The sequence below is a fragment of the Salmonella sp. 741265050_HSA genome, from assembly GCF_046569445.1.
GTDB lineage: Bacteria > Pseudomonadota > Gammaproteobacteria > Enterobacterales > Enterobacteriaceae > Salmonella > Salmonella enterica.
In genome coordinates, this window is sequence record NZ_JBKFSV010000001.1 from 631,504 (window position 1) to 1,087,012 (window position 455,509).

456 protein-coding genes, 16 tRNA genes, 8 other RNA genes, 24 pseudogenes, 2 riboswitches and 1 other annotated feature (2 of these 507 running past the window's edge) are annotated in these 455,509 nt (G+C 51.3%); of the genes and pseudogenes, 241 read left to right on the forward strand and 263 right to left on the reverse strand.

All coding sequences use genetic code 11. The features are described 5' to 3' along the window. From ycdR to ACLD4F_RS03110, 4 genes and pseudogenes are all read right to left on the reverse strand, one after another. On the reverse strand, positions 1-916 hold the 5' portion of the coding sequence (gene ycdR / locus ACLD4F_RS03095; RefSeq protein ID WP_000760692.1) for a GntR family transcriptional regulator YdcR. 509 nt of this gene lie to the left of the window's left edge; the window shows 916 of its 1,425 coding nt (coding positions 1-916); it begins with the start codon at positions 914-916; the stop codon falls past the left edge of the window. A gap of 135 nt (positions 917-1,051) precedes the next feature. Next, the gene (locus ACLD4F_RS03100; protein WP_172496922.1) at positions 1,052-1,822 is read right to left on the reverse strand and encodes a M15 family metallopeptidase; all 771 of its coding nucleotides are present in this window, start codon (positions 1,820-1,822) and stop codon (positions 1,052-1,054) included. Positions 1,823-2,080: 258 nt separating this feature from the next. Further along, a pseudogene (locus ACLD4F_RS03105) lies at positions 2,081-2,312 on the reverse strand (hypothetical protein). Positions 2,313-2,344: 32 nt separating this feature from the next. Beyond that, positions 2,345-2,743 (reverse strand): D-alanyl-D-alanine dipeptidase, encoded by a 399-nt coding sequence (locus ACLD4F_RS03110; RefSeq protein ID WP_172496923.1) that lies wholly within the window; start codon positions 2,741-2,743, stop codon positions 2,345-2,347. A 515-nt stretch (positions 2,744-3,258) separates the two neighbouring features. Here ACLD4F_RS03110 and sifB point away from each other — a divergent pair. Both sifB and ACLD4F_RS03120 read left to right on the forward strand, forming a co-directional pair. Next, the gene (gene sifB, locus ACLD4F_RS03115; protein WP_079961490.1) at positions 3,259-4,209 is read left to right on the forward strand and encodes an SPI-2 type III secretion system effector SifB; all 951 of its coding nucleotides are present in this window, start codon (positions 3,259-3,261) and stop codon (positions 4,207-4,209) included. Between the two features lie 271 nt (positions 4,210-4,480). Continuing rightward, on the forward strand, positions 4,481-4,711 hold the full coding sequence (locus tag ACLD4F_RS03120) for a DUF2554 family protein (RefSeq protein ID WP_000956438.1): 231 nt from the start codon (positions 4,481-4,483) through the stop codon (positions 4,709-4,711). On the opposite strand, the gene ACLD4F_RS03125 is transcribed toward ACLD4F_RS03120, so the two are convergent. Together ACLD4F_RS03125 and ACLD4F_RS03130 are read right to left on the reverse strand one after the other, a co-directional pair. Next, entirely contained in the window at positions 4,712-6,676 is a 1,965-nt protein-coding gene (locus ACLD4F_RS03125; RefSeq protein ID WP_080178362.1) for a peptidase U32 family protein, read from the reverse strand. It abuts the gene before it with no gap. 78 nt (positions 6,677-6,754) lie between these two features. After that, on the reverse strand, positions 6,755-7,291 hold the full coding sequence (locus ACLD4F_RS03130; RefSeq protein ID WP_000369544.1) for a helix-turn-helix domain-containing protein: 537 nt from the start codon (positions 7,289-7,291) through the stop codon (positions 6,755-6,757). A 91-nt stretch (positions 7,292-7,382) separates the two neighbouring features. Here ACLD4F_RS03130 and ACLD4F_RS03135 point away from each other — a divergent pair, with 91 nt between their 5' ends. After that, a complete protein-coding gene (locus tag ACLD4F_RS03135; RefSeq protein ID WP_001238509.1) occupies positions 7,383-8,561 on the forward strand; it encodes a benzoate/H(+) symporter BenE family transporter in 1,179 nt (392 codons plus the stop codon). A 53-nt stretch (positions 8,562-8,614) separates the two neighbouring features. Here the strand turns inward: ACLD4F_RS03135 and ACLD4F_RS03140 are convergent, their stop codons facing one another. The 3 genes from ACLD4F_RS03140 to tehA form a co-directional block, all read right to left on the reverse strand. After that, the gene (locus ACLD4F_RS03140; RefSeq protein WP_001259025.1) at positions 8,615-9,283 is read right to left on the reverse strand and encodes a DUF3313 domain-containing protein; all 669 of its coding nucleotides are present in this window, start codon (positions 9,281-9,283) and stop codon (positions 8,615-8,617) included. 155 nt (positions 9,284-9,438) lie between these two features. Next, positions 9,439-10,035: a tellurite resistance methyltransferase TehB gene (tehB, locus tag ACLD4F_RS03145; RefSeq protein ID WP_079842755.1), complete on the reverse strand. Its 597-nt coding sequence runs from the start codon at positions 10,033-10,035 to the stop codon at positions 9,439-9,441. After that, on the reverse strand, positions 10,022-11,035 hold the full coding sequence (gene tehA / locus ACLD4F_RS03150; protein WP_001243996.1) for a dicarboxylate transporter/tellurite-resistance protein TehA: 1,014 nt from the start codon (positions 11,033-11,035) through the stop codon (positions 10,022-10,024). Before tehA ends, tehB begins: the two co-directional genes overlap by 14 nt. A gap of 106 nt (positions 11,036-11,141) precedes the next feature. Here tehA and ydcK point away from each other — a divergent pair, with 106 nt between their 5' ends. Beyond that, positions 11,142-12,122 carry a YdcK family protein gene (ydcK, locus tag ACLD4F_RS03155; RefSeq protein WP_411010667.1) on the forward strand — a complete coding sequence of 327 codons (981 nt, stop codon included), beginning with the start codon at positions 11,142-11,144 and terminating at the stop codon, positions 12,120-12,122. Here the strand turns inward: ydcK and rimL are convergent. Further along, positions 12,119-12,658 carry a 50S ribosomal protein L7/L12-serine acetyltransferase gene (rimL, locus tag ACLD4F_RS03160; RefSeq protein WP_000229293.1) on the reverse strand — a complete coding sequence of 180 codons (540 nt, stop codon included), beginning with the start codon at positions 12,656-12,658 and terminating at the stop codon, positions 12,119-12,121. The two genes, ydcK and rimL, sit on opposite strands and share 4 nt — an antisense overlap. 216 nt (positions 12,659-12,874) lie before the next feature. On the opposite strand from rimL, the gene ACLD4F_RS03165 reads away from it, so the two are divergent. The 8 genes from ACLD4F_RS03165 (at position 12,875) to aac(6') (ending at position 18,872) form a co-directional block, all read left to right on the forward strand. Then, on the forward strand, positions 12,875-13,993 hold the full coding sequence (locus ACLD4F_RS03165) for a M42 family metallopeptidase (RefSeq protein WP_000144623.1): 1,119 nt from the start codon (positions 12,875-12,877) through the stop codon (positions 13,991-13,993). Beyond that, positions 13,990-14,271, forward strand: coding sequence for a PTS sugar transporter subunit IIB SgcB (gene sgcB, locus ACLD4F_RS03170; protein WP_000976132.1), 282 nt, complete (start codon positions 13,990-13,992; stop codon positions 14,269-14,271). The genes ACLD4F_RS03165 and sgcB overlap by 4 nt, the downstream gene beginning before the upstream one ends. Positions 14,272-14,281: 10 nt before the next feature. Next, the gene (gene sgcC, locus ACLD4F_RS03175; protein ID WP_000460835.1) at positions 14,282-15,595 is read left to right on the forward strand and encodes a PTS sugar transporter subunit IIC SgcC; all 1,314 of its coding nucleotides are present in this window, start codon (positions 14,282-14,284) and stop codon (positions 15,593-15,595) included. Positions 15,596-15,608: 13 nt separating this feature from the next. After that, on the forward strand, positions 15,609-16,415 hold the full coding sequence (gene sgcQ / locus ACLD4F_RS03180) for a BtpA family protein SgcQ (protein ID WP_000118615.1): 807 nt from the start codon (positions 15,609-15,611) through the stop codon (positions 16,413-16,415). Between the two features lie 131 nt (positions 16,416-16,546). Further along, entirely contained in the window at positions 16,547-16,984 is a 438-nt protein-coding gene (gene sgcA / locus ACLD4F_RS03185) for an SgcA family PTS sugar transporter subunit IIA (RefSeq protein ID WP_000606454.1), read from the forward strand. A gap of 11 nt (positions 16,985-16,995) precedes the next feature. Continuing rightward, positions 16,996-17,628: a ribulose-phosphate 3 epimerase family protein gene (locus tag ACLD4F_RS03190; protein ID WP_024156955.1), complete on the forward strand. Its 633-nt coding sequence runs from the start codon at positions 16,996-16,998 to the stop codon at positions 17,626-17,628. A 15-nt stretch (positions 17,629-17,643) separates the two neighbouring features. Further along, a complete protein-coding gene (locus tag ACLD4F_RS03195; RefSeq protein WP_076728183.1) occupies positions 17,644-18,435 on the forward strand; it encodes a DeoR/GlpR family DNA-binding transcription regulator in 792 nt (263 codons plus the stop codon). Continuing rightward, on the forward strand, positions 18,435-18,872 hold the full coding sequence (gene aac(6'), locus ACLD4F_RS03200) for a cryptic aminoglycoside N-acetyltransferase AAC(6')-Iy/Iaa (protein WP_411010668.1): 438 nt from the start codon (positions 18,435-18,437) through the stop codon (positions 18,870-18,872). Before ACLD4F_RS03195 ends, aac(6') begins: the two co-directional genes overlap by 1 nt. A 49-nt stretch (positions 18,873-18,921) precedes the next feature. On the opposite strand, the gene ACLD4F_RS03205 is transcribed toward aac(6'), so the two are convergent. The 5 genes from ACLD4F_RS03205 to ACLD4F_RS03225 form a co-directional block, all read right to left on the reverse strand. Beyond that, positions 18,922-20,121, reverse strand: a complete 1,200-nt coding sequence (locus tag ACLD4F_RS03205; protein WP_001527757.1) for a lactate oxidase — start codon at positions 20,119-20,121, stop codon at positions 18,922-18,924. 11 nt (positions 20,122-20,132) lie between these two features. Further along, positions 20,133-20,708 carry a YceI family protein gene (locus tag ACLD4F_RS03210; RefSeq protein WP_001024319.1) on the reverse strand — a complete coding sequence of 192 codons (576 nt, stop codon included), beginning with the start codon at positions 20,706-20,708 and terminating at the stop codon, positions 20,133-20,135. Positions 20,709-20,903: 195 nt separating this feature from the next. Next, positions 20,904-22,559, reverse strand: a complete 1,656-nt coding sequence (locus tag ACLD4F_RS03215) for a glucan biosynthesis protein D (RefSeq protein WP_001081947.1) — start codon at positions 22,557-22,559, stop codon at positions 20,904-20,906. Positions 22,560-22,778: 219 nt separating this feature from the next. Next, entirely contained in the window at positions 22,779-24,287 is a 1,509-nt protein-coding gene (locus ACLD4F_RS03220) for a carboxylesterase/lipase family protein (RefSeq protein WP_411010669.1), read from the reverse strand. A 48-nt stretch (positions 24,288-24,335) separates the two neighbouring features. Next, entirely contained in the window at positions 24,336-25,679 is a 1,344-nt protein-coding gene (locus ACLD4F_RS03225; protein WP_079944337.1) for a VOC family protein, read from the reverse strand. 292 nt (positions 25,680-25,971) lie between these two features. Between ACLD4F_RS03225 and ACLD4F_RS03230 the strand changes: the two genes are divergently transcribed. Next, the gene (locus ACLD4F_RS03230) at positions 25,972-26,895 is read left to right on the forward strand and encodes a LysR substrate-binding domain-containing protein (RefSeq protein ID WP_000414259.1); all 924 of its coding nucleotides are present in this window, start codon (positions 25,972-25,974) and stop codon (positions 26,893-26,895) included. Between the two features lie 60 nt (positions 26,896-26,955). Here ACLD4F_RS03230 and ACLD4F_RS03235 read toward each other — a convergent pair whose 3' ends face one another. The 3 genes from ACLD4F_RS03235 to ACLD4F_RS03245 all read right to left on the reverse strand — a co-directional run bounded on the left by ACLD4F_RS03235 (position 26,956) and on the right by ACLD4F_RS03245 (position 30,175). Next, entirely contained in the window at positions 26,956-28,581 is a 1,626-nt protein-coding gene (locus ACLD4F_RS03235; protein WP_021294433.1) for a methyl-accepting chemotaxis protein, read from the reverse strand. A gap of 168 nt (positions 28,582-28,749) precedes the next feature. Then, positions 28,750-29,868 (reverse strand): S-(hydroxymethyl)glutathione dehydrogenase/class III alcohol dehydrogenase, encoded by a 1,119-nt coding sequence (locus ACLD4F_RS03240; protein WP_000842142.1) that lies wholly within the window; start codon positions 29,866-29,868, stop codon positions 28,750-28,752. 31 nt (positions 29,869-29,899) lie between these two features. Next, complete coding sequence (locus ACLD4F_RS03245; RefSeq protein WP_001120770.1) at positions 29,900-30,175, reverse strand: metal/formaldehyde-sensitive transcriptional repressor; 276 nt, start codon at positions 30,173-30,175, stop codon at positions 29,900-29,902. A gap of 522 nt (positions 30,176-30,697) precedes the next feature. Here ACLD4F_RS03245 and ACLD4F_RS03250 point away from each other — a divergent pair. Then, entirely contained in the window at positions 30,698-31,099 is a 402-nt protein-coding gene (locus tag ACLD4F_RS03250; protein ID WP_079944375.1) for an effector protein, read from the forward strand. Positions 31,100-31,227: 128 nt separating this feature from the next. On the opposite strand, the gene ACLD4F_RS03255 is transcribed toward ACLD4F_RS03250, so the two are convergent. Then, positions 31,228-31,944 (reverse strand): hypothetical protein, encoded by a 717-nt coding sequence (locus tag ACLD4F_RS03255; RefSeq protein WP_001527697.1) that lies wholly within the window; start codon positions 31,942-31,944, stop codon positions 31,228-31,230. A 423-nt stretch (positions 31,945-32,367) separates the two neighbouring features. On the opposite strand from ACLD4F_RS03255, the gene sseJ reads away from it, so the two are divergent. Beyond that, positions 32,368-33,594 (forward strand): SPI-2 type III secretion system effector SseJ, encoded by a 1,227-nt coding sequence (gene sseJ / locus ACLD4F_RS03260; protein ID WP_079944336.1) that lies wholly within the window; start codon positions 32,368-32,370, stop codon positions 33,592-33,594. A gap of 120 nt (positions 33,595-33,714) precedes the next feature. Here the strand turns inward: sseJ and ACLD4F_RS03265 are convergent, their stop codons facing one another. Beyond that, positions 33,715-34,059 (reverse strand): DUF1294 domain-containing protein, encoded by a 345-nt coding sequence (locus ACLD4F_RS03265; protein ID WP_079944335.1) that lies wholly within the window; start codon positions 34,057-34,059, stop codon positions 33,715-33,717. Positions 34,060-34,969: 910 nt separating this feature from the next. Here ACLD4F_RS03265 and ACLD4F_RS03270 point away from each other — a divergent pair. The 6 genes from ACLD4F_RS03270 (at position 34,970) to ACLD4F_RS03295 (ending at position 40,631) form a co-directional block, all read left to right on the forward strand. Next, entirely contained in the window at positions 34,970-35,731 is a 762-nt protein-coding gene (locus ACLD4F_RS03270; protein WP_064035002.1) for a transporter substrate-binding domain-containing protein, read from the forward strand. 6 nt (positions 35,732-35,737) lie between these two features. Further along, the gene (locus ACLD4F_RS03275) at positions 35,738-36,385 is read left to right on the forward strand and encodes an amino acid ABC transporter permease (RefSeq protein ID WP_023218180.1); all 648 of its coding nucleotides are present in this window, start codon (positions 35,738-35,740) and stop codon (positions 36,383-36,385) included. Between the two features lie 24 nt (positions 36,386-36,409). Next, positions 36,410-37,141: an amino acid ABC transporter ATP-binding protein gene (locus ACLD4F_RS03280; protein ID WP_079944334.1), complete on the forward strand. Its 732-nt coding sequence runs from the start codon at positions 36,410-36,412 to the stop codon at positions 37,139-37,141. Further along, positions 37,138-37,818 carry an amino acid ABC transporter permease gene (locus ACLD4F_RS03285; protein WP_000560165.1) on the forward strand — a complete coding sequence of 227 codons (681 nt, stop codon included), beginning with the start codon at positions 37,138-37,140 and terminating at the stop codon, positions 37,816-37,818. Before ACLD4F_RS03280 ends, ACLD4F_RS03285 begins: the two co-directional genes overlap by 4 nt. 136 nt (positions 37,819-37,954) lie before the next feature. After that, on the forward strand, positions 37,955-39,505 hold the full coding sequence (locus ACLD4F_RS03290; RefSeq protein WP_079944333.1) for a glycosyltransferase family 39 protein: 1,551 nt from the start codon (positions 37,955-37,957) through the stop codon (positions 39,503-39,505). 463 nt (positions 39,506-39,968) lie between these two features. Further along, the gene (locus ACLD4F_RS03295) at positions 39,969-40,631 is read left to right on the forward strand and encodes a class I SAM-dependent methyltransferase (protein ID WP_139763250.1); all 663 of its coding nucleotides are present in this window, start codon (positions 39,969-39,971) and stop codon (positions 40,629-40,631) included. Positions 40,632-40,902: 271 nt separating this feature from the next. Here the strand turns inward: ACLD4F_RS03295 and cybB are convergent, their stop codons facing one another. The 3 genes from cybB to hrpA all read right to left on the reverse strand — a co-directional run bounded on the left by cybB (position 40,903) and on the right by hrpA (position 46,316). After that, a complete protein-coding gene (cybB, locus tag ACLD4F_RS03300) occupies positions 40,903-41,433 on the reverse strand; it encodes a cytochrome b561 (RefSeq protein WP_000527279.1) in 531 nt (176 codons plus the stop codon). A gap of 116 nt (positions 41,434-41,549) precedes the next feature. Continuing rightward, a complete protein-coding gene (locus ACLD4F_RS03305; protein ID WP_001098505.1) occupies positions 41,550-42,350 on the reverse strand; it encodes a YdcF family protein in 801 nt (266 codons plus the stop codon). A 63-nt stretch (positions 42,351-42,413) separates the two neighbouring features. Then, the gene (hrpA, locus tag ACLD4F_RS03310) at positions 42,414-46,316 is read right to left on the reverse strand and encodes an ATP-dependent RNA helicase HrpA (protein WP_079944373.1); all 3,903 of its coding nucleotides are present in this window, start codon (positions 46,314-46,316) and stop codon (positions 42,414-42,416) included. Between the two features lie 200 nt (positions 46,317-46,516). Between hrpA and azoR the strand changes: the two genes are divergently transcribed. Further along, on the forward strand, positions 46,517-47,122 hold the full coding sequence (gene azoR, locus ACLD4F_RS03315; RefSeq protein ID WP_000048924.1) for an FMN-dependent NADH-azoreductase: 606 nt from the start codon (positions 46,517-46,519) through the stop codon (positions 47,120-47,122). Here azoR and ACLD4F_RS03320 read toward each other — a convergent pair. The 4 genes from ACLD4F_RS03320 to ACLD4F_RS03335 all read right to left on the reverse strand — a co-directional run bounded on the left by ACLD4F_RS03320 (position 47,119) and on the right by ACLD4F_RS03335 (position 50,870). After that, entirely contained in the window at positions 47,119-47,568 is a 450-nt protein-coding gene (locus ACLD4F_RS03320) for a GFA family protein (RefSeq protein WP_001518898.1), read from the reverse strand. The two genes, azoR and ACLD4F_RS03320, sit on opposite strands and share 4 nt — an antisense overlap. Positions 47,569-47,711: 143 nt before the next feature. After that, a complete protein-coding gene (locus ACLD4F_RS03325) occupies positions 47,712-48,035 on the reverse strand; it encodes a YdbL family protein (protein ID WP_000760414.1) in 324 nt (107 codons plus the stop codon). Between the two features lie 7 nt (positions 48,036-48,042). Next, a complete protein-coding gene (locus ACLD4F_RS03330; protein ID WP_000784063.1) occupies positions 48,043-48,234 on the reverse strand; it encodes a YnbE family lipoprotein in 192 nt (63 codons plus the stop codon). After that, a complete protein-coding gene (locus ACLD4F_RS03335; RefSeq protein WP_079944332.1) occupies positions 48,234-50,870 on the reverse strand; it encodes a YdbH family protein in 2,637 nt (878 codons plus the stop codon). The genes ACLD4F_RS03330 and ACLD4F_RS03335 overlap by 1 nt, the downstream gene beginning before the upstream one ends. 239 nt (positions 50,871-51,109) lie before the next feature. Between ACLD4F_RS03335 and ldhA the strand changes: the two genes are divergently transcribed. Both ldhA and hslJ read left to right on the forward strand, forming a co-directional pair. Then, positions 51,110-52,099: a D-lactate dehydrogenase gene (ldhA, locus tag ACLD4F_RS03340; protein WP_411010670.1), complete on the forward strand. Its 990-nt coding sequence runs from the start codon at positions 51,110-51,112 to the stop codon at positions 52,097-52,099. 110 nt (positions 52,100-52,209) lie between these two features. Continuing rightward, positions 52,210-52,620, forward strand: coding sequence for a heat shock protein HslJ (gene hslJ / locus ACLD4F_RS03345; RefSeq protein WP_000725242.1), 411 nt, complete (start codon positions 52,210-52,212; stop codon positions 52,618-52,620). 43 nt (positions 52,621-52,663) lie between these two features. Here hslJ and ACLD4F_RS03350 read toward each other — a convergent pair whose 3' ends face one another. Continuing rightward, the gene (locus tag ACLD4F_RS03350; RefSeq protein WP_001200679.1) at positions 52,664-52,930 is read right to left on the reverse strand and encodes a DUF333 domain-containing protein; all 267 of its coding nucleotides are present in this window, start codon (positions 52,928-52,930) and stop codon (positions 52,664-52,666) included. Between ACLD4F_RS03350 and ACLD4F_RS03355 the strand changes: the two genes are divergently transcribed. From ACLD4F_RS03355 to uspF, 3 genes are all read left to right on the forward strand, one after another. Further along, complete coding sequence (locus ACLD4F_RS03355) at positions 52,846-53,145, forward strand: hypothetical protein (protein ID WP_031607555.1); 300 nt, start codon at positions 52,846-52,848, stop codon at positions 53,143-53,145. The two genes, ACLD4F_RS03350 and ACLD4F_RS03355, sit on opposite strands and share 85 nt — an antisense overlap. Positions 53,146-53,205: 60 nt before the next feature. Next, positions 53,206-56,730 carry a pyruvate:ferredoxin (flavodoxin) oxidoreductase gene (gene nifJ, locus ACLD4F_RS03360; RefSeq protein ID WP_079944331.1) on the forward strand — a complete coding sequence of 1,175 codons (3,525 nt, stop codon included), beginning with the start codon at positions 53,206-53,208 and terminating at the stop codon, positions 56,728-56,730. Positions 56,731-57,211: 481 nt separating this feature from the next. Further along, positions 57,212-57,646: a universal stress protein UspF gene (uspF, locus tag ACLD4F_RS03365; RefSeq protein WP_001082296.1), complete on the forward strand. Its 435-nt coding sequence runs from the start codon at positions 57,212-57,214 to the stop codon at positions 57,644-57,646. A 51-nt stretch (positions 57,647-57,697) separates the two neighbouring features. Here uspF and ACLD4F_RS03370 read toward each other — a convergent pair whose 3' ends face one another. Beyond that, positions 57,698-58,036 carry an SMR family transporter gene (locus ACLD4F_RS03370; RefSeq protein ID WP_000159237.1) on the reverse strand — a complete coding sequence of 113 codons (339 nt, stop codon included), beginning with the start codon at positions 58,034-58,036 and terminating at the stop codon, positions 57,698-57,700. Between the two features lie 274 nt (positions 58,037-58,310). Next, positions 58,311-61,733, reverse strand: coding sequence for a DUF4765 family protein (locus ACLD4F_RS03375; RefSeq protein WP_411010671.1), 3,423 nt, complete (start codon positions 61,731-61,733; stop codon positions 58,311-58,313). Positions 61,734-62,162: 429 nt separating this feature from the next. On the opposite strand from ACLD4F_RS03375, the pseudogene ACLD4F_RS03380 reads away from it, so the two are divergent. Continuing rightward, positions 62,163-62,315: pseudogene (locus tag ACLD4F_RS03380) on the forward strand (tyrosine-type recombinase/integrase); the annotation flags it as partial. A 105-nt stretch (positions 62,316-62,420) separates the two neighbouring features. Beyond that, the gene (ttcA, locus tag ACLD4F_RS03385) at positions 62,421-63,356 is read left to right on the forward strand and encodes a tRNA 2-thiocytidine(32) synthetase TtcA (protein WP_001156210.1); all 936 of its coding nucleotides are present in this window, start codon (positions 62,421-62,423) and stop codon (positions 63,354-63,356) included. A gap of 43 nt (positions 63,357-63,399) precedes the next feature. Here the strand turns inward: ttcA and dbpA are convergent, their stop codons facing one another. From dbpA to smrA, 4 genes are all read right to left on the reverse strand, one after another. Beyond that, positions 63,400-64,773: an ATP-dependent RNA helicase DbpA gene (gene dbpA / locus ACLD4F_RS03390; RefSeq protein WP_000123685.1), complete on the reverse strand. Its 1,374-nt coding sequence runs from the start codon at positions 64,771-64,773 to the stop codon at positions 63,400-63,402. Positions 64,774-65,259: 486 nt separating this feature from the next. Continuing rightward, positions 65,260-66,243 carry a zinc transporter ZntB gene (zntB, locus tag ACLD4F_RS03395; protein WP_411010672.1) on the reverse strand — a complete coding sequence of 328 codons (984 nt, stop codon included), beginning with the start codon at positions 66,241-66,243 and terminating at the stop codon, positions 65,260-65,262. A gap of 145 nt (positions 66,244-66,388) precedes the next feature. Beyond that, positions 66,389-67,543, reverse strand: a complete 1,155-nt coding sequence (locus ACLD4F_RS03400; protein WP_000945615.1) for a methyl-accepting chemotaxis protein — start codon at positions 67,541-67,543, stop codon at positions 66,389-66,391. 410 nt (positions 67,544-67,953) lie between these two features. Continuing rightward, complete coding sequence (smrA, locus tag ACLD4F_RS03405; protein WP_001046799.1) at positions 67,954-68,517, reverse strand: DNA endonuclease SmrA; 564 nt, start codon at positions 68,515-68,517, stop codon at positions 67,954-67,956. A 257-nt stretch (positions 68,518-68,774) separates the two neighbouring features. On the opposite strand from smrA, the gene ogt reads away from it, so the two are divergent. From ogt to uspE, 3 genes are all read left to right on the forward strand, one after another. Then, positions 68,775-69,290 carry a methylated-DNA--[protein]-cysteine S-methyltransferase gene (ogt, locus tag ACLD4F_RS03410; protein ID WP_000945036.1) on the forward strand — a complete coding sequence of 172 codons (516 nt, stop codon included), beginning with the start codon at positions 68,775-68,777 and terminating at the stop codon, positions 69,288-69,290. A gap of 195 nt (positions 69,291-69,485) precedes the next feature. Then, complete coding sequence (gene fnr / locus ACLD4F_RS03415; protein ID WP_000611914.1) at positions 69,486-70,238, forward strand: fumarate/nitrate reduction transcriptional regulator Fnr; 753 nt, start codon at positions 69,486-69,488, stop codon at positions 70,236-70,238. A 150-nt stretch (positions 70,239-70,388) separates the two neighbouring features. Further along, positions 70,389-71,336 (forward strand): universal stress protein UspE, encoded by a 948-nt coding sequence (uspE, locus tag ACLD4F_RS03420; protein ID WP_001262138.1) that lies wholly within the window; start codon positions 70,389-70,391, stop codon positions 71,334-71,336. 54 nt (positions 71,337-71,390) lie between these two features. Here uspE and ACLD4F_RS03425 read toward each other — a convergent pair whose 3' ends face one another. Further along, on the reverse strand, positions 71,391-71,645 hold the full coding sequence (locus ACLD4F_RS03425; protein ID WP_000605645.1) for a DUF2534 family protein: 255 nt from the start codon (positions 71,643-71,645) through the stop codon (positions 71,391-71,393). A gap of 238 nt (positions 71,646-71,883) precedes the next feature. On the opposite strand from ACLD4F_RS03425, the gene ACLD4F_RS03430 reads away from it, so the two are divergent. Further along, positions 71,884-72,915 carry a mechanosensitive ion channel family protein gene (locus ACLD4F_RS03430; RefSeq protein WP_000493665.1) on the forward strand — a complete coding sequence of 344 codons (1,032 nt, stop codon included), beginning with the start codon at positions 71,884-71,886 and terminating at the stop codon, positions 72,913-72,915. Between the two features lie 81 nt (positions 72,916-72,996). On the opposite strand, the gene ACLD4F_RS03435 is transcribed toward ACLD4F_RS03430, so the two are convergent. Then, the gene (locus tag ACLD4F_RS03435) at positions 72,997-73,599 is read right to left on the reverse strand and encodes a helix-turn-helix domain-containing protein (RefSeq protein WP_023202497.1); all 603 of its coding nucleotides are present in this window, start codon (positions 73,597-73,599) and stop codon (positions 72,997-72,999) included. A gap of 43 nt (positions 73,600-73,642) precedes the next feature. Here ACLD4F_RS03435 and ACLD4F_RS03440 point away from each other — a divergent pair, with 43 nt between their 5' ends. Both ACLD4F_RS03440 and ACLD4F_RS03445 read left to right on the forward strand, forming a co-directional pair. After that, on the forward strand, positions 73,643-74,329 hold the full coding sequence (locus tag ACLD4F_RS03440) for a B3/4 domain-containing protein (protein WP_411010673.1): 687 nt from the start codon (positions 73,643-73,645) through the stop codon (positions 74,327-74,329). A 27-nt stretch (positions 74,330-74,356) separates the two neighbouring features. Further along, positions 74,357-74,695, forward strand: a complete 339-nt coding sequence (locus tag ACLD4F_RS03445; RefSeq protein WP_000051812.1) for an antibiotic biosynthesis monooxygenase family protein — start codon at positions 74,357-74,359, stop codon at positions 74,693-74,695. Positions 74,696-74,801: 106 nt separating this feature from the next. Here ACLD4F_RS03445 and ACLD4F_RS03450 read toward each other — a convergent pair whose 3' ends face one another. From ACLD4F_RS03450 to zirU, 4 genes are all read right to left on the reverse strand, one after another. Further along, the gene (locus tag ACLD4F_RS03450; protein ID WP_172497058.1) at positions 74,802-75,359 is read right to left on the reverse strand and encodes a redoxin family protein; all 558 of its coding nucleotides are present in this window, start codon (positions 75,357-75,359) and stop codon (positions 74,802-74,804) included. Between the two features lie 95 nt (positions 75,360-75,454). After that, positions 75,455-76,279 carry a ZirS family two-partner secretion-like system exoprotein gene (locus ACLD4F_RS03455; protein ID WP_411010674.1) on the reverse strand — a complete coding sequence of 275 codons (825 nt, stop codon included), beginning with the start codon at positions 76,277-76,279 and terminating at the stop codon, positions 75,455-75,457. Positions 76,280-76,305: 26 nt separating this feature from the next. Next, the gene (zirT, locus tag ACLD4F_RS03460; RefSeq protein ID WP_411010675.1) at positions 76,306-78,288 is read right to left on the reverse strand and encodes a two-partner secretion translocator ZirT; all 1,983 of its coding nucleotides are present in this window, start codon (positions 78,286-78,288) and stop codon (positions 76,306-76,308) included. Between the two features lie 74 nt (positions 78,289-78,362). Further along, positions 78,363-79,208: a two-partner-like secretion system exoprotein ZirU gene (gene zirU / locus ACLD4F_RS03465; RefSeq protein WP_023238241.1), complete on the reverse strand. Its 846-nt coding sequence runs from the start codon at positions 79,206-79,208 to the stop codon at positions 78,363-78,365. A gap of 296 nt (positions 79,209-79,504) precedes the next feature. On the opposite strand from zirU, the gene ACLD4F_RS03470 reads away from it, so the two are divergent. Next, complete coding sequence (locus ACLD4F_RS03470) at positions 79,505-80,362, forward strand: GyrI-like domain-containing protein (RefSeq protein WP_010989022.1); 858 nt, start codon at positions 79,505-79,507, stop codon at positions 80,360-80,362. 390 nt (positions 80,363-80,752) lie between these two features. Further along, positions 80,753-81,862 carry a hypothetical protein gene (locus tag ACLD4F_RS03475; RefSeq protein ID WP_411010716.1) on the forward strand — a complete coding sequence of 370 codons (1,110 nt, stop codon included), beginning with the start codon at positions 80,753-80,755 and terminating at the stop codon, positions 81,860-81,862. Between the two features lie 213 nt (positions 81,863-82,075). On the opposite strand, the gene ACLD4F_RS03480 is transcribed toward ACLD4F_RS03475, so the two are convergent. Next, positions 82,076-82,312, reverse strand: coding sequence for a YgdI/YgdR family lipoprotein (locus ACLD4F_RS03480; RefSeq protein WP_001168017.1), 237 nt, complete (start codon positions 82,310-82,312; stop codon positions 82,076-82,078). A 128-nt stretch (positions 82,313-82,440) separates the two neighbouring features. Continuing rightward, positions 82,441-83,031, reverse strand: coding sequence for a TetR/AcrR family transcriptional regulator (locus ACLD4F_RS03485; protein WP_000208474.1), 591 nt, complete (start codon positions 83,029-83,031; stop codon positions 82,441-82,443). A gap of 77 nt (positions 83,032-83,108) precedes the next feature. Between ACLD4F_RS03485 and bdcA the strand changes: the two genes are divergently transcribed. Further along, positions 83,109-83,822: an SDR family oxidoreductase gene (gene bdcA / locus ACLD4F_RS03490; RefSeq protein WP_000979084.1), complete on the forward strand. Its 714-nt coding sequence runs from the start codon at positions 83,109-83,111 to the stop codon at positions 83,820-83,822. A gap of 90 nt (positions 83,823-83,912) precedes the next feature. Here the strand turns inward: bdcA and ACLD4F_RS03495 are convergent, their stop codons facing one another. Both ACLD4F_RS03495 and ACLD4F_RS03500 read right to left on the reverse strand, forming a co-directional pair. Continuing rightward, positions 83,913-84,782 (reverse strand): aldo/keto reductase, encoded by an 870-nt coding sequence (locus tag ACLD4F_RS03495; RefSeq protein WP_000456775.1) that lies wholly within the window; start codon positions 84,780-84,782, stop codon positions 83,913-83,915. 276 nt (positions 84,783-85,058) lie between these two features. Continuing rightward, on the reverse strand, positions 85,059-85,964 hold the full coding sequence (locus ACLD4F_RS03500) for a LysR family transcriptional regulator (protein WP_023202503.1): 906 nt from the start codon (positions 85,962-85,964) through the stop codon (positions 85,059-85,061). Positions 85,965-86,083: 119 nt separating this feature from the next. On the opposite strand from ACLD4F_RS03500, the gene ACLD4F_RS03505 reads away from it, so the two are divergent. Then, positions 86,084-87,013: an aromatic alcohol reductase gene (locus ACLD4F_RS03505; RefSeq protein WP_079944323.1), complete on the forward strand. Its 930-nt coding sequence runs from the start codon at positions 86,084-86,086 to the stop codon at positions 87,011-87,013. A gap of 96 nt (positions 87,014-87,109) precedes the next feature. On the opposite strand, the gene ACLD4F_RS03510 is transcribed toward ACLD4F_RS03505, so the two are convergent. Continuing rightward, a complete protein-coding gene (locus ACLD4F_RS03510; protein WP_411010676.1) occupies positions 87,110-88,723 on the reverse strand; it encodes an ABC transporter substrate-binding protein in 1,614 nt (537 codons plus the stop codon). Between the two features lie 189 nt (positions 88,724-88,912). On the opposite strand from ACLD4F_RS03510, the gene mpaA reads away from it, so the two are divergent. Beyond that, positions 88,913-89,641 (forward strand): murein tripeptide amidase MpaA, encoded by a 729-nt coding sequence (mpaA, locus tag ACLD4F_RS03515; RefSeq protein WP_000219107.1) that lies wholly within the window; start codon positions 88,913-88,915, stop codon positions 89,639-89,641. Here the strand turns inward: mpaA and ycjG are convergent. Then, positions 89,616-90,581: an L-Ala-D/L-Glu epimerase gene (gene ycjG, locus ACLD4F_RS03520; RefSeq protein WP_411010677.1), complete on the reverse strand. Its 966-nt coding sequence runs from the start codon at positions 90,579-90,581 to the stop codon at positions 89,616-89,618. The genes mpaA and ycjG overlap by 26 nt on opposite strands. Positions 90,582-90,696: 115 nt before the next feature. Between ycjG and tpx the strand changes: the two genes are divergently transcribed. Continuing rightward, positions 90,697-91,203 carry a thiol peroxidase gene (tpx, locus tag ACLD4F_RS03525; protein WP_000084401.1) on the forward strand — a complete coding sequence of 169 codons (507 nt, stop codon included), beginning with the start codon at positions 90,697-90,699 and terminating at the stop codon, positions 91,201-91,203. A gap of 89 nt (positions 91,204-91,292) precedes the next feature. On the opposite strand, the gene tyrR is transcribed toward tpx, so the two are convergent. From tyrR to pspA, 8 genes are all read right to left on the reverse strand, one after another. Further along, positions 91,293-92,834 (reverse strand): transcriptional regulator TyrR, encoded by a 1,542-nt coding sequence (gene tyrR, locus ACLD4F_RS03530; RefSeq protein ID WP_001235493.1) that lies wholly within the window; start codon positions 92,832-92,834, stop codon positions 91,293-91,295. A 147-nt stretch (positions 92,835-92,981) separates the two neighbouring features. Further along, positions 92,982-94,043: a YcjF family protein gene (locus ACLD4F_RS03535; protein ID WP_079944317.1), complete on the reverse strand. Its 1,062-nt coding sequence runs from the start codon at positions 94,041-94,043 to the stop codon at positions 92,982-92,984. After that, positions 94,040-95,437, reverse strand: coding sequence for a YcjX family protein (locus ACLD4F_RS03540; RefSeq protein ID WP_179122542.1), 1,398 nt, complete (start codon positions 95,435-95,437; stop codon positions 94,040-94,042). Before ACLD4F_RS03540 ends, ACLD4F_RS03535 begins: the two co-directional genes overlap by 4 nt. Positions 95,438-95,585: 148 nt before the next feature. After that, positions 95,586-95,900, reverse strand: a complete 315-nt coding sequence (pspE, locus tag ACLD4F_RS03545) for a thiosulfate sulfurtransferase PspE (RefSeq protein ID WP_000913428.1) — start codon at positions 95,898-95,900, stop codon at positions 95,586-95,588. Between the two features lie 75 nt (positions 95,901-95,975). Next, positions 95,976-96,194, reverse strand: coding sequence for a phage shock protein PspD (pspD, locus tag ACLD4F_RS03550; protein WP_001097607.1), 219 nt, complete (start codon positions 96,192-96,194; stop codon positions 95,976-95,978). Positions 96,195-96,216: 22 nt separating this feature from the next. Continuing rightward, the gene (pspC, locus tag ACLD4F_RS03555) at positions 96,217-96,576 is read right to left on the reverse strand and encodes an envelope stress response membrane protein PspC (protein ID WP_023202035.1); all 360 of its coding nucleotides are present in this window, start codon (positions 96,574-96,576) and stop codon (positions 96,217-96,219) included. Next, the gene (gene pspB, locus ACLD4F_RS03560) at positions 96,576-96,800 is read right to left on the reverse strand and encodes an envelope stress response membrane protein PspB (protein ID WP_001274953.1); all 225 of its coding nucleotides are present in this window, start codon (positions 96,798-96,800) and stop codon (positions 96,576-96,578) included. The genes pspC and pspB overlap by 1 nt, the downstream gene beginning before the upstream one ends. 59 nt (positions 96,801-96,859) lie before the next feature. Further along, positions 96,860-97,528, reverse strand: a complete 669-nt coding sequence (gene pspA / locus ACLD4F_RS03565) for a phage shock protein PspA (protein ID WP_000511006.1) — start codon at positions 97,526-97,528, stop codon at positions 96,860-96,862. A 170-nt stretch (positions 97,529-97,698) separates the two neighbouring features. Here pspA and pspF point away from each other — a divergent pair, with 170 nt between their 5' ends. The 3 genes from pspF to sapB all read left to right on the forward strand — a co-directional run bounded on the left by pspF (position 97,699) and on the right by sapB (position 101,402). Beyond that, entirely contained in the window at positions 97,699-98,679 is a 981-nt protein-coding gene (pspF, locus tag ACLD4F_RS03570) for a phage shock protein operon transcriptional activator (protein ID WP_000807306.1), read from the forward strand. A gap of 111 nt (positions 98,680-98,790) precedes the next feature. After that, positions 98,791-100,440, forward strand: a complete 1,650-nt coding sequence (gene sapA / locus ACLD4F_RS03575; protein ID WP_001241628.1) for a peptide ABC transporter substrate-binding protein SapA — start codon at positions 98,791-98,793, stop codon at positions 100,438-100,440. Further along, positions 100,437-101,402 (forward strand): peptide ABC transporter permease SapB, encoded by a 966-nt coding sequence (sapB, locus tag ACLD4F_RS03580; RefSeq protein ID WP_000583298.1) that lies wholly within the window; start codon positions 100,437-100,439, stop codon positions 101,400-101,402. The genes sapA and sapB overlap by 4 nt, the downstream gene beginning before the upstream one ends. A gap of 230 nt (positions 101,403-101,632) precedes the next feature. On the opposite strand, the pseudogene ACLD4F_RS03585 reads toward sapB, so the two are convergent. The 4 genes and pseudogenes from ACLD4F_RS03585 to ACLD4F_RS03600 form a co-directional block, all read right to left on the reverse strand. After that, positions 101,633-101,932 (reverse strand): annotated as a pseudogene (locus ACLD4F_RS03585) (recombinase family protein); the annotation flags it as partial. A gap of 158 nt (positions 101,933-102,090) precedes the next feature. After that, positions 102,091-102,261: pseudogene (locus ACLD4F_RS03590) on the reverse strand (putative holin); the annotation flags it as partial. A gap of 58 nt (positions 102,262-102,319) precedes the next feature. Then, positions 102,320-102,745: a subtilase family AB5 toxin binding subunit gene (locus ACLD4F_RS03595; RefSeq protein ID WP_080094800.1), complete on the reverse strand. Its 426-nt coding sequence runs from the start codon at positions 102,743-102,745 to the stop codon at positions 102,320-102,322. 19 nt (positions 102,746-102,764) lie between these two features. Continuing rightward, positions 102,765-103,268 (reverse strand): annotated as a pseudogene (locus ACLD4F_RS03600) (pertussis toxin-like subunit ArtA); the annotation flags it as partial. 179 nt (positions 103,269-103,447) lie between these two features. Between ACLD4F_RS03600 and ACLD4F_RS03605 the strand changes: the two are divergent. After that, positions 103,448-103,585 (forward strand): annotated as a pseudogene (locus ACLD4F_RS03605) (IS4 family transposase); the annotation flags it as partial. 15 nt (positions 103,586-103,600) lie between these two features. Here ACLD4F_RS03605 and ACLD4F_RS03610 read toward each other — a convergent pair. Together ACLD4F_RS03610 and ACLD4F_RS03615 are read right to left on the reverse strand one after the other, a co-directional pair. Then, a pseudogene (locus tag ACLD4F_RS03610) lies at positions 103,601-103,804 on the reverse strand (recombination protein NinG); the annotation flags it as partial. Between the two features lie 1,183 nt (positions 103,805-104,987). Further along, a pseudogene (locus ACLD4F_RS03615) lies at positions 104,988-105,343 on the reverse strand (Arm DNA-binding domain-containing protein); the annotation flags it as partial. A gap of 135 nt (positions 105,344-105,478) precedes the next feature. Between ACLD4F_RS03615 and sapC the strand changes: the two are divergent. Genes sapC through sapF form a run of 3 tightly spaced genes read left to right on the forward strand, consistent with a single transcriptional unit; the run spans position 105,479 to position 108,169 of the window. Beyond that, positions 105,479-106,369 carry a peptide ABC transporter permease SapC gene (gene sapC, locus ACLD4F_RS03620; protein ID WP_001146150.1) on the forward strand — a complete coding sequence of 297 codons (891 nt, stop codon included), beginning with the start codon at positions 105,479-105,481 and terminating at the stop codon, positions 106,367-106,369. Further along, positions 106,369-107,361, forward strand: a complete 993-nt coding sequence (gene sapD / locus ACLD4F_RS03625) for a peptide ABC transporter ATP-binding protein SapD (RefSeq protein ID WP_001128869.1) — start codon at positions 106,369-106,371, stop codon at positions 107,359-107,361. The genes sapC and sapD overlap by 1 nt, the downstream gene beginning before the upstream one ends. A 1-nt stretch (position 107,362) precedes the next feature. Further along, positions 107,363-108,169 (forward strand): peptide ABC transporter ATP-binding protein SapF, encoded by an 807-nt coding sequence (gene sapF, locus ACLD4F_RS03630; protein WP_000230462.1) that lies wholly within the window; start codon positions 107,363-107,365, stop codon positions 108,167-108,169. Between the two features lie 15 nt (positions 108,170-108,184). Here the strand turns inward: sapF and ACLD4F_RS03635 are convergent, their stop codons facing one another. After that, entirely contained in the window at positions 108,185-108,892 is a 708-nt protein-coding gene (locus tag ACLD4F_RS03635; protein WP_001268397.1) for an EAL domain-containing protein, read from the reverse strand. A gap of 466 nt (positions 108,893-109,358) precedes the next feature. Then, the gene (steC, locus tag ACLD4F_RS03640) at positions 109,359-110,732 is read right to left on the reverse strand and encodes an SPI-2 type III secretion system effector kinase SteC (protein WP_411010678.1); all 1,374 of its coding nucleotides are present in this window, start codon (positions 110,730-110,732) and stop codon (positions 109,359-109,361) included. 34 nt (positions 110,733-110,766) lie between these two features. Here steC and ACLD4F_RS03645 point away from each other — a divergent pair, with 34 nt between their 5' ends. The 9 genes and pseudogenes from ACLD4F_RS03645 to osmB all read left to right on the forward strand — a co-directional run bounded on the left by ACLD4F_RS03645 (position 110,767) and on the right by osmB (position 119,343). Next, positions 110,767-110,946 (forward strand): hypothetical protein, encoded by a 180-nt coding sequence (locus tag ACLD4F_RS03645; protein ID WP_061376649.1) that lies wholly within the window; start codon positions 110,767-110,769, stop codon positions 110,944-110,946. Further along, the gene (locus tag ACLD4F_RS03650) at positions 110,921-111,220 is read left to right on the forward strand and encodes a hypothetical protein (RefSeq protein ID WP_031618249.1); all 300 of its coding nucleotides are present in this window, start codon (positions 110,921-110,923) and stop codon (positions 111,218-111,220) included. Before ACLD4F_RS03645 ends, ACLD4F_RS03650 begins: the two co-directional genes overlap by 26 nt. A gap of 117 nt (positions 111,221-111,337) precedes the next feature. Next, positions 111,338-112,126 (forward strand): enoyl-ACP reductase FabI, encoded by a 789-nt coding sequence (fabI, locus tag ACLD4F_RS03655; RefSeq protein WP_000506501.1) that lies wholly within the window; start codon positions 111,338-111,340, stop codon positions 112,124-112,126. 199 nt (positions 112,127-112,325) lie between these two features. Continuing rightward, positions 112,326-113,303, forward strand: a pseudogene (locus ACLD4F_RS03660) (CMD domain-containing protein); the annotation flags it as partial. 244 nt (positions 113,304-113,547) lie between these two features. Continuing rightward, entirely contained in the window at positions 113,548-115,482 is a 1,935-nt protein-coding gene (locus ACLD4F_RS03665; RefSeq protein ID WP_000485040.1) for an exoribonuclease II, read from the forward strand. 261 nt (positions 115,483-115,743) lie between these two features. Continuing rightward, positions 115,744-117,726: a cyclic di-GMP phosphodiesterase gene (gene pdeR, locus ACLD4F_RS03670; protein WP_079944372.1), complete on the forward strand. Its 1,983-nt coding sequence runs from the start codon at positions 115,744-115,746 to the stop codon at positions 117,724-117,726. 121 nt (positions 117,727-117,847) lie between these two features. Beyond that, positions 117,848-118,027: a hypothetical protein gene (locus ACLD4F_RS03675; protein WP_001279854.1), complete on the forward strand. Its 180-nt coding sequence runs from the start codon at positions 117,848-117,850 to the stop codon at positions 118,025-118,027. 86 nt (positions 118,028-118,113) lie between these two features. After that, on the forward strand, positions 118,114-118,866 hold the full coding sequence (locus ACLD4F_RS03680) for a DNA-binding transcriptional regulator YciT (protein WP_001088593.1): 753 nt from the start codon (positions 118,114-118,116) through the stop codon (positions 118,864-118,866). Positions 118,867-119,124: 258 nt separating this feature from the next. Continuing rightward, positions 119,125-119,343: an osmotically-inducible lipoprotein OsmB gene (gene osmB / locus ACLD4F_RS03685; RefSeq protein ID WP_000481166.1), complete on the forward strand. Its 219-nt coding sequence runs from the start codon at positions 119,125-119,127 to the stop codon at positions 119,341-119,343. 119 nt (positions 119,344-119,462) lie between these two features. Here the strand turns inward: osmB and yciH are convergent, their stop codons facing one another. From yciH to pgpB, 5 genes are all read right to left on the reverse strand, one after another. Next, the gene (gene yciH / locus ACLD4F_RS03690; protein WP_001285199.1) at positions 119,463-119,789 is read right to left on the reverse strand and encodes a stress response translation initiation inhibitor YciH; all 327 of its coding nucleotides are present in this window, start codon (positions 119,787-119,789) and stop codon (positions 119,463-119,465) included. Next, positions 119,789-120,526 (reverse strand): orotidine-5'-phosphate decarboxylase, encoded by a 738-nt coding sequence (gene pyrF, locus ACLD4F_RS03695; RefSeq protein WP_001529407.1) that lies wholly within the window; start codon positions 120,524-120,526, stop codon positions 119,789-119,791. Before pyrF ends, yciH begins: the two co-directional genes overlap by 1 nt. Before the next feature lie 190 nt (positions 120,527-120,716). Continuing rightward, the gene (lapB, locus tag ACLD4F_RS03700; RefSeq protein ID WP_000891378.1) at positions 120,717-121,886 is read right to left on the reverse strand and encodes a lipopolysaccharide assembly protein LapB; all 1,170 of its coding nucleotides are present in this window, start codon (positions 121,884-121,886) and stop codon (positions 120,717-120,719) included. A gap of 6 nt (positions 121,887-121,892) precedes the next feature. Then, positions 121,893-122,201, reverse strand: coding sequence for a LapA family protein (locus ACLD4F_RS03705; protein ID WP_000876301.1), 309 nt, complete (start codon positions 122,199-122,201; stop codon positions 121,893-121,895). Positions 122,202-122,350: 149 nt separating this feature from the next. After that, on the reverse strand, positions 122,351-123,115 hold the full coding sequence (gene pgpB / locus ACLD4F_RS03710; RefSeq protein ID WP_000948651.1) for a phosphatidylglycerophosphatase B: 765 nt from the start codon (positions 123,113-123,115) through the stop codon (positions 122,351-122,353). A gap of 195 nt (positions 123,116-123,310) precedes the next feature. Here pgpB and ribA point away from each other — a divergent pair, with 195 nt between their 5' ends. After that, on the forward strand, positions 123,311-123,901 hold the full coding sequence (gene ribA, locus ACLD4F_RS03715; protein ID WP_001176284.1) for a GTP cyclohydrolase II: 591 nt from the start codon (positions 123,311-123,313) through the stop codon (positions 123,899-123,901). Between the two features lie 55 nt (positions 123,902-123,956). Here the strand turns inward: ribA and acnA are convergent, their stop codons facing one another. The 6 genes from acnA to topA all read right to left on the reverse strand — a co-directional run bounded on the left by acnA (position 123,957) and on the right by topA (position 131,591). Then, entirely contained in the window at positions 123,957-126,632 is a 2,676-nt protein-coding gene (acnA, locus tag ACLD4F_RS03720; RefSeq protein ID WP_411010679.1) for an aconitate hydratase AcnA, read from the reverse strand. Between the two features lie 182 nt (positions 126,633-126,814). Next, the gene (gene ymiC, locus ACLD4F_RS03725; protein WP_223148964.1) at positions 126,815-126,907 is read right to left on the reverse strand and encodes a small membrane protein YmiC; all 93 of its coding nucleotides are present in this window, start codon (positions 126,905-126,907) and stop codon (positions 126,815-126,817) included. A gap of 109 nt (positions 126,908-127,016) precedes the next feature. After that, positions 127,017-127,187, reverse strand: a complete 171-nt coding sequence (locus ACLD4F_RS03730; RefSeq protein ID WP_079972892.1) for a hypothetical protein — start codon at positions 127,185-127,187, stop codon at positions 127,017-127,019. Next, a complete protein-coding gene (locus ACLD4F_RS03735) occupies positions 127,188-127,328 on the reverse strand; it encodes a YmiA family putative membrane protein (protein WP_213083417.1) in 141 nt (46 codons plus the stop codon). Between the two features lie 280 nt (positions 127,329-127,608). Beyond that, positions 127,609-128,583, reverse strand: a complete 975-nt coding sequence (gene cysB, locus ACLD4F_RS03740; RefSeq protein WP_000776233.1) for an HTH-type transcriptional regulator CysB — start codon at positions 128,581-128,583, stop codon at positions 127,609-127,611. A 410-nt stretch (positions 128,584-128,993) separates the two neighbouring features. Beyond that, positions 128,994-131,591 (reverse strand): type I DNA topoisomerase, encoded by a 2,598-nt coding sequence (gene topA, locus ACLD4F_RS03745; protein ID WP_000513593.1) that lies wholly within the window; start codon positions 131,589-131,591, stop codon positions 128,994-128,996. Between the two features lie 402 nt (positions 131,592-131,993). Here topA and ACLD4F_RS03750 point away from each other — a divergent pair, with 402 nt between their 5' ends. After that, positions 131,994-132,245, forward strand: a complete 252-nt coding sequence (locus ACLD4F_RS03750) for a YciN family protein (RefSeq protein WP_000548616.1) — start codon at positions 131,994-131,996, stop codon at positions 132,243-132,245. A 41-nt stretch (positions 132,246-132,286) separates the two neighbouring features. Here the strand turns inward: ACLD4F_RS03750 and sohB are convergent, their stop codons facing one another. Continuing rightward, the gene (gene sohB / locus ACLD4F_RS03755) at positions 132,287-133,333 is read right to left on the reverse strand and encodes a protease SohB (RefSeq protein ID WP_000422082.1); all 1,047 of its coding nucleotides are present in this window, start codon (positions 133,331-133,333) and stop codon (positions 132,287-132,289) included. A gap of 237 nt (positions 133,334-133,570) precedes the next feature. Here sohB and ACLD4F_RS03760 point away from each other — a divergent pair, with 237 nt between their 5' ends. Together ACLD4F_RS03760 and cobO are read left to right on the forward strand one after the other, a co-directional pair. After that, a complete protein-coding gene (locus tag ACLD4F_RS03760) occupies positions 133,571-134,332 on the forward strand; it encodes a YciK family oxidoreductase (protein ID WP_000559310.1) in 762 nt (253 codons plus the stop codon). After that, positions 134,329-134,919 carry a cob(I)yrinic acid a,c-diamide adenosyltransferase gene (gene cobO, locus ACLD4F_RS03765; protein ID WP_001278865.1) on the forward strand — a complete coding sequence of 197 codons (591 nt, stop codon included), beginning with the start codon at positions 134,329-134,331 and terminating at the stop codon, positions 134,917-134,919. Before ACLD4F_RS03760 ends, cobO begins: the two co-directional genes overlap by 4 nt. Positions 134,920-135,005: 86 nt before the next feature. Here cobO and rluB read toward each other — a convergent pair whose 3' ends face one another. The 3 genes from rluB to rnm form a co-directional block, all read right to left on the reverse strand. Continuing rightward, positions 135,006-135,881: a 23S rRNA pseudouridine(2605) synthase RluB gene (gene rluB / locus ACLD4F_RS03770; RefSeq protein WP_001291233.1), complete on the reverse strand. Its 876-nt coding sequence runs from the start codon at positions 135,879-135,881 to the stop codon at positions 135,006-135,008. A 100-nt stretch (positions 135,882-135,981) separates the two neighbouring features. Then, positions 135,982-136,602 carry an L-threonylcarbamoyladenylate synthase gene (locus ACLD4F_RS03775; protein WP_000077250.1) on the reverse strand — a complete coding sequence of 207 codons (621 nt, stop codon included), beginning with the start codon at positions 136,600-136,602 and terminating at the stop codon, positions 135,982-135,984. Positions 136,603-136,609: 7 nt separating this feature from the next. Then, the gene (gene rnm, locus ACLD4F_RS03780; protein WP_000500444.1) at positions 136,610-137,491 is read right to left on the reverse strand and encodes an RNase RNM; all 882 of its coding nucleotides are present in this window, start codon (positions 137,489-137,491) and stop codon (positions 136,610-136,612) included. A gap of 121 nt (positions 137,492-137,612) precedes the next feature. On the opposite strand from rnm, the gene trpL reads away from it, so the two are divergent. The 10 genes from trpL (at position 137,613) to ACLD4F_RS03830 (ending at position 147,013) form a co-directional block, all read left to right on the forward strand. Beyond that, complete coding sequence (gene trpL / locus ACLD4F_RS03785) at positions 137,613-137,657, forward strand: trp operon leader peptide (protein WP_006496683.1); 45 nt, start codon at positions 137,613-137,615, stop codon at positions 137,655-137,657. Next, positions 137,634-137,729, forward strand: a sequence feature (Trp leader region). Its footprint overlaps the gene before it by 24 nt. A 22-nt stretch (positions 137,730-137,751) precedes the next feature. After that, a complete protein-coding gene (trpE, locus tag ACLD4F_RS03790; RefSeq protein ID WP_411010680.1) occupies positions 137,752-139,314 on the forward strand; it encodes an anthranilate synthase component I in 1,563 nt (520 codons plus the stop codon). Next, positions 139,314-140,909: a bifunctional anthranilate synthase glutamate amidotransferase component TrpG/anthranilate phosphoribosyltransferase TrpD gene (gene trpD / locus ACLD4F_RS03795; protein ID WP_039589657.1), complete on the forward strand. Its 1,596-nt coding sequence runs from the start codon at positions 139,314-139,316 to the stop codon at positions 140,907-140,909. The genes trpE and trpD overlap by 1 nt, the downstream gene beginning before the upstream one ends. Before the next feature lie 3 nt (positions 140,910-140,912). Beyond that, the gene (gene trpCF / locus ACLD4F_RS03800) at positions 140,913-142,271 is read left to right on the forward strand and encodes a bifunctional indole-3-glycerol-phosphate synthase TrpC/phosphoribosylanthranilate isomerase TrpF (RefSeq protein ID WP_411010681.1); all 1,359 of its coding nucleotides are present in this window, start codon (positions 140,913-140,915) and stop codon (positions 142,269-142,271) included. Between the two features lie 9 nt (positions 142,272-142,280). Next, on the forward strand, positions 142,281-143,474 hold the full coding sequence (trpB, locus tag ACLD4F_RS03805; protein ID WP_000209485.1) for a tryptophan synthase subunit beta: 1,194 nt from the start codon (positions 142,281-142,283) through the stop codon (positions 143,472-143,474). Beyond that, positions 143,474-144,280 carry a tryptophan synthase subunit alpha gene (trpA, locus tag ACLD4F_RS03810; protein ID WP_000443029.1) on the forward strand — a complete coding sequence of 269 codons (807 nt, stop codon included), beginning with the start codon at positions 143,474-143,476 and terminating at the stop codon, positions 144,278-144,280. Before trpB ends, trpA begins: the two co-directional genes overlap by 1 nt. Before the next feature lie 479 nt (positions 144,281-144,759). Continuing rightward, on the forward strand, positions 144,760-144,942 hold the full coding sequence (locus tag ACLD4F_RS03815) for a general stress protein (RefSeq protein ID WP_000807657.1): 183 nt from the start codon (positions 144,760-144,762) through the stop codon (positions 144,940-144,942). A gap of 89 nt (positions 144,943-145,031) precedes the next feature. Then, positions 145,032-145,535 (forward strand): ferritin-like domain-containing protein, encoded by a 504-nt coding sequence (locus ACLD4F_RS03820; protein ID WP_001022826.1) that lies wholly within the window; start codon positions 145,032-145,034, stop codon positions 145,533-145,535. Positions 145,536-145,608: 73 nt separating this feature from the next. Next, entirely contained in the window at positions 145,609-146,115 is a 507-nt protein-coding gene (locus ACLD4F_RS03825) for a ferritin-like domain-containing protein (protein ID WP_001109977.1), read from the forward strand. 19 nt (positions 146,116-146,134) lie between these two features. After that, positions 146,135-147,013 (forward strand): manganese catalase family protein, encoded by an 879-nt coding sequence (locus ACLD4F_RS03830; RefSeq protein ID WP_109190241.1) that lies wholly within the window; start codon positions 146,135-146,137, stop codon positions 147,011-147,013. 81 nt (positions 147,014-147,094) lie between these two features. On the opposite strand, the gene ompW is transcribed toward ACLD4F_RS03830, so the two are convergent. After that, entirely contained in the window at positions 147,095-147,733 is a 639-nt protein-coding gene (ompW, locus tag ACLD4F_RS03835) for an outer membrane protein OmpW (protein ID WP_000714798.1), read from the reverse strand. Positions 147,734-148,069: 336 nt separating this feature from the next. On the opposite strand from ompW, the gene ACLD4F_RS03840 reads away from it, so the two are divergent. The 4 genes from ACLD4F_RS03840 (at position 148,070) to yciA (ending at position 150,401) form a co-directional block, all read left to right on the forward strand. Then, positions 148,070-148,474 (forward strand): YkgJ family cysteine cluster protein, encoded by a 405-nt coding sequence (locus ACLD4F_RS03840; protein WP_076726667.1) that lies wholly within the window; start codon positions 148,070-148,072, stop codon positions 148,472-148,474. A 25-nt stretch (positions 148,475-148,499) separates the two neighbouring features. Then, positions 148,500-149,243, forward strand: coding sequence for a YciC family protein (locus ACLD4F_RS03845; protein WP_000028507.1), 744 nt, complete (start codon positions 148,500-148,502; stop codon positions 149,241-149,243). 56 nt (positions 149,244-149,299) lie between these two features. Beyond that, a complete protein-coding gene (locus ACLD4F_RS03850; protein WP_000808682.1) occupies positions 149,300-149,839 on the forward strand; it encodes a septation protein A in 540 nt (179 codons plus the stop codon). 160 nt (positions 149,840-149,999) lie between these two features. Continuing rightward, positions 150,000-150,401, forward strand: coding sequence for an acyl-CoA thioester hydrolase YciA (yciA, locus tag ACLD4F_RS03855; protein ID WP_000210317.1), 402 nt, complete (start codon positions 150,000-150,002; stop codon positions 150,399-150,401). A gap of 59 nt (positions 150,402-150,460) precedes the next feature. Here the strand turns inward: yciA and tonB are convergent, their stop codons facing one another. Next, positions 150,461-151,183, reverse strand: coding sequence for a TonB system transport protein TonB (gene tonB, locus ACLD4F_RS03860; RefSeq protein WP_001517937.1), 723 nt, complete (start codon positions 151,181-151,183; stop codon positions 150,461-150,463). A 223-nt stretch (positions 151,184-151,406) separates the two neighbouring features. Here tonB and ACLD4F_RS03865 point away from each other — a divergent pair, with 223 nt between their 5' ends. Continuing rightward, positions 151,407-151,703, forward strand: coding sequence for a YciI family protein (locus ACLD4F_RS03865; RefSeq protein ID WP_000967605.1), 297 nt, complete (start codon positions 151,407-151,409; stop codon positions 151,701-151,703). 43 nt (positions 151,704-151,746) lie between these two features. Here the strand turns inward: ACLD4F_RS03865 and ACLD4F_RS03870 are convergent, their stop codons facing one another. Further along, the gene (locus ACLD4F_RS03870; protein ID WP_001531561.1) at positions 151,747-151,920 is read right to left on the reverse strand and encodes a YciY family protein; all 174 of its coding nucleotides are present in this window, start codon (positions 151,918-151,920) and stop codon (positions 151,747-151,749) included. Positions 151,921-152,062: 142 nt separating this feature from the next. Here ACLD4F_RS03870 and cls point away from each other — a divergent pair, with 142 nt between their 5' ends. Beyond that, positions 152,063-153,523 carry a cardiolipin synthase gene (cls, locus tag ACLD4F_RS03875; RefSeq protein ID WP_000206886.1) on the forward strand — a complete coding sequence of 487 codons (1,461 nt, stop codon included), beginning with the start codon at positions 152,063-152,065 and terminating at the stop codon, positions 153,521-153,523. Between the two features lie 33 nt (positions 153,524-153,556). Further along, the gene (locus ACLD4F_RS03880) at positions 153,557-153,886 is read left to right on the forward strand and encodes an HI1450 family dsDNA-mimic protein (RefSeq protein ID WP_000425070.1); all 330 of its coding nucleotides are present in this window, start codon (positions 153,557-153,559) and stop codon (positions 153,884-153,886) included. A gap of 47 nt (positions 153,887-153,933) precedes the next feature. On the opposite strand, the gene ACLD4F_RS03885 is transcribed toward ACLD4F_RS03880, so the two are convergent. The 7 genes from ACLD4F_RS03885 to ACLD4F_RS03915 all read right to left on the reverse strand — a co-directional run bounded on the left by ACLD4F_RS03885 (position 153,934) and on the right by ACLD4F_RS03915 (position 161,849). Continuing rightward, the gene (locus tag ACLD4F_RS03885) at positions 153,934-154,770 is read right to left on the reverse strand and encodes an ion transporter (protein WP_023244790.1); all 837 of its coding nucleotides are present in this window, start codon (positions 154,768-154,770) and stop codon (positions 153,934-153,936) included. Between the two features lie 47 nt (positions 154,771-154,817). After that, on the reverse strand, positions 154,818-155,822 hold the full coding sequence (oppF, locus tag ACLD4F_RS03890; protein ID WP_000994696.1) for a murein tripeptide/oligopeptide ABC transporter ATP-binding protein OppF: 1,005 nt from the start codon (positions 155,820-155,822) through the stop codon (positions 154,818-154,820). Beyond that, positions 155,819-156,826, reverse strand: a complete 1,008-nt coding sequence (locus ACLD4F_RS03895) for an ABC transporter ATP-binding protein (RefSeq protein ID WP_000058857.1) — start codon at positions 156,824-156,826, stop codon at positions 155,819-155,821. Before ACLD4F_RS03895 ends, oppF begins: the two co-directional genes overlap by 4 nt. Positions 156,827-156,837: 11 nt before the next feature. Next, positions 156,838-157,746, reverse strand: coding sequence for an oligopeptide ABC transporter permease OppC (oppC, locus tag ACLD4F_RS03900; RefSeq protein WP_000979653.1), 909 nt, complete (start codon positions 157,744-157,746; stop codon positions 156,838-156,840). Positions 157,747-157,760: 14 nt separating this feature from the next. Continuing rightward, on the reverse strand, positions 157,761-158,681 hold the full coding sequence (gene oppB / locus ACLD4F_RS03905) for an oligopeptide ABC transporter permease OppB (protein WP_000911097.1): 921 nt from the start codon (positions 158,679-158,681) through the stop codon (positions 157,761-157,763). Between the two features lie 122 nt (positions 158,682-158,803). After that, complete coding sequence (oppA, locus tag ACLD4F_RS03910; RefSeq protein ID WP_001527794.1) at positions 158,804-160,435, reverse strand: oligopeptide ABC transporter substrate-binding protein OppA; 1,632 nt, start codon at positions 160,433-160,435, stop codon at positions 158,804-158,806. A gap of 766 nt (positions 160,436-161,201) precedes the next feature. After that, a complete protein-coding gene (locus tag ACLD4F_RS03915; RefSeq protein WP_000615840.1) occupies positions 161,202-161,849 on the reverse strand; it encodes a YchE family NAAT transporter in 648 nt (215 codons plus the stop codon). 476 nt (positions 161,850-162,325) lie between these two features. Between ACLD4F_RS03915 and adhE the strand changes: the two genes are divergently transcribed. After that, the gene (adhE, locus tag ACLD4F_RS03920) at positions 162,326-165,004 is read left to right on the forward strand and encodes a bifunctional acetaldehyde-CoA/alcohol dehydrogenase (RefSeq protein WP_000301678.1); all 2,679 of its coding nucleotides are present in this window, start codon (positions 162,326-162,328) and stop codon (positions 165,002-165,004) included. A 195-nt stretch (positions 165,005-165,199) separates the two neighbouring features. Here adhE and tdk read toward each other — a convergent pair whose 3' ends face one another. Continuing rightward, positions 165,200-165,817 carry a thymidine kinase gene (gene tdk / locus ACLD4F_RS03925; RefSeq protein ID WP_000068097.1) on the reverse strand — a complete coding sequence of 206 codons (618 nt, stop codon included), beginning with the start codon at positions 165,815-165,817 and terminating at the stop codon, positions 165,200-165,202. Between the two features lie 662 nt (positions 165,818-166,479). Here tdk and hns point away from each other — a divergent pair. After that, positions 166,480-166,893: a histone-like nucleoid-structuring protein H-NS gene (gene hns, locus ACLD4F_RS03930; RefSeq protein ID WP_001287383.1), complete on the forward strand. Its 414-nt coding sequence runs from the start codon at positions 166,480-166,482 to the stop codon at positions 166,891-166,893. 132 nt (positions 166,894-167,025) lie between these two features. Here the strand turns inward: hns and galU are convergent, their stop codons facing one another. The 3 genes from galU to rssA all read right to left on the reverse strand — a co-directional run bounded on the left by galU (position 167,026) and on the right by rssA (position 170,146). Beyond that, positions 167,026-167,934, reverse strand: a complete 909-nt coding sequence (gene galU / locus ACLD4F_RS03935; protein ID WP_000729450.1) for a UTP--glucose-1-phosphate uridylyltransferase GalU — start codon at positions 167,932-167,934, stop codon at positions 167,026-167,028. 202 nt (positions 167,935-168,136) lie between these two features. Next, positions 168,137-169,150, reverse strand: coding sequence for a two-component system response regulator RssB (gene rssB / locus ACLD4F_RS03940; protein ID WP_000193432.1), 1,014 nt, complete (start codon positions 169,148-169,150; stop codon positions 168,137-168,139). A 90-nt stretch (positions 169,151-169,240) separates the two neighbouring features. Beyond that, a complete protein-coding gene (rssA, locus tag ACLD4F_RS03945) occupies positions 169,241-170,146 on the reverse strand; it encodes a patatin-like phospholipase RssA (RefSeq protein WP_001230575.1) in 906 nt (301 codons plus the stop codon). Between the two features lie 110 nt (positions 170,147-170,256). On the opposite strand from rssA, the gene ACLD4F_RS03950 reads away from it, so the two are divergent. The 18 genes from ACLD4F_RS03950 (at position 170,257) to ACLD4F_RS04035 (ending at position 174,092) form a co-directional block, all read left to right on the forward strand. Beyond that, a complete protein-coding gene (locus ACLD4F_RS03950) occupies positions 170,257-170,715 on the forward strand; it encodes a YchJ family protein (RefSeq protein ID WP_001682412.1) in 459 nt (152 codons plus the stop codon). A 50-nt stretch (positions 170,716-170,765) separates the two neighbouring features. Continuing rightward, positions 170,766-171,608 (forward strand): formyltetrahydrofolate deformylase, encoded by an 843-nt coding sequence (gene purU / locus ACLD4F_RS03955; protein ID WP_001191156.1) that lies wholly within the window; start codon positions 170,766-170,768, stop codon positions 171,606-171,608. 158 nt (positions 171,609-171,766) lie between these two features. After that, positions 171,767-171,851, forward strand: a tRNA-Tyr gene (locus ACLD4F_RS03960). 44 nt (positions 171,852-171,895) lie between these two features. Beyond that, positions 171,896-172,027: non-coding RNA, RtT sRNA (locus ACLD4F_RS03965), on the forward strand. Between the two features lie 34 nt (positions 172,028-172,061). Next, positions 172,062-172,146 (forward strand) — tRNA-Tyr (locus ACLD4F_RS03970). Between the two features lie 44 nt (positions 172,147-172,190). Further along, positions 172,191-172,322, forward strand: a non-coding RNA gene (locus ACLD4F_RS03975) — RtT sRNA. A 34-nt stretch (positions 172,323-172,356) separates the two neighbouring features. Further along, positions 172,357-172,441: transfer RNA gene (locus ACLD4F_RS03980), tRNA-Tyr, on the forward strand. 44 nt (positions 172,442-172,485) lie between these two features. Further along, a non-coding RNA gene (locus tag ACLD4F_RS03985) (RtT sRNA) lies at positions 172,486-172,617 on the forward strand. Positions 172,618-172,651: 34 nt separating this feature from the next. Beyond that, positions 172,652-172,736: transfer RNA gene (locus ACLD4F_RS03990), tRNA-Tyr, on the forward strand. Positions 172,737-172,780: 44 nt separating this feature from the next. Next, a non-coding RNA gene (locus ACLD4F_RS03995) (RtT sRNA) lies at positions 172,781-172,912 on the forward strand. Positions 172,913-172,946: 34 nt separating this feature from the next. Continuing rightward, a tRNA-Tyr gene (locus ACLD4F_RS04000) sits at positions 172,947-173,031 on the forward strand. Between the two features lie 44 nt (positions 173,032-173,075). Then, positions 173,076-173,207: non-coding RNA, RtT sRNA (locus tag ACLD4F_RS04005), on the forward strand. Positions 173,208-173,241: 34 nt separating this feature from the next. Further along, positions 173,242-173,326, forward strand: a tRNA-Tyr gene (locus ACLD4F_RS04010). A 44-nt stretch (positions 173,327-173,370) separates the two neighbouring features. Then, positions 173,371-173,502: non-coding RNA, RtT sRNA (locus ACLD4F_RS04015), on the forward strand. A 34-nt stretch (positions 173,503-173,536) separates the two neighbouring features. Then, a tRNA-Tyr gene (locus tag ACLD4F_RS04020) sits at positions 173,537-173,621 on the forward strand. A gap of 44 nt (positions 173,622-173,665) precedes the next feature. Then, positions 173,666-173,797: non-coding RNA, RtT sRNA (locus ACLD4F_RS04025), on the forward strand. A 34-nt stretch (positions 173,798-173,831) separates the two neighbouring features. Continuing rightward, positions 173,832-173,916, forward strand: a tRNA-Tyr gene (locus ACLD4F_RS04030). Positions 173,917-173,960: 44 nt separating this feature from the next. Further along, positions 173,961-174,092, forward strand: a non-coding RNA gene (locus ACLD4F_RS04035) — RtT sRNA. A 210-nt stretch (positions 174,093-174,302) separates the two neighbouring features. Here the strand turns inward: ACLD4F_RS04035 and narI are convergent. The 5 genes from narI to narK all read right to left on the reverse strand — a co-directional run bounded on the left by narI (position 174,303) and on the right by narK (position 182,750). Then, positions 174,303-174,980 carry a respiratory nitrate reductase subunit gamma gene (gene narI / locus ACLD4F_RS04040; protein WP_045343554.1) on the reverse strand — a complete coding sequence of 226 codons (678 nt, stop codon included), beginning with the start codon at positions 174,978-174,980 and terminating at the stop codon, positions 174,303-174,305. Next, positions 174,980-175,690 (reverse strand): nitrate reductase molybdenum cofactor assembly chaperone, encoded by a 711-nt coding sequence (narJ, locus tag ACLD4F_RS04045; protein WP_000571668.1) that lies wholly within the window; start codon positions 175,688-175,690, stop codon positions 174,980-174,982. The genes narI and narJ overlap by 1 nt, the downstream gene beginning before the upstream one ends. Beyond that, on the reverse strand, positions 175,687-177,225 hold the full coding sequence (narH, locus tag ACLD4F_RS04050; protein ID WP_411010682.1) for a nitrate reductase subunit beta: 1,539 nt from the start codon (positions 177,223-177,225) through the stop codon (positions 175,687-175,689). The genes narJ and narH overlap by 4 nt, the downstream gene beginning before the upstream one ends. Beyond that, a complete protein-coding gene (locus tag ACLD4F_RS04055) occupies positions 177,222-180,965 on the reverse strand; it encodes a nitrate reductase subunit alpha (RefSeq protein WP_023205875.1) in 3,744 nt (1,247 codons plus the stop codon). The genes narH and ACLD4F_RS04055 overlap by 4 nt, the downstream gene beginning before the upstream one ends. A gap of 387 nt (positions 180,966-181,352) precedes the next feature. Next, positions 181,353-182,750 (reverse strand): nitrate transporter NarK, encoded by a 1,398-nt coding sequence (gene narK / locus ACLD4F_RS04060; RefSeq protein WP_000019848.1) that lies wholly within the window; start codon positions 182,748-182,750, stop codon positions 181,353-181,355. Positions 182,751-183,090: 340 nt separating this feature from the next. Between narK and narX the strand changes: the two genes are divergently transcribed. Then, entirely contained in the window at positions 183,091-184,887 is a 1,797-nt protein-coding gene (gene narX / locus ACLD4F_RS04065) for a nitrate/nitrite two-component system sensor histidine kinase NarX (protein WP_080108496.1), read from the forward strand. Next, entirely contained in the window at positions 184,880-185,530 is a 651-nt protein-coding gene (narL, locus tag ACLD4F_RS04070; protein ID WP_001633832.1) for a two-component system response regulator NarL, read from the forward strand. Before narX ends, narL begins: the two co-directional genes overlap by 8 nt. Here the strand turns inward: narL and ACLD4F_RS04075 are convergent, their stop codons facing one another. Then, entirely contained in the window at positions 185,531-186,955 is a 1,425-nt protein-coding gene (locus tag ACLD4F_RS04075; protein WP_001116352.1) for a YchO/YchP family invasin, read from the reverse strand. It abuts the gene before it with no gap. A gap of 177 nt (positions 186,956-187,132) precedes the next feature. On the opposite strand from ACLD4F_RS04075, the gene ACLD4F_RS04080 reads away from it, so the two are divergent. Next, positions 187,133-187,486 carry a DsrE/DsrF/TusD sulfur relay family protein gene (locus tag ACLD4F_RS04080; RefSeq protein WP_001179794.1) on the forward strand — a complete coding sequence of 118 codons (354 nt, stop codon included), beginning with the start codon at positions 187,133-187,135 and terminating at the stop codon, positions 187,484-187,486. Positions 187,487-187,565: 79 nt separating this feature from the next. Here ACLD4F_RS04080 and chaB read toward each other — a convergent pair whose 3' ends face one another. Then, on the reverse strand, positions 187,566-187,796 hold the full coding sequence (gene chaB / locus ACLD4F_RS04085; RefSeq protein WP_023176685.1) for a putative cation transport regulator ChaB: 231 nt from the start codon (positions 187,794-187,796) through the stop codon (positions 187,566-187,568). Between the two features lie 266 nt (positions 187,797-188,062). On the opposite strand from chaB, the gene chaA reads away from it, so the two are divergent. Continuing rightward, positions 188,063-189,163: a sodium-potassium/proton antiporter ChaA gene (gene chaA / locus ACLD4F_RS04090; RefSeq protein ID WP_000148418.1), complete on the forward strand. Its 1,101-nt coding sequence runs from the start codon at positions 188,063-188,065 to the stop codon at positions 189,161-189,163. A 53-nt stretch (positions 189,164-189,216) separates the two neighbouring features. Here chaA and kdsA read toward each other — a convergent pair whose 3' ends face one another. The 6 genes from kdsA to hemA are packed head-to-tail and all read right to left on the reverse strand — an operon-like array spanning position 189,217 to position 194,520. Further along, complete coding sequence (kdsA, locus tag ACLD4F_RS04095; RefSeq protein ID WP_000811046.1) at positions 189,217-190,071, reverse strand: 3-deoxy-8-phosphooctulonate synthase; 855 nt, start codon at positions 190,069-190,071, stop codon at positions 189,217-189,219. 37 nt (positions 190,072-190,108) lie between these two features. Beyond that, positions 190,109-190,918 carry an invasion regulator SirB1 gene (gene sirB1, locus ACLD4F_RS04100; protein ID WP_001257065.1) on the reverse strand — a complete coding sequence of 270 codons (810 nt, stop codon included), beginning with the start codon at positions 190,916-190,918 and terminating at the stop codon, positions 190,109-190,111. Positions 190,919-190,921: 3 nt separating this feature from the next. Next, a complete protein-coding gene (sirB2, locus tag ACLD4F_RS04105) occupies positions 190,922-191,311 on the reverse strand; it encodes an invasion regulator SirB2 (protein WP_076935314.1) in 390 nt (129 codons plus the stop codon). Next, positions 191,308-192,141 (reverse strand): peptide chain release factor N(5)-glutamine methyltransferase, encoded by an 834-nt coding sequence (gene prmC, locus ACLD4F_RS04110; RefSeq protein ID WP_000347310.1) that lies wholly within the window; start codon positions 192,139-192,141, stop codon positions 191,308-191,310. The genes sirB2 and prmC overlap by 4 nt, the downstream gene beginning before the upstream one ends. Then, positions 192,141-193,223, reverse strand: coding sequence for a peptide chain release factor 1 (gene prfA / locus ACLD4F_RS04115; protein WP_000804703.1), 1,083 nt, complete (start codon positions 193,221-193,223; stop codon positions 192,141-192,143). Before prfA ends, prmC begins: the two co-directional genes overlap by 1 nt. A 40-nt stretch (positions 193,224-193,263) precedes the next feature. Beyond that, a complete protein-coding gene (hemA, locus tag ACLD4F_RS04120) occupies positions 193,264-194,520 on the reverse strand; it encodes a glutamyl-tRNA reductase (protein ID WP_134938126.1) in 1,257 nt (418 codons plus the stop codon). A 313-nt stretch (positions 194,521-194,833) separates the two neighbouring features. Here hemA and lolB point away from each other — a divergent pair, with 313 nt between their 5' ends. The 4 genes from lolB (at position 194,834) to dauA (ending at position 199,328) form a co-directional block, all read left to right on the forward strand. Continuing rightward, positions 194,834-195,457, forward strand: a complete 624-nt coding sequence (gene lolB / locus ACLD4F_RS04125) for a lipoprotein insertase outer membrane protein LolB (RefSeq protein WP_000174484.1) — start codon at positions 194,834-194,836, stop codon at positions 195,455-195,457. Beyond that, entirely contained in the window at positions 195,454-196,305 is an 852-nt protein-coding gene (gene ispE, locus ACLD4F_RS04130; protein ID WP_411010683.1) for a 4-(cytidine 5'-diphospho)-2-C-methyl-D-erythritol kinase, read from the forward strand. The genes lolB and ispE overlap by 4 nt, the downstream gene beginning before the upstream one ends. 265 nt (positions 196,306-196,570) lie before the next feature. Then, positions 196,571-197,518: a ribose-phosphate diphosphokinase gene (prs, locus tag ACLD4F_RS04135; RefSeq protein ID WP_001518537.1), complete on the forward strand. Its 948-nt coding sequence runs from the start codon at positions 196,571-196,573 to the stop codon at positions 197,516-197,518. A gap of 124 nt (positions 197,519-197,642) precedes the next feature. Beyond that, on the forward strand, positions 197,643-199,328 hold the full coding sequence (gene dauA / locus ACLD4F_RS04140) for a C4-dicarboxylic acid transporter DauA (protein WP_001037181.1): 1,686 nt from the start codon (positions 197,643-197,645) through the stop codon (positions 199,326-199,328). Between the two features lie 44 nt (positions 199,329-199,372). On the opposite strand, the gene ychH is transcribed toward dauA, so the two are convergent. Further along, the gene (ychH, locus tag ACLD4F_RS04145) at positions 199,373-199,651 is read right to left on the reverse strand and encodes a stress-induced protein YchH (protein ID WP_000823878.1); all 279 of its coding nucleotides are present in this window, start codon (positions 199,649-199,651) and stop codon (positions 199,373-199,375) included. 275 nt (positions 199,652-199,926) lie between these two features. On the opposite strand from ychH, the gene pth reads away from it, so the two are divergent. The 3 genes from pth (at position 199,927) to ACLD4F_RS04160 (ending at position 203,373) form a co-directional block, all read left to right on the forward strand. Then, a complete protein-coding gene (gene pth / locus ACLD4F_RS04150; protein WP_179125422.1) occupies positions 199,927-200,511 on the forward strand; it encodes an aminoacyl-tRNA hydrolase in 585 nt (194 codons plus the stop codon). Positions 200,512-200,627: 116 nt separating this feature from the next. Continuing rightward, positions 200,628-201,719, forward strand: a complete 1,092-nt coding sequence (gene ychF / locus ACLD4F_RS04155; protein ID WP_000505850.1) for a redox-regulated ATPase YchF — start codon at positions 200,628-200,630, stop codon at positions 201,717-201,719. Between the two features lie 886 nt (positions 201,720-202,605). Beyond that, a complete protein-coding gene (locus tag ACLD4F_RS04160) occupies positions 202,606-203,373 on the forward strand; it encodes a hypothetical protein (RefSeq protein WP_020898832.1) in 768 nt (255 codons plus the stop codon). A 489-nt stretch (positions 203,374-203,862) separates the two neighbouring features. On the opposite strand, the gene ACLD4F_RS04165 is transcribed toward ACLD4F_RS04160, so the two are convergent. After that, a complete protein-coding gene (locus ACLD4F_RS04165) occupies positions 203,863-205,128 on the reverse strand; it encodes a DUF4427 domain-containing protein (RefSeq protein WP_411010684.1) in 1,266 nt (421 codons plus the stop codon). A 494-nt stretch (positions 205,129-205,622) separates the two neighbouring features. Between ACLD4F_RS04165 and hyaA the strand changes: the two genes are divergently transcribed. The 11 genes from hyaA to ACLD4F_RS04220 all read left to right on the forward strand — a co-directional run bounded on the left by hyaA (position 205,623) and on the right by ACLD4F_RS04220 (position 217,577). Beyond that, entirely contained in the window at positions 205,623-206,741 is a 1,119-nt protein-coding gene (gene hyaA / locus ACLD4F_RS04170) for a hydrogenase 1 small subunit (RefSeq protein WP_001058311.1), read from the forward strand. Then, the gene (gene hyaB, locus ACLD4F_RS04175; RefSeq protein WP_000070982.1) at positions 206,738-208,531 is read left to right on the forward strand and encodes a Ni/Fe-hydrogenase large subunit; all 1,794 of its coding nucleotides are present in this window, start codon (positions 206,738-206,740) and stop codon (positions 208,529-208,531) included. The genes hyaA and hyaB overlap by 4 nt, the downstream gene beginning before the upstream one ends. An 18-nt stretch (positions 208,532-208,549) precedes the next feature. After that, positions 208,550-209,281, forward strand: a complete 732-nt coding sequence (hyaC, locus tag ACLD4F_RS04180) for a Ni/Fe-hydrogenase b-type cytochrome subunit (protein WP_000147031.1) — start codon at positions 208,550-208,552, stop codon at positions 209,279-209,281. Further along, entirely contained in the window at positions 209,278-209,874 is a 597-nt protein-coding gene (gene hyaD / locus ACLD4F_RS04185) for a hydrogenase 1 maturation protease (RefSeq protein ID WP_000993809.1), read from the forward strand. The genes hyaC and hyaD overlap by 4 nt, the downstream gene beginning before the upstream one ends. Beyond that, the gene (hyaE, locus tag ACLD4F_RS04190; RefSeq protein WP_001262580.1) at positions 209,864-210,268 is read left to right on the forward strand and encodes a hydrogenase-1 operon protein HyaE; all 405 of its coding nucleotides are present in this window, start codon (positions 209,864-209,866) and stop codon (positions 210,266-210,268) included. The genes hyaD and hyaE overlap by 11 nt, the downstream gene beginning before the upstream one ends. Continuing rightward, positions 210,265-211,113 carry a hydrogenase expression/formation protein gene (locus ACLD4F_RS04195; protein WP_000063377.1) on the forward strand — a complete coding sequence of 283 codons (849 nt, stop codon included), beginning with the start codon at positions 210,265-210,267 and terminating at the stop codon, positions 211,111-211,113. The genes hyaE and ACLD4F_RS04195 overlap by 4 nt, the downstream gene beginning before the upstream one ends. Before the next feature lie 74 nt (positions 211,114-211,187). Further along, positions 211,188-212,732 carry a cytochrome bd-II oxidase subunit 1 gene (appC, locus tag ACLD4F_RS04200; protein ID WP_000263617.1) on the forward strand — a complete coding sequence of 515 codons (1,545 nt, stop codon included), beginning with the start codon at positions 211,188-211,190 and terminating at the stop codon, positions 212,730-212,732. A gap of 11 nt (positions 212,733-212,743) precedes the next feature. Further along, positions 212,744-213,880: a cytochrome d ubiquinol oxidase subunit II gene (gene appB, locus ACLD4F_RS04205; protein ID WP_000888108.1), complete on the forward strand. Its 1,137-nt coding sequence runs from the start codon at positions 212,744-212,746 to the stop codon at positions 213,878-213,880. Between the two features lie 12 nt (positions 213,881-213,892). Then, positions 213,893-213,982 (forward strand): cytochrome bd-II oxidase subunit CbdX, encoded by a 90-nt coding sequence (gene cbdX, locus ACLD4F_RS04210; RefSeq protein ID WP_000270301.1) that lies wholly within the window; start codon positions 213,893-213,895, stop codon positions 213,980-213,982. Positions 213,983-214,376: 394 nt separating this feature from the next. Further along, positions 214,377-215,651, forward strand: coding sequence for a Glu/Leu/Phe/Val family dehydrogenase (locus tag ACLD4F_RS04215; RefSeq protein ID WP_001526439.1), 1,275 nt, complete (start codon positions 214,377-214,379; stop codon positions 215,649-215,651). A 213-nt stretch (positions 215,652-215,864) separates the two neighbouring features. Continuing rightward, positions 215,865-217,577 (forward strand): alpha,alpha-trehalase, encoded by a 1,713-nt coding sequence (locus tag ACLD4F_RS04220; RefSeq protein ID WP_000612829.1) that lies wholly within the window; start codon positions 215,865-215,867, stop codon positions 217,575-217,577. Positions 217,578-217,639: 62 nt separating this feature from the next. On the opposite strand, the gene ACLD4F_RS04225 is transcribed toward ACLD4F_RS04220, so the two are convergent. Then, the gene (locus tag ACLD4F_RS04225; protein ID WP_000511320.1) at positions 217,640-217,894 is read right to left on the reverse strand and encodes a GlsB/YeaQ/YmgE family stress response membrane protein; all 255 of its coding nucleotides are present in this window, start codon (positions 217,892-217,894) and stop codon (positions 217,640-217,642) included. A 168-nt stretch (positions 217,895-218,062) separates the two neighbouring features. Here ACLD4F_RS04225 and ycgR point away from each other — a divergent pair, with 168 nt between their 5' ends. Further along, positions 218,063-218,797: a flagellar brake protein YcgR gene (ycgR, locus tag ACLD4F_RS04230; protein WP_114047110.1), complete on the forward strand. Its 735-nt coding sequence runs from the start codon at positions 218,063-218,065 to the stop codon at positions 218,795-218,797. Positions 218,798-218,810: 13 nt separating this feature from the next. Here the strand turns inward: ycgR and emtA are convergent, their stop codons facing one another. Then, the gene (emtA, locus tag ACLD4F_RS04235) at positions 218,811-219,422 is read right to left on the reverse strand and encodes a membrane-bound lytic murein transglycosylase EmtA (protein ID WP_050960264.1); all 612 of its coding nucleotides are present in this window, start codon (positions 219,420-219,422) and stop codon (positions 218,811-218,813) included. Positions 219,423-219,592: 170 nt separating this feature from the next. Between emtA and ldcA the strand changes: the two genes are divergently transcribed. Together ldcA and ACLD4F_RS04245 are read left to right on the forward strand one after the other, a co-directional pair. Further along, positions 219,593-220,507: a muramoyltetrapeptide carboxypeptidase gene (ldcA, locus tag ACLD4F_RS04240; RefSeq protein WP_000051606.1), complete on the forward strand. Its 915-nt coding sequence runs from the start codon at positions 219,593-219,595 to the stop codon at positions 220,505-220,507. A gap of 96 nt (positions 220,508-220,603) precedes the next feature. Then, entirely contained in the window at positions 220,604-222,337 is a 1,734-nt protein-coding gene (locus ACLD4F_RS04245; protein WP_411010685.1) for a potassium/proton antiporter, read from the forward strand. Positions 222,338-222,398: 61 nt separating this feature from the next. Here ACLD4F_RS04245 and dadX read toward each other — a convergent pair whose 3' ends face one another. Both dadX and ACLD4F_RS04255 read right to left on the reverse strand, forming a co-directional pair. Continuing rightward, positions 222,399-223,469, reverse strand: coding sequence for a catabolic alanine racemase DadX (gene dadX, locus ACLD4F_RS04250; protein ID WP_023993320.1), 1,071 nt, complete (start codon positions 223,467-223,469; stop codon positions 222,399-222,401). A gap of 13 nt (positions 223,470-223,482) precedes the next feature. Then, on the reverse strand, positions 223,483-224,781 hold the full coding sequence (locus ACLD4F_RS04255) for a D-amino acid dehydrogenase (RefSeq protein ID WP_411010686.1): 1,299 nt from the start codon (positions 224,779-224,781) through the stop codon (positions 223,483-223,485). A gap of 322 nt (positions 224,782-225,103) precedes the next feature. Between ACLD4F_RS04255 and ACLD4F_RS04260 the strand changes: the two genes are divergently transcribed. Further along, positions 225,104-226,636: a SpoVR family protein gene (locus ACLD4F_RS04260; protein WP_000190832.1), complete on the forward strand. Its 1,533-nt coding sequence runs from the start codon at positions 225,104-225,106 to the stop codon at positions 226,634-226,636. 46 nt (positions 226,637-226,682) lie between these two features. On the opposite strand, the gene fadR is transcribed toward ACLD4F_RS04260, so the two are convergent. Next, positions 226,683-227,402: a fatty acid metabolism transcriptional regulator FadR gene (fadR, locus tag ACLD4F_RS04265; protein ID WP_000234826.1), complete on the reverse strand. Its 720-nt coding sequence runs from the start codon at positions 227,400-227,402 to the stop codon at positions 226,683-226,685. Between the two features lie 219 nt (positions 227,403-227,621). On the opposite strand from fadR, the gene nhaB reads away from it, so the two are divergent. The 3 genes from nhaB to ACLD4F_RS04280 all read left to right on the forward strand — a co-directional run bounded on the left by nhaB (position 227,622) and on the right by ACLD4F_RS04280 (position 230,288). Next, positions 227,622-229,166 carry a Na(+)/H(+) antiporter NhaB gene (nhaB, locus tag ACLD4F_RS04270; RefSeq protein ID WP_079944950.1) on the forward strand — a complete coding sequence of 515 codons (1,545 nt, stop codon included), beginning with the start codon at positions 227,622-227,624 and terminating at the stop codon, positions 229,164-229,166. Positions 229,167-229,307: 141 nt separating this feature from the next. Beyond that, a complete protein-coding gene (gene dsbB, locus ACLD4F_RS04275) occupies positions 229,308-229,838 on the forward strand; it encodes a disulfide bond formation protein DsbB (protein ID WP_000943475.1) in 531 nt (176 codons plus the stop codon). A 108-nt stretch (positions 229,839-229,946) separates the two neighbouring features. After that, on the forward strand, positions 229,947-230,288 hold the full coding sequence (locus ACLD4F_RS04280; protein WP_000018967.1) for a DUF1971 domain-containing protein: 342 nt from the start codon (positions 229,947-229,949) through the stop codon (positions 230,286-230,288). A gap of 71 nt (positions 230,289-230,359) precedes the next feature. Here the strand turns inward: ACLD4F_RS04280 and ACLD4F_RS04285 are convergent, their stop codons facing one another. The 5 genes from ACLD4F_RS04285 to ACLD4F_RS04305 form a co-directional block, all read right to left on the reverse strand. After that, positions 230,360-230,533, reverse strand: a complete 174-nt coding sequence (locus ACLD4F_RS04285) for a GnsA/GnsB family addiction module toxin (protein ID WP_001083583.1) — start codon at positions 230,531-230,533, stop codon at positions 230,360-230,362. Positions 230,534-230,725: 192 nt separating this feature from the next. Beyond that, positions 230,726-230,863: a hypothetical protein gene (locus ACLD4F_RS04290; RefSeq protein WP_001540194.1), complete on the reverse strand. Its 138-nt coding sequence runs from the start codon at positions 230,861-230,863 to the stop codon at positions 230,726-230,728. 351 nt (positions 230,864-231,214) lie between these two features. Beyond that, the gene (locus tag ACLD4F_RS04295) at positions 231,215-231,661 is read right to left on the reverse strand and encodes a YcgN family cysteine cluster protein (RefSeq protein ID WP_043991145.1); all 447 of its coding nucleotides are present in this window, start codon (positions 231,659-231,661) and stop codon (positions 231,215-231,217) included. Positions 231,662-231,753: 92 nt separating this feature from the next. After that, positions 231,754-232,413: a fumarylacetoacetate hydrolase family protein gene (locus tag ACLD4F_RS04300; RefSeq protein ID WP_023196939.1), complete on the reverse strand. Its 660-nt coding sequence runs from the start codon at positions 232,411-232,413 to the stop codon at positions 231,754-231,756. 49 nt (positions 232,414-232,462) lie between these two features. Then, positions 232,463-232,756 carry a YcgL domain-containing protein gene (locus ACLD4F_RS04305; RefSeq protein ID WP_001525604.1) on the reverse strand — a complete coding sequence of 98 codons (294 nt, stop codon included), beginning with the start codon at positions 232,754-232,756 and terminating at the stop codon, positions 232,463-232,465. Between the two features lie 125 nt (positions 232,757-232,881). On the opposite strand from ACLD4F_RS04305, the gene minC reads away from it, so the two are divergent. Genes minC through minE form a run of 3 tightly spaced genes read left to right on the forward strand, consistent with a single transcriptional unit; the run spans position 232,882 to position 234,695 of the window. Beyond that, entirely contained in the window at positions 232,882-233,589 is a 708-nt protein-coding gene (minC, locus tag ACLD4F_RS04310) for a septum site-determining protein MinC (RefSeq protein ID WP_079944949.1), read from the forward strand. A 23-nt stretch (positions 233,590-233,612) separates the two neighbouring features. Beyond that, positions 233,613-234,425: a septum site-determining protein MinD gene (gene minD / locus ACLD4F_RS04315; RefSeq protein ID WP_000101047.1), complete on the forward strand. Its 813-nt coding sequence runs from the start codon at positions 233,613-233,615 to the stop codon at positions 234,423-234,425. 3 nt (positions 234,426-234,428) lie between these two features. After that, entirely contained in the window at positions 234,429-234,695 is a 267-nt protein-coding gene (minE, locus tag ACLD4F_RS04320; RefSeq protein ID WP_001185666.1) for a cell division topological specificity factor MinE, read from the forward strand. 121 nt (positions 234,696-234,816) lie between these two features. On the opposite strand, the gene rnd is transcribed toward minE, so the two are convergent. The 5 genes from rnd to ACLD4F_RS04345 all read right to left on the reverse strand — a co-directional run bounded on the left by rnd (position 234,817) and on the right by ACLD4F_RS04345 (position 241,224). Next, positions 234,817-235,944 (reverse strand): ribonuclease D, encoded by a 1,128-nt coding sequence (gene rnd, locus ACLD4F_RS04325; protein WP_079944948.1) that lies wholly within the window; start codon positions 235,942-235,944, stop codon positions 234,817-234,819. A gap of 72 nt (positions 235,945-236,016) precedes the next feature. Next, the gene (fadD, locus tag ACLD4F_RS04330; protein WP_001529322.1) at positions 236,017-237,702 is read right to left on the reverse strand and encodes a long-chain-fatty-acid--CoA ligase FadD; all 1,686 of its coding nucleotides are present in this window, start codon (positions 237,700-237,702) and stop codon (positions 236,017-236,019) included. Between the two features lie 204 nt (positions 237,703-237,906). Then, entirely contained in the window at positions 237,907-238,488 is a 582-nt protein-coding gene (locus ACLD4F_RS04335) for a Slp family lipoprotein (RefSeq protein WP_000290594.1), read from the reverse strand. A 72-nt stretch (positions 238,489-238,560) separates the two neighbouring features. Then, a complete protein-coding gene (gene tsaB / locus ACLD4F_RS04340) occupies positions 238,561-239,256 on the reverse strand; it encodes a tRNA (adenosine(37)-N6)-threonylcarbamoyltransferase complex dimerization subunit type 1 TsaB (protein WP_076726682.1) in 696 nt (231 codons plus the stop codon). 57 nt (positions 239,257-239,313) lie between these two features. Next, entirely contained in the window at positions 239,314-241,224 is a 1,911-nt protein-coding gene (locus ACLD4F_RS04345) for an ATP-dependent DNA helicase (RefSeq protein WP_000128801.1), read from the reverse strand. Positions 241,225-241,354: 130 nt separating this feature from the next. On the opposite strand from ACLD4F_RS04345, the gene ACLD4F_RS04350 reads away from it, so the two are divergent. Next, positions 241,355-241,699: a RidA family protein gene (locus ACLD4F_RS04350; RefSeq protein ID WP_000029550.1), complete on the forward strand. Its 345-nt coding sequence runs from the start codon at positions 241,355-241,357 to the stop codon at positions 241,697-241,699. A 5-nt stretch (positions 241,700-241,704) separates the two neighbouring features. On the opposite strand, the gene ACLD4F_RS04355 is transcribed toward ACLD4F_RS04350, so the two are convergent. Further along, on the reverse strand, positions 241,705-241,884 hold the full coding sequence (locus ACLD4F_RS04355; protein WP_000457328.1) for a YoaH family protein: 180 nt from the start codon (positions 241,882-241,884) through the stop codon (positions 241,705-241,707). Between the two features lie 80 nt (positions 241,885-241,964). Here ACLD4F_RS04355 and pabB point away from each other — a divergent pair, with 80 nt between their 5' ends. From pabB to ACLD4F_RS04375, 4 genes are all read left to right on the forward strand, one after another. Next, positions 241,965-243,329, forward strand: coding sequence for an aminodeoxychorismate synthase component 1 (gene pabB / locus ACLD4F_RS04360; RefSeq protein ID WP_411010687.1), 1,365 nt, complete (start codon positions 241,965-241,967; stop codon positions 243,327-243,329). A 3-nt stretch (positions 243,330-243,332) separates the two neighbouring features. Further along, positions 243,333-243,911: a CoA pyrophosphatase gene (locus ACLD4F_RS04365; protein WP_000381544.1), complete on the forward strand. Its 579-nt coding sequence runs from the start codon at positions 243,333-243,335 to the stop codon at positions 243,909-243,911. A gap of 263 nt (positions 243,912-244,174) precedes the next feature. Further along, a complete protein-coding gene (gene sdaA, locus ACLD4F_RS04370) occupies positions 244,175-245,539 on the forward strand; it encodes an L-serine ammonia-lyase (protein ID WP_000624273.1) in 1,365 nt (454 codons plus the stop codon). 137 nt (positions 245,540-245,676) lie between these two features. Then, positions 245,677-247,278, forward strand: coding sequence for a cyclic diguanylate phosphodiesterase (locus tag ACLD4F_RS04375; protein WP_350427207.1), 1,602 nt, complete (start codon positions 245,677-245,679; stop codon positions 247,276-247,278). A gap of 21 nt (positions 247,279-247,299) precedes the next feature. On the opposite strand, the gene yoaE is transcribed toward ACLD4F_RS04375, so the two are convergent. Both yoaE and ACLD4F_RS04385 read right to left on the reverse strand, forming a co-directional pair. After that, complete coding sequence (gene yoaE / locus ACLD4F_RS04380) at positions 247,300-248,859, reverse strand: CNNM family cation transport protein YoaE (protein ID WP_000421815.1); 1,560 nt, start codon at positions 248,857-248,859, stop codon at positions 247,300-247,302. Continuing rightward, positions 248,847-249,179, reverse strand: coding sequence for a protein YoaL (locus ACLD4F_RS04385; RefSeq protein ID WP_011233029.1), 333 nt, complete (start codon positions 249,177-249,179; stop codon positions 248,847-248,849). The genes yoaE and ACLD4F_RS04385 overlap by 13 nt, the downstream gene beginning before the upstream one ends. Positions 249,180-249,331: 152 nt before the next feature. Here ACLD4F_RS04385 and manX point away from each other — a divergent pair, with 152 nt between their 5' ends. The 5 genes from manX (at position 249,332) to mntP (ending at position 253,510) form a co-directional block, all read left to right on the forward strand. Next, on the forward strand, positions 249,332-250,300 hold the full coding sequence (manX, locus tag ACLD4F_RS04390; RefSeq protein ID WP_411010688.1) for a PTS mannose transporter subunit IIAB: 969 nt from the start codon (positions 249,332-249,334) through the stop codon (positions 250,298-250,300). 52 nt (positions 250,301-250,352) lie between these two features. Beyond that, entirely contained in the window at positions 250,353-251,153 is an 801-nt protein-coding gene (manY, locus tag ACLD4F_RS04395) for a PTS mannose transporter subunit IIC (RefSeq protein ID WP_000406920.1), read from the forward strand. A gap of 12 nt (positions 251,154-251,165) precedes the next feature. Next, the gene (locus ACLD4F_RS04400) at positions 251,166-252,017 is read left to right on the forward strand and encodes a PTS mannose transporter subunit IID (RefSeq protein ID WP_079944149.1); all 852 of its coding nucleotides are present in this window, start codon (positions 251,166-251,168) and stop codon (positions 252,015-252,017) included. 58 nt (positions 252,018-252,075) lie between these two features. Then, the gene (locus ACLD4F_RS04405) at positions 252,076-252,534 is read left to right on the forward strand and encodes a DUF986 family protein (protein WP_000156280.1); all 459 of its coding nucleotides are present in this window, start codon (positions 252,076-252,078) and stop codon (positions 252,532-252,534) included. A 196-nt stretch (positions 252,535-252,730) separates the two neighbouring features. After that, positions 252,731-252,832: riboswitch (yybP-ykoY riboswitch) on the forward strand. A gap of 111 nt (positions 252,833-252,943) precedes the next feature. After that, on the forward strand, positions 252,944-253,510 hold the full coding sequence (gene mntP / locus ACLD4F_RS04410; protein ID WP_001518359.1) for a manganese efflux pump MntP: 567 nt from the start codon (positions 252,944-252,946) through the stop codon (positions 253,508-253,510). Here the strand turns inward: mntP and rlmA are convergent. The 6 genes from rlmA to mgrB all read right to left on the reverse strand — a co-directional run bounded on the left by rlmA (position 253,507) and on the right by mgrB (position 257,862). Beyond that, a complete protein-coding gene (gene rlmA, locus ACLD4F_RS04415; protein WP_079944150.1) occupies positions 253,507-254,316 on the reverse strand; it encodes a 23S rRNA (guanine(745)-N(1))-methyltransferase in 810 nt (269 codons plus the stop codon). The two genes, mntP and rlmA, sit on opposite strands and share 4 nt — an antisense overlap. A 65-nt stretch (positions 254,317-254,381) precedes the next feature. Next, positions 254,382-256,127, reverse strand: a complete 1,746-nt coding sequence (gene ftsI / locus ACLD4F_RS04420) for a peptidoglycan glycosyltransferase FtsI (protein WP_000730322.1) — start codon at positions 256,125-256,127, stop codon at positions 254,382-254,384. Positions 256,128-256,346: 219 nt separating this feature from the next. Next, positions 256,347-256,556 carry a transcription antiterminator/RNA stability regulator CspE gene (gene cspE, locus ACLD4F_RS04425; RefSeq protein WP_001062678.1) on the reverse strand — a complete coding sequence of 70 codons (210 nt, stop codon included), beginning with the start codon at positions 256,554-256,556 and terminating at the stop codon, positions 256,347-256,349. Positions 256,557-256,568: 12 nt separating this feature from the next. After that, positions 256,569-256,712: a DUF2627 domain-containing protein gene (locus ACLD4F_RS04430; protein WP_001537930.1), complete on the reverse strand. Its 144-nt coding sequence runs from the start codon at positions 256,710-256,712 to the stop codon at positions 256,569-256,571. 648 nt (positions 256,713-257,360) lie between these two features. Next, positions 257,361-257,648 carry a YebO family protein gene (locus tag ACLD4F_RS04435; RefSeq protein ID WP_001000660.1) on the reverse strand — a complete coding sequence of 96 codons (288 nt, stop codon included), beginning with the start codon at positions 257,646-257,648 and terminating at the stop codon, positions 257,361-257,363. 70 nt (positions 257,649-257,718) lie between these two features. After that, on the reverse strand, positions 257,719-257,862 hold the full coding sequence (gene mgrB / locus ACLD4F_RS04440) for a PhoP/PhoQ regulator MgrB (protein ID WP_000714547.1): 144 nt from the start codon (positions 257,860-257,862) through the stop codon (positions 257,719-257,721). A gap of 157 nt (positions 257,863-258,019) precedes the next feature. Between mgrB and yobH the strand changes: the two genes are divergently transcribed. Continuing rightward, on the forward strand, positions 258,020-258,259 hold the full coding sequence (gene yobH, locus ACLD4F_RS04445; protein ID WP_411010689.1) for an invasion protein YobH: 240 nt from the start codon (positions 258,020-258,022) through the stop codon (positions 258,257-258,259). A 211-nt stretch (positions 258,260-258,470) separates the two neighbouring features. Here yobH and kdgR read toward each other — a convergent pair whose 3' ends face one another. After that, entirely contained in the window at positions 258,471-259,262 is a 792-nt protein-coding gene (kdgR, locus tag ACLD4F_RS04450) for a DNA-binding transcriptional regulator KdgR (RefSeq protein WP_001262197.1), read from the reverse strand. A 175-nt stretch (positions 259,263-259,437) separates the two neighbouring features. Here kdgR and ACLD4F_RS04455 point away from each other — a divergent pair, with 175 nt between their 5' ends. Next, positions 259,438-260,811 carry an MFS transporter gene (locus ACLD4F_RS04455; RefSeq protein WP_080094822.1) on the forward strand — a complete coding sequence of 458 codons (1,374 nt, stop codon included), beginning with the start codon at positions 259,438-259,440 and terminating at the stop codon, positions 260,809-260,811. 47 nt (positions 260,812-260,858) lie between these two features. Here the strand turns inward: ACLD4F_RS04455 and htpX are convergent, their stop codons facing one another. The 4 genes from htpX to ACLD4F_RS04475 form a co-directional block, all read right to left on the reverse strand. Beyond that, positions 260,859-261,740, reverse strand: a complete 882-nt coding sequence (gene htpX / locus ACLD4F_RS04460) for a protease HtpX (RefSeq protein WP_000984498.1) — start codon at positions 261,738-261,740, stop codon at positions 260,859-260,861. Positions 261,741-261,933: 193 nt separating this feature from the next. Beyond that, positions 261,934-263,982, reverse strand: coding sequence for a carboxy terminal-processing peptidase (gene prc / locus ACLD4F_RS04465; RefSeq protein ID WP_001091237.1), 2,049 nt, complete (start codon positions 263,980-263,982; stop codon positions 261,934-261,936). A gap of 19 nt (positions 263,983-264,001) precedes the next feature. After that, a complete protein-coding gene (gene proQ, locus ACLD4F_RS04470; RefSeq protein ID WP_000431401.1) occupies positions 264,002-264,688 on the reverse strand; it encodes an RNA chaperone ProQ in 687 nt (228 codons plus the stop codon). A gap of 97 nt (positions 264,689-264,785) precedes the next feature. Next, positions 264,786-265,283, reverse strand: coding sequence for a GAF domain-containing protein (locus ACLD4F_RS04475; protein WP_001518229.1), 498 nt, complete (start codon positions 265,281-265,283; stop codon positions 264,786-264,788). Positions 265,284-265,411: 128 nt separating this feature from the next. Here ACLD4F_RS04475 and yebS point away from each other — a divergent pair, with 128 nt between their 5' ends. The 5 genes from yebS (at position 265,412) to ACLD4F_RS04500 (ending at position 271,470) form a co-directional block, all read left to right on the forward strand. Next, positions 265,412-266,695: a membrane integrity lipid transport subunit YebS gene (yebS, locus tag ACLD4F_RS04480; RefSeq protein ID WP_001207293.1), complete on the forward strand. Its 1,284-nt coding sequence runs from the start codon at positions 265,412-265,414 to the stop codon at positions 266,693-266,695. After that, positions 266,664-269,297 (forward strand): PqiB family protein, encoded by a 2,634-nt coding sequence (locus ACLD4F_RS04485; protein WP_001529852.1) that lies wholly within the window; start codon positions 266,664-266,666, stop codon positions 269,295-269,297. Before yebS ends, ACLD4F_RS04485 begins: the two co-directional genes overlap by 32 nt. Positions 269,298-269,374: 77 nt before the next feature. After that, positions 269,375-270,814, forward strand: coding sequence for a 16S rRNA (cytosine(1407)-C(5))-methyltransferase RsmF (gene rsmF, locus ACLD4F_RS04490; protein ID WP_410991937.1), 1,440 nt, complete (start codon positions 269,375-269,377; stop codon positions 270,812-270,814). Positions 270,815-270,930: 116 nt separating this feature from the next. Beyond that, complete coding sequence (locus ACLD4F_RS04495) at positions 270,931-271,167, forward strand: YebV family protein (protein ID WP_024131108.1); 237 nt, start codon at positions 270,931-270,933, stop codon at positions 271,165-271,167. 111 nt (positions 271,168-271,278) lie between these two features. After that, entirely contained in the window at positions 271,279-271,470 is a 192-nt protein-coding gene (locus tag ACLD4F_RS04500; protein WP_000457838.1) for a YebW family protein, read from the forward strand. Positions 271,471-271,488: 18 nt separating this feature from the next. Here ACLD4F_RS04500 and pphA read toward each other — a convergent pair whose 3' ends face one another. The 4 genes from pphA to sopE2 all read right to left on the reverse strand — a co-directional run bounded on the left by pphA (position 271,489) and on the right by sopE2 (position 273,534). Next, positions 271,489-272,139 carry a protein-serine/threonine phosphatase gene (gene pphA / locus ACLD4F_RS04505; RefSeq protein ID WP_411010690.1) on the reverse strand — a complete coding sequence of 217 codons (651 nt, stop codon included), beginning with the start codon at positions 272,137-272,139 and terminating at the stop codon, positions 271,489-271,491. A gap of 17 nt (positions 272,140-272,156) precedes the next feature. Further along, positions 272,157-272,372: a hypothetical protein gene (locus tag ACLD4F_RS04510; RefSeq protein ID WP_024132346.1), complete on the reverse strand. Its 216-nt coding sequence runs from the start codon at positions 272,370-272,372 to the stop codon at positions 272,157-272,159. After that, a complete protein-coding gene (locus ACLD4F_RS04515) occupies positions 272,363-272,527 on the reverse strand; it encodes a hypothetical protein (protein WP_001134851.1) in 165 nt (54 codons plus the stop codon). Before ACLD4F_RS04515 ends, ACLD4F_RS04510 begins: the two co-directional genes overlap by 10 nt. Before the next feature lie 284 nt (positions 272,528-272,811). Then, positions 272,812-273,534 (reverse strand): SPI-1 type III secretion system guanine nucleotide exchange factor SopE2, encoded by a 723-nt coding sequence (gene sopE2, locus ACLD4F_RS04520; RefSeq protein ID WP_350414468.1) that lies wholly within the window; start codon positions 273,532-273,534, stop codon positions 272,812-272,814. 685 nt (positions 273,535-274,219) lie between these two features. Here sopE2 and ACLD4F_RS04525 point away from each other — a divergent pair. Both ACLD4F_RS04525 and ACLD4F_RS04530 read left to right on the forward strand, forming a co-directional pair. After that, positions 274,220-274,615 (forward strand): DUF1398 domain-containing protein, encoded by a 396-nt coding sequence (locus ACLD4F_RS04525; RefSeq protein ID WP_000422887.1) that lies wholly within the window; start codon positions 274,220-274,222, stop codon positions 274,613-274,615. A gap of 328 nt (positions 274,616-274,943) precedes the next feature. Then, positions 274,944-275,420 (forward strand): hypothetical protein, encoded by a 477-nt coding sequence (locus ACLD4F_RS04530; protein WP_411010691.1) that lies wholly within the window; start codon positions 274,944-274,946, stop codon positions 275,418-275,420. 387 nt (positions 275,421-275,807) lie between these two features. Here ACLD4F_RS04530 and ACLD4F_RS04535 read toward each other — a convergent pair whose 3' ends face one another. Continuing rightward, the gene (locus tag ACLD4F_RS04535; protein ID WP_242106025.1) at positions 275,808-276,227 is read right to left on the reverse strand and encodes a GNAT family N-acetyltransferase; all 420 of its coding nucleotides are present in this window, start codon (positions 276,225-276,227) and stop codon (positions 275,808-275,810) included. 369 nt (positions 276,228-276,596) lie between these two features. Between ACLD4F_RS04535 and ACLD4F_RS04540 the strand changes: the two genes are divergently transcribed. After that, positions 276,597-276,863 carry a hypothetical protein gene (locus tag ACLD4F_RS04540; RefSeq protein ID WP_411010692.1) on the forward strand — a complete coding sequence of 89 codons (267 nt, stop codon included), beginning with the start codon at positions 276,597-276,599 and terminating at the stop codon, positions 276,861-276,863. Between the two features lie 168 nt (positions 276,864-277,031). Continuing rightward, positions 277,032-277,172 carry a hypothetical protein gene (locus ACLD4F_RS04545; RefSeq protein ID WP_031607419.1) on the forward strand — a complete coding sequence of 47 codons (141 nt, stop codon included), beginning with the start codon at positions 277,032-277,034 and terminating at the stop codon, positions 277,170-277,172. Positions 277,173-277,317: 145 nt separating this feature from the next. Here the strand turns inward: ACLD4F_RS04545 and ACLD4F_RS04550 are convergent. Together ACLD4F_RS04550 and ACLD4F_RS04555 are read right to left on the reverse strand one after the other, a co-directional pair. Beyond that, a pseudogene (locus ACLD4F_RS04550) lies at positions 277,318-277,677 on the reverse strand (transposase); the annotation flags it as partial. 90 nt (positions 277,678-277,767) lie between these two features. After that, positions 277,768-277,839: pseudogene (locus ACLD4F_RS04555) on the reverse strand (DNA polymerase V); the annotation flags it as partial. On the opposite strand from ACLD4F_RS04555, the pseudogene ACLD4F_RS04560 reads away from it, so the two are divergent. The 4 genes and pseudogenes from ACLD4F_RS04560 to ACLD4F_RS04575 all read left to right on the forward strand — a co-directional run. After that, a pseudogene (locus ACLD4F_RS04560) lies at positions 277,826-278,392 on the forward strand (fimbrial protein); the annotation flags it as partial. The pseudogenes ACLD4F_RS04555 and ACLD4F_RS04560 sit on opposite strands and share 14 nt — an antisense overlap. 791 nt (positions 278,393-279,183) lie before the next feature. Then, positions 279,184-280,098 carry a DMT family transporter gene (locus ACLD4F_RS04565; protein ID WP_061371941.1) on the forward strand — a complete coding sequence of 305 codons (915 nt, stop codon included), beginning with the start codon at positions 279,184-279,186 and terminating at the stop codon, positions 280,096-280,098. Positions 280,099-280,230: 132 nt separating this feature from the next. After that, entirely contained in the window at positions 280,231-280,389 is a 159-nt protein-coding gene (locus ACLD4F_RS04570; protein ID WP_000480735.1) for a DUF5993 family protein, read from the forward strand. Positions 280,390-280,398: 9 nt separating this feature from the next. After that, positions 280,399-281,013: a disulfide bond formation protein B gene (locus ACLD4F_RS04575; RefSeq protein ID WP_023218581.1), complete on the forward strand. Its 615-nt coding sequence runs from the start codon at positions 280,399-280,401 to the stop codon at positions 281,011-281,013. Positions 281,014-281,421: 408 nt separating this feature from the next. Here ACLD4F_RS04575 and ACLD4F_RS04580 read toward each other — a convergent pair whose 3' ends face one another. Beyond that, entirely contained in the window at positions 281,422-283,401 is a 1,980-nt protein-coding gene (locus ACLD4F_RS04580) for an alkyl/aryl-sulfatase (protein ID WP_411010693.1), read from the reverse strand. Positions 283,402-283,798: 397 nt separating this feature from the next. Here ACLD4F_RS04580 and ACLD4F_RS04585 point away from each other — a divergent pair, with 397 nt between their 5' ends. Then, on the forward strand, positions 283,799-284,929 hold the full coding sequence (locus tag ACLD4F_RS04585; protein ID WP_079981249.1) for a GGDEF domain-containing protein: 1,131 nt from the start codon (positions 283,799-283,801) through the stop codon (positions 284,927-284,929). 286 nt (positions 284,930-285,215) lie between these two features. Here the strand turns inward: ACLD4F_RS04585 and ACLD4F_RS04590 are convergent, their stop codons facing one another. Then, positions 285,216-285,611, reverse strand: coding sequence for a DUF977 family protein (locus ACLD4F_RS04590; RefSeq protein ID WP_024798200.1), 396 nt, complete (start codon positions 285,609-285,611; stop codon positions 285,216-285,218). A 14-nt stretch (positions 285,612-285,625) separates the two neighbouring features. Then, positions 285,626-285,736 (reverse strand): annotated as a pseudogene (locus ACLD4F_RS04595) (replication protein); the annotation flags it as partial. On the opposite strand from ACLD4F_RS04595, the pseudogene ACLD4F_RS04600 reads away from it, so the two are divergent. Both ACLD4F_RS04600 and ACLD4F_RS04605 read left to right on the forward strand, forming a co-directional pair. Beyond that, positions 285,733-285,918: pseudogene (locus tag ACLD4F_RS04600) on the forward strand (recombinase RecT); the annotation flags it as partial. The pseudogenes ACLD4F_RS04595 and ACLD4F_RS04600 overlap by 4 nt on opposite strands. Positions 285,919-286,205: 287 nt before the next feature. Next, complete coding sequence (locus ACLD4F_RS04605) at positions 286,206-287,006, forward strand: hypothetical protein (RefSeq protein WP_079944157.1); 801 nt, start codon at positions 286,206-286,208, stop codon at positions 287,004-287,006. A 28-nt stretch (positions 287,007-287,034) separates the two neighbouring features. Here ACLD4F_RS04605 and ACLD4F_RS04610 read toward each other — a convergent pair. After that, positions 287,035-287,177: pseudogene (locus tag ACLD4F_RS04610) on the reverse strand (helix-turn-helix domain-containing protein); the annotation flags it as partial. Between the two features lie 476 nt (positions 287,178-287,653). On the opposite strand from ACLD4F_RS04610, the gene ACLD4F_RS04615 reads away from it, so the two are divergent. From ACLD4F_RS04615 to ACLD4F_RS04625, 3 genes and pseudogenes are all read left to right on the forward strand, one after another. Next, the gene (locus ACLD4F_RS04615; protein WP_079944158.1) at positions 287,654-288,424 is read left to right on the forward strand and encodes a transporter substrate-binding domain-containing protein; all 771 of its coding nucleotides are present in this window, start codon (positions 287,654-287,656) and stop codon (positions 288,422-288,424) included. Positions 288,425-288,440: 16 nt separating this feature from the next. Continuing rightward, positions 288,441-288,617 (forward strand): annotated as a pseudogene (locus ACLD4F_RS04620) (tail fiber assembly protein); the annotation flags it as partial. Positions 288,618-288,859: 242 nt separating this feature from the next. Further along, on the forward strand, positions 288,860-289,045 hold the full coding sequence (locus tag ACLD4F_RS04625) for a PagK family vesicle-borne virulence factor (RefSeq protein WP_071585801.1): 186 nt from the start codon (positions 288,860-288,862) through the stop codon (positions 289,043-289,045). Between the two features lie 91 nt (positions 289,046-289,136). Here the strand turns inward: ACLD4F_RS04625 and ACLD4F_RS04630 are convergent. The 6 genes and pseudogenes from ACLD4F_RS04630 to ACLD4F_RS04655 all read right to left on the reverse strand — a co-directional run. Continuing rightward, positions 289,137-289,246 (reverse strand): annotated as a pseudogene (locus ACLD4F_RS04630) (tail fiber assembly protein); the annotation flags it as partial. Between the two features lie 48 nt (positions 289,247-289,294). Then, on the reverse strand, positions 289,295-289,627 hold the full coding sequence (locus ACLD4F_RS04635) for a DUF1353 domain-containing protein (RefSeq protein WP_031617877.1): 333 nt from the start codon (positions 289,625-289,627) through the stop codon (positions 289,295-289,297). A gap of 105 nt (positions 289,628-289,732) precedes the next feature. Next, positions 289,733-289,804: pseudogene (locus ACLD4F_RS04640) on the reverse strand (hypothetical protein); the annotation flags it as partial. Beyond that, positions 289,801-290,022, reverse strand: a complete 222-nt coding sequence (locus ACLD4F_RS04645; protein ID WP_371070370.1) for a DUF4376 domain-containing protein — start codon at positions 290,020-290,022, stop codon at positions 289,801-289,803. The pseudogene ACLD4F_RS04640 and the gene ACLD4F_RS04645, both read right to left, overlap by 4 nt. Before the next feature lie 44 nt (positions 290,023-290,066). Then, positions 290,067-290,271 (reverse strand): annotated as a pseudogene (locus ACLD4F_RS04650) (phage tail protein); the annotation flags it as partial. Further along, positions 290,267-290,554: pseudogene (locus tag ACLD4F_RS04655) on the reverse strand (hypothetical protein); the annotation flags it as partial. The pseudogenes ACLD4F_RS04655 and ACLD4F_RS04650, both read right to left, overlap by 5 nt. Between ACLD4F_RS04655 and ACLD4F_RS04660 the strand changes: the two are divergent. Next, positions 290,553-291,185, forward strand: a pseudogene (locus tag ACLD4F_RS04660) (tyrosine-type recombinase/integrase); the annotation flags it as partial. The pseudogenes ACLD4F_RS04655 and ACLD4F_RS04660 overlap by 2 nt on opposite strands. A gap of 382 nt (positions 291,186-291,567) precedes the next feature. On the opposite strand, the gene ACLD4F_RS04665 reads toward ACLD4F_RS04660, so the two are convergent. The 3 genes from ACLD4F_RS04665 to yobA are packed head-to-tail and all read right to left on the reverse strand — an operon-like array spanning position 291,568 to position 293,188. Continuing rightward, positions 291,568-291,921 carry a YebY family protein gene (locus ACLD4F_RS04665; RefSeq protein ID WP_000722368.1) on the reverse strand — a complete coding sequence of 118 codons (354 nt, stop codon included), beginning with the start codon at positions 291,919-291,921 and terminating at the stop codon, positions 291,568-291,570. 16 nt (positions 291,922-291,937) lie between these two features. Then, a complete protein-coding gene (gene copD / locus ACLD4F_RS04670) occupies positions 291,938-292,813 on the reverse strand; it encodes a copper homeostasis membrane protein CopD (protein WP_000979699.1) in 876 nt (291 codons plus the stop codon). After that, positions 292,814-293,188 carry a CopC domain-containing protein YobA gene (gene yobA, locus ACLD4F_RS04675; protein WP_000168394.1) on the reverse strand — a complete coding sequence of 125 codons (375 nt, stop codon included), beginning with the start codon at positions 293,186-293,188 and terminating at the stop codon, positions 292,814-292,816. A 137-nt stretch (positions 293,189-293,325) separates the two neighbouring features. Here yobA and ACLD4F_RS04680 point away from each other — a divergent pair, with 137 nt between their 5' ends. The 3 genes from ACLD4F_RS04680 to exoX all read left to right on the forward strand — a co-directional run bounded on the left by ACLD4F_RS04680 (position 293,326) and on the right by exoX (position 295,042). After that, positions 293,326-293,556 carry a DNA polymerase III subunit theta gene (locus ACLD4F_RS04680; protein WP_000856224.1) on the forward strand — a complete coding sequence of 77 codons (231 nt, stop codon included), beginning with the start codon at positions 293,326-293,328 and terminating at the stop codon, positions 293,554-293,556. A 107-nt stretch (positions 293,557-293,663) separates the two neighbouring features. Continuing rightward, positions 293,664-294,320 (forward strand): nitrilase-related carbon-nitrogen hydrolase, encoded by a 657-nt coding sequence (locus ACLD4F_RS04685; protein ID WP_000100256.1) that lies wholly within the window; start codon positions 293,664-293,666, stop codon positions 294,318-294,320. Between the two features lie 23 nt (positions 294,321-294,343). Then, complete coding sequence (exoX, locus tag ACLD4F_RS04690) at positions 294,344-295,042, forward strand: exodeoxyribonuclease X (protein ID WP_000944282.1); 699 nt, start codon at positions 294,344-294,346, stop codon at positions 295,040-295,042. 34 nt (positions 295,043-295,076) lie between these two features. Here the strand turns inward: exoX and ptrB are convergent, their stop codons facing one another. The 4 genes from ptrB to yebG all read right to left on the reverse strand — a co-directional run bounded on the left by ptrB (position 295,077) and on the right by yebG (position 298,805). After that, a complete protein-coding gene (ptrB, locus tag ACLD4F_RS04695) occupies positions 295,077-297,128 on the reverse strand; it encodes an oligopeptidase B (RefSeq protein WP_000936998.1) in 2,052 nt (683 codons plus the stop codon). 212 nt (positions 297,129-297,340) lie between these two features. Further along, a complete protein-coding gene (locus tag ACLD4F_RS04700; RefSeq protein ID WP_000024707.1) occupies positions 297,341-298,000 on the reverse strand; it encodes a tellurite resistance TerB family protein in 660 nt (219 codons plus the stop codon). A gap of 93 nt (positions 298,001-298,093) precedes the next feature. Continuing rightward, on the reverse strand, positions 298,094-298,447 hold the full coding sequence (yebF, locus tag ACLD4F_RS04705; protein WP_001042123.1) for a protein YebF: 354 nt from the start codon (positions 298,445-298,447) through the stop codon (positions 298,094-298,096). A 67-nt stretch (positions 298,448-298,514) separates the two neighbouring features. Beyond that, positions 298,515-298,805: a DNA damage-inducible protein YebG gene (gene yebG, locus ACLD4F_RS04710; RefSeq protein ID WP_000257723.1), complete on the reverse strand. Its 291-nt coding sequence runs from the start codon at positions 298,803-298,805 to the stop codon at positions 298,515-298,517. 130 nt (positions 298,806-298,935) lie between these two features. On the opposite strand from yebG, the gene purT reads away from it, so the two are divergent. Further along, a complete protein-coding gene (gene purT / locus ACLD4F_RS04715) occupies positions 298,936-300,114 on the forward strand; it encodes a formate-dependent phosphoribosylglycinamide formyltransferase (protein ID WP_000173430.1) in 1,179 nt (392 codons plus the stop codon). 99 nt (positions 300,115-300,213) lie between these two features. Here the strand turns inward: purT and kdgA are convergent, their stop codons facing one another. From kdgA to zwf, 3 genes are all read right to left on the reverse strand, one after another. Next, on the reverse strand, positions 300,214-300,855 hold the full coding sequence (kdgA, locus tag ACLD4F_RS04720) for a bifunctional 4-hydroxy-2-oxoglutarate aldolase/2-dehydro-3-deoxy-phosphogluconate aldolase (protein ID WP_000800497.1): 642 nt from the start codon (positions 300,853-300,855) through the stop codon (positions 300,214-300,216). Positions 300,856-300,892: 37 nt separating this feature from the next. Next, positions 300,893-302,704, reverse strand: coding sequence for a phosphogluconate dehydratase (edd, locus tag ACLD4F_RS04725; RefSeq protein ID WP_001069124.1), 1,812 nt, complete (start codon positions 302,702-302,704; stop codon positions 300,893-300,895). Between the two features lie 234 nt (positions 302,705-302,938). After that, a complete protein-coding gene (zwf, locus tag ACLD4F_RS04730; RefSeq protein WP_000301711.1) occupies positions 302,939-304,414 on the reverse strand; it encodes a glucose-6-phosphate dehydrogenase in 1,476 nt (491 codons plus the stop codon). Between the two features lie 341 nt (positions 304,415-304,755). Here zwf and ACLD4F_RS04735 point away from each other — a divergent pair, with 341 nt between their 5' ends. Both ACLD4F_RS04735 and pyk read left to right on the forward strand, forming a co-directional pair. Continuing rightward, entirely contained in the window at positions 304,756-305,625 is an 870-nt protein-coding gene (locus tag ACLD4F_RS04735; RefSeq protein ID WP_001056719.1) for a MurR/RpiR family transcriptional regulator, read from the forward strand. A 123-nt stretch (positions 305,626-305,748) separates the two neighbouring features. Continuing rightward, positions 305,749-307,191: a pyruvate kinase gene (gene pyk, locus ACLD4F_RS04740; RefSeq protein ID WP_411010694.1), complete on the forward strand. Its 1,443-nt coding sequence runs from the start codon at positions 305,749-305,751 to the stop codon at positions 307,189-307,191. 72 nt (positions 307,192-307,263) lie between these two features. Here the strand turns inward: pyk and lpxM are convergent, their stop codons facing one another. The 3 genes from lpxM to znuA all read right to left on the reverse strand — a co-directional run bounded on the left by lpxM (position 307,264) and on the right by znuA (position 310,631). Next, positions 307,264-308,235 carry a lauroyl-Kdo(2)-lipid IV(A) myristoyltransferase gene (lpxM, locus tag ACLD4F_RS04745; protein ID WP_000448397.1) on the reverse strand — a complete coding sequence of 324 codons (972 nt, stop codon included), beginning with the start codon at positions 308,233-308,235 and terminating at the stop codon, positions 307,264-307,266. 116 nt (positions 308,236-308,351) lie between these two features. Further along, positions 308,352-309,671, reverse strand: a complete 1,320-nt coding sequence (gene mepM / locus ACLD4F_RS04750; RefSeq protein ID WP_001184028.1) for a murein DD-endopeptidase MepM — start codon at positions 309,669-309,671, stop codon at positions 308,352-308,354. A 15-nt stretch (positions 309,672-309,686) separates the two neighbouring features. Beyond that, positions 309,687-310,631 carry a zinc ABC transporter substrate-binding protein ZnuA gene (znuA, locus tag ACLD4F_RS04755; protein WP_000939597.1) on the reverse strand — a complete coding sequence of 315 codons (945 nt, stop codon included), beginning with the start codon at positions 310,629-310,631 and terminating at the stop codon, positions 309,687-309,689. 78 nt (positions 310,632-310,709) lie between these two features. On the opposite strand from znuA, the gene znuC reads away from it, so the two are divergent. Together znuC and znuB are read left to right on the forward strand one after the other, a co-directional pair. Beyond that, entirely contained in the window at positions 310,710-311,465 is a 756-nt protein-coding gene (gene znuC / locus ACLD4F_RS04760; protein ID WP_000203013.1) for a zinc ABC transporter ATP-binding protein ZnuC, read from the forward strand. Then, positions 311,462-312,247: a zinc ABC transporter permease subunit ZnuB gene (gene znuB, locus ACLD4F_RS04765; RefSeq protein WP_000571508.1), complete on the forward strand. Its 786-nt coding sequence runs from the start codon at positions 311,462-311,464 to the stop codon at positions 312,245-312,247. Before znuC ends, znuB begins: the two co-directional genes overlap by 4 nt. 78 nt (positions 312,248-312,325) lie before the next feature. Here the strand turns inward: znuB and ruvB are convergent, their stop codons facing one another. The 3 genes from ruvB to ACLD4F_RS04780 all read right to left on the reverse strand — a co-directional run bounded on the left by ruvB (position 312,326) and on the right by ACLD4F_RS04780 (position 315,008). After that, positions 312,326-313,336, reverse strand: coding sequence for a Holliday junction branch migration DNA helicase RuvB (gene ruvB / locus ACLD4F_RS04770; protein WP_000568504.1), 1,011 nt, complete (start codon positions 313,334-313,336; stop codon positions 312,326-312,328). 8 nt (positions 313,337-313,344) lie between these two features. After that, the gene (gene ruvA, locus ACLD4F_RS04775; protein ID WP_000580335.1) at positions 313,345-313,956 is read right to left on the reverse strand and encodes a Holliday junction branch migration protein RuvA; all 612 of its coding nucleotides are present in this window, start codon (positions 313,954-313,956) and stop codon (positions 313,345-313,347) included. 359 nt (positions 313,957-314,315) lie between these two features. Next, positions 314,316-315,008 (reverse strand): hypothetical protein, encoded by a 693-nt coding sequence (locus tag ACLD4F_RS04780; protein WP_411010695.1) that lies wholly within the window; start codon positions 315,006-315,008, stop codon positions 314,316-314,318. A 208-nt stretch (positions 315,009-315,216) separates the two neighbouring features. Between ACLD4F_RS04780 and ACLD4F_RS04785 the strand changes: the two genes are divergently transcribed. After that, a complete protein-coding gene (locus tag ACLD4F_RS04785; protein WP_000716751.1) occupies positions 315,217-315,813 on the forward strand; it encodes a YebB family permuted papain-like enzyme in 597 nt (198 codons plus the stop codon). 99 nt (positions 315,814-315,912) lie between these two features. Here ACLD4F_RS04785 and ACLD4F_RS04790 read toward each other — a convergent pair whose 3' ends face one another. The 5 genes from ACLD4F_RS04790 to aspS form a co-directional block, all read right to left on the reverse strand. Then, entirely contained in the window at positions 315,913-317,409 is a 1,497-nt protein-coding gene (locus tag ACLD4F_RS04790; RefSeq protein WP_411010696.1) for a PstS family phosphate ABC transporter substrate-binding protein, read from the reverse strand. A gap of 30 nt (positions 317,410-317,439) precedes the next feature. Continuing rightward, a complete protein-coding gene (ruvC, locus tag ACLD4F_RS04795; RefSeq protein ID WP_000022510.1) occupies positions 317,440-317,961 on the reverse strand; it encodes a crossover junction endodeoxyribonuclease RuvC in 522 nt (173 codons plus the stop codon). A gap of 36 nt (positions 317,962-317,997) precedes the next feature. After that, positions 317,998-318,738: a YebC/PmpR family DNA-binding transcriptional regulator gene (locus tag ACLD4F_RS04800; protein WP_000907242.1), complete on the reverse strand. Its 741-nt coding sequence runs from the start codon at positions 318,736-318,738 to the stop codon at positions 317,998-318,000. A gap of 29 nt (positions 318,739-318,767) precedes the next feature. Continuing rightward, on the reverse strand, positions 318,768-319,220 hold the full coding sequence (nudB, locus tag ACLD4F_RS04805) for a dihydroneopterin triphosphate diphosphatase (RefSeq protein WP_000653693.1): 453 nt from the start codon (positions 319,218-319,220) through the stop codon (positions 318,768-318,770). Positions 319,221-319,313: 93 nt separating this feature from the next. Beyond that, on the reverse strand, positions 319,314-321,086 hold the full coding sequence (gene aspS / locus ACLD4F_RS04810) for an aspartate--tRNA ligase (RefSeq protein WP_001258633.1): 1,773 nt from the start codon (positions 321,084-321,086) through the stop codon (positions 319,314-319,316). 324 nt (positions 321,087-321,410) lie between these two features. Here aspS and ACLD4F_RS04815 point away from each other — a divergent pair, with 324 nt between their 5' ends. From ACLD4F_RS04815 to cmoB, 5 genes are read left to right on the forward strand one after another with little or no spacing between them, the layout of a single operon-like run. Then, positions 321,411-321,977, forward strand: coding sequence for a hydrolase (locus ACLD4F_RS04815; RefSeq protein ID WP_000916144.1), 567 nt, complete (start codon positions 321,411-321,413; stop codon positions 321,975-321,977). Further along, on the forward strand, positions 321,974-322,792 hold the full coding sequence (locus ACLD4F_RS04820; protein ID WP_000639226.1) for a DUF72 domain-containing protein: 819 nt from the start codon (positions 321,974-321,976) through the stop codon (positions 322,790-322,792). Before ACLD4F_RS04815 ends, ACLD4F_RS04820 begins: the two co-directional genes overlap by 4 nt. A gap of 52 nt (positions 322,793-322,844) precedes the next feature. Then, entirely contained in the window at positions 322,845-323,240 is a 396-nt protein-coding gene (locus ACLD4F_RS04825; protein ID WP_000252975.1) for an MAPEG family protein, read from the forward strand. 40 nt (positions 323,241-323,280) lie between these two features. Next, positions 323,281-324,024 carry a carboxy-S-adenosyl-L-methionine synthase CmoA gene (cmoA, locus tag ACLD4F_RS04830; RefSeq protein ID WP_000019609.1) on the forward strand — a complete coding sequence of 248 codons (744 nt, stop codon included), beginning with the start codon at positions 323,281-323,283 and terminating at the stop codon, positions 324,022-324,024. Further along, positions 324,021-324,992 carry a tRNA 5-methoxyuridine(34)/uridine 5-oxyacetic acid(34) synthase CmoB gene (gene cmoB / locus ACLD4F_RS04835; RefSeq protein WP_000569026.1) on the forward strand — a complete coding sequence of 324 codons (972 nt, stop codon included), beginning with the start codon at positions 324,021-324,023 and terminating at the stop codon, positions 324,990-324,992. Before cmoA ends, cmoB begins: the two co-directional genes overlap by 4 nt. A gap of 235 nt (positions 324,993-325,227) precedes the next feature. Here cmoB and cutC read toward each other — a convergent pair whose 3' ends face one another. Together cutC and ACLD4F_RS04845 are read right to left on the reverse strand one after the other, a co-directional pair. Next, complete coding sequence (cutC, locus tag ACLD4F_RS04840; RefSeq protein WP_001185770.1) at positions 325,228-325,974, reverse strand: copper homeostasis protein CutC; 747 nt, start codon at positions 325,972-325,974, stop codon at positions 325,228-325,230. A gap of 19 nt (positions 325,975-325,993) precedes the next feature. Then, positions 325,994-326,563, reverse strand: a complete 570-nt coding sequence (locus tag ACLD4F_RS04845; RefSeq protein ID WP_000024794.1) for a VOC family protein — start codon at positions 326,561-326,563, stop codon at positions 325,994-325,996. 236 nt (positions 326,564-326,799) lie between these two features. Here ACLD4F_RS04845 and argS point away from each other — a divergent pair, with 236 nt between their 5' ends. Next, complete coding sequence (gene argS / locus ACLD4F_RS04850) at positions 326,800-328,533, forward strand: arginine--tRNA ligase (RefSeq protein ID WP_001025360.1); 1,734 nt, start codon at positions 326,800-326,802, stop codon at positions 328,531-328,533. Between the two features lie 188 nt (positions 328,534-328,721). After that, on the forward strand, positions 328,722-330,593 hold the full coding sequence (gene mrdA, locus ACLD4F_RS04855) for a serine-type D-Ala-D-Ala carboxypeptidase MrdA (protein WP_411010697.1): 1,872 nt from the start codon (positions 328,722-328,724) through the stop codon (positions 330,591-330,593). 53 nt (positions 330,594-330,646) lie between these two features. Here mrdA and ACLD4F_RS04860 read toward each other — a convergent pair whose 3' ends face one another. The 15 genes from ACLD4F_RS04860 to flhD form a co-directional block, all read right to left on the reverse strand. Further along, on the reverse strand, positions 330,647-331,786 hold the full coding sequence (locus ACLD4F_RS04860; RefSeq protein WP_411010698.1) for a glycoside hydrolase family 105 protein: 1,140 nt from the start codon (positions 331,784-331,786) through the stop codon (positions 330,647-330,649). A gap of 236 nt (positions 331,787-332,022) precedes the next feature. Beyond that, positions 332,023-332,415 carry a flagellar protein FlhE gene (gene flhe, locus ACLD4F_RS04865; RefSeq protein ID WP_001233619.1) on the reverse strand — a complete coding sequence of 131 codons (393 nt, stop codon included), beginning with the start codon at positions 332,413-332,415 and terminating at the stop codon, positions 332,023-332,025. Next, positions 332,415-334,493 (reverse strand): flagellar biosynthesis protein FlhA, encoded by a 2,079-nt coding sequence (flhA, locus tag ACLD4F_RS04870; protein WP_000002392.1) that lies wholly within the window; start codon positions 334,491-334,493, stop codon positions 332,415-332,417. The genes flhe and flhA overlap by 1 nt, the downstream gene beginning before the upstream one ends. Further along, positions 334,486-335,637: a flagellar biosynthesis protein FlhB gene (flhB, locus tag ACLD4F_RS04875; RefSeq protein WP_000797081.1), complete on the reverse strand. Its 1,152-nt coding sequence runs from the start codon at positions 335,635-335,637 to the stop codon at positions 334,486-334,488. Before flhB ends, flhA begins: the two co-directional genes overlap by 8 nt. A 193-nt stretch (positions 335,638-335,830) precedes the next feature. Further along, the gene (gene cheZ, locus ACLD4F_RS04880; protein ID WP_000983586.1) at positions 335,831-336,475 is read right to left on the reverse strand and encodes a protein phosphatase CheZ; all 645 of its coding nucleotides are present in this window, start codon (positions 336,473-336,475) and stop codon (positions 335,831-335,833) included. Positions 336,476-336,485: 10 nt separating this feature from the next. Then, a complete protein-coding gene (cheY, locus tag ACLD4F_RS04885) occupies positions 336,486-336,875 on the reverse strand; it encodes a chemotaxis response regulator CheY (RefSeq protein ID WP_000763861.1) in 390 nt (129 codons plus the stop codon). Between the two features lie 17 nt (positions 336,876-336,892). Further along, the gene (gene cheB, locus ACLD4F_RS04890) at positions 336,893-337,942 is read right to left on the reverse strand and encodes a protein-glutamate methylesterase/protein glutamine deamidase (protein ID WP_000036392.1); all 1,050 of its coding nucleotides are present in this window, start codon (positions 337,940-337,942) and stop codon (positions 336,893-336,895) included. Next, on the reverse strand, positions 337,939-338,805 hold the full coding sequence (gene cheR, locus ACLD4F_RS04895; RefSeq protein WP_000204362.1) for a protein-glutamate O-methyltransferase CheR: 867 nt from the start codon (positions 338,803-338,805) through the stop codon (positions 337,939-337,941). Before cheR ends, cheB begins: the two co-directional genes overlap by 4 nt. 153 nt (positions 338,806-338,958) lie before the next feature. Continuing rightward, entirely contained in the window at positions 338,959-340,620 is a 1,662-nt protein-coding gene (tar, locus tag ACLD4F_RS04900; protein WP_076935349.1) for a methyl-accepting chemotaxis protein II, read from the reverse strand. Between the two features lie 236 nt (positions 340,621-340,856). Then, the gene (cheW, locus tag ACLD4F_RS04905; RefSeq protein WP_000147295.1) at positions 340,857-341,360 is read right to left on the reverse strand and encodes a chemotaxis protein CheW; all 504 of its coding nucleotides are present in this window, start codon (positions 341,358-341,360) and stop codon (positions 340,857-340,859) included. A 20-nt stretch (positions 341,361-341,380) separates the two neighbouring features. Next, positions 341,381-343,396 carry a chemotaxis protein CheA gene (gene cheA, locus ACLD4F_RS04910; protein ID WP_000061307.1) on the reverse strand — a complete coding sequence of 672 codons (2,016 nt, stop codon included), beginning with the start codon at positions 343,394-343,396 and terminating at the stop codon, positions 341,381-341,383. Positions 343,397-343,400: 4 nt separating this feature from the next. Next, positions 343,401-344,330 (reverse strand): flagellar motor protein MotB, encoded by a 930-nt coding sequence (motB, locus tag ACLD4F_RS04915; protein WP_000795653.1) that lies wholly within the window; start codon positions 344,328-344,330, stop codon positions 343,401-343,403. After that, positions 344,327-345,214, reverse strand: coding sequence for a flagellar motor stator protein MotA (gene motA, locus ACLD4F_RS04920; protein WP_000906312.1), 888 nt, complete (start codon positions 345,212-345,214; stop codon positions 344,327-344,329). The genes motB and motA overlap by 4 nt, the downstream gene beginning before the upstream one ends. A gap of 124 nt (positions 345,215-345,338) precedes the next feature. Further along, the gene (gene flhC / locus ACLD4F_RS04925) at positions 345,339-345,923 is read right to left on the reverse strand and encodes a flagellar transcriptional regulator FlhC (protein ID WP_000605987.1); all 585 of its coding nucleotides are present in this window, start codon (positions 345,921-345,923) and stop codon (positions 345,339-345,341) included. Continuing rightward, entirely contained in the window at positions 345,920-346,261 is a 342-nt protein-coding gene (gene flhD, locus ACLD4F_RS04930) for a flagellar transcriptional regulator FlhD (RefSeq protein ID WP_001518146.1), read from the reverse strand. The genes flhC and flhD overlap by 4 nt, the downstream gene beginning before the upstream one ends. 682 nt (positions 346,262-346,943) lie before the next feature. Between flhD and ACLD4F_RS04935 the strand changes: the two genes are divergently transcribed. After that, a complete protein-coding gene (locus tag ACLD4F_RS04935; protein WP_001617301.1) occupies positions 346,944-347,060 on the forward strand; it encodes a hypothetical protein in 117 nt (38 codons plus the stop codon). Further along, on the forward strand, positions 347,057-347,485 hold the full coding sequence (gene uspC / locus ACLD4F_RS04940) for a universal stress protein UspC (protein ID WP_000122606.1): 429 nt from the start codon (positions 347,057-347,059) through the stop codon (positions 347,483-347,485). Before ACLD4F_RS04935 ends, uspC begins: the two co-directional genes overlap by 4 nt. 17 nt (positions 347,486-347,502) lie before the next feature. Here uspC and otsA read toward each other — a convergent pair whose 3' ends face one another. From otsA to ACLD4F_RS04960, 4 genes and pseudogenes are all read right to left on the reverse strand, one after another. Continuing rightward, entirely contained in the window at positions 347,503-348,924 is a 1,422-nt protein-coding gene (gene otsA / locus ACLD4F_RS04945; protein WP_079971492.1) for an alpha,alpha-trehalose-phosphate synthase, read from the reverse strand. After that, positions 348,899-349,702 (reverse strand): trehalose-phosphatase, encoded by an 804-nt coding sequence (gene otsB, locus ACLD4F_RS04950; RefSeq protein WP_000840114.1) that lies wholly within the window; start codon positions 349,700-349,702, stop codon positions 348,899-348,901. The genes otsA and otsB overlap by 26 nt, the downstream gene beginning before the upstream one ends. A gap of 222 nt (positions 349,703-349,924) precedes the next feature. Further along, a pseudogene (gene araH, locus ACLD4F_RS04955) lies at positions 349,925-350,107 on the reverse strand (L-arabinose ABC transporter permease AraH); the annotation flags it as partial. 111 nt (positions 350,108-350,218) lie between these two features. Then, positions 350,219-350,776: a DJ-1/PfpI family protein gene (locus ACLD4F_RS04960; RefSeq protein WP_000754796.1), complete on the reverse strand. Its 558-nt coding sequence runs from the start codon at positions 350,774-350,776 to the stop codon at positions 350,219-350,221. 550 nt (positions 350,777-351,326) lie between these two features. Between ACLD4F_RS04960 and ACLD4F_RS04965 the strand changes: the two genes are divergently transcribed. Continuing rightward, positions 351,327-351,830 carry a non-heme ferritin-like protein gene (locus tag ACLD4F_RS04965; protein ID WP_000741707.1) on the forward strand — a complete coding sequence of 168 codons (504 nt, stop codon included), beginning with the start codon at positions 351,327-351,329 and terminating at the stop codon, positions 351,828-351,830. A 178-nt stretch (positions 351,831-352,008) separates the two neighbouring features. On the opposite strand, the gene ACLD4F_RS04970 is transcribed toward ACLD4F_RS04965, so the two are convergent. Next, on the reverse strand, positions 352,009-352,647 hold the full coding sequence (locus tag ACLD4F_RS04970; protein ID WP_023232076.1) for an RpiB/LacA/LacB family sugar-phosphate isomerase: 639 nt from the start codon (positions 352,645-352,647) through the stop codon (positions 352,009-352,011). Positions 352,648-352,902: 255 nt separating this feature from the next. On the opposite strand from ACLD4F_RS04970, the gene ACLD4F_RS04975 reads away from it, so the two are divergent. Both ACLD4F_RS04975 and ftnA read left to right on the forward strand, forming a co-directional pair. After that, positions 352,903-353,238: a YecR-like lipofamily protein gene (locus tag ACLD4F_RS04975; protein ID WP_000803229.1), complete on the forward strand. Its 336-nt coding sequence runs from the start codon at positions 352,903-352,905 to the stop codon at positions 353,236-353,238. A 239-nt stretch (positions 353,239-353,477) separates the two neighbouring features. Then, positions 353,478-353,975 carry a non-heme ferritin gene (gene ftnA, locus ACLD4F_RS04980; RefSeq protein ID WP_000920611.1) on the forward strand — a complete coding sequence of 166 codons (498 nt, stop codon included), beginning with the start codon at positions 353,478-353,480 and terminating at the stop codon, positions 353,973-353,975. Between the two features lie 45 nt (positions 353,976-354,020). On the opposite strand, the gene ACLD4F_RS04985 is transcribed toward ftnA, so the two are convergent. Next, a complete protein-coding gene (locus ACLD4F_RS04985; RefSeq protein WP_000377238.1) occupies positions 354,021-354,260 on the reverse strand; it encodes a YecH family metal-binding protein in 240 nt (79 codons plus the stop codon). Positions 354,261-354,486: 226 nt separating this feature from the next. Between ACLD4F_RS04985 and tyrP the strand changes: the two genes are divergently transcribed. Then, positions 354,487-355,698, forward strand: a complete 1,212-nt coding sequence (gene tyrP / locus ACLD4F_RS04990) for a tyrosine transporter TyrP (RefSeq protein ID WP_001747700.1) — start codon at positions 354,487-354,489, stop codon at positions 355,696-355,698. 74 nt (positions 355,699-355,772) lie between these two features. On the opposite strand, the gene ACLD4F_RS04995 is transcribed toward tyrP, so the two are convergent. The 10 genes from ACLD4F_RS04995 to uvrY all read right to left on the reverse strand — a co-directional run bounded on the left by ACLD4F_RS04995 (position 355,773) and on the right by uvrY (position 362,991). Continuing rightward, positions 355,773-356,438, reverse strand: a complete 666-nt coding sequence (locus tag ACLD4F_RS04995) for a YecA family protein (RefSeq protein ID WP_000781522.1) — start codon at positions 356,436-356,438, stop codon at positions 355,773-355,775. Positions 356,439-356,676: 238 nt separating this feature from the next. Continuing rightward, positions 356,677-357,003: a glucose-6-phosphate dehydrogenase gene (locus tag ACLD4F_RS05000; RefSeq protein ID WP_000240837.1), complete on the reverse strand. Its 327-nt coding sequence runs from the start codon at positions 357,001-357,003 to the stop codon at positions 356,677-356,679. Between the two features lie 212 nt (positions 357,004-357,215). Further along, a complete protein-coding gene (locus ACLD4F_RS05005) occupies positions 357,216-358,655 on the reverse strand; it encodes an SH3 domain-containing protein (RefSeq protein WP_411010699.1) in 1,440 nt (479 codons plus the stop codon). Positions 358,656-358,868: 213 nt separating this feature from the next. Continuing rightward, positions 358,869-359,201, reverse strand: a complete 333-nt coding sequence (locus tag ACLD4F_RS05010; RefSeq protein WP_001748518.1) for a hypothetical protein — start codon at positions 359,199-359,201, stop codon at positions 358,869-358,871. A gap of 248 nt (positions 359,202-359,449) precedes the next feature. After that, positions 359,450-359,536, reverse strand: a tRNA-Leu gene (locus tag ACLD4F_RS05015). A gap of 11 nt (positions 359,537-359,547) precedes the next feature. After that, a tRNA-Cys gene (locus ACLD4F_RS05020) sits at positions 359,548-359,621 on the reverse strand. Positions 359,622-359,673: 52 nt separating this feature from the next. Further along, a tRNA-Gly gene (locus tag ACLD4F_RS05025) sits at positions 359,674-359,749 on the reverse strand. A gap of 151 nt (positions 359,750-359,900) precedes the next feature. Continuing rightward, positions 359,901-360,449 carry a CDP-diacylglycerol--glycerol-3-phosphate 3-phosphatidyltransferase gene (gene pgsA, locus ACLD4F_RS05030; RefSeq protein WP_001160192.1) on the reverse strand — a complete coding sequence of 183 codons (549 nt, stop codon included), beginning with the start codon at positions 360,447-360,449 and terminating at the stop codon, positions 359,901-359,903. Positions 360,450-360,505: 56 nt separating this feature from the next. Continuing rightward, a complete protein-coding gene (gene uvrC / locus ACLD4F_RS05035) occupies positions 360,506-362,338 on the reverse strand; it encodes an excinuclease ABC subunit UvrC (protein ID WP_080108469.1) in 1,833 nt (610 codons plus the stop codon). After that, the gene (uvrY, locus tag ACLD4F_RS05040; protein WP_000611323.1) at positions 362,335-362,991 is read right to left on the reverse strand and encodes a UvrY/SirA/GacA family response regulator transcription factor; all 657 of its coding nucleotides are present in this window, start codon (positions 362,989-362,991) and stop codon (positions 362,335-362,337) included. The genes uvrC and uvrY overlap by 4 nt, the downstream gene beginning before the upstream one ends. Before the next feature lie 311 nt (positions 362,992-363,302). On the opposite strand from uvrY, the gene ACLD4F_RS05045 reads away from it, so the two are divergent. Further along, positions 363,303-363,458, forward strand: a complete 156-nt coding sequence (locus tag ACLD4F_RS05045; RefSeq protein ID WP_000546183.1) for a hypothetical protein — start codon at positions 363,303-363,305, stop codon at positions 363,456-363,458. Continuing rightward, entirely contained in the window at positions 363,455-363,679 is a 225-nt protein-coding gene (locus tag ACLD4F_RS05050; protein WP_000106483.1) for a DUF2594 family protein, read from the forward strand. Before ACLD4F_RS05045 ends, ACLD4F_RS05050 begins: the two co-directional genes overlap by 4 nt. A 67-nt stretch (positions 363,680-363,746) precedes the next feature. On the opposite strand, the gene sdiA is transcribed toward ACLD4F_RS05050, so the two are convergent. The 9 genes from sdiA to ACLD4F_RS05095 all read right to left on the reverse strand — a co-directional run bounded on the left by sdiA (position 363,747) and on the right by ACLD4F_RS05095 (position 372,536). Then, complete coding sequence (sdiA, locus tag ACLD4F_RS05055) at positions 363,747-364,469, reverse strand: transcriptional regulator SdiA (protein ID WP_411010700.1); 723 nt, start codon at positions 364,467-364,469, stop codon at positions 363,747-363,749. A 232-nt stretch (positions 364,470-364,701) separates the two neighbouring features. Further along, positions 364,702-365,454, reverse strand: coding sequence for an L-cystine ABC transporter ATP-binding protein TcyN (tcyN, locus tag ACLD4F_RS05060; RefSeq protein ID WP_411010701.1), 753 nt, complete (start codon positions 365,452-365,454; stop codon positions 364,702-364,704). Further along, positions 365,451-366,119 carry a cystine ABC transporter permease gene (gene tcyL, locus ACLD4F_RS05065; RefSeq protein ID WP_001158238.1) on the reverse strand — a complete coding sequence of 223 codons (669 nt, stop codon included), beginning with the start codon at positions 366,117-366,119 and terminating at the stop codon, positions 365,451-365,453. Before tcyL ends, tcyN begins: the two co-directional genes overlap by 4 nt. A gap of 20 nt (positions 366,120-366,139) precedes the next feature. Continuing rightward, complete coding sequence (dcyD, locus tag ACLD4F_RS05070) at positions 366,140-367,126, reverse strand: D-cysteine desulfhydrase (protein WP_001128187.1); 987 nt, start codon at positions 367,124-367,126, stop codon at positions 366,140-366,142. Positions 367,127-367,279: 153 nt separating this feature from the next. Next, positions 367,280-368,080 (reverse strand): cystine ABC transporter substrate-binding protein, encoded by an 801-nt coding sequence (gene tcyJ, locus ACLD4F_RS05075; RefSeq protein WP_000761634.1) that lies wholly within the window; start codon positions 368,078-368,080, stop codon positions 367,280-367,282. Positions 368,081-368,226: 146 nt separating this feature from the next. Then, a complete protein-coding gene (gene fliZ, locus ACLD4F_RS05080) occupies positions 368,227-368,778 on the reverse strand; it encodes a flagella biosynthesis regulatory protein FliZ (RefSeq protein ID WP_000218080.1) in 552 nt (183 codons plus the stop codon). Between the two features lie 58 nt (positions 368,779-368,836). Continuing rightward, on the reverse strand, positions 368,837-369,556 hold the full coding sequence (locus ACLD4F_RS05085) for an RNA polymerase sigma factor FliA (RefSeq protein ID WP_001087453.1): 720 nt from the start codon (positions 369,554-369,556) through the stop codon (positions 368,837-368,839). Positions 369,557-369,752: 196 nt separating this feature from the next. Continuing rightward, complete coding sequence (gene fliB / locus ACLD4F_RS05090; RefSeq protein WP_080250409.1) at positions 369,753-370,958, reverse strand: flagellin lysine-N-methylase; 1,206 nt, start codon at positions 370,956-370,958, stop codon at positions 369,753-369,755. A 78-nt stretch (positions 370,959-371,036) separates the two neighbouring features. Next, positions 371,037-372,536: a FliC/FljB family flagellin gene (locus ACLD4F_RS05095; RefSeq protein WP_411010702.1), complete on the reverse strand. Its 1,500-nt coding sequence runs from the start codon at positions 372,534-372,536 to the stop codon at positions 371,037-371,039. A gap of 256 nt (positions 372,537-372,792) precedes the next feature. Between ACLD4F_RS05095 and fliD the strand changes: the two genes are divergently transcribed. The 4 genes from fliD to amyA all read left to right on the forward strand — a co-directional run bounded on the left by fliD (position 372,793) and on the right by amyA (position 376,542). Further along, positions 372,793-374,196, forward strand: a complete 1,404-nt coding sequence (fliD, locus tag ACLD4F_RS05100; protein ID WP_000146806.1) for a flagellar filament capping protein FliD — start codon at positions 372,793-372,795, stop codon at positions 374,194-374,196. 14 nt (positions 374,197-374,210) lie between these two features. Further along, positions 374,211-374,618, forward strand: a complete 408-nt coding sequence (gene fliS / locus ACLD4F_RS05105) for a flagellar export chaperone FliS (RefSeq protein WP_000287764.1) — start codon at positions 374,211-374,213, stop codon at positions 374,616-374,618. Further along, the gene (fliT, locus tag ACLD4F_RS05110; RefSeq protein ID WP_000204899.1) at positions 374,618-374,986 is read left to right on the forward strand and encodes a flagella biosynthesis regulatory protein FliT; all 369 of its coding nucleotides are present in this window, start codon (positions 374,618-374,620) and stop codon (positions 374,984-374,986) included. Before fliS ends, fliT begins: the two co-directional genes overlap by 1 nt. A gap of 71 nt (positions 374,987-375,057) precedes the next feature. Beyond that, entirely contained in the window at positions 375,058-376,542 is a 1,485-nt protein-coding gene (gene amyA, locus ACLD4F_RS05115; RefSeq protein WP_000795492.1) for an alpha-amylase, read from the forward strand. Between the two features lie 39 nt (positions 376,543-376,581). Here amyA and yedD read toward each other — a convergent pair whose 3' ends face one another. Then, positions 376,582-376,995 (reverse strand): lipoprotein YedD, encoded by a 414-nt coding sequence (gene yedD, locus ACLD4F_RS05120; RefSeq protein WP_000754694.1) that lies wholly within the window; start codon positions 376,993-376,995, stop codon positions 376,582-376,584. A gap of 185 nt (positions 376,996-377,180) precedes the next feature. Here yedD and yedE point away from each other — a divergent pair, with 185 nt between their 5' ends. From yedE to ACLD4F_RS05135, 3 genes are all read left to right on the forward strand, one after another. Continuing rightward, the gene (gene yedE, locus ACLD4F_RS05125; RefSeq protein WP_001519382.1) at positions 377,181-378,386 is read left to right on the forward strand and encodes a selenium metabolism membrane protein YedE/FdhT; all 1,206 of its coding nucleotides are present in this window, start codon (positions 377,181-377,183) and stop codon (positions 378,384-378,386) included. Then, positions 378,383-378,616, forward strand: a complete 234-nt coding sequence (yedF, locus tag ACLD4F_RS05130; protein WP_000790504.1) for a sulfurtransferase-like selenium metabolism protein YedF — start codon at positions 378,383-378,385, stop codon at positions 378,614-378,616. Before yedE ends, yedF begins: the two co-directional genes overlap by 4 nt. A 265-nt stretch (positions 378,617-378,881) precedes the next feature. Next, positions 378,882-379,268: a hypothetical protein gene (locus ACLD4F_RS05135; RefSeq protein WP_077941605.1), complete on the forward strand. Its 387-nt coding sequence runs from the start codon at positions 378,882-378,884 to the stop codon at positions 379,266-379,268. 120 nt (positions 379,269-379,388) lie between these two features. On the opposite strand, the gene fliE is transcribed toward ACLD4F_RS05135, so the two are convergent. Further along, the gene (fliE, locus tag ACLD4F_RS05140) at positions 379,389-379,703 is read right to left on the reverse strand and encodes a flagellar hook-basal body complex protein FliE (RefSeq protein WP_000719037.1); all 315 of its coding nucleotides are present in this window, start codon (positions 379,701-379,703) and stop codon (positions 379,389-379,391) included. 216 nt (positions 379,704-379,919) lie between these two features. Here fliE and fliF point away from each other — a divergent pair, with 216 nt between their 5' ends. From fliF to rcsA, 14 genes are all read left to right on the forward strand, one after another. Next, positions 379,920-381,608: a flagellar basal-body MS-ring/collar protein FliF gene (gene fliF / locus ACLD4F_RS05145; protein ID WP_057394406.1), complete on the forward strand. Its 1,689-nt coding sequence runs from the start codon at positions 379,920-379,922 to the stop codon at positions 381,606-381,608. Next, positions 381,601-382,596, forward strand: a complete 996-nt coding sequence (fliG, locus tag ACLD4F_RS05150; protein ID WP_000067735.1) for a flagellar motor switch protein FliG — start codon at positions 381,601-381,603, stop codon at positions 382,594-382,596. The genes fliF and fliG overlap by 8 nt, the downstream gene beginning before the upstream one ends. Then, positions 382,589-383,296, forward strand: a complete 708-nt coding sequence (gene fliH / locus ACLD4F_RS05155; RefSeq protein ID WP_000064158.1) for a flagellar assembly protein FliH — start codon at positions 382,589-382,591, stop codon at positions 383,294-383,296. Before fliG ends, fliH begins: the two co-directional genes overlap by 8 nt. Continuing rightward, positions 383,296-384,666 carry a flagellar protein export ATPase FliI gene (fliI, locus tag ACLD4F_RS05160; protein ID WP_000213257.1) on the forward strand — a complete coding sequence of 457 codons (1,371 nt, stop codon included), beginning with the start codon at positions 383,296-383,298 and terminating at the stop codon, positions 384,664-384,666. The genes fliH and fliI overlap by 1 nt, the downstream gene beginning before the upstream one ends. A 21-nt stretch (positions 384,667-384,687) precedes the next feature. Further along, positions 384,688-385,131: a flagellar export protein FliJ gene (gene fliJ, locus ACLD4F_RS05165; RefSeq protein ID WP_000046981.1), complete on the forward strand. Its 444-nt coding sequence runs from the start codon at positions 384,688-384,690 to the stop codon at positions 385,129-385,131. Then, entirely contained in the window at positions 385,128-386,351 is a 1,224-nt protein-coding gene (gene fliK / locus ACLD4F_RS05170; RefSeq protein ID WP_000631670.1) for a flagellar hook length control protein FliK, read from the forward strand. Before fliJ ends, fliK begins: the two co-directional genes overlap by 4 nt. Positions 386,352-386,455: 104 nt before the next feature. Further along, positions 386,456-386,923, forward strand: a complete 468-nt coding sequence (fliL, locus tag ACLD4F_RS05175; protein WP_000132169.1) for a flagellar basal body-associated protein FliL — start codon at positions 386,456-386,458, stop codon at positions 386,921-386,923. Between the two features lie 4 nt (positions 386,924-386,927). Next, entirely contained in the window at positions 386,928-387,932 is a 1,005-nt protein-coding gene (fliM, locus tag ACLD4F_RS05180) for a flagellar motor switch protein FliM (protein WP_000502811.1), read from the forward strand. Further along, positions 387,929-388,342, forward strand: a complete 414-nt coding sequence (fliN, locus tag ACLD4F_RS05185; RefSeq protein WP_001282111.1) for a flagellar motor switch protein FliN — start codon at positions 387,929-387,931, stop codon at positions 388,340-388,342. The genes fliM and fliN overlap by 4 nt, the downstream gene beginning before the upstream one ends. Then, positions 388,342-388,719, forward strand: a complete 378-nt coding sequence (gene fliO, locus ACLD4F_RS05190) for a flagellar biosynthetic protein FliO (RefSeq protein WP_000978280.1) — start codon at positions 388,342-388,344, stop codon at positions 388,717-388,719. The genes fliN and fliO overlap by 1 nt, the downstream gene beginning before the upstream one ends. Beyond that, on the forward strand, positions 388,719-389,456 hold the full coding sequence (gene fliP / locus ACLD4F_RS05195) for a flagellar type III secretion system pore protein FliP (RefSeq protein ID WP_001253411.1): 738 nt from the start codon (positions 388,719-388,721) through the stop codon (positions 389,454-389,456). Before fliO ends, fliP begins: the two co-directional genes overlap by 1 nt. 9 nt (positions 389,457-389,465) lie before the next feature. Beyond that, positions 389,466-389,735, forward strand: a complete 270-nt coding sequence (fliQ, locus tag ACLD4F_RS05200) for a flagellar biosynthesis protein FliQ (RefSeq protein WP_000187355.1) — start codon at positions 389,466-389,468, stop codon at positions 389,733-389,735. An 8-nt stretch (positions 389,736-389,743) separates the two neighbouring features. Then, on the forward strand, positions 389,744-390,538 hold the full coding sequence (fliR, locus tag ACLD4F_RS05205) for a flagellar biosynthetic protein FliR (protein ID WP_000616953.1): 795 nt from the start codon (positions 389,744-389,746) through the stop codon (positions 390,536-390,538). 281 nt (positions 390,539-390,819) lie between these two features. After that, complete coding sequence (gene rcsA, locus ACLD4F_RS05210; RefSeq protein WP_000103971.1) at positions 390,820-391,443, forward strand: transcriptional regulator RcsA; 624 nt, start codon at positions 390,820-390,822, stop codon at positions 391,441-391,443. 38 nt (positions 391,444-391,481) lie between these two features. On the opposite strand, the gene dsrB is transcribed toward rcsA, so the two are convergent. Further along, entirely contained in the window at positions 391,482-391,676 is a 195-nt protein-coding gene (gene dsrB, locus ACLD4F_RS05215; RefSeq protein WP_000867218.1) for a protein DsrB, read from the reverse strand. A gap of 128 nt (positions 391,677-391,804) precedes the next feature. Between dsrB and yodD the strand changes: the two genes are divergently transcribed. Together yodD and ACLD4F_RS05225 are read left to right on the forward strand one after the other, a co-directional pair. Then, positions 391,805-392,032: a YodD family peroxide/acid resistance protein gene (yodD, locus tag ACLD4F_RS05220; RefSeq protein WP_079944175.1), complete on the forward strand. Its 228-nt coding sequence runs from the start codon at positions 391,805-391,807 to the stop codon at positions 392,030-392,032. A gap of 309 nt (positions 392,033-392,341) precedes the next feature. After that, positions 392,342-393,157: a mannosyl-3-phosphoglycerate phosphatase-related protein gene (locus tag ACLD4F_RS05225; RefSeq protein ID WP_000948794.1), complete on the forward strand. Its 816-nt coding sequence runs from the start codon at positions 392,342-392,344 to the stop codon at positions 393,155-393,157. Here ACLD4F_RS05225 and dgcQ read toward each other — a convergent pair. From dgcQ to ACLD4F_RS05240, 3 genes are all read right to left on the reverse strand, one after another. Then, positions 393,136-394,848, reverse strand: coding sequence for a cellulose biosynthesis regulator diguanylate cyclase DgcQ (dgcQ, locus tag ACLD4F_RS05230; RefSeq protein ID WP_001119828.1), 1,713 nt, complete (start codon positions 394,846-394,848; stop codon positions 393,136-393,138). The two genes, ACLD4F_RS05225 and dgcQ, sit on opposite strands and share 22 nt — an antisense overlap. Positions 394,849-395,012: 164 nt before the next feature. Next, on the reverse strand, positions 395,013-395,198 hold the full coding sequence (locus tag ACLD4F_RS05235) for a YodC family protein (RefSeq protein WP_000232161.1): 186 nt from the start codon (positions 395,196-395,198) through the stop codon (positions 395,013-395,015). A 76-nt stretch (positions 395,199-395,274) separates the two neighbouring features. After that, positions 395,275-396,192 (reverse strand): DUF808 domain-containing protein, encoded by a 918-nt coding sequence (locus tag ACLD4F_RS05240; RefSeq protein ID WP_085920526.1) that lies wholly within the window; start codon positions 396,190-396,192, stop codon positions 395,275-395,277. Between the two features lie 169 nt (positions 396,193-396,361). Between ACLD4F_RS05240 and yedA the strand changes: the two genes are divergently transcribed. Beyond that, complete coding sequence (gene yedA, locus ACLD4F_RS05245; protein ID WP_001212263.1) at positions 396,362-397,282, forward strand: drug/metabolite exporter YedA; 921 nt, start codon at positions 396,362-396,364, stop codon at positions 397,280-397,282. Here the strand turns inward: yedA and ACLD4F_RS05250 are convergent. The 4 genes from ACLD4F_RS05250 to drpB form a co-directional block, all read right to left on the reverse strand. Continuing rightward, positions 397,271-397,741, reverse strand: a complete 471-nt coding sequence (locus ACLD4F_RS05250; protein ID WP_000785978.1) for a very short patch repair endonuclease — start codon at positions 397,739-397,741, stop codon at positions 397,271-397,273. The two genes, yedA and ACLD4F_RS05250, sit on opposite strands and share 12 nt — an antisense overlap. Further along, positions 397,722-399,152, reverse strand: coding sequence for a DNA cytosine methyltransferase (locus tag ACLD4F_RS05255; RefSeq protein ID WP_079965408.1), 1,431 nt, complete (start codon positions 399,150-399,152; stop codon positions 397,722-397,724). Before ACLD4F_RS05255 ends, ACLD4F_RS05250 begins: the two co-directional genes overlap by 20 nt. Positions 399,153-399,225: 73 nt before the next feature. After that, complete coding sequence (locus tag ACLD4F_RS05260) at positions 399,226-399,921, reverse strand: phosphohydrolase (protein ID WP_000377048.1); 696 nt, start codon at positions 399,919-399,921, stop codon at positions 399,226-399,228. Positions 399,922-400,000: 79 nt separating this feature from the next. After that, the gene (drpB, locus tag ACLD4F_RS05265) at positions 400,001-400,312 is read right to left on the reverse strand and encodes a cell division protein DrpB (RefSeq protein WP_000107434.1); all 312 of its coding nucleotides are present in this window, start codon (positions 400,310-400,312) and stop codon (positions 400,001-400,003) included. Positions 400,313-400,961: 649 nt separating this feature from the next. Here drpB and ompS1 point away from each other — a divergent pair. Then, a complete protein-coding gene (gene ompS1 / locus ACLD4F_RS05270) occupies positions 400,962-402,155 on the forward strand; it encodes a porin OmpS1 (protein ID WP_411010703.1) in 1,194 nt (397 codons plus the stop codon). 260 nt (positions 402,156-402,415) lie between these two features. Here ompS1 and ACLD4F_RS05275 read toward each other — a convergent pair whose 3' ends face one another. From ACLD4F_RS05275 to ACLD4F_RS05295, 5 genes are all read right to left on the reverse strand, one after another. After that, positions 402,416-402,604: a hypothetical protein gene (locus ACLD4F_RS05275; protein ID WP_024131163.1), complete on the reverse strand. Its 189-nt coding sequence runs from the start codon at positions 402,602-402,604 to the stop codon at positions 402,416-402,418. 10 nt (positions 402,605-402,614) lie between these two features. Next, complete coding sequence (locus ACLD4F_RS05280) at positions 402,615-402,827, reverse strand: cold shock domain-containing protein (protein WP_000208509.1); 213 nt, start codon at positions 402,825-402,827, stop codon at positions 402,615-402,617. Between the two features lie 454 nt (positions 402,828-403,281). Then, positions 403,282-404,550, reverse strand: a complete 1,269-nt coding sequence (locus ACLD4F_RS05285; RefSeq protein WP_023194544.1) for a Y-family DNA polymerase — start codon at positions 404,548-404,550, stop codon at positions 403,282-403,284. 2 nt (positions 404,551-404,552) lie between these two features. Next, positions 404,553-404,972, reverse strand: coding sequence for a translesion error-prone DNA polymerase V autoproteolytic subunit (locus tag ACLD4F_RS05290; RefSeq protein ID WP_000394197.1), 420 nt, complete (start codon positions 404,970-404,972; stop codon positions 404,553-404,555). Positions 404,973-405,549: 577 nt separating this feature from the next. Continuing rightward, positions 405,550-405,639: transfer RNA gene (locus tag ACLD4F_RS05295), tRNA-Ser, on the reverse strand. 88 nt (positions 405,640-405,727) lie between these two features. On the opposite strand from ACLD4F_RS05295, the gene mtfA reads away from it, so the two are divergent. The 5 genes and pseudogenes from mtfA to ACLD4F_RS05320 all read left to right on the forward strand — a co-directional run bounded on the left by mtfA (position 405,728) and on the right by ACLD4F_RS05320 (position 407,823). After that, on the forward strand, positions 405,728-406,525 hold the full coding sequence (mtfA, locus tag ACLD4F_RS05300) for a DgsA anti-repressor MtfA (protein ID WP_017465540.1): 798 nt from the start codon (positions 405,728-405,730) through the stop codon (positions 406,523-406,525). 100 nt (positions 406,526-406,625) lie between these two features. Further along, positions 406,626-406,701 (forward strand) — tRNA-Asn (locus tag ACLD4F_RS05305). Between the two features lie 167 nt (positions 406,702-406,868). Further along, a pseudogene (locus ACLD4F_RS05310) lies at positions 406,869-407,133 on the forward strand (Arm DNA-binding domain-containing protein); the annotation flags it as partial. A 168-nt stretch (positions 407,134-407,301) separates the two neighbouring features. After that, positions 407,302-407,377: transfer RNA gene (locus ACLD4F_RS05315), tRNA-Asn, on the forward strand. 164 nt (positions 407,378-407,541) lie between these two features. Further along, positions 407,542-407,823 (forward strand): Arm DNA-binding domain-containing protein, encoded by a 282-nt coding sequence (locus ACLD4F_RS05320; protein WP_306292002.1) that lies wholly within the window; start codon positions 407,542-407,544, stop codon positions 407,821-407,823. 317 nt (positions 407,824-408,140) lie between these two features. Here ACLD4F_RS05320 and ACLD4F_RS05325 read toward each other — a convergent pair whose 3' ends face one another. Then, on the reverse strand, positions 408,141-408,482 hold the full coding sequence (locus ACLD4F_RS05325; RefSeq protein WP_023226656.1) for a winged helix-turn-helix transcriptional regulator: 342 nt from the start codon (positions 408,480-408,482) through the stop codon (positions 408,141-408,143). Positions 408,483-408,596: 114 nt separating this feature from the next. Between ACLD4F_RS05325 and ACLD4F_RS05330 the strand changes: the two genes are divergently transcribed. Both ACLD4F_RS05330 and ACLD4F_RS05335 read left to right on the forward strand, forming a co-directional pair. Then, positions 408,597-409,154 (forward strand): NAD(P)H-dependent oxidoreductase, encoded by a 558-nt coding sequence (locus tag ACLD4F_RS05330; protein WP_024798295.1) that lies wholly within the window; start codon positions 408,597-408,599, stop codon positions 409,152-409,154. A gap of 565 nt (positions 409,155-409,719) precedes the next feature. Next, positions 409,720-409,818: pseudogene (locus tag ACLD4F_RS05335) on the forward strand (DUF4102 domain-containing protein); the annotation flags it as partial. Positions 409,819-410,060: 242 nt separating this feature from the next. On the opposite strand, the gene ACLD4F_RS05340 reads toward ACLD4F_RS05335, so the two are convergent. Next, the gene (locus ACLD4F_RS05340; protein WP_000428191.1) at positions 410,061-411,515 is read right to left on the reverse strand and encodes an AMP nucleosidase; all 1,455 of its coding nucleotides are present in this window, start codon (positions 411,513-411,515) and stop codon (positions 410,061-410,063) included. A 45-nt stretch (positions 411,516-411,560) separates the two neighbouring features. On the opposite strand from ACLD4F_RS05340, the gene ACLD4F_RS05345 reads away from it, so the two are divergent. Then, a complete protein-coding gene (locus tag ACLD4F_RS05345; protein WP_079944179.1) occupies positions 411,561-411,722 on the forward strand; it encodes a cytoplasmic protein in 162 nt (53 codons plus the stop codon). On the opposite strand, the gene ACLD4F_RS05350 is transcribed toward ACLD4F_RS05345, so the two are convergent. From ACLD4F_RS05350 to ACLD4F_RS05365, 4 genes are all read right to left on the reverse strand, one after another. Next, a complete protein-coding gene (locus tag ACLD4F_RS05350) occupies positions 411,711-412,037 on the reverse strand; it encodes a DUF1493 family protein (protein ID WP_000228159.1) in 327 nt (108 codons plus the stop codon). The genes ACLD4F_RS05345 and ACLD4F_RS05350 overlap by 12 nt on opposite strands. Continuing rightward, the gene (locus tag ACLD4F_RS05355; protein ID WP_047605665.1) at positions 412,031-412,495 is read right to left on the reverse strand and encodes an STM2901 family protein; all 465 of its coding nucleotides are present in this window, start codon (positions 412,493-412,495) and stop codon (positions 412,031-412,033) included. The genes ACLD4F_RS05350 and ACLD4F_RS05355 overlap by 7 nt, the downstream gene beginning before the upstream one ends. Positions 412,496-412,916: 421 nt before the next feature. Next, positions 412,917-412,992: transfer RNA gene (locus ACLD4F_RS05360), tRNA-Asn, on the reverse strand. A 140-nt stretch (positions 412,993-413,132) separates the two neighbouring features. Beyond that, complete coding sequence (locus ACLD4F_RS05365) at positions 413,133-414,590, reverse strand: EmmdR/YeeO family multidrug/toxin efflux MATE transporter (protein WP_001542574.1); 1,458 nt, start codon at positions 414,588-414,590, stop codon at positions 413,133-413,135. Positions 414,591-414,749: 159 nt separating this feature from the next. Here ACLD4F_RS05365 and ACLD4F_RS05370 point away from each other — a divergent pair. Continuing rightward, a tRNA-Asn gene (locus ACLD4F_RS05370) sits at positions 414,750-414,825 on the forward strand. Positions 414,826-415,050: 225 nt separating this feature from the next. Here ACLD4F_RS05370 and ldtA read toward each other — a convergent pair. The 23 genes from ldtA to pduF form a co-directional block, all read right to left on the reverse strand. After that, positions 415,051-415,980 carry a L,D-transpeptidase gene (gene ldtA / locus ACLD4F_RS05375; protein ID WP_411010704.1) on the reverse strand — a complete coding sequence of 310 codons (930 nt, stop codon included), beginning with the start codon at positions 415,978-415,980 and terminating at the stop codon, positions 415,051-415,053. 77 nt (positions 415,981-416,057) lie between these two features. Then, positions 416,058-417,128 (reverse strand): nicotinate-nucleotide--dimethylbenzimidazole phosphoribosyltransferase, encoded by a 1,071-nt coding sequence (cobT, locus tag ACLD4F_RS05380; RefSeq protein WP_108638449.1) that lies wholly within the window; start codon positions 417,126-417,128, stop codon positions 416,058-416,060. A gap of 26 nt (positions 417,129-417,154) precedes the next feature. Then, positions 417,155-417,898 carry an adenosylcobinamide-GDP ribazoletransferase gene (gene cobS / locus ACLD4F_RS05385; RefSeq protein ID WP_023201846.1) on the reverse strand — a complete coding sequence of 248 codons (744 nt, stop codon included), beginning with the start codon at positions 417,896-417,898 and terminating at the stop codon, positions 417,155-417,157. After that, entirely contained in the window at positions 417,895-418,440 is a 546-nt protein-coding gene (gene cobU, locus ACLD4F_RS05390) for a bifunctional adenosylcobinamide kinase/adenosylcobinamide-phosphate guanylyltransferase (protein WP_000973145.1), read from the reverse strand. The genes cobS and cobU overlap by 4 nt, the downstream gene beginning before the upstream one ends. Then, entirely contained in the window at positions 418,437-419,957 is a 1,521-nt protein-coding gene (locus ACLD4F_RS05395; RefSeq protein WP_079944183.1) for a cobyric acid synthase, read from the reverse strand. Before ACLD4F_RS05395 ends, cobU begins: the two co-directional genes overlap by 4 nt. Continuing rightward, positions 419,954-420,769, reverse strand: coding sequence for an energy-coupling factor ABC transporter ATP-binding protein (locus ACLD4F_RS05400; RefSeq protein ID WP_000881542.1), 816 nt, complete (start codon positions 420,767-420,769; stop codon positions 419,954-419,956). Before ACLD4F_RS05400 ends, ACLD4F_RS05395 begins: the two co-directional genes overlap by 4 nt. 8 nt (positions 420,770-420,777) lie before the next feature. Continuing rightward, positions 420,778-421,455: an energy-coupling factor ABC transporter transmembrane protein gene (locus tag ACLD4F_RS05405; RefSeq protein WP_017441820.1), complete on the reverse strand. Its 678-nt coding sequence runs from the start codon at positions 421,453-421,455 to the stop codon at positions 420,778-420,780. Then, positions 421,442-421,723, reverse strand: coding sequence for an energy-coupling factor ABC transporter substrate-binding protein (locus ACLD4F_RS05410; protein ID WP_000753212.1), 282 nt, complete (start codon positions 421,721-421,723; stop codon positions 421,442-421,444). The genes ACLD4F_RS05405 and ACLD4F_RS05410 overlap by 14 nt, the downstream gene beginning before the upstream one ends. A gap of 1 nt (position 421,724) precedes the next feature. Then, positions 421,725-422,462: a cobalt ECF transporter S component CbiM gene (gene cbiM / locus ACLD4F_RS05415; RefSeq protein ID WP_000764336.1), complete on the reverse strand. Its 738-nt coding sequence runs from the start codon at positions 422,460-422,462 to the stop codon at positions 421,725-421,727. Next, positions 422,459-423,172 carry a cobalt-factor II C(20)-methyltransferase gene (locus ACLD4F_RS05420; protein WP_001013558.1) on the reverse strand — a complete coding sequence of 238 codons (714 nt, stop codon included), beginning with the start codon at positions 423,170-423,172 and terminating at the stop codon, positions 422,459-422,461. Before ACLD4F_RS05420 ends, cbiM begins: the two co-directional genes overlap by 4 nt. Next, a complete protein-coding gene (gene cbiK / locus ACLD4F_RS05425; protein ID WP_000709784.1) occupies positions 423,169-423,963 on the reverse strand; it encodes a sirohydrochlorin cobaltochelatase in 795 nt (264 codons plus the stop codon). Before cbiK ends, ACLD4F_RS05420 begins: the two co-directional genes overlap by 4 nt. 2 nt (positions 423,964-423,965) lie before the next feature. Beyond that, positions 423,966-424,757 (reverse strand): cobalt-precorrin-6A reductase, encoded by a 792-nt coding sequence (locus ACLD4F_RS05430; RefSeq protein ID WP_001001975.1) that lies wholly within the window; start codon positions 424,755-424,757, stop codon positions 423,966-423,968. Then, on the reverse strand, positions 424,754-425,479 hold the full coding sequence (locus tag ACLD4F_RS05435) for a precorrin-3B C(17)-methyltransferase (protein WP_058331795.1): 726 nt from the start codon (positions 425,477-425,479) through the stop codon (positions 424,754-424,756). Before ACLD4F_RS05435 ends, ACLD4F_RS05430 begins: the two co-directional genes overlap by 4 nt. Then, complete coding sequence (gene cbiG / locus ACLD4F_RS05440) at positions 425,479-426,534, reverse strand: cobalt-precorrin 5A hydrolase (protein WP_001098914.1); 1,056 nt, start codon at positions 426,532-426,534, stop codon at positions 425,479-425,481. The genes ACLD4F_RS05435 and cbiG overlap by 1 nt, the downstream gene beginning before the upstream one ends. Next, positions 426,515-427,288, reverse strand: coding sequence for a cobalt-precorrin-4 methyltransferase (locus tag ACLD4F_RS05445; RefSeq protein ID WP_023219321.1), 774 nt, complete (start codon positions 427,286-427,288; stop codon positions 426,515-426,517). The genes cbiG and ACLD4F_RS05445 overlap by 20 nt, the downstream gene beginning before the upstream one ends. Next, positions 427,272-427,850 (reverse strand): decarboxylating cobalt-precorrin-6B (C(15))-methyltransferase, encoded by a 579-nt coding sequence (locus tag ACLD4F_RS05450; protein WP_080250735.1) that lies wholly within the window; start codon positions 427,848-427,850, stop codon positions 427,272-427,274. The genes ACLD4F_RS05445 and ACLD4F_RS05450 overlap by 17 nt, the downstream gene beginning before the upstream one ends. Further along, entirely contained in the window at positions 427,840-428,445 is a 606-nt protein-coding gene (locus tag ACLD4F_RS05455) for a cobalt-precorrin-7 (C(5))-methyltransferase (RefSeq protein ID WP_023214126.1), read from the reverse strand. The genes ACLD4F_RS05450 and ACLD4F_RS05455 overlap by 11 nt, the downstream gene beginning before the upstream one ends. Continuing rightward, positions 428,439-429,578: a cobalt-precorrin-5B (C(1))-methyltransferase CbiD gene (cbiD, locus tag ACLD4F_RS05460; protein ID WP_411010705.1), complete on the reverse strand. Its 1,140-nt coding sequence runs from the start codon at positions 429,576-429,578 to the stop codon at positions 428,439-428,441. Before cbiD ends, ACLD4F_RS05455 begins: the two co-directional genes overlap by 7 nt. After that, complete coding sequence (locus ACLD4F_RS05465; RefSeq protein WP_023226673.1) at positions 429,578-430,210, reverse strand: cobalt-precorrin-8 methylmutase; 633 nt, start codon at positions 430,208-430,210, stop codon at positions 429,578-429,580. The genes cbiD and ACLD4F_RS05465 overlap by 1 nt, the downstream gene beginning before the upstream one ends. A 10-nt stretch (positions 430,211-430,220) precedes the next feature. Then, positions 430,221-431,180, reverse strand: a complete 960-nt coding sequence (cbiB, locus tag ACLD4F_RS05470) for an adenosylcobinamide-phosphate synthase CbiB (RefSeq protein WP_411010706.1) — start codon at positions 431,178-431,180, stop codon at positions 430,221-430,223. Then, a complete protein-coding gene (locus tag ACLD4F_RS05475) occupies positions 431,177-432,556 on the reverse strand; it encodes a cobyrinate a,c-diamide synthase (protein ID WP_411010707.1) in 1,380 nt (459 codons plus the stop codon). The genes cbiB and ACLD4F_RS05475 overlap by 4 nt, the downstream gene beginning before the upstream one ends. A gap of 96 nt (positions 432,557-432,652) precedes the next feature. Then, a riboswitch (cobalamin riboswitch) is annotated at positions 432,653-432,828 on the reverse strand. Between the two features lie 325 nt (positions 432,829-433,153). Further along, complete coding sequence (gene pocR, locus ACLD4F_RS05480) at positions 433,154-434,065, reverse strand: transcriptional regulator PocR (RefSeq protein WP_000622326.1); 912 nt, start codon at positions 434,063-434,065, stop codon at positions 433,154-433,156. Between the two features lie 216 nt (positions 434,066-434,281). After that, positions 434,282-435,076, reverse strand: coding sequence for a propanediol diffusion facilitator PduF (pduF, locus tag ACLD4F_RS05485; RefSeq protein WP_001000023.1), 795 nt, complete (start codon positions 435,074-435,076; stop codon positions 434,282-434,284). 524 nt (positions 435,077-435,600) lie between these two features. Here pduF and pduA point away from each other — a divergent pair. From pduA to pduX, 21 genes are all read left to right on the forward strand, one after another. Further along, positions 435,601-435,885 (forward strand): propanediol utilization microcompartment protein PduA, encoded by a 285-nt coding sequence (pduA, locus tag ACLD4F_RS05490; protein ID WP_001183618.1) that lies wholly within the window; start codon positions 435,601-435,603, stop codon positions 435,883-435,885. Further along, positions 435,882-436,694: a propanediol utilization microcompartment protein PduB gene (gene pduB / locus ACLD4F_RS05495; protein WP_000097500.1), complete on the forward strand. Its 813-nt coding sequence runs from the start codon at positions 435,882-435,884 to the stop codon at positions 436,692-436,694. Before pduA ends, pduB begins: the two co-directional genes overlap by 4 nt. Before the next feature lie 18 nt (positions 436,695-436,712). Next, positions 436,713-438,377 (forward strand): propanediol dehydratase large subunit PduC, encoded by a 1,665-nt coding sequence (gene pduC, locus ACLD4F_RS05500; RefSeq protein WP_001256896.1) that lies wholly within the window; start codon positions 436,713-436,715, stop codon positions 438,375-438,377. A gap of 10 nt (positions 438,378-438,387) precedes the next feature. Further along, on the forward strand, positions 438,388-439,062 hold the full coding sequence (pduD, locus tag ACLD4F_RS05505) for a propanediol dehydratase medium subunit PduD (RefSeq protein ID WP_000405047.1): 675 nt from the start codon (positions 438,388-438,390) through the stop codon (positions 439,060-439,062). 14 nt (positions 439,063-439,076) lie between these two features. Then, a complete protein-coding gene (gene pduE / locus ACLD4F_RS05510; protein ID WP_001090597.1) occupies positions 439,077-439,598 on the forward strand; it encodes a propanediol dehydratase small subunit PduE in 522 nt (173 codons plus the stop codon). 15 nt (positions 439,599-439,613) lie between these two features. Next, positions 439,614-441,446 carry a propanediol dehydratase reactivase alpha subunit PduG gene (gene pduG, locus ACLD4F_RS05515; protein ID WP_411010708.1) on the forward strand — a complete coding sequence of 611 codons (1,833 nt, stop codon included), beginning with the start codon at positions 439,614-439,616 and terminating at the stop codon, positions 441,444-441,446. Then, the gene (gene pduH, locus ACLD4F_RS05520; RefSeq protein ID WP_000377967.1) at positions 441,436-441,786 is read left to right on the forward strand and encodes a propanediol dehydratase reactivase beta subunit PduH; all 351 of its coding nucleotides are present in this window, start codon (positions 441,436-441,438) and stop codon (positions 441,784-441,786) included. Before pduG ends, pduH begins: the two co-directional genes overlap by 11 nt. 19 nt (positions 441,787-441,805) lie before the next feature. Next, positions 441,806-442,081, forward strand: coding sequence for a propanediol utilization microcompartment protein PduJ (pduJ, locus tag ACLD4F_RS05525; protein ID WP_001057755.1), 276 nt, complete (start codon positions 441,806-441,808; stop codon positions 442,079-442,081). A 3-nt stretch (positions 442,082-442,084) separates the two neighbouring features. Next, on the forward strand, positions 442,085-442,567 hold the full coding sequence (pduK, locus tag ACLD4F_RS05530) for a propanediol utilization microcompartment protein PduK (protein WP_411010709.1): 483 nt from the start codon (positions 442,085-442,087) through the stop codon (positions 442,565-442,567). Further along, the gene (locus ACLD4F_RS05535; protein WP_097363187.1) at positions 442,567-443,199 is read left to right on the forward strand and encodes a phosphate propanoyltransferase; all 633 of its coding nucleotides are present in this window, start codon (positions 442,567-442,569) and stop codon (positions 443,197-443,199) included. The genes pduK and ACLD4F_RS05535 overlap by 1 nt, the downstream gene beginning before the upstream one ends. Further along, positions 443,196-443,687, forward strand: coding sequence for a propanediol utilization microcompartment protein PduM (pduM, locus tag ACLD4F_RS05540; protein WP_001012966.1), 492 nt, complete (start codon positions 443,196-443,198; stop codon positions 443,685-443,687). The genes ACLD4F_RS05535 and pduM overlap by 4 nt, the downstream gene beginning before the upstream one ends. A gap of 3 nt (positions 443,688-443,690) precedes the next feature. Beyond that, positions 443,691-443,966, forward strand: a complete 276-nt coding sequence (gene pduN, locus ACLD4F_RS05545) for a propanediol utilization microcompartment protein PduN (RefSeq protein ID WP_000549825.1) — start codon at positions 443,691-443,693, stop codon at positions 443,964-443,966. Between the two features lie 9 nt (positions 443,967-443,975). Continuing rightward, positions 443,976-444,986 carry a two-domain cob(I)yrinic acid a,c-diamide adenosyltransferase PduO gene (gene pduO / locus ACLD4F_RS05550; protein WP_001029486.1) on the forward strand — a complete coding sequence of 337 codons (1,011 nt, stop codon included), beginning with the start codon at positions 443,976-443,978 and terminating at the stop codon, positions 444,984-444,986. Beyond that, complete coding sequence (gene pduP / locus ACLD4F_RS05555; RefSeq protein WP_001634441.1) at positions 444,983-446,377, forward strand: CoA-acylating propionaldehyde dehydrogenase PduP; 1,395 nt, start codon at positions 444,983-444,985, stop codon at positions 446,375-446,377. Before pduO ends, pduP begins: the two co-directional genes overlap by 4 nt. Positions 446,378-446,388: 11 nt before the next feature. Next, the gene (pduQ, locus tag ACLD4F_RS05560) at positions 446,389-447,501 is read left to right on the forward strand and encodes a 1-propanol dehydrogenase PduQ (protein ID WP_079944192.1); all 1,113 of its coding nucleotides are present in this window, start codon (positions 446,389-446,391) and stop codon (positions 447,499-447,501) included. Next, positions 447,498-448,853, forward strand: coding sequence for a cobalamin reductase PduS (gene pduS, locus ACLD4F_RS05565; protein ID WP_079944193.1), 1,356 nt, complete (start codon positions 447,498-447,500; stop codon positions 448,851-448,853). Before pduQ ends, pduS begins: the two co-directional genes overlap by 4 nt. Positions 448,854-448,855: 2 nt before the next feature. Next, positions 448,856-449,410, forward strand: coding sequence for a propanediol utilization microcompartment protein PduT (gene pduT / locus ACLD4F_RS05570; protein ID WP_000075778.1), 555 nt, complete (start codon positions 448,856-448,858; stop codon positions 449,408-449,410). Further along, on the forward strand, positions 449,410-449,760 hold the full coding sequence (gene pduU / locus ACLD4F_RS05575) for a propanediol utilization microcompartment protein PduU (protein ID WP_000441100.1): 351 nt from the start codon (positions 449,410-449,412) through the stop codon (positions 449,758-449,760). Before pduT ends, pduU begins: the two co-directional genes overlap by 1 nt. A gap of 4 nt (positions 449,761-449,764) precedes the next feature. Beyond that, positions 449,765-450,217, forward strand: a complete 453-nt coding sequence (pduV, locus tag ACLD4F_RS05580; protein WP_411010710.1) for a propanediol utilization protein PduV — start codon at positions 449,765-449,767, stop codon at positions 450,215-450,217. After that, positions 450,202-451,416 (forward strand): propanediol utilization propionate kinase PduW, encoded by a 1,215-nt coding sequence (gene pduW, locus ACLD4F_RS05585; RefSeq protein ID WP_000120647.1) that lies wholly within the window; start codon positions 450,202-450,204, stop codon positions 451,414-451,416. The genes pduV and pduW overlap by 16 nt, the downstream gene beginning before the upstream one ends. Before the next feature lie 93 nt (positions 451,417-451,509). Next, on the forward strand, positions 451,510-452,376 hold the full coding sequence (pduX, locus tag ACLD4F_RS05590) for an L-threonine kinase PduX (protein ID WP_001533066.1): 867 nt from the start codon (positions 451,510-451,512) through the stop codon (positions 452,374-452,376). A 33-nt stretch (positions 452,377-452,409) separates the two neighbouring features. Here the strand turns inward: pduX and ACLD4F_RS05595 are convergent, their stop codons facing one another. The 4 genes from ACLD4F_RS05595 to dacD all read right to left on the reverse strand — a co-directional run. Next, complete coding sequence (locus ACLD4F_RS05595; protein ID WP_000450405.1) at positions 452,410-452,745, reverse strand: DUF496 family protein; 336 nt, start codon at positions 452,743-452,745, stop codon at positions 452,410-452,412. Positions 452,746-452,989: 244 nt separating this feature from the next. After that, a complete protein-coding gene (locus ACLD4F_RS05600; RefSeq protein WP_001200858.1) occupies positions 452,990-454,048 on the reverse strand; it encodes an FUSC family protein in 1,059 nt (352 codons plus the stop codon). 118 nt (positions 454,049-454,166) lie between these two features. Further along, complete coding sequence (sbmC, locus tag ACLD4F_RS05605; protein ID WP_000384326.1) at positions 454,167-454,634, reverse strand: DNA gyrase inhibitor SbmC; 468 nt, start codon at positions 454,632-454,634, stop codon at positions 454,167-454,169. A gap of 150 nt (positions 454,635-454,784) precedes the next feature. Continuing rightward, positions 454,785-455,509, reverse strand: the 3' portion of a protein-coding gene (gene dacD / locus ACLD4F_RS05610; RefSeq protein WP_058110851.1) for a serine-type D-Ala-D-Ala carboxypeptidase DacD. Its footprint extends 448 nt past the window's final position; only the last 725 of its 1,173 coding nucleotides appear in the window; the start codon falls outside the window, past its right edge; it ends in the stop codon at positions 454,785-454,787.

The window sequence follows — 455,509 nt, forward strand, 5'->3', positions numbered from 1 at the left end:
GCAACACGGTATCGTCGCGATCCCATGCTTTGGCGGGCAGAGGTTTCTCGCGGCCAAAGTAGAGTTCGCTATAAACATCGTCTTCAATTAGCGTCACGTTATGGTGCGTGAGTAACGCAACCAGCCGCGCTTTTTTCTCAGCACTCAGCGTGAACCCTAACGGATTCTGGCTGTTGGTCATTAACCAGCACGCTTTCACCGGATACTCCTGTAACGCCTGTTCCAGCGCCATAAGATCGATACCTTCTTTAACATCGGTGGGTATCGACAACGCTTTCAGGCGCAATCGCTCCAGGGCCTGTAGCGCACCGTAGAAACAGGGGTTCTCCACCACCACCCAGTCTCCCGGCGCCGTCACCGCCTGTAAACTAAGATTCAACGCTTCCAGCGCGCCGGCGGTAATGACAATCTCGTCAGGAGAAACGGTAATCCCCTGCTGCGCGTAACGGCGTGCTATCGCATAGCGCAATTCTGCATTACCTGGCGGCAAGTTTTCGATGACGCTCATTGCCGTCGCGGTTTTACTGACCTGCGCCAGAGAGCGGTTCAATTGCGGCAAGGGAAACAGGCGCGGATCGGGAAACGCTGAAGCAAAGGGCACCACTGAGGTATCACGACTGGCCTGCAGCATCTCAAAAATATAGGTATTGATATCTACGGCTTCATCCCGAATAACGTGCGCTGCCGTCGCGACTGACCGACAAACCGGATGCGGCGCGACATAATAACCGGATTGCGGACGGGCGATAATCCGTCCCTGACTTTCCAGCAACTGGTACGCATGACCGACAGTCATAAAACTCATGCCGCTACTGGCGACCTGCTCCCTCAGCGAGGGTAATCGATCGCCGGGCTGCCAAACGCCAGAGGCGATTTGTTCTCTAATTTGCTCCGCCAGACGTTGATATTTTTTCATTATTCGTTCTCATTGAGCGCTGCTTGCAGGTGGCAACCGCAGTGTATATCAGTTGTTAAAATTAACAATGATTTGCTAACTGTTATGGTGCTTTCCAACAGGCGTAATGATTAGATTTCGCAACAAAATGCCGTTTCAGGGTCTCTGCTTAACGGGAAAGTCAAACCAGGTGTTCGGGTATGGTTCATGAGTAAGGGAGAAGTGCCACCATTCGGTATCCAGTGGCGTAAAGCCCGCATCACGCATCAATGTTTGTAATAACAACCTATTTGCGCGTTGCTGAGCGGTAAGCATGACATTATCGGGATGGGATAACGGACTAAAACAGTCAAAGCCGGTACCAAAATCCAGACTATTATCTGGCGAGCGTTGCGCCACGGACGCAGTACAATTCACCAGTGGTCGTCCGGGATGGTATATCGGTATTTTACTGTCGAGTGAAACAATCGTTAGATCAAGCGTACTTCCCCGACTGTGGCCGGATCTGGCGGCAAGATAACCTTCCTCAAACAGACGCTTTTTCTCTACCTGCGGATAAAATTCGTTTTTCATTTGGTTTTGAGAAGGATCTTTGGCCCACGCGATAAAGTCGTTCACTGCGCTTTGCGGACGGTAGCAATCATATATTTTTAAGGTAAGTCCGAAGGGGCGTAAACGATCGGCGACCTGCTTTAGTGCGTTCGCGGCTGGTCGTGTTAACAGGCAAACAGGCGCGTTATAGCCTTTAATGGGGCGACCAATAAAGTTATGGGAAGTGAAGTATCGCATGTCTACCTGTACGTCGGGGGCGACCGTAGTAATATCGACAAAGTCTTTTGGCTGGTGGAGATCAATATGGTTTTCAGCTGACATTGCCTGAACGGACAACAGGCTGAACAGGAGGAAAGAAAATACGCATTTTACCATATGTTACACCTCGCGAGAGTCACAGGGGTGATTATGTATTTGAGCAGGTAAAGATTAGCGGACAGCGCTTAAACAGATGGTTAAAATAAACATCATTCCCCCTGTAATCTGTGCCTTATCACAAACGGAGAGGTTATATTTTGCTTATATGACCATTACGCCGCCTGTTCTATACCTAAAATAATTCGAGTTGCTTAAAGGCGGCAAGGGAGTGAGTCCCAGGAACACAGATAACGATGTGTTTTCACAAAGGCGAGTCTACCTGACCAGAAAGGTTATTTGATAATCAGTAGTACAGTTGTTGTCGCCTTCCATAACTAAATAAGATTGTTTCGCCAAAGATAAGACCACTATATAGTCAGGAAGGCAATTAGCGAGGAACGCTTCGATTGTCGGCGATAAGGCATCTTTAATTACGACTCACCGCAGTTGTGCAAACACATAGACTCCCCCTCGAACCGAGATAATTCGGTCTGCTGGCCATAGTCATTATTCAGTAAGAACGCAGGTTGCAACGGCGGATCACGGGCGTGAAGAAAAATCCTGTGCCCCAAACTTTTTGGACAAGCGCTGAACCTGCCGTATACTTTTACTTAACGTACACTCCGCCATAAAAATAAACCCTGCGATGATACCGTAATGCCATAGGCATAACTTAAGGATATGCCATAAATCAAGCGAAGCATGATTTAACTTCTCAGTGATTGCGATAGTCTGTACAAATATTACGGGATGAAATAATAAGACGCCTAACAAAAATAACCCTGCCACAATCATGGCGAGTAACTGAAAAAAAGCCCATCCGATAACGAAACGGTAAAGTAACAACAATAATAGCCGTCCACATTTTCTTAGCCATTCTGACTGCAGAATGCCCCAGGATGCTGTTTTTTCGTGAATTTCACCATCTGATTTCTTCATTTTGAGCCTCCTCGCAGGTTTTTATAATTTTATCGCCCAACAGGAAATAAAGCCGTCAGCTAATCGTTACAACAAATATAATTAAGACAAAAACTAAAGAGTAAGGTGTTTATATCATAAGTGCTATCAGTATTGGCCTTCTGCCCTGCCGCTAAATATCTCATTGTTGTTAGCCTAATAATACTTTTAGTTTAACTTCTTATAAGACAATTTCTACACGGTTGAGCAACTATTTACTTTCTCTAAAAATAATATAGCGCGTAATTAATCATTGCTCATGGTACATGATGATGTGAGAATTAAGAAAACCATTTTACTTTCATTCGTTTTACCTGACATACTTCATGGCCAGGAGGCGTGGGCATGACTAAAGCTACGGGTCGATTTGAGCGTTCAGGGCAAAGCAAAAATCAGGTGTTTCACCGATAGGCAAACCGATGGACAACATGGGATAATATTTTGAATACCACCTATTCCAGTAATGAAGTATTATATAATCACTTGTGGTCTACATTATGCCAATTACTATCGGGAGAGGGTTTCTAAAAAGTGAGATGTTTTCCCAAAGTGCCATCTCTCAACGCTCCTTCTTTACGTTACTATGGGAAAAGATTAAAGATTTTTTTTGTGACACGCAAAGATCCGCTGCCGATCAATATATAAAGGAATTATGTGATGTTGCCTCTCCGCCTGACGCACAACGTTTATTTGATTTATTTTGCAAGTTATATGAATTATCATCACCATCATGCAGAGGAAATTTCCATTTTCAGCACTATAAAGATGCTGAGTGTCAATATACAAATCTCTGTATTAAAGATGGCGAAGATATTCCGTTATGCATTATGATACGTCAGGATCACTACTATTATGAGATAATGAATAGAACAGTTCTCTGTGTTGATACTCAGTCTGCCCACCTGAAAAGATATTCTGATATTAATATAAAAGCTAGCACTTATGTTTGTGAACCGCTATGTTGCTTGTTCCCTGAGCGGTTACTACTCTCGCTATCCGGCGGTATAACATTTTCCGTTGACCTAAAAAATATAAAAGAGACGCTTATCGACATGGCAGAAAAGGGTAATTTATGTGACTGGAAGGAACAGGAAAGAAAAGCCGCCATCTCCTCCAGGATTAATCTGGGCATCGCCCAGGCAGGTGTACCACCTATTGACGACGCTATTAAAAACAAAATAGCCGCAAAGGTTATTGAGAATACTAACTTAAAGAATGCAACATTTCATGCAAATCATACACAAAGCTCAGTTACTCAACTAGTTTATTCATGTTTGTTTAAGAATGAGATATTAATGAATATGCTTGAGGAAAGTTCCTCTCATGGCCTGCTATGTTTAAACGACCTTGCTGAATATGTAGCGTTACAAGTTCATAACAGCCTTTTTTCTGAAGATTTATCTTCACTCGTTGAAACAACAAAAAATGAGGCTCATCACCAGAGTTGACCACACCATAAATAGTATGGTTTACAATCCCCTGGCAATACCAAAACCATCTAATACAATACCTTTAAAATATACTTCCAGGAAATAATGAATTTCGCATGGAACGAATTGGCTCGTTATTTTTATAATTGAGATACTGAGTATAAGTATATTTTCTCATACAACTTATCGCACTTATTGACAAACCGTTTTCGCTAATTTGAAGTGTTGAATAATAACTCAAAGAAATTATTGGCATCATAGCCTCACGACGTAACTGGAAGGTGGCATGATGCTTACAAAAACGTTATCAGTAGTTTTACTGACCTGTGCGCTGTTTTCAGGCCAGTTACTGGCGAAACAGCAAGACCACGCATTCGTATGGTTTGCGACGGGAGGGCACCAGCTTAGACACGAAGCCGACAGTGATGAATTACGGGCGGCAGCGGAAGAATCCGCGGAAGGCTTGCGCGAGCACCACAACTGGCAGAAATCGCGCAAACCAGAGAGCTATTTTCGTTAATTAAACGCCCCTACGCTTCGGCAGCGTTTTCATCAGCGCTTCAGGGCTCACTGAAGCGACAACGCTGCCGGGCTGGGGCATTTTTAAGATATGGTTTTTAATTTTGCCAATGACATGCATTTCGCAAGGGCGGCAGTCGAATTTTAGCGTCAGTACTTCATCGCCATGCACCAACTGCATCGGCGTGGCTTTCCAGCTCTTAATATTTCCTTTCGCCTGCTTAGGACAAAGGTTGAACGCAAAACGCAGGCAGTGTTTGGTGATCATGACCGGTACCTCGCCCTTCTCCTGATGCGCCTCATAGGCCGCATCAATCAATTGTACGCCGTAACGGTGATAAAATTCCCGCGCTTTGTGGTTGTAGACATTAGCGAGAAAGCTGAGATGCGTTTGCGGATAGACCGGCGCAGGCTGCGCCACGGGTTTCCGACGACCTCGTTGATAATGGGCCAGCCGCGCCGCGTCAAGCATATCAATCGCCTCCCGACGGAACTGATTGAGCAGGCTATTTGGCACGAACAACGCCGCCGGTAATGTCACCTGCATATCACGCGCGTAGTAAGGCGTCTGTCCCAGCTTCGCCAGTCCGGCTGTTAGGTTATTCAACGCTTTTTCAGAGTTATTGGCTTCCTCAAATACCCCATCAAGCGTATGCGTGATGCAGACACCGTCTTCACTGGTCAGCGTCAGAATAAGCTGTTCCTGCCAGCCGCCCAGCATGATATCAACCGCCACACGGCGCTCACTGGAGGTTTTTGTCAGCGCTTGCTGCCAGTTATGATCCAGATTACGATTCAACGGATGATGCGGACGGACTTTATGCAGGTCGGCAGGCATATCATTTGGCCAAACGCGGTAGCGGTTATGACCGGTTTTCTCCACCGTATTGGCGCGAAAACCCACCACTTCACGCTTAATCAACACGTTCAGACCATCGCCATTCGCCAACGGCTCCGTAGCTTCTACGTCGAGATAATCCTTCGCCACATTCAGCACCTCGCCTACCGGCAAGCCAATAAATTTTGGTGAATCAAATGCGCCAATATCACCTTTACGCGCGTTAACAAAATAGTCGGTGCTGCCGCGATGGAAGGTTTTCTCCGTGGAGGGAACAAAAAAATGCTCGGTCCGACCAACCGACGCACGCGCCAGTTCGCCACGTTGCTCGATAATCGCGTCCAGCATCTGACGATAATGCGCGGTGATGTTTTTGACATAGCTCATGTCTTTGTAGCGCCCTTCAATCTTGAAGGAACGTACGCCTGCATCGATCAACGCGCCGAGGTTAGCCGTTTGGTCGTTATCTTTCATCGATAGCAAATGTTTTTCGTAAGAGACCACCCGCCCCTGATCGTCTTTTAACGTATACGGTAAACGACAGGCCTGCGAACAGTCGCCCCGATTGGCGCTGCGCCCGGTTTGCGCATGAGAGATATAACACTGTCCAGAATAAGCGACACACAGCGCGCCATGAATGAAGAACTCAATCGTGGCGTCAGTAGCCTGATGAATAGCCGCTATCTGACTCAAATTAAGCTCGCGCGCCAGTACAATCTGTGAAAAACCGACATCGGCAAGAAACTTCGCTTTTTCCACGCTGCGAATATCACACTGTGTACTGGCGTGAAGCTCAATCGGCGGGATATCCAGTTCCAGAATGCCCATATCCTGCACAATCAGCGCATCCACCCCGGTGTTGTACAAATCGGTGATTAACCGCTGCGCGGGCTCCAGCTCATCATCATGCAGGATAGTATTCAGCGTGACAAAAATCCTGGCGCCGTAACGGTGAGCAAACGGGACCAGATCGGCGATATCGCGCAGACTGTTACTGGCGTTATGACGTGCGCCAAAACCGGGTCCGCCGATGTAGACGGCATCTGCGCCATGCAAAATCGCTTCGCGAGCAATTGCGGCGTCACGGGCCGGACTTAACAATTCGAGATAGTGAGGTTGCTGGCGCATACAGTCGTTCTTATCCAATAGCAGCGAAATGGCGGCTATTGTAGTCAGAAGCGCAAACTAACGAAATAGTTTTCCCGCTTAATCACGCGGGTAATGGATCAGCGAGTGAAAATGAACCGTCTGGTCACTGCTGTTGCGATAGGTATGCGCCGTATCGCCGGCAAAACGCAAACCTTTACCGGCGTCTATGGTTTGCCATACCCCACCAGTACACATGTCCAGCCGACCCTGAATCACCACCACATGTTCGATAACGCCGGCTTTATGCGGCGCTGATTCGCTGACCGCGCCAGGCGCCAGCAATAGAGAAAAATAGTCAAAACAGAGTTCAGGGTCCCACGGAAACAGCGGTGTAATTACCATCGCTTGCTGCTGGGGATCGAAGGTTGGCGGAAATTCGGCCTGCGGAGGCGAAATAAACATTGAGAATGGAACGTTCAGGCCCGTCGCAATTTTCCACAGCGTTGCGACTGTCGGACTGGATTCATTACGCTCTATCTGCCCCAACATGGCTTTTGAGACGCCGGAGATCTCCGCCAGACGCGATAAACTCCAGCCTCGCTGATGGCGTAACGTTCTTAACGTGGTCGCCAGATAGTGTGTCAGGTTATCCATTTTCCCCCCCTGTAAGACCATAGCGTATCACTTGTACGCTATAACGCACAATGCTACATTGACTGACCGTTATAACGCACAAGAGGCGATCATGCGTCTGTTATCACTGCCGTTACCTACTGTATTATCTGGTCTGGTCGCCGTTCTGGTCGGCTATGCGAGTTCCGCCGCCATTATCTGGCAGGCGGCGCTTGCCGCTGGCGCAACACCCACAGAGATCGCCGGCTGGATGACCGCCCTCGGTATAGCCATGGGCATAAGCACACTAACGTTAACCTTGTGGTATCGTGCGCCGGTTTTAACCGCCTGGTCAACGCCTGGCGCCGCCCTGTTGGTGACAGGGCTTCAGGGATTATCGTTGCCAGATGCCGTGGGCATATTCATTGTCGCCAATGCCCTGATTGTGCTGTGCGGCGTCACGGGATTGTTTGCGCGTTTGATGCGGATAATCCCCCATTCTCTTGCCGCTGCAATGCTGGCGGGAATACTGCTACGCTTCGGCCTGCAGGCGTTCGGGACGCTCAATGGAGAATTTGTCATGTGCGGCGGTATGCTATTGGCGTGGCTACTCTTTAAAGTATTCGCGCCCCGCTATGCCGTTATTGCTGCCATGGTGATGGGAATAACGGTGGCGCTCATCCAGGGTAAGGTGGCGATGAGCGGTATTCATTTCGCGCCGGTGTGGCCCACCTTCGTTCCCCCCCACTTTTCATTCGCTCAAAGCCTGAGCGTCGCGGTACCGCTCTTCCTGGTGACGATGGCATCGCAAAACGCCCCCGGCGTCGCCACAATGAAGGCGTCTGGCTATCAGCTTCCTGTCTCTCCGTTAATGATTTTTACCGGGTTGCTGGCGCTGCTGCTTTCGCCATTTGGCGTTTATTCTATCTGCATTGCCGCCATTACGGCCGCCATTTGTCAAAGCCCGGACGCACACCCCGATCCAACGCGTCGCTGGTTAGCGGCCGCCGCCGCAGGCGTTTTTTATTTACTTGCCGGGTGGTTTGGCGGTTCGATAACCGCGCTGATGGTCGCCCTGCCGGTTAGCTGGGTGCAAATGCTGGCTGGTCTGGCATTGTTAAGTACGATTAGCGGTAGCCTGTATCAGGCGCTTACCCACGAAAGCGAGCGTGACGCGGCAGTTATCGCATTTCTCGTCACCGCCAGCGGGCTAACGCTGATGGGCATCGGATCGGCATTCTGGGGGTTGATCGCTGGCGGAATAGGCTACGCAGTATTAACGAGAACGCGCCGCCCATCGTTGTCTGGCTGATGGTGACCGCTAATCTGCCGGGGTTTGCGCCATCTTGCGATGGCGCCGCAGAATTATTTTTTGTTAACGTCAAACATAGAGGTATCCGTCGCCATATCATCCACGACCTGTTTCAACGTCTCGAACGCCATTGGCGTACTGGAGTTACTCAGGTCTTTACCTTCACCCTGACGTACTACCTTGACGACCGGCTTGTTGGTCGCGGCATCTATCAGCTCACCCTCAAAATAGAGGTGGGTATCCATGGTCCGGTGGCCTGTCGCCATTTGCGTGCCCGCCACAATCAGCGCTACAGGGATTACCTCATAGAATTGCAGCCCTTCTTTGCTGGTATCCACGCCCGTAATCGCCCCGCGGAAAATCAAACTGCGCGGCCCTGGCGTCGTGACCAGCGGTTTGCGCTGTTCAATTGCTGATTTTACTTTAGTATTCGTATAAGCCAGCAGTTTATCAAGAACTTGCTGCCCGACCTGGGTCGTTGGTTTGGGGACGGGATAGTATGTTATCGGATTGTAAACAATACTGTCATAGTTAGAGTCATTGAAATGTGGATCTACCCAGCGCAACACCGGTTTCCCCGTGGCGGAGGTAGTTTCCTGCAGGTCCGAATAATTTTTTAAGAATCCAGAATACTTATCCGGCTGTGTGACTTTAGACGCACAGCCGGATAACGCCAGCAAGCCAGTAAGCACTGCAACTTTAAATAAAGTATGAGTACGCATGAAACGATCCCTTTAGTCTTCGCAATGATGCAAAGGAAATAATAGCAAAACGAAATCATTCTGGATGCACTAAAAATGGTAACGACAGCACAATTTGAACGCGGCGTCCGACAAAAAAATGCCGAACGCAGCGAGACTTACAGAACTTGCATCGGTCAGGCCGTTTTTCTCGCCAGCATCGTAGCAAAGCGCAGTTTGATACGGTTGCCGTTTTCGTCCGTGCGGTGAAGCTCGCCGACATCTTCGTTGTATTTCAGCATGTCCCACCCTTCGTAATAGCGGCGTAATTCGCCTTCTTTAAAAGCGAACGGGAATCCCACCGTACAGGGAAAGTCCGGCGTATCCATTGCCGCAACAATCAAATTATAGCCGCCGGTTTTTGTGCAGCGTTGCATATTGGCAATTAAACCGGGAATGGTTTGCGCCTCAAGAAACATCATAACCACCGTCGAGAGAATAAAATCGTACTCGCCGTCAAAGGTCAATGTATTCAGATCGACAATGTCGGTTTGCAGATTATCCAGCCCTTCTGCCGTTTTAATACGCTCAAGGTTAGCCATACTGGCCGGATTTTTATCCCACGCGGTAACGTCATAACCGTTCGCGGCCAGATACAGACTATTGCGGCCATTGCCACATCCCAAATCCAGCGTTCGGCCCGGCGCGACAACCTTTGCCGCCGCCAGCACATCCGAATGCGTGCGGGTTAATCCATATTTCTCAGTAAAGTAATTTTCGTCACGAACGGTCATTTTTTTCCTCCGTTTTCAACAGTGCAGCGCGCTCAGTGCGAATAAGCAACGTCCCCTGCACCAGCAATAGAAATGTACGAACCAGCAATAAGGCGATAATAGCGTTAGTGAAAATAAACAGCGGGACGGCCAGAATATGGAAAAGCCCTGATTCACTACCGTGACCAAGATGTAACCCCGTGGTCGCCAGCGCGGAAACGCCGAACGAAAAACTCCAGAAAGAAGCATTAAACGGTTGTGATAAATACCAGGGCATTAATCGCAGCATAAATAAAAGCTGTAACAGACCGTAGCCGAATAGCATTTTCGCCAGCGTGTCGCCCTCCCCGCCATTGACGCTCAGCCAGGCGCTACAGGCGACCAGCGCGGGCGCCAGTTGGATACCCAACGACGTACGCAGCACCGCCGGTAATTCGCCGCAGCTACGCAGTCGCTGCAAAATAACCGGTTCCAGACTTAACCACGAAAAGACGCCTGCGCCTAAAAACACCAGTCCGGCATCATTGTAGCCGAGCGCTCCACAGGCCATGGCGCTGATAAAATTATTCGCTACCGTGGGCAGATAAAGCCCCGGGGTTGTCGCTTCTTCCGGATGCGCTCCGCGCCAAAGTCCCGCCGTCTGCCATGCGGCATACGCCAGTTGTATGACGACCCCCACGCTGAATAGCGCAACGGCCAACGGGCGATACCAGGGAACGAAACCGATCGCGACCAGCATCGTGGTGGCGGGAAACAGGCTGACAAAACTGCTCATTACCGGATGTCGCACTTCAGCCATCACGCTATGGGGAAAGCGCACCAGACGGCTAAGGAACGCCAGGGTCAAGAGTGCCCAAATAATCATCGCCAGGATCACCATGATGTCGCCGGGCCAGTGGCTTATTGCCCATATCTGGCTGGCATAACGCCAGGCGAATCCCATACCGATAGTGCCAAGGACGATGCCAAAATAGCCCGCAGGCAGATTGAGCACGCGATCGCTCTGCTTGTGATTACGCATTTTGTTTAATTTATAAAGTATATTTGAAATGCATTTTATGGAATTTCTGGTTGTTTCGCCAGTACCTTTGCTACGGTTATCTTAATCGTTCACACGGAATTTCCCTATGATCAAATATCGACTGAGTGAAGAACCTCGTGCTTTTACTTATCAGGTAGACGGTGAGAAGAAAAGCGTCTTATTACGACAAGTTATTGCCGTAACGGATTTTAACGATGTTAAAGCCGGAACCTCCGGCGGCTGGGTTGATGCCGATAATGTGCTGTCACAACAGGGGGATTGCTGGATTTATGATGAAAACGCGATGGCCTTTGCGGGCACGGAAATTACAGGTAACGCGCGTATCACGCAGCCGTGCACGCTCTACAATAACGTGCGAATAGGCGATAACGTCTGGATTGATCGCGCTGATATCAGCGATGGCGCACGGATAAGTGACAACGTCACCATTCAGTCCTCTTCCGTGCGCGGAGAGTGTGCGATTTATGGCGATGCCCGCGTGTTAAACCAGTCAGAAATTCTCGCCGTTCAGGGACTAACGCATGAACATGCGCAGATTTTACAAATTTACGATCGCGCCACCGTGAACCATTCGCGGATTGTCCATCAGGTACAGCTTTATGGCGACGCCACTATCACACACGCTTTTATTGAGCACCGGGCGGAGGTCTTTGATTTCGCGCTCATCGAAGGCAACAAAGACAATAATGTCTGGATCTGTGACTGCGCCAAAGTCTATGGCCATGCGCGGGTTATCGCCGGCACAGAGGAAGATGCTATCCCTACCCTTCGCTACAGCTCGCAGGTAGCGGAACATGCGTTAATCGAAGGCAACTGTGTGTTAAAACATCATGTGCTGGTAGGCGGACATGCTGAGGTACGCGGAGGCCCGATTTTACTGGACGACCGCGTGCTGATTGAAGGCCATGCCTGTATACAGGGCGAAATTCTGATTGAGCACCAGGTCGAGATTAGCGGACGGGCGGCGGTGATAGCCTTTGACGGCCATACTATTCACCTGCGCGGCCCAAAAGTGATCAATGGCGAGGATCGTATTACGCGTACCCCCTTAGTCGGTTCCCTTTAATCCGCATCAATAATGCGGGCATACATATTAACGTCGTGATAGTCGCCGTTAAGATACTCCGCCTGCTTCATACAGCCTTCCAGCGTAAAATGGTTGCGCCGTGCGACTGCGTTACTGGCCTGATTATCAACGCGGCATTTAATGACGAAGCGCCGAATATCGCCGCGCCGGGCATAATGTGTCATCAGCGCCTGTAATGATTGCGACATTATCCCTTGTCCCTGGAGGGACTCATCCAGCCAGTAACCGATATAGGCGGCTTTGTTTATCGGTTCGATGGCATTAAATGAGAGTACGCCCGCCATCTCATTCTGGCAGAAAATCAGGTACATTTTGGCGTAACCACGCTGGTGCAACAGTATATTACCCTGCACATGCTTACGCGTTTCCTCCTGCGACGTGACATATTGCGGCCAGTCGAGCGACTGTTGTAGCCACGCTTTGTTTTTGAGTACCAGTTGGTGCAGCGCCGGAACATGACTTTCATCTGCCGCTTGCAGTTCCAGCGTCGTGCTAACAGGAATAATTTCCACCATCGCGTTGCCCTTCTTCGTTGTTGGTCGTAATCACATAAATAGCCTGGTTTACCGATAACCCGCAGGTGATATGAGCGTTTTTATTGTATCGCCATCACATTATTTTTTATTGGCCATATTTAGCGTATTTCCGCGTGACACATTTCACACTTATCCAACCATTCTCCGCCTATAAAACGCTCAACGACTGATTGTTTTATCACCACGGAGATGCCAATGACCTTTTCTGTGCAGGAAACGCTTTTTTCTTTACTGCGGCTAAACGGGATTTCAGGACATGAAAGCAGTATTGCAAACGTTATGCAGCACGCGTTTGAACAGCAGGCCAAAGACGTCTGGCGGGATCGCTTAGGCAATGTCGTCGCCCGTTATGGCAGCGATAAATCTGACGCGCTTCGCCTGATGATTTTTGCGCATATGGATGAAGTGGGTTTTATGGTACGCAAGATCGAACCCTCCGGTTTTTTACGTTTTGAACGCGTGGGCGGCCCGGCGCAAATTACTATGCCCGGTTCGATTGTGACGCTTGCCGGACGTTCAGGCGATATCATGGGCTGTATCGGTATTAAAGCATATCACTTCGCGAAGGGTGACGAGCGCACCCAGCCACCCGCGCTCGATAAACTCTGGATTGATATCGGCGCAAAAGATAAAGCGGATGCCGAACGAATGGGTATTCAGGTGGGGACGCCAGTAACCCTTTACAACCCGCCGCACTGTCTGGGCAACGACCTGGTGTGCAGTAAGGCGCTGGATGACAGGCTGGGGTGTACGGCGCTACTGGGCGTCGCCGAGGCCCTCGCCTCCACACCGCTCGATATCGCGGTATTCCTGGTCGCGTCGGTACAGGAAGAGTTCAATATTCGCGGTATTATTCCCGTTTTACGACGCGTGCGCCCCGACCTGGCGATTGGTATTGATATCACCCCCTCCTGCGACACGCCTGACCTGCAGGATTACTCAGATGTGCGGGTCAACCACGGCGTCGGCATCACCTGTCTGAACTATCACGGACGCGGTACGTTGGCGGGACTGATTACGCCGCCGCGTTTGCTGCGGATGCTGGAGACCACCGCGCACGAAAATAATATTCCCGTACAGCGAGAAGTCGCGCCAGGCGTCATCACCGAAACCGGCTACATTCAGGTTGAACTGGACGGTATTCCCTGCGCCAGTCTTTCTATTCCCTGCCGCTATACCCACTCGCCAGCCGAAGTCGCCAGCCTGCGCGACCTGGCTGATTGTATCCGTTTACTGACTGCGCTGGCCAATATGTCGCCAGAACAGTTTCCCATTGAGCCTGAAACAGGCGCTACACAAGAGGCACGACCATGATGAAGAAGATCCTTGTGGCATGTGGTACCGGCATGTCGACATCAACCATGATTGCACAAAAACTGCAGGACTTTCTCGCGGAGCAAGGCATTGCGGCAACCACGGCGCAATGTTGTCTGAATGAGATCCCGTTGAACTGTAACGGTATGGATCTCATCGTAACGTCCATGCGTACGCACAGTGACTATGGCATCCCGACGCTCAACGGCGCCGCCCTGCTGACAGGCATCAACGACGACGCATTAAAACAAGAAATCAAGGCGCTGTTAACACAATAAAGGGGGCATTATGTTTGATTACATCCTGTCTCTCGGCGGCACCGTTTTTGTGCCCATCATTATGATTATCATCGGCTTAATCTTTCGTATTCCCTGGCTGCAGGCAGTGAAAGCCGGGGTGACAGTCGGCATCGGTTTTGTCGGCATGGGGTTGGTGATCGTCATGGCGATCGACAGTCTCAGTCCGCCGATTAAAGTGATGATTGAGCGTTTTGGCCTGACGCTGCATGTGTTTGACGTCGGCGCCGGGCCCGCATCCGGCGTCGGCTATGCGACGGCCATCGGCGCGATGATCATTCCCGTTATCTTTCTGCTCAACGTCGGTATGCTGGTGACTCGTCTGACCAAAACCATGAACGTTGATATTTATAACTACTGGCACTACGCCATTACCGGAACGGTCGTCCAGTTGATGACCGGCAGTCTGATTTATGGCGTACTGGGCGCGATTTGCCACGCCGCCTTGTCGTTGAAAATGGCCGACTGGACGGCGAAACGGGTACAGAACATTGTGGGTCTGGAAGGGATTTCTATTCCGCAAGGGTATGGCTCCAGTTCCGTGCCGTTGTTCGTATTACTGGATGCGATATACGAAAAAATACCGTTTATGAAAGGACGCAATATTGATGCTCAGGAGATCCAAAAACGGTATGGGATGGTCGGCGACCCGGTGATCATTGGCGTTGTTCTCGGGCTGATCTTCGGACTTGCCGCAGGCGAAGGCTTTAAAGGGTGCGCAACCTTAATGATTACCGTAGCGGCGATTATGGTGCTGTTTCCGCGCATGATTCGCCTTATCGTTGAGGGATTAATGCCCATTTCCGACGGCGCGCGTAAGTTCTTCCAGAAACACTTTAAAGGGCGCGAAGTCTTTATCGGTCTGGATACCGCAGTGACGTTAGGCCACCCGACCACCATCGCGGTTGGACTGCTGTTAATTCCCATCATGTTAATTCTGGCGAGCATACTGCCGGGCAATAAAGTCCTGCCGCTGGCTGATTTACCGGTCGCGCCGTTTTTTATCTGCATGGCCACAGTTATTCATCGCGGCGATCTGATTCGTACTCTGCTCAGCGGCATCATTGTCATGATTACCGTTCTGCTGATCGCCACCCAGTTCGCACCGTACTTTACCGACATGGCGCTCAAAGGCGGCTTTAGCTTCGCCGCTGAAAACGCGCAAATTACCGCGCTGTCGGTGGGAAATATGTTTGGCTGGTCAATATCTGAATTGATGTCGCTGGGCATGATTGGTGTGGTTATTGTGGTCGGCATTGTCGCCAGCATCATACTTGTCTTACGTAAACGTGAACTACCGGAATAAGGAGCAACCCAGAATGAGTTGGCTAAAAGAGGTAATAGGAACAGAAAAAGCCGTTATCGCCATGTGTCATTTACGGGCGCTGCCGGGCGATCCCGGGTTCGATACCAGGAAAGGCATGAACTGGGTAATTGACCGCGCCCATGACGATTTAATGGCGCTACAAAATGGCGGCGTGGATGCGGTGATGTTCTCCAACGAATTTAGTCTGCCTTATTTAACGAAAGTCAGACCGGAAACGACCGCCGCGATGGCAAGAATCATCGGTCAGTTAATGAGTGAAATCCGCGTACCGTTTGGGGTAAACGTGTTGTGGGACCCTGTGGCCTCGTTTGATTTGGCGATGGCGACCGACGCAAAATTTATTCGCGAAATTTTCACCGGCGCTTACGCCAGCGATTTTGGCGTCTGGGATACGAATGTCGGCGAAACCATTCGCCATCAGCATCGCATCGGCGCAGGCCACGTGAAAACGCTGTTTAACATCGTGCCGGAAGCGGCGGTGTATCTGGGAAACCGCGATGTCTGTTCAATTGCGAAATCGACCGTATTTAACAATAACCCCGATGCCCTGTGCGTCTCGGGGCTGACGGCGGGCGCCCGCACGGATAGCGCCATACTGAAGCGGGTAAAAGAGACCGTTCCCGACACGGTCGTGCTGGCGAATACCGGGGTGTGTCTGGAAAACGTCGAGGAGCAGCTCTGCATTGCCGACGGATGCGTAACGGCAACCACCTTTAAAAAAGACGGCGTCTTCGCCAACTTTGTCGACCAGGCGCGCGTGGCGAAGTTTATGGAGAAAGTACGCCATATCCGACAATAAAATGGGGATAAGCAAAACGCTTATCCCCTGCAGAGAGCGATAACTCTTCTGCCGATCTCCGTCGCCTTCGCCCAAAGACACGCCGGGGATCGGTTTCAGAGTAACCCGAACCGGCAAGGAGTCAACGATCGATGATTAATGATGTTAAGTGGGTTCAGGCGCAACGCCATGCCAGCGACTGGCGACACGCGCTGGATATCGCCGTTCGTCCGCTGATTACCTTCGGCGCGGCGGCCCCCTGCTACCTGGACGGTATTATTGAGAACACCCTTAAATGGGGGCCATATTATCTTATCGCGCCGGGGATTGCGCTGCCCCATGCCAGACCGGAGCAAGGCGCCAACCATAATCAAATCAGCGTCACTACGTTAGCAACGCCGGTCGCTTTCGGCAATGCGGATTGCGATCCCATCTGGCTGTTGCTTTGCGCCAGCGCCACGGATGCCGAAGCACATATTCGTACCATTCAACGCATCAGCCAGTGGCTCGACTCACCAGAAAGCGTCGCGATGCTGCAAGATGCGCCAAATGATGCCGCGCTTTTCGCGCAATTAACCGCATTGCGCTGATGGAGGTTTCGATGATCCTGCACCCTTCACTGGCCTCCGCCGATCCGCTGCGCTATGCCGAGGCGTTGACCGCTTTACACGATGCGCCCCTCGGCTCGCTGCATCTGGATATCGAAGATACCAGTTTCATCAACAATATTACCTTCGGTATGAAAACCATTCAGGCAGTCGCACAATACACTCGCCATCCGCTCTCATTGCACCTGATGGTCTCATCACCGCAACGCTGGTTACCCTGGCTTGCAGCTATTCGCCCCGGCTGGATTTTCATTCATGCCGAAAGCGTGCAAAACCCCTCGGAGATTCTGGCGGATATTCGCGCTATCGGGGCGAAAGCAGGACTGGCGCTTAACCCGGCAACGCCGCTATTGCCTTATCGTTATCTGGCATTGCAACTGGATGCGCTGATGATCATGACCAGCGAACCCGACGGACGCGGACAGCAATTTATCGCCGCGATGTGTGAAAAAGTGAGCCAGAGCAGAGAGCATTTCCCTGCTGCGGAATGCTGGGCGGACGGCGGTATTACACTTCGCGCCGCACGGCTGCTTGCCGCCGCAGGCGCACAGCATCTGGTGATCGGCCGGGCGTTATTCACGACGGCGAACTATGATGTGACGTTGTCACAATTCACCGCGCTATAAAGGAGTCATATGCTGATGAGCCAACAGCGCCCCGACCGTATCAAACAGATGTTGCATTACCTTTGGCAACACAGGCACCTCTCAACACAACAAGCTATTGAGCTTTTTGGCTATGCAGAGGCAACCGTGCGCCGGGATTTTCACTATATCGCCAGCCGTTATCCCGGTATGGTTCGCAGCCATGGTTGCATTGACTTCGACGACAGTACGGAAGATAAAGAATATGTTTTCGACGTTAAGCGAACGTTACAAAGCGAGGCGAAACGCGAAATCGCTGCCCTCGCCCGCACGTTCATCAAGGATGGAGACTGCTTTTTTCTCGACTCCGGCTCCACCTGTCTGGAACTGGCAAAATGTCTGGTTGACGCCAAAGTAAAAGTCATTTGCAATGACATCAAAATCGCTAATGAACTGGGTGGCTTCCCACACGTAGAGAGCTACATTATTGGCGGACTGATCCGCCCCGGCTACTTTTCGGTGGGCGAGAGCCTGGCGCTGGAGATGATTAACGCCTTTGCCGTTGAACGCGCCTTTATCTCCTGCGATGCGCTGTCGATTGAAACGGGCATCACCAACGCTACCATGTTTGAAGTGGGCGTTAAAACGCGCATTATTCAGCGCTCACGCGAGGTCATATTGATGGCCGATCACTCAAAGTTTGATACTGTAGAACCCCATGCGGTGGCGACGCTGTCCTGTATTACTACCATTCTTAGCGACAGTGCGCTCCCGTCTGCTATCGCCCGACGTTATCAGCAGGCGGGATGCCGTCTCATCATGTCAGACCCCTCATCAGGAGCGCGCTAATGGACATCAGGCAAATGAACAGAACCCATCTGGAGCACTGGCGCGGATTGCGAAAACAGCTCTGGCCTGATCACCCGGACGACGCCCATCTGGCGGATAGCGAAGAAATCCTGCAAGCCGATCATCTGGCATCATTTATTGCGATGGCAGACGGGGTGGCGATTGGCTTTGCGGATGCCTCAATCCGCCACGATTATGTCAATGGCTGTGACAGTTCGCCCGTGGCTTTCCTTGAAGGTATTTTTGTTCTCCCCTCATTCCGTCAACGCGGCGTAGCGAAACAATTGATTGCAGCGGTGCAACGATGGGGAACGAATAAAGGGTGTCGGGAAATGGCCTCTGATACCACGCCGGAAAATACAATTTCCCAGAAAGTTCACCAGGCGTTAGGATTTGAGGAAACAGAGCGCGTCATTTTCTACCGGAAGCATTGTTGAGGAAAATCATACAGGAAAAGGTCGGGTATAGTACCCGACCTTTATATTACTAGGGCAGCTCTTTTTCAGTTAACAAGCGTGTCGTTTTCACTTGTTCAATATTCCTGGCGCCACCCAACATCATGTTAATTGTCAGCTCTTTGTTTAGCTGTTCAATCACTGATGCCACACCCTGAGCGCCGCCAAGATTAAGACCGTATAATACAGGCCGGCCAACCGCCACAATATCCGCCCCGCTGGCTAACGCTTTGAATACGTGCGAACCACGGCGTACTCCGCTGTCAAAAATAACAGGCACTCGCTTGTTGACAACTTTTGCAATCGCAGGAAGCATATCGAATGAGGACGGCCCGCTGTCTAATTGACGACCACCATGATTAGAAACCCATATTCCTGCGGCCCCGGCCTGGATAGCAATTTCAGCATCCTCCGGCGACTGAATGCCTTTTACGATAACCGGCAGACCGGAAATACGATGTACATAGGCAATATCCTCCGGCGTAAAGGCTTGTTTAGCCTGCGCGTAAATTTCACTTATCCCTGCCCCTTTGCCGGTTTTTGAACCATCGTCATTTTTTCTGGCGAACATTTCCAGGTTTGCAAAGCCCAACGGGAACTGGAAGTTATTTTTAATATCTTCTTCCCGATAGCCACCGACAGGCGAATCTACGGTCAGAATAATCGCTTTAGCGCCATGCTTTACCGCTTGTGCAAGAATAAATTCGTTAAATTGATTATTCTTACTCATATAAAGCTGGAAGAAGAACGGATTTTTCCCGGAAACGTTAGCCACCTCTTCGATGGTCTTGTTGCCATAAGTACTCAACGAGAAAATCGAACCGACCTGCGCCATGCCTTTCGCCGTCGCCAACTCTCCGGAGGCGTGGGCCAGGCCCTGCGCTGCCATCGGTGCCTGGATTATAGGCGTTTTAAGCGGAATACCCAGTAGCTGCGTTGATAAATCGATCTCTTTTAACTCAATGCCCTGTAATACGCGCGGCATAATATATTTTTTGTCAAAGCTTTCGGTGTTGCTGCGAAGGTTATTCTCATCTTCGGCTCCACCGCGAATATAACCAAATGCCCCTTTCTCCATTCTGGCTTGAACGCGCGCTTCCAGAGAGGCTACGTTCGTCATTTTTATTGCTTTTTCGTCCGTGCTGGCTTTGTACTCTTCAGCATAAGCCAGGCCTGACGTTGCCAACATCGCCAGCGAGGCCACTACCCGAATGAGGTGATTAGTTTTCATCATCATTCCCTTTATTGCTTAACCGCTTCTGCCTGGATTTTTATATCGACAACTTTCGTCATCCCCATATCGACCAGATAATCTACACCCCACTGGGTGCGATCTATTTGCGTGACAAAATCACCACCGCAAACCTGCGCCTTGAATATCGGGCTCATATAACAGCCAAACTTGGTGGTGGTTAAGGTGACGGGCTTAGTTACTCCCTTCATTGTTAGCAAACCGTCAATAGAAACTGGTTTATTATCTTCAAAATGCCATTTTGTCGATTTAAATACTATTTCTGGATATTTTTCCGCATCCAGAATATCACTACTGCGGATATGGTTATCAAACGCATCCACCCCGGTATTTAAGGCGCTCACGGGAATCGTCACGCGCATCTCTGCGACTTGCTTTTCCGGCTGATATTTCAGTTCGCCGCTAATAGCATAAAACCCGCCATGATTGGTTGAGGTCTGGAAATGATCGATATTAAATACCGCATTGGTATGCGTATTATCAAATTTATATACATCTGCATGAGCAGCACTTAATAAACCCAGCGACAGGACAGCACCAAGAAAACTCTTTTTCATTATATTCACTTTATATCTTAAATAAGGTGAAGTTATCTTAATGTTCCCTGTCCGCAGGATCGAGAGGGATAAACAGGAAGGACTGTTGCAAAAATAGAACGATGGAAAGGCCGTGTCACAAAAACAGCAGCTCACGAATGAGTTTATGCCAGGGCAATTTCCGGAACCTGTACCGCCGTTGTGGCGGTACAGAAGGCAAACTGACTAACGCATGATACGATCGTCGACATAACGGCGCTTATCCGGCGCGGGCGGGAAATACTGATACAGCCAGGTTTCGCTGATAGCCTCCCCCTGGCAGCGCAGGAACATACGCATATCCACCGGTGCCGTAGAATCCGAGGTCGGATACCAGTCAAACTGGATACGATAACCGTCGAAAGGCTCTACGTAGAGGATCTCAATCTGCTTCGCCTCGCCACTGGAGAGTGTAATTACCGGCTCAATGCCTTTTGGCGCGGCCGCTTTCAGATCGCCGCCGACAAAATCAATAGCAAAACGGCGCGCCCATTTATCCGGGTAATGCTCGCCCGGCGCCCAACCTTCGGGAAAGCCGCCCATCCCTGTACGGGTCGCCATGACCCGCGCAAGCGGCGATTGTACCGGCGGCTGCGCGCTCCAGTACAAACGATAATTGAACGCCAGCGTATCCCCGGCTTTGATCGCTTTTTCCGGCTGCCAGAAACAGACCACATTATCCAGAGTTTCACCAGTGGTTGGGATCTCCATCAGGCTAACTGCACCTTTCCCCCACTTACTGCGCGGCTCCACCCACAGGCTCGGACGTTTGTTGTACCAGCCCATCACATCCTGATAATGCGAGAAATCGCGATCGAGTTGCAGCAGGCCGAACCCTTTCGGGTTATCGTCCATATATGCATTGAACTGCAATTTCTGCGGATTATTCAGCGGGCGGCAAATCCACTCGCCGTTACCCCGCCACATCGCCAGCCGATCGGAATCGTGAATTTGCGGATGAATGGTGTCGCATACCCGGCGTTCATTATTCCCACAGCTAAACATACTGGTCATCGGCGCAATGCCAAGTTGCTTAATATCTTTACGGGCGTAGAGATGGTTTTCTACATCCATGATCACCTGCGATTTTTCGCAATGAATCACAAATTTATACGCGCCCGTCACGCTGGCGCTGTCCAGCAGAGCGTAAACGGTAAACGTAGTATCGCCCGGCTTCGCGGTGTCAAACCAGAATGCGGTGAAGTCAGGGAACTCTTCCTGACCGTCAGTATAGGTATCTATCGCCAGCCCGCGAGCCGACAGGCCATACTGATAAGTATCATCTACCGCCCGGAAATAACTGGCGCCCAGGAAGGAGACGACATCGCGCCGCGCCAGTTCCGGCGCTTTAAAGACACGGAAACCGGCGAAACCGAGATCGCTCTGCCCTTCCAGTTGCGTCGTGTCGACGCCGGCATCGTTGTATTTAAACAGTTCCGGACGAAAATGGATCTCGCGAGCAAGATGCGTCGTCGTATCAACGGAAAACATGCGTACGCGACGACGAAAGCCCATCCCTACGTGGAAAAACTGAATATCGAGCTGCCGATTGGCAACACCGTTCCAGAGTGAATGCGCCGCGTCATACTGAATGCTGTTATAGGCCTGCGGCGTCAGATTGGCGAGCGTATCCGGCAAGGGTCCCGGCGCGCCGCCCCAGGGCTTTTTCGCTAACGCCTGGGCCATTGATTGCAGACCAGCAAAATCAAAACGGACAATTTTACCATCCGCAATATCGGATTCCGCGGCAAACGCCGCCTGAGAAAAGAGGGAAGCAATACCGCTGGAACCGCACACGGCGGCCATTGCCATTGAACCTTTAATAAATCGTCTACGATTCATACCTGAAAATGAGTCCTTCTGGTCTTGTGAATGGTCCCGCGCTGGTTTTTTCAGCAGCAAGAATGTGCCCGTTTCTGACCGCTCACTCTAGACAAAATTCATTAATAATCCAATTGTTGGTCGCCTGGAAACTGTGCAAAAGCGTAAATATTTTATGTCGATAAGAACCGACCTAATCGGATGTAAACCTCACGCAGCATTCTTCAGGTTATGAAAAGTTTATTCCAGACTAACGTGATGTTTCATGACTCGTTTAAACAGCGCCAGACGCGCACGCATAAAGCGGTTTTCCACTTTAAAACCGGCAAGTTTGTTCAGCCCAATCCGCAACAGACGATCTCGCCCCCGAATGCTGGCGGGCCAGCGAACCGGGCCGTGCAGCACGTCGCGCGTGCGGCTGGCATGACGAGCGAAATTCACCCAGTAATCCGCCACCTGCGAGGCAAAGGCCAGGTCATTCTCATTCACATAATGGCATGTGGGCTCAGCCCGCGTTAACGTATCGAATACATACGGTATTTCATTGCCATGACAGGCGCCATTCGCGTAAGTGTTATGCTCCGCTTCGGCGACATAATCAAACCAGTAACGCCAGCACGGTTCGCCGATCCGCTGCTGCGCTTGCATGACGACATAACCCAACGTGGTAAATACCATATCCCGACAGACCTGCCGCCCTAGCGCTTCGTCGCCTTTCACTCCAGGATAAAGCAGCCGGATTAACCCCAGACCAACACGCCGCTCACGGCGCATTTTTTGAATTTGACCGGCAATATCGACGCCAAAAACTGCCAATACGCTGGCTTCATCGCTATTCGAGCCGATCATCACCGGTATCGGATGCTGTTTCGCCGCAAAGAAGGTTTCCAGCATCGGATGCGGCAGTACGACGTCGCCGGAAATCGGCGTCGGCGCAATTTTAAAAGGCGCGTCCAGCGGCCAAAACGTCTCTGCCGGTAAAGCGCGTAGCTGTTCGGCAGTGGCATGGGCTAAGCCAAGATGTTCCGCCAGCGCAACGCCTTTTTTTAGCGCCACCTCGCGGGGCGTATCCGGCAGCGTATAACCACTCTGAATAATCGCTTTATGAAAAAGCCCCTTCGCCAACGGCGAAGCCATCAACGACAGCACGCTGCGGGCGCCGGCGGATTCGCCAAATAACGTCACATTCTGCGTATCGCCGCCAAACGCGGCAATATTGTCCTGCACCCAACGCAGCGCAGCGATTTGATCGAGTAAAGCGAAATTATGAATACACTCCGCCCCTTCGCCTTCCAGCGCCGGATGCGCGAAAAAGCCCAGATGGCCAAGCCGATAATTGACCGTCACCACGATCGCGCCGCGCTTTGCCAGCGCTTGACCGTCATAGGGCGGCAAACTCCCCGCGCCAATGGTGTAACCGCCGCCGTGTAGCCAGACCATGACCGGCAACGGTTCATGACGCACGGCGGGAGCCCAGACGTTCAGATAGAGACAGTCTTCGGAAAAATTTCCCGGATCGCCACCGCCGAGTTCACGACACCAGGTAATATCCTGCCAACTGGCGCAGGAGAAACCATCCGCCTGGCGCACATCCTGCCAGGGCGTAACAGGCTGCGGCGCACGCCAGCGTAGCTCCCCTGTTGGCGGCGCGGCATAAGGTATACCGCGCCAGATATGGATTTCTTCCTGTACGACGCCCACGATTTTACCGTGACGCGTCGCCACCAGCGGGATGGAGGGATTCAACATAACGCCTTCCTTTTACAGTATCCTCACAGCCTGTGAAGCTTACCGCTTTTAAAGCAGACCGCAACGGCGTTTACTGCGTTCTTCCGCTTCCTGATATAACGAAAATTCATCCCGTACTGCACATCCCAGCGCCTGTTCAAAGGCGTCGCGGCTGGCATTACCGTGCCTTCTGGCCAGCGTTTCATTTCCCAAATTCGACTGAAAAATGCCGGCTGCGCTGACCGGAAGAAAATCTTCATAGGTAATCGGCTGCGCGATCACCCAACCGCGCTCAATAAGCGGCTGCGGATCGTCGCCAGGATGAATCGCCTGACGATGCGCCTCGCCGGAAGGCGTTAAGCGATAGCGGAACCAGGCAAGCCCCTGCTGGCGAAGCAGAAATTCGCTATCCGGAAAGGCGTTAAAGACCTCCTGCAAATGGAGTTGATGCGTGAAGTTATCCTTACCCGTTCCCGCCTTGTGCAATAGTTCATCATATAATCGACGACCTTTTGGCGTCAGCGCGACGCCACGTTGCTCAATTTCGCCGAAGCGCGCCGTGTGCGTACCCTGCTTTTCATCAACGAAGAGCACCTGCTCTTCCAGGGCTTTGAAACTGGTTTGCCGCAACAGAATAGGCACTTCGCGGCGAGGCGGACCTTCGATAAGAATTTTAGGCGTAATGCCGCACTCCGGCATCATGGCCTGTACCCGGTCGATATCCAGAGTACGCGGCGTCAGATGGTTAATGTGACATCCCGGGAAACAGACCACGTCGGCAATTAAACGATGCTCACGATGCAGGCTGCGGTACGTTTCTTCATCAACGGTAGCCTGACGATGCCAGCGAAAAGTCTCCAGCGTTTCACGGACGAACGCTTCGGCCTGAGCAGCATTAAAACCGCCCTGCTCGTCGTACTCATCCAGCAATTGTCGGCAGCGCGATGTAAAAATATCCCGCTGCGATAAGATTTCCGCCGCCCGCTGGCGTAATGCCGCGTTTTCAATGAGCTCCAGGCGTAATAGCGAAGTGAACATGCGAAAGGGATTACGCGAGAGCGAAGCCTCGTCAATGGGACGAAATGCCGTGGAGTGCACAGGCACGCCCGCCTGAGAGAGATCGTAATAACTTACTGGGTACATCCCCATGATGGCGAATATCCGACGCAAGGTAGAAAGTTCTTCTGCGGTGCCAACACGAATGGCGCCATGTCGTTCCACGTTCAATCGCGCCAGTTCATCGGCATTAGCCAACTGCTCATGCAGTTTGGGATTATTTTCCAGCACCGCCAGATTCACGTCAGCCACAAGTTCCAGTAACGTACCGTACTGCGGAACTTCCTGCTGGTACATTGCCGACATTGCCTGCGAAAAGTGTTCCCGAATCTCATCTGCCGTGATGGTGTTCGCCATAATGTCATGCCTCCAGTGAATGTTACCTGGAGTGTAGAAAACCTCATCCATTCCGGGGAGAAGAATTTACAAACTGTGATCCGGCCTGAATTCATTGTGTAGGACGGATTGACATGAGCTGGCGTATCCCCAACCAGATCGCGGCTTAACACGCTTAACGGCAGTTGAATCATCAGTAAAATAAAACAGTTGTAACTTGAAATGGTAAAATGTTAATAATATTTTGCTATCAGGTTATCAAAAACAAACAACTTTACTTGTCACCCGCACGGCTCTGTTTTTAACATCGCTTATGGAAAAAAATGGTCTGTTTAGTCAGCGCATTCGGTTGCGCCACCTTCATACATTTGTCGCCGTTGCGCAACAGGGAACTCTGGGGCGCGCGGCTGAAACCCTTAACCTGAGCCAGCCAGCGCTTTCTAAAACGCTGAACGAACTGGAACAACTCACCGGAACCCGTCTGTTCGAACGCGGGCGACTGGGCGCGCAATTAACGGTTCCTGGCGAACAATTTTTGACTCATGCGGTAAAAGTATTAGATGCATTGAATACCGCCGGGCAGGCGCTGAATCGCAAAGAGGACGCCAGCGCCGATGTGGTGCGTGTTGGCGCGCTCCCCACCGCTGCGCTGGGTATACTCCCGGCGGCTATTGGGCGGTTCCATCAACAGCAAAAATCGACCTCGTTACAGGTCGCGACCATGAACAATACGATGTTGCTTGCAGGTCTGAAATCAGGCGAGATCGATCTGGGTATTGGCCGCATGTCAGACCCGGAATTAATGGGCGGTTTAAATTACGAACTGCTGTTTTTAGAATCGCTTAAATTAGTGGTACGCCCCGGTCATCCCCTGTTACAGGAGACGATCACGCTCAGTCGGGTTATGGAGTGGCCGGTAGTCGTCTCGCCAAAAGGCACGGTACCGCGCCAGAATGCGGAAGCCCTGTTGCAAAGCCAGGGGTGTAAAATGCCTGCCGGATGTATCGAAACGCTATCCGCATCGTTATCACGACAACTGACCGTAGATTACGATTACGTCTGGTTCGTCCCCTCTGGCGCGGTTAAAGAAGATCTTCGCCAGGCGACGCTGGTCTCATTACCCGTGCCGACCCAGAGCGCGGGCGAGCCGATAGGTATTCTTACGCGAGTTGATATCCCGCTCTCAACCGGGGCGCAAATGCTGATTGCGGCGATCCGTAAATCGATGCCGCTGTGATAGTGGCTGTCGGAGAATAAACGCGCCCGCGGCTAAAATAGCCCGCTGGCGCGACGCTTATTAAAGGAAGGATGATCGCATCGTCGCGCCAGTATCCTGTAAACGAAACGCATCAACGGCTTGCGTCAAGCGGGCGGCCTGTTCTTCAAGCGAAGCCGCCGCCGCGGACGCCTCTTCGACCAGCGACGCGTTTTGTTGCGTAACCCTGTCCATCTCAGAAATCGCCTGACTGACCTGAACAATACCGCGACTTTGCTCATCAGAGGCTGCCGCGATATCGAGCATAATATCGGTGACGCGTTTTACGGCATCCACAATCTCATTCATGGTGCTCCCCGCAGCGATAACCTCTTCAGAGCCTTGTTCAATCAGGCTGACCGATGCGCCGATCAAGCCTTCAATCTCTTTTGCCGCCTGCGCGCTGCGACTGGCGAGGGTACGAACCTCACTGGCGACCACCGCAAAACCGCGTCCTTGTTCCCCGGCGCGTGCCGCCTCAACCGCCGCGTTTAGCGCCAGAATGTTGGTCTGGAAAGCGATACTGTTAATGACGGCGGTAATTTCCGAGATTTTTTTCGAGCTGGTGGAAATATTCCCCATCGTTTGTACGACCCCGGAAACCATCTGGCCTCCGCGACTGGCTTTACCGGAAGCATCTTCCGCCAGTTTGCTGGCGTGATGCGCATTATCCGCATTCTGCTTAACGGTTGCCGTCAACTGTTCCATACTGGCCGCGGTTTGTTCAATGGCGGCAGCCTGCTGTTCAGTACGAGAAGATAAATCCGTATTACCGGCGGTAATTTCGCTGGTGCCTCGATAAATTTCCTCCGCCCCCTGACGCACCGCCCCTACCGTTTGTTGCAACGCATGCTGCATCTGCTGAAGATGATGACTCAGACGACCAATTTCACTGCGTCCTGTGGGCTCGTCAGCCATGGTCAGATCGCCCGCCGCAATGCGTTCGATACGTGACGCAGACTGCTGCAAGGGTTGTATCACCGTGCGACGCAGCACCATGAAGGTCATTAACGTCAATACCAGCGCCAATGTAAATGCGCCAATCATAAACATCATACCGAGCCGGGTACGTTGGTAAGCCTGCTCGCTAAGTAGTCTCGCCCGCTCGGTGCGCAGTTCAATCGCTTTCAACAGAACATGGTTATATGCGGCATCCAGTTGTTTTGCCTGCTCGTTTTCATGATTAATGATCGCTTCGAACATGCCATTTTTGGCAAATTTCAGCATCGGTTGCAGGCCGTTGATATAGGCGGTGTAGCGGGCGTTTAACTCGTTATCCAATGCATCATCGGCGGGTGTTTTCACCGCTCTGGACATATAAGCGTTAAAGCCGTCCTGAGACTGCTTGATCCGCGTTTCCGCAGCGGCAATATTGGCTTTCATTTCATCCATTTCAGCAATCCGGCTCGCCGCGCCAGCGTGGATCATATTGATACGTGCGGTACGTAAGTGGTTAGCGCTGTTGGATAATCCCATCCGTACCTGAATCTCGTCCGTGACATCACGCTGATCGCGATCGGCCTGTAACAGAAAATAGCCTGCCAGCCCGGCGCTCAAAGCAAAAAGAAGAAGGATGCCACCGAGAATGGAGGAAAACAGCGGAACCAGCCGAATATGATGCAGGAAGCCCAGTTTATGCGAGGCTTGCATCGAGAATGTGTTGCCCATGACCGTCGACTCTCTTGTAGGTTTTATGCGTAAAACACGCCCGTTAGATAGTCATCGGCACTTCATGACGTTTGCTTACCGCGAAAAGCATCGCCTTCGTCACATTTTCACAACATTCATTCCAGAAAATTCAGAAAAGCGCCAGCGGAAAATCCGCTGGCGGATGAATCAGTTATCGCTAAAGTGGATAACAGTACGGATGGATTTACCCTGATGCATCAGTTCAAAGGCATCGTTAATCTGCTCCAGCGGCAGGCGGTGAGTAATAAAAGGATCTAAACGGATTTTACCGTTCATCGCATCTTCGACCATCCCTGGCAGCTGCGTGCGCCCTTTCACGCCGCCAAAGGCGGAGCCACGCCAGACGCGACCGGTCACTAGCTGGAAGGGACGGGTTTTGATTTCCTGCCCTGCTCCCGCTACGCCAATAATAATGCTTTCGCCCCAGCCTTTATGACAACATTCCAGCGCCGCTCGCATCACGTTAACGTTGCCGATACATTCAAAACTGAAATCTACGCCGCCATCAGTAAGCTCAACAATAACGTCCTGGATCGGTTTGTCGTAATCATTCGGATTAATAAAGTCCGTAGCCCCCATTTCGCCCGCCAGCGTAAATTTTTCCGGATTCGTGTCGACAGCTAAAATACGCCCGGCTTTAGCCTGAACCGCGCCCTGAATAACCGCCAGCCCAATACCGCCTAAACCAAAAACGGCAACGGTGTCGCCCGCTTTCACTTTAGCGGTGTTATGGACGGCGCCAATACCCGTCGTCACGCCGCAGCCCAACAGACACACTTTATCCAGCGGCGCCTGCGGGTTCACTTTCGCCAGAGAAATTTCCGCGCAAACGGTATATTCGCTGAACGTGCTGGTTCCCATATAGTGATAAACGGGTTCGCCGTTATAAGAAAAGCGGGTAGTGCCATCCGGCATCAGCCCTTTTCCCTGAGTGGCGCGTACGGCCTGGCAAAGGTTAGTTTTACCTGACTTACAGAACTTACACTCGCCGCATTCCGCCGTGTACAGTGGAATAACATGGTCGCCGGGTTTCAGGCTGGTGACCCCCTCGCCGACCTCGACTACCACGCCGCCGCCTTCGTGACCCAGGACTGCCGGGAATACGCCTTCCGGATCATCGCCGGAAAGGGTAAAAGCATCGGTATGGCAAACGCCGGTATGGGTGATTTTGACCAGAACTTCGCCTTTTTTCGGCGGCGCAACGTCAATCTCGACAATTTTTAGCGGCTGACCGGGACCAAAAGCAACTGCTGCACGTGATTTCATATATCTCTTCCTGTTACGGTGAGGGAAATTGTTATTTTAGATAAGCGCGAAGAAGATGGCCGATTTCCGCCATCCGAACCGCGCGCTGATCTGGCGTAGTTTCCCCGCTGACCAGCTCATCTTTCAGATGGATCTCAACCATTTCACTCATCAGGCCATTAGACGCGCCGCGCACGGCGGCAATCTGTTGCAGAATAGCCAGACAAGGTTCGCCAGACTCAAGCGCTCGCTCCAGCGCTTCGACCTGCCCGCGAATGCGACGAACGCGGGTAAGGATACGTTTTTTATCTTCAGGTGAATGCGGCATTCGACCTCCATATACTATAGGGGGGTATACTATCAGAATTTAATGTTTATGTAATTGTAAAATTACACACAATATAAAAATCAATCGCTTATAGCTTTCCGGCATAGACAATCAAGAATCAGTTCACATTCAGCATATTCAGCTCACGGGAACTTTTTCAGGCTACAGACAATAAACGCCAAAGCTTCTTTTATATGCTGCAATGTTTTGCCCGACTGGAGTACAGAGGTAATGCCGGTGAATCCAGTCCCATTACCCAGAAGTAAATATTTGCTCAATAGTTTTTATTTACTCACCAGGTGGTAATGAATAAAGGTTATGATATGCAGATATCAGTCTTGTAAGAACGTAACATCACAACTGCGATACACCGCCGACGGCTAGCGAAAATATCTCAACCCTGTGTCTTTCCTGGCTTAGTCAATGTGGACAAAAAATCAAATGAGCGTTATTTGAAAGATTTTTAATACCCAAAAGCGTCATCATTATTGTTAATTTGAAATCAATCTCAGGTAATAATCCATGCCTATTTCGATTTGTAAACATGGTGCTCCTTTTGTTGTTCAACATGAAAATGGGTACGGTTCCGGTGCAAGTCAGTCATCATCACTTTTCAAATCAATCCACCATATTAGCAACTCTCATGAGGCAATAAACTTTATAAGTTGCTATAGTGCAAATGGAAGCTGTTTTTCCAATGCACAGATGCTAGCCAATGCCTCAGGGAGCCCTGTTATAGGTTACTATGGGAAAATAAATAAGTTAACAGCCAATCTGGATAATAGCGGTCGTATATTCCGCCCACAGCATAAGCTTGCGGCCAATATTTGTTATATAGGTAATCAGCTTCTGAGCGCTCCAATTCAGCTTGGGATTGGCCTGAAACATCTGCTAAACTGCCACTCAGATGGTAATGTCAGATAAAGTGTCATGCCATGCCCTTCCCGGCATTGCTATTCCACAGCCTACAGATATGGGCGCTCAGTTCTTTCTCTAATCTCTGCCATGGGAAGCTCTGGCGTCATTTCACGCTCTTGCCAGCCAGTATTTTATTAAAGTCTGACTTTTACCAGGGTAATTTCATAAGAGTGTCCATCTTCTGGTCTAAAAATAATAAATCTATTGTTATTTTTAGTAAAGGATTTCGACAAAATAAAACTATCATGATACCTGGCCAGGACGTAGTACCAGCCTCCATCATACAATATCATTTCGTATTCTTTCTTTAATTGTGGCTTATAGATCCCAACAAAAAAAGAAAATATAAAAAAATATATAATAAAACCAATCATAACTATAGTGAAACAATGTCTTCGCACCCAACTGAGTTGCGTAAAACAAATCACTGGCATCAATTTACTATAAAAACGCATCCCCACCGATAGGCATAAAGCCACCAGTAAAATGATAAAAAAAAGCTCCCACAAAAACGATTCTGTTAAGAGAGAAAACTCGATAACAATTGGAATAAAGAACAAAACCGCTGCCAAAAAAAGGCGTAAGAAGCTAAGGTCGTGGATACGTGCTTTTTGCTTTACTAAAAAAAATAATAGAATACCCACTCCCCACGCTATTATGAATATAGCCATCAGGCTAATCGCATGGAATAGACTTCGGGCAATGTTGTCAGGGCCGACGCCTACATACCACCACGGGAAACCATAGTACGCGGAAACGCCCCAGCCATAAAAATAGGCGCTCCCCCATCCCAAACCACCTAAATAGGCTAAAAGCATTGAAGAGTTTTTAATAATTGAATCATCACTCATTATAGTTAACTCACTTAAAAAAGATTTAATATGAAAATAGAAATCAAAACGTTACATAAAACACTAGCACTTTAGCAATATTAGTCGGATGATAAGTTTATCTGTTTTTCCTGAGTATCAAGCCAGCTCATACTCACGCCAGCACACTAAAAACAGGAATGCATACTGTTTGATAACTTTTCCTCAGCCAGGCGCACACTCAATAATGATAGTAGTCAGATAATATGTACCCGGTATTAACTTCACGTTGTTGATGATATATTTACATCCCTGAAAAATAATAAACGCTGTATATATTTCATTGACGGCGACAAACTGTTAAAGAAGCGTAGTTCAATATACACTATTTACCTGATTACTTTTCTTGCTAATATTTGCTAGTTAATACTTTGCTAAAGCGTTTAATATAGTAAGGAGGTCACTATGCCATTGAGTGTTGGACAGGGTTATTTCACATCATCTATCAGTGCTGAAAGATTTAATGTGATAAAAGAAAGCGCACGCCCTCCGGAATTAAGTTTATGGGAGAAAATCAAAGCGTACTTCTTCACCACCCACCATGCAGAGGCGCTCGAATGTATCTTTAAACTTTACCACTATCAGGAACTGAATCTAACACCGGTACAGGTTCGTGGAGCCTACATCAAACTTCGAGCCTTAGCGTCTCAGGGATGTAAAGAACAGTTTATTATAGAATCACAGGAACACGCCGACAAGTTGATTATTAAAGGTGATAATGGTGAAGATATTTTATCTATTGAGGTTGAATGTCATCCGGAAGCTTTTGGCCTTGCCAAAGAAATCAATAAGTTACATCCCAAGCCCAAAAATATTTCTTTGGGTGATATTACCAGACTGGTATTTTTTGGCGACAGTTTATCTGACTCCATGGGGCGTATGTTTGAAAAAACACATCATATCTTACCCTCCTATGGTCAATACTTTGGCGGAAGGTTTACTAATGGATTTACCTGGACTGAGTTTTTATCGTCCCCACACTTCTTAGGTAAAGAGATGCTTAATTTTGCTGAAGGGGGAAGTACATCGGCAAGCTATTCCTGCTTTAATTGCCTCGGTGACTTTGTATCAAATACGGACAGACAAATCGCATCTTACACCCCCTCTCACCAGGACCTGGCGATATTTTTATTGGGGGCTAATGACTATATGACACTACACAAAGACAATGTAATGATGGTCGTTGAGAAACAAATTGATGATATTGAAAAAATAATTTCCGGTGGAGTTAATAATGTATTGGTCTTGGGAATTCCCGATTTGTCTTTAACACCCTATGGCAAACATTCTGATGAAAAAAGAAAACTTAAGGATGAAAGCATCGCTCACAATGCCCTGTTAAAAACTAATGTTGAAGAATTAAAAGAAAAATACCCCCAGCACAAAATATGCTATTACGAGACTGCCGATGCATTTAAGGTGATAATGGATGTGGCCAGTAATATTGGTTATGATACGGAAAACCCTTATACTCACCACGGCTATGTACATGTTCCCGGGGCTAAAGACCCTCAACTGGATATACGTCCACAATACGTCTTCAACGACCTGGTCCATCCAACCCAGGAGGTCCATCATTGTTTTGCCACAATGTTAGAAAGTTTTATAGCTCATCATTATTCCACTGAATAATGTTCCATCGACTGCGGTACGCCGTGAGTAAAACATCGTTCAATATCATAGTGCCAGTGGCATGAAAATATGATGCTGTCTTTGCTGCCGGTTGGTCAATAAGTGATACATACTCTATGTTCAGTAAGACAAAAATGGATAGAGTCGATAAATCGCCACCGTAGCTAAAATACTTACTATCACACTGACGATAAAGTATGTTTTGAATGGCTGCTTTTGCGTTTTATGACGGAAGAGTTGTTGACCAACAATCGCACCAGGCCACCCACCGACAATCCCAAACACCAATAAAGTGGATTCCGGCACTCTGCGCCAGGTCTTACGTGCCGCCGTTTTATCTACACCGTAGATCGCCAGCGTTAGCACATTGGCGAGCAGGAACCACATCGCGACGGGATGCGATGTAAAAATGCTTCCGACCGCAGCGGAGATCAGGAGCAAATAACAAAAGCGGTTAAGATACATATTATTATGTCATAGCAATGATTAGGGGCATCGAAGCCCATTATACGCGATACATGCGCCTATGTGATGTAGAATTTTCTTTTCACTCAGCCAACGAGTCATCAAGGATTCATTTTTAATTACCATGGTAATCATAAGGTAATTAACGTGTTGTGAACACGATTAAAATGGGTAAAGCCACCGAAAATGTTACCACCTTAACCGTTGCCAGGATAACTTAATGAAGAATCCTCTTTATTGCTGTTTGTTATCCGGTTGGCAGTCTCAGTTTTGGATTTATTTATCGTATTTATATTTATTACATAAGATGTACGATGTTAATTTGAGAATTTTATCTCGAAAACCGTATATATTAAGATATTTCTGAATTAAGATTATTATCGATTAAAACAAGTTAACGTTTTGATAAACATAACAACATCGTCAGAACTCCTGATTTGTTGTCGCTTGTTCATAAGATAAAATAATTTATATGCTTGCAAATATAAATAGCACGCAAATCAACTTAGCTCAGAAAATGTATTTGACAAGCAAAGATAAGTCTTTATATTGGCCGTGAATAGAGTGGTAAGATGATACTTAGAGACATTAAAGGCACCGTCACTGAAGCATTTATCTGCTTATCATGTAAATATGTATGCGTAAATGGAGCATAAACTATGTCCAGTATACTAATGTCTATGGTATCTTTACATTTTCACCTTTCATGGGGTCGCTGCACTCATATCCAGTTGATATCTCATGGTATATTCAATCCATTCCCTTTGATGATTCCTGTCAAACCTCCTGATTAAATTAGTTAACAGCGATGGAATACATAACGTTAAGTACTTTACGCCTGCAAATGTCAGGTTCACGCCCTAATGCTTAATTTATAATACGCATTACCTTACCACAGGAAATAGATAGCATGTTATCCAAAAAAATTGGCTTATCGATGATAGTGTTGGGAATAATGTCGTCTTCAGCTTTTGCTGATAGCATCGTTGAAGGGAAAACACTCAATGTCGCAGTATCACCGGCCTCTCCCCCTATGTTATTTAAAAGTGCTGATGGCAAATTGCAGGGGATAGATCTGGAGCTTTTTTCATCTTACTGTCAGTCACGGCATTGTAAGCTAAACATCACCGAATATGCCTGGGATGGAATGCTTGGCGCAGTGGCGAGTGGTCAGGCAGATGTCGCATTTTCGGGAATTTCAATCACAGATAAACGTAAGAAAGTTATTGATTTTTCTGAACCTTATTACATCAACTCTTTTTATCTGGTCAGTATGGCCAATCATAAAATAACGCTCAATAACCTCAATGAATTAAATCAATATTCTATTGGATACCCTCGAGGAATGGCTTACTCCGACCTTATCAAAAACGATCTGGAGCCCAAAGGATACTACTCGTTAAGTAAAGTAAAATTGTATCCAACATATAATGAGACGATGGCTGATCTAAAAAATGGCAATCTTGATCTGGCTTTTATAGAAGAGCCGGTTTATTTTACCTTCAAAAATAAGAAAAAGATGCCGATAGAAAGTCGTTATGTTTTCAAGAATGTTGATCAACTTGGCATTGCCTTTAAGAAAGGCTCCCCCGTGCGCGATGATTTTAACTTATGGCTTAAAGAGCAAGGGCCACAAAAAATATCTGGCATCGTCGATAGCTGGATGAAATAGTAAGCTATGTCATCAGGTAATATGCTGGCTATCTTTTATTTCCTATTGGAAGGGATTGGTAATACGCTGCTTGTAACCTTTACCTGTTTTCTCTCAGCGTTTTTAACCGGGCTTACAGTCGCCGTATTACGGCGACTATCCCCCCTTCCACTACAGAAGATACTCGACGTACTGGTCTTTATTCTTCGGGGAATTCCAATACTTATTGCTGTTTTTCTTGTTTATTTTGGATTGCCATCGATTGGCATATATGTTTCACCTCTGGTGGCCATGAACCTCAGCGTCGGCTTAATCAGCGGAAGTTATCTTGCCGAGGTGTTCAGAGGGGCGCTTAAATTAGTTGAGCCATTCGAAATCACGGTAGCGAAAGTAGCAGGAATGCGTCAATTACAGATTATATTAAATATTGAGTTGCCACAGATGTTGCGATTTTCTGTGCCCGGTATTATCAATGAGTTTTCTTCTGTATTAAAAGCGACGCCCTTTGCTTATACTGTAGGTATCGCTGAAATAACGAAGCAGGCAATGTCACTGACAGCCATCACGCTGAACGGGTTACAGATTTATACTCTTGCCGGGGTATTATATTTCATTATTTATAAAGTTTTTACTCTTCTGGCTGGAGTGTTTGAGAAAAAATATCGCATCAGTTGAAGCATAAAAATAGAGGTGATACTCATGGCTTTACTGGAACTAAAAGAGATAAGTAAGGAATATTCAGGAAAAAAGGTTCTTGATACGGTTAGTCTGAAAATTCAATCGGGAGACATGAAAGTAGTCATGGGGCCATCGGGTTGTGGAAAAACGACGCTTTTACGTTGTCTGCTTCGATTAGAAGAACCTGATTATGGCAATATTTATTTTCACGGGAAAAATATTTACGACAAAGAATTTACTATTCTTGAGTTCAGAAAAAAAGTTGGTTGTGTCTTCCAGAATTACGCTTTGTATCGCCATCTTAACGTCATGGATAATATTACCCTTGCCCTATGTAAAGTGTTTGGCATGCCGGGACAACTAGCCCGGGAGAAAGCCTTACATGAGCTACAAAAACTTGATATGGTCTCGCATAGTGCGAAATACCCTTCGCAATTATCGGGCGGGCAGCAACAGCGCGTCGCCCTGGCCCGAACAATGGTCACCGGCCCAGAACTCATTATTTTTGATGAGCCGACGTCTGCGCTTGATCCGCTCATGACTCGTGAAGTCGGAATGTTGATCAAGCAACTTCACGACAATGGCGTCACTATATTATGCGTCACTCATGATATTCGCCTCGCCAGATTACTAAGCGATAACGTAACGTTTCTTAATCATGGCAAAATTCGTGCAGAAGGCGCTTTTACCGATCTTGCTTTACGAGAAACGGATCCAGATATCCACTGTTTTTTTAGCGAGGCACAACGATGATCGCTGGCTGGTCTCTCTTCTTTAATGACCTGACTGAACAACTGCCACTTGTTGTGGACGGTATTAAAGAAACCTGTAAACTTGCGCTGATTGTTTCCATCACCGGTTTTTTGTGGGGAATTATTATTTTCTTTCTGAGCCTGAGCCATCGCCCCGTGGTAAAAGCCATAACTCGACTGTACATGGATTTCTTTATCGGTACGCCACTCATTCTTATTCTGTTTGTTATCTATTATGGTTTACCTCAATCTGGCATTCACCTGTCCTCTTTTACCGTGGCGGTTACAGGGTTTACCTTAAATGTCGGCGCATATAATGCCGCGTACATGACAACGGCCTATAACGCATTAAATAAGTATGAAACGGAGGCCGCAGTCGTTCAGGGGTTGAACAAACGGCAGGTCTTTTTGTGGATTATACTGCCTCAGGTATTGCTGTCTTCCATTCCAGCCTTAACGAATCAGGTGATTAATAATCTTAAAGACAGCACCATCGTTTTTCTTATCCAATATACTGAGTTTTTCGCGCGAATTCAGGAGGTTGCTGCAACTAGCTTTAAATTCTTCCATGCTTACCTTTTTGCCGCCATAGTGTATCTTATTGGCGTTACCTTTATTGTCGGCTTGACCCGGTTTTTAGAGCATAGACTGCTTCGCCATTACGGTCAGGATTACTGAGTTGCACTGCACTATTCTGATTAATTCACCGCTGACATTATCAAAGTTATTTTTATTTAGTGTTGGTTAAGATTTTAACCTTCATTATTGCGTCAGGTGTCCATTCTGGTCTAAATCTTACTCCATTGAGGATATTATGGCGCTACCACAACTATCAATATGGCAGCCCGGCGATGGGTTAAGAAAAATAAAATATAAATATCATGTTTGTCTCATTGTCATGTTCTCCGCCCTTATACGGTTGCTATTTTTAACTGACCGCTACCTTTGGTGTGACGAAGCGTCCAGCGTGCTGATTAGTCGCCATAACGTAAACAATCTGCTCTTCCATGCCGCTTTTGACGTGCATCCTCCACTTTATTATCTGTTACTGCATGACTGGATGATATTATGGGGTGATAGCATTGCAGCGGTACGCTCTCTCAGTCTACTCTTTGGGATCCTGACAGTTGTGCTGGTTATCGCGCTTACGCGATGGCTGGCAAATGAGCGTACAGCCTTATTGGCGGGATGGTTCGCCGCCTTGATGCCGATGGCAGTCCATTACAGTCAAGAAACGCGCATGTACGCGTTAATGGGAATGCTAACGCTCGCTGCCGCGTTAGCATTGATGATGTGGATAAAAACACCCACCCATAATCGCTATCTTGTCGCGTATGCTTTACTTATGACGTTCAGTTTTTACACCCATTATTTCACCCTATTTGCACTTATTGCCCACTGGATCGCAGTAACAATATTATCCTGCCAAAGCCATAAAAAGGCCTGCTACCTTAAACTTCCTGGCTGGTGGTTTGCTAACCTGGCAATTGCTGTCGCTTATCTCCCCTGGTTACCCGTATTGTTTAATTTACTGACTCATCTGGCGCAGTTGAGAGCCGGTAATGATATCGGTTGGATTCCCCCCGTAACATGGCGTGATCTGCCTGCAATGTACTGGCATTTCTTTACCGGAAACAACGGACAGGGTTTTCCGTCGATCATTCTGTGGCTGGCTGTGGGAAGTTTTATCGGTACTGTGGGGCGAATATCTTTATGCAACGGAGAATATGAAAGATATCAGCTGATATTATTTTGTAATCTGGTCATCCCTGTAATGCTGGTCTTCATCATTTCCTGGTGGATGCCGTTATTTATCGATCGTTATTTCTTCTTCTCATCGCTGAGCATTCCTCCCCTGCTCGCGGTATTACTTACCCGCGCAAAAAAAGCGGTTTGTGGCTTCTGGTTTATCTTATTCACCTTATTATTCGGCTATGGTTCATATCATAATAACCCTGAGCACATAGACGAGTTTAAACCACTGGTAAACTATATTAATACCCGTCACCAGCCTAATGATGCCGTGGTAGTCAGTAAAATGTTCGATTATTTAAGTTATGTATATTATAATAAGCGAGATTATCGTACGTTTCTTTATACACCGCCTAACGCACACGGAACATCAGGCAGACCGAATGCCTATGGCTTTGGATCACTGTTTTATGCGCAAGCCGATCAGACATATATTGATACTCTGACAACGCTTTCAAAAAGTTACCATCGTGTCTGGTTGATAAGCGGCGGTAACTTTAGTCAGGATTACCCCTTGCCGTCAGAATGGCAAAATATCGCAAACTTCAGAAGTGGTAGATTTCAGGTACAATTATTTGTAATACCGACTCAACAGGCGCGTCAAATGCAATGACTACCGTTTTCTATCCAGTGCAGTGATAAACAGTACTGCCACTGCCAGACCGCCTAAAAGTAAGGTCCAGCCAAACGCTTCAAAAACCTCAATCATATCGCCTCCAGGTAGGTGATATTAAATCACGATGGCTATCTCAGCGTAACATTTAAAATATCAATTAATGTGCAATAATCGCTTTATGTGTATGAATAAATATTGTTCCTCATGCTTTTAATTGCATTGCTATTATCATAAGGCTTAATATATTTATATTAACGATTATTAATTATCAGCTTATAATAATATGACTGATCAATTCATTTATCAGCTATTATTATCCTCTATATTCTTTAAGATAGCCGCTTAATTCATAATATCGCCTTTATTCGTCGCATCAAATTACTCACTCACCTGATTAATGCTTGCCTAACGATTGCTTCGTTGTTTTAATTCCAGCGCGAAATTATTTAGTGAGAGAACAATGAAGCATACACAACAATCAGGCGCAAAAGTCTATAACCCATTCACGCTTAGCTTATATGACTGGTGGGTACTCAATATCTCAAACAAATATGCCTGGAAGTGTCCTACTGATACGCGACTACTTCCTTTCTTCCTGCATCATATGGGCGAGACTCACCTGGATATTGGCGTAGGTACAGGTTATTACCTGAAGCATGCACCTACGACTCATGCCATTTCGCTGATGGATTTAAATCCGGATAGCCTGAAAATAGCCGCCAGCCGAGTGGGTAATACGAAAATCCGCGCCACACTACAACACGATGTTTTCGACACGTTCCCGGCGGACTGGCACGGGCGCTTCGATTCCGTTTCGATGTACTATCTTCTGCACTGCTTACCTGGTGAGATGACAACAAAAGCGAAGGCAATTAAAAATGCCGGTGTGGCGCTTAAACCCGGCGGCACACTTTTTGGTGCCACGATTCTGGGCAAAGAGGTTCCTCACAATGCTTTTGGTAAGAAATTAATGGCTGTTTATAACAAGAAAGGAATATTCAGTAATACCAATGATTCAGCCGATACGTTACGCAGTGTGTTGGACGAACATTTCGCTAAGGTGACTTTGGAGCAACATGGCGCCGTTGCGCTATTTTCCGCCACTACGCCACGTTCATCGTAAGTGTAGGCACTTCCGAGCGGTCGGGCAGCGCGATCATGTGGGTTTAACCCGTTGATTAAACATTGGATTACGGAATAGCAATTGCTTATTTTATTTGTCATACAAATAAGTATAATACCCGCTTCCGATGTAGACCCGTCCTCCTTCGCCTGCGTCACGGGTCCTGGTTAGACGCAGGCGTTTTCTGTATGGAATACGCCATCCCCTCTGATAGATGCCTTGTTTGCCTAAAGCGGTTAACCCCGCCTGTAGCAAACGTCATACAGGACGGTCAGTCACGCTTACGCGGCATCATCCGTAACAGCGTATTGTCTTTCCAGAAATAGTGATGCATCAAAGCAGCGATGGCATGAAGTCCAATAACAAAATAGCCCAGGTTCGCCAGCGTGACGTGCCAGGATTTCAGCATATCTACGCGTTCAAAGTTAGCTTCGGCGGCATGCGGCATAGTAATGCCAAATGCGACCCAGGGATTGCCGCGGTTATACATCATGACCAGACCAATAACAGGCAGCACGATAAATAACAGGTAAATCACCAGATGTCCTAAATGCGCCATTCCGGTCATCATCGGTTTTGGACGAGGAACAATGGGCGGCGTGGGATATTTCAGCCGAATAATCAAGCGCGCCACCATTAAAAGCAAAATAGTGATACCACATGAAACGTGCGTCATATTAAACCAGGGCCGATAACTACGCGGCGCAAAACCGCGCAGCTCCATCGCGGCGTAAGCCACAATAACCAGAAAAAAGACTAACCAGTGAATACCAATTTGCAGGCCGGAATACTTATTGCCCATAGCGCGTCCTGAATGAAAACCGTAAAGCGACAACATAACCAGCTTTTATAAATAATTCATCAAATTTATGAGATGGTGGTCGCACTTGCCCGTTCACCCTCGCAAACGGGCGATTTTTAGCGTAAAGCTCTCTGTTCTAACGCACTGCGCAGCGTCGTATCTGCCTGCAATACCTGCCATGCCTTTTCAATATCGCGTGGGATATCAACGTGAATGATAAAATCTTTACCACGCGGTCCATACCCTGTTTCATCGTCACGCAAACGTGGCAGCTCGCCGGCAATCAGAGACAGATAACGCTCCACCGTCCAGATGCCCTCTTCAACGTTGGCAAAACGTGTACCGCCGTTAAGGTGGCGCAGTACCGGAACAAAACCAGGAAAACTCAGCCAGCGCGGCGCATCGGTGTCGTCGTTTGTCACGCGCCGAAACGCCGCGATAGTGCGCCGCTGCATGGTGGGGTCTTGCACAACGATAGCCGTGTTAATGTTTTCTTTCGCCTGACGGATCAGTGCGCAGGAGAAACGGGCATTTTCGCCGCAATTAGTTGACCGATCTTCCAGCCAAATTTTCTCAGCCGGAATATGCCAGAACTGGTTCGCGATATCCGCGAGGATAGCGGCTTCAGCGCGTCCGGTTGTGCGAATAGTATGGTAGCGCGGATGCCGGGCAATCACGGCGTACAAAAACGGCGTCGAATGACCTATACCGCCGCTAATCAGTAAAGGAACGCCTTGCGCTTTGGCGATGCGACAGGCCGCGTCGATAGTGGGGATCACCGCATTGCCCGCCAGGACGACGCAATCCGACGAATAAGGTTGTTCGCCGGAAAAATCATTTTGCGCCAGCCACTGTCCGACGGTATTCACCGCCAGCAATGTTTCCGCAGAGAGCGCCGGAAATGGCGTTGTATTCATACTTCCTCCTTTTTGTTCCGAACTTGTACCGGATCTCTTTGAAAGACATCGTCGCCTGGCTTTTTAGGCCGTAATCTGATCCATGGCCTGTAAAATACGCTTATCGGAAATAGGATAAGGCGTACCGAGCTGTTGGGCGAAATAACTGACACGCAGTTCTTCAATCATCCAACGGATCTCTTTAACATCATCATCTTCGCGACGCGCTGGAGGCAATTTATTTATCCATTGTTGCCACGCCTGCTGGACGCTTTCGACTTTCAGCATTTGCGCCCGATCGCGGTGCGGATCGACAGCCAGTTTCTCCAGCCGCTTTTCAATTGCCTGCAGATAACGCAGCGTATCGCCGAGACGTTTAAAGCCGTTGCCAGTCACAAAACCACGGTATACCAGGCCGTTCATCTGCGCCTTGATATCGGAAAGCCCCAACGCCATGCTCATATCCACCCGCCCTTTCAGACGCTTATTGATATTGAATACGGTCGTCAGGATCCGCTCGACCTGCTTCGCGATATCCACCACAGTATCATTCAGCTCGGCGCGTACCTTTTCGTGCAGCGCGGTGAAACCTGCTTCGCTCCACACCGGTCCGCCGTTGGCATCTATCAGCTTATCTACCCCGCAGGCGATACAGTCATCAATCAACTCCAGTACTTTGCCGTACGGGTTAAAGTACAGCCCCAGCTTGGCTTTATTCGGCAATTTCTCATGCAGATACTTAATCGGTGAAGGAATATTGAGCAACAGCAGACGGCGTAAACCGCACCACATCGCCTGTTGTTGTTCCAGCGGATTATCAAACAATTTGATAGCGACGCTGTCACGCTCATCCACTAACGCCGGCCACGCCTTCACTTTATAATTACCGCGTTTCTGTTCGTAGCTTTCCGGCAGCTCGCCGAAACTCCAGATATGCAGCCCGCTCTGCTCGATGCCGTCATCCGCCACCGCCGAGAGCGTCTCCTGCACTTTGCCTTTCAGCGCATTTTTAAGCTCGGCGAGCGAACGCCCTTCCTGCAGTTTCTTGTTTTTGTCATTCACCACGCGAAACGTGATTTTCAGATGCTCGGGCACCTGATCCCAATGCCAGTCTTCCCGGTCGACCGTGACGCCGGTCATCCGGCGCAGTTCACGTTCCAGAGCGTCCAGCAGCGGCAGCTCCAGCGGCGTTACGCGACCTAAAAACGCTTCAGCATAGTTTGGCGCCGGAACAAAGTTGCGACGTACCGGTTTTGGCAACGATTTAATCAGCGCAATCACTAATTCACGGCGCAGCCCTGGGATCTGCCATTCAAAACCGCTCTCGTCAACCTGGTTAAGTAGCGGCAACGGAATATGGACGGTCACGCCGTCAGCATCCGCGCCCGGTTCAAACTGATAGCTCAAACGCAGCTTAAGATTGCCCTGGTGCCAGAAGTTCGGGTAATCCAGTTTGCTGATTTTTTCCGCGCCTTCTTTAATCAGCATACTTTTTTCAAAGTTGAGCAGATCCGGCGTCTCGCGGCTGATTTTTTTCCACCAACTATCAAAGTGGCGGGCGGAAATAACGTCATGGCTAATACGCTGGTCATAAAACTCAAACAGGGTATCGTCATCCACCAGGATATCGCGGCGGCGAGATTTGTGCTCAAGTTCCTCGACTTCCGCACGCAATTTTAGATTCTCACGGAAGAAGGCGTGACGGGTTTGCCAGTCCCCCTCCACCAGCGCATGGCGGATGAACAACTCGCGACACAACGCCGGGTCAATCTGGCTGTAATTCACTTTGCGCGCGGCGACAATCGGCAGACCGTAGACAGTAACCTTTTCCGTCGCCATCACCGCGCCTTGCGCCCGCTCCCAGTGCGGTTCGCTATATGAACGTTTAATCAGGTGCTGGGCTACCGGTTCCACCCATTCTGGCTCAATGCGGGCAGCGATGCGCCCCCACAAACGGCTGGTTTCCACCAGCTCGGCGACAATTGTCCATTTCGGCGGTTTTTTGAATAAACCGGATCCGGGGAAAATAGAGAATCGGGCGTTACGCGCGCCGGTGTACTCTTGTTTATCGGCATCTTTCATCCCGATATGCGACAACAGCCCCGTTAACAACGCAACGTGAATTTCCCGGTATTCTGCGGGTTCGCTGTTTACCGGAATCCCCAGTTCTTTTACCACCTGACGCAGTTGGGTATAGATATCCTGCCACTCACGCACGCGTAAATAGTTCAGATAGTCGGAGCGACACAGCCGGCGGAATTGATTCGACGACAGGGCCTTTTGTTGCTCGCCGAGGTAATTCCACAGGTTAACAAACGCCAGAAAATCGGACTCCTTATCATGGAAACGCCGGTGTTTCTCATCGGAAGCCTGCTGCTTATCCACTGGGCGCTCGCGCGGATCCTGAATAGAGAGTGCGGAAGTAATGATCATCGCTTCGCGCACACAGCCATGCTTTTGCGCTTCCAGAACCATACGCGCCAGGCGCGGGTCGACCGGCAACTGGGATAATTGTCGGCCCAGCGGCGTCAGCTTATATGCCGTTTGCTGTTCGTCGGCGGTAATCGCCCCCAGCTCTTCCAACAAACGCACGCCATCCTGAATATTGCGCTTATCCGGCGCTTCAACAAACGGGAAGGCGGCGATGTCACCCAGCCCCAGGGCGGTCATCTGCAAAATAACCGACGCCAGGTTGGTACGTAGAATTTCCGGGTCGGTAAATTCCGGACGTGACAAAAAGTCATCTTCCGAATACAGACGAATGCAAATCCCTTCCGATACGCGTCCGCAACGCCCTTTACGCTGGTTGGCGGAAGCCTGTGAGATCGGTTCAATCGGCAGGCGCTGCACTTTAGTGCGGTAGCTGTAGCGGCTGATGCGCGCAGTGCCAGGATCGATCACATACTTGATACCCGGCACCGTCAGCGACGTTTCCGCCACGTTAGTCGCCAGCACGATACGGCGTCCGCTGTGCGACTGGAAAACGCGGTTCTGTTCGCTGTTCGACAAGCGTGCATACAGCGGCAACACTTCGGTATGCCGTAAGTTCAGCTTGTTCAGGGCGTCGGCGGTATCGCGGATTTCCCGCTCTCCGCTCATAAAAATCAGGATATCGCCGGGACTTTCACGCCCCAGTTCATCAACAGCGTCGAAAATTGCCTGTAGCTGATCGCGTTCAGTGTCGTCAGCCTCTTCCACGATGGGGCGATAACGAACTTCTACGGGATACGTTCGGCCAGAGACTTCAATAATCGGCGCGTTATTAAAGTGGCGCGAGAAGCGTTCCGGGTCGATGGTCGCAGAGGTAATAATCACTTTCAGATCGGGGCGACGCGGCAGAAGCTCTTTCAGATAGCCGAGCAAGAAGTCAATATTCAGGCTGCGTTCATGCGCTTCATCAATAATGATGGTGTCATACTGCATCAATAGCCTGTCCTGCTGGATTTCCGCCAGCAGGATACCGTCCGTCATCAGTTTGACCATGGTGTTGCTACTGACATGATCGCTGAAACGAACTTTATAGCCGATGCAGCCGCCAGGCTCCGTTTGCAACTCTTCGGCAATGCGGTTAGCGACGGTGCGCGCCGCCAGGCGACGCGGTTGAGTATGACCAATAAGTCCTTTAATTCCGCGTCCCAGTTCCATACAAATTTTCGGCAACTGGGTGGTTTTACCGGAACCGGTTTCCCCTGCCACGATCACCACCTGATGATCGCGGACCGCTTCCAGAATGTCCTGTTTCTTCTGGCTAACAGGCAGATTTTGCGGATAAGTGATTGAGGGGCGCGCCGCTTCGCGGAGAGCGACCTGCGCCGCAGCCTGTTCAATTTCTTTCGCCATCGTCTGGAAAATGGCCTGTTGCGCATCAGGATTTTTTACTTTCTTTACGCCATGCAGGCGGCGCGCAAAGCGCTGTTTGTCGCGCAGCATCAGTGCATCCAGCCGCTGCTGTAACACCTGAAGCGTCAACATAGATTGTTCAGTCATAAAGCTCTTGGGCAGCATTCTGCCTGTTTAAAATCGTTTTAAATGATAGGTATAGAGTACCACATTGGGGCTTTTTTTGTGTTGTTCAATAATTTCGAACAAAGGGTTCGATATATTGCGCTATCCCTGCGACATATTTGTGAATAAAGTGTCAACAAGCAACGGGGCTCGCCCCTTCAAACACATAAAAGGAAACACCCATGAGCAAGGTATTAGTTCTTAAATCCAGTATTCTGGCAGGGTACTCTCAGTCTGGTCAGTTGACTGACTATTTTATTGAACAATGGCGCGAAAAACACGTCGCAGATGAAATTACTGTCCGCGATCTGGCGGCCAACCCTGTTCCGGTGCTGGATGGCGAGCTGGTGGGCGCGATGCGTCCGGGCGATGCGCCTTTAACGCCACGTCAGCAGGACGCTCTGGCGCTGTCTGATGAACTCATTGCTGAACTGAAAGCCCATGACGTTATCGTTATTGCGGCACCGATGTACAATTTCAATATTCCGACGCAGCTGAAAAACTACTTTGATCTGATTGCCCGCGCCGGTATCACTTTCCGCTATACCGAAAAAGGCCCGGAAGGTCTGGTAACCGGTAAACGCGCGGTGGTTCTCTCCAGCCGCGGCGGTATCCATAAAGACACCCCGACGGATTTGATTGCGCCTTACCTGAAAGTGTTCCTTGGTTTTATCGGTATTACCGACGTGAATTTTGTCTTTGCCGAAGGCATCGCCTACGGGCCGGAAGTGGCGGCTAAAGCCCAAGCCGATGCAAAAGCCGCGATTGACAGCGTAGTAGCCGCTTAAATATTTTTGCCTCCCGTTTCGACGGGAGGTGACTTCTTAGGTTCGTAGCGCAAATATCCTACCACGCCGCTACTGCCGCCATCGCTGGGATGCGTTACCCCATCATTGACTTCAACGCAGGCGAAATCAAAAGGCGACACATTTTCGATGCACGCCACATTGACCCCATATTGATCGGGATTGGATCGGCGCTGATGAAAAGTATATATCCCGCATACCGAACAGAAAAAATGCACCGCCTTGCCCGTATTGAAGCGATATTCGGTAAGCTTATCCTGCCCTTTTAGCACTTTAATACCCGATAGCGGCGCAGACACTGCCACTGCTCCGCGCATCCGGCAAAACGAACAGTTGCAGCGCCTGGCGGTATGAAAGCCATCGCTAAGTTGAACGGTAAACACGACGCTGCCACAATGGCAGGCAGCAGATAATTTTTCAGATGTCATACCTAGTTACTCTCGCGAATAGTGATACCAGTCAACAGTATAGAAATGGCGTTTCCGGTTCGCCTAATATAAATACGACCTTCATATTCAGAAATTACCCATATAAAAATGCATTTTGCGGTAAAAAAATTGTCGGGAAGCGGTTATTTACGCATCCATTTGCCATTAATTCCCTGGACATATTCTCCCGGCCTGGCGCGCTCAACCAGTTTTTGCCCTGCCATCTTCGCCACCTCATCCACGGGAAGATGATTGCTATCCGCTAACTGCTGATAACTGGCGCGGCGGGCATGATTGATATCAAGCACCAGCTTCTGGGTTTCGGCATCATTCTTTAAGGCCACCAGATAGCCATTCAGCGTTTCCCCGACCCGGCCCTGCGTGCGCGCTTCGTCCAGGGTTAAGGCCCACACAGAAGGTGTGAGCAAGCTCAGCGTCAGCACCCATAGCATTAAATACTTTTTCATTATGGCCTCAGAATAGATCGCTGCGTGATTTCAGGAGTTCTTCAACATCTTTATCGACTTTGATATGTATTTCATGCTCGATCTTTACATTCATGTTGATGGTAATCGGCTGTTCCGGCGCGGCGACTTCAATACGTGGCGTGCAGCCCACCACGATAAATGACGCAAGCGCTGACAGCATGGCAATACTCATTTTCATTATTTATCCTCACAGTCCTTGTCTTTCCGGCAAGGAGGTTGCGGCAATGCTGTATTTTGTTCAAGCCATGCCTGTAAATTGTCGCCAAAACGCAAACTGCGCCACAGCGTAAACACATTTTCTTCATGGGTATAGTTCAAGTTAACGATCGCGGTTTTACCATCTACCCGGCTTTTGCCGGTAATAGCCGCCTGCATCGTTAGTACGCCCAGGTTATCAACGTTAATTTTCGTCCACGAATGCGTAATCTCCATATAACGTAGCCAGTTAATCGCCGAGCCTGCCGTAACATTATCCTTCACCACCGCATCCGCAGTATCTTTATCGATGCGCAACGTCATTGGCCCAGGATTCGTAAGCCAGCCATCTTTGATTATCCATTTTTCATTGTTCAGCCACAGCGGCAGCGCGCCGCTAACCGGACCAGACATGGCGAATTGCTTTGGATTTATGGCGCTAATCAATTCGCTGGATGAAATATTTTGCACTCGCAAAAGCGCCGGGTCGTGCTGCGGCATTCGCAACTGTTTCATAATGATTTGACCGCCCAGCACGTCTACGCTGACATCGCTTAGCAGTAATGGATTCGACTCGCTCCAGGGATAACCGCCCTGTAAATCAGCGGTGATATTTTTCGCCGTGACCTGGTTGACTATCCCGGCAATACGCAGCGAGACGGGCCCGCGCGTCCCCAATTGCCACGCGCCGTTGTGGAAGCGAAATGGCAGAATGAAATCGACGCCGTTGATTTTGTTATCCGGCATCCAGGCGCTACCGCCTTTTAACACGCCGTGTCCACCTGCTTCAAACCCCTGCCCCTGTGCGGCGGAAAAAGCCACCTGTGCATACAGTGAGCCTTCGCGCAGCGTCATTTTCCAGTTTGGTGGAAGCAACGGCTGGAAAACGATAAGCGACTGCTTCGGCCACCAGGCCTGTCCGCGAAGGCGTTCGCCATCCCAGCGCCCATTCAGCCGTACCGGCCCTATCGCCCCCGCCCGAAGGTCGCCTTTAAACTGGAACAGGGTTGGCTCGCGCCCTTCAACGCTAAAATTAATGGTAGAAGGCGGCAGCACGCTCCCGCTGGTAAATACAGTTTTTCCCGCCTCCAGAGACAGCGCGCCCTGTAGCGACGGCGTTGTGGCGTCGCGAACCCAGACAATAGGTTTATTAAGCACCAGTCTTGGTGATGTGACAGTCATTGCGCCATAGTGCAACTGATCAAAACCGGTGGACAAACTGGTCAACCTGATGGTGTTATCATACCATTCGCCCTGTCCGGCAATATCCCAGCGGGCGCGCATTGGCATAAAGCTTCCTTGCCCCCAATAGCGCCACCGCCAGCGACCAGCATCAGGGAGAAAATCATTCGCCAGGCCATCAAGGTGAAGAACGAAATCGCCCATTTCATTTTCGTGCGCCCGTAAAATAGCCTGTAATCGACCATCAACGCCGCGCGGCGTCACCTTAACGCCCGCCAGCGGCCAACGAATTTCATCAATATCTAACGCATCAATCACCCGTCCGCGCGAGCGTAGCAATGCGCCAGGTGCAAAGGTGAGCTGCGGATCGGCCAGACTGCCGCGGAACATAGCGGGCAATACGGCATAAAAGATTAAATCCTTCTGTTTAGCCTCGCCGGTAAGCTGTAGAGGCATCTCACTGCTATCCATGCTGAGTTTTCCCGGGCCGATAGTCAGTACAGCGTTCGCTTTACCGGCATCGCCCTGGGTCAGAATATTCAGGCGTCCGCTGACTCGCGCATTATCCGGCCCGGCTTGCCAGTTATCGATATTAAAAGCCAGACGTCCGCTTAAGGGGAATCCCTGATATGGCCAGTTCCAGCGGCCATCGCTGATGGTAAGCCGCTGACGCGTTACCGCCCAGGGGAGATCGAGAATCGGGTCAGGATTACCTCGCGCCATCACGATGAGCTGTCCGGCGTTATCACGCCACTCCAGTTCCGCATCCACCAGCGACGGTTCCTGCGGCAGACGCAAGGTCGCTGCCGCATGACCGCTGACCGGCAGGCCATCCGGTACCAGCGGCAACATAAACTCCCCCGCCAGGCTAACGGGAGGCTGGTTGGCCAGCGCGGCGATCTCCAGTTGGCTCACCGTCAATGCCTGACCGCGTAGCTGCCCTTGAAATTTTACTTTTTCGCCCTGATAACGTATCTGCTGAATGACCGGCGTCATGGAGATCGCCAGCTTGCCCTGCCATTCCGGCCAGGGCGCGAGAATGACATTATCGATGTTAATCCAGGTATTGGGCAGCATTGACTGCCACTGCGCCAGCGTACGCGGCGCGGCGGGAGAAGCTTCCGTAGCGGGCAGTTTCGCCAGGCATGCGGCATCCAGTTTGAGGCTTTTAATATTCAGCAACCAACGGCTGGGATGCGTCAGTTCCGCCTGGGTAATATGCGCTAACGAACAATCATTGACCAGATAGCGAAGATCGGGAATCACTAACCCATGACGTGTCAGGCGTGGACTTTGTTCCAGAGCGATACGGGTACCGACGGGTAGCCAAATTCCCGCCAGAGTGGGAACCCACAGCCCGAGGGTCATCAGTAGCGTCAGAGGGACAAGAATCAGCAGTAACAGTAGCGCAAGGGCGGCTTTATATTTACCCTTCATGGGCCATTAATTTCCTGATTTAACGAAAAATTCAGTCGGCTATCTCTTTATTTTGGCATGATTGCCCGTACATAGCCTAATAGTTCATGTTGCAGGGGCGCCCTCCGGCTATTTGAGGCGTTGTGGAGAATGATAACCTAAAATTATTCATTATATGTATGACTATCAATTATTTTTGATTTTTTGTAAGATAATTTTAAGCATATTTGTGTGATTCTAACATCACTGGAGAAGGTCATATGAAACTCGCCGTCTATAGTACCAAACAGTATGACAAGAAATATCTACAGCAAGTGAACGAAGCGTTCGGTTTTGAACTGGAGTTTTTTGATTTTCTGCTGACCGAGAAAACAGCGAAAACCGCCAATGGATGTGAAGCAGTTTGTATCTTCGTGAATGACGACGGGAGCCGACCGGTACTGGAAGAGCTGAAAAAACACGGCGTGAAATACATCGCGCTGCGTTGCGCCGGATTTAATAATGTCGACCTGGATGCCGCTAAAGAGCTCGGTTTGCAGGTGGTCCGCGTGCCGGCTTATTCTCCGGAAGCCGTCGCTGAACATGCGATTGGCATGATGATGACATTGAACCGCCGTATTCACCGCGCTTATCAACGCACCCGCGACGCTAACTTTTCCCTTGAGGGACTGACCGGCTTTACCATGCACGGAAAAACCGCTGGCGTCATTGGTACCGGTAAAATCGGCGTCGCCGCGCTGCGTATCCTGAAAGGCTTCGGAATGCGTTTACTGGCGTTTGATCCCTATCCCAGCACCGCCGCACTTGACCTCGGCGTCGAGTATGTGGATCTGCAAACGTTGTTTGCCGAATCGGATGTCATTTCCCTGCACTGCCCGCTCACGCCGGAAAACTACCATTTACTGAACCATGCGGCATTCGACCAAATGAAAAATGGCGTTATGGTCATTAATACCAGTCGTGGCGCGCTGATTGATTCCCAGGCGGCTATCGAAGCTCTGAAGAATCAGAAAATCGGCTCGCTGGGGATGGATGTGTATGAAAACGAACGCGACCTGTTCTTTGAAGATAAGTCAAACGATGTTATCCAGGATGATGTTTTCCGCCGTCTGTCGGCCTGCCATAACGTACTGTTTACGGGGCACCAGGGATTCCTGACCGCAGAAGCGCTGATCAGCATCTCTGAAACCACGTTACAAAACTTAAGCCAGCTTGAGAAGGGCGAAGCCTGCCCGAACGCGCTGTTCTAATCCTGTCGCTCCCCTGCGCTCAGGGGAGCATTTTCGGATAACCCCTGAAGATCTATCCGGTCATATCATTACTATAGTCAGTGTTAACTATCAGATTACAGAGAATATCAATGAAGAAAATCGTCACGCTGGTCGCCCTGAGCATCATAATGACAGGGTGTGTGAGCAGTGGAAAAGTGTCCGTCAAACGCGAGCAACTGGAGCACCACCGCTTTGTTCTGGAAAGCGTAAACGGTAAAACGGTCACCGGCCCGGAGCTCAGCTTTGGCGAGGACATGACGGTATCCGGCAAAATGTGCAATCAATTCACCGGCGAAGGAAAACTATCGGACGGCGAATTAAAAGTGAAAAATTTAGCGATGACCCGAATGATGTGCGCCGATCCGCAGCTTAATGCGCTGGACGGCACCCTCAGCGAGCTCTTCAGCAAAGGCGCGCAGGTCGATTTAACTGCGAACCAATTAACGCTGGCGACGGCAGAAACAACGCTAATGTATAAACTGGCGGATTTAGCGCACTAAGCCATTAAGTGAAAAGTTATACGCGTCAGGCGAAACGCCGCGCTTAGTAACTCCCGCAGTTTCCGGCGGCAAGCGACTGTTCGCTACAACGTTTGCCGTTGGGTAGCGCGCACATACCAATTACTGAACCATCAAGCTGCCGGGCCGCTGAAAGCGAACCGCCAATCATAGCGCAATTCGCTTCGCCGGCGCTGGACATCGCCGCTTTCATCCCTGGCGAAACATGTGCCGCGGTTGCCTGCTGAACAGGTTCGCTACTGCAAGCCGACAATAATAACGCGGCACATCCCACCCAAAACGCTGCGCGCATTTCTCTCCCCTCTGTTTATTCATCCAAACGACACCGCCCTAAATAATAGGCAGCAGAAACTGACGCGTCGAGAGGCAAAGCGCGCATTTATGCGCTTCATTAACATTTATTGGCAATTTTTTACGTCTTTTCGGCAAGAAATCGTCATTCTCCTCCCGCCAGGGACACAAAAGCGAAAATGGGGCTTGAAGGGCTTTGCTAAAATAAAAGGATAACTACAGGATGCGCTCACGATTATGCGTGTCCCTCTTTTTTGCGCAATGTAAGGGTGTCATATGCAAACAATTGACGGTAATGGCGCAGTAGCGTCGGTGGCGTTCCGTACCAGCGAGGTTATCGCCATTTACCCGATTACGCCCAGTTCAACAATGGCTGAACAAGCGGATGCCTGGGCCGGCAATGGGCTTAAAAATGTCTGGGGCGATACGCCGCGTGTGGTAGAGATGCAGTCGGAAGGCGGCGCGATCGCCGCCGTTCACGGTGCGTTACAAACCGGTTCGCTTTCTACGTCATTTACATCATCGCAGGGGCTGCTGCTGATGATTCCAACGCTGTATAAACTGGCGGGGCAGCTCACGCCGTTTGTACTGCACGTTGCCGCGCGCACCGTCGCCACACACGCGCTTTCTATTTTTGGCGACCATTCCGATGTGATGGCGGTCCGCCAGACAGGCTGCGCGATGTTATGCGCCGCCAGCGTTCAGGAAGCGCAGGATTTTGCGCTGATCGCGCACAGAGCTACGCTGAAAAGCCGCGTTCCGTTTATTCATTTTTTTGATGGCTTCCGTACATCGCATGAAATCAACAAAATTATACCGCTAACGGATGAAACCATTCTGAACCTGATGCCGCAGGCGGAGATCGACGCTCACCGCGCCCGCGCGCTGAATCCGGAACATCCGGTGATTCGTGGAACTTCAGCGAATCCGGATACCTACTTCCAGTCTCGCGAAGCGACCAACCCGTGGTACAACGCCGTTTATGATCATGTTGAAGAGGCGATGAAGGCATTTGGCGACGCTACGGGCCGTCAGTACCAGCCATTTGAATATTATGGCCATCCCCAGGCTGAACGCGTCATCATAATGATGGGCTCCGCCCTCGGCACCTGCGAAGAGGTCGTGGACGAGCTACTGATACGCGGAGAAAAGGTCGGCGTTCTGAAAGTCCGTCTGTTCCGCCCCTTCTCCGCCAAACATTTGTTACAGGCATTACCGGAAACCGTTCGCGCTATCGCCGTGCTGGATCGCACCAAAGAGCCTGGCGCGCAGGCCGAGCCGCTTTATCTGGACGTGATGACCGCACTGGCGGAAGCCTTTAATAATGGCGAGCGCGAAACGTTGCCGCGCACCATTGGCGGCCGTTATGGGCTATCATCCAAAGAGTTCGGCCCGGCGTGCGTACTGGCGGTCTTTAATGAACTCAGCCGCGCGAAACCCAAACCACGGTTTACGGTGGGCATTTATGATGACGTTACTAACCTCTCGCTGCCATTACCGGAAAATACCCTGCCCGGCAGCGCTAAACTTGAAGCGTTATTTTACGGTCTGGGAAGCGACGGCAGCGTATCCGCCACGAAAAATAATATTAAAATTATCGGTAATTCTACGCCGTGGTATGCGCAAGGTTATTTCGTTTATGACTCTAAAAAAGCTGGCGGGCTCACGGTATCGCACCTGCGCGTCAGCGAAAAACCCATTCGTTCCGCTTACTTAATTGCTCAGGCGGATTTTGTCGGCTGCCATCAATTACAGTTTATCGATAAATATCAGATGGCGGAACGTCTGAAGCCAGGCGGAATCTTTCTACTTAATACGCCGTACAGCGCCGACGAGGTCTGGTCGCGTCTGCCGCAAGAAGTTCAGGCGGTGTTGAATCAGAAAAAGGCGCGTTTTTACGTGGTTAACGCGGCGAAAATCGCCCGCGAATGTGGACTTGGTGCCCGCATCAATACCGTCATGCAAATGGCTTTCTTCCACCTGACGCATATTCTTCCGGGCGATAGCGCCCTGGTTGAGCTGCAGGGCGCGATTGCCAAAAGCTATAGCAGCAAAGGTCAGGATCTGGTTGAGCGTAACTGGCAGGCATTGGCTCTGGCGCAGGAATCGCTGGCGGAAGTGCCGTTGCAGGCGGTTAATCCGCACAGCGCGCATCGCCCGCCGGTTGTCTCCGACGCCGCGCCGGATTTCGTGAAAACCGTTACCGCCGCCATGTTGGCGGGCCTCGGCGACGCACTGCCTGTTTCCGCCCTGCCGCCGGACGGAACATGGCCGATGGGCACCACCCGCTGGGAAAAGCGCAATATCGCCGAAGAGATTCCTGTCTGGAAAGAGGAACTGTGTACACAATGTAATCACTGCGTCGCCGCCTGCCCTCACTCGGCAATTCGTGCGAAAGTCGTTTCCCCGCAGGCGATGGAGAACGCGCCAGCCAGTCTGCATTCGCTGGACGTGAAGTCCCGCGATATGCGCGGCCAGAAATATGTGCTGCAGGTCGCGCCGGAAGACTGTACTGGCTGTAATTTATGCGTAGAGGTCTGCCCGGCTAAAGATCGGCAAAATCCACAGATCAAGGCGATTAACATGATGTCGCGCCTTGAGCATGTGGAAGAAGAGAAAGTGAATTATGACTTTTTCCTCGACTTACCGGAAATCGATCGCAGCAAACTGGAACGAATTGATATCCGCACATCGCAGCTTATTACGCCGCTGTTTGAATATTCCGGCGCCTGTTCCGGCTGCGGTGAAACGCCGTATATTAAACTGCTGACTCAGTTATATGGCGACAGAATGTTAATCGCTAACGCCACGGGGTGTTCCTCTATTTACGGCGGTAACTTACCCTCAACGCCTTATACCACCGATGCCAACGGACGCGGCCCGGCATGGGCGAATTCGTTATTTGAAGATAACGCGGAATTTGGCCTCGGTTTCCGTCTGAGCGTGGATCAGCACCGGGCGCGCGTCATGCGTTTACTGGCGCAATTCGCCGATCGCATTCCGGCGGAATTAAACGATGCGCTGCATGCCGAAGCAACGCCTGACGTTCGGCGTGAGCAGGTCGCCGCATTACGCCAACATCTGAAATCGGTTGCGGGCGCAGAGGAACTGTTAAAGGATGCTGATGCGCTGGTAGAAAAATCAATCTGGCTGATTGGCGGCGATGGTTGGGCATACGACATCGGCTTTGGCGGTTTAGATCATGTGTTAAGCCTGACGGAGAATGTCAACATTCTGGTTCTGGATACGCAGTGTTATTCCAATACGGGCGGCCAGGCGTCGAAGGCGACGCCGCTTGGCGCCGTCACTAAATTTGGCGAACATGGCAAGCGTAAAGCCCGTAAAGATCTTGGCGTCAGCATGATGATGTATGGTCATGTTTATGTCGCACAAATTTCGCTGGGCGCGCAGTTAAACCAGACGGTGAAAGCCATCCAGGAGGCCGAAGCCTGGCCAGGGCCGTCGCTGATCATTGCCTATAGCCCCTGTGAGGAACATGGTTACGATCTGGCGCTAAGCCATGACCAGATGCGCCAGTTAACGGCGACCGGTTTCTGGCCGTTATACCGCTTTGATCCCCGCCGTGCGGATGAAGGCAAGTCGCCGCTGGCTCTGGACTCTCGGCCACCGTCAGATGCACTGGCGGAAACGTTGCTTAATGAACAGCGTTTCCGTCGCCTGAATGCGCAACAGCCTGAAGTAGCTGAACAATTATGGCGAGATGCCGCATTGGATTTGCAAAAACGCTATGACTTTCTTGCCTTGCTGGCAGGAAAAGCGGAAAAACCCGGCGCAGATTAAAAAATATTCTAAGGATTAACCTGGAAACAAAAAAAGCCCGAACATTCGTTCGGGCTTGTCAATTTATACGCTGGAAAGCAAAGGTTAACGCAATGGCCCAGCGACAAAATGAATATGTGACAATAAAGGCATATAACAGGCGTAGAATATCGTAACCGAATGATATTGTATAATTTTTATTTCGTATAATACCCCCAAAAGCATTCGTATAAATTATATCTATTTCACTGCGAATTATTTCATTAATTATTGAATTAAACGGTAACATCTCTTTTTAGGTCTTTCCTGACAAGGCAGAAATAACGATTTAACGTCAACTCGCTGATTATTTACGGGGAATGCGCTTAATATTACGCCGTCCTCCCCTGTTGGTAGTCCCCGCAGAGTATCGTGGAGCAGCACCTGAAATGTGACGTATGTCATTGTACATAAAGTGCCTTTAGGGAGTAGAATTTCAGTGGATACTTAAACAGGAGGTTTTATGAACAGAACGATTCTTGTACCCATCGATATTTCAGATTCAGAATTAACTCAACGCGTGATTTCACATGTTGAAGCCGAAGCAAAGATTGACGACGCTAAAGTGCACTTTTTGACTGTAATCCCGTCTTTGCCCTATTACGCTTCACTGGGACTGGCTTATTCAGCAGAGCTCCCCGCAATGGACGATTTGAAAGCCGAAGCCAAATCTCAACTGGAAGCGATTATCAAGAAATTCAACCTTCCCGCGGACCGCGTGCAGGCGCACGTTGCAGAAGGCTCTCCTAAAGATAAGATTCTGGAAATGGCAAAAAAATTACCGGCCGATATGGTGATTATCGCCTCGCATCGTCCGGATATTACTACCTATCTGTTGGGGTCCAACGCCGCAGCCGTTGTGCGTCATGCGGAATGCTCCGTACTGGTAGTGCGCTAAATACCCGAGCCCGCATAGAGAGTGCGGGCTCAAATCAACCATCATCATCGCCTAGTGACTGACGCTTTTTGAAAACAGATTGATTACGATTACGCCGCAGATGATAAGCAACATGCCAATAATAGCCGGCACATCCAGTTTTTGGCCAAGAAACAACCATCCTATCAATCCAATAAGAACAATCCCTACCCCAGACCAAATGGCATAAATGATACCAGCAGGGATGGTTCGCATAGGGATGGTAAGGCACCAGAACGCGATACAATATCCGATGATGGTAACGATGCTCGGTACCAGACGCGTAAAACTATCCGATAATTTTAATGAGATCGTGGCGATAACTTCTACCACGATGGCGATAAATAGAAAGATTACAGCTTCTTTAGTCATACATCTCTTCGTTCCGATATTTTTCTGGTCGTGGTGACATCTTAATTAATACGGATGACAGAATAAAGACGCTTTTGACCCGTTGCGTATCTCGCCATAACATACTTCAGGTTGCATGTGCTGCGGCTGCGTTCCCTTACCCCAGTCACTTACTTGAGTAAGCTCCTGGGGATCCGCTCGCTTGCCGCCTTCCTGCAACTCGAATTATTTAAAGTATAAAAGCAATCTTTCATACACGAGAGATAACAACAATAAACTTGTTCAGGATTTATGATTACTTAGAAGCGTTTGCCTGCCCCGTATTTTCTGCTTTACCATATGTCCTGTCAATTATACCAACAGGGTCCACTGGTGTTTTTTTTGGCATAACCCAGCCGCTTTCACTGACGCTACCTCGTGTAAGATATTTGACTTTTACCCTAACGATAATAAGATAATGTTCCCTGCTGAACCTGTCGGCAACACTAATATCGGTGGTATATTCAGGTACGATTCTTCCACTTCGAACCTGCTCTTTGGCTATTTCAACAGAGACAGGCAATACCTCTACATCGGCCCCCTCAATACCGCCTGCCGTTTTAAAACTAACAATATTTTCAGCCTGCTGACCTATTGTACCTCGGCATAATACAACTTCAGTCTCCCCTGCTGCAGCATCCCCACTCTGGTATTTCTTATAAATACTTTGTACATTTTCTTCTGATGTAGGGTATAAATCTTCTGACAGGGAGGCCAGTATATCTTCCAGTAGGGGTGAATCATCCGAAATTTCCAGAAGTTCTTCATCATAACCCACGTCTCCTTCTCTTAACTCTGAATAAGGCTTATCAATATGGCGAATAAGCCCCCCACCTTTCAGCCCTGACGCCTGATAAAATCGTCCATCAGAAGATCGGTAAAATGTCATAGCTGAATTTTTTCCGCTATCCGAATAGGTTGCCTGATACGTTTGTGAATTTGGTTCTTTAGTTAAAACGAGCTCTCTGTCGCCATATTTTATCGTATTAGGCGCTTCCGTTGACAGCGGTGGATATGAGGCTTGTTTTCTGTAAAAGCCTTCACCTGACGGTTTGTAATAACCATACGTTTGTTTATCAAAACCGGTAGCGCGATGGAGCCCATCGTTTCCCTCTGGTCCTAACTCAAGAACTTTCTGACTACTTTTTTGATAAATAAAATCTGTATTTTCTATTGACTCTATAATTTTATAATTACTCCCTTTTTGAATCGGCGCTCGTATTACACCTCTTTGTATTTTATTTTCAACAAATCGGAGACCCGTATACTTTGCATTTGCCGCTCTTTCTGTGAACTTCGCTCCTGCAACAGGAACAGCCTCCATACCGATACGAATAATATCCTGTACGTAACCGCATACATCCGCAGAGTTTTCCACAACAGCCCGGTTAAGAATACTGCTGGTACCAGCCAGTGCGTTAAAACCAGGGACAATACTCATTACAATATTCCAGACCGTTCCTAAGAGGTGAAGTCCTGCTCTTGCAGCCGGACTTAATGAGGAAGTTGTGCGATGATGTATAGTATCATCAAGATCAAAACTCAGCTCAATTAATCCTCCCAACCCCTCCTGAATAATCTTATTAAATGCATAAACGAATTCTTGCCCGCCATTCATGGAGGAAAGTTTCTCCTTGAACGATTCGAGAGCCTGAGCCTGTCTCTCATGTTGTTCTTCTAATGTCAGCCAGCTGCTTTGCGCAATATCACTGATCTCGTGAATAAGCCCAATAACGGCCTCTCGCACCATTTTGTTGGTGTCCATTAGTCCTAAAATATCACACTCCTGCATATGTTCCTTCATATGAGTCTCTGCTCGATAATATTTCTCCGCCCAGTTTAGCTGCTTATTGATCGCGGCTTTCATTAACGAAATTAAAGGATCGTTGCTTTTGGGAAGTATTGATTTAACACCGTTGGAAAATTTATTATTAACCACAATTTTTCTTGCTATTGCGTTTATTTTTTTATCGTTAATTGGCCCCGTTATCTTTGCACACCAAAAAATAATATGACGCATAATAATAAAATTATTTTTTATACCTTCAGGGTTAAGCAATACTCTATCACCACCATTGCTGGATAAATGGTGTATCACTAATTGAACTAGCTTAAAAAGATGACTCATCCTTTTTTTATTAAAAGCGCTCTTTCCTCTTTCTTGTCTATCGAAAGATACTATTTCTAACGCTGTAATAATAGCTTCCTTACCATAGAAAACCTCAAAGCTTGAACCAGAAATAGAAGGAAACTTTTCATACAGGACTTTCGTATAATGGCTTTCCCTTGTCCATAAAGGACTGTCTATCATAGGTGGTGCAGACTCAGTGCTGAAATGCAAAGGATGAACCAGCATATCACGCGCCATTAGCTCATATATTTTATATTGGTGTTGGATGTTTTCTCTTACAAAAGATAAAAAAGAAACGAAACTTCCCTCACCGAGAATAATGAGTTTATCACTTAAATGAACTAAAAGACCTTTAAACATATATTCAGCAGCAATAACTCTTCCATCATGCGTCCACTGCCCGGTTTGAGAAAATGCAAGTAATTCATGATAGCCTCTTTTATAACTATTTGCCTCTTGTTCTTTTCCAAGTAGTTTGAGTACTGCGACAAGGTGTCCTCCTGCAACAGATGTATAGTGATCAAATAGACCATCTAACACCTTACCCAGCGGATGAGGCTCCGTATTTGGGGCAGGATGATCCTCCGGGAGAGCCCTTTCATATCTTTGTAATTCTTTAACGGGTAAAAAATCATTCTCACCTTCTGAATTACCATTTTTTATCCTATAATCACCAGATGTTACTGCTAATCTTGATGATAATAACAAACTAGTTACTGCAATATTTTTAATACTCCTGTCCATTTTATGAATGATTACTGGCTGAAAATGATTGCCGCTATGAGAAGATAAGAAAATTTGCCTTTGAATTTCCTTTCCTTCAGATATAATTTGCTCAGTACTTTTAGGTGGAACAGTTACGCTATCTACATTAAATAGCTCATGTTCATCACTCATCGTTACCTGAGAAAAACACGACGATGTATGTGCAATTGCAGCGGGATCAATCTCTTTATAAATAACATTGGCGTAAACGTTTGTAACTTCACCGTTTGCATTTAAATGATCGTGCAAAATATATTTTAGAAATAAATCTAACAACAATTTTTCTGATGTAATTCCATTTGCACAGTTGTGAAAGTCAGGGGGAATTGGATAGCCGTACTTATCAAATGGAAGCGATAAATATCCTCGTCCCCCATCAATATTTTCGTAACTGTAATTTAGAGATATCTTTACCTCGCATTTATTGGTGTCTACATCGTCATTGATACTACGCTCAACTTTATAATTAACCAGCCTACGAAAGGTTGCGCTATTTGAATAATAAAAATCCAATGTTGATTGGATTTCTTCACATATAATTTCATGTGTTGGCTCAAAGAAGAAGTCATAAATATTTAAGCTGTTCTTTCCTTCATCTTTGGCCATCTCATCCAGCTTAATATATTCTTTTGGTAAATTAGATACTTGCTCATGAAAGGTATCGTCCTGATAAAGTCCATCCAACATTGAAAGGTACGGTATGGTATCCCAACTTCTGATAGCTTGTATCTGTACCGTCTGCTGTGATTCTCTGGTTGATATATCACTTACTGTTATACGCATTACGTTCTCCAGCCAGAATTATGGTATACATCATAAGATGTAGATATCAGGTAGCAATTCTCATCGCAAATAATTCATCTGAACTGTACATATGATACAGGCTATTTTTAATTCAATACGACCACCAGAATAGGCAAGAAAATTTTAAATAGTATACGGTAAAATGATCTTACCCAACGATAATTAAACACACTGCACTATCTTATTAGATAATAAAATACTGATACGTTATTTTATATCACCAATAAAAGAGCAAAAAGGGTGTGCCAAATATCATTTTACACCTGTCCCGGTTCACCCCACGGAACCACTTGAAACGTACCATCATCAGGACGCAGCAGCGCCTGAATTTCAGTTGAGCCCGTCACTTCTTAACGGGCCTGGCTACATGATGTATACAGTTGACAATATCCGAAGGTACTATCTCTATTAAAACGTGCTGGCATTCGTCGCCGTAATCCGTACCATACGCGACATACTTTTGCCTGCTGGCTGTTGACGGCAGGAGCGAACCCGGCATTTATCGCCAGCCAAATGGGGCATGAAACTGCGCAGATGGTGTATGAAATTTACGGTATGTAGATTGATGACATGAACGACGAACAAGTAGCGATGTTGAATGCGCGGTTATCGTAGTTGCAAAGTTTGCCCCCAATTTGCCCCATTTAGTACCAGAGAACTGAAATAATGCAAGAAATTCAAAAGAATACAAAGAAAGAGCAATACAACCTCAACAAGTTGCAAAAGCGCCTGCGCCGTAACGTTGGCGAAGCGATTGCCGATTTTAATATGATTGAAGAAGGCGATCGCATTATGGTTTGCCTTTCTGGCGGCAAAGATAGCTATACGATGCTGGAAATTTTACGTAATTTGCAGCAAAGCGCCCCGATCAATTTTTCACTGGTCGCCGTCAATCTCGATCAAAAGCAGCCAGGTTTTCCGGAGCATATCCTGCCAGCCTACCTTGAGCAGCTGGGCGTAGAATATAAAATCGTCGAAGAAAACACCTATGGCATTGTGAAAGAGAAGATTCCGGAAGGAAAAACCACCTGCTCGCTGTGCTCGCGTTTGCGTCGGGGTATCCTGTATCGTACTGCGACTGAACTGGGCGCGACCAAAATCGCCCTGGGCCACCATCGCGACGATATTCTGCAAACCCTGTTTCTGAATATGTTCTATGGCGGAAAAATGAAAGGGATGCCGCCGAAGCTGATGAGCGATGACGGCAAACATATCGTGATCCGCCCGCTGGCTTACTGCCGCGAGAAAGATATTATCCGTTTTGCTGAGGCCAAAGCCTTTCCTATCATTCCTTGTAATCTGTGCGGTTCGCAACCCAACCTGCAACGCCAGGTGATTGCCGACATGCTACGCGACTGGGATAAGCGCTATCCTGGACGGATCGAGACGATGTTTAGCGCCATGCAGAATGTCGTGCCGTCTCACCTTTGTGACACTAACCTGTTCGATTTCAAAGGAATCACTCACGGTTCCGAGGTCGTCGACGGCGGCGATTTAGCGTTCGATCGTGAAGAGATTCCCTTGCAGCCCGCTGGCTGGCAGCCGGAAGAAGATGACACCTCCTTAGAGGCGTTGCGGCTTGATGTTATCGAAGTGAAATAATCTGCAGGCGTCTCAGCACTCCGCTGAGACGCCATACTATCGATCATTTTAATAGCCGTACCCGGCATGACTTGCCTTTGATCTTCCCGTTTTGCAACTGCTTCCAGGCTTTTTGCGCTACTGCTTGACGTACGGCGACGTAAACGTGCATTGGATGCACGTTAATTTTGCCGATATCCGCCCCGTCTAATCCAATATCGCCGGTCAGCGCGCCCAAAATATCTCCCGGACGCATTTTCGCTTTTTTGCCGCCGTCAATGCATAGGGTAGCCATCTCTGCGGCCAGAGGGAGTAACGGCTGCCGGGCGGGCGCATTCAGCCAGTTCAGCTTGAGTTGCAGCATTTCTGAAAGAATATTCGCCCGCTGCGCCTCTTCCGGCGCGCAGAAACTGATCGCCAGACCGCTGCTTCCCGCGCGCGCCGTACGGCCAATACGATGGACATGCACCTCCGGGTCCCAGGCCAGTTCATAGTTAACCACCAGTTCGAGCGATTTAATGTCTAATCCTCGCGCGGCAACGTCGGTGGCAACCAGAATGCGCGCGCTACCATTTGCAAAACGCACCAACGTCTGGTCGCGGTCGCGTTGTTCCAGATCGCCGTGGAGCGCCAACGCGCTTTGTCCTACCGCATTAAGCGCATCACAAACGGCCTGACAATCTTTTTTGGTATTGCAAAACACCACGCAGGACGCTGGCTGATGCTGGCTAAGCAACGTTTGTAGCAGCGAAATCTTTTCATGCGCAGACGTTTCGAAGAACTGTTGTTCGATAGCCGGTAGCGCATCTACCGTATCGATTTCAATACGTATTGGCTGCTGCTGTACACGACCGCTAATCGCCGCGATGGCCTCAGGCCAGGTTGCTGAAAACAACAACGTCTGGCGCGTCGCAGGCGCAAAGCGGATCACCTCATCAATGGCGTCACTGAATCCCATGTCCAGCATTCGGTCTGCTTCATCCATTACCAGAATATGCAGCGCATCCAGCGATACGGTTTCTTTTTGTAAATGATCCAGCAGGCGCCCCGGCGTCGCGACAATGATATGCGGAGCGTGCTGAAGCGAGTCGCGCTGTGCGCCAAAGGGTTGCCCGCCACACAAGGTCAGAATTTTGGTATTTGGCAGAAAACGGGCCAGGCGACGTAACTCTCCGGCAACCTGATCCGCCAGCTCCCGCGTCGGACAAAGCACTAACGCCTGTGTCTGGAACAGAGTGACGTCAATTCGATGCAAGAGCCCAAGACCAAACGCCGCCGTTTTGCCGCTACCGGTCCTGGCCTGCACACGCACATCATTACCCGCCAGAATGACGGGTAATGCTGCGGCCTGAACAGGCGTCATCTCAAGATAGCCCAGCTCAGTAAGGTTATTGAGCTGGGCGGCGGGCAAAACATTCAGGGTTGAAAAAGCGGTCACAATTTACTCTCGCGGTAACGACTCATAGTCAGCAGGCGCGTATCCTCGCAGATCCGGACGTTTGATGCGACATTTTAATCGGTTCTTCGTCCGGCGGCGGGTCGGGCATCGGCTGAGGACGGGGAAGCGGCTCAGGAATGGGAACAGGGTCAGTGGGAATCGGGTCCGACAAGGACGAGTGTAGATATAATAAGGTCAAAAGACAGCTCATATTACCCTCCAGAATGTCATTCAGACTCTTAAAGGGTAGACGCTGATATCCTACAGGCAAAAAAAAGCCGACTAATCTAAGCCGGCGTCGTACGAATCAATTGTGCTATGCAGTAATTCAAAAAAGGAAGTAAGACAATATGGAGCGCAACGCCCATCGCTTGACGTTGCATTCACCTGCGAGAGAGATATTGCCCCGAATAGGTAGATGGTTTATTGACTTCGCTCAAATTTCTCGGCGTTTTTTCATTCGAAATGGTCTGAAAAGCGCTTTTGTTACAACCATTTACTGCGATGCAACCATAAAGTAACACCACCGATCAGGACAACTAACAGAATACAAAACAGAGAAAAGCCGAACCGCCATCCGCCGCCAGGAATACCGCCCAGGTTAACGCCAAATAACCCTGTTAAAAAGGTGCTGGGCAGAAAAACCATCGCCATAAGCGACATGGTATAAGTTCTGCGCGCCAGAGACTCCTGCATTACCTGGGCAATTTCATCCGCCATGATGCCAGTACGCGCGATACAAGCGTCAATTTCATCCAACCCCCTTCCCAGCCTGTCGGCGATATCCTGCATTCTTCGCCGGTGATCGTCGCTCATCCACGGCAGCCGTTCACTCGCAAGCCGGGCATAGATGTCGCGCTGCGGCGCCATATAGCGGCGCATAACAATTAGCTGTTTACGTAGCAATGCGAGGAAACCGCGCGGTGGGATTTGCTGGTCGAGAAGATTATCTTCCAGATCGATAATTTTATCGTGTAGCTCTTCAATAAATTCACTGGCGTGATCGGTTAACGCATCGCACACATCCACTAACCAGCCGCCGCAATCTACGGGCCCGGTGCCCTCCTGCAAATCACTGACCACATCGTCCAGCGCCAGAACCTTTCGCTGACGGGTAGACACAATGAATCGCTCGTCCATATATAAACGCATTGCTACTAATTGATCCGGGCGTTCGTCAGTACTGCCATTAATACAGCGCAGCGTAATGAGCGTCCCTTCCCCCATACGACTTACGCGCGGGCGCGAGCTTTCACCAGCCAGCGCATCACGCACGTTATTGGGGAGTAAAGGCGTTGAAGCCAACCAGCGGGCGCTGTCCGGGTGGGTATAATTAAGATGTAGCCAACAGGGATGCTGACTATCGATCACATCATTATCTTCGAGCGGTTTTACTCCACCACGACCATCCAGTAGCCATGCGAAAACGGCATCCGGCACGTTCACATCCGATCCCTTAATGGCTTCCACAGCGCCTCCACGTTACAACTCTCATGCCGTTAGTCTAGCTTTCGGGAAAGGTTAATCAATCTCTCATTTTCTCATTGCGCAAAAAGAATGACGGGAACGTGCGAAAAAAGCGCCTTAGCAACAGGCGCTTACCAAACATGTATTATCAGGCCTGGCCGCGCCTGGTGATGGTCGAAAGAGGTGATACATGAGAGCGCGACAGCGCATGTTCACTGTAACCCGGCAGGCTTAAACGAAATTTGTCGGTTTTAGTCTGTAACTCGATCACCTGCGCCTTTAAAACATCCGAAGAAGCAGATAACGCTTCAACCATTAAAACATTGCTATGGGTTGCGCTTTCCAGATCGCTCAACGCCAGGGTTATCTGGTTAATGCCTTTTTCCTGCTCCCGCGTGGTGGTGGAAATTTCACTCATCAGCACGTTTAATTGCCCGGAGCCGCCAACAATCTCCTGCATATTTTTTTCAGCCTCCTGCACTATGGCGGCCCCCTGCCGCACATTGTCATGCGTAACGTCGATCAGCGCCTTGATATTTTTTGCCGCCTCAGCGCTACGATGCGCCAGATTACGCACTTCCCCGGCCACCACGGAGAAACCTTTTCCATGATCGCCCGCCCGCGCAGCCTCTACCGCCGCGTTAAGCGCCAGAATATTAGTCTGGAATGCGATACCGTCAATCAATGAAATAATCTCCGTCATCTGCGAGGCACAGTCGGTAATAGAACGCATATTTTCTGTAACCCGCACCATTAATTCACCGCCTTTACGGGCGCATTGGGTTGCACAATCCGCCTGTATGCTCGCCATTCGGGTATTATCCGCATTGTTTTTGGTACTCGCCGCCATTTCATCCATACTGGCGGCAGTTTGAATTAACGAGGCCGACTGCTGTTCCGTCTTTACGGATAGCGACATACTGCGCGCCGCCAGTTGTTCGGAAAGGGTCATTGCCGTTTGCGAAGAGGATCTGATTTCACGTACCAGCGCGGAAATATTCTCCGACAGGCTATTAATCCCGGGGATGAGTCGCCCGGCGCAATTATTGCCAAATTCGGAGATATGAATAGACAAGTTTCCTGCTGCGACCTCTTCAATACTTTTCTTCACGGTATTAATTGGCACTACCAGATAGCAGGTCATATACCACCAAAGCAGTAATGCCGAGATCAGATAAATGATATTACACGTAATTAAAATAGGGAGATCGTGCAGAAAAGCTATTTGTAAAGTATCCACCAAAAGAAACGTACATACCATGAATAGAATAATGCATGTCCTGACGCTGATATTTCTCAACATTTTTGACGGCCTACAACCAGGATAGGAGACAGGTTTTATTTTTATAGCATTTCAGATATCTATTGCCATTCGTTTCTTTGACATTCTCCATATTCAATACCAGACCATCGCCATTTCCCTTAGTGCAACAGATAAAATCACCTATATTCGCTATGCCAGGATATTCATCCATCCATATTGACAAGTGATGTACTTGTCACCATTTTCTGCTTAACAGTTAAGTCGAAAGCCAGTATATTTTAATAGACGCTTAAATAAGCGAATGACTGTTTCTGCGTGTTATTACCGCGGACAGCGTTATCGCCCGTTCTCTTGCAGAATCCTGAGCATTTGGATGAGGCGTTATATCAGGCATAAAATCGGGTTCGCGCGAGCTTGCGCTGGCGGTCCTGTCCGCCAGCGGCAACGATTTACCGACTACGCTTCGCATGGCGCTCCCAGTTATCCTGTTTAGCCTGCACCGTTTTACGTAACGCGACATAACATGCCCCGCCGCCGCCATGGTGCGGCAGCGCCGAACAATAAGCCTGTACATCCTCAAACTCTGTCAACCAGCGGGCCACATAGCTTCGGACGATATTGGCATGCGACTTCGCCTCTCTCCCTTTACCATGAATGATCAGGACATTACGCAACCCCTCTTTCTGCGCCTCCAGGATAAAACGAAACAGCATTTTTCGGCACGTTTCGACCGGCTGGCGTAACAAATTGAGGCTGGCCTGCTGAGGGTATTTCCCACTGCGTAACTTGTCGATGACACCCTGCTGCAATCCTTCCCGACGAAATTCCAGCGGTTCATTCAGCGGCAGAATATCCAGAAAGCCCGTCGTCAGGAAATTATCAAGCTGAAGCGTGTCGATACGCTGGGGCGTTTTAAGATTACGCGTTGGCTGCCAGTGTACATCAGTATGGCGTTTCAGCGGCTGGACATCCTCCATGGCGTCAAGAAACAGCGCTTTATCGTCAAGGTTCATGGTTCATCCTCCAGCGTTTTTGCGACTGCCGTTATCATAACCGTGCCCTGTTATAGCGACAACGGTTTACAGTTATTTCCAATAACAGCGACAATGTAAGGCAATTAACCGCCTCGCCCGGCTCTCTTTTTCTCCGCCAACGATATTACTGGCGCTAAATGTGTTATCCCTGACTATCTTTTAAGGAGTATGGTTGCGGGTATTCCTGGCATGATATCTTGTCTCTTACGTTAGATTAAGACGATGTGAGAGAACGGATGCTGAGATTACTTGAAGAGAAGATAGCCACGCCATTAGGACCGTTATGGGTGGTTTGCGATGAGCAGTTTCGACTGCGGGCCATTGAGTGGGAACAGTACCGCGATCGTATGGAGCAACTGCTAAATATCCACTACCGTCACGAAGGCTATGAACGCGTTTCTGCGACTAACCCCGGTGGACTCAGCGATAAGCTTGCAGATTATTTTGCAGGCAATCTCGCCGTAATTGATACCCTGGAAACCGCCACGGGGGGCACGCCTTTTCAACGGGAAGTATGGCAGGCGTTGCGCGCTATCCCCTGCGGGCAGGTGATGCACTATGGTCAGCTGGCGGCGCAACTGGGACGACCGGGCGCCGCACGCGCAGTCGGTGCTGCGAATGGCGCTAACCCCATCAGTATTGTTGTTCCCTGCCATCGCGTCATTGGGCGTAACGGCACTCTGACCGGATACGCCGGTGGCGTGCAGCGAAAAGAGTGGCTATTACGCCATGAAGGCTATCTTTTATTATGAATATACAGGCAAAAAGTGCCTTATCGGTCACACTTTTATGTAAAGCAACAACAAATAAATTACGTATTTTCAAATAGATAAAAGTATTCATCAAACTTATACTTGAATTATTCCTTCTCCGGGATAGCTCAGACTTACGCGCTCACCAAAAAGATGTTAAAATTGACAAATATCAATTACGGCTTGAGCAGACCTATGATCCCGGAAAAGCGAATTATACGGCGCATTCAGTCTGGCGGTTGTGCTATCCATTGCCAGGATTGCAGTATCAGCCAGCTTTGCATCCCGTTCACACTTAACGAGCATGAGCTTGATCAGCTTGATAATATCATCGAGCGCAAAAAGCCCATTCAGAAAGGGCAAACTCTGTTTAAAGCAGGTGATGAATTGAAATCGCTCTATGCTATCCGCTCCGGAACGATTAAGAGCTACACCATTACCGAGCAAGGCGATGAGCAGATTACTGGATTCCATTTAGCAGGCGACCTGGTGGGTTTTGACGCCATTGGCAGCGGTCATCATCCGAGCTTTGCACAGGCGCTGGAAACCTCAATGGTATGTGAAATACCCTTTGAGACACTGGATGACCTGTCCGGCAAAATGCCTAACCTGCGTCAGCAAATGATGCGTCTGATGAGCGGTGAAATTAAAGGCGATCAGGATATGATCCTGTTATTGTCGAAGAAAAACGCCGAAGAACGTCTGGCTGCGTTTATTTACAACCTGTCCCGCCGCTTTGCGCAGCGTGGTTTTTCACCGCGTGAATTCCGCCTGACGATGACCCGTGGCGATATCGGCAACTATCTGGGCTTAACAGTCGAAACCATTAGCCGTCTGCTGGGACGTTTCCAGAAAAGCGGTATGCTGGCGGTGAAAGGTAAGTATATTACTATTGAAAACAGCGATGCGCTGGCGGCCCTCGCCGGTCATACCCGCAACGTCGCTTAAACGTCAGCTAAACCATTGATGTTATCTTCTGCCATATCGTTAAATTTTTCTCATTTATTGATCTGGCAGAAGCGCTTCCTCTGTTTCATTCACCATATTTGAGTTACTCTTTAGTTACAAACTGCGATGACAGTTGTAAGGAGACCCTGTATGGCTATGTATCAAAATATGCTGGTGGTCATCGATCCCAATCAGGACGACCAACCCGCATTACGGCGAGCAGTTTATTTGCATCAACGGATTGGCGGCAAAATTAAAGCTTTCCTGCCTATTTACGATTTCTCGTATGAGATGACCACCCTGCTTTCTCCTGACGAACGCACCGCAATGCGTCAGGGCGTAATAAGTCAACGCACAGCCTGGATACGTGAGCAGGCGAAATATTATCTTGAAGCCGGTGTCCCCATTGAAATTAAAGTGGTCTGGCACAATCGTCCCTTTGAGGCCATCATCCAGGAGGTTATCGCCGGCAGTCACGATCTGGTGTTGAAAATGGCGCATCAGCACGATCGACTGGAAGCGGTCATTTTTACCCCTACCGACTGGCATTTGCTGCGTAAATGCCCAAGCCCCGTGTGGATGGTCAAAGATCAGCCGTGGCCAGAAGGCGGCAAAGCCCTGGTCGCCGTGAACCTGGCAAGCGAAGAGCCCTATCACAATGCTCTCAACGAAAAGCTGGTAAAAGAGACCTTACAATTGGCGGAGCAGGTTAATCATACCGAAGTACACCTGGTCGGCGCCTACCCCGTTACGCCAATCAATATCGCCATTGAGCTGCCGGAATTTGATCCCAGCGTGTATAACGACGCCATCAGAGGCCAGCATTTACTGGCGATGAAAGCGCTGCGCCAGAAATTCAGCATCGATGAAAAAGTTACGCATGTAGAAAAAGGCTTGCCTGAAGAAGTTATCCCGGATCTTGCCGAACACCTCCAGGCGGGGATCGTTGTGCTTGGCACCGTTGGACGTACCGGACTCTCAGCCGCGTTTCTGGGGAACACGGCCGAACAGGTCATTGACCATCTGCGCTGCGACCTGTTAGTCATTAAGCCTGATGAGTATCAAACACCGGTGGAACTGGACGACGAGGACGATTAATCCCTCTTCCGTCCTGCCGGATGGCGCTGCCATCCGGCCAATACCCTATTCCTGTTACTCATCTCCGCCGAGGAAATAGATCCCCAAAGGAATCGCCAGCAGAATAGTGAACACCAGACTGTAAACGAAAATCATTGCCGACTGAATGGCATACATAGAGCTTGTCCACTCGGACAGTGGAATATGATATTGCTCAATCACACCGCCGATAGTCGCGCGCGTTACCACCGATGCCGCAACGATAAACACTGCCAGCAGGCATAACAGAAATTTTTTCCCCTTCGCCGATTTCAGCTTCATCATGATCATAGTATTGTCCTTTACAGATGACTTTGTTACCTGATGGCAACAATACCATGACAATCACGCGATGTCTGCTCTAGAAAACGTGACAATGTATTTACATAAAAAGTAAACCGCTGAGATTAAAGCTGATAGCACTATTTCTTCTTTTTACTTATCGATGATCTACGCGTTTATCCTGGGTAAAATACCTGTTAATCAGGTCATTCTGAGCTGTTATCGTAGGAAGGAGCGGAAAACAATAATGTTCACTGAATTTTTTCTCAAAAACGCATTTAATCTGGCGATACTTTTCAGTTGCGGTATGGCGTTGCTGGTCGTGAGATTTTGGCTCAGCCGTAACGTACAGTGGAAGAAAGGATTCACGTTCCATGCGGCACAGTTTTTTATTTACGCGATTATTATTGGAACCATCGGGAGCATCCTGAATAATGCTATTGAAGATTATAATTTGCGTTTTATCTCTTCCGGGGTCATTGATTTTATCTGCACCTCGCTCATTGCGCTTATTCTGACGATAAAACTTTTCCTGATTATTAACCAATTTGAAAAAGCACAGGTCAATAAAGGTAGAGATGTCACCAGTACCCGTATTCTGGCACGGGTCATAAAAATAACCATTATTGTCGCGATTGTCTTACTGTATGGCGAACATTTTGGCATGAGTCTGTCCGGTCTGCTGACCTTTGGCGGTATCGGCGGTATCGCTGTTGGTATGGCGGGCAAAGATGTCCTGAGCAATTTTTTCTCCGGTATTATGCTCTATTTCGATCGCCCCTTCAGTATCGGAGACTGGATTCGTTCTCCTGACAGAAATATCGAAGGTACGGTCGCCGAAATCGGCTGGCGAATTACGCGAATTAACACATTCGACCACCGCCCGTTGTACGTGCCTAATTCCGTCTTTTCATCCATTAGCGTTGAGAATCCGGGACGGATGACCAACCGTCGAATAAAAACGGTTATTGGATTACGTTACGAAGATGCCGACAAAATTGGCCTCATTGTTGACGCTATCAGAAACATGCTGCAGGCGCACAGAGATATCGATCAGAAACAGACGCTGTTGGTCTATTTTAATGAATTCGCCGACTCTTCGCTGAATATTATGGTGTATTGCTTTACCAAAACAACAGTATGGCAGGAATGGCTTGCCGTACAGCAGGATGTTTACCTGAAAATTATTGCGATTGTCCAGGAAAACGGCGCTGACTTCGCCTTCCCAAGCCAGACGCTCTATATCGATGACCCGGAGGCCGCGCCTGCGACAAAATAAAAGATAGCCGGTGCCCGATAACGATTATCGGGCACCGAGGCTTCCCTGTCCGGATGACGGGTTGTTAGCGCCTTACGGTGATCAACGGCTCTTTTCATTCACCGTCATGGTAAATTCAAGTACCTCATTAGTGTCGTTAACGTAGGCATGAGGCATGTCGGTTCTGGCTACAGCGGAGCAGCCCTCCCGAATAATAAAGCGTCTACCATTGACTGTTAATGTCAGTGTTCCCTGATTAACAAACAGTAATTCACAGGTGTCTGCCGGATGCCCTGCCGATTCAAACTGTTCACCAGGATGCATTATCCATTGCCAGAGTTCCAGCATATCCGGCCCGCTGGTTCCCGCCATCAGTTTTGCGCTGCCGCCTTTCTCGCCGCGCCACAACACCGGAATAGCATCCCGGTCGATAAGATGGACCATCGGCTCGCTGGCGACGTTGACAAAATCCGCCACGGACACTCCCATTGCCGCCGCGATCTTACATAACAGCGCAATGCTTGGATTGGCTTTACAGCCTTCAATTTCCACCAGCATTCCTTTACTGACGCCGGAACGCCGCGCAAGCTCATCCAGCGATATCTTTTTTTGGCTACGAAATTGTTTGATACGTTGGGAAACAGCTGCATTTATTGTGCTGACGTCGGCGCCCGCCGTGGTCGATAAGTTGACTTTTTTGGTCATTGGTCGATATCATAGAAGAAAATAGTCATTACAGGATTATGCGATGTCTTCTATGTTACCGTCAATCAGCCCGGAACTGGCCCGTATCGCTCCCGGCTTTCGTGCAGTAAGTATTAATGTTATTGCCGCTCCGATTCGCGATGCGCAGGTCGGAGAAATCGCGCTAAAAGAGGCCTGTCAGGCCGTAATTAACGGCCAACCGGCGTGGGCACAGGCGCATATAGACGCCTGGAATGCAGTGTTTAAAGCATTCGGCGCAAAACCAAAGCGCACCCCCTGCTCGGCTGAAGCGCTACGAAAACGCGTGTTGAAGGATGGAACAATGGCGGCGCTGGACCCGGTCGTTGATCTTTATAACGCGGTGAGCCTGCGCTATGCCGTACCGGTAGGCGGCGAAAATAGCGCGGCTTATTGTGGATCGCCGCGGCTGGTTTTCGCAGACGGTAGTGAAACATTTGATACCCTGAAAGAAGGACAACCCGCCACCGAGTCGCCAGAACCGGGCGAAGTTATCTGGCGCGATGACAGAGGCGTCACCTGTCGGCGCTGGAACTGGCGTCAGGGAGTACGTACCCGACTAAGCGCTTCAGATAAAGCGATGTGGTTTATCCTTGAAAGCTTGCCGGAAATGCCGGTTGATGAATTGTACGCGGCAGGAAACATGCTGACTGACGGCCTTGAAAAAATGATGCCAGGTTTACGTTTTGAATCCACGTTGATAGGTGTTTGATTGATATTGCGTAACAGGAGAAATACCATGTCGCTGTTTCTGACAAGTTTTATTTTCGAAAAAAAAGAGTACGACGAAGAGTTTTATCAACTGGATGGCTGGATTGAGCGCTATACGCAGTCTATTGATGGCTATATTGGGATGGAAAGCTATACCGATGCCGCCAGCGGAAGAATGGTTAATAATTATTACTGGCAGACCCGCGAATCAATGGAGCTATTGATAAATAATTTACAGCACCAGCAGGCCAAATCACAAAGTCATAAGTGGCTTTCCGGTTACCAGACGATTATTGCAGAAATTCAGGGGTGCCATAACGTTAACCTGCCCCATCCGCTGGCATCATTTTCAGTTCCTTATGCGTGATGCAATAGTATATGTGTTAAATGTGGGGGCACTACAGGAGGATGCCTGCGCCCCTGCATTGCCGGTTATTCGGTTCTCTGTGCAGGGACGGTGCTGATATAAGTGATTAGTAAACAGGAAGATGAGTGATATCTCGTGGTACAATAACACGCGTAACCACATTATTTTCATCGCACTCTATCAACGCTCTGGCAAAAATACTGAGCTCATTAATTTTCAGCCCGGAATTATCCAAAAACTGGCGGCAAGCGTAGTCAGAAACAAAGGTTATGCCGGGATGAATATCATGTTCCCGAATAAAACGGGCCTGAGCAAATGGCGTATCCATACTCAGCACATATACCGCCCGGTTTGAGTGGCTACCCGCTGATTTAAGGCGGTCACTATAGTCTTTTACCTGCCATTCACAAACCGGCGTATCCAGTGACGGGACGACAATAATCCGCTTTTTTATCCCCGGGATACAGTAACCCGGTAATAAATTATGGCTCACCAGCCTCTTTGTGCAGGGTAATGGTTCGCCTTCAGCCAGTATACCGGGTTTGAGGGTCAGCTGCGTTTTGCCAAAGGTGACAGCGTGTTCCTGACCCAATGAGATATAATCTTGTGTTGTTGCTGGTGTCATAAAAACTTCTCCTTTTAACGTTTGTATTATTTTAGCCATAATAATTATTTAGCAATCTACTAAAGAACCAAGTTAACATCCATAATAAGAGCAGTGAAATAAAAGCCAACCCATTATTCATTGCTGTTTTTACTCTACTTTTTTATTGTCCCGGAGATAGTAAATTTATCTTTAATCAATTCCCCAAAATATTTATATGTCAATTTCAACTCTCCATTTGAACCTCCATTATAAGTTACCGTCTGAAGATACTCTCCGGGATTACCCCCGGCTTTGATATCGCATCGACTATTCCAACTTCCTATTGGAAAATGCCCACACTGGAGATTGAGATTAGATATGGGGTTATTATTTATATCTTTAACAATAATTTTCACAACAGCACTCTCTCCTGGCATCAGTAAAGATTTATCTGCACTAATGACAGATAAATCTTTACTCAATTTAACTATACGTTTTGTTTCAATAGAATGGAGTTCAGAAACCATCGGCACAGGCGTATATCCTGGTGCTGAGACCATATCTGTTTCGTTATAATGCTCAATTCTTATCTTCGAACCTACATTATCCTCGCTGATAACAATTTCATATTTACACGGTTTTTCACGTAGAAGCTCATGCTGTGAGTCATCTTTCTCAACGCGATAATACGTACATACTGTGGTAGCCGTTTCATTAGCTTGATATTTTTCAGCATCAAGATCACTGACTCTCCCAACCATTCTTGCTTTTAAAAGCATGCCTGGTATAGGTATATATGATTCAAAATATCCATAATATCCATTCAATTCCAACCCATAATCACTCATCGGCGAACCAGGCCTGTGCCCAACGCTCGGCGCCGTAGGTGGAGAAAACATCCCGACGGTTGCCGCGGACGTTGTCGACGAATCCGCCAAAACGCTTATCGGCACAGTCGCCAGAAGCAGGCTATAGATAATAAGATTATGTTTCGACATACGCACTGTTGATCCTTTTTAAAACATTAATTCGCATCAGATGCTGCGGTATTACCCTTAGCATTTTCCTTATCAGAAATAATTCTGACGCGGATATATTTATTCTGAAGCGATTCCCCATTAAGACTATAAGGAAGAAGCCAGGTGGCTTTTGTCGCCCCCGGTACGGATTGCCAGGATTTCATTTCATCCGAGATTTCCCACTGATAATTAAACGCATCAGTACAGTCCGTGTTATTTACACAAAGCGTTCTGGCTCGCATTTCTGTTCCGACGACTGGCGCAGTAACGCTTCCGTTGGCTTCTTCAGTACCCGGCGTAAAAAGCACCTCCACAGAAGTGACCTTCTGCGCAATACTGTCTGACTGCGCTTGTAGTAGTACTGTACCCTTCACCGGATGTTTATCGTCTGGTCCGCTTGCTTCAATATGTAATTTGAGCGAGCGGGCATCGTCACCGATATGGGTCACCAGAACCCGTTCAACCCAATGGCCATCACGCTCTGTACCACCGAGCGCTTTAAATGCCAGACCCGGCGTATCTGATTGATACTTAATATTACGTGGTTTGAGCGATGCCCACTCCTCTTCAGAACGCTCGCGCACGTAGTGCCACTCAATAACCTTCCCCTCTTCTCCGGCAGGAAGCGGCGTACTGATAACAAAGTTGCCGTCCTCAACCTGAACATCGTCATTGATAACATTTATCCATGAACGGAAACTGGTCTCATCCTGTGTCACCCTTACCGGGATACGCTCGGAGGTCACGCGAGTACCCCGACTGTCAGTCACCGTTAAATAAAGGCTATACTCCTGACCGTCGGTCGCCGTCAGCGGAAGTTGAGGAAGGATAAGGCCGCTGCCCAAACTCCCCTGAAGCTGAAGTCCGGCGAGAAGTTCCGCATCACCCGACCACTCAACTTTCTCAATCGGGTAACGGCTATCTACCGTCGCCATTAATGTCACCAGCGTCCCGGACAGGCCTGACACCGGCATTGCCGTAATGCGGATTTTACTGGCCTGCTCCCGATACGCCATGACGATATCGTAATTACGATCGACAAAGGCACGCCGATTAGTCGTATTTGACGGCGCCCCAACGTTGCGGTAATCAAGCTGTTCATGTAACGGCGTACCGAAGGAATAGTTGACTCTCAGACCGCCCTCTGCCTGCGAGCCGCCGTTACCGGCGTCCCGATATCCTGCTCTGACCTCAAGCAAGGGGACAGGATTCCAGACCAGAGCCGCACCTGCGGCGCGGGGATTCCGGCTTAATGTACCGTTACCCAATAGATCAACTTTATCCCCGTAATACTGTTCATATGTGAGCTCGCCACTGAACCAGGGAAAATCGGGAAGCGTGCCTTTTGTTCGCAGATCAAAGCCATATGCCGGACGCTCATCATGTAATTCATGCGCTGCTGACGTTTTCCAGCCGGTGAGAGGGAAATAATAGTTGCCGGAAAAGGCCAGACTGTCTTTATAAACTTCCCCGCCAATGCCGCCACGTAAGTGGGAATAACGGATGTCGGCATCCAGAAACGTATTGACGCCGAGCAGCCATCCATTGACCTCCTGGCGGTAACCCATACCAACGTTAACATAGGTGCGGCCATCGAAACTGCTGCTGTCGTGGTCGCGAAAGCCAAGCTGGCCAAAGAGTAAAGACGATGTTGTTTCCTGGACGGGAATAAACATATCGAACTCTGATGAGCGATATTTCGCGCCATCTTCAAGATTGACGCCACCACGGAAAATAATCTCCGGAAAAGCGCTCTTCATCCCCTCGTTCACCAGATGATTAGCGGCTTGCCCTGGTAATGCCTTTATTTTTCCTTTGGCATAATCCTCCAGCGTCCCCTCCTGCAGATGCGGAGAAATAGACGATGCCGTCCCTGCAATCCATGACTGAATTTCATTATCGCTATCAGCGATGACCGGCAGTGGAATCTGACTGGTAACAATGGCCCAGGTTATATATTTAGTAATGGGTTTTTTAGAAAAAACCACTTTATTGTCTCCTGCTATATCCCCCTGCCTGGCAGAGGGAGTATTTAAATAAGATGTTTATTTGGCGATAACCATCAGCGACGGATAGCGCGTTTATTCTCCGGCGTGGCTTTCGTCGTTTTAGGCGTAACGTGGACACGGAACAGTTTATTCTGCTCAGTTCCCTTAATAATATATTTATGCTTTTCAGCGTTGGTATTATTCAGATCGGTGAACTTATCTGGTGTCCCGGCATCCGCCATCTGCCAGGTAAAGTTATAATTACTGACCTCACACTCAGCCGCCGCTGTGGCGGCACATTCCAGTACCGCTTCAAGGGTGCCGCCTACCACTGGAGTGTTGGCGTCATTGGTACCGTTGAGTTCATCAGTCGGTTTACCACTTTCATTCACCACATTGATAGTGACAGAACGTAGCTTATTAGAAATTGTACCGTCTGCGGCGGAGTCGCCGCTCACCCCAGAAGATGCAGAAGTTAATAAGACAGTGGCAGGCAAGAATGCACTATCCGGCGTCCCCGTTGCCGTCTTAATCCGGTAAACGATTTTAATTTTTTTACCGCCTGCATCAGCAGGAATGGTAAAAGCCGTCCCGGTTGCCGCCGGGGTTCCAGAAGGATCGGCGGCCTCATTATCCACCAGATACCATTTAATATCGTCGGCATTATTCATTTTATCCAGCGATAAGGGATCCCCATCCTCATCCTCAATAAAAACATCCGCTATCTGGAGGGTTGAACCGGTCGTCAGTTCCCCAGACACTTCTATCTTTTTTGCATTAGTAGTTGCCACAGGACGGTGACCAACAGAAGCAGGCGTAGCAGAAGAAGCCATATCATTGGCTCTGATATTCGCCACCGCCTCTACTGAGACCACGGATGCACAAATCGCTAAAGCTAATAAAGATTTTTTGAAGTACAAAACAATTCATCCCTTTTATTAAATCATTAGAAATAATTATGAGATTTATAATCTCACGGGCTAAAAATTCAGGATTATTCAATCATTTTAACCGCCTGTGAAATTATGCCCTTCGCCATGCTAATTACTTAGCTTTACTGGCAAAAGCCGATCTCCAAGTGTAAAGTTTATTCAGAAACGTCAAGCAATTTAAATCTTTCTTGTTTTGCCAGAAAAGCTAACACCCCCCCACTGGTTTAATAACACAGTATGTCAAACACCTTAAATGTTTATATTTTCGGCTTCAATAAAGAGGAATGATGATGAAAAAAGCCATAATAATCTCAGTATTAGAGCAAATAGAAAAAAATCTTGAAGAGAGGATTGATATTGAAAAGCTGGTTGTTATAACAGGTTATTCGCGAAGGAGTTTGCAGGATTTTTTTAAAGAAAAGTGTGGCGTCTCTATCGGAAAATATATCAGACAACGCAAGTTGAGCAGAAGCGCCACTCTGCTAAAGCTGACCTCTCAGTCGGTCACAGATATCGCGTTCAGAATGGGGTTTGATTCAGTGCAGTCCTATAGTCGAGAGTTCAAAAAAACATTTGGCGTCAATCCCAATAACTATCGCAAGGCTGATTTCTGGGATCTCAGAAACCTACGGCCTCCCTACTGGCTTGACTGTGATGAGCATTATCAGTTCGAAATTTGTCAGCTTACGTCAAAAGAAATTTTCGGATTTCAAACATCTCATCAGATCGCAACAAATGACCTTCCTAAAAAAGCGTCGCCTATAAAATGGAAAATCATTCATGAGACGCTCAGAACGTGGGGCGAAAATGTGTATTGTCTCTCGTCTTTTAAGCCGGATAATACCAAAGACCAGGTCATCGCCGTAAGCAGTTTTTTTGGTATGGAACATAATTCCGTCGATGGAGGCAAAATCCCCATGTCGAGGGTAATAAAATGTGGTAAATATGCAAAATTCCATTTCGTTGGTCATAAGGAACAATATCAACAATTTTCCAATACAATATATATGTGTATATTGCCAAAACTGAATCTTATCAGGAGAGAAGGAGAAGATATTGAATACTTCCATTTGGCATCCGTCCAAAAGCAACAGAATAATGAATCCATTGTCGATCTTTATTATTACATCCCTGTACTGTAATGACTTCGTACCATCCACGCATTTCATCTGAAAAGTCTTCTCTTTTCAGAACGGTAATAAAACTCTCAGTATTGATTCTGGTAAAATAAGTGACTATTAATATAGTTAACGTTTTGAAAGAATTGAAAAAAATAAATTGCGTGCACGCGACACCGGAGACAGATTACTGACAGTACTGTACGGTGTAGTGATCAGGTAATATTGGCTACAGTTTACGGTAAAAGCAAAGTCCATACTTTAACTATTAATGGGAGTATGCTGGCCGGGCGGCTTGCGGGGCCTTCATGCTCCCACATTTACAATGTTGGTATGATTACATTCTCTCTATATTTTACTGTGCTAACCTTTTATCTCGTTGAGATAACGTTTAATTAAAATGCTCTCTTTTTGATGTACATTATAAGAGGAGACATTATTCATATTTTCGAAATCAGGGCAGACGATATGTATACAACCATCAGAAACACAACGCTAGCAATGGTAGCGTGTTTTTCGTATATCGCACATGCCAGTACCCACCCTCCTCTTATTATCACCAGGGGAGCCGGAGGAGACGCCTCCGGAGCCGCAGTCATTCATGATAATTGGCAGCATGGCACTCCTGACCTGGTCAATCTTACCGATATCCCCATAGATAAAATCAGACCAGAAAAATACCGTTGCGTACTGATTATTGGGCAAGGAGCTATAAAAGAGATGCTTCTTGCGAACAATGCCTCAGCAATACTTTCCGGAAAAACGGTTGGTCTTTATACTCATCTGATCGATCAGAACACGCTCAGATTACTTCGGCAATTGCAGAACAAAGTGAGATTCAATCTCTTTTTTACCCGCTCGCAGATAACTCTACTAAAACTAAGGAACATTTCAGAATATAATTTTTTGAGTTCTAAAGTAAATAATGTCTGGGGACAAGACTCACTAGCAATTGAAACAGTGGCACCTGACAGGGGTAATATACCGGAAAAAGCGCTTCCCCTCAAAACAACGGATTATGTGATCTGGCTGGGTGGAAACTATACTACCTCTTCTGGTACGCAGCGTATCTTCACAAACGATCAGATTGTTGTAGCCCTGAAACCACTACATAATGTTATTTCATCAAATGCATCGATTGCTATTATGCTTTCACCACGTTTTTTCGATAATAGCATGAGTAAAGAAGCAAAAGTTAAACGACTGAAGGCAGTGCTTAACACCTTTTCGCGAAACAGGGTCACATTTTATATGAGTAAGGAGATGCTTGCTAATCTGAAAGAATTTGATTTGCCTGTTCAACTATCCCCTTCTTACGCAGAGCTGATGCGAATGCCCTGGGCCAGCGCTACCCAGCATTTTGCCTCTGTGGATCAATATAACCTCTTTGCTGATCTCATACCTAAAGTCACGCCGTTTCTTCTTGAACCGAATGATGCCGATCAAGCTCTCTATGCGACGGATTATCTTAATACCCGGCGTGTAAGTCTGACCCAAAATATTCTTAACCACGGTTGTGACTAAATAAAACGCGCAGAATCCGGGATAGTTAGCAATCCAAAACAGACCGTTAGCCATGAGTACTGTTTATCTTCACTATACAGGGAACAACCAAATAACTGACAACACAAATCAAGCCGATACCCGGAATTCGGCTATACAGGCGCTCTATTCAATTCAGGCCCAGAAACCGTCCGGTACCCATACTGGACACGGCCTCCCAACTGCTTTAGCGCATTACCAGTCCAGCTTCGATGCGCCTTCTGTCGTCTGCACTATTTCACTGGTTTTAATAACGCGATGATAACCATAAACATCAGCGTATTTCGTCATTCCGGTTGCGGTGTCAACCTCCGGCTTACCCTGCGTTTCAATAATCTCTCCCGTCCGGGTCGTCATGGTATAGGTCGTTGTACATCCGGCTAGCATCAACACTGATAAGCTAAGTACCGTAATAAGACTACACTTTTGCATTTCTTGTTTCCCTGACACCTCTATTTTTGATGTACTTTACCGAATACCGCAACGGCAAGATGGATGATTAGGGCTATTGCTCCCTGTTTGTCCGTATCTGACTGGCTCAGGTTTTTTGATGCGCTGCGTTAATCCGGCAGTAATCGCTCCAGCACATCCCCAGCCAGAAGCACGCTCTCCTGAAGACGCTCCAGGCTATACCCCGCTCGCGCCTTGGCGGAAAGCCCCGCCATTAGCGTCCCCATAAAGTCCGTCGTCCGGTCAGCCTCTTGCGGATACCGCATGGCGACATAAGTGCGAATCAGGTTTTCAGCAGCGATGTAAAACTCGCAGGCGGCCTCTCGTGCCGGTTTATCGTTACAATGAGCGCCCTCCAGAACCAGACATCCAGTGGCATCAGGATCGGCAGCGTAACGTCTTGCCGCTTCCATCAGCACATCGATAAGGCACTTCGCGGTCGGGCGATCGTGACGCAGAAGCGCCCCGAGCGGAATCGCGTCGGTCATCCTGTAACGCTTTAATACGCGAGTATACAGCCCCAGCTTGCTGCCAAACGCCGCATAGAAACTGGGAGGATTGATCCCGAACGCTTTTGTCAGATCCGCTACGCTCACCGCGTCGTATCCGCGCGAATGAAATAAGTGTTGAGCGGTTTCAATGGCTTGCTCCGGATCGAACTGGCGAGGGCGACCCGGCGTTCGGCTATGTTTTGTAGTCATTACTACATAACTCCTTGACGGCATGATTTCATTACGCATATTGTAGTGGTTACTACAATATCATAAAGGACATCCTGATGATGCTATTTCGCAACAAATCTGTACTGGTTTTAGGGGGAAGTCGTGGTATCGGCGCGGCTATTGTACGACGCTTTAGCGCTGACGGCGCATCGGTCGTTTTCAGCTACGCCGGATCGCGTGAAGCCGCCGAAAAACTGGCAGCGGAAACCGGAAGCACCGCCATCCAGACGGATAGCGCCGATCGGGATGCCGTCATCAGCCTCGTGCGTGAGTACGGACCACTGGATATTCTGGTCGTCAATGCGGGCGTGGCTCTCTTCGGCGATGCGCTGGAACAAGATAGCGATGCGATAGATCGTTTGTTCCGTATTAATATCCATGCGCCTTACCATGCGTCAGTCGAAGCAGCCCGCAACATGCCGGAAGGTGGACGCATTATTATTATCGGTTCCGTGAATGGCGATCGGATGCCCGTACCGGGAATGGCCGCGTACGCCGCCAGTAAATCAGCCCTGCAAGGGCTGGCGCGCGGCCTGGCCCGTGATTTTGGCCCCCGCGGGATTACAATAAATGTGGTGCAGCCAGGCCCGATTGATACCGACATCAATCCGGAAGATGGCCCCATGAAAGAGCTGATGCACAGTTTCATGGCGATCAAACGACACGGAAGACCTGAAGAAGTGGCTGGAATGGTGGCATGGCTTGCCGGCCCGGAAGCCTCTTTCGTCACCGGCGCGATGCACACCATCGATGGTGCCTTCGGCGCCTGACGGCCAGGCGAATATCACACGGTTGCCGTCTACGCTCCGGCAACCGTGTTAGAAGCTGTTCATGCGAGAAAACATCCGCAAGCGCCGGGATCAATCGTGGATTTTAACGCCAAGACAACCGCGAACAAATTCAGGATTAAAATGCTTCACCGCTTCGCCAACGTAGCCTAAATCAAGGGCGTTGATTTGAGCCATTTCGTTATCCGTTAGTGAGAAATCCCAGATGGCAAAGTTCTCTTCAATGCGTTCCTGTCGAGTGGATTTAGGAATAACCGTGACGCCACGCTGCACGTTCCAACGCAGGACAACCTGCGCGATGGTTTTTTGATGGGCATCGGCAATCCTTTGAAGCATGACATTTTCATACGGTTTATGTCTCCCGCCGCCTAACGGCGCCCACGCTTCAGGCTGAACGTTATAATGCTTCATGGTTTCCAGCGCGGCGGGTTGTGCAAAGTATGGATGCAATTCGACCTGGTTTACCATTGGCGTAATTCTGACGGTTTCACAGAAGTTGGCTAACACATGCGCATAGAAATTGGACACGCCAATGGCTTTTAGTTTACCGGCTTCATAAGCGTCTTCCAGCGCGCGCCACGCGCTAAAATAATCGCCCATTGCCTGATGCAATAAATAGAGATCAAAATAATCTAACCCGGATTTTTTCAGCGACGCTTCAATACCTGCTTTGGCCAGATCGTAGTTAGCCATATCTTGCACCCACAGTTTAGAAGTAATAAATAACTCCTCACGGGTACACAGACCTGTCGCGATGGCTTCACGAACAGCGTCACCAACGGCATCTTCATTGCCGTATACCGCAGCGGTATCGATAAGACGATAACCGCTGCGAATAGCGCTTAACACTGACTGCTGACATTCTTCTTTGTCGGTTACCTTAAAAACGCCAAAACCCACCATAGGCATTTTAAGGTTGTTACTTAATATTGAATATTCCACGCTAAAGCACCCTTTCGTCGTAAAGACGCCATGATAAGAGCAAAATACAGGTACAATGAGTATTGTTAAATCCGATTATATTTATACAAAAAGTTCATTAATAACAGTTGTACAGATTTTTTATTGCATCCAAACGTTCAGTGCTTGCTATATCCTCGCCGTGTAGCCCCCTGTTTGATAATGCCTTTTTCTTATGCGTCAAAACCAGTACCGTCATTTTGAACGTCTGTGGAAAAGTTTTCTGAACAGGCAATGCGATATCCGGAATAATATTTTTTAGCGAAGAGGCTCCGACTGGCTCAGCGCCGTTTTGCACCAGTCATAAAAAGCGCGTACCGCAGGCGGCAGAAACCTGTTTTGCGGATAGACCAGCGCAAGCGGCAAATCGTAAGAATGGTTGTCCATGCAGGTCACCAGCGCCCCGCTGTGCAGATACGGCGCAACCAGATAGCTGGCGACGCGAATTAACCCCAGCCCCTGTATTCCGGCCTGAATATAAGCGTCCGTATCATCGACAACCAGCGTCTCCTGCACCCGCATCGCGTAATCCTCCCCCTCACGCGTAAAAAACCAGTCGGTGGTACGCCCGGTGCGGTGGTTCAGGTAGCCGACCGCATGGTGTTTTTGCAGATCATCTAAATTTTCAGGGCTACCGTAACGCTCAATGTAAGTGGGCGATGCTGCTATCACCCAGTTAAAACTGGCGAGCGGACGGGCAACCAGCGTGGTGGAATCATCGATCCTGCCGGCCCGAATCACGCAGTCATACCCTTGCAGGATAATATCCTCCACGCTATCGCTGGAACAAAGTATCAGCTCCAGCTCCGGATACTGGCGCAAAAAGGCCGGGAGCGTGGGAATAATGCAATGTCGGGCGAGAGATTGCGGCATCCCCACTTTAAAACGCCCTTTGGGTTGTGCCGCCCGGCCGGGAAATGACGACTCCATGGCCGCGATATCTGCCAGTACTCTTTTGCACTCTTCGTAGTAACGCCGCCCCTCTGCGGTCACACTAAGTTTGCGAGTTGTACGTTGCAAAAGCTGAATCTTAAGCCAGGATTCCAGTTCTTTAACCACCCGCGATACCGTTGAGCGCGGCACGCCCAGCACTTCGGCGGCTCTGATAAAACTATGGGTATCCACTACGCAAACATAGACCTGCATCGCTTCCAGCTTGTCCATTTTCCCCCCCGCCAATTATCCCATTTATCAGAACAGTCTAACCCGTCTTCGGCGTCTTATCGAACGCAGAACCCTGCCGTAATCTCTATCTACAGGTGAACCAACACAGAGAGGGGCAAATGAAACAATCCAATAATCAGGTGGGTGAAAAAGTATTGGTGCTGGGCGCGGGACAACTGGGGGCGTCAGTGCTGGCGTCGTTGGTTCCGGCGGTCACACAGCGTAATGGTTCCGTTTGCGTTATTGTGTCAGGGCGATCCAGGGATAAACAGAGCAAACGACGTTCCAGCATTCATCAACAACTGGCGGATGCCGGTGCGCGGTTTATCCCGGTCGACATCGCAGGCAGTTCAGTTGAAGCGTTAAAAGATCAATTCCACGGTTTTGATACGATCATCAATTGTATGGGGTTTGTCGCCGGTGCGGGTACCCAGATAAAAATCACCCGCGCGGTACTGGAGGCGGGCGTTAAGCGCTATTTCCCCTGGCAGTTTGGCGTGAATTACGATGTGGTCGGCAAAGACAGTGGACAGCCGGTGTGGGACGAACAGTATGACGTCAGGACGCTTTTGCGCGAGCAAAACGTCACGGAGTGGGTGATTGTTTCAACAGGTATATTTACCTCTTTTCTCTTCGAACCGGCCTTTGGTGTGGTCAACTTAGCCAAAAAAACCATCAATGCCCTCGGCGGATGGGAAAGGCAGGTCACCGTCACGTCGCCTGCGGATATTGGTCGCCTGACCACTGAAATTTATCTGCATCAGCCGCGTATCACTAACGAAGTCGTCTTTGTTGCGGGGGAAACGACCTCTTATGCAAAACTGGCGGAAACGGTCGAACGCGTGACGCAGCAAAACTTTACCCGAGGTGTATTGACGCTACCTGACTTACAGGAGCAACTCCGTTTACATCCGCATGACCCAATGCTGCGCTATCGCGTCGCCTTCGCGCGTGGTGACGGTATGTGGTGGCCGATGAGTGACACCTGGAATGCACAACATCATCTGCCGACACAGGATATTGCCGCCTGGCTGAAAACACAGCAATGAGAACGGCGGCATCAGGCGCTCGCTTAATCCCCATGCCTTCTGCCAGCATCAGGCGGCGGGCGTGGCTACCTTGAGTTAACAAGAAACCAGTACGCATCAGTGCTTCACAATATACATCGTACGGCTATAGGCCACATCTTCCGGGTTAGTAATGGGATATCCCTTTACCCACGGTTTAATTAACCGGCCATTGGTATACTGATAAATAGGCGCTATAGGCGCTTGTTCCGTTAAAATTTTCTCCGCTGCATTGTAATCCGCGTTACGCGCTTCGGCGGTATTTTCCATCGTCGCTTGCGTCAGGATTTTGTCATAAGTCGGATTAGTAAAGCGTGAAATATTCCCCGTATGCGTGGACGTTAATAAGGATAAGAAAGTCGACGGTTCGTTGTAATCACCCACCCAGGAGGCGCGAATAACATCAAAATTACCGGTATTCCGGCTGTCGATATACGTTTTCCACTCCTGGTTTTGCAATTTCACATCCACCCCCAGATTTTTCTTCCACATTGACGCCACCGCAATCGCGATTTTCTGATGGTTTTCTGAGGTATTGTAAAGCAGAGTTAATTTAAGCGGCTTCTGAGATCCGTAGCCTGCTGCACGCAGCAATGTTTTCGCCTGGGCGTTAAGTTCTTCCTGGCTCATTTGTTCAAACGGTGAAGGATCGGGCTTAAATCCTGCCGTGACATCCGGTGTAAAATGCCAGGCCGGTTTTTCACCGGTACCTAAGACTTTTTCCGCCATCAAACGGCGATCAATGGTCATACTTAGCGCCAGACGAACGCGGGAATCCGCCGTCGGCCCTTTCTGCGTGTTAAACGCATAATAATAAGTCCCTAATTGCGGCGGCGTATAAACTTGCCCTGGAATATCCTTTAATAATTTCTGGTACATATTTTTAGGGAAAGATTCGGTGATATCAATATCACCGGCAAGATAACGTTTCGTCGCAGCCGACTCCTGGTTAATGGGTAAAAATGTCACTTTTTGCAGTACCGTTTTCGCGTTATCCCAGTAATGCGTATTAGGCACGACCACCAGTTTTTCATTTACCACGCGCTCTTTAAGCACATACGCGCCATTGCCAATCAGTTTTCCCGGCTTCATCCAGTCTTTGCCGCTTTCAACATTCGCTTTTTGGACCGGATAAAAGGCAAAACTGGCGGTCAGACTGGCAAACCAGGGCAACGGCTTGTCAAGCTGAACACGCAAAGTGTGCGCGTCCACGGCACTGACGCCAAGCTGATCCGGCGTGACTTTACCGTCGATAATGGCTTGCGCATTAGTGATGCCAGCCAGAGCGGCAAACCAGGCGAAGGGGGAAAGCGTTTTGGGATCAACGAGGCGTTGCCAGCTATAGACAAAATCCTGGGCGGTCACCGGCGTTCCATCGGCCCATTGCGCATCATCCCGCAACGTAAACGTCCAGATACGATTATCATTGCTCTTCCACTGGCTGGCGACGCCAGGGATAATTTCACCCTTTTCGTTCTGGTTAACCAGCCCTTCAAACAGATCGCGGATCACCTGAATTTCAGGCAGCCCAACGGCTTTCGCTGGATCTAACGAAGCGGGCTCATCTTTGATATGACGCACCAGTTCTTGTTTCTCTGCCAGTACCGTTCCGCCGGGAATATCCGCAGCATATGCCAGGGAAAAGCTGCTAACCAACAGCGCACAACAGGTTACTGAAACAGAATGCCTCATAGAAGTTCCTCAAAGATGAGTTAAATGACAACGTAATTATTTGTTTCAGCAGAAAGAAATGCAATTATCTTCCGCCAGAAAGTTGATATCGCGCCATACAAGAGGGTAAATAGAAACCATTTGATAATCGGCGGGTTTTACACAACACTACGATGATTACCCTACTGGTCTCAGCTTCGGGAAACGCGTATGACTGTCACCCGCCCCCGTGCCGAGCGCGGCGCATTTCCGCCAGGCACTGAACATTATGGACGTTCGCTACTAGGCGCGCCGCTAATCTGGTTTCCGGCACCTGCCGCCAATCGCGAAAGCGGCCTGATACTGGCTGGCACCCACGGGGATGAAACCTCATCCGTGGTGACGCTCTCCTGTGCGTTACGCACCTTAAATCCGTCCCTTCGCCGTCATCATGTCGTACTTGCCGTTAATCCTGATGGCTGTCAACTGGGGTTAAGGGCAAATGCGAATGGCATTGATCTAAACCGTAACTTTCCCGCCGCCAACTGGAAAGCGGGTGAGACAGTTTATCGCTGGAATAGCCGCGCGCAAGAGCGTGATGTCGTGCTGCTAACCGGCGACCATCCCGGCTCAGAACCGGAAACCCAGGCGCTTTGCCAGTTAATTCATCGACTCCAACCCGCCTGGGTTGTCTCTTTTCACGATCCGCTAGCCTGCATTGAAGATCCACGTCGCAGCGAGCTAGGCGAGTGGCTGGCCGATGCGTTTGCGTTGCCGCTGGTAACCAGCGTAGGTTACGAAACGCCCGGTTCGTTTGGCAGCTGGTGCGCCGACCTCAACCTGCACTGCATTACCGCCGAGTTTCCCCCTGTTTCCGCCGATGAAGCCAGCGAAAAATACTTGCTGGCGATGTCGAATCTGCTCCGCTGGCATCCTAAAGATGGAGTTGACCCGTCGTAAAGCGTAGCGCGGGCTCAACATCAACCGCCAGCCATGTTGGGCCATCAAGATCGGCGAAGCTCACCTGCGGCATAAGCGGCAGCGCGGCGCTAATCGCTCTTGATGTACAGAGCATACAGCCCAGCATCAGGCCGAATCCTTGCTCCCGCGCCTCCGTTGCCAGCGCCAGCGCCTCAGTCAGACCGCCGGTTTTATCCAGCTTAATGTTGATCATATCGTAGCGCCCCGTCAGGGCTTTCAGACTACTGCGAGTATGGCAGCTCTCATCTGCACAGATGGGCAACGGATGAATAAAATTTTCCAGGGCGGCGTCATCCTGCGCGGGCAGCGGTTGCTCCAGCATCGCGACATTCAGATCCGCCAGTAACTGGCAACGCGCCGCCAGCCCCTCCGGACGCCACGATTCATTGGCGTCCACAATGAGCGTCGCCTCCGGCACCGCCGAGCGGATCGCCACCATACGTTCGCTAATCAGACGAGCATCGAGTTTAATTTTCAGCAACGTCGCCCCTTTTTCCCATAGTGCCGCCGCACTGGCTGCCATCTGTTCCGGCGTACCTATCACTACCGTTTGCGCGGTAGTAAAAACCGGGGCCAGCGTCACGCCGAGCAGCCCGGCAAGGCTTTGCTGCTGCTGGCGGGCCTGCAAATCCCATAAGGCGCTATCCACCGCGTTGCGCGCCGCGCCTGCCGGCAACAGTTTCTGCAATGCTTCGCGAGTCTGCCCGTTTTCCAACTGAGGCACAATACTCATGATTTGCGCCATGACCGAGGCATCACTTTCACCATAACGTGGATATGGCGTACATTCTCCGATGCCTTTTACGCCCTCTTCTTCCAGTTCGACAACGACAACATGCGCTTCGCTTCGGCTACCACGCGCAATAACAAAAGGCGTATGCAACGGCCAGGTTTCCTCATATACCTTAACAGATCTCATCTCTTCCCCTCTGATAGCGCCGGACGCGGCTTGCTACAAATAGTATTTGCCGTGTTAATGAATAATGACTTAAACTGGATTTCGACGTTAACTATAAGTAAATAGGAACATAATTATGTCACAGACTGTACATTTCCAGGGTAACCCGGTCACCGTTGCCAACGTTATTCCGCAGGCTGGTAGCAAAGCACAGGCTTTTACTCTTGTCGCAAAAGATTTGTCTGACGTTTCCCTCAGCCAATATGCAGGCAAACGCAAAGTGCTGAATATTTTCCCAAGCATTGATACTGGCGTATGCGCCGCATCAGTTCGTAAGTTTAATCAACTGGCCACAGAAGTGGAGAATACCGTCGTATTGTGCGTTTCTGCTGACCTGCCTTTTGCACAGTCGCGTTTTTGCGGCGCGGAAGGCCTGAGCAACGTTATTACGCTTTCCACTCTGCGTAATAACGAGTTTCTGAAAAACTACGGCGTCGAAATCGTTGACGGCCCGCTGAAAGGTTTGGCGGCGCGCGCAGTCATCGTGCTTGACGAAAACGACAACGTTATTTTCAGCCAGTTGGTGGATGAAATCACCCACGAGCCGGATTACGACGCCGCGCTTAATGTCCTGAAGGCATAAGCCAGCGCCTGCTGGCGCTACGTTTGTCAGTGCTACAGGCGGTGCTCTTTTGTCACAAGAAGGCCTCTATCCGGAGGCCTTCTTTTTTTCTACTCTTCACCCTTCTTCTGGCTCAGACCATATTCACGCAGCTTATTGGCAATCGCGGTATGCGATACCCCCAACCGTTTCGCCAGTTTACGCGTACTCGGATAGCTACGATAAAGCTGGGTCAGGACAGAACGTTCAAAACGACTGGTAATGTCATCCAGCGAGCCTTCCATCGCATCCTCGCCGACTGCCACCGTCGCGGCATCGTAGTCAGGCAGCAGGATATCCTGCGGACGCAGCTCATACCCTTCCAGTTGCGTCAGCGCCCGGTAAATCGCATTTTTAAGCTGGCGAACGTTACCCGGCCAGCCGTAACGAGTGAGAACCGTACTCAGATCGGCAGACAGTTTCGGTCGCGGAACGCCCTGTTCGTCGGCAAAACGCGCCACGAACAGTTCGGTCAACGGCATAATATCCTGCGGGCAATCGCGCAACGGTGGCAAATTAAGCGTCAGAACGTTAAGTCGATAATAGAGATCTTCGCGGAACAGTCCTTTTTGCACCAGCTCCACCAGATTTTTCTGCGTGGCGCAGATAACGCGGACATCAACATGAATTTCGTGATCTTCGCCGACGCGACGGAACGTACCATCATTGAGAAAACGTAGCAGCTTCGCCTGCATACGCGGCGACATTTCGCCAATTTCATCCAGCAGCACCGAGCCGCCATTCGCCTGTTCAAAAAAGCCTTTTTTACCTTCCGGCGCATGGCCAAATAGTTCGCTTTCTACCGCATCTTCCGGGATTGAAGCGCAGTTGAGCGCCAGATACGGTTTCGCTGAACGAGGGCTTGCCTGATGACAGGCATAGGCGAAAAGATCTTTGCCGGTTCCCGTATCGCCGGTAATCAGCAGCGGCGCGCTGAGCATCGCCAGTTTGCGCGCCTGCTCAACGACGTGCTTCATCTTTGCGCTCACGGCAATAATCTGACTAAACGCGCTCAGATCCTGCGTGGACAAATTCTGTAGCTGCTGCCCCATACGAATCGTGGAACGCAACATCACGACCGCCCCGGTCAACACGTATTCGTCATTTTCGTTTTGTAAATGTACCGGCGTAATCTCCATCAGGAAGTTTTGCCCGTTGATTACGACATGTTCGTTATGGGAGCTTTGCGGGTTACCGTCCAGCCAGCGCTGAAAATTGAAGCCGTTGATTAATTGTGCGGCGGTATGGTGCCGCATTCGCTCCTGGCTCTGGGCAAAAAGCTGACAACTCGCCGGGTTCGCCATCTCCACTTTACTCTTCATATCCAATGAGAGCACCGGCTCCGGCAACGCCTCAAGCAGCGCGCTCAGGGCCAGATGTTCACGTTCGGACGGCATCCATGGAACGGTACGGACATCCGTTACGCCGGAAATACGGCGGATTTCGGCCATCAGGCTGCTAAAGTCGGTGAATTCCAGCTCAGCAAAATTAAGATAAATTCGCCCAATGGGATCAATCTCGATTCCGCGTAAATCAATGCTACGTAACACCAGTAAATCAAGTAATTCGCGGGTCAGACCAAGTCGGTCTTCACAAAAGACTTCCAGACGCATGGGAACCTTCACCTGAATAATGAACCATTAAATAGATGATAAGCCACTATTCGGCTGGCAGGAAGGATTCTGTCAACAAATATTGACAGCATGGCGGAAAAACGGGCGCTGCGGCGTAAAGCCAGGCAATCAGCGCCCTGTGGAAGGTCATTTCTCAGGCGACGACTTACTCTTTTGCAGCGTCTCTTTTAGCTGACCGATAAGCTGACGACGAAAATCACCGAGACGTGGTTTATCGTTGTCGATCCACGGCAATGGTCGACATAGCTCCATCGCTTTTATTCCCAGTCGAGCGGTAAGGAGACCTGCGCCAATCCCCTGCGCCGCGCGCGTGGACAGGCGTGCGGCCAGATCCTGAGACATCCAGTCCATACCGACTTCACGCACCAGCTCACTGGCCCCTGCGAACGCGATATTCAGCAACACCAGACGGAACAGACGAAGGCGGCTGTAATAACCAAGTTCAATGCCATACAGCGTTGCGATGCGGTTAATCAGGCGTAAATTACGCCAGGCAATAAACGCCATATCCACCAACGCTAACGGGCTGACGGCGATTATCAGAGTCGATTCCGCGGCGAAACGGCTAATCTCACGTCGCGCCTGCGCATCAAGTACCGGCTGTACCAGATGCGCATACAAACCGACGATTTCCCTGTCGTTTTGCGTTTCGTGAATAGCGGCATACCAACGTTGTAATGCCGGATGTGATTGATCAATCCCCGCCTGCTGCGCCAGTTTTTCGCAAAATGCGCGACCTTTCCCGACGCTATGGCTATGTAACAGTTCACGCGCTTCATCGCGTTCATGCGCCCGCTGGCGCAAGCGCCATAACCGCCGCCACTCCGTGACCACCGATCCCACGCCAGCGCCAACGATCAGCGCGCCTGCGGCACAGCCGCCTAAAGCGACCCAGTCCTGAGTTTGCCAGGCATTCATTGTCCACTGTACGCCTTGCCCGACCACGCTCGCGCCAAACAGCGCCAGTCCTCCCATCACCATTTTACGCCACAGGCTGCGTTTGGGGTGCAGCGCGGCATCGACCGCCGCTTCTGCCACGCCTTCGTCTTCCGGGCGCTCATCGATAGCTGCAGGCGCAAATGTACGCGACTCCGCTTCGCTGAAAGTTTGCTGCGCTTTGAAGGCCGACGTAGGTTCCTCCTTTAGCGGTTCTGCAAAATCAATACGCGGTTTTAACGGTTCGCTCATCGCAGCTTATCTCCTATTAAAAACTCCAGCGCAGCGTCCAGACGAATATGCGGTAACGGTTTATCAACATCCATCACCTGCGGACGAAAAGCTTCGAACTGAAAACCCTGACTATCCCAAAACGCTTGCCCCGGCAAACGCGAAGGCACTTCGCCGGGGTACACGGTTAACGGCGCGCCGTCACTCAAACGGTTTCCACGTAAAGCCGGGATTTTTTCACCGTTGACCTCAATCACGCCGCTGGTGGTCGCCTGTACCGACGCCAGCCCCAGGCAATCCATACTAATGCCTTCAAACGCGGCATTTTGCCAGGCATCCTGAATAAGCTGCTGGAGCAAGGCCACCATATTGGCATGTTGGTCGAGGGTGACATGGTCGGCTTTCGTCGCGGCGAACAGCAATTTATCAATCACCGGCGAAAACAAGCGGCGAAACAGAGTCCGCTGGCCATAGTGAAAACTTTGCATCAACTGCGTTAAGGCGAGACGCATATCATTAAACGCCTGCGGCCCGCTATTAAGCGGTTGCAGACAGTCGACCAGTACAATCTGGCGATCAAAGCGTAGAAAATGATTTTTATAGAACCCTTTGACCACTTTTTCGCAATAGTAGTTAAAGCGTTCGCGCAGCATTCCAGCGTTGGTCTGTTTATCCGCCTGCGCCAGTTTTGACTCGCCGAAGGCGTCCACATCCGGCCACGGGAAAAACTGCAACGCTGGCGCACCCGCCATATCGCCCGGCAAAACAAACCGTCCAGGCTGAATAAAATGCAATCCCTGCGATTTACACTGATGCAAATAATCCGTCCAGGCGGCGGCAATCTCCTCCAGCCGGTTTTCATCGGCGGGCGCCAGCGGATCGAGCCCGTCGCAAAGTTGCCGCCATTTTGCGGCCCACTCAGCGCGTTGTCCTTGTAACAAGCCGTTCATCTGACGGGACCAGCTTAAATAATCCTGAGCCAGCATGGGCAGATCGAGTAACCATTCCCCTGGATAGTCCACAATCTCCAGATACAATGTCGAGGTATCTTTAAAATGGCGCAGCAGCGAGTCGTTTGAGCGATAGCGCAACGCCAGCCGAATCTCACTGACGCCGCGCGTCGGTGTGGGCCAGGCGGGAGGATTGCCATAAAGCTGAAGTATCCCCTCGTCGTAGGTAAAACGGGGAATACCAAAATCACGTTGAGGCACGCGCTTTACGCCAAGCAGGCGTTCTTCGCGTACCGCGCTGAGCAACGGTAAGCGCGCGCCCGCGTGGACATTAAGCAACTGGTTAACCATCGCCGTGATAAACGCTGTTTTACCGCTGCGGCTCAACCCGGTTACGGCAAGACGCAAATGCCTGTCTACCCCACGATTGACCAGCGCGTTGAGTTCAGTTTTAAGTCGCTTCATTGACATCCTGTTGAGCCTGAAGAGAAGAAAAAATAATAACGAGCCTGCGTTATAGATATGTGCAAAAACGTTATTATCAACTACCCGGAGAGATCAACAACGGCGCATTAAGCGCCGCGGTTAGTATGAGTATTGAGCAATAGATTATCTATTTTTTTACTTTCGGCATATCAAGACGACTGATGCCGCCCATATTCATCGCGTGCGTATACCCCATATCAAGCAACATTTGTTTTGCCATGCCCGACTGTCGCCCGGAGTTGCAATATAACTTTACCGTATCGTTCCTGTCTGGAACTACCGTTTCGATATGAGATTTAATCTCCTTCAATGGGATATTAATCGCGCCCTGAATATGCTCACGCTGATATTGTTCCGGAATGCGGACATCTATCCAGTATTCTGCGGCATAAAGCGGCATGGCTATGAATAACGCTAACGCAAATATTCCTTTTTTCAACATACTTCCGTCCTGACACGTAATGTATTTCGCACACACTATACGCCAGAGCTTAACGAAATATTATGACCAGACTCGCTATTTGTAACGCTGCGAAATTTTATTCGCCGCCTTACGAAGTACTGGCTCCAGCGCAAACGCCAGCAACATTTTTAGCGGACGACGGGCGACGGATTTTACCGCCCATCCCGCCACGCCGGCAGGCCCGTAGCGTAACGCGGTCAACAGAACCAGCTTACCTGCTATTTTGAAGCCGGGCTTCACCTTCTGCCCGGCGCGTTGCCAGCGAGTATTCATCTTCACCTTCCCGATATATCACTTACAGTTGACGGAAACGACTACGCAATGTGAACGTATCTGACGTGACGTAGCGTTCCATTTCTCGCAAACGCTTTTCGCCTGCGGCAAGCTCTCTGTCTACGGTATCCAGCAGTTCGCCGCTGGTCGGCTGCGGTTTGCCTGCGGCCAGATTATCCGGCATAGGGTCCAGTACAAAAGACAGAACGATATAGGCCACTACGGTAAAAAACGCCAGCCCAAAGAAAATCGACAGCACGACCAGAATACGCACCAGTTTTACCGGTACATCAAGGTAGTCGGCGATCCCGGCGCAAACACCCCGCATCATGCCCTTTTGCGGCATACGCCATAGTTTTTTATTCAGATTGATTCCACCCATTAGCGCTCTCTCCAGTTCGGATGCTCTGCATCAAGAATGTCTTCCAGCGCCTGAATGCGCTCGCGCATACGTTGCGCGTCGTCTGTGAGTTGCAGTAAGCGTTGCTGCTCGCTTTGCGACAGTTCTCCCCGACCGGCGCGGTTGCTGTAATGCAGCCACAGCCAAATCGGTAACACAAACAACACAAAAATGGTTAACGGGATGGCCAGAAATAGCGCGCTCATGCGTTCTCCTTACACCTAAAGCTGATGAGCGACGGCGCGTACCGGCGCCGCCATTGTCATTATTGATTATCTTGCTTCATTTTGGCTTTCAACTGCGCCAGCTGCTCGCTGATTTCATCATCGGCTTTCAGGTTGGCAAACTGTTGGTCCAGCGATTGCTGCTTACCAAAACGATGGCTTTCCGCTTCCGCTTCCATTTGATCGATACGACGTTCAAAGGATTCAAACCGCGCCATGGCTTCATCCAGTTTGCCGCTGTCAAGCTGACGACGGACATCGCGGGAAGAACTTGCCGCCTGATGGCGCAGCATCAGCGCCTGCTGGCGAGCGCGTGTTTCGCTGAGTTTGTTTTCCAGCTCGCCAATCTCTTTCTTCATGCGCGCCAGCGTGTCATCCACCAGCGTGACTTCCTGTTCAAGCGTAGCAATTAAATCGGTCAGCTTTTGTTTTTCAATCAATGCGGCGCGCGCCAGATCGTCTTTATCTTTGCGCAGAGCCAGTTCCGCTTTTTCCTGCCACTCGGTCTGCTGAGTCGTGGCCTGTTCAATACGACGGGATAACTGTTTCTTTTCCGCTAAAGCACGCGCGGAGTTCGAGCGAACCTCCACCAGCGTATCTTCCATCTCCTGAATCATCAGGCGCACCAGCTTCTGCGGATCTTCCGCTTTTTCCAACAACGCATTGATATTGGCGTTCACGATGTCGGCAAAACGAGAAAAAATACCCATAATTCAATCCTCACATAATGTTCTGATAACGGGCGATGCCCTGCTACATGATTAATACAATTTGCGTGCCAACTTTTCATATCACTGATAATAAAGAAATTGTTTCGTTTTACCTCGCCAGCAAAAAAGGATAAAGTGGTGAAAAACACTAACAAGTGGCGATTTTCATCATGGCTGAATTTAAAGATAACCTGCTCGGCGAGGCAAACCGTTTTCTTGAAGTACTGGAACAAGTCTCCCGGCTCGCGCCGCTGGATAAGCCAGTGCTGATTATTGGCGAACGCGGTACGGGTAAAGAACTTATCGCCAATCGCCTGCACTATCTCTCTTCACGCTGGCAGGGGCCGCTTATCTCGCTTAACTGCGCGGCGCTTAACGAAAACCTGCTGGACTCCGAACTGTTTGGTCATGAAGCGGGTGCTTTTACCGGGGCGCAAAAACGCCATCCCGGTCGCTTTGAACGCGCCGATGGCGGCACGCTGTTTTTGGATGAACTGGCGACAGCGCCGATGCTGGTACAGGAAAAGCTGCTGCGGGTGATTGAATATGGCGAGCTAGAGCGCGTCGGCGGCAGCCAGCCGTTACAGGTTAATGTGCGATTAGTATGCGCCACTAATGCCGATTTACCCGCCATGGTGAAGGAAGGGACATTTCGTGCCGATCTGCTCGACAGGCTGGCTTTTGATGTTGTACAACTGCCGCCGCTGCGCGAACGCCAGAGCGATATCATGCTGATGGCCGAGCATTTTGCTATTCAGATGTGTCGTGAACTACGTCTGCCCTTATTTCCCGGTTTTACCGATCGGGCAAAAGAAACGTTGTTGCATTACGCCTGGCCGGGTAATGTCCGCGAGCTGAAAAACGTAGTCGAACGTTCAGTGTATCGCCACGGCAGCAGTGAACATCCTTTGGATGAAATTGTTATCGATCCTTTTCAACGCCATCCCGCTGAACCGCCCGCGCCCGCCCTGCCAGCGGCATCCGTCACGCCTGACCTGCCGCTCAAATTACGTGAGTTTCAACTGCAACAGGAAAAAGCGCTGCTGCAACGTAGCTTACAGCAGGCGAAATTTAACCAGAAACGAGCCGCCGATTTGCTGGCGCTCACCTACCACCAGTTTCGCGCCTTGCTTAAAAAGCATCAGCTTTAGCTATTTCTCCGGCTAATTGACGACATTTACGCCAGTTATCCACCGACATTTTTACGTGGCGGGCCGAAGTGCGATACACTTTGCAAATTGAACTTCAAAAACTTAACTATTATGCGCCTGGTTTTATCGTCTCTGATCGTGATAGCGGGTCTACTGAGTAGTCAGGCTACGGCTGCGACTGCGCCCGAACAAACTGCGAGTGCAGATATTCGCGATAGCGGCTTTGTGTATTGTGTCAGCGGGCAGGTCAACACCTTTAATCCGCAAAAAGCGAGCAGCGGCCTCATCGTCGATACCCTGGCAGCCCAGTTATATGACCGCCTGTTGGATGTCGATCCCTATACTTATCGTTTAGTCCCAGAGCTGGCAGAAAGCTGGGAAGTGCTGGATAACGGGGCAACGTACCGTTTTCACCTGCGCCGCGACGTTTCCTTTCAAAAAACCGCCTGGTTTACGCCGACCCGAAAACTCAATGCTGATGATGTTGTCTTTACCTTTCAGCGGATTTTCGATCGTCGACATCCGTGGCATAACATTAACGGCAGTAGCTTCCCCTACTTTGATAGCCTACAGTTCGCCGACAATGTAAAAAGCGTGCGTAAGCTGGACAATAACACCGTTGAGTTTCGCCTGACGCAGCCAGACGCCTCCTTTTTATGGCATCTGGCCACACACTACGCTTCCGTCATGTCCGCTGAGTACGCCGCGCAGCTTAGCCGAAAAGATCGTCAGGAACTGCTAGACCGCCAACCGGTCGGCACCGGGCCTTTCCAGCTTTCGGAGTACCGTGCCGGGCAGTTTATTCGTCTCCAGCGCCACGATGGTTTTTGGCGCGGCAAACCGCTGATGCCGCAAGTAGTAGTGGATTTAGGCTCCGGCGGTACCGGGCGTTTATCAAAATTACTGACCGGTGAATGCGATGTTCTGGCCTGGCCCGCCGCCAGCCAGCTAACTATTTTACGCGACGATCCGCGTTTACGTCTGACGTTGCGCCCGGGGATGAATATCGCCTATCTGGCCTTTAACACCGATAAGCCGCCGTTGAATAATCCCGCAGTGCGCCATGCGCTGGCCTTATCGATCAACAACCAGCGTCTGATGCAGTCGATTTATTACGGCACGGCGGAAACCGCAGCCTCCATTTTACCGAGAGCCTCATGGGCTTACGATAACGATGCCAAAATTACGGAGTACAATCCGGAAAAATCGCGCGAACAGCTAAAAGCGCTGGGCATTGAGAATCTTACGCTGCATCTCTGGGTGCCGACCAGTTCTCAGGCCTGGAACCCAAGTCCGCTAAAAACGGCGGAGCTTATTCAGGCGGATATGGCGCAGGTTGGCGTAAAAGTGGTCATTGTGCCGGTTGAAGGTCGTTTTCAGGAGGCGCGCCTGATGGATATGAATCACGATCTGACCTTATCCGGCTGGGCCACGGACAGCAACGATCCGGATAGCTTTTTCAGACCGCTGTTAAGCTGTGCAGCCATCAATTCGCAAACCAATTTCGCCCACTGGTGTAACCCTGAATTTGACAGCGTGCTGCGTAAGGCACTGTCGTCGCAGCAGTTGGCTTCGCGCATAGAAGCGTATGAGGAAGCGCAGAATATCCTGGAGAAAGAGCTGCCGATACTGCCGCTGGCATCATCACTACGCCTGCAGGCTTACCGCTACGATATTAAAGGGCTGGTGTTAAGCCCTTTCGGCAATGCGTCTTTTGCCGGCGTCTCCCGCGAAAAACACGAAGAGGTGAAAAAACCATGATTATCTTCACCCTGCGTCGGTTATTGCTGTTGCTGGTGACGCTATTCTTCCTGACCTTTATCGGCTTTAGCCTGAGCTATTTTACGCCGCACGCGCCGCTACAAGGCGCATCATTATGGAATGCCTGGGTTTTCTGGTTCAACGGTCTGCTGCACTGGGACTTTGGCGTGTCCAGCATTAACGGCCAACTGATCTCCGAACAGCTTAAAGAGGTGTTTCCCGCCACGATGGAGCTGTGCATTCTCGCCTTTGGTTTTGCGCTAATGGTCGGCATCCCGGTCGGGATGCTGGCTGGCGTGACACGTAGCAAATGGCCGGATCGTTTTATCAGCGCGCTGGCGCTATTAGGTTTCTCAATTCCGGTTTTCTGGCTGGCCCTTCTGCTCACACTGTTCTTTTCGCTCACGCTGGGGTGGCTGCCGGTATCCGGGCGATTTGACCTGCTTTATGAAGTTAAACCGGTTACCGGTTTCGCCATCATTGATGCCTGGATTTCAGATTCGCCGTGGCGCGATGAAATGGTGATGAGCGCCATACGGCATATGGTTTTACCGGTGCTCACGCTTTCCGTCGCGCCAACCACAGAAGTGATCCGCCTGATGCGAATCAGCACTATTGAGGTCTACGATCAGAACTACGTTAAAGCGGCGGCCACGCGCGGCTTGTCGCGCTTTACGATTTTACGTCGCCACGTGTTGCATAATGCGCTGCCGCCGGTCATTCCCCGTCTTGGTCTGCAGTTTTCAACCATGTTAACGCTGGCGATGATTACCGAAATGGTTTTCAGCTGGCCAGGGCTGGGACGATGGTTAATTCACGCCATTCGTCAGCAGGACTATGCCGCTATTTCCGCTGGCGTGATGGTCATTGGGTCGCTGGTTATTGTGGTCAATGTGATTTCCGATATTTTGGGTGCTATGGCTAACCCTCTGAAACATAAGGAATGGTATGCCTTACGATAAGAAACAATAAAAATATCATTAAATCAAAAAGTTATGCTTTTATTTTTGTGATAAGTTCGTTTTTTAGTACACAAATATATACACTTTGTTTTCTACTTTCTCCGGCAGTCCATGCTTCGATGATGATTGCCGGAGATTTATCTTCTGTATCAGCGCCTCCGGGTTTCACTGCGTATCGCTACCTGCTGTCGCGGTACGCCAGCCCCAATCAAACGCCCGGCCTGCGCCTATTGTTCCAATGTTAGTTTCGGTCGTCGGCCACCATTACACCCCCTCGCCCTTGTCGCTTCCAGTCCAGCGCGGGTTCTTTTCACAATCAATGCACGTTCCATTTCAGCGAGTGTGCCCATGACATGAAAGAAGAATCGCCCCATTGGCGTCGACGAGTCTATGCTGTCGGTCAGGCTGCGGAAATTAACGCTGCGTTCGCGCAATTCTTCTACCAGAACGACCAGATGACGCATACTGTGACCAAGGCGATCAAGCTTCCATACAACCAGTGTGTCCCCTTCTGATAACGTCCTGACTAAAAGGAGCAGGCTTCACGGGCTGGATTTATCCAACAAAGCGCGTAGTGAGTGTTTCCCGTGAGGCTGAATACGAAAAAGGCCACGTAAATGCGTAGCCTTTATGGTGAGAGTTCTAATCTTAAGAGGCACTCCATCAAACAAACCACCCACAATTGTCAGAAGCTTGAAGGAGTGCTTTGGGGTGACAGTATCTGCGGCATTGTTGCCACGAACAACGTTCCCGCAAATGCTCAAAATACAATCCCAAAATCCGCTCCAGTAAACAGTCTGAATATCGTTGCCCCACAGATCGCTACAGCCATACAGGAACCTGATAAAGGTTCAGACATAATCGTCTCACCAACAAGATTAAGCCTGTTCTTTAGAGCGTTTAATACCCAGCAACATTTAATTTGTCACCGTAGGCCCCATACAATAACTTGATGAGCTACAAGTAGTTATCGCAATTAATTCCCTGGAAGAGAATGCACTTTTGAAATCGGGGTCGCGCCAAACATTCTCTTTATAATATATCCTTACATCCCCCCCTGTTGTATAATAATACTTTGCTATATTTAGCATGTTATCAAATCCCTGTTTATGATTCCCATACACATCCACTTTACACATGGCATTGATACTAATAGCTTCACTCCCGTGCTTCAGTCCGATACAAAAAAACTGAGTTTCCTTATCCCCTGACGTATACACACCATAAGACAGGTTGTTAATCTGAACATTACTCACATACGTATCATAATCAGCCATAGCTGCATAACAAACACTGGATAATGACGCAAGAGCAAGAGTCAAAACCTTTAATTTCTTTTTCATAATCCACTCCAACAATATTTACCATACTTGTATTTCTATCGTAAACAAGCTCAACTGCCTCATGTATATTTTCAATTGGGATAGAATTTACAGATACATACTCACTTTGTAACCGAATCATCACTCGCTCAAAATGACCAAACTGGATACCACATAATTCAATATAAGCAACAGACGGCGGAAGGCTGTAGAAACTATTGTCTGCACGGATTCTGTATCTGTACAACCTGCCGCTAAATGTTGCTCTGGAGTAATATAATCGTGCTATATTATAAGACCCATTAATATCTGAGATGGTCGCAATATAGTACTGTCTCGACTACCGGATGCACAGGAGTCATCTCTTATATGTTGCTGAAGATTCCTGTTATTACCGTGAGAAGCAAAACCATCCCGAAAAATCACATCTGAAGGTCTCGAGTCAACACGATATACAAAACCAACGGTACTTGCATAATCAGAAAAACACTAAAAATAATATTACTTTTTTATCATACCCCCTCCCACAGAAACTATCAGGCAAACCACCTAATGTGTTAAGCCGAGTGCTAACCATAGCTCAGTCATACTTTACGTCTCGCTGGATAAAATTAGAAAAACAAACCTCCCCGGTTTACGGGCACGAAAATCCCCGTAATCGCACAATGCCTATCCTTAAACTGCGGCACTATAACGGCTTCCCCTACAGGGAGCCGTTTTGTTATGCCACTTCTCAATGACCTGCTCGATTTCAGCGACCATCCCCTTATGCCACCGCCTTCAGCGCAGATGTTTGCGGAACATCTTCCTGCTGAGTGTATACAACACTGCCTGACGCTCTCTAAGCATGCAACCGTTCGCCTGGCGTTCGGCTTTATCCGCCTGGTGTTTATCCCTGATACGCCTGGCACGCAGTTCCAGCGCGTAGATAGCGCCATGTTCAGGACAGCACCAGACAACGTTGCTGTAAGCAGGAGAAAACCATTCCCGGCAAACTTTGTATTTACGGCGCGGTAATTTAGCCATGCTCACCTCAGACCCGGTTACGGATATAGCATCTAATAACGTTAGATTATGCATGCGTAATAATTCATAGCATATCTATATTAATGTAAATAAAATACAGTCAACAGATTTCTCCAATTTTATTATATATAAACAGAGGCTTACATTGAGTAATAACAAGATCATACAACCCCGCACCAGTAAATTAATGTAAAAATAGGCGTAATCATGTATTAATATTGACTGGACAGCAGGTAAGTGATAACAAACAAATATTAAAAAGTAAATATCACATAATAACCATTATCACTACATGAGAGGTGAATATGATGAAACCTATTTCTGCCGCGATCCTCAATATTAGAGGGGCAGCCCCGGCACTGCCACTATCGGAAATGGCGCAACTAACCTAGCCAAAGATATTATTAGGGTAGCTAATATTGCTTATAATATTTCACAGGTTGAGCAAAAAAGTGGTTTCTTGTTAGTTACGGGAGAGAAAGGCTTCAACAAATCGGCTTGCCTGCATATGCTGGGACAACTGTTATTCCGCAGATAAAAGAGAGCCTAATAGTTTTAAAAAGGAGGACATAGATAAAGCGAATAGAAATGCTGGTTTCTTCGAACGAATGGTGTTTGGAGAACGTGATACTTTTATAGAGAGGGTTGCTAATGAGATCTGGAGTCGAGGCTACACAGATGTCAAAGTTTCTGGTTATCATGGTGCTGGTGTATTTTATGCTGGTGAAATCCCATTTACACATCTTAGAAGCACGACGATCCCGCCAACTATCACTGTAAAAAGAAAGTCCGTAAGAGTAACGCTGGAAAGTCCTATAGATTAAATCATAAACTCAGCTCTATTACTTTTGGGTAGATAAAGAGGTTATCATCAAAATTATATTTTTGTTAAAGTTTTTACGATATTGTAAACTGACAGTTACTGTATAAATAATCGGTAACTGTCAGCTCACATCTGAGCTAATAAATACAATTCCCCCTGCTGACCCGCTGCAGCGGTTTAAGACGCAACACCTCATGCCGGAGTATTCCGATCTGTCTTATTGTGAACCTCCCAGAGACTAATACCACAACTGAATACAAACTCCGCCAGATACTTTAAGCCGGACTATTCCCCGGATGCCGCCGCGCGCCGCTTCTACAAATACCGCAACATCCTGATCGCGCCATACTCCAAACTGGCGCCAGCCGCCACTGTCGGTCTTAATGACCCTGGCCCAAATTCCGTACAGTGCTAAAACTTCTCCCAGTAGTCGTATGTTCTTTTACGGTTAACGCTTCTGTTTTTTTCTTCTTCTCCAGTACCATCTGGTGACGAGGATCGAGTCCCTCAGTTAACAATGATCTAAAGTACTGACGGCGTTCCCTGGCATGAGATAGTGATATGGTTGGATAATCGCCAATCGTCAGTTGAGCAGCGTTCCCGTTCCATCTGTATCGGTAAAAGAATGTTATACTGCCGGATGTAGAGAGCCTGACATTGAGACCATGAGCGTCTGAGATGACCTTGATTTGGTCTCTTTTTTTGCCAGGAGCCTTTCTTAATTTTGTATCGGCAAGCAATGTGTACACTCCATGAGAGGATATGCACATTAGTGTACACATTTTGCATAAATTGATAACCTCAAAGTGCACAAAATTAAAACACCAACGCTCGATAACGAATTGATAATGTTTGAAAATTTCAAAAGACATAAAGCATGGTAAACAAAAATAAAACGAGTAAATATGCCTTACGATAGCGTCTACAGCGAAAAGCGCCCGCCAGGCACCCTGCGCACTGCCTGGCGTAAATTTTATAGCGACGCGCCTGCGATGGTGGGCCTGTATGGATGCGCCGGTCTGGCGTTGCTGTGTATTTTTGGCGGCTGGATCGCGCCCTATGGTATCGATCAGCAATTTCTGGGCTATCAGCTACTGCCGCCCTCCTGGTCACGCTATGGCGAAGTCTCCTTTTTTCTGGGGACTGACGATCTGGGACGCGATGTGCTGAGCCGCCTGTTAAGCGGCGCGGCGCCCACGGTCGGCGGCGCGTTTATCGTAACGCTGGCGGCTACGCTATGTGGATTAGTCCTCGGCGTAGTGGCAGGCGCGACGCACGGTTTACGCTCTGCCGTGCTGAACCATATTCTGGACACGCTGCTTTCCATCCCTTCGCTCTTGCTGGCGATTATCGTCGTGGCATTTGCCGGCCCACATCTGTCACACGCGATGTTTGCCGTCTGGCTGGCCCTGTTGCCGCGAATGGTACGTTCCGTCTATAGCATGGTGCATGATGAACTGGAAAAAGAGTACGTCATTGCCGCCCGTCTGGATGGCGCGACAACACTGAATATTCTGTGGTTCGCCATTTTACCGAATATTACCGCCGGTCTGGTCACCGAAATTACCCGGGCGCTGTCGATGGCGATTCTGGACATCGCCGCGCTGGGATTTTTAGATCTCGGCGCGCAGCTTCCCTCTCCTGAATGGGGCGCCATGTTGGGAGATGCGCTGGAGCTAATCTATGTCGCGCCGTGGACCGTTATGCTACCCGGCGCGGCGATAACGCTCAGTGTTTTACTGGTGAACCTGCTCGGAGATGGGATTCGTCGTGCGATTATTGCGGGGGTGGAATAATGCCGTTACTGGATATCCGCAATCTCACCATTGAATTTAAAACCAGCGAAGGTTGGGTAAAAGCGGTCGATCGCGTCAGTATGACATTAAGCGAAGGCGAAATTCGCGGCCTGGTAGGTGAATCGGGTTCCGGAAAGAGCTTGATTGCTAAAGCTATTTGCGGCGTCGCGAAAGACAACTGGCGAGTCACTGCCGACCGTATGCGTTTTGATGATATCGATCTGCTGCGCCTCTCCTCTCGTGAACGGCGTAAGCTGGTCGGGCATAATGTGTCGATGATCTTCCAGGAGCCGCAGTCGTGCCTTGATCCTTCCGAACGCGTCGGCCGCCAGCTAATGCAAAATATTCCCGCCTGGACCTATAAAGGTCGCTGGTGGCAGCGTTTAGGCTGGCGTAAACGACGTGCTATTGAATTACTGCACCGGGTGGGAATTAAAGATCATAAAGACGCGATGCGCAGTTTTCCCTATGAACTGACCGATGGCGAGTGTCAGAAAGTCATGATCGCTATCGCGCTGGCGAATCAACCGCGACTCCTGATCGCTGATGAACCCACCAACTCAATGGAACCGACGACGCAGGCGCAAATTTTTCGCCTGTTGACCCGACTGAATCAAAACAGTAATACCACCATTCTGTTGATTAGCCACGACCTGCAAATGCTGAGTCAGTGGGCTGACAAAATCAACGTCTTATACTGCGGCCAGACGGTAGAAACCGCGCCAAGTAAAGATCTGGTGACGACGCCACATCATCCTTATACGCAGGCGCTTATCCGCGCGATTCCGGATTTTGGCAGCGCGATGCCGCATAAAAGCCGTCTCAATACGCTGCCGGGCGCGATCCCGCTACTGGAGCAGTTACCGATAGGTTGTCGTCTGGGGCCGCGCTGCCCTTACGCGCAACGAGAATGTATTATCACGCCACGCTTAACCGGCGCGAAAAATCATCTCTATGCCTGTCATTTTCCGCTGAATATGGAGAGAGAGTGATATGGTGGAAACTCTGCTTGAAGTGCGCAACCTGAGTAAAACCTTTCGCTACCGGACAGGATGGTTTCGCCGCCAGACCGTCGACGCCGTGAAACCATTAAGCTTTACGCTTCGTGAGCGTCAGACTCTGGCCATTATCGGCGAAAACGGTTCCGGCAAATCCACGCTGGCAAAGATGCTGGCCGGCATGATTGAACCCACCAGCGGCGAGCTTCTTATTGACGATCATCCCCTGCATTACGGCGACTATTCGTTTCGAAGCCAACGTATTCGAATGATTTTTCAGGACCCCTCAACGTCACTGAATCCACGTCAACGTATTTCACAGATTCTTGACTTCCCCCTGCGCCTTAATACCGATCTGGAGCCGGAACAGCGGCGCAAACAGATTGTCGAGACGATGCGTATGGTGGGGCTATTGCCCGATCACGTGAGCTACTACCCGCATATGCTGGCGCCGGGGCAGAAACAGCGTCTGGGCCTGGCCCGCGCGCTGATTTTACGCCCTAAAGTCATTATCGCGGACGAAGCGCTGGCTTCGCTTGATATGTCCATGCGCTCGCAGCTCATCAATCTGATGCTTGAATTGCAGGAAAAACAAGGCATCTCCTATATCTATGTCACGCAGCATATCGGCATGATGAAACATATTAGCGATCAGGTATTAGTGATGCATCAGGGGGAAGTGGTTGAACGCGGCAGCACCGCCGATGTGCTCGCCTCTCCGCTACATGAGCTTACCCGCCGTTTAATCGCAGGCCATTTTGGCGAGGCGCTGACCGCTGACGCATGGCGAAAGGATCGCTAAGCGAAACAAATACCCTCAGTTCGATTCTCTGAGGGTGTTCATGCGACTGCCCAACAGCAATGTTTCAACCTCTTCTAACGCAACGGAAGGAAATAACGTGCCCTGGGTTGCCCAAATGCCTGCCGTTTTTAACGCCGACAAATGGCGTGCGTTTTCCTGGCCACCCACCACAATCTTGTCACAATAATGCCGGATATGTTTGACGAGCAGCGGAAACGTCATTTTTTCAATTTGTGAGACAAAAAAGCTGCGGTCAAGTTTTACGCCGCTAAAACACCCGCAAACTAATGGCGCAGCGGTTGCGTTCCCTACGCCCAGGTCGCCCAGCCATAATGGATTAGGTTGCTTATGAAGCGCGTGTATTAAAGGATCGATTAAGGCGTTATCTTGACATGAAAAATGTTCAGCGACCTGCAGCTCCACAAATAGCATGGCGTGTAGTAATGCGCGAATATCTTTGTCCTGAAGGACAAACTGCGCCATACCCCGATCGATATTTATGATACAGAACAGGCCGTGGCGTAAAAACCAGCCATGTTTGGCCGCGATTGTCCGCAACAGATCAAGCAGAAAACGGCGCTTCTGCGAATTGTCCCATGACGAGATAACAAACTCAGGGTGTAGCGGACGAGCGGGCGACGATGCAAAATGGGTAGTGATTTCGACACCCAGTAAATCCCCCTCCATTGCCCTTATCGGCTCTGCCATAAAAAAATAGCGCATGTGACCACTCCACTTGATCTTAACTCCCTGATAATGCGCTTTTAACGCAAATCAATCAATAAAAACGATCAATATATAAAAAATGATCGAAAAAAACAATATATGTTAACTTCATGATAACTTGCTAATTTTATGTTTTGAGAATGTTCTTCTATTGCTATAAGGAAATTTACATACTACGCCGAACAACGCTAATACGACGGCATGAGACCATCCGTAAAGCCAGGTTTTTCTTGTCAGGCAGAGGGGAAAAATCAAGGCGAGTTAATGGTGTTGCACCATTGCGAGGCATTTCACCCACTATAGCAGCGCGGCATCGCCAACCCTGGTTGCGAGTTGCATCTCCGCTGCAGGCTGTCCAGATCCCCCGAACGACCTTTAAACGAATAGCAACTCTCAATAATTGATCGGTAAATCTATAGCGAATGAGCCCCCGGCGATTCGCAGAAAAGAACGGAACTAAATACTATTTTTTTAATTCATTCTTTAATACCTTAGCCACAAGAGTCCCTTCCTCAGGCGCGGCTAGTTTAAAACGTCTTCCTGGCGCAGGTGTCTGTTCTTCCTCTCCGATTAACGCATCAAGATCCGCAATAAGTGACTTATAATATTCAACATCTTCAGTATTTCCTTCGGTCTCGGCCCGCTTTAATTTTATCAGGTGATGGGACTTAATTTGCTCTTCCAGTTGCCTTGTTGCAAGAGAAACGCTTCGCTGTTGCCGGGATTCTTGTGACAGCACCATTTGATCGCCATCCACAAAGAAAAGAACCCCTTCTTTAATCAGAATATTACCTAAGATATTTATATCATGCATATAAACCCCCCGGGATTTAAGAAGCGCCTCCGCCATTCGATAGTTATCTTCATCGTCAACATCTAACTCCTGACCTTGAATATATTTTGAAACTAAAACCGTAACGTCTTTACCATTAATATTCATGGAGGCCGAACGAGAAAAATTCTTGTCGTCATTGGCCATATTCAAATACTTACTGACACGATCAGGATGACAATTACGATGCTCCGGAGAGTTAACATCCACTTTTATTCCCCGCTCATTAATTGGAATCTTAACAACAAACTCATCATTTAACAGATAGACTGTCCCATAACTTCCGCTACCTATTTTATTTTTTTCAATATCACGCATGCGAATATTTTTCTGAAACTCCGGCGAGTTAATAAACGCCTCTATTGCCGCTGGTTGTGATGCATCCGTCTGATCAATAGCGCCATTCTCATCACCAGACGCCGTGACGGGCGTGGTCAGGAAGTCTATCAAACGTTGCTCAAAAGCCTCATAGATTCCATTACTACCTGCTTCGCTCGGCGTCAGGTGATCATTATCCAAAGCGGCAAGCGTAATTTCCCCGGAATTATAATTAAACATCGTTTCTTTTAAAAAATCGACGCAATGTTCAGAACACTCCGTCTCGGTCACTAATACTCCATCGTAAAACATCTGTAGTAGTAACATATTTTCTTGATGTGCTAATACCTCTACAGTGTATTTATCCATTGTTTCAGGTCTGGAGGCATCAATAAGTTTAATATATCCAAGAAGGGGGCGCCATCGTGTACAGTCTTCATCTCGCCTCGAAAATGGTCGTAGCGAGAAAGGCTTCGTAATATCGGGACGCTCGTTTTTTTGGCACAGTAGATTATATATCTCTTTATAATCAGAAATTAAACTTCGCCTGGTAAATATATTCCTGAAAAAATCTATGAATTTCTCATACGTTGAAAAAACATGCTCTTTTTTATTATCGATGATATCTCTTAAATACTTTTCTGATATCTGACAACTATGATTTCCGATATGAAATGTAAACGGCATATGTCTCATCCTCTGAAAATTTATTATAATACACATGCAAACATATAAAAACCTGATTTGTAACTACTGTAATCACCTGATTTCCAAAATTTTTCATATTCAGTATTACTCTGCATCAATAAATAGAGAAAACCTTCAGCGCCTAAAAAAGAAATTATTTTTGTTAAGCATTTGCTGGTTAAAATTACATATCCATAACATCGCTAATAGGTGAGGTAAACCATTCGGATGAATATTCTGGCTTCCTACAGAACCTTTATTTGTCTGGTGGAAAGCGCATCGCTATCGTACTTGCTATCCGTCCCGGTGTCTCTGGTTGGATGAGGCGAACCTTACACCAGCTGGTATACTGCACCGTAGGGCCTGTCCCATTAGACTCTTTGATTTGCCAGTTTGGCCCTGGGGAGTGCTCAAAATCCTCAGGGACTTCGTTACCGTGTGGTTTTAGAACGTCACCTGCCGGAGATAGCGGCGGAAAAATAGCGTGACACACGGGGCCAGGAGTGGGATATAATTTCAGACTAATTTCGAATAATGTTGAAAAGTTGCTGTTAACCATTGTTCGTAAAAGCAAAAAATAAGCAATGACTATAAGGATTAAAGCTATGGGTTTTCTTTCCGGTAAGCGCATTCTGGTCACTGGCGTGGCCAGTAAACTGTCCATCGCCTACGGTATCGCACAGGCGATGCACCGCGAAGGAGCTGAACTGGCGTTCACCTACCAGAACGACAAACTGAAAGGCCGTGTAGAAGAATTTGCTGCCCAGCTGGGTTCCAGCATCGTTTTACCGTGTGATGTCGCTGAAGATGCCAGCATTGACGCTATGTTTGCAGAGCTGGGTAACGTTTGGCCGAAATTTGACGGTTTCGTACACTCGATCGGTTTCGCGCCTGGCGATCAGCTGGACGGCGATTATGTTAATGCGGTTACCCGCGAAGGCTTTAAAATCGCTCACGATATTAGCTCTTACAGCTTTGTTGCCATGGCGAAAGCCTGCCGCACCATGCTGAATCCGGGTTCTGCGCTGTTGACCTTGTCTTATCTGGGAGCGGAGCGCGCCATCCCGAACTACAATGTCATGGGTCTGGCGAAAGCCTCTCTGGAAGCCAACGTGCGTTATATGGCAAACGCTATGGGACCGGAAGGGGTTCGCGTCAACGCCATCTCTGCGGGCCCGATCCGCACGCTGGCGGCGTCCGGTATTAAAGACTTCCGTAAAATGCTGGCGCATTGTGAAGCCGTTACGCCAATTCGTCGCACCGTGACCATTGAAGATGTGGGTAACTCAGCGGCGTTTCTGTGTTCCGATCTCTCGGCAGGCATTTCTGGCGAAGTCGTCCATGTTGACGGCGGGTTCAGCATTGCGGCAATGAATGAACTGGAACTGAAGTAAGCGCATTAAGTTTATTAGCGGGCGGCACGGCTGTGCTGCCCCATTCCCCTCACTCACCGCTCATCTCGTTATATAGCGTTCTGATATTTGTTATCACCTAACAATCTTTCATCCCTTTCCCGCATACGCCAGGATAATCCAGCATAAACGATCCGACGCCGAATCATTATCGATCGCCATTTCATCCTCGGGAAACCCTATGGAACAATGCCGAAAAGCGGGTAAAAGCCACTGGTATCATGAAACACAATCCACTATGTCGTCACAAACCCCGCTTTCGCTGATGCCGGAAGCCGCGTATGTTAACGATCGTTTTTTACTGGATTTAACGGTAGCAGAAACCGCGTTGACGCCTTTTGAGTCATGGTTAAAGCCCGCTCGCCAGTTGGCGGATGTCTTATTTCCCCGCACGGTTCTCAACGACCGGCTTCATACGTTTAGCACCTATGAACGTATGAGCACCGCGCTGACCGCCGCTCAGGTATTTGGGGTTCAGCGTTTGTGCCGCTATTATGCCGCGCGTCTGGCGCCGCTACCTGGCCCTGACGCCTCAAGAGAGAGCAATCAACGGCTGGCGCAAATTACGCAATACGCTCGTCAGCTTGCCGGCTCCCCCTCCGTTATCAATACGCGGGCCCGCGAACAGCTTGCAGAGGTGGGATTAACCGCCCGGGATACCGTACTCATCAATCAGATCATTGGGTTTATCGGTTTTCAGGCGCGGGTAGCGGCGATATTTCAGGCGTTTTGCCGTCTGCCCGTGCGCGAACTGCCCGGCCAGGAGATGCAGCGCTTTGCCAGGGCCGCGCGGTTTCAAAACCCCCAGACGATATGGCGGCCCGCCGCCAGTCTGGTAGAATATCCTCCAGCCCATACCAAAGTTCGGCGGCAATATTCGTCTTCACAATGCCAAATGATGGCGCCGGTACTCATGCGCGATCCGTCTTCATTCGCGTTACTCGAACGCATACTGACCAGCACATTACACACTGCATCGCCCCCTTCTTTACTTCCACTTATCACGCTCCTCACATCACGTATCAACGGCAGCGCCGCCTGCTTTAACGAACAGGCAACCCAACCTGGCGCGTGGCGCCGCGCTGTTATCACGTTACGCCAGGAAGACGACGATATCGCTCGTTGGGAGCTTGAGCCTGCGCTGACACAGGCGATACAATGGCTCACCAGAGCGCCCGATCGCTTTAGCGCCGCGCATTTTTTCCCGCTACTCACCAGGGGAGTTTCATCGGAGCAGGCCATTAATATGTTAGGCTGGTGCGGCGTGTGCGGATGGTTGAATCGTTTAAAAATCGCGTTGGGCGAAACCTATTAACTCATCCATTACAGAAAGAGCGCTTGCTGCGCCAGGCAGAATCGCGTAAAACTGTCAGCCGCTCTTTTGGCTACGAAAATAGACGAATATGTTTCAGGACAACCCGCTGCTAGCGCAGCTTAAACAGCAACTGCATTCCCAGACGCCGCGCGCTGAAGGGGTCGTAAAAGCCACGGAAAAAGGCTTTGGCTTCCTTGAGGTTGACGCGCAAAAAAGCTATTTCATTCCTCCGCCGCAGATGAAAAAAGTGATGCATGGCGATCGTATCGTCGCGGTCATCCACACGGAAAAAGAACGGGAGTCTGCCGAGCCGGAAGAACTGATCGAACCGTTCCTGACGCGCTTTGTGGGAAAAGTTCAGGGTAAAAATGACCGCCTGTCCATCGTGCCGGATCATCCGTTGCTGAAAGACGCGATTCCCTGCCGCGCCGCGCGCGGCGTTCAGCATGAGTTCAAAGAAGGTGACTGGGCGGTTGCCGAAATGCGCCGCCATCCGCTTAAAGGCGACCGTTCGTTTTACGCCGATTTAACGCAGTACATCACCTTTGCCGACGATCACTTTGTTCCCTGGTGGGTTACGCTTGCTCGCCACAACCTGGAAAAAGAAGCGCCGAACGGCGTAGCGACGGAGATGCTGGACGAAGGGCTGGAGCGTCAGGATCTGACCGCGCTGAATTTCGTCACTATCGATAGCGCCAGCACTGAAGATATGGATGACGCGCTATATGCTGAGGAATTAGCGGACGGCAGACTCCAGCTTACGGTGGCTATCGCCGATCCTACCGCCTGGATTGCCGAAGGCAGTAAGCTGGATAACGCCGCGAAAATTCGCGCCTTCACCAACTACCTGCCGGGCTTCAATATTCCTATGCTGCCACGTGAGCTGTCTGACGATCTGTGCTCACTGCGCGCCAACGAAGTGCGTCCGGCGCTCGCCTGTCGCATGATAATCGCCGCGGACGGCACCATTGACGATGATATCGCCTTTTTTGCGGCCACGATCGAATCGAAGGCCAAGCTGGCGTACGACAATGTCTCCGACTGGCTGGAAAATAACGGCACCTGGCAGCCGGATAACGAAGGCATTGCCCAGCAGATTCGTCTGTTGCACCGTATTTGTCTAAACCGCAGTGAGTGGCGTCATCATCATGCGTTAGTCTTTAAAGACCGCCCGGATTACCGCTTTGTGCTTGGCGAAAAAGGCGAAGTACTGGATATTGTGGCGGAACCGCGCCGTATCGCTAACCGTATCGTAGAAGAGTCGATGATCGCCGCTAACCTTTGCGCCGCGCGCGTACTGCGCGATAAGCTCGGTTTCGGTATTTACAACGTACATACGGGCTTCGATCCCGCGAATGCCGACGCGCTGGCCGCGCTGCTGAAAACGCATGGTCTGCATGTCGATGCCGAAGAGGTGCTGACGCTGGAAGGCTTCTGTAAACTGCGTCGCGAACTGGATGCGCAGCCCTCCGGTTTCCTTGACAGCCGCATTCGTCGCTTCCAGTCTTTTGCGGAAATCAGCACCGAGCCGGGGCCGCATTTCGGTCTTGGTCTTGAGGCTTATGCCACCTGGACCTCTCCCATCCGTAAGTATGGCGATATGATTAACCATCGCCTGCTGAAAGCGGTCATCAAGGGGGAAGCTATTGCGCGTCCGCAGGAAGATATCACCCAGCAAATGGCGGAACGCCGTCGCCTGAACCGCATGGCGGAGCGCGATGTCGGCGACTGGTTATATGCACGCTTCCTTAACGATAAGGCGGGGACAAATACCCGTTTCGCGGCAGAAATTATTGACGTCAGCCGCGGTGGTATGCGTGTGCGACTGGTCGATAACGGCGCTATCGCCTTTATCCCTGCCCCGTTCCTGCACGCCGTTCGCGATGAACTGGTATGCAGCCAGGAAAACGGTACGGTACAGATTAAAGGTGAGACGGTTTATAAAGTGACGGATGTCATTGATGTCACTATTGCGGAAGTTCGCATGGAAACCCGCAGCATTATTGCCCGACCGGCAGCGTAACCACGCTTAGCTCGCTCAACGGCCTTTGCTGAGAAGGCAAAGGCCGTTTCTTTTCTTCTTCTCCCTTCCGTCATGCTCTAAGTTTAATCTTATTCAAGCGCCCCATTTCTTGTTATTTTTAGCTGGCGACTATGCTTTTTCCAGAATCTGGATTACATATGAATACATAGATAAAACAATACGTTCAGCCATAATTACCCTTATTTATAACATGGCTAACCTTTCTTTTCGGGCACCTGGCGCTTAAATGGGATGGTACGCATGATGAAACAGATTCAGGAACAAACGGCGCTAAATCCCCTTCACTCTCACTGGCGTCTGGCTGATGACCGCAACGTGCTGTATCTCTCCCCGACAGGTGAAACGGATGCAGAAAAAACGGTTGAGCTATCGCCGGAGCAAGCCGGGCGTATCCGGGAAATAACGGCGATTACGTCCAGTCTGCTGATAACGTTGTTGATAGAAAAACAGGTTACCGCAGTGCACCTGGTAGGCCGTAAGATTAATAACCGTGAATGGGCTGGCAGCCTGGCAACCTGGCCTGATGCGCCTGCCATCGCGCCAACGCAGGCGCAGGAGCTCTCTTTTGCCGAGCAAATCGTATCAGAAGCCAACTCAGTCATTGCGATACTGGATAGTCGGGGAAAAATCTGTCGATTTAATCGGTTATGCGAAGAGTACACAGGCTTAAAAGAGCGAGACGTAATGGGTCAAAGCGTCTTTAAATTATTTATGAGCCGCCGGGAGGCGGTTGCCTCCCGGCACTACATTGAGAATTTTTTTCGCAATGGCAATGCCTATGAAATCGAACGCTGGATAAAGACCCGTAAAGGCCAACGCCTGTTCTTATTTCGTAATAAATTCGTCCATAACGGTAGCGGAAAAAACGAAATTTTCCTGATCTGCGCAGGCACGGATATCACCGAAGAAAGGCGGGCTCAGGAGCGTTTACGCATACTGGCGAATACAGACACCGTCACCGGCCTGCCCAATCGCAATGCTATCCATGAATTTATTAATCATGCTATTGCCTCGGCTGGCGAGTCGCAGGTGGGTATCGTTTATCTCGATCTGGATAACTTCAAGAAAATTAATGACGCCTATGGGCATATGTTTGGCGATCAGCTCTTACAGGCCGTTTCGCTGGCGCTGTTGAGTTGTCTGGAGGAAGATCAATTGCTGGCCAGACTGGGGGGAGATGAATTCATTATCCTCGCTGCCCATACGTCTCAGGCCGCGCTGGAAGCAGTAGCCTCACGAATCCTTACCCGTCTGCGGCAACCGTTTCGTATTGGACTTATTGAAGTTTACACGGGATGCGCCATTGGCATTTCGTTGGCCCCCCGGCACGGACAGGACAGCGAAAGTCTCATTCGCACTGCCGACACCGCAATGTATAACGCCAAAGAAGGCGGCCGCGGTCAGTTCTGCGTTTTTTCGCCGGAAATGAATCAGCGCGTATTTGACTATCACTGGCTGGATACAAACCTGCGAAAAGCGCTGGAAAACGACCAGTTACTTATTCACTATCAGCCCAAAATTACCTGGCGCGGCGAAGTACGTAGCCTGGAAGCGCTGGTACGCTGGCAATCGCCGGAACGCGGATTAATTCCGCCGCTGGAGTTCATCTCATACGCCGAAGAGTCAGGACTCATCGTCCCGCTGGGCCGCTGGGTGATTCTGGATGTAGTTCGCCAGATTGCGAAATGGCGCGATAAGGGGATTAACTTGCGCGTAGCCGTTAACTTTTCGGCGCGACAACTGGCCGACCAGACGCTTTTTACTGCGCTTAAACAGGCTTTGTACGATCTGAATTTTGAGTATTGCCCGATCGATGTCGAGTTAACGGAAAGCTGCCTGATCGAAAACGACACGCTGGCGCTATCGGTTATCCAGCAATTTAGTCAGCTCGGCGCCCAGATTCATCTGGATGATTTTGGCACCGGGTATTCTTCGCTTTCTCAACTCGCCCGGTTCCCTATTGATGCCGTTAAACTGGATCAGGCTTTCGTCAGAGATATCCATAAGCAACCGCTGTCGCAATCTCTGGTTCGGGCGATTGTCGCGGTAGCTCAGGCGCTAAATTTACAAGTGATTGCCGAAGGCGTAGAAAATGCTAAAGAAGATGCCTTCCTGACAAAAAACGGCGTCAATGAACGACAGGGCTTTTTATTCGCCAAACCTATGCCCGCCGTTTCTTTTGAACGCTGGTACAAACGTTATCAGACGAAAAAAATGCGTTAATGGCGGCGATAATAGGGAGAACAGCCTGTGCAGACAGGCATAGCCCTATTTTTCCCTTCTCTTTTCAGATTAATTTCTGCATCATGAATTCAAACCTTTTCTGACATTAAGGATGACAAACATGTCTGATATCGAAGCACAACGAATTGCCGCACGCATTGATACCGTGCTGGATATCCTTGTTGCTGGCGATTACCACTCGGCCATCAATAACCTTGAAATATTGAGAGCAGAGCTGTTAGATCAGGTTAAAGACGGTATCTCGCCATCCCAGGCTCCCGGGTCGCCCTGGGAAATCTGATAGCGATTATTTGTCCGGGATGGCCGTTAGCCCTTCCCGGCTCTCTGACTGTCTGTTGACTCCTCTTAACGTATAAAATTAATACTATGAACTCCCGACAACAATCAATTTTGCAAATGGTGGTTGATAAAGGCCAGATGAGCGTTGCTGAACTGGCGAAAATTACCGGCGTATCTGAAGTCACGATTCGTCAGGATCTGAATACCCTGGAAAAACAGAGCTATTTACGCCGTGCGCACGGTTTCGCCGTTTCGCTTGAGAGCGATGACGTAGAGACTCGCATGATGACGAACTACACGCTAAAACGCCGACTGGCGGAGTTCGCCGCCTCGCTGGTCAGTCCAGGGGAATCCGTTTTTATTGAAAATGGCAGTAGCAATGCGCTATTGGCCCGGACGCTGGCGGAACAAAAAGATGTCACGATCATCACCGTGAGCAGTTATATCGCGCATCTGCTCAAAGAAACCCCTTGCGAAGTCATTCTCCTCGGTGGAATCTATCAGAAAAAAAGTGAAAGCATGGTAGGGCCGTTGACGCGACAGTTTATCCATCAAGTGCATTTCAGCAAAGCATTTATCGGTATTGATGGCTGGCAGGCTGATACCGGCTTTACCGGACGCGATATGATGCGATCGGATGTGGTTAACGCTGTTCTGGAAAAAGGCTCAGAAGCGATTGTCCTCACCGACAGCTCCAAATTTGGCTGTGTGCATCCCTATCCCCTGGGCCCGCTCTCTCGCTTCCATCGTGTCATTACGGATTCCAAAATTTCCGCCAGCGATCAAATGCAGTTAGAGCATGCAGGGCTGCTAGTCAATGTTATTGGCTCATCCGTTTAAAATATTTCCCGATGGTTTGCCCTATGGCAAATCATCCTCTCTCTAAGACTTTTCTGACATCCCAATTAAGACTATTTACCTGTTGTAACGAGCGTAACGTCGTAAAATTAATATTAGCGAAATAACAGGAAGTGACTATCACCTGCGTGATATACCCCTGCGCAATCAGGTTTTACGGAAAATCTCTTAACAGGTTTTATTTTAACTATAGTTATAGTGAGCTTAATTCCGTGAATCGTTAATTCAGGAGAGAGTATTATGTTTATGACGAGCAAAAAAATGGCCGCTGCTGTGCTGGCAATCACTGTAGCAATGTCTCTGAGCGCCTGCTCAAACTGGTCCAAGCGCGATCGCAACACGGCTATTGGCGCAGGTGCGGGGGCGTTAGGCGGCGCAGTGTTAACGGACGGCAGTACATTAGGCACCCTGGGCGGCGCGGCGGTCGGCGGCGTGATTGGTCACCAGGTTGGAAAATAATTCAGACGCTTAAATATTGAACGGCTCAAAATAATACGTTTATTCTTTTCAGGTCTGGATTACAAAAATAGACAAAGTTGACTTTTACGCCACGGTAATTTACAACCGTGGCGTTTTCATTAGCCGCCAGCTAATTTTACTTTCATTCCTTTAGCTTCCAGCAATGATTTTATCAAGTCGCGTTTATCACCCTGGATTTCAATAATCCCTTCTTTTACTGCCCCGCCACAGCCGCATTTTTTCTTCAGTTCAGCCGCCAGTTTGGTTAATTCCGCATCATTCATCTCGATACCGGTAATCAAACATACGCCTTTACCCTTACGGCCACTGGTTTGACGCTGAATGCGAACGATACCATCCCCTTTGGGACGAACCGGCGCCGTTTTAGGTTCTTCAATGCGCCCCGTCTGTGTTGAATAAACCAGACGACTATTGGAATCGCTCATTATGCCTCCCGTTTCAGTGACGCGTTAATATCCTTCAGCGTTTGCGCCGGATCTACCGATTGCGTAACCGGGCGGCCAATCACCATATAGTCGACGCCGGCGGATAATGCCTGTTCGGGCGTCATAATGCGTCGCTGGTCGCCTGCCTCGCTGCCTGCGGGCCGAATGCCCGGCGTCACCAGCTTAAATGCAGCGCCAAAGACCTGTTTAAATCTGACCGCTTCCTGAGCGGAACAGACCACGCCATCCAGCCCGCATTGCTGCGTCAGGCGCGCCAGCCGCTCCGCATGTTCCGCCGGTGACAACGTCACGCCCAGATCGCGCAGATCGCTGGTTTCCATACTGGTCAACACGGTCACGGCAATGAGTAACGGCGCATCTTTACCGAATGGCGCCAGCGCGTCGCGCGCTGCGGCCATCATTCTCGCCCCGCCAGATGCGTGAACGTTTACCATCCAGACGCCCAGGTCTGCCGCTGCGGCGACTGCCCGGGCCGTGGTGTTGGGAATATCATGAAATTTTAGATCAAGAAAGACATCAAACCCACGTTGCTGGAGATCCCGAACGAGCTGTGGACCAAACAGAGTGAACATCTCTTTGCCCACTTTTAAGCGACAATCGCGAGGATCGATTTTATCGACAAACGCCAGGGCTTTATCGCGTTCATGGTAATCCAACGCCACAACGACAGGCGATTCAGTAATAGCGCAGGAAGAAGATGAAGCAGTAAACGTCATGACCAGACCTTCTTGATGATGGGCACCGGAAGTGGCGCAAATTGGATAAACGGCGTGCATTCTACCTGCGGCGCAGGGAAATTAACAGGTTCGATTGACAACCTGATAAGCCCTGGCCGCTGATGCCAGCGTCGTTTCTTGTCTTATGTCATTAAGTATGTTGTAACTAAAGTGAGGCTTTTTTTATATACTACTGCCCATCAAGTCCGCGAATAGGTTTAATGGTCGACCATGCCCGGCAGGACGGACAGTGCCAGTACAAGGTATAGGCGGTAAAACCGCATTTCTGACAACGATACCGCGGTTTACTGCGCACCTGCTCGCCAACCATATCACGCAGTACCATCAGGCTTTCTTTCGCTCGCCCTTCTTCCGCCTCATTGAGATGGTAATCCATCAGCTTATGGAACACCCGCATGGTAGGATGTCGCTGTAGCTGACGCGTGATATAGACTTGAGCTGCGTCACTACCTTCACGCGCTTCCAGAATATCGGCAAGCATTAACTCAGCGCCAGCACCGGTATTCTCCTCAACGGCGCGACGTAAAAACTCCGCCCACTCGGCATTTTTACCGAGCTGTTGATAACAGGTTTGCAGCATCTCCAGCGTTTCGCTGACCAGCTCTTTATCCTGAACGATCACACGTTGCAGGCTTTCGACCGCTTTGGCGTAATCCCCTCTCGCCATATAAACGCGACCCATCATGATAGACACCCGGGCGCTATTTTTATCTGCGGCGGCACCTTTTTTCAGCAACGCCATCGCGCGATCCATATCGTCGTTGCCCATCTGCTGTAACGCTAACTCACAGTAAAAATGGGCGATTTCGATACGCTGTTTATCTTTGCCCAGTTTCACCAGCCGTTCTGCTACTTCGATCGCCTTTTGCCAGTCGCTGGTTAGCTGATAGATTTGCAAGAGCTGCTGTAACGCGCCTACGCGAAATTCCGTTTCGTCGGTAAGTTGGTTAAACATATCTTCCGCGCGGTCATATAAACCGGCGGCCATATAGTCGCGCCCCAGTTGCTGAACAGCCAGTAAACGCTGTTCATAGGTCAATGAAGCGCTTTCCATGAGCGTTTGATGAATACGAATGGCGCGATCGACTTCGCCGCGTGAGCGAAACAGATTACCGAGAGTGAGATGAGCCTCAACGGTGCCGGTATCCTCTTTAAGCATATCGAGGAACAGATCCACCGCTTTATCTTGTTGGTTACTCAGCAGGAAGTTAACCCCTGCGACATAATCGCGCGACAGGCGGTTAGCTTCATCCTGTTTTGTTTGTTGCGCACTTCTGCGACCCATATACCACCCATAGGCAGCGGCTACAGGCAACAGCAGAAATAACAACTCCAACATAAATGATTATTCCTTTACAACCGACGAATCGGCAGGGACCGCAACGTCGGTTGCTGGCGAAAGCTTGTTTTCCAGTCGTTTAATTTTACGTTCAGCACGGGCAAGGGAAACGCGGACCCGCAGCCAGAACAGGCCGCAAATCAGCCAGCCAATCGCAAAACCGACGGCGAACAACACAGCAAGCAACGTGGAGATACGATACTCCCCTTGCGCCAGCAGGTAGTTAAACGTCACCTGTTGATCATTCTGCGCGCCCAGCGTCACCGAAATAACAAAAATCGCCAATACCAGTAAGAAAATGAGTAAATATTTCACATTACTTCCCGTTATGTGGTTTGCGCGAATAAATCGTGTCCAACTTACCGCATCCAGCCTTCTAAATTACCATTTTCCCGCCTCGCGCGAAATGGAAATGCGCCCGCCATCAGATGATTTAAGGGCAATAGTCAGAAAATCAACCGTTGTCAGCTTTCCTGCTCGCGTTCAGCAATTTCTTGCGCTTCTTCACGAGGCGGCATAAGCGGCCCGCAAATTCGCTGCGCCAGCCAGGTCGCCAGGGTAACTAATAGCCAGGAGATGAGCGTGGCGACCACTAAATCTCGCGGCCAGTGCATTCCCAGAAGCAAACGGCTGCCCATTACGCCGGTCGCCCAGACTAACAAAAACGCGATGGTGAAAGTCCGTCTGCGCGGCCATAACAGACCCACGGCCAAAAGCGCCCAGCTCGCTGCAAACATGGTGTGTCCGGAGGGAAACGCAAAGCCCGTCTCTTTTTGCCAGTGCTGACGCAGGAAAACGGGGATGTTCTGTTGCCCGGCCAACTGCTCTTTCACTAAATGTCCGCGTTCTGTACGCTTTAAAGTGTAGAACTCATCGACGGGAATATGGTGCGTTTTTTCAAGCCAGACCACAAATGGCCGCGGCTCCTGTACGCGCTCCTTTACCCATGACTTCACGCCCTGCCCGACGATAATCGCCCCACCGAGAATCGCAAACAGCATAATGGCGGCGCGCAGGCGAAATCGCAGGCACCATAAGAACCATCCACAAAGAATCACATGCGTGATAACGCCCCAGGGTTTGGTCACGGTTTCCGTTATCCAGAATAGCGTTTTTAGCCACCAGACCTGATGTCCTGGCTGCCACTGCCAGCCTGATACCCATACGGCAAGCGGCATGATAAGCAACAGGGCGGCGCCTGCCGCGGTGCGCCTCGCAATTGAAAGCATGGATGCTCCTTTTATAAGTAAGTATCACAATCATAACTGAAAATTCTCGCCGGACTGGAAAATTGACAAATTTGTGCCATTCCTGAGCAATTACGTGGTAGTGATTAGGTGATGTCCGCCGCCTTATGGCAAAATAGCGGGATACAAGCCAACAGGCGACGACACCGCAGGCGTCAGCATAATCTGGAGAAATACATGCAGCTTAAACGTGTGGCAGAAGCCAAACTGCCAACCCCATTGGGTGACTTTCTGATGGTGGGATTTGAAGAACTGGCAACCGGACACGACCATGCCGCGCTGGTTTTTGGCGATATTTCAGGTAAAACGCCAGTACTGGCTCGCGTTCATTCCGAATGTCTTACCGGGGACGCGCTTTTTAGTCTGCGCTGTGATTGTGGTTTTCAACTGGAAGCCGCGCTGACGCATATTGCGGAAGAAGGACGCGGTATTCTGATTTACCACCGTCAGGAAGGCCGCAATATCGGCCTGCTTAATAAAATTCGCGCTTATGCGTTACAGGATCAAGGCTATGACACGGTGGAGGCCAATCATCAGCTCGGCTTTGCCGCCGATGAGCGTGATTTCACCCTGTGCGCGGATATGTTCAAATTACTCGGCGTGGATGAAGTTCGCCTGCTGACCAATAATCCGAAGAAAGTCGAAATACTGACCGAGGCGGGAATTAATATCGTCGAACGCGTTCCGCTCATTGTGGGTCGTAATCCAAATAATGAGCATTATCTCGATACTAAAGCGGCCAAAATGGGCCACCTGCTAAGTAAGTAAGCCACCGGTATTAAAGCGCGGGCCTGCCTGTTAACGGCAGGCCCGATAAACGGCTTTAGTTCAGCATATTTCTAATGACATAGTGCAATATGCCGTCATTCTGGTAGTAAGTCAGCTCGGTGGCGGTATCAATGCGACAGCGACAAGGCACCGTTTCTTTGCTGCCGTCCGATCTCGTTAACGTCACCGGAATGGTCGCGCCAGGGCGCAGGTTTTGCAGATCCGCGATATCAATCACCTCTTCCCCGGTCAGTCCCAGCGTTTTACGCGTTACGCCCTGTGGAAACTCCAGCGGCAGGATCCCCATCCCAATCAGGTTTGAACGATGGATACGTTCGAACGACTCGGCGATCACCACGCGAATACCTAACAGCCGAGGACCTTTTGCCGCCCAGTCACGGCTCGATCCCGACCCATACTCTTTCCCGGCAATTACCGCCAGCGGCGTTTTTTCCTGCTGGTAGAGCATCGCGGCATCATAAATCGACATCGCTTCCGTACCCGGCAAATGCCGCGTCATCCCACCTTCGACGCCGGGCAGCATTTCGTTGCGAATACGAATATTGGCGAACGTACCACGCATCATCACTTCATGGTTGCCGCGCCGTGATCCATAGGAGTTAAAATCCTTCCGCTCAACGCCGTGGTTTTGCAGATAACGTCCGGCGGGACTGTCCGGCTTGATACTGCCGGCCGGAGAAATATGGTCGGTCGTTACCGAATCCCCCAGCATCGCCAGGATACGCGCGCCGTGGATATCTTTGACTGGCGCAGGCTGGGCCTGCATTTCATCAAAGAAAGGCGACAGGCGAATATAGGTTGAATCCGACTGCCAGCCGTAGGTATCGGAAGATTCAACCTGAATCGATTTCCATTCTTCCGTGCCCTCAAACACTTCCGCATACTCTTTACGGAACATATCCGATGATACCAGTTCAACGGCGCGGGCAATTTCCTGCGCTGAAGGCCAGATATCCTTCAGGTATACCGGATCGCCTTTACGATCGTACCCCAGCGGGTCTGTCGCGAGGTTAATATTCATGTTTCCGGCCAGCGCATACGCGACCACCAGCGGCGGCGACGCCAGCCAGTTCGTTTTCACCAGCGGATGGATACGCCCTTCAAAATTTCGGTTACCGGAAAGCACGGCCCCTACCGTCAGATCGCCTTTTTTAATCGCGGTCTCAATAGGCTCCGGCAACGGACCGGAGTTCCCGATACAGGTCGTACAGCCATAACCGACCAGGTTAAAACCGAGCTCATCCAGATAAGGCGTAAGTTTGGCCTGCGCCAGATAGTCAGATACCACTTTTGACCCCGGCGCCAGAGAAGCCTTGACCCACGGTTGACGCTTCAACCCCAGCGTTACTGCTTTTTTCGCCAGTAATCCCGCCGCCATCAGCACGCTGGGATTCGAGGTATTCGTACAGGAGGTGATGGCGGCAATGACGACAGCGCCATCAGGAAGCTGATATGGCTGTCCGTTCATCGTATAGTCAACCGGCTGGCGATCTTTTTGCGCGGTATTCAGCTCCAGCTCGGCGCTGGCGGCAAAGGCTTTCGGCACATCGCCTAACGCCACGCGATCCTGCGGGCGTTTCGGCCCGGCCAGACTGGCCTCGACATCGCCCATATCCAGTTCCAGCGTACTGGTAAATACCGGTTCGTCTCCGGGATTACGCCACATTCCCTGCGCCTTCGCGTAGGCTTCAACCAGCTCGACCAGATCGTCGCTACGTCCGCTTAATCGCATATATTCCAGGGTGATGGCGTCAATGGGGAAGAAACCACAGGTGGCACCATATTCCGGCGACATATTAGCGATGGTCGCGCGATCCGCCAACGGCAGCGAATCCAGACCATCACCATAAAATTCAACAAATTTACCCACGACGCCATGCTTACGCAGCATTTGCGTGACGGTTAGCACCAGGTCAGTGGCGGTGATTCCCTCCCGAAGTTTACCGGTTAACTTAAAGCCGACGACATCCGGGATAAGCATCGACACGGGCTGACCAAGCATCGCCGCTTCCGCTTCAATACCGCCCACGCCCCACCCCAATACGCCCAGACCATTAATCATGGTCGTATGGGAGTCAGTCCCCACCAGCGAGTCCGGGTAAGCAATCCACTCCCCGTCCTGTAATTCGCTCCAGACGGCTTTACCCAAGTATTCCAGGTTAACCTGATGGCAAATGCCGGTTCCGGGTGGCACCACGCTGAAACGGCTGAATGCCTGCTTTCCCCATTTCAGGAACATATAACGCTCATGGTTACGTTCCATTTCCAGCCGCACGTTTTCTTCAAACGCATCGTCATCGCCGAAATGATCGACCGTCACAGAGTGGTCAATAACCAGATCAACCGGCGATAACGGGTTCACTTTCGACGTATCGCCGCCAAGGCGTTTAACGGCTTCACGCATCGCCGCCAGGTCGACAACGGCAGGCACGCCGGTAAAGTCCTGCATCAGAACACGGGCGGGCCGCCAGGCAATTTCACGATCGGCATGGGCATTTTTAAGCCAACCGGCCAGCGCCTGAATATCTTCATCAGTCACAGACTCGCCGTCCTGCCAGCGCAACAGGTTTTCCAGTAACACTTTAAGTGATTTGGGCAAACGGCCGATATCGCCCAGGGATTTGGCAGCCAGCGGCAGACTGTAGTAATGATACGTTTTATCTTTGGCCTGCAATGTATCCTTACTGGCTTCTCGTAGGGTTGACGACATAGCTCCTCCTTAAATGACAGGGTTGCGTTACCCTGATTCTCCACAGGGTTGTATTAAAGATAACACAAACAAAATGTAACGTTTTGATAACAACCCAAATTGCTAAAAGAGGAGAAACCTAACAGGCGAGGAGCGAAGATGAAAAAGCCCGATAAATAACGCATTACCGGGCTTTGACGAGATTAGACGGCAATCCAGATTAACTCGGCCCAGAACAGTAGCGATAATATAAACGCGCCAGTCCATGACCAATACTTTATATTTGACGTTAACATAGGCGACACCAACTGTGTTTAATCAATACTGAGAGGCGCTCAGCACACGGTTGCTGCGGTGTAATAAGACAGCGTTAATAAAACAATAACGCCAATAAAAAGACGGATATTATTTTTGTGACACCTCATCAGCAAAAGCATCAATAAATGCCCACTGCTGCGGTGTGAGCGTCCAGTGTTGCGGAACAGACCGAAAAACGGTCGTATTCGGGGTGTTATCATCGTCACAAGATTGAATCGGGGGCGCGACCACGCGCTCGCGTTCCGACGTAATGCTCACTTAGCCCCACCAATGCCAGATAACAAGCGCTACCACTACCCAGAACAGCGCAGAACCCACAAAAACCGCCAGCCATGCTTTACGTTTGAGCTCAGGGTCGCGGCGCGGTTCCTGGTTTTCAGAAGGCATTACTAACCTCATGCTATCGGTATCACTTATCATTTCAGCACCAAACAATCGGTACAATTAATCATCAGATGAGACAAATCCTAAATAAACTTTAGTCAAAAATCCAGTCAATTTACGAATCGTTGCCAGTGAATAAATCAATCTTTTGACTCAAGATAACTATTTGGAAAAAGAAACTGGCGGGACGGGTAATTCAACACTATTTTGCTGATCATTACCCGTAATACTTAGAGGGATATTGCAAAAGGCGGCTTTGTCTGCCATGCCACTACGGCGCAAATCGACGGTGATATTACTTTTCAGGCAACTTTATATCCTGAAACATCGCTTCAATTTCTTCATTAGAACGCAACGCCACCGCCGTATCCACCACATCACGCGTCAGATGTGGCGCAAAACGCTGGATAAAATCATACATATAGCTGCGTAAAAAAGTACTACGGCGAAAACCAATTTTTGTGGTGCTGTGGCTAAAAATATCGTGCGCGTCAATCCGCACTAAATCAGGATCGGCAAGCGGATCGACCGCCATGCTGGCAATGACGCCAACGCCCAGCCCCAACCTGACATAGGTTTTAATCACATCCGCATCGGTTGCGGTAAAGACGATCCGCGGCGTTAATCCTGCGCGATTAAAAGCGGTATCCAGTTCGGAACGCCCGGTAAAGCCGAAGGTATACGTCACCAGCGGATACTGCGCCAGCGCTTCAATCGTTACGGAAGACGTTGCCGCCAATGGATGATCCGGCGTCACCACTATCGAACGGTTCCAGTGATAGCATGGCAACATCACCAGATCGTCATATAAATGCAGCGCTTCCGTGGCAATCGCGAAATCGGCGTTCCCTTTCGATACCGCTTCCGCAATCTGCGTTGGCGACCCCTGGTGCATATGCAGCGAAACGCGCGGATAACGCTCGATGAAGCCTTTAATCACGCCTGGCAATGCGTAACGCGCCTGAGTATGGGTAGTGGCAATATAGAGCGAGCCTTTATCCGGCCAGGTATGCTCGCCGGCGACCGACTTAATGGCATCGACTTTGGAAAGCACCTCACGCGCAATACGAATAATCTCCTGACCTGCGGGCGTCACCTGAGTCAGATGCTTACCGCTGCGGGCGAAAATCTGGATGCCAAGCTCATCTTCCAGCATCCGCACCTGCTTGCTGATCCCCGGCTGGGAAGTATACAACCCCTCAGCGGTAGAGGAGACGTTAAGGTTATGATTAACCACTTCAACAATGTAACGAAGCTGCTGCAATTTCATAATACATCATCCAGATTAGCGCCATCAGGCCATCGTTTATCTGCAGACATCATTGGGCTGCTAATACGATTTAATAATAAAAAAGGTGTTAACTATAACCACTATATCATTTATATCTGAACTGTATAGCCAGCGCGATAAAATAATAAGCCCGCTATACCCAAAATAATTCGAGTGATTAAAGGCAACAAGCGAGTGAGTTCCCAAGAGCATAGATAACCAGGTGACTGGGGTGAGCGACAAATCTGCCGGGAGCAGATTTGAACGTCGCGTGCGACGGCCCGTCAGGGCGAGGCCCATAGATGGGCCGAGTAATCCGTAGCCAACACATAAGCCACTTGAAATATGAAGGGGATATAAAAAAGGGCCGCTTACGCGGCCCGCTTGACTACAGTGGCGACAGGCAGGGGTTATTTCTTACCTTCAACCCACTTGCCGTCGACGAAGAACGCTGACCATCCCGTCGCCTTCCCGTCTTTTTCCGCCGCAACGTACTGCTGTTTTGTTTTGCGGCTAAAGCGAACAACGGTTTTATTACCTTCCGGATCCTGCTGCGGCGCATCCGCCAGATACCGCAGTTTTTCCGGCAGGCGATCGCGGAACCGGTATAGCTCCTCGACTAATGGCGCGCGCGTTTCGCGTGATTTCGGGAACGTATTGGCCGCCAGGAATATCCCTGCGGCGCCATCGCGCAGCACAAAGTACGCGTCCGATTTTTCACACGGCAGTTCCGGTAATGGAACAGGATCTTCCTTCGGCGGCGCAACTTCGCCGTTACGCAAGATCTTACGGGTATTTTTACATTCGTCGTTAGTACAGGCCATGTACTTACCAAAACGCCCCATTTTCAGGTGCATTTCGGAACCACATTTCTCACACTCAACGATCGGGCCGTCATACCCTTTGATGCGGAACTCGCCTTCTTCAATCTCGTAGCCGTCACAGGTCGGGTTATTACCACACACATGCAATTTACGCTTCGGATCGATCAGATAGCTGTCCATCGCCGTACCGCACTTCTGACAGCGACGCTTGGCGCGCAGGGCGTTGGTTTCGGCGTCGTCGCCTTCCAGCACGTTCAGAACTTCATTTTCCGGCACCAGGTTAATGGTCGTTTTACAACGCTCTTTCGGCGAAAGCGCATAACCTGAACATCCAAGGAAAACCCCCGTACTGGCAGTACGAATTCCCATTTTACGGCCACAGGTTGGACAGTCGATGCTGGTCAGCACCATCTGGTTAGGACGCATCCCCCCTTCTTCCGGATCTTTCTCGGCTTTATCGAGCTGCTGAGTAAAATCGCTGAAGAAGTTATCCAGTACCGCTTTCCACTCGGCCTGGTGATTTGCAACCTGATCCAGACTATCTTCCATCTGCGCGGTAAAATCGTAGTTCATCAATTCGCGGAAGTTTTCTTCCAGCCGATCGGTGACGATTTCACCCATTTTTTCCGCATAGAAGCGACGGTTTTCAACGCGAACATAGCCGCGATCCTGAATGGTCGAGATAATCGACGCATAGGTAGACGGACGACCAATACCGCGCTTCTCAAGCTCTTTAACCAGAGAAGCCTCGCTAAACCGGGCTGGCGGTTTAGTAAAGTGCTGAGCAGGCGTCAATTCAAGTAGCGTCAGCGCATCGCCCTTATTCACGGCAGGCAATGTGCGATCTTCATCGCCTTTACGCAGCGCCGGCATCACTTTTGTCCAGCCGTCAAAGCGCAAAATACGCCCACGCGCTTTCAGACGGAATTCGCCTGCGCCAACGGTAAGCGTAGTAGAGTCATATTGTGCTGGCGTCATCTGACAGGCGACAAACTGACGCCAAATTAGTTGATACAACTTCTGCGCGTCAGCCTCCATGTCTTTCAGCGACTCCGCCATGACAGCAACGTCGGAAGGACGGATCGCTTCGTGCGCTTCCTGAGAGTTTTCTTTGCTGGCGTACTGGTTCGGGTTATCCGGCAGGTATTTCTTGCCGAAATTATCGCCAATATAACCACGCACCATGTTGACCGCATCCTGACTCAGGTTGGTGGAGTCTGTACGCATATAGGTGATGTAGCCCGCCTCATACAGACGCTGCGCCATCATCATGGTTTTCTTCACGCCAAAGCCCAGCCGGGTGCTGGCCGCCTGTTGTAGCGTGGAGGTGATAAACGGCGCGCCAGGTTTGCTGCTGGTCGGTTTGTCTTCACGCTCCAGTACGCTATAGCGCGCTTTTTCCAGCAAGCTGACGGCGGCAAGCGTCTGCTCGCGATTTACCGGCCGGAATGGCTTGTCGTTCTGATGCGTCACCTGTAGCGGTAGCGCCTCGCCAGACGGCGTCGTCGTATTAGCGTCAATTTCCCAGAACTCTTCCGGAACAAACGCTTTAATCTCGCGCTCGCGTTCAACGACCAGACGGACCGCGACAGACTGAACGCGACCTGCCGACAAACCACGGGCGATCTTTTTCCACAGCAGCGGCGAGACCATATAGCCTACCACGCGATCCATAAAGCGGCGCGCTTGCTGGGCGTTGACCCTGTTAATGTTCAGCTCGCCCGGCTGTTCAAACGCCTGGCGAATGGCATTTTTGGTTATTTCGTTAAAGACTACGCGACTGTAGCGCGCGTCATCGCCGCCGATCACTTCCCGCAGGTGCCATGCAATGGCTTCCCCTTCGCGGTCAAGGTCGGTTGCGAGATAGATGTGGTCGGCTTTTTCCGCCAACTGTTTCAGTTCAGAGACGACCTTCTCTTTACCGGGCAGCACTTCATAGTGCGCATCCCAGTTGTGCCACGGGTCAACCCCCATACGGTTGACGAGAGCGCCACGTTCATCCTTTTTGGGCTTTTTAGCCGTTTTGGTGGAGGTAGAGTCGGCGCTCTTTTTAGCTGCTGAGCCACTGGTCGGCAAATCACGGATATGACCCACGCTGGATTTCACCACGTAGTCATTACCCAGATACTTGTTGATCGTTTTGGCTTTTGCCGGGGACTCAACGATGACAAGAGCTTTACCCATATTCACCTTTACCTAAGTTGATTCTTCCAGGAATGCGTCGCACGTTGATTCACCTTCCACTGGCGACGAGACAACGATATATGGTCTCTGCGTCTGCGGATATCAACCCCTTGTACTGGCTTTGTGTACGAAATGTAACCCTCAGGTGACTGAGTTAACAGGCTTTTTTGCACACACGCGCTATAGCACGACGGAATTTTGGTCGAATGTCAAGCAATTCTGTTGCCAGATTGACGAAAGCGTCACACTGTACCTGATAAAATTCGATACGCAACTTTATTAGCATGCAAAAACAAATCTTGCCAGTGAACGCAACATGACAAATCCATCAATTTCCTGTGAGAATATTTGCCCATCAGAAGTGCTCAGCGTAGACTAATCTCCTTGTTTAAGGAGTAAAAAATGCATAAAGAGACGCAACCTATCGATCGCGAAACACTGTTGCTTGAAGCCAACAAAATTATTCGGGAACATGAAGACACGATGGCAGGTATTGTCGCCACCGGCGTAACGCAGAGAAATGGCGTGCTGGTTTTCAGCGGCGATTACTTTTTAGACGAGCAAGGGTTACCGACCCCTAAAAGCACCGCGGTGTTTAACATGTTTAAACACCTGGCGCATGTGCTGTCTGAGAAGTATCACCTGGTTGATTAATCCATGCCGGATGGCGCTGAATGCCATCCGGCAATAGCGGTTTACATCAACGGCTTTTGTCCACGCTGCCACCAGCGCAGCAGCAGCCGATCCGCGCTTTCCGCCGCGCTGCCGGTAACACGATCGATCAGTTTTTTACGCTGCATATAGCGCACATTCAGCACCTCGCGCCCTTCCATCAGGCCGAGGATAACCTCATCGCTGGTGTTAATCTCATCAACCAGTCCTTTCTCCAGCGCCTGCTGACCGTACCAGTGTTCGCCCGTGGCCACCTGTTCAATGTCCAGAGCCGGACGCATCCGCTGCACAAACTCTTTGAACAGATGGTGCGTTTCGTTGAGATCTTCACGAAACTTCTGCCGCCCTTCTTCCGTATTCTCGCCTAACAATGTCAGGGTACGTTTGTACTGCCCTGCGGTATGCAGTTCAATATCAATGTCTTTACTTTTGAGAAAGCGGTTAAAGTTCGGGATTTGCGCGACAACACCAATTGACCCCACAATAGCGAACGGCGCCGCGATAATTTTTTCCGCCACGCAGGCCATCATGTAGCCTCCGCTTGCCGCGACTTTATCCACCGTCACGGTCAGCGGAATATTTTTATCGCGCAGGCGCTGCAATTGCGATGCCGCCAGGCCATAGCCATGCACAACGCCACCGGGGCTTTCCAGACGCACAACCGCCCGATCGCCGGGTTTCGCCACTGCCAGCACCGCCGTGACCTCTTCGCGTAACGCATTAACTTCGTGAGCATCCATACTGCCTTTGAAATCTATCACCCATACACGCGGTTTGTCCGATGTCGCAATGTCCCCCAGCTTCGCTTTTGCTTTGGCGGCTTTAGCCTCCTGCTTATGCTTTTTTTTCTGCGCTTTATGCCACAGTTTTTGCTGATGGCCATCCATCAACGCCGCAGCAAGGTCATCCTTCATCTCCTGATACTGCTCGCTCAAATTGGTCACGCGCAGCTCACCGCGCTGACGTTTGCGTTGCGTAGCATTCACGATCAGCAGCACAATGACGGCAATGGCCACCACAACGGTGACGATTTTTGCCAAAAATAAGCCATATTCAGACAACAATTCCACGACTCCCACCTTGATTAAATAACGCGACTTGCGCTCAGTGTACAACAGGCATCGAAGTCAGTCTCTCTTCATCCGTATGCCTGTTGAGGAAGAAAAAGTATGACAAGACGTTCATTTTACGGCGTTATCGCCCCTGTCTGATTGAAAAAAAAGGCGCTTTCAGGCATAAACCCGAAAAGTTAACGCGAAGATAAGACAACCTGGCAGGGCGGTGCACCACGCCGTTGAGGAGTAGCCATGCATTACCAACCGAAACAAGATCTATTGCAAAACCGCATTATTCTGGTCACTGGCGCCAGCGATGGCATTGGGCGGGAAGCCGCGCTCACGTATGCGCGTTACGGCGCAACGGTGATTCTGCTGGGACGTAATGAAGAGAAACTGCGTCGGGTCGCGCAGCACATTGCTGACGAGCAACATGTCCAACCACAGTGGTTTACGCTCGATCTACTGACCTGCACCGCTGAAGAGTGCCGGCAAGTGGCCGACCGCATCGCCGCGCACTATCCCCGCCTGGATGGCGTCCTGCACAATGCCGGGTTACTGGGGGAAATCGGTCCAATGAGCGAACAAGATCCGCAGATCTGGCAGGATGTCATGCAGGTGAATGTTAACGCCACCTTTATGCTCACCCAGGCGCTGTTACCGTTATTATTGAAGTCCGATGCCGGCTCGCTGGTCTTTACGTCATCAAGCGTTGGCCGTCAGGGACGCGCCAACTGGGGCGCCTATGCCACCTCGAAGTTTGCTACTGAAGGAATGATGCAGGTGCTGGCGGACGAATACCAGAACCGTTCTCTGCGTGTTAACTGCATTAACCCGGGCGGCACGCGCACCAGTATGCGCGCCAGCGCCTTTCCGACGGAAGATCCACAGAAATTAAAAACGCCTGCCGATATTATGCCGCTTTACCTGTGGCTTATGGGCGACGACAGTCGCCGTAAAACCGGTATGACCTTTGACGCCCAACCGGGCCGTAAACCAGGAATCGCCCAATGAGTGATGAACGTTATCAACAGCGCCAGCAAAAGGTAAAAGATCGGGTTGACGCCCGTGTCGCCCAGGCACAGGAAGAGCGCGGTATTATTATCGTGTTTACTGGCAATGGTAAGGGCAAAACCACGGCGGCTTTCGGGACTGCCGCCCGTGCCGTAGGACACGGTAAAAGCGTAGGCGTGGTGCAATTTATTAAAGGCACCTGGCCCAACGGCGAGCGTAATCTGCTGGAACCGCATGGCGTCGAATTTCAGGTGATGGCAACGGGATTTACCTGGGAGACGCAAAATCGCGAGGCAGACACCGCAGCATGTATGGCCGTTTGGCAGCATGGGAAACGGATGCTGGCCGATCCGCTGCTTGATATGGTGGTACTGGATGAGCTGACCTATATGGTGGCGTATGACTATTTGCCGCTGGAAGAGGTCATAAGCGCGCTAAACGCGCGCCCTGGTCACCAGACGGTGATTATTACAGGTCGCGGCTGTCACCGGGATATTCTTGATCTTGCGGATACCGTCAGCGAACTGCGTCCGGTTAAACATGCTTTCGACGCGGGCGTAAAAGCCCAGATGGGAATTGATTATTAACCGTAGGCCGGATTAAGGCGTTTGCGCCGCCATCCGGCACAAACCCTCTTGTCTGATGATTCTTAGCCTATAGACCGCGGTAGAGATTACCCGTTGTTATTACGCCCACCGGAGCGGCGTCCGCCAGCTATCTGGCTGTGGCGTTTTACCGCCCGACGGATCTGGTTCGCTTTCATACGACGACGGTCTTTTTCGACGGCAACCTTCGACGAGGTTTCCGGCGGGAGCTCTACCAGACCACGCAGATAGTTCGTTTGCGCGAGGTCGAGCTCAGTCCAGCCGCCGCGCGGCAGGCCTTTCGGCAGCGGGATATCGCCGTAACGAACGCGGATCAGACGGCTGACCTGAACGCCTACCGCTTCCCACAGTCGGCGAACTTCGCGGTTGCGCCCTTCCGTCAGCGTCACGTTATACCACTGGTTAATGCCTTCGCCGCCGCTGAATTTAATGGTCTTAAATGCCGCCGGACCATCTTCCAACTGTACGCCACGGCTTAAATCACGCAGTTTCGATTCATCCACCTGACCGAACACGCGCACGGCATATTCACGTTCAACTTCACGACTAGGGTGCATCAGGCGGTTCGCCAGTTCACCGTCGGTGGTAAATAACAATAGCCCGCAGGTGTTGACATCCAGACGTCCTACCGCAATCCACCGCGCGCCGCGCAATTTCGGTAAGCGATCAAAAACGGTTGGCCGCCCTTCAGGGTCATTGCGGGTACACAGTTCACCTTCTGGTTTGTAATAGGCCAGAACGCGGCAAATTTGTTCCGCCGACTCTTTCACCGAAATCAGGTGACCGTCGATACGGATTTTCAAACCGGGAGTGACTTCAACACGATCGCCAAGCGTGGCGATTTTACCGTCAACGCTGACACGTCCCGCTTCAATAATGGATTCGATTTCACGGCGAGAGCCGTGGCCAGCGCGCGCCAGCACTTTTTGTAACTTTTCGCTCATAGAGCTTCCTTCAGGTGTCGCCTTCACAGGCGTCGAACAGGAGAATGAACGGCGCGTTGCCGCGCCATTTTAAGGCCGCGTAGTATACAGGCTTACGCCCTTATAAGAAAGGTGTAACGTCGCCGACGCCTTCGCGCAGCACCACCGGGGAGTCATTGGTCAAATCGATTACCGTGGTAGGCTGTTGACCGAGGTAACCGCCGTGGATGATCAGATCCACCTGCTTCTCCAGCCGATCTTTAATCTCCTCCGGGTCCGACTCGGTAAAGTCGCTGCCAGGCAGCATCAACGACGTCGAGAGCATCGGTTCGCCCAGCGTATCCAATAACGCCAGCGCAATCGGGTTTGACGGTACGCGCAGGCCGATAGTTTTACGCTTTTCCTGCAACAGACGGCGCGGCACCTCTTTTGTCCCCTTCAGGATAAAGGTGTAATTACCCGGCGTATTGTTTTTCATCAGACGAAATGCCACGTTGTCGACGTAGGAGTAGGTCGACAACTCGGACAAATCGCGGCACATCAGCGTGAAGTTGTGGCCGTCCGGCAGATGACGGATGCGGCAAATGCGCTCCATTGCGCCTTTGTCTTCAATTTTACAACCCAGGGCATAGCCGGAATCGGTTGGATAAACAATAACACCGCCTTTACGCACAATGTCGACGGCCTGATTAATCAGCCGTTGCTGTGGGTTATCCGGATGGATATAAAAAAACTGGCTCATACTTCCCTCACTGTGATATTTGCGGCTGTTCCCATGTCTGCCATACGCCTTCAACGCCAGCGGGCAGCCAGAGTTTACGCCCCAACTCAATCCACGGGCAGGGCTGATGGAAATCAGATCCAAGCGATGCCCATAAATGATGCTGACGCGCAAGCGTCGCCAGTTGGGTACGTTCATTGGGCGATTGTTGGCACTGCGCCACTTCCATCGCGTCGCCGTGATGGTCGGCAAAATGCGCCACTAATCTTTTCAGCCACTTAGCGCTAAGGTCGTAGCGTCCCGGATGGGCCAACACCGCCTTACCGCCAGAATGATGAATGACATCAATAGCTTGTTCTATTGTACACCACTGCGGCGGAACGTAACCGGTTTTCCCACGCGCGAGATATTTTTTAAAAACATCCGCCATGGTCGCGGCTTTGCCGCACTCCACCAGAAAGCGGGCGAAGTGGCCGCGCGTCACCGCGCCGCCATTGGCCAGTCTCAATGCCCCTTCCCACGCGCCGGGGATATGGGCTTTTTCCAGACGCTCCGCAATGAGTCGACCACGCGCCTGACGCCGATGTGTCTGCTGCGCCAGAAAATCGCGCATTGCCGGGTGCGCAATATCAATATTCAGACCCACAATGTGAATCTCATGATTCTCCCAGACCGTTGAAATCTCCACGCCGGGAATAAGATTCAGGGCCAGCCCGGAACGTGAAATTTCTTCTCTTGCCGCAGGAATCGCGGCTGTGGTGTCATGATCGGTAATCGCCAGCGTGCCGACTCGCATCTCTACCGCACGGTGTACTAATGTTTCTGGCGTCAACAGTCCATCGGACGCCGTGGTATGACTGTGCAGATCGTAAATCACTGCGTAATTCGTGTCGCTCAAGGCGGCTCCCATAGAGATAAAGGTATGTCATGTACATCATAACGGTTCCGGCAAATATACTGAAATAGGTGTTGACATTATTCCATCGAACTAGTTAACTAGTACGAAAGTTCACATGAAGAGGGTATCTAAAATGGCAGCGATATTTGCATTACACGGTTGGTGGCGCACTTCCTGATAGCGGGCGGTGTATGAACAGCTGTAATCAGCCAAACGATACCCGGCCCGCCTGTTAAGCGGGCTTTTTTTTGAACAAAATAATGAGAATAACCATGCAAACACCAAAACCCACGCTCGAACTGTTGACCTGCGATGCCGCCTACCGGGAAAACCCAACGGCGCTTTTTCACCAGGTCTGCGGCGATCGCCCGGCAACGCTGCTGCTGGAATCCGCGGATATCGACAGTAAAGACGATTTAAAAAGCCTGCTGCTGGTAGATAGCGCGCTGCGCATTACCGCTTTAGGTGACACTGTCACTATTCAGGCGTTATCTGATAATGGCGCCTCGTTATTGCCGCTACTGGATACCGCCCTGCCCGCTGGCGTGGAGAACGAAGTCCTGCCTGCCGGTCGCGTTCTACGCTTCCCGCCCGTCAGCCCATTATTAGATGAAGACGCCCGTTTATGCTCTCTGTCGGTATTTGATGCGTTCCGCCTGTTACAGGGAGTGGTGAACATACCGACGCAAGAGCGGGAGGCTATGTTTTTCGGCGGTCTGTTTGCCTACGACCTGGTCGCTGGCTTTGAAGCGCTGCCACACCTTGAGGCTGGCAATAACTGCCCGGACTACTGCTTTTATTTAGCGGAAACGCTGATGGTGATAGATCATCAGAAAAAAAGCACTCGTATTCAGGCCAGTCTGTTCACCGCAAGCGACCGGGAAAAACAGCGCCTGAACGCCCGCCTGGCGTACCTTAGCCAACAGTTAACCCACCCTGCGCCGCCGTTGCCGGTGACGCCGGTGCCGGACATGCGCTGCGAATGCAATCAGAGCGATGACGCGTTCGGCGCGGTGGTACGCCAGTTGCAAAAAGCCATCCGCGCGGGGGAGATATTTCAGGTGGTGCCATCGCGCCGCTTTTCACTGCCCTGCCCGTCGCCGTTGGCTGCCTACTACGTGCTGAAAAAGAGCAACCCCAGCCCGTATATGTTCTTTATGCAGGATAATGATTTCACGCTTTTCGGCGCGTCGCCGGAAAGCTCGCTGAAATATGACGCCACCAGCCGTCAGATTGAGATTTACCCCATCGCGGGTACCCGTCCACGCGGTCGCCGCGCTGATGGTACGCTGGACAGAGATCTCGACAGCCGTATTGAGCTGGACATGCGTACCGACCATAAAGAGCTTTCCGAACATCTGATGCTGGTCGATCTGGCGCGCAATGACCTGGCGCGCATCTGTACGCCGGGCAGTCGCTACGTTGCCGATCTGACAAAAGTTGACCGCTATTCGTACGTGATGCATTTGGTTTCCCGGGTGGTGGGCGAACTGCGTCACGATCTCGACGCGCTGCACGCCTATCGCGCCTGCATGAACATGGGCACCCTGAGCGGCGCGCCGAAAGTACGCGCCATGCAGTTGATTGCCGATGCGGAAGGACAGCGCCGCGGCAGCTATGGCGGCGCGGTCGGTTACTTCACCGCCCACGGCGATCTGGACACCTGTATTGTTATCCGCTCCGCGCTGGTGGAGAACGGTATCGCCACCGTACAGGCGGGCGCCGGAATTGTGCTGGACTCGGTTCCGCAGTCTGAAGCCGATGAAACCCGTAATAAAGCGCGCGCCGTATTGCGTGCTATCGCCACCGCGCATCATGCACAGGAGACCTTCTGATGGCTGATATTCTGCTGCTCGATAACATCGACTCGTTTACCTGGAACCTGGCAGATCAGCTACGGACCAACGGTCATAACGTGGTGATTTACCGTAACCATATTCCGGCGCAGACGCTTATCGATCGCCTGGCGACAATGGAAAATCCGGTGCTAATGCTCTCCCCCGGTCCGGGCGTTCCCAGCGAGGCAGGCTGTATGCCGGAGCTGCTGACCCGACTACGCGGCAAGTTACCGATCATCGGCATTTGTCTGGGGCATCAGGCGATTGTCGAAGCTTACGGCGGTTATGTCGGTCAGGCGGGAGAAATCCTGCATGGCAAAGCCTCCAGCATTGAGCATGACGGTCAGGCGATGTTCGCCGGGCTGGCGAATCCGCTACCGGTCGCGCGTTATCATTCGCTGGTCGGCAGTAATGTTCCTGCCGGGCTGACCATTAACGCCCATTTCAACGGCATGGTGATGGCGGTACGTCATGATGCGGATCGCGTTTGCGGTTTTCAATTTCATCCTGAGTCCATCCTGACGACACAGGGCGCTCGTCTACTCGAGCAAACATTAGCCTGGGCGCAGCAAAAGCTGGAACCGACCAACACCCTACAGCCGATTCTGGAGAAACTCTATCAGGCGCAAACACTGACGCAACAAGAGAGCCATCAGTTGTTTTCGGCGGTCGTCCGCGGCGAACTTAAGCCTGAACAGCTCGCCGCCGCGCTGGTGAGCATGAAAATTCGCGGCGAGCATCCCAATGAAATTGCCGGCGCCGCCACTGCGTTGCTGGAAAATGCCGCCCCGTTCCCGCGCCCGGAGTATCTGTTTGCGGATATCGTTGGTACCGGCGGCGATGGCAGTAACAGCATCAATATCTCTACCGCCAGCGCCTTTGTCGCAGCGGCCTGTGGACTGAAAGTGGCGAAACACGGCAACCGTAGCGTGTCCAGCAAATCGGGGTCATCCGATCTGCTGGCGGCGTTCGGTATTAATCTGGATATGAACGCCGATAAATCACGTCAGGCGTTAGATGAACTGGGCGTCTGTTTCCTGTTTGCGCCGAAATATCACACCGGATTCCGTCACGCGATGCCGGTTCGCCAACAGTTAAAAACGCGAACCCTGTTCAACGTACTCGGCCCGCTGATCAACCCGGCGCATCCGCCGCTGGCATTGATTGGCGTCTATAGCCCGGAACTGGTGCTGCCGATTGCGGAAACCTTACGGGTACTGGGCTATCAGCGCGCGGCGGTGGTACATAGCGGCGGCATGGATGAGGTTTCGCTCCATGCGCCGACGATTGTCGCGGAGCTGCATGACGGCGAAATTAAAAGCTATCAACTTACGGCGGAGGATTTTGGCCTGACGCCTTACCATCAGGATCAGTTGGCTGGCGGCACGCCGGAAGAAAACCGTGACATTCTGACGCGGTTATTACAAGGTAAAGGCGATGCCGCGCATGAGGCCGCCGTCGCCGCCAACGTGGCGATGCTGATGCGTCTGCATGGTCAGGAAGATCTCAAGGCCAACGCGCAAACCGTGCTTGATGTTCTGCGCAACGGCACCGCATATGACAGAGTCACCGCACTGGCGGCAAGAGGGTAAATAATGCAAACCGTTTTAGCGAAAATCGTCGCAGACAAGGCGATTTGGGTAGAAGCCCGCAAACAGCAACAGCCGCTGGCCAGCTTTCAAAATGAGATCCAGCCAAGTACACGCCATTTTTATGATGCGCTCCAGGGCGCGCGTACCGCCTTTATTCTGGAGTGTAAGAAAGCATCGCCATCAAAAGGCGTGATTCGCGATGATTTCGATCCGGCGCGTATTGCCAGTATTTATCAACATTACGCCTCGGCAATCTCGGTGCTCACCGACGAAAAATATTTTCAGGGTAGCTTCGATTTTCTGCCGGTCATTAGCCAAAGCGCGCCGCAGCCGATTCTGTGTAAGGATTTTATTATCGATCCCTATCAGATCTACCTTGCCCGTTACTATCAGGCCGATGCCTGTTTACTGATGCTCTCGGTTCTGGATGACGAACAGTATCGCCAACTCTCCGCCGTCGCGCACAGTCTGAAAATGGGCGTGCTCACGGAGGTCAGTAATGACGAAGAACGGGAGCGCGCGATAGCGTTAGGCGCAAAAGTGGTAGGTATCAACAATCGCGATCTGCGCGATCTGTCGATTGATTTGAATCGCACCCGCCAGCTGGCGCCAAAACTGGGCCACGGCGTGACTGTCATCAGCGAGTCCGGGATTAACACCTATGGTCAGGTACGCGAACTGAGCCACTTCGCCAACGGTTTTTTAATTGGCTCCGCGTTAATGGCGCATGACGATCTTAACGCCGCCGTCCGTCGCGTGCTGCTTGGCGAAAATAAAGTCTGCGGCCTGACCCGCGCCCAGGACGCTAAAGCGGCCTGTGACGCAGGCGCAATATATGGCGGGTTGATTTTTGTGCCCTCATCTCCGCGCGCGGTTAGCGTTGAGCAGGCGCGAGAAGTGATAAGCGGCGCGCCATTGCAGTATGTCGGCGTTTTCAAGAACGCTGATATCGCCGATGTTTGCCAGAAAGCCGCCGTCCTGTCGCTTTCTGCCGTACAGCTACATGGCAGCGAAGACCAGGCGTATGTCAACGCGCTGCGCGAGGCGTTGCCGCGCAATGTGCAAATCTGGAAGGCGCTGAGCGTTAGCGATGCTCTTCCCGCACGCGATTATCACCATGTCGATAAATACATTTTCGACAATGGGCAAGGCGGCAGCGGGCAGCGCTTCGACTGGTCACTGCTACAGGGGCAACCGCTGGATAATGTATTACTGGCGGGCGGGCTGGCGGCCGATAACTGCGTCCAGGCGGCGCAAGTCGGCTGTGCCGGTCTCGATTTTAATTCAGGTGTGGAGTCACAGCCGGGCATCAAAGATGCTCGTCTTCTGGCCTCAGTTTTTCAGACACTGCGCGCATATTAAGGAAAAAACATGACAACACTTCTCAATCCCTACTTTGGTGAATTCGGCGGCATGTATGTGCCGCAGATCCTGATGCCTGCGCTGAACCAGCTTGAAGAGGCCTTCGTCAGCGCGCAAAAAGATCCTGAATTTCAGGCGCAATTCGCCGATCTGCTAAAAAACTACGCGGGACGCCCCACCGCGCTGACGAAATGCCAGAACATTACCGCCGGTACGCGTACCACGTTGTATTTAAAGCGCGAAGATTTACTGCACGGCGGCGCACACAAAACCAATCAGGTACTGGGTCAGGCGCTGCTGGCCAAACGGATGGGGAAAAGCGAGATTATCGCTGAAACCGGCGCCGGCCAGCACGGCGTCGCCTCTGCACTCGCCAGCGCCCTGCTGGGTCTGAAATGCCGTATCTATATGGGCGCCAAAGACGTTGAGCGCCAGTCGCCGAACGTCTTCCGTATGCGTCTGATGGGCGCGGAGGTCATCCCGGTTCATAGCGGCTCCGCTACGCTAAAAGATGCCTGTAACGAGGCGCTGCGCGACTGGTCCGGTAGTTACGAAACCGCGCACTATATGCTCGGCACGGCGGCAGGACCGCATCCCTATCCCACCATCGTTCGCGAGTTCCAGCGCATGATTGGCGAAGAGACGAAAGCGCAAATCCTCGACAAAGAGGGCCGTCTGCCAGATGCCGTTATCGCTTGCGTCGGTGGCGGCTCAAACGCTATCGGGATGTTTGCGGATTTTATTAATGATACCAGCGTCGGGCTAATAGGCGTTGAACCTGGCGGTCACGGTATTGAAACCGGCGAGCATGGCGCGCCGCTTAAACATGGTCGCGTTGGCATCTATTTCGGGATGAAAGCGCCGATGATGCAAACAGCGGACGGGCAAATTGAAGAGTCCTATTCCATTTCCGCCGGGCTCGATTTCCCATCCGTTGGGCCGCAACATGCGTACCTGAACAGCATCGGACGCGCGGATTATGTCTCCATTACCGATGATGAGGCGCTGGAAGCCTTCAAAACGTTGTGCCGCCATGAGGGAATTATCCCGGCGCTGGAATCCTCCCACGCGTTGGCGCACGCTCTGAAAATGATGCGCGAGCAGCCGGAAAAAGAGCAACTGCTGGTGGTCAATCTCTCTGGCCGCGGTGATAAAGACATCTTTACCGTACACGATATCCTGAAAGCGCGAGGGGAAATCTGATGGAACGCTACGAAAATTTATTTGCCCAACTCAACGATCGCCGGGAAGGCGCTTTTGTCCCCTTCGTGACCCTGGGCGACCCTGGCATTGAACAGTCACTGAAAATTATCGACACACTGATTGATGCTGGCGCCGACGCTCTGGAACTGGGGGTTCCCTTCTCCGATCCGCTGGCCGATGGCCCCACCATCCAGAATGCGAACTTACGCGCCTTCGCCGCTGGCGTCACGCCGGCTCAGTGTTTTGAAATGCTGGCGCTGATTCGTGAAAAACACCCGACCATTCCGATTGGCCTGCTAATGTACGCGAATCTGGTGTTCAATAACGGCATAGATGCATTCTATGCCCGTTGTGAACAGGTTGGCGTAGATTCCGTGCTGGTCGCAGATGTCCCGGTTGAAGAATCGGCCCCCTTCCGCCAGGCGGCGTTACGGCATAATATCGCGCCGATCTTCATCTGCCCGCCAAATGCGGATGACGATCTTCTGCGCCAGGTCGCATCTTACGGCCGCGGTTACACCTACCTGCTTTCGCGTTCGGGCGTCACCGGCGCGGAAAACCGTGGCGCATTGCCGTTGCATCATCTCATTGAGAAGCTTAAAGAGTACCATGCCGCGCCTGCGTTACAGGGCTTCGGTATCTCCTCGCCGGAACAGGTGTCTGCGGCCGTGCGTGCCGGGGCGGCTGGCGCTATCTCCGGCTCAGCCATTGTCAAGATTATCGAGAAAAACCTCGCGTCTCCCGAACAGATGTTGGCGGAGCTCAGGTCCTTTGTCTCAGCCATGAAAGCCGCCAGCCGCGCATAACGGGTTAAGCCGTCAGCATAACGCTGGCGGCTTAATGAGTGGCTGGCGCCGAACCAGAATCACGATTCAGACGTACATCATCAATCTTTTTGGTGTTATTCCCCGTCCAACTTTCAAAAAGTCTGAAGTCAATTTCTGCTAAGAAAACTCCTAATCACGCCGAAAAATTTAGCGTTTTCACGTCAATTTCCCCCGCCTTTATGTAAAGAAATGTCAACAAACAATGCATTAACGTTTCCAGGGCCGCAGATAGTGACTCTTGTTATTAATAACAATGCAAAGCATTTTCTGTTAAATCGCTTATTCTAAAAGAAAATATAGAATATATTATCTCTAAACCATTTTTTGTGCGTTATTTACGCGGTAAATCACAACTATTTCCGTCAATTTGACTAATCGGTTTAACCAACTAATTTTAATAGGGTGTCGACACGATTAAAACCGATTTTTTCAGCAAGCAACGAGACAGGAGAAATAATATGGCCGAACATCGTGGTGGTTCAGGAAATTTCGCCGAGAATCGTGAAAAAGCATCTGAAGCGGGCCGCAAAGGCGGTCAGCATAGCGGCGGGAATTTCAAAAATGATCCGCAACGAGCTTCTGAAGCCGGTAAAAAAGGTGGTCAGAATAGTCACGGCGGACGTAAATCCGATAATTCCTGATTTACTGTAATGTAAATATAACACATGCTTTTATCAAGCAATCTGCGAGTCTTCTGGCTCGCAGTATTTTGCCCAGGAGAATTAGATTTATGAATATCAAAACCGTTGAAGACCTTTTTATCCATCTACTTTCAGATACCTATAGTGCAGAAAAACAATTAACCAAGGCTCTTTCTAAACTAGCCAGAGCCACGTCCAATGAAAAATTAAGCCAGGCCTTTCAATCTCATCTTGAAGAAACCCAGGGTCAGATTGAACGTATTGATCAGATCGTCGAATCTGAATCTGGCATTAAACTGAAAAGAATGAAATGCGTCGCTATGGAAGGGCTGATCGAAGAAGCCAATGAAGTCATCGAAAGTACGGAGAAAAACGAAGTACGCGATGCAGCGCTTATCGCCGCGGCGCAAAAAGTCGAGCATTACGAAATCGCCAGCTACGGCACGCTAGCCACCCTGGCCGAGCAGCTCGGCTATAGCAAAGCATTAAAACTGCTCAAAGAAACCCTCGACGAGGAAAAACAAACTGATTTAAAACTTACCGATTTAGCAGTCAGCAATGTTAATAAAAGTGCTGAACGCAAATCGAAATAATATTCTTAATTATCAGCTTGCATGATTCCGATTTTATTATCGGAGCAGATTATCACGCATTGAGGAATTTAAAATGAATTATACTGAACATTATCATGACTGGCTTCGTGACGCCCATGCCATGGAAAAACAGGCAGAATCGATGCTTGAATCTATGGCCAGCCGTATTGAAAATTATCCTGATATAAAAGCCAGAATTGAACAACATATTAGTGAAACCAAACATCAAATTACCATGCTCGAAGAAGTATTGGACCGTAATGGCATTTCTCGTTCGGTGTTGAAAGACTCCATGAGTAAAATGGCAGCAATGGGGCAATCTATCGGTGGCATGTTCCCTTCCGATGAAATTGTCAAAGGCTCCATTAGCGGTTATGTTTTCGAGCAGTTCGAAATTGCTTGTTATACCTCCCTGCTGGCGGCGGCAAAAAAAGCTGGTGACACGGCCTCAATTCCGACGATTGAAGCCATTCTGAAAGAAGAAATGCAAATGGCTGACTGGCTTATCAAACATATTCCGCAGACAACGGAACAATTTTTACTGCGATCTGAAGCAGATGGCGTTGAAGCCAAAAAATAAATAATAAGCAGGAGGCAATATGTTTCGACACGTAAAACAACTTCAATATACTGTGCGAGTGAGCGAACCTAATCCTGGATTAGCGAACCTGCTGCTGGAACAGTTTGGCGGCCCGCAGGGCGAACTGGCGGCCGCCTGCCGCTACTTCACGCAAGGTTTAAGCGATGATGATGCCGGTCGTAAAGAGATGTTAATGGACATCGCCACCGAGGAGCTGAGTCATCTGGAAATTATCGGCTCACTGGTAGGAATGCTTAATAAAGGCGCTAAAGGCGAGCTGGCGGAAGGCACCGAAAGCGAAGCGGAACTTTATCGCTCGCTGACGCAGAATGGTAATGACAGCCATATCACCTCTCTGCTGTATGGCGGCGGCCCTGCGTTGACAAACTCCGGCGGCGTACCGTGGACCGCGGCTTATATTGATACTATCGGCGAAGTCACAGCCGATCTACGCTCAAACATCGCGGCAGAGGCGCGAGCGAAGATTATTTATGAACGCCTGATTAACCTAACCGACGATCCTGGCGTAAAAGACACGCTCAGTTTCTTAATGACCCGTGAAGTCGCGCACCAGCTCTCTTTTGAAAAAGCTCTGTATTCGATTCGTAACAACTTCCCGCCGGGTAAATTACCGCCGGTAGAACAGTATACCGACGTGTATTACAACATGTCGCAAGGCGACGATCCGCGAGGTAGCTGGAATAGTGATGAGAACTTCAACTATGTCGCAGAACCGATGCCTGCTGTTGATGGCGGCGATGGCCTGGCGACAGTGAAATTGCCGCGTGAGCAGTTGGCGCTGCTCAAAGCGATGGCAGAAAGAACGAAATCGGACCCCACCGTTGATCCTCTCACTGGCGCAGAACTAGGCTGCGGCGAACCGAAAGAAGACAAGTGAGTTCCGACAAGTAAAATCCGTGTGTCATGTCCTTTTTTGACCCCGCCTGGCGGGGTCTTTTTTCGTCACAACATCACGCGATTAGAAACGATAGCCTGCCGAGAACATAAATACCCATGGGTCCAGACGCACGCTGTCATGCTGCTGCACGCCGCCCATTTTATAATTGGCGGTAGTATCAATATCCATGTACCAGACAGAGGCGCCAATTAACCAGTCGCGGTTAATCAGGTAATCTACCCCAACTTGCCCTGCCGCGCCCCAGGAATCCTTAAAGCTCAGATCGGACAGCCCGGTCTTTTTACCATTATCGTTAAAGTCGTTATCGAAGAAGGTGGTGTAGTTCACCCCCACGCCGACATAAGGACGCACTTTGCTGCTGGAATCGCCGAAGTACCACTGCGCCATTAACGTTGGCGGTAACAGGTGGACCGTGGCGATATCACCCGTCGCGCCCGTACCCACCTTATGGCGGAACGGCGTGGCCGCCAGCAATTCAACCCCGATATTGTCCGTCGCCATGTAAGTGAATGTCAGGCCGAGTTGCGTGTTATTACTCACATCAAACCCGTTTAAATGCCCCAGCGTACCACCCGCCCCTTCTGTAGGTCTGACGGTTGCCGGACCTGCACGCATAAAGAATTCTCCGGCTTCGTGCGCGAACGCGCTGCCTGAGAGAAGAGTTGTTAACGCCAGTGCCGCCACTGTAAATTTTTTCATACCCGCTCCATCGTTATGGTTATAAAAGCGTGATGAATATACCCACAATGAAGTAATAAGTGATCTAACACAGATCACATTTGTTCTTATAATTTAACATTTATTGATCCAGATTAATTTAGAACTTGTATTGCAAATCCTGGTTATAGGAATTCAGATCAATTTTGACATATTCACGCTATGCAAATATTTGTCTGCTCCTGTTGCCCTGGCGATAAAGGCTGGCTAAGGTAATCAATGTCCCGCAATGGCGCGTGGCGTTAAGATTCGCGAACACTGCGGGACAGCTTAATTTCCGTTGTAATCTATTGATACGTGAGTTTTTGCAGGTGAATCATGAGCGTTCTTAACCCATGCATGACATGCGGTGCCTGTTGTGCCTATTTTCGTGTCTCCTTTTATTGGGCTGAAGGCGACGATGCCAGCGGACGCGTTCCGGCATCATTAACCGAGCCTGTTCCCCCTTTTTTACGTTGTATGGCCGGTACAAACCAAAAACAGCCGCACTGTAAAGCGCTAATTGGCACGCCGGGTGAAAACGTCAGTTGCGCTATTTATGAAAACCGCCCTTCAACCTGTCGCGAATTTTCGATATCGGGCGAAGGAGGCGAAGTGAATGAGGCGTGCAATCGCGCCCGCGCGCGATACGGATTACCGCCGCTTTACAAAGATATGCTTTTCCATACAACTGCTGATGCTGCCACTGTAGAGTTATCCAGGGTACAATTGCCCGCAAATTAACACCTGCAAAACTCAAGGAGAGTGCATGTCTATCACGGCGAAGTCCGTTTACCGTGACGCCGGAAATTTTTTCCGAAATCAATTTATTACTATCTTGCTGGTTTCGTTGCTGTGCGCATTTATCACGGTGGTCTTAGGTCATGCCTTTTCACCCAGCGATGCGCAAATCGCGCAACTCAGTGAAGGAGAACATCTGGCAGGCAGCGCAGGCCTGTTTGAGCTGGTACAAAATATGACGCCGGAGCAGCAGCAGATCCTGTTGCGCGCCTCTGCCGCCTCGACGTTTTCCGGGCTTATCGGCAACGCTATTCTGGCCGGCGGTATCATCCTGATGATTCAGTTAGTTTCAGCGGGACATCGGGTTAGCGCGCTGCGCGCTATTGGCGCCAGCGCCCCTGCATTGCCTAAACTGTTTATTCTCATTTTTCTGACTACCCTGTTAGTGCAAATCGGTATAATGCTGATTGTCGTTCCGGGGATTATTATGGCCATTGTGCTGGCGCTTGCGCCAGTGATGTTGGTTGAAGAGAAAATGGGCGTGTTTGCCGCAATGCGCAGCAGTATGCGTTTAGCCTGGGCTAACATGAGACTGGTCGCGCCTGCGGTGATAGGCTGGTTACTGGCTAAAACATTGCTATTGCTGTTCGCGCCCAGCTTCGCTGTACTGACCCCAAATGTAGGCGCTGTACTGGCGAATACGTTGAGCAATCTGATTTCCGCAGTATTGCTTATCTACTTATTCCGCCTGTATATGTTGATTCGCCAATAATCCGCAATGCGCCGTTACGCGGCGCATTCGACGCTCGTTGATGATGGAATCGAAGAATGAAGCAGTTTCTGGATTTTTTACCGCTGGTTGTCTTTTTTGCGTTTTATAAACTTTATGACATCTATGCGGCGACCTCCGCACTGATTGTCGCGACGGCAATCGTGCTGATTTATAGCTGGGTGCGCTATCGGAAAATAGAGAAGATGGCGCTGATTACCTTTGTTCTGGTTGCCGTCTTCGGCGGTCTGACGCTCTTCTTCCATAACGATGAATTTATTAAATGGAAGGTGACGGTTATTTATGCGCTGTTCGCCGGCGCGCTGTTAATAAGCCAGTGGGTGATGAAAAAACCGTTAATCCAACGTATGTTAGGTAAAGAACTGGCGTTGCCGCAGCAGGTCTGGTCAAAGCTGAACCTGGCGTGGGCGCTGTTTTTTATTGCGTGCGGTCTGGCTAACATTTATATCGCCTTCTGGTTGCCGCAAAATATTTGGGTCAACTTTAAGGTCTTTGGACTCACGGCGCTGACGCTCATTTTTACCCTGCTGAGCGGCGTCTATATCTACCGGCATCTGCCACAGGAAGATAAATCATAACCCTCCCGTGACTTATCATCGCCAGACTGCGAACGCCTGGCGATATTTTCTCCACCTTTACGCCCTGCGCTTTCCCGTCAGTACCTTTATTCCCTCTATTCTCCACACAAAATTCATAGTAGCATCGCGGCTGTAATTTTTTCTGATAGTCGGTTTTACAATGACAACAATGGATAATACTCCTCAGGGCGAGCTGGTTTTACGTACATTGGCCATGCCTGCCGATACCAATGCGAACGGCGATATTTTTGGCGGCTGGCTGATGTCGCAAATGGATATTGGCGGCGCGATACTGGCCAAAGAGATCGCGCACGGTCGGGTTGTAACCGTACGCGTGGAAGGAATGACATTTCTGCGCCCCGTCGCGGTTGGCGATGTCGTATGCTGCTACGCGCGCTGCGTTAAACGCGGTACGACGTCTATTAGCATCAATATTGAAGTCTGGGTGAAAAAAGTCGCGTCAGAACCGATTGGACAGCGCTACAAGGCCACCGAGGCGCTGTTTATTTATGTTGCCGTCGATCCGGACGGTAAACCTCGCCCGCTCCCGGTTCAGGGTTAAGTATACCCGCTTACGCCGCCAGCAGGTGATGGTATATTCCTGGCTGGCGGCGCCAGAGATTACTCAATCTGCGCCGTACCGTTCAGACGGAAGATAATATTGACCACCAGCCCGGAACCCGGCTTGCCTGCTTCATAGCGCCATTTGCGCATCGCATTCTTAACTTCACGCTCAAACATATTGGCTGGCTGCGCGGACAGAATCTGTACATTTTCCACTCGCCCAGCAGAGGTCACGTCAAACTTCACCTTTACGCGGCCTTCAATACGTAACGCCTGTGCTCGCGCCGGATACTGCGGCTGGTTACGGCTCAGAGCGCGAGGTCCAGTGGGCACGCTCACCGCCGGCTTGCTGGTCGCCGACGCGGTGCTGCTTGTTGGCCGCGCCGGGGCGCTATTTTCAAACGGTGAGGCAGGACGCGGCGCGGCCGGTTTGACTTCGCGCTTCGGCTGCTCTTCAACCTTTTTCACCGGTTTCGGTTTTGGCTTGGGTTTTGGCTTAGGTTTGGGTTTCTCAATCACCACGGGCGCTTCTTTAGGCGGTTCAGGGATCGGCTCTGGCTCCGGTTCGGGTTCAACCACCGGCTCCGGCGGCGGCTGAACCGCCTGGGGCGGCTCCAGGTCAGCGGGTGAAACCATTGTCACCGTGATAGGCTGCGCTGGCGCAGGCAATTCAATAACCTGATGTACCGAGGTATAGAGCAAACCTGCCACTACAGCACCATGAATGCCTACGGAAAGGAGTGTCGGCCAGGGAAAGCGACGAGGTAAATCAAGGGTCATTGAAGTCATAATCGTTTCAGTTGAAAAACCAGAGCTGAATTTTAAATGCAAATAGCAATCATATTCAATAAGGCATTGCCGATAGCGGCATTTAAAAGATGATATCGCGCAAAAATACCACACAAAATGTGCATGTTTAACAAAGTCGGTATCTTTACATTGCAGTTAAATGCCCTTTCCAATAACGTAATCAGCAACTTTTACCGATTAAGGAGCTCTACCCGTGCTGTATGTTATTTACGCTCAGGATAATGCCAACTCGCTTGAAAAACGCCTCTCGGTACGGCCCGCGCATCTGGCGCGCCTGCAACTTCTGCATGATGAAGGGCGATTATTAACTGCCGGGCCGATGCCCGCAGTGGACAGTAACGATCCTGGGGTAGCCGGATTTACCGGGTCAACGGTGATTGCTGAATTTGAATCTTTAGAAGCGGCGCAATCCTGGGCTGATGCGGACCCCTACGTCGCAGCGGGCGTCTATGCGCAGGTTTCGGTCAAACCGTATAAGAAGATCTTTTGAAAAGGATGGCCTGTTGGGCACCGCATACGGTGCCCTTTCTGGCTCACACACCGTGAATCGCAAAGAGTAATGAATTACGCTGGCGATTAAAGATGCATTTCCTGATGGTATGGATACGCATATTACGGCGTGATTGCCCTTCAAGCCAACGCGCTTTACGGCGGCTCGCCTGACGTAGCATTCGCCAGCGCCCCACTTCCGTTCTACTACGCTTCATGTTTACGACTCTCACTGTAACAGAAGCGCCATTATACCCCCTCGCCGGATGCAGACCAGCGCTTTTCCCGTGTTTTTATTTGCCATGTGAATCCTGACGCGTAAACTCTTAACAACACGCTTTCTAAAGGATTTTTAAAGTTATGACAACCTTCTACACCGTGGTGAGTTGGCTGGTCATTTTGGGATACTGGGTTCTCATTGCCGGCGTCACATTACGTATTCTAATGAAACGGCGCGCAGTTCCCTCCGCAATGGCCTGGTTGTTAATCATCTATATCCTTCCGCTGGTCGGGATCATCGCCTATTTGTCCGTGGGCGAATTGCATTTAGGCAAACGTCGCGCCGAGCGTGCCCGCGCCATGTGGCCGTCTACTGCCAAATGGTTGAATGACCTCAAAGCCTGCAAACACATTTTCGCGCAAGAAAACAGTAGCGTCGCATCGTCCTTGTTTAAGCTGTGCGAACGACGTCAGGGAATTGCGGGCGTCAAAGGTAACCAGTTGCAATTGCTTACCGACTCCGATGATGTCATGCAGGCGCTTATTCGCGATATCCAACTGGCGCGGCATAATATCGAAATGGTGTTTTACATCTGGCAGCCAGGCGGCATGGCGGATCAGGTCGCTGAATCGTTAATGGCCGCCGCCCGCCGCGGCATCCACTGCCGGCTTATGCTGGATTCCGCGGGTAGCGTCGCTTTCTTCCGCAGCCCCTGGGCGGCCATGATGCGTAACGCTGGCATTGAAGTCGTAGAGGCGCTGAAGGTGAATCTGATGCGCGTCTTTTTACGCCGTATGGATCTTCGCCAGCACCGTAAAATGGTGATGATTGACAATTACATCGCCTATACCGGCAGTATGAATATGGTGGACCCGCGTTTTTTCAAACAGGATGCCGGCGTTGGGCAATGGGTCGATTTGATGGCGCGGATGGAGGGCCCCGTGGCGACAGCAATGGGGATTGTTTACTCCTGCGATTGGGAAATCGAGACGGGTAAACGCATTCTGCCTCCCCCGCCGGATGTGAATATTATGCCGTTTGAGCAGGCCAGCGGGCATACCATTCATACCATTGCTTCCGGTCCTGGTTTTCCGGAAGACCTCATTCACCAGGCACTATTAACCGCCACCTATGCTGCGCGCGAATATTTAATTATGACCACGCCATATTTCGTCCCCAGCGACGATCTGCTGCACGCTATTTGTACCGCTGCGCAGCGCGGCGTGGATGTCAGTATTATCCTGCCCCGTAAAAATGATTCACTGCTCGTCGGCTGGGCCAGTCGCGCCTTTTTCAGCGAGTTACTGGCGGCGGGCGTGAAAATCTATCAGTTCGAAGGCGGGCTGTTGCATACCAAAAGCGTGCTGGTCGATGGCGAACTGAGCCTGGTCGGTACCGTGAATCTCGACATGCGTAGCCTGTGGCTTAATTTCGAGATTACGCTGGTCATTGATGATACGGGTTTCGGCGCCGATCTGGCTGCGGTACAGGACGATTATATTTCGCGCTCCCGCCTGTTAGATGCGCGTTTGTGGGTAAAACGTCCGTTATGGCAGCGTATTACCGAGCGATTGTTTTACTTCTTTAGTCCATTGCTGTAAAACGTGACCAACATGAGTAAACAGGTAGTCACTATGGAAATGGATCTGAACAATCGCCTGACTGAAGACGAAACGCTTGAGCAGGCTTACGATATTTTTCTTGAGCTGGCGGCGGATAATCTTGATCCGGCTGATATCATTCTGTTCAATTTGCAATTCGAGGAGCGCGGCGGCGCGGAGTTGTTTGATCCCGCAGAAGACTGGCAAGAGCACGTTGATTTTGACCTGAATCCAGACTTTTTTGCCGAGGTGGTGATTGGCCTGGCGGATACCGAAGACGGCGAAATTAACGACATTTTCGCCCGCGTTCTGCTGTGCCGGGAAAAGGACCACAAGCTGTGCCATATTCTCTGGCGCGAATAAGCGGTTCAGGCCGGATGGCGTTTGATTGCGCCCTCCGGCAAGCCTGTTTAATCCGGTAGCTTACTGCCGCATCGGTTACAATATTGCGCGCTATGTTCATGCTGGCTTTGCTGGCACTGCGGACATTTTCGCTGCCAGTGACGTTTTTGAAACGCGCTGCTCATGTGCGTGGTAATCAGTCCTGTAGGAATCGCAATCACCGAATAACCAATCAAAATAAGCACCGACGCGACAATACGTCCCAGCGGCGTATGCGGCGTAATATCACCGTACCCCACGGTTGTGACTGTCACTATCGCCCAATACACCGAGGCATTAAGCGTCGTGAAGCCATATTTCGGTCCTTCAATAAGATACATCAGGGCACCGAAAATAATCATCACGATCGCAATAAATGAATAGAACAGAATAAGCTGATGACGCGCGCTAATAATGGCGCTCCAGAATACCCGCAGGGATGGCATAAAGCGTAGCAGTTTAAGAATACGCAGCACGCGAATCGCTCGCATAGCGCGCCAGGCAAACATATAGTTCAGGCTAATTTCCGGCCACAGCCACATGACGTACAGCGGCAAAATCGTCACCAGATCAATAAATCCCCAGAAACTAAAAACGTATTTTGCCGGGTCGGGCCAGCTAAACAGTCTGAGCAAGTATTCACCGGTAAATATCAGGGTAACGCAGAGCTCCAGCCAGACAAAAATATGCCATTCATCAAATGTCAGGTGATATTCCGTTCCTACGCCTGATTCAACAAAAATGACCAATACGCTAAGCAGCGCAAACAGCGCGCATAACCCTTCAAAACGGCGACCTGAGCGCGTAGTCAAATCGAACAGATTATGATAAAGACGACGGCGAACCGACGACAAAGAAAGTGACACGGTAACCTCACCTAAAAGAAGGGCTGACGAATTGTCAGCCCTTGCGATTATAACGGGTCTACTTTAAGGCAGGAAACGGCATGGCGAAAACTCCCTTCCAGCACCGGTCGCGTTTGCGCGCATTCTGGCCCGGCTATCGGACAGCGTGTACGGAACACGCAGCCGGAAGGCGGGTTAATGGGCGAAGGTAATTCGCCCTCCAGCAATTGTATCTTCTTATTTCGCTCCAGATCGGGATCGGGAATCGGTACCGCCGACATCAGCGCTTTGGTATAAGGATGCAGTGGATTATGGTACACCTCATCATAGGTGCCCAATTCTACTGCATGACCGAGATACATCACCAGGACACGATCGGATATGTGCTTTACGACCGCCAGGTCGTGCGCAATAAAAATCAACGACAGCCCCATCTCTCGCTGTAACTGCTGGAGCAAATTCACCACCTGCGCCTGAATAGAAACGTCCAGCGCCGACACCGGCTCATCGCAAATAATGAGCTTAGGTTCCAGGATCAACGCCCGGGCGATACCGATACGCTGGCACTGCCCCCCGGAAAATTCATGGGGATAACGGTTGATGAGGTTCGGCAGCAGGCCCACTTTCAGCATCATGGCTTTCACGCGGTCACGCACGTCCTGGCGCGAAAGCTTAGGATGATAAGTGCGCAGCGGTTCAGCGATAATTTCGCCAATCGTCATTCGCGGGTTGAGTGACGCCAGCGGGTCCTGAAAAATCATCTGGATATCGCTGCGCACCTCGCGCCACTCATCCGCTTTCATGCCCAGCAGATCTTTTCCCAGCCAGGCGACTTTACCGTCTGTCGCCTTCACCAGACCAATAATGGCGCGCGCAAACGTCGACTTGCCGCAGCCGGATTCCCCCACCACGCCCAGCGTTTCGCCTTCATACAGGCGTAGCGTAACGCCGTCCACCGCTTTCAGGGTTTTCGGCGGTTGCCAGAACCACTGCTTCCCTTCTTTGATATCAAAATGTACTTTCAGATCGGCGATTTCGAGGAGAACTTTACGTTGTTCAATCACAGCATTCATAGCAGTTCCTCCACCGGTTTAAAGCAGGCGCGCAATCGACCAGGACTGAACGCTTCAAGTGGCGGCGCATTATTGCAGATCTCCATCGCATGAGGACAACGCGGCTGGAACGGACAACCTTTAGGCAAACGCAATAAATTGGGAGGATTGCCCGGAATCGTCAGCATTTCCGCCCCCTCGCTATCCAGACGCGGCACCGCATTAAGCAGGCCTATCGAATACGGATGAACGGGCTGATAAAAGACATCGCGCGCCTTACCGTATTCCATGGTACGCCCGGCATACATTACCAGGACCTTATCGCAAATACCCGCGACCACGCCCAGATCGTGGGTAATCATGATAATGGCGGTATTAAATTCGCGCTTTAGCTCATTAAGCAAGGTCATAATCTGCGCCTGCACGGTAACATCAAGCGCGGTGGTAGGCTCATCGGCAATAAGCAGTTTCGGCCTGCACAACAGCGCCATCGCAATCATCACACGTTGACGCATTCCGCCGGAAAATTCGTGCGGGTACATTTTCATCCGTTTGCGCGCTTCCGGCATTTTTACGGCATCCAGCATTCTGACGGACTCTTCAAAAGCTTCCGCTTTGCTCATTCCTTTATGCAGCATCAGGACTTCCATTAACTGCTCCCCAACGCGCATATAAGGATTTAGCGAGGTCATCGGGTCCTGAAAAATCATCGAAATCTGTTCTGCGCGCAGCGTATTCAGTTCGCGCTCAGGTAGATTAAGAATTTCACGTCCGTTGAAGGTCGCAGAACCGCCGATTCGGCCATTCGTCGCCAGCAATCCCATTAATGCGAACGCCGTTTGCGATTTCCCCGATCCAGACTCGCCAACAATACCTAACGTTTCTCCCGCGCGAAGCGTAAAGTTCAGATCGTTGACCGCCGTCACATCGCCATCAGGCGTAGCGAACGTAACACGAAGATCGTTTACCTCCAGCAGTACATTCGCCGGTTGCGGCGCCTGAGTTGCGGTTTCTGATAAGCTCATGGCTGTACTCCTTAACGATCTTTCGGGTCGAGGGCATCACGCAGGCCATCGCCAATAAAGTTAAAACAGAATAACGTCACCACGAGAAAGCCAGCCGGAAACAGCAGCAGCCACGGTGAGACTTCCATTGAATTTGCGCCATCGCTCAACAACGCTCCCCAACTGCTTAACGGTTCCTGCGTCCCAAGCCCCAGGAAACTGAGGAAAGACTCAAACAGAATCATGCTGGGCACCAGCAACGATGCATACACTACCACTACGCCCAGGACGTTAGGCACAATATGGCGGATCACAATGCTGGCGGTCGACACACCACCCACCTGCGCGGCTTCGATGAACTCTTTACGTTTAAGACTTAGGGTTTGGCCACGCACGATACGCGCCATATCAAGCCAGGAGACCATGCCGATGGCGACAAAAATCAACAGAATGTTCTGCCCAAAAAACGTCACCAGCAAAATCACAAAGAACATAAACGGGAACGAGTTGAGGATCTCCAACAAACGCATCATCACAGAATCAATTTTGCCGCCCAGATAGCCGGACAGCGAGCCATACAGCGTTCCGACAATGACCGCCACCAGCGCGGCGGCAATCCCGACCATCAATGAGATACGCCCGCCGATGGCAACGCGCACCAACAGATCGCGTCCGGAAGAGTCAGTGCCGAAATAGTGGCCGGACGCCATATCCGGCGCGCTGGACATCATGCCCCAGTCGGTATCGAAATAGGTAAATTGCGACAGCATAGGCGCCACTGTCACGAACAGGGCTATCAGAAACAGGACAATAAGACTGGCCACCGCCGCACGGTTATGCATAAAGCGCCGACGGGCATCTTGCCAAAGGCTGCGACCTTCCACCTCCAGCTTTTCACTGAAATTTTCCAGCGTCTCGCTGTTTTTCTTACTTAACATCATCGCGAGCTCCAGTATCAATAGCGAATTTTCGGGTCGATAACGGCATAGAGCACATCGACAATGGCGTTAAACAATATGGTCAGCGCCCCGACTAAAATGGTCAAACTTAACACCAGCGAGTAATCACGGTTGAGCGCGCCATTAACGAAAAGCTGCCCAATGCCCGGTAAGCCATAAATAGTTTCAATCACCATTGAGCCGGTAATAATGCCGACAAAGGCTGGCCCCATATAGGATAAAACCGGCAGCAGCGCAGGTTTTAACGCATGGCGGAAGATGATTCTACGCATCGGTAATCCTTTTGCCCGCGCGGTACGAATAAAGTTCGAATGCAGAACTTCAATCATTGAGCCGCGCGTAATACGAGCGATGCTGGCAATATAGGCCAGTGAAAGCGCGACCATCGGCAGGATCATAAATTTTAACGCCCCGCCGTTCCAGCCGCCGCCAGGCAGCCATTGCAAGGTTATCGCAAAGACCATCACCAGTAGCGGCGCTACCACAAAACTGGGGATAACGACGCCGGTCATGGCAAATCCCATCACCGTATAATCCCATCGCGTATTTTGCTTTAGCGCGGCAATCACGCCAGCGCTGACACCAATAATGACCGCCAGCAAAAAAGCGGCGGCGCCAAGTTTCGCCGAAACGGGGAAGCTGGCGGCAACCAGATCGTTGACCGTGTAATCTTTGTATTTAAACGATGGTCCAAAATCGCCATGCGCCAGCTGCTTCAGGTAGCTGAAGTACTGCGTCATGATAGGATCGTTCAGATGATATTTTGCTTCAATATTGGCCAGCACTTCCGGCGGCAATGCGCGCTCGCCGGTAAAAGGACTCCCCGGCGCGAGGCGCATCATAAAGAAAGAGATGGTAATAAGAATAAACAGCGTCGGAATCGCTTCCAGACAGCGGCGTAAAATAAATTTCAACATTGCCCGTACCTTCTGGCCTGTGCCTTTACTTCCCGGACGTGACAAACAGATCCGCCAGGGAACGTTATAGTGCGATGAAAAAAGACACCATGGGACAACCGCAGTTGTCCCATGTCTTGCCATTAATGTTTGATAATATATAAGTTTTTCACATAAATATTATCCAGCGGGTCTTTACCGGTATACCCACCCACCCAGGGTTTCACCAGGCGCGCGTTAACGTAGTAATACACCGGCACAATAGCCGAGTCTTTATCTAACTGCTGCTCCGCTTTAGCGTAGAGTTCGCTGCGCTGCGTATCGTCCGCCACTTTCAGCGTGTCGGCAATCAGCTTATCAAACGCCGGGCTCTTATAATGCGCGGTGTTATTTGAACTGTCGGACAACATAGTATTCAGGAATGAGGTCGGTTCATTATAATCTGCGCACCATCCGGCTCTGGCGACATCAAAGGTGCCCTGATGACGGGTATCCAGGAAGGTTTTCCATTCCTGATTCTCCAGATTCACATTGACACCCAGATTTTTCTTCCAGATAGACGCCACGGCAATGGCCAGTTTTTTATGCAGATCGGAGGTGTTATACAGCAGGTCGAATGTTAAGGGCTTATCCGCCGTAAAGCCGGCTTCAGCCAACAATTTCTTCGCTTCTTCATTACGCTTTTGCTGGGACCATTTGAACCACTCAGGCTCTACCAGTTTTGCGCCATCGGTATACGGCGGCGTGTAGCTATAAGCGGGTAAATCGCCCTGATTTTTAACCTTATTAACAATAATGTCGCGATCTAACGCCAGTTTCAGCGCGGTACGCACGCGGACATCGTTAAATGGCGCTTTTTGATTATTAATTTCGTAATAATAGGTACACAAATAAGGGTCTACGCGAACTTCATTCGGGATCTCTTTCTTCAGTTTCTGGAATAATTCGATCGGCATATTGTTATAAGTCATATCGATCTCGCCGCTGCGGTAGCGGTTGACATCCGTCACCTCCGAAGAGATAGGCAAATAAGTTACCTGATTGATGACGGTTTTGTCGTTATCCCAGTATTGCGGGTTACGCTCCAGCACGATACGTTCGTTCACCACCCAGTTTTTTAACTTATAAGCGCCGTTAGTGACAATATTGGCCGGTTGCGTCCATTTATCGCCAAATTTTTCGACCGCTGATTTCGGTACAGGAGACACTGAAGGGTGGACCAACAATTTGTAGAAATAAGGCACCGGCTCACTTAAGGTCACTTCAAAGGTGTGATCATCAAGCGCTTTTACCCCCAGATCGGTGGCGGGTTTTTTACCGGCGATAATGTCATCGATATTAGCGATATGACCGTATTGCAGATAGCTGGCGTACGGCGATGCCGTATTAGGATCGGCCAGGCGTTGCCAGCTATAAACGAAATCATGGGCGGTGACGGGCGTACCATCTGACCATTTCGCATTTTCACGTAGATGGAATGTCCAGACTTTAAAATCTTTATTTTCCCATTTTTCCGCGACGCCCGGTGAAGGATGCCCCTCGACATCACTAATTAATAAGCCTTCGAAGAGGTCACGGCTGACGTTCGATTCCGGCACGCCTTCAATTTTATGCGGGTCGAGAGACTGCACTTCTGATCCATTATTACGTACCAACGTTTGCTTGTCGGCTAACTGAACGCCGGCGGGCACGTCTGCCGCAGTCGCGGCGCTGGCGGCGATGAGCGCAGTGAGTATTCCCGCTGCAATCAAACTTTTTTTCGTGATGTTAGACATTGTGTTTGTACTCCACTCATTATAATTACTGGTTTTTACCAGCCTGTTTAATCCCGTCAGGGTTCCTGTACAGCACTGGTGGTGTACTGCCAGGTCTGTCACTGCTTTTGCTATCACCGACTTTATTTATTTTCTGACGATTCGTTCGATCGCCTTTCGTCGATTCGGTATACGACGTACCTGCCCACGTCGCATGTTATTTCTGACAACCATCTAAATGAAAATAGTTATCAACAATGTGAAATCTTCTGCAAAATGTTTGGCCGAAAAGTATCAAATGCGTTTCTGAACCGCCAATTCATTTTACAATTTTGTTAACCAATTCTCTTTTATGGAAAATTTCCTGCCCAGAAAAACAGTTAAAGAATGTTAAAAAGCTTTAATTTATTCTTTATAATCAATAATTTGAAAGAAAATCATCTCACTGTCACAGCGTAGGATATACCTGCGCCAGAAAACACACACAAATTTAACAAACGCTCATTATTTAGCACATTCATCTACGATGGAGCTGAAACAACTAATAACATTTCAATAATCCTTCATCAAGCCCCAGAGTATGGTGTGAATAAAATAACAGACCTACCGCTTTTCACGGACTCAGTAATGTTCATAATAGTTTGATTAATAAAAATAAATATCGTTAGATTATATTAGTATTTTTTATCATTAAAACGCTGAATGCTTATCAAAGTAAGAAGTGTTACGTGGGAATGTCACAAGGCGGCCCCCTTAGGGCGCCGCCTGTAAATCAACAGGTGGGAGTTTAGTTGAGCAAGCCGGGGAAAATGCCTTTTATTCCTGTGACAATAAATTCGATGCCGAGCGCCATTAACAACAACCCCATGATTCGGGTAATAACGTTGATACCGGTTTGCCCCAGCAAACGAACCAGCCACGGCGCCATACGGAACACGCCCCAGCAGCAAAGCGCAAAAAGCGCAATGGCAACTGAAAAGCCAAGCAAATGCGCGATGCTGTGATAACGCGTCCCCCAGACGATAGTGGAGCTAATCGCCCCTGGCCCTGCCATTAACGGCAGCGCTAACGGCACAACGCCAATGCTCTCGCGTATGGCCGTCTCTGACTTTTCTTGCTTGTTTTGTTTATCTTCCCCCAGCTTCCCGCTGATCATCGACATTGCAATGGTAACAACCAGGATACCGCCCGCAATTCTGAACGAATCAATAGAAATACCAAACAGCTGCAGGATGCCATCGCCGAGGAATAAGGAACTCCACAAGATAATCGCGACCGACAGATTCGCGGTGAGGTTAGTTTTATTACGCGCCGTGGCCGTCTGGTAGCTGGTCATGCTGATGAAAACGGGAATAATCCCCACCGGGTTAACCAGCGCAAAGAGCCCGATAAAGAACTTAAAGTAAACAGGAAAATCAAAAAGCGGTTGAATCACGGTTAGCTCCGAAGCGTTAGCCGGATGAAGTCAATTTTCGTTAATGATCAAAACGCGCAGAAGATACGCCTTTTATTCGCATAGTTCACCTCTTATCTACACCTAATTTCATCCATTCATCGCTGTTATTTATATGTACTCGTTATGCTAATCCACTTACTCTTCATGACAACAATTTCTTAACAATTTACATAAAACGCTAAAATGGCCTGCTGAAAGGTGTCAGCTTTGCGTAATATTGATTTAGATCACACAATCGCTACTCAGAAGTGAGTAATCTTGCTTACGCCACCTGGACGTAACGCGTTAGAGTTAAATGATACTAACGCAGAAGCTCTTTTAGTAAATCAGAGCGAAACGGACGTTAAGTAACCACCTGAATTTCAGGGATTTATACAAAGTATCGTCGATCTGTCTATACTCACGTATCGCGCAGATGATTTACTAAAAAAGTTTAACATTATCAGGAGAGCATTATGGCTGTTACTAATGTCGCTGAACTTAACGCACTCGTAGAGCGTGTAAAAAAAGCCCAGCGTGAATATGCCAGTTTCACTCAAGAACAGGTCGACAAAATCTTCCGCGCCGCTGCTTTGGCAGCCGCTGATGCCCGCATTCCGCTGGCCAAAATGGCCGTCGCCGAATCCGGTATGGGTATCGTGGAAGACAAAGTGATTAAAAACCACTTCGCTTCTGAATACATTTACAACGCTTATAAAGATGAAAAAACCTGCGGCGTGCTGTCTGAAGACGACACCTTCGGGACCATCACCATTGCTGAACCTATCGGCATTATTTGCGGTATCGTTCCAACCACTAACCCAACCTCTACCGCGATCTTCAAATCACTGATTAGCCTGAAGACCCGTAACGCCATCATCTTTTCTCCGCATCCGCGCGCTAAAGAAGCAACCAACAAAGCGGCAGACATCGTTCTGCAAGCGGCTATCGCTGCCGGCGCGCCGAAAGATCTGATTGGCTGGATCGATCAACCTTCCGTAGAACTGTCTAATGCGCTGATGCACCACCCGGATATTAACCTGATCCTCGCCACTGGCGGTCCAGGCATGGTTAAAGCTGCATACAGCTCCGGTAAACCGGCTATCGGCGTAGGCGCAGGCAACACCCCGGTAGTGATTGATGAAACCGCTGATATCAAACGCGCTGTGGCGTCTGTTCTGATGTCTAAAACCTTCGATAACGGCGTAATCTGTGCTTCTGAACAGTCTGTTGTCGTTGTTGATTCCGTCTATGATGCCGTTCGCGAACGTTTCGCCAGCCACGGCGGCTACATGCTGCAAGGCCAGGAGCTGAAAGCGGTTCAAAACGTTATCCTGAAAAATGGCGCTCTGAACGCCGCTATCGTCGGTCAGCCAGCCTACAAAATTGCTGAACTGGCAGGCTTCTCCGTACCAGAAACCACCAAGATTCTGATCGGTGAAGTTACGGTCGTTGACGAAAGCGAACCGTTCGCACACGAAAAACTGTCTCCGACTCTGGCGATGTATCGTGCGAAAGATTTCGAAGAAGCGGTAGAAAAAGCAGAAAAACTGGTCGCTATGGGCGGTATCGGTCACACCTCCTGCCTGTACACTGACCAGGATAACCAGCCAGAACGCGTTGCTTACTTCGGTCAGATGATGAAAACCGCGCGTATCCTGATCAACACCCCGGCCTCTCAGGGTGGTATCGGTGACTTGTACAACTTCAAACTCGCACCTTCCCTGACGTTGGGTTGTGGTTCCTGGGGTGGTAACTCCATCTCTGAAAACGTTGGTCCGAAACACCTGATCAACAAGAAAACCGTTGCTAAGCGAGCTGAAAACATGTTGTGGCACAAACTTCCGAAATCTATCTACTTCCGCCGTGGCTCTCTGCCCATCGCGCTGGATGAAGTGATTACTGATGGCCACAAACGTGCGCTCATCGTGACTGACCGCTTCCTGTTCAACAACGGCTATGCAGACCAGATCACCTCTGTGCTGAAAGCGGCTGGCGTTGAAACCGAAGTCTTCTTCGAAGTTGAAGCCGACCCGACTCTGAGCGTTGTGCGCAAAGGTGCTGAGCTGGCTAACTCCTTCAAACCAGACGTGATCATCGCGCTGGGCGGCGGTTCCCCGATGGACGCGGCGAAAATCATGTGGGTCATGTACGAACACCCGGAAACTCACTTCGAAGAACTGGCGCTGCGCTTTATGGACATCCGTAAACGTATCTACAAGTTCCCGAAAATGGGCGTGAAAGCGAAAATGATCGCCGTCACCACCACTTCCGGTACCGGTTCTGAAGTCACACCGTTTGCGGTTGTGACCGACGATGCAACCGGTCAGAAATATCCGCTGGCTGACTATGCCCTGACCCCGGATATGGCGATTGTCGATGCCAACCTGGTGATGGATATGCCGAAGTCCCTGTGTGCGTTCGGTGGTCTGGATGCGGTAACTCACGCCCTGGAAGCTTACGTTTCCGTACTGGCTTCTGAGTTCTCTGACGGTCAGGCTCTGCAGGCTCTGAAACTGCTGAAAGAAAACCTGCCGGCTTCTTACCACGAAGGGTCTAAAAACCCGGTTGCGCGTGAACGTGTTCACAGTGCAGCGACTATCGCCGGTATCGCGTTTGCCAACGCCTTCCTGGGTGTATGTCACTCCATGGCGCACAAACTGGGCTCTCAGTTCCACATTCCGCACGGTCTGGCGAACGCCCTGCTGATTTGTAACGTTATCCGCTACAACGCGAATGACAACCCGACCAAGCAGACCGCTTTCAGCCAGTACGATCGTCCGCAGGCACGCCGTCGTTACGCTGAAATTGCTGACCACCTGGGCCTGAGCGCGCCGGGCGACCGTACCGCCGCTAAGATTGAAAAACTGCTGGCATGGCTGGAAAGCATTAAAGCTGAGCTGGGCATTCCTAAGTCTATCCGTGAAGCAGGCGTGCAGGAAGCTGACTTCCTGGCACACGTTGACAAACTGTCTGAAGATGCCTTCGATGACCAGTGCACCGGCGCTAACCCGCGTTATCCGCTGATCTCCGAACTGAAACAGATTCTGCTGGATACCTACTACGGTCGTGATTTCACCGAAGGTGAAGTTGCAGCGAAGAAAGACGTCGTTGCCGCACCGAAAGCAGAGAAAAAAGCGAAAAAATCCGCTTAATTCGTTATCTGCTTTAGCATGACAAAAACGGCCTCAATTGAGGCCGTTTTTTTGTTTTACCTGTTTATCTGATGCCTGAAGGCGCTATGCTGATCATCTGGCCTACGTGCTCACGGCACGCCCTTCGTCAGGAGGCCTGAATAATGACCTCCAAAGCGCTACAGGGCGTTTTATAAGCCGATCGTTACCTCGGTATCATATGTGCCGATGACGCTCCTGAATCGCCGTCAGTGAGCCCTCCTCCAACGCGTCCTTATAATGCTTACGGCAAACTGAAACGTAGCGTTCATTCCCGCCAATAACCACCTGTTCGCCTTCGTTATAAGGCCTGCCGTCCTGATCAAGGCGCAGCACCATACTGGCTTTACGACCGCAGAAACAGATAGTTTTTAATTCCACCAGCTTATCTGACCATGCCAGCAAGTATTGGCTGCCGACAAAGAGCTCCCCACGAAAGTCTGTTCGTAGCCCATAGCAAAGTACTGGAATATCTAATTTGTCGACAACCTCGGATAATTGATAAACCTGCTGGCGAGTCAAAAACTGGCTTTCGTCGACTAACACGCAATGTATTGTCTGCCGCGCGCTCTCGGCACGAATCTCTTCAAACAAGGATGTATTTTGGTTAAACAATTTTGCCGGCGACGACAAACCGATACGAGAGCTGACTTTGCCTGCGCCGAAACGATCGTCGATTTCCGCCGTATATACGACGGTACGCATCCCGCGTTCCTGATAATTGTATGAAGATTGCAGCAGTGCAGTCGACTTACCCGCATTCATTGCCGAATAGTAGAAATATAGCTGTGCCATTGGTCGCAGGACCTCACCTGAGTGAAATAAAGATTGGCGGGATTGTACCATAATTTACCGACGCGACGGCGCGGCTCGCGCTCCGGTGAGTATTAAGAATTGTACAAACATCGCTCACTATACCCAAAATAATTCGCGTTGCTTAAAGGCGGCAAGGGAGTGAGTCCCCAGGAGCATAGATAACTATGTAGCTGGGGTGAGCGAGCGTAGCCAACACATAAGCAACTTGAAGTATGAAGGGTATATACACATTCCTTCACAAATTATGCCGTTAAAATTCATCAACAATGCTTATCATCACCCGCCAATATGAAAACCTTGTACTTATTGTTACCGTTACTCATACCCGGTGCAAAGTAATAGGGTTTTCTTGTAAGGAAAGCTAATACAAGAGATTGATATCTCTGCAATGAGATCGTATTTCATCATGATAAAATGTGACCTGACTCCTAAATTTTTAGCGACAGACGGTGAGTATCCCCCCTGCCAATAAGCTCTTTTTTGTGCGGCGCCTCAAGGAAAATTTAAGTTGAGATAATTAAAACGTGTGCTTAATAAAGCGTAATTTTGAATTCCTTACATTCCTGGCTATTGCACAACTGAATTTATCGCTCTATTATTAGCTCAACAAACCACCCCAATATAAGTTTGAGATTACTACAATGAGCGAAGCACTTAAAATTCTGAACAACATCCGTACTCTTCGTGCGCAGGCAAGAGAATGTACTCTGGAAACGCTTGAAGAAATGCTGGAAAAATTAGAAGTTGTCGTTAATGAGCGTCGTGAAGAAGAAAGCGCTGCTGCTGCTGAAGTGGAAGAACGCACTCGTAAACTGCAACAGTATCGTGAAATGTTAATTGCCGACGGCATTGACCCGAATGAACTGCTGAATAGCATGGCTGCCGCTAAATCCGGTACCAAAGCTAAACGTGCAGCTCGTCCGGCTAAATATAGCTATGTTGACGAAAACGGTGAAACTAAAACCTGGACTGGCCAGGGTCGTACACCGGCTGTAATCAAAAAAGCAATGGAAGAACAAGGTAAGCAACTGGAAGATTTCCTGATCAAGGAATAATTTACTTCCTGGATGCTTAAAATCCCGCCGCTGGCGGGATTTTTTTTGCCTGAGTTCTCCGCTGACGACCCCAGGCATAAAAAAAAGCGCCGGATTTACCAGCGCTTCTGTTAAAAAATTTATAACGTATCGTTACTTCTTAATACCCATTTCTTCTTCAAGCCAGGCTTTAAATTCAGCACCCAGCGAATTATGACGGATGCCATATTCAACGAATGCCTGCATATATCCTAACTTATTACCACAGTCATGGCTTTTACCCTTCATGTGGTAGGCTTCAACCGTTTCTTTTTCGATCAGCATATCGATAGCATCGGTCAACTGAATTTCATCCCCGGCGCCCGGAGGGGTTTTCGCCAGCAACGCCCAGATATCCGCGCTCAACACATAACGCCCGACAATCGCAAGGTTAGACGGCGCGACATCCGCTTTTGGTTTTTCAACCACGCCAACCATCGGCACACTTTCGCCCGGTGCCAGCTCAACGCCTTTACAATCGACCACGCCGTATGCAGTCACATCTTCTACTGGCTCAACCATAATCTGGCTATTGCCGGTTTCGTCGAAACGGCGGATCATTTCAGCCAGGTTATCCTGAGACAGGTCGGACTCATATTCGTCAAGAATAACGTCTGGCAGAATAACAGCGACAGGTTCGTTTCCGACAACGGGATGTGCGCACAATACGGCATGGCCCAGGCCTTTTGCCAGCCCTTGACGTACCTGCATAATAGTGACATGCGGAGGGCAAATAGACTGGACCTCTTCCAGAAGCTGACGCTTAACGCGTTTTTCCAGCATCGCTTCCAGCTCAAAACTGGTATCAAAGTGGTTTTCAATAGAGTTTTTAGACGAGTGCGTCACAAGCACGATTTCAGTAATGCCAGCAGCGATACATTCGTTCACGACGTACTGAATTAATGGCTTATCAACCAGCGGCAGCATCTCTTTCGGGATAGCTTTGGTCGCTGGCAACATCCTGGTTCCCAATCCCGCGACCGGGATAACGGCTTTTTTGACTTTCGAATTAAGGGCAGCCATTTAAAATTCTCCTGGACTGTTCATGTATTGAACGTGTTCATTAATCTGTATCGTGTTCCAGTATATCAGTACCAGAACAAGCCTCAGGTCCAAAAAGGACTTATATTGGTATAATTAAGACAAATACTTATAAATCTGCCGCAGATAGTAACACTCGTCGGGAAAGGCCGGTAAAGCAATTTCCGCTCACTCTTCCGTTTGGTCATTCCGCAGACAACATCAATCGCAGACGCCCTCCTGCGCCCCATATTTGACACTGCCATGAGTCGCAACGCTGGCTTAACTGGTTAAGGTAGGCGTTACCCAATGTTCCTAGCGGCACGCCGCTGCTAATTTGAACCTGATGAGCGCCCGTATTTAAGGTGGCGTTCAATCCGGCGGAGACGAGAATCAAATTTTTGAGCTCACTGTGATAGTAGCCGACAAATAGCGGGAATTGCCCAGGTAAATTGGCTTGTCTGAGCAGATGATTTACCTGTTTTAATAGCGCGCCTAACTCCGGTAAACGGTGCTTTTGTTGGCCGAGCTGATCCTGCAATAAGCCGTTAAATAGCGCCCGCAGCAACAATGCGGCTAACACGCCGTTATCGCCCGCCCGGGTGACATCCAGGCAATAAAATGCCAGTTCGTTATCAGATAGCGGCGCAATATCCAGCACCAGTCCAGGCTGATCGGCGGAGACGAGCTGCCGGTAATTAATGCGGCAATGAGAAATCACCTGCTGTACCGGGGGCTGCAATTCCTGCAACAATTGTGCTGCGGCGGTTGGATTACTCACCATTGCATCCCAGTCACGAAACAGGCGTTCTTCTTCTTCAACCCGCGAGTTAAACATATTAGGGTATAAGCAAGCGAATACGGTTTCCCGCAAGCGGTTGAGATCTTTTACCGGCTTCAGCAGGACATCTTCAACCCCAAGGCGTAACGCTTTGGCGATATCCGCCATATTTTCTGTTGCGGAAATAACCAGAATAGGCGTCTGGTCTCCGCGATTACGTAAGTTTTCTACCAGTTTGAGACCGTTCATTCTCGGCATAGCGATATCACATATCATGAGATCAGGGGTAAAACGCCCCATCAACTCCAGGGCATCCACCCCGTCGCCTGCCAATGCCGTTGTCGCTCCCAAAGAGGAAAACCACGAATCCAGAAGCGAGCGAAATACAGGCTCGTCTTCAACAATAAGAATCTGTTTTCCGACCAATGGCTGCGTCATGTTCTCTCCCCTGACTGGCTTTAATCAATAGTGGCATGGTATTGCCGCTTGCGCCTGTCAGAATTTGCTTAAGTGATCGTAAAAGGTACATTAAACGTCGGTACGCACCAAGGGTATAAGTTCGTCCATCTTTTTCTCTACGGCTAACTGACCCGCCGCAATAGCGGCATGGGCGCGATGAAAATCCAGCGTAGAGATTTGCGGACAGAATGGTTGAATGAGAATATCAGGCGGATCGCCAGCCATACGGTTACGTTTAAGACGATTTTCCAACACCTGAATGGAGGTTGTCATGATTTCCATTGCCCCAGGCGAACTCACGCCACGGCGTGAAGTCAGGCTACTGAAACGTTCTTTTAAACGCTTATGCCAGGGCAGCGCATCATCGCTCTCTTCATTGATATTCCCGACATTTACAGAGAGCAAATCTTGCTGCATGAGGTGGGCATCATGTTGCAGGTCTACCGCAATAACGATATCAGCCCCCAGCGCCCTGGTTAACGAAACAGGTACCGGATTAACGACTGCGCCATCTACCAGCCAGTAACCGTTATGCTCAACCGGAGACATCAGCCCTGGCATACTGCACGACGCGCGTACAGCAAGGTGTAGATCGCCTTCAGTAAACCATAGCTCTCGTCCCGTGCTAAGATTCGTCGCGACCGCGCCAAAACGTCTTGAACAGTGGTCAAAATCCGTGACGGGCATAATATCCCGATAGTGATTAAATACGCGTTCGCCGCGAAGCAACCCTCCTCTGCCCCAGGATACATCCATCAGGCGTAAAACATCCCAGTAGCGGAATGAACATACCCACTGTTCAAGCGCCGATAATTTATTACAGGCATACGCGGCGCCGACCAGTGAACCTATTGAGCATCCTGCAACGATATCAATATCAATGCCTGTTTGCTTGAGGGCTTTGATGACCCCAATATGAGACCATCCTCTCGCTGCGCCAGATCCCAGCGCCAGCCCTATTTTCATTTTTCTCATCGTACTTAACGACTTCCCCTGGCTTCAAGACGTAGCAACATCGCCACTGCTCAGTTAACATAATGCCACCCTGGCGTTCAACGCCGTTTTTTATATTCAGGGAGATTATTGTGTCTCAGCCTTGTCCCTGTGGTAGCGCTGACGAGTATAGCCTATGTTGTGGTCGTATTGTGTCCGGAGAACGAGTAGCACCCGATCCGTCACATCTCATGCGCTCTCGTTACTGCGCTTTTGTGATGAAAGACGCAGATTACTTAATTAAGAGCTGGCATCCAACCTGCAATGCGGCCGCGTTTCGTGATGATATCATCGCTGGATTTGCCAATACCAGGTGGCTCGGCCTGACTATTTTTGAACATACCTGGTCAGAAGCAGAAAATACAGGGTATGTTAGTTTTATCGCGCGTTTTTCCGAACAAGGGAAAAACGGGGCGATTATCGAACGTTCTCGTTTTATCAAAGAAAACGGTCAGTGGTATTATATTGACGGTACCCGCCCGCAGTTGGGTCGAAATGATCCCTGCCCGTGCGGTTCAGGCAAAAAATTTAAAAAGTGCTGCGGCCAGTGACGCCTGACAGTATCGATACAGCAAACACTCTCAACAGGATTTTTCCGGCAATGCAATCACTACAACGTAAAGTTCTGCGTACTATTTGTCCCGATCAAAAAGGCCTTATCGCGCGGATTACCAACATTTGCTATAAGCACGAGCTTAATATTGTGCAAAACAATGAATTTGTGGACCATCGCACCGGACGCTTTTTTATGCGGACCGAGCTGGAAGGCATCTTCAATGATTCCACTCTTCTGGCCGATCTGGACAGCGCCTTACCGGAAGGCTCTGTTCGTGAACTCAATCCCGCCGGACGCCGTCGGGTAGTGATTCTGGTTACTAAAGAGGCGCATTGTCTGGGCGACCTGCTGATGAAAGCCAACTATGGCGGACTGGATGTTGAAATCGCCGCGGTCATTGGCAACCATGAAACGTTACGCTCGCTGGTTGAACGTTTTGAGATCCCTTTCGAACTGGTCAGCCATGAGGGATTAACGCGTGAAGAGCATGACACGAAGATGGCGGACGCCATTGATGCCCATCAACCGGACTATGTGGTGCTGGCCAAGTATATGCGTGTTTTGACGCCAGGTTTTGTGGCGCGCTTTCCGAACAAAATTATCAATATCCACCACTCATTCCTGCCTGCTTTTATTGGTGCACGTCCTTATCATCAGGCCTATGAGCGCGGCGTGAAAATCATCGGCGCTACCGCGCACTATGTGAATGATAATCTGGATGAAGGTCCGATCATTATGCAAGATGTGATTCACGTCGATCACACCTACACAGCAGAAGATATGATGCGTGCCGGGCGCGACGTTGAGAAAAACGTATTAAGCCGCGCGCTGTATCAGGTTCTGGCGCAGCGGGTCTTTGTTTACGGCAATCGGACGATTATTCTTTAATCGTCAGTAATATGAATTGATTAGCTTTAATCCGTTACGGATGAAAAGTACGCAAACAGTTCATTTCAGGCAAAGGAATGCTTTACAGCGGCGTGTCATTTGATATGATGCGCCCCGCTTTCCGAAAGGAAGCGGGCCAGTATTAAGCATTACCCCGTGGTGGGGTTCCCGAGCGGCCAAAGGGAGCAGACTGTAAATCTGCCGTCATCGACTTCGAAGGTTCGAATCCTTCCCCCACCACCATTATTCACTACAGCGATGTAGTTAACTCGATGAGTAATGCAGAAGTTTGCACTTGTCGGGGAAGGGTGAGAACCTTCGATTAAGGTTCGACTCGAGCGAAAGCGAGAGAACGTTGCCAACGGCAACGGCCCGTAGGGTGAGGAGCGAAGCGACGAATAATCCTTCCCCCACCACCATCTTCAAGCTTTACCTACAATTTGAATTACCCCTGGTGGGGTTCCCGAGCGGCCAAAGGGAGCAGACTGTAAATCTGCCGTCATCGACTTCGAAGGTTCGAATCCTTCCCCCACCACCATTATTCACTACAGCGATGTAGTTAACTCGATGAGTAATGCAGAAGTTTGCACTTGTCGGGGAAGGGTGAGAACCTTCGATTAAGGTTCGACTCGAGCGAAAGCGAGAGAACGTTGCCAACGGCAACGGCCCGTAGGGTGAGGAGCGAAGCGACGAATAATCCTTCCCCCACCACCATCTTCAAGCTTTACCTACAATTTGAATTACCCCTGGTGGGGTTCCCGAGCGGCCAAAGGGAGCAGACTGTAAATCTGCCGTCATCGACTTCGAAGGTTCGAATCCTTCCCCCACCACCATTATTCACTACAGCGATGTAGTTAACTCGATGAGTAATGCAGAAGTTTGCACTTGTCGGGGAAGGGTGAGAACCTTCGATTAAGGTTCGACTCGAGCGAAAGCGAGAGAACGTTGCCAACGGCAACGGCCCGTAGGGTGAGGAGCGAAGCGACGAATAATCCTTCCCCCACCACCATCTTCAAGCTTTACCTACAATTTGAATTACCCCTGGTGGGGTTCCCGAGCGGCCAAAGGGAGCAGACTGTAAATCTGCCGTCATCGACTTCGAAGGTTCGAATCCTTCCCCCACCACCATTATTCACTACAGCGATGTAGTTAACTCGATGAGTAATGCAGAAGTTTGCACTTGTCGGGGAAGGGTGAGAACCTTCGATTAAGGTTCGACTCGAGCGAAAGCGAGAGAACGTTGCCAACGGCAACGGCCCGTAGGGTGAGGAGCGAAGCGACGAATAATCCTTCCCCCACCACCATCTTCAAGCTTTACCTACAATTTGAATTACCCCTGGTGGGGTTCCCGAGCGGCCAAAGGGAGCAGACTGTAAATCTGCCGTCATCGACTTCGAAGGTTCGAATCCTTCCCCCACCACCATTATTCACTACAGCGATGTAGTTAACTCGATGAGTAATGCAGAAGTTTGCACTTGTCGGGGAAGGGTGAGAACCTTCGATTAAGGTTCGACTCGAGCGAAAGCGAGAGAACGTTGCCAACGGCAACGGCCCGTAGGGTGAGGAGCGAAGCGACGAATAATCCTTCCCCCACCACCATCTTCAAGCTTTACCTACAATTTGAATTACCCCTGGTGGGGTTCCCGAGCGGCCAAAGGGAGCAGACTGTAAATCTGCCGTCATCGACTTCGAAGGTTCGAATCCTTCCCCCACCACCATTATTCACTACAGCGATGTAGTTAACTCGATGAGTAATGCAGAAGTTTGCACTTGTCGGGGAAGGGTGAGAACCTTCGATTAAGGTTCGACTCGAGCGAAAGCGAGAGAACGTTGCCAACGGCAACGGCCCGTAGGGTGAGGAGCGAAGCGACGAATAATCCTTCCCCCACCACCATCTTCAAGCTTTACCTACAATTTGAATTACCCCTGGTGGGGTTCCCGAGCGGCCAAAGGGAGCAGACTGTAAATCTGCCGTCATCGACTTCGAAGGTTCGAATCCTTCCCCCACCACCATTATTCACTACAGCGATGTAGTTAACTCGATGAGTAATGCAGAAGTTTGCACTTGTCGGGGAAGGGTGAGAACCTTCGATTAAGGTTCGACTCGAGCGAAAGCGAGAGAACGTTGCCAACGGCAACGGCCCGTAGGGTGAGGAGCGAAGCGACGAATAATCCTTCCCCCACCACCATCTTCAAGCTTTACCTACAATTTGAATTACCCCTGGTGGGGTTCCCGAGCGGCCAAAGGGAGCAGACTGTAAATCTGCCGTCATCGACTTCGAAGGTTCGAATCCTTCCCCCACCACCATCACTCCCGTCGCGTATCTTATCCCCGTTAAGCACAGTGTCTCATATCTCTCTGTACGGGGAAGGATGAGAAGCTTCGACTAAGGTTCGATTCGAGCGAAAGCGAGAAAGCGTTGCCAACGGCAACGACCCGAAGGGCGAAGCGCGCAGCGCTGAGTCATCCTTCCCCCACCACCATCACCTCCCAGTCGCACTTCAGCAAGATCAAACCTTAATGTCCTATATTCTGCCCTCGATACTTGCCCGCAATATGCCTGATGCACTGCGCTTATCAGGCCTACAGGAGAGTTGACGCCTGCGTAGGCCGGATAAGGCATTTATGCCGCCATCCGGCAAACAACCATAAAAAAACTCCGCCGAAGCGGAGTTTAGGGCATCGAGAGAAAATCAGTGACGTGCACGAACAATCTGGTATTTGCGGGTCAGGTACTCGACCGGCACGCTCCAGATATGCACCAGGCGCGAGAATGGGAATAACAGGAACAGCGTCATCCCCAGTACCAGGTGCATACGGAAGATAAAGGCCACACCGTCCAGATGTGCGGATGCGCCACCGTGGAAGGTCACAACTGACTGCGCCCATCCGACCAGCTTCATCATTTCACTCCCGTCCATATGCCGGGCGGAGAACGGAATGGTCAGCAGACCCAGCGCGCACTGAATCACCAGCAATGAGAGAATCAAAATATCTGCGCCGGTAGTGGTGGCGCGGACACGTGGGCTGAACAGACGACGCTTGAGCAGTAAAATACCGCCAACCAGCGTCAGCACGCCGCAGGCGCCGCCGGCAATCATCGCCATCTTCTGCTTCACGTCGACCGGCAGAAAAGCTTCATACATCCAGTGCGGCGTTAACATGCCCAGGAAGTGACCGGCGAAAATACCCAGAATCCCAATGTGGAACAGGTTTGACGCCAGGTTCATTCCTTTGCGATCCAGCATCTGACTGGAAGCCGCCCGCCAGGTGTACTGGCCGTAGTCGTAACGTAACCAACTACCGATCAGAAATACCGATCCGGCAATGTACGGGTAGATATCAAAGAAGAACATATTCAGGAAGTGCATTAGTGCTGTCCTCCGGTGGTGATATTCAGATATTGCGGCGCCACGGCCCCGGCAAAACGACGCTGGTGAGCGGAGATTTCCGACTCGCCACACCCCTGATCGGCGAAGAATTTCACCTGCTCTTCTTCCCAGACCGCATCCAACGCCTGTGGGGTATCATCACGTGCTTCATTCGCAATTTTTTCAGCCACTTTGTCGCTGTCGATAACGGTATTCGCCAGTTTTAACAGCAGATCGAACAGCACCGCATAACGGCTGTCACGCTGTTGCAAACGTGCGCTGAGCAACGCCAGAATCGGCGCGATATCCTGTAACCCCCCTAACGCTTCGCTTTTCGGCAACTGCGCAAGGTATTCCAGATACAGCGGCAGATGATCGGGAAGTTCGCGGCTGTCGAGCTGCAAACCGTGCTGCTCATACTGTGCCATCAGGTCAACCATCGCCTGACCGCGATCGCGGGATTCCCCGTGTACATGTTCAAACAGCAGCAGCGATGTGGCACGGCCACGGTCAAACAGTTCGCTATAAGCGGCCTGTACATCCAGCATGTCCTGCGCGGTTAAATCGCGCAGGAAAACGCCCAGAGTCTGGGCATCCTCTTTATCCAGGTTCTCAGATGACGCGAGCGCATCGAACAACTCCTGCTGATGCTGCCACAGGGCAGCATCCGGGTACTCGAGCAGACGCGAAACAATGACGAGTTCAATCATGCGTGCGGCTCCGTTTTGCTGGTCACATCAACAGCGTCGATGCGGCGGCTGTTGAACAGATTGAATTTGGTATCAGACCCGTGGCAACCATCGCCGAAGGTAAAGCCACAACCGTTTTTCTCCGGGAATGCGTCACGCGCCAGTTCACGATGGCTGCTCGGTACCACAAAGCGATCTTCATAGTTGGCAATCGCCAGATAACGATACATTTCCTGCGCCTGGGCTTCGCTTAAACCCACCTCTTCCAGAGCGCGGGTATCCACTTTACCGTCTACGGTTTCCGCACGTTTGTAGTGACGCATCGCCAGCATCCGTTTCAGCGCCAACAGTACCGGCTGAGTGTCGCCAGCGGTCAACAGGTTCGCCAAGTACTGCACCGGGATACGCAGACTGTCTACATCCGGCAGAATACCGTTGCTGCCCAGTTCACCCGCGTCGGCGGCAGACTGAATCGGTGACAAAGGCGGCACGTACCAGACCATCGGCAGCGTGCGGTATTCCGGATGCAGCGGCAGCGCCAGCTTCCAGTCCATCGCCATTTTGTACACTGGCGATTGCTGCGCCGCATCGATCACGCTCTGCGGCACGCCATCCTTCAGCGCCTGCTCAATGACAGCCGGATCGTTTGGATCGAGGAACACGTCCAGTTGACGCTGGTATAGATCTTTTTCGTTTTCCGTACTGGCGGCGCTTTCAATGGCATCGGCGTCATACAGCAGTACGCCAAGATAACGGATACGGCCCACGCAGGTTTCCGAGCAAACGGTCGGCTGACCGGCTTCGATACGCGGGTAGCAGAAGATGCACTTCTCGGACTTGCCGCTCTTCCAGTTGAAGTAAATCTTCTTGTACGGGCAGCCGGTGATGCACATCCGCCAGCCGCGGCACTTGTCCTGGTCGATCAGCACGATGCCATCTTCTTCACGCTTGTAGATAGCACCGCTTGGGCAGGTCGCCACACACGCCGGGTTAAGGCAATGCTCGCACAGGCGCGGCAGGTACATCATGAAGGTGTTTTCGAACTGGCCGTACATCGCCTTCTGCATGTTTTCGAAGTTCTGGTCCTTGGCGCGTTTTTCGAATTCGCCGCCCAGAATTTCTTCCCAGTTCGGACCGCTGGTAATTTTGTCCATCCGCTGACCGGTAATCAACGAGCGCGGGCGGGCAATCGGCTGCGCTTTGCTGCCTTCCGGCGCGGTGTGCAAATTCTGATAGTCAAAATCAAACGGCTCGTAGTAATCATCCATGCCCGGCAGATGCGGGTTAGCAAAGATTTTACCCAGCAGCAGCGCCCGGTTGCCCATGCGCGGCTGTAGCTTGCCGTTAATTTTGCGGATCCAGCCGCCTTTCCATTTTTCCTGATTTTCCCAGTCATTCGGAAAACCAACGCCGGGCTTACTTTCCACGTTGTTGAACCAGGCGTACTCCATACCTTCACGGCTGGTCCAGACGTTTTTACAGGTGACTGAACAGGTATGACAGCCGATGCACTTATCGAGATTCAGCACCATGCCGACTTGTGAACGAATTTTCATTTTACGCTCTCCTGTACCTGGTCATTGCCTTCGCCATCCAACCAGTTAATGTTCTTCATCTTACGTACCACCACAAACTCATCGCGGTTGGAGCCGACGGTACCGTAGTAGTTAAAGCCGTAGGCTAACTGCGCATAGCCGCCGATCATATGGGTCGGTTTCGGCGTAATGCGCGTCACCGAGTTATGAATACCGCCGCGCTGCTGGGTAATTTCCGACCCCGGCAGGTTTACGATACGTTCCTGCGCGTGGTACATCATGGTCATACCCGCCGGTACACGCTGGCTGACCACTGCGCGTGCGGTCAATGCGCCGTTGCTGTTGAAGACTTCGATCCAGTCGTTATCTTCAATGCCCAGCTCTTTGGCGTCGGTTTCGCTCATCCATACAATCGGGCCGCCACGCGACAAGGTCAGCATCAACAGGTTATCGCTGTAGGTCGAGTGGATACCCCATTTCTGGTGCGGCGTCAGGAAGTTGAGCGCCTTCTCCGGATTACCGTTGGATTTACGCCCCATCACCGCTTTCACCGAGCGGGTGTCGATCGGTGGACGATACACCAGCAAACTTTCGCCGAAATCACGCATCCACTGGTGATCCTGATACAACTGCTGGCGACCAGACAGCGTACGCCATGGGATCAGCTCATGGACGTTGGTATAACCGGCGTTATAAGACACATGTTCATCTTCCAGGCCAGACCAGGTCGGGCTGGAGATAATTTTGCGCGGCTGGGCCTGAATATCGCGGAAGCGGATTTTCTCTTCTTCTTTATTGGTTGCCAGATGCGTATGGTCGCGACCGGTAAACTCGCTCAGCGCCGCCCAGGCTTTCACCGCCACCTGACCGTTGGTTTCCGGCGCTAACGTCAGGATCATCTCTGCCGCGTCAATCGCCGTGTTGAGCATCGGCTGGCCTTTCGCCGGACCGTCCGCTTTGGTGTAATTGAGCTTACGCAGCAAGTCCATTTCGCTCTGCGTGTTCCAGGCAATTCCTTTCCCGCCGTTGCCGATTTTCTCCATCAGCGGGCCGATAGAGGTAAATCGCTCATAGGTGGCCGGATAATCACGCTCAACGGTCATGATGTGCGGCGCGGTTTTCCCTGGAATCAGGTCGCATTCGCCTTTTTTCCAGTCTTTCACGTCCAGCGGCTGCGCCAGTTCAGCGGCAGAATCGTGCTGGATCGGCAGCGTCACGACGTCAGTCTCTTTACCCAGGTGGCCTACACAGACTTCGGAGAATTTCTTCGCAATGCCTTTGTAGATTTCCCAGTCGCTTTTCGATTCCCAGGCCGGATCTACGGCGGCAGACAGCGGATGAATAAACGGATGCATATCCGAGGTATTCATATCGTCTTTTTCATACCAGGTGGCGGTCGGCAGTACGATATCGGAGTACAGGCAGGTGCTCGACAGGCGGAAGTCCAGCGTCACCACCAGATCCAGTTTGCCGTCCAGGCCATTGTCACGCCACTCCACTTCTTCCGGCTTCACACCGCCCTGTTTACCCAGATCCAGCCCCTGAATACCATGCTCAGTACCCAGCAGATACTTCAGCATGTACTCATGGCCTTTACCGGAAGACCCAAGCAGGTTAGAACGCCAGATGAACAGGTTACGCGGGTGGTTTTTACCGTTTTCCGGCTGCTCGGCGGCAAAGCGAATCGAACCCTCTTTCAGGGATTTGACGGTATAATCTACCGGCGTCATACCGGCTTTTTCCGCTTCACGCGCAATGTACAGCGGGTTGGTGCCTAACTGCGGTGCCGACGGCAACCAGCCCATACGCTCGGCGCGCACATTGAAGTCAATCAGATGACCGCTATAGCGGGATTTGTCCGCCATCGGCGACAGTAACTCCTCGGCGGTCACCGTCTCGTAGCGCCACTGGCTGGAGTGGTTATAGAAGTAAGAGGTGCTGTTCATGTGACGCGCCGGACGCTGCCAGTCAAGGGCAAACGCCAGCGGCTGCCAGCCGGTCTGCGGACGCAGTTTTTCCTGACCGACGTAGTGCGCCCAGCCGCCGCCGCTCTGACCAACGCAACCACAGAACACCAACATATTAATCAGCCCGCGATAGTTCATATCGAGGTGATACCAGTGGTTCAGACCGGCGCCAACGATAATCATTGAACGCCCGTGCGTTTTGTCCGCGTTATCGGCGAACTCCCGTGCGATACGGATGATCTGCGCCCGCGGCACGCCGGTGATCTGCTCGGCCCATGCTGGCGTATATGCTTTGGTATCGTCATAACTGGCGGCACAATTTTCATCGTTCAGGCCGCGTTCCAGACCATAGTTCGCCATGGTCAGGTCATACACGGTGGTGACTAACGCGGTAGAACCATCGGCCAGTTGCAGACGTTTTGCCGGCAGTTTATGCAGCAGGACGTTATCCAGCGCCACATGATTAAAGTACTCTGAACCTTCGCCGCCGAAATACGGGAAGCCCACGTCAGCAATCTCATCCTGGCTGCCCAGCAAGCTGAGCTGCAATTCAGTTTCTGCACCGGTAGTCCCGTCGCGCTGTTCGAGGTTCCATTTGCCTTTTTCACCCCAGCGGAAGCCGATGGAGCCATTTGGCGCCACCATTTCACCGTTGCTATTGATAGCGACGGTTTTCCATTCCGGGTTATTTTCCTGCCCCAGCGAATCAACGAGATCGGCAGCGCGCAGCATACGACCTGCGGCATAATAACCATCACGCTCTTCAAGCATCACCAGCATTGGCATGTCGGTATAGCGGCGGACATAATCGGTGAAGTACTGGCGCGGGTTGTCGAGGTGGAATTCGCGCAGCATGACGTGGCCCATCGCCAGCGCCATCGCCGCATCGGTCCCCTGCTTCGGCGCCAGCCACAGATCGCACAGTTTGGCGATTTCAGCATAGTCCGGCGTCACCGCGACGGTTTTAGTGCCTTTGTAACGTACTTCGGTAAAGAAGTGGGCGTCCGGCGTACGGGTTTGCGGCACGTTAGAGCCCCAGGCGATAATATAGCTGGAGTTGTACCAGTCAGCGGATTCCGGCACGTCGGTCTGCTCGCCCCAGGTTTGCGGGGAGGCTGGCGGCAGGTCGCAGTACCAGTCGTAGAAGCTCAGGCAGGTGCCGCCAATCAGCGAAAGATAACGTGCGCCGGAAGCGTAGGAAACCATCGACATCGCCGGGATGGGTGAGAAGCCCGCGACGCGGTCAGGGCCATAGGTTTTCACGGTGTACACGTTGGAGGCGGCGATCAGCTCGTTCACTTCCTGCCATGAGGAGCGAACAAAGCCGCCACGACCACGCGCCTGTTTGAAGCTTTTGGCTTTATCGGCATCTTCAATAATGGAGGCCCATGCCTCTACCGGATCGCGATGCAGTTTTTTCGCCTCGCGCCACATCTTCATCAGACGTTTGCGCATTAGCGGATATTTCAGTCGGTTAGCGCTGTAGAGATACCAGGAGTAACTTGCGCCGCGCGGGCAGCCGCGAGGTTCATGGTTTGGCATATCAGGACGGGTGCGCGGGTAATCGGTTTGCTGTGTTTCCCAGGTCACCAGACCATTTTTGACATAAATTTTCCAGCTACAAGAACCGGTGCAGTTCACCCCATGGGTTGAGCGCACAATTTTGTCATGCTGCCAACGTTGGCGGTATCCGTCCTCCCAGTCCCGGTTTGTTTCGAGAAGCTGGCCGTGCCCATCGGCAAAGGTTTCGCCCTTCTGCTTGAAGTAGCGAAACCGGTCCAGGAATTTACTCATCGGGTTTCTCCTGTGTGGAACCTTACGGCTCTCTGATAAATCGACATTGCTTAACTAAGGGCGAAGGTAACGCGCTGAATGGGCGTGAGAATTGATAACGATCAAGGCGGACAGGGATGCAAATGGCGCGCAAACCTTCTGCATACTCCTTTTGGAGGAGGAGTTTTATTTATATATATTGTTGATTTAATTACATAAAATTAAATTTACGCACGACATGAATGTTAAATTTTCAACAAGTGGGTATTAAGGGGTATCCCCCTGGATGACCGATAAAGATGAGCGTGGTCAGCCCTGTCGCGCCTCTCTTCTTGACTATAAGTATGTTGTAACTAAATGCGGGTAAAAAAAAGCGCGGTCTAACGCCGCGCAAAGGATAATCAAAAGTTACTTTTTATTTTTAGAATGACGTCCATATACCGCCCAGGTAATAACGACGCAGGCGATATAGAAAATAAGAAAGACCTTCATCGCGCCGACTGGAGAACCGGTTAATGCTAAAGATGAACCAAACGCTTTCGGAATAAAAAAGCCGCCAATCGCGCCAATCGCGGAAATAAAGCCCAGCGCCGCCGCCGTATCGGTCGCCGCTTCACGCATGGCTCTTTCGTCCGACCCGCCTTCCGCTTTAACCCGGTCCATCGTCAGTTTACGGAAGATAACGGAGATCATCTGGAAGGTAGAACCACTCCCCAGCCCCGCCGTCAGGAACAGCGCCAGAAATACCCCGTAGAACGCGATAAAGCTACCGCCAACGCCGCCAGTAGGTAATGTCAGGAACAGCAGACCGCTGAAAATCGCCATCAGGACAAAGTTGATAAGCGTGACGCGGGTCCCCCCCAGACGGTCAGAAATTGCGCCGCCTGCCGAACGCGCCAGCGCGCCGATAAACGGACCGAAAAACGCATAATGCAGGATCTGCACATCCGGGAATTGCGTTTTAGACAGCATAGCGAACCCCGCGGAGAAACCGATAAACGATCCGAAGGTTGCCAAATACAGCAGACTCATGATCCACAGATGACCACGTTTGAGCACCGGCAGTTGCTCTTTTAGCGAGGCCTTAGACGTCGCCAGTTCGTTCATGCCGAACCACGCTGCCAGCGTAAAAATGGCCAGGAAAGGCACCCAAATCCAGGCCGCGTTCGCCAGATAGAGCTGAGAACCGTCCGGCTGCTCTACACCGTGGCTGCCAAAGGCGGCAAAGATAGAGAGCGAAACCACCAGCGGCGCAACCAGCTGCATCACGCTCACGCCCATATTGCCCAGACCGCCGTTCAAACCCAGCGCGCCGCCCTGCTTTTGTTTAGGAAAGAAAAAGCTGATGTTCGCCATACTGGAGGCAAAGTTCGCGCCGGCAAAACCACACAGCAAGGAAATAATAATGAAAGTGCTAAATGGCGTACTGGTATCCTGAACGGCAAAGCCTAACCATACGCAAGGCACGATGAGGATACCGGTACTGAACGCTGTCCAGCGACGTCCGCCAAATAGCGGCACCATAAAGGAGTAAGGCACCCGTAGCAGCGCGCCGGAAACAGATGGTAGCGCAGTCAACATAAAGAGCTGATCGGTCGTAAAATTAAATCCCACTTTCGGCAGGTTCACCGCCACTGCGCTGAATAGCATCCAGACGCAAAACGCCAGCAGTAAACACGGCACAGAAATCCACAGATTACGGCTGGCGACACGATGGCCGCGCTGCTGCCAGAATGCCGGATCTTCCGGACGCCATTCCGTGATAACAGCGCCAGTTGCCCTTTCCGGGGCGGATGAGTGACTCATAGACACCTCTGATTCTTGATTTGATGTCTGCCACATTAGGGTTTACTGCCGAAGGTAAGTTGATATAAATCAAAGGAAAAGTCGTCATCACCGGCGACTAAAAAGCGTTATTATCCTTAATGAGTAGGCTATTTTGGTAAAAAAGCTGTGGTTTTTCACCATGCTGTGTCTGTCTACTCCTTCCCGTCGCAGATACCTCTCTACGGCGGCAATTAAGGAGTAACTCGTTATAGGTATGGGTATACTCCGCTGTATCGTTGAGAATAGCGGCACAGCCGATTGACGCCCCTCTTTTTTGCTACGTTTTTTCGGCGACATTACCCCGAAGAAAGAAGGTAACATGTTTAAACGGTGTTTCTCTCCTCTTACGCTGGTTAACCAACTGGCGCTGATTGTCATGCTCTCTACCGCTATCGGCGTGGCGGGGATGGCGGTTTCCGGCTGGCTGGTTCAGGGCGTGCAGGGTAGCGCTCATGCGATTAATAAAGCGGGCTCATTGCGTATGCAAAGCTATCGACTACTGGCCGCTGTCCCGCTGGATGCTAAAGATCAAAAGCTGCTGGATGAGATGGAGCAAACGGCATTCAGCCCGGAACTGACCCGCGCCGCTGAGCGAGACGGGCAGCAGAAGCAGCTTAAAGCGTTGCAGGATTACTGGCATAACGAACTCTCGCCAGGACTACAGCACGCGCAAAACGCGCACGCGGTCGCAGAAGATGTCACGCGCTTTGTGGCGGGCCTGGATCGCCTGGTGACGTCGTTCGACCATACTACTGAATTGCGTATCGAACGCGTGGTATTAGTTCACCGGGTAATGGCGATCTTTATGGCGCTATTGCTGGTATTTACGATTATCTGGCTACGTGTTCGCCTTTTGCAGCCCTGGAAACAGTTATTATCAATGGCGCGCGCCGTCAGTCAGCGCGACTTTACCCAACGTGCCAATATCAGTGGACGCAATGAGATGGCCGCGTTGGGTTCTGCGCTCAATAATATGTCTGAAGAACTGGCCGAAAGTTATGCGGTACTGGAACAGCGCGTACAGGAAAAAACAGCCGGTCTGGAACATAAAAACCAGATTCTCTCGTTTTTGTGGCAAGCCAACCGCCGACTGCATTCACAGGCTCCGCTATGTGAGCGTCTTTCACCGGTACTGAATGGCCTGCAAAATTTAACCCAGTTGCATGATATTGAGCTGCGAGTCTATGACCTGGAAGATGAAGATAATCACCAGGAATTTACTTGTCAGTCGGACATCAGTTGCGATGATAAAGGCTGCCACCTTTGCCCACGTAGCGCCCTGCCGATGATTAACGGCGGCACCACTTTAAAATGGCGGCTCACCGATGCTCACACCCAATACGGTATTTTGCTGGCGACGCTGCCCTATGGACGCCATCTCAGCCACGATCAGCAACAGTTGGTGGACACGCTGGTTGAACAGCTTACCGCGACTCTGGCGCTCGACAGGCATCAGGAGCGCCAGCAGCAGTTGATTGTCATGGAAGAGCGTGCCACCATTGCCCGCGAACTGCATGATTCTATTGCCCAGTCGCTCTCTTGTATGAAGATGCAGGTGAGCTGCCTGCAAATGCAGGGCGACGTGTTACCGGAAAGCAGCCGTGAGTTACTCAGCCAAATTCGCAATGAGCTAAACTGCTCCTGGGCGCAACTGCGCGAACTGTTAACTACTTTCCGGTTACAGTTGACGGAACCCGGGCTACGTCCGGCGCTGGAGGCAAGCTGCCAGGAGTTCAGCGCCCGGTTTGGCTTTACGGTAAAACTGGATTATCAGCTTCCCCCCCGCCTGGTGCCTTCACACCAGGCGATACACCTGTTGCAAATTGCCAGGGAAGCCCTCAGCAACGCCCTTAAACACTCTCATGCCGACGATGTGGTGGTGACAGTGACGCAATGTGGCAAACAGGTCAAACTAAAAGTGCAGGATAATGGCTGCGGCGTCCCGGAAAACGCCGAACGCAGTAATCACTACGGCATGATCATCATGCGCGATCGGGCGCAAAGTTTGCGCGGCGATTGCCAGGTACGCCGACGCGAGACTGGCGGAACAGAGGTCACTGTTACTTTTATTCCAGAAACAAACTTCACAGAAACCCAGGGAGATACCCATGAATAATCAGGAACCGGCAACCATCCTGTTAATTGACGACCATCCGATGCTACGCACGGGTGTAAAGCAGCTTGTGAGTATGGCGCCCGATATCAGCGTGGTCGGAGAAGCCAGCAACGGTGAGCAGGGTATTGACCTGGCGGAATCGCTCGATCCCGATCTGATCCTCCTTGATTTGAATATGCCGGGAATGAATGGTCTCGAAACGCTGGATAAATTACGCGAAAAAGCGCTGTCAGGACGTATTGTCGTTTTCAGCGTATCCAACCATGAAGAAGATGTCGTCACGGCGCTAAAGCGCGGCGCGGACGGTTATCTGTTAAAAGACATGGAGCCGGAGGACTTGCTCAAAGCGTTACAACAGGCCGCCGCCGGCGAAATGGTATTAAGTGAAGCGTTAACGCCGGTACTGGCGGCCAGCCTGCGGGCCAACCGCTCCACCACCGATCGCGATGTAACGCAACTCACCCCGCGTGAGCGCGATATTCTGAAGCTCATCGCGCAGGGATTGCCGAATAAGATGATTGCCCGACGTCTGGATATCACCGAAAGTACGGTCAAAGTGCACGTGAAACATATGCTCAAGAAAATGAAGCTGAAATCGCGCGTGGAGGCCGCCGTCTGGGTGCATCAGGAACGCATCTTTTAATTATTGCTCCTGGAACGGTTGCCAATGCGGATTATCGTCCGGCATCGTGATAAACGGTTCAGTCAGCGCGAGCGTGATCTCATTGGAAGAGACACGCTGACCTTTTTCATCCTCAACCACCACCGATAAACGCCAGCGATTTGCCGCGCCTTCGCGGTGATCCCAGGCCGGCATAATGATTGTCCAGCCCTCGGTACTGCGGGTGTCCGTTCCTGCCGTCAAACTTAATGCCTGTGTATCGCCCTGCCAGCTCAAATGACGAATACCGTGCACGCTGCGCACCTGCAATTTTAACGCAACCGTCTCACCAGGCGTAAGATCCCAGGGCGGCGTCGCCAGAAAAACCGTTAACGTTTTACGCTGCCGATACTCCATTGTCGGCAACGAGTTACGTTGCGGCGTATCATAGCGGCTACCGCGTAATGACTGGCTTTGCGCCACTTCACTGGCGGCAAGCTGCTTTTTGAGCGGCACGCCGAAGCGGTAGTTAAGCGTCAGCCCCAGGTTATTCTGACTGACCCCGCTCTCGCCCTGTTTGTGCTGGGCGGTCATGGTAAGCAAAGGTACTGGCGTATAGTTGAGACCCAGTTTTAACGCGACAGGATTGTGATACCCCGTTCCGGAGTCAAACAGATCCACGCTATCGCCAAAGTACTGCTCCAGACTAACGCTGGTATTGATATGCTGGTAAAACGGCAGCCGCATTTGCGCGTTGATATCATACCCGCGCGCCATTCGCTGTTCTAAGGTCGCCGTATGCGTCTGCCAGTCGGCAAAAGGCTGATAATAGTTGGCGGATAAACGCAAATATTCTCCCCACGCCTCCGCGCCAAAGCCGGCGCGCTGCAGATTTTCATCCAGCAGATTATCGTAAAAGGTATTATAGCCAAGAAGCCAGCCATCCTGCGCCCAGCGCTGTCCTATGCCAACGTTGCTTACCAGTCCGTCAGTCTGTTGCGTAAGACCAAGCTGGCTCCAGGTCAGATAGCGCTGTTTATCCTGTAAAGGGATAAACCAGCTTCCGCGACTGCCGTTAAAATGACCTTCGTTATCGACGTTAATATCCACGCTGGCGCTGCCCCAGGCTGATAGCCAGCTTTCAAGCTGCTGGTTAACCTGCTCGCTGACCACATCGCGTACCTGTCCGAAAGCGAATTGCCGCGCCTGTTCACCGGTATCCAGATCGTTATTTTTCATGCTGGCTTCGCCAAACGCTTTGGCCATCTCGGCAAAATGCTTTTCCCCTTCGTGGGATTCCGGCATCATGCCTAAATCCGGCAGACGGTTTTGCGTGAAAGGATCTTGCGCCTGCGCACGGATCGTACCGCTGGCAGCCAGCAAGAGAAGCGAGAGTGAGAATGAACGAAAAACAATACGGCTCAACGTGTCGGCAACTTCTACAACAAAAGATAAGAGGAATGGCATCAGAGTAAACCATAACGTGTCCGGACAGGTTTTGCAGCCTTTTCTCGTGCTTCCAGGAATATCCTTATTTTTTTCCGCAGAGCGTCCCGGGATTTTATCCACGCATTTGGCGGCACCCGGTTCCCGAGGTAACATAACGCCATTGCCGACAAAATTTCTCGAGGAGAAGGGTTATTCATGCAAAATATCGTCATTATCGCTAACGGCGCCGCCTACGGCAGCGAATCATTATTTAATAGCCTGCGTCTGGCCATTGCGCTGCGCGAGCAGGAAAGCCATCTCGATTTACGCCTGTTTTTGATGTCAGATGCCGTAACCGCAGGGTTACGCGGTCAAAAACCAGCCGAAGGCTACAATATTCAGCAAATGCTGGAAATTCTGACCGCGCAAAACGTACCGGTAAAATTATGCAAAACCTGTGCGGACGGACGTGGTATCACTCCACTGCCGCTGATTGACGGTGTGGAAATCGGAACGCTGGTCGAGCTGGCGCAATGGACGCTGGCGGCGGACAAAGTGCTGACATTTTGAATCTGTACGCGGGAAAAGCTCCCGCGTCAGGATAGACTTCCGGCAAGAAAATCAGGCTAACACGTGAGTAATACCGCGTTTATTTTTTCTTATGCCATTTATCATCCTCGCCTTTTTCATAATCGTTTTTAACCGCCGCCCAGGCGACTTTGTGTGCGGTTTCCTCTCGACTGGCGTCATCACGACGATCGGCTTTATCTTTATATTGCTCCCAGGCGCTATTAAACGCTTCTTTGTAAATTTCCTGGGCATGGGCTGGAAGAACATTCCGCACATTATCGGGTAAATCACTTTTGGCTTTATACGGCATCACCGCCTCCGTCTTCAGGGAAAACATTAAGTGTGGTAAACAATGCGTTATTACGCCAGTCGAGGAGGATTTTTGCTTTTTACGGAAATTAACTTTTTGTTATTTAAACACTGTTAAAACAAGATGCTTGTTTTACTGACCTTGAAAGAAAAAAATCGTCTACGCCGTAAAACTACGTAAAAAACCACTAAAAAAATACAAATTTCTGCTATTTTTACCTTCTTTACTCTTTCCAAAATATTAACACCTGCACAAGGGAGACCCTCATGACACATGCCTGTGAGGCGGTGAAAACCCGCCATAAGGAGACTTCGCTTATTTTCCCGGTTCTTGCGCTGGTAGTGCTGTTCCTTTGGGGAAGCAGCCAGTCACTACCAGTGGTTATTGGCATCAATATCCTTGCACTTATTGGTATTTTAAGCAGCGCATTTAGCGTGGTCCGTCATGCCGATGTATTAGCGCACCGACTCGGCGAACCCTATGGATCGCTTATTTTAAGCCTGTCCGTCGTTATTCTTGAGGTGAGTTTAATTTCCGCGCTGATGGCTACCGGCGATGCTGCGCCAACGCTTATGCGCGATACGCTCTACTCTATTATTATGATTGTCACCGGGGGACTGGTCGGTTTCTCGTTGTTGTTGGGCGGGCGTAAATTCGCAACGCAATATATGAATTTATTTGGGATTAAGCAGTATCTTATCGCGCTATTTCCGCTGGCGATTATTGTGCTGGTTTTTCCCATGGCATTGCCGCAAGCCAATTTTTCTACTGGTCAGGCATTATTGGTCGCGTTAATTTCCGCCGCGATGTACGGCGTATTTTTGTTGATTCAAACCAAAACGCACCAGAGCTTATTTATCTATGAACATGAAGATGAAGGCGATGATGACAATCCACACCACGGTAAACCCTCCGCGCACAGTAGCGGCTGGCATACGGTCTGGTTACTCATTCATTTAATTGCGGTCATTGCCGTTACCAAAATGAATGCCAGCCCGCTGGAGGCGTTGCTGACCAGCATGAACGCCCCGGTCGCCTTTACCGGTTTCCTGGTCGCGTTGTTAATTCTCTCGCCGGAAGGACTGGGCGCGCTGAAGGCGGTACTGAATAATCAGGTTCAGCGGGCAATGAATCTGTTCTTCGGATCGGTGTTGGCGACGATTTCATTAACCGTGCCGGTTGTCACGCTCATCGCCTGGGCGACAGGTAATGATCTGGTGTTTGGTTTAGGCGCGCCGGAAATGGTAGTGATGGTGGCCTCGTTAGTGCTGTGCCATATTTCGTTCTCTACCGGACGCACCAACGTGCTAAACGGCGCGGCGCATCTGGCTTTATTTGCCGCCTATCTGATGACGATTTTTGCCTGATATAAAAAAGCCGGATAGTATCTTATCCGGCCTACACAAGCTAAAAACCGCAATCAGTTCTCGGTATCCAGCTCGTCGAAGCTTTTCACCAAATCATCAATCGCTTTTATCTGGGTCAGGAACTGCTCCAGTTTCGCCAGCGGCAGTGCGGAAGGACCGTCGCACTTCGCGTTAGCCGGGTCCGGATGCGACTCCAGGAACAGGCCCGCCAGACCGACAGCCATACCGGCGCGCGCCAGCTCGGTCACCTGACCACGACGACCGCCCGAGGCAGCGCCAAATGGGTCGCGGCATTGCAGCGCATGGGTAACGTCGAAAATCACCGGCGAGTTGCCGGAGACCTTTTTCATCACGCTAAAGCCCAGCATATCCACCACCAGGTTGTCATAACCGAAGTTCGCGCCGCGGTCGCACAGAATCACCTTATCGTTACCGCCCTCATGGAACTTATCCACGATATTGCCCATCTGACCCGGGCTTACGAACTGCGGCTTTTTCACGTTAATCACAGCGCCGGTTTTCGCCATCGCTTCCACCAGGTCGGTCTGGCGCGCCAGAAACGCCGGGAGCTGAATCACGTCAACCACATCAGCCACAGGCTGCGCCTGGCTGGCTTCATGGACGTCAGTGATCACTTTTACGCCAAATGTCTGTTTGAGTTCCTGGAAGATTTTCATCCCTTCTTCCAGACCCGGCCCACGGTAAGAGTGAATAGAGGAACGGTTGGCTTTATCAAAAGAGGCCTTGAACACGTAAGGAATACCCAGCTTCTGGGTAACGGTTACGTAGTGCTCACAAATGCGCATTGCCAGATCGCGTGACTCCAGCACGTTCATACCGCCAAACAGCACAAACGGCAGGTCATTTGCCACCTTAATGTCGCCAATGTTAACCACTTTTTGTTTCATAGGATCGCCTTACACTTATAGGTAAAATGTCGGTTAATTAATGTAGAACAATTTGCTTGTGCGCAATGGTGTTGATCTGCGCACGAATCATTTCGCTGATCGGGTCTTCCGGACACTGTTCAACGAAGTAGCTTAAATCAGTCAGCGCAACGTGTTCACACTCAAGCTGCGCGTAGATCAACCCGCGGTCACGGATTTCGTAAGGATCTTCCGGGTTAAATTGCAACAATGCTTCGCTAACGCGCAGCGCCAGCTCCATTTGCCGTTCCTCCATCAGCGAGGATTTCAGCGTATCCAGTAGCTTACGAATCACTTCGGCGTTATCCGCTTCGTCCAAATCTTCATTAAACAACTCGGCGACCGGACTAATATTGCCTTTTAACCAGACTTCCAGAGTATGTTCATCAAGCGTTTCACCGTTGAACGGGTTAATCAGCCACATTTCCCCTTCCAGCGATTCAATACGCAAAATCAACTGCGTTGGGAAGATAACGGGCACCAACGGCAAATCAAGACGGTTTGCTATCCATAATAAAATAGCGCCCAACGATACCGCGCTCCCCTGGCGTTTTTTCAGGACTTTATCGAGCCATAAAGCATCAGAAAGACGGTAGACGCCGCGGGAATCCGTGAACCCCCACTCGCCGTAAAAAAGTGCCAGCAATTTTTCCAGTTGCTCATCCTGAGACAGGAGCTGGCTAATTTCTTCCTGCGCCAGACTGACCAGACGTTCCAGTTCGTCGTAGACAAACTGCGTGGGAAAATCCAGGCGAATCATCTCTGATGCCAGGATCATGCCATCACACAGCGGCGCATTGTTAAATTCGAAATCAGCTAACGACCTCATGACTTACCCCAGTAACGGTATTTTTGTGGTGGCGAGTTTAATGATGATGTACAGCACCACCAGCGCCAGCGGGAAAGCGATAAAACGCGCCTGCTGGCTGCGCGCCTGACGATAATCAAGCGCAATAAAACCCAAAACGATGTAGATGATAACGCCAAACAGTTTTTCAGTCAGCCATGCGCCCGATTCCGTGAATGGCAGGATGTGCGTTTTAACGATTAACCCGATACCGCTAAACAGTAACAGGGTATCTATGACGGGAGGCACGATTCGTGTCCAGCGCGCGGCGGCCAACGCATGGCCGCAATAGCGCCACCAGTAACGAGCGATAAACAAACTGACGGAGAGCGCAACACAGATAAGATGAAGCGTGAGCAACATTGCAATTGTCATGGCGTAAAACGTCCGCAGGTCACGCGTTCATTCCCGCCATAATCACGACACGTTTCTACATCCGAGTAACCAGACCGCCTGAAAACCGCTCTTACCGCTTCGCCTTGCTGCCAACCGTGTTCCAGCAGCAGGAAGCCGCCGGGCGTTAACATCTGACGGGCGTTATCGATAATATGCGTCAGATCCGCCATACCGTTTTCGTCCGCCACCAACGCCGAGCGCGGTTCAAAGCGTACATCGCCTTCGCTAAGGTGCGGGTCCTGCGCATCAATGTAGGGCGGATTGCTGACAATCATGTCGAACTGCTGCCCCGATAGCGCGCTGAACCAACAACTTTGCAGTATACGCACATTCCGGATAGCCAAATGTTCCGCGTTGCGTATCGCCAGCGCAACCGCATCAGGCATACGATCGACCGCAGTCACCTCGCAATCCGGTCGCTCGCAGGCCAGCGCCAGCGCAATCGCGCCAGTTCCGGTGCCTAAATCCAGAATACGACAGGTTTTGACCGGCAATCGCGCCAACGCCTGTTCCACCAGACATTCGGTATCCGGGCGCGGAATTAGCGTGGCGGGTGAAACGAAGAGCGGCAGCGACCAGAATTCGCGTAAGCCCGTCAGGTACGCAATGGGTTCGCCCTGTTTACGCCGCTGCAGCAGATCCGCGAGCTGTTGTTGCTGGACGTCGGTAAGCGGCGTTTCGCCAAAGGCCATAATATACGTCCGCCCCTTGCCCGTAACGTACTCAAGCAGGATCTCGGCGTCGCGCCGGGGGCTGTCGCTGTCCCGGAGCTGGTTTACCGCCTCATGCAGCCAGTGCTGAAAATCCATTATTCCTGCTCGGACAATGCGGCTAACAGGTCAGCCTGATGTTCCTGAACAATCGGCTCAATCAGCATATCCAGCTTACCTTCCATCGTTTCATCAAGGCGATATAACGTCAGATTAATACGATGATCGGTCACGCGCCCCTGGGGGAAATTATAGGTCCGGTTACGATCGCTGCGATCGCCGCTGCCAAGCAGGTTGCGGCGCGTTGACGCCTCGGCCTGCTGGCGTTTTGCCGTTTCGGCGGCGTGAATGCGCGCCCCAAGCACCGAGAGCGCTTTCGCTTTGTTTTTATGCTGCGAACGCTCGTCCTGGCATTCCACCACGATGCCGGTCGGCAAGTGGGTAATACGGATAGCGGAGTCGGTGGTGTTAACGTGCTGACCGCCCGCGCCGGAAGAACGAAACGTATCAATGCGCAGATCCGCCGGGTTAATATCCGGCAGCTCGGCTTCCGGCAGCTCCGGCATCACGGCGACGGTACAGGCGGAGGTATGGATACGCCCCTGCGACTCGGTCGCCGGAACACGCTGTACGCGGTGTCCGCCGGACTCAAATTTCAGTCGGCCATACACGCCGTCGCCGCTGATTTTGGCGATGATCTCTTTATAACCGCCATGCTCGCCTTCGCTCATGCTCATGATCTCCACGCGCCAGCGGCGCGCTTCGGCATAACGGCTGTACATGCGGAACAGATCGCCGGCAAACAGCGCGGCTTCGTCGCCGCCGGTGCCGGCGCGAACCTCAAGGAACGCGTTTCGTTCATCGTCCGGATCTTTCGGCAGCAGCAGTACCTGTAACTGTTGCTCCAGTTGTTCGCTTTTTTCTTTCGCTTCGCGCAGTTCTTCCTGCGCCATTTCTCGCATTTCAGGATCGTCGAGCATCATCTGAGCCGTCTCGATATCGTCCTGAACCTGTTGCCAGTCCGTAAAACAGCGAGAAACGTCGCTTAATTGCGCATATTCGCGCGACAATGCGCGAAAGCGGTCCTGGTCGGCGATAATTCCCGCATCGCCCAGCAACGCCTGAACTTCCTCATGGCGTTCGTGCAGGGCTTCCAGTTTGGCAACGATAGAAGGCTTCATAGGCGTAAATTCACCCTGTAAAAAAGTGTGGTGTGTGCTGCTACTCCAGCCCGAGGCTGTCGCGCAGAATATTCAGGCGTTCGTCATCCCCGTCACGGGCAGCCTGTTGAAGTGATTTCGTTGGCGCATGAATCAGGCGGTTGGTCAGTTTCCATGCCAGATCCTGCAAGATGGCTTGCGCATCGCCGCCCTGTTGAAGGGCCGACAGCGCTTTGGTAGTCAGTTCGTCACGAATCTGCTCCGACTGACTACGGTATTCCCGAATGGTCTCGCTGGCCCCCTGGGCGCGTAGCCAGGCCATAAACTCGCTGGCTTCCTGCTCAACAATCGTTTCCGCTTCCACCGCCGCAGCCTGACGCTGCGCCAGATTATGCGAAATGATGCTCTGTAAATCATCGACGCTATAAAGATAAGCGTTCGCCAGTTTGCCGACTTCCGGCTCAACGTCGCGCGGTACGGCGATATCCACCAGCAGCATCGGCTGGTTGCGACGGCTTTTTAATGCGCGCTCCACCATACCTTTACCGATAATCGGCAGCGGGCTGGCGGTCGAACTGATGATAATATCGGCATCCTGCAAGCGGGCGTCGATATCGCTGAGCGAGATAACCTCAGCGCCAACCTCATCCGCCAGGGCTTGCGCGCGCTCGCGGGTTCGGTTGGCGATAATCATCTTTTGTACTTTATGCTCGCGCAGGTGACGCGCCACCAGTTCAATAGTTTCACCCGCGCCAACTAACAGTACAGTGACCATCGAGAGCGATTCAAAGATTTGGCGGGCGAGCGTACAGGCGGCAAACGCGACGGAGACGGCGCTGGCGCCGATATCGGTTTCAGTCCGCACTCGCTTGGCGACGGAAAAAGACTTCTGAAACATTCGCTCCAGCGCGCTGGCGTTAAGGTGGCCTTTTTGCGAATCCGCAAACGCTTTTTTCACCTGACCGAGGATTTGCGGTTCGCCCAGCACCAGTGAATCCAGACCGCTGGCGACGCGCATCAGGTGGCTGACGGCGTCATTGTCCTGATGCCAGTACAGACTGTTGCGCAGATCGTCCTCGTTCAGGTTATGGTAATCGCATAACCAGCGGATCAACGCTTCTTGCAGGTTATCCTGCTCTTCCACGCTCAAATACAGTTCTGTACGGTTACAGGTTGACAGCACGACCCCGCCCTGCACCATTGGCTGCGCAAGCAGGCTGTCCAGCGCCTGATCAAGCGTGTCCGGCGAAAACGTTACGCGTTCTCGCAGCGATACAGGTGCCGTTTTATGGTTAATACCGAGCGCTAAAAGGGTCATGTCTGCGGGAGTAGTACCAGCGTTGATATGGTTAGTCTGCTTGCATCATACAGGATGCGCGTGGTCAATAAAAGAGAGAGCCCCCTTTTGGAGTAATTGGCAGCGCTCGCTAATTTGATGATTTAAGACAACTTGAAAGTAGACGATGTCACCAGGCGGCGCTAGCATTAAAGGCTATAACTGTAACCGATAGCAAAAATTTGCCGAATCGCGGCGCGAACGTTTTTACAGCCTGCAGGTTCAGTTTTCAGGCCTGATAAGCGTAACGCCATCAGGCAATTATTGCACCGTATCACAAGGATTCGTCATCACTATGACCCTGCCCGATTTTCGCCTGATTCGTCTACTGCCGTTAGCAAGCCTGGTTCTCACCGCCTGTACGCTTCCTGGGCATAAAGGCCCGGGCAAGAGCCCGGATTCCCCTCAGTGGCGCCAGCATCAGCAAGAGGTGCGTCATCTGAATCAATACCAGACGCGCGGCGCCTTTGCTTACATCTCAGATGATCAGAAAGTCTATGCGCGCTTCTTCTGGCAACAGACCGGACAGGATCGCTACCGTCTGCTGCTTACCAACCCATTGGGCAGCACCGAGCTGGAGCTTAACGCCCAGCCGGGCAACGTCCAGTTGGTGGATAACAAAGGCCAGCGTTATACCGCCGATGACGCCGAAGAGATGATCGGCAAACTCACCGGGATGCCGATTCCGTTAAACAGCCTGCGGCAGTGGATCCTCGGTCTGCCTGGCGATGCCACCGACTACAAACTGGACGACCAGTACCGCCTGAGCGAAGTGAACTACCGCCAGGATGGTAAAAACTGGAAAGTGGTTTACGGTGGCTATGACAGCAAAACGCAGCCTGCCATGCCTGCCAATATGGAGCTTTCAGACGGCAGTCAGCGCATTAAGCTGAAAATGGATAACTGGATTGTGAAATGATGACCCATTGGCCTTCTCCGGCAAAATTAAACCTGTTTTTATATATCACCGGACAGCGTGCAGACGGCTACCACACGCTGCAGACGCTGTTTCAGTTTCTGGATTATGGCGACACACTCCACATCGAACCACGTCACGATGGCGAAATCCATTTATTAACGCCGGTTACCGGCGTTGAAAATGAAAACAATCTGATCGTCCGCGCCGCGCGGCTGTTGATGAAAGTCGCCTCGGAGAGTGGACGCCTGCCCGCCGGAAGCGGCGCGGATATCAGCATTGAGAAGCGCCTTCCCATGGGCGGCGGTCTGGGTGGCGGCTCGTCTAACGCCGCGACCGTTCTGGTGGCGCTCAATCATCTTTGGCAATGCGGGCTTTCCATTGATGAACTGGCGACGCTCGGCCTGACGCTCGGCGCCGACGTCCCGGTCTTTGTTCGTGGCCACGCCGCGTTTGCCGAAGGCGTAGGCGAAATATTAACGCCGGTGAATCCGCCGGAAAAATGGTATCTGGTCGCGCACCCTAGCGTAAGCATTCCGACGCCGGTTATCTTTAAAGATCCTCAATTGCCGCGTAATACGCCAAAAAGGTCAATAGATACGTTACTAAAATGTGAATTCAGCAATGATTGCGAGGTTATCGCAAGAAAACGTTTTCGCGAGGTTGATGCGGCGCTTTCCTGGCTGTTAGAATACGCGCCGTCGCGCCTGACTGGGACAGGGGCCTGTGTCTTTGCTGAATTCGATACAGAGTCTTGTGCTCGCCAGGTGCTTGAGCAAGCCCCGGAATGGCTCAATGCTTTTGTGGCGAAGGGTGTCAACCTCTCCCCATTGCATCGAGAGTTACTCTAACGCATTCGGGTTTCAGGAAGATGGCGAAATGACGAATCGCCGGTCATATATGCCGTATTTGACCGGTGTGAGGCATCGATACCAGCGCACATGAAACGTGAATGAAGACGAGTAAGCCGGGCAAGCTGAGCTTCGGTGACAACGTCACCTTGTTCCAGACGTTGCATCGCGCTCTTTAATACACCGCCTGGATAGGATTTTGCCTGGCCCGCACAGTTTTCGGCAGATTCTTTCCACCAATGGACGCATGCCTGAGGTTCTTCTCGTGCCTGATATGAAGCTTTTTGCTGGTAACGCCACCCCGGAACTAGCACAACGTATTGCCAACCGCCTGTACACTTCTCTCGGCGACGCCGCCGTAGGTCGCTTTAGCGACGGCGAAGTCAGCGTACAAATCAACGAAAATGTACGCGGTGGTGATATTTTCATCATCCAGTCCACTTGTGCCCCAACCAACGACAACCTGATGGAATTGGTCGTTATGGTTGATGCCCTGCGTCGTGCTTCCGCAGGTCGTATCACCGCCGTTATCCCCTACTTTGGCTATGCACGTCAGGACCGTCGCGTACGTTCCGCCCGTGTGCCGATTACCGCAAAAGTTGTCGCTGACTTCCTGTCCAGCGTCGGCGTTGACCGCGTTCTCACCGTAGATCTGCATGCTGAACAGATCCAGGGCTTCTTTGACGTTCCGGTTGATAACGTGTTCGGTAGCCCAATCCTGCTCGAAGATATGCTGCAACTGAATCTGGATAACCCGATCGTGGTTTCCCCGGATATTGGCGGCGTGGTTCGTGCCCGCGCTATCGCTAAGCTGCTGAACGATACCGATATGGCTATCATTGATAAACGTCGTCCGCGCGCGAACGTTTCTCAGGTGATGCACATCATCGGCGACGTCGCTGGCCGTGACTGCGTGCTGGTTGATGATATGATCGATACCGGCGGTACTCTGTGCAAAGCAGCAGAAGCATTGAAAGAACGTGGCGCTAAACGCGTGTTTGCCTACGCGACGCACCCGATCTTCTCAGGCAATGCGGCAAACAACCTGCGCAACTCCGTCATTGATGAAGTCGTTGTCTGCGACACCATTCCGCTGACCGACGAAATCAAAGCGCTGCCGAACGTGCGTACCTTGACCCTGTCAGGTATGCTGGCCGAAGCGATTCGCCGTATCAGCAACGAAGAATCGATTTCCGCCATGTTCGAGCATTGATCGAACCCGGATCTGAAACCCGCTGCGGCGGGTTTTTTTGTCTGTAACACCCTTTTGTATGACTTATGCCTCCTTCACCTGCCATTTAGTTGACAGATGATGCGCTCATGGATGAAACATTATTGTGAACAAATTATTTTCCTCACATGTGATGCCTTTCCGCGCTCTCATCGATGCTTGCTGGAAAGAAAAATATACCGCCTCCCGGTTCACCCGTGATGTGATAGCCGGGATCACCGTCGGGATTATTGCTATCCCGCTGGCGATGGCGCTGGCAATTGGCAGTGGCGTTGCGCCGCAGTATGGCCTCTATACCTCCGCTGTCGCCGGGATCGTGATCGCGCTAACCGGCGGCTCGCGCTTTAGCGTTTCCGGCCCTACCGCCGCGTTTGTGGTGATTTTGTATCCGGTGTCGCAACAGTTTGGTCTGGCGGGCCTACTGGTCGCCACGCTGATGTCGGGCTTCTTCCTGATCCTTTTCGGCCTGGCGAGACTGGGGCGATTGATTGAATATATCCCGGTGTCGGTCACGTTGGGTTTTACCTCAGGGATTGGTATTACCATCGGTACCATGCAGATTAAAGATTTTCTTGGTCTGCAGATGGCCCATGTGCCAGAGCACTATTTGCAGAAAGTCGGCGCGCTGTTTATGGCGTTGCCCACCGTCAATATTGGCGATGCCGCCATTGGCGTGGTAACGCTGGGAACGTTGATTTTCTGGCCGCGTCTCGGTATTCGTCTGCCAGGACATCTTCCCGCGCTACTGGCCGGTTGCGCCGTGATGGGGATCGTTAATCTGCTGGGCGGCAATGTGGCGACTATCGGCTCACAGTTCCATTACGTTCTGGCTGACGGCACTCAGGGCAACGGCATCCCGCAGCTCCTGCCGCAACTGATGCTGCCGTGGAGTCTTCCTGGCTCCGATTTCACGCTAAGCTGGGATTCACTGCGCGCGCTGCTGCCAGCGGCCTTCTCGATGGCAATGCTGGGGGCAATCGAATCATTGCTCTGCGCCGTCGTGCTGGACGGCATGACCGGCACCAAACATAAAGCTAACAGCGAACTTATCGGCCAGGGACTGGGGAATATGGTCGCGCCGTTCTTTGGCGGCATCACCGCCACCGCCGCGATTGCCCGCTCTGCCGCCAACGTCCGCGCTGGCGCGACCTCTCCCATCTCGGCGGTAATTCACGCTATCCTGGTCATTCTGGCGCTACTGGTCTTGGCCCCGCTACTCTCCTGGCTGCCGCTTTCCGCGATGGCGGCGCTACTGCTGATGGTGGCATGGAATATGAGTGAAGCCCATAAAGTGGTGGATCTGTTACGCCATGCGCCGAAAGACGACATCATCGTTATGCTGCTGTGCATGTCATTAACGGTTCTGTTTGATATGGTCATCGCCATCAGCGTGGGGATTGTCCTTGCTTCCCTGCTGTTTATGCGCCGTATTGCGCGAATGACTCGACTTGCGCCGGTCAATGTCGATGTGCCTGATGATGTGCTGGTGCTGCGTGTTATCGGTCCACTCTTTTTCGCCGCGGCGGAAGGACTGTTTACTGACCTTGAGTCACGTATTAAGGGCAAACGTATCGTCGTTCTGAAATGGGACGCAGTACCAGTGCTGGATGCAGGCGGGCTTGATGCTTTTCAGCGTTTTGTGAAGCGTCTGCCGGAGGGTTGCGAATTGCGTATCAGTAATCTGGAGTTCCAACCGCTGCGCACAATGGCGCGTGCCGGTATCAAACCTATTCCTGGGCGTCTGACCTTCTTCCCGAACAGGACGGAGGCGTTAGCGGATTTACTCAGTTAATGGACAATGCCCGGTGGCGATAACGCTTACCGGGCCTGAACCGGTTAGCTATGACGACGATTATCGTTACGGCGGCAACGTTTGTCATAGTGACGTACCCACCAATATTTGTCGCTCACCTGCTCATGCCCCCCTACACGAGCCCCCGCCAGCCAAAGAACTGCCCCGACAAAAATACTCAGTATTGCGCCATGCGCAAAAAATTGCGGCAAATTAAACTGCGGCAGTTGGTTTAAAATAGAGTAACCCACGCCGACAACCATCACGACCAGCCCCAACCCCATCAGCACGTTACCGAATAACGAAGCGTTTTTGCGTTTCATATGTCACCTCCGGAACTTTTGGGTTGTTTTTAGGAAATCCCCCTAAACTTTATGTGTAAAGTATAGACAACACTTCCATTTGTAAGTGCGGGTGTGATCACAAATGTAAATTTTCATTTAACAAAACTTTACAAATAACACTCTGAACAGTTTACATTTTTAATAATCAATGCTGGCAATTATTTAATTTACTTCAGAGTGTCGCTGTGTTTTGTCAAGCGGGCAGACAGACAGTAAACTACGCGCCAGTTATGGATCTACTCAGGACAAAAAACGTGGCAATTAAATTGATTGTTGGTCTGGCGAATCCCGGCGCGGAATATGCCGCGACGCGACACAATGCAGGCGCATGGTACGTCGATTTACTGGCGGAGCGCCTGCGCGCGCCGTTGCGTGAAGAGCCTAAATTCTTTGGCTATACCTCACGCATCACGCTGGAAGGGGAAGATGTTCGCCTGCTGGTACCCACCACGTTCATGAACCTCAGTGGTAAAGCAGTTGGCGCAATGGCCAGTTTTTACCGTATTCAGCCGGAAGAAATTCTGGTCGCTCACGACGAGCTGGATCTCCCTCCGGGCGTCGCGAAATTTAAACTTGGCGGCGGCCACGGCGGCCACAATGGTCTGAAAGACATCATCAGCAAGCTGGGTAATAATCCCAACTTTCACCGCTTACGTGTTGGAATTGGTCATCCAGGCGATAAAAATAAAGTTGTTGGTTTCGTGCTGGGTAAACCCCCTGTTTCTGAACAAAAATTAATTGATGAGGCCATTGACGAAGCGGCACGCTGTACGGAATTGTGGTTCAAAGAGGGTCTGGCCAAAGCAACAAGCCGTTTGCATACCTTTAAGGCGCAATAACCAGTGATGTGCGGCATTTTTGCCGCACGCCGTGTATAATAGGCGAAGTTATTTCCATTTCTGCAATCTGTTTTCTATAACAGGTTGATTATTAAGATATTAAGGTGAGTTAAATCATGGGATTCAAATGCGGTATCGTCGGTCTGCCCAACGTCGGGAAATCCACCCTGTTCAACGCGCTGACAAAAGCCGGTATTGAAGCGGCAAACTTTCCGTTCTGCACTATCGAACCGAATACCGGTGTCGTGCCGATGCCCGATCCGCGTCTGGACCAGTTGGCTGAGATTGTTAAACCGCAACGCATTCTACCAACCACGATGGAGTTCGTGGATATCGCCGGTCTGGTAAAAGGCGCATCCAAAGGCGAAGGGTTGGGTAACCAGTTCCTGACCAATATCCGTGAAACCGAAGCTATCGGTCACGTGGTTCGCTGCTTTGAGAACGACAATATCATCCACGTGGCGGGTAAAGTAAATCCGGCAGAAGATATTGATGTTATCAATACCGAACTGGCGCTGGCTGACCTCGATACCTGCGAGCGCGCTATCCATCGCGTACAGAAGAAAGCCAAAGGCGGCGATAAAGACGCCAAAGCGGAACTGGCCGCACTGGAAAAATGCCTGCCGCACCTGGCCGAAGCGGGGATGCTGCGTTCGCTGGACCTGACGGACGAAGATAAAGCGGCTATCCGTTATTTAAGCTTCCTGACGCTGAAGCCGACAATGTATATCGCTAACGTCAATGAAGACGGTTTTGAAAATAACCCGTATCTGGACCAGGTTCGCGAAATCGCCGCGAAAGAAGGTTCGGTCGTGGTTCCGGTGTGTGCCGCCGTCGAAGCTGATATTGCTGAGCTGGATGATGACGAGCGCGACGAATTTATGGCTGAACTGGGTCTGGAAGAGCCGGGGCTGAACCGCGTTATTCGCGCGGGTTATCGCCTGCTGAACCTCCAGACCTACTTTACCGCCGGGGTGAAAGAAGTTCGCGCATGGACCATTCCGGTTGGCGCAACCGCGCCGCAGGCAGCAGGTAAAATCCATACCGACTTCGAAAAAGGCTTTATCCGCGCCCAAACTATCGCCTTTGACGACTTTATTACCTATAAAGGTGAACAAGGCGCGAAAGAAGCCGGTAAGATGCGAGCGGAAGGCAAAGATTACATCGTTAAAGATGGCGATATAATGAACTTCCTGTTCAACGTCTAAATAACATTTGTTGTCTCATGAGGTTTCATTGAACCTCATGACAGCGGTAAAACCCTATAAAATCCACGCAATGGCGTGGATTTTATCTTTTATAGTATCTCAGATGAGAGCGTAGAAACGCGACTAAAACTGAGCATTCCGGTGAATACAATAAGCAGCTATTTTCACACATGATAAGTCCGCCCACTCAAATTAGCTGAGCATCCAGAAGCTCACTACAGTTAACGTTTTCAAAATGGCAGTGAATTGTCTGAATGACTGGTTCCAGAACAGATAGACTCGCCACCAAAGACTACATAATTTAGGGAACAATGTTCACGAATTGTATATTTACACCAAAGTGATACGATATTTTCTATCAATGGAATATCTATAAGGTGAATTTTTACCACCATTATCACCCATATTATAAATATTAGGAACTTCAGTATCGGTAGATTTCTAAAGGCGCCTTCTAACAGGCTTCAAAACGGTGTCCGCCCCTGCATTCTTTAGGTCCCCGAAGAATTTACTGTCCGTTGAAAGGGAAACTTCATTCGATTTTCGCATATCAGCATTGGTAAATATTAAAATTTGGTCACGAATTTAACAACCAACCATAATAGCTATCACAGCGTTGCGAAACCATAAAGTACTTTAAAGATATCATTTATAACTATCCAGATTGATATTATTCATCAATTTTATGCAAGCTGAGAATAGATTAATTCAAGCAATCTAATCACCACTGAGTGCGGATTAACGATAATTATATTGATTATTATCAAGCTACAGTAATATCCTGTGGTAAACTTCATATGTTCATTATAATATATCATAAAAGAACATTTAATTTTTCAGATAAATTTTATTACAAGGTTTAAACATCTAAGCTTAAGGAGCACATATGCCAAGAGGACTAATCTCAGGCCGAGACTATTCGGAATGCGATATCTTTGACCATACTTTATATCCAAGAATGAAGGAGGAACCTCTTCTTAATGAAGATGACTGTATTGTTGTCCCTGTAAGAAATGAGATTACTCCCCATTTCAGAAGAGTAGGAAATCCATCTTTCGGCAAAAGGTTAGGTAGAGCCGAAGATAATCCAACTCACGATAATTGCGTAAATTATTTATATGATGAGTTAAATAATAAAAATATTGAAGCTGTTAAGTTCTCTACATATGTTTTTGCAGAGGATCGAACATATGAAGAGCAAGTAATTTTTAGTCCGCTGAAAGATAGTGATTTTGGGTGGTATAAAGAAAAGGACGCACGTATTGCATTTCATGAGGATTCTTATATTCAACCCGATATTGGAGGAAGGGATAGAAACAAATTTTTCCCCCGCTCAGCCTATCCAAACATTATCATTGAAGTAATTCGTACTCACTACCCAGAAAGGGATACCTTTCAGAAACTCCTTGAGCTTTCAAAAACAAATCACCACGTTTATTTTTATTTTATAGATGAAGGAAACAAAAAATCAAAACTAAATAGTCTTTCTATTAAAAATGGTATATTGACATTAAGAGTATCTCACTATCTAATTGGTGGTCAACTCTATAAGAATGGTAATTGCTATGCACCAAAAGGTGAAGATGAATCTTTCGAGCACTGGTATCAATATCTTGAAAATAGTTATTTTACAAATGCTATGGAAAGAGCTTAACAAGTTCAGACAGCATTTTATGATGCATAAAAGAGTATGAAAAGTGCCTGTTATCAGAGGTTACTAGTAATTATCTGTAACTGCCTGCTTTCTTGAAGGTGATCGTCAGACGGTCACCAAACTCCGATAATAAAACGGTTCTTCGCCAGCACTCCAGAGCAACACACTCCATTTTTCGACGCATCCTTGATCGCCGGATAAATAATCTTGCCTCCGTCAGAAATACTTTGCGTTTCTCAAAGGCTGTCCATAGCGATTCGACAGCGCCTATAGTTTTTAAGGGCTGTAGCAACTTTCGTAGCGAGCCGCAGAATTTTAATTCGTCCACAAGCTGCCTGACTCTGTTGTTGGAATACACATATCAAAAACAGACAGATGTGCAATTTTAATTACAGTCTATTTTATAATAGACTCTAATGTCTTTCATTCATCTATAAAAATCAATGCGTTAAATTAACGCAGATCTAACAGGGTAAGTTCTTTTCTTAATTACCAGTCGACATTCACTGTATGATTATAAAAAGGATGCTGGTCCTTTAGCGGCGTCTCATAACTTGGGATCGCATCATAATCATCTTTTCCCCAAACGGAATACCTTCCCGCTTCGATATCAAAACGATGTTTGAGCCATCCCGCAACATGACTTGCGAAAGCTTCTTTTCTTCTTAATGGCCAATCAACAGAAGCCAAATTAATATCTAATAAGTACCGCCCTTCTTTATTAACGTTGATCATTCCAGCCTGCAGTAACGCCCGTACCACCTGGGATTGGTTATCATGAATCCAGACCCAGGCATTTCCAAATTCCATTGCATAACTATCATTTAGAAAATCTTTTTTTGAGTATAATTCATTTACATAATCATTGATAGAATCAGCATAATTTTTTACTTTAGATGCAGATAAATCAAAAAAAGATTCAAATCCGAAAGTATTATCATTAATACAAGTCAGTAACGCGCCCGGTTCCGAGAGCTGGGTCCATGATTGTAAACTCTCTACAGCTATAATGAATTTGAAAGTATTTCTTCCAATGACACCCCGGTCAATTAAAGTTAAAATATCGTGAGCTACGGTAGAGATATCTTCTGCAAATGGGACTATTATTCCCGCACCACTTATTTCGCTTGATCTAAAATCAAACCCTGGGGTGCTTTCAATGTTTTCCGGAATACCATACTCTTTAATATGATTAAGGAAATTTTTAATATCGCCACGATATGGCCATCGCCATTCGCGTTCATGTGTCCAGTCAATCTTACCTGGAACATAAGTAACATATCTATATTGTTCAATCAAAGGAAGAGCCGTTTCATCAAGAATACGTTCCCCGTTTCTGCCTTGCGAGCATCGAGCATTGTTATGCTCATCCAACCCATATATGACTGGCCTTGCCCCATAATTAAACATTTGCTCTTTAGGTAAAACGATTGCATATAAACCGATTTTTTCATTTCGTTCTAATCGGCGTACACCAGTTTCTAAATAAGCTGCAATCGGCATATCTGTAAAGCATACCACCGGGGAGTCGCCATATACGGTTCGTTGCCCATTTCGGTATGACCAGGACGAGAAAATTTTATGACTGCGTAAAGATAATCGAAGTAAATATTTAGCATCAATGAAACAGGCGTGGTGCTGATTATTAAAACCACAGTGTTCAGGCAAATAAATATGGCTACCGGTCTCTAAATCAACGTCCCGAAAAAAATGAATCAAATAATCGGATAAGTCAAATCTGATGTTATTTTTCATGGGGCGCTCTCTTTCAAATGGTCTCTTTTTTGCATTCCTTTAAAACCAGCACCATCATTTTATATAAAAATCATCACGAAGTATGCTTCTTTTAACGATGACATCAAACCCTCCCTCCTTTTGCGTCAACTTACGTATCCCTGAAATGGCGAGACCAGGCTAAATCTACCCGAGGTTGCTCACTGAAAACCTCATCCTGGAACAAGCTCAACCGTCCTTCCCCGCCACGGCCCTTTCGTCGAAAAATCGATAATGGGTATAAATATACCGCTATAAGCTATACCCACACACTTCACATTGTTTCTTATCATTAATCCGATACGCTTTTTTCACATTATTTCTGGCGGTATACGCCGGTGCAAAGTGAATCGGGCTCGTTTCCGCGCTCGCGCGTAACCCAATGATTTACCTTGCTGGCGGAACGTCAACGGACCCGCAAAAGCGCCTTATGCCCCTGGCGGAGCGTGGTGCAAAAAGGAGAAAAAATACGCGTTATGAATAACGAGGAGACCTTTTATCAAGCCATGCGTCGTAAGGGAGTGACCCGACGCAGCTTTCTCAAATTCTGTAGCCTTGCCGCCACATCGCTGGGACTGGGCGCCGGAATGACGCCAAAGATCGCCTGGGCGCTGGAGAATAAACCGCGGATTCCGGTGGTCTGGATTCATGGACTGGAATGCACCTGCTGTACCGAATCCTTTATCCGTTCCTCGCACCCGCTAGCCAAAGATGTGATCCTCTCGCTGATTTCCCTTGATTATGACGACACCCTGATGGCCGCCGCCGGCGCACAGGCCGAAGAAGTCTTTGATGATATTACCACTCGCTACGCCGGGAAATACATTCTGGCGGTGGAAGGCAATCCGCCGTTAGGAGAACAAGGGATGTTCTGTATCAGCGGCGGCCGCCCGTTTATTGAAAAACTGAAGAAAGCCGCCGCGGGCGCCAGCGCTATTATTGCCTGGGGAAACTGCGCTTCCTGGGGTTGCGTCCAGGCCGCCCGCCCCAATCCAACCCAGGCAACGCCTATCGATAAAGTGATCACCGACAAGCCGATCGTGAAAGTCCCTGGATGTCCGCCAATCCCGGATGTCATGAGCGCCATTATCACCTATATGGTGACGTTTGATCGTCTGCCGGAACTCGATCGCATGGGCCGTCCACTGATGTTCTACGGTCAGCGTATCCACGATAAATGCTACCGTCGCGCCCATTTTGACGCCGGTGAATTTGTCGAGAGCTGGGATGATGACGCCGCCCGCAAGGGATACTGTCTGTACAAGATGGGCTGTAAAGGGCCAACCACCTATAACGCCTGCTCCTCCACACGCTGGAATGACGGCGTCTCCTTTCCTATCCAGTCCGGTCACGGATGTCTGGGATGTTCAGAAAATGGTTTCTGGGATCGCGGCTCGTTTTATAGCCGCGTGGTGGATATTCCCCAGATGGGTACCCATTCAACCGCCGATACGGTGGGGCTGACCGCGCTGGGCGTGGTCGCGGCGGGCGTTGGCGGTCACGCTATCGCCAGCGCGCTCAACCAACGTAAACGCCACAAACAACAGTTAGCGCAAGCCGAACAACAGCCGGACAATGAGGATAAACAGGCATGAGTAACCAGTATCAAACCCAGGGTTATACCGTTAACGACGCCGGCCGTCGTCTGATCGTGGACCCGATTACCCGCATCGAAGGGCATATGCGCTGCGAAGTGAACATTGATGAGCAAAACGTCATTACCAATGCCGTTTCCTGCGGCACGATGTTCCGCGGGCTGGAGATCATTCTGCAAGGCCGTGACCCGCGTGACGCCTGGGCGTTTGTTGAACGTATTTGTGGTGTATGTACCGGGGTACATGCTCTGGCATCGGTGTACGCTATCGAAGATGCGATTGGTATCCAGGTGCCGGATAACGCCAATATTATACGTAACATCATGCTGGCTACGTTGTGGTGTCACGATCATCTGGTCCATTTTTATCAGTTAGCCGGTATGGACTGGATTGATGTTCTGAATGCGCTGAAAGCCGATCCGCGCGCCACCTCGCAGTTGGCGCAAAGCCTTTCCGCCTGGCCGATGTCATCGCCGGGCTACTTCTTTGACGTACAAAATCGATTAAAGAAATTTGTCGATGGCGGCCAGCTTGGGATATTCCGTAACGGCTATTGGGGACATCCACAGTACAAACTGTCGCCAGAGGCTAATCTGATGGGGTTTGCCCACTATCTTGAAGCCCTCGACTTCCAGCGCGAGATCGTCAAAATCCATACCATATTTGGCGGTAAGAACCCCCATCCTAACTGGATCGTCGGCGGAATGCCGTGCGCGATCAATCTCGATCAAAGCGGCGCGGTCGGGGCTATCAATATGGAGCGCCTCAACCTGGTGCAGTCGATCATCACCCGCACCGCCGACTTCATTAACAACGTGATGGTTCCGGACGCGCTGGCTATCGGCCAGTTCAATAAAGCATGGAGTCAAATTGGCACCGGTCTGTCGGATAAATGCGTGCTGAGTTACGGCGCATTTCCGGACATTGCCAACGACTTCAGCCAGCAAAGCCTGTTAATGCCGGGCGGCGCGGTGGTCAATGGCGATTTTAAAAATGTCATGCCGGTAGATTTGGCCGATCCGCAGCAGATACAGGAGTTTGTGGATCACGCCTGGTACCGCTATCCGGACGATCGGCTGGGGCGTCATCCTTTTGACGGCATTACCGATCCCTGGTACAACCCGGGTGATGTCAAAGGCAGCGATACGCATATCCAGCAGCTCAACGAGCAGGAACGTTACTCCTGGATTAAAGCGCCGCGCTGGCGGGGTCATGCCATGGAAGTCGGCCCGCTTGCCCGAACGCTTATCGCGTACCACAAAGGGGATGCCGCCACCATAGAGTCGGTAGATCGCATGATGTCCGCCCTTAAACTGCCGCTCTCCGGTATCCAGTCTACGCTTGGCCGTATTTTATGCCGCGCGCACGAAGCGCAATGGGCCGTCGGTAAGCTGCAGTATTTTTTCGACAGGCTTATGACCAACCTGAAAAACGGCGACCTGGCCACCGCCAATACCGAGAAATGGGAACCGGCCAGTTGGCCGCAGCACTGCCGCGGCATCGGTTTTACCGAAGCGCCTCGCGGAGCGTTGGGACACTGGGCGTCAATACGCGATCAGAAGATTGAACTCTATCAGTGCGTGGTTCCCACCACCTGGAACGCCAGCCCGCGCGATCCTAAAAAACAGATCGGCGCCTATGAAGCGGCATTGATGGGAACGCAAATGGCGATTCCCGACCAACCGTTAGAAATCCTGAGGACGCTGCACAGCTTCGACCCCTGCCTCGCCTGTTCAACCCACGTGCTCGGCGACGACGGCAGCGAGCTGATTGCCGTCCAGGTACGCTAAGCGTTAAGGAAAAGAACGATGACTGGAAAGCTATCTCCACGCGTCGGGGAGGCGCGTGATACTGCCGTCAGCCACTATGTGTTTGAAGCGCCGGTACGCCTGTGGCACTGGCTAACGGTCGCCTGCATGTTGGTACTGATGGTAACAGGCTACTTCATTGGCCGACCGCTGCCGTCGGTGAGTGGCGAGGCGACCTATCTGTTTTATATGGGCTATATCCGGCTGATCCACTTTGCCGCCGCGATGATCTTTACCGTGTTACTGCTGGGGCGAATTTATTGGGCCTGTGTCGGCAACCGCTATTCGCGAGAGCTGTTTATCGTCCCGGTCTGGCGTCGCAGTTGGTGGCAAGGCGCTTTCTCCGTGGTCCGCTGGTATCTGTTTCTGGAGAAAAAACCGGGGAGCGACATCGGACATAACCCTGTCGCGCAGGCCGCGATGTTCGGTTATTTCCTGTTGTCGGTATTTATGATCCTCACCGGTTTCGCTCTGTTTGGCGAGCATAGCCAGTACGCCATCTTTGCGCCGTTCCGCTATGTAGTTGAATTTTTCTACTGGACCGGCGGCAACTCCATCGATATTCACAGTTGGCACCGACTGGGCATGTGGCTGATCGCCGCCTTCATCGTCGGGCACGTTTACCTCGCTATCCGGGAAGACATTATGTCCGACGATACGGTGATCTCCACCATGATCAATGGCTATCGCAGCCACAAATTCCCCAAACCACACGACAAGGAGCCCTCATGAATGCGCAACGCGTAGTGGTGATGGGGTTAGGAAACCTGCTGTGGGCCGATGAAGGATTCGGTATCCGGGTCGCGGAGCGTTTGTATGCCCGATATCACTGGCCTGAAGAGGTAGAAATTGTGGACGGCGGTACGCAAGGGCTAAACCTGTTAGGTTATGTTGAGCAAGCCAGCCATCTCCTGCTCCTTGACGCGATCGATTACGGCCTGGCGCCGGGCAGCCTGCGAACCTATGCCGGCGAGAAAATCCCCGCGTATCTCAGCGCCAAAAAAATGAGCCTGCATCAAAACAGTTTTTCCGAAGTTCTGGCGCTGGCCGACATCCGCGGGCATCTGCCCTGTCACATAGCGCTGGTCGGCCTGCAACCGGCGCAACTGGACGACTATGGCGGTAGCCTGAGCGAAATAGCTCGCAGCCAGCTACCGGCGGCGGAACAGGCCGCCCTGGCGCAACTGGCCGCCTGGGGGATCGTACCGCAGGCAAACGAGGTCGCACGCTGCCTGAACTATAAATGCCTGTCGATGGAAAATTATGAGGGAGTGCGCATACGTCAGTATCAGACACGTCTGGAGGGCAAAAGAAGTGGCGAATGACACCCCGTTCTCTGCGCTATGGCAACGCCTGTTAACCCGTGGATGGCAACCGGTAGAGGCTTCCACGGTAGACGACTGGATCAAACGGGTTGGAGATGGCGTCATCCTGTTAAGTAGCGATCCGCGGCGTACGCCGGAAGTCAGCGATAACCCGGTGATGATTGCCGAACTCCTGCGTGAGTTCCCGCAGTTTGACTGGCAGGTGGCGGTGGCCGACCTTGAACAAAGCGAAGCTATCGGCGATCGCTTTAATGTTCGTCGGTTTCCGGCGACGTTAGTTTTTACAGACGGCGAGCTACGCGGCGCGCTCAGCGGCATTCATCCCTGGGCTGAACTGCTCACGCTGATGCGTTCGATGGTTGACACTCCCGCAGCGCAGGAGACAGTACAATGAGCAACGCCTTTTTTCATCTGCTGGGGCCAGGTACGCAGCCTGATGACGCCAGTTTCTCGATGAATCCCTTACCGCTCACCTGTCAGGTCAATGGCGACCCAAGTATGGCGGCGCTGGAGCGCTGCGCTCACAGCCCGGCGGTGATGGCATTGTTGACCGATCTGCGAGGTCAGCTTGCCCGGCGCATCCCGGAAGTCGGCGACGTGCTGGGATGGGAGTTATCTCCCCTGAATGCCGATGATCTCTCATTCCTCAATACGCTATTGGGCGAAGGCGAAGTCTCGGTACGCATTCAGCATCCGGACGGGAGTGAAAGCGAGATCCAGGAGACCATCTTCTGCGGCCTGTGGCGGGTACGCCATCTGCATAACCGACGTCTGCTGACGGATCGTCTGGAAGCGGGTAGCGCGCCCCTGACATTATGGCAAGCGGCGACTGCCGATACGCTGCCTGACGACTCTCTGCTGCCTCCGCCTGTCGCTGGCCTGATGAATGGACTGCCGCTGGCCCATGAGTTATTGGCGCACGTACGCGATCCGGCGTTGCAACCTCACAGCATCAATTTGACCCAACTGCCGCTCAGCGAGGCCGATCGTCTTTTTCTGGCGCGTTTATGCGGACACGGGAACATCCAGATTCGCATCTCCGGGTATGGCGAAAGCCAAATCAACGCCACAGCATTGCGCCATCTCTGGCATGTACGCTGTCTGGACGCCCTTAAAGGGCCGTTGCTCGATAGCTATGAGATTTGTCCTTTGCCGGAGCTGGTACTGGCGGCCCCGGAAGATCTGGCCGATTCGCGCCAGCGCCTGGATGAAGTCTGCCGATGGCTGGAGACGCGCTAACGCTCTCAACAGGAACGTCACCGGTGTCCGGTACTGATTAGCTTTTTACTCTCTTTCTGCCTACAGGAGTTAGCATGTGGGATGTCATTGACTTATCGCGCTGGCAGTTTGCGCTGACCGCGCTGTATCACTTTTTATTTGTTCCTCTTACGCTTGGGCTGATTTTTTTGCTGGCCGTCATGGAGACGATCTATGTGGTGACGGGGAAAACCGTCTACCGCGATATGACGCGTTTCTGGGGCAAGCTCTTCGGGATCAATTTTGCTCTCGGTGTGGCTACCGGCCTGACCATGGAGTTTCAGTTCGGGACTAACTGGTCGCTCTATTCCAACTATGTGGGCGATATTTTCGGCGCGCCGCTGGCGATGGAAGCGTTACTGGCCTTTTTTCTCGAATCCACTTTTGTCGGTCTGTTCTTTTTCGGCTGGCAGCGGCTGAATAAATACCAACACCTGCTGGTCACCTGGCTGGTGGCCTTCGGCTCCAATATTTCAGCATTATGGATTCTGAATGCCAATGGCTGGATGCAGTATCCTACCGGCGCTCATTTCAACATCGATACGTTACGGATGGAAATGAGCAGCTTCAGCGATCTGGTCTTTAACCCGGTGAGCCAGGTGAAATTCGTCCATACCGTCATGTCCGGTTATGTCACCGGCGCCATGTTTATTATGTCCATCAGCGCCTGGTATCTGCTACGTGGCCGCGAGCGTGAGGTGGCCTTGCGCTCGTTTGCTATCGGCTCAGTATTCGGCACCCTGGCCATTCTGGGAACCCTGCAACTGGGGGACAGTTCGGCCTACGAAGTCGCCCGAATTCAGCCGGTGAAACTGGCGGCGATGGAAGGCGAATGGCAAACCGAACCCGCGCCCGCGCCGTTTCATCTGATTGCCTGGCCGCAGCAGGAACAGGAGCGTAATGCATTTGCCGTGAAGATCCCTGCTCTGCTGGGTATTCTGGCCACCCATTCGCTGGATACGCCGGTTCCGGGGTTAAAAAACCTGATGGACGACGCTCTGCCGCGCCTGAAGCGTGGCCGGGAGGCCTGGCTACTCATGCAGGAGATAGCGCAAGGCAATCGCTCGCCGCAGGTACTGAATGCGTTTCACGCCGTTGAGGGCGATCTGGGGTACGGCATTCTGCTGGCGAAATATGCCCCGGATATGAACCATGTGACGCCGGAGCAGTATCGTGCGGCCCAGCGTGGCGCTATTCCTCAGGTGGCGCCGGTGTTCTGGAGTTTCCGTATTATGGTCGGCTGCGGTTCGCTGCTGTTAGTGGTGATGTTGATTGCGTTGATACAGACGCTGCGAATGCGTATCGACCAGCATCGCTGGGTATTGCGTATGACGCTCTGGAGCCTGCCGTTACCGTGGATTGCCATTGAAGCCGGTTGGTTTATGACGGAGTTTGGCCGTCAGCCCTGGGCGATTCAGGACATTCTGCCGACCTGGTACGCTCACTCCGCGCTGACGCCGGGCCAGTTGGCCTTCTCAATGGGGCTTATCCTCGGACTTTACACCCTGTTTTTAATCGCGGAAGTCTATCTAATGCAGAAGTACGCGCGTCTTGGGCCGAGCGCCATGCAACATCAACAACAAGCGCAACAACAGGGATAAAGGAGACAATCATGTTGGATTATGAAACGTTGCGGTTCATTTGGTGGCTGCTGATCGGCGTCATCCTGGTGGCATTTATGGTAACTGACGGATTTGATATGGGTGTCGGTTGCCTGCTCCCGCTGATAGCGCGCAACGATGACGAACGCCGGGTGTTGATCAATAGCGTCGGCGCCCACTGGGAAGGAAACCAGGTATGGTTGATTCTCGCGGGCGGGGCATTATTCGCCGCCTGGCCACGGGTCTATGCCGCCGCGTTTTCCGGTTTTTATGTGGCGATGATCCTGGTGCTGTGTGCCCTCTTCTTTCGCCCGCTGGCCTTTGATTATCGGGGAAAAATCGCCAATGCCCGCTGGCGCGCGCTGTGGGATACCGGTCTGGTTATTGGCAGCCTGGTTCCCCCAGTCGTATTCGGTATCGCGTTCGGCAACCTGTTTTTAGGCGTGCCGTTTGCCTTCACGCCGCAGCTTCATGTTGACTATTTTGGCACCTTTTGGCAGTTACTCTCGCCCTTTGCCCTACTGTGTGGATTATTGAGTCTGTCGTTGGTGATTATGCAAGGAGGCGTCTGGTTACAGTTGAAAACGGAGGGCGTTATTCGTCAACGGGCTCTGTCGGCCACCCGCCACAGCGCGCTGCTGATCGTGATCTGCTTCCTGCTGGCCGGTTACTGGCTGTGGGCCGGCGTTGATGGCTTTGTCTTACTCACGCAGGATGCCAATGGTCCTTCCAACCCACTCTTAAAAGGCGTGGCGATACTCCCTGGCGCATGGATGAACCACTTTATAGGCTCGCCGCTACTGCTCATCATCCCGTTGCTCGGTATGATCCTGCCGATTCTGGCTTTCTATGCCTGCCTTCGCGGTCAGACTATTCGTGGATTTCTGTTCGCTTCCCTGACCCAGGCCTGCGTCATCTTTACCGCCGGAATAACGCTATTTCCTTTTGTGATGCCGTCGAGTGTTAGTCCTCTCTCCAGCCTGACGGTGTGGGACAGCACCTCCAGCCAGATGACGCTCGAAATCATGCTGGTGATTGTGCTGATTTTTCTGCCGATCGTACTGCTCTATACGCTATGGAGCTATTACAAAATGTTGGGGCGTATCAACCTGGAGACCCTCCGCCGCAACGATCATGAACTTTATTAGGGAGCGGGAGCGATGTGGTATTTACTGTGGTTTGTCGGCATTCTGCTGATGTGCTCACTGTCGACGCTGGCGCTGGTATGGCTTGAGTCGCGTCAACAATAAAGAGGTAAACCGGGGCCAGCGCCGTCTGACTCCGGTTATTTTTATCTTTTTACGCGCCTGGTGAAGACGTTTCCCCGCCGACAGAACGACATAACATTGATACATGTCGTTATCATAATGTTTACTTTTAGAGGTGCGTCATAATTATGACAAATAGCCGCCTTGCACATATTACGCATATTTAAGCAATTAATTGCATAATTAGCGATATATCACCTCTTATAGCGGATAGTTAACCACTTCCCATCCAAAATCATAACGAAAATCCAACTGCCTGCCATTTTTGATCTGAGTTAATTGTTTAAAAAAGTGTTAAATTTATCGCTACATGGTGTGATCTACTATGTACCACGGTCAATTAAAGAACATATTACTTTTATCACTAAGGTTTATCATGGATAAGTTATCTTACGCTTCAGATAGCAGCACATCTGCCTGGAATACCTACCTGCAACAAATCGAGCGTGTGGCCCCTTATCTGGGCGAGTTATCCCCCTGGGTGGATACTCTGCGCCACCCAAAACGCGCTCTGATCGTCGATATTCCGGTACAAATGGATGATGGCACTATTCGTCATTTCGAAGGATATCGCGTGCAGCACAACCTCTCCCGAGGTCCGGGTAAAGGCGGTGTTCGCTACCATCCTGACGTTGATCTCAATGAAGTGATGGCCCTGTCAGCATGGATGACCATCAAATGTGCCGCGCTGAACCTGCCATACGGCGGCGCCAAAGGCGGCATTCGCGTCGATCCGTTCTCGCTGTCGGAAGGTGAACTGGAGCGTTTGACCCGCCGCTATACCAGCGAGATCGGCATTATCATCGGGCCGCAGAAAGATATTCCTGCGCCGGATGTCGGCACCAACGGTAAAGTGATGGCCTGGATGATGGATACGTATTCCATGAATCATGGCACGACGGTCACTGGCGTCGTCACCGGTAAGCCTATCCATCTTGGCGGTTCGCTGGGCCGTGAAAAAGCGACGGGGCGCGGCGTTTTCGTCAGCGGGCTGGAAGCCGCGCGTCGGGCGAATATCGCCGTTGAAGGCGCTCGCGTTGCGGTTCAGGGTTTTGGTAACGTCGGCAGCGAAGCCGCGCGTCTGTTTGCAGGCGCTGGCGCCCGTGTCGTGGCGATTCAGGATCATACCGCAACGCTGTTTAACGCCACCGGTATTGACATGAAGGCGCTCACGGCATGGCAGACAGAACACAAACAGATAGCCGGTTTCCCGGGCGCGGAAACTATCGCCAGCGATGCGTTCTGGCGTCTGGAGATGGATATTCTGATCCCGGCGGCGCTTGAAGGCCAGATAACTCGTCAGCGCGCGGAAGCCCTGACGTGTAAGCTGGTGCTGGAAGGGGCTAACGGCCCGACCTATCCGGATGCTGATGATGTTCTGGCCAGCCGTGGTATCCTTGTGGTGCCTGACGTGGTCTGTAACGCAGGCGGCGTAACCGTCAGCTACTTCGAATGGGTCCAAGATATGGCCAGCTTCTTCTGGAGCGAAGAAGAGATCAACGCGCGCATGGACAAAATCATGACTGACGCTATCGTCCATGTCTGGGAGAAAGCGGCTGAGAAATCCTGTTCTCTGCGCACCGCAGCCTATATTGTCGCCTGTGAGCGCATTCTGCTGGCCCGTAAAGATCGCGGTATCTATCCAGGTTAAGGCGACAAATCATTGCGCTAAAATCCACGTCCCGGCGTGGATTTTTTGTCTGTATACCCCGTTTTCCACGCGCGCGCCGATAAATTCTGTCTCAATAAAATGTCTGTTTGTTCGCAAAATAGCGGTTCAATCACGCGTATCTGGTCATCGTAGACTAAGGTTTTGTCATGGTAAATGCCGTTGGCTTTGGCTCACCGCTAAGGAGATAACTTGATGATACCCCCAGAGATTCGCCGTTCTGTTCTACTGCAGAAAGCCATAAAACTGGCGCTGGCAGGGACGCTGCTGACGTTTGCATCGTTTTCGGCGACTGCCGCAGACCCGTCTTCCGACACTGAAACTCCGCAGCCGCCGGATATTTTGCTTGGCCCGCTCTTTAATGATGTCCAGAATGCAAAACTCTTCCCCGATCAGAAAACCTTTGCTGACGCCATACCTAATAGCGATCCGCTCATGATTCTTGCCGATTATCGTATGCAGCGGAACCAGTCCGGCTTCGATTTGCGCCATTTTGTTGATGTTAACTTCACCCTGCCGAAAGCGGGTGAAAAATATGTCCCGCCTGCCGGGCAGTCATTGCGTGAACATATTGATGGCCTGTGGCCGGTGCTGACCCGTTCAACTAAAAACGTCGAAAAGTGGGACTCGCTCTTGCCGTTGCCTGAATCCTATGTCGTGCCGGGTGGGCGATTCAGAGAGATTTACTACTGGGACAGCTATTTTACGATGCTGGGGCTGGCGGAAAGCGGGCACTGGGATAAAGTGGCGGATATGGTGGCGAACTTTGGTTACGAAATTGACGCCTGGGGGCATATTCCCAACGGCAACCGTACCTACTACCTGAGTCGTTCGCAGCCGCCTTTCTTTGCGTTTATGGTTGAGTTACTGGCGCAACATGAAGGTGACGATGCGCTGAAAGAATACCTGCCGCAACTGCAAAAAGAGTACGCCTATTGGATGGAGGGCGTTGAGACATTGCAGCCAGGGCAACAAAACCAACGCGTCGTCAAACTGGAGGACGGCAGCGTTCTCAACCGCTACTGGGACGATCGGGATACGCCCCGCCCTGAATCCTGGGTTGAAGATATCGCTACCGCCAAAAGCAACCCCAACCGCCCGGCAACGGAGATCTATCGGGACCTCCGATCTGCCGCCGCCTCCGGCTGGGATTTCAGCTCCCGCTGGATGGATAATCCGCAGCAGCTCAGTACCATTCGTACCACCACGATTGTCCCTGTCGATCTTAACGCTCTGCTGTATCAGCTGGAGAAAACCCTCGCCCGCGCCAGCGCTGCGGCGGGCGATCGGGCCAAAGCCTCGCAATATGACGCGCTGGCCAACGCGCGGCAAAAAGCCATTGAAATGCATCTGTGGAATAACAAAGAGGGTTGGTATGCCGACTACGATCTGCAGAACAATAAAATCCGTGACCAACTCACCGCTGCCGCGCTGTTCCCGCTCTATGTAAACGCCGCCGCGAAAGATCGCGCCGCGAAAGTGGCAGCGGCGGCCCAGGCGCATCTGCTACAGCCTGGCGGGCTGGCTACCACCTCGGTTAAAAGCGGACAGCAGTGGGATGCGCCAAATGGCTGGGCGCCGTTACAATGGGTCGCTGCCGAAGGATTGCAAAATTATGGGCAGGATGACGTAGCAATGGAAGTCACCTGGCGCTTTTTAACCAATGTGCAGCACACCTACGATCGCGAGAAAAAACTGGTCGAAAAATATGACGTCAGCAGTACCGGAACCGGCGGTGGCGGCGGCGAATATCCCCTTCAGGACGGCTTTGGCTGGACCAACGGCGTGACGCTGAAAATGCTCGATCTGATTTGTCCGCAGGAAAAACCGTGTGATAGCGTACCGTCTACTCGTCCGGCATCGTTAAGCGCAACGCCGACAAAAACGCCGTCTGCAGCGACACAGTAACGCGTGTTTATAGTAGGTTGACCCGGCGCTGACCGGGTCAACGCTTACACGTTTTGCAGCGGTTAGCCGCGTCGCAGAAGGCGGAAAATCACCAGCACCACGATCGCACCCACCACGGCGACCAGGAAACTGTGCAGATTAAAGCCGCTGATACTGCCGCCAATACCAAACATCGTCGCCAGCCATCCGCCAACGACCGCCCCGACGATACCGAGAATACAGGTCAGGATAAATCCCCCGCCATCGCGCCCCGGCATAAGCAATTTGGCGATAACGCCGGCAATCAAACCAAAAATAATCCAGGCGATAATTCCCATTTGCAAACCCTCTTTCCAGTAAAAACGTTTTAAGTATAGGCAAAGTCGAGCGTCGCATTTCTGAACACTGATTTATCTCGCGGACATAAAAATTTATTTATCGCTATTAAGTTCTTTCTACCGATGCCGATAACCCAACGATAGTCTGCGTATCAGGGGTTATTTCGTGTGAGTGGTTACAATGAGCAGTTCCTGAAAAAAAATCCATTAGCGATATTAGGCGTGCTACGGGATTTAAATAAAAATCAGGTTCCACTGCGTATTTCATGGGCGCATGGTCAATTCATCAGTAAAATTTTGGCGGTAGACCCGGAAAAACTCATCGTGGATTACGGCAGCCAGGAATATGAAAATAGCGCCGTATTACGTGCCGGGCAGGTAGCCATTATCGCAGAAACGCAGGGCGCAAAAGTCGAGTTCACGTTGCCGCAACTCGTTACAGGCGAATATCAGCGGCTGCCGGCCTTTATCACGCCCCTGCCGTCGTCACTGTGGTTTATCCAGCGCCGGGAGTATTTTCGCATTGGCGCGCCGCTGTATCCGCCTTATTACGGCGTCACCACGCTACCGGACACCCGTACGTTACGTTTTCGCCTGTTTGATCTTTCCCTGGGCGGCATGGGCGCGCTACTGGAATCCGCCATCCCCGACGGACTAATCGAAGGCGCACGCTTTTCCCAGGTTGAACTGAACATGGGGCCATGGGGGATTCTTCACGTTGACGCCCAGCTTATCGCCATCAGCGAGCGTAAGGTGATTGATGGGAAAAATGAAACGATCACCACTCCCCGCCTGAGCTTTCGTTTCCTTAACGTTAGCCCGGCGGTGGAGCGGGAGTTGCAGCGGATTATTTTTTCGCTTGAGCGCGAGGCCCGAGAAAGAGCGAATAAAGTGCGAGAATAATCTTCACGCTAAACTACATGGTGTCCAGCGCCTGCTGAAGCTTCCAGATATAGCGCGGCGCCTGCGGCGCGGGATGATTATCAACAACATGTTCAAAAAACTCGTCCGCATCCAGATCGTTAATTTTTTCTATCGCCTTCTTCCTGTCGGATGAAAAAGTACGCAATAACGCGCCTGCGCCGTTAGCATAAGAGACGACCAGCGCATATTGCATCACCTGCGGATCTTTGATGCCGGCCAGCGGCCCATTTTCCAGAATGCTCAGATACGCCGCGCCCATTGAGATGTTACGCTCAGGGTTTTTCAGCTCGCTGGTGGTCGGTTCGCCACGCCAGCCCATACGACGGTAAACGTCGCGCCCGGAGGTCGACGCCTTTAACTGCATCAGGCCAATCGCATTGGATTTACTGACCGCGTTAGGGTTGCCGCCGGATTCAATGGCGATAATCGCGGTGATTAAATGCGGATCAACCCCCCATGCCGCCCCGGCTTTTTCACTGATGGGCATCCACTGCATCGCACGCTTTACAGGCACTTCGGCATTCCACGGCGGATTCCTGTAATCCTGTTTTGAGCTACAGCCAGCCAGTATTACTACCAAAAAAGCAAACCATCTTAATTTCACGTCATCTATCCTTATAGCCGTAACTTATCTGCCGAAGAGGTCATACCGCCCCGGCCAGGCACTTAGGTTGCCTCCCTGGTGCGCATCCAGAAACGTCGCACAACGAGGGACATCGCCTAATATATGCGGCATGATATACATTTGCATTCTATTGTCAGCAAGGAATTACCATGTCTCTGTTTCATTTAATCGCCCCCTCGGGCTACTGTATTAACCAACAGGCCGCGTTACGCGGCGTTCAGCGCCTGACTGACGCGGGTCATCAGGTGGAGAATGACGAGGTGATTCGTCGCCGCTATCAGCGTTTTGCCGGTACGGACGCGGAACGGCTGGCCGATGTTAATTCGCTGGCCTCGCTAACTTCGCCGGATACGATCGTCATGCCGGTTCGCGGCGGCTATGGCGCCAGCCGATTGCTGGATCGTATCGACTGGCAGGCGCTCGCCTCCCGGCAACAGTGCGATCCCTTACTGATTTGCGGTCATAGCGATTTTACGGCGATTCAGGCTGGACTCCTGGCGCAGGCCAATGTCATCACCTTTAGCGGTCCTATGCTGGCGGCAAATTTTGGCGCCGAAACGCTGAATACGTTCACCGAGCAACATTTCTGGCTGGCGCTACGCAAGGCGCAATTTACCGTAGAGTGGCAAGGCGACGGCCCTCAGTGCGACGTACAAGGCACCTTATGGGGCGGAAATCTGGCGATGTTGATTTCCCTTATCGGTACGCCCTGGATGCCGACTATCGATAAAGGAATTTTAGTGCTGGAAGATGTCAATGAGCATCCTTTCCGAGTGGAGCGTATGCTTTTGCAACTGGAGTACGCCGGAATTTTAAACCGCCAGAGCGCCATCGTTCTCGGCAGCTTTAGCGGCGCGGCGCCCAACGAGTATGACGCCGGCTATTCTCTGGAGAGCGTCTACGCGTTTTTACGTTCCCGTCTGTCCGTTCCGCTGATTACCGGTCTCGACTTCGGGCATGAACAGCGTACGGTGACGCTCCCTATCGGGGCAAACGCGACGCTTAAAAATACGCGCCAGGGGACTCAACTCACTTTATCTGGCCATCCTACGCTGCAATTGTAAAAAAAGTCCCCGACAGGCTAAGTAAAACGCTGCCCTGGCCGTTATTATGTTAATGTTAAATAATACGAAGTCGTGTGAGTCAGGAGATATAAAACGTTGGATGCTGCAACAATTATTAGTCTATTTATTTTAGGTTCCATCCTTGTAACCAGCAGTATCCTGTTAAGTTCATTCTCATCGCGACTGGGTATCCCGATTCTGGTCATTTTCCTCGCCATTGGGATGTTAGCGGGTGTGGATGGCATTGGCGGTATTCCTTTCGATAATTATCCTTTCGCTTATATGGTCAGTAACCTGGCGCTGGCGATTATTTTACTCGATGGCGGCATGCGCACCCAGGCCAGCTCTTTCCGGGTAGCGCTGAGCCCCGCGCTGTCGCTGGCGACGCTCGGCGTGCTGATCACGTCGGGGTTAACAGGTATGATGGCCGCCTGGCTGTTTCATCTGGATCTTATCGAAGGTCTGCTTATCGGCGCGATAGTCGGTTCCACTGACGCCGCAGCGGTCTTTTCTCTGCTTGGCGGCAAAGGGCTAAACGAACGTGTAGGCTCCACGCTGGAGATCGAATCGGGAAGTAACGACCCGATGGCCGTTTTTCTGACCATTACATTAATTGAGATGATCCAGAAACATGAAACCGGTCTGGACTGGATGTTTGCCGTCCATATTATCCAGCAGTTCGGTCTCGGTATTGTTTTTGGCCTGGGCGGCGGTTACCTGCTACAGCAGATGATCAACCGTATTTCTCTGCCCAGCGGCCTGTATCCGATGCTGGCGCTCAGCGGCGGTATTCTGATTTTTGCTTTGACGACCGCGCTTGAAGGCAGCGGCATTCTCGCGGTCTATCTGTGCGGATTCCTGTTAGGAAACCGTCCGATTCGCAACCGTTACGGCATCCTGCAAAACTTTGACGGACTGGCCTGGCTGGCGCAGATCGCCATGTTCCTGGTCCTGGGACTGCTGGTGACGCCTTCCGATCTGTGGCCGATTGCCGTCCCTGCGCTTATTCTCTCTATCTGGATGATTTTCTTCGCCCGCCCATTGTCGGTGTTTACCGGCCTGCTGCCTTTTCGCGGCTTCAATCTTCGGGAGCGCATTTTCATCAGTTGGGTCGGACTGCGCGGCGCGGTGCCGATTATTCTCGCCGTTTTCCCGATGATGGCCGGGCTTGAAAACGCTCGCCTGTTCTTTAATGTCGCTTTCTTTGTGGTACTGGTGTCGCTGCTCCTGCAGGGAACATCGCTGTCATGGGCGGCGAAGAGAGCCAAAGTGGTCGTGCCTCCGGTTGGCTGGCCAGTATCGCGCGTGGGGCTTGACATCCATCCTGATAATCCGTGGGAGCAATTCATCTATCAGTTGAGCGCCGACAAATGGTGCGTCGGCGCGGCGTTGCGCGACCTGCATATGCCGAACGAAACCCGCATTGCCGCGCTATTTCGCAATAATGAACTGTTTCACCCCACGGGTAGCACTCGCCTGCAGGAAGGCGACGTACTCTGCGTGATTGGCCGGGAGCGCGATCTGCCAGCGCTGGGCAAATTGTTTAGCCAGTCGCCGCCGGTTTCGTTAGATCAGCGTTTCTTTGGCGATTTTATCCTCGAAGCGAACGCGAAATTCGCCGACGTGGCGCTTATCTACGGGCTGGAAGAAGGAACGGAATACCGGGATAAACAACAAACTCTGGGTGAAATCATACAGCAGCTGCTGGGCGCTGCGCCGGTCGTTGGCGATCAGGTGGAGTTTGGCGGCATGATTTGGACGGTAGCTGAAAAAGAAGATAACGTGGTACGCAAGATTGGGGTACGCGTCGCCGAAGACGAAGCAGAATAAGGTCGTCGGACAACGTCGACCCGCCCCCGGTGGACCGGTCGACGCCTTAGCCTGAGTTAGGTTACGTTGTCACAAACGGCACGCGCGGCGCTACGGCGCACAGTAGCTCATAGCCCAGCGTGCCTGCCGCAGAGGCGACATCATCGACCTTAATTTCTTTGCCCCATAATTCAACCGGCGTGCCGATTCCCGCCTGCGGACACGGCGTCAAATCCACCGCCAGCATATCCATTGAAACGGTGCCTACTGTTCTGGTACGGATACCGTCCACCAGCACGGGCGTCCCGGTCGGCGCATGGCGTGGATAGCCATCGGCATAACCCGCCGCGACGATGCCAATGCGTTGTTCCTGAGTCACAGAATACCCTCCGCCATAGCCTACCCTTTCACCAACGCTCAGCGTCTGCACGCCAATAATTTCGCTACTCAGCGTCATCACGGGTTTTAGTCCGGTATCGGCAATATCCCGCCACTGTCCTGACGGCGACGCGCCGTACAAAATAATGCCCGGCCTGACCCAGTCATAATGCGCCTGGGGATGCCACAGCGTCGCTGCCGAATTTGATAACGAGTATGAACACTGCAGGCCTTCTGTCGCCAGCGCAATACGCCTCATCGCCTCCCCGATACCTTCCGGATGATCGGCCTGAGCAAAATGTGACATCAGGGTCATTTCACCGACATTGCGCATTGCCCGCAATTGCTGCCAGACGGTCTGCGCCCGCTCAGGCTGAAAACCGAGTCGGTTCATGCCGCTGTTGACTTTGACATAGATATCCAGCGGCGCGTTAAGCCGCGCATTTTGCAGCGCTTTCAACTGCCAGTTACTGTGGATGCAGGTGGTCAGCCGATAAGTGTCATACGCCTCCAGGTCTTGCGCATGGAAAAACCCCTCCAGCATCAATATCGGCCCTTTCCACCCGCGCTCACGCAGGGTAATCGCCTCTTCAAGGTTGAGCATAGCGAAACCATCTGTGGCGCCCAGCGCGCTCCAGACGCGTTCAATACCGTGGCCGTAGGCGTTGGCTTTCACTACCGACCAGACGCGCGCCTCCGGGGCCGCCCGGCGCACAATAGCCAAATTTTGTTTCATTACCTGTAAATCAAGGCTGGCCTGTATAGGGCGGGTCATTTCACTTCCTTTATCAGTTATGCGCGCTATGCAAACGTTGCGGGCGGGTGGGCGTAAAATCGGAACGGTATCGCGCCACGCTCAGATCGTCGTAGGGTATCGCTGGCGTACGACCCGACAAGATATCGCTTAACAACTTGCCTGAACCGCAGGCCATCGTCCAGCCTAAGGTGCCGTGTCCAGTATTAAGCCACAGATTTTTATAACGGGTGCGTCCTACTACCGGCGTGCCGTCCGGCGTCATGGGGCGCAGGCCGGTCCAGAATGTGGCCTGCTCAATATGACCGCCGCGCGGAAAAAGATCGCGCACAACCATCTCCAGCGTCTCGCGGCGCGGTTGCAGTAAGTCGGTATTAAAGCCCACGATTTCCGCCATTCCCCCCACGCGAATACGCTTATCAAAACGCGTAATAGCGATTTTGTAGGTTTCATCAAGAATCGTCGATACCGGCGCGCCGTCTGGCTCGACGATTGGGATGGTTAATGAATAGCCTTTCAGCGGATACACCGGGATATCAACAATGCCTTTAAGCATCGCCGTCGAATACGATCCAAACGCCATGACATACGCATCTGCTTTAATGATCTCATCGGCGCATTTCACGCCGTAAATCTGATCATTTTCGTACAGTAATTTTTCCACGGGAGTATTAAAGCGAAAGGTTACGCCCGCCTGCTCCGCCATGCGCGCCAGACGCTGGGTAAAAAGCTGACAGTCCCCGGTTTCATCATTCGGTAAGCGCAGCCCGCCGGTTAATTTATGCGCAACCTCAGCCAGAGCGGGTTCAACTTCCGCCAGTCGGCTGGATTCCAGGAGCTGATACGGCACCCCGGCATCTTCCAGCACGGCGATATCACGGGTGGCGTTCTCATACTGTTGCGCGGTACGGAAGAGTTGTAGCGTTCCCCCCTGGCGGCCTTCATATTCGATACCGGTCGCGGCGCGTAGCGTTTTCAGGCAGTCGCGACTATATTCCGCCAGACGCACCATGCGGCCTTTATTTTCCATATAATGCCGGGTATCGCAGTTACGCAGCATTTGCCACATCCACTTCAGTTGAAACGGGGTGCCATCCAGACGCACCGCCAGCGGCGCATGGCGCTGGAACATCCATTTTATCGCCTTCAGCGGTACGCCAGGGGCCGCCCAGGGCGCCGCATATCCCGGTGAAATTTGTCCGGCATTCGCCGCGCTGGTTTCTTGCGCCGGGCCGGATTCGCGATCGATGACGGTGACATCATGCCCCGCCTGACTCAAATACCAGGCGCTGGTCACGCCAACTACGCCACTCCCCAGGATGACAACTCGCATAGCCACTCCGTTAATAGTAAAAGAACAATCTTCTGATTACATCTTGATAACCCAGATGAAAATATTATTCAACATATGACTTTTTTATGGTGACGTGCTTCACATATACCCTAAAGACAAGCGATCCCACTGGTTTGGGATCTCCTGCTACGCGGCATGGCTATACAGCATAAAATGATGCCAATACCCGATTTTTTGCCGTTCAATGTGGAGGAAATCGCAAAGAAAAGTTTTCACGATCAAGTCGTTTTTTAACATGGTGTTCTATGCTTGAAAGGAGGCGCTCCATACAGAGAGCGTCGCCAACAATGAGGGTGCGCGAATGGCAACGATTGATTCCATGAACAAGGACACCACACGTTTGAGCGATGGACCCGACTGGACATTTGATCTGCTGGATGTCTATCTGGCAGAGATAGACCGCGTGGCGAAACTCTACCAACTGGATACTTACCCGCACCAAATTGAAGTCATCACTTCCGAACAGATGATGGACGCCTACTCCAGCGTCGGGATGCCGATCAACTATCCGCACTGGTCGTTTGGCAAAAAGTTCATTGAGACGGAACGTCTGTATAAGCATGGTCAACAAGGACTGGCTTATGAAATTGTGATCAACTCTAATCCCTGCATTGCCTACCTGATGGAAGAGAACACCATCACCATGCAAGCGCTGGTCATGGCGCACGCCTGTTACGGCCACAACTCCTTTTTTAAAAATAATTATCTCTTCCGGAGCTGGACGGATGCCAGCTCTATCGTCGACTACCTGATTTTCGCCCGAAATTACATTACCCGCTGTGAAGAACGCTACGGAGTGGATGAAGTAGAAAAACTGCTCGACTCCTGCCACGCGCTGATGAATTACGGCGTCGATCGCTATAAGCGCCCGCAGAAAATCTCGTTGCAGGAAGAGAAAGCGCGACAAAAAAGCCGGGAAGAGTATCTACAAAGCCAGGTGAATATGCTGTGGCGCACGCTGCCAAAACGCGAGGAAGAAAAAACTGTCGCCGAAGCACGCCGCTTTCCCGCTGAACCGCAGGAAAACCTGCTCTATTTTATGGAGAAAAACGCCCCGTTGCTCGAGCCGTGGCAGCGCGAAATTCTGCGCATCGTGCGTAAAGTCAGCCAGTATTTTTATCCGCAGAAACAGACGCAGGTCATGAACGAGGGCTGGGCGACCTTCTGGCACTACACCATCCTGAACCATCTGTATGATGAAGGCAAAGTGACGGAACGCTTTATGCTGGAGTTTTTACACAGCCATACCAATGTCGTATTTCAGCCGCCCTATAATAGCCCCTGGTATAGCGGAATTAACCCCTATGCGCTCGGCTTTGCCATGTTCCAGGATATCAAACGTATTTGTCAGTCGCCCACGGATGAAGATAAATACTGGTTTCCGGATATTGCCGGTTCCGACTGGCTGGAAACGCTGCACTTCGCCATGCGCGATTTTAAAGATGAAAGCTTTATCAGCCAGTTCCTGTCGCCAAAAGTGATGCGTGATTTCCGTTTCTTCACGGTACTTGATGATGACAGGCATAATTATCTGGAGATCTCCGCCATTCATAACGAAGAAGGTTATCGGGAGATTCGATCAAAACTGTCGTCACAGTATAACCTGAGCAACCTGGAGCCGAATATTCAGGTCTGGAATGTGGATTTACGCGGCGACAGATCGCTGACGTTGCGTTATATCCCGCATAACCGCGCGCCGCTGGATAAAGGCCGCAAAGAGGTGCTGAAACATGTGCATCGGTTATGGGGCTTTGATGTGATGCTGGAGCAACAAAATGAGGATGGCAGCGTAGAACTGCTGGAGCGTTGTCCGCCGCGCATGAACACGCTGTAATCGAGATGCTGCCCGGTAGTGTTTGCGTCTACCGGGCATCGCGGGATTATCGTCCCTGAATCGCTAAATCGCCGGGCAGATTTTTCTGCATCCGATGCCAAATCTCGCCGCTGTCATGCCCGTAACGCCGCACCGTTTCATACACCTGGTCGTGCGCGCCCTGCTCGCATAACGACGATAATTTATGATAGAAACCCAGTGCCAGACTGCGCGCTTCCGGATTGGCGAAATAGTGGCGACCAATGCGGGTGTATAACCCTTTCATGCCGTTCAGGATCAAGCCGTAAATAGGATTGCCGGAGGCAAATGCCAGACCACGAAAGATGTTATAGTCCAGATCGGCGAATGCATCGGCATGGTCGGCCACTTCGTGGGCAGTGGCCAGCACTTCCTGCGCCTTATCCGGGTGTTGACGCAATGCGGTACGAATAAAGATAGTAGAAATATTGGTACGCACAGACAACAAATTGTCGATCAGTTGCGGAACGCTTTCATGGTCAAGGCGGGCCAGCGTTTCAAGGATATTCAGCCCTGACGTTTCCCAAAAATTATTAACCTTTGTCGGTTTGCCATGCTGAATGGTCAGCCAGCCATCTCGCGCCAGCCGCTGTAACACCTCGCGTAATGTCGTGCGCGTCACGCCGATCAGTTCGGAGAGTTCTCGTTCTGCCGGTAAGATCGTGCCAGGAGGAAAGCGGTTATTCCAGATACTTTCAATAATATACTCTTCCGCGAAACCCGCCGGGCTCTGCGCCTTAATGACCATAGTGAGATTTCCATTACACAGCAAAACATAGTTGTACTCATCATACCAGACGGGCGTAACACCTGATAGCGGACGCAATGAAGAAAAAGGGGATCAAGGCACCATTTCTGATATCGCCTGCCAATATCGTTAAGGACTTGCTTGCATTCGTCGCGCTCGCTACTCTCTGTGTTTAAACATAAAAACGCTATTTCATTTTTCTAGGTAAGGAAAAATTTCATGGAGATCTCATGGGGTCGCGCCATGTGGCGCAACTTTTTAGGCCAGTCGCCCGACTGGTACAAACTGGCACTACTTGTCTTTTTAATTGTTAACCCATTTATTTTCTTAGCTAATCCCTTTGTTGCCGGTTGGCTACTGGTGGCAGAGTTTATCTTCACCCTGGCGATGGCGTTAAAGTGTTACCCCCTGCTGCCCGGCGGGTTACTGGCCATTGAAGCCGTCATCATCGGCATGACCAGCGCCGCCCATGTACGTGAAGAGGTTGCCGCCAACCTGGAAGTCTTGCTGCTGCTGATGTTTATGGTGGCAGGCATCTACTTTATGAAGCAGTTATTGCTGTTTATTTTTACCCGTCTGTTACTCAGTATTCGCTCGAAGATGGTTCTGTCGCTGGCCTTTTGCGTCGCCGCCGCGTTCTTGTCGGCTTTCCTTGACGCGCTTACCGTCGTCGCGGTGGTGATCAGCGTCGCCGTCGGTTTTTACGGGATTTACCATCGTGTGGCCTCATCGCGCGGCGAAGAGAACGATATGCTGGACGACAGCCATATCGATCCGCATTACAAAACGGTGCTGGAGCAATTCCGCGGATTCTTGCGTAGCCTGATGATGCATGCGGGCGTGGGGACGGCGCTGGGCGGCGTCATGACCATGGTCGGGGAGCCGCAAAACCTGATCATCGCTAAAGCGGCTGGCTGGCATTTCGGCGACTTCTTTTTACGGATGTCGCCTGTCACCGTCCCGGTACTGATATGTGGACTGTTAACCTGTATGCTGGTCGAGAAAATGCGCTGGTTTGGCTATGGCGAAACGTTGCCCGAAAAAGTCCGTGACGTCTTGCAGCAATTCGACGATCAAAGCCGTAAGAAGCGCACCCGCCAGGATAAAATTAAACTAATAGTCCAGGCGGTTATTGGCGTCTGGCTGGTTACCGCCCTCGCCCTCCATCTCGCGGAGGTGGGACTGATTGGTCTGTCGGTCATTATTCTGGCCACCGCGTTAACGGGTGTAACCGATGAACACGCCATCGGCAAAGCGTTTACCGAGTCGCTGCCGTTTACTGCGCTGTTAACCGTTTTCTTCTCCATTGTGGCGGTTATTATCGATCAACATCTTTTCGCGCCGATTATTCAGTTCGTCTTGCAAGCCTCTGAACACGCGCAGCTAACGCTGTTCTATCTCTTTAACGGCCTGTTGTCTTCCATCTCAGATAACGTCTTTGTCGGCACCATTTATATCAACGAAGCGAAGGCGGCAATGGAAAACGGCGCAATCAGCTTAAAACAGTTTGAGCTGTTAGCTGTGGCCATCAATACCGGTACTAACCTGCCATCGGTAGCGACGCCAAATGGTCAGGCGGCATTCTTATTTCTGCTGACCTCCGCGCTGGCGCCGTTAATCCGTCTCTCCTATGGCCGTATGGTCTGGATGGCGTTACCGTACACTATCGTACTGACCCTGATAGGGCTACTGTGCGTCGAATTCACTCTTGCGCCGGTCACCGAATGGATGACTCAGGCAGGATGGTTAGCAACGCTTTCGTAACGTTTGACCGGGCAATACACCGCCCGGCTCCGATTTTTGCCTGATAATTATCCAATTACACATTATTTCATTTCCCGCTAGTGGCGCACGAATTGAATTGGTTTACACTGCGGTCTCTACGCATGTTGCAGGGAAATTATTATGTTGCGATTTTTAAACCAGTGCTCACGGGGTCGGGGCGCATGGTTACTGATGGCGTTTACCGCCCTGGCGCTGGAAATGGTGGCGCTGTGGTTCCAGCACGTCATGTTACTTAAACCTTGCGTGCTATGTATTTACGAACGTTGTGCCCTGTTTGGCGTGATGGGCGCGGGTCTGGTCGGCGCAATAGCGCCGAAAACGCCGCTGCGATACGTGGCAATGGTTATCTGGATTTACAGCGCCTGGCGGGGTCTACAACTGGCGTATGAACATACGATGATTCAGTTGCATCCCTCGCCGTTCATGACCTGTGACTTTATGGCGCGCTTTCCAGACTGGTTGCCGTTGGGTAAATGGCTGCCGCAGGTGTTTGTGGCATCCGGTGATTGCGCCGAACGCCAGTGGTCGTTTTTAACGCTGGAGATGCCGCAATGGCTGTTGGGGATCTTTGCCGCTTACCTTGTGGTGGCGATAGCCGTCGTCATAGCCCAGGCATTTAAGCCTAAAAAACGCGACCTGTTCGGTCGTTGATACACACGCTCCTTCGGGAGCGTTTTTTTTGCCCGAAGCGTTGTTTGCCAGTGATTAAAAAGCGTATATTAAATACATCTTTTAATCACCACATCAGGGAGATGTCTTATGTCCCACTTACGCATCCCGGCAAACTGGAAAGTTAAACGCTCTACCCCCTTTTTCACCAAAGAGAATGTTCCGGCGGCACTGCTCTCTCATCACAACACAGCGGCAGGCGTTTTCGGACAACTCTGCGTGATGGAAGGCACCGTGACCTACTATGGCTTTGCGAATGAAACCGCGACAGAACCCGAAGTGAAAGTGGTGATTAATGCCGGGCAATTCGCCACCAGTCCGCCGCAATACTGGCATCGGGTAGAGCTGAGCGATGATGCGCGGTTCAACATTCATTTTTGGGTAGAGGAAGACCATCAGGGCGAGGAAATGTATCAACAGAAAAAAGCCTGACATCGGTAAAGCAGTCACCACTGGGCGGCGTCCCGCCCAGTAGCCAGGTGATTAATGGCGCTAATTAAACGCTAGAGTAGTTTAATTTTAACGTGGTATCCCTCAAGCCCTTTCATCGTTTCTCGCGGCACGAACTCTATTTCGGAAACCTCTTGCCCGGTTTTCTTCCGTAGTTCGGCGACCTTTTTGCTAATGAGTGCCGCGATTTCCTCTTCTGCTTTATGTGTCAACTCTTCGCTGTTCATTGATTTCCTCCTTTGAACTCGCAAACGGCTAAGCGCAATAAGACAGTGTCGTCATGGACGCGCTACTATTTTAACGTACAAAAAATTATAGGCTATCTTTCTGAGAGTTATCAGGATGTTTCACTTTGAAAGATGTAAAAAAACCGCCTGGCACAGGAGCTGCATCAGGCGGTTGGTTAATAGCACAAGTCGCTATCTACGAGGATCTTCAACCTCATTCTGGGTATCCGGGTCGAGAGGATCGTCTCCCTCTGGCGTATCCGGAATATTTTCACCAGGAAGCGGGTCATCCTCTGGTAATGGATCGACTAAATCAGGACGTTCAGACATAAAGCCTCCAACGAACCATAGTTATTAAAGATACCCTACAGCACTACTTTTGGTTTTTCTTTGGATTTTTTCCTTCGTCTTCGGGTGTCTTATCAGGCTTCCTGGGCTGATCCTTTGAAACGCGCAACGGTTGGTTATTCATGGGGTAACTCCTCAGGATAGGCAGCGATATACTGCTTTGAAAGTATAGAGTCGCCGCCATACGTGCGCGAGCGCAGCGACAAGGCGCGTGAGGGAGGAATAGAAGGCGGTGATAACGCCAGGTGACGGAATTTGCACGCAATTCCTGGTTTCAGGGGCCGCCCGGCGTAAATTAAAGAATTGTAAACAATCAGCCGTTTTGTCGAAGACTTATTCTGCCCACGACGGTTTATTTAAAATATGATCCTGCCAGTCCCGTACTTCAGATTCTTTAACCGCGATATGACGGACAGAAATTCGCTCGCCATGCATAGCGGCTTTCGATCCAGTCAGCAGCGGATGCCACGTCGGCAAGGGCTTACCTTCCGCTAACAAACGGTAGGCGCAGGTCATCGGCAACCATTCAAAGCCTGGCAAGTTTTCGCGAGTGAGTTTGATACAGTCGGGTTCAAATTCAAAACGGCGTTCATAATGACGGCACTGGCACGTTTTGATATTTAATTGCCTGCACGCCACGTTGGTGAAGTAGATTTCATCTGTATCTTCATCCATCAGCTTATGCAGGCAGCATTGACCGCAGCCATCGCACAGCGACTCCCACTCGGCATCGGTCATTTCATCCAGGGTTTTACGTTGCCAGAAAGGTGTATCGCTCATTAAAGTATCCGCCATTGCACTAAAGCTGCACCTTATAACCAGTCTGGCCTGCAGATGCAAGTTTTACCGCCGCTGAAGGCGGCAAGCAGATTTTACAGAACGCGGGTAGACAACGTTTCGCCATTAAAACGAATGTCCAGCTCATCGCCGCTTAATAATGGCCCCACGCCTGCCGGCGTGCCGGTTAGCACCACGTCCCCGGCTTTGAGCGTAAAATAGCGGCTCATATAGGCGATAAGAGGCACAATAGGATGAATCATATCCGCGGTCGACCCTTGCTGGCGAACCTCGCCATTAACGTTAAGTCCGATAAGCGTATTTTGCGGATCGCCGCAGAAGGCCGCGACAGGGATGAAGCCTGAAATCGGACATGCGTTATCAAAACCTTTGGCTTTTTCCCAGGGCTGTCCGGCCTTTTTCATTTTCCCTTGAATATCGCGCAGGGTTAAATCAAGCGCCACGCCATAACCGGCTATCGCTTTACGTACATGATCTTCGGTCGCCTGGCGGAGCGTTGCGCCAATCAGCACAGCAAGCTCAACTTCATGATGAACAGCGCCCATATCCGCCGGAATCGCCAGCGGCTGGCGAATATCACACAATGCGGTTTCCGGCTTGATAAAAAGCACGGGTTCTTCCGGCGTCGCGCTGCCCATCTCCTTGATGTGATTTGCGTAATTACTGCCCACGCAGACCACTTTACTTACCGGGTAATCAAGCAAGGCACCTTGCCAGTTACGATGTTGATACATATTTTCCCCTAAGATCATGATGGAATTCAGGCGCGGCGCCGAATACCGTTTAACGGTCAGCGGGCGACGTATTTTGTCCCACCGAAGAAAGATGTTGTTTCAGCAAATCTTCCGGCGGCGGCGGCAATTGTAAATAATAGCCCTGCTCGCTTAACGCCTGTTTTACTTTTTCGAGCTCGGCATTGACTAATTTTTTACGTCCATCAAGCGGCAGCATCATCGCTAACTGCGGCTGACCGAATCCTTTCATCAATGCTTCAGGCACCCGCGAAAAATCGTCTTTTTTTTCGACATACAAATAGGTTTGATCGCGCTTGCTACTTCTATAGATCACACAAAACATACTTTTACTCTGAATTAACGGGATGGTGACTTGCCTCAATATAATACTGACTATAACATGCCTTCTGGACTTCGGAATATCACTCCGTATCGGAGATGATAAATAGCAAATTGAGTAAGGCCAGGATGTCAAACACGCCAATCGAGCTTAAAGGCAGTAGCTTCACCTTATCAGTGGTTCATTTGCATGAAGCGGAACCAGAGGTTATTCGTCAGGCGTTAGAAGACAAAATAGCGCAGGCTCCTGCGTTTTTAAAACACGCCCCTGTCGTTATTAACGTTAGCGGTCTTGAAAGCCCGGTAAACTGGCCGGAACTGCATAAGATCGTGACCTCAACCGGCTTACGCATTATCGGCGTGAGCGGCTGTAAAGACGCCAGCCTGAAAGTAGAAATCGATCGGATGGGTCTTCCTTTACTGACTGAAGGTAAAGAGAAAGCGGTTCGGCCTGCGCCCGTTGAGCCGGCAACGCCCAACGAACCGCCGCAAAACGCTAATCCCATCACAAAAACGCGATTAATTGATGTTCCGGTTCGTTCCGGTCAGCGCATTTATGCTCCACAATGTGATCTGATTGTTACAAGTCACGTCAGCGCTGGCGCAGAGCTTATCGCTGACGGCAATATCCATGTCTATGGCATGATGAGAGGTCGCGCGCTGGCAGGGGCGAGCGGCGATCGGGAAGCGCAAATTTTTTGTACCCATCTGACGGCAGAACTGGTCTCTATCGCAGGTGTTTACTGGCTGAGTGATAAAATCCCGGCAGAATTTTATGGCAAAGCGGCGCGCCTGCGTTTAGCAGACAACGCTTTGACAGTTCAACCGTTGAATTGATCCCTTTTTAACAAGGAATTTTTATGGCACGCATTATTGTTGTTACTTCGGGTAAAGGGGGCGTTGGCAAGACCACCTCCAGCGCGGCCATCGCTACAGGTTTGGCCCAGAAGGGAAAGAAAACTGTCGTCATTGATTTTGATATCGGACTGCGTAACCTCGATCTGATTATGGGGTGCGAACGTCGTGTCGTTTACGATTTTGTAAACGTCATTCAGGGCGATGCGACACTGAATCAGGCGCTGATCAAAGATAAGCGTACTGAAAATCTCTTCATTCTTCCGGCGTCGCAGACCCGGGATAAAGACGCGCTGACGCGCGAAGGCGTCGCTAAGGTACTGGACTCACTGAAAGCAATGGACTTTGAGTTCATCGTTTGCGACTCGCCGGCGGGTATCGAAACCGGGGCGCTGATGGCGCTCTATTTTGCCGATGAAGCGATCATCACGACTAACCCGGAAGTCTCTTCTGTCCGTGACTCGGACCGTATTCTGGGTATTCTGGCATCGAAATCTCGTCGCGCAGAAAATGGCGAAGAACCGATTAAAGAACATCTCCTGTTGACGCGCTACAATCCAGGCCGCGTCAATAAAGGCGACATGCTCAGCATGGAAGATGTACTGGAGATTCTGCGTATTAAACTCGTCGGGGTGATCCCGGAAGATCAATCCGTACTGCGCGCATCGAACCAGGGCGAACCGGTGATTCTTGACGCCACTGCGGATGCGGGTAAAGCCTATGCAGATACCGTAGATCGTCTGTTGGGAGAAGAACGTCCTTTCCGCTTCATTGAAGAAGAGAAGAAAGGTTTCCTCAAACGCCTGTTCGGAGGATAAATTATGGCATTACTGGATTTTTTTCTCTCGCGGAAAAAGAGTACCGCTAATATTGCAAAAGAGCGGTTGCAAATCATTGTCGCGGAACGTCGCCGTAGCGATGCCGAACCGCATTATTTACCGCAGTTACGTAAAGATATTCTTGAGGTCATTTGTAAATACGTACAAATCGATCCGGAAATGGTTACCGTCCAGCTTGAGCAAAAAGATGGTGATATCTCCATCCTTGAACTTAACGTAACGCTGCCGGAAGCCGAAGAGTCAAAATAAGCTCTTTTATGGGAAAATTCCTGGATTAAAAAAGGCAGAAGAATCTGCCTTTTTTATTTTTTTACATTATTCCGAATACGGACATTTATTTCACTGGCCGTTTTCCCGGCAATTACCGCCGTTAACGCGGATACTCCTGCAACAGAAGAGTTAACTTCTCCGCCATCAGTTCGGCGCGCCAGCCGGAAATCAATTCCGGTTGCCCATTTTGCGGTTTTAATTTCCAGTGCCAGTTAAGCAACTGATTAATCTGCCGACGCGATGCCAGTAGCTCGCCGCTGACGTGATGCGACGCGCTCACCTCCGCCACCAGCGCTTTGATGGCCTTAAACGCTTTGCGATAGCCCGTCATGTCCATCAGATTCAACAGGGGTTCCGGCAATGCCTCTTCCGGTAACGCCTGTGCTTTCGCCACCAGCGATATCAACGTCTTGCCGTGAAAACGAATCTCGCTGCCGGAAAGCCCCAGGCTATCCAGCTCACCGAGACTGCCCGGCATATAACGCGCGACCGCCCACAGATTTTCTTCACGCACAACAAAGTTCACCGCCATATCGCGCTCACGCGCCTTACGCAGCCGCCAGTCAGCTAAAAGTTGCAGACAGGCTAACTGGCGAGTACGCAGTTGCCAGGCATTGGTGATATCCCGCCATGCTTCTTCCGGCGCCTGAATCTCCTTACGACGCTGCTGCATCAATCGGCATTCATCAAGCGCGGCAGGCAGCCATCCTGCGGCTTCAGTTTCAATCATCAGCTTTTTGGCGATCGGTAACAGATACCAGACATCCGCCGCCGCGTATTCACACTGACGTTCGCTTAAAGGCCGGGCTAACCAGTCGGTACGAGACTCGCTTTTATCCAGCGCCACGCCCGTATACTCTTCTACCATCGACGCAAACCCCCACGACAGCGGGCGCCCGCAAAACGCCGCCAGGATTTGCGTATCAATCAGGGGTTCCGGCAGTTCGCCAAACGCATTCAGAAATACTTCCAGATCTTCGCTACCCGCGTGCAGAAATTTGGTGATTCCCGTATCGCGCAACACCGCTTTTAACGGCGACCAGTCGCTGATGCCGAGCGGATCGATCAGGGCGACATTTGCCCCGTCAAATAACTGGATCAATCCTAACTGCGGGTAATAGGTGCGGGTACGGACAAATTCCGTATCTAAAGCAATAGCCGGACATGCGCGGACAGCCTCACACAGGCTCGCCAGCGCATCGTCCGTTTCAATCATTTGGTAATTCAAATCGTGTTCTCTTTGGTTCGCGCCAAAAAAAACGCCGGCTTAACCGGCGTCTCTCGTTAGCTGACTTAACGCTCAGGCTTTATTGTCTACTTTGCCACGGGCTTCGTCACGCAGTTCTCGTCGTAAAATTTTCCCAACGTTAGATTTTGGTAATTCCTCGCGAAACTCGACCTGTTTGGGCACCTTATATCCGGTCAGATGGCGACGGCAGAAGGTGATCAACGCATCGTCAGTCAATGCCGGATCTTTCTTAACCACAAAAAGCTTCACCGCTTCGCCGCTACTACCGGAAGGCACGCCAACCGCCGCGACTTCCTGCACGCCAGAATGCTGCATCACCACATCTTCAATTTCGTTTGGATAAACGTTAAAACCAGAAACCAGAATCATATCTTTCTTACGATCGACAATCCGCAGAAAGCCCTCTTCATCCATAACCGCAATATCGCCCGTATGCAGCCAGCCATCTTTAATGATTTCATCCGTCGCGTCAGGACGCTGCCAGTATCCCAGCATAACCTGCGGACCTTTCACGCAAAGCTCTCCGGCCTCACCTGGCGCGACTTCGTTGTCATCGTCATCCACCAGTTTGGCTTCTGTTGACGGTACTGGCAGGCCGATACTGCCGCTGTGATAATCAATATCATGCGGGTTGACGCTCACCAGCGGGGCGCACTCGGTCAGCCCGTAGCCTTCCAGCAGGTATTGCCCGGTCAGCTTTACCCAACGTTCCGCAACGACGTTTTGCACCGGCATCCCGCCGCCGGCTGACAGATGCAGCGAAGAAAAATCCAGCTGTTGAAACTCTTTATTATTGAGCAAGGCGTTGAATAGCGTATTAACGCCAGTCATCGCCGTAAATGGATATTTCGCCAGCTCCTTGACCAGGCCGGGGATATCACGCGGATTGGTAATCAGCAGGTTTTGCCCACCCAGCTCGATAAAAAGCAGACAGTTCATGGTTAAGGCAAAAATGTGATACAGCGGCAGCGCGGTCACTACCAGCTCTTTCCCCGGGTGCAGCAGCGGCCCATAGGTCGCTTTCACCTGCTCCAGATTCGCCAGCATATTGCGGTGGGTCAACATCGCGCCTTTCGCCACGCCCGTCGTACCGCCGGTATATTGCAGGAAAGCCAGATCTCCAGCGACAACCTCGGGTTTGACATACTGCATACGGTAGCCATGCTGTAGCGCGCTGCGAAACGAGATCGCATCTGGCAAGTGGTATTTTGGCACCAGACGCTTGATGTATTTCACGACAAAGTTAACAACCGTACCTTTGGCGGTAGAAAGCTGGTCGCCCATCCGCGTCAGAATAACGTGCTGTACCGACGTTTTCTCGACCACTTTTTCCAGCGTATGGGCAAAGTTAGAAACAATAATGATTGCCGCCGCGCCGCTATCGTTAAGCTGATGCTCAAGTTCGCGCGGCGTGTAAAGCGGGTTAACGTTCACCACAATCATGCCGGCGCGTAAAATACCAAATAGCGCGACAGGATACTGCAACAGGTTTGGCATCATCAGCGCCACACGGTCGCCTTTTTTGAGTCCCAGCCCTTGTTGTAAATAAGCCGCAAATGCCCGACTACGTTCTTCTAATTTGCGGAAGGTCATTACCTCCCCCATATTGACGAACGCAGGCTGATCGGCATAGCGCGTCGCCGCATGTTCAAACAGTTCAACCAGGGATTGATAACGGTCAGGGTTGATCTCCGCCGGAACATCAGCAGGATAACGGTTAAGCCAAACCTTCTTCAATGCATCACCTCTAAAATGAGTGTTCGTCGTCATCACAACCCCAGTTAATAAACAAGTCGTTAACATTATATTAACTCAGCGTACCAGTTTATTAATTACACAACTGAAAGGTTGCGAAGCGCGTCACTATTTATTTTTATTATGTCTCTATGAATGCAGAAACAGCGGACCAGCCGCTGTTTCTTTTATTGATAAAACAAAGTGTTACTCTGTTACTATCGTCTGAACCTCTGCGGGTCCAGGGTTATACCATCCCCAACCGCCATAGCCATAAGGCCAGGCGCGTCCGCCGTAAAACCACGGATCGATCGGCTGTGGAGGCATGACGACCTGCTGAACAAGATGCCAGCGTTTATAGCCGGTAGCCTGCATCAGCATAAATTTATACGGCGTATTGCCGATTTTACCGTCAACCGTGCCGGTTATCGGGCCGACAACGGTAACTAACTGGCCACGGAAGTCCACCGGGTCCAGAAAACCGTTCACATCGGCAAAAATTCTGCCGCGCGAGGCTTCGCCCAGAACAGGACGCGCGCCGCTATCGAGCGGTACGGTCGCGATTTCAAGCCGGGTTTTTCCCTGCTGATTTTGTACCGCCACAACTTTGCCGCCAAAACGCGCCTCTTGCCCGATATAGAGCTGCGGCGCATTCATCACCCGCACCAAATCCTGCTGCGGCGTCGGACTCGAACCTTTAATGGCATCCGGGATAGTCACGCAACCGCTCAGCATAAGCGCAAAAGCACACGCCAGCGCCCCTTTTATTAACCGTTTTTGAACCGCCATGATGCGACTCCTTTTTCTCGACCTCTATTCCACCCCACAGCATAAAGTATGGGGGGGTAATAGTAGTGAGAGTCATTCTTTGCCGGGAAGTTTCTTCCACGCCACTTCGTTACGCAAATAAACCGGCTCGGCATGTTCCACGGCAACGGTCTCTCCTGCCGCCAGCTTTTGACTGGCGATGGGCAACATATCTTCCGCTGCCGGGAGCGACACCTCCCCATCATGAAGCGTCAGGCCGCACTCCTTCGCCAGATCGGGCCACGCGGACCAACCCGTTCCTACGGTCGCCCACTCGCCGGAAAGCTGTTTCAACCGCTCACCGACCCGTTCCGGTTTCAACACCGCTTCCGTCTCTTCGCCCTGCCAGACGCCCTGCGCATCACGCTGGTATTCCGCCCAGTACACTTCGCCCATCCGCGCGTCAATCGCAGCGAGTACGCGGGTCGCGCCGGTTTTACGCCACGCGCCCTGCGCCATCGTGGCAAGCGTCGAAACACCGATCATCGGCAGATTTGCCCCTAACGCCAGCCCTTGCGCAATACCAATGCCGATACGCACGCCGGTAAAGCTGCCCGGACCGCGCCCAAACGCCAGCGCATCTATCTCATTGAGCAAGACGCCGCTGGCGGCCAGAATCTCCTGCACCATGGGCAGGATACGTTGAGTGTGTTCTCGTGGACAAAGCTCAAAGTGAGCATTGATAGTACCGTTGTTCCACAGGGCGACAGAACAGGCCTCTGTGGCGGTATCGATAGCCAGAATTCGCATGAGGTTTCGTGCTTAGATCAATAAAATAGCGCGCATCTTACCATACTCCGTAACAAATTACTCGGCGGATGGAATCGCAAGAAAGCGAACGGCACGGGCGATATCACGCGTGCGCGGCGCAGGAGGCAGGCTGGCGAGAAACGTGGCGCCATAGGGCCGCATCACCAGCCGGTTATCACAAATCACTAACACCCCGCGATCGTCCGCATCGCGAATCAGCCGCCCCACCCCCTGCTTCAGCGTAATCACCGCGTCGGGCAGTTGAACCTCATCAAACGGATCGCCGCCGCGCAAACGACAGTCTTCCATTCGCGCTTTTAACAACGGGTCGTCCGGGGAGGTAAACGGCAATTTGTCGATAATCACCAAAGATAACGTATCGCCGCGCACGTCCACCCCTTCCCAGAAGCTGCTGGTGGCGACGAGCAGCGCGTTGCCGGCGCTAACAAATTGCTGTAACAGTTGGCCTTTACTGGTTTCCCCTTGCAACAATACCGGCAGCGTCATGGTGGCGCGAAACTGCTCCGCCAGATCGCGCATCATGGCGTGCGAGGTGCACAGCATAAAACATCGCCCGTTATTGGCTTCGATAATCGGCCTGAGCATAGCCGCCAACTGTCGCGCCGCGCCGGGCTGGTTGGTTTGCGGTAGGTTACGCGGTACGCAGAGTAACGCCTGGCGCGTATAGTCGAATGGGCTGGGCAGTAGCATGGATTCTGCCTGTTCAATTCCCAGACGGGCGGTAAAGTGGTGAAGATCATCATTTACCGACAACGTGGCCGAGGTAAAAATCCAGCTACCGGGCTTCTGTTCCATCACCTCTTTGAATTTGTCCGCCACGGTGAGCGGCGTCAGCGCCAGGGTGAAATGGCGCGAGGTGCACTCATACCAGTAGCTGTATCCCGGCTGATTGATCTCTTTTAAGCGTTTCAGCCGTGAACGGTATAGCGTGGCGCGTTCAAAAGCCGCATCCAGCAGCGCCGAACGGCCCAGCGACAGCTTCGCCACGTCGTAACAAAGCTCCAGCGTATCATCCAGCAGTAAAAATGCCCGTTGGATACGTGGGTCGGCTAACAGTTCACGCAAATTTCCCCGGTAGCCGGGCTCCCCCAGTTGCAGACGAAAATCCTGGGCGCTCTGGGCAAGGCGATCGGCGCATTTTTGCAACTGTTGAGTGTCTTTCAGTTCCGTCCGGTAGGCGATGGTGATGTCTTTTGCTAAATCCAGCAACTGACGGCTGGAGAGCGATTGTCCGAAATACTGGCTGGCGATGTCAGGCAGTTGGTGGGCTTCATCGAAGATCATTACTTCAGCCTGAGGGATAAGTTCGCCAAACCCACTCTCTTTAACCACCATATCCGCAAGAAAAAGGTGGTGGTTTACAATCACCACATCCGCGTCCATCGCCTTTTTACGCGCTTTCACCACAAAGCACTCTTTGTAGAGCGGGCAATCGCTGCCAAGGCAGTTGTCGTTGGTACTGGTGACCAGCGGCCAGGCCTGGGAATCCTCCGCCACGCTGACGCAGGTGCTGATATCGCCATCCCGCGTCTGATTTGACCAGGAGCGCAGCAATATCACGTCGCTTAACGTTTGTACCGGTAAATCGCCGCCCGCCAGCGCTTGTTGTTCCAGACGCTCCAGGCAGAGGTAGTTTGAACGTCCTTTCAACAGGGCCGTCTTACCGGTAAACGCCAACGCTTTTGCTACCGTCGGCAGATCGCGGCTGTAGAGTTGATCCTGCAACGCTTTCGACCCGGTCGAAATAATGACTTTTTTCCCGGCGCGCAACGCCGGAGCGAGGTAAGCATAGGTCTTCCCGGTTCCGGTGCCGGCTTCAACAACCAGAGGCTGCGCATTTTCAATCGCTTGTGTCACGGCAACCGCCATTTGCCGCTGTGGTTCGCGCGGTTTAAAGCCGGTTATCGCTTTGGCCAGTTGGCCATCTGCTGCAAAATCGTCCGTCACACTGCCCCCTGTTAATTTGCACAGGGATTATGTCAGGGTAGAAAGGCTTACGCCAGCTACAGAGGTGACGGCGACGCCACATTGTGGCAGTCTTGAGCCATTCAAATGGAAAGCAAATGAGGAATAAGTGATGTCTATCGTGCGTATTGATGCCGAAGATCGTTGGTCTGATGTGGTGATCTACAATAATACGCTGTGGTATACCGGCGTGCCGGAAAACCTCGACGCCGATGCTTTTGAGCAAACGGCGAATACTCTGGCGCAAATTGATGCGGTGCTGGAAAAACAGGGCTCCAGTAAGTCACGTATTCTGGATGCCACTATTTTCCTGAGCGATAAAGCGGATTTTGCCGCCATGAATAAGGCGTGGGATGCGTGGGTCGTCGCAGGCCATGCGCCGGTACGCTGTACCGTACAGGCCGGGTTAATGAATCCGAAATATAAAGTTGAGATTAAGATTGTCGCGGCGGTATAAGCCGGTTATTCGTCTTCATCCTCAAAACGCGCCACTATCCGTTCGCCGGTATGGTTGGCGCGAAGTTCGCCCGCCACCTGGGCAATCGCTTCTCCGCTGCTCATACCTTGCGACATCAATTCCTGGATACGTTCTACGGCTTTTTGCTGTTGTTCATGACTGAGTGAAGGTAAACCTGCAAACATGATTAACTCCTGCTAAATTGTTAGCGCTAATTATTTCACGCTACCCGGCGGTAAGCCAGTAGTGTTGTAACGAGTCAGGAATGATGAAGACGTTATCTCCCACTGTTATCACCTTACCCTGGCGTCCGAACGCCGCTGAACACTATTTTGCGCCCGTAAACCATTTGCCATGGGCGATGCTGCTGCATTCAGGTGATGCTATTCATCCCTATAACCGTTTTGATATTCTGGTCGCCGATCCTGTCACCACGCTGACCACGCGCGCGCAGGAAACCACGGTATGTACTGCGCGCACGACTACCGTCACTCTCGACGATCCGTTACACGTTTTGCAGACTCAACTGGAGGCTCTGCCTTTTCATCCTCAGCCTGACCCTGACTTACCCTTTCAGGGCGGCGCGCTGGGGCTGTTTGGTTATGATTTAGGGCGGCGTTTCGAAATTCTGCCCGATACTGCCGCGCGCGATATCGTTTTACCCGATATGGCGATTGGCCTTTACGACTGGGCGCTGATTGTCGATCACCATAAACAGGTGGTGTCGCTGATAAGCTATCACGATGCAGACGCCCGATATCGCTGGCTCACCAGCCAGCGCGCGCCGACCCGAACGCCCTTCAGGCTTACCTCGGCCTGGCAATCCAATATGACGCGTTGCGAGTATGGCGAGAAGTTTCGTCAGGTGCAGGCCTGGCTGCACAGCGGGGACTGCTATCAGGTCAATCTTTCCCAGCGTTTTCAGGCGAGCTACGAGGGTGATGAGTGGCAGGCTTTCGAACACCTTAACCGCGCCAATCGCGCCCCGTTCAGCGCCTTTCTTCGTTTACATGACGGCGCCATATTGAGCCTTTCTCCCGAGCGTTTTATCCAACTGGAGAATGGTCATATTCAGACGCGCCCGATCAAAGGTACGCTCCCACGGCTTAACGATCCGCAGGCGGATCGTCAGCAGGCGCAGAAACTGGCCAACTCAATGAAAGATCGCGCTGAAAATTTGATGATCGTCGATTTGATGCGTAACGACATTGGCCGGGTCGCCGTGCCGGGTTCGGTGAAAGTGCCGGAACTGTTCGTCGTCGAACCATTTCCTGCCGTTCACCATCTGGTTAGCACCATTACCGCCCGTTTACCGGACTCGCTTCATGCCACCGATCTGCTGCGCGCGGCTTTCCCCGGCGGCTCCATTACCGGCGCGCCTAAAGTGCGGGCGATGGAAATTATCGACGAACTGGAGCCGCAGCGACGCAACGCCTGGTGCGGTAGCATCGGTTATCTGAGTTTCTGCGGCAGGATGGATACCAGTATTACTATCCGCACCGTCACGGCAACGCAGGGCCAACTCTATTGCTCAGCCGGCGGCGGTATCGTGGCCGATAGCAAGGAAGAAGCGGAATATCAGGAAACTTTTGATAAAGTTAATCGTATCCTGCACCCACTGGAGAACTAATACGTGGATACCAGCCGTCTGACGCTCGATCATTTCTTATCGCGCTTTCAGCTTTTGCGCCCGCAGATGACTCATGAAACGTTGAATCAACGTCAGGCCGCCGTACTGATCCCTGTGGTTCGCCGCCCCCAACCGGGGCTGCTGTTGACCCAGCGGGCTATTCATTTGCGCAAACACGCCGGACAGGTCGCCTTTCCCGGCGGGGCCGTGGACAGTACCGATGCTTCGCTTATCGCCGCAGCGCTTCGCGAAGCGCAGGAGGAAGTCGCCATCCCGCCGCAAGCCGTGGAAGTGATTGGCGTTTTACCGCCGGTAGACAGCGTGACCGGTTTTCAGGTCACCCCGGTGGTCGGCATTATTCCGCCAAATCTCCCCTGGCGCGCCAGTGAAGACGAAGTGTCTGCGGTGTTTGAAATGCCGCTGGCGCAAGCGTTGCAACTGGGTCGATATCACCCGCTTGATGTTTACCGTCGCGGCAATTCGCACCGCGTATGGCTCTCCTGGTATGAGCATTATTTCGTCTGGGGCATGACCGCAAACATTCTTCGTGAGCTGGCGCTGCAAATCGGCGTAAAGCCCTGACTGTACACAACGCCATTCACGTTGCCTAAAGGCGGTAACAATCGCCTCCCCCAAAGAGGCAGCCTGAAGGGCAACGTGTATATACTTAACTTTACGCGCGCAAGACACGACTTGAGATTACTGTCGCAATATTAGTAAAAACGCGGTTATTCATTAGTTTAATTCATGTGAATAGTTAAGCTGATGCCAGCGTTCCCTCTTACACTATGCGCAGTTATAACATCGTAACCGGAAGCCCCGGTTGCCCTGTCAGGAGTATTATCGTGATTAGCCTATTCGACATGTTTAAGGTAGGGATTGGTCCCTCCTCTTCCCACACTGTTGGCCCGATGAAAGCCGGTAAACAGTTCGTCGATGACCTGGTCGAAAAAGGATTACTGGATAACGTTACCCGCGTCGCTGTCGATGTCTACGGCTCGCTGTCGCTGACGGGGAAAGGTCACCATACCGATATCGCCATTATTATGGGTCTGGCGGGTAATGAACCCGCTACCGTGGATATTGATAGTATCCCCGGTTTTATTCGCGACGTCGAAACGCGCGAGCGTCTGTTACTGGCCCAGGGACGTCACGAAGTCGACTTCCCGAAAGATGACGGAATGCGTTTTCACAACGGCAATTTGCCGCTGCATGAAAACGGGATGCAGATCCACGCCTGGCATGACGACACGGTCATTTATAGCAAGACGTACTATTCCATCGGCGGCGGCTTTATCGTTGATGAAGCGCATTTCGGCCAGGAAGCGACGAATGAGGTTACTGTACCTTATCCGTTTAAATCGGCGAAAGAAATGCTGGAGTATTGCAACAGTACCGGCCTTTCACTCTCCGGCATGGTGATGCAAAACGAACTGGCGCTGCATAGCAAGAAAGAGATTGAAGAGTATTTCGGTCACGTCTGGCAAACCATGCAGGCTTGTATTGATCGCGGTATGAATACCGAAGGCGTTCTGCCGGGGCCGCTGCGCGTACCGCGTCGCGCCTCCGCGCTGCGTCGTATGCTGGTTTCCAGCGATAAGCTTTCCAACGATCCGATGAACGTCATTGACTGGGTGAACATGTTTGCTCTGGCGGTGAACGAAGAGAACGCCGCAGGTGGTCGCGTCGTGACGGCGCCAACCAACGGCGCGTGCGGCATCGTGCCTGCGGTACTGGCTTACTACGACCATTTTATTGAGTCTGTCAGCCCAGATATTTACACCCGCTACTTCCTGGCGGCAGGCGCTATTGGCGCGCTGTATAAGATGAACGCGTCTATTTCCGGCGCGGAAGTCGGCTGTCAGGGTGAAGTCGGGGTCGCCTGTTCGATGGCGGCGGCAGGCCTTGCTGAACTGTTGGGCGCCAGCCCGGAACAGGTTTGCGTTGCCGCTGAAATCGGCATGGAGCATAACCTGGGGCTGACCTGCGACCCGGTTGCCGGTCAGGTGCAGGTGCCGTGTATTGAGCGTAACGCCATTGCTTCGGTTAAAGCGATCAACGCTGCGCGTATGGCCATGCGTCGAACCAGCGCGCCGCGCGTCTCGTTGGATAAAGTCATCGAAACGATGTACGAGACCGGAAAAGACATGAACGCCAAATACCGTGAAACGTCGCGCGGCGGGTTGGCCATTAAAGTCCAGTGTGATTAAACGCCATTTCCCCTCCCTTCGCCCATCTGCTACGGATGGGCGAAATTTTTATCTCTTCCTCGTCGACTCCACATTTCCCCACTACACTTGCTGTGTCGCGGTTGGCTTTTGTCGCCAACGCTTATTGGGCGGCCCGCATGCAAACAGCACAACGGATCATCAATCATTATCGCCGTAATCGTTTCATTGTTTGCACGATTTGTGCACTGGTCACGCTCATTCTTACGCTGAGCATCCGATTTATTTCGGAGCGGAACTTAAATCACCATCGCACGGTTGCATTCGCGAATCATGCCGTTGATGCGCTGGATAATGTGCTGCATCCTCTCCTGGTCGGACGAAACATACTGCTACCCTTACTTGAGCTTCCGTGCGCGACCGCGCATTTGCCGTTGCGTAAGCAAGCCGCCCGCCTGCAAACCATTCGTTCTATCGGGCTGGTAAAAGAGGGAATTCTCTACTGCTCAAGCATTTTTGGCGCCCGTAACACTCCCATACGCCAGCTTCAGCCCGATCTTCCCGCAGCTGGCGATCTGCTGCTACTTTCCACGGACCAATCGTTACTCAAGGGAAGCCCGATCCTCATTCAGTGGTATCCCGCCTCTGCCGATGGCCAGGATGGCGTGATGGAAATTGTGAATATTGACTTGCTGGCGACTATGCTACTTGAGCCGCAGCAGCCGCAAATTACCAGCGCCAGCCTGACGGTCGGCAAACGGCACCTGTTATATGGTCGGGGCGTGGTCGATACTCTTCCGGAATTAAAAAAAGATGAAGAGCGTTACCAGCTTTCATCGCGGCATTTCCCTTTTACTATCAGCGTCAGCGGGCCGTCGGCAGGCGTACTGGCGTTCAAACATCTCCCGACGCAGTTACCGCTGGCCGTATTGCTTAGCCTGTTGATCGGTTATATCGCCTGGCTGGCAACGGCCAGCAGAATGAGCTTTTCCTGGGAGATTAATCTGGCCCTTGCCGAACGGGAGTTTGAGCTATTTTGTCAGCCGTTGCTTAATGCCCGCACGCAGCAGTGTACCGGCGTTGAGATCCTGTTACGCTGGAACAACCCACGCCAGGGCTGGATCTCTCCGGATGTTTTTATTCCTATCGCCGAAGAGCATAACCTGATAGCGCCGCTGACCCGCTATGTGATTGCGGAAACCATTCGGCAGCGGCACTGCTTCCCCATCAACCATCAGTTTCATATCGGCATCAATGTGGCGGCAAGCCATTTCCGACACGGCGTGCTTCTCAAGGATCTTAATCAGTACTGGTTTAGTGCGGAACCTGTTCAGCAACTGGTGCTGGAGCTCACGGAACGCGACGCGTTGCTTGACGTTGATTACCGCCTGATGCGCGAGTTGCACCGTAAAGGCGTCAAGTTAGCCATCGATGATTTTGGCACAGGAAACAGCTCGCTCTCCTGGCTGGAAAAACTGCGGCCGGATATTTTGAAAATCGATAAATCCTTCACCGCCGCCATCGGTACCGATGCGGTCAATTCAACGGTGACCGATATTATTATCGCGCTAGGGCAGAGACTGAATATTGAACTGGTGGCGGAAGGGGTCGAAAACCAGACGCAGGCACAGCATTTGCGCCAGCATGGTGTGCAAATGTTACAGGGCTATCTCTATGCGAAGCCGATGCCCATTAGCGAATTTCCACAGTGGCTGGCGGGCAGCGCGCCGCCGCCCGCCCGGCATAACGGACAGATTATGTCCGCGATGCCGCATCTATAGACTTGATTCCTGCGTGTGACGTTATTCCTCTTCGTCGTGGGCAGGCTGTTCTTTAACAATCCGAACCAGATCGACACGGTAGTCGTTGGCCTCGACAATGGTGATCCGCAGTGGCGGAACATCAATGACATCGCCTACACGAGGAATATGGCCATTAGCGGCGATCACTAACCCCGCGACCGTCGCAATATCGCCCTCTTCGTTCACCAGATGGTCAACTTCCAGCGCCTGCTGTAGCGCATGGAGATCGGTGCCGCCCTTCACTATCCAGCCCTCGGCATCGGCAACGATTTCCGGCGTTTCATCGGCATCCGGGAACTCACCGGCAATCGCTTCCAGCACATCCAGCGGCGTAACCAGCCCCTGCACCACGCCGAACTCGTTCGTGACGATAACGAAACTGCCGCGCGCGCGACGCAAAACGCCTAACAGATTGATAGGATCAAGCGTTTCCGGCACCACTATCGCCGGAGAAGACGCGGCGATAGCCGCAACGTCCGCGCCCTCTTCCAGCGCCACCAGCAACTCTTTCGCCCGAACGATACCGATAATTTCATCCAGCTCGCCCCGACATACCGGGAACAGGCTATGCGGAGAAGAGAGTAACTGCTGACGGATTTCAGCTACGCTGAGATTCGCATCCACCCAACTAATTTCGCCTCGCGGCGTCATAATGCCGCGCAGGGAGCGCGACGCCAGAGTCAGTACGCCGTTAATCATGTAGCGTTCTTCTTCGGCGAAGGCGCCTTCCGACACCGATATCGCGGCCGGGCTATCCGTCTCATGTTGCGTACTCGCCTGGCGTTTACCGCCCATCAGACGCAGGATAGCGTCCGCAGTACGCGCGCGCAGCGGCAACGTGGACTGATGACGAATAAAGTTGCGGCGCGCAATCTGGTTAAACACCTCGATAACGATCGAGAAACCAATTGCCGCGTACAGGTAGCCTTTCGGAATATGGAAACCGAACCCTTCCGCCACCAGGCTCAAGCCGATCATCAGCAGGAAACTCAGACAGAGCACCACTACCGTCGGATGCTGGTTGACAAAACGGGTCAGCGGTTTTGACGCCAGTAGCATCACCGCCATCGCAATCACCACCGCCGCCATCATAACCGGCAGATGGTTTACCATACCTACCGCCGTAATCACGGCGTCCAGCGAGAAGACCGCATCCAGGATGACAATCTGCGTGACTACCACCCAGAAGCTCGCATAGCCTTTACCGTGTCCGGTGTCATGCTCGCGGTTTTCCAGACGTTCATGCAGCTCGGTGGTCGCTTTAAACAGCAGGAATATACCGCCCAGCAGCATAATTAAATCGCGGCCGGAGAAGGTAAAATCCCAGACGGTAAAGAGCGGCTTTGTTAAGGTCACCAGCCACGAAATAATGGACAGCAGCGCCAGACGCATAATCAGCGCCAGCGAGAGCCCGATAAGACGCGCTTTGTCACGCTGCTTTGGCGGCAATTTATCGGCGAGGATCGCGATAAAGACCAGGTTATCGATACCCAGGACAATTTCCAGGACGACGAGCGTGAGTAAACCCACCCAAATTGAGGGATCCATTAATAATTCCATGACAAGCTCCTGCTTAAGGAATGACTAAACGGCGCCCACAACATCTCAAAGGATGCAGGCGGTAACGCAATAAACAAAGTAAGGCTATGGCAAGATATGCCAGATTGACAGGCGCAAAACGGCCAAAGAGTGAAATGACGTCGGTGACGATCCATACAACGGGCTGCTGCCCTATACCCCATTCTAATTAAACGGAAGCTAAACATAACAGAGACAACTGGTTTTTGGCAAAGATTTACCTTCCTTTGCAAAGAGATGTAACCGGGATATTTTACACTTCGAAATTTCTCATTATCGAAAACAAAATTACGGATCTCCATCACACAAAATATTTTTTTCGATATCTAAAATAATTCACGAAAATCATGCGTTTTTCGTTGTAACCCTCATCTGAATCGATTCGCTTGCGGACGGCGATTCAAAAAATACATCTGTCAAGTTGATGTGTTGACAATAATAAAGGAGGTAGCAAGTGACCATTGCTATTGTTATAGGCACACATGGTTGGACTGCAGAGCAGTTACTTAAAACAGCCGAAATGCTGTTAGGCGAGCAGGAAAACGTCGGCTGGATCGATTTCGTTCCAGGCGAAAATGCCGAAACGCTGATCGAAAAGTACAACGCTCAGTTGGCTAAACTCGATACCAGTAAAGGCGTGCTATTTCTCGTTGATACATGGGGAGGCAGCCCGTTTAATGCTGCCAGCCGCATTGTCGTCGATAAAGAGCGCTATGAAGTTATTGCCGGCGTCAACATCCCGATGCTGGTCGAAACGTTTATGGCTCGTGACGACGATCCGAGCTTTGATGAGCTGGTCGCACTGGCGGTAGAAACCGGTCGTGAAGGCGTAAAAGCGCTGAAAGCGAAACCGGTAGAAAAAGCCGCGCCAGCGCCAGTCGCCGCCGCGCCAAAAGCGGCCACGCCGGCAAAACCGATGGGCCCGAATGATTATATGGTTATCGGGCTTGCCCGTATTGATGACCGCCTCATTCACGGCCAGGTCGCTACCCGCTGGACCAAAGAGACCAATGTCAGCCGTATTATTGTTGTGAGCGATGAAGTCGCGGCGGATACCGTACGTAAAACGCTGCTGACACAAGTTGCGCCGCCGGGCGTTACGGCGCATGTGGTTGACGTCGCGAAAATGATTCGCGTCTACAATAACCCGAAATACGCTGGCGAACGCGTGATGCTTCTGTTTACCAATCCTACCGACGTCGAGCGCATCGTTGAGGGCGGCGTGAAAGTCACTTCCGTGAACATTGGCGGTATGGCCTATCGTCAAGGTAAAACGCAGGTGAACAACGCCGTTTCCGTCGATGAAAAGGATATCGAAGCCTTTAAAAAGCTCAACGAGCGCGGCATCGAGCTTGAGGTGCGTAAAGTTTCCACCGATCCGAAACTGAAAATGATGGATTTAATTGCCAAAGTGGCGAAATAACCGCCGGCATTTAATTAGCTTTCACACTTAAGATAGCAATAGGAGAAGTACAATGGAGATTACCACTCTTCAGATTGTGCTGGTGTTCATCGTCGCATGTATCGCAGGTATGGAGTCGGTACTTGATGAATTTCAGTTCCACCGTCCGCTGATCGCCTGTACCTTAATCGGCGCCGTTCTGGGGGACATGAAAACCGGTATTATCATCGGCGGTACTCTGGAAATGATCGCTCTGGGCTGGATGAACATCGGTGCTGCCGTTGCGCCTGATGCCGCACTGGCGTCCATCATCTCTACCGTTCTGGTCATCGCCGGGCATCAAAGCATTGGCGCCGGTATCGCGCTGGCGATTCCGCTGGCGGCGGCAGGCCAGGTACTGACCATTATCGTTCGTACCATCACCGTGGCATTCCAGCACGCGGCGGACAAGGCGGCTGAAAACGGCAACCTGACGGCGCTCTCCTGGCTGCACGTTTCTTCTCTGTTCCTGCAGGCAATGCGTATCGCTATCCCGGCGGTTATCGTTGCCATCTCCGTAGGCACCAGCGAAGTACAGGGAATGCTGAATGCGATTCCTGAAGTCGTCACAGGCGGTCTGAACATCGCCGGCGGCATGATCGTCGTGGTTGGTTATGCGATGGTTATCAACATGATGCGCGCAGGCTACCTGATGCCGTTCTTCTACCTCGGTTTCGTCACCGCGGCTTTCACAAACTTCAACCTGGTCGCACTGGGTGTCATCGGCGCAGTGATGGCTATTCTTTACATCCAGCTGAGCCCGAAATACAACCGTGTAGCGGGCGCGCCTGCAACGGCTGCTGGCAATAACGATCTCGACAACGAACTGGACTAACAGGTGAGCGAAATGGTTGATATGACTAAAACTACCACCGAGAAAAAACTCACTCCGAGCGATATTCGCAGCGTATTTCTTCGTTCTAACCTGTTCCAGGGATCATGGAACTTCGAACGTATGCAAGCGCTGGGCTTCTGCTTCTCTATGGTGCCAGCGATTCGTCGCCTGTATCCGGAGAATAATGACGCGCGTAAACAGGCGATTAAACGTCACCTGGAGTTCTTTAACACCCATCCTTACGTTGCGGCGCCGGTACTGGGCGTGACGCTGGCAATGGAAGAAAAGCGTGCGAACGGTGCAGAGATTGACGATGGCGCTATCAACGGTATCAAAGTCGGTCTGATGGGACCGCTGGCAGGCGTCGGCGACCCTATCTTCTGGGGTACCGTCCGTCCGGTATTCGCGGCGCTGGGCGCAGGTATTGCAATGAGCGGCAGCCTGCTTGGCCCGCTGCTGTTTTTCATCCTGTTTAACCTGGTGCGTCTGGCGACCCGTTATTATGGCGTGGCTTATGGCTACCGCAAAGGCGTCGATATCGTTAAAGATATGGGCGGCGGCTTCCTGCAAAAACTGACTGAGGGGGCGTCAATCCTCGGCCTGTTTGTCATGGGGGCATTGGTTAACAAGTGGACGCATGTGAATATCCCGCTGGTGGTCTCCACCATCACCGGTCAGGATGGTCAGACACGCGTTACCACCGTGCAAACCATTCTCGACCAGCTGATGCCGGGTCTGGTTCCGCTACTGTTGACCTTTGCCTGTATGTGGCTGCTGCGTAAGAAAGTTAACCCGCTGTGGATTATCGTGGGCTTCTTCGTCATTGGTATCGCCGGCTACTCCGTAGGACTGCTGGGCCAGTAAGACTGTTGTACACTACCGGGGCCAAACGGCCCCGTTTTTTTATTTCTCTGGAGGATAAATGACTATCACGGACCTGGTGCTGATTCTCTTTATTGCCGCATTATTGGCTTACGCTCTCTACGATCAGTTCATCATGCCCCGTCGCAATGGCCCCACTCTGCTTTCTATAGCCCTGCTCCGCCGCGGTCGCGTAGACAGCGTTATCTTCGTTGGGCTGGTCGCCATCCTTATTTATAACAACGTAACCAGCCACGGAGCGCAGATGACCACATGGTTATTAAGTGCGCTGGCGTTAATGGGGTTTTATATATTCTGGATCCGCACGCCACGGATCATCTTTAAACAACGTGGCTTTTTCTTCGCCAATGTCTGGATAGAATATAACCGTATTAAAGAGATGAATTTATCGGAAGACGGCGTACTGGTGATGCAATTAGAACAACGACGCTTGCTTATCCGTGTACGCAATATCGACGATCTGGAAAAAATATATAAACTTCTTATTGAAAATCAATAATCTAAGATATAGCCTCAACTATGTTTTTCGAATTTTATTTCGAATCATAATATAGCTAAGGCTATATTTTCTATTGACCAATTGTTATTTAATTTAACGTTTTATTGATGAATAAATCTAAATGAAAATCGTTTTCAATTAGAAGACAAATAATATTTTATCGCTGTTGTTTTATATTCTAAAAATATGTTAATGTTGCGCCGTCAATTGGGGAGTAGCCGATTTCCAGACTCCGGAAATGTACGCGTCAACATACTCGTTGCAAAACGTGGCGCGTACGGACCAGCCGCCGCTGGTCAGGCGAGACCATAGGCGCATCAACTGCTGTGTATTTCGTCACAGAATGGCGACATGCATGTTTGCTGGGGGCAGTGATGTGTTTAATGGATACCCCGGTCAGGACGTTGTCATGCACTTTACTGCTACTGTTCTTCTCGCTTTCGGCATGTCGATGGATGCTTTCGCGGCATCAATTGGCAAAGGCGCCACCCTACATAAACCCAAATTCTCAGAAGCGTTGCGTACCGGCCTTATCTTTGGCGCGGTTGAAACGCTGACCCCGTTAATCGGCTGGGGGCTGGGGATATTGGCGAGTAAATTCGTTCTGGAATGGAACCACTGGATAGCCTTTGTTCTGCTGATCTTTCTGGGCGGACGCATGATCATCGAAGGTATCCGCGGCGGTAGTGATGAAGATGAAACACCGTTACGCCGCCACAGCTTTTGGCTATTAGTCACGACGGCTATCGCGACCAGCCTCGATGCGATGGCGGTTGGCGTCGGTCTGGCGTTTTTGCAGGTAAACATCATCGCTACCGCATTAGCTATCGGTTGCGCCACGCTTATCATGTCCACCCTCGGAATGATGATCGGTCGCTTTATCGGCCCAATGCTGGGTAAGCGTGCTGAAATTCTCGGCGGGGTCGTACTGATAGGAATTGGCGTCCAGATCCTCTGGACGCATTTTCACGGTTAACGGTTACGCTGCCAGAGATGAAGGTTGAAATCCGTCTGGCAGCTAAGTCCGGCGCTGGCAGCCAGTTGTTCCCACACGTCTGGTCTGGCGCGCCAGGCAAATGGCGTCATTTGCAACAGTGCTACAGCCGCTTCGGCGGTGAGCTGCATGTGATAAGCAAGGCGGGTACTCTGCTGCAATGTGAATCCGTCGAGCTGCTCGGTATACGGCGCATGTAAACGCACCTCATCATAAATGAGCCCTTTTAGTTCCATCAGATGATGCGGTCCAGGCGTGGCGGTAACGACCCAACCACCTGGTTTCACCACGCGCGCCAATTCCTGCGCCTTACACGGGGCGTAGATTCTGATCACCGCATCCATTGACGCATCGGCAAAGGGCAGTCGATGGCTTGACGCCACACAAAACTTCACCTGCGAATAGCGCTTCGCCGCCGCTTTGATCGCCGTTTTAGCAACGTCCAGTCCAAACGTGGTGACTCCCGGCAACGCCTCGGCAAAAGCATGAGTGTAATACCCCTCGCCGCAGCCGATATCCAGAATCGCCGTGGCCGACTGATCCAGCCGCTCGCGCAACAGGTTAATCACCGCATCGCGCAGCGGCTGATAATGACCCACATCAAGAAACGCTCTCCTCGCCTGCATCATTTCGGCGCTGTCGCCCGGATCGCGCGAACGTTTATGCTGTACCGGCAGCAGATTGATGTAGCCCTCTTTCGCCACATCAAACTGATGGCGCTGTGGACATATAACGCTGTTATTAATCTGCGTAAGCGGCTGATGGCAAAGCGGACAGGTAAACGACATGACAACTCCGGACTGGGGCGCTAAAGGGCGCAAGTGTAACGCGAATTGCGCCCCGGGAAAATCCTTTACGAGCCCGGAACCGCAACGTGGCTGCCATGCATCACCAGAAGGTGATCTGAATCGGCTGGCATACCGTCTGGCTCAACATTTTCCAGCCGCAGCACATCGCCCATGATCTGGCTGAATACGGGCGCAGATACCGCGCCGCCATAATAAGCCCCGTTTTGCGGATTATTAATCACCACCACCAGCGCAAATCTGGGGTTACTTGCCGGCGCGACGCCTGCGGTATATGCCACATACTTATCGACGTATTTACCATCATCGCCAATTTTTTTCGCCGTCCCGGTTTTGACCGCAATACGGTAGTCTCTTACTGCGGCTTTTGTTCCGCCGCCGCCAGGCAACGCGACGCTCTCCATCATATGTTCCACCTCGTGCACCAGTTCTTCCGGCATTACCCGCGTGCCGATCACGGGCGGATCAACTTTGGTGATCGATAACGGACGGTAGATACCAAAGCTGCCAATCGTGGCATAAACATGCGCCAGTTGCAGCGGCGTCACCATTAATCCATAGCCAAAAGCGAAGGTAGCGCGATCTAAATCACTCCAGTAACGGCGTTTCGGTAATAACCCGCTGCTCTCTCCGGTGAGACCCAGTCCGGTAGGCACGCCGAAACCAAAGCTTTTATAAGTATCCATTAATTTCTGCACCGGCATCGCCAGAGAAAGGTGAGAAACGCCGGTATCGCTGGATTTTTGCAAAATGCCGGTTAATGTCAGTTCCGGATAGTAACCGACGTCGCGGATACGGTGTCCATCGAGAGTAAAAGGATGGGTATCGATAACGCTGTCCGGCTGCACGATGCCCTGCTGTAACGCAGTCATAATGACCAATGGCTTCACAGTAGAACCGGGTTCGAAAGTGTCGCTAATCGCGCGGTTACGAAAATCGTCCAACTGCGCGCCTTCACGGTTGTTCGGGTTGAAATCCGGATAGCTCGCCATCGAGAGAATTTCACCCGTTGGGATGTTAATCAATACGGCAGCGCCGGATTCCGCTTTGTTCCAGATGACGGCGTTATCCAGCGCATCTTCGGTAACCGTTTGCAGACGTTCATCAATGCTAAGCTGAAGTTCATGAGCAGGAACCGGATTCACTTCCGTAATGTTCTCAATAACGTGACCAAATTTATCTTTACGCACCAGCCGGGAGCCCGGTTTTCCCGTCAGTTGCGCGTTAAAGCTCTTTTCAATACCTTCTATTCCCTGCCCGTCGATATTGGTAAAGCCGATCAAATTGGCCGCTACGTGTCCGGCAGGGTAAAAACGGCGCGACTCTTCCCGCAGGTTAATACCCGGTAGATTCAGTTTATCTATCCATTCGGCTTGCTGGGGTGAAACCTGGCGCGCAAGGTAGATAAAACGGCCTGCCGGGTTACTGTTTACCCGTTCCGCAAGCGTACTGAGCGACAGATGTAAGGCGCTGGCCAGCGCCTGCCAGCGCTCATTGTAGCCAACGCCGCCTTTGCTTATGATAGTCTTCGGATCGGCCCAGACAGCATTAACCGGAACACTCACCGCTAAGGGCCGCCCTTCTCTGTCGGTGATCATGCCGCGTGGAGAGGCCGTGGTCACTTCACGAAGCGAGCGCATATCTTCTTGTTTCACCAGTTTCGACGGCGTAACAATTTGCAACCATGCCACCCGCCCTAACAACAATGCCATACTGAGCAGAATGGCAGTGCAAAGTAGTGCAAAACGTATGGGCGTAAAATTACGGGTATCGCCGTCGCTTTTCTTTTTCACCTGATCTCCAGCCGAATCATTTTTCAGGTGATTGATTTAACGGGAAACGGCCGGAAAAACCAGAAAAAACAATGCTAATAACATCGCGCCTTTGCAACAAATCGCTAACGAGAGCGCATCCAGACACATTTTGAAGGATATTGAATTAAAAAGCCCCGCTTTTAGCGAGGCTTTATATCTGAGGCTGACGCGACAAACGCATCAAATCAGTGGTGTCGATCAGATAGCTGTTACGTTAACAGCAGCCGGACCTTTCTGACCGTCCTGAATTTCGAACTCAACGTTCTGGCCTTCAGCCAGAGTTTTGAAACCATTGCCCTGGATAGCGGAGAAGTGTACGAACACATCTTTGCTGCCGTCAGCCGGAGTAATGAAGCCAAAACCTTTGGATTCGTTGAACCACTTAACTTGACCTTTAATCTTTGCCATTTGCAAAATTCCTTAGAGTGTTTTCTTTGCCCGTAGGCATAACATAGATAAAACTGAGACATTACTGCTTGAGGCACTAATATAAGGTTCGGCAGAGAAGCGGTATTCAACGTCAACGTGTTTACTCAGGACTTCTTTACTGAAAATGCCACACATAAACAGAACTGTACCTCGTTTAACCCAAAGCCTGTTATCACATACAACGTTAATTATGGCAAGCCATTTTTAAACGTGTCTCGATCCGTCGCACAAATTACGAGAACCTTCACAAATTGACAGCACGTTTATGCAACAAAATTGCGAAAGATATATCCTCACGCGCTGACGGACTCCTGACAACGTCACTGCTGAAAAGCCATTTTTCTACCATAGCTCAATAACTTCGCTTCTTCCAGTGCATCAAATCACATTTAAAAGCTGTATTTTTCATATCACTTTTTATGCTGAGTTATGCATAAATTGTCACAATGATAAAAAACACCTTTTAATCAAAATAATAGAAAAGAAAAGCGATTTTCGACACCGCTTTTTGTGATGTTCTGCGTCTTTACAGAATGCCTTAAAATAATGAACAAACAATGACAATCCATAAAGAGAGAGAAACGTTTCGCTTTTAATAGAGAATGAGCGGTATCACAAAAATGCCATATGTCCATTTGTTATACATATAAAACTATGTTGCATATAAAGCCATATATTATGTAAGGTGTTGATGCTGTAGTATCAGTTGCAAACGGCAACGCGGAGAGATCCGACGGGGAAATGGGGCGTATGGCACTGGCGCCATTTGCGCCCCGGTAAGCATTATCGTTCTGCAACCAGACGAATGATGTCCTCATCCTCTTTTGGTTCGCTTGCCGCTGTTGCGGGTTCCGCTTCTTTTTCTGGTTCGTTTGCTTCGCAAAGGCGACGTAACAACGCGTTTTGCCGCTTCTGTTGATCCAACAACGCTTCGAGCAGTTCTATCTGCTCGTTGGCACGGGAACTTGCCCGGTTGACAAAGAACCAGAGCGCCAGCCCCACCACCAGAACCACCATTGATACTATTAAAGATGCAAGAGAAAACGCACCAGAGTTTAAAACGTCGTTCATTTCACCACCTCAATGTAGAGACGTCATTCTACCACTGCTACACGGGAAGGAAATCTCTGGTGTAAAACGTTTACCAGGGAATAAATTTATTGATGGCGCAAATACCGCTGAAAAATTGTACATCCTGATCGCACATGATATTAAACACCTGCGCCCACAGCAACAGGCATACTACCACCACGATGCCGAGAACGACCCATCGAAATTTTTTCACTCCACTCTCCGATCTTACATCTTATGTCGCTAAATTATCATGAGTTACTTAAACCAGGAGTAACTGTAGCGGCATTATATGTTTTTAGGAATGATTCACTTGTTTCAATCAATGTACACGCTACTCTTATTCTAACTAAAAAAGAAAAGAGGTAGTAATGCGTTTGATCATTCGCGCAATTGTATTGTTTGCCCTGGTGTGGATAGGCCTGCTGATGAGCGGCTATGGCGTCCTGGTGGGAAGTAAAGTGAACGCTGCGGGGCTGGGTTTACAGTGCCATTACCTGACCGCACGCGGCACCAGCACGGCGCAATATCTCCATACCAACAGCAGCATAATTGGCTTTTCCGACTGTCCCATTTTCAGAAAAATCGCCACCGTGGTGGATAATGGCTAAGCGGCAATAAATAATTTCACAGTGAAACTATCACCAATAATTCCCCTATATTGGCTGTTGTTTATAAGTACTGTTAAATAATATTTTAATAACCGTTAAATAAGCCGACAGACATTATCTTCTTTTACGATTTCATCCCACCCGATGTTATAAAAAAAGCAGCTACATTTTTCATAGCTGCTTTTTTTTAACGTCATGCTAATAACGTTGCTTAGAAGGGATAATCGTTGTAACCCATTTGTTCAGAAATTTTACGCGCGGCGACGTGTAACATAGCCACATATTCCTGTAGGCGTTCTTCTGAAAAACGCAGCGTCGGGAACGAAATGCTTAACCCTGCGATGACTACGCCAAAACGGTCAAATACCGGTACGCCGATACAACGTAACCCTTCTTCCTGTTCTTCGTTATCTTCACCGTAGCCTTGCGCACGCACTTCATCCAACAGCGGCAGCAACGCTTCAGTGCTGGTAATCGTGCGTCCAGTGCTTTGCTTATACTCTACGCCGTCGAGAATCTGCTTAACCTCATCGCGGTCACGCCAGGCCAGAAGCACTTTACCGATGGCCGTACTGTACAGCGGATTACGACGCCCAATACGTGAGTACATCCGCAGATTGTACATAGAGTCAATTTTATGGATATAGACAATGCTGTCTTCATCCAGCGCGCCAAGATGGATAGTTTCTTTTGTCAGACGAGACAGTTCGCGCATCTGAATGTCCGCACTGCGGATGAGATCAACATTTTGCAAAGCTCGCGCGCCCAGCTCAAACAGCTTTAGCGTCAGAGAGTATTTTTCAGACTCCCCCTCCTGAGCCACGTAGCCCAGCGTTTTCATGGTTTGCAAAAAGCGATAAACGGTGCTTTTCGACATCATGACGCGCTGCGATAGCTCGGTAATCCCTATTTCACGCTCTTCACCCAGCGCCTGCAGAATGCCGAAAACTTTCAGCACAGAAGATACAGAATCAGGCTGCTTATCCAGATCTGCGTTTGCCATTTATCACCTCATTACGAGCGTTTTATAAAATTCAGAACGAGTTTTTATTATAATTTCACGCCAGGTCGCCCGCAATCCATCTTTGCTTACTTCGTTACAAATCTGCGACATAACAACTCAGTATTAATGCTAACATTATTATTCAGCTCATAATTCCCCTTATTACAAAATACTTATGGAAAAAACACGGGCCGATGGCCTGCCCCTCCCGCAGAGATACGGCGCTATCCTGACGATTATTATCGGTATTTCGATGGCGGTTCTGGATGGCGCAATCGCTAATGTCGCACTGCCAACCATTGCGACTGATTTACATGCCTCCCCTGCCAGCTCTATCTGGATTGTCAATGCGTACCAAATTGCCATTGTCGTCTCACTGCTTTCCCTGTCTTTTTTAGGCGACATGTTTGGCTATCGCCGGATCTACAAATGTGGTTTAGTGGTATTTCTGCTTTCATCATTGTTTTGCGCGCTTTCAGACTCGCTGCAGATGCTGACGCTGGCGCGCATCGCGCAGGGATTTGGCGGCGCGGCGCTAATGAGCGTAAACACGGCGCTGATTCGTCTTATCTACCCCCAGCGTCATCTGGGACGAGGTATGGGAATTAACTCTTTTATCGTCGCAGTCTCTTCCGCCGCGGGTCCGACGATCGCCGCGGCGATTTTGTCCATCTCATCATGGAAATGGCTGTTTCTGATTAATGTCCCGTTAGGTATCATCGCGTTAATTCTGGCCATACGCTTTTTACCAGCAAACATCGCCCATGACACTAAGCCGCGCTTTGACTTACCGAGCGCGGTAATGAATGCGCTCACATTTGGCCTGCTGATTACCGCATTGAGCGGATTTGCCCAGGGACAGTCGCTAACGTTGATTGGCGCAGAGCTGTTCGTTCTGGTCGTGGTCGGGTTTTTCTTCGTGCGCCGCCAGCTTTCTTTGCCCGTCCCTTTGTTACCCATCGACTTGTTACGAATTCCGCTTTTTTCACTCTCGATCGGCACGTCAATTTGCTCGTTCTGCGCGCAAATGTTAGCCATGGTCTCGCTACCTTTTTATCTGCAAACCGTGCTGGGCCGTAGCGAAGTAGAAACCGGCCTGTTATTGACGCCCTGGCCGCTGGCAACGATGGTAATGGCGCCGCTGGCGGGATACCTGATAGAACGTCTTCATGCCGGTTTGCTGGGGGCGCTGGGAATGGTGATAATGGCAGCCGGGTTGTTTGCGCTGGTCATGTTGCCAGCCTCCCCCTCCGATCTGAATATTATCTGGCCGATGATCCTTTGTGGCGCAGGGTTTGGCCTGTTCCAGTCGCCGAATAATCACACCATTATCACTTCCGCGCCGCGTGAGCGCAGCGGTGGCGCCAGCGGGATGCTGGGCACGGCGCGACTGCTAGGCCAAAGTACTGGCGCCGCGCTGGTAGCGCTGATGTTGAACCAGTTTGGCGATAGCGGTACGCATCTTTCTCTGCTCGCAGCGGCGATCCTGGCGACTCTCGCGGCGGTGGTGAGCGGTTTACGTATTACGCAACCACGCGTTCAGGCGTAAAAAAAGCGCGTCATTCGACGCGCTTTTCATACTTGCCAGTGGGCTTATTATTTCAGGTACTCGCCGCTACGCAGCGCTTCAATGCGTTTATCCAGCGGTGGGTGCGTCATAAACAGCTCGCTTAACGATTTCGATTTACCGTTAATACAAAACGCCATCATGCTGGTCGCTTCTTGCGGCTCGTAGCTGGTTTTCAGGCGCTGCAACGCGGCAATCATTTTTTCACGGCCAACCAGCTTCGCCGATCCCGCATCGGCATGAAACTCACGGTAACGGGAGAACCACATGGTGATGATGCTCGCCAGAATACCGAAGACCAGTTCCAGCACCGTCGCAACGGCGAAATAGATTAGCGGATTACCGTTACTTCCTTCGCCTTCATCGCGGTTGCCGCCCAGAAAACCAGCAGCAATTTGCGCGATAATGCGCGAAATAAAGATAACGAAGGTGTTAACCACCCCCTGAATCAACGTCATCGTCACCATATCGCCATTGGCAATATGGCTGATTTCATGCGCAATGACGGCTTCCGCTTCGTCAGGGCTCATGTTTTGCAACAAACCGGTGCTCACAGCGACCAATGAGGCGTCACGGCGTGCGCCCGTCGCAAACGCGTTAATGTCCGGCGCATGGTAGATAGCAACCTGCGGCATGGCGATACCGGCCTGGCGCGCTTGCGTTGCTACGGTGTTCATCAACCAGCGTTCTCTTTCATTGCGAGGCTGTTCAATAACTTCCCCTCCTACGGATTTTAACGCCATCCATTTGGACATCAGCAATGAAATAAAAGAACCGCCAAAACCAAACAGCAGCGCCATGATCAGCAAGCCTTGCACGCTGCTCGACTGTATCCCTGTCAGGCTCAGAACCAGCCCGAAAACGACCATCACGGCCAGGTTCGTCAGCAGGAAGAGCGCGATTCGCATCATAATTTTCTTTTAACCTCAATTTAACAAAGCGCACTATGCGATTACCCACATCGTATGGGTCTTATGGCTATTTTCAAGCATCACCAGGCGGTAAGTCACGAGAAAAACACAACTTTACATTTTGTAGCATTATCCTGACGACTTCTGCGCTTGTTAAAAAAAAACAGGCACAATTTTTTGTGCCTGTTTAGCGTTACTTATTGGCTGCCGCCTGCTCCGCTGGTTTTTCTTTTTCAAGATGCGCCAGGTCCAGAGCAATCTTCACCGTTTCATCAAGGTATGGGTCCGGTTCCTGGTAATCCTTTGGCAGATCGTCCAGTTTCTTCAGCAACGGTTTACCCTCGCGTTTAAACCGATCGTTAATACGCGCCAGACGCAGAGCGTCTTCTTCATTGTTCTCTTTCTCACGCTGCGCATAATTCAGAGAGACGATGTTGCGCTTATCCTTCATGGCATTGAAACGTGCAATATCCTTCATGATGTACTGAAACTCAGGATCTTTGGCGATACGCGCGTTGTGTTCTTTCAATAATTCCGGGCCAAACGGGGCCAAATCGTCCGATTTCACGTATTTCGCCGCATCAATGCTATCCCACGGCAAGGCGTTATCTTCAAATTTTTCTCCGGTTTCCGTCTCTTCATTGCCAGTCGGCATGATGATATCCGGCGTGACCCCTTTACGCTGCGTACTACCGCCGTTGACACGGTAAAACTTCTGAATGGTGTACTGCACCGAACCCAGCGCAGGCCATTCCGGGCGAAGCATCTGATCGTAAATTCGGTTTAGCGAACGATATTGCTGTACCGTCCCTTTACCGAAGGTCGGCTCACCGACAATCAGCGCGCGACCATAATCCTGCATCGCGGCAGCAAAGATTTCCGATGCCGAGGCACTGAAACGATCGACCAGCACCACCAGCGGGCCTTTGTAGTAGACCACGCCGTCGGTGTCGCTATCCTCACGCACTTTGCCGTTATTGTCGCGCACCTGAACTATCGGACCAGAAGGGATAAACAGACCGGAAAGCGAAACGGCTTCCGTCAGCGCCCCACCGCCGTTTGAACGCAGATCGATAACGATGCTGTTAACGTTCTGTTTTTCCAGCTTCTGAAGCTGAACTTTGACATCATCGGTCAAGCCAACATAGAAGCCTGGAATATCCAGTACACCAACTTTTTCCTTGCCGACGGTTTTCACCGACATTTTAACCGCGCGATCTTCAAGACGAATCCGTTCACGCGTCAGCGTGATAATACGCGTTTTCGTCCCTTTGCCAGCCGGCAGTATTTCCAGTCGAACCTTGCTGCCTTTTGGCCCTTTGATCAGCGCCACCACATCGTCAAGACGCCAGCCAATGACGTCGACCATCGGTTTTCCGGCTTGCCCTACGCCGACGATACGATCGCCGACGCTAATCGACTTACTCTTCGCTGCCGGGCCGCCGGCAACCAATGAGTTAATGACAGTGTAATCGTCATCCATTTGCAGCACCGCGCCGATACCTTCCAGAGACAGGCTCATTTCGGTATTAAACTGCTCGGTATTGCGGGGAGAAAGATAATTCGTATGCGGGTCGATTTCACGCGCAAAAGCGGTCATCGCCAGCGAGAACACATCTTCACTGTTGGTCTGCGCCAGGCGACGAATAGCGAATTTGTAGCGACGCGTCAGCGTTTCGCGAATTTCTTTGTCGCTCTTGCCGGTGAGTTTCAGACTGAGCTCATCGAATTTCACTTTACCATCCCACAGCGCATTTAGCTCAGCCTCATCTTTAGGCCAGGGCGCTTTACTACGGTCCAGGTTAAACGTATCGTTTCCAGTGAAATCCATTGGCCGTTCCAGCACTTTTAGCGCGTACTGGTAACGTTCAAACCGGCGCTTTTGCGCAAGGTTATAAAGATCGTAAAAAACATCCAGCTTACCCGTGCGCAGCTCATCGCCCAACACGGTTTTCTTTTTCGCAAACTGCTCGACATCGCTCGCCAACAAAACGTTGTGGCTATAGTCGAGAAGATTCAGATAGCGATCAAAAATCTTTGCCGAAAATGCCTCATCCAGATCGAACTGGCGATAGTGGGAGCGGGTAAAACGCGACGTTACGCGCTCGCTCACCGTCGCATGTTGCGTCTCTTCCTTTAGTACGGGAATTTGATCGGCACGCGTAATATCTTCCACGGCGAAGGACTGGCCTGCTAATGCAAGCAGGCCAGCTAACGCGGTAAGCCTAAAAAAAGTGTTCATGCCAGGCCTGGCCTCCGTTTCAGAACACCAGGTGTTCTGCGCGTACAATCAAAGACATACCCGAATTCAGCTGTACACGGACACCATCTTTGGTGATTTCTAATACGGTGGCATCCATCGCATTATTACCCGCTTTCACCTTGAGGGACTGCCCTACGGTCAATACTGAAATATCAGAAACCGGCGTGTGCTTCTCTTCGCGAGGCGCACGCGGCGCTTTCGTCGTCGGTTTATCAGCGCGAGGTTTACGTTCAGCGCCTTCTTTACGACGCGCTACCGGGCGAGGTTTACGCTCGCGTCGCGGCGCGTCTTCTTTTTCGCCAGCCGCCGCGGCAGCTTCGCGTTTTTTCGCTTGCTGCTCTGCGCGCTGCGCCTGAACACGGGCTTTGGCTTCTTCAAGCTGCTTACGCGCATGTTCGACATGCTGTTCTTCCAGCTCGCCGCACGGATTGCCATCAAGGTCGACGCGCGTTGCGCCCGGCTTAACGCCGTACAGGTAACGCCAGCTTGAAGTATAAAGACGTAAAGCGGAACGAAGTTGCGTTTTGCTGAGGTTCATTTCGCCCCCAACTCGCTCTACCAGATCCTGAAAAATACCAATTTTCAGCGGGCGAGCTTCGCCTTCCGCACTAAAACAGTGAGGAAAACGCTCGGCCAGAAACGCGATAACTTCTTTACTGCTATTCAACTTAGGTTGATTTTCCATGAAATTTCCTGATTACAACGGACGTAGCCAACAAGCAGCAGGCATGAACAGGCGTCATTATAATGACGCCATCAGTAATTGCTACGTTATCCGTTGATTATCCTGCGACGCTCGCAAAGAATTTTTTGTAATCCGTCGTTGCAAGCACGGTTTCAAGCTGTGCGACCAGCGTACGCAGGCCGTGTTCATCTTCTTCGGTAAAACGGCCAAACGCCGTGCTATCTATATCCAGCACGCCGATAATCCGTTCGCCAACCGTGACAGGCAGCACAATTTCGGCGTTGCTGGCGGCATCACAGGCAATATGGCCGTCAAACGCATGAACATCATCAATACGTTGAACCTTATTCTGCGCTACCGCTGCGCCGCACACGCCGCGACCAACCGGAATCCGCACACAGGCGATTCGCCCCTGAAACGGCCCCAACACCAGCGTATCGCCTTCGAGGAGATAAAATCCTGCCCAGTTCACCTCGGTAAGGCGTTCGAACAGTAGCGCGCTGGTATTCGCCAGCGTGGCCAGAAAGCTGGTCTCACCTGCCATTAACGACTGAAAATCGCGGTTTAACGCCGCGTATAGTTCTGTTTTGCTCATTATATAATCACTTCGTGGTCTTACTCCTAAACACAGGCTATTAAAATAAGCATTAAATGCGTTCTTGCTCAAGATTATTCCTGTCATGAGTTAAGATTACATTATTCTAACACTTTGATTCACGATACATGGCTCTGAACACCTCACACGTCACGCCAACAAAAAAGCTAACGATCAGGTCAATTAGCGAAGCGCTGCCGCGCAGCCACTACCAGCGCTGCCCTGAATGCGACATGCTGTTCAGCTTGCCGGAGATGAGCGCTCATCAAAGCGCTTATTGTCCTCGTTGCCAGGCCAAAATTCGCGATGGGCGCGACTGGTCGCTAACGCGGCTGACCGCGATGGCGGTAACCATGCTGCTATTGATGCCGTTTGCCTGGAGTGAACCGCTACTCCATATCTACCTGTTGGGCGTACGCATTGATGCCAATGTGATGCACGGCATCTGGCAAATGACGCAGCAGGGCGATCCGTTAACCGCCGCAATGGTGCTCTTTTGCGTGGTGGGCGCGCCGCTTATTCTGGTTTTTTCAATTGCTTATCTGTGGTTTGGCAGCCTCCTCGGCATGAATCTGCGTCCAGTCCTGCTGATGCTGGAAAAACTGAAAGAGTGGGTGATGCTGGACATCTATCTGGTCGGTATTGGCGTTGCCTCTATCAAAGTGCAGGACTATGCCTTTCTGCAGCCGGGCATCGGGCTTTTAGCGTTCGTCTCGTTGGTGGTTCTTAGCATTCTGACTATGATTCATCTGAATGTGGAGCAACTATGGGAACGATTTTATCCGCAGCGCCCTGCTCAACGTGCGGACGAAAGATTGCGCGTCTGTCTTGGCTGCCACTTTAGCGGCTATCCGGATGCGAAAGGACGCTGCCCGCGTTGTCATATTCCGCTACGGTTACGCAGAAAACAGAGCATACAGAAGTGTTGGGCGGCCTTGCTGGCGTCTATTGTCTTTTTGCTGCCGGCAAACCTGCTGCCTATCTCGGTAATCTACATTAATGGCGGGCGTCAGGAAGATACTATCCTGTCGGGCATTATGTCGCTTGCCAGCAGCAATATCGCCGTCGCCGCCGTCGTTTTTATCGCCAGTATTTTGGTGCCGTTTACCAAAGTCATCGTGATGTTTACGCTACTGTTGAGTATCCATTTTAAATGCGAACAGGGACTGCGGACGCGAATTCTGTTGCTGCGTCTGGTGACATGGATAGGCCGCTGGTCGATGCTGGATCTTTTCGTTATCTCGTTAACCATGTCTCTGATTAATCGCGATCAGATTCTGGCTTTTACTATGGGACCGGCTGCGTTTTATTTCGGCGCAGCGGTAATTTTGACTATTCTTGCAGTGGAATGGCTGGATAGCCGCTTACTTTGGGATGCACATGAGTCAGGAAACGCCCGCTTCGAAGACTGAAGCGCAAATTAAAACCAAACGCCGTATTTCACCTTTCTGGCTGCTACCGCTTATCGCGCTAATGATCGCAGGGTGGCTAGTATGGGATAGCTACCAGGATCGCGGCAATAGCGTGACTATCGATTTTATGTCGGCGGATGGTATCGTACCAGGCCGGACTCCCGTTCGTTATCAGGGAGTAGAAGTCGGCACCGTGGAAGATGTCAGCCTGAGCAAAGATCTGCGCAAAATTGAAGTTCGCGTCAGTATCAAATCAGATATGGAAGATGCGTTGCGCGAAGAGACGCAATTCTGGCTGGTGACGCCCAAAGCCTCGCTGGCGGGCGTTTCCGGCCTGGATGCGTTGGTCGGCGGGAATTACATCGGTATGATGCCAGGTAAAGGCAAGCCCAGAGATCATTTCGTCGCCCTGGATACACAGCCTAAATACCGGCTTAGCAACGGCGATCTGATGATTCATCTCAATGCGCCGGATCTCGGTTCGCTTAATAGCGGTTCACTGGTCTATTTCCGTAAAATCCCTGTCGGACGGGTGTATGACTATTCGATTAACCCTAACAAACAGGGCGTGACGATTGACGTTCTGATTGAGCGACGGTTTACCGATCTGGTGAAAAAAGGCAGCCGTTTCTGGAATGTCTCCGGCATTGACGCCGATCTAAGCCTGAGCGGCGCGAAGGTGAAACTGGAGAGCCTCGCGGCCCTGGTCAATGGCGCGATTGCGTTTGATTCGCCGGACAATTCCAAACCCGCCGCCCAGGATGACACGTTCGGCTTATATAAAGATTTAGCCCACAGCCAACGAGGGGTAATCGTTAAACTTGAGCTGCCCAGCGGAGACGGTCTGAAGGCGGAATCTACGCCGCTCATGTACCAGGGACTGGAGGTGGGTGAGCTTTCTAAACTGACGCTCAACCCTGGCGGTAAAGTCACCGGAGAGATGACCGTCGATCCCAGCGTTGTTCCGCTGATGCGGGAAAATACGCGCATTGAGTTACGCAATCCCAAACTGTCGCTAAGTGACGCGAATATCAGTTCGTTGTTAACCGGAAAAACCTTCGAACTGGTGCCGGGCGACGGCGAACCGCGCAGTGAATTTGTGGTGGTGCCGGGTGAAAAAGCCCTGCTGCATGAGGCGAATGCCTTAACCCTGACGCTGACGGCCCCGGAAAGTTACGGCATCGAACCGGGCCAGCCGTTAATTTTACATGGTGTAAAAATTGGCCAGGTCATTGAGCGCAATTTATCCAGTAAAGGCGTGTCATTCACCGTCGCGATTGAACCGCAGCACCGAGATTTGGTACAGGGCGACAGTAAATTCGTGGTCAACAGCCGGGTGGATGTCAAAGTCGGCCTTGACGGCGTAGAGTTCCTCGGCGCCAGCGCCAGCGAGTGGATTGACGGCGGAATTCGTATTTTACCCGGTACGAGCGGGAAGATGAAATCCACCTACCCGCTCTATGCTAACCTGGAAAAAGCGCTGGAAAATAGCCTCAGTGACTTACCGACTACCACCTTAACGCTGACGGCCGAAACGTTGCCGGATGTCCAGGCAGGTTCCGTCGTGCTGTATCGAAAATTTGAAGTAGGCGAAGTCATCACCGTTCGCCCACGCGCCAATACCTTTGACATCGACCTGCATATTAAGCCGGAGTATCGCCACCTGTTAACCAGCAATAGCGTGTTCTGGGCGGAAGGCGGCGCGAAGGTGCAACTTAACGGCAGCGGCCTAACGGTACAGGCCTCGCCACTCTCCCGCGCGCTGAAAGGGGCCATTAGTTTTGATAACCTGAGCGGCGCCAGCGCCAGTCGGCGCAAAGGCGATAAACGCATTCTTTATGCTTCAGAAACCTCCGCTCGCGCGGTAGGCGGACAAATTACGCTGCACGCGTTCGACGCCGGAAAATTGGCGGAAGGGATGCCAATTCGTTACCTCGGTATTGATATCGGCCAGATCCAGACGCTGGAATTGATCACCGCACGTAATGAAGTGCAGGCAAAAGCCGTACTTTATCCGGAGTACGTACAGACATTTGCCCGCGCCGGGACACGTTTTTCCGTTATTACGCCACAAATTTCCGCGGCGGGCGTCGAGCATCTGGATACGATTCTCCAGCCCTATATTAACGTTGAGCCAGGACGCGGCGCGGCGCGGCGCGACTTTGAACTGCAGGAAGCCACGATTACCGACTCACGCTATCTGGATGGGTTAAGCATCGTCGTGGAGGCGCCAGAAGCCGGCTCGCTTAATATTGGCACCCCCGTCCTGTTCCGCGGTATCGAAGTGGGAACGGTCACCGGAATGTCCCTGGGGTCGCTCTCCGATCGCGTGATGATCACCTTGCGTATCAGTAAGCGTTACCAATATCTGGTGCGTAATAACTCCGTATTCTGGCTTGCCTCCGGCTATAGTCTCGACTTTGGTCTGACAGGCGGCGTGGTGAAAACGGGGACATTTAATCAGTTCATCCGTGGCGGTATCGCCTTCGCTACTCCACCAGGTACGCCGCTGGCGCCAAAAGCGCAAGCCGGTAAGCATTTCCTGTTACAAGAGAGCGAACCGAAAGAGTGGCGTGAATGGGGCACCGCTCTGCCACGTTAAACACCCGGCTCCGGCGTACTCGCGCCGGAGCGTTTTATGCTACACTGCGCGCCTGTTTTTTTGCCGGCGATACACCTGTGGCTCAACACGCTGTCTATTTTCCTGACGCTTTTCTGACGCAAATGCGTGAAGCAATGCCTTCCACGCTCTCTTTTGATGAATTTATTTCGGCCTGCCAACGCCCGTTGCGCCGCAGTATACGCATCAATACGCTTAAAATCTCCGTGGCTGATTTCCTTGCCCTAATCGCGCCCTACGGCTGGTCGCTCACGCCAATTCCGTGGTGTCATGAAGGATTCTGGATCGAGCGCGATGATGAAGAGGCATTGCCGCTTGGCAGTACCGCTGAGCATTTAAGCGGCCTGTTTTACATTCAGGAAGCCAGTTCGATGCTGCCGGTCGCGGCCCTGTTCGCCGATGATAATCATCCGCTGCGGGTCATGGATATGGCAGCGGCGCCTGGCTCCAAAACCACGCAGATCGCTGCCCGCATGGGGAACCGCGGCGCCATTCTGGCCAACGAATTTTCGGCCAGTCGCGTCAAAGTTCTGCATGCTAATATCAGCCGATGTGGAATCGCCAATACCGCACTGACGCATTTCGATGGTCGCGTATTTGGCGCTGCGTTACCGGAGATGTTTGACGCTATCCTGCTGGATGCGCCCTGCTCTGGCGAAGGCGTAGTACGTAAAGATCCTGATGCGCTAAAAAACTGGTCGCCAGAAAGCAATCTGGATATCGCGGCGACACAGCGGGAACTGCTCGACAGCGCTTTTCATGCTTTACGACCCGGCGGCACGCTGGTCTACTCCACCTGCACGTTAAATCGCCAGGAAAACGAAGCGGTCTGCCTCTGGCTGAAAGAGACCTACGCCGACGCCGTTGAATTTTTGCCGCTGGGTGATCTGTTTCCTGACGCTGACCGCGCCCTCACCCCGGAAGGCTTCCTGCACGTCTTCCCGCAAATTTACGACTGCGAAGGATTCTTTGTCGCACGTCTGCGTAAAATGTCATCCCTTCCAGCCATGCCCGCTCCGGGGTATAAAGTGGGGGCGTTTCCTTTTACCCCCCTCAAAGGCCGCGAAGCATTACACGTTACCCAGGCGGCCAACGCCGTCGGACTGTTATGGGATGAAAATCTCCATCTTTGGCAGCGTGAAAAAGAGGTCTGGCTGTTCCCGGCAGAGATTGAATCACTGATCGGAAAAGTCCGTTTTTCCCGGCTCGGCATTAAACTGGCCGAAAGTCATAATAAAGGCTATCGCTGGCAACATGAGGCGACGATAGCCCTTGCCTGCCCGACTCATGCTCACGCGTTCGAACTCTCTGCGCAAGAGGCGGAGGAGTGGTATCGCGGTCGGGATATTTATCCGCAAACACCCCCTGCCGCTGATGATGTCCTGGTGACGTTCCAGCGTCAGCCGCTTGGTCTGGCAAAACGTATCGGCTCAAGAATAAAGAACAGTTACCCGCGTGAACTGGTACGTGATGGCAAACTCTTTACTGGTAATAGCTAAAAGCGCACAAAAAAACCGCACTTTTTGACTGGCGCTTTTGCGTACGTTGACTACGCTGAAAAATGGACGGCTAAACTGGTCGTACCACAATTAGCGTATTAACGGAGAGCACGATGATGAAAACCAGTGTGCGCATTGGCGCTTTTGAAATCGACGATGCCGAATTACATGGCGAATCGCCGGGGGAGCGAACGTTAACTATCCCCTGTAAATCCGATCCGGATTTATGTATGCAACTGGACGCCTGGGATGCCGAAACCAGCGTTCCCGCCATTCTCAACGGGGAACATTCCGTTTTGTTCCGTACTCATTACGATCCTAAATCTGATGCCTGGGTCATGCGTCTTGCCTGACTCAAAAAGAACCCGTCGCCAGGCGGGTTATTTATTCTTCCTTTTCTCATTTCCCCCCCTGCGCTAACCTCTCCTACACTATCGTGTAAAGTAGTTAACATTGAGGATGTAATGTTCGCGCTGGTACTTTTTGTATGTTACCTGGATGGAGGATGCGAGGATATTGTCGTGGACATCTACGATACCGAGCAGCAGTGTCTTTATTCGATGGACGATCAACGGATTCGCCATGGCGGCTGTTTTCCGGTAGAGGATTTTATCGACGGCTTCTGGCGACCTGCGCAGCAATATAGCGATTTTTAACCCTGGTCGCTGATACCGCTATTGTATCCGCGCTAACGTCAATTGCCCGCCAAATACCGCGCCCGTATCAATATAGTGTACGTTGGCGAAATCCATGCGCCGACGCAACGGCGTATGGCCAAACCAAAAATGATCGGCACCGCTAATCCCGCCGCGCTTATTTATGAGTCGTTCGCGGCTCCAGAGAACCTGATGTAAATCGACCTTTTTTTGCCATTGATAGGTTGACGCGGGGTAATCAGCATGAGCGATCACATGCGTGCTATGGCGGCAGCGAACTTCCAGTATCCGGGGCAGTCGCTGACAAAGGATAAAAAGCGCTTCAGCTTGCGCAGCGTGTTCAGCCGTCAGGCGGGTAAACCAGTCGCCACCATTCATCAACCACAGCGTCGACTGCGATGAGGCCCGCGCATCCAGCGCCATTTGTTCATGATTGCCGCGAACCGCCGTCATCCAGTACTCACGCAGTAAAGCCAGGCAACCCAGGCTGTCCGGGCCTCTATCAATGAGATCGCCCACAGAAACTAACAAGTCTTGTTGCGGATCAAATCGACACTCACGTAACCTTTTCATTAACATTGAAAAACAGCCGTGGATATCACCGACCACCCAGACATGCCGCCAATTCTTTGCCTCTATTCGCTGATAAATCTCTTCAGGCCGCATCATATTTTTCCTGTCGTTCATTATCCAGGACAGATATAAAAGGATAGCGTGTGCAGATTTTCTTGCTTAGTAAATGTGCTCTGTTGTAAATAGCGAATTTCATCAGTAGCGAGTAAATACTTTGTTATTATCGCAATAAAATATAACTGGCTGCGCCAGGGGAGGGTTATCCCCTGGCGCAGCGAGCTACTCACTATCGCCTGTTCACGTTCAATATTCTCCCTCCTTAAAAGCATGCCAAAAACATAAACCACATATCGACACCACAGGCTTCAGCACACTCTTGAGCTGAGTGAGTTGCAAGGCAAACCAGCGCCAATGCAGGTGTCGTTACCGTGGCGACCATCGCCCCCACAAACAGGAGCAGCATAATTTTTTTTAAAGGCGGCATAACCTCTCCTGACAGTTAACAGACCATTAATCCTTATCGAGACATCATCCGTGCGCGGGTATCATAGACTTAACAACACGCAGCGTTACAAAAAAAGCTGTCTGGTTATGCCGGTATTTAGAGTAATAACAATTATTTTAAATTTTAAAGGTATCCATTTGATTTTTATATTAAAATAAAGATGACGACGTTTTGTTAAAAGCGTCGCCATAAAAATGAATATATACTTTCAGAAAATCTGCTATTAATTCATATGGTTAATAGCAGTATTGTGTTTGCTATCTTCAGGAGGCATTCTGAAGATACTTATTCGCGATATTTTCTATAGTTAGCTGAAATTGTTGTGGCGTCGGCATCGTCCCCTTATTAAACAGCGGCGTAACCTCTTTCATAACGATTTTCTCAGCATACGCTTTAAAAGACACCTGCTGATTATGATTTATAAACATATGCGGATATTTAATGCTCGCTGCAGCAATGAGGGGGACGACAAAAGGATTCGCCCCTGCCCCACCTGGAGTAAATACGCCGTTTTTTATCTCCCCAGGTAGCCCCGCATTCTGCGCAGCTTCTCCTATCTCTTTCAGAAAGGGGGTAATACTGACCCCTTTACTGATGAGTAATTTACAACAGTGATCTTTATTATTACTGTACACGGCTGATAACATGGCTTCGCATGTCTGACGAGCATAGGCCGGATCTTTACTCGCATTACCTTTGATATCCAGGCTATTGAGCTTTTGCAGCATAAAATCTTTAACAGTTTTACTGGTTAATACTGCCCTACCCTCAGAGGCGCTCCCACGATGAAAATGGCTAGTCGGTATGTCTGTTTGCAGATGCAGGCTAAAGCGATCAGACAGACTCGTCGACAGGCTGATAAAGCTATTTCTAACGGCAGTAATACTTTTTGCAAAAACGTCCTTATCCGTTGTTTTTTCTTTTACTGGTTCAACGTCACTTCTATGGATTCTGTAGTGCTGGGTGGATAGTGTTATGTTAGTCACGGTAGTTCTCCTTTTGGGTACCTATGCATAGCTACACTTTATTTATATTTCTTGCTTTCAAAAAATAGCCACCTTCGCCACAACCATTTTTATTCATTGATCTGTATAAATTTTATTTTCCTGATGAATTTTGTTCTTCTGTCACTTAGCCTGTTTTTTTTCGGCGCAAGGTGATCGACTTTTATCGAGGAACATTTTTATCGGGACAATCCTGAACAGGCAAAACATCACTTCAATTCAGCTGCTGCGTCACGCAAAAACATTCATGAATATTATTATTTATGCTGATGTTGTTACGATTTTGCCCCTATTCAAACACTGACTGTCAGTTATCCTGCCTGCAGGTTAGCCGCTTTTTCAAAACCTATAAAGTCTCCACGCCAAACCTCTCCGCCACTGTAATCCTTATCTAAATATCAATTAATTAACTGATTTTTATATATTATGACTTTTCATGGCATTCAGAAAAACTACAAATGAAATGGATTGACGCATCTATTAGTGGTCAAAAAAAACGCGTTACGAGAAATAATCAGTAACAATTGCAACACTATTCCAATCATAACGTAAACTATATGATACCAGGCGATTATTATTGCTTTTAGGTAACATCTTTGTATGGCTGCTTTTAAGCAACAATACTCTAACACAACATACAACATTATAACTTACAATAGGTTAACAAATGGAATTACAGCTTATGCTTAACCACTTTTTCGAGCGCGTCAGAAAGGATGCAAATTTCAACGCATTTCTAATCGATCTGGAATATAATAATATCGCTTATTACATCTATTTTGTTGCTACCGGCAATGTGAAAATTATCACTCATGCAGGCCATTTCATTTCTATTAAAAGCAATAGAAAGCTGATTAAAGTCAATTCAACACCAAATACGCAATTAATAAAATTGACTTCAGCTAAACACTTTTCGGGCGAGCATTCCTATGAAAAATACTGTACCGATCTGGCAACAGCAGGCGTTTTTAAATGGATTGTGGAATTAAACCAAAAAACTCGACAATACTGGTCGAAAGACAACCAATTATTATATATAGAAAATGTGGTCATGCCGCTTTAACAAGCCAGGGTAATAATAGCGTCAGTCGTGACATTCGGCGTGTTACGACTGCGGGTTATCCATTTAGAGACCATAATGAGAGTCTGACTGCGAGAGTTACCCTGTGCAGTCCGACCGACGCAGCAACGTTTGACACGATGCTCGACAACAGCATCTCCTGATGCAGGAGAAATGATATTCAAAGCGATATCGACTAAAAGCTCAAAATATTTGCCTGCTATTTATATTCTATCTAATTAATACCCTCCAGGAAGTGTGGCATAATTGCAGAATCTGTCAGGATTCCGGGAGCATACCGGAGCGTAATCGAAAAACCATCTGGAGATGTATGAGCAAGGATGAAATCAGTTATCAAATTCTTTACCGGTACTCTCTGGAAAAACTATACAGTACTCTTACCAGAAGAGTAGATAACGTGCTGTCATTCGCCCTCGTTTTTCTCGGGGTCGGCGTCACCATAAACGTCGGGAGTCCCTTTATTCTGGGGCCAGGCATTGTGGGTATCGCCATACTAAAAAGAGTACTCCGCTTCGGCACGCGATCAGCACAGGCCGATCGGCAGTCCCGCGCCTGGCTGAAACTTTTTAATACTCAGCACCGCTTTCCTTCAGATAAAACACTGTTCCTTGCCTTCACATCGCTTGAGCAAGACGCGAGCGAAGTATGGTCCATGCTTATTGGTCCTGCCATCGTCATGACTGAGACCGCCCTCGGAAAAACGCCCATTGAGCCATTGACGGCGGGTGAAAAAATCTGCGCATTTTTGAGTGGCGCGACGAAATCCCAGCCAGCAGCTCGCAATTGACCTGTCTTCTAAACGTCTGTGCCATACCACAGAGATTTAGTACAAAATTAATTAATGGAGTACTAACGCTGTCAGCAGGTTTCTCTGAGTGAAAGATTCGTATTATACGCACAGCCCAGTTTACAGTTTATATAACAGCGCTATATGTTTTTGTATCCGTACCATGCCGCCTACAAGCGGCTGTCTGAGTACCTCTAGCCGTGCCAGGGGGTATTAGCTCAAATGTGAGCTGACATATCTATGGCACAGCGCCAAACCTAATCTGACTGTCCGCCCTGTGCCAGAAGCGGACGCTGAACATGGTGTGTACAGGCCAACAATACGATATATTTTAAAGCTACCTGATTGCAGCTTTCATAAGGCTATGGGTATTCAAATGCAGCAAAGCTATAAATCAGGCTTAATTAAATAATGCCTTTGCGAACCTACTTTAGGAAAGTCCGGTAGCGACATTTGAAGTATATAACCCTGTTTTTCATAAAAAGGGAGAGCCTGGAAGCTAAAGGTATCTACAAGTCCATGAACACAGCCTTTCCGCAAACCTTCTTTTTCGGCCATCTCCATAAGTTGGCTCCCCAGACCGCGGCTCCTTGCAGATTCACTTACCCAAAGATAGTCGATGCAGAGCCACGGACCTTTTCTGTCAGCAATTAATCCGCCTACCATTTCGCCGCTTTCGTTTCTGCAGTAGACCCCAAGCTGCCCATTTTTACTAAAATCGATGAACTGAGCATTGTAGCTTCTTAATCCGGTTAATAGTTCTTCTTTATCAAATTCAGTAACTTGATGTGTAATTTGAATGTCCATACATATCCAATTGAACAAGTTTGCATTTGGAATATAACGTTATAAATAAGTTAATTAAATGTATCAATAGAAAGTTTGCTTTTACTCCTGGGGGCAGGTCACGTCCGCTACTCGCTTAAAGCAGACTGTCAGTTGGAGTCTGAGCTGGTACAATTAATGTGCCACTGGTTAGAAATCAGTAATACGATTTTATCAGGCTGATGCTCTGGCCTGTCAGGGTTTGAGGTATCCACCCGGTTTACCAGCACCCTGTATTTGGCACCGGTGGAACCCACTTCCCGATCCAGGATATCCAGTACCCACCACCGAACCTTTTTCCCCAAAAGACATGAGCAACCTCAAGCGCCTTGTCTGGATGATAACCACGGTATGAAGTTTGATAACGCGTGGAATCAGGGAGTATGGTTCGCTCTCCGTTCAGCAACTGGACGCCCTTCTCCCCAGCCTTTCAGCGTTGAAGATTTGCCAGCGCTGGGTGAAGAGTGTAGGCGAATTATGAAAATCACTTCTGCCGTTTATACTTCGAAAAAGACGTTATCAGAAAGGTGGTTCGCAAGCGCGGAGTTATTAAACCTTTACTTAACGAAATACGCTTTAAGTTGCTTGAATTGCAGCAGAAAGAAAACGACGGCTTGATGATGCTGGACAAATTAAGCGAGCATGGCATCAATGGACTGATACGCCGTCAATAAAAGGAAGGGTGCATGGACGATCCCGTCACATCACCAATCACAACAGAAGAGCACAAAACAACATTTCACAGCGTAAAGGATAAAACACGATGCCATTTTCAATCAAACACATATGTTCAGGCCCAAAAGGACACTACCCAGAAATCTCCGGACCTATACAGAACAAGCCAGTACCGAGGAATTGCACACTGACCTCAACAACATGCGATATACAGAGCTATACAGTATTCAGCAGATGGTCCTGCAGTTATGAAATGCGCCCACCTGGTGCAGAAGAAAAAACCCCACGACTAAAACTCTCAGCAACGGAGCTCTTATGGCTATCTAAAACAATAGAAACAGAGAGGTGCAACACAAAAGAATGAGCCTGTCAGTAATTCTGTGTAACTGCCCAGTTATTAAAGGTGATCGCTCAGGCGGTCACCGAACTCGATAATAAAACGGCTCATCGCCAGCCGCCAGTTCTGGATCGGCCTACTCCATTTTTTTGACGCATCCTTGATTGCCAGATAAATAACTTTTCGTACTGAGTCATCCGTCGGGAACACCTTGCGTTTCTTAATCGCGGCACGGATCACGCAGTTCAGGGATTCGATTGCGTTTGTCGTGTAGATGGCCTTGCGGATATCCGGCGGATAACTGAAGAGCATATTGAGGTTTTCCCGGTGCGCACGCCAGCTTTTGCTGATTTGCGGATATTTATCGTCCCGGACTTTCGCGAACGTATCTAGCGCCATCAGAGCCGCCTCTTCGGTCGGGCCTGAGGCCGCTGTTACATATTAATTAAGTGATTTTAACGATTAGAATACGTTATTTTTGATTCTAATAGATTCAATTAGCTATCACTTTCCCTTCCCGTCTTTTGCGTTAAGATGGTCCAGTACTTCCATCAGCTTGGCACTACCGGCGCGCGGCGCGTTATGTAAAATCACAGATTATCCTGCGATCGTGAAAATTCCCCCTGTCGCCGTCGGCGTATTAGCCGCCGCGGGGAGTAGCCAGGTACCTTTCCATGTCAGCCTGGAATGTGAGTCCGGCGCCGTATCCAGCCCCCGTCCAACCATTAGTGCCGCCAATGTCGCGATGGGGTTTGTCGTTAATCAACCAACCGCCGTGGCGGTGGCTCGTCGCCTGGGGATAACCGCATCCGCAGGCGGTCTGTCGTGGCTACTGGACACCCATTATGGCGAACCCGGCGTAGCTTCCGGAGTGGGAATTCGCATCTATAACGATGCCGGTACACCGATTAATCTGTTGCCCGATCGTATCAGGACGGGCATCGGCAACGCCCGAGGCTGGTATGGCTATAAAGATTTAACCACACGGGTATCATCCGGTTCAGTAGAAACCTACAGCGATGATTTTACTGCCTCACTTGAGGCGATCGGCGGACAAACAGTAACAGCAGGAAGCGTTAATGCGCAATTACAGGCATCGCGTCGTAGTGTGTCTGGCATCTATGCTATGTTATAAACTATTTTGCTCTGGTAACCCATCATGTTCTGCGGCTACGTAATGGGTTTTACAAGCTCTCGTGATGAATCTGACTCAGAACAAATTCTTCCAGGTAGCCGTACGGCCAGGAGAAGTAATTTAGAAGCGGATCACAATTTTGTTAATTGATTAGATTTTATCCCAAATGGCGCCAGTATTAAGGTCGCCATATAAAAACATTCTATTACAACGAGTTATCTCCTCCTGCCTCCGCCCCGGCGCAAAGCTATAGTTTTTTCTATCTCCTTGTGAAACAAACAATTATTCTTGCTATGGCGCTGATTAACAATCGTTCGCGGGCAACGTACATTCAGCGAGTTTCAGAGCTTCCTGACGGAATTCCGCCGGTGCTGTTTCCGGGGCTTCTTACTGGTTGATACAGATCCTGCCTCTTACTTGAGAATTTACTCATTTAGCCGTATGTCCATTATGGGTGGATAAGATCATTTATCATCGTAAGGGTTGAAAGCGATAAGTTAAACTTATCCTGGCTCAACAAGGGAACCCGACTAATGATGAGCTCTTCATCTTCAAGGCGTTTTATGCCTTCCAGCAAGAATAGATATTAAATCGACAACTGCTGCCAGGTCTTGCAGGCGCAGTGGACAATCGTGTGGTAACAGCCTGAGTCATTTCTTATTTTTCTCATTCAGCATAACTGCGTCTTCTGATAGAGAAATTTTTATCTAAACATATAAAAAACACAGTGAAGAAAACGCTACTTTTTTCTAGCTAAAAAGCTAAATTAATTTTTTTATGGAGAGGATCTTATGCGCAAGGTGTCGATATCTATATTATTCATGCTAGTTTCACTGACCTGGGGGACTACATGGTTGGCTATGCGAATTGCCGTTGAAACTATCCCTCCAGTGTTTGCAACCGGAATGAGGTTTATGTTTGCAGCACCTTTTTTAATCATCATTGCATGGTTAAGAAAAAAAACACTGTTGTTTCCTCCCGGACAACGATTATTCCAGTTTGTGATTTGCATCTTTTATTTTTCTATTCCTTTCTCACTAATGATTTATGGTGAAACCTATGTCAACTCTGGGCTTGCCGCCATTATCTTTGCGAATATGCCTGTGGCCGTTTTGATAGCATCGGTTTTGTTTCTAAATGAAAAAGCGAAACTAATGCAGATCGCGGGCTTAACTATCGCAATCACTGCATTGACGGGGATACTTCTTGAAGAAACGAATACAAGTACAGAGAGTCACTGGCAGGGTATCACTGCGCTTATTTCTGCTGTGTTAATCCATGCCATAATATATACACAATGTAAGAAAAGAAGTTGTACTGTCTCTGTTATCACATTTAATGCGCTCCCGTGCCTTTTAGCTGGGTTGATACTTTCTGCGACAGGATGGTTTTTTGAAAGACCACAAGTATCAACCTTCTCAGTACACTCAATATTAGCTACCCTGTATCTCGGGGCTTTTGCCGGAGTTTTTGGTATCCTGTGCTACTTTGCGCTTCAGCAAAAGGCTAATGCCTTCCAGGCTTCGCTTGTATTTCTTATCTTTCCGCTGATTGCGGTAAGTCTGGAAGACTATATTTATGGATATGCTATTTCAACACATTCAATGCTGCTTATTATACCATTAGCTATCGGGATATTTCTTACTCTTGTCGCCAGAAATATCCCTGTAACCAGCAGATGCCGGGATAATTCATCACAGGAATAATCGATTTATAATAACGCAAATAATTCCTGAAGCCTTACTGAGCTCCGGCTAATGCGGGGTGGATAAGCTGGAATACAGACCCGGTAATACACAGCGATTATATTAACAAGCAATGTAATAAAGGAGTTTTTTATGTTCATGTTTCTGCCATTCTTGCTTGCACTGAGCGTGGCAATGGGAGCCATAAACAGAAAGGATAAAGTCAGCTACATTCTATGGGCCGTTTTACTCATCGTCACTATTTTATCATTCATCCATCATATGACCAATTCGCTAACTTTGTCATTTTAAGGAGTGTGTATGAAAACGCATCATCATCCAACAACATTTGTTCATCTGATTAATCAGATGGGACTCCTTGGGATATGCGTTGCTCTGGTTGTAGCCTTTTATTATCAACTCGTTAGGCATGAGCTGCCTTGTCCAATTTGCTTATTACAGCGGGCTGGCCTCATCATCACCGGTTTTGGCTTTTTATTTAACCTCTGCTTTGGTCTACGAGGTATACATTACGGGATGGTAATTATTGGCAGTATCCTGACCGGAGTTATGGCATCCCGGCAAATATGTTTGCATATCATGCCCGGTGACACAGGATATGGTTCTGCATTTTTTGGATTACACTTTTATACCTGGACTCTGATTACGTCAATTCTCATTATTATTGCTGTTGCGGTAGTTCTGGCAATCAGTAGCATGAATGTTGCATTTCGTTCATTGAATATTAATCCGAACCTGTTCAGTATTGTCGGTTGGGTATTTCTATTACTGATTACTGCCAACCTTATTTCAACTGTACTGGAATGTGGCGGAGGGGAATGTGCTGCTAACCCGGTCACATATAAGCTACTGTCGAAACAGGATATTGCCTTTCTGAAAACAGGCCTCCTGACGAGGACAGTTCTCCGGTTATGACGCACTTTTAAAATGACTGATTGGTAAATATATAGCAAGCACCTGTCTTGTAGAAACTGGAATGGTTATGGGCTAACACGGAAGTTTCAGTAACGTTGAAATGGTGCAATAATAGGAATCAAACTTATAACCTTCGCATTACGAATTAGTAGAATCACATTTAACTAACTAAAAGCATGTTGACCAGACTCGCAGACCATTGAATCACGCAACAACCAGTTACTGTCATCTGATGAAAAAGGCTGTGCATAACAGAATCAGGACTGACTGGCATCAGGGTCATGTGCTTCAGCAGCAAATACATAAAATGAAGCAAGATATAAAGAATGAAGGAAAAATCGAGTATGAAAAACGTACAGAATTGTCTGAAGTAACTTCCCTGCAGCATTGACGCCGCAGGGAATCTATTTATGGTGTAACTATATTGAACCAGAACTCAAACTTGTCCATATAGCCCAGCATCTCATCCAGTTTCGCAGCATTACCGGTAACGTTGACTTCTCCTTTATCTTGAGCCTGCTTCAGGGTTTCTTCCTTCAGGATAATTTTATTCAGCGTGTCACGGTTCAGAGTAATCGTGGCATCAGCATCTTTCGCTTCAGCATTAGCCGTGTGGTTCAGCACGCCATTTTCCAGCTCAAGCTTGTACTTTCCGCCGTCGCTGCCAAGGTCAATATTAAACACCGCCCGGGCATTACCCGCTTTTTCACCGTTGATATGTACAGCCAGGAAATCGAAGAACATTTCAGGGGTCATTGCCCGAACGGTATCCGGACTTGCTGTATTTGGCGTCGGACCTTTAACCACACCGTTACGCAGCTCCTGCGCACCGGTCAGGTAGAAGTTACGCCATGGACCAGATTCAGCCTGATACCCCAATTGTTCCAACGCATCGGCTTCAAGGTTACGTGCATTCTGGTTATTTGGATCGGCAAACACGACCTTACTCACCACCTGAGCAACCCAACGGTAGTTCCCCTGGTCAAAGTCTGCTTTGGCTTTCTGAAGAATCGCATCGGCACCGCCCATATATTCAACAAATTTCTTAGCCGCTTCTTCGGGTGGCAGCTCATCAAGGGTTGCCGGATTGCCATCGAACCAACCGAGATACAGCACATACGTTGCTTTTACGTCATGGCTGATGGAGCCGTAATAGCCGCGGTTGGCCCAGATTTTTGCCAGGCTATCCGGTAGTTTGAAGTTGGCCGCTATTTCGTCGCGAGTCAGACCTTCATTGGCCATACGCAGAGTCTGGTCATTGATATAACGATACAGGTCTCGCTGGCTTTTCAGCAGACCAACAACATTCTCGTTACCCCAGGTCGGCCAGTGGTGCTGGGCCATAATAATTTCAGCTTTGTCACCCCAACGCCCTATAGCTTCGTTGATATATTTCGACCACGGCAACGGCTCACGAATTTTTGCGCCGCGTAGCGAGTAAGTGTTATGCAGGGTGTGAGTGACGTCCTCTGCGGCTTCGATGAGTTTCTTCTCTTCGATGAACCACAGCATTTCCGAAGGGGCTTCCGAACCAGGGGCCAGCATAAAGTCGTAAGTCAGGCCATCAATCACTTCTTTCTGGCCGTCTTTATCGATGATATTAGTGGGCGCAATCAGTGTCACCGTCCCCGCAGAGGTGGTCGTCCCCAGCCCGGCGCCAACCTGGCCGGAGGCATCTGGTTTCAGGAGGTTGCCATACATATAGCTGGCACGGCGGCTCATCACGTTGCCGGCCATAATATTCTCGGCTACTGCTGCCTCCATAAAGCCAGCAGGCGCATACACTTTCACCTTGCCGGATTTCACGTCCGCTTCATCGACAACGCCACGCACCCCGCCATAGTGGTCAACATGGCTATGAGTGTAAATGATGGCGACAACAGGCTTATTGCCACGGTTTTTGAAATACAAATCCATACCGGCTTTGGCTGTTTCCGCAGAAACCAGCGGATCGACAACCGTAATCCCCTCTTTACCTTCGATAATCGTCATGTTGGATAAATCAAGGTTACGAATCTGGTAGACGCCGTCTGTTACTTCAAACAAGCCACTGATATTGATTAGTTGGGACTGACGCCACAGACTAGGGTTAACAGTGTCAGGAGATTTTTCCCCTTCTTTTATGAAAGCGTACTGCTGTGGATTCCAGATGACATTCCCTTGCTCTCCCTTAATCACCTCTTCAGGTAAATCAGCAATAAAGCCTTTATGGGCATTCGTGAAATCGGTGTTATCAGAGAAAGGGAGTTGGTTATAAAGCGCATCGTTAGCTTGCCTGGTTGAAGCAGTGGCACCTTTTGGGGCTTCCTGTGCAAATAAAGGTGTCAGCACAGTAGAAGAGAGTAGCCCCGCCAGCGCAAAACTTTTAACGATCAACTTAAGTCTCATTTGTACCCCTCATGTAAAAATATTCTATATCACTCAATCTGGTCGATTAATTATCTGTTAATTCAAACAATTAAAGTTATTGCTGACCATTTTCGTTCTTTTAAATATAACAAAAACGTTACATTTCGCCATTTATGGATACAAATAAATCATGTTTTACGTCTGCCAGTTCCATCCTCTTTTAGTAAGTGGGGGGGGTAAGCTCACTTCCGGTTTCCGGGAGACACTATAATTCTCCCCCCTACTACAGGAGCTGTGACTATAAGTTCGTCACTGTGGAACAAAATCATCTCATCAGCCAAAAATGCTGCCTGGCCTGATAGCTTTTCCATTTTTCACTGTGAGATATCAGCGCACTACACTGGATAGTAATTCTTCATTTATGAGGCGATTAAGGATGGGACAGGATTCGGACGACAGGCGCCGTACCTCCAGTGCTGGAAGGGTATGGCAGGATCATAAAGATATGGTCAGGCAAGCGCTACATGTAAGTATTCCGTGGTTCACATTTGTGAATATCAGCTTTGCGCTTATCATTTTATTTCGCCACATACTCATCAGTGACTTTGACAAGTCGATCAGTGCACAGACTGGAATACTGCCTTTAATAGACGATATTATGGGCAGTATTATTGTTTTTTCGTTCCTGATACTCCTTTTCATTTACCGCCTTCCGACCAGATTTACTCCTCTTTGTCTGGTGATGCTGCTGATTCTCAGTCTGATGTGGAGCTATTGTAGCTACTGTTTTATTGTCTGGTGGCAGCTGCCTTTTGCCTGGCCTCTCAGTGTCATCCTTATGCTTACCGCGCTGGCTGCGCTTTATTATCATCTGCCAGCGTTGCTACTTTTCATCGTCCCGTTATGGCTGACCGCCCTACTGGCCAGTGTGCAGCTTAACCAGTATATGAATATCCGGTTTTTATTAGTCTGGCTTACTCTTACCGCCATACTCATTTATGGTCGCTTTATCCTGCAGCGCTGGTTTGATGAAGCCTGGTTGCGTTACCAGGAAAACCGGATGCTTATTGCGCGTCTCGACGTTATGGCTCACCAGGATGCACTGACCGGGACCGCTAATCGACGTTCAATGGAAAGTTTTCTTGGGGATGCTCTCCGCCAGACGGAGCCGTTTGCACTGATCATGCTCGATGTGGATTATTTCAAAAACTATAACGACCATTATGGTCACCAGGCTGGCGATGCCTGTCTGGCAAAGGTGGCCTGTGTAGTGAAGAGGTCGATTCGTACTCCGGCAGACCTGGTGGCACGTTACGGGGGCGAGGAGTTTGTCGTTGTGCTGCCTTCTTCGTCGCTGAATGAAGCAGCACTGGTTGCTCAACGTATTCAGACAAACCTGCGTGAAACCGCACTGCCGCATGCAGCATCTGCGGTTAGCGAAACGGTCACCGTCAGCATGGGCATCACCCTTTCCACAGCCGGTGACACTGTTACCGGCATTATTGCCAGAGCGGACGAGGCCCTTTATCGGGCTAAACAACAGGGACGTAATCGTTGGGTAAAGTAAAACCAGTTGCCCGGTCTTTGATACAGATGATCACCTTGCCATACTCAGATAATTAAAACTGAATATTTGGAAGCAAAAAAGACAGTCGGACTCACGGAACCTTTGCGCTGGTACAGCCTGAATATCAGATAAAATTATGTCCAGCCGCAGACAACCAGTTGACAGTGGAATATTCCTGGTGTTGTGAACAAGGCGACATTCACAACACGACTGTGCTCACGGAATTCAAATGCCGAACGGGTGATTACGATATTCACTACCTCTGCAAAGTTATATTATTCGATTTTCATGCAGATTTCGCCTCCCGGTAATATCCCGGATAAAATGCCAGTACCCTTTGCATCGTCACGCTGTTCCGGCACTCCGTACAGATAACGTTTCTGGTCCGGTCGTAGGAACTCACGACACCTTCCGGCGTTTTCAGAAAGCGGGTAATCCTGGCATCTTCACGTTTCTGCTTCCAAAGCAGGAAAGCCTGTTCCGAAGGAAAAATACCGCTTCTCCCGGCCTGATACAGATCCCCACAACTTTCCGCCTTTTCCAGGTAGTGGCGGGCTGTAAAAATGGTTAACCCTGTTATCTTCCGCAGCTCTCCAAACGTCATCCGACCGTGTGTTCGTATCAGTTCCGTCAGGCGCTTCTGTATTTCAGCTTTCTGCGCCGGTGTGTAATTTCTGCTCATAAGTCCCCCCCCTGTTAAAGCCTTCCCGCCGCCTTACGCCGTCTGAATTCTTCCATCATCAGTTGTGCCGGGGTTGGCCCTGCCGGATGGCGCGGCGCTGCAAGTTGACGGCGTACCGGCGGTAGCCACAACGGAAATCCGAAAAGTTCTGGCGCTGGGTGACTGTGACACCATGAGTTTTGTCAGCGCCATCGTTCAGTGTACCCAGCTTGGGCTGGAACCCGGCGGCGCGCTCGGTCATGCCTATCATACCGGGCAGTCGTCAAACCTCCAGGATCGCGCATCGTCAACGATGCAGGTGATCGTGAACAAGATATAGTTTTCCACAGTTCGTACAGGATAGGCCTCCTTATTGCTGCCTTCGCAGTGACAGTAACTGTCCCTGTGTTTTCACATCCTAACCTACCATGTCCCCGATAAGTTAAGTATATGAGCGTAGAGGAGCTTTTCGACCATGGGCACAACCTCTAAATCTGAAGGGAGTTCATCAATAGATACAATAATGAACGTTTCTTTAAAGATCTTTGTAGTCAGTCCCTGTTAGGTTGTCGTGACATAAGAATATCGCTTAATTTTGAATACAGGGAAATGTAATTGATTATAAATGTTGGACATGTAGCTACAGAAAAATTCGACACAACTGGAGTGAGCGCCTGTAACAACCAACAGAGTACTTCAGTTGATTTATCCTCCTGTATTATTAATGCTGCTTCAGAATGTACCGTTTTTGTCAGAACAATAATAAAGAAATCGGACAGTTATGATGCTATGCAAATTGACAGGCTTAAAATTGATACGCAGGAAAAATACGACGCTCTTAATTTACAAAGAGAACATCACAAGAAATTTCTGCAAACTATAAAAGCAAACTCTTTTGACAGAGCTATGGCTGAAAGACCAGAAAACCCAATATCTCTGAGTCTAATATATTCTTCCATTGATTCAATAAAATATAACACAGGGAACTGTGCTGATATGTCGCTAATTTTAGGTGCGATTATTGCAAAATATATACCACAAAGACTAACCGGAATAGGATTTTCGAAAAATAATGTATTTGATGCCAGAATAAGCACATCACTTATGTATAATAGCGCGTCAGGAGGGAATCATGTGGTCGTTTTTTTGACTTTTACTGATTCAAAAGGAATATCGGAATATATACTTGACCCTTGGCTGGATGCGCGCATTTTCAAAAAGGAAGAGTCATATGAAATTTATAAAAACAATAGCAGTAAATATATTAATGAAAATCATTGCTTCGAAGCATACGATAAATACACTGCTATAATGAATAGCGCTGAATATATAGACGCCATAACAAAGACAATAAATATTTTATATAGAGTTAATCTTGATGAAATTCAACTAACCAATCCATTTAAGTTTATATAATTAACTCTTATGGCTGATTAAAGGAGTGTTATTTTCCCATGAATGGCATCAAAGGCATGTTACTCGCCGGAAATTTTCTGTACAACGTCGAAACGCCAACATCATAAATAATCGCTACCTGCTGTCACGGTACTCCGGCCCTAATGAGGCGCCCGGCTGCGCCCATTGTTCCTGTGATTATTATTTAATAACGATTACGAAAACAAAAACTCAACCAACTGAATTAAATAGAATTAAACAAAAGTGACATATAAAAATGTACTTAATTATGTACTTTTGAAATCGTCAGCATACGATCTGCTGATCAACATACGACGTTACATCACAATAGTGAACTGTACGACCTATAAACACGATTACAGTCAGTTCTGACTAAACAGCAGGCAGCCTACCAAGGCACGCTCTTGCAAACAACGTGACTGCGGTAATCCATCACATCAGAAATGTGAAAAATCAGGGTGAAAATTTAATTGAAGCTGTCACTTAACCCGAAGCAGGTCTTCATAGCGGATAGTATATCGTGGCGAGAGGATCTCCCGTTTAATATACCACTATTATTGGATTCCCTGCCCAGTAAAGGTTGCCGGTGCAATGGAGAGAAGACAATCTCATCTGTAGTCTACTGATCAAACATTATGGTAAGAGTAATGAAAAAAGTATATTTTATGTTTGTTATCTTGTTGTCACTTTCAGGTATTCATTCCGCGATGGCAAAACCCTGGCAGGAGATTAAAGAAAGCAAAGAGTTACGTGTGGGGGTGCCTGGTGACTATGCTCCCCTCGCATTTCACAACAAACAAAATAAATTAATCGGTTTTGATATTGATATGGCATATTCACTGGGCAAAGCTCTGCACCTGAATATCCTGTTTGTACCTGGCAGTTGGCCTACACTGTCAACTGACCTGGCAGCAGACAAATTTGATATTGCAATGGGAGGGATTACAGAAACTCCCGGCAGAAGAAAACAGTTCGCACTTTCTTCTCCGGTACTTAAAAATGGGAAAATAGCGCTGACGCAATGTAACAGGATTAATGACTTCAAATCTCTTGAAGATATTGACCGTAAGGGCGTGCGGATTGTTGTTAATCCAGGTGGTACAAATCTGGACTATGTTGACAAGCATATCAGGTATGCAGATGTTATTCGCGAAAAAGATAATGATGCCACTCTGCAGAGGATTCGTGAACGCAGCGCTGATGTCATGTTTACCGACTTGCTCGAAGGTACTTATTACCAGAACAAAGAGCCAGGCGTCTTCTGCGTATCAACCAGGAGTATCCTCCCCGACACTGCCGGTAATAAAGTCTATATGATGGCGAAGGATAATCAGTATCTTCTTGATGCTGTAAATAGCTGGTTATCTGATGAAAACAGAATCATACTTGCCAGAAAGTGGCAGATAAATCCAGAGTAGCCGCCACAAAGTTTTGACAAGCACCATTGCCGACTGACGAACAGAACTGGCGCGGGGTGAAAGATGTGACGACGATAAAGCCAGCCAGGCTAAATGGATGGCTTATATCAGGAAGCTTAAAACGCTGGATTTAACAGGCGTTTCAGATGAGGCCACCTTCACAGTAATCAGATGGTCTGCATTACCACAGTAATACTACTAACTTGCAGTTTTTTAGGCGTTAATTTGGTTCTGGTATCTACACGAGTTCATTCAGATACAAGTAAATTTTCTGTAGAGAATGAAATTACTACACTTATTATTCCATTTCAAAGTAAATACTTGCTTAACAATCAGTAGACAGACAAGAAAAATTTTCGCCTCTGCTTTATCCTGGTAAAGGATTGCGGTAAAAGTTAAGAAGGCAGCATAACTCTCAACTATGTGGATAATATTATGAATAAATTTAACAGTGTATTGTTAGCGCTGGTTTTTGCTATATCAGCCATAACATTTTCTTCATCTGCAATGGCCACTGAAAGCGGTAATAAAGGATTCCCGGGCATTTCCTTTCCGTGGTGTAAAATCTGGCCGGCAGGTATATCAATCCCAGAACTACCAGAGGGTAAAATATGCTGGTAAACGAAACAACCTTTTTATTAACCTGGGTGATTAATTAACGTGTAAACAAGTAATTTGTGATACATGGATAATTAAAGTACCACAGTAACGACTACAGACTGGCTGGTTTATCCGGCCAGGAGAGGCAGATGTATCCACCCTGTTTACCATTACGCTGTAGAGTTCCCATGCTTCCAGCCGTTTAATCTCGTCATCTGTGGCAAATCATTCACAGTATTTACGTTCTTTCCCATACATTCCCCTGCCAAATCACCTGACCGCCAGATACATCTCAATCCGTTTCCACTTCGGCGCGCCAGGCACGGTCATTCCGTCCAGGAATATCAAATTGGCTTCTTTTTTCGTGCGCAGCGCATTGTCGTAAAGGTAGTCGTGGATTATTGCCGCTTTAGCGTATTTGCCGTCTGGCGGCATGACTGACCAGAAGATGCATGGCACGGTGGCGAGATCAGTTACAAATCCGGCTGGTACGCTGATTACGTCGCTGTTGTCGTCGCTGAGGTAAAATTCAAAAGATTCATGTACACGCCAAAGGTAGTGGCCAGGCATTTCAAGAATGGCCGGGGTTGTGAAGCAGCTCATAATACATTCCTTAACGATTTTCCGGCCAGCCAACACGTAACCCAGTACAGCCTGTGCGTTGGTGAGACTGTTCACTTCGTCCTTCATCTGCCGCTGGCGTTCGTGGATTTTAAAACCCACCAGTACCATGTTTTGTTGCATAGCGGCTTCGAGTTTAATCAGTTCGTCTGCGCTCATTGGCACATCGATGTTATCTGCATCCGTCCAGAAGAATCCTGGTGGTAGCGTTCCCTGTTTGCCACCGCCGTTACTGGCGACAGTCGGTCCTGCGACGCTTTACCGCAGTCCCAGTGGTGATCATTCAGTGTGAACGGATAGTTACCGTTTTCCTGCGCATTACGCCACGCATTAATCTCAGCGTATTTCTGACCGAGTGCGGTCGCAAGGTCAGCCACCCACTGACCGTTTTCAAATTTATCTATTGGTGATGTGGGGGCCTGTGTGGTGGTGTTCTCCGGTAACGGGCCGGGTTTTGAAATATAAATCGGGTTGCTGGTTTGCGTGTCGTACACTGTTTCGCCGTGATGGTCTTCGTTTAGACTCCACGTTTCGGTTTCAGGGTCAAATACAGCAATATGACTGGCCGGAATATCAGGAGGGGCAATATCGGTACAGTTTGACGGTAATCCGGTATGTGGCGCTACCGTAGGCAATATCCAGTCCGGCAGTGCCTGTCACCATTACTGAAACATTACTGCCTTCACCGGCACTCCAGACCTGCGCGACGATACGGTAATGCTCCTGGATATTTTGTGTCTGCGGTAACAGTGAACAGTCCAGATACAACGAACTCAGTTCCGGATCATCTCCGGTACCGGTGATAATCCCTGTGGTCTGGTCGTTAACACTGGCTGTGATGGCCTTCTCCCTGAAATACCGCTCCACAGCATTTAGCAACTCATCCGGTTTACGGTTACCGATGAATGATTTTCGTGAGGCAATTGTGGAAGGAAGAATAACAACGAATCCGGTTGAGCCAACCCGAGCACCTGAAATTAAGGTTGCCAGGGAACGCCTGCAACTGGAAACATATAACGCCACGAGGACGGCGGCAGAACATCTGCCTGTGTGGTTTCCTCTTGCGATGGATCTCGCGCTGGTTACTGGTCAACGTAGGGAGGATATCGTAAATATGAAATTTAGTGATGTTTTTGACAACCGCTTATACGTAACTCAGATTAAAACCGGGATGAAAATAGCCATTCCCCTCTCCCTGACACTTCAGGCAACGGGGTTACGTCTGGGAACGGTAATCGATCGCTGCCGACTGGTAAGCCGCACTGATTTCATGATCAGTGCCGGAATCAGGAAAAATAGCCCTACTGGGAATATTCATCCGGATGGATTGACAAAGACATTTGTAAAAGCAAGAAAAGCCTCCGGCGTTAACTTCAGCAATAATCCACCGACATTTCACGAGATCCGAAGTCTGGCCGGGCGGCTGTACAAAAACGAGCACGGCGAGGTGTTCGCCCAAAAACTCTTGGGCCACACATCAGCGAACACCACGAAACTCTATCTCGATGAGCGTGATGATAAAGCTTATATGATGCTCTAATACTCCAATTTTCGTTGTGAAATAAATGTTAAATTTAATTTGATTGTGATATAACCAAAAAGACCGGAATACAGAAATTCGGAAAAATTTCGGAAAATTTCGGATCATTGATCATAACTGACTGTTTTATAACAAAAATAAAAAGAGACCGAATACGATTCCTGTATTCGGTCCAGGGAAATGGCTCTTGGGAGAGAGCCGTGCGCTAAAAGTTGGCATTAATGCAGGCTAAATCGCCTTGCCCTTTAAGAATAGATGACGACGCCAGGTTTTCCAGTTTGTGACGAAGGTGATTGAAAAAACCTGGCGTTTTGTCTGTCATCAGAGATAAAAAAACCGTAAGCCTTTTCGTGAAGGTTTACGGTTTTTTATTAAAAATCAGTCAGCTATTGGATGGATCACAAAGCTTTTGCGCACGTTCGATAAACGGCGCCAGACTCATTTTCTCACCGGGCTTCGCCGGGTTATCGATTTGAATGACGGCAATAGGCTGAGCACGCGTTTTACCCTCCGCTACTTGCTGTTCGGCAATGGCATTCAAGGGATACTGCACCAGCGTACTGGGGTTGATCACATAGAGCGCCTGGCCAGGCCGACAGGTCAACATGACCTCTTCCCGATTAAACGCCCACTTGTCTTTTCCTACTTCAAAACGACTTACGGTAATCACCTGCGGCGCCGCCAACGCTACGCCCGAAGTGGCCAGCAGAAGCGCCGGAAGGAGTATTTTTTTCATTCGTTATGCCAGTCCATCAAAAAGGTTCGAGGGTTGCAAACAGGCTGACGATCGCCAGAACTATGCCTCCAACTCCCCATTCAATTTGCGTCATCCTGACAAACCATAGGTCAGTCCGGGGATTTTCCTGTCGCATACGTGGTACGAGAACATACCGATTCGTCAGCGCAATTGCTACCATAAGCACCACCAGCGCACATTTTAACAAAAGCAACTGTCCATAGGTGGTCTGCCAGATAGCGGTAAATCCCGTGATAAATAGCGTGTTGCCAATGCCTGTGAGCAATACGCCCGCCACAAAAAAGTGACCATAACGAGAAAAACGCATCATGGCGCTAATAGCATGTTGACGCCAGCGTCCCTGAGCCATGCGCATACAATAAACCACTGGCAACAGCCCACCAAACCAGGCTGCGGCACAGAGTAAATGCAGAGCATGGTTAATCTGCTGTAATGTTCCCGCTACACCGTCGCGCATCGTCGCATGTCCAACGCCTGCCAGCAGGATAAACTGAGCAACGGTGAGAATAAGAAGCCGTCGTTGCATTTTTACCGGCGCAATGACTACCACCGCCAGCGTGACCAGCGCGAGGATAATTTGCCATATCCAGACCGCGCCAAAGCGGGTTTGCAGTACCGCGCCCCACACCGAGACGGAAAAAACATCGGGCCAGCCGCCGCCCATCAGTCCGCCCTGAATCGCCAGCATGAAAGCCGCGCTGATAACGCTCCAGGCGGCGGCATGTCGTTGCAGATGTAAAAATCGACGCGTCATTAAACGACGAATTGGTGCGGGTGACAGCCAGGCGCCGTAAAGCGCGCAGCCGTAGACCAGCATCAAACTAGCAAAATGAATAAATCGGAGAGTTATCCAGACGAATGTCAGCATCATTTATTTCACGCTGAAGGTGTATTTCCCTTTTGTTTTATGTCCATCCACCGACACAACATGCCAGTCTACCGTGTAAGCGCCAGATTTTAACGGCTGCTCAAGCGGGATAATCAACTGCGTTTTATCCTGTTCATTTCGCTTTGCCGGGCGCGTTTTGATGAGCTCTTGCTGAGGGCCAGTAATGGTTGCGCCGCTGAATCCTGACTCAATCCCTTCAGAAAAATTCAGAGTCAGCGCCTGTGGCGAGGCCGTAACGGCAGCATTCGCCGCTGGATACTGATGCGTCAGGTGCGCATGTGCCCAGGCCGCTGGCGTCGCAAATGTCGATGCCAGCAGCAATAAAGCTAAACGTCGCGATGGTGCAGAAGAAGCCATATTCACTATTCCTTTTTGTTATACCTACGTTACAAAGAATAACCTTCAACAATCAATGAGTCGAGGATCATCATTTCCATCTTGCCATTACCGCGGACTCTTAGTACCTTCTGGCGGCAACAAAAAAGGAGACGCGTATGAAAACGAATCTGGCTCAGCTTGAACAAGCGGAAATGGATAAAGTCAATGTGGACCTGGCGGCAGCCGGGGTGGCATTTAAAGAGCGCTACAATATGCCTGTTGTCGCGGAGGCGGTCGAACGTGAGCAGCCAGAGCATCTACGCGCCTGGTTTCGCGAGCGGCTGATTGCCCATCGTCTGGCTTCCGTATCACTATCCCGACTCCCTTACGAACCCAAAGTTAAATAAAAATTATATAACGTTACACTTCCTTACATGCAGACGACTACATTATAAGGCGATTCTTAACCTATGCTTTTTAGAATGGCTGTAGAGACTATGAAAAGGAAGTCATTATGTCCTCCTGGAAAATTGCTGCTGCGCAGTATGCACCCCTGAACGCCTCGCCGGCGGAGCATGTCGCCCATCATCTGGAATATATTGAGCTTGCGGCTCGTCAACAGTGCGAACTGCTGGTCTTTCCGTCACTGTCGCTATTAGGCTGCGACGAAAGGAATAAATCGTTGCCCGCCCCGCCTGACGAGGCGCTTTTACAGCCGCTCACTCATGCGGCCGATACCCACCATATGACTATCATTGTGGGTATGCCTGTTGAGCATAACTGCCGCTTCGTAAAAGGCATCGCTATTTTTGCCCCATGGCTAGCGTCGCCGCTCATGTTTCACAAAAGTCATGGCGCCTGTATTGCCAGGCAGCGAAGCGCTATCAACGTGGTGGATGAGCAGCCAGAAGGTGGTGATATAGATCCCTCATTTACGTTATTCACAACCAGTCAATGTCTTAACGAACCTGAACTCCATGCTTCTACCTCACGCTTACAACGTTTTTCGCATAAATATGCGCTGGCCGTACTGATGGCCAATGCCTGTGGCAGTAGCGCGCTGTGGGATGAAAGCGGGCAACTTATTGTTCGTGCCGATTGCGGTTCGCTATTACTGACGGGCCTGCGCACAACGGAGGGTTGGCAAGGCGATATCATTCCATTACGCTAAGGTCTTTCGGTGAGGAATGAATCATGTTGCGGATAATAGACACGGAAACCTGCGGGCTGCAGGGCGGGATCGTAGAGATAGCCTCTGTAGATGTCATTGATGGCAACATTGTCAATCCCATGAGTCACCTGATACGCCCCGATCGCCCTATTACGCCGCAGGCGATGGCGATACACCGTATTACCGAAGCCATGGTCGCCGATAAGCCGTGGATTGAAGATGTCATACCGCTTTATTACGGTAGTGAGTGGTATGTCGCTCACAATGCCAGTTTCGACAGACGCGTATTACCTGAATTGCCGGGTGAGTGGATCTGTACCATGAAGTTGTCGCGACGCCTGTGGCCGGGAATAAAATACAGCAATATGGCGCTCTATAAATCGCGCAAACTAAGCGTACAAACGCCGCCGGGGCTGCATCATCACCGGGCGCTTTATGATTGCTATATCACCGCCGCCTTGCTGATTGATATTATGCGTACCACCGGCTGGACCGCGGAAGAAATGGTCAATATCACGGGCCGTCCTGCGCTGTTAACCACTTTCCCGTTCGGTAAATACCGCGGTAAGGCGGTATCTGAAGTCGCAAAACGCGATCCGGGCTATTTACGCTGGCTTTTTAATAACCTTGATAATATGAGTCCGGAACTTCGCCTGACGCTTAAACACTACCTGGAAGATGTTCAGGCTGGCGAGCAACGCAGCAATGGAACACCACAATAACCCGCGACGCTCACAAGCCATTGCGGGCGCGCGTCTATGCGCTATGTAAGGTTCCCTGCGCCAGGCCGATTAAAAAGGCGAACTCCAGCGCGACGCCTTCGTAGGATTTAAACCGCCCCGACTTACCACCGTGCCCGGAGTCCATATCCGTACATAACAGCAGCAGACATTGGTCCGTTTTTAGCTCGCGTAATTTTGCCACCCACTTCGCCGGTTCCCAGTATTGCACCTGGGAATCGTGCAATCCTGTCGTCACCAGCAGGTGCGGATAGTCCTGCGCTTTGACATTGTCATAAGGACTATAGCTTTTCATATAGTCATAATACTCAATATCCTGCGGGTTCCCCCACTCTTCAAACTCCCCTGTCGTTAATGGGATCGACTCATCCAGCATCGTGGTTAATACATCAACAAAGGGCACCTGGGCAATAACGCCGTGGAAAAGCTCGGGGCGTTCGTTGATAGCGACGCCCATTAGCATTCCGCCCGCGCTCCCGCCCATCCCATAACACAGCGACGGTGAACCGTAACCCAGTTTTAATAAGGCATCGCAGGCATCAAGATAGTCATTAAAAGTATTCCGCTTTTTGAGGAATTTGCCATCTTCATACCACTGCTGCCCCAGCTCACCGCCGCCGCGAACGTGTACGATTGCGTAAACAAAGCCACGATCCAGCAAGCTCAGTCGGCTGCTGCTGAAGTCGGCGTCAATACTGGAACCGTAAGATCCGTAGCCGTAAACCAGAAGCGGATTTTGCCCTTTACGAAAATACTTCTGATGATAAACCAGCGATACCGGCACTTCGACGCCGTCGCGTGCGGTGATCCACAGGTGTTCGCTCTGATAACAGCCAGAATCAAACCCAGGCACTTCCGTCTGTTTAAGTACCCGTCGTTCTCCGGTATCCATATCCAGTTCAAACAAGGTATCTGGCGTCGTCATTGAAGAATAGCCGTAACGCAGCCGGGAGGTCTCAGGTTCGGGATTATAGGCAAGCCACGTCACGTAAGCCGGATCGTCAAAGGCAATGCCTATCACTTCACGGGTTTTACGGTTAATTTGCCGCAGGCTGGTAAGCCCCCGTTGACGCTCTTCGACCACTAACCAGTCGGTAAACAGGGTAAACCCTTCCAGCATAATATGCTCGCGCGGAGGGATCAGCTCTTCCCAGGCGTTTTCATTGCGCACGCGGGTACGGTACAACCCAAAGTTTTTACCGTTCCGGTTAGAACGCAGGTAAAACTTATGTTGATAGTGATCGAGACTATATTCATGGTCTTTGCGACGCGGTAAGAATGAAAACGGCTCGGCATCGGCCAGTTCCGCGTCAAGTAATAGCACTTCGCTAGTGGTGGCGCTGGCAAGATGAATCACCACATAATGCTGCGAAGTGGTTTTATGCAGGCTGACATAAAAGGTATCGTCTTTCTCTTCATATACCAGTTCATCTTGCGATGACGGAGTGCCAATCGTGTGCCGCCAAACCTGATAGGGCAGCAGCGTCTTCTTATGCTTACGCACATAGTAAAGGGTCAGGGAATCATTGGCCCAGACAAATTCAGGCGCAACGTTATCCAGCAGTTCCGGATACCAGTTACCGCTTTCGAGGTTACGAAAACGCAACCCATACTGACGACGGGATAAATAATCTTCTGCCAGCGCCATGATGGTATTATCCGGCGTAATGGCAAGTCCGCCGAGCGTATAAAATTCGCTGTGCGCGGCCCGCTGGTTCGCATCGAGCAAGGTTTCCCACACATCCCACTCTTCGCTTAACGCCGATTGTCGTTGATAGATGGCATATTCGCAGCCGGGTTCATAGATATAACGGTAGCGATAGCCATTTTTCACATACGGAGCGGAAACTTCTCTGGGCGGGATGCGATCGATAATTTCTTTTAGAATGCGGTCCTGTAACGCCTGCTGAGAGGTCATGACCTTCCGGCCATACTCATTTTCCTGATGCAGGTAATCAAGGACTTCCGGCTGCGAGCGAGTGTCATCTCGCAGCCAGTAATAATTATCAATGCGCGTATCGCCATGTACGGTCATGGCATAGGGAATTCGATTGGCTTTTGGCAACATGTCGTTTTTTCTTTTGCGTTAATATTTGTTATATATCACGCGGCAAACACAGCGGCGTAGCATGGTAGTCCCGGTCGCTCACCTCGGTAAGCGCCTGAGATGTCACTGCTTCGCCGCTATCCTGCAACATGAATGACGTAAACTATCCATCCTATAAGGGTGGCAAAAGACACGCATGATGCAAGCGAAACATGTTACTTAATGGCAGGTTATCAGCCTGGTAGCGCCTGTTTTTGCTGCTGCAAGTCCTGCTCGATACCGTCCCGAACCTCCTGAGGAATTTTTAGTGCGTCTCCTAACGCATTCAGATAGCTACGTTCCATAAAGTGGTCAATATCAATGGCGGCGCAGCTCAGGAAGTAGATTTCCAGGGCTTCTTCTTCATTGCGAACACCCTGTGCCAGACGTTGTGGATCAAGCGGCTGCTCAATAGCTTTTTCGATAAACACACGCCCTTGCTCTTCCACACCTGATTCTCGCAGTTGGTGCTCAATCGCCGCGCGTTCTTTGGCATCAATATGCCCATCGCTTTTTGCAGCAAAAACCAGCGCCAGGATCAGTCGCTCAGTGCGAACATCCAGCGGCGTACTTTGGCTGCCGAATTGCGGCTCCCCCTGATGCGCAGCGCGTACTTTATCTTTGTACTTATTCCACAATACGGAACCCGCTACCGCGCCGCCGCCCACCAGTAAAGCGCCAGTACCGTATTTGGTTAATAATTTGCGCGAAGACTTATTGGCGACCAATAGTCCAGCCAGACCGCCCAGCGCGCCGGGAACCAGCAGTTTATTTAACCCCTGTTCACCGGAAGGCGATGCGGAAGCGCCTTTTTGCCCAAGAAGTGATTGTAATTGGTTCAACCAGTTAGCCATAGTACCCCTCAAATACAGACCAATAATGGTCAAGCGTACCTGAGGGGATGTCAGGAATTGTCTGTTCCGGCAAAAGAAGCGCAAATTACGCTGCTAGCGGGGCTTATATTCCGCCTTGCCGGCTTTGCAATCAACGATGACCTGATAATGAATGTCGGCACTTTTACCGCGAACAGTTAGCGGAACTGTCCATTTATCATTTTGACCCACAACGTCCTGCACATTAACCCACGCGACCGGGTCAGCCTGCCCGACCTTTTTTTGGTCGTCTGCCCACCGCACGATACGATTTTGCTGGTAGTCGCGCTTCACGCTTGCCGCAATCCCGGCAGCATCCAGCCCTTCGCACTGCGGAAACTTAACCGATTTACTCTCGGTGGATGCCGCAAATGCCGATACGCTGGCGGATAACAACAGCAGGCTCAACAACGCTCCTCTTTTATTCATACTTTTCTCCTTAGCACAATGATTCAGGAAAAGCATGGTACAAAACGCCGGGAGCGCAAGTACGGGTTCAGGCGGCTTGCTTTTTCGTTTTACTCGCGGCGTCCTTTTCAACCGCCTGCGGAGAAGGCAACTTACCGGTTTTGAGGATAGTGCTTAACACCTCTTTATGTTCCGCCAGCCACAGCGACAACGCCTCGCGCTGCCCATCTTCCAGCACGACTGGCGACTGCTCAAGCCAGGTATCAAGAAGATCGGCAGTATCGAGCATTTTGTCCCAGGCGTCGGCTTCCTTTTTACTGGTAAATGACATCTTCTCCTCACCCTCGCGAATGACTACGTATTTAACTTCAACCGCCATTTTGCAGCCCCTTATTTACCTGTATTTATATACAGTGTATTGCAAGACAGCAAGAAAAGCAATCTATTCGAAAAGACATACGCAAACGTTTTCGTATATACTGCGCGCAGGTAAATAAGGGGACAGAAATATGACGCTATTAGGCACTGCGCTGCGTCCGGCAGCAACGCGGGTGATGTTATTAGGGGCAGGAGAATTAGGAAAAGAGGTGGCGATTGAATGCCAACGCCTGGGGATCGAGGTTATCGCCGTCGATCGCTATCCTGATGCGCCCGCCATGCATGTGGCTCACCGTTCACACGTCATTAATATGCTGGACGGCGAAGCGCTACGTCATGTGATTACAGAGGAAAAACCGCATTATATCGTGCCGGAAATAGAAGCGATCGCCACCGATACGCTGCGCGAGCTGGAGGGCGAAGGGCTGAATGTCGTGCCTTGCGCCCGTGCAACGCAGCTCACGATGAACCGCGAAGGGATCCGTCGCCTGGCCGCAGAAGAATTAGGACTGCCGACATCGACGTATCGCTTTGCCGACAGTGAGGCCAGTTTTCATGATGCGGTAGCCGCAGTGGGTTTTCCTTGCATCGTCAAACCGGTCATGAGCTCTTCCGGCAAAGGCCAGAGCTTTATCCGCTCGGCCGAACAGCTCGCGCAGGCATGGGAGTATGCTCAACAGGGCGGACGCGCTGGCGCGGGTCGCGTGATTGTGGAAGGCGTGGTTAAATTTGATTTTGAAATTACGCTGCTCACCGTTAGCGCCGTCGATGGCGTGCATTTCTGCGCGCCGGTCGGTCATCGTCAGCAAGATGGTGACTATCGCGAATCCTGGCAGCCACAGCAGATGAGCGAACTGGCGCTGAAGCGGGCGCAAGAGATTGCCCGTCATGTGGTACTGGCGTTAGGCGGTCATGGCCTGTTCGGCGTTGAACTCTTCGTCTGTGGCGATGAAGTCATTTTCAGCGAAGTCTCCCCTCGCCCGCACGATACCGGAATGGTCACGTTGATTTCTCAGGATCTCTCTGAGTTTGCGCTGCATGTGCGCGCCTTTCTGGGAATGCCCGTAGGCGCTATTCGCCAGTATGGTCCCGCTGCCTCGGCCGTGATTCTGCCGCAGCTTACCAGTCAAAATGTGACGTTTGATAATGTACACGCGGCGGTAGGAGCCGGAGTGCAGGTACGGCTGTTTGGTAAGCCTGAGATCGACGGCACTCGTCGTCTTGGTGTAGCGTTAGCGACAGGTGAAAACGTTGAAGAAGCGGTGATAAGAGCGAAAAAGGCCGCCAGCCGCGTGACGGTAAAAGGCTAATGCGCCATCGCCTGATGGCGACGTTAGCGCATTTTTATCAGACCTGCCTGATCGCCACTCGTAAGCCCGATAAGCAAGCGCCATCGGGCATTTAACGGCTTACTGCTTCGCGCCTTCTACCGCTTCGCGCGCCAGTTTGGTGATGCGATCGTAATCACCCGCTTCCAGCGCGTCAGCCGGCACCAGCCAGGAACCGCCGATGCACAACACGCTTTTCAGCGCCAGATAGTCACGATAGTTTGCCGGAGAGATGCCGCCAGTTGGGCAGAAACGTACCTGAGAGAACGGACCGGCAATCGCCTGCAACGCTTTAGTGCCGCCATTCGCTTCCGCCGGGAAGAATTTGAACTCTTTCAGACCATAGTCCATGCCCAACATCAGTTCAGAAACGGTGCTAATACCGGGAATCAATGGGATAGTGCCTGCCGTCGCGGCTTTCAGCAGTGGCTCAGTCAGTCCCGGGCTAATCGCAAACTGCGCGCCCGCTTCCGTCACCTCCGCCAACTGCTGCGGATTGAGAACGGTTCCGGCGCCGACAATCGCTTCCGGTACTTCTTTAGCGATAGCGCGAATAGCATCCATCGCGCAGGCCGTACGTAAAGTCACTTCCAGAACGCGAACGCCCCCGGCCACCAGCGCTTTAGCCATCGGCACCGCGTGCTCCAGTTTATTGACTACAATGACCGGGACAACCGGGCCGGTGGTCAGGATTGCTTCTGCACTTGTTTTCCAGTTTTTCATCGGAATTCTTCTCTCGCCTGATTACTAGTGTGTCATCTTAAAAAGTGATACAGGTTGCGCCCTGCTCCGCACCCGACAGCTTTTCGCGCAGCGCGCCAAACAACTCACGCCCCGTTCCGACGCGCGACGCGCTCAGGTCCGGAATATGAGGCTGACGAGCGGCAAGTTCCGCCTCGTCGACCAGCAGAGTTAACTCACCTGTCTGCCCATTCACGCGAATGATGTCGCCATCGCGCACTTTTGCCAGTAAGCCGCCATCGTAGGCTTCCGGCGTTACGTGGATAGCTGAAGGCACTTTACCCGAAGCGCCTGAAAGTCGTCCATCAGTAACTAACGCGATTTTGAAACGGCGGTCCAATAATACACCAAGTGGCGGCATGAGTTTATGTAATTCTGGCATTCCATTCGCTTTTGGTCCCTGATGACGCACGACAACGACACAATCCCGGTCAAGCAGGCCCGCGTCAAACGCAGGCAGCACATCATGCTGACTTTCAAATACCATGGCAGGCGCTTCAATGATCTGGTTTTCAACCGGTACCGCAGACGTCTTCATTACTGCGCGTCCCAGATTACCGCTTAGCACCTTAGTACCGCCGTGAGGAGAGAACGGCTTATCAAAAGAGGCAATGACATCGTTATCCAGTGACCTTTCCGCGCCTTCACGCCAGTCCAGCTCGCCGTTGTTGAGCCAGGGCTCCAGCGTATAGCGTTTCAGGCCGAAGCCTGCGACAGTATTAACGTCTTCGTGCAGCAATCCGGCATTGAGCAGCTCACGCATCAATACCGGTACGCCGCCCGCCGCCTGGAAGTGGTTAATGTCCGCCGGACCGTTCGGGTACAGACGCGCCATCAACGGAACCACTTCCGACAAATCCGAGAAGTCATCCCAGTTGATCAGAATGCCCGCCGCGCGCGCCATTGCAACCAGATGCATGGTGTGGTTGGTGGAGCCGCCGGTAGCCAGCAGCGCGACAATGCCGTTCACCACGACTTTTTCGTCGATCATTTTACCGAGTGGCATCCACGTATTGCCGTTGCCGGTAAGACGTGTTACCTGACGTGCGGCAGCGGCAGTCAATGCCTCGCGCAGCGGCGCATCCGGATGCACAAACGAAGAACCCGGCAACTGCATTCCCATAAACTCCACCACCATCTGGTTGGTGTTGGCGGTGCCGTAAAATGTACAGGTGCCCGGCGCATGGTAAGAGGCGGCTTCCGACTCCAGCAGCGCCATTCTGTCTACTTTTCCTTCCGCATATAGCTGACGAATACGGACTTTTTCTTTATTCGGCAGGCCGCTCGCCATCGGGCCTGACGGAACAAAAATCGCGGGTAAATGACCAAAAGAGAGCGCGGCCATCGCCAGCCCCGGAACGATTTTGTCGCATACGCCGAGGAATAACGCGCCGTCAAACATATTGTGAGAAAGGCCTACTGCTGCCGACATCGCTATCACTTCGCGGCTGAGTAATGACAACTCCATGCCATCCTGACCTTGCGTAACGCCATCGCACATTGCCGGTACGCCGCCTGCGACCTGACCTACCGCATTCACGGAATGCAGGGCCTGACGAATAATCTGCGGATAATGTTCATACGGTTGATGCGCAGAGAGCATGTCATTGTAGGAGGTAATAATGGCGATATTATTGCGCAACATACTTTTCAGCGAGGCTTTGTCCTCTGGCTGACAGGCGGCGAAGCCATGCGCCAGGTTGCCGCAGGCCAGTTGAGATCGGTGGACCGTGGCGGTTTTCGCCTGCTCAATGCGGGCAAGATAGGCTTTTCGGGTCTGCTGCGACCGTTCGACAATGCGCTGTGTTACGCGTAACAAATTAGGATTCATAGAGGCTCCTGAAATTTATCTGTCCGGCTACCGGGTTTACCATGCGTTTCATCAATGTGGAAAGACAGTGAAATACATGATGTCCGGGGATAATGGGGCAAAATCGTTTCAGGCAGTGTAATAAAAAAAGCCTCGCAGGTGAATCCACACGAGGCTTAAAAGTGCAAAAATGATTCTACAATCTGTGTTAGATCATGTTACCGGTAAAATACCACCTAAGAGTGAGTGGTAAATTTACTCAAACTCATTCCACGAACGACCGTCACGGGTAATCATCGCCACGGACGCTACCGGTCCCCAGGTGCCCGCCTGATACGGCTTCGGCGCGTCGTTGTCCATCGCCCATGCTTCGGTAATGGAGTCCACCCACTTCCAGGCTTCTTCCACTTCGTCACGGCGGACAAACAGCGCCTGAATGCCACGCATCGTTTCCAGCAGCAGGCGCTCATATGCATCCGCCAGGTGCGTCTGATTAAAGGTTTCGGAGTAGCTCAGATCAAGCTTCGTGATCTGCAGATTATGCTTATGATCCAGCCCCGGTACTTTGTTAAGCACCTGAATATCTACGCCTTCATCCGGCTGCAGGCGAATCGTCAATTTGTTCTGCGGCAGGTCTTGCCAGGACTCTTTAAAGAGGTTCAGTTCAGGCGTCTTGAAATAAACCACGACTTCAGAGCACTTGGTTGGCAGACGCTTGCCGGTGCGCAGATAGAATGGCACGCCCGCCCAACGCCAGTTATCGATGTCGACGCGGATCGCGACGAAAGTTTCGGTGTTGCTGCTTTTATTCGCGCCCTCTTCTTCCAGATAGCCCGGCACCTTTTGCCCCTGCGCAAAGCCCGCGGTGTATTGACCACGAACCGTTTTTTCACGCACGTTGGAGCGATCAATCCGGCGCAGCGATTTCAACACTTTTACTTTTTCATCGCGAATACTGTCGGCGCTCAGGTCAGACGGCGGTGACATGGCAATCATGCAGAGAATTTGCAGCAAGTGGTTCTGGATCATATCGCGCATCTGACCGGCCTGGTCAAAGTATCCCCAGCGCCCTTCAATCCCCACCTCTTCCGCTACGGTAATCTCAACGTGATCGATAGTGCGGTTATCCCAGTTATTAACAAATAACGAGTTGGCAAAACGCAGAGCCAGCAGGTTGAGAACCGTTTCTTTGCCCAGATAGTGGTCGATACGATATACCTGGCACTCTTCAAAGTATTCGCCGACCCGATCGTTAATCTCACGCGAGGTCGCCAGCGAAGTACCCAACGGTTTTTCCATCACGACGCGCGCCGGTTTGGCGTTGAGTTTAGCCTCTCCTAACCCTTTGCAAATAGCGCCAAAGGTGCTGGGCGGCATCGCAAAATAGTTAATGGTGGTGCGGTTTTTTTGATCCAGCATATCGCCCAGGCGACTGAACGCAGGCGTATCGTTAACGTCAAGATTACAAAAATCCAGACGGCCGCTCAGCGTATCCCACAAGCCTTCATCAATTTTTTCCTTCATGAAGGTTTCCAGCGCCTCACGCACGACGTGGGTATAAGCTTCTTTATCCCAGTCCGCGCGCCCCACCCCAATGATCCGGGTATCCGGATGGATCTGGCCGGCTTTCTCAAGCTGATACAGGGAAGGCAGCAGTTTCCGGCGCGCCAGGTCGCCTTTCGCGCCGAAAATGACCAGGTCACATGCCTGGGCTGTTTGCGTTACCGCCATGTCATTCTCCTCAGTTAATCTCCTGGTACTTTAGCCAGGATATCGTTGTAATTTTATTACACAGCACTGTACTGCTTTTACGAGATTACGGAAACCGTAAACGCCTTTTCATAGGTGAACCGGCGTTTGATTGGCAATATAATCGGCAAAACGCCTAATAAAATTGTCGCTTTTCCACACAAGCTGGAACTTAAAATCCGACGTCGGTCATGTAATGAAAAAAAACGACACCTTTTTTAGCCATTTTGCCCCCTTTGACAGCCGCCAGGAGTAATATCTAACAAAACGCGCTCGGTTTCGCGCATCATTGAAATCGCTAATACCCATGAGCCTTGCTAATCATGAATATGCTGGAAAAAGTCCAGTCTCAACTGGAACATTTAAGCAAATCTGAACGAAAAGTCGCCGATGTTATTCTGGCCGCCCCAGGCAGATCGATTCACTTAAGCATTGCCATGCTGGCCCAGGAAGCTAACGTTAGCGAGCCAACGGTGAACCGTTTCTGTCGCAGCATGAATACCCGCGGCTTTCCTGATTTTAAACTGCATCTGGCGCAAAGTCTGGCAAATGGCACCCCCTATGTTAATCGCAATGTGGATGAAGATGACAGCGTTGAGGCCTATACAGGAAAAATCTTCGAGTCCGCCATGGCCAGTCTCGACCATGTTCGTCAGTCGCTGGATAAATCGGCCGTCAACCGCGCCGTCGATTTACTGACCCAGGCAAAAAAAATCGCCTTTTTTGGTCTTGGTTCCTCCGCCGCGGTCGCGCATGACGCCATGAATAAGTTTTTTCGCTTCAATGTGCCGGTGATTTACTCCGACGATATCGTGCTGCAACGGATGAGCTGTATGAATTGTAACGATGATGACGTCGTCGTGCTCATTTCGCATACTGGCAGAACCAAGAGCCTGGTGGAACTGGCGCAGTTGGCGCGGGAAAACGATGCGATGGTGATCGCCCTGACCTCCGCTGGAACGCCGCTGGCGCGCGAAGCCACGCTGGCCATTACCCTCGACGTACCGGAAGATACAGACATTTATATGCCCATGGTCTCTCGACTTGCTCAGCTGACCGTGATAGATGTGCTGGCAACGGGATTTACTTTGCGTCGCGGGGCGAAATTCAGAGATAACTTGAAGCGTGTCAAGGAAGCGCTCAAGGAATCGCGTTTTGATAAAGAATTACTCATCAGGAGTGATGACCGCTAAAAGCAATAACAATGTTCTACCCTTTTCGTCATCCGGGGACGTTCATTTTATACCGTTAAGGTTTCAGAACGACCGGATCAATGTTCACGCAACACCAAGTTGTTTTAGTCAACGGAGTATTACATGTCCAGAAGGCTTCGCAGAACCAAAATCGTTACCACGTTAGGCCCGGCAACTGACCGCGATAACAACCTTGAGAAGGTTATCGCCGCGGGCGCAAACGTAGTACGTATGAACTTCTCTCACGGCTCGCCGGAAGATCATAAAATGCGTGCTGATAAAGTCCGTGAGATTGCCGCCAAATTGGGGCGTCATGTGGCTATTTTAGGCGACCTGCAAGGGCCAAAAATTCGCGTTTCCACTTTTAAAGAAGGCAAAGTGTTCCTCAATATCGGGGACAAATTTCTGTTAGACGCTAACCTGGGTAAAGGCGAAGGCGATAAAGAAAAAGTCGGCATTGATTACAAAGGGTTGCCGGCAGACGTCGTTCCTGGCGATATCCTGCTGCTTGACGATGGTCGAGTGCAGTTGAAAGTGCTTGAAGTCCAGGGCATGAAAGTCTTTACCGAGGTCACCGTCGGCGGCCCGCTGTCTAACAATAAAGGCATTAACAAGCTCGGCGGCGGGCTTTCTGCTGAAGCGCTGACCGAAAAAGACAAAGCCGATATTCAAACCGCTGCGCTGATAGGCGTTGACTATCTGGCCGTATCCTTCCCGCGCTGCGGCGAAGATCTGAACTATGCACGCCGCCTGGCGCGCGACGCCGGCTGCGACGCGAAAATTGTGGCTAAGGTCGAACGCGCCGAAGCGGTATGCGATCAAAACGCCATGGACGATATCATTCTGGCCTCTGACGTTGTGATGGTCGCACGTGGCGATCTGGGCGTTGAAATCGGCGATCCGGAGCTGGTTGGTATCCAGAAAGCGCTGATTCGCCGTGCGCGTCAGCTAAACCGCGCAGTCATCACCGCAACGCAGATGATGGAGTCGATGATCACCAACCCGATGCCGACCCGTGCGGAAGTGATGGACGTGGCGAACGCCGTCCTGGATGGCACGGATGCGGTTATGCTGTCTGCCGAAACCGCAGCCGGTCAGTATCCTTCTGAAACCGTTGCCGCAATGGCGCGCGTCTGCCTGGGCGCAGAAAAAATCCCCAGCATCAATGTGTCTAAACACCGTCTCGACGTGCAGTTCGACAACGTTGAAGAAGCTATTGCCATGTCTGCGATGTATGCGGCAAACCATCTGAAAGGCGTTACCGCGATCATCACCATGACGGAATCCGGTCGTACCGCGCTAATAACTTCCCGTATCAGCTCCGGCCTGCCGATTTTCGCCATGTCGCGCCATGAACGCACGCTCAACCTGACCGCGCTCTACCGCGGAGTAACGCCGGTGCATTTTGACAGCGCGGCTGATGGCGTTGTCGCGGCACATGAAGCTGTTAATCTGCTGCGCGATAAAGGGTATCTGGTTTCCGGCGACCTGGTTATCGTGACCCAGGGCGATGTCATGAGCACCGTCGGCTCAACCAATACCACGCGTATTTTGACCGTTGAGTAAAACTCCCCCACACCTGTTCATCAGGTAGTACAGGGTTTGTCAGCATAAAGCCTCTCTTACGAGAGGCTTTATTTATTTGATGGGATAAAGATCTTTACGCTTATACGGCTGAATCTCGCCTGGCTTGCGGGTTTTGAGCAGCTTCAGGATCCAGGTGTACTGTTCCGGATGCGGGCCGACAAAAATTTCGACCTCTTCGTTCATCCGTCTGGCGATAGTGTGGTCGTCAGCCGTGAGCAGATCGTCCATCGGCGGGCGAATCTGGATAGTCAGGCGATGCGTTTTACCATTATACACCGGGAAAAGCGGTATCACGCGTGCGCGGCACACTTTCATCAGCCGACCAATCGCAGGCAGCGTCGCTTTGTATGTCGCAAAGAAATCAACGAATTCACTATGCTCCGGGCCGTGATCCTGGTCCGGCAGGTAGTAGCCCCAGTAGCCCTGACGAACAGACTGAATAAAGGGTTTAATCCCGTCATTACGCGCATGCAAACGTCCGCCGAAACGCCGACGCACGGTGTTCCAGATATAATCAAAAACCGGATTACCCTGATTATGAAACATCGCCGCCATTTTTTGCCCCTGAGAGGCCATCAGCATGGCCGGAATGTCGACGCCCCAGCCATGCGGAACGAGAAAAATGACTTTTTCGTCGTTACGACGCATCTCCTCAATGATTTCCAGACCTTCCCAGTCAACACGCTGTTGAATTTTTTCCGGACCGCGCATCGCCAACTCAGCCATCATCGCCATTGCCTGTGGCGCGGTGGCGAACATCTCATCGACAATCGCTTCGCGCTCAGCTTCGCTACGCTGCGGAAAGCACAATGACAGATTAATTAGCGCCCGGCGACGAGAACTCTTCCCCAGCCGTCCGGCAAAACGCCCCAGCGTCGCCAGCAAAGGGTCGCGGAATGATGCCGGCGTTAATGCGATCCCCGCCATTGCCGCCGCGCCCAACCAGGCGCCCCAATACTGCGGATAGCGAAAGGATTTTTCGAACTCAGGGATATACTCACTATTATTTTTTTTGGTTTCCATGCTTTTCCAGGGTCTGCTGACGCGAAAAGGAATTGTGAATAGTGTAGCGACGTCTGCGTCTCACACAAAACAAAAAAGCCGGCACACATCGCGTACCGGCTCTGTCAGCGCATTTGTTAATCGAAGCGCAGTTGTGGCAGAACCTCTTTCACCTGTGCCAGGTATTCACGACGATCTGACCCCGTCAGACCTTCCGTGCGCGGCAATTTTGCTGTCAGAGGGTTAACGGCTTGCTGGTTTATCCATACCTCATAATGCAGATGCGGCCCTGTGGAACGCCCGGTGTTACCAGAAAGCGCAATACGATCGCCACGTTTCACTTTTTGCCCCGGTTTCACCAGCAGCTTACGCAAGTGCATGTAACGTGTGGTGTAGGTGCGTCCATGACGAATCGCAATGTAGTAACCGGCAGCGCCGCTACGTTTAGCGACCACGACCTCGCCATCCCCCACCGACAGCACCGGCGTACCCTGCGGCATCGCAAAGTCAACGCCACGATGCGGCGCAACGCGTCCGGTAACCGGGTTCAGACGGCGCGGATTGAAGTTGGAGGAGATGCGGAACTGTTTGGCGGTCGGGAAGCGTAAAAAGCCTTTCGCCAGGCCAACCCCGTTACGGTCATAGAATTTACCGTCAGCGGCGCGAATGGCGTAGTAATCTTTACCATCGGAACGCATCCGCACGCCCAACAACTGACTCTGTTCACGCTTGCCATCCAGCATCTCGCGCGACATCAGAACCGAAAATTCATCGCCCTTTTTCAGCTTCCGAAAATCCATCTGCCACTGCATGGCTTTTATCACTGCGCTGATTTCGCTGCTGGTTAAACCGGCCTCTTTCGCGCTGGCGACAAAGCTACCCCCTACCGTACCTTTCAGCAGACTGTTAACCCAGTCCCCCTGCTGCATTTCACTGCTCATTTTAAAACCGTTGGCAGTGCGATCGTAGGTACGCGTTTCACGGCGGGAGACTTCCCATGTCAGACGCTGTAAATCGCCATCGGCGGTCAGTGTCCAGGAAAGCTGTTGGCCAATTTTCAGATTGCGCAGCTCCTTATCAGAAGCGGCAAGTCGGCTAATATCGCTCATATCGATGCCGTACTGATTCAGAATGCTGCTTAACGTATCGCCTGTGGAGACGACGTATTCATGGACGCCGACTTCGCCTGCGGTTTTATCGTCCAGCTCATCCTGAGGAATAGCTTCATCTTCCTGCGCGGCCTGATCGATGGGTTCGCTGGCCTCCGGTAAGAGGGAACGAATCTCGCTTTTCTCCAGTTCAATAGTTTTAACGATTGGTGCGGATTCTGGGTGGTAAACATAGGGCCGCCATACGGCGACGGCCAGTGTCAGAACGGTAAGTGACCCCAGCATAACGCGGTGGGGTCGGGGCAGATTATTAAATGCCAGGGCGACAGAGCGGGCTATCTGTTGCACGTATTCACTTCCTCGTTAATCTCCTTTCAGGCAGCTCGCATACTGGTTGGCTAATTGGCTTAAAAACGCTGAATAGCTTGTTTTACCCAGTTTAATGTTCGTCCCGAGGGGGTCCAGTGTTCCCATTCGAACGGATGTCCCTCTCGCCACGGCTTCCACGACCGCTGGCCTGAATTGTGGCTCAGCAAAAACGCAGGTTGCTTTTTGCTCAACCAACTGTGTTCTTATTTCATGTAAACGCTGCGCGCCAGGTTGTATCTCAGGGTTCACGGTAAAGTGACCGAGCGGGGTGAGTCCGTAGTGTTTTTCGTAGTAACCGTAGGCGTCATGAAAAACGAAATACCCTTTCCCCTTGAGCGGCGCGAGCTCGTTACCGACCTGTTTATCGGTTGCGGCTAATTGTGCCTCAAAATCCTTCAGGTTGGCGTCGAGTTTGGCTCGACTTTGCGGCATAAGTTCCACTAATTTTTCATGGATTGCAACCGCTGTAGCCCGCGCTATCTCTGGGGAGAGCCAAAGATGCATGTTATATTCGCCGTGATGGTGATGTACGTCACCTTTTTCCTCATCGGCGCCCGTATGCGCATGTTCATCCTCATCATCATCCGCGCCCTTCATGAGTAACGGTTTTACATCGGCAAGTTGCGCAATGGTAACCTGCTTATTATCAGGGATATTCCTGACCGACTTCTCCATAAAGGCCTCCATTTCCGGGCCAACCCAGACGACTAAGTCCGCGCCCTGTAAGCGTTTTACGTCTGATGGACGCAATGAATAATCATGCTCGGATGCCCCATCTGGAAGTAATACTTGCGTATCCGTAACGCCATCAGCAATGGCGGAAGCGATAAACCCAAGTGGTTTAAGCGAAGCGACAACGGCGGCGTCGGCAGCCTGGGTTGCACTCCCCCAAAGCGCGGCGGATAATGCTGCGAAAAGAAGCGTATTTTTCTGTAACATAATGCGACTAATCATCGTAATGAATGTGTGAAATGTGATATTATAACATTCTATCACTTCTGCAAGCCTAAAATTAACATGACAAGTTTAGTTTCACTGGAAAACGTCTCGGTCTCATTTGGTCAACGCCGCGTCCTCTCTGACGTGTCGCTTGAATTGAGCCCCGGAAAAATTTTAACGCTTCTCGGCCCTAACGGCGCGGGGAAGTCAACGCTTGTACGCGTGGTTTTAGGACTGGTAGCCCCTGATGATGGGGTGATCAAGCGCAACGGGCAACTCCGTATCGGCTATGTCCCGCAAAAGCTCTATCTCGATACCACGCTTCCGCTGACGGTAAACCGGTTTTTACGTTTACGTCCCGGCACGCAAAAAACGGATATTCTCCCGGCGCTTAAACGCGTTCAGGCCGGACATTTGATTGACGCGCCCATGCAAAAACTCTCCGGCGGCGAGACACAGCGCGTACTGCTGGCGCGTGCTCTGCTTAACAGGCCGCAGTTGCTGGTACTTGATGAGCCGACGCAAGGCGTGGATGTCAACGGCCAGGTCGCGTTATACGACCTTATCGATCAGCTGCGCCGTGAACTCGATTGCGCCGTGCTGATGGTGTCGCATGACCTACATCTGGTCATGGCAAAGACGGATGAAGTGTTATGCCTGAACCATCATATTTGCTGTTCCGGCGCGCCGGAAGTGGTGTCTATGCATCCGGAATTTATCTCTATGTTTGGCCCGCGAGGCGCGGAGCAATTAGGGATTTATCGCCATCATCATAATCATCGCCACGATTTACAGGGTCGTATTGTACTGCGCCGGGGAAATGGTCACTCATGATTGAATTATTACTGCCCGGCTGGCTGGCCGGGATGATGCTGGCGTGCGCCGCTGGTCCTTTGGGCTCATTTGTGGTCTGGCGTCGGATGTCCTATTTTGGCGATACGCTGGCTCACGCGTCGCTTCTGGGCGTGGCGTTTGGCCTGTTGCTGGACGTTAACCCCTTTTATGCGGTAATCGCCGTTACGCTGCTGCTGGCCGCCGGTCTGGTATGGCTGGAGAAACGCCCTCACCTCGCGATTGATACCTTACTGGGCATTATGGCGCACAGCGCCTTATCTTTAGGACTGGTCGTGGTCAGCCTGATGTCCAACGTCCGCGTTGATTTAATGGCTTATCTGTTTGGCGATTTGCTGGCCGTCACGCCGGAAGATCTTATCTCGATCGCTATTGGGGTCGTTATTGTGCTGGCCATTCTCTTCTGGCAGTGGCGCAACTTGCTGTCAATGACTATCAGTCCGGATCTTGCCTTTGTCGATGGCGTGAAGTTACAGCGCGTGAAGCTGCTATTGATGCTGGTAACGGCATTAACTATTGGCGTGGCGATGAAGTTTGTCGGAGCGCTGATCATTACGTCGCTGCTGATTATCCCCGCCGCAACCGCGCGTCGCTTTGCCCGTACGCCGGAACAGATGGCGGGCGTCGCCGTTGGTGTAGGTATGATAGCGGTTACAGGTGGACTGACCTTCTCAGCCTTTTATGATACCCCGGCAGGGCCATCCGTAGTGCTGTGTGCCGCGCTGCTGTTTATCTTCAGTATGATGAAAAAGCAGGCAAGCTAAGCGTGTGTTGCCCGGTGGCGCTGCGCTTACCGGGCCTACAAAATCGCCCTGGTCTGATGAGCGCAGCGACTTCAGGCGCTAAGGCATCTCTGGCGGCGTGATCCCGAAATGGTTCCAGGCGCGCACCGTTGCCATACGCCCACGCGGCGTGCGCTGCAAAAAACCTTGCTGAATCAGATACGGCTCCAGCACATCCTCAATGGTTTCACGCTCTTCGCCAATCGCCGCCGCCAGGTTATCCAGGCCGACCGGTCCACCGAAGAATTTATCAATAACCGCCAGCAGCAGCTTGCGATCCATATAGTCAAACCCTTCCGCATCGACGTTCAGCATATCCAGCGCCTGCGCGGCAATTTCCGCTGAAATAGCCCCGTCATGCTTCACCTCGGCGAAATCACGCACACGTCTGAGCAGGCGGTTGGCTATACGCGGCGTACCGCGCGCCCGACGCGCCACTTCCAGCGCGCCGTCATCGCTCATCTCAAGCCCCATGTGCCTTGCGCTGCGCCCGACGATGTGCTGCAGATCGGGCACCTGGTAGAACTCCAGGCGCTGCACAATACCAAAACGGTCGCGTAGCGGGGACGTTAACGACCCGGCGCGCGTCGTCGCGCCAATGAGCGTAAACGGCGGCAGATCGATCTTAATTGAACGTGCAGCAGGCCCTTCGCCAATCATAATATCCAACTGGTAATCTTCCATCGCCGGATAGAGTACCTCTTCCACCACCGGTGAAAGCCGGTGAATCTCATCAATAAACAGCACATCATGCGGTTCAAGATTGGTGAGCATAGCCGCCAGATCGCCTGCTTTTTCCAGCACCGGGCCGGACGTGGTTCGGAGATTGACGCCCATTTCATTGGCAACGATATTCGCCAGAGTCGTTTTACCTAACCCTGGCGGGCCGAAAATCAGCAAGTGATCTAGTGCGTCGCCACGCAGTTTTGCCGCCTGAATAAAGATCTCCATCTGGGAGCGCACCTGCGGTTGGCCGACATATTCCGCCAATAACTTCGGGCGAATGGCGCGATCGGCGACGTCTTCTGCGATCGTGGCGCCTGCTGAAATCAGGCGATCTGCTTCTATCATCCTTTACCTCATAACGCGGCGCGTAACGCGTCGCGAATCAGTGTTTCACTGCTTGCATCCGGACGGGCGATCTTGCTTACCATCCGACTGGCTTCTTGCGGTTTATAACCCAGCGCCACCAGCGCAGCAACTGCTTCTTGTTCTGCATCTTCCGAGGTTGGGCTGGCCGGCGACGTCAATACCAGATCGACCGCTGGCGTAAAGAGATCGCCATGTAGCCCTTTAAAGCGGTCTTTCATTTCGACAATCAGCCTTTCGGCAGTTTTCTTGCCGATACCCGGCAGCTTCACCAGTGCGCCAAGCTCTTCGCGCTCAACCGCATTGACGAACTGTTGCGCCGACATGCCGGAGAGAATCGCCAGCGCCAGCTTAGGCCCGACGCCATTCGTTTTAATTAGCTCTTTAAACAGCGTGCGCTCTTGCTTATTGTTGAATCCGTACAGCAACTGCGCATCTTCACGCACCACGAAGTGGGTGAAGACGATTGCCTCCTGCCCGGCCTCCGGCAGCTCGTAAAAGCAGGTCATAGGCATATGTACTTCATAGCCTACGCCCCCTGTCTCCAGCAGCACGATCGGGGGTTGTTTTTCGAGAATAATGCCTCTGAGTCTGCCTATCACATGACGCTCCTGCGTAAAGGGCTGAAAAGATAATGCACTATCATAAAAAAAGACTGGATGTTTATCCAGATGAAAAACACGTATCCCGATATTTCTCTACTCCGACAACCCGCGATGGTTAACGACGGGTACGCTCCCCGCTGCGTACAAAATAAGTCGTACACTCATTGACAACTTTTTGCGTCCTACGCGAACAACTTTTTGCCAACATGCCGTGGCGCACGTTCGGTAGTCTTCAATAATGAGTATCCTGATAACACTAATAATGTATCCAGTACGAATGCCAACAGCGGAACATCGGGCCTCCAAAAAAACAGACCCGAGAATAGATTTAATAATATTAACCACTAGCGCTGAATTTAATCGCATGTTGTTTTATCGTCGCGCGCAACAGATTTTAATTCGCCATGACACAATAAATATTGTACAAACTCATTTTTCATGCCATCGAAATTCACGGCTGGCATCCCTTCTGAATAACTATAATAAATATTCACATACTCTTCGCTACTAAAAAGTGCCTGTCGTTTTGCTGCTAACCCACGGCCTTTTGCTGCAATATACTGGAAGCAGTGGCCGCTGGCGCCACAGCTCCGCCCATCATCAACAATATATATATCGGCAGCGTTAAACAGCTGTTCCAGCCAGCACTGGCGAATCGTTCCGGCCGCACAAACCAAAAATAATGATGCGCTAATCATCCACCCGGATTTTTTTACCGATGTCATAGCCAGGAAAGCCATAAAGCACGCTGCCTGCAGGCACAAAACCAGTTCTTTATTCCCGGCAACCAAATGCCACTGGTTAAATACTAAGGTAATGAAAACTGAACTCAATGTTGCCAACAGTCTGGTCCTGAACCGCCTGGCAGGGAGAAGCAAAAATAATAATGAAATCGTCCCTGGCTTTAATAAAAAAACAACAGTATTAGCCTCTGCCATATCAATACTCAAAAAATAACAAAAACTAATAAGCAGATGAAAGATAATAGCAACAAAAATATAAGAAAAATAAAATACCCAACCTATTCTCATTGGTTTATCATCAACCACGTCATACTCCCTGTCAATATGAGAGATCAGATGATGAGAAATTTACCACCTTAATCCCCCCCAAATATATTTGCGACATTAATTCCAATAAATGAAATATTCACCATACATATTTCGATGACACTAAGGCTTGTCATTTATTTGGTATAATGCTAACTACCCTGTAGAATAAATAAAAGGAATTTATTTCAAATAATGGAATGCAGAGATGAAAAAACATTATTCTGTCCAATATGAAACCGGGGATATCGTCTTTACCTGTATAGGTGCCGCGCTTTTCGGCCAGATATCCACCGCTTCACAGTGCTGGAGCAACCATGTTGGGATTATTATTGGTCATAATGGTGATGACTATCTGGTGGCGGAAAGTCGCGTCCCCCTCTCAACCGTCACCACGCTGTCACTGTTTATACAACGTTCGGCCGGACAACGTTACGCGGTTCGTCGCCTGTGCGGCGGCCTGACGGTCGAGCAGAAACTCGCCATCATGGAGCAGGTTCCCGCCCGGCTGAATAAGTTTTATCACACGGGGTTTAAATACGAGTCATCGCGCCAGTTCTGCTCGAAATTTGTGTTTGATATCTATAAAGAAGCATTGTGTATTCCGGTAGGCGATATTGAGACATTCGAAGAATTACTTCACAGCAATCCTGATGCAAAACTCACCTTCTGGAAGTTCTGGTTTTTAGGTTCAATCCCGTGGGATCGTAAGACGGTGACGCCAGCCAGCCTGTGGCATCATCCCAACCTGGATGTAATCTATCAGAGTCACTCTCAGGGGCATCTTCCCGGAGAAGCGGCATAACGCCCTGATATTTCCACTCGCGAGTATATCCTGACAGGCCGATACGAGGCCTGTCAAATGACTGACAGATATATTGTCTCTCCCGCCTCCCAACGTGCATTAGCGCGCCAGAGGAACGTATCCAACGTCAGCAATCAACCTTTGCCCTTGCTCGCTCAAAAACCAATCGATAAATTTTTGCGATTGCCGCGAGGGTTTTCCAGCGGAAACCATATATACATCAATAGTGTAAGGATATTTTCCATTGCGAATATTTTCGATGGTTGGCTCGATGCCATTCACCGCCAGCAAGCGCAAATCAGGGCTATGGTGAAGCTGCGTAGCATAATAGCGGAAGGTATACCCCAGAGCATTGGCGCTGTTCTGGTAATTTGCCACATTACGCAGCAATCCGATCATATCGTGAACGGATTCTGTTTCCAGCGGCTTGCGAAGTTTATCCTCGCCCATCACCGCAGCCAGCATAATCGTCTGGCTACCCGATCCCTTTGGCCGCTGATAGGGGTAAATACGCGCATCGTTGCCGCCGACTTCCAGCCAGTTGTTCACACGCCCGGAATAGATATCGCGAATCTGTTTTTCACTCAGTTGAGTCAGCGGATTATCCTTATGCGTGACAAAAACAAAAGCCTCGCGGGCAATGGGATAGAAGTGTAAATCAACGCCCTGCGCCCTCGCGCTGGCTTTTTGCTCGGCGGAAGGCTCAGCGACAAAAATGATATCCGCTTCACCATGAATTAACTTCTCCCAGGCACCAGGTGTCCGATCGCAGCGAACATATTTCCACACGCTGTCTACATCCAGATTGTGATACAGCGCCTGCGCTGCCGAGGCGTACACCGGATAAACTGCCGTTGCGCCATTCAGTCGCGGCCAGTCGTTTTCCAGCGATAGCCCAGGTGATGCGCTCAGCGCCGTCAGTTTATTATCGGGGGTAAACGGGTCATATGTGCCAGGCTCAAAAGATTCCGTTATTTCCCTGGCCGGATCGTTAACCACTCGTCGCTCGCGACGATCATAAGTTTGCCAGGCCAATAATCCGCTAATGGCAATTATCATTGCGGCGATGAGCAGAACAATACTTCGCCATCCGGCGACGTTTTCCAGCTTATTATTCTGCCGGACGGTGATAAAACGCATGATGGTATACGACAGGAAGCCGACAAATGGGATCACCGGGGCAATGATCACCATTGATGATGGTATCTCATAAAATTCCGTCATTAAAGCCGATTTGATCAAGCCAGAATAGAGCCCGAACCACTGTATCCCGTGATAAAACACGCGACTTTCGAAGCCGCCGTCAGCGACGATAATCATTATCAGCCAAACGGTAAGAGAATAGAAAATCAGTAATAAGGCAGGTAAAAAACCAGGAATAAAACGCTCTCGTTCATCGATAAAGCGACCGCGAATACCACCAGTCGCACAACCCACAAGAATGGTGGCCATCAGCGTGGCGATAAGCCCATAGATATCGCCAGCAATATTAAAAATAATGTTAAAGATACTGAGTATTATTGCTAATATCGGCAACACCACGACCAGCAGCACGATTTCTGCCAGCCAAAATTTTATCGACTTTATTATCGCCATAGTACGGGTCTCCCTGACCCTGCATTTACATCAGCGCATTCTCCCACGCGCTAAATTCAGCCGCGATTCGCTCATTTGCATCGCGTTCTGGCTAACGTGGCAATGCGTAATGGCGATAGCCAGCGCATCTGCGGCATCGGCCTGCGGGTTAGCGGGCAGTTTGAGCAACGTGCGCACCATATGCTGAACCTGGCTTTTTTCCGCGCTACCAATACCGACGACGGTTTGCTTCACCTGACGCGCCGCGTATTCAAACACGGGCAGTTCCTGGTTGACCGCGGCGACAATCGCGACGCCGCGCGCCTGTCCCAGCTTGAGGGCTGAATCGGCGTTCTTCGCCATAAACACCTGTTCGATAGCAAAATAGTCCGGCTGGAACTGCGTGATGATTTCCGTCACGCCTGCGTATATAAGCTTCAAACGAGACGGCAAATCATCGACTTTGGTGCGAATACATCCGCTGCCCAGATAGGTCAGTTGTCTGCCTACCTGGCGGATAACGCCATAACCGGTAATGCGCGAGCCGGGGTCAATACCGAGAATAATCGACACGCTATACCCCCTGCCCGCCGGCGTTTAACAGCACCATTACAGGGTCGCCGCCACCTCATCAGAGATCTCACCGTTATGGTAGACTTCCTGGACATCGTCACAGTCTTCCAGCATATCGATCAGACGTAGCAGTTTCGGCGCGGTTTCCGCATCCATATCCGCTTTGGTTGACGGGATCATGGACACTTCGGCGCTGTCCGCTTTCAGACCCGCCGCTTCCAGCGCGTCACGCACTTTGCCCATCTCTTCCCAGGCAGTGTAAACATCAATCGCGCCATCATCATAGGTCACAACATCTTCCGCGCCAGCTTCCAGAGCGGCTTCCATGATGGTGTCTTCATCGCCTTTCTCAAAGGAGATGACCCCTTTCTTACTGAACAGGTACGCCACTGAACCATCGGTACCCAGATTACCGCCGCACTTGCTGAAAGCATGACGCACTTCCGCTACGGTACGGTTACGGTTGTCACTCAGACACTCAATCATAATGGCCGTGCCGCCAGGACCATAACCTTCATAGATGATGGTTTCCATGTTTGAGTCTTCATCACCACCCACACCGCGAGCGATGGCACGGTTCAGAGTGTCGCGGGTCATGTTGTTGGCCAGCGCTTTATCTACAGCCGCGCGCAGACGCGGGTTGGCATCCGGATCGCCGCCGCCCAATTTAGCTGCCGTTACCAGTTCACGAATAATTTTAGTGAAGATTTTACCGCGCTTGGCATCCTGCGCAGCTTTACGATGTCTGGTGTTGGCCCATTTACTATGACCTGCCATAAATATTTCCTCAAAAAAAGCGCGCCTTTTCAGGCGACGTTAATGACAAACTCTTCAATCGCTTGCCGGTTACTCCAGGACTTGGTAAGCGCCGCCGCGTCAGGCGCATCAAGCCACTGGTACGTCAGATGTTCAGTGAATATCACCTGCCGCTCATGCGGTAACGCAAGGCAGAACCAGAATTCTGTATTGTGCATAACGCCCGGCGCATAGCGATGACGTAAATGTGAAAAAATTTCAAACTCCACCGTACGTTGGCAGTCGATTAAGGTCAGTTGCTCTGCCGCAACATCAATCGTGACCTCTTCTTTGACTTCACGTACGGCGGCCTGCAACGCGGTCTCCCCTTCTTCTATGCTGCCAGTCACTGACTGCCAAAAATCCGGGTCATCGCGTCGCTGCAACATTAGCACCCGTTTCGTATCCTGCGCGAAAATAACCACCAGGACCGAAACGGGGCGCTTGTACACTTTATCCTTCACGCGACCTCGTTGTTGGCTGTTGGGTGACGGATGAGACTCGCCCCTGCGGGCCGCCGCGATATCACGCGAATGATGTCGTGTACATTGTTCATATCAGTTATTCTCGGCTTTCTTCACAACCTGAATCCCTAACTCCGTCAACGCTGCCTGGTTGGCGAAACTCGGCGCTTCGGTCATCAGACACGCGGCGGCGGTCGTTTTCGGGAAGGCGATAACATCACGAATATTGTCGGTGCCGGTCAACAGCATGGTCAGACGGTCCAGACCAAACGCCAGGCCCGCATGCGGCGGCGTACCGTATTTCAACGCATCCAACAGGAAGCCGAACTTCTCGCGCTGCTCCTGCTCATTGATACCGAGAATACCAAATACGGTTTGCTGCATTTCACCGTTGTGAATACGCACCGAACCGCCGCCCACTTCATAGCCGTTAATCACCATATCGTAAGCGTTAGCGACGGCTTCTTCCGGGGCAGTTTTCAGTTCAGACGCCGTCATGTCACGCGGGGCGGTGAACGGATGGTGCATCGCGGTCAGACCGCCTTCGCCGTCGTCTTCGAACATCGGGAAGTCAATCACCCACAGCGGCGCCCATTTGTCTTCGTCGGTCAGGCTCAGGTCTTTGCCCAGTTTCAGACGCAACGCGCCCAGCGCATCGGCAACCACTTTTTTGTTATCTGCGCCGAAGAAGATCATGTCGCCGTCCTGCGCGCCGGTACGTTCAAGGATAGCCTCGACAATGTCGGCGGTCAGGAACTTGGCCACCGGACTGTTAATCCCGTCCAGACCTTTCGCGCGCTCGTTAACTTTGATATACGCCAGTCCTTTCGCGCCGTAGATCTTAACAAAGTTACCATAATCGTCGATCTGCTTACGGCTAAGCTGTGCGCCGCCAGGCACACGCAGCGCTGCCACGCGGCCTTTCGGATCGTTAGCCGGGCCCGCGAAGACCGCGAACTCTACCGATTTCAGCAGGTCAGCGACATCTACCAGCTCCATCGGGTTACGCAGGTCTGGTTTGTCGGAACCGTAACGACGTTCCGCTTCGGCAAACGTCATGACCGGGAAATCCCCCAGATCCACGCCTTTCACTTCCAGCCACAAATGGCGCACCAGCGCTTCCATCACTTCGCGCACCTGTGGCGCGGTCATGAAGGAGGTCTCGACGTCGATCTGAGTAAACTCCGGCTGACGGTCAGCACGTAAGTCTTCATCACGGAAGCATTTGACTATCTGATAGTAACGGTCGAAACCGGACATCATCAGGAGCTGTTTGAACAGCTGCGGCGACTGCGGCAGCGCGTAGAATTTACCTTTGTGCACGCGCGAAGGCACCAGATAGTCGCGCGCGCCTTCCGGCGTGGCTTTGGTCAGCATCGGCGTTTCAATATCAAGGAAACCGTGATCGTCCATAAAACGACGCACCAGGCTGGTAATTTTGGCGCGAGTTTTCAGGCGCTGCGCCATTTCCGGACGACGCAAATCCAGATAGCGGTACTTGAGACGCGCCTCTTCGGTATTAACGTGGTTAGCGTCAAGCGGCAGTGAGTCTGCGCGGTTGATGATAGTGAGAGAGGACGCCAGCACTTCAATTTCGCCGGTCGCCATATCCGCATTGACGTTTTTCGCGTCACGCGCACGCACGGTGCCCGTAACCTGAATGCAGAACTCATTACGCAGTTCAGAGGCCAGCTTTAACGCGTCCGCACGATCCGGATCGAAGAACACCTGCACAATACCTTCGCGGTCGCGCATATCGATAAAGATCAGGCTGCCAAGATCACGACGACGGTTGACCCAACCACACAGAGTCACCTGCTGCCCCACGTGGGACAGACGTAGCTGTCCGCAATATTCTGTACGCATGAGATATCCCTTAACTTAGCCGCAGGCGGATTGTTGCCTGCCATGCAGGCGACGAAGTCGCAGCTTTAGCTGTATGTCACAACTGGATGAAAAAAGGCGGCTATTATACTGGAAATTCTGCCGCACGATAAGAGTCAATCCAGCATGGGAGCGATAACTTGCCCGTTTCATGCGGGATCGACGCCTGGTTCATACTGACTGTACCCGGCTTTTTCACGCGGGTATTGCGTATGCTCACAAAAATTAACAATATTTGTCGCCGCTTTCCCCTTTAATCGCGCTTAAGGTGTAGTGAAATCCGCTATTTTTAGGAGAGTGATTATCATGCTGAAACTCAACGCGACCACAACCGCCCTGGTGGTTATTGATTTACAGGAAGGAATTCTTCCGTTTGCCGGCGGCCCGTATACGGCAAATGAGGTGGTCGCCCGCGCCGCGCGGCTGGCGGAAAAGTGTCGCGCCAACGGCTCGCCCGTGGTTATGGTACGCGTTGGATGGTCTGATGATTATGCCGAAGCGTTAAAACAGCCGGTGGATGCCGCAACGCCTGCGCACGCGTTGCCGGAAAACTGGTGGACCTGGCCTACGGCATTGGGTAAAAAGGACAGCGATCTGGAAGTGACTAAACGCCAGTGGGGCGCGTTTTACGGCACCGATCTGGAATTACAGCTTCGCCGCCGGGGTATCGACACCATCATATTGTGCGGGATCTCAACCAATATCGGCGTCGAATCCACAGCGCGCAACGCCTGGGAGTTAGGATTTAACCTTATTATTGCCGAAGATGCCTGTAGCGCCGCCAGCAGTGAGCAGCATCAGAGCAGTATGACGCATATTTTCCCGCGCATTGGCCGGGTACGCAGCGTAGAGGATATTTTAAACGCCTTATGATCTACATTGGCCTGCCGCAATGGTCGCACCCGAAATGGGCGCGGCTCGGCATCACCAGTCTGGAAGAGTATGCCCGCCACTTTAATTGCGTGGAGGGCAACACCACGCTTTACGCGCTGCCGAAAGCGGAAATTGTCGATCGCTGGTATGCGCAAACTACGGACGATTTCCGTTTTTGCTTTAAATTTCCCGCCACCATTTCTCACCAGGCCGCGCTGCGTCATTGCGACGATCTGGTACAGGCGTTTTTTACCCGCCTGGCGCCGCTGGAAACGCGTATTGGCCAATACTGGCTGCAGTTGCCCGCCGCCTTTGGACCGCGCGATCTCCCCGCCTTATGGCAGTTTCTTGATGCGCTCCCCGCCACGTTTACCTATGGCGTAGAAGTTCGTCATCCGTGTTTTTTTGACAAAGGTGAGGATGAACAGCGGCTCAATCGCGGGTTACACGCGCGCGGCGTAAACCGCGTGATCCTGGATAGTCGTCCGGTACATGCCGCCCATCCCCACAGCGAGGCCGTCCGCGACGCGCAGCGAAAAAAACCCAAAGTCCCGGTACATGCAGTCGTGACGGCCAGCCACCCGATGGTGCGTTTTATCGGTAGCGATAATATGGCGCAAAACCGTGAGTTTTTCGCCGCCTGGTTGCAGAAACTCCCGCAGTGGCGGCAGACCACCACGCCTTTTCTGTTTTTACATACTCCGGATATCGCGCAGGCGCCGGAACTGGTGAATACGCTTTGGCATGATTTACGCAGCGTCTTACCGGAAATCGGCACTGCTCCGTCCATTCCACAGCAATCTTCTCTTTTCTGAAAATGCCCCCTATCATAGACAGTGCCATCAGCCATTTTAAAAGGGAGTTTGTATGGTAAGCGCGCTGTATGCCGTTTTGGGTGCGTTATTATTAATGAAGTTCTCTTTTAATGTCGTTCGCTTGCGAATGCAGTACCGTGTCGCCTATGGCGACGGCGGTTTTAGCGAATTGCAAAGCGCCATCCGTATTCATGGCAACGCGGTGGAATATATTCCTGTCGCGCTGGTGCTGCTGCTGTTTATGGAAATGAACGGCGCCGAAACGTGGATGGTGCATATCTGCGGCATCATTTTAATCGCCGGTCGGCTGATGCATTATTACGGTTTTCACCACCGCCTGTTCCGCTGGCGGCGGGCGGGGATGAGCGCGACCTGGTGCGCATTGTTGCTGATGGTGCTGGCAAACCTGTGGTATATGCCCTGGGAGTTGGTTTTCTCCCTGTATTAGCGCACAATATGCGCCTTTATTTTTCCCGGATGTATACGTTATGTCTCACCGCGACACGCTTTTTTCTGCGCCTATCGCCCGTCTCGGCGACTGGACTTTTGATGAACGAGTAGCCGAAGTTTTCCCCGACATGATTCAGCGTTCGGTACCAGGCTACTCCAACATCATCTCCATGATTGGCATGTTGGCTGAACGCTTTGTGCAGCCGAACACGCAGGTCTACGATCTGGGCTGCTCGCTGGGTGCCGCGACGCTGTCTGTTCGGCGTAATATCCGCCATGAGCATTGTCGCATTATCGCCGTCGATAACTCCCCGGCCATGATTGAACGCTGCCGCCGTCATATTGATGCGTATAAAGCGCCTACGCCGGTTGAAGTCGTTGAAGGCGATATCCGCGATATCACTATTGAAAACGCCTCGATGGTGGTGCTGAATTTTACCCTGCAATTCCTTGAACCTGCCGAACGCCAGGCATTGCTGGATAAGATTTACCTGGGGTTGAATCCCGGCGGCGCGCTGGTACTGTCGGAAAAATTTAGCTTTGAAGATGCGAAAGTGGGCGAGCTGTTATTCAACATGCACCACGATTTTAAACGCGCGAATGGGTACAGCGAACTGGAGATCAGCCAGAAGCGCAGTATGCTGGAAAACGTGATGCTCACCGACTCGGTGGAAACACATAAAGCGCGCCTGCGTCAGGCGGGTTTCGAACACAGTGAACTGTGGTTCCAGTGCTTTAATTTCGGGTCGCTTGTCGCGTTAAAAGCCGGAGTTGCCGCATGATCGAGTTTGGTAACTTTTATCAGCTCATTGCTAAAAATCATCTCTCCCACTGGCTGGAAACATTGCCCGCGCAGATTGCCGCCTGGCAACGCGAGCAGCAGCATGGCTTGTTTAAACAGTGGTCGAACGCGGTAGAATTTTTACCGGAAATTACGCCCTGGCGGCTGGATTTACTGCACAGTGTCACGGCGGAAAGCGAAACGCCGCTCAGCGAAGGTCAGCTAAAGCGTATTGATACATTGCTGCGTAATCTGATGCCGTGGCGTAAAGGCCCGTTCTCGCTTTATGGCGTAGATATTGATACCGAATGGCGCTCAGACTGGAAGTGGGATCGCGTACTGCCGCATCTGTCAGATTTAACCGGCCGGACGATCCTTGATGTCGGCTGCGGCAGCGGCTATCACCTGTGGCGGATGATTGGCGCGGGCGCACATCTGGCGGTCGGCATCGATCCTACGCAGCTTTTCCTCTGCCAGTTTGAGGCGGTGCGTAAACTGTTGGGTAACGATCAGCGCGCGCATCTGCTGCCGTTGGGCATTGAACAACTCCCGGCGCTGAAAGCATTTGATACCGTCTTCTCGATGGGAGTGCTTTATCACCGTCGCTCGCCGCTGGAGCATCTGTGGCAGTTAAAAGATCAGTTGGTCAACGAGGGTGAACTGGTACTGGAAACGCTGGTCGTCGACGGCGACGAAAATACCGTTTTAGTGCCCGGGGATCGCTATGCCCAAATGCGTAATGTCTATTTTATTCCTTCCGCGCCGGCATTAAAAAAATGGCTGGAAAAATGCGGCTTTATTGACGTGCGTATCGCCGATGTCTGCGTCACTACCACCGAAGAGCAGCGCCGTACCGAATGGATGGTTACCGAGTCGCTGGCCGATTTCCTCGACCCGAACGATCGCAGCAAGACGGTGGAAGGCTATCCCGCCCCGCAGCGCGCGGTGCTGATTGCGCGTAAACCGTGATGGATTGCCGAATGACCGTTACGTATAGCACCGTTTCTCCAAAATAGTTCAAGTTGCAGCAAGGCGGCAACGCAGCAAATCCCCGGGAACGTAGGTAGTTACGTGACCGGGGTGCGCGAGGCGGCCAACGCTGCTGCGGCTTGAAATATGAAGGAGAAAAAAAGGCCCCTGTTGAATTGGCAGGGGCCTGGTACGAGCAAGCATCATATTGGGCGACATGATGCAACGGTAAAAATCATTTGGCCTGATGGCGAACAATGATTCCTTTCATTTCAGCGACCGCCGCACCCTCTACTCTATAGCGAGAATACTCGTCCGCCTGTATATCGGCAGACATCGATAACCCCTGATTGCGATAGCGCATCGGCGAAGGCAGTAAGACTCCGGCGGAACTGTGTACTTCCCGTACTCCGGCATCGAGGAAATTCTGCAGGTTATTTGCACGAACCCCCGCACCAGCCATAATGGTTGGAGCATCCCCTTGGGCAATAAGTTCCATAATTATTGATAAACCTTGCGCCGCATCGGCTTTTTGTCCGGAAGTCAGTACTCTTGCTACGCCTGCGTCAGCCAGATTCTTTAGCGCATTGAAGGGATTAGCGCACATATCGAAGGCGCGGTGGAATGTCACCGCCAGCGGCCCGGCCGCCGCCATTATTTTTTCCATTCGCGACATATCGACATCCCCATCAACGGTCAACACGCCAGTAACCAGCCCGGGAAAACCCAACTCTCTGACGAGGCGGATATCTTCCAGCATGGCGGCAAATTCGCCGTCAGTGTAGTAAAAATCCCCGCCGCGAGGACGAATAATCGGATGTACGGGAATCGTAATATGCTCGCGTACGCTGCGTAAGACGCCGAAAGAAGGCGTAAGCCCCCCTTCTTTCGGCGCGGCGCACAGTTCGATACGATCCGCGCCGTTTCGCTGCGCGGTGAGCGCGCATTCCATGCTGTAACAACAGATCTCAAGTAACGCCATATTCACTCCGCTCGGCAGGTTAATGGGCCGCCTGTTCGCTGGCGACAATCGCTTCAATCGACCATGGATGAAATTTTACCGTGATGCGGCCATCGGTCACGGCCAGCGTAGGGTTTGGCAAACGTTCATGCTCGCCCTGTGGCGAACTGGTTTTAACCACTATCCCCGGCTGACTAAGCCCCTCATCCGACAACAACGCCAGGGCCCTCGCATTCAAGGTCTCCGGCTCACCGGGCAGCACGATTTCAATATGCTCCCACCCCTCGTGTGGATAGCGTTTTTCTCCCGGCCACGGTAATTCAATAACAGAAAACCGCCAGTGTTCCACACATACCGGTTCATGCAGTTTAAACAGACAAATCGGCCTGCCGTTGATGATATTTTCCGACAGTAGCTCGCCGCATTGTTCAAAACCGCGACGCCAACGCTCCGCCGTCGTATTCTGGTGACAGCGCAATGAAATGTGATCGGCCTCAAGGGCGCTAATCTGCAGACCAAGGCGAGTGGAAAGTTCTCTGAACGCCAGAGTGAATCGCGGTAAATCTGCCGAAATATCATGCAGTTCATCAATGTGTTGCCAGTTCGCCATATCAGGACGCTCTTCTTGCTGTGAAAACCGCTAATTTACGCTGTTGCGCCCCGGCAACCAACCTTTGATTTGATTGGGCGTTTATTGAATGCTTATGCAGATTATTGTTGCGTATATTTCAGGCGACGCGCCGCGCGCGCAATGCTGACGCCAACGGGCATTTGCAGTATACTCCCGCCCTAATTCTTAAACTGGCGCGGGCAATACAGTCCGCTTCATAAACGTAAGGTATTCCGGTGAATATTCAGGCTCTTCTCTCAGAAAAAGTTAGTCAGGCCATGATTGCTGCAGGCGCGCCTGCAGATTGCGAGCCCCAGGTTCGTCAGTCAGCCAAAGTTCAGTTCGGCGACTATCAGGCCAACGGCATGATGGCAGTTGCGAAAAAACTGGGTATGGCCCCCCGACAACTTGCAGAGCAGGTGCTGACTCATCTGGATCTCAGCGGCATCGCCAGCAAGGTTGAAATCGCCGGCCCTGGCTTTATCAATATTTTCCTCGAACCGGCTTTTCTCGCTGAACAGGTGCAACAGGCGCTGGCCTCCGATCGTCTGGGCGTTTCTCAGCCGACTCGTCAGACAATTGTCGTCGACTACTCCGCGCCCAACGTCGCGAAAGAGATGCACGTCGGTCATCTACGCTCCACGATTATCGGCGATGCGGCAGTACGCACGCTGGAGTTTCTGGGCCATCATGTTATTCGCGCTAACCACGTCGGCGACTGGGGTACCCAGTTCGGTATGCTTATCGCCTGGCTGGAAAAACAGCAGCAGGAAAACGCGGGCGACATGGCGCTGGCGGATCTCGAAGGATTTTACCGCGATGCGAAAAAGCATTATGACGAAGATGAAGCGTTTGCCGAGCGCGCGCGTAACTACGTCGTCAAATTGCAGAGCGGTGATACCTATTTCCGTGAGATGTGGCGTAAGCTGGTTGATATCACGATGACGCAAAACCAGATCACCTATGATCGTCTGAACGTCACTCTGACGCGTGACGATGTGATGGGCGAAAGTCTGTATAATCCGATGCTGCCGGGCATCGTCGCCGATCTGAAAGCCAAAGGCCTGGCGGTTGAAAGCGAAGGCGCAACGGTGGTTTTCCTTGATGAGTTTAAAAACAAGGAAGGCGACCCGATGGGCGTCATTATTCAGAAGAAAGATGGCGGTTATCTGTATACCACTACCGATATCGCCTGCGCCAAATACCGTTACGAAACGCTGCACGCCGACCGCGTGCTCTACTACATTGACTCCCGTCAGCACCAGCACCTGATGCAAGCCTGGACCATTGTGCGTAAAGCCGGTTATGTGCCGGATTCCGTTCCGCTGGAACATCACATGTTCGGCATGATGTTGGGTAAAGACGGTAAACCGTTTAAAACTCGCGCGGGCGGTACGGTGAAACTGGCTGACCTGCTGGATGAGGCGCTGGAGCGCGCGCGTCGTCTGGTGGCGGAGAAGAACCCGGATATGCCGGCTGACGAGCTGGAAAAACTGGCTAACGCCGTCGGTATTGGCGCGGTGAAATACGCCGATCTGTCAAAAAACCGCACCACTGACTATATCTTCGACTGGGATAATATGTTGGCTTTCGAAGGCAATACCGCTCCTTATATGCAGTATGCCTATACGCGTGTGCTGTCTGTTTTCCGTAAAGCGGACATCGACGAGCAGGCGCTGGCGAGCGCGCCGGTTATCATTAGCGAAGATCGCGAAGCGCAGCTCGCTGCCCGTTTGCTGCAGTTTGAAGAAACCCTGACGGTGGTCGCGCGTGAAGGTACGCCGCACGTCATGTGCGCGTATCTGTATGACGTCGCCGGGCTGTTCTCCGGCTTCTACGAGCACTGCCCTATTCTCAGCGCCGAGAATGACGCGGTTCGCAATAGCCGCCTAAAACTGGCGCAACTGACGGCGAAGACGCTGAAACTGGGTCTGGATACGTTGGGTATCGAAACCGTAGAACGCATGTAAACGCGCCGTCGTTAACATCATCAGGCCTGACTCCGGGTAACGGACTCAGGCCTTTTTATTGCCACAGCGGTATATCTGTAACAAATCACAAGGAATGACACATTTCTATAGAGAGATGGAACATCTTTTACCTGTGCTGGCGCTGACCGCCCCGTATCATTAGGCGGCGGATTGTTCAGGTACAGGTAATGACTTTTAAAGACTTTGATGCGGAAGAGAAACTCTTCCTGAGACGTGTGATTGTGGCGTTTGGTGTAGTGGTTGTCTGCTTTGGTATCCTGATCTTCAACCTCTATAACTTGCAAATCCGCCAGCACCACTACTACACCACCCGTTCGAATGAGAACGATATCAAGATGCTACCCGTCGCGCCCACGCGCGGCATCATTTACGATCGCAACGGCATTCCGCTGGTGCGTAACGTAACCTGGTATGATATCGCGGTTACGCCCTATAAAATTGCCGATATGGATGCGCTGCTAAAACAGCTCACCCCTATTGTTGATCTCTCCCCCGATGATATCGCCGACTTTCGCCGCGCGCTAAAATCCAGTAGCCGCTATCGTCCGGTAGTGCTCAAAAACGCGCTAACGGATGTTGAAATCGCACGCTTTGCGGTCAATCAGTTTCATTTCAACGGCGTCACGATCAATAGCTATCAGGATCGGCAGTATCCTTACGGCGCGGAACTGGCGCATGTTCTCGGTTACGTGTCAAAGATAAACGATAACGACCTTAAAGCGCTGGATAAAAAAGGGCTGGCAGAGAATTACGCGGCGGACCATAACATCGGTAAACAGGGGATTGAGCGTTACTACGAAAACGATCTTCATGGCAAAACCGGTTATCAGGAGGTCGAGGTGGATAATCACGGGCGTATTGTCCGCCTGCTGAAAGACGTTCCTCCCATCGCGGGTAAGAACATTCACCTGACGCTGGATCTCCATTTACAAGAGTACATTGAAAATTTGCTGGCCGGGCAGCGTGCTGCCGTACTGGTTGAAGATCCGCACGATGGTTCAGTGCTGGCGATGGTATCTATGCCCAGCTACGACCCGAACCCCTTTGTAAAAGGCATTAGCTATCAGGATTACGGCAAACTGCTGCACGATAAAAATCTGCCGCTGATCAACCGCGTGACGCAAGGGCTTTATCCCCCGGCGTCAACGGTTAAACCCTATATGGCGATGTCCGCGCTGTTATGCGGGATTATTACGCCGCAAACCACCTTCTTTGGCGCGCCAACCTGGACGCTTCCCGGCACGCAGCGGCATTACCGGGACTGGAAAAAAACCGGACACGGTATGCTGGATGTCACTAAAGCGATTGAGGAATCTGCGGATACCTTTTTCTATCAGGTCGCTTATATGATGGGTATTGACCGTATCGACACGATGTTGTCTCAGTTCGGCTATGGCAAACCGACGGGTATCGACCTTAATGAAGAGTATGACGGGCTGCTTCCCAGCCGCGCATGGAAACAGCGGGTCCATAAAAAAGCCTGGTATCAGGGCGATACCATCTCTGTCGGCATCGGCCAGGGCTACTGGATTGCCACCCCCATCCAGATGGTAAAAGCGATGGTGGCGCTCATCAACAACGGTAAGGTGATTGCCCCTCACCTGTTACTCAATGAAGAGAGCGGCAAAACGGTGGTTCCGTATCGTCCTTCCGGAACAGCGGCACAGATAGCCGATCCGGCGTCGCCATACTGGGGACTGGTGCGTCAGGCGATGTACGGCATGGCGAATGCACCCAACGGAACGGGCTATAAGTTCTTTCACACCGCGCCCTACGGCATTGCGGCCAAAAGCGGCACGTCGCAGGTGTTTAGCCTGAAAGAAAATCAGACCTACAATGCGAAAATGATCCCCATTCGCCTGCGCGATCATGTGTTTTATACCGCTTTTGCACCGTATAAAAACCCTAAGGTCGCTATTGCCTTGATTCTGGAAAACGGCGGAAGCGACGGCGTTACCGCCGCGCCCATCATGCGAAAAATCCTTGACCACCTGTTTGATCCACAGGCTGATACCACACAGTCGGGTCAGGCGCCATAGTCAAATAAGCAAAGCGCCATCAGACAAGGATACGACCGGAATATCTGCATACATCAGAAATAGTTACGCAGATATTCCGTCAAACACAGCATTGCCATCGCCTGCCCGTAAGGCATAGAGGTCAACGGAATATGACGGTAAAAATCGAGATCGTGGCCCATGCCAGTGCCAAATGATGTTTGCAGCAGTTCGCCTTCCGGCGAGATATGTTTCACTATCCCCCGAATAGCTTTTTCCGCCACCTGCGCATAGTGCCGTTCGACATAGCGTTTGCGCACCGCTTTAAGAATACCGTAGGCAAAACCCGCCGTCGCCGACGCCTCAAGATAAGAGTGCGGATCGTCAAGCAGCGTATGCCACAAACCGCTTTCATCCTGACATTTCGCCAGCGCGGCGATCTGCGCATTCAGTACCTGGACCAGATAACGGCGCACGGCATTATTTTCCGGCAAGTCCAGCAGTTCAAGAAAATCCGGGATCACAATGGTCAGCCAGCTGTTGCCGCGCGCCCAGCGAGCGTTAGCGAAGTTATGATGACCGTCATAGCTCCAGCCGTGGAACCACAGCCCCGTCTCTTTATCCATCAAATTCTGCACGTGCAGCAGGAACTGATAGGTTGCCTCTTCCACATATTCCGGCCGGTTCAACAGTTTACCGATTTTCGCCAGCGGCAGCACCGTCATCATTAGCGTGTCGTCCCACATCTGCTGATGATTTTCCTCCGCCAGCGTGATGTGCTGCATTCCGCCGTGATCGGTACGGGGCATTTCATTCATCGCCCATTCGGCCCACGTTTCCAGCCACGGTAAATACGCTGGATTACGCGTCTCTTCATAGCGATACGCCAGCGTTAAAAACGGTGCCATCGTATTAACGTTTTTCGTCGCCGCGCCTTCCGCAAAACGATCGGCAAACCAGTCATCAATGATCTTACGCATCGTCTGGTCGCCGGTCTGTTGGTAATAGTGATACATTCCGTACAGGCCCACGCCGTGCGTCCACTCCCATCCGGCCCAGCCTTTAGTATCGATCACGCGTCCGTCGTCCAGTCGCAATAAAAATTCGCCTGTCTCATCTTTAATATTGACCAGGTTATGCGTCACCTTTTGCACCAGGGCTTTTAGTTCATCTCTGGCGATAAAATGCTCAGGCTGACGCAATAGCGGACTGTGTTTGACTGGATAAACCATCATTTGCTTAACCTCTGTGTAATGTCGAATTCAGTGCTGCGTGCAGTTTTACCGCCGACGCAGTCGATTCGCTACAGTAAAAGCTAAGCTGGGCGGAAACCTTTTTGTTTCTGCCATTGCCAGAGCGTAAATGGCAAAAACGCAAAGAGTCCGGCAACCTACCTCACCATTTTATAAAACAGCGTTTCTATTTATTCAAAAAGAGAGTCAGGTCTGCTACCTGGCAAAGAAAGGGGCGGTTAGCGGTAGTTCACAATCACCTGATTGCTCCGCACTTTTAACGCCGGGATAAGTCGGCCGCCGCCGGGGACTTCCCAGACAAAGCGGAGCGGCTCGACTGCGGGAACATGAGCAAAACCGTGGGTCGTGCCACTCTGACCATCAAGTTCTACGCAACGGGACTGGGAACATAAACGTACCCGTAATCCTGCGGGGGTCGGGCCATTCAGTTCATAACGCCAGGCGACCAGCGTCATCACACCGGAAACCGGCTGACGCGCCGACAATGGCGAAGACGATGCGGAAACACCCCGGTAATTTAAGGTTACACCCATACCGCTATCCTGCCACGCGCCTTCGCCTGCGGCCTGAACCGTCAGGGGAAAGAGCAACAACGCCAGCCATTTACGCATTATTTTCCTCCAATGGTCGCCGTCATGCGGATATGACGGTTATCGGAAAGCTCAAGGTTCGACAACACCACCAGCTGCGGTAAACTGCGCCGCAAAAAGCGGGACAATAATGGACGTAGCGCATGGTTAACCAGTAATACCGGCGGCGCGCCAAGCATTTCCTGGCGAGAAAGCGCCTCTTGCGTCTGCGCCAGCAGGCGATCCGCCAACCCCGGCTCAAGCCCGCCGCCGCCCTGCAATGCCTGAAGCAGCAAACGCTCCAGCGCGGTATCCAGGCCAATCACCTGCACTTCTTCATTACCGGGGAACCACTGTTGCGTAATCGCTCGTCCTAATGCCACGCGTACCACGGCGGTTAATTCATGCGGATCGCTTTGTAACGGCGCATGTTCCGCCAGCGTTTCCAGAATGGTGCGCATATCGCGAATCGGGACTTTTTCCGCCAGTAAGTTTTGCAGGACTTTGTGTAAAGTCGTGAGGGTCACGACGCCGGGGACCAGATCCTCCGTGAGTTTAGGCATCTCCTGAGAGACACGATCCAACAGTTGCTGCGCTTCCTGGCGGCCAAACAGTTCGGCGGAGAATTGGCCAATCAAGTGGTTAAGGTGCGTCGCCACAACGGTACTGGCTTCAACAACGGTAAAGCCCTGAATTTGCGCCTGCTCTTTCAGGGCGCTTTCAATCCAGATGGCATCAAGGCCAAAAGCTGGATCGACGGTTTTCTCGCCCGGTAGCGTTCCCGCCGCCGTGCCGGGGTTAATAGCCAGCCAACGTCCCGGATAGGCGTCCCCGCTGCCGATCTCTACCCCTTTCATCAAAATACGGTAGCGCGCAGGCTGTAAATCCATATTGTCGCGAATATGGACCACCGGCGGCAGGAACCCCATATCCTGCGCGAATTTTTTACGAATGCTGCGAATACGTCCGAGCAATTCACCATCCTGTTGAAAATCCACCATCGGGATCAGGCGGTAGCCCACTTCCATTCCCAGTGAATCCTCAAGCTGTACGTCATTCCAGGTGGCTTCGACCACCGAGTTATTTTCCGGCATTTTTACCGGCTGCGGCTCCTCCGGCGCTTTTTCTTCACGCCCGCGCAGCCACCATGCCAGGCCGAGCAAAGCGGCGGTAAAGAGTAAAAATACCAGGTTAGGCATTCCAGGCACCATGCCAAGCAGCCCCAGCACCGCCGCCGCCAGCAGCATCACCCTTGGATTACTGAACAGTTGGCCAACCATCTGCTCGCCTACATCCTGATCGGTACTGACGCGGGTCACAATGACGCCCGCCGCCGTGGAGATAACCAGCGCCGGGATCTGGGCGACCAGGCCGTCGCCAATGGTCAGCAGGGTGTAGCTTTCCGCCGCACTGCCCATGCTCATTCCGTGCTGCAATACGCCGACCAGCAGCCCGCCGACCACGTTAATGACCATGATGAGAATACCGGCGATGGCGTCGCCGCGCACAAATTTACTTGCCCCGTCCATCGAGCCGTAGAAGTCGGCTTCCTGAGTGACTTCCGAACGCCGTTTTTTGGCCTCGTCTTCACCAATCAGACCGGCATTAAGATCGGCGTCAATCGCCATTTGCTTACCGGGCATACCATCCAGCACAAAGCGCGCGCCGACTTCGGCAATACGTCCGGCGCCTTTGGTGATGACCATGAAGTTGATAATGACGAGGATGATAAAAACCACAATCCCGATCGCGAAGTTACCGCCGACCAGGAAATGACCGAACGCCTCCACCACCTTTCCCGCCGCCGCCGCGCCGGTATGCCCTTCCATCAAAATAATGCGCGTTGAGGCAACGTTAAGCGCCAGACGCAGTAGCGTGGTAAACAGCAGAATGGTTGGAAACGCGGCAAAATCCAGAGTGCGCTGGGTAAACATCGCCACCAGCAGCACCATGATCGATAGCGCAATATTAAAGGTAAACAATAAGTCGAGGATAAAAGCAGGCAGCGGCAGCACCATCATCGACAAAATCAGCAGAATGAGGATCGGCCCGGCAAGAATTTGCCATTGCGTCGATTTCAGGTTGCTGGGCAGGCGCAGCATCGCGACCAGATTAGCCATCAGTATTCTTCTCGTTCATAAAATCCAGCGCTTCTGGCACCGGAAGGTTCTCAGGTTGTGGAGGACGTTGCCCGCCCGCAAGCCGCCAGCGTTTAAGCTGCCAGACCCAGGCCAACACTTCCGCAACGGCAGCATATAACTGCCCGGGAATTTGCTGACCGATTTCGGCGTGGCGATATAATGCCCGCGCCAGCGGCGGCGCTTCTAAAGTGGGAACCCGATGTTCAGCGCCGATCTCGCGAATGCGCAGCGCTATTAATCCAGCCCCCTTCGCGACCACTTTCGGCGCGCTCATTTTGTTTTCGTCATACTGCAGCGCCACGGAATAGTGCGTCGGGTTAGTGACAATGACGTCCGCTTTCGGCACATCTTCCATCATGCGGCGCTGCGCGGCGGCGCGTTGCATCTGGCGAATTTTGCCCTTAACATGCGGATCGCCTTCGCTCTCTTTAAATTCGTCGCGAATGTCCTGCCGCGACATGCGTAATTTTTTCAGGTGGCTAAAGATCTGGAAAAACACGTCAAATCCCACCATCGGAATCACGCCCAGTACCACCAGTAACGCGCAGAGTCCAACCAGATCCAACGCATTCCCCATTGCGACGATCGGCGACTCCGCCATCAGGCGCATCATTTGCGGCCAGTGATGCCAGAGATAAAAGCCGGTAACGCAGCCGACCAGCGTGGATTTCAACACCGCTTTTAGCAGTTCCGCGCCGGTCTGCGCCGAAAACATGCGCTTAATTCCCGGCAGCGGGTTTAATTTAGAAAATTTTGGCTGTAGCGACTTACCGCTAAAAATCAGGCCGCCAAGCATAACCGGCGAGATAAGCGCCACCAGCACCACGCCCGCGATGAGCGGTAGCAGTGCCATCATCGCCGCTTTAATCAGCAAAATTATCTGCCCCAGGATCAGGTTAGGATCGTTCACCATACGGTGATCGAAGTGCAGGCCTGCTGAGAGCATTCCCGCCAGCTGCCGCGCTAACGACTCGCCGCCGAACCAAATAATACAAACGCCCACCAGCAATATCAGCAGTGAGGTCAGTTCTCTGGAACGGGGGATCTGCCCTTCTTCCCGCGCTTTTTCAAGTCGGTGGGGTGTGGGGGCTTCTGTTTTGTCGTCGTCGCTCTCTTCTGCCACGCAGCAAACCCTGGATAGATTGATAAGCGAGAATGATGCCAGAACCGCTTTACGCCAATGGGCAGAGTAAGCGGTAAAAAAGGCGGGGTTTATGGCGTTAATAGAGATAGCCGGATACGATAAGAAAGTCTCGTATCCGGCCGGGTTGACGGATTCGGACCCGATAAGCGCCGCGCCATCAGGTCAAAAAAGCTTAAAAGCCAAGACTGTCCAGCAGGTCGTCCACCTGATCCTGACTGGCAACGACGCCAGCTTTCGAGGTATCCACCTGCGGGCCGTTGAGCAAGCTTTCGTTCTCGCGTTTTGGTCGCGCGCTCTGTTCCGGGATGTTTTCCAGCAGCACCATTAACAACTGGCGTTCAATCTCCTGAATCACGTCCATCATGCGTTTGATCACCTGACCCGTCAGATCCTGGAAATCCTGCGCCATCATGATGTCCAGCAGTTGCGCATTAGTAAAGCTGGTATGGCCCGGGACATCCCTGAGAAACTGGCGCGTATCCGTCACCAGTTCACGGGCGTCGGAAAGCTCGATCGGATTGTCAAACCACTCGTCCCAACGTTGGGTTAGCGCTTTCGCCTCTTTCTCCATCGCATCCTGATGCGGCTGCGAAGCTTCGACACTGTTTAGCGCGCGTTCCGCCGCCTGCGCCGTCATCTGGACGACATAATCCAGACGGTCGCGCGCATCAGGGATCGCCTCCGCCGCTTCGGCAATCGCCTGGTCCAGCCCCAGTTCACGCAGGCTGTCGCGCAGCATTCGGGTCAGACTACCGATGCGCGCAATGATGTCTCCTGCTGAGCCTTCATCAGCAGGCTTGATAGATGGTTGCATCATCATCGCATCCTCACATGCCCAGTTTCTCAAAGATTTTGTTGAGCTTCTCTTCCAGAGTCGCTGCGGTGAACGGTTTTACGACATAACCGCTGGCGCCAGCCTGTGCGGCGGCGATAATATTCTCTTTTTTGGCTTCCGCCGTGACCATCAACACGGGTAACGCCGACATGGCGCTATCGGCGCGAATGGTTTTCAGCAGCTCCAGGCCATCCATGTTCGGCATATTCCAGTCGGAGATAATAAAACCAAAGCCGCCCGCCTGGAGCTTGTTCAGTGCGTCGACGCCGTCTTCGGCCTCTTCCACATTGTTAAATCCAAGCTCTTTTAAGAGATTGCGCACGATACGACGCATGGTCGAAAAGTCATCCACAACCAAAAATTTAAGCTCTTTATCCGCCATAAAATACTACTCCTGGTTCAAATACGTATCGCCTGTCCGGCACTGATTTTCGCCAGCATCTGCTGGCTTACCTGGCTAAGATCGACCACTTCGCTTACGCCACCCATATTGATGGCCTCGCGCGGCATGCCGAACACCACACAACTTGCTTCGTTTTGCGCAATGGTCCAGGCGCCAGCCTGGTACATCGCTAACATTCCAGCGGCGCCATCGTTGCCCATCCCCGTAAGAATGACGCCTACGGCGTTGCGCCCCGCGTGTTTCGCCACCGAATGAAACAGCACATCCACGGAAGGCCGATGCCGGTTTACCGGCGGGCCATCATGAATTTTGATTTGATAATTCGCCCCGCTACGCGCCAGCTCCATATGCTTGTCGCCGGGCGCAATGTAGGCATGACCTGGCAATACGCGTTCGCCGTCCTCGGCCTCCTTCACGCTGATTTGACAGAGTTTATTCAGACGCTCGGCAAACGAGCGGGTAAAGCCAGGCGGCATATGCTGCGTAATAATCACTGCCGGACTGGAAAGCGGCAGCGGTTGCAGCACATGTCGGATAGCTTCAGTACCGCCCGTTGAAGCGCCGATAGCAATCAGTTTTTCCGAACTGAGCAGCGGACCCGCTTTTAAGGTTGTCGGGGCCGCCATCGGTTTATGTGCGGCGATGCGGGCCCGCGCGGCGGTACGCACTTTTTCGGCGATCATCTCGCTATACGCCAGCATACCTTCACGAATGCCAAGCTGCGGTTTAGTGACAAAATCGATGGCCCCCAACTCCAGTGCCCGTAGCGTCACTTCGGAACCTTTACCGGTCAGCGAAGAGACCATCACCACCGGCATCGGTCGCAGGCGCATCAGTTTTTCCAGAAAATCGAGGCCGTCCATACGCGGCATCTCAACGTCCAGGGTCAATACGTCCGGATTAAATTTTTTGATGAGATCCCTGGCGACCAACGGGTCCGGCGCAGTCGCCACCATCTCCATGTCGCTATGGCTATTAATAATTTCAGTCATGATTTGGCGCATTAGCGCGGAATCATCAACTGACAATACCCTGATTTTACTCATGCTTTATCCTTACTTAGCGCATACACCGTCTGTCCGCGCAGGCTAAACTCGCGCACGAGGTTGCTAAAGTTTTCTGAGTGACCGGCAAACAACAGTCCGTCAGGTTTAAGGAGTGGAACAAAACGGCGCAGAATGTCCTCCTGAGTCGTTTTATCAAAATAGATCATGACGTTACGGCAAAAAATCGCGTCAAAGGGACCGGGTACGTTGTACTGCTTTTCCAACAAATTAACGGAGGAAAATTCAACATAATTGGCCAGTTCCTGACGCACGCGCACCAGTCCTTCATGCGGCCCCGTACCGCGCATGAAGTAACGTTGTAGCTGCTGCGGCGATAACGTTTTCAGTTCGCTGAGGCGATAAATACCGCTTCTCGCTTTTTCCAGCACTTCAGTATCAATATCGCTGGCGAATACTTTCCAGCGACCGGGAGCCATCCCCAACGCATCCGCCAGCGTAATGGCGATACTGTAAGGTTCTTCTCCTGTCGATGCCGCCGCACTCCAGACGCGGTACTCGCCGTGGCGGCGACGCGCATGTTCCGCAAGGATGGGAAAATGGTGCGCCTCGCGAAAAAAAGCGGTCAGGTTGGTAGTCAGAGCGTTGATAAAAGCCTGCCACTCAGCGCTGTTTTGATTAGCCTCCAGCATACTGAGATAACGGCCAAAATCATCCAGTCCCAGGGCACGCAGCCGACGGACCAGGCGGTTATAAACCATATCCCGCTTATGGTCGGCCAGCACGATCCCTGCGCGCTGGTAGATTAATTGACATATCCGACGAAAATGCGCGTCGGACAGCGCGAGGCGCTGTGTCATCTGTAACAATACTGACGTTTGCCCGGAGGGCAGAGATGATGTCATAGCGCCTTCTTAATCACATTCAAAATACAACGGGCGCGCCCTGCGGCAGCGCCATGCTTCCCGTATTACACATTTTTTGCTTTTATCTATGCGAACCAGACGAAAGGGATCGGCGGGTTCGCAAATTAATCGATAACCGACAGCACACGTCGATCAAAAGGTTTCCCAGTTCGCATCATCCCCGGCGGCTAATGGCCGCGGCGTATTGCCGGACTGAGCGTCCGCTGATAAACGCATCTCAGGTTTATTTACCGCCAGCGGTCGCGATGCCAGGCGGAAAGCCGATACCGCCTGGGTCAGACGGCTGGCCTGCTCTTCCAGCGCGGCGGCGGCCGCTGCGGATTCCTGAACCAGCGAGGCGTTCTGTTGCGTTACGCGATCCATTTCGGAAACGGCCAAAGCGACCTGATCGATACCCCGGCTTTGCTCATCCGAGGCGGAGGCGATTTCGCCCATGATATCCGTGACGCGCGTAACGGCATTGACGATGTCAGTCATGGTTTCCCCGGCGCTTTCCACCAGCACAGAACCGGTATCGACACGCGAGACGGAATCTTCAATCAACGCTTTTATTTCTTTCGCCGCTTGGGCGCTGCGGCTGGCCAGATTACGCACCTCGCCTGCCACGACCGCAAAACCGCGTCCCTGCTCTCCCGCGCGCGCTGCTTCTACCGCCGCGTTCAGCGCCAGAATGTTAGTCTGGAAGGCAATACCGTCGATAACGCTGATAATGTCAGCGATTTTTTTCGAACTGTCGGCAATTTCGTGCATAGTGTTTACTACGCCGTCGACCACTTTGCCGCCATGACGCGCGGTCTCGGAGGCGCTTTGCGCCAGTTGCGAAGCCTGACGGGCGTTATCGGCGTTTTGCTTCACGGTGGCCGTCAGTTGTTCCATGCTGGCCGCCGTCTCCTCCAGAGCGGAGGCCTGCTGTTCGGTACGGGAAGAGAGGTCGGTATTACCGGCGGCAATTTCACTGGTGCCGGAATAAATCGCATCCGAACCTTCGCGAACCTGCGTCACGGTGTCAATCAGCGAGCGTTGCATATGTTCAACTGTTCCCGCCAGTTCGCCAATTTCATTACGTCCTGAGACGGTGAGCGTTTTCGTCAGATCGCCGCTGGCAATTTCACGGATATGAGTAATCACTCGCGCTAATGGGTTAAGCAGGGCATGACGAATGCCGAACCAAACCACCATCAAAATCAGCACCAGCACGACCGCAAGAACCCCCAGTTGCCATTGCGCAAAACGGTAGTCATGAGCGCTTTGATCAAATGTCTGGCGGTACAGGTTTTCGCTCACCCGGGCGTAATTGCCCAGCGCCTCGCCCAACGCGTTTTGCATTCCCTGGGTTGGCTGGGCGAAGTAGGCATCCATATTGCCATTGTCCAGAAACTGAATAAGTTCGGTTAATGCGGCCTGATAGCGCTGATATTTTTCATCGACGTTCGCGCTGGCCTCCGCCATCGCTGGCAATGGCGTCATGTTTTTGAAATTGGCGTAGTGCGCCGCCGCCTGTGCGAGGGTCGTTTTTGCATTCTGGAGTAAATCCGTTTTGGCGCTGCTCTGCTGGTTAGAAGCGTCCATCATCATGCGTGCGGCGGAGCGGCTCAGGTTAATGCGCGTTTGCAGCATTAAGTCCCATGTCGACGTGAGTTCGCTTTGTTGCTGGCGTAATTCGTTAGAAATAACAAAACCTTGCTGGTTATGCTGTAATGAAGAAAACAGCAAACCACCGGAAACAAGCTGTAGCAGTGCGAAAACCCCCAGCACCATCATCAGCATTGTGACAACGCGGATACGGTTAAACATAAGGCACCTTCCTGATAACGAGTTATCAACGTTATCGGCACCTGCGGTGATAACTTTACTTTTGCAAAAAGGAAATACGCTGTTCCGGAAGACGATATTGACAATAACAGTGTCGCAGCGGCGATGCCGGCGCAAAATGCAGGGGCTGGGCGCGGGCGATGAAGAGGCACTCTCACCGCTGGCGGAAGCATAACGGTGAATATTGCCGGATGGCGCGACGCCATCCGGCAACGTTATTACGCGACGTGTGATGCTGCGATATCCAGCAGCGCCATCTCTTCGCTGTTAAGCAGTTTTTCGATATTCACTAGGATCAGCATACGCTCGCCGAGCGCGCCCAATCCCGTCAAATATTCTGTTGACAAGGTCACGGCAAATTCTGGCGCCGGACGGATCTGTTCCGCCGTTAACGACAGTACGTCAGACACGCCGTCTACCACTATCCCGACGACGCGTTGCCCCAGATTCAGTACGATCACTACCGTATTGTCATCATACTCAACGTCGCCTTCGCAGAATTTCACGCGCAGATCGACAATGGGTACAATCACGCCGCGCAGGTTAGTCACCCCTTTTATAAAGGCCGGTGTATTGGCGATGCGCGTCACCTGGTCATAGCCACGGATCTCCTGTACTTTCAGGATATCGATGCCGTACTCTTCATTTCCCAGTGTAAACACCAGGAATTCCTGACCTGACGGCTCGCCGGCCAGTTTGCTTACATTACTCATACCGGTCATATTATTCCCTTCTCACTCAATCAGGCGGCTGTGATCGCCATACGTTGTTCGCGGTTTAAACCCTGCAATGCGGAAACATCAACAATCAGCGCGACGCTGCCGTCGCCCAGGATCGTCGCGGCGGAAATCCCCGGTACCTTGCGATAATTGCTTTCCAGATTTTTGACCACCACCTGGTGCTGACCGATGAGCTGATCGACCAGCAGCGCGTAACGGCGTCCCGCGCTTTGCAGGATCACAACAATGCCCTGCGTGGCTTCGGTTTTCGCCCCGTCCACGTCAAATACTTTCCACAATTCGACCAGCGGCAAATACTCGCCGCGAACTTCCAGAACCCGTTCGCCGCCCGCCAGCGGATGAAGATCCTCTTCACGCGGTTGCAGCGACTCCATCACCGCATTCAACGGCAGGATAAAAACTTCCCCCGCCACGCGAACCGACATCCCATCGAGGATGGCCAGCGTCAGCGGCAGCAGAATACGAATCGTGGTGCCGGAGCCTTGCTTTGACTGGATCTCAACGTGACCGCCCATCTCCTGAATGTTACGTTTCACCACATCCATGCCAACGCCGCGACCGGAGACATCCGTGACCTGTTCCGCAGTTGAGAATCCCGGCGCGAAGATCAACATGCCTACTTCATCGTCGGTCATGTTTTCATTCACCGCCATCCCCTGCGACATGGCCTTCGCCAGGATACGCTCACGGTTAAGCCCCGCGCCGTCATCGGTCACTTCAATACAAATATTCCCGCCCTGATGTTCTGCGGAAAGGATCAGATTGCCGACAACATTTTTCCCCGCCTCAAGGCGTTTTTCCGGCATTTCAATCCCGTGGTCGAGACTGTTGCGCACCAGGTGCGTCAGCGGGTCGATAATGCGTTCGATCAGGCTTTTATCAAGTTCAGTGGAGCTCCCCACCAGCGTCAGCTCTACCTGCTTGCCCAGTTTGCCCGCTAAATCGCGTACCAGACGCGGGAAACGGCTGAAGACGTACTCCATAGGCATCATACGAATCGACATCACCGACTCTTGTAAGTCGCGGGCGTTACGTTGTAACTGCCCCATACTGGTAATGAGATCGCCGTGGTTTACCGGGTCCAGCTCGTTAGAACGCTGGGCCAACATTGACTGGGTAATCACTAACTCGCCGACCAGGTTTATGAGCTGATCCACTTTCTCTACCGCCACGCGAATGCTGGTGGACTCGCGTTCACGCGCAGGTTTTTCGCGCCCCGCATGATGTTCATGGGCCGCGCTTTTGGCGGCTGGCGCAACGACTGCCGGAGACGCTACCGGTGCTACCTCGGTTTTCTCTTGCGCTTTTTCAACCGGCGCGGTGACCACTTTTTCAAAAGCGATCTGATCGGCCTCGATGACAAAACAGAGCACCGCGACAATGTCATCTTCCGCGACGCTGCCATCCAGAGTTGCCGACAGTGAATCCGCCCCCTTAACGACATCCGTCAGAGTAGCCAGATTGCCCAACTCTTCTTCAAGCAGATCGACCTCATTGGCTTTCAACCGTGAAAGTACAATGCGCAGTTTACTCTCGTCACGAGGCGATTCGGTTTCGGCTACGCTCTCTTCCTGGATCGCCGCGCTTAGTGCCGCGGTTTCTACGACCGCCGGCGTGGTTTCGCCTTTCGCCTCCAGCGCCAACTGGCGTAGCGCATTGCAGATATATTCGAAGCTTGCGGCATCCGGCTCTTCGGAGTTTTTATAGGCGTCGAGCTGTTCCTGCATAATATCTTTCGTTTCCAAAAACAGGTTGATAATGTCGGTATTGAGCTGCATTTCACCGCGTCGGGCTTCATCCAGCAGGTTTTCCATTAAATGTGTGGTTTCCTGCAGAATAGTGAAGCCGAATGTGCCCGCGCCGCCTTTAATGGAGTGCGCCGCGCGAAAAATGGCGTTCAGTTGTTCAGCGTCCGGGGATTCCGGCACCAAATCCAGCAGATGCTGCTCCATATCAGCCAACAGCTCGTCAGCTTCATCAAAAAATGTCTGATAAAAATCGCTAATATCCATGCTCACGCTATCACCTCGGTTCCGCTTTTGGCGATGTGGGTACGCTTGCCGGCGGGGCTGCCGCAGGCTGTTGTAATACACTTACCGGCTCATTCTGGCTTTCAGCGTTTTCATGCAAAATGGCCTGTTCCGCCTGTTTGTTTAACACCAGCAGGCTTATACGGCGGTTGATGGCATCATCAGGACCGCGATCGCTCAGCCGCATCGTGGCAGCCATGCCAACCACCCGTAATACTTTTCCGTTATCCAGCCCGCCAGCGACCAGTTCGCGACGCGAGGCATTGGCGCGATCGGCGGATAACTCCCAGTTGCTATAGCCTTTTTCGCCGTTCGCATAGGGAAAGTCATCGGTATGGCCGGCCAGGCTAATGCGATTAGGTATACCATTTAACACTGGCGCAATCGCACGCAGGATATCGCGCATATACGGCTCAACTTCGGCGCTGCCGGTTTTAAACATCGGGCGGTTCTGGCTGTCGATAATCTGGATGCGCAACCCCTCCTGAACTAAATCAATTTTCAGATGCGGACGTAACGCGCGCAGTTTGGGATCGGATTCGATCAGTTGATCCAGATCGCCACGCAGTTTGTTTAAGCGACTCTGCTCCATCCGTTTTTTCAGCTCGTCGATATTCGGCTGCTTTTCCACTTCACCCTGCTGTTGGGTGTAATCATCGCCGCCGCCTGGTATCGGGCTCTCGCTATTGGCAATCCGATTTCCCCCCGTTACCGCGGTGGCCAACGGCGTACGAAAATATTCGGCAATCTGAATTAATTCTTTAGGGCTGGAGATGGAAATCAGCCACATCACCAGAAAAAAAGCCATCATCGCCGTCATAAAATCGGCGTAGGCAATTTTCCAGGAACCGTGCGCCCCGCCGCCGTGCGGTTTGTGCCTGCGGCGTTTTACGACGACAATGGGATGAGCCTGATTTTTCATGCTTCCTCAGTCGTCTGCTGCTGGTTTGGGTTTCTCACTGCGCGAACATGTTCTTCCAACTCAATAAACGATGGACGCTCACTGGAATAAAGCGTTTTACGACCAAATTCCACGGCAATCGGCGGCGCATAGCCGTTCAGATTAGACAGCAGTGTGATTTTTACGCACTGCATCATCTTGGTGGTTTCGGCGCTCTTCTGGCGCAAAACGGTCGCTAACGGTGAAATGAATCCATAAGCCAGTAAAATACCGAGGAACGTACCTACCATGGCATGGGCAATCAGCGCCCCCAACTCCGCTGCCGGACGATCGGCTGAAGCCAGAGCGTGAACCACCCCCATTACCGCCGCGACGATACCAAAGGCAGGCAGCGAATCCCCCACCATCGCCAGACTGTTGGCCGGGACTTCCGCCTCGCTTTCATGGGTTTCAATCTCTTCATCCATCAACGCTTCAATTTCGAACGTATTCATGTTGCCGCTGATGATCAGGCGCAGATAATCGACAATAAAATCAAGCATTACCGCATCGGCCAGAATACGCGGATAACTGGCGAAGATTTCACTCTCTTTCGGATTTTCAATATCGCGTTCAAGGGAGAACATCCCCTGCTGGCGTGATTTGGCCATCAGGCGATAGAGCAACGCCAGCAAATCCATGTACATAGATTTCGTGTATTTCGAACGACGAAATAACAACGGGATCGCTTTCATCGTGCCTTTGATGGCCTTCCCGTTGTTGCCGACAATGAACGCCCCTATCCCCGCGCCGCCAATGATGACCAGTTCAGCAGGTTGATAGAGTGCCCCAAGGTGTCCGCCGGTCATGACATAACCGCCGAAAACTGTACCGATAACCACCAGGTAACCTAATAAGATAAGCACGACATCATCCTTCCGCTGTTGACTATGACAGGATGCGCAGTCGGGCGATTAACGCGAAGGCAAGGCAAAAAAAAGCAGCGGTAATGACTTACCGCTGCTGGAGTGTTTGTCCACACCGTTTCGGTTAAACAGCCTGTTCGATCTGTTCATCCAGCAGTTGTGGAATAATATCGGCAGCATCTCGGGAAAGTTTACGTCTTTTTACTGCGCGGGATGGCGGCTGGCATAAACTACACGCAAAGCTGCCCACGGGCTGATGCGCATGGGTAATAAAGTTCCCACCGCAGCAGTTACAGCTCGACAATTCAAGCAACCCACTTTCAACAAAACGCACCAGCGTCCATGCGCGAGTCAGCGCCAACAACGGCCCTTCAGGCGGTTGCGGACACTGCTCAAGATAAAGCCGATAAGCTTTAATCACCGCATCCACACCGCTGCATAAGCCGGTCTTCAGTAAAAATTGCCAGGCGTTGCAGAACATGGAGGCATGAATATTTTGCTCCCAGGTCATAAACCAGTCTGTCGAAAATGGCAGCATCCCTTTAGGCGGCGGGCTACCGCGTAATTCTTTGTACAGCCTGATGAGGCGACCACGGCTGAGCTGTGTTTCGCTTTCCAGCATTTGTAGACGAGCGCCAAGATTAATCAACTCCATCGCCAACTGGATATCGCGAGCTTCCTGAACAATGCTTTTTTCACTCATTATCATGCCCTTTTCTTACGCGCCGTATCGTCCACTTCATTGAGCAGACGCGTTGAAAGCATGATACCTGTGTGAATCTGCTGTAAATCATCGACGCGCGAATCCTGAGTCAAACGGGTGATCGTCTGATGATCGTCAAACCGGAAATGACAAACTAACTGGTTCGTCTCCGCCAGTTTGACCATCTGCGGCAGGGTCAACGCGCCCAGTGTGTTTGCCATCTCTTCGTTGATACCGAGGCGGAACATCGCAGATGCTTTGTCCTGGACGATCAAACGCTGTGCAAGGAGTAAATATGACAAATTGATGTCATAAATGTGTTTTAGCAACTCGGATGTATGCATTGTTCCCATCCAGAATAACCAACTTTATTTTTGTGCGACGTAGCCGCACCCCGTGATGTCGCCGGGAAGGCCCGGTAAAAGAAGCAAAAAGGTCAAATGCATAGCAGCGCTCAGACATTGTGGACATTGTGACGTATAACGCAGCTTCCCACTGAGATTCGCCTTACACGTTTACATCAATTTTTACAAATGCCTAAGATTTTTCCTAATTCGACGCAACTCTACTCGTCAGCTTCGTGACATACAACGGAGCGGGACGGCGATTTTAGAAAATATGTGATGTAGATCACATATTTTAACGGAATACTTACGATAAAACCATCAGCATGGCTTTTACTTTGTTTAATTAATAACCTAATGTTCACTTTTTCTATTCCACACTGCTGAATAGGGGTACGTCAACACCAAATTCTTTTTTGTTTCTCTCTGTTAAAATAACGCCAGGATAATAGATAACAGGCTATTATTTCTATTTTAGAAACGCTTTTATTTTACCTTTAGTAAACAGTGGGTTAAATATTAAACGTTATTAATTAATCTCGTCACAGCATACGCCCTCCGCTGTTAAAAATAAGCTCATTTGATTTAACTTTTAGCTTTCCTTGTTCACCCGTTTAAATGAAGCATCCTGGTGGTGTGTAAAAAGTGTCTTATGCCACGATTCTTTACATAAGAATAATTAATGATTAATTATGATGTCCTTCACATTAATGTGGCATTAGCGCATTGCAGAAATGCGATAAACAGAGTAAAGCTAAAGCACAATCTCATATTCTTGCAATCAAGGAGCGAGTTATGAGCTACACCCATATTCTTGTCGCCGTTGCCGTCACCCCGGAAAGTCACCAGCTACTGGCTAAAGCGGTCTCTATCGCCCGCCCTGTTCAGGCGAAAGTAAGCCTGATTACTCTCGCTTCCGATCCTGAACTGTATAACCAGTTCGCCGCGCCCATGATGGAGGATTTACGCGCGGTTATGCATGAGGAAACCGAGAATTTTCTTAAGATGCTGGGGGAAAAGGCGGATTATCCGATTGAACAAACTTTCATCGCATCAGGTGAGTTAAGCCAGCATATTTTGGCTGTGTGCCGCAAACACCATGTTGATCTGGTCATTTGCGGCAACCATAACCACAGTTTCTTTTCGCGCGCATCCTGCTCGGCAAAAAGTGTCGTCAGCGCCAGCCAGGTAGATGTGTTGCTGGTACCGTTAGCGGGCGACTAGTCGCCGCTCGCGATATTTCAGGCCAGCTTAGGGAACGTCGCCACGTTGTTCTGCTGCTGACGCTCAGGGCTACGCGGCGTGACCTCCTTTAGGTCATGAATAAAACGTTCCTGCCAGCGGTTAATGTCATTTTTAACGATCACGTCCAGCATTTCCGCATGGCGCGAAATACGCTCGGCAAGGGGCATCGTTAACGCGCGATTGAGCGCCGCCGCCACGTCATCCCGATCGTAAGGATTGACGATTAACGCCGACATCAGTTCATTCGCCGCGCCGGCAAACTGTGACAGTACCAGTACACCAGGGTTAGCGGGGTCCTGCGCGGCGACAAACTCTTTTGCCACCAGGTTCATCCCGTCACGCAACGGGGTGACGAGCCCGACGTCTGAATAACGGAATATCTTCATTAACAGTTTACGGTCGAAATGCTGATTCAGATAATAGAGCGGCGTCCAGCCCAATTGTCCATATTTCCCATTAATCCGGCCTGCTTCCGTCTCAAGCTGGTGGCGAATATCCTGATATGCCTGTACTTCGCCGCGTGACGTAGGCGCAATTTGGGTATAACGAATTTTTCCCCGATGCTGCGGATAGTTTTCCAGTAGCGCTTCATACGCCAGAAAACGTTCCGGCAGCCCTTTCGAATAATCCAGCCGCTCAACGGAAAAAATATTCTTCACATTTTTCAGTTCCGCCTTGAGCTGCGCCAGTTTAGGCGGCAACGGCCCGGCAGCCTGTAGAGCAATCTCATCGGGCTCAATACCGATAGGATACACTTCTGTCTGGAAGTCTTTACCCCACGCGATATGCTGCTTGCCGCTGCGAGTCGTGACTCGCGTTTGACTCGAAAGGCTATCCAGAAAAGCCAGGCGATCATTTTCGGTCTGGAACCCGAGCAGATCAAAGTCACACAACTGCTCCAGCAGTTCATCATGCGGCGGTAGAGCGTTAAAAATCTCCGGGGTCGGGAATGGAATATGCAGGAAAAAACCAATTCGGTTGTTCACGCCGCGTTTACGCAGCTCGCTGGCAAACGGTAACAGGTGGTAGTCATGCACCCAAATGATGTCGTTCTCTTTAATGAGGGGCAATAACTTATCCGCTAATAGCGCATTCACCCGCATATAGCCTTCCCATGCAGGACGCTGAAACTGTACCAGGTCCAGACGATAGTGGAACGCAGGCCAGAGAACCGCATTGGAAAATTGACAGTAATAATCTTCGTAATCTTGTTCACTCAGGTTAAACGATGCCCAGGTAATATTACCTTTTGTCACCTTTTTTAATGGCTCATCCTCGTTACCTGTCTCGCCACTCCAGCCGAACCACAACCCGCCAGCCGCTTTTAGCGCGCCAAGCACGCCAACGGCGAGGCCGCCGGCGCCGCCTTTATTATCCGGGGGGGCAATTCGATTAGATACTACGACTAAACGACTCATAGCCATCTCTCCTGTTATTCATTACTTGTTGTTCTTGTTGTGGATAATTGATTTGTTCCAGCCAGCGCCAGACATCGGGTACGCTTTCCAGCCGCCATGCCGCCTGGGTTGCCCCGACGCCCACTTTTACGGAAATTCCGCCAGCGTGATTCACCACGCCAAAGCCAGCCTCATCGGTCAAATCGTCGCCCACAAAAACGGGAATCCGTCCCGCAAAGGGCGCCTCCTGCATAAAGGCGGCAATCGCTTCGCCTTTATTAGTTCCCTTAGGTTTGATTTCCACAACACATTTACCAGGCTGCAACGCCAGTTGCGGCCAGTGCTGCGTAACGTGTTGCGCAAGCGCCAACAGCGCCGCTTCATGTTCCGGAGCCTGACGGTAGTGCAGCGCAAACGCCATCCCCTTCGTCTCCAGCTCCGTTCCGGGCAGCGCTACAAGCGTCGAACGTAATAACGCCTCCACCTCACGGACTACCGCTTCAGGAAGGCGCACGATATGGGTTTTACCATTGATGTCACGACGCTCTGCCCCGTGAACGCCAGCGAGCGGAAAGCGAAAAGGCTTCGCCAAAGCATCCAGCTCAGTCATTGAACGCCCTGAAATCAATGCCAGTGCCCCTGCGTTGTGCGCCGCGAGACGGTCTAACAACTGAAGGATTTTATGCGGTACCACTACCTGATCGGGATGAGGCTTTATCTCTGCCAATGTGCCATCAAGGTCAAAAAAATACGCATAGTTCGCAGTGAGTTCGGGGGATACGGTTAACGGTTCTGCCACCCTGGTCTCCTCCTTATCATCATATTGAGACTCACAAACGGTCTCATTAGTCATGTAAGTATAGACAGTGTGACGCTGCTCGCCATTTAGAAAGACCATCGCCAGCCGGGGTAGCGGCTGGCGATGACGTGAAGCTATACTGTTTAGTTGAGTGTTAATTCATCAAATCATACGCTTCGCTTTTTACTTATAATGGTCGAAGATAACTGTTGTCAGAAGGATTCAGCCGCGAACCACGTACTGTGCAAAAGGTGAAATGTTGAGCAGGTTCATCGCGTTCTCCACCGTTCCTGATATCAGTACGCTCGCCACCACATATGAGATTTTTCCGAGGCCGCCTCTCAGGAAAACGCCCCCTAAGACACACGCAGAAATAACGATTAACTCATAACCCAGGGAATTCATTGACCAGCATGACATAACCCAGAGCGAATTCATCAGCCAAAAGGCAGAAAAGCCAGCACATTAATCCATAACATCAGCCAGCTAATCCTTATGGCCCTGGGTGAATAACGATTACCAGGGATAATAGATATGTTCAGCCTGTTCGCGAACCGGCGCATCGTCTCCCAGCAGTCTGGCGGAAAGGGTTAGCGCGAAATCAAAGACATGACCCAAGCCTTTGCCGCTAATTAAATTACCATCTTCAACAACGGGCGCATCCACATAGACACCTTCTGGAACCGCTTTCCACAGGTCGCCGGAACAGACATAACGACGCCCCTTCAGCAATCCGTGAGCACCCAGCACCCTTGCCGCCGCGGAACAGATAGGACAAATAAATTTGCCTGCCGCATCATGACGCGCAACGAAAGCGATCACCGCCGGATTAGCCGCCAGATTAGCGCTCCCCTGCGGACCGCCCGGCAGCACTACCGCATCGAAAAGCGCCTGCTGGCGTTCACTCAGCGTACTGTCCGCAACCATAGGAATATCATGGTAACTCACCACCGCCCGTGATTCAGCACACGCCAGCGTTTCGACATCGATATGCAAACGTCGCAGAATATCAAGAGTAACAATGGCCTCTGCTTCTTCAAATCCTGGCGCCAACAGCACCGCGACCTTTTTCATTGACTGCTCCTTGTTAACGAGTCACCCATCAAAACTGCGCTCAACCAAATAACGTGCTCGTATGATTAATGACATTAAAAATGATCTACCGCAAAATCGGCTAGTTTATAAAAACAGGCATATTTGCTCTCAACCGTTTATGCGTGTGATATCCAGACTGGCTAATGTTTATTTTATTGAAATTACCATACTTGAAAGGCTTAACCCATGATCTGAAACAACGTTTCATAAATTACAAATCTATATAATATCATTTAACTTTCAAATGGTTGTAACTGCTCCACACCAAAAATCATTACACCTGAAAAAATCACACCGCTGAAAATGTAAAAAAAGATAAACAATTGCATTTAAGGATTTTCTTATTTTTATTGACGCGCTATTCTCATTACCGATCGATAAACAGGAAATGAGATCGCATAAGGGACTGGCGGAACGGAGTTCTTCTGCTAAGAGTATTTATTGTGCATAGAGGTAAGAATGTGACAACGGCCCGTTGCATTCTCGTCTGTCATGCACATCAACACTTTCTGGAAATAAGGATATTGTTATGGCAGCTGTAGGAATGGTTCAAAAGCTCAACACGCCAATGAACCTTGAGTTTTACGCATCAAATCTTTACCTCCATCTAAGCGAATGGTGTTCTGAACACAGTTTAACAGGCACCGCCACCTTTCTTCGTACCCAGGCGCAAGGCAACGTGACGCAAATGATGCGCATGTTTAATTTTATGAAAAACGCCGGCGCCACCCCTATCGTTAAAGCCATTGACGTTCCGGGTGAAGAGCTCTGCTCTCTGGAAGAATTGTTCCAGAAAACCCTGGAGGATTATCAGCAACGCGCCAGCACGCTGTCGCGTCTGGCAGATGAAGCGAAAGCGCTGAATGATGCCTCAACGCTTGATTTTCTCCATACCCTGGAAAAAGAGCAGCAGCAGGATGGCGTACTTTTACAAACTATTCTCGAAGAAGTTCGCAGCGCTAAACGAGCAGGGCTATGCCTGGCGCAAACCGATCAGCATCTCCTTAACGTCGTGACCTATCAGCATCACTGATAGCGGCACCCCGAGCGACAATATTGAGACGTTATTAGCCGGATAGCAACGCGAAGCAGCTTATCCGGCCTACACCGTTTCTGGTCTGTTTGCCAGAGGTGGCGCCTGTCGCTACTGGCGTATTATCGGCACATCATGCCAGCCGACAGGCGCGAAACGCCTCTGTCTTGTCCAGGCATTACCCCAGCATCTCACGTACAAACGCTTCTATTTCTTTATTCTGGCCGTTTTCAAACAAACATTGCTGGAAACGCGGCCCTGAAACCGCCGTTTTAACCAGTTCAGGATCGATAGCCCGTAGTGTATCCAGATAATTCTCTTTGACGACCGCGGCCTTAACCTGGTTCAAAATGCCCGCATTGCGTACCTGCGGCGCTTTGCGCTCAGGCGGATACCCCTCGCCTTTACGCCCGGTAAACGCTTTTTCAAAGATGAAACGCACGTTCAGCTCAGCGCCCCAGCCAAAGCCTTTCGCAAATGGCAGGGACAACGCATTGCCGTTGTTGATCTGCGCAAACAGAAAAGCATCTGCCGGATCGATGCAATAGCCACAAATGACACCTGGATGAATATTTAACGACATCAGCGCGCCCTGCCCGGTGCCACAGCCAGTAACCACAAAATCAACCGCGTTTGCATTAAGCAAAATACTCGCCATGATGCCCAAGTGAATGTACGTCAGGTGATGGTCATTTTCGTCGCACATGCCAACGTTAAAAATGGGAAATCCCTTTTCATTGGCGACGGCGCTAAGTTCGTTATAAATGATGGCATTTTTGCTGGCCTGGCTATTTTCCATCATCAGTGCAATTTTCATCGTGTTCCTCCTGAATGCAGACGGTCGCGTCTGCGTAAATCATGACGTTTTGCCCACACTACACACTTAAGAACATGCATTCAAATTTAATGAAACCAAGTTTCATTAAATGAAGAGACGCTCACACATTTTCTGTTCCCGCTGTAAACCTCCTGCCGTTACCTTTAATCAAGGCGAATCCGTAAGTTATTCCAGCCATTGACGGTGCAAGACACGAGGTAGCATGGTCTGATACCGAATTGTCGGAGCGATTTTATGAAGCCTCTTATTTTTACTCTTTCACTGCTAGCCCTGACGGGATGCACCATTACTCGACAAGCGCAGGTCAGCGAAGCCAGCCCGATAAGCGGCATCGTGCGCTTGACGTATAACCAGCCGCTATTTTTTACTTCACGGACAGATGACTATGTATCTCACGGGACCGCAACACGCGAATGCCAGCAGATGGGCTATGCCGATGCCGTTTCGTTTGGTCAGCCGGTAGGAACCTGTAGCATTTATGCGGGCTCGTTGTGTCTGAACACCCGATTTACCCTCTCCTGGCAGTGCCGGGGCGTTGCCGTCCCGCAAATCATGCCGCTTTATTATTAAGGCGGCTGGCTTAACGCCGACACCATCTACAATAGAGGAGAGTGCAGGGTCGCTATTGCCAGCATGAAGATGCTGGCTTTCCTTTATTTTTATACCCTATACACTGGCGTTAATGCGTTTTATTCCCATTCGTATTTTTAATAATTAAATTTAATATTTTACCTTTTGCAAATAATAAAATAACAAATTATAGTGGCGCCACATTACCGTATATCTTTTGCTATTTGTGGAGCGGAACCATGCTGAAAACAGAAATGATCGACAAACTGAATGAGCAAATGAATCTGGAGTTATACTCCTCCCTGCTCTATCAACAAATGAGCGCGTGGTGCAGCTATCACAGTTTTGAAGGCGCGGCCGCATTTCTTCGTCGCCATGCGCAAGAAGAGATGACGCATATGCAGCGCCTGTTTGACTACCTTACCGATACCGGAAGCCTGCCGCGCATTCATACCGTTTCTTCGCCCTTCGCTGAGTACGCCTCGCTGGATGAGCTGTTCCGCGCGACCTATGAGCATGAGCAGCTTATTACCCAAAAAATTAATGAACTGGCTCATGCCGCAATGACCAGCCAGGATTATCCGACATTTAATTTCTTGCAGTGGTATGTGGCAGAACAGCATGAAGAAGAAAAACTGTTCAAATCTATTATTGATAAATTAACGCTGGCGGGAAAAAGCGGCGAAGGGCTTTATTTCATTGATAAAGAACTCTCCACCCTGGATACGCAAAATTAATCCAGCAAGTCCTTACACGGTGAGACGCACTCTCACCGTGGCGTATTAATGGCGGCAGATTTTACTCTCATGCGTTGAAAAACCGTCCTCCACGGCAATAAACTTTCCTTTCGCCGCCAGAAACGCGACCAGTTCCGCCGCCGTCATATCTGACGCTGAACAGGTGTGAAATCGTGCCCGCTCGCCAAAGCGCGCTTTTATTGCCGCCTCCAGCGAGGTATGCGTGTACTGCTCGCCAGACTCAATCATCATGTTGAGTACTTCGTGACCGTGAATAGAATCCATAACCCCTCCTGAATAAAACTCGTAGCCTAATGTGTCCTCGTGCGAGCGACTTTGCGCTAGCGCAGGTTTGCGGCGGTTGTCCGCGTCTCCTCCCATATTCGTTTTTATGCCCGGAACTGTAAATTTTACAGTACACCCATTGTAACGACCATTTGACGAAAATAGCGTAATGCCTTACCCTGCGCCGCGGATATCACCGTTCTTTGTTACCGGGGTAGTAGAAAGCGTGAAAAACAGAACTCTGGGCAGTATTTTTATCGTGGCAGGCACCACTATCGGCGCCGGGATGCTGGCAATGCCGCTGGCAGCGGCTGGCGTTGGTTTCAGCGTCACGCTGGGATTGTTGATTGGCCTGTGGGCGCTGATGTGTTATACCGCGCTACTATTACTGGAGGTATATCAACACGTTCCGGCGGATACCGGACTGGGCTCGTTGGCAAAACGCTATCTTGGACGTTACGGACAGTGGCTTACGGGATTCAGTATGATGTTCTTAATGTATGCGCTCACCGCCGCCTACATTTCCGGAGCCGGAGAATTACTGGCATCCAGTATTAATAACTGGCTTGGCGCCACGCTCTCGCCCGCTGCCGGAGTACTGCTGTTCACCTTTGTTGCCGGTGGGGTGGTATGTGTGGGCACCTCGCTGGTCGACCTTTTTAACCGCTTCCTGTTTAGCGCAAAGATCATTTTTCTGGTCATCATGCTTGCGTTGCTCACGCCACATATTCATAAAGTAAATCTTCTTACGCTTCCTTTACAGCAGGGGCTGGCGTTATCCGCCATACCGGTCATTTTCACCTCTTTTGGTTTTCACGGAAGCGTACCAAGTATTGTGAGTTATATGAACGGCAACATTCGCCGGCTGCGTTGGGTCTTTATGACGGGTAGCGCCATTCCGTTAGTGGCCTATATTTTTTGGCAGCTCGCCACGCTGGGAAGTATCGACTCGCCGACATTCAGAGGGCTACTGGCCAGCCATGCCGGGTTAAATGGCCTGCTGCAGGCGCTCAGAGAAGTGGTCGCTTCGCCACATGTCGAACTGGCGGTCCACCTGTTCGCCGATCTGGCGCTGGCGACCTCTTTTCTGGGCGTAGCGCTAGGATTATTTGATTACCTGGCCGATCTATTCCAGCGCCGCAGTACGGTGTCCGGGCGTCTGCAAACCGGGCTGATTACCTTTCTGCCGCCGCTGGCGTTTGCGCTTTTCTACCCACGTGGATTTGTGATGGCATTAGGCTATGCCGGCGTAGCGCTGGCAGTGCTGGCACTGCTCATCCCTGCCATGCTGGTCTGGCAGTGCCGTAAACAGATCCCTCAGGCGGGCTATCGTGTGGCAGGCGGCACCCCAGCGCTGGCGCTGGTGTTTATCTGCGGCATTATCGTGATTGGCGTCCAGTTTTCGATCGCTCTGGGGTTCCTGCCCGATCCAGGTTAACGCCAGGCAAAGATTACCGGGCCCGGACACCGTCCAGGCTCGATAATCATCACGCTATGGCCGTTTACGAGCCATTAATGCAGGCAGCACTGCTTAAATTTTTTGCCGCTCCCGCATGGACAAGGATCGTTACGCCCCACTTTCACCTCTGCTTTTATCGGCATCTGTAGCGGCGTCGTGTGCGGATGCGCCATCCACCAGGCATGCAGCTCAAGCGCCGCGCTACGGATAGCGTCAACGCTTTTATCGAACGCTTCCGGGCTCATTTTATCCAACAGCGCAAAGTTTTCTTCCGTGCCGTGTAAGGCAATCGCTTCCAGCGCCGGTTTTAGCGTATCCGGCAAGTCAGACCAGTCGGACAGCGACACTCCGCGCATGTAACCAAAGCACCATTCTTCAACAATCGTTAATTCATGGCCATCAACTTCTCGCAGGCCAAACAGCGGCTCGAACTGTTCTGGATAGTCTTCAAGCCGGGCGGCTGTGTCCGCCATGTGCTGGAACACCAGATCCATAAATCGCGTCATTTCTTTTTCAGATGTCCAGCGCGGTACGTACGCGGGTCCCCCCCATATCGCGACCAGCCACTGTTCCGGCTCGATGGGACGCGGAGAACTTAGTACCGCAGTAATCAGACCGTCCAGCTCCGCGACATCCAAAATGGCCTGATCGGTATTGTATTTCGTCAGCACATCATCCAGCCATTCCAGCTCGTTCTCGTTTAATGGTTCCATTTTCATAATGCTTTTCCTCAGTGATGACTTCCGCCTGTAGGCCTCTTACATTGCAGCGGATAAAAATAATTTTTTTGCAGGCAGTTTGGATGGCAACCATCAGGGGCCAGATTAACACGAAATGAGGAGGATTCCGGAAGTTAACGCACAAAAGGAGGATCAGGGCGCAGATTTTCCGCCAGGAAGCGCTCGCCCCACACAAAAGCGAGAGATAGGTTTCTCGCTATATTATACTCATGCTAACTTATACCACCGCCGCGGACAGATAAAACCGCCCTCTCAAATAGAGCTTATTTTCAGTAAAAAAGTGTTTAATGAGTTCGTCTACCGCTTCTCTGTCAGCAGAAAAGGTTATTTCCATAAACAGCGTATCGTACCCTATTTTGATATTTTTTTTCTTACAGTAAACACGGATCTCATCCTGCACACTCAGCAACGGCAGGCTAAATGTGTATAGCGGTTGCGGTTCTTTTTTCGCCGCTTTCTCAAAAACTTTAGTGACCAGATCCCCAAGATCGCGCTCCGACCGGGCACCGTTATTAAAATGCAATAAATTACGTCTTTTTACCACCCAGCCTCCAGCCAGATACCGCCAAAAATAACTCTCACTTCAATGTGTGAGGCACATAATCACATCCAGAATCAGCTCCAGATAGTATTTCAAATAAACAGCCCGCACTATAGCGCATACTTTTTTCAGACATAGTTTACAGGGGTACTCTCTTTATATCCACACGCACGGTTGCCTTAATCATGTCTTCCGCGATAACACAGTTTGTCAACCTATTCTATATAACCAAGCTTAAACAGAACCTTACCAGCCAGCGATATCAGCTCAGGATTTTCAGGATAAAAACGCAGTAACGGCAAAAATACCGCCTCACCGATAATGCTCCGGCTATTAGCATGGTTTGGGTGCAATCCCCAGATATTCTGATAAGTCATCGGTACGACCTGCCTATTCATGGTTGTGTTACCGATATACAGCATAATATGCCCTGGAATATAGACCAGCGTAGTAAACGGTTTTCCGTATCTGGTGAGATAATCAATCCGCATTTGGGGATTTTTATGACTAAGATCGACCACCCGTCCAGCAGACTCTACCTGCGCGGATGAATGTCTGGCCAGGAATATGCCAAACGGCATTAACAGGCTGCGGACTTCGGCTGAACAATCATTATAAAAGTTAAAATTTCCCCAACCGTAGGGGGCGCCGTGCATTGCTTTCATTAGCACGGCGATATTTTCCGGCGTCATTTTCCACGGCATAGCCGTAAACTCGTTACCGCTTAGCCAGACCCAATGGATAAACGCGCGACCGTTGCTGTCGCGAACTGGCGCCGCAATGAGGAACTGGCCCGCCCGTTGATGCCGGAACGGTAAAATAGTGCCCGGCCGCCCGGTGAAATAATAGACGCCTGCGGCATGGACAGAAACCGGCGCGTTGATAAATGCCCCCAGTTGCTTATGAGCAAGCAAAACCCACTGTGTTATAAATTTCTGATCCGTACTGGCAATATCTTCACTATGAACCCAGCCAGTTACCGCTGGTGAAACGACATATTGCCAGCGTTGGTCTTTGCTCTTCGCCAGCGTATAGACCGGCGTACCGGGACGCAGCGAAGACATTTGTAAATTATCAAACGGATACCCCTCGCCCGCCTGACGGGGATCGTTAAAGAGCGGGTCGTCCGTTGGCAGCGCTCTGACTAAACTTTCTCTGACCATAATGCCTCGCCGGGAGGCATGATAGATATTGTCAATCTGCGTATCCGTATTCCCTCTAACCTCCTCTTTCCAGCGAGAGGTATAAAGTCTGAAGTTTTCCCCCCAATAAGCACTGCCGTCGCTAAGAAACTGCTTAATACTGGCATCCCGGGCCTGTGCTGCGTTTTTTTTCAGCAATGCGGTAATATAAAAACCATTCCACGGCGAGTGCGCTTCACTGTCTATTCCGAAATAATGAGATTTTAGTGCGCTAAAGTAGCGTTGTTGGGTAGCACTATCAATAACCGGAATAGTGTAATCAGCCGAGTCCGGAGGTATCCATTTATCAACCGACTGTGAATAATCCGCTAACGGAAAGCGTGTTTTTGTCGGGTCAATATAGCTCCCTGTGAGAATTTCATCTTTGGCTGTTGATCGGTTGGTCGTCTGATGGCAAGCGGTGAGGCACAATGGTATCAATAAAACGGCCCAGGTTTTCTTTTGCATCATCATCTCCGTAAAGCGGGGAAAGCATAATATAGAGACTGACCAAAACCGCCATTCACGAAAACCCGAAATTATCTGTAGTTGACCTGTTATTAAGACAATATTGCAAAACGTGATTAAAGCATGAAGCGGATCACATTACCTAGTGATGAATATTAGTTCGCTATCTACCTTTAATTAAATTGTGCAGAAAACACCCCTGAACAGTTATATACTCGTTTAATTTGCATAAATACTCCACTGGCCCGCCCCTGTTTTTTTCAGACAATACATACTGTAGCGCGTCAGTTCTACTTTTTTTATATACTCTGCAAAGTCATTTTCATCGACGTTGCCAATAAAATTACGCGCATCACATGTTGAAGAGGAAGGCTCTCCTGGAAGAGAGTAGGTTACGATTGCACTCTCAGGCTCATACAAAATAAAAAAAAGTAAAAAAGCGCAACCTACAATCCCAATATTAATGAAGCTAATAAATAATTTTGCATTATCGGTATATTTCACTGGCAGACCTACTCTCTTTAATAAAGCAGGCATAAAACATATCAGCATTTTTTATAGAGATTAATGGATTTTATCGGCTGATTTACCCGACGTTTAGTATTTACCAGCCATAAGTTCTTGCGGGTCGGTAGCACATAACTGCTGTACTGGCAGAAATGCCGCTACCGATGTTTTTACTGTGTATCGCGCTGGAAAGTTCACGCTCGCGGTCGGCATACAAACTGAAGGCACAAAAAAACCACCCGTAGGTGGTTTCACGACACTGCTTATTGCTTTGATTATTCTTGTCTTTCCCATGGTACCCGGAGCGGGACTTGAACCCGCACAGCGCGAACGCCGAGGGATTTTAAATCCCTTGTGTCTACCGATTCCACCATCCGGGCTCGGGAAAAATTGGAGGCGCGTTCCGGAGTCGAACCGGACTAGACGGATTTGCAATCCGCTACATAACCGCTTTGTTAACGCGCCAAATTTTTTTGGCTTTTCAGCCAGCATCCGCTTTACGCCAATGCTTTTAAACTGGAGCGGGAAACGAGACTCGAACTCGCGACCCCGACCTTGGCAAGGTCGTGCTCTACCAACTGAGCTATTCCCGCAGTATCAAGCAACTTTGTTAATCACTTGATTTTGTTATCGTCTGGCAATCAGTGCTGCCGTTCGATGCGTTGCATTCTACTTACCTGACGCACTGAGTCAACGATATTTTTCGTCACTCACGATCGTTTGCTGAAATTTGCGGCGAAACGATCACTGATCAAGCAAATCTCCGCGTGCAGCGCTCAAATATTGCAACATGGACCACAACGTTAGCACCGCTGCGACAAAGAAAAGCGCGATCCCGGCATACTCTACCCAGATATTCGGACGCCACAAGAGCCACGCCAGCGCCACCATCTGCGCGGTAGTTTTGACTTTACCGATCCAGGAGACCGCTACACTACTGCGTTTGCCCAGCTCCGCCATCCATTCACGCAGAGCAGAGATAATAATTTCGCGGGCTATCATCGTCGCCGCAGGTAACGTCACCCACCAGCTATGATAATGCTCGGTGACCAGCACCATGGCGATCGCCACCAGCACCTTGTCGGCGACGGGGTCGAGGAAAGCGCCGAAACGCGTACTCTGGTTCCAGCGTCGCGCCAGAAAGCCGTCAAACCAGTCGGTAATAGCGGCAATACAGAAAATCAGCGCGCTGACCATCGGCGCCCAGGCGAACGGCAAATAAAACACCACGACAAAGAATGGAATCAGGATGACGCGAAACAGCGTGAGCAACGTAGGGATATTAAATTGCATAGTGACGGGTAACTATCTGTTGTCAGTGAAATTACCCCTATGTTGCTACAGTGGCCTCAATGTTTCAACGACCAGAAGATCTTTTCTGCCAGACCTTGCGAAATACCCGGCACTTTTGCAATTTCTTCTACGCTGGCGTTACGTAGTCCTTGCAAACCGCCCATATATTTCAGCAGCATCTGGCGACGTTTAGGCCCAACGCCTTCAATAGTTTCCAGCGTACTGGTATTTTTAACCTTTGCGCGTTTTTTACGGTGTCCGCCGATCGCGTGATCGTGCGACTCATCGCGAATATGCTGAATAACATGCAGCGCCGGCGAGTCCGGCGGCAGGCTAAACCCCTCTCCTTCCGGTTCAAAAAAGAGTGTTTCCAGACCGGCCTTTCTGTCTGCGCCTTTGGCGACGCCGAGCAACAAAGGGCGATGCTTATCCCAGGGGACATCCAGCTCAGCGAAAACGGCTTTCGCCTGGGCGAGCTGCCCTTTTCCGCCGTCGATCAGAATAACGTCCGGAATCTTACTTTCTTCTATGGCCTTGCCATAACGCCGACGTAGCACCTGATTCATCGCCGCGTAGTCATCACCCGGCGTGATGCCCGCGATATTATAACGACGATACTCGGCGCGTAACGGCCCGTTAGCGTCAAATACCACACAGGATGCGACCGTTTGCTCCCCCATGGTATGGCTGATGTCAAAACATTCCATCCGCTTGATCGCAGGAAGTTTTAATACCGCCGCCAGCGCAGTCAAACGCTGCGTGATGGTGGACTGCTGCGAGAGTTTAGTGACTAAGGCCGTTGCCGCGTTGGTCCGCGCCAGCTTGAGATAACGGGCGCGATCGCCACGCGGTTTTGTCTGGACATGAATACGCCGTCCGGCAAGTTCCGACAACGAGTCGGCCAGCAGCGTTTTATCGCTAAGATTAAAATCAAGTAGTATCTCGCCCGGTAGCGTGCGCATCTGACTACCCTGCAGGTAAAACTGCCCGACAAAGGTTTCCACCACTTCGCCCAGTTCCGTACCGCCAGGCACTTTTGGAAAATAGCTGCGGCTGCCCAGCACCTTACCCTGGCGAATGAACAGCACATGCACACAGGCCATACCCGCATCAAAAGCCACGCCGATAACGTCGAGATCGTCGCCCGCATTGGAGACAAACTGTCTCTCCGTGACCCGGCGTACCGCCTGAATCTGATCGCGAATACGCGCCGCCTCTTCAAATGCCAGATCCTGGCTGGCCTTTTCCATCCGGGCAATCAGCTGTGTTAAGACCTGGTCGTCCTTGCCGGACAAAAACAACCGGACATACTCCACCTGTTGTGTGTACTCCTCCTCGCTGACCAGTCCTGCAACGCAGGGGCCTAAGCAGCGGCCAATCTGGTATTGCAGGCAAGGACGCGAGCGGTTGCGATACACGCTGTTTTCGCACTGGCGGATAGGGAAAATTTTCTGTAACAGCGCCAGCGTTTCCCGCACGGCATAGCCGTTAGGAAATGGGCCGAAGTACTCGCCTTTCGCATGTTTGGCGCCACGGTGCATCGCCAGACGCGGATGGGTATCGCCGCTCAGAAAAATAAAAGGATAGGATTTATCATCACGCAACAACACGTTGTAACGCGGTTGATACAACTTGATGTAATTATGCTCAAGCAGCAGCGCTTCCGTTTCGGTATGCGTTACCGTGACATCAATGTGTTGAATTTGCGCAACTAGCGCTTCGGTTTTACGCGAAGCCAGGTTGCTGCGAAAGTAGCTGGAAAGACGCTTTTTCAGGTCTTTTGCTTTACCGACATAAATAACCGTACCGCCGGCGTCATACATACGATAGACACCGGGTTGGCTGGTAACGGTTTTCAAAAACGCCTTTGCGTCAAATATTTCACTCACTGGCTTGTTAACGTCTCCGCATTACACAGGCCATGGCGGATTGCCAGGTGAGTCAGCTCAACATCACCATGAATGTTTAATTTACTGAACATACGATAGCGATAGCTGTTCACCGTTTTAGGACTGAGATTCAGCTGTTCTGAAATCTCATTGACCTTCTGACCCTTGGTGATCATCAGCATAATCTGCAACTCGCGTTCAGACAAACTGGCGAACGGCGTTTCCGTTTTTGCAGGCTCGATCTGACTGAGCGCCATCTGCTGAGCGATATCGGAGGCGATATAACGTTGTCCGGAATACACCGAACGAATAGCGCTCACCACCTCCTGAGGCGCAGCGCCTTTGCTGAGATAGCCAGCTGCGCCAGCCTGCATCACTTTGGCGGGCAACGGGTTCTCCGTATGGACGGTCAGCATGATCACTTTGATATCCGCTGTCGATCGGGCAATTTTACGCGTCGCCTCAAGGCCGCCAATACCGGGCATGTTCATATCCATCAGCACGACGTCAACGGCGTTAGTACGGCACCATTTTACCGCATCCTCTCCGCAGCACGCTTCACCGACAACTTTAATGCCCTTTATATCTTCAAGAATGCGTCGTATCCCTGCGCGCACCAGTTCGTGGTCATCAACAAGAAGAACGTTGATCAAAGGAATATCTCCAGAATAGGGATAACGCTACTGATAGTTAATCGTCCTTATATTAGCTGGTTTTATCTCAACTTTGAAACGTAAAAAAACACCGGGTATTCGATTTTGCTCTCGTTTTTGGAAATTATGTTGTACGTCATGTGGCAACTGCCAACGTTGTAGCCCCTTCTGGCGGCGCTGTCCCGGGCTGATATTTCATAATGGTGACAAAAATTTCACGTTCCGCTGTCTAAACACTAATTAGAGAATCAACTTTGTAACAATAATTAACGAGTGAAATACGCGTAATAAACAAAGAATGAAGAAAATATATGCATCACGCGGCAACGTTTATTTTGTGGGTAAACCTTCCCCTTTTTGATCAAAAAACAACCACTGCTATTTTTAGCGTAGCTTATGGTATACTCCGCCGCCTTAACATCTGCTATCGCACATTTTCACTGAAACATAACGAGGAAAATAAATGAGTACGCCTGATTTTTCCACCGCTGAGAATAATCAAGAACTGGCTACTGAAGTCAACTGCCTGAAAGCCATGTTAACGCTGATGCTGCAGGCGATGGGCCAGGCCGATGCAGGGCGCGTGATTCTTAAAATGGAAAAACAGATCGCGCAGATGGATGATGAAGCACAAGCGGCGGTATTTTCCAGTACGGTTAAGCAAATTAAACAGGCTTACCGCCAGTAGTAAAAAAACCGGCTGTTAGCATCGCTTTCAGCCGGTTTCGCGTCTGGCGCGAAGCATCGTCAGCACGTCATATCAGACCTGTCGCCGCAGCGTAGCAGGCAATCTGTGTTTTATTTGGCGCATTGAATTTCTTCTGCATGTTTTTCTGATGGAAGTTAACGGTATTTTCAGAAATCGACAGAATAATGGCGATCTCCGATGAGGTCTTCCCTTCCGCCGTCCACTTCAGAATCTCTTTCTCACGTTTACTGAAACGCATCTCAGGCGCCATCACCATGTCGTCTTCAAATCTTGTCAGCGCCGAAAGACTCTCCCGCGCCAGCAGTTGCAACCTCAGCTCCACTTCATCGTAGGTAAACGAGGAGCAGCGTAAACTGCTACGGGAGACAGATAAAAAGCCCAGCGCCCGGTTCGGCAACATCACACACTGGGTTACGCCTCTGCGTAATCCGAAACGCTGGGCGGCATCCCACATCGCCTGCGCTTCATGAAATAGCACGTCATCCCAATGTAAATGACCCTGCCTGAAATTTTCCGGCTTTAATACAGGATCGATCGCAAAATAGTTTTCGGACTGATAATGCGTTACCCACGCCTGAGGATAAGTGGTACGAAGCGATATTTTAGGCCGGGTAAAGGGAACGGGATGACGAACACACAGGGCATAATAATCAAATTCCAGCCGCTGTGTCTGATATTGCAATTCAGTATAAACATCCTCTGTTGCCGCCATCTCCTGAAAGCGTAACAACATTGCGCGTCGCCAGGTGAAGAAATCATTTTCCTGCATATTTTATGGTCACGCCTTTGATATTGATAATCATTATTATGAATGACTTAAATTAACACATAAATAGTGTTTATATATAAGAAATATCGGACGAATCGTAGAATACTTGAGCGGCATTACAGTTTTTTGGCTTCCGCCTGAGAGCGAGGTTAATAATCTGGCAGAATGACTTCATAATTATTCATTGCGCTCGCCCGAGGCGCGGCTAATTCGAGCGAGCGTTGAAAAGGTATTATTTCACTAAAAATTTCTCAAGGAACTGGCGGGTACGCGGATGCTGAGGATCGGCGAACAAGGTTTTCGCCGGCCCCTGCTCAACGATTTGCCCCTGATCCATAAATATTGCCCGGTCAGCCACGTCACGCGCAAAGCCCATTTCGTGAGTAACGATCACCATCGTGCGCTTTTCCTGCGCCAGCTGGCGAATCGTATTAAGCACCTCGCCGACTAATTCAGGATCAAGCGCCGACGTGGGCTCATCAAACAGTATCACTTCCGGGCGCATCGCCAGCGCGCGTGCAATCGCCACGCGCTGCTGTTGCCCGCCCGACAGGCGGCGCGGATAACGGGTCTCTTTACCGGCCAACCCGACTTTGGCTAACAGTTCCCGCGCCAGCGCCGTCGCCTCGGCTTTCGGCTCTCCCTTTACAATCACCGGACCTTCAATGATATTTTCCAGCACGGTACGATGCGGGAACAGGTTAAAACTCTGAAAGACAAAGCCAACATGCTGACGTAGCTGGCGAATCAACCCTTTTTGCTGGCTAAGTGGGCGGGCGGTATCGATGATAATATCGCCCACTTTAATGGTGCCCGCTTCCGGTTGTTCCAGCAGGTTAATGCAGCGTAATAACGTTGTCTTCCCTGAGCCGCTCGGGCCGATAATGGCGACGACTTCTCCGGGCTTCACCTCAAGGTCGATACCGTGCAGCACCGTTTGACCATGAAATTTTTTGACCAGGTTGGTGACTTCGATCGCACTCATTTTGGCTCTCTCTCCTGGCGGTTAAGCTGGTTTTCAAAATAGTTTTGCAGTGCCGATAAGACGGTCGCCATTACCCAGTAGATTAACGACGCGGCCAGATACATGGTAAACACCTCCAGCGTTCGCGAGGTAATTAACTGCGCCTGGCGGAACAACTCCGGCACCTGAATCGTCGCGGCGAGCGACGTATCTTTCACCAGGCTGATAAAGCTGTTGCTCAACGGTGGAAGCGCAACGCGAGCGGCCTGCGGCAAAATAGCGCGACGTAGCGTTTGCCACGGCGTCATGCCAATGCTCGCCGCCGCTTCCCATTGTCCCTTGTCGATAGCCGAGATCGCCGCGCGCAGCGTCTCGGACGTGTAAGCCGCGGTATTGAGCGATAAACCAATCATCGCCGCCGGGATAGGGTCCAGCTCAATACCAAATTGCGGCAGGCCGTAATAGATCATAAATAACTGGGCGATAAGCGGCGTACCGCGAAAAATCGAGATATAAAAGCGAGCCAGCCAGCGAACCGGCCATAGCGGAGACATCCGCATCAGCGCCAGCACAAATCCCAGCAGCAGACCAAAAAACATACCGCCAATACTCAGTTGCAGGGTAAAGACGGCGCCTTTAAGCAAATACGGCAGCGATTCAATAACCAGTTGGATACTTTCTTGCATTCGCGTTGATTACCTGGAGGTTATACATGAGGATGGTAGGCAAACAGCGCAGGCGCCCCACCGGTGTGAATAAAGAGAATCGGCCCGTCATCGTTAAAGCGTTTCTGGCTGATGCCGTCTATCAGACCCGCCATCGCTTTACCGGTATATACCGGATCCAGCAGCACTCCCTCCAGGCTCGCCAGCAGTTTCACCGCCTCCATCCCCGCGTCATTTGGCACGCCGTAACCCGGGGCAAAATAGTCATCCCATAAATGAATATCCGCCGTCGCCGTCAGCGCCAGCTGACCGGCAATAGCCTGCTGTAAGGCAATCACTTTGGGTTTCTGCTCGGCGACAGCACGTGAAACGGTCACGCCAATCAGTTCGACATCCGGCATCAGATGTTCCAGCCCGACAGCTAACCCGGCGTGCGTTCCGGCGCTGCCGGAGGCCACCACCACCGAAGAGAGCCCGACGACCTCTTCACACTGCTGGGCGATTTCCAGGGCGCTCTCTACGTATCCCATTGCGCCCAGCGCGCTGGAGCCGCCGACCGGAATCACATAGGGCCTGAACCCTTGCGCTTCAATGCGCGTCGCCAGCGTTTGCAGCTGCGCATCCGGATCGGTTAGCGCATCGCACATCTCAATTTGCGTATTAAATAAATCCAGTAACAGGCGATTACCATTCGTCAGGTAATTTTCCGCGGTGGTACCGATTGGATTTTCCAGCAAAGCGACGCAATGCAGCCCCAATTTGGCCGCGACCGCCGCCGTCTGACGGACATGGTTCGACTGAATCGCCCCTGCGGTTATCAGCGTATCCGCCCCTTCTCGCAGCGCGTCGGCCACCAGAAACTCCAGCTTACGCAGTTTATTGCCGCCCATTGCAATGGGCGTAACGTCATCGCGCTTAATGTAAATCTCACGGCCAAGATAATCAGACAATCGCGGCAGGTATTCGAGCGGGGTCGGCGCGCCGATAAGCTCCAGGCGAGGGAAGCGCGTTAAGTGATGTAGTGGCATTGAGCCTCCAGTAACGTTGTGGTGTGTTCTTTTTATTATGCACGTTGATCTAACGGAAATAAAAAAGGCGCCGATTCACGCGCCTCCGTTTGCTGACATAGTATGAGGTTGATATTGCCCGGCGGCGCACTGCCTGCCGGGCAACGTAGAGCATTATTGGGTCACGTCAGCGCCAAACCATTTTTCAGAGAGCGCTTTTAAGGTGCCATCTTTTTGCATTTCCGCAATGGCGTTATCTACCGCCTTCAGCAAGTCTTCGTTGCCTTTACGTAACGCAACGCCGGACTCCTGACGCGAAAACGCATCACCGGTGACGGCCAGCGTACCTTTGGTTTTTTTCACCAGATCCAGCGCCGCCAGACGATCGACTAAAATCGCGTCAATACGGCCTACGCGCAGATCCTGGTATTTTGTAGGATCATCGTCATAAGTACGGATATCCACACCCTGAACATGTTGACGTAGCCACTCTTCATAGTTAGTCCCCAGCCCAACGCCGACTTTTTTGCCCTGCAGATCGGCAGCCGTTTTGATCGTGCCTTCATTGCCTTTTTTCACCAGCGCCTGAACGCCGGAGACAGTATAAGGCGTAGAGAAATCATATTTTTTCTTGCGGACGTCTGAAATCGTGACCTGGTTTATCACCACATCAATGCGTTTAGCGTCCAGCGACGCCAGTATTCCGTCCCATTTGGTCGGCTTCAACGACGCTTTAACGCCCAGATGTTTTGCCAACGCCTCGGCGAAATCGACTTCAAAACCGGTTAATTTGCCATCTTCGCCCTGAAAACTAAACGGCGGATAGGTACCTTCCAGCCCTACCAGCAGCGTGCCACGTTCTTTAACTTTGTTCAGCAAACCCTCATCGGCAAAGCTCTTCGCGCTCATTCCCGCCACCAGCGCTACAGCCATTACTCCCATCAGTGCCTGACGTCCCAGCAGTGCTAATTTCATAGTAACCCCGAATATTGCCGTTAATGACCATAGACTGTGTCCCGCCATGGCGCATCGTCACGTCTCGCGAACCTTTGGGGGACTCAGCCTAATGTAGAAGGTTTGCCACGTTTCACCAACACGACTCTGCTACATCTTATGCTTTTTTAATATATATCAGAACTGGCGGTAAAGGGGGATTTCTGTCTGGGCGCAATCTGCTGATGCGCTTTATATTGCTGGTATTTACGTAGTGCGATACGGTAATTATTGGTGCTGGTTTCCGGCAACCATGGCGCCAGGCTTTCATCGAGAAAACCGTCCTGCAGCAGATCGTGGGAAATGTTTTGCTCGCTGAGGTAATTGCCAAGACGTCGTAAACGCACGACATATTCCCGCACCGTGCCATGACTCATCTCGGTTTGTTCAAACAAATACTGTTTGAAACCGATAATATCGAAAAAATCACTCTGCTTTTTGCAGTGCAAATCGCCGCAAAAGCGACATAGCGCCACCCACTCCTTCTGCTCCCGCTGCCAGGCAGCGTCGTCAAGTAGCATATCCAGCTGTGAAATAGCGATTTTATTAACGATCTTGCCACGGCGAACCAGCGTAATGCGGTCGAGCAGTTTGTGACAATGCGCGCAATGCGTCTGGCTGTGTTTAAAGTCTTTAAGATAGCGGCTCAAGGGCCGCCTTTTAGGTTGCTGCACCGTCATGAGAACTCCTGGTAGTCTATACGTTGTGCGGCACTTTTCGGGTGCGACCATGCGCGACCTATAACTTACCCAGTTTGGTGCGTAATCGTTTGATGGCCTGACTATGCAACTGGCTGACCCGCGATTCGCCAACTTCCAGTACCGCGCCAATCTCTTTGAGGTTGAGCTCTTCCTGGTAATACAGCGTTAACACCAGTTGCTCGCGTTCCGGCAGCGATTCAATCGCGTCCATTACCCGCTGTCGCAGGTCGCCCTCCAGCAGTTGATGTAACGGGTTTTCCTGTTGATGTTCTTCAGTCACCAGTTCGATGCTATCGCCATGCTCTTCCCGCCACTCATCGTAAGAGAAAAGTTGGCTGTTGTTGGTATCGAGCAACATCTGACGATACTCCGCAACAGGGATGCCAAGACGTTCCGCCACTTCGGTTTCCGTCGCATTACGCCCCAGTTCCTGCTCCAGTTGTCCCATCGCCTGCGCCACTTCGCGGGCATTACGCCGGACGCTACGCGGCACCCAATCGCGGCTGCGTAATTCATCCAGCATCGCCCCACGAATACGCTGCACTGCGTAAGTGGTAAATGCCGTTCCTTGCAAAGCGTCATATCGGTCGACCGCATTTAATAACCCGATGCCGCCCGCTTGTAGCAGATCGTCCAGTTCCACGCTCGCCGGCAATCGCACCTGCAGGCGCAATGCTTCGTGACGCACCAGCGGTACATAACGCTGCCACAGCGAGTGTTTATCCATTACACCTTCAGCGGTATACAGTGAATTCACGATAAACAGCCCTGCGTTAAATGAGTTATCGGCATGATTATCCGTTTCTACAGAGGGTTCTATCGAAGGAATAAGGCTATAAAAGAAGGGTTATTTCACTTATGTAACCTGTAGCGCCTTTTTAGCGGCTCAAAGAGCAGAATAAAATCAGCCAGATAGAATAAACGGGATGCGCAAAAGCCCACCCCGGACAAAACTATGTCAGAAGATGAATCATCGACAGATCGTCGCCAGTACGTACCGTTTCTATATGGCGATGAAAATTCTTCGCCACCTCGCTGTTATGCTGGCTGCGGGAGTGAAAACTATACACAATATTGGTAACGTCATCCCACTCTAGCCGCCCGCGCTCATGCACGCTGGCTGCCGTTAATAGCTTAATAAAGGCATATTCCGCCACGATAATATACAGCGCGCGTAACGGGTCGACATTCGGCTGGTTGGGGAAATTATTTTCCCAAATTTTATAGAGAATTAAATTTCTGAAAGCCCAGTTCTTCTGCTGCTCATCCGCCTGTAAACAGCGCGCTAATGAGGACTCAATATCGCTCACCTTCTGCTCCATTGAAACGCCCTCTTCCGCCGTCAGCACCCGCAGAAGGCACTGGATGTAGTGATCGAGGATAACACTGCCACGACTAAGCGGGAGCGAGCGGAAATAGTCCTGCATCTGCAATACCAGCGAGGTTTTTACCTTGCTATCCGGCGCGATATTCATCAACTCCTGCGCCAACACGCCGGTCTGCAACTGTTCAAGTAACGCGGCATACACCTGTTCCAGTTCACCCAGCGCCGCATCATCAATTTTGGCAAATTTCTGCGTATACATGACAAATTTAATCAACGCATAGAGCGCGGCTTCCGTACTGCTGTTGGCATGATTGATCAGACTCAGGCAAAACAGATTGAGTAACTTTTGCTGCGCCGGGAATAACGGCGCAGTATTGAATGTCTGCTGAATGATAGTTTTTTCGCTGAGTGCCATTGCGTCAGGATCGTTCAAAATGCGGGACGTCACCTCCGGGCAGGCAAGACTCAGAGAGTTACGCACCTCATTTTTGTAGGTATGATGCGCCCGCGGGAAAGAGGAACAGGTATGACTTAATGCCTTTGCGCCTAACGTTTTTTGTACCCGGCACAGACGGTCCTCATCCAGATAAGGGCAATTCCCCAGCGCCGAAGGCAGCTTAATTTCCCCCCAGTGGCTGTTGTTCTTTTTCAGCAGAATAATATTATCTTGCGCGATGGTACGAATCGTCGCGTCTTTACTGGCGAGATACTTTTTGACCGTCGTCTTATCCAGCGTGATTTTCCAGCCCTTACAACAGTGGTCGCGACAGGCCGAGCCAGAACAGGAAAAGCGGGTGACAAAGGCAGGTTCAGTGACGGTGATTTCTTTCATTACACAGGCTCCGGAATTAAAAAAGGCAGCTTTCGCTGCCTTGATTGTGTACCACGTGTCGGTGAATCAATCGCCGGATTAACGCAGTAAAGAGAGGACGTTTTGCGGAACCTGGTTAGCCTGCGCCAGAACGGAGGTACCGGCCTGCTGCAGAATCTGCGCGCGAGACATGTTGGAGACTTCGGTCGCGTAGTCGGAATCTTCGATACGGCTACGGGCAGAAGACAGGTTATTTACGGTATTGCCCAGGTTGGTGATAGCGGAGTTGAAACGGTTCTGAACCGCACCCAAGTCAGAACGCAGCGCATCCACCTGCGCCAGCGCGGCATCAATTCTCTGCAGCGGGTTTTCGGTAGTTGTAGCAGCCGCTTCCGCCAGATCAGGCTGTGCTTTAAAGTTGTGACCAGCGGCTTTGCTGGCATTGTAGGTTTTACCGTCGATAGAAACAACTTCAGTTTTACCGTCTGCGCCACCCAGTTGGTTTAGTGCAGTTTTAGTGTTGCCGTCTTTATCGGTATAAGAAGTACTATTAATACTATAGCTGCCGTCTTTTTCTTTAGTTGCAGCATAGTAGTCATCACCTACTTTAATACCGTATCCACCATCAATAGTTTTACCATTCTTATCAGTGTACGACATTTTCACTACCGTCGCAGCTTCTGCAACCGCATCAGCAATACCACTCGCTTTTAAGGCATCCTGAACACTACTTGATGCTTTCAGCGGTTTTTCATCAATAGTTTTTTCAACTTCAACTGCATTCGTTGGTTTTGCTTCTTTAGTCGCACCAGTTGCTAAAGAAACATTACCGTCAGCATCGACGTCAGCTTTGTAGAAACCAGCATGCGCTGCTTTATCCGTAGTATCAGTAAAGTCAACCTCTACATAGTAATTTTTGCTATCTGCATCATAGTAGACTTTACCATCTTTAACGCTACCGGTTTCTGTTGTTGTACCAGTAATACTAGTTTTTAATGTAGCACCAGTAATTCCAGCAGTTTTTAAATCAAGAGATTGAGTAACGCCAGTGCTATCAACATCATATTTTTTCTGCACATTCAGCGTATCCAGACCCAGGGTCTGAGAGTTGATCTGCTTCAGATCGATATCGATAGTTTCACCGTCGTTGGCACCAACCTGGATGGTCAGGGTGTTGTCCTGCGCCAGAACTTTCACGCCGTTGAACTGAGTCTGGCCGGATACACGGTCGATTTCGTTCAGGCGCTGGGTGATTTCAGCCTGGATGGAGTCGAGGTCAGACTGGGAGTTGGTGCTGTTAGCAGACTGAACCGCCAGTTCACGCACACGCTGCAGGTTGTTGTTGATTTCGTTCAGCGCGCCTTCCGTGGTCTGTGCAATAGAAATACCGTCATTAGCGTTACGGGAAGCCTGAGTCAGGCCTTTGATGTTCGCGGTGAAACGGTTAGCAATCGCCTGACCTGCCGCATCGTCTTTCGCGCTGTTGATACGCAGACCAGAAGACAGACGCTCGATAGCGGTACCCAGAGCAGACTGGGATTTGTTCAGGTTATTCTGGGTCAACAGCGACAGGCTGTTTGTATTAATGACTTGTGCCATGATCTTTTCCTTATCAATTACAACTTGATGTTATTGGGCTGTTGCCCACGGTTTCTCACCGTAACCCTTGTATCGGCACCTGAATTTCGAACTTTAGAAAATTTTTCACTTCCCCCGATCTTTTTCTTAGGCGGCGAAATAGCCGCTTTATGCATCATTATTCCGCGCATTATTTTTGCAAAATTATCATTAAACTTTGCCTCCAGATTGCCGATAACGCGCTTAACTACTGTTTGCAATCAAAAAGGAAGAAGGCATGGCTTCAATTTCATCATTAGGTGTGGGATCAAACTTACCGTTAGACCAGTTGTTGACAGACCTGACAAAGAACGAAAAAGGACGCTTAACGCCAATTACCAAACAGCAGAGCGCGAATTCGGCAAAGCTAACCGCCTATGGCACATTGAAAAGCGCATTAGAAAAATTCCAGACGGCAAATACCGCGTTAAATAAAGCGGATTTATTTAAGTCTACCGTGGCGTCCAGCACGACGGAGGACCTCAAAGTCAGTACTACCGCTGGCGCTGCCGCAGGGACTTATAAAATTAGCGTAACCCAGCTTGCCGCCGCGCAGTCGCTGGCGACAAAAACCACCTTCGCGACCACCAAAGAGCAGTTGGGCGATACGTCGGTCACGTCCCGGACAATTAAAATTGAACAGCCGGGACGTAAAGAGCCGCTGGAAATTAAGCTGGATAAAGGCGACACCTCCATGGAGGCGATCCGTGACGCCATCAATGACGCCGACAGCGGTATCGCCGCCAGCATCGTTAAGGTCAAAGAGAACGAATTCCAGTTGGTGCTTACCGCCAATAGCGGTACCGACAATACGATGAAGATCACGGTGGAAGGCGATACAAAACTTAACGATTTACTCGCTTATGACAGCACCACCAATACCGGCAATATGCAAGAGCTGGTGAAAGCAGAAAACGCGAAGCTGAACGTAAACGGCATCGACATTGAGCGTCAGAGCAATACCGTAACCGACGCCCCTCAGGGAATTACGCTCACCCTGACGAAGAAAGTGACCGACGCGACCGTGACGGTAACGAAAGATGATACCAAGGCGAAAGAGGCGATTAAATCCTGGGTGGATGCCTATAACTCGCTGGTGGATACCTTTAGCTCGTTAACCAAATATACCGCCGTTGAGCCGGGCGAAGAAGCCAGCGATAAAAACGGCGCGCTGTTAGGCGATAGTGTGGTTCGTACTATCCAGACCGGGATTCGGGCACAATTTGCCAATAGCGGCAGTAATTCTGCGTTCAAAACAATGGCGGAAATTGGCATCACTCAGGATGGGACTTCCGGCAAACTGAAGATTGATGATGATAAGCTGACCAAAGTACTGAAAGATAACACAGCCGCAGCGCGTGAGCTGCTGGTGGGCGATGGTAAAGAAACGGGGATCACCACCAAAATTGCCACCGAAGTGAAAAGTTATTTGGCGGATGACGGCATTATTGATAATGCGCAGGACAACGTTAACGCCACGCTGAAAAGCCTGACGAAACAGTACCTGTCCGTTAGCAACAGCATCGATGAAACCGTTGCCCGTTACAAGGCCCAGTTTACCCAACTGGATACCATGATGAGTAAGCTGAATAACACCAGTAGTTATTTGACCCAGCAATTTACAGCTATGAACAAGTCCTGATAACAGAGGTCACCATGTACACCGCGAGCGGTATCAAAGCTTATGCGCAAGTCAGCGTGGAAAGCGCCGTGATGAGCGCCAGCCCGCATCAGTTGATTGAAATGTTGTTTGATGGCGCGAATAGCGCTCTGGTGCGCGCTCGCCTGTTTTTAGAACAAGGCGATGTTGTCGCGAAAGGTGAAGCGTTAAGCAAAGCCATCAATATTATCGATAACGGGCTGAAAGCCGGCCTCGATCAGGAAAAAGGCGGTGAGATTGCGACGAATCTTTCCGAGCTATACGACTATATGATTCGCCGTTTACTGCAGGCTAATTTGCGTAACGACGCTCAGGCCATCGAAGAAGTGGAAGGGTTACTCAGCAATATTGCAGAAGCCTGGAAACAGATTTCACCGAAAGCATCTTTCCAGGAGTCTCGTTAATGACCTCAACCGTGGAGTTTATCAACCGTTGGCAGCGTATTGCGCTGCTCAGTCAATCGCTGCTTGAACTTGCGCAGCGAGGTGAATGGGATCTCTTACTGCAACAAGAGGTCTCCTATCTGCAAAGTATTGAAACGGTGATGGAAAAGCAAACTCCACCGGGCATTACGCGAAGTATTCAGGATATGGTCGCCGGATACATCAAACAAACGCTGGATAATGAGCAGCTCCTGAAAGGGCTGCTGCAACAGCGACTGGATGAACTGAGTAGTTTGATCGGACAATCCACCCGCCAAAAATCACTCAACAACGCTTATGGCCGTCTTTCCGGTATGTTACTCGTGCCAGACGCGCCTGGCGCCTCATAATATTTTCCCGTCTCGTATGAAAATTCTTCCATACTCCAGAGGTCGGCTAAACGACTTCTGGAGCACGGAAGATGAAAAACCCCACGTTATTGCAGTACTTCCACTGGTATTATCCCGACGGCGGTAAACTCTGGTCTGAGCTGGCGGAACGTGCTGATGGGCTGAATGATATCGGTATCAATATGGTCTGGCTACCGCCCGCCTGTAAAGGCGCCTCCGGCGGCTATTCCGTAGGCTATGATACCTACGACCTGTTTGACCTCGGCGAATTTGACCAAAAAGGAACTATCGCGACAAAGTACGGCGATAAACGCCAGTTACTGACGGCGATAGACGCGCTCAAAAAAAATAGTATTGCGGTGCTGCTCGACGTCGTCGTGAATCACAAAATGGGGGCAGACGAAAAAGAACGTATTCGCGTTCAGCGCGTGAATCAGGATGACCGCACGCAAATCGATGACAACATCATTGAATGCGAAGGCTGGACGCGCTACACCTTCCCTGCCCGCGCGGGCCAGTATTCCAACTTTATTTGGGACTATCACTGTTTCAGCGGCATTGATCACATCGAGAATCCCGACGAAGACGGCATTTTTAAGATCGTCAATGACTATACCGGCGATGGCTGGAACGATCAGGTTGATGATGAGATGGGTAATTTCGACTATCTGATGGGTGAAAATATCGATTTTCGCAATCACGCGGTTACGGAAGAAATTAAATATTGGGCTCGTTGGGTCATGGAACAAACCCACTGTGACGGCTTTCGCCTGGACGCGGTAAAACATATACCCGCCTGGTTTTATAAAGAATGGATTGAGCATGTACAGGCGGTTGCGCCAAAACCGCTGTTTATTGTCGCAGAATACTGGTCGCATGAAGTAGATAAACTGCAAACGTACATCGATCAGGTCGACGGGAAAACCATGCTGTTCGACGCGCCGTTGCAGATGAAATTTCATGAAGCCTCGCGCCAGGGCGCGGAGTATGACATGCGCCACATATTCACCGGCACGCTGGTAGAAGCCGACCCTTTTCATGCGGTGACGCTGGTCGCTAACCACGATACACAACCGTTACAGGCGCTGGAAGCGCCGGTAGAACCCTGGTTCAAACCATTGGCCTATGCGCTGATCCTGCTTCGTGAAAACGGCGTGCCGTCGGTGTTTTATCCCGATTTATACGGCGCCAGCTATGAGGATAGCGGCGAAAATGGCGAGACCTGTCGGGTCGACATGCCGGTGATTAACCAACTGGATCGGCTGATCCTCGCTCGTCAGCGTTTTGCGCACGGTATACAAACACTCTTTTTCGATCATCCTAACTGTATCGCCTTTAGTCGCAGCGGTACTGAAGAGAATCCAGGCTGTGTGGTCGTACTTTCCAATGGCGACGACGGTGAAAAAACCCTCCTGCTCGGCGACAATTACGCTAACAAGACCTGGCGTGATTTTCTGGGAAACCGCAGTGAGCATGTTGTAACTAATGATCAAGGCGAAGCGACGTTCTTCTGCAACGCAGGCAGCGTCAGCGTGTGGATCATTGAGGACGTGTGATGAGCGTTCCCGGCGGCAGAGCGCTGCCGGGAAGCGAAATTACGGCAGCGGCGTCGGCAGCGGCGTTTTTTCTAACGCGGCGGCGCACTCCGGCGTCGGACGAGCGACCCGTTGCAGCGTCATGCCATCATATTCCAGGGTATTCCCGTCGCGCTCAATCTCATAGAGCTCACGCTTAACCGTAACATTGGTTAAGTCATCGGAGAGCATGGTCAGCTTGCCCGGCAGAGCAATAACGCGCTGCCACTGGCGGCAGTCCAGCGTATCGCCTTCTTTAGTCACTACCAGGCTGGCGATAGCTTCAGGGCTCACCAGCTTACGTTGCGGGCCTTTTGACTGCCAGTACCCTTCCAGACCGGCCGGCGCGGGCGTTTTCACCACATCATTATAGTTTTCCACCTCGGCGCATCCGGCCAGAACCAGCAATGCGCCAACGATCGCTACTTTTTTCATCATTCATCCTGCATCAGAAGAAAGAGGAATTGTGGCATTAAAGCTCTGACGCCGCCAGCCTTTCCAGGCGCTGGCCGCAATTTGATCCAGTCGGTATTACCGCTTATTAGGTGTAGGCAAATTCTGTGATCGGTGTAGTATGCGCACTTCTTGTTTCACACCTTCTGAGTTCAGAGGCTAAACACATGTCATGGCAACACTTCAAGCAAACCTGGTTAATTAAATTCTGGGCGCCGGCCCCTGCGGTGATCGCAGCCGGTATTCTCTCTACCTACTATTTTGGCATCACCGGCACGTTCTGGGCCGTGACGGGCGAATTTACCCGCTGGGGCGGGCAAATTTTGCAGCTTTTTGGCGTTCATGCCGAACAGTGGGGCTACTACAAGCTGATTCATCTGGAAGGTACGCCGCTGACGCGTATCGACGGCATGATGATCCTCGGCATGTTCGGCGGCTGTTTCGCCGCAGCGCTGTGGGCCAACAACGTAAAATTGCGTATGCCGCGCAGCCGAATCCGTATCGTACAGGCGGTGGTCGGAGGCATGATCGCTGGCTTCGGCGCGCGTCTGGCGATGGGGTGTAACCTGGCCGCCTTTTTTACCGGAATCCCGCAGTTCTCCCTACACGCGTGGTTCTTTGCGCTGGCGACCGCTATCGGTTCCTGGTTCGGCGCCCGCTTTACGTTGCTGCCGATATTTCGCATACCGGTGAAAATGCAAAAGGTCTCCGCGGCTTCGCCACTGACGCAGAAACCGGATCAGGCAAGACGGCGTTTCAGGCTCGGTATGCTGGTCTTTATCGGCATGATTGGCTGGGCGTTATTAACGGCAATGCATCAGCCGAAACTGGGGCTGGCGATGCTGTTCGGCGTCGGGTTTGGGCTGCTGATCGAGCGCGCGCAAATCTGCTTTACTTCGGCCTTTCGCGACCTGTGGATCTCCGGACGCGCCCATATGGCGAAAGCGATTATTTTCGGCATGGCGGTCAGCGCCATTGGTATTTTCAGCTACGTGCAGTTGGGCGTTGCACCTAAAATTATGTGGGCTGGCCCGAATGCGGTCATTGGCGGACTGCTGTTCGGTTTTGGCATCGTGCTGGCGGGCGGCTGCGAAACCGGCTGGATGTACCGCGCCGTAGAAGGCCAGGTGCATTACTGGTGGGTGGGCCTCGGCAATGTCATCGGTTCGACCATCCTGGCTTACTACTGGGATGATTTCGCGCCCGCTCTGGCGACCAGTTGGGATAAAGTTAACCTGCTGAATACCTTTGGTCCGCTGGGCGGTCTGCTGGTCACCTACCTGTTGTTATTTACCGCGCTGATGTTAATTATCGGCTGGGAAAAACGTTTTTTCCGCCGTGCGGGGCTGACGCCTGCTAAGGAATCTGTATGAAAAATATCGTCCCTGATTACCGTCTGGATATGGTTGGCGAACCTTGCCCGTACCCGGCGGTCGCCACTCTGGAAGCGATGCCGCAGCTAAAAAAAGGTGAGATCCTGGAAGTGGTGAGCGACTGTCCGCAGTCCATTAATAATATTCCACTGGATGCGCGCAATCATGGCTATACGGTGCTGGATATCCAACAGGATGGCCCGACAATTCGTTATCTGATTCAAAAATAAGCGCATACTCCCGCTGTACGTTACGGCGGGAGACCTTTTTACGGCATAACCGGCAAAAATCTACAACGCATAAAAGAAATCAGACAAGGTCGTCTTGTGCGCCGTGGCATAAATCTATTATATAACGTATACCGTTTTAATTTTGTCTGAGCCGATGAAAAACCCAGGGTTATTTTAATCAAAACATAAAATAATTATTATTTCCCGTCTACGCCATAAAAGACTATCAGGTATTTATATTTTTACTCACTGACATCATCAGGTGATGATTTATTTATGCACAGCAGAAGCCAAAAAAATGATAAAAATTATTTTCATCTCCATTATTGGAGTCGTCTGTCTTGCCGCTGCCCGTTATTCACCCGTCACAGTGGTCAATGCACATCCGAGCGTCATTGCCCGCTGTCTCGCTGATAATCTGTCCCCGTATGGGTATATACTGGATCTCCATGAAACAGATATTCCAGGCATTAGTAAAGAATTTACCGTGTATTATCGCAACGGTGCATATATTGCAGGAACATTCTGGATTGCAAACTCAATGACAATAGCATCAGAACGAATAGTAGGAATGAATGGCGTCAGTAAACAGGCGTACCCTATTTTTAATAAGTCCCTGCAACAATGTGCAACCCGCTTATCAATAAAATGAGCGCGCCTCGCAAAAAACAAGCCCACATAATCACGCACTGGTTGCATGGGCGTCGCGTCCCCCGCCGCTGACTGAGGTAAGCGCCCGGGAGTTCGCTGCGGATGTGTTGTCAGCTCTGGCTTAAACCTGCATGGACATGACTTCCTGATACGCGGCGACCAGCTTGTTGCGCACCTGAATCCCCATTTGCATGGAGACGGACGCTTTTTGCATATCGGCCATCACGTCATTAAGCGCAATGCCCGGCTCACCCAGAGTGAATTTTTCCGCCTGAACGCGCGCCGCCGTCTGTCTGTCGCTAATACGATCCAGCGCAGCATGTAGCTGGCCGGCAAAACTCACCGTCGACTGCGAGTGCGTGTCTTGCCCGCGCGCGGCCATCGCCGTCGCCTGTAACTGGCTAATAACCCCTTCAATCCCCTGTATTGCTGCCATGCTATTCCCCTGGATGATTTTTTACGCAGCAGAGATTACCAGTTTGTCAATAAGATAAAGGCGTTAAATAACGATAAAAAACCTCGGTTTTTAGCGCATAGAAAAATTCGAAACCACAAATAATGAGACCGTCAATTTTTCGAGTTTGCTGACCCGGGAGTGAGTCTTGTTCCACTTTGCAAAAAACGCCGTCCACGATCAGTCACGAGGTGCGAGATGAGTGCGACTGCATCGACTGCAACCCAACCTAAACCTCTCGAGTGGCTTAATCGCCTACGCGCGAATCCCCGAATTCCGTTAATTGTGGCGGGTTCCGCTGCCGTGGCGATCGTCGTTGCGATGGTGCTGTGGGCCAAAACGCCCGATTACCGCACGCTATTTAGCAACCTTTCCGATCAGGACGGCGGCGCGATCGTCGCGCAGTTGACCCAGATGAATATCCCCTATCGCTTTGCCAATGGCAGCGGCGCGATTGAAGTGCCCGCCGACAAAGTGCATGAACTGCGTCTGCGTCTGGCGCAGCAGGGGCTGCCTAAAGGCGGCGCGGTAGGCTTTGAACTGCTTGATCAGGAAAAATTCGGTATCAGTCAGTTCAGCGAGCAGGTGAATTATCAGCGCGCGCTGGAAGGTGAACTGGCCCGGACGATCGAGACGCTGGGGCCGGTAAAAAGCGCCCGCGTTCACCTGGCGATGCCAAAGCCGTCGCTATTTGTGCGGGAACAAAAATCCCCTTCCGCCTCCGTCACCGTCACACTGGAACCGGGTCGGGCGCTGGATGAAGGACAAATTAGCGCCGTGGTACATCTGGTTTCCAGCGCTGTCGCCGGTTTGCCGCCAGGAAACGTCACTCTGGTCGATCAATCCGGTCATCTGCTCACGCAATCCAATACCAGCGGTCGCGACCTTAATGACGCGCAATTAAAATTTGCTAATGATGTGGAAAGCCGCATCCAACGCCGTATCGAAGCCATTCTGTCGCCTATCGTCGGGAACGGTAATGTTCACGCTCAGGTAACCGCCCAGTTGGATTTTGCCAATAAAGAACAGACGGAAGAGCACTACAGCCCGAACGGCGATGCGTCGAAGGCCACCCTGCGTTCACGTCAGTTGAATATTAGCGAACAGGTAGGCGCGGGCTATCCCGGCGGCGTGCCTGGCGCGCTGTCGAACCAACCAGCGCCGCCTAACGAGGCGCCGATCGCCACACCGCCGACCAATCAACAAAACGCGCAGAATACGCCACAAACCAGTACCAGTACCAGTACCAACAGTAACAGTGCTGGCCCGCGCAATACGCAGCGTAATGAAACCAGTAACTACGAAGTGGACCGCACCATTCGTCACACCAAAATGAATGTGGGCGATATTGAGCGTCTCTCCGTAGCTGTCGTGGTGAATTACAAAACGCTGGCGGATGGCAAACCGCTGCCATTGACCGCCGATCAGATGAAACAGATCGAGGATTTAACCCGTGAAGCGATGGGTTTTTCCGATAAACGCGGCGATACGCTAAACGTGGTGAATTCACCGTTTAGCGCAGTGGATAACACCGGCGGCGAACTGCCCTTCTGGCAACAGCAGTCCTTTATCGATCAGTTGCTCGCGGCAGGTCGCTGGTTGCTGGTGCTGGTGGTGGCCTGGATTCTGTGGCGCAAAGCGGTACGTCCGCAGTTGACGCGCCGCGTTGAAGAAGCGAAAGCGGCTCAGGAACAGGCACAGGTTCGCCAGGAAACCGAAGAAGCCGTGGAAGTACGCCTTAGCAAAGACGAGCAGCTCCAGCAACGCCGGGCTAACCAGCGTCTGGGCGCCGAGGTGATGAGCCAGCGTATTCGCGAAATGTCAGACAACGATCCGCGCGTGGTGGCGCTGGTCATTCGCCAGTGGATGAGTAACGATCATGAGTAATCTTAGCGGTACCGATAAAAGCGTCATTTTGTTGATGACCATTGGCGAAGACCGGGCGGCAGAGGTGTTTAAACACCTCTCCACCCGCGAAGTACAGGCGTTAAGTACGGCGATGGCTAACGTGCGTCAGATCTCCAACAAACAACTGACGGACGTACTATCAGAGTTTGAGCAAGAAGCGGAGCAGTTCGCCGCGCTGAATATTAACGCCAACGAATACCTGCGCTCCGTACTGGTTAAAGCGCTGGGCGAAGAACGCGCCTCCAGCCTGCTGGAAGATATTCTGGAAACGCGCGATACCACCAGCGGTATCGAAACGCTCAACTTTATGGAACCGCAGAGTGCCGCCGACCTGATTCGCGACGAGCACCCGCAGATTATCGCCACCATTCTGGTCCACCTCAAACGCAGTCAGGCCGCCGATATTCTGGCGCTGTTTGACGAGCGTCTGCGTCATGATGTGATGCTGCGTATCGCGACATTTGGCGGCGTACAGCCGGCGGCGCTGGCGGAGTTGACCGAAGTGCTGAATGGCCTGCTCGATGGTCAGAACCTGAAACGCAGCAAAATGGGTGGCGTAAGAACCGCGGCGGAAATTATCAACCTGATGAAAACGCAGCAGGAAGAAGCGGTTATTACCGCTGTGCGCGAATTCGACGGCGAACTGGCGCAGAAAATCATCGACGAGATGTTCCTGTTCGAAAATCTGGTGGATGTGGACGATCGCAGTATCCAGCGTCTGTTGCAGGAAGTGGATTCCGAATCGCTGCTGATCGCTCTGAAAGGCGCCGAACCGCCATTACGCGAGAAGTTCCTGCGCAATATGTCCCAGCGCGCCGCAGATATCCTGCGCGACGACCTTGCCAACCGTGGCCCGGTTCGTCTGTCTCAGGTGGAAAACGAGCAGAAAGCGATTCTGCTTATTGTGCGTCGTCTGGCGGAAACCGGCGAAATGGTGATTGGCAGCGGCGAGGATACCTATGTCTAATGAATTGCCGTGGCAAGTCTGGACCCCCGACGATCTCGCCCCGCCGCCGGAGACGTTTGTGCCGGTTGAGGCTGATAACGTGACCTTGACAGACGATACGCCGGAGCCCGAACTCACTGCCGAACAGCAGCTGGAGCAGGAGCTGGCGCAGCTAAAAATACAGGCCCATGAACAAGGTTATAACGCCGGGCTGGCGGAGGGACGGCAAAAAGGACACGCGCAGGGATACCAGGAAGGGTTAGCGCAGGGGCTGGAGCAAGGACAAGCCCAGGCGCAGACGCAGCAGGCGCCGATTCATGCCCGTATGCAGCAGTTAGTGAGCGAGTTTCAGAACACGCTTGACGCGCTCGATAGCGTTATCGCCTCACGGCTGATGCAAATGGCCCTGGAGGCCGCACGTCAGGTCATCGGCCAAACGCCGGCGGTGGACAACTCGGCGCTGATTAAACAGATCCAACAACTGTTGCAGCAAGAGCCGCTCTTTAGCGGCAAGCCGCAGTTGCGCGTGCATCCGGACGACTTACAGCGGGTGGAAGAGATGCTGGGCGCCACGCTCAGTCTTCACGGATGGCGGTTACGCGGCGATCCAACGTTGCATCACGGCGGGTGTAAAGTCTCTGCCGATGAGGGCGATCTGGACGCCAGCGTCGCTACTCGCTGGCAAGAGTTGTGTCGCCTGGCGGCGCCGGGAGTGCTCTGATGACCACGCGCCTGACCCGCTGGCTTACCGCGCTCGACAACTTTGAAGCCAAAATGGCGTTATTGCCGGCGGTGCGTCGTTATGGACGTTTAACCCGCGCCACTGGCCTGGTACTGGAGGCCACCGGTCTCCAGCTTCCGCTGGGCGCCACCTGCATTATTGAGCGCCAGGACGGCCCTGAAACCAAAGAGGTGGAATCGGAAGTCGTCGGTTTTAACGGCCAGCGTCTGTTTTTAATGCCGCTGGAAGAGGTCGAAGGCATTCTGCCCGGTGCCCGCGTTTACGCCCGTAACGGGCATGGCGACGGTCTGCAAAGCGGCAAACAGTTACCGCTCGGCCCGGCCCTGCTTGGTCGAGTGCTGGATGGCGGCGGTAAACCACTCGACGGACTGCCTGCGCCGGATACGCTGGAAACCGGCGCGTTAATCACGCCGCCGTTTAACCCGCTACAGCGAACGCCAATCGAACATGTGTTGGATACCGGCGTACGCGCTATCAACGCGTTGTTAACCGTAGGGCGCGGTCAGCGTATGGGACTCTTTGCCGGTTCCGGCGTCGGTAAGTCGGTTCTGCTTGGCATGATGGCGCGCTACACGCGGGCGGACGTGATTGTCGTGGGACTTATCGGCGAACGTGGCCGCGAAGTTAAAGATTTTATCGAAAATATTCTCGGCCCCGACGGTCGCGCGCGTTCGGTGGTGATTGCCGCCCCGGCTGATGTTTCGCCGCTGCTGCGAATGCAGGGCGCCGCCTATGCCACCCGCATCGCCGAAGACTTTCGCGATCGCGGACAGCATGTGTTGCTGATTATGGATTCGCTGACGCGCTATGCGATGGCACAGCGTGAAATTGCGCTGGCAATCGGCGAACCGCCAGCCACCAAAGGTTATCCGCCCTCGGTGTTCGCAAAGCTGCCGGCGCTGGTCGAACGTGCCGGTAATGGCATCCATGGCGGCGGCTCTATCACCGCGTTTTATACCGTGTTGACCGAGGGGGACGACCAACAAGATCCCATTGCCGACTCGGCACGCGCAATCCTCGACGGGCACATTGTCTTGTCCCGCCGTCTGGCGGAGGCCGGGCACTATCCGGCCATTGATATCGAGGCGTCAATCAGCCGGGCGATGACCGCGCTCATTACCGAGCAGCACTATGCGCGGGTACGGCTATTTAAACAGTTGCTTTCCAGTTTCCAGCGTAACCGCGATCTGGTCAGCGTCGGCGCCTATGCCAAAGGCAGCGATCCGATGCTCGATAAAGCTATTACCTTATGGCCGCAACTGGAAGCGTTTTTACAGCAAGGCATTTTTGAACGGGCCGACTGGGAGGACTCTCTGCAGGCGCTCGATTTAATTTTCCCGACGGTGTGATAAAGCAGGAGGGCGACGATCATGGCACAACATGGCGCTCTGGAAACACTCAAAGATCTGGCCGAAAAAGAGGTAGATGACGCGGCGCGTTTACTGGGCGAAATGCGTCGCGGCTGCCAACAGGCGGAAGAACAGCTCAAAATGCTGATCGATTATCAGAATGAGTATCGCAGTAATTTGAACACCGATATGGGCAACGGCATCGCCAGTAATCGCTGGATCAACTATCAGCAGTTTATTCAGACACTGGAAAAGGCGATAGAGCAGCATCGCCTCCAGCTTACGCAGTGGACGCAAAAAGTCGACCTGGCGCTGAAGAGCTGGCGTGAGAAAAAGCAGCGACTTCAGGCCTGGCAAACCTTACAGGACCGACAAACCGCGGCAGCGCTGTTAGCTGAAAACCGCATGGATCAGAAAAAGATGGATGAATTTGCTCAGCGTGCAGCAATGAGGAAACCCGAATGATCACCCTGCCCCAACTGATCACCACCGATACCGACATGACCGCGGGTCTGACGTCAGGAAAAACCACCGGTTCAGCCGAGGACTTTCTGGCGCTCCTGGCGGGCGCGTTAGGCGCAGACGGCGCACAGGGCAAAGACGCCCGCATCACGCTGGCCGATTTACAGGCGGCAGGCGGCAAGTTATCGAAAGAGCTACTGACCCAACATGGCGAGCCGGGCCAGGCGGTGAAGCTTGCCGACCTGCTGGCGCAAAAAGCGAATGCGACGGATGAAACGCTTACCGATCTGACACAAGCGCAGCATCTACTGTCTACGCTAACGCCATCGTTGAAAACCAGCGCTCTGGCCGCATTGAGTAAAACGGCGCAGCATGATGAGAAAACGCCCGCGCTGAGCGATGAGGATCTTGCCAGTCTGAGCGCCTTATTCGCCATGCTGCCCGGACAACCTGTCGCGACGCCTGTCGCCGGAGAGACGCCGGCTGAAAATCACATCGCCTTGCCGTCACTGTTGCGCGGCGACATGCCATCGGCGCCGCAGGAAGAGACACATACGCTCTCTTTTAGCGAGCATGAAAAAGGGAAAACCGAGGCGTCGCTTGCGCGCGCCAGCGACGATCGCGCCACGGGTCCAGCACTGACGCCGCTGGTGGTCGCTGCCGCCGCGACCAGCGCGAAAGTGGAGGTGGATAGCCCGTCCGCGCCAGTAACGCATGGCGCGGCAATGCCGACGCTCAGCAGCGCCACGGCGCAACCGCAACCGCTACCTGTCGCCTCAGCCCCGGTACTCAGCGCGCCGTTAGGCAGCCATGAATGGCAGCAAACGTTCAGTCAGCAGGTCATGTTATTTACGCGTCAGGGACAGCAAAGCGCGCAGCTTCGATTGCATCCGGAAGAGTTAGGTCAGGTGCATATTTCGCTCAAGCTGGATGACAATCAGGCGCAGCTCCAGATGGTATCGCCGCACAGCCATGTCCGCGCCGCGCTGGAAGCCGCCCTGCCCATGTTGCGCACTCAGTTGGCGGAAAGCGGCATTCAGTTGGGACAAAGCAGTATCAGTAGCGAAAGCTTTGCCGGACAGCAGCAGTCTTCGTCGCAACAGCAGTCTGCCCGCGCCCAACACCCGGACGCGTTTGGCGCTGAAGATGACATAGCGTTAGCGGCGCCGGCCTCGCTTCAGGCCGCCGCGCGCGGCAATGGCGCAGTGGATATCTTCGCCTAACGCCAGAGGTAGCATGATTATCCGCGTCTTTTCCACGCTTTGTCGTGGACAGGACACGGGATAATCAGCCAATAAGCAGTACCGAAACAGGAAGCCCGTATCAGATGACTGACTCCGCGATTAACAAAAAGAGCAAACGCTCGATTTGGATACCTTTGCTGGTGTTGATTACCCTCGCCGCCTGCGCGACCGCCGGTTATAGCTACTGGCGTATGCAGCAGCAACCGACCACGAACGCTAAAGCAGAACCGGCTCCGCCGCCTGCGCCGGTATTTTTTGCGCTGGATACGTTTACCGTCAATCTGGGCGATGCGGATCGCGTGTTGTATATCGGCGTGACCCTGCGTCTGAAAGACGAAGCGACGCGCGCGCGATTAAATGAATATCTGCCGGAAGTGCGCAGCCGTCTGCTGTTGTTGTTTTCCCGCCAGAATGCCGCCGAGCTCTCAACAGAAGCTGGCAAACAAAAACTGATTGCCGCCATTAAAGAGACGCTGGCCGCGCCGCTCGTTGCCGGACAACCAAAACAGGTCGTCACTGACGTGCTTTATACAGCTTTTATTCTGCGGTAACGATATGGGCGATAGTATTCTTTCTCAGGCTGAAATCGATGCGCTGTTGAACGGCGACAGCGACACCAAAGACGAACCCACTCCCGGTATCGCAAGCGATAGCGATATTCGCCCTTACGATCCTAATACTCAGCGTCGCGTCGTACGTGAACGCTTGCAGGCGCTGGAGATTATTAACGAGCGTTTCGCACGCCAGTTCCGGATGGGATTATTTAACCTGCTGCGCCGCAGCCCGGATATTACCGTGGGCGCCATACGTATTCAGCCGTATCACGAATTTGCGCGTAACCTGCCGGTACCGACCAACCTGAACCTGATCCACCTGAAGCCGCTACGCGGCACCGGGCTGGTGGTGTTCTCGCCGAGTCTGGTGTTTATTGCCGTCGATAACCTGTTCGGCGGCGACGGCCGTTTTCCGACCAAAGTCGAGGGCCGCGAGTTTACCCATACGGAACAGCGTGTCATCAACCGTATGCTGAAACTGGCGCTGGAAGGCTATAGCGACGCATGGAAAGCCATTAATCCGCTGGAAGTGGAGTATGTACGTTCCGAAATGCAGGTGAAATTTACCAATATCACCACCTCGCCGAACGATATCGTCGTCAATACGCCGTTTCATGTGGAGATCGGCAATCTGACCGGTGAATTTAACATCTGTCTGCCATTTAGCATGATCGAGCCGCTGCGTGAGCTGCTGGTGAATCCGCCGCTGGAAAACTCGCGCCATGAAGATCAGAACTGGCGTGATAACCTGGTGCGCCAGGTTCAGCACTCTGAACTGGAGCTGGTGGCGAATTTTGCCGATATTCCGTTACGTCTTTCCCAGATTTTGAAGCTGAAACCCGGCGATGTACTGCCGATTGAAAAACCCGACCGCATTATTGCTCATGTGGACGGCGTTCCGGTACTCACCAGCCAATATGGCACCGTAAACGGACAGTATGCGCTACGCGTAGAACATTTGATCAACCCAATTTTGAATTCGCTGAATGAGGAACAGCCCAAATGAGTGACATGAATAATCCGTCCGATGAGAATACTGGCGCATTGGATGATCTGTGGGCTGACGCGTTAAACGAGCAAAAAGCGACCACCAATAAAAGCGCCGCCGACGCGGTTTTCCAACAGCTTGGCGGCGGCGATGTCAGCGGTGCTATGCAGGATATCGATCTGATTATGGATATCCCGGTCAAACTGACCGTAGAGCTGGGCCGCACGCGAATGACCATTAAAGAACTGCTGCGTCTGACGCAGGGGTCGGTCGTCGCGCTGGACGGGCTGGCGGGCGAGCCGCTGGATATCCTGATTAATGGCTACCTGATTGCCCAGGGTGAAGTGGTCGTCGTGGCGGATAAATACGGCGTACGTATCACCGATATTATTACGCCATCCGAGCGTATGCGTCGTTTGAGTCGTTAATGATGAAGACAGAAGCCACGGTTTCTCAGCCCACCGCGCCAGCCGGATCGCCGCTCATGCAGGTGAGCGGCGCATTAATTGGCATTATTGCGCTCATTCTGGCGGCGGCCTGGGTGATTAAGCGTATGGGATTCGTACCAAAAGGAAATAGCGTCCGGGGACTCAAGGTGTCAGCCAGCGCCTCGCTTGGCCCGCGCGAACGCGTGGTGATTGTCGAGGTCGAAAATGCTCGTCTGGTACTGGGCGTGACCGCCTCGCAGATCAACCTGCTGCACACCCTGCCGCCCGCAGAGAATGACACGGAAGCACCCGTTGCCCCACCGGCGGATTTCCAGAACATGATGAAGAACTTACTCAAGCGTTCCGGGAGATCCTGATGCGCCGTTTGTTATTCCTTTCTCTGGCGGGTCTGTGGCTTTTTAGTCCCGCCGCCGCTGCGCAACTGCCGGGGCTTATCAGCCAACCATTAGCGGGCGGAGGCCAAAGCTGGTCATTATCCGTCCAGACGCTGGTTTTCATCACCTCGCTGACGTTTCTGCCAGCGATTTTACTGATGATGACGAGCTTCACGCGTATCATCATTGTTTTTGGCCTGTTGCGTAACGCGCTGGGCACGCCCTCGGCACCGCCAAATCAGGTGTTACTCGGACTGGCGTTGTTTTTGACCTTTTTTATTATGTCGCCCGTCATTGACAAGATTTACGTGGACGCTTACCAGCCGTTTAGCGAGCAGAAAATTTCTATGCAGGAAGCGCTGGATAAAGGCGCGCAACCGTTACGCGCGTTCATGCTGCGCCAAACCCGCGAAGCCGATCTGGCGCTGTTTGCCCGTCTGGCCAATAGCGGTCCGTTACAGGGACCGGAAGCAGTACCGATGCGTATCCTCCTGCCCGCTTATGTCACCAGCGAATTAAAGACGGCATTTCAGATCGGTTTTACGATTTTTATCCCTTTTTTGATTATCGACCTGGTGATCGCCAGCGTATTGATGGCGTTAGGGATGATGATGGTGCCGCCAGCAACAATCGCCCTGCCGTTTAAGCTGATGCTGTTTGTGCTGGTCGATGGTTGGCAATTGCTTGTGGGGTCGCTGGCCCAAAGCTTTTACAGTTAGAGGCGCAAAATGACTCCTGAATCCGTCATGATGATGGGCACCGAGGCGATGAAAGTCGCTCTCGCCCTGGCTGCGCCGCTGTTACTCGTCGCGCTGATTACCGGCCTCATTATCAGCATCTTGCAGGCCGCGACTCAGATTAATGAAATGACGCTGTCGTTTATCCCTAAAATCGTCGCGGTATTCATCGCAATTATCGTTGCCGGCCCGTGGATGCTCAACCTGCTGCTGGATTACGTGCGCACTCTGTTCAGCAATTTACCTTATATCATCGGATAAACAGAACGATGATACAGGTTACAAGCGAGCAATGGCTATACTGGCTGCATCTCTATTTCTGGCCTTTGCTGCGCGTACTGGCGCTGATTTCAACGGCGCCAATTCTCAGCGAGCGCGCTATTCCCAAGCGGGTAAAACTGGGGTTGGGAATAATGATTACCCTTGTTATCGCGCCGTCGCTACCGGCAAACGATACGCCGCTTTTTTCTATTGCCGCCTTATGGCTGGCGATGCAACAAATTCTGATCGGTATTGCGCTGGGATTTACCATGCAATTCGCCTTTGCGGCGGTGCGTACCGCAGGTGAGTTTATCGGTCTGCAAATGGGGCTTTCCTTTGCCACCTTCGTCGACCCGGGCAGCCACCTGAATATGCCGGTTCTGGCGCGTATTATGGATATGCTCGCCATGCTACTGTTTCTCACCTTTAATGGCCATTTGTGGCTTATTTCGCTGCTGGTCGATACCTTCCACACTCTGCCCATCGGTAGTAACCCGGTGAACAGTAATGCATTTATGGCGCTCGCCAGGGCCGGAGGACTCATTTTCTTAAACGGACTGATGCTGGCATTGCCGGTCATTACCCTCCTGCTTACGCTCAACCTGGCGCTGGGGCTATTAAACCGCATGGCGCCGCAGCTCTCGATATTTGTTATCGGTTTCCCGCTTACCCTCACCGTCGGCATTATGCTGATGGCCGCGCTAATGCCATTAATTGCGCCGTTTTGCGAACATTTATTCAGCGAAATTTTCAATTTGCTTGCTGATATTGTTAGCGAGATGCCGATAAATAATAACCCATAATTTTTATCCTGTTTTACTAAGGTTTATCCGAAAATAAATTTTAAAAAACATTCACCAGGATATATCCGCTGCCCCTTATTTGTTTTTACTTCACTCACATAACGCAACATTCACTTTACTTTAAGATGATTCCTGGCAAATTATATGTAACTTTACGGGATAGTAAGTTCGCCTGAAAAACCGCGTAAGCGTTGTCTAAGGTGACTATTCGTGTTCCGTCTGATTATGGTGAGTTATTCAGGTAAGGGGAATTATCGTTACGCATTGAGTGAGGGTATGCCATGTCAACGATTATTATGGATTTATGCAGTTACACCCGGCTAGGGTTAAGCGGGTATCTGGTCAGCAGAGGGGTGAAAAAAAGGGAAATCAACGACATCGAAACCGTTGACGAACTCGCTATCGCTTGTGGCGCGCATCAGCCTTCGGTGGTGTTTATTAATGAGGACTGTTTCATTCATACGCCTTCAGACAGTCAACAAATAAAGCAAATCATTAATCAACATCCTGACACGTTATTTATTGTTTTTATGGCAATTGCTAATGTGCATTTTGATGAATATTTATTAGTAAGAAAAAACTTATTGATTAGCTCAAAATCGATTAAACCTGACTCGCTGGATACCATTCTTGGCGATATTCTGAAAAAAGAGTCGGGTATTTCAGGAACCATAAATTTACCAACATTATCGTTAAGTCGAACTGAATCCAGCATGTTGCGAATGTGGATGGAAGGTCAGGGAACCATTCAGATTTCTGACAGAATGAATATTAAAGCAAAAACAGTATCCTCCCATAAGGGGAATATAAAAAGAAAGATAAAAACGCATAATAAACAAGTGATCTATCATGTAGTACGGCTGACAGATAACGTCACTAACGGCATTTTTGTTAACATGCGCTGAGACATCCGGACTGGCAATGTACCTCCAGTCCGGCTCAATTAGTCCTGCTCCGCCTTCTCGACAAAAATACCATCCTGGTGACCTGACTCATTGAAGAACCAGATGCCGAGCGGGTAATCCTCCAGCGAAACCAGGTACATTGTGCCTTCACTAAATTCTTCCACTGCCAGTACCACGCCCGGTCGGCGGGGACCGCCGTCCGTTTTAACGGTTACCCGATCATTCACCTTCATCATTTTCCTCCTGTCGCTTTGTGCCAGTGTAGAACAATTTTCTGCGTCTGACAGCGCCTTGCCGGCGTGTTTGCTGGTTTTCTCAACGGTCTATACTTAGGCTGTCAGGAACCCGTGAGGTAGTGAAGATGAAAACGGCAAAAGAGTACAGTGATACGGCCAAGCGCGAAGTGAGCGTCGATGTAGATGCGCTACTGGCGGCCATCAATGAAATCAGCGAAAGCGAGGTTCACCGTAGCCAGGAAGATCCTGAGCGGGTGAACGTAGACGGACGGGAATATCATACATGGCATGAATTAGCTGAAGCATTCGAGCTGGATATTCATGATTTTAGTGTAACAGAAGTAAACCGTTAAAAATGGCCGAAAAAAATCCCGGCCCTACGGGTCGGGATCAAACTTGCTTATGCAAGAAGCACTTGAAAATTCGTTACACCAGGAAATCTGATGTGAGATTTACCTTATCTGCAATTTTTTTGCATGACAAGTAAATATTTTTTACATGAATGATTAAGCACGCTAATAGTTCGGTAGCAAAAGTGTGACAACGCATGTGCTGCCTGGAAGCGACGGGATCGGTTCCAGTTAGCGTTCGACTTCTTTCGGGTGTGCTTTAGGACTTTTCCTGGAAATAAGCCCGCCGTTGCAACGGAAAATGAGGAAAAAATGCTCTCAATCCATGACCCCTTGCTGATTTTTACCGATCTGGACGGCACATTGCTGAACAGCCACACTTTTGAGTGGCAGCCCGCGGCTCCCTGGCTTACACGCCTGCATGAAAGCGGCGTGCCCGTGATCCTCTGTAGCAGTAAAACCGCGGCTGAAATGCTCCAGCTCCAGACGACGTTAAATCTACAGGGACTGCCGCTGATTGCGGAAAACGGCGCGGTGATCCAACTAGACGTTCATTGGGAAGACCATCCCAACTATCCCCGTCTGATAGCCGGTATTTCTCACAACGAAATCCGCCTCGTCCTGCATAAATTGCGTGAAAAGGAACAGTTTAAGTTCACCACGTTTGATGACGTTGACGATCAGGTGATAAGCGAATGGACGGGCCTAAACCGGGCACAGTCTGCCCTAACCCGTCTGCATGAAGCGTCGGTGTCGCTGATCTGGCGCGATAGCGATGAACGCATGGCGCAGTTTGTCGCCCGTTTAAATGACCTGGGACTGCAATTTGTCCATGGCGCCCGTTTCTGGCATGTGCTGGACGCCTCCGCCGGAAAAGATCAGGCTGCCAACTGGCTGATTGAAGCATATCGTCGGCAGTGGCGCGCGCGTCCTCTGACGTTGGGACTAGGAGACGGCCCCAATGATGCGCCTTTACTGGATGTAATGGATTATGCGGTTGTCGTCAAAGGGCTAAACCGGGAGGGCGTACATTTGCGTAACGACGATCCTCAGCGCGTCTACCGTAGCCAGAACGAAGGGCCGGATGGCTGGCGCGAAGGAATGGACTATTTCTTTTCCCGCTCCTGAGTCGCGTCGCTGGCGCAAATACGGTTACGTCCGGACTGTTTGGCGTAATAAAGCCGTTTGTCGGCCAGCGACTGCAACTGCTCAAAATCATAGTCGCCGTATTCCTCCGCGCTACTGATCCCCATTGACGCGCTGATACGAAGCGTCGTGCTTTTCGTCACCAGAATCTCTTTGTCATTAATGCGCTGGCGTATGCGTTCGGCAATCTGCAGCGCCTGCGCTTTTGTCGCGCCAGGCAGCACGATACAAAACTCTTCGCCCCCTACCCGTCCGGCGATGTCGTGCGCCCGAATGGTGCTGCCAATGAGCCCAGCGGCATGGGACAACACGCGATCGCCTGCCTGATGACCAAAGCGATCGTTAACGCTTTTAAAATAATCTAAATCCAGCTGTATCACAGAAAATGGCTGGCGGGCTTCCCGGTAGCGCTTTGCCAGCCTGGACGCTTTTTCAAACAGCGCGCCACGGTTATATAGCCGGGTCAGCGGATCGTGCCATGCCTGCCATTGCAGCGAATTTTGCAGAACAAACATGTTTTTGACCATATGTCGAATAACGCCCCAGGAGATCAACAGCATCGCCGTAAAAAGCACCCATAACAGCGTCAGCGCGATACTAATACTGCCAAAATTCCCTTGTATGCCTTCACGTAATGTATGCACGCGCAGCAGGACGCCATCAAAATGATCCAGCCGCTCCCAGCTTACATAATGCGTTCCTAAACGCAGCCCGCCCAGGGTATCTTTTTCTATTTCACGCGCCAGTAAGGCGCGCTCACGGTCATTTAACGTATTCGCGGTTTGTTGTTCCGGCGCGGAGTCCGTCAACAAACGGAGATGGTTATCGTATAGCTGATATTCCCCTTCAATATCCTTTTCGGCCGCATCGCGCAGGAACCGCTGTAGTGACGCGACGGGAATATCCATTGCCAGTACGCCATACCAGTAATTATCGTGATCCAGCGGTAGACTGGCTGTCACTTTTTTCTGCTCGTCAGCAACATAGGGCTGTGCGGAGGTAAACCACCGCACGCCGCGCTGTGGATTACGCCGTTGGCTTTGCTCGATAAACCAGGGCTGGGTCACGTACTGATAGTAACGGGAGACAATATCGCTACCGTACGCCGTAGGGAGAGTTGAGAGGTAAAACCCTGAGCGAGAAACATACATCGTCTCCAGCGTCAGCATGGCGGATGAGCGCGCCAGACGCGCCAGATACCCTAACTCCAGCGTGGCGGTTAATTCATTTGCCAGGTCACGACTCTCCCGCGAAAGAAGCGTCGTCCGGGCGACAAATTGATCGGAAACGCCATATAACGGCAATGTCCGCCGCTTATCCAGCTCCAGTTGCCAGAAATGTCTGACGCGTCGTTGCTCAAACTGCGTCACCGCGCTTTGCAATGCGGAAAAAGCCAGCGGCGCCACCAGCGCTTCATGCATACCGTTGCGTAAAAAGATCAACCTGTCCATGTTGAATTGCAGTTGGCGGTCAAGGACATTCGCGACGCTCCCCAGATGATTGCGCTGACTGGCGACATACGCGTCTTTCAGTATCATCACTTCCCGCCAGGTAAGTAGCGTCGAGAACAGCATCACGATCAGAAAACAGGTGTTGACGACATGACCGGGACCAAAACGCCGCGCCAGCTTTTTAAACCAGCCTTGATTATCTAACAGTGTTTCGTGCGGCACCCTGGTAACTCCTGGTTATTGATACAACGCCCCCTGATGGCTTACGGTAGCCAGACCTCATCAAAGGATACCACTCAATCCTGGCATAACCAGGTAGCTGCATGTCGCAGCGCGACGACTCTTTTTCTCCACAGCAAAACGCCCGGCATTAACCGGGCGTTTTGTCATCGGGCTTCGTCCCGCACGCGCCTTTCCTTGCCTGGCACGAGCTCATTCTCATGGAATGCCTCCCGCTTTACGCCAAAACCATCATACCAGCGACACTCTACCATTCCGCTGGAATAACCGGTGACGATCATCCGGGGCCCACCCTCTTTCACGGTAACTTCCTCACTGACAGAAAAGACCATACCTGCCTCCTGTATCAGATGAAACGTTTTCACCTTAGACGAGGATGGGCAATTTTGCATAATTCATTCTAGAAAATCAGTGCGAAACACCGCGAATTTTCGCCACACCTTTCACCAGCGCCACCACAATGGCGCCGATAATAAAACCGAGCACCAGATTCAGCCCCGCAGGGATCGTATGCGCCATGAAAGCCCCCTGCTGCTGCGCAAAATGTTCAATGGCATGGTGTAGCGGCGCAATACCGTGTACGACAATCCCGCCGCCAACCAGAAACATCGCCAGCGTACCGACAATGGATAATGCTTTCATTAACCAGGGCGCGATAATCAGTAATCCTTTACCGACGCCCTGCGCCAACACGCTACGCTTTTCCGCCAGCCAGTACCCCATATCATCCAGTTTGACAATAATACCCACCAGGCCATACACGCCAATAGTCACAACCAACGCAATCCCCGCCAGCACCAACACCTGATTAAGCAGCGGCGCCTGCGCGACAATCCCCAGGGTAATGGCCACAATTTCAGCGGACAGAATGAAATCGGTACGGACCGCCCCTTTTACTTTATCTTTTTCAAAGGCCAAAGGATCTTGCGCAGCCAGCGCCTCAAGACGTTTTTGCCGCTCCGCCGGGTCTTCTTTGTGTTTTCGCGCCTCAAAGGTATGCAGGACTTTTTCTACCCCCTCAAAGCAGAGAAACGCGCCGCCTAACATTAATAAAGGCGTGATGGCCCACGGGATAAATGCGCTTATCAGCAGCGCCAACGGCACCAGAATAACCTTGTTGATTAATGATCCTTTCGCCACGCTCCATACCACTGGCAGCTCGCGATTAGCGCGAACGCCGGTCACCTGCTGCGCATTGAGCGACAGGTCGTCCCCCAGTACGCCCGCGGTTTTTTTCGCGGCCAATTTGCCCATTACCGAAATATCGTCCAGCAGCGTGGCGATATCGTCGAGTAATGTCAGTAAGCTACTTCCTGCCAAAATGATTTCCTCGGTCTTTTCTTCTAAGACGTTAAGTATGTAGCAAAACGCGCAATGCCGAAACCGGCGGCGCGGGTCAACGCCTTTTTATTCCAAAAGGACAATTATAATGCTCGCCAGCATAATAATTTTGACGTTTACTATATTCACCCTTTTTATTTCACCGTGAGTGATTATGCGTTTCCGGCAGTTATTACCTCTTTTTGGCGCGCTTTTTGCCTTGTACATCATTTGGGGGTCTACCTATTTTGTTATCCGCATAGGCGTTGAAAGCTGGCCGCCGCTGATGATGGCAGGCGTACGTTTTCTCTCGGCGGGGATGTTGCTCATGGCGTTTTTGCTGCTGCGCGGCGAAAAACTTCCGCCGCTGCGCCAGACCATCAACGCCGCGCTGATTGGTCTACTGCTGCTGGCGGTGGGTAACGGCCTGGTGACGGTGGCGGAGCATCAAAACGTGCCATCGGGCATTGCTGCCGTCGTGGTCGCCACTGTCCCGCTATTTACGCTGTGCTTTAGCTACTTTTTTGGTATTAAAACGCGCAAATTAGAATGGGTGGGGATTGCCATTGGACTTGCCGGGATTATTCTGCTGAACAGCGGCGGCAACTTAAGCGGCAATCCGTGGGGCGCGATTTTGATCCTGATAGGTTCGATGAGCTGGGCATTTGGTTCCGTTTACGGCTCGCGCATCGCCCTCCCTGTGGGCATGATGGCGGGCGCGATTGAAATGCTGGCGGCGGGCGTGGTATTGCTTTGCGCGGCATTTCTTTCCGGCGAAAAGCTCGCCACGCTGCCTGGCTTATCGGGGTTTATGGCCGTCGGCTACCTGGCGTTGTTCGGTTCTATTATCGCCATTAATGCCTATATGTACCTGATTCGCAACGTCAGTCCGGCGCTGGCGACCAGCTACGCCTATGTGAATCCGGTTGTCGCCGTGTTGCTTGGCACTGGCCTGGGCGGCGAGAGGTTATCGCCCGTTGAATGGGCCGCGCTGGGTGTGATTGTGTTTGCCGTAGTGCTGGTGACTCTGGGTAAGTACCTGTTTCCCGCCAGGGCGGTGGTCACGCCGTGTAAAACGGAAGATTCACGCCAGTAGATGAATCCCCTGGGTGTCGATCTGCGCGCTGGCGCCGCCGCCGCAGATCCACTCTTCCAGGCGCTCCGCCAACGCCGCGTCGCTCAATTTCGCTCGTCCGCGCAAGGCGCACTCCCAGACGATCAGCACCCGCCAGCCAAGCGCCTGTAAACGCTGAATATCGCGCTCATCGCGCTCAACGTTCTTACCGATTTTTTCCAGCCAGAAAGCCGTTCGCGTGGCCGGTACTTTGAACAGATAACAGTGGTGATGATGCCAAAAGCAGCCGTGAGTAAAAATCACACAATCATAGTCATTCACCACAAAGTCCGGCTTGCCCGGTAATGTCGCGTCCTGAGTATGAAACGTAATCCCCTGCGCGCTTAGCAGGCCGGCAAGACGTTTTTCAATAGCCGTATCGCGGGTCGCTATCGCGCGCATATTTTTACTGCGCGTGGCTTTATCGTGAACGTCCGCCATCTACCGTCTCTCTCTGACGCAGCGTCACCGCCTGGTGAATTTTGGGTTCCAGCAGCTTTGCTACCGCGGCAAATACCGGCACCACCACGGAGTTGCCAAACTGGCGATAGGCCTGCGTATCCGAGACAGGTATCCTGAACTGGTACGTTTGCGGCGCCTCAAATCCCATTAAACGCGCGCACTCTCTCGGCGTGAGTCGGCGGGGACGATGTTGTTGGTTGCCAGCATCGTCGAAATTCACTTCGCCTTTCGCCATATCCCAACCACGATCGATCAGAATTTCGGCGCCATCTTTGTAGTAGCGAGCAGATAACGTGCGCGCCACACTTTCCGGATTGTCAGGGTAAACCATGCCATAGCCAAAACCGTTTCCCCGCGCCTGGTGCTTTTTCGCGTAGCGATATAAATATTTCCACAGCACCGGCGTCAGGATATATTTGGCTTCGACGACGGGCTCCAGCAGTTCTGCCAGCGTCGGACGGCGCGGTGGATAACAGCGGGCGATATTGCGTAACGTAAAATCGGTTTTCAGGTTTAAATCGCGACGGAATCCCACCAACACAATACGTTCCCGATGCTGAGGAAGAAAGTGCTGCCCGTCGATAATTTTCGGATCGTCCGGGCCATTGTCAGCGGCATCCGCCACGTCATATCCCAGTTCATCGAGCGTTTGCATAATAATGCGGAAAGTGTTGCCCTGGTCGTGACTTTTAAGGTTTTTCACGTTTTCCAGCACAAACAGCGCGGGGCGGCGAGCGTCGATAATTCTTACGACATCAAAAAATAACGTCCCCTGAGTCTCGCAGGCAAAGCCGTGGGCGCGGCCCAGCGCATTTTTCTTGGACACGCCCGCCAGAGAAAATGGCTGACAGGGAAAGCCCGCCAGCAGGACATCATGTTGCGGAATATGCTGGCGAATGTGTTCCGCCGCCTCATCATCGCTGACCCCTTCCCGGTGGCTCAATGTGATATCGCGGATATCTTCATTAAAGCGATGTTGCAGCGGATCGCAAAAATAGTTCGCTTTATATGTCCGTACCGCGTGCTTATTCCATTCGCTGGTAAACACGCACTGTCCGCCTATCGCTTCAAATCCGCGGCGAATGCCGCCGATGCCCGCGAAGAGATCGATAAAACGAAAGGAGTAATGTGGATGATGCGCTGGCGGCGTCGGCAACTCTGTTTTAAGACAGCTGAGTTCATTGTCGCTCAAACGATGCCATGCCGCGTTCATCATTACGCGCTTGAAGATGGCCGGGCTCCAGTGCTGTTCGCCCAGGCCGTTAAGGTGCGCCACCAGCGTTTTAACATCGTAGATTTCCAGCAATTGACTCAGCATCGCCTGGATCTCGCTTCCGGCGTCGTCGGCGATGAGGTTCCGGGCGTGTGTTACTGAAATATTTTCCTGCATACATTTAACCGGCCAAAAATAATTGCCGACAGACTAACATAAAATGACGCGGTTTACGTTTCAGCGACAGGGGTTACTGATGCGTAGCAAACATCTGGATGACCGCCTCATCCCGTGTTTCATAGTCGCCTTTCAGCTCAGCGCTCAGTTTCGCCATGTACGACACCAGAAAATCCGCATTACGCTGCGCCAGGGACTTGCCCCGTTCGGTCTGCATCGTCAGCGGCAGTTTCAGCAGTTTGGTTTGAAAATGGTCGAGCGCGAATTGCTTATCGTTAAGAGGCCGTCTGTCGGCAAAGGGATCGTCGGCATCAAACAGTGCGACGCCCAGCGCGCCGGAGACCGCGAAGACCCGCGCCAGACCAATGGCGCCCAACGCCTCCAACCTGTCTGCATCCTGTACGATTTTTGCCTCTGGCGTGGTGGGCGCAATTTTTGCGCTGAAGCTATGCGCTTCGATAGCATGACAAATGCCCGCCAGTTTTTCTGCCGGAAAGTCAGGAAAATCCCGCAGAAAAATACGCCGGGTTTCTGCCGCCGCCAGAATGGAAGAACGATGCCGCTGTGGATGATTTTTCGCCAGGCTGACGATGTCATGGAAATAACATGCCGATAGCACCACCAGCCAGTCGACAGGAACGTTTTCCCCCAGCGTTTGCGCGGTTGCCCAAACACGACGAAAATGGAAGATGTCATGGGCGGCATCCTGTTCCTGGTGGTGGTGACGTAGCCAGTCTTCAAACTGCGATTGCCAGTATCCTGAGTCCATACGCCCTCTCTTTATAGCAGACCATTTTTATTACATGCCTGAGCACAGGGTTCGCTATCCTGACATATCCGCCACCACTTTACATCCCTGCGTGCTTGCGCGTTTCTGGCTTAGTGTCGGCGGGATACCCCCTGTTTTTGCGAGGCCGGGTGTACCAGGCAATACTCCCCAGAATAAGCCAGACGACGCCCAGCGAAAGCGCGTTAAGCCATTTTTCCGTTGCGCTGCCAGGAGTGCTGATTGGGCCGAGAACCGGCTCGGTTTGTATGGCGGACATCAGCCACACGCAACGCGCCATCGCCCAGATGAAGTAGCCGCAAAAGGTATAAAAAACCCATAACGCTAATTTACCGCCCATGCTACGGGTGGCGTTGTCCTCCCTGGTACTCAAACTTTACTCCGCTTTTGTGATGTAAGTCATATGACATTAATTACATTATAATGTGACATTGGTCACATTTCGACCATAGAATACCTTATCCACCTGTTCTGGTCATTCGCCCCACAAATAGTTTATTCTCAGTTAATGTTGCGTCAGGCGCTGAACCTGCTGTTAAATAAGGGAATGGTGATTGAATCGCAATCTGATGCAGAATAACCCATAACCAGAACAACTTATTTTTACGCACCGCGATAGCGTTTTATTTTATTAGCATTAAGTGTCAGAATGATTCGGTTATTAGCCTTTTATCATTTATTTTATCATTACCCACATTACCGGCATTTATGCCGGTTTTTTTTATGCTTTTTCATAATCAAAGCTTCAAATACATATAAAAAACAAATTATATTCACACCAGCAACCATCAAATCAAAACACATAACTCATTGATAAAAAATGATAATTATAGAATATATATTCTTGGTTATTTATATGACCAGTATTATAAAAAACCAAACGGAAACAAATTGAAATATTTTAAATAGCTTTGTTACATGTTATTTTTTAAATTCCATGAACTTCATAGAATAGTATCAATTTGTAGTTTTGTTGAAGTGGCTACATATTCATATAAATTATTATCATAAGGGAATACATAATGAACAGAAAAGTTCTGGCACTGCTTGTCCCGGCGTTATTAGTGGCAGGCGCAGCAAATGCGGCTGAAGTTTATAATAAAAATGGCAACAAACTCGACCTGTACGGCAAAGTTGATGGTCTGCGTTACTTCTCTGACGATGCAGGCAGCGACGGCGATCAGACCTACGCGCGTTTTGGTTTTAAAGGCGAAACGCAGATCAACGATATGCTGACCGGCTATGGTCAGTGGGAATACAACATTCAGGCGGACAGCTCTGAAGGCGAAGGTGCAAACTCCTGGACTCGTCTGGGCTTTGCCGGTCTGAAATTCGGCGAGTACGGCTCTTTCGATTATGGCCGTAACTATGGCGTTATCTACGACGTTGAAGCCTGGACCGATGTGCTGCCGGAATTCGGCGGCGACTCTTACACCCAGACCGATGTCTATATGCTTCAGCGTGCTAACGGTCTGGCCACCTACCGTAATACCGACTTCTTCGGTCTGGTGGACGGTCTGAACTTCGCGTTGCAGTACCAGGGTAATAATGAAGATCCTGGCGCAGGCGAAGGAACAGCCAACGGCAACAATGCCGAGGATGGTACTCGCAAACTGGCCCGTGAAAACGGCGACGGTTTCGGTATGTCTGCCTCCTACGACTTTGACTTTGGGTTAAGCCTGGGTGCGGCCTACTCTTCCTCTGACCGTACGGACAATCAGGTTGCTCGTGGTTATGGCGACGGCATGAATGAGCGCAACAACTATGCCGGCGGTGAAACCGCTGAAGCCTGGACCGTAGGTGCCAAATATGACGCCTACAATGTTTACCTGGCGGCCATGTACTCTGAAACCCGCAACATGACCTATTATGGCGGCGGCGATGGCGAGGGTAATGGCGGTATCGCTAACAAAACCCAGAACTTTGAAGTGGTTGCGCAGTATCAGTTCGATTTCGGTCTGCGTCCGTCCATCGCCTACTTGCAGTCTAAGGGCAAAGATTTAGGCGGTCAGGAAGTCCATCGTGGCAACTGGCGTTACACCGACAAAGATCTGGTTAAATATGTTGACGTCGGTATGACTTACTACTTCAACAAAAATATGTCCACCTACGTTGATTATAAAATCAACCTGCTGGACGAAGATGATGACTTCTACGCAAACAACGGTATTGCAACCGATGATGTCGTAGGTGTTGGTTTGGTCTACCAGTTCTAAGCCGCTTTATATTATTCAAGCCCGTGCTTAGCGCGGGCTTGTTATTATAGGGCAAGAATTAAATAACGGATAACGGCGCAAAGACAGGTTGACCTGGTTTCATCGGATAGATGAGGACAACGTCGCTCTTTTCAGGCGCTGTCTGCAAGAGAAATAACACTTTTGAGGAAAGGAAAATGCCACTATAGATGATGAATGTCAGCGTCTATAGATGATAATCATCCGGGCATAAAAAAGCTCCTGTACGGAGCTAATATGAATTATTTTCTAAAATCTAGCGGAACCTGCCCTGAGCGAATATATAATCCAACATTATCAAAAGTGATCATGGTTGACTTACAAAAAATACATTTCGCGCCAAACGGGTTTTGCTCAGTAACATCGAATGTCGATGTTCTGTATTGTGAACCATGGCAACATGGACACCGGAAGTGAATTTTATTAGTAATATCAGTTGCCTTAAAGCGCCACAACGTTAACCGCTGATGGACCTTTTGGTCCCTGCTCTACTGAAAACTCCACTTCCTGATTTTCATTCAGAGTGCGGAATTCATTACTTTGAATGGCGGAAAAATGCACAAACACATCTTTGCTGCCATCTTTAGGCGTAATGAAACCAAAGCCCTTTTCAGGGTTAAACCATTTTACTAAACCAGTGATTTTCGTCGTCATAATATTGTTACCTTTTGAATGAGCCCTTGGGCAAAATGGCCTGAAGAAAATTATCAGAGAGAAAAAAACCTAAAGGAGATCTCAAGAGGAACAAATGATGAGAAATATTACAATCACTACTTCAGATAAGTTTGTATCAAACCGCACAACCATTAACGCATGGTTAACTGCACATAGCAAGCTTTAGTTTTGTTAAAAAAATATTAATTGTTTTTTAGCATTATCACGCTGATTGCCATACTCTTTTTATCCATGCCCGTCGCTACGGCTGAAACCTGGCGTAAATAAGTGACGTCTCATAACGCCTACCTGGCAATAAACGCGCCACATTTCCTGATGTCGTAAACCAGGATACATGCGCCTCATCGTGAGAGGTTCCTGTGATCTTGTGCGACCAAAACCGGTTAGAGAACGGGGATGATTTGGCAACTATCTCATGCATTGATCGCACAAGTTACTTAACACGCAGTAGATCAGAGTATCTTGTGGTGTACCGAGGCGAAAGCATTTCTCGCTTCATAGCCCACTGTTGCGACATCCCCTGCCCGGCGAAGTACAGCGTCCCCTTCCCGTCTTTTGCGTTAAGATGGTCCAGTACTTCCATCAACTTCGCACTACCGGCGCGCGGCGCGTTATCGTCGAAAAGGTTGAGTTGCGCTACGCCCTGACTGAAGAAGTCACCCAGCATCACCCCCGCTTTCTGGTAGCGATGGCCGTCGCGCCAGATTTTATCCAGACATTTCACAGCCGCATTGATAATGTCGCGTGAATCCTGCGTGGGGGTGAGAAGCGTCACCGCGGCGCTGTTACCGTAGTAGGGCTCGTTCAGGGCAAAGGGGGATGTTTTGACGAATGTTGAGATGAAACGGCAGTACTGGTGCTCGCCGCGGAGTTTTTCTGCCGCGCGCGCAGCGTAGCTGTAAATAGCCTGGCGCATTTCCTCATAGTCTGTGACCCGCTCGCCGAAAGAGCGGCTACAAACGATTTCCTGCTTTGCCGGCGCAAACTCTTCAAGCTCCAGACATGGCTCTCCGCGAAGCTCTCTCACGGTACGCTCCAGCACGACATTGAAGTGTTTCCTGATGATCCAGGTACTTTGTTCAGAGAGATCGAGAGCAGTCTTGATGCCCAGGGCATTGAGCTTCTTACTGATGCGCCTGCCGACACCCCAGACATCCTCTACGGGTATCAGGGCCAGCAGCCGACGCTGGCGATCGATGTTCGATAGGTCAACCACCCCGCCGGTCTGGCGCTGCCACTTTTTCGCAGCATGATTAGCCAGCTTGGCAAGGGTTTTCGTCTGGGCAATGCCTACACCGACAGTCAGGTGCGTGCGCTTCAGGACCGTCGCTCTTATCTCGCGCCCGAAATCTGTCAGATCCCGGCAGTTTCGTACCCCCGTCAGATCACAAAAAGCCTCATCAATGCTGTAAATTTCTACCCGCGGCACCATCTCCTCGAGTGTGGTCATTACCCGGTTCGACATATCAGCGTAAAGCTCGTAATTACTGCTGAAGCAAACAACACCGGATCGCCGGAAGCGTTCTTTCTGTTTGAAGTATGGCTCACCTGGTGCGATACCGAGCTGTTTCGCCTCGGCGCTACACGCGATAACGCAGCCATCATTGTTTGATAACACCACCACCGGTCGGCCACATAAATCAGGACGAAAGACCGTTTCGCAGGAGGCGTAAAAGCTATTAACATCGCAGAGCGCGAACATAATCAACTGACCGCTTTAATGATAAAGGTCACCACCCCGAATATGTCGAGCGTGTCTTCACTGCCGACAGGTATAGGTCGATAGGCGCCGTTCATGGGGATTAACTGCACTGTCGGGCGCAACTGCAACCGTTTTACGGTGAACTCTCCTTCAATTGCCGCAATTACAATGTCACCGTGGTCAGCGTTCCGTGAGCTATCCACCACCAGCAGGTCACCGTCGCTGATGCCGGCTTCAATCATTGAATCACCCGTGGCTTTGACAAAATATGTTGAGCTGGGATGAGAAACGAGCAACTCATTAAGATCGATACGCTGCTCAATGTAGTCCGCCGCGGGGCTGGGGAATCCACACGGCACTAAGTAACTGAAAAATGGGAGAGGAATAATTTCGCGCAACTCTGTAGGTCTGAAAAATTCCATAATCCATACCTCGAATACTGTTTTTATATACAGTAGTATTATTTGAACATGCGCGCAAGATACCGGAGTCGCTACGGCTGTTTAAATCTTCGTCGCTTCGTTTGTAAGTTTCTCTCTCAGTTCAAATTATGGGTTTTGTAAATTTTCCGGTTGTATTGTCATGTGCGCATATTTAAGCCAGCCTGGAGGCCAGATTTTCTGTACAGCGTCGACAGTCCCGCAGCGTAAGTTATCGCCACGCGCCAGCGCGTTTCCCTGACAGCAAGTAATCTTTTGCCTGGCGACCATGTCTACAGGGGAACATTTCGGGCAACAGGCCGGGTGCGATGATTACCGAGGACGACGGCGTTAAGTCGCCGCGAGTGACATCACTGTGAATCCCGATGGGGTACAGCGAAAGACCGGGGCTGAAAACCAGGAGTTGACTTATAATCGAAAAGTAAAAATCACACCATCACTGGCCCCCTCTTCTGGCAGAAAAAGCATAAGATGGCGATACGTTTTTCACGTAATATTCTAAGTGTATTCTAAGTGTGAGACTGATCGCTGAAAGAAGATGAGCTAAGTGTTTGAATTGTGGCGGAGAGAGGGGGATTTGAACCCCCGGTAGAGTTGCCCCTACTCCGGTTTTCGAGACCGGTCCGTTCAGCCGCTCCGGCATCTCTCCGTATATTGCAATGATGCCAGGTAATTTGGCATTTTAACAGACCCTATTCGGGTAATTTTGTTCAAGTGACGAGTTTACGAGCAAAACGATGATTAAGTGGCCCTGGAAAGCACAAGAAATAACCCAGAACGAAGACTGGCCGTGGGATAATGCGCTGGCTATACCTCTTCTGGTAAACCTCACCGCGCAAGAACAGGCTCGGCTTATTGCGCTAGCCGAACGTTTTTTGCAGCAGAAAAGACTGGTAGCGCTACAGGGATTTGAGCTCGACTCGTTAAAAAGTGCACGTATTGCGTTAATTTTTTGCTTACCGATCCTGGAGCTCGGTATTGAGTGGCTTGATGGTTTTCATGAAGTGCTCATTTATCCCGCGCCCTTTGTGGTAGATGATGAATGGGAAGATGACATAGGTCTGGTGCACAGCCAGCGTGTCGTACAGTCGGGGCAAAGCTGGCAACAAGGGCCCATCATTCTGAATTGGCTGGATATCCAGGACTCGTTCGATGCTTCGGGTTTCAACCTCATTATTCATGAAGTCGCGCACAAACTGGATATGCGTAATGGCGATCGCGCCAGCGGCATCCCTTTCATCCCGTTGCGGGATGTGGCTGGCTGGGAACACGATCTCCACGCGGCAATGAATAATATTCAGGATGAAATCGATCTTGTTGGCGAAAGCGCTGCCAGTATAGATGCCTATGCCGCCACCGACCCTGCAGAATGTTTTGCCGTGTTGTCAGAGTATTTTTTCAGCGCGCCAGAACTGTTTGCTCCGCGTTTCCCGGCGCTATGGCAGCGTTTTTGCCAGTTCTATCGCCAGGATCCTTCTCAGCGCTTACGGGTAAGCGCTGCCGAAGGCGACTACGGCGAGGAATCCGAACATTAATTCCTCACTTTGTGGGTTAATTAACCAATTGAATTGGCGCGTTAATTTTACTGTTGACACGTTATAGCGGGCCCAGTATTATGCGCCTCGTTGAAACAATTCCTCTGTAGTTCAGTCGGTAGAACGGCGGACTGTTAATCCGTATGTCACTGGTTCGAGTCCAGTCAGAGGAGCCAAATTTAGGGAAGCAGACGTTCACTGACGTCTGCTTTCTGCATTTATATCAACTGGTTATCTCCTTCTTCAGGTTCACCCTCGTTCACTAAAAATCATTCGAAGCTATACCCTTTTGCTGGTAAAGCTGGTTCGATTTGCGTTTTACCGGTACGCCGAGGGAACCGTCATGTCACTGACTGATACCAAAGTAAAAAATGCCAGACCAGCGGAAAAGGCCGTCAAGCTCACTGACGGGTTTGGCCTCTATCGGTTCGAAATACTGGCAGTTGGGCTACCGCTATTATGGCAATCAGGAGGTGTTTTCCATTGGGGTTTACCCTGCTGTATCGCTTGCCGATGCCAGATAATGCCGTGACGAGGCTAAAAGGTAGCTGGCTCAGGGGATTGACCCGAACGCAAAAAAACAGGCTGATGAAAAAATCCTTCAGGAAAATTTGACTTGTGTAATTACAGACAAAGTTGCGCCATGCCGGAGCAAAGTATGGATTAGATCAAAACTTCAACGCTTTGTTGTTTTTGTCAGCAAACAAACGCGTAATCTTATTTCCCCCTTTGACAAGCCGATCACACATCGTTACTATGCGCCCCGTTCACACGATTCCTCTGTAGTTCAGTCGGTAGAACGGCGGACTGTTAATCCGTATGTCACTGGTTCGAGTCCAGTCAGAGGAGCCAGATTTTAGTTTCGGGACATCCTGGCGAGTTCGGAGACATTTAAAAAAACAAGAAGTTATCTTTACCCGGTTGATCTGAGAAGATTTGCCGGGTTTTTTGACATCCATAGTTTTTGGGGCTTAATCGGGGCCTCACGGTTCGTTGAGTAAATGGAGCCCCCTCCTATGGCATTAACCGATACCGCTATCCGCAAGATCAAATCCACCGAGAAATCCTTCAAGATCACCGACAGTTTAGGACCCAACCTGCTGCTCAAACCCAACGGCTCAAAACTCTGGTACATGAAGTACCGCGTTGATGGCAAAGAGAAGAAGCTAGAAGCTAGCCTTCGTTACTATCTGGCGCAGGGGTTTAGCAGGAAAGAGGCGCTGGCGATGGTAGCGATGGATTTGGGGCATGGTGACGGGCGTGGGAGGTATGTGGCGCAGGTGTATAGCCAGTTCTGACAGTCGGCTAAGAACGGGATATAGCCATTCGCCCCCTAAGGCTTACACTTTGAAGTGATTCAGAAAATATCTGCATTTATCTATCATGATATGCAGGCTATCAGCTAAGCTACGATAACGTGTTCCTAAATAGTGTGGAATAGCAGATCGCTTTGAGGGAACTCAGCCCGGATTGTGCGATCTGATCAATCGCTAAGCATCACCAGTCACCAGCCGGACTGAGCGATGCCAATCATTACACCGATCGCCGAAGTCTGCTATGAACAGTTGAGAATTACTCAGAGTTGTTCATCATCTGTATCCACACCACTAAATTATTAGTTGCGGTTTTTCCCACCCCAATCACACATTAAATCCAGAATTGGCATTAATGATTCCCCTCGTTTTGAAAGACTGTATTCAACTTTGGGCGGTATTTGAGGATACTCCACCCTATTGATTATTCCATCTTGTTCGAGTTCTTTCAGAGTATTACTCAGAGTTTTGAAAGAAATCGTACCGATGCGGCGTTTAAGCTCGTTGTATCGCATGACTGGTTTATTTTCATTTAACCAGTACATAACTATCATTTTATATTTCCCGCTAATTAAGGAAAGAGTATAACCAAAATCGGTTTCCTCCAGGTTGATACCAGTCTGTGAGCATGTCTCAGTCATCATTTACACTCTCCTTTTGGTAAGTATATAACCTAAATTTGCGTACTTCACAAACGACAGGGCCAATCATATACTCCTGAGTAACCCAATCGCAAGTCAGTCCTGAATGAGGAAATGATGAAAAAAACGCTTATAGTTGTCGCTCATCCAAATATTGAAAATTCAGTTGTTAATCAGTGTTGGATAAATGAGTTAAAAAAGTATCCTGATCAGTTTACTGTCCATGAGCTTTATAAAGCATACCCTGACGGCAGGATCAATATCGAGACTGAGCAAAGACTGGTTGAGCAACATGAGTCGCTGGTTTTGCAGTTCCCAGTTTACTGGTTCAACTGCCCTCCCATGTTGAAACAATGGCTGGATGAAGTGTTTCTTTATGGATGGGCATACGGCTCTACAGGCGATAAGCTGAAGAATAAAAAAATAGCTTTGGCTGTAACTGCCGGTATTGAACTTGCAGACTATATGGCGAATGGCCGTTATAAATTTACCATGCAAGAAGTACTTCGCCCATTTGAAATTACGATTAAATATGTTGGTGCTGAATATGTTCCACACTTTGCCTTTTATGGTGCAGAATATAACCCTTCCAAAGAAGTGATTAAAGAAAACGCAGTAGACTATGTTAAGTACTTAACTAAATTAACTTACAGTGAGTTAGTAACAAGTAATTAATGTTAATTTGATAGCCCGTTCTCATATATTTTCGCTTATGATGCAGTAAATAATATGGTTCTGCTTGCCGCATCAATTAGTGTCTTGATTGCCTTACTTGTAATTAAGCCAAAAGAACACAGTGAAATTTAACCGAACCATTACAAACCAACTCACAAATTTCGTATTGAGTTGGTTATCGTACTGATATTTTGGCTTTGGCACTCAGGTAATTACATAACCGATGTCCACTTTGACACAAAGCTGTCTGTCATGCCCACTTACGGCCAAAGAGTAATCTAAAACATGACAAATATCACATTTCAGAACAGTTATTGCGTTTGGAGCCTTATTGAGGGCCTCACTCCAATTTTAAAAATAAAATCTTCATAAATTCAATATGATAAATCAATATCAGCATCCAGTCAGAGGAGACAAATTCCTGTTTTCAGGCTTACTTATAAATTCTTATTACCGCAGATTTCAATAAGTTAGCGTGAAAATACCTCCCGATGCGCATCTGGTTTTTCCTGCGCATCCGGCGAAACTTTGGGCCATTTCAGTTCGATAATGGCGTGACCATCCTGTGTCTCTAACCAACGCACAAATCCGCAGTATCAAGCCTTTTGATAACCCCTTTAAACTGACCGATTCACACGATCTGTATCTGCTTGTTAATCCGGGCTGGTGGGTCAGGCGCTCAAGGAGCGCGAAGTGCGACGCAATGTTTTCGCCTTCCGGCGCGTTTCCTGCCGTAGACGTGATTATCAGCGACAGGTATCCGGTGATGGTGATGGAGCTCGCGGCACAATAAGGCCTTAGCGGGATGCAGAATCGCCTCCCGATAAGGCTTCACTCAGCCACTTTCCATATCATATAAATACGCCTCTTCCGCTCCTGTCCAACAGCAGGCGACAGCTCATTTCGTTAGCGAAACGGTGGCTCATTAAACGTGCGTAATTTACGTGAGTGCAAACGATCACCTTCTGCGCGTAGCAAATCAATAGCACGAATACCAATTTGCAAATGTTCTGAAATAGCCCCCTCATAAAACCGGTTTGCCTGCCCGGGCAGTTTAATTTCACCGTGTAAAGGTTTGTCAGAAACACAAAGCAACGTGCCGTAAGGCACACGAAAGCGATAGCCTTGGGCTGCAATCGTCGCGCTCTCCATATCAATCGCAACCGCGCGGCTAAGATTGAATCGCAACGCCGATGCGGAATAACGAAGCTCCCAGTTACGGTCATCCGTGGTGACGACCGTTCCCGTGCGCAGTCGCTGTTTCACCTCTTCGCCGGGCATTCCGCTAACCGCTTTGGTAGCGTCGTACAGCGCACGCTGTACTTCCGCAATGCTTGGAATCGGAATATCAGGCGGCAGAACGGCATCCAGCACATGATCATCGCGTAAGTAGGCATGGGCCAGCACATAATCGCCAATCGCCTGACTTTCTCGTAACCCTCCACAGTGCCCAATCATAAGCCAGACGTCAGGCCGCAACACGGCCAAATGGTCGCAAATCGTTTTAGCATTTGAAGGGCCAACACCGATATTTACCAGCGTAATCCCCTGCCCATCTGCCGTTACCAGGTGCCAGGCGGGCATCTGATGTTTCTTCCAGGCCAGATCGGAAATAGCCTCTTCCGGCGCTTCCGTTTCTGCCGTGATCCAAATTCCGCCAGCACAGGAAAGCGCGATATAGGGGCTGTCAGGATCAAGAATTTGGCTGCATCCCCAGCGCACAAACTCATCGACATAGCGGGTGTAGTTGGTAAACAAAACGAAGGGCTGAAAATGTTCAACCGGCGTACCAGTATAGTGCCGTAACCGGGCCAACGAGAAGTCAACACGACGCGCGTCGAAGTGCGATAACGGATAGAATTCGCCGGGGTGGAACAGACCGTCTGCTGTCTCATCGCCAATCTGTGCCAGTTCTGTGGTAGGAAAATGGCGCGTTAGCCCAGCGCTCATAGAACGATCCAGCGTCAGAGCCGAGCCATCGATCACGTAAGGATACGGGATCTCATGGTGCGAGGCCTCTACCGCAATATGCGCGCCATAATCATGGTAAACGAGGTTAAGCTGTTCCAGAAGATAAGCGCGAAATAGCGCAGGCCGCGTAACGGTAGTGGTATAACAGCCGGGATGAGTAAAGCGTCCAAAAGCGCGTGTTTTAGGCGGGTTCGGTGTCGCGCCATCCCAGCTTACAGACAGCGAAGGATAAACAAACAGTCCGTTAAGCCTGGCATGGGGATCGGGCAGCGTGCCGTTATCAACATAGTCAGCGATGGCTTCACGGAGCGCGTTAACCGACTGCTCGTACAGCTCCTCCAGGCGATCCAGCGCTTGCTCGGGCGTCAGGTTTGTGCCTTTATTTTCCATATTATTCTCCTTAGCGTTCACAGGTGAGGCACGTCATTCGATAGTATGACAGCAAAGGAAGAAACTAAAAGGGTTAGCGTAAGGGCGGCGGCAGTAAACATGAACCCTTTAAAAAGAAAAGAGAACTATCTTAGCGCCACCATCATCGCTCAAAAAGAAGGGCACTGGTACAGCCATTTGTTAAATTCATTAAAATTAGTCATATAACCATTTCCCGGCTTTTGCTGACTCGATCAGCATGCTGATAGTGAAATCTGGGACGGGTACAGGCTCCGTTTTCTTGAACGGATGCCATGAAAAAGGGTGATTAGGAAAATAGGTTTCTATTCTGAAGTTACCTCGCTCGACATTGAGTTTCTCGAAGAACTTATTCATGAGATCTTCGGCTTCAAGTTCATCAATGCTCAGATCAGTATCAAGGTCAATCTCTGGTGTTAATTCCACTTGCTTAATGTTGAACAGATATGTGCCAGCATAAGGCCGTACAAGCTCGTAAACTTGCTGTTCAATATTGTCTACCATAACTTATCATTGCCCCGAGCAATGGTATTGTAGTCGCGTATAGTGCGATATGTTATTTGTGACACATCTGCGGCAAGGATAATTTCCCCGATCAAAGGAATGGAACGTCCAACAAACGGCGCAATGTTACGAACCATAACACGTCTGGCTGTCCACGGGGTGTAACCGCCTAACCATGTCGGAAGGGATATTCCAAAGGGAAATTTTGACTTTTTAAACACTGCACGTGCAGTCCTGGACGCGTATGATGTGCCTTTAGTCGCTCCAGCGGGTTTCGCCCTTGTCCAGAGATTATTGCGACCTGATACCAGAGCAACAACGGCCCCGAAATCTGCAACACCAATCCCAAACTGGCTTGCGGTATTCTCACAAAAAATCATAAACAGAAGTTCGGCAGCAGTCAGATTGAATTTTCCTGCATAGAAGTATGTTCCATTTAGTTCTTCTACTGTATCCATTAGAAACTCTATAGCTGCTATTTTGGTTTACTTATTATACAGCCTTGTTTCGAATGAAAGAAATCAATCTTTTGGGAAAGAACGGATCAAGATCACGGGAAATATCTGAAATCAGATGAAAGAGACAGTCGCGATTCCCACCAGGGGCATCACCTGGCAAGCTTGTGTGATCGCTCCGTTTGAACCGAACACATCTATATGTCAGCATACTGATACGGGTTTGATCTTGCGGATAGCGGTATCGGTTAATGCCATCGGCGGGGGCTCCATTTTTCCAACGAACCGTGAAGCCTCCGATCAAGCCCTCAAGAAACTATGGATGTCAAAAAACCCGGTAAACCTTCTCAGGTCAACCGGGCAAAGATAATTTCTTGTTTTTTAAACGTTTCCGGACTCGCCAGGATGTCCCGAAACTAAAATTTGGCTCCTCTGACTGGACTCGAACCAGTGACATACGGATTAACAGTCCGCCGTTCTACCGACTGAACTACAGAGGAATCGTTTGAACGGGGCGAATATTAACGAGGTGCCCCTGGCTTGTCAAAGCCTGTTTTCACAAAAAAAGTTCGTTTGCTGTTTTATTCCACACTTCGGTTAAAATTCACCGTTTCCTGATGATTTTCACAGCAAAAAGCGCTTACTCCCTCTTTACGCGCGGGTATCTCCACAGCCAGCGCCCGCTTACCAGACGCCAGTAAAACAGCGCGCCGCGCACGGCCCAGTCAAGAAACATCCCCAGCCAAACCCCTACAACCCCCATACCCAGCACAATACCAAGCGTATACCCTGCCACAACGCGACAGCCCCACATCCCCAGCATTGATACCCACATCGCAAATCGCACATCGCGCGCGCCTTTAAAACCCGACGGCAACACCCACGCGGCCGCCCAAATTGGCATAAAGGCGGCATTAAGCCAGAGCAGAACTTTCACTACCTCTTTTACGTCCTGCTCCTGGGTATAAAATGAGGCAAACAGACCCGCGAACGGCGCTGTCCCCCAGGCAATTGCCGTAAGTACGATAGTTGACATCCAGAATACATGGCGCAGTTGACGCTCTGCCTGACCAATTTGCCCGGTACCAAGACGCTTACCGGTGATAATAGTCGACGCCGAACCAAGGGCGTTACCCGGCAGGTTGATAAGCGCCGCCACGGAAAAGGCAATAAAGTTACCCGCAATAACGTTAGTGCCCATTCCGGCGACAAACATTTGTGTCAGTAGCTTGCCACCGTTGAACAGCACTGACTCAATGCTCGCCGGAATACCAATACCCATCACTTCCCAGATAATGCCGAAATTCAGCGGCTTCAGATAGCTTTTCAGCGGAATGCGCAGCGCCGGATTAAAACCAATCATCAGCACCCAAATAATCGCTACCGCGCCGATGTAGCGCGAAATGGTTAACCCCAGCCCCGCGCCGGCAAAACCCAGCCCTTGCCAGGAGAAAGCCCCGTAAATCAGGATGCTGCTGATGATAATATTGAGAATGTTCATCCCGCCGTTAATCATCAACGGGATTTTCGTATTCCCTGCCCCACGCAGCGCGCCGCTACCGATTAGCGCAATTGCCGCAGCCGGATAACTCAGCACCGTCAGTTCAAGGTACGTTAACGCCAGCCCCTTTACTTCTGGCGTCGCCTCGCCTGCGACAATATTAATAATTTCACTGCCGAAATAATGAATGACCACTGCCAACACAACGGCAAATAGCGTCATAATCACCAGCGACTGGCGCGCCGCCGCCCTTGCCCGTCGCCTGTCGCGCTTGCCCAGGCTAAAGGCGACCACCACCGTAGTACCAAGATCGATAGCCGCAAAAAAAGCCATAATTACCATATTAAAACTGTCGGCAAGCCCCACGCCCGCCATTGCTTCCTTGCCCAGCCAACTGACGAGAAAAGTACTGAGCACGCCCATTAGCAAAACACAGGTATTTTCCAGAAAAATGGGGATAGCAAGTGGGGTGATTTCACGCCAGAACAACACCTTGTAACTCTTGCGTTTGGCATACCAGGGCGTACGGACAACAACCTGGCGTAAGGCAGTGGAGACGTTCAAAATGGACCTTAAAGAAGAGAGTTGAAACCACATTTCAATAATGAGCGAGAAATCGTAAGGCTGCAAAGCTTTTTGCAGAAAAAATGTCTGCAAATGCAACAAAGTGATGAGATAACCCGCAATCGAATCTGTAAGGGGTTAAATGGGGTTTGACAAAAATTTTTCCGCCGCTAATATACGACCCCACACGATTCCTCTGTAGTTCAGTCGGTAGAACGGCGGACTGTTAATCCGTATGTCACTGGTTCGAGTCCAGTCAGAGGAGCCAGATTTTAGTTTCGGGACATCCTGGTGAGTCCGGAGACGTTCAAAAAACAAGAACTTATCTTTACCCGGTTAACCTGATAAGGTTTGCCGGGTTTTTTGACACCCATAGTTTTTGGGGACTTAATCGGAGGGCTAGCGGTTCGTTGAGAAAATGAAGCCCCTGCCATGACACTCACTACTAATACAGATACTCCAGCCCATGAAAACCAGCAATGTGGCAGGATATTTAAAGGCCAGACCTGCACGCGCTAATGTTGACCGGCATTCCGGAACGGCGCTCCAGCACCTCATTAACCCGCGAAGTATCAACGCCATCCCCTTTGATAAACGTGCGCAGCGCTGGCGTAACGGGCAATGGAACTTTTTTGTCTGACTCAAATTCAGCACGGTTGCGAGAAAGCGGTTCGTGTACCTCCAGCCAACGACTGCCATCCGGCTCTACCGAAAATTTAACGGGCCTGTCGATAATCTGAACGCGGGTTCCTACAGGAACATGGTCGAATAAATATTTAATATCGTCATTGCGTAAACGGATACAGCCCTGACTGACGCGAAGGCCAATGCCAAAGTTAGCATTAGTGCCATGGATGGCATATAACCTGCCGATATATATTGCGTATAGCCCCATAGGGTTATCCGGCCCCGCAGGCACCATCGCGGGCAGCGTTTTTCCCTCTTTAGCATATTCCCGACGCGTATTAGCCGTTGGCACCCAAACCGGGCCATCTTGTTTGCGTTCAACCGCAGTTACCCAGTTGCGCGGCGTTTCACGGCCAGCCTGACCAATACCAATGGGTAGCACCTCAACCGTATTCGTGCCTGCGGGATAATAATAAAGGCGCATCTCGGCGACGTTTACCACAATACCTTCACGAACGGTGTCAGGCAGAATCAACTGCTGCGGCACCACCAGTGTGGAACCAGACTGAGGTAAAAACACATCCACGCCGGGATTCGCTTCAAGCATATTACTCAGCCCCTGACCGTAGCGGGCGGCAAATGACTCTAAGGGCTGAGTATTGTTCTGTGGTACGGCGATTGTGACAGGCTGTCCTACCAGACGACTGCCTTCGGGCGGCAACGGATAGCTTATAGCCAGCGAGAAATGGCTTACCAACAAGACGAAAAACGGAAAAAAAGGTGTGATACGACGCATTATATCCCTTCCTTTGTCGCGGCAGGTGTGCGTTAAGTATAGCTTTTTTCTCACATGGCTGGTGTTGTGCGCCCGGGTTATGTTGCGTTTGCGTTCCCCTCCGGCAGGACAATATTACTGGACGCTAACTCCCCCATATTGTGGAACATGGCGCACGCGGCTTCCACGATCGGCATCGCCAGCGCCGCGCCGCTTCCTTCACCTAACCGCATCGCCATATGCAAATAGGGTTCCATAGACAAATGCGCGAGCGCGATGCGGGCACCCTTTTCCGCCGAAAAGTGCGACGGGATCAGATAAGGTCTCACCGCAGGCGCAATCTGACAGGCCGCCAGCGCTGCCGAGTAGGAAAGAAAGCCATCCAGCAATACGGGTAAGCCACACCTTGCCGCGCCAAGCATCACGCCGGTCATCCCGACCAGATCGAAACCACCCACCTTCGACAACACATCAATGCCATCGCGCGGATTGGGCTGATTAATCGCAATCGCCCGCCGCACGACGTCCACTTTATTATCGATGCGGGAAGGCGGAAGATTCGCGCCAATCCCCACCACCTCTTTTGCATCACTTCCTGTAAAAACGCTGACCATCGCGGCGGCTGGCGTAGTGTTCGCCATTCCCAGCTCCCCTACGCCAAATAAGGTCACGCCGCGTTGCGCCAGGTCGCAGGTGTAGCGGGAAACCTCCAGCAAAAGCGCCTCAGCCTGCGAGCGACTCATCGCCGGGCCAACGGTAATATTTCCGCAGCCGCGCGCAACGCGCATATTAACTACGCCAGGAATAGGTTCAGCATCAATACCAACATCAATGACATGCACCTTAGCACCGGCCTGAGCGGCAAGCACGCATACGCCGGTTGTTCCCCGCGTCATATTCGCCGCCTGAATCGCCGTCACGATTTTGGGCGAAACCGCTACGCCTTCATCCCAGACGCCATGGTCGGCGCACATCACCAGCACCGCCTTTTCACCTACCTGCGGCGTACCGTTAAGACCCGGCATTCCCGCGAGCTGAACGGCTAAGGTTTCCAGTCTGCCCAGGCTGCCCGGCGGTTTGAGCAGGCCGTCAATATGTTGCTGCGCACGCGCCATCGCCTCGGCGTCCGGCGCAGGAATGTCACGGAGTAAAGCGTGTAGTGTCTGCATAAGATGTCTCGTCCGTAATAATCGGCTCATAACAGAGCCAGCAGAAAGATCAGTTCGCCAAGTTCGATCGCCGCGCCTAGCGTATCGCCGGTTTGACCGCCAAGCGTACGTTTAAGCAACTGGCCAAGGATGAAAATCGCCGCGAGTGTGACCACCATTGCGGCCAGTCCTTGCATACCAGGCAGTAATACCGTGGCGACGATTACCGCCAATCCCAGAGTAATGCAGGTTTGCCGTCCGCTGACTTTACCGATAAATACATTGCCGAGCCCCTCGTCACGGGCGTAGCGATGACGGTACATCAATAAAACGGCGCTGCCACGCCCAGCCGCACAGGCCGCCGCCAGCGCCGCCAACATTGGCGTTCCACGTAACGCCAGTTCACTGACCACCAGAATTTTTGCCAGTAGCACGAAAATAAGCGCCAGCCCGCCATGGGTTCCCAGGCGACTATCACGCATAATCTCCAGCATTCGCTCACGGCGGCGCGCGGAAAAAATGCCATCGCAGGTATCGGCCAGCCCATCCAGGTGAAAACCACCGGTCAGCAGCGCCAGCGCCAGAATACAGAACAACGCCGCTAGCGGAATACCGCACCAGGGTTGCAGGAGGATGAAAATCAGGCCGCTTACGCCCCCCAGAATCAATCCGATAAAGGGAAACATCACGATCCCACGCGAATACTGCTCGAAATCCAGTCCCTGCGACCAGCGTGACGGCACGGGCAAGCGGCTAATAAAAGCGAGCATGGCCCAAAACAGCTTACTCATTTAATTTTGACTCCAATACCTGAGACTACCAGCCAGACCTCATCCGCCGCTGCCGCCAGTCGTTGGTTGACCCGACCGGCAATATCACGAAAATGGCGCGCCAGACGGTTTTCCGGGACGATCCCCATTCCCACCTCATTTGTCACCAGTACCACTTTCGCCGGGCAGCGCTGGCAGGCTGCAATTAAAATCTGAATTTCATCGTCAATGGCGCGCTCCATCGCCGCGTAATCCCACTGTTCGGGATCGTTCTCGCCTCCCAGCGCAAACAGCAGATTCGTCACCATGGTGGTAATACATTCCAGCAAAATCGCGTCGTCAGGGGCAAGATCCGCGGTAATCAACGTATCAAGATGCCGCCAGCATTCTGCGGTCCGCCAGTGTGCCGGCCTGCCATCTTTATGATGCTGAATTCTCGCCGCCATCTCGTCATCAAGAATCTGCGAGGTGGCGATATACAGTACCTGCGGCGCATCGCCAATTAAGGCTTCAGCATGACGGCTTTTACCACTACGTGCCCCGCCCGTCACCAGAATCATCATACCGGCTCCTGATGTTGTTGCATGATGGTATAAATTTTATCAATATCAATATGTTGCCGCATCGCTTCCGCCAGCAGATCAAATTGCCGCGCTTTATGATCCGCATAACAAAAAGTCGTTTCCCACGGCGCAAGCCCTTTTCGCGCCCGTAACCCATTGACCACCGCACGGGTAAAGGCATCGCTGTCAAACAGGCCGTGAAGGTAAGTGCCAAACGCCAGTCCGTCGGCGGTGACCGCGCCATCCGCCACAGAGCATCCATTTTTCTGTAACGTCATGGCCGTACAGCATCCTTCCTGCAGCACCGTTTCCCCCATGTGAATTTCATAACCGCGTACCGGTAGCCCCGCCGCGGCAACCAGCCAGCCGGGCAGCTCGTCTGACATTGTCGCGTTAACCTGCGTCGTGGTTTTATCCTGTGCAAAGCGAGTGATCGTATTAAGCAGCCCCAGGCCCGGCTGCGTACCCAGCCCCGACTCCACCTCATCCACAATGGTGTCGCCCAGCATCTGGTAGCCGCCGCAAATCCCCATCACCGGCACGCCCTGCCGATGTGTCTGCAATACCGCATCCGCCATCCCGCTTTCGCGCAGCCAGGCGAGGTCGCTCAGCGTATTCTTACTGCCCGGCAGGATCACCAGATCAGCGTCAGTCAACGCTTCCGGGCGGCGAATATAGCGTATGCGCACATCCGGCTGCGCCGCCAGAGCGTTAAAATCCGTAAAGTTAGAAATATGTGGCAGTTGCACAATGGCAATAGTGATATCACGGGGGGCGTTACCGCGATATTTATCGTTTTGCAGCGCGACGCCATCTTCATCTTCCAGATCCACATCCAGCCATGGCATCACTCCCAGGACCGGGACGCCAGTAAGCGATTCGATTTGTTCGATACCGGAATAGAGTAGCGCCACGTCGCCGCGGAATTTGTTGATAATGACGCCCTTTACTCTGTCACGCTCCTGTTTATGCAGCAGCGCCAGCGTGCCATAAATAGCGGCGAATACGCCGCCCCGGTCGATATCCGCCACCAGAATAACCGGACACTGGGCCATTTCCGCCATTCCCATATTGACGATATCGCGATCGCGCAGATTGATTTCCGCCGGGCTTCCGGCGCCTTCCAGCACAATAACGTCATATTCCTGCGCCAGGCTGTTATAGACCGCAAGGATTTGCTCACGCAAACGCGGTTTATAGTCATGGTAACTCACCGCATCCATATTGGTCGCCACTTTCCCCATCAGCACGACCTGCGCCTGGCGATCGCTGGTCGGTTTGAGCAGCACCGGATTCATACGCACATCTGGCGTGATCCCCGCGGCTTCCGCCTGAAAAATCTGCGCCCGCCCCATCTCTTTACCATCCGGCGTAATACCAGAATTAAGCGCCATATTTTGCGATTTAAACGGCGCGGTACGCAGACCATCCTGATAAAAAATGCGGCATAAACCCGCCGCCAGCACACTTTTGCCGACGTCGGATGCCGTCCCCTGCAACATAACTGCCTGCGTCATGACGCCTCCCTGAATGCGCACTTTTGCATTCGATGAAAAAACTCCGTTTCTGTTTTACACAGCGGCAGTCCCAGTTGAGTATGAAGTTTGACCAGCCAGGGCTGGGTTAGCCCCGCTTGTTCCATCGCTTCCGTACACGCGAAAACCTCGCCAGGCGCGCCATGCGTCAGGATCTGGCCCTGGCGTAACACGTATACGGCATCGCTAATTTCATAAATAAGATCGATATCATGGCTGGAGATAATGACATGATTGCCCTGCGCCACAATCCGCCTGATGATAGCAAGCATCTGAGTGCGCCCTGCGGGATCGAGACCGGCAGTGGGTTCATCCAGCAATAGATAGCGCGCCTGTAGCACCAGCGCTCCGGCGATAGCCACACGTTTTTTTTGCCCATGACTCAAACACTGAATGGGCTGATGGCGAAAATGTTGGGCGTCAACCAGCGTTAGCGCCTCGTCGACGCGGCGCGTGATTTCCGCTTCCGGCACCCCCAAATTACGTAAACTAAACGCAATATCGCTATCGATATCAGTATAAAAAATCTGCTGTTCAGGGTCCTGAAAAACCGTCGCAACTTGCTGGCGCAGCGCCAGTAGTCCGCGCTTGCTGTAATCCAGCGGTTTTCCCTGCCACAACACGGCCCCTTTTTGCGGACGCAACAGGCCGCTCAGGTTCATAAAAAGCGTAGACTTCCCACAGCCGTTCGCGCCCACCAAACCGGTAACAGGCGAGAGCGAAAAATCCAGATTTAACCCTTTAAGTACCGGCTCATCCTGATATCGGAACCACAGGTCTGAAGTGGCAAGCATAATAGTCCTTACAGGTGAAAATCACCCTGATACAGTTTGATATCCAGCGTGGTGGTCATTTGCTGATAACGCATTAACACCCGCGTAAACAGGAGTCCAGTCAGCATTGCCAGAGATCGATAACCGTTCGGCAGGCTGCAATAACCAAAACGCAGCGTTTGCGCGCGACGAATTGCCACCGCCTCATCCAGAAGAATAAAGAGAAAGCGCCACGTTAACAGGATTTGCTCGGTAAGCAGGCGTGGAATATGCGCGCGCTTAAGCAAGCTAATTAACTGCGGAAACGGTAGGTTCATCACCAGCCACAACGTCGCGGACAGCGCCGTCAGGCTACGCCAGAACGTGTCATTCGCCGTGACCACGCCCGCACGGGTAATCCCGATCCAGTACGGCCCGACAGATATGCCAGCCAGCAGCATTTGCGGCTCGCGGCTGATGCTGAAGATAATCGTTATCACGCCGACCAACAAAAATCCAAAAGGTATCGCCATCCATCGACACCAGCGCCAGAGGGATATGCGCAATAGCCAACAGCTCAATCCGGCAATGATCAGCAGCTCAATGCCCTGCCCTACAGGCGGCAGAACAAACGCCAGTATCATCATCGCCAGCCACAGCAAAAACTTGCGCTGCGGCGCAACGTGTGCCCAGCGGCTTTGATAGCTGAGTCGATCAAGCCCGGTCATCACGGCGTTGTTTACCTTTGCAATACCCCAGGATATAAAAAATCACCGCCGCGCCAAGAGAGCCCTGAAGGGTAAACAGCAGGCTTTCAATTTCACCGCTGGCAGGTTCATATAACGGCTGAAACCAGGGTTTATACTGCGGCGCAATAGCCTGAATCTGGCTTTCCGCTTCGCCGTCTGAACCGCCATATTCACCGCCATGGTTAATAAAAAACGGCAGAATCACCAGCGCCACCACCATCGCTAACAACATCAACGTTTTTTTCATTTTAATGTCCTTGTACGGTAATCACTTGCCGTTTGGTTAACTGGTCATAAATCATGACGGTTAATAAACCTTCGGCAATGGCGACAGGAATCTGTGTGAGGCAGAAAATCCCCATAAACTTCACAACAGACCCTGTCGCTCCGGCATGGGGATCGGGAAACGCAACGCCAAGCTGGACTGAAGTCACAAAATAGGTCGCCAAATCCGCCAGCATCGCGCACAGAAAAACGGCGACATCACGGCGCAGTCCGGCACGGCAGGCCATTTTCCACACCAGATAACCGACAACCGGGCCAATCACCGCCATCGACATTCCATTTGCGCCAAGCGTCGTCAGGCCGCCGTGCGCCAGCAATAGCGCCTGAAACAACAGCACAACCGCGCCGAGAATCGCCACCACCCCGGGCCCGAACAAGATAACCGCCAGACCAACGCCGGTCGGATGTGAACAACTCCCCGTTACCGACGGAATTTTGAGCGCGGACAGGACAAAAATAAACGCGCCGCACAGCGCCAGCAGTACCTTCTGATGATTATCCTCCTGCACAATACGCCGTAAGCGCACCAGCCCATACCACAAGCAGGGTAAAAACAGTAACCACCAGGCCAGCGCCCACACTGGCGGTAAAAAGCCCTCCATGATATGCATCGCAAACGCCTGTTGCGGGACAACCATCAGCAATAGCGCTGCAGCCAGTCCACTGAAAGACAACTGTCGAAGCTGCTGTTCAAGTTTCATTCTGCATACTCCCACTGTTTATTGACCAGAATGGTCGAAAAATAGGGCAACGGTCGATCATCGTTGACCTCGTGGAGATGGCGCCAGCACTGCTCGCCGGGCAGCGTGGCCTCGGACATCATTAAGGCGCATTCCAGCAGGCCAGCCTGCGCCAGCAACGCTTTAATACGAGCGAACCGGCCATACACTTTCATCAACACCAGGCTATCATGCTGTTGTAGCGCCTGGGCTATTTCCGCTTCCGGCGCGGTACAAGAAATAACCGCCAGAGATTGCCGTTCTATGGCGAGCGGCATTTTCGCGCGGGCGGCTATCGCGGCGAAGGACGTGACGCCGGGGACAATCTCCAGCCACTCCGGGCAGCCGATTCGCTGGAGTAAAAAAATCCAGGTACTGAATAGCATCGCATCGCCCAGGGTAATAAAACCGACCTGTTTACCCGCTTTCACCTCTGCGGTAAGCGCGGCGGCAACCTCGTTCCAGACCGCTTCTTTCTCGGCGCCGTCAGCGCTCATAGGGAAATGGCAACAACGTACTTCCGTCTGCTCGCCGAGATAGTCGCGCACAATCGACAGCGCCAGACTATCGCCCCCCTTACGACCGGCGGGCGCATACAGAATGTCCAGCGAGCCAAGAATCCGCGCTGCGCGGACGGTTATCAGGTCGGGCGCGCCTGGCCCGGTACTTAATGCGTATAATTTACCGTTCATGCCGCCTCCTCTACCGCCATGTTCAGCGCCTGGTGCAAATGCGCGACAAACATCGCCCGGATAGCCGGGTTTTCTCCCAGCCCGCTCAGCCACGGCGTCGCCGGAATGCCCGCCGCGTTAAAGCGCATTTTCCATGAGTCGCCGTCGTCTGAAGCCATATCATTAATGGCGTGATCGCCCGCCACCAGCATTAATGGCATCAAATGTACGCCGGTGACGCCTTCGTCACGCAGGCTGTCGATCAGAATGTCGACCTCCGGGTAGCTTTCTACGGCGCCGACGCGCGCCGGGAAGCGCTGCGCGGTCATCATATGATCGAGACAGGCATAAGCTGCGAATGCGTGATGGCTGGCGCCGTGGCCCATAAAAACGACTTTCTCCGTTTGTCTGAGCGATGGCATCTGTTGTCGCAACGCCTGCATTAGCTGCACATAATCGTTATGGCTGCTCAGCAGCGGCACGCCCAGCGTCAGGCGAGTGAATAACGGACGCAAGAGTTGTACCTCACGGACAATTTTTTCATATTCGTCGCCGTTAATAATGTGCAACGACTGAATCGCCACGTCCTGATATCCCTGTGCGGCAAGCTTTTGCAAAGCCTGTAATGGCGTATCGATGTCGATACCGTCACGCTGGCGAAGCTTGCGAATGATCATTCCGGAAGTGAAGGCGCGAAACAGGTCGCGATCGGGACAGGACGCCGCCAGATCACGTTCGCACGCCACAATGTTTTTTTCACAGGTGTCGTGATAGCTGGTGCCAAAACTGACTACCAGAAGCGCTTTTTTCATTTTTACTCCTTAGCTGCGGCCAGCCAGCGCGATAAACGCTGCGCAAAGGCGGCCTGGCTTTCCAGTAACTCATCACCCGTCACAAGCGGCGTCGGGCGCGCAATAACGATGCAGGGAATGCCCGCATCCAGACAGGGCTGAACTTTTTCCTGATATCCCCCCTCCGCGCCGGACGCTTTGGTAATGACTACGTCGGCCCGGCACTGGTGGTAAAACGCGGCGTTAAAATCAGCGCTGAACGGCCCACACAGTGCGAAAATTTCTCCAACGCCGAACCCCAGTTCGCTGCAGCGTTGAATCACCTCCGCCACGGGCAGTACGCGCGCCAGCAACGTTTTTTCCGCCAGCCCGGCACGCCAGACGGCCAGATCTTTACTGCCGGTCGTCAGTAACACGCGCGGACCAAAACGCCTCGCTATCTCGCAGGCATCGGCAATACTGCGCGCCGTATAGAGAAGCGGATGCGTCAGATTGCTAAGCTGCTCCGGACGCTGATAACGACTTAACAACACGCCTGCCGTTTCACAGGCGCGAAGGAGGTTATGGCTGACCATTTCTGCATAAGGATGCGATGCATCTATTACCCAGCGAGTACGGTTTTCTTTTAGCCAGGCGACCATCTGCCCGTACTCCAGACGACCACAGCGCACCTGTCCTTTAATGTCGCCAGCCAGCGCTTTTCCGGCTGGCGTCGCCACGGATAAGGTGTACGCGACGTTCGCCGCATCCAGTTGTCGGCATAACGCGCGCGCATCGCTGGTGCCGCCCACCACCAGCACATCCCCCTCATTCACAGCGTGTAACCTCGCGGCGTTATCATCAGCCCATCCTGAACATAGGTCGTTTTATTACCGACGATGACCAGACTGGTCATATCTACCGGTTCAAAATCCATATCGCCGAGCGTAGTCAGCCATTTTTCCTCTTTCTTACGTCCGGCGGATTTCACCACGCCAACCGGCGTTTGCGCGCTTTTACTGGCGGCAAGCAGGTCACACGCGCGCGCCAGATGCCCTTCGCGGCCGCGGCTGCGCGGGTTGTAAAAACAGATAACGAAGTCGGCTTCGCCTGCGGCAACAATGCGTTTTTCAATCACCGGCCACGGCGTCAGCAGGTCGCTGAGGCTGATATGACAGAAGTCGTGCATCAGCGGCGCACCCAGCAGCGAGGCGGCTGCGATACTGGCGGTCATCCCCGGAATAAGGCGAACCTCTACATCCAGCTTCTGCTTGCCGACCAGTTCCAGCACCAGCCCCGCCATGCCGTAAATTCCCGCATCCCCGCTGCTGATGAGCGCTACGTTATGCCCAGCCTGCGCCAGTTCAATAGCCGCCTGGCAGCGTTCAATTTCCTTACACATGCCGGTCTTGATCACCTGTTTGTCGCCGGTGAATGCTTTAACCAGATGGGTATAGGTTTTGTAGCCCACGACGATTTCCGCCGCCTGTAACGCCTCAATCGCCTCCATCGTCATCATTGCCTGCGAACCGGGGCCAATACCAATTACGCTCAACATCAGTGTGCAACTCCTAAAGTAATAGTGACGCCCTGTTCTCGCAGGGTCTCGCCTAACAATTGTCCCTGGCTTAATAACCACGCAGCTGGGCCGGATACGCTGCCAACGCCCACCGTTTTTCTGACGAAGCCAGAACCAGGAAAATGGTGTTCGAATTCGCGCAACGCTTCGGCGGTAAAGGTTTTAAAAGGCACGCGGCAGCAGGAGGCGAGCTGAATAAGCCCCGGCTCCCCTTTTTTGAGCGTGACGCTGCCAATCGCTTTTAACGCCAGCGGATCGAGTTTCTGCGCTTCAAGCTGACGCGCCAGTAATGTCGCTAACAGGGGAAATGGCGTATCGCGGCGACAGCCAATTCCCGCCACCACACGCTGGGGCACCAGTTTCCAGTGCGGTACGGGAAGCTCAGGGAGGTCATTACGCAAAGAGACGCAGATAAGCGCATCCAGTTCAGGCAACCGCTGCAAATCATCAACAGGGATAAAACCGCGAATATCGCACTGGCCGATCTCTTCCGTTAGTTCGGCATCCCACCATAACCCCACACGTTGATGACTGACCAACATCTGGTTAACGGTTTTTACCGCCGTTCGAAGATCGGACATGCGGGCGTTAAGCTGGAAAGCTAAGGTGTCCAACGCGGACATCTCATTGACATCCGTTGCCGTGGTAATCACCGGATCGGCGCCTAACATTCCTGCCAGGTAGCGCGTCAAGGCATTGGCCCCGCCCGCATGACCGGAAAGCAGGCTAATGACATGCTGACCACGTTCATCAATGACGACCACCGCCGGATCGCTGAACTTGTCGTTCACTAACGGCGCCAGGACACGAACGGCAATGCCGGTCGCGCCGATAAAAATAAGCGCGGTATAAGTGGTAAAAGCCTGCCGGGCGGTATTAGCGAATCCGCCATCGAAGGGAATAAATCCCTCTTCCCGCAGTTTTTCACTGGTAAAGCAGGTTAACGGCAGCATCGCGGCGAGTCTCTTTGCCAGCGCCACGCCGCCGGGCGTCAGGCAAAACAACGCAATGGATTCAGGCTTTACGGTATTCATGGCTAAAGTCCGCTGCATAAAGTCTTGAGTAGTGATACTCCTTACCCAGAAAATTCCCGACCAGGATTAGCGCCGTCTTACGGATGCCAGCATCACGTACTTTGTCGCTAATATCCGCTAACGTGCCGCGAACGGTCTGACTTTCCGGCCAGGTAGCCTTATAGATGACCGCGACAGGCGTAGTTGCCGGATAACCGCCGGCAATGAGACGTTCCGACACCCGATGAATACGCTGAACGGAAAGATAAATCGCCATCGACGTCTGGTGACTGGCGAAAGCCTCCAGTTGTTCGCGCGCCGGTACTGGCGTACGCCCTTCCAGACGGGTAATAATGAGACTCTGCGATACCTCCGGTACGGTATATTCCACACCCAGCTCCGCCGCAGCACCGAGAAACGCGCTGACGCCAGGCACTACCTGCCAGTCGATACCACGGCGAGTTAACTCTTCGCCTTGCTCACGTACGGAGCCATACAGCGAGACATCGCCCGTTTGCAACCGCACCACCGTTTTTCCCGCTTTCACGCCCGCAGCCATCAGCTCGATAATCTGCTCAAGATGCAGTTCGGCGCTGTCGTAGCGTTCTGCCTGCGCGGGGCAGTAATCCAGCAGTTCGGTATTGATCAGCGAACCGGCATAGATAACTACCTGCGCCTGTTGCAGCAGGCGGTAGCCTTTAAGCGTGATCAGCTCGCGATCGCCCGGCCCGGCGCCGACGAACCATACACAGCGTGGATCAAATGTCTCTGACATGGTTTTCTTCCTTCTGACAGGCGATAACAAAAACAGGGTTGTTCGGTTTGAAATAGTGCCCCGCCCCCAGCGGCGTTAACGATGAAAGCTGAAGCTGTACACAGTCCATTCGGCATGCGCCGATGCGCGCAAGATGCGCCAGCGCGCTATGGAGGTTTTCCTGCAAGATAAAGGTCATCACCAGACGGCCACCGGGATGCAGATGGCTCATCGCCCAGTCAATCAGCGCCGTCAGATGCCCGCCGCTGCCGCCCATAAACACCGCATCGGCTTTCCCGGTTATGGTCATTGGCGCTTCGCCGGGGAGAATATCGATATTGCCGCAGGCAAAGCGCTGACGATTCTCATCAAGCAACCGTAGCGCGGCAGGATTACACTCAATAGCCGTCACCTGCAACGAAGGAAATTGCAGCGCCGCTTCAATTGAGACGCTTCCCGTTCCCGCCCCGACGTCAATCAGGTGACTGGCGCGGTGGAGCTCAAGTTTCGACAGTGCCAGCGCCCGTACCGCCTCTTTGGTCATTGGCACGTTCTCGCCGCGCAGAAAAAGCTCATCTTTCATCCAGGATCACCACTGCATTCATTTCATAGTCGGCGTTGACCGCACTGACAGGTAGCCAGTGGATCCGCTCATTTTCCATCGCCAGATTTTCACCAATCACCATTAAGCGATGCCCTTTACCGCGCGCGACCAGCTCCCGCGCGATTTCCCGCGGCCCGCAGCGGGCATCCGTGACCATCGCCACTTTGCGATGGTTCGCCAGCTGCTCGAAGCTGACGCAACGACCGTGGCTACTGGTCAACCACATGTCATTCATATCAATTCCAGCCTGTGCGCACAGATACTGTACGGCGCTGATGCCAGGGATAATGCGAACCTGTTCGATACCAAAATGCGCCACCAGGCGTGTACCGATGCCATAAAACAGCGGATCGCCGGAGGCCAGCACCACGATCCCTTTATCCCAACGGGCGGCAATCCAGGACAACAACGCGCCAATATCCGCGCCCAGCGTAAATCGTTCGCCGCCAAACGCCGGAAACTGCGCCAAATGGCGTTTACCGCCTGCCAGCGCATCGGCATGGTCTATCGCTTCCAGCGCCGCAGGCGTCATCAAATGCTGTCCGGCGGGCCCCATTCCCACGACCGTTAGCATTGCAGCTCCTTAGCAATCTCGTCGACGGGACGATTACTGCCGAGAATATGGTTATCAAAAGAAAACAGGATGGCGTCGCAGACAGGCAGCGTTTTGGTAAAGCGCAGCATCTGCATGACTCGCAAACAAATACGCCTGGCAAGATGGTTATAGATATGCCCGAAGCCATATGCTTCAATGTGCTCCATTGCCGCTTCGGTGGTATCGCAATCGCTGACCAGGGTGAGTAACTCCAGCGGCGCGCCCAGTAAAGCTAAATGCGCGACCAGCGTTTCCATGCGCGCATCAGCAATATGGCTATGGGTATGAAAGATCCCGGCGGCGATTTTGATCAATTTTCCAGGATGCCCCACCAGCACTATCTGGCAAAATCCCAGCCGTACCGCCTCTTCAATCATGTAGCCGACAAAATTGCTCATGGTGACGACTGCCTGTGTGTCGACGCCCATTTGTTCGCGAACAAACCGTTCGCCGTGGTTGCCCGGCACGAGTATCACCCGCGTTAATCCTGACGCCCGTTTGATCTCCAGTTCCAGCGATAGCGAGCGTTTCCAGCTTTCTTCCGACATCGGCGTCACAATGCCGGTAGTGCCAATAATGGAAATGCCGCCAAGAATGCCAAGCCGCGAGTTATACGTTTTTTGCGCTCGCGCTTCGCCTTCCGGGGCAAAAATCTCCACATCGGCCCCACGCGCCGGGCCTATCGCTTCGCGCACCGCAGATTCAATGGTATGACGCGGCGTACGATTGATGGCAGCGCTCCCGAGCGGTAGTCCAACCCCTTTACGCGTTACCCTACCAATACCTTCGCCGCCAGTGAGCGTAATCTCACCGCTGTCGTTGAGCGTAACGCGGGCAAAAATCAGCATTCCGTGCGTGGCATCCACATCATCGCCGCCATCTTTACGAATTGCGGCTATCGCCTGCTGGCCTTCAATGTGCGGCGACTCCACGTTCAGGCATAGCGTGACGCCCGACGGCGTGACGATGGAGACCTGATGAATCAGATGTTGACGCAATACCATCAGCGCGGCGACTTTTGCCGCCGCCGTCGCGCAGGAACCGGTGGTATATCCTTTACGTAACGCTTTACCGTGGCGCCAGACCGGCGCGTCAAAAGAAAGCTCGCTCATCAGGCCTCCCGGAGGTGATAGAGCAGCGCATTGACGATAGCGGCAGCCACGTTACTGCCGCCTTTACGCCCTAACGCGGCAACCGCGGGGAAATGGCTATGGGTGAGCGCCTCTTTGGACTCCGCCGCGCCGACAAAGCCTACCGGTACGCCCACCACGCCGCTCACCGTCACGTTATGTTCAAGCAAACGGAACAGGGCCGTCGGCGCATTACCGAAAACAAAGAGCTTATTTTTCTCCTCCTCGGCGATAGCGATATCGACGGCGGCCATTGAACGGGTAATCCCCTGCGTTTGTGCGGCGCGCACCACGCGCGGATCGCTGATATAACAGCGACACTCGCCGCCAAACGTCGCCAGTAATCTTTTATTAATGCCGGACAGCGCCATCGTGGTATCGGTATAAATAATGCACGGTTGGCGTAGCGCATCACAAAGCTGCTCCAGCGCATCGGCAGAGAACCACAAAATGTCCAGCCAGTCGAAATCGGCGGTGGTATGAATAACCCGCTTGATAATGGCCTCATGGAGCGGACTGGCGAAACGGTAATCAGGACGCGTTTCGCGAATAATGTCGCTAATAATGGTGAAACTATTGGCCTCAATGGTTTGGGGCTGCTGGATATAATGCATACTGTCGTCCTCAGGCCACGCCAGATAACCCGCACCGCGCCGCAATAAACAGCGCCTGCGCCAGGGTTGAAGCGACCCACATCAATCGAATCGTTCGGGAAATATCGTCCACGGAAATATCGCGCTGCGCGTCGCCGATCCAGGGCTTGTCCACACGCTCGCCAAAGTAGTTATTTGGGCCACCGAGCTGGATACCTAAGGCGCCGGCCACACACGCTTCCGACCAGGCGCAATTTGGGCTACTGTGGTTATAACGGTCACGCCAGCCAATACGCAGCGCCCGCCAACCACTCAGGCGACACAGTCCTGCCGCAATGCCCAGCAACAGCCAGCTCAGTCGGGCAGGAAGATAGTTCGCGACGTCGTCCATACGGGCGCTGACCATACCAATCGCCCGGTATTTTTCATGTTTGTAGCCCACCATTGAATCCAGGGTATTGACGGCTTTGTAGGCCATCGCCAGCGGCGCGCCGCCGAGAAAGAGGAAAAAGAGCGGCGCGATAATGCCGTCAACGGTGTTTTCTGCAACCGTTTCCACCACGGCGCGATTGATCTGCGCTGGCTGAAGTTGCGACGTATCGCGCCCGACGATCCAGGAGAGTTTTATTCGGCTTTCCGCAAGGTCGTTCTCCCGCAACGGTCGTTCAACCTCCTGCGCGGCGCGGGCCAGAGAGCGTCCGGCCAGCGTGGTAAAGATCATCCAGACTTCAACGATCCAGCCAAACCAGGGGTGAATCCGCTGCGCCAGCGCCAGTACGCCCCATGCCACGCCCCAGGTCGCCCCGACAACTACAACCCACATTACGCCGCCGCCAATCCGCAGCGCTTTATCGCCGGGACAATAGCGACGCACAATACGCTGCACAAACGTGATTAAACGACCTATCCAGCGTACCGGATGGGGCCAGTGTTGAGGGTCGCCGATGATAAAATCCAGCACCCAGGCGATACACCAGGCAAGAATCGTCATAATACGCGCCTCGCCGCCGCCAGCCAGTGCTGCAACATTTCCGGACGCTGGGCGAAATGGACGTGCAGATAGCTGGCAAACGTGTTGCCTGTCTGCCAGCCGCCAGTCCATTCCTGTAACACGCGGCCATCGCGAACCTTACGACAGGCCATAACGGCGGGTGTTTCGGGGATAAAATCTGAGTAGTGAAATTCATGGCCGCGCACTATCTCGCCAGGCGCCGCCAATAGCGTTGGCTGCATAGCCTGCGCCTCACAGTAGCCAAAGCGGGTAAGTCGCTTACCCATTTTGCTGTGACCGGGGATAATATTCGCCATCTGATGAATTTCCCCACCGCTATCCTCCAGAGTGCTCCCCAAATACATCAGACCGCCACACTCCGCGTAAATCGCCACGCCGCGCTGATGCGCCGCCCGCAAATGTTTTAACATCGCCGTATTTGCCGCCAGCTCTGCGGCGTATAATTCAGGATATCCACCGCCCAGCCAGATCATCTGGCAATCAGGCAATGCGCGGTCATGCAGTGGGCTAAAACGCACAATGTTAACGCCGGCACGCTCCAGCAAATCGATGTTATCGGGGTAATAAAAGTTAAAGGCCTCATCATCCGCCAGAGCAAGCGTCAGCCCTGCCCCCGCTATGTTATCGGGGCGCTCAGGCCACATTCCCGCCGGAAGCGCTGATAACACGCTCAGCGAGAGTAGCGCATCCACATCCACTGTTTGTTCCAGCGAGGCGGCAAAATCATGCCATGATTGCTGATTGACGAGGGATTCTCTGGCGGTAATCAACCCCAGGTGGCGTTCAGGTAATGCGACGCCGTCGCAATGAGGGACATACCCCAGTACCGGCAGTGAGCAATAATGTTCAATGGCATTTTTGAGGAGCTGATAGTGGGCGTCGCTAGTGACGCGATTCACAATCACACCCGCGAGGTTGAGGGTCGGGTCGAAGTGCTGAAATCCCATAACGGTAGCCGCAAGCGACGTTGAAACAGCCTTGCCGTCCACCAGTAGGATGACCGGGCAACCAAGCTGTTTGGCCATCGCAGCTGTGCTGCAGTAATTGGGGTCGACGCCATAGCCGTCATACAACCCCATGACCCCTTCAATGACAACGATATCCGCCTGCCGCATTTGTTCGCAAAATAAGGCGTTGAGAACAGGAGGAGGAAGCATGAAACTGTCAAGATTACGGGACGCCACGCCACAGATAGCGGTATGCCAGCCGGTATCAAGGTAATCTGGCCCAACTTTAAACGGCTGTACGCGCAGCGCGCGTTTTTGCAGCAGCCTCAACAAACCAAGCGTCACCGTGGTTTTGCCGCAACCGCTTCCTGTGCCTGCAAGAATAAATGCGTGATGCCTTGCCGCCATTACCCTGATCCTGTTCAGGGTGGTAGGGGTATACAGGTACGCGCATGTTCAGTCTTTCGACTGTACGCGTCTTCGCAACCCACTTCCCACCGAAGTTGTTGGTTATCACCGACAGGCAGGTCTTCTGGCTTAGCGTCCTCCTCGCCCGTCCTTCCCAATCTTGCGATCAGTGGTCTTTACGGGGTCGTCAGCATCACAGCAGCGGGGGCTGCGGGGGATTTTCACCCCCTTCCCTACCACAAATGTGGCAAACCTGTTGGTTTACGTTATGGCTGTACGGCACACCCATAACGGCAATTAATAATGTGCTACGTTTTACATTTCTGTGAGCAATAGCCTGAGCGGTTGCTCATCTGACGTTAATCTACTCATCCTTACCGGTATATTGACGATAAAACGTATCGACAAAGCGTAATAAAACTTATCTTTCCTGACACTGTACTTCATCACAAAAATAAAAACTGGTGCAGTTTATGCCCTAAATTTTATTATTTTGTTGCGCTATGACAATTTATTGTTACACCAGAGAAATTTTCTTTCTGAAATGATTAAGATACAAAAGACTATCAAAAATCGGCAATAGCAAAATATTGCTATTTATAACGATGGAGGATGAGAATTCTCATTTATCTGCTGGCGATAAGCCTGCGGCGTAACCTGATAGGTCTGGCGGAAGACTTTGCAAAAATAGCTGGTTTGCGAAAAGCCTAAATTACGCGCAATACTGGCAATACTCCAGTCACTATGGCAAAGCAATTCTCTGGCGCTAACCATTCTCTGGCGGTTTACCCACGCATTAAATCCGATTCCCTGATATTTCTTGAATAGCTTACTGAAGTAATAGGGGCTGAGATAGACATGTGAGGCGACATCCTCAAGACGAAGATCGTCGGACAAATGCGCATCAATATAGCGAAGCGCTTTTTTCATTTTACTGTCATGCGGAGTGGGGCCACGAGTGGTTTTATTTGCCTCCGATTGCTGCGGATTGTCTTTGATAACCACGAAATTGAGCTGTTTTTTCAGGCAATTCTCAACAATCAGTTTAAGAAGATCGGCGGAAGCGATAACGCGTGAATAGTCCATCTCTGGCACATTCCGAAATTCATTCAAGAGCTCAGGGTCAGCCTGCCAGCGATCGTCGACATTAAGAATGTTTACCAGCTCCACGTCATTACTTAAACGAACCTGCCCGCATAAAACAAAGCCAACTAAATGCCCTGCGATTACCAGCGGAATAGAAAAATCCGTTAGACCGGCATGACAACGATAAATACAGGGTTGATCGGACTTCGATGCCTCCAGTCCCCCGCAGCGATCGCTCATACGACAACGTGTACTATGCTGGGGATGCTGCCGCATCAACTGACAAAACGGCGTGAAATTGAATAGCTCAGATATTTCATCACCATGAATATTGACAACCACAACCGCCAGACCGGTGGCTTGTGCAAAATCCTGTGCGATTTTATTAATGAGTTCTGAGTTCAGAGCGCTCGCAGAAATCATGATAAAACCCCTCAGTTAATTTATTGTTATAAACAAAACACATTATTTACATTCACTTTTTATTAGCATTATCCTGGCCCTGATAAAAAGTACAATGACAATATCAAAAGTCTCCCATTGCTGGGAGACGTTTTGATCAGTTCGTGAAAGCAGATCACGAAATTATCTCACCTGTTTTTACGATACATCATTGCTGTGAATCTGGTTCGCATTTTCTTACAGTTCACAGCGGTTACAAGGTAAATTCTTACCAATAAAATAGCGATATATGGCTGCTCCGGCACAGGCGCCGATAACAGGCGCGACAATCGGCACGATAAAATAAGGGATCTCTCGCCCACCGCTCATCGCCATGTTCCCCCACCCCGCTAACCATGTGAACAGTTTGGGACCGAAATCACGCGCCGGGTTCATTGCAAAACCGGTAAGGGGTCCAGTAGACGCGCCGATAACGGCAACCAATATCCCAATAAGCAAAGGCGCAAGCGGCCCTTTAGGAATGCCATTGCCATCATCCGTCAATGCCATGATCATGCCCATCAGAATCGACGTAATGACCACTTCCACCAACGCAGCCTGCCATACATTTAGCGCTGCGGCCGGATAGGTACTGAAAATGCTGGCTAATTGCAAACTTTCGACGCTACCGCGCACCATATGATGCGCAGTCTCAAATTCAGTAAAAAGGCTACTATAAAGCACATACGCCAGCAGAGCGCCGCCAAAAGCGCCGGCAAACTGGGCAATAATATAAGGCAATACTTTCTGTTTGGGAAAGCAGGCAAACAGCCACAGCGCAATCGTCACCGCAGGGTTAAGATGTCCGCCGGAGATGCCGGCCGTAAGGTAAACGGCCAGTGAAATCCCAAGCCCCCAAATAATGCAAATCTCCCATAATCCGAGGCTGGCGCCTGCGACTTTGAGCGCGCTCAAACAACCGATACCAAAAAACAAAAAGAGTCCGGTGCCTAAAAATTCCGCACCACATTGCGCCTTTAGAGAATCATTCATGTGACACCTTCTGAGCAAAGTTCGTGTCCTGGCCAGCGCAAGTTTCGGCTGGCGGTAGAGTACAGCTAACCTCACTATAAAAAGTGCCGCCTGTAAATTGTTGGCAACCTGCGGGCCTGCCTTCCGGAAAAATCGTGTTGCGATAGCAAAATTTTGCTTTTCCGATATTTTTATCAGCCCATCACACGGGAAATTTGAGCTATAAAATACGCCTGTTGAAATAATAAAATATTGCACAAGCCAACTTATCAATTTCGAATAAGCATCACATTTTGCGTCTTTCGCCATATCAAATAAAAATACTCTCGTCACTAACAAAAATGTAAAAATGAAATGATAAAAACAAAATAATCATATAGACAATAATAAATTAAATGTAATTTATCAATAAGTTAAAAAAGCAAAAGACAATTTAGTCATATTGCTTTCCCATTATTTTCTGATGCTCAATAGCAAGTCAGCCATTCTTTTTCCTCGCATCTTCTTATAGTCCCAACTATCGGAACACTCCATGCGAGGTCTTTATGCAACAAGAAGCACTGGGAATGGTAGAAACCAAAGGCTTAACCGCAGCCATAGAGGCCGCTGATGCAATGGTTAAGTCAGCCAATGTGATGTTAGTGGGCTATGAAAAGATTGGCTCCGGGCTGGTAACCGTCATCGTGCGCGGCGATGTTGGCGCGGTCAAAGCGGCCACCGATGCAGGTGCCGCAGCCGCACGCAACGTGGGTGAAGTGAAAGCCGTACACGTCATCCCACGCCCTCACACCGATGTAGAAAAAATCTTACCGAAGGGAATTAGCCAATGAGCAGCAATGAGCTGGTGGAACAGATCATGGCGCAGGTGATTGCCCGTGTGGCAACGCCGGAACAACAGGCCATCCCTGGTCAACCCCAACCTATACGAGAGACGGCTATGGCAGAAAAAAGCTGCAGTTTAACGGAATTTGTCGGGACCGCCATTGGCGATACCCTGGGCCTGGTTATCGCCAACGTCGATACCGCCCTGCTGGACGCGATGAAGCTTGAGAAGCGCTATCGTTCCATCGGCATTCTCGGCGCCCGCACCGGCGCAGGCCCGCACATTATGGCGGCGGACGAAGCGGTGAAAGCCACCAACACCGAAGTGGTCAGCATTGAGCTGCCGCGCGATACCAAAGGCGGAGCGGGCCACGGTTCGCTGATTATTTTAGGCGGTAACGATGTATCCGACGTCAAGCGCGGTATCGAAGTCGCGCTGAAAGAGCTGGACCGCACCTTCGGTGATGTTTACGGCAACGAAGCCGGGCATATCGAGCTGCAGTACACCGCTCGCGCCAGCTACGCGCTGGAAAAAGCGTTCGGCGCGCCGATTGGCCGTGCCTGCGGCGTCATCGTCGGCGCTCCGGCTTCCGTCGGCGTACTGATGGCCGATACCGCCCTGAAGTCAGCCAACGTTGAAGTCGTGGCGTACAGCTCTCCGGCGCACGGCACCAGCTTTAGTAACGAAGCCATTCTGGTGATTTCCGGCGACTCCGGCGCGGTCCGTCAGGCGGTGACCTCCGCCCGCGAAATCGGCAAAACCGTCCTTGCGACCCTCGGTTCTGAACCGAAAAACGATCGCCCGTCCTACATCTGATACCCACGAGGCTGATTCATGAGATCGAAAAGATTTGAAGCACTGGCGAAACGCCCTGTGAATCAGGACGGCTTTGTTAAGGAGTGGATCGAAGAAGGCTTTATCGCAATGGAAAGCCCGAACGACCCAAAACCGTCGATAAAAATCGTTAACGGCGCGGTAACCGAGCTGGACGGAAAACCGGTTAGCGAATTCGACCTGATCGACCACTTTATCGCCCGCTACGGCATCAACCTGAACCGCGCCGAAGAAGTGATGGCGATGGATTCGGTCAAGCTTGCCAATATGCTGTGCGATCCTAACGTCAAGCGCAGCGAAATCGTTCCGCTGACCACCGCCATGACCCCGGCGAAAATTGTTGAAGTGGTTTCGCATATGAACGTGGTTGAGATGATGATGGCGATGCAGAAAATGCGCGCCCGCCGCACGCCATCTCAGCAGGCGCACGTCACCAACGTTAAAGACAACCCGGTGCAAATTGCCGCCGATGCCGCCGAAGGCGCATGGCGCGGGTTTGACGAACAAGAAACCACGGTTGCGGTAGCGCGCTACGCGCCGTTCAACGCCATCGCGCTGTTGGTCGGTTCTCAGGTAGGTCGTCCGGGCGTACTGACGCAGTGCTCCCTGGAAGAAGCCACCGAGCTGAAGCTCGGCATGCTGGGCCACACCTGCTACGCCGAAACCATCTCCGTTTACGGCACCGAGCCGGTCTTCACCGACGGTGACGATACGCCATGGTCGAAAGGCTTCTTAGCCTCTTCCTACGCCTCTCGCGGCCTGAAAATGCGCTTCACCTCCGGCTCCGGCTCCGAAGTGCAGATGGGCTACGCCGAAGGCAAATCCATGCTGTATCTGGAAGCGCGCTGCATCTATATCACCAAAGCGGCTGGCGTTCAGGGGCTGCAAAACGGCTCCGTAAGCTGCATCGGCGTACCGTCTGCCGTGCCGTCAGGCATTCGTGCCGTGCTGGCGGAAAACCTGATCTGCTCTTCGCTGGATCTGGAATGCGCCTCCAGTAACGACCAGACCTTCACCCACTCCGATATGCGTCGTACCGCGCGCCTGCTGATGCAGTTCCTGCCGGGTACCGACTTTATCTCCTCCGGTTATTCCGCGGTGCCGAACTACGACAACATGTTCGCCGGTTCCAACGAAGATGCGGAAGACTTTGACGACTACAACGTTATCCAGCGTGACCTGAAAGTGGACGGCGGTCTGCGCCCGGTTCGCGAAGAGGACGTTATCGCCATCCGTAACAAAGCCGCCCGCGCGCTGCAGGCCGTGTTTGCCGGAATGGGACTACCGCCGATTACCGATGAAGAAGTTGAAGCCGCGACCTATGCCCACGGTTCGAAAGATATGCCGGAGCGTAACATCGTCGAAGACATCAAGTTCGCCCAGGAAATCATCAATAAAAACCGCAACGGTCTGGAAGTCGTTAAAGCGCTGGCGCAGGGCGGGTTTACCGACGTGGCCCAGGACATGCTCAACATCCAGAAAGCCAAGCTAACCGGCGACTATTTGCACACCTCCGCCATTATCGTCGGCGACGGACAAGTGCTCTCTGCGGTTAATGACGTCAATGACTATGCCGGTCCGGCAACAGGTTATCGCCTGCAGGGAGAACGCTGGGAAGAGATTAAAAACATCCCTGGCGCTCTTGATCCCAACGAGATTGATTAAGGGGTGAGAAATGGAAATTAATGAAAAATTGCTGCGCCAGATAATTGAAGACGTGCTCCGCGATATGAAGGGCAGCGATAAACCCGTCTCGTTTAATGCGCCTGCGGCATCCATAGCACCACAGACCGCTGCGCCTGCGGGCGACGGCTTTCTGACCGAAGTGGGCGAAGCGCGCCAGGGCACTCAGCAGGACGAAGTCATTATCGCCGTCGGCCCGGCATTTGGCCTGGCACAGACTGTTAATATCGTCGGCTTACCGCATAAGAGCATCCTGCGCGAAGTCATTGCCGGTATTGAAGAAGAAGGTATCAGGGCGCGCGTGATTCGCTGCTTTAAATCTTCCGACGTGGCGTTCGTCGCCGTTGAAGGTAACCGCCTGAGCGGATCCGGCATCTCCATCGGCATCCAGTCGAAAGGTACTACGGTTATCCACCAGCAGGGGCTACCGCCGCTCTCCAACCTGGAGCTGTTCCCGCAGGCACCGCTGCTGACGCTGGAAACCTACCGTCAGATTGGTAAAAACGCCGCCCGCTATGCGAAACGCGAATCACCGCAGCCGGTCCCTACGCTCAATGACCAGATGGCACGCCCGAAGTACCAGGCAAAGTCGGCCATTTTGCACATTAAAGAGACCAAGTACGTCGTGACGGGCAAAAACCCGCAGGAACTGCGCGTGGCGCTTTGATAAAGGATAACTCCATGAATACCGACGCAATTGAATCGATGGTCCGGGACGTATTGAGCCGCATGAACAGCCTGCAGGGCGATGCGCCAGCAGCGGCTCCTGCGGCAGGCGGCACGTCCCGCAGCGCAAAGGTCAGCGACTACCCGCTGGCGAACAAACACCCGGAATGGGTGAAAACCGCCACCAATAAAACGCTGGACGACTTTACGCTGGAAAACGTGCTGAGCAATAAAGTCACCGCTCAGGATATGCGTATTACCCCGGAAACCCTGCGCTTACAGGCGTCTATCGCCAAAGATGCGGGCCGCGACCGGCTGGCGATGAACTTCGAACGCGCCGCCGAACTGACCGCGGTACCGGACGATCGCATTCTTGAAATCTACAACGCCCTTCGTCCGTATCGTTCAACGAAAGAAGAGCTGCTCGCTATCGCCGACGATCTCGAAAACCGTTATCAGGCAAAGATTTGCGCAGCTTTCGTTCGTGAAGCGGCAGGGCTGTACGTTGAGCGTAAAAAACTCAAAGGCGACGATTAATTACAGGGGTATGTGATGCGATATATAGCTGGCATTGATATCGGCAACTCATCGACGGAAGTCGCCCTGGCGACTCTGAATGAGGCTGGCGCGCTGACAATCACCCACAGCGCGCTGGCGGAAACCACCGGGATCAAAGGCACGTTGCGTAACGTGTTCGGCATTCAGGAAGCGCTCGCCCTCGTCGCAAAGCGCGCGGGGATCAATGTCAGCGATATTTCGCTCATCCGCATTAACGAAGCCACGCCGGTGATTGGCGATGTGGCGATGGAAACCATTACCGAAACCATCATCACCGAATCGACAATGATCGGCCATAACCCAAAAACGCCGGGCGGAGTAGGCCTTGGTGTGGGTATCACGATTACGCCGGAGGAGCTGTTAACCCGCCCGGCGGACTCGTCCTATATTCTGGTGGTATCGTCAGCCTTTGATTTTGCCGATATCGCCAATGTTATCAACGCCTCAATGCGCGCCGGATACCAGATTACCGGCGTCATTTTGCAGCGCGACGATGGCGTACTGGTCAGCAACCGGCTGGAAAAATCGCTGCCGATCGTTGACGAAGTTCTGTACATCGACCGCATTCCGCTGGGAATGCTGGCGGCGATTGAAGTCGCCGTGTCGGGAAAGGTTATCGAAACCCTCTCTAACCCTTACGGCATCGCCACCGTATTTAATCTCAACGCCGATGAGACGAAAAACATCGTTCCGATGGCGCGCGCGCTGATTGGCAACCGTTCCGCCGTGGTGGTTAAAACGCCATCCGGCGACGTCAAAGCGCGCGCAATACCCGCCGGTAACCTGGAGCTGCAGGCTCAGGGTCGTACCGTGCGCGTGGATGTTGCCGCCGGTGCCGAAGCTATCATGAAAGCGGTCGACGGCTGCGGCAAACTCGACAACGTCACCGGCGAGGCCGGGACCAATATCGGCGGCATGCTGGAACACGTGCGCCAGACCATGGCCGAGCTAACCAATAAGCCCAGCAGCGAGATTTTCATTCAGGATCTTCTGGCCGTTGACACCTCGGTTCCGGTGAGCGTCACCGGCGGTCTGGCCGGGGAGTTCTCGCTGGAGCAGGCCGTCGGCATCGCCTCGATGGTGAAATCAGACCGTCTGCAAATGGCGATGATTGCCCGCGAAATCGAACAGAAGCTCAATATCGACGTGCAGATCGGCGGCGCTGAGGCCGAAGCCGCCATTCTCGGCGCGCTGACCACGCCGGGTACCACCCGACCGTTGGCGATCCTTGACCTCGGCGCGGGCTCCACCGATGCCTCCATCATTAACCCTAAAGGCGAAATCATCGCCACCCATCTCGCCGGGGCTGGCGACATGGTCACGATGATTATTGCCCGCGAACTGGGGCTGGAAGACCGCTATCTGGCGGAAGAGATCAAAAAATACCCGCTGGCTAAGGTCGAAAGCCTGTTCCACTTACGCCACGAGGACGGCAGCGTCCAGTTCTTCCCGACGCCGCTGCCTCCCGCCGTGTTCGCCCGCGTCTGCGTGGTGAAACCGGACGAACTGGTGCCGCTTCCCGGCGACTTAGCGCTGGAAAAAGTGCGCGCCATTCGCCGCAGTGCTAAAGAACGCGTCTTTGTCACCAACGCCCTGCGCGCGCTGCGCCAGGTCAGTCCAACCGGCAACATTCGCGATATTCCGTTCGTGGTGCTGGTCGGCGGCTCGTCGCTGGATTTCGAAGTTCCGCAACTGGTCACCGATGCGCTGGCGCACTACCGCCTGGTCGCCGGGCGAGGAAATATTCGCGGTAGCGAAGGCCCAAGAAACGCGGTAGCCACCGGCCTGATTCTCTCCTGGCACAAGGAATTTGCATATGGACAGTAATCACAGCGCCCCGGCCATCGTCATTACCGTTATCAACGACTGCGCCAGCCTCTGGCACGAAGTGCTGCTGGGTATCGAAGAGGAAGGCATCCCTTTCCTGCTTCAGCATCACCCGGCTGGAGATGTCGTTGACAGCGCCTGGCAGGCGGCGCGCAGCTCGCCGCTGCTGGTCGGCATTGCCTGCGATCGACACTCGCTGGTCGTGCATTACAAGAATTTACCCGCATCGGCGCCGCTTTTTACGCTGATGCATCATCAGGACAGTCAGGCCCATCGTAATACCGGTAATAACGCGGCACGGCTGGTCAAAGGGATCCCTTTCCGGGATCTGAATAGCTAAGCAACAGGAGAACTGCAGTATGAATAACGCACTGGGACTGGTTGAAACAAAAGGGTTAGTAGGCGCCATTGAAGCCGCCGATGCAATGGTTAAATCCGCCAACGTACAGCTGGTGGGCTACGAAAAAATTGGTTCTGGCCTGGTTACCGTCATGGTTCGCGGCGACGTCGGCGCGGTTAAAGCAGCCGTAGATGCCGGCAGCGCGGCGGCAAGCGTCGTGGGTGAAGTGAAATCCTGCCACGTTATCCCGCGTCCGCACAGCGATGTTGAGGCCATTTTACCGAAATCAGCCTAATCGATGGCGAATAAGGAGCACCGCGTGAAGCAATCACTGGGATTACTTGAAGTTTGTGGTCTGGCACTGGCTATCAGCTGCGCCGATATCATGGCGAAATCCGCTTCTATCACGCTGCTCGCCCTCGAAAAGACCAATGGTTCAGGCTGGACGGTGATTAAAATTACCGGTGATGTGGCCTCCGTTCAGGCGGCTATCACCACCGGTGCGCATTTCGCCGAACAGCGGAATGGCCTGGTGGCCCACAAGGTTATCGCCAGGCCCGGAGAAGGGATCCTGCTCGCAGAGACGCCCCCACCCTCCGTCATTGAACCTGAGCCTGAAGAGTCAGAGATAGCTGATGTCGTTTCTGAAGCGCCAGCAGAAGAGGCCCCGCAGGAATCAGAACTGGTCAGTTGCAACCTGTGTCTGGATCCAAAATGTCCTCGCCAGAAGGGCGAACCTCGCACGCTTTGCATTCATCCCGGTAAGCGAGGTGAAGCGTAATGGATAAAGAGCTTCTGCAATCAACGGTCAGTAAAGTTCTTGATGAGATGCGCCTGCGGCCTATCCCGCTGGGCGTCTCAAACCGTCATATCCACCTGTCCGCACAGGATTATGAGCGGCTGTTTCCCGGCCATCCCATCAGCGAGAAAAAAGCGCTGCTGCAGCCGGGACAATACGCCGCGGAGCAAACCGTCACTCTGGTGGGACCGAAAGGGCAGCTCAAAAATGTGCGCCTGCTCGGCCCGCTGCGCTCGGTAAGCCAGGTGGAAATTTCGCGTACCGATGCGAGAACGCTGGGGATTGCCGCGCCGCTGAGAATGTCCGGCAACCTGAAGGGGACGCCGGGCATCCGCCTGGTCAGCCCCTTTGGCGAACTGGAGCTACCTTCCGGGGTTATCGTCGCGCAGCGGCATATCCATATGTCGCCGCTTGATGCGCTGATCCTGCGGGTTTCCCACGGCGATATGGTTTCAGTGGCGATTGAAGGCGACGATCGCGGGCTGATTTTCAACAACGTGGCGATTCGCGTTTCACCGGACATGCGCCTCGAAATGCACATTGATACCGATGAAGCCAACGCCGCTGGTGCCGATAACCCGCAGGCCTTTGCCCGGCTGGTAGGCCCGCGATGAACGGCGAAACTCTGCAGCGCATTGTCGAGGAGATTGTCTCCCGGCTGCAGCGCCGTGCCCAGAGCACGGCGACGCTGAGCGTTACGCAACTTCGCGATGCCGACTGTCCAGCGCTGTTCTGTCAGCACGCGTCGCTGCGCATCCTGCTCGTCGACCTGCCGCTGCTCGGTCAGCTTGCGGATGCGGAAACCGACGATGCCGCAGCCCGGAAAATTCACGACGCGCTGGCGTTTGGCATCCGCGTACAGCTCAGCCTGCACAGCCAGCTGCTGCCGGTTATCCCGGTAAAAAAACTGGCTCGTCTGCCGCTGGTATTCACCGACGAGCACGGACTGCCGCTGGTTCTGCATGCGGGTTCGGTGCTGAGCTATCGCGATGTCGCGCTGCTAAGCCGGGGGCGTGTGGTTGTCCACCGCAAATGCATCGTGACCGCCATGGCGCGTGACGCGGCCAATGCGCGGAATATTCAATTAATTAAGCAGGAGTAAATCATGCATCTGGCACGAGTCACGGGCGCGGTTGTCTCCACGCAAAAATCACCTTCTTTGATTGGGAAAAAGCTGCTGCTGGTGCGTCGGGTCAGCGCCGATGGCGAACTCCCCGCCTCGCCTACCTCCGGCGATGAAGTGGCCGTGGACTCCGTCGGCGCGGGCGTCGGCGAACTGGTTTTGCTCAGCGGCGGCTCCAGCGCCAGGCACGTTTTTTCCGGGCCAAATGAGGCCATCGACCTCGCCGTTGTCGGCATTGTAGATACGCTTTCGCGTTAAGGGGCGGTTATGGCGATTTATACCCGAACAGGTGACGCTGGCACCACATCACTGTTTACCGGCCAGCGGGTGAGCAAAACCCACCCGCGGGTTGAAGCCTACGGCACGCTGGATGAGCTGAACGCCGCGCTGAGCCTGTGCGCCTGCGCCGCTGCGGATGAAAATCACCGCACCTTACTCGAGGCCATCCAGCAGCAACTTTTTTGGTTTAGCGCAGAGCTGGCCAGCGACAGCGAGCAGCCGTCGCCCAAACAGCGCTACATCAGCAGCGAAGAGATTTCGGCCCTGGAAGCCGCTATCGATCGGGCAATGGCCCGCGTCGAACCGCTGCACAGCTTTATTTTACCCGGACGCTGCGAAGCCGCGAGCCGCTTACATTTTGCCCGCACGCTGGCGCGCCGCGCCGAACGCCGTCTGGTTGAACTGGCAACTGAAGTCAACGTACGCCAGGTGCTGATGCGCTACATCAACCGCTTATCGGACTGCCTGTACGCCCTGGCCCGCGCGGAAGATAGCGATGCGCACCAGGCCAACATCATCCGTGAAGTTAGCAAGCGCTATCTGGCTGCCAGCCAGCCGACCCGCAGCAAGGAGACAACGCCCGTGGCCCTCTCATTCCACGATCTGCACCAGCTCACCCGCGCCGCCGTTGAACGCGCGCAGCAACTGCAGGTTCCGGTAGTCGTCAGCATCGTTGACGCGCACGGCACGGAAACTGTGACCTGGCGGATGCCGGACGCCCTGCTGGTCAGCAGCGAACTGGCGCCGAAAAAGGCATGGACCGCTGTTGCTATGAAAACGGCGACCCATGAGCTGAGCGATGTCGTTCAGCCGGGCGCGGCGCTTTATGGCCTGGAAAGTCATTTACAGGGAAAAGTAGTCACCTTTGGCGGCGGTTACGCCCTATGGCGCGACGGCATATTAATTGGGGGTCTTGGCATCAGCGGCGGCAGCGTTGAGCAGGACATGGACATAGCACAGACCGCCATCGCGGCTATTAACGTGGGAACACATCAATGAATACTTCTGAACTCGAAACCCTGATTCGCACCATTCTTAGCGAGCAATTAACCACGCCAGCGCAAACACCGGCCCAGCCTCAGGGCAAAGGGATTTTCCAGTCCGTGAGCGAGGCCATCGACGCCGCGCATCAGGCGTTCTTACGTTATCAGCAGTGTCCGCTGAAAACCCGCAGCGCTATCATCAGCGCGATGCGTCAGGAGCTGACGCCGCTGCTGGCTGCTCTGGCAGAGGAGAGCGCCAATGAAACGGGAATGGGCAACAAAGAAGATAAATTCCTCAAAAACAAGGCTGCGCTGGACAACACGCCGGGCGTAGAAGATCTCACCACCACCGCGCTGACCGGTGACGGCGGCATGGTGCTCTTTGAATACTCGCCGTTTGGCGTCATCGGTTCGGTCGCTCCAAGCACCAACCCGACGGAAACCATCATCAATAACAGCATCAGCATGTTGGCGGCGGGCAATAGTATTTACTTTAGCCCGCATCCGGGCGCGAAAAAGGTCTCTCTCAAGCTCATCAGCCTGATTGAAGAGATTGCCTTCCGCTGCTGCGGCATCCGCAACCTGGTGGTCACCGTGGCTGAGCCCACCTTCGAAGCGACCCAGCAGATGATGGCCCACCCGCGCATCGCAGTACTGGCGATTACCGGTGGTCCGGGCATTGTGGCAATGGGCATGAAGAGCGGTAAGAAGGTGATTGGCGCGGGCGCGGGTAACCCGCCCTGCATCGTCGATGAAACGGCAGACCTGGTGAAAGCGGCGGAAGATATCATTAACGGCGCGTCATTCGATTACAACCTGCCCTGCATTGCCGAGAAGAGCCTGATCGTAGTGGAGAGCGTCGCCGAGCGTCTGGTGCAGCAAATGCAAACCTTCGGCGCGCTGCTGCTAAGCCCTGCCGATACCGACAAACTCCGCGCCGTCTGCCTGCCTGAAGGCCAGGCGAATAAAAAACTGGTCGGCAAGAGCCCATCGGCCATGCTGGAAGCCGCCGGGATCGCTGTCCCGGCAAAAGCGCCGCGTCTGCTGATTGCCGTTGTCAACGCCGACGATCCGTGGGTCACCAGCGAACAGCTGATGCCGATGCTGCCGGTGGTAAAAGTCAGCGATTTCGATAGCGCGCTGGCGCTGGCCCTGAAGGTTGAAGAGGGGCTACATCATACCGCCATTATGCACTCGCAGAACGTGTCGCGCCTGAACCTCGCGGCCCGCACCCTGCAAACCTCGATATTCGTCAAAAACGGCCCCTCTTATGCCGGGATCGGCGTCGGCGGCGAAGGCTTTACCACCTTTACTATTGCCACACCAACCGGTGAAGGGACCACGTCAGCGCGTACTTTTGCTCGCTCCCGGCGCTGCGTACTGACCAACGGCTTTTCTATTCGCTAACCGAGGTCGCGATGAATACCTTCTCACTACAAACGCGGTTGTACAGCGGTCAGGGCAGCCTGGCGGTGCTCAAGCGCTTTACCAATAAGCACATCTGGATAATCTGCGATGGCTTTCTGGCTCGCTCGCCGCTGCTGGATACCCTGCGTAACGCGCTGCCCGCAGATAACCGCATCAGCGTATTTAGCGAGATAACGCCGGACCCCACCATCCACACAGTGGTTCAGGGCATTGCGCAAATGCAGGATCTGCAACCGCAGGTGGTGATCGGTTTTGGCGGCGGCTCGGCAATGGACGCGGCGAAAGCGATTGTCTGGTTTAGCCAGCAAAGCGGGATCAACATCGAAACCTGCGTGGCGATCCCGACCACCAGCGGCACCGGTTCGGAAGTCACCAGCGCCTGCGTAATTAGCGACCCGGATAAAGGCATCAAGTATCCGCTGTTCAACAATGCGCTGTATCCGGATATGGCGATCCTCGACCCGGAGCTGGTGGTCAGCGTACCGCCGCAGATTACCGCCAACACCGGCATGGACGTGCTGACCCACGCCCTGGAAGCGTGGGTTTCACCGCACGCCAGCGACTTTACCGACGCGCTGGCGGAAAAGGCCGCCAAACTGGTGTTCCAGTATCTGCCCACGGCGGTGGAAAAAGGCGACTGCGTGGCGACGCGCGGGAAAATGCACAACGCTTCAACGCTCGCCGGGATGGCCTTCAGCCAGGCGGGGCTGGGGCTTAACCACGCGATAGCCCACCAGCTTGGCGGACAGTTTCATCTGCCGCACGGGCTGGCCAATGCGCTGCTGCTCACGACGGTGATCCGCTTTAACGCGGGTGACCCGCGCGCCGCCAAACGCTATGCGCGGCTGGCCAAAGCCTGCGGTTTTTGCCCGGCAGAAGCCAATGACATTGCGGCAATCAATGCGCTGATTCAGCAAATCGAACTGCTTAAGCAACGCTGCGCCCTTCCCTCACTGGCCGTTGCGCTTAAAGAAGGAAGATCCGACTTTTCCGCACGCATTCCGGCGATGGTGCAGGCCGCGCTGGCGGACATCACGTTGCGCACCAACCCGCGCCCGGCCAACGCCGAGGAAATTCGCGAACTGCTGGAGGAACTGCTATGAGTACCGCCGTCAACGCCGTTGAAATGTCCCTTAGCGCCGATGAAATTCGTGAGCGCGTTCGCGCAGCGGGCGTTGTCGGTGCGGGCGGCGCAGGTTTTCCCGCCCACGTTAAGCTACAGGCGCAGGTAGAGATTTTTCTGGTGAACGCCGCCGAGTGTGAACCGATGCTCAAAGTTGACCAGCAACTGATGTGGCAGCAGGCCGCGCGTCTTGTTCGCGGCGTGCAGTACGCGATGACGGCAACCGGCGCGCGCGAAGGGGTGATAGCCCTGAAAGAAAAATACCGCCGGGCCATCGACGCCCTCACTCCACTGCTGCCAGACGGTATCCGCCTGCATATCCTGCCGGATGTATATCCCGCGGGCGATGAGGTGCTGACTATCTGGATGGCAACCGGTCGTCGGGTCGCCCCGGCTGCGCTGCCTGCCAGCGTCGGCGTGGTCGTCAATAACGTGCAAACGGTACTCAATATTGCCCGGGCGGTCGAGCAGCAGTTTCCGGTCACTCGTCGCACGTTGACCGTGAATGGCGCGGTCGCCAGACCGTTGACCGTTACCGTTCCTATCGGCATGTCACTGCATGAAGTGCTGGCGCTGGCGGGCGGCGCAACGGTCGACGACCCTGGTTTTATTAACGGCGGCCCGATGATGGGTGGCCTGATTACCTCTCTTGATAACCCGGTGACGAAAACTACCGGCGGCCTGCTGGTGCTCCCCAAAAGCCATCCGCTTATCCAACGGAGAATGCAGGACGAGCGCACGGTGCTTTCCATCGCGCGCACCGTCTGCGAGCAGTGCCGACTGTGTACCGATCTCTGCCCGCGACACCTGATCGGCCACGAACTCTCCCCGCATCTGCTGGTGCGGGCAGTGAACTTTCACCAGGCCGCCACGCCGCAGCTGCTGCTGAGCGCCCTTACCTGCTCGGAATGCAACGTTTGCGAAAGCGTGGCCTGCCCGGTGGGGATCTCGCCGATGCGCATCAACCGCATGTTAAAACGCGAGCTGCGGGCGCAAAACCAGCGCTACGAAGGGCCGCTGAATCCGGCCGACGAGATGGCGAAATATCGTCTGGTGCCGGTGAAGCGGCTGATCGCCAAACTGGGACTAAGCCCCTGGTACCAGGAAGCACCGCTGGTGGAAGACGAACCGTCAGTAGAAAAAGTCACTTTGCAGCTGCGCCAGCATATTGGTGCCAGCGCGGTAGCGAACGTTGCGGTGGGAGAACGCGTGACGCGCGGGCAATGCGTTGCCGATATCCCACCTGGCGCGCTCGGCGCACCCATTCACGCCAGCATCGACGGCATTGTATCGGCCATCAGCGAACAGGCCATCACGGTTGTAAGAGGTTAACCATGTCTCAGGCTATAGGAATTTTAGAACTCACCAGCATCGCCAAAGGCATGGAGCTTGGTGATGCCATGCTGAAAAGCGCCAACGTTAATCTGCTGGTCAGTAAGACCATCTGCCCAGGTAAGTTTTTACTGATGCTGGGCGGCGATATCGGCGCTGTCCAGCAGGCTATTGAAACCGGTACGTCGCAGGCCGGCGAGATGCTCGTCGACAGCCTGGTGCTGGCAAATATTCATCCCAGCGTACTTCCGGCCATCAGCGGCCTGAACAGCGTCGATAAGCGCCAGGCGGTAGGTATCGTCGAAACCTGGAGCGTGGCGGCCTGCATTAGCGCCGCAGACCGGGCGGTGAAAGGCTCAAACGTCACCCTGGTGCGGGTGCATATGGCCTTCGGCATCGGCGGTAAATGCTACATGGTGGTGGCGGGCGACGTTTCTGACGTCAATAACGCCGTGACGGTTGCCAGCGAAAGCGCGGGCGAGAAAGGGTTGCTGGTTTACCGCTCGGTGATCCCGCGCCCGCATGAAGCCATGTGGCGACAGATGGTGGAGGGATAATGGAAAGACAACCGACAACGGATCGCATGATTCAGGAATACGTGCCGGGGAAACAGGTCACTCTCGCGCACCTGATTGCTAATCCAGGGAAAGATCTCTTTAAGAAGCTGGGCCTGCCGGATGCAGTGTCCGCCATTGGCATCCTTACCATCACGCCGAGCGAAGCGTCGATTATCGCCTGCGATATCGCCACCAAATCCGGCGCGGTGGAGATTGGTTTTCTTGACCGCTTTACCGGTGCCGTGGTGCTGACCGGCGACGTTTCCGCCGTGGAATATGCCCTTAAGCAGGTGACGCGCACCTTGGGCGAGATGATGCAGTTCACTACCTGTTCGATCACCCGGACGTAACGTCATGAAGCGTTTAATGTTTATCGGCCCCAGCCAGTGCGGCAAAACCTCGCTGACCCAAAGCATGCGCGGCGAAGCGCTCCATTATAAGAAAACTCAGGCCATTGAATGGTCCCCGATGGCTATCGACACGCCGGGCGAGTACCTGGAGAACCGCTGCCTGTACAGCGCCCTGCTAACCAGCGCCTGCGAGGCCGACGTTATCGCCCTGGTGTTAAATGCCGACGCCCAGTGGTCGCCCTTTTCTCCGGGGTTTACCGCCCCGATGAACCGCACGACGATTGGCCTGGTCACCAAGGCCGATCTCGCCGAGCCGCAGCGTATTTCGCTGGTTGCGGAATGGCTTACGCAGGCTGGCGCACAGCAGATTTTTATTACCAGCGCGCTGAATAACTCGGGTCTCGACGCCGTGCTGGATTTTCTGAATTCGAAGGAACCTTTATGTCTTACAAAATAATGGCCATTAACGCCGGCAGCTCATCGTTAAAATTCCAGCTGCTGGAGATGCCGCAGGGCGACATGCTCTGTCAGGGGCTGATTGAGCGTATCGGTATGGCGGATGCGCAGGTGACAATTAAGACGCACAGCCAAAAATGGCAGGAAACCGTCCCCGTTGCCGATCATCGCGATGCGGTAACGCTGCTTCTGGAAAAGCTGCTGGGTTATCAAATCATTAACAGTCTGCGGGACATTGACGGGGTGGGCCATCGTGTGGCGCACGGCGGTGAGTTTTTTAAAGACTCGACGCTGGTCACGGATGAAACGTTAGCGCAAATCGAACGTCTTGCTGAACTGGCCCCGCTTCACAACCCGGTAAACGCGTTGGGTATTCACGTTTTTCGTCAACTGTTGCCTGATGCCCCTTCCGTAGCCGTGTTTGATACGGCATTTCACCAGACGCTGGATGAACCCGCCTATATTTACCCGCTTCCCTGGCATTATTACGCGGAACTGGGAATTCGCCGTTATGGCTTTCATGGCACCAGCCATAAGTATGTCAGCGGCGTTCTGGCGGAAAAGCTGGGCGTACCACTCAGCGCATTACGGGTGATTTGTTGTCATCTTGGAAACGGTAGCAGCATCTGCGCCATCAAGAACGGGCGTTCGGTCAATACGTCGATGGGCTTTACGCCGCAGTCAGGCGTGATGATGGGCACCCGTAGCGGAGATATTGATCCCTCTATTCTGCCGTGGATAGCCCAGCGCGAAAGCAAAACGCCGCAACAGTTGAATCAGTTATTAAATAATGAGTCAGGCTTGCTGGGCGTTTCTGGCGTGTCGTCTGATTACCGCGATGTCGAACAGGCAGCCAATACCGGTAACCGGCAGGCTAAACTCGCTCTCACTCTGTTTGCCGAACGCATTCGCGCCACCATTGGCAGCTATATTATGCAAATGGGAGGACTGGATGCGCTGGTATTCACTGGGGGCATTGGCGAGAACTCAGCGCGCGCCAGATCGGCGGTGTGCCATAATTTGCAATTTTTGGGCTTAGCCGTTGATGAAGAGAAAAATCAGCGTAATGCGACATTTATCCAGACGGAGAACGCCCTGGTGAAAGTCGCCGTCATCAACACCAACGAAGAGTTAATGATCGCACAAGACGTTATGCGCATTGCGCTACCGGCCACGGAAGGGCTTTGTGTACCAGCCTGAGAGGGTTAAACGACGCATTGCGGCAAGTCATGGTAATAATGCTTTTACCATGACACTATGCGCGCACACTATTCGTACCTGAAAGGTGATAACGTGGCTGTTGCGCAATGCCCCGCCTCATGCGGGGAACTTATCCAGGGATGGATTCTGGGCAGTGAGAAACTGGTCTCCTGCCCCGTTGACTGGTACAGCACCGTAGCAGTCACGGCTGCGCCGCCGTTGGTAAACGAACGCCCATTGTCGCGGGCGATGGTGGAGCGCGTTCTGGCGCACTGGCAGTATCCTGCGCACTGGAGTAACGAGATTCGCGTCGATGTGCGTTCGTCAATTCCTGTTGCCAAAGGCATGGCCAGCAGCACCGCAGATATTGCCGCTACGGCGGTGGCAACGGCGCATCATCTTGGCCATTCGCTGGATGAAACCACCCTTGCACAGCTTTGCGTCTCAATCGAACCCACTGATAGCACCGTTTTTCATCAGTTAACGCTGTTTGATCATAATAATGCGGTCACGCAAATCGCCTGCGAGCCACCGCCGCCAATCGATTTGCTGGTACTGGAAAGTCCGGTCACACTGCGCACGCAAGATTACCACCGTCTCCCTCGCCAGCAGAAATTAATAGCAAGTTCAGCAACCTTGCAGCAGGCCTGGAATCTGGTGCAGGAAGCCTGTATAACGCAAAATCCGCTCCGACTGGGTGAGGCGGCTACGCTTAGCGCTATCGCCAGCCAGACGCTGTTACCTAAGCCAGGATTTACCGCCCTGTTGTCGCTGGTCGAAGAGTGTGATTTATACGGATTGAACGTGGCACATAGCGGTAGCGTGGTGGGTCTGATGCTGGACCGGAAACGTCATGATATTGCGCGCCTGAAAGGTAAGCTGGCAGAGAAAAAACTTACCCGACACTGGCCAAAACAACATTTACTCAAGATGGTCACTGGCGGGGTCAAACTGCAGTGAGAGCCTGATATATGCTCCCACTGCCGTAGCGCATTATTCGGCTTTTACATCGGCGTGTTTCATTTCGCCCATCGCTTTCAGCTTTTTGGAAATGTCGCGACGCTCTTTGGAGATTTCGGCATTTTTAATGATGTAGTCATCAACGCGATCTTCATAGTCGCTTTTCATGCTGGCGATGATACCCTGAATCGCCTCAACGCTCATACCTGGCTTGATGTAGTCGCTCAGGTTGTCCAGCAGCAGCACACGCTTCTGGTTGTCACGGATCTTCTTCTCAATGTCCTGAATTTCACGCTGCAGTTTATTTTTGCGACGGAACAGACGAACAAACTCCAGCACGTCCTGGAAAGAAGGCTTGGTTGTTTCCATTTTTACACCCCTGATAATGTGAGATTCGGATTCGTTAAGCAACTGCTAGTGGATAAACATTACGTTTATCCCCGTCATACTTCAAGCCACCAGAGGAAACACCGTTACGTCGCCGTCTGGGGAAACCTGAAGGTTCGGGGATAAAATCGTTGCCAGTAGCACTCATTTTATCCTTATATTAGTATCATACTCTTAATCTTTGCTGAATCGAAGCAGCAACAAATTCATTCGCCCCATCTGCTTTTTATTTGCGCAAAGCCCGGCAGATCAAATGTGAAAGCAGTTCCAACTGTCGGGCCGTTTCCATACTTAGCCAAACATAGCCGTGGATGGGGGTTTCAGCCACCGCGTCGCCCTGCTGCTCGTTCATTAGCTGCCGCAACTCGGCAGCAATATCATTCAGTTTACCGGTGTTTGCCAGTACCGGCTGCGGGTTGCCTTCAAACAACGCGTGGGCGATCGTTAGCAAGGTTTGCTGCGTCATCTGCTGGGTTTCACGCAATGTGTGCGCGTTAAGCATCACAAAATGGCTGGCGCGCGTCGCCCAGTGGGCATTGATTTGTAATTCAAGCATACAAACCAGATTGCGGTTGATGGTCTGAATGGCCTCGAAAATAGATTTTTGTATCCGGGTTTCTTTACTGGCTGGCGTTATCAGCCCGCGCATTTTGACGACATCGTTCAGCAACCGTTGCAAATGTTTATCCAACCGGGGGCGCTCCAGCAAATTCGGCGACAGCGCTGCCTGATACACCCGATTATACGCCGTGACGCAATGCGCCAGTTGGATGCGCCAGTGCAAAAAGGCGCGCTGGGGCCAGATGCCGGTAAACAACATCGCCAGTAGCGACCCCAAAATCACATCCCCGCCACGCCATAATGCCGTATTCATATCACCAGCGGGAGCGCCGACAACAACGGCGAGCGTTATGCCTATCAGTAGCGCCTGATACGGTTTTTTCCCTAAGGCCAGCCAGCCGCACAAAAACATCGCTATCGCACACCACACCAGCATCAGCGGTAAGGAAAAGAGCTCCAGGCGTAGCGCCACCAGCCCTAACGCCGCGCCCAGGATCGTACCGCCTATGCGCTCAAAAGCACGAGGCACTACATTTCCCCAGAATGAGATGGGCCCCATAATCACCACTAACGTGATGAGCGGCCATGTGCCCTCGGGAATAGAAAACAAACGAACCAGCAGAAAGGTAAGAATGAACGCCAGGGCGATACGTATGCCATGCACGATGCGATAATGACGGTACAACCGTATTTCAAAAGGGCTTAATGACTTATCGGCACGCACGCTTGCGCTCCTTACGGGAATGGCAAAAAATGCATTGTACCTGCTTTATAGCAAAAATAGCGCACTGGCGGACGGAACACATTATCCGTCCGCTCTTTTCAGCCAGGAAACCAGTCGATCACTTCCGCTGTACCGGAATATACATTTCAATATCCCAGTATCCATCTTCCATGCCGTTATTCAGATAGGTTTCAAAACAGGGCGCAGAGGCTATCTGATAAGCGCTATCCTGCTCGAGGACATCAAAAAACCGTTCCCACGGCTTCGCAAAGTCACGGTCTTCCACTCGCGCGACAGCAGTGGCATATTCGCCGCCTTCAATGGCGGTAACGATTACGCCTTCGCTATTGTCCGGCAGGATGAAATTCTCTGCCACGGACACCACGGTATCGCAGCGGAGTTTTTCCGCAGGTACGACATCTGGATTGTCGTAATAGACGGCAATCCATTCAACTGGCACGATCCGCTGTCGATCCACCCACGTCATCAGTTGTTCAAAACCCTGCTTCACGGTGTGTTCCCATGGACCGACCATGTGGAAACCGGCTATCTTGCGTTTTTGTTCCTGCCTGATTTCGTAATCCATGCTGCCTCCGTCACTTTACCATACTGTATGAATGTACAGTATAATTACAGCATTTTACGGTCACAAGGACAGCGTGATCATTTTGTGAGCAACCTCGCAATCCCGCCCTTTTGACACCTCAGATGACGGTGAACGGTGTGTGACAACGGCTTACGCTTTATGCTGAAAATAGTCGCTCAGACGAGAGAACATACCGCCTTTACCCACCGATTCCAGAGTGACCAGCGGCCACTGAGCGATCAGTTTATCCCGATCGTAGAGCTCTATTTCACCTACCCGTTGATGAGCGGCGATTGGCGCCTCCAGCTCTTTTCTATCCAGCACATATTTTGCTTTGATATGCGGAATTTCCGCTTTAGGCAGCGCCATCCAGAAATCCTGTTCCGTACCCAGCGCAATCTTTTCTTTGTCTCCATACCAGATTCGCTCGCTGCCCACTTTTTTACCGCTGTGCAAAATCTGCACCGTCGCAAAGTTTTGCAGGCCCCACTGCAACAGTTTTCGCGCCTGTTCTTCACGGCCTTTCGAACTTTTCGCTCCCATCACAACAGCGATAAGTCGACGCTGCCCGTCCACCGCCGATGCGATAAGATTAAATCCCGCCCCCGATGTGTGTCCGGTTTTAAGCCCATCAATATGCATGGTCTTATCCCATAACAAGCCGTTGCGGTTCTGCTGCGTGATGCCGTTCCAGGTCAGGCTTTTCTCGCTGTACATGTGATAAAATTCAGGTTCGCCGTGAATAATCGCCCGGGAGAGTACAGCCAGGTCATACGCGGAGCTATGTTGTCCTGGCGCATCCAGACCGTGGACGGTTTCAAAATGGGTATCCTGCAAATTGAGTTTTTTCACATAGCTGTTCATCATCGCCACAA

Excerpts from the sequence above, each read along its gene's own strand:
- steC (WP_411010678.1), bottom strand. The coding sequence starts at position 110,732 with ATGCCGTTTACATTTCATATCGGAAATCATAGTTGTCAGATATCAGAA.
- hemA (WP_134938126.1), bottom strand. The coding sequence starts at position 194,520 with ATGACCCTTTTAGCGCTCGGTATTAACCATAAAACGGCACCTGTATCG.
- ACLD4F_RS05255 (WP_079965408.1), bottom strand. The coding sequence starts at position 399,152 with ATGCAGGAAAATATTTCAGTAACACACGCCCGGAACCTCATCGCCGAC.
- ACLD4F_RS04220 (WP_000612829.1), top strand. The coding sequence starts at position 215,865 with ATGATACCCCCAGAGATTCGCCGTTCTGTTCTACTGCAGAAAGCCATA.
- pabB (WP_411010687.1), top strand. The coding sequence starts at position 241,965 with ATGATGAAGACGTTATCTCCCACTGTTATCACCTTACCCTGGCGTCCG.
- mpaA (WP_000219107.1), top strand. The coding sequence starts at position 88,913 with ATGACTGTCACCCGCCCCCGTGCCGAGCGCGGCGCATTTCCGCCAGGC.
- tsaB (WP_076726682.1), bottom strand. The coding sequence starts at position 239,256 with ATGCGAATTCTGGCTATCGATACCGCCACAGAGGCCTGTTCTGTCGCC.
- pduW (WP_000120647.1), top strand. The coding sequence starts at position 450,202 with ATGTCTTACAAAATAATGGCCATTAACGCCGGCAGCTCATCGTTAAAA.
- pduP (WP_001634441.1), top strand. The coding sequence starts at position 444,983 with ATGAATACTTCTGAACTCGAAACCCTGATTCGCACCATTCTTAGCGAG.
- ACLD4F_RS04510 (WP_024132346.1), bottom strand. The coding sequence starts at position 272,372 with ATGCTTTTAAGGAGGGAGAATATTGAACGTGAACAGGCGATAGTGAGT.
- tcyL (WP_001158238.1), bottom strand. The coding sequence starts at position 366,119 with ATGCAAGAAAGTATCCAACTGGTTATTGAATCGCTGCCGTATTTGCTT.
- ACLD4F_RS05325 (WP_023226656.1), bottom strand. The coding sequence starts at position 408,482 with ATGATGACTGAGACATGCTCACAGACTGGTATCAACCTGGAGGAAACC.
- dsrB (WP_000867218.1), bottom strand. The coding sequence starts at position 391,676 with ATGAAGGTGAATGATCGGGTAACCGTTAAAACGGACGGCGGTCCCCGC.
- pduT (WP_000075778.1), top strand. The coding sequence starts at position 448,856 with ATGTCTCAGGCTATAGGAATTTTAGAACTCACCAGCATCGCCAAAGGC.
- ldcA (WP_000051606.1), top strand. The coding sequence starts at position 219,593 with ATGTCTCTGTTTCATTTAATCGCCCCCTCGGGCTACTGTATTAACCAA.
- kdgR (WP_001262197.1), bottom strand. The coding sequence starts at position 259,262 with ATGGCAAACGCAGATCTGGATAAGCAGCCTGATTCTGTATCTTCTGTG.
- sgcQ (WP_000118615.1), top strand. The coding sequence starts at position 15,609 with ATGAGTTGGCTAAAAGAGGTAATAGGAACAGAAAAAGCCGTTATCGCC.
- copD (WP_000979699.1), bottom strand. The coding sequence starts at position 292,813 with ATGATGCTGACATTCGTCTGGATAACTCTCCGATTTATTCATTTTGCT.
- fliF (WP_057394406.1), top strand. The coding sequence starts at position 379,920 with ATGAGTGCGACTGCATCGACTGCAACCCAACCTAAACCTCTCGAGTGG.
- lolB (WP_000174484.1), top strand. The coding sequence starts at position 194,834 with ATGACCCTGCCCGATTTTCGCCTGATTCGTCTACTGCCGTTAGCAAGC.
- ACLD4F_RS04405 (WP_000156280.1), top strand. The coding sequence starts at position 252,076 with ATGACTATCACGGACCTGGTGCTGATTCTCTTTATTGCCGCATTATTG.
- ACLD4F_RS05225 (WP_000948794.1), top strand. The coding sequence starts at position 392,342 with ATGCTCTCAATCCATGACCCCTTGCTGATTTTTACCGATCTGGACGGC.
- ACLD4F_RS04350 (WP_000029550.1), top strand. The coding sequence starts at position 241,355 with ATGTCTATCGTGCGTATTGATGCCGAAGATCGTTGGTCTGATGTGGTG.
- aspS (WP_001258633.1), bottom strand. The coding sequence starts at position 321,086 with ATGCGTACAGAATATTGCGGACAGCTACGTCTGTCCCACGTGGGGCAG.
- ACLD4F_RS05535 (WP_097363187.1), top strand. The coding sequence starts at position 442,567 with ATGGATAAAGAGCTTCTGCAATCAACGGTCAGTAAAGTTCTTGATGAG.
- ACLD4F_RS03275 (WP_023218180.1), top strand. The coding sequence starts at position 35,738 with ATGTCATCAGGTAATATGCTGGCTATCTTTTATTTCCTATTGGAAGGG.
- ogt (WP_000945036.1), top strand. The coding sequence starts at position 68,775 with ATGCTGAGATTACTTGAAGAGAAGATAGCCACGCCATTAGGACCGTTA.
- ACLD4F_RS05330 (WP_024798295.1), top strand. The coding sequence starts at position 408,597 with ATGAAAAAAACGCTTATAGTTGTCGCTCATCCAAATATTGAAAATTCA.
- ACLD4F_RS05365 (WP_001542574.1), bottom strand. The coding sequence starts at position 414,590 with ATGTGGTTTCAACTCTCTTCTTTAAGGTCCATTTTGAACGTCTCCACT.
- purT (WP_000173430.1), top strand. The coding sequence starts at position 298,936 with ATGACGCTATTAGGCACTGCGCTGCGTCCGGCAGCAACGCGGGTGATG.
- sbmC (WP_000384326.1), bottom strand. The coding sequence starts at position 454,634 with ATGGATTACGAAATCAGGCAGGAACAAAAACGCAAGATAGCCGGTTTC.
- otsA (WP_079971492.1), bottom strand. The coding sequence starts at position 348,924 with ATGAGTCGTTTAGTCGTAGTATCTAATCGAATTGCCCCCCCGGATAAT.
- ACLD4F_RS04570 (WP_000480735.1), top strand. The coding sequence starts at position 280,231 with ATGTTCATGTTTCTGCCATTCTTGCTTGCACTGAGCGTGGCAATGGGA.
- fnr (WP_000611914.1), top strand. The coding sequence starts at position 69,486 with ATGATCCCGGAAAAGCGAATTATACGGCGCATTCAGTCTGGCGGTTGT.
- ACLD4F_RS03850 (WP_000808682.1), top strand. The coding sequence starts at position 149,300 with ATGAAGCAGTTTCTGGATTTTTTACCGCTGGTTGTCTTTTTTGCGTTT.
- cmoB (WP_000569026.1), top strand. The coding sequence starts at position 324,021 with ATGATCGAGTTTGGTAACTTTTATCAGCTCATTGCTAAAAATCATCTC.
- fliJ (WP_000046981.1), top strand. The coding sequence starts at position 384,688 with ATGGCACAACATGGCGCTCTGGAAACACTCAAAGATCTGGCCGAAAAA.
- cobU (WP_000973145.1), bottom strand. The coding sequence starts at position 418,440 with ATGATGATTCTGGTGACGGGCGGGGCACGTAGTGGTAAAAGCCGTCAT.
- ompW (WP_000714798.1), bottom strand. The coding sequence starts at position 147,733 with ATGAAAAAATTTACAGTGGCGGCACTGGCGTTAACAACTCTTCTCTCA.
- pyrF (WP_001529407.1), bottom strand. The coding sequence starts at position 120,526 with ATGACGTTTACTGCTTCATCTTCTTCCTGCGCTATTACTGAATCGCCT.
- ACLD4F_RS04935 (WP_001617301.1), top strand. The coding sequence starts at position 346,944 with ATGATTAATTATGATGTCCTTCACATTAATGTGGCATTAGCGCATTGC.
- uspF (WP_001082296.1), top strand. The coding sequence starts at position 57,212 with ATGAACAGAACGATTCTTGTACCCATCGATATTTCAGATTCAGAATTA.
- pduJ (WP_001057755.1), top strand. The coding sequence starts at position 441,806 with ATGAATAACGCACTGGGACTGGTTGAAACAAAAGGGTTAGTAGGCGCC.
- pspC (WP_023202035.1), bottom strand. The coding sequence starts at position 96,576 with ATGGGTGGAATCAATCTGAATAAAAAACTATGGCGTATGCCGCAAAAG.
- pyk (WP_411010694.1), top strand. The coding sequence starts at position 305,749 with ATGTCCAGAAGGCTTCGCAGAACCAAAATCGTTACCACGTTAGGCCCG.
- ydcK (WP_411010667.1), top strand. The coding sequence starts at position 11,142 with ATGATCAAATATCGACTGAGTGAAGAACCTCGTGCTTTTACTTATCAG.
- ACLD4F_RS04335 (WP_000290594.1), bottom strand. The coding sequence starts at position 238,488 with ATGGCGGTTCAAAAACGGTTAATAAAAGGGGCGCTGGCGTGTGCTTTT.
- htpX (WP_000984498.1), bottom strand. The coding sequence starts at position 261,740 with ATGATGCGAATCGCGCTCTTCCTGCTGACGAACCTGGCCGTGATGGTC.
- ACLD4F_RS03675 (WP_001279854.1), top strand. The coding sequence starts at position 117,848 with ATGTCTGATATCGAAGCACAACGAATTGCCGCACGCATTGATACCGTG.
- ACLD4F_RS05595 (WP_000450405.1), bottom strand. The coding sequence starts at position 452,745 with ATGGAAACAACCAAGCCTTCTTTCCAGGACGTGCTGGAGTTTGTTCGT.
- tehB (WP_079842755.1), bottom strand. The coding sequence starts at position 10,035 with ATGACCGTTCGTGACGAAAATTACTTTACTGAGAAATATGGATTAACC.
- tar (WP_076935349.1), bottom strand. The coding sequence starts at position 340,620 with ATGTTTAACCGTATCCGCGTTGTCACAATGCTGATGATGGTGCTGGGG.
- znuA (WP_000939597.1), bottom strand. The coding sequence starts at position 310,631 with ATGTTACAGAAAAATACGCTTCTTTTCGCAGCATTATCCGCCGCGCTT.
- dsbB (WP_000943475.1), top strand. The coding sequence starts at position 229,308 with ATGTTGCGATTTTTAAACCAGTGCTCACGGGGTCGGGGCGCATGGTTA.
- uspC (WP_000122606.1), top strand. The coding sequence starts at position 347,057 with ATGAGCTACACCCATATTCTTGTCGCCGTTGCCGTCACCCCGGAAAGT.
- prfA (WP_000804703.1), bottom strand. The coding sequence starts at position 193,223 with ATGAAGCCTTCTATCGTTGCCAAACTGGAAGCCCTGCACGAACGCCAT.
- ftnA (WP_000920611.1), top strand. The coding sequence starts at position 353,478 with ATGCTGAAAACAGAAATGATCGACAAACTGAATGAGCAAATGAATCTG.
- fliN (WP_001282111.1), top strand. The coding sequence starts at position 387,929 with ATGAGTGACATGAATAATCCGTCCGATGAGAATACTGGCGCATTGGAT.
- fadR (WP_000234826.1), bottom strand. The coding sequence starts at position 227,402 with ATGGTCATTAAGGCGCAGAGCCCGGCGGGTTTCGCGGAAGAGTATATT.
- ACLD4F_RS04680 (WP_000856224.1), top strand. The coding sequence starts at position 293,326 with ATGAAAACGAATCTGGCTCAGCTTGAACAAGCGGAAATGGATAAAGTC.
- ACLD4F_RS04820 (WP_000639226.1), top strand. The coding sequence starts at position 321,974 with ATGATCTACATTGGCCTGCCGCAATGGTCGCACCCGAAATGGGCGCGG.
- kdgA (WP_000800497.1), bottom strand. The coding sequence starts at position 300,855 with ATGAAAAACTGGAAAACAAGTGCAGAAGCAATCCTGACCACCGGCCCG.
- ACLD4F_RS04665 (WP_000722368.1), bottom strand. The coding sequence starts at position 291,921 with ATGAAAAAAATACTCCTTCCGGCGCTTCTGCTGGCCACTTCGGGCGTA.
- yedA (WP_001212263.1), top strand. The coding sequence starts at position 396,362 with ATGCGTTTCCGGCAGTTATTACCTCTTTTTGGCGCGCTTTTTGCCTTG.
- ACLD4F_RS04625 (WP_071585801.1), top strand. The coding sequence starts at position 288,860 with ATGAATAAATTTAACAGTGTATTGTTAGCGCTGGTTTTTGCTATATCA.
- oppA (WP_001527794.1), bottom strand. The coding sequence starts at position 160,435 with ATGTCTAACATCACGAAAAAAAGTTTGATTGCAGCGGGAATACTCACT.
- fliK (WP_000631670.1), top strand. The coding sequence starts at position 385,128 with ATGATCACCCTGCCCCAACTGATCACCACCGATACCGACATGACCGCG.
- ACLD4F_RS05345 (WP_079944179.1), top strand. The coding sequence starts at position 411,561 with ATGACAGCAAAGGAAGAAACTAAAAGGGTTAGCGTAAGGGCGGCGGCA.
- ACLD4F_RS03220 (WP_411010669.1), bottom strand. The coding sequence starts at position 24,287 with ATGTTGAATCCCTCCATCCCGCTGGTGGCGACGCGTCACGGTAAAATC.
- ACLD4F_RS03870 (WP_001531561.1), bottom strand. The coding sequence starts at position 151,920 with ATGAAGCGTAGTAGAACGGAAGTGGGGCGCTGGCGAATGCTACGTCAG.
- ACLD4F_RS04295 (WP_043991145.1), bottom strand. The coding sequence starts at position 231,661 with ATGAGCGATACACCTTTCTGGCAACGTAAAACCCTGGATGAAATGACC.
- ACLD4F_RS04685 (WP_000100256.1), top strand. The coding sequence starts at position 293,664 with ATGTCCTCCTGGAAAATTGCTGCTGCGCAGTATGCACCCCTGAACGCC.
- ACLD4F_RS03375 (WP_411010671.1), bottom strand. The coding sequence starts at position 61,733 with ATGCGTATAACAGTAAGTGATATATCAACCAGAGAATCACAGCAGACG.
- pocR (WP_000622326.1), bottom strand. The coding sequence starts at position 434,065 with ATGATTTCTGCGAGCGCTCTGAACTCAGAACTCATTAATAAAATCGCA.
- trpA (WP_000443029.1), top strand. The coding sequence starts at position 143,474 with ATGGAACGCTACGAAAATTTATTTGCCCAACTCAACGATCGCCGGGAA.
- exoX (WP_000944282.1), top strand. The coding sequence starts at position 294,344 with ATGTTGCGGATAATAGACACGGAAACCTGCGGGCTGCAGGGCGGGATC.
- sapF (WP_000230462.1), top strand. The coding sequence starts at position 107,363 with ATGGTGGAAACTCTGCTTGAAGTGCGCAACCTGAGTAAAACCTTTCGC.
- pspF (WP_000807306.1), top strand. The coding sequence starts at position 97,699 with ATGGCTGAATTTAAAGATAACCTGCTCGGCGAGGCAAACCGTTTTCTT.
- lapB (WP_000891378.1), bottom strand. The coding sequence starts at position 121,886 with ATGTTGGAGTTGTTATTTCTGCTGTTGCCTGTAGCCGCTGCCTATGGG.
- pduC (WP_001256896.1), top strand. The coding sequence starts at position 436,713 with ATGAGATCGAAAAGATTTGAAGCACTGGCGAAACGCCCTGTGAATCAG.
- cheB (WP_000036392.1), bottom strand. The coding sequence starts at position 337,942 with ATGAGTAAAATCAGGGTATTGTCAGTTGATGATTCCGCGCTAATGCGC.
- sgcA (WP_000606454.1), top strand. The coding sequence starts at position 16,547 with ATGATTAATGATGTTAAGTGGGTTCAGGCGCAACGCCATGCCAGCGAC.
- ACLD4F_RS03760 (WP_000559310.1), top strand. The coding sequence starts at position 133,571 with ATGCATTACCAACCGAAACAAGATCTATTGCAAAACCGCATTATTCTG.
- oppF (WP_000994696.1), bottom strand. The coding sequence starts at position 155,822 with ATGAATGCTGTGATTGAACAACGTAAAGTTCTCCTCGAAATCGCCGAT.
- fliI (WP_000213257.1), top strand. The coding sequence starts at position 383,296 with ATGACCACGCGCCTGACCCGCTGGCTTACCGCGCTCGACAACTTTGAA.
- ACLD4F_RS04800 (WP_000907242.1), bottom strand. The coding sequence starts at position 318,738 with ATGGCAGGTCATAGTAAATGGGCCAACACCAGACATCGTAAAGCTGCG.
- ACLD4F_RS05050 (WP_000106483.1), top strand. The coding sequence starts at position 363,455 with ATGAGTACGCCTGATTTTTCCACCGCTGAGAATAATCAAGAACTGGCT.
- fliS (WP_000287764.1), top strand. The coding sequence starts at position 374,211 with ATGTACACCGCGAGCGGTATCAAAGCTTATGCGCAAGTCAGCGTGGAA.
- ACLD4F_RS03135 (WP_001238509.1), top strand. The coding sequence starts at position 7,383 with ATGCGTCTGTTATCACTGCCGTTACCTACTGTATTATCTGGTCTGGTC.
- ACLD4F_RS04195 (WP_000063377.1), top strand. The coding sequence starts at position 210,265 with ATGAGCAACGCCTTTTTTCATCTGCTGGGGCCAGGTACGCAGCCTGAT.
- ACLD4F_RS05400 (WP_000881542.1), bottom strand. The coding sequence starts at position 420,769 with ATGCTTGCCACTTCAGACCTGTGGTTCCGATATCAGGATGAGCCGGTA.
- ACLD4F_RS04615 (WP_079944158.1), top strand. The coding sequence starts at position 287,654 with ATGAAAAAAGTATATTTTATGTTTGTTATCTTGTTGTCACTTTCAGGT.
- rssA (WP_001230575.1), bottom strand. The coding sequence starts at position 170,146 with ATGAGAAAAATGAAAATAGGGCTGGCGCTGGGATCTGGCGCAGCGAGA.
- ttcA (WP_001156210.1), top strand. The coding sequence starts at position 62,421 with ATGCAAGAAATTCAAAAGAATACAAAGAAAGAGCAATACAACCTCAAC.
- flhC (WP_000605987.1), bottom strand. The coding sequence starts at position 345,923 with ATGATAATGAGTGAAAAAAGCATTGTTCAGGAAGCTCGCGATATCCAG.
- pduU (WP_000441100.1), top strand. The coding sequence starts at position 449,410 with ATGGAAAGACAACCGACAACGGATCGCATGATTCAGGAATACGTGCCG.
- ACLD4F_RS03225 (WP_079944337.1), bottom strand. The coding sequence starts at position 25,679 with ATGGCGAACACCATCACGGCAGATGAGATTCGGGAACACTTTTCGCAG.
- sgcB (WP_000976132.1), top strand. The coding sequence starts at position 13,990 with ATGATGAAGAAGATCCTTGTGGCATGTGGTACCGGCATGTCGACATCA.
- ACLD4F_RS04075 (WP_001116352.1), bottom strand. The coding sequence starts at position 186,955 with ATGCCATTCCTCTTATCTTTTGTTGTAGAAGTTGCCGACACGTTGAGC.
- ACLD4F_RS05280 (WP_000208509.1), bottom strand. The coding sequence starts at position 402,827 with ATGACGACGAAAATCACTGGTTTAGTAAAATGGTTTAACCCTGAAAAG.
- hyaC (WP_000147031.1), top strand. The coding sequence starts at position 208,550 with ATGACTGGAAAGCTATCTCCACGCGTCGGGGAGGCGCGTGATACTGCC.
- ACLD4F_RS04355 (WP_000457328.1), bottom strand. The coding sequence starts at position 241,884 with ATGTTTGCAGGTTTACCTTCACTCAGTCATGAACAACAGCAAAAAGCC.
- ACLD4F_RS04300 (WP_023196939.1), bottom strand. The coding sequence starts at position 232,413 with ATGTATCAACATCGTAACTGGCAAGGTGCCTTGCTTGATTACCCGGTA.
- ACLD4F_RS05285 (WP_023194544.1), bottom strand. The coding sequence starts at position 404,550 with ATGTTCGCGCTCTGCGATGTTAATAGCTTTTACGCCTCCTGCGAAACG.
- yciH (WP_001285199.1), bottom strand. The coding sequence starts at position 119,789 with ATGAGCGATTCCAATAGTCGTCTGGTTTATTCAACACAGACGGGGCGC.
- purU (WP_001191156.1), top strand. The coding sequence starts at position 170,766 with ATGCAATCACTACAACGTAAAGTTCTGCGTACTATTTGTCCCGATCAA.
- ACLD4F_RS05435 (WP_058331795.1), bottom strand. The coding sequence starts at position 425,479 with ATGTTGAGCGTAATTGGTATTGGCCCCGGTTCGCAGGCAATGATGACG.
- hrpA (WP_079944373.1), bottom strand. The coding sequence starts at position 46,316 with ATGACTGAACAATCTATGTTGACGCTTCAGGTGTTACAGCAGCGGCTG.
- tcyJ (WP_000761634.1), bottom strand. The coding sequence starts at position 368,080 with ATGAAATTAGCACTGCTGGGACGTCAGGCACTGATGGGAGTAATGGCT.
- ACLD4F_RS04255 (WP_411010686.1), bottom strand. The coding sequence starts at position 224,781 with ATGCGAGTTGTCATCCTGGGGAGTGGCGTAGTTGGCGTGACCAGCGCC.
- ACLD4F_RS04430 (WP_001537930.1), bottom strand. The coding sequence starts at position 256,712 with ATGTGTGGCATTTTCAGTAAAGAAGTCCTGAGTAAACACGTTGACGTT.
- ACLD4F_RS03455 (WP_411010674.1), bottom strand. The coding sequence starts at position 76,279 with ATGTCGAAACATAATCTTATTATCTATAGCCTGCTTCTGGCGACTGTG.
- ACLD4F_RS04580 (WP_411010693.1), bottom strand. The coding sequence starts at position 283,401 with ATGAGACTTAAGTTGATCGTTAAAAGTTTTGCGCTGGCGGGGCTACTC.
- smrA (WP_001046799.1), bottom strand. The coding sequence starts at position 68,517 with ATGAACCTTGACGATAAAGCGCTGTTTCTTGACGCCATGGAGGATGTC.
- ACLD4F_RS04385 (WP_011233029.1), bottom strand. The coding sequence starts at position 249,179 with ATGGAGATCCGTAATTTTGTTTTCGATAATGAGAAATTTCGAAGTGTA.
- ACLD4F_RS04495 (WP_024131108.1), top strand. The coding sequence starts at position 270,931 with ATGAAAACCAGTGTGCGCATTGGCGCTTTTGAAATCGACGATGCCGAA.
- nifJ (WP_079944331.1), top strand. The coding sequence starts at position 53,206 with ATGCAAACAATTGACGGTAATGGCGCAGTAGCGTCGGTGGCGTTCCGT.
- ACLD4F_RS03250 (WP_079944375.1), top strand. The coding sequence starts at position 30,698 with ATGCCTATTTCGATTTGTAAACATGGTGCTCCTTTTGTTGTTCAACAT.
- pduO (WP_001029486.1), top strand. The coding sequence starts at position 443,976 with ATGGCGATTTATACCCGAACAGGTGACGCTGGCACCACATCACTGTTT.
- osmB (WP_000481166.1), top strand. The coding sequence starts at position 119,125 with ATGTTTATGACGAGCAAAAAAATGGCCGCTGCTGTGCTGGCAATCACT.
- hyaA (WP_001058311.1), top strand. The coding sequence starts at position 205,623 with ATGAATAACGAGGAGACCTTTTATCAAGCCATGCGTCGTAAGGGAGTG.
- adhE (WP_000301678.1), top strand. The coding sequence starts at position 162,326 with ATGGCTGTTACTAATGTCGCTGAACTTAACGCACTCGTAGAGCGTGTA.
- ACLD4F_RS04400 (WP_079944149.1), top strand. The coding sequence starts at position 251,166 with ATGGTTGATATGACTAAAACTACCACCGAGAAAAAACTCACTCCGAGC.
- ACLD4F_RS03195 (WP_076728183.1), top strand. The coding sequence starts at position 17,644 with ATGAGCCAACAGCGCCCCGACCGTATCAAACAGATGTTGCATTACCTT.
- yobH (WP_411010689.1), top strand. The coding sequence starts at position 258,020 with ATGCGTTTGATCATTCGCGCAATTGTATTGTTTGCCCTGGTGTGGATA.
- tyrR (WP_001235493.1), bottom strand. The coding sequence starts at position 92,834 with ATGCGTCTGGAAGTCTTTTGTGAAGACCGACTTGGTCTGACCCGCGAA.
- ACLD4F_RS03775 (WP_000077250.1), bottom strand. The coding sequence starts at position 136,602 with ATGAGCCAGTTTTTTTATATCCATCCGGATAACCCACAGCAACGGCTG.
- motB (WP_000795653.1), bottom strand. The coding sequence starts at position 344,330 with ATGAAAAATCAGGCTCATCCCATTGTCGTCGTAAAACGCCGCAGGCAC.
- ACLD4F_RS03295 (WP_139763250.1), top strand. The coding sequence starts at position 39,969 with ATGAAGCATACACAACAATCAGGCGCAAAAGTCTATAACCCATTCACG.
- ACLD4F_RS03480 (WP_001168017.1), bottom strand. The coding sequence starts at position 82,312 with ATGCAAAAGTGTAGTCTTATTACGGTACTTAGCTTATCAGTGTTGATG.
- ACLD4F_RS03320 (WP_001518898.1), bottom strand. The coding sequence starts at position 47,568 with ATGACATCTGAAAAATTATCTGCTGCCTGCCATTGTGGCAGCGTCGTG.
- sirB1 (WP_001257065.1), bottom strand. The coding sequence starts at position 190,918 with ATGAGGTCGTTAGCTGATTTCGAATTTAACAATGCGCCGCTGTGTGAT.
- ACLD4F_RS03230 (WP_000414259.1), top strand. The coding sequence starts at position 25,972 with ATGGAAAAAAATGGTCTGTTTAGTCAGCGCATTCGGTTGCGCCACCTT.
- rlmA (WP_079944150.1), bottom strand. The coding sequence starts at position 254,316 with ATGTCGTTTACCTGTCCGCTTTGCCATCAGCCGCTTACGCAGATTAAT.
- ldhA (WP_411010670.1), top strand. The coding sequence starts at position 51,110 with ATGAAACTCGCCGTCTATAGTACCAAACAGTATGACAAGAAATATCTA.
- ACLD4F_RS04525 (WP_000422887.1), top strand. The coding sequence starts at position 274,220 with ATGGAATTACAGCTTATGCTTAACCACTTTTTCGAGCGCGTCAGAAAG.
- yedF (WP_000790504.1), top strand. The coding sequence starts at position 378,383 with ATGAAAAATATCGTCCCTGATTACCGTCTGGATATGGTTGGCGAACCT.
- ACLD4F_RS05260 (WP_000377048.1), bottom strand. The coding sequence starts at position 399,921 with ATGGACTCAGGATACTGGCAATCGCAGTTTGAAGACTGGCTACGTCAC.
- fliB (WP_080250409.1), bottom strand. The coding sequence starts at position 370,958 with ATGAAAGAAATCACCGTCACTGAACCTGCCTTTGTCACCCGCTTTTCC.
- ACLD4F_RS03485 (WP_000208474.1), bottom strand. The coding sequence starts at position 83,031 with ATGACTACAAAACATAGCCGAACGCCGGGTCGCCCTCGCCAGTTCGAT.
- mntP (WP_001518359.1), top strand. The coding sequence starts at position 252,944 with ATGCACTTTACTGCTACTGTTCTTCTCGCTTTCGGCATGTCGATGGAT.
- yobA (WP_000168394.1), bottom strand. The coding sequence starts at position 293,188 with ATGGCTTCTTCTGCACCATCGCGACGTTTAGCTTTATTGCTGCTGGCA.
- ACLD4F_RS04565 (WP_061371941.1), top strand. The coding sequence starts at position 279,184 with ATGCGCAAGGTGTCGATATCTATATTATTCATGCTAGTTTCACTGACC.
- rimL (WP_000229293.1), bottom strand. The coding sequence starts at position 12,658 with ATGGTGGAAATTATTCCTGTTAGCACGACGCTGGAACTGCAAGCGGCA.
- ACLD4F_RS03535 (WP_079944317.1), bottom strand. The coding sequence starts at position 94,043 with ATGAGCGAACCGTTAAAACCGCGTATTGATTTTGCAGAACCGCTAAAG.
- ACLD4F_RS05045 (WP_000546183.1), top strand. The coding sequence starts at position 363,303 with ATGCATCACGCGGCAACGTTTATTTTGTGGGTAAACCTTCCCCTTTTT.
- ycjG (WP_411010677.1), bottom strand. The coding sequence starts at position 90,581 with ATGAGATCTGTTAAGGTATATGAGGAAACCTGGCCGTTGCATACGCCT.
- minE (WP_001185666.1), top strand. The coding sequence starts at position 234,429 with ATGGCATTACTGGATTTTTTTCTCTCGCGGAAAAAGAGTACCGCTAAT.
- pspD (WP_001097607.1), bottom strand. The coding sequence starts at position 96,194 with ATGAATACTCGCTGGCAACGCGCCGGGCAGAAGGTGAAGCCCGGCTTC.
- galU (WP_000729450.1), bottom strand. The coding sequence starts at position 167,934 with ATGGCTGCCCTTAATTCGAAAGTCAAAAAAGCCGTTATCCCGGTCGCG.
- narI (WP_045343554.1), bottom strand. The coding sequence starts at position 174,980 with ATGCACTTCCTGAATATGTTCTTCTTTGATATCTACCCGTACATTGCC.
- ACLD4F_RS04160 (WP_020898832.1), top strand. The coding sequence starts at position 202,606 with ATGCCAAGAGGACTAATCTCAGGCCGAGACTATTCGGAATGCGATATC.
- oppC (WP_000979653.1), bottom strand. The coding sequence starts at position 157,746 with ATGATGTTAAGTAAGAAAAACAGCGAGACGCTGGAAAATTTCAGTGAA.
- ACLD4F_RS03285 (WP_000560165.1), top strand. The coding sequence starts at position 37,138 with ATGATCGCTGGCTGGTCTCTCTTCTTTAATGACCTGACTGAACAACTG.
- ACLD4F_RS04500 (WP_000457838.1), top strand. The coding sequence starts at position 271,279 with ATGTTCGCGCTGGTACTTTTTGTATGTTACCTGGATGGAGGATGCGAG.
- cobO (WP_001278865.1), top strand. The coding sequence starts at position 134,329 with ATGAGTGATGAACGTTATCAACAGCGCCAGCAAAAGGTAAAAGATCGG.
- azoR (WP_000048924.1), top strand. The coding sequence starts at position 46,517 with ATGAGCAAGGTATTAGTTCTTAAATCCAGTATTCTGGCAGGGTACTCT.
- chaA (WP_000148418.1), top strand. The coding sequence starts at position 188,063 with ATGACACATGCCTGTGAGGCGGTGAAAACCCGCCATAAGGAGACTTCG.
- lpxM (WP_000448397.1), bottom strand. The coding sequence starts at position 308,235 with ATGGAAACCAAAAAAAATAATAGTGAGTATATCCCTGAGTTCGAAAAA.
- mrdA (WP_411010697.1), top strand. The coding sequence starts at position 328,722 with ATGACTTTTAAAGACTTTGATGCGGAAGAGAAACTCTTCCTGAGACGT.
- hns (WP_001287383.1), top strand. The coding sequence starts at position 166,480 with ATGAGCGAAGCACTTAAAATTCTGAACAACATCCGTACTCTTCGTGCG.
- ACLD4F_RS03325 (WP_000760414.1), bottom strand. The coding sequence starts at position 48,035 with ATGAAAAAGTATTTAATGCTATGGGTGCTGACGCTGAGCTTGCTCACA.
- yoaE (WP_000421815.1), bottom strand. The coding sequence starts at position 248,859 with ATGGAATTATTAATGGATCCCTCAATTTGGGTGGGTTTACTCACGCTC.
- rssB (WP_000193432.1), bottom strand. The coding sequence starts at position 169,150 with ATGACGCAGCCATTGGTCGGAAAACAGATTCTTATTGTTGAAGACGAG.
- minC (WP_079944949.1), top strand. The coding sequence starts at position 232,882 with ATGTCAAACACGCCAATCGAGCTTAAAGGCAGTAGCTTCACCTTATCA.
- tcyN (WP_411010701.1), bottom strand. The coding sequence starts at position 365,454 with ATGAGTGCGATCGAAGTCACCAACCTGGTCAAAAAATTTCATGGTCAA.
- ACLD4F_RS04825 (WP_000252975.1), top strand. The coding sequence starts at position 322,845 with ATGGTAAGCGCGCTGTATGCCGTTTTGGGTGCGTTATTATTAATGAAG.
- ACLD4F_RS04515 (WP_001134851.1), bottom strand. The coding sequence starts at position 272,527 with ATGCCGCCTTTAAAAAAAATTATGCTGCTCCTGTTTGTGGGGGCGATG.
- pduF (WP_001000023.1), bottom strand. The coding sequence starts at position 435,076 with ATGAATGATTCTCTAAAGGCGCAATGTGGTGCGGAATTTTTAGGCACC.
- dadX (WP_023993320.1), bottom strand. The coding sequence starts at position 223,469 with ATGACCCGCCCTATACAGGCCAGCCTTGATTTACAGGTAATGAAACAA.
- pduS (WP_079944193.1), top strand. The coding sequence starts at position 447,498 with ATGAGTACCGCCGTCAACGCCGTTGAAATGTCCCTTAGCGCCGATGAA.
- ACLD4F_RS03330 (WP_000784063.1), bottom strand. The coding sequence starts at position 48,234 with ATGAAAATGAGTATTGCCATGCTGTCAGCGCTTGCGTCATTTATCGTG.
- ACLD4F_RS03205 (WP_001527757.1), bottom strand. The coding sequence starts at position 20,121 with ATGAAAACTAATCACCTCATTCGGGTAGTGGCCTCGCTGGCGATGTTG.
- ACLD4F_RS04055 (WP_023205875.1), bottom strand. The coding sequence starts at position 180,965 with ATGAGTAAATTCCTGGACCGGTTTCGCTACTTCAAGCAGAAGGGCGAA.
- ychF (WP_000505850.1), top strand. The coding sequence starts at position 200,628 with ATGGGATTCAAATGCGGTATCGTCGGTCTGCCCAACGTCGGGAAATCC.
- ACLD4F_RS03470 (WP_010989022.1), top strand. The coding sequence starts at position 79,505 with ATGATGATGAAAAAAGCCATAATAATCTCAGTATTAGAGCAAATAGAA.
- ACLD4F_RS03110 (WP_172496923.1), bottom strand. The coding sequence starts at position 2,743 with ATGAAGAAATCAGATGGTGAAATTCACGAAAAAACAGCATCCTGGGGC.
- ACLD4F_RS03845 (WP_000028507.1), top strand. The coding sequence starts at position 148,500 with ATGTCTATCACGGCGAAGTCCGTTTACCGTGACGCCGGAAATTTTTTC.
- ACLD4F_RS05135 (WP_077941605.1), top strand. The coding sequence starts at position 378,882 with ATGATTTATTTATGCACAGCAGAAGCCAAAAAAATGATAAAAATTATT.
- ACLD4F_RS04535 (WP_242106025.1), bottom strand. The coding sequence starts at position 276,227 with ATGGACATTCAAATTACACATCAAGTTACTGAATTTGATAAAGAAGAA.
- ACLD4F_RS05395 (WP_079944183.1), bottom strand. The coding sequence starts at position 419,957 with ATGACGCAGGCAGTTATGTTGCAGGGGACGGCATCCGACGTCGGCAAA.
- tehA (WP_001243996.1), bottom strand. The coding sequence starts at position 11,035 with ATGCGTAATCACAAGCAGAGCGATCGCGTGCTCAATCTGCCTGCGGGC.
- ACLD4F_RS03430 (WP_000493665.1), top strand. The coding sequence starts at position 71,884 with ATGTTCACTGAATTTTTTCTCAAAAACGCATTTAATCTGGCGATACTT.
- ACLD4F_RS03290 (WP_079944333.1), top strand. The coding sequence starts at position 37,955 with ATGGCGCTACCACAACTATCAATATGGCAGCCCGGCGATGGGTTAAGA.
- cheW (WP_000147295.1), bottom strand. The coding sequence starts at position 341,360 with ATGACCGGTATGAGTAATGTAAGCAAACTGGCCGGCGAGCCGTCAGGT.
- ACLD4F_RS03595 (WP_080094800.1), bottom strand. The coding sequence starts at position 102,745 with ATGAAAAAGAAATTAAAGGTTTTGACTCTTGCTCTTGCGTCATTATCC.
- tdk (WP_000068097.1), bottom strand. The coding sequence starts at position 165,817 with ATGGCACAGCTATATTTCTACTATTCGGCAATGAATGCGGGTAAGTCG.
- ispE (WP_411010683.1), top strand. The coding sequence starts at position 195,454 with ATGATGACCCATTGGCCTTCTCCGGCAAAATTAAACCTGTTTTTATAT.
- ACLD4F_RS03840 (WP_076726667.1), top strand. The coding sequence starts at position 148,070 with ATGAGCGTTCTTAACCCATGCATGACATGCGGTGCCTGTTGTGCCTAT.
- ACLD4F_RS03445 (WP_000051812.1), top strand. The coding sequence starts at position 74,357 with ATGTCGCTGTTTCTGACAAGTTTTATTTTCGAAAAAAAAGAGTACGAC.
- ACLD4F_RS03305 (WP_001098505.1), bottom strand. The coding sequence starts at position 42,350 with ATGAATACAACGCCATTTCCGGCGCTCTCTGCGGAAACATTGCTGGCG.
- pduA (WP_001183618.1), top strand. The coding sequence starts at position 435,601 with ATGCAACAAGAAGCACTGGGAATGGTAGAAACCAAAGGCTTAACCGCA.
- ACLD4F_RS03215 (WP_001081947.1), bottom strand. The coding sequence starts at position 22,559 with ATGAATCGTAGACGATTTATTAAAGGTTCAATGGCAATGGCCGCCGTG.
- trpCF (WP_411010681.1), top strand. The coding sequence starts at position 140,913 with ATGCAAACCGTTTTAGCGAAAATCGTCGCAGACAAGGCGATTTGGGTA.
- rnm (WP_000500444.1), bottom strand. The coding sequence starts at position 137,491 with ATGGGAGCCGCCTTGAGCGACACGAATTACGCAGTGATTTACGATCTG.
- pduH (WP_000377967.1), top strand. The coding sequence starts at position 441,436 with ATGGACAGTAATCACAGCGCCCCGGCCATCGTCATTACCGTTATCAAC.
- ACLD4F_RS04080 (WP_001179794.1), top strand. The coding sequence starts at position 187,133 with ATGCAAAATATCGTCATTATCGCTAACGGCGCCGCCTACGGCAGCGAA.
- fliO (WP_000978280.1), top strand. The coding sequence starts at position 388,342 with ATGATGAAGACAGAAGCCACGGTTTCTCAGCCCACCGCGCCAGCCGGA.
- ACLD4F_RS03750 (WP_000548616.1), top strand. The coding sequence starts at position 131,994 with ATGCATAAAGAGACGCAACCTATCGATCGCGAAACACTGTTGCTTGAA.
- fliM (WP_000502811.1), top strand. The coding sequence starts at position 386,928 with ATGGGCGATAGTATTCTTTCTCAGGCTGAAATCGATGCGCTGTTGAAC.
- ACLD4F_RS04225 (WP_000511320.1), bottom strand. The coding sequence starts at position 217,894 with ATGGGAATTATCGCCTGGATTATTTTTGGTTTGATTGCCGGCGTTATC.
- manY (WP_000406920.1), top strand. The coding sequence starts at position 250,353 with ATGGAGATTACCACTCTTCAGATTGTGCTGGTGTTCATCGTCGCATGT.
- narH (WP_411010682.1), bottom strand. The coding sequence starts at position 177,225 with ATGAAAATTCGTTCACAAGTCGGCATGGTGCTGAATCTCGATAAGTGC.
- cbdX (WP_000270301.1), top strand. The coding sequence starts at position 213,893 with ATGTGGTATTTACTGTGGTTTGTCGGCATTCTGCTGATGTGCTCACTG.
- pspA (WP_000511006.1), bottom strand. The coding sequence starts at position 97,528 with ATGGGTATTTTTTCTCGTTTTGCCGACATCGTGAACGCCAATATCAAT.
- ACLD4F_RS03140 (WP_001259025.1), bottom strand. The coding sequence starts at position 9,283 with ATGCGTACTCATACTTTATTTAAAGTTGCAGTGCTTACTGGCTTGCTG.
- fliZ (WP_000218080.1), bottom strand. The coding sequence starts at position 368,778 with ATGACGGTGCAGCAACCTAAAAGGCGGCCCTTGAGCCGCTATCTTAAA.
- pduB (WP_000097500.1), top strand. The coding sequence starts at position 435,882 with ATGAGCAGCAATGAGCTGGTGGAACAGATCATGGCGCAGGTGATTGCC.
- ACLD4F_RS03440 (WP_411010673.1), top strand. The coding sequence starts at position 73,643 with ATGTCTTCTATGTTACCGTCAATCAGCCCGGAACTGGCCCGTATCGCT.
- ACLD4F_RS03450 (WP_172497058.1), bottom strand. The coding sequence starts at position 75,359 with ATGGCTAAAATAATACAAACGTTAAAAGGAGAAGTTTTTATGACACCA.
- ACLD4F_RS05465 (WP_023226673.1), bottom strand. The coding sequence starts at position 430,210 with ATGCATTATATCCAGCAGCCCCAAACCATTGAGGCCAATAGTTTCACC.
- ACLD4F_RS03270 (WP_064035002.1), top strand. The coding sequence starts at position 34,970 with ATGTTATCCAAAAAAATTGGCTTATCGATGATAGTGTTGGGAATAATG.
- sseJ (WP_079944336.1), top strand. The coding sequence starts at position 32,368 with ATGCCATTGAGTGTTGGACAGGGTTATTTCACATCATCTATCAGTGCT.
- ACLD4F_RS03125 (WP_080178362.1), bottom strand. The coding sequence starts at position 6,676 with ATGCGCCAGCAACCTCACTATCTCGAATTGTTAAGTCCGGCCCGTGAC.
- pgpB (WP_000948651.1), bottom strand. The coding sequence starts at position 123,115 with ATGCTTTCAATTGCGAGGCGCACCGCGGCAGGCGCCGCCCTGTTGCTT.
- ACLD4F_RS04590 (WP_024798200.1), bottom strand. The coding sequence starts at position 285,611 with ATGAGCAGAAATTACACACCGGCGCAGAAAGCTGAAATACAGAAGCGC.
- cobT (WP_108638449.1), bottom strand. The coding sequence starts at position 417,128 with ATGCAGACACTACACGCTTTACTCCGTGACATTCCTGCGCCGGACGCC.
- yebG (WP_000257723.1), bottom strand. The coding sequence starts at position 298,805 with ATGGCGGTTGAAGTTAAATACGTAGTCATTCGCGAGGGTGAGGAGAAG.
- sapB (WP_000583298.1), top strand. The coding sequence starts at position 100,437 with ATGATTATCTTCACCCTGCGTCGGTTATTGCTGTTGCTGGTGACGCTA.
- trpE (WP_411010680.1), top strand. The coding sequence starts at position 137,752 with ATGCAAACACCAAAACCCACGCTCGAACTGTTGACCTGCGATGCCGCC.
- ACLD4F_RS04280 (WP_000018967.1), top strand. The coding sequence starts at position 229,947 with ATGTCCCACTTACGCATCCCGGCAAACTGGAAAGTTAAACGCTCTACC.
- ACLD4F_RS04585 (WP_079981249.1), top strand. The coding sequence starts at position 283,799 with ATGGGACAGGATTCGGACGACAGGCGCCGTACCTCCAGTGCTGGAAGG.
- cheR (WP_000204362.1), bottom strand. The coding sequence starts at position 338,805 with ATGACATCATCTCTGCCCTCCGGGCAAACGTCAGTATTGTTACAGATG.
- ACLD4F_RS04735 (WP_001056719.1), top strand. The coding sequence starts at position 304,756 with ATGAATATGCTGGAAAAAGTCCAGTCTCAACTGGAACATTTAAGCAAA.
- ACLD4F_RS03370 (WP_000159237.1), bottom strand. The coding sequence starts at position 58,036 with ATGACTAAAGAAGCTGTAATCTTTCTATTTATCGCCATCGTGGTAGAA.
- pduQ (WP_079944192.1), top strand. The coding sequence starts at position 446,389 with ATGAATACCTTCTCACTACAAACGCGGTTGTACAGCGGTCAGGGCAGC.
- ACLD4F_RS03245 (WP_001120770.1), bottom strand. The coding sequence starts at position 30,175 with ATGCCGCATTCACCTGAAGATAAAAAACGTATCCTTACCCGCGTTCGT.
- kdsA (WP_000811046.1), bottom strand. The coding sequence starts at position 190,071 with ATGAAACAAAAAGTGGTTAACATTGGCGACATTAAGGTGGCAAATGAC.
- ACLD4F_RS05355 (WP_047605665.1), bottom strand. The coding sequence starts at position 412,495 with ATGGATACAGTAGAAGAACTAAATGGAACATACTTCTATGCAGGAAAA.
- pduE (WP_001090597.1), top strand. The coding sequence starts at position 439,077 with ATGAATACCGACGCAATTGAATCGATGGTCCGGGACGTATTGAGCCGC.
- ACLD4F_RS05290 (WP_000394197.1), bottom strand. The coding sequence starts at position 404,972 with ATGGAATTTTTCAGACCTACAGAGTTGCGCGAAATTATTCCTCTCCCA.
- fliQ (WP_000187355.1), top strand. The coding sequence starts at position 389,466 with ATGACTCCTGAATCCGTCATGATGATGGGCACCGAGGCGATGAAAGTC.
- ymiC (WP_223148964.1), bottom strand. The coding sequence starts at position 126,907 with ATGTTAACGTCAAATATAAAGTATTGGTCATGGACTGGCGCGTTTATA.
- rcsA (WP_000103971.1), top strand. The coding sequence starts at position 390,820 with ATGTCAACGATTATTATGGATTTATGCAGTTACACCCGGCTAGGGTTA.
- ACLD4F_RS04545 (WP_031607419.1), top strand. The coding sequence starts at position 277,032 with ATGTTCAGGCCCAAAAGGACACTACCCAGAAATCTCCGGACCTATACA.
- fliT (WP_000204899.1), top strand. The coding sequence starts at position 374,618 with ATGACCTCAACCGTGGAGTTTATCAACCGTTGGCAGCGTATTGCGCTG.
- ACLD4F_RS03425 (WP_000605645.1), bottom strand. The coding sequence starts at position 71,645 with ATGATCATGATGAAGCTGAAATCGGCGAAGGGGAAAAAATTTCTGTTA.
- amyA (WP_000795492.1), top strand. The coding sequence starts at position 375,058 with ATGAAAAACCCCACGTTATTGCAGTACTTCCACTGGTATTATCCCGAC.
- ACLD4F_RS04785 (WP_000716751.1), top strand. The coding sequence starts at position 315,217 with ATGAAAAAACATTATTCTGTCCAATATGAAACCGGGGATATCGTCTTT.
- ACLD4F_RS03540 (WP_179122542.1), bottom strand. The coding sequence starts at position 95,437 with ATGAAGCGACTTAAAACTGAACTCAACGCGCTGGTCAATCGTGGGGTA.
- rluB (WP_001291233.1), bottom strand. The coding sequence starts at position 135,881 with ATGAGCGAAAAGTTACAAAAAGTGCTGGCGCGCGCTGGCCACGGCTCT.
- proQ (WP_000431401.1), bottom strand. The coding sequence starts at position 264,688 with ATGGAAAATCAACCTAAGTTGAATAGCAGTAAAGAAGTTATCGCGTTT.
- hyaD (WP_000993809.1), top strand. The coding sequence starts at position 209,278 with ATGAATGCGCAACGCGTAGTGGTGATGGGGTTAGGAAACCTGCTGTGG.
- cmoA (WP_000019609.1), top strand. The coding sequence starts at position 323,281 with ATGTCTCACCGCGACACGCTTTTTTCTGCGCCTATCGCCCGTCTCGGC.
- cbiK (WP_000709784.1), bottom strand. The coding sequence starts at position 423,963 with ATGAAAAAAGCGCTTCTGGTAGTCAGTTTTGGCACCAGCTATCACGAC.
- ptrB (WP_000936998.1), bottom strand. The coding sequence starts at position 297,128 with ATGTTGCCAAAAGCCAATCGAATTCCCTATGCCATGACCGTACATGGC.
- appB (WP_000888108.1), top strand. The coding sequence starts at position 212,744 with ATGTTGGATTATGAAACGTTGCGGTTCATTTGGTGGCTGCTGATCGGC.
- ACLD4F_RS05340 (WP_000428191.1), bottom strand. The coding sequence starts at position 411,515 with ATGGAAAATAAAGGCACAAACCTGACGCCCGAGCAAGCGCTGGATCGC.
- pduG (WP_411010708.1), top strand. The coding sequence starts at position 439,614 with ATGCGATATATAGCTGGCATTGATATCGGCAACTCATCGACGGAAGTC.
- ACLD4F_RS03435 (WP_023202497.1), bottom strand. The coding sequence starts at position 73,599 with ATGACCAAAAAAGTCAACTTATCGACCACGGCGGGCGCCGACGTCAGC.
- ACLD4F_RS03100 (WP_172496922.1), bottom strand. The coding sequence starts at position 1,822 with ATGGTAAAATGCGTATTTTCTTTCCTCCTGTTCAGCCTGTTGTCCGTT.
- prc (WP_001091237.1), bottom strand. The coding sequence starts at position 263,982 with ATGAACACTTTTTTTAGGCTTACCGCGTTAGCTGGCCTGCTTGCATTA.
- sirB2 (WP_076935314.1), bottom strand. The coding sequence starts at position 191,311 with ATGACAATTGCAATGTTGCTCACGCTTCATCTTATCTGTGTTGCGCTC.
- ACLD4F_RS04575 (WP_023218581.1), top strand. The coding sequence starts at position 280,399 with ATGAAAACGCATCATCATCCAACAACATTTGTTCATCTGATTAATCAG.
- fliH (WP_000064158.1), top strand. The coding sequence starts at position 382,589 with ATGTCTAATGAATTGCCGTGGCAAGTCTGGACCCCCGACGATCTCGCC.
- ACLD4F_RS05445 (WP_023219321.1), bottom strand. The coding sequence starts at position 427,288 with ATGTCAGAGACATTTGATCCACGCTGTGTATGGTTCGTCGGCGCCGGG.
- znuB (WP_000571508.1), top strand. The coding sequence starts at position 311,462 with ATGATTGAATTATTACTGCCCGGCTGGCTGGCCGGGATGATGCTGGCG.
- ACLD4F_RS05250 (WP_000785978.1), bottom strand. The coding sequence starts at position 397,741 with ATGGCGGACGTTCACGATAAAGCCACGCGCAGTAAAAATATGCGCGCG.
- ACLD4F_RS03335 (WP_079944332.1), bottom strand. The coding sequence starts at position 50,870 with ATGAAGGGTAAATATAAAGCCGCCCTTGCGCTACTGTTACTGCTGATT.
- ACLD4F_RS04215 (WP_001526439.1), top strand. The coding sequence starts at position 214,377 with ATGGATAAGTTATCTTACGCTTCAGATAGCAGCACATCTGCCTGGAAT.
- sgcC (WP_000460835.1), top strand. The coding sequence starts at position 14,282 with ATGTTTGATTACATCCTGTCTCTCGGCGGCACCGTTTTTGTGCCCATC.
- ACLD4F_RS03475 (WP_411010716.1), top strand. The coding sequence starts at position 80,753 with ATGTACATTATAAGAGGAGACATTATTCATATTTTCGAAATCAGGGCA.
- narL (WP_001633832.1), top strand. The coding sequence starts at position 184,880 with ATGAATAATCAGGAACCGGCAACCATCCTGTTAATTGACGACCATCCG.
- ACLD4F_RS04965 (WP_000741707.1), top strand. The coding sequence starts at position 351,327 with ATGGCAGCTGTAGGAATGGTTCAAAAGCTCAACACGCCAATGAACCTT.
- pphA (WP_411010690.1), bottom strand. The coding sequence starts at position 272,139 with ATGATGCGGCCTGAAGAGATTTATCAGCGAATAGAGGCAAAGAATTGG.
- ACLD4F_RS05475 (WP_411010707.1), bottom strand. The coding sequence starts at position 432,556 with ATGGCGGCAAGGCATCACGCATTTATTCTTGCAGGCACAGGAAGCGGT.
- cobS (WP_023201846.1), bottom strand. The coding sequence starts at position 417,898 with ATGAGTAAGCTGTTTTGGGCCATGCTCGCTTTTATTAGCCGCTTGCCC.
- ACLD4F_RS03265 (WP_079944335.1), bottom strand. The coding sequence starts at position 34,059 with ATGTATCTTAACCGCTTTTGTTATTTGCTCCTGATCTCCGCTGCGGTC.
- fliP (WP_001253411.1), top strand. The coding sequence starts at position 388,719 with ATGCGCCGTTTGTTATTCCTTTCTCTGGCGGGTCTGTGGCTTTTTAGT.
- ACLD4F_RS03680 (WP_001088593.1), top strand. The coding sequence starts at position 118,114 with ATGAACTCCCGACAACAATCAATTTTGCAAATGGTGGTTGATAAAGGC.
- ACLD4F_RS03645 (WP_061376649.1), top strand. The coding sequence starts at position 110,767 with ATGCAAACATATAAAAACCTGATTTGTAACTACTGTAATCACCTGATT.
- cybB (WP_000527279.1), bottom strand. The coding sequence starts at position 41,433 with ATGGGCAATAAGTATTCCGGCCTGCAAATTGGTATTCACTGGTTAGTC.
- sapC (WP_001146150.1), top strand. The coding sequence starts at position 105,479 with ATGCCTTACGATAGCGTCTACAGCGAAAAGCGCCCGCCAGGCACCCTG.
- ACLD4F_RS04995 (WP_000781522.1), bottom strand. The coding sequence starts at position 356,438 with ATGAAAATGGAACCATTAAACGAGAACGAGCTGGAATGGCTGGATGAT.
- ACLD4F_RS03510 (WP_411010676.1), bottom strand. The coding sequence starts at position 88,723 with ATGAGGCATTCTGTTTCAGTAACCTGTTGTGCGCTGTTGGTTAGCAGC.
- appC (WP_000263617.1), top strand. The coding sequence starts at position 211,188 with ATGTGGGATGTCATTGACTTATCGCGCTGGCAGTTTGCGCTGACCGCG.
- ACLD4F_RS03280 (WP_079944334.1), top strand. The coding sequence starts at position 36,410 with ATGGCTTTACTGGAACTAAAAGAGATAAGTAAGGAATATTCAGGAAAA.
- trpB (WP_000209485.1), top strand. The coding sequence starts at position 142,281 with ATGACAACACTTCTCAATCCCTACTTTGGTGAATTCGGCGGCATGTAT.
- ACLD4F_RS05320 (WP_306292002.1), top strand. The coding sequence starts at position 407,542 with ATGGCATTAACCGATACCGCTATCCGCAAGATCAAATCCACCGAGAAA.
- ACLD4F_RS04285 (WP_001083583.1), bottom strand. The coding sequence starts at position 230,533 with ATGAACAGCGAAGAGTTGACACATAAAGCAGAAGAGGAAATCGCGGCA.
- pgsA (WP_001160192.1), bottom strand. The coding sequence starts at position 360,449 with ATGCAATTTAATATCCCTACGTTGCTCACGCTGTTTCGCGTCATCCTG.
- fliL (WP_000132169.1), top strand. The coding sequence starts at position 386,456 with ATGACTGACTCCGCGATTAACAAAAAGAGCAAACGCTCGATTTGGATA.
- ACLD4F_RS05005 (WP_411010699.1), bottom strand. The coding sequence starts at position 358,655 with ATGATGATGCAAAAGAAAACCTGGGCCGTTTTATTGATACCATTGTGC.
- oppB (WP_000911097.1), bottom strand. The coding sequence starts at position 158,681 with ATGTTGAAATTTATTTTACGCCGCTGTCTGGAAGCGATTCCGACGCTG.
- ACLD4F_RS03235 (WP_021294433.1), bottom strand. The coding sequence starts at position 28,581 with ATGGGCAACACATTCTCGATGCAAGCCTCGCATAAACTGGGCTTCCTG.
- ACLD4F_RS05095 (WP_411010702.1), bottom strand. The coding sequence starts at position 372,536 with ATGGCACAAGTCATTAATACAAACAGCCTGTCGCTGTTGACCCAGAAT.
- sdiA (WP_411010700.1), bottom strand. The coding sequence starts at position 364,469 with ATGCAGGAAAATGATTTCTTCACCTGGCGACGCGCAATGTTGTTACGC.
- ACLD4F_RS04700 (WP_000024707.1), bottom strand. The coding sequence starts at position 298,000 with ATGGCTAACTGGTTGAACCAATTACAATCACTTCTTGGGCAAAAAGGC.
- ACLD4F_RS03880 (WP_000425070.1), top strand. The coding sequence starts at position 153,557 with ATGGAAATGGATCTGAACAATCGCCTGACTGAAGACGAAACGCTTGAG.
- ychH (WP_000823878.1), bottom strand. The coding sequence starts at position 199,651 with ATGAAACGCAAAAACGCTTCGTTATTCGGTAACGTGCTGATGGGGTTG.
- pduN (WP_000549825.1), top strand. The coding sequence starts at position 443,691 with ATGCATCTGGCACGAGTCACGGGCGCGGTTGTCTCCACGCAAAAATCA.
- cheY (WP_000763861.1), bottom strand. The coding sequence starts at position 336,875 with ATGGCGGATAAAGAGCTTAAATTTTTGGTTGTGGATGACTTTTCGACC.
- ACLD4F_RS04845 (WP_000024794.1), bottom strand. The coding sequence starts at position 326,563 with ATGGCGAACTGGCAACACATTGATGAACTGCATGATATTTCGGCAGAT.
- cbiM (WP_000764336.1), bottom strand. The coding sequence starts at position 422,462 with ATGAAACTTGAACAGCAGCTTCGACAGTTGTCTTTCAGTGGACTGGCT.
- yodD (WP_079944175.1), top strand. The coding sequence starts at position 391,805 with ATGAAAACGGCAAAAGAGTACAGTGATACGGCCAAGCGCGAAGTGAGC.
- ACLD4F_RS03350 (WP_001200679.1), bottom strand. The coding sequence starts at position 52,930 with ATGCGCGCAGCGTTTTGGGTGGGATGTGCCGCGTTATTATTGTCGGCT.
- dcyD (WP_001128187.1), bottom strand. The coding sequence starts at position 367,126 with ATGCCACTACATCACTTAACGCGCTTCCCTCGCCTGGAGCTTATCGGC.
- trpD (WP_039589657.1), top strand. The coding sequence starts at position 139,314 with ATGGCTGATATTCTGCTGCTCGATAACATCGACTCGTTTACCTGGAAC.
- ACLD4F_RS04290 (WP_001540194.1), bottom strand. The coding sequence starts at position 230,863 with ATGTCTGAACGTCCTGATTTAGTCGATCCATTACCAGAGGATGACCCG.
- yedD (WP_000754694.1), bottom strand. The coding sequence starts at position 376,995 with ATGAAAAAAGTAGCGATCGTTGGCGCATTGCTGGTTCTGGCCGGATGC.
- narK (WP_000019848.1), bottom strand. The coding sequence starts at position 182,750 with ATGAGTCACTCATCCGCCCCGGAAAGGGCAACTGGCGCTGTTATCACG.
- sapD (WP_001128869.1), top strand. The coding sequence starts at position 106,369 with ATGCCGTTACTGGATATCCGCAATCTCACCATTGAATTTAAAACCAGC.
- tonB (WP_001517937.1), bottom strand. The coding sequence starts at position 151,183 with ATGACCCTTGATTTACCTCGTCGCTTTCCCTGGCCGACACTCCTTTCC.
- mtfA (WP_017465540.1), top strand. The coding sequence starts at position 405,728 with ATGATTAAGTGGCCCTGGAAAGCACAAGAAATAACCCAGAACGAAGAC.
- ACLD4F_RS03830 (WP_109190241.1), top strand. The coding sequence starts at position 146,135 with ATGTTTCGACACGTAAAACAACTTCAATATACTGTGCGAGTGAGCGAA.
- zwf (WP_000301711.1), bottom strand. The coding sequence starts at position 304,414 with ATGGCGGTAACGCAAACAGCCCAGGCATGTGACCTGGTCATTTTCGGC.
- ACLD4F_RS04975 (WP_000803229.1), top strand. The coding sequence starts at position 352,903 with ATGAAGCCTCTTATTTTTACTCTTTCACTGCTAGCCCTGACGGGATGC.
- hyaB (WP_000070982.1), top strand. The coding sequence starts at position 206,738 with ATGAGTAACCAGTATCAAACCCAGGGTTATACCGTTAACGACGCCGGC.
- ACLD4F_RS05420 (WP_001013558.1), bottom strand. The coding sequence starts at position 423,172 with ATGAACGGTAAATTATACGCATTAAGTACCGGGCCAGGCGCGCCCGAC.
- narJ (WP_000571668.1), bottom strand. The coding sequence starts at position 175,690 with ATGATTGAACTCGTCATTGTTTCGCGTCTGCTCGAGTACCCGGATGCT.
- prmC (WP_000347310.1), bottom strand. The coding sequence starts at position 192,141 with ATGGATTTTCAGCACTGGCTGCATGAGGCGGTAAACCAGCTCCGGGAC.
- ACLD4F_RS04260 (WP_000190832.1), top strand. The coding sequence starts at position 225,104 with ATGGCAACGATTGATTCCATGAACAAGGACACCACACGTTTGAGCGAT.
- ACLD4F_RS05410 (WP_000753212.1), bottom strand. The coding sequence starts at position 421,723 with ATGAAAAAAACGTTGATGTTGTTAGCGATGGTGGTGGCGCTGGTGATT.
- ACLD4F_RS05010 (WP_001748518.1), bottom strand. The coding sequence starts at position 359,201 with ATGCTGATATGTTTTATGCCTGCTTTATTAAAGAGAGTAGGTCTGCCA.
- edd (WP_001069124.1), bottom strand. The coding sequence starts at position 302,704 with ATGAATCCTAATTTGTTACGCGTAACACAGCGCATTGTCGAACGGTCG.
- pduK (WP_411010709.1), top strand. The coding sequence starts at position 442,085 with ATGGCGAATAAGGAGCACCGCGTGAAGCAATCACTGGGATTACTTGAA.
- ACLD4F_RS04815 (WP_000916144.1), top strand. The coding sequence starts at position 321,411 with ATGCTGAAACTCAACGCGACCACAACCGCCCTGGTGGTTATTGATTTA.
- ACLD4F_RS03815 (WP_000807657.1), top strand. The coding sequence starts at position 144,760 with ATGGCCGAACATCGTGGTGGTTCAGGAAATTTCGCCGAGAATCGTGAA.
- ACLD4F_RS03500 (WP_023202503.1), bottom strand. The coding sequence starts at position 85,964 with ATGGACAAGCTGGAAGCGATGCAGGTCTATGTTTGCGTAGTGGATACC.
- fabI (WP_000506501.1), top strand. The coding sequence starts at position 111,338 with ATGGGTTTTCTTTCCGGTAAGCGCATTCTGGTCACTGGCGTGGCCAGT.
- pdeR (WP_079944372.1), top strand. The coding sequence starts at position 115,744 with ATGATGAAACAGATTCAGGAACAAACGGCGCTAAATCCCCTTCACTCT.
- acnA (WP_411010679.1), bottom strand. The coding sequence starts at position 126,632 with ATGTCGTCAACCCTACGAGAAGCCAGTAAGGATACATTGCAGGCCAAA.
- ACLD4F_RS04970 (WP_023232076.1), bottom strand. The coding sequence starts at position 352,647 with ATGAAAATTGCACTGATGATGGAAAATAGCCAGGCCAGCAAAAATGCC.
- cutC (WP_001185770.1), bottom strand. The coding sequence starts at position 325,974 with ATGGCGTTACTTGAGATCTGTTGTTACAGCATGGAATGCGCGCTCACC.
- ACLD4F_RS03190 (WP_024156955.1), top strand. The coding sequence starts at position 16,996 with ATGATCCTGCACCCTTCACTGGCCTCCGCCGATCCGCTGCGCTATGCC.
- pspE (WP_000913428.1), bottom strand. The coding sequence starts at position 95,900 with ATGTTGAAAAAAGGAATATTTGCGTTAGCGTTATTCATAGCCATGCCG.
- cls (WP_000206886.1), top strand. The coding sequence starts at position 152,063 with ATGACAACCTTCTACACCGTGGTGAGTTGGCTGGTCATTTTGGGATAC.
- ruvB (WP_000568504.1), bottom strand. The coding sequence starts at position 313,336 with ATGATAGAAGCAGATCGCCTGATTTCAGCAGGCGCCACGATCGCAGAA.
- cysB (WP_000776233.1), bottom strand. The coding sequence starts at position 128,583 with ATGAAATTGCAGCAGCTTCGTTACATTGTTGAAGTGGTTAATCATAAC.
- ACLD4F_RS04860 (WP_411010698.1), bottom strand. The coding sequence starts at position 331,786 with ATGATGGTTTATCCAGTCAAACACAGTCCGCTATTGCGTCAGCCTGAG.
- flhe (WP_001233619.1), bottom strand. The coding sequence starts at position 332,415 with ATGCGTAAATGGCTGGCGTTGTTGCTCTTTCCCCTGACGGTTCAGGCC.
- bdcA (WP_000979084.1), top strand. The coding sequence starts at position 83,109 with ATGATGCTATTTCGCAACAAATCTGTACTGGTTTTAGGGGGAAGTCGT.
- cheZ (WP_000983586.1), bottom strand. The coding sequence starts at position 336,475 with ATGATGCAACCATCTATCAAGCCTGCTGATGAAGGCTCAGCAGGAGAC.
- hslJ (WP_000725242.1), top strand. The coding sequence starts at position 52,210 with ATGAAGAAAATCGTCACGCTGGTCGCCCTGAGCATCATAATGACAGGG.
- cbiG (WP_001098914.1), bottom strand. The coding sequence starts at position 426,534 with ATGAATACCGTAAAGCCTGAATCCATTGCGTTGTTTTGCCTGACGCCC.
- ACLD4F_RS03665 (WP_000485040.1), top strand. The coding sequence starts at position 113,548 with ATGTTTCAGGACAACCCGCTGCTAGCGCAGCTTAAACAGCAACTGCAT.
- flhA (WP_000002392.1), bottom strand. The coding sequence starts at position 334,493 with ATGGCTAATCTGGTCGCGATGCTGCGCCTGCCCAGCAACCTGAAATCG.
- nhaB (WP_079944950.1), top strand. The coding sequence starts at position 227,622 with ATGGAGATCTCATGGGGTCGCGCCATGTGGCGCAACTTTTTAGGCCAG.
- ACLD4F_RS04540 (WP_411010692.1), top strand. The coding sequence starts at position 276,597 with ATGAAGTTTGATAACGCGTGGAATCAGGGAGTATGGTTCGCTCTCCGT.
- yciA (WP_000210317.1), top strand. The coding sequence starts at position 150,000 with ATGACAACAATGGATAATACTCCTCAGGGCGAGCTGGTTTTACGTACA.
- fliG (WP_000067735.1), top strand. The coding sequence starts at position 381,601 with ATGAGTAATCTTAGCGGTACCGATAAAAGCGTCATTTTGTTGATGACC.
- ACLD4F_RS03895 (WP_000058857.1), bottom strand. The coding sequence starts at position 156,826 with ATGAGCTTATCAGAAACCGCAACTCAGGCGCCGCAACCGGCGAATGTA.
- minD (WP_000101047.1), top strand. The coding sequence starts at position 233,613 with ATGGCACGCATTATTGTTGTTACTTCGGGTAAAGGGGGCGTTGGCAAG.
- flhD (WP_001518146.1), bottom strand. The coding sequence starts at position 346,261 with ATGCATACATCCGAGTTGCTAAAACACATTTATGACATCAATTTGTCA.
- ACLD4F_RS03130 (WP_000369544.1), bottom strand. The coding sequence starts at position 7,291 with ATGGATAACCTGACACACTATCTGGCGACCACGTTAAGAACGTTACGC.
- znuC (WP_000203013.1), top strand. The coding sequence starts at position 310,710 with ATGACAAGTTTAGTTTCACTGGAAAACGTCTCGGTCTCATTTGGTCAA.
- ACLD4F_RS03735 (WP_213083417.1), bottom strand. The coding sequence starts at position 127,328 with ATGAGGTTAGTAATGCCTTCTGAAAACCAGGAACCGCGCCGCGACCCT.
- ACLD4F_RS05450 (WP_080250735.1), bottom strand. The coding sequence starts at position 427,850 with ATGAAAGATGAGCTTTTTCTGCGCGGCGAGAACGTGCCAATGACCAAA.
- ACLD4F_RS04530 (WP_411010691.1), top strand. The coding sequence starts at position 274,944 with ATGAGCAAGGATGAAATCAGTTATCAAATTCTTTACCGGTACTCTCTG.
- ribA (WP_001176284.1), top strand. The coding sequence starts at position 123,311 with ATGCAGCTTAAACGTGTGGCAGAAGCCAAACTGCCAACCCCATTGGGT.
- fliE (WP_000719037.1), bottom strand. The coding sequence starts at position 379,703 with ATGGCAGCAATACAGGGGATTGAAGGGGTTATTAGCCAGTTACAGGCG.
- ACLD4F_RS03165 (WP_000144623.1), top strand. The coding sequence starts at position 12,875 with ATGACCTTTTCTGTGCAGGAAACGCTTTTTTCTTTACTGCGGCTAAAC.
- sapA (WP_001241628.1), top strand. The coding sequence starts at position 98,791 with ATGCGCCTGGTTTTATCGTCTCTGATCGTGATAGCGGGTCTACTGAGT.
- pspB (WP_001274953.1), bottom strand. The coding sequence starts at position 96,800 with ATGAGCGCGCTATTTCTGGCCATCCCGTTAACCATTTTTGTGTTGTTT.
- ACLD4F_RS03120 (WP_000956438.1), top strand. The coding sequence starts at position 4,481 with ATGCTTACAAAAACGTTATCAGTAGTTTTACTGACCTGTGCGCTGTTT.
- ACLD4F_RS04960 (WP_000754796.1), bottom strand. The coding sequence starts at position 350,776 with ATGAAAAAGGTCGCGGTGCTGTTGGCGCCAGGATTTGAAGAAGCAGAG.
- ACLD4F_RS03255 (WP_001527697.1), bottom strand. The coding sequence starts at position 31,944 with ATGAGTGATGATTCAATTATTAAAAACTCTTCAATGCTTTTAGCCTAT.
- ACLD4F_RS04165 (WP_411010684.1), bottom strand. The coding sequence starts at position 205,128 with ATGAAAAATAACATCAGATTTGACTTATCCGATTATTTGATTCATTTT.
- ACLD4F_RS03825 (WP_001109977.1), top strand. The coding sequence starts at position 145,609 with ATGAATTATACTGAACATTATCATGACTGGCTTCGTGACGCCCATGCC.
- fliR (WP_000616953.1), top strand. The coding sequence starts at position 389,744 with ATGATACAGGTTACAAGCGAGCAATGGCTATACTGGCTGCATCTCTAT.
- ACLD4F_RS03505 (WP_079944323.1), top strand. The coding sequence starts at position 86,084 with ATGAAACAATCCAATAATCAGGTGGGTGAAAAAGTATTGGTGCTGGGC.
- sifB (WP_079961490.1), top strand. The coding sequence starts at position 3,259 with ATGCCAATTACTATCGGGAGAGGGTTTCTAAAAAGTGAGATGTTTTCC.
- cspE (WP_001062678.1), bottom strand. The coding sequence starts at position 256,556 with ATGGCAAAGATTAAAGGTCAAGTTAAGTGGTTCAACGAATCCAAAGGT.
- ACLD4F_RS04455 (WP_080094822.1), top strand. The coding sequence starts at position 259,438 with ATGGAAAAAACACGGGCCGATGGCCTGCCCCTCCCGCAGAGATACGGC.
- ACLD4F_RS03820 (WP_001022826.1), top strand. The coding sequence starts at position 145,032 with ATGAATATCAAAACCGTTGAAGACCTTTTTATCCATCTACTTTCAGAT.
- pduV (WP_411010710.1), top strand. The coding sequence starts at position 449,765 with ATGAAGCGTTTAATGTTTATCGGCCCCAGCCAGTGCGGCAAAACCTCG.
- ACLD4F_RS05235 (WP_000232161.1), bottom strand. The coding sequence starts at position 395,198 with ATGGTCTTTTCTGTCAGTGAGGAAGTTACCGTGAAAGAGGGTGGGCCC.
- ACLD4F_RS05405 (WP_017441820.1), bottom strand. The coding sequence starts at position 421,455 with ATGACCGGGCTTGATCGACTCAGCTATCAAAGCCGCTGGGCACACGTT.
- ACLD4F_RS04305 (WP_001525604.1), bottom strand. The coding sequence starts at position 232,756 with ATGTTTTGTGTGATCTATAGAAGTAGCAAGCGCGATCAAACCTATTTG.
- ACLD4F_RS03240 (WP_000842142.1), bottom strand. The coding sequence starts at position 29,868 with ATGAAATCACGTGCAGCAGTTGCTTTTGGTCCCGGTCAGCCGCTAAAA.
- topA (WP_000513593.1), bottom strand. The coding sequence starts at position 131,591 with ATGGGTAAAGCTCTTGTCATCGTTGAGTCCCCGGCAAAAGCCAAAACG.
- ACLD4F_RS04375 (WP_350427207.1), top strand. The coding sequence starts at position 245,677 with ATGCAAACAGCACAACGGATCATCAATCATTATCGCCGTAATCGTTTC.
- yedE (WP_001519382.1), top strand. The coding sequence starts at position 377,181 with ATGTCATGGCAACACTTCAAGCAAACCTGGTTAATTAAATTCTGGGCG.
- ACLD4F_RS03635 (WP_001268397.1), bottom strand. The coding sequence starts at position 108,892 with ATGCGCTATTTTTTTATGGCAGAGCCGATAAGGGCAATGGAGGGGGAT.
- ACLD4F_RS03400 (WP_000945615.1), bottom strand. The coding sequence starts at position 67,543 with ATGTTGAGAAATATCAGCGTCAGGACATGCATTATTCTATTCATGGTA.
- fliD (WP_000146806.1), top strand. The coding sequence starts at position 372,793 with ATGGCTTCAATTTCATCATTAGGTGTGGGATCAAACTTACCGTTAGAC.
- ACLD4F_RS04485 (WP_001529852.1), top strand. The coding sequence starts at position 266,664 with ATGAGTCAGGAAACGCCCGCTTCGAAGACTGAAGCGCAAATTAAAACC.
- ompS1 (WP_411010703.1), top strand. The coding sequence starts at position 400,962 with ATGAACAGAAAAGTTCTGGCACTGCTTGTCCCGGCGTTATTAGTGGCA.
- tpx (WP_000084401.1), top strand. The coding sequence starts at position 90,697 with ATGTCACAGACTGTACATTTCCAGGGTAACCCGGTCACCGTTGCCAAC.
- yebF (WP_001042123.1), bottom strand. The coding sequence starts at position 298,447 with ATGAATAAAAGAGGAGCGTTGTTGAGCCTGCTGTTGTTATCCGCCAGC.
- ACLD4F_RS05350 (WP_000228159.1), bottom strand. The coding sequence starts at position 412,037 with ATGGTAGACAATATTGAACAGCAAGTTTACGAGCTTGTACGGCCTTAT.
- ACLD4F_RS04985 (WP_000377238.1), bottom strand. The coding sequence starts at position 354,260 with ATGGATTCTATTCACGGTCACGAAGTACTCAACATGATGATTGAGTCT.
- uspE (WP_001262138.1), top strand. The coding sequence starts at position 70,389 with ATGGCTATGTATCAAAATATGCTGGTGGTCATCGATCCCAATCAGGAC.
- pduM (WP_001012966.1), top strand. The coding sequence starts at position 443,196 with ATGAACGGCGAAACTCTGCAGCGCATTGTCGAGGAGATTGTCTCCCGG.
- cbiB (WP_411010706.1), bottom strand. The coding sequence starts at position 431,180 with ATGACGATTCTTGCCTGGTGTATCGCCTGGGTGCTGGATTTTATCATC.
- ACLD4F_RS04790 (WP_411010696.1), bottom strand. The coding sequence starts at position 317,409 with ATGGCGATAATAAAGTCGATAAAATTTTGGCTGGCAGAAATCGTGCTG.
- chaB (WP_023176685.1), bottom strand. The coding sequence starts at position 187,796 with ATGCCGTATAAAGCCAAAAGTGATTTACCCGATAATGTGCGGAATGTT.
- pduD (WP_000405047.1), top strand. The coding sequence starts at position 438,388 with ATGGAAATTAATGAAAAATTGCTGCGCCAGATAATTGAAGACGTGCTC.
- ACLD4F_RS04635 (WP_031617877.1), bottom strand. The coding sequence starts at position 289,627 with ATGAGCTGCTTCACAACCCCGGCCATTCTTGAAATGCCTGGCCACTAC.
- ACLD4F_RS04435 (WP_001000660.1), bottom strand. The coding sequence starts at position 257,648 with ATGAACGACGTTTTAAACTCTGGTGCGTTTTCTCTTGCATCTTTAATA.
- ACLD4F_RS04475 (WP_001518229.1), bottom strand. The coding sequence starts at position 265,283 with ATGAGCAAAACAGAACTATACGCGGCGTTAAACCGCGATTTTCAGTCG.
- narX (WP_080108496.1), top strand. The coding sequence starts at position 183,091 with ATGTTTAAACGGTGTTTCTCTCCTCTTACGCTGGTTAACCAACTGGCG.
- cbiD (WP_411010705.1), bottom strand. The coding sequence starts at position 429,578 with ATGAGCGAGCTTTCTTTTGACGCGCCGGTCTGGCGCCACGGTAAAGCG.
- ldtA (WP_411010704.1), bottom strand. The coding sequence starts at position 415,980 with ATGCGTCGTATCACACCTTTTTTTCCGTTTTTCGTCTTGTTGGTAAGC.
- ACLD4F_RS05455 (WP_023214126.1), bottom strand. The coding sequence starts at position 428,445 with ATGCTAACGGTCGTGGGAATGGGGCCCGCCGGACAGCATTTGATGACG.
- yebS (WP_001207293.1), top strand. The coding sequence starts at position 265,412 with ATGGCTCTGAACACCTCACACGTCACGCCAACAAAAAAGCTAACGATC.